At 70.2% G+C, this 461373-nt stretch carries 401 protein-coding genes, 3 tRNA genes, 3 pseudogenes and 1 riboswitch; of the genes and pseudogenes, 171 read left to right on the plus strand and 236 right to left on the minus strand.

What is annotated here, in order from left to right; genetic code table 11:
* Positions 1-108: 108 nt before the first annotated feature.
* Both OG520_RS12575 and OG520_RS12580 read left to right on the plus strand, forming a co-directional pair.
* Entirely contained in the window at positions 109-1230 is a 1122-nt protein-coding gene (locus OG520_RS12575) for an ABC transporter ATP-binding protein (protein ID WP_399335339.1), read from the plus strand.
* Positions 1227-2099, plus strand: coding sequence for an ABC transporter permease subunit (locus OG520_RS12580; RefSeq protein ID WP_406013232.1), 873 nt, complete (start codon positions 1227-1229; stop codon positions 2097-2099). Before OG520_RS12575 ends, OG520_RS12580 begins: the two co-directional genes overlap by 4 nt.
* 21 nt (positions 2100-2120) lie before the next feature.
* Here the strand turns inward: OG520_RS12580 and OG520_RS12585 are convergent, their stop codons facing one another.
* Positions 2121-2450 carry an ATP/GTP-binding protein gene (locus OG520_RS12585; protein WP_266426571.1) on the minus strand — a complete coding sequence of 110 codons (330 nt, stop codon included), beginning with the start codon at positions 2448-2450 and terminating at the stop codon, positions 2121-2123.
* Positions 2451-2661: 211 nt separating this feature from the next.
* Between OG520_RS12585 and OG520_RS12590 the strand changes: the two genes are divergently transcribed.
* Complete coding sequence (locus OG520_RS12590) at positions 2662-3699, plus strand: LLM class flavin-dependent oxidoreductase (protein WP_406013233.1); 1038 nt, start codon at positions 2662-2664, stop codon at positions 3697-3699.
* A gap of 74 nt (positions 3700-3773) precedes the next feature.
* On the opposite strand, the gene OG520_RS12595 is transcribed toward OG520_RS12590, so the two are convergent.
* Positions 3774-4166: an SCO5389 family protein gene (locus OG520_RS12595; protein WP_072486734.1), complete on the minus strand. Its 393-nt coding sequence runs from the start codon at positions 4164-4166 to the stop codon at positions 3774-3776.
* A gap of 270 nt (positions 4167-4436) precedes the next feature.
* Here OG520_RS12595 and nucS point away from each other — a divergent pair, with 270 nt between their 5' ends.
* Positions 4437-5108 (plus strand): endonuclease NucS, encoded by a 672-nt coding sequence (gene nucS, locus OG520_RS12600; protein ID WP_385329649.1) that lies wholly within the window; start codon positions 4437-4439, stop codon positions 5106-5108.
* Positions 5109-5181: 73 nt separating this feature from the next.
* Here nucS and OG520_RS12605 read toward each other — a convergent pair whose 3' ends face one another.
* The 4 genes from OG520_RS12605 to OG520_RS12620 all read right to left on the minus strand — a co-directional run bounded on the left by OG520_RS12605 (position 5182) and on the right by OG520_RS12620 (position 10161).
* The gene (locus OG520_RS12605) at positions 5182-7674 is read right to left on the minus strand and encodes an ATP-binding protein (RefSeq protein ID WP_406013234.1); all 2493 of its coding nucleotides are present in this window, start codon (positions 7672-7674) and stop codon (positions 5182-5184) included.
* Between the two features lie 273 nt (positions 7675-7947).
* Positions 7948-8271, minus strand: coding sequence for an STAS domain-containing protein (locus OG520_RS12610; RefSeq protein ID WP_072486732.1), 324 nt, complete (start codon positions 8269-8271; stop codon positions 7948-7950).
* A 234-nt stretch (positions 8272-8505) separates the two neighbouring features.
* The gene (locus OG520_RS12615) at positions 8506-9354 is read right to left on the minus strand and encodes a 3-hydroxyacyl-CoA dehydrogenase family protein (RefSeq protein WP_266426553.1); all 849 of its coding nucleotides are present in this window, start codon (positions 9352-9354) and stop codon (positions 8506-8508) included.
* A gap of 165 nt (positions 9355-9519) precedes the next feature.
* The gene (locus tag OG520_RS12620; RefSeq protein WP_406013235.1) at positions 9520-10161 is read right to left on the minus strand and encodes a TetR/AcrR family transcriptional regulator; all 642 of its coding nucleotides are present in this window, start codon (positions 10159-10161) and stop codon (positions 9520-9522) included.
* A gap of 82 nt (positions 10162-10243) precedes the next feature.
* Here OG520_RS12620 and OG520_RS12625 point away from each other — a divergent pair, with 82 nt between their 5' ends.
* Genes OG520_RS12625 through OG520_RS12635 form a run of 3 tightly spaced genes read left to right on the plus strand, consistent with a single transcriptional unit; the run spans position 10244 to position 12366 of the window.
* A complete protein-coding gene (locus OG520_RS12625; RefSeq protein ID WP_406013236.1) occupies positions 10244-11035 on the plus strand; it encodes an ABC transporter ATP-binding protein in 792 nt (263 codons plus the stop codon).
* Positions 11035-11784 (plus strand): ABC transporter permease, encoded by a 750-nt coding sequence (locus OG520_RS12630; protein WP_406013237.1) that lies wholly within the window; start codon positions 11035-11037, stop codon positions 11782-11784. The genes OG520_RS12625 and OG520_RS12630 overlap by 1 nt, the downstream gene beginning before the upstream one ends.
* 9 nt (positions 11785-11793) lie before the next feature.
* Positions 11794-12366: a cob(I)yrinic acid a,c-diamide adenosyltransferase gene (locus OG520_RS12635; RefSeq protein ID WP_399335324.1), complete on the plus strand. Its 573-nt coding sequence runs from the start codon at positions 11794-11796 to the stop codon at positions 12364-12366.
* 70 nt (positions 12367-12436) lie between these two features.
* Here OG520_RS12635 and OG520_RS12640 read toward each other — a convergent pair whose 3' ends face one another.
* Complete coding sequence (locus tag OG520_RS12640; RefSeq protein ID WP_399335322.1) at positions 12437-12979, minus strand: hypothetical protein; 543 nt, start codon at positions 12977-12979, stop codon at positions 12437-12439.
* Positions 12980-13130: 151 nt separating this feature from the next.
* On the opposite strand from OG520_RS12640, the gene OG520_RS12645 reads away from it, so the two are divergent.
* The 3 genes from OG520_RS12645 to OG520_RS12655 all read left to right on the plus strand — a co-directional run bounded on the left by OG520_RS12645 (position 13131) and on the right by OG520_RS12655 (position 17089).
* Positions 13131-14327 (plus strand): sensor histidine kinase, encoded by a 1197-nt coding sequence (locus OG520_RS12645; RefSeq protein ID WP_406013238.1) that lies wholly within the window; start codon positions 13131-13133, stop codon positions 14325-14327.
* Positions 14324-14974, plus strand: a complete 651-nt coding sequence (locus OG520_RS12650) for a response regulator (protein ID WP_406013239.1) — start codon at positions 14324-14326, stop codon at positions 14972-14974. Before OG520_RS12645 ends, OG520_RS12650 begins: the two co-directional genes overlap by 4 nt.
* A 237-nt stretch (positions 14975-15211) precedes the next feature.
* Positions 15212-17089, plus strand: a complete 1878-nt coding sequence (locus OG520_RS12655; protein WP_406013240.1) for a glycosyl hydrolase family 18 protein — start codon at positions 15212-15214, stop codon at positions 17087-17089.
* A gap of 127 nt (positions 17090-17216) precedes the next feature.
* Here OG520_RS12655 and OG520_RS12660 read toward each other — a convergent pair whose 3' ends face one another.
* From OG520_RS12660 to OG520_RS12780, 25 genes are all read right to left on the minus strand, one after another.
* On the minus strand, positions 17217-17663 hold the full coding sequence (locus tag OG520_RS12660; RefSeq protein ID WP_266431277.1) for a DUF2550 domain-containing protein: 447 nt from the start codon (positions 17661-17663) through the stop codon (positions 17217-17219).
* A gap of 141 nt (positions 17664-17804) precedes the next feature.
* Positions 17805-18179, minus strand: coding sequence for a F0F1 ATP synthase subunit epsilon (locus tag OG520_RS12665; protein WP_124716359.1), 375 nt, complete (start codon positions 18177-18179; stop codon positions 17805-17807).
* Between the two features lie 110 nt (positions 18180-18289).
* Entirely contained in the window at positions 18290-19732 is a 1443-nt protein-coding gene (gene atpD, locus OG520_RS12670; protein ID WP_406013241.1) for a F0F1 ATP synthase subunit beta, read from the minus strand.
* Positions 19732-20646, minus strand: coding sequence for a F0F1 ATP synthase subunit gamma (locus tag OG520_RS12675; protein WP_406013242.1), 915 nt, complete (start codon positions 20644-20646; stop codon positions 19732-19734). Before OG520_RS12675 ends, atpD begins: the two co-directional genes overlap by 1 nt.
* 3 nt (positions 20647-20649) lie before the next feature.
* Entirely contained in the window at positions 20650-22221 is a 1572-nt protein-coding gene (gene atpA, locus OG520_RS12680) for a F0F1 ATP synthase subunit alpha (RefSeq protein ID WP_406013243.1), read from the minus strand.
* Between the two features lie 138 nt (positions 22222-22359).
* Positions 22360-23175: a F0F1 ATP synthase subunit delta gene (locus OG520_RS12685; protein ID WP_406013244.1), complete on the minus strand. Its 816-nt coding sequence runs from the start codon at positions 23173-23175 to the stop codon at positions 22360-22362.
* A complete protein-coding gene (locus OG520_RS12690; RefSeq protein ID WP_406013245.1) occupies positions 23172-23717 on the minus strand; it encodes a F0F1 ATP synthase subunit B in 546 nt (181 codons plus the stop codon). The genes OG520_RS12685 and OG520_RS12690 overlap by 4 nt, the downstream gene beginning before the upstream one ends.
* A 40-nt stretch (positions 23718-23757) precedes the next feature.
* Positions 23758-23988: a F0F1 ATP synthase subunit C gene (locus OG520_RS12695; RefSeq protein WP_406013246.1), complete on the minus strand. Its 231-nt coding sequence runs from the start codon at positions 23986-23988 to the stop codon at positions 23758-23760.
* 72 nt (positions 23989-24060) lie between these two features.
* Positions 24061-24897: a F0F1 ATP synthase subunit A gene (atpB, locus tag OG520_RS12700; RefSeq protein ID WP_406016472.1), complete on the minus strand. Its 837-nt coding sequence runs from the start codon at positions 24895-24897 to the stop codon at positions 24061-24063.
* Between the two features lie 210 nt (positions 24898-25107).
* Complete coding sequence (locus tag OG520_RS12705) at positions 25108-25545, minus strand: hypothetical protein (RefSeq protein WP_266426507.1); 438 nt, start codon at positions 25543-25545, stop codon at positions 25108-25110.
* 261 nt (positions 25546-25806) lie between these two features.
* The gene (locus tag OG520_RS12710) at positions 25807-27192 is read right to left on the minus strand and encodes an MraY family glycosyltransferase (protein WP_399335305.1); all 1386 of its coding nucleotides are present in this window, start codon (positions 27190-27192) and stop codon (positions 25807-25809) included.
* 129 nt (positions 27193-27321) lie between these two features.
* Positions 27322-28587, minus strand: coding sequence for a serine hydroxymethyltransferase (gene glyA / locus OG520_RS12715; protein ID WP_406013247.1), 1266 nt, complete (start codon positions 28585-28587; stop codon positions 27322-27324).
* Positions 28588-28757: 170 nt separating this feature from the next.
* On the minus strand, positions 28758-29399 hold the full coding sequence (locus tag OG520_RS12720; RefSeq protein WP_266426498.1) for a protein-tyrosine-phosphatase: 642 nt from the start codon (positions 29397-29399) through the stop codon (positions 28758-28760).
* Complete coding sequence (locus OG520_RS12725) at positions 29396-30043, minus strand: L-threonylcarbamoyladenylate synthase (RefSeq protein ID WP_385329601.1); 648 nt, start codon at positions 30041-30043, stop codon at positions 29396-29398. The genes OG520_RS12720 and OG520_RS12725 overlap by 4 nt, the downstream gene beginning before the upstream one ends.
* Positions 30044-30107: 64 nt before the next feature.
* Positions 30108-30953: a peptide chain release factor N(5)-glutamine methyltransferase gene (prmC, locus tag OG520_RS12730; protein WP_189542181.1), complete on the minus strand. Its 846-nt coding sequence runs from the start codon at positions 30951-30953 to the stop codon at positions 30108-30110.
* A 40-nt stretch (positions 30954-30993) separates the two neighbouring features.
* A complete protein-coding gene (prfA, locus tag OG520_RS12735) occupies positions 30994-32070 on the minus strand; it encodes a peptide chain release factor 1 (protein WP_266426485.1) in 1077 nt (358 codons plus the stop codon).
* A gap of 155 nt (positions 32071-32225) precedes the next feature.
* Entirely contained in the window at positions 32226-32450 is a 225-nt protein-coding gene (gene rpmE / locus OG520_RS12740; RefSeq protein WP_019764351.1) for a 50S ribosomal protein L31, read from the minus strand.
* Positions 32451-32592: 142 nt separating this feature from the next.
* On the minus strand, positions 32593-33696 hold the full coding sequence (locus OG520_RS12745) for an LCP family protein (RefSeq protein ID WP_406013248.1): 1104 nt from the start codon (positions 33694-33696) through the stop codon (positions 32593-32595).
* Positions 33697-34070: 374 nt separating this feature from the next.
* Entirely contained in the window at positions 34071-36107 is a 2037-nt protein-coding gene (gene rho, locus OG520_RS12750; RefSeq protein WP_406013249.1) for a transcription termination factor Rho, read from the minus strand.
* Positions 36108-36492: 385 nt separating this feature from the next.
* Positions 36493-37410, minus strand: a complete 918-nt coding sequence (gene thrB, locus OG520_RS12755; protein ID WP_406013250.1) for a homoserine kinase — start codon at positions 37408-37410, stop codon at positions 36493-36495.
* 356 nt (positions 37411-37766) lie between these two features.
* Positions 37767-38837, minus strand: coding sequence for a threonine synthase (gene thrC, locus OG520_RS12760; RefSeq protein WP_406013251.1), 1071 nt, complete (start codon positions 38835-38837; stop codon positions 37767-37769).
* A gap of 6 nt (positions 38838-38843) precedes the next feature.
* Complete coding sequence (locus tag OG520_RS12765) at positions 38844-40136, minus strand: homoserine dehydrogenase (protein ID WP_399335291.1); 1293 nt, start codon at positions 40134-40136, stop codon at positions 38844-38846.
* 95 nt (positions 40137-40231) lie between these two features.
* Positions 40232-41623: a diaminopimelate decarboxylase gene (gene lysA / locus OG520_RS12770; protein WP_406013252.1), complete on the minus strand. Its 1392-nt coding sequence runs from the start codon at positions 41621-41623 to the stop codon at positions 40232-40234.
* A 26-nt stretch (positions 41624-41649) separates the two neighbouring features.
* Complete coding sequence (gene nrtL / locus OG520_RS12775) at positions 41650-42648, minus strand: ArgS-related anticodon-binding protein NrtL (protein ID WP_406013253.1); 999 nt, start codon at positions 42646-42648, stop codon at positions 41650-41652.
* 55 nt (positions 42649-42703) lie between these two features.
* Positions 42704-43117, minus strand: a complete 414-nt coding sequence (locus tag OG520_RS12780; RefSeq protein WP_399335285.1) for a response regulator — start codon at positions 43115-43117, stop codon at positions 42704-42706.
* 239 nt (positions 43118-43356) lie between these two features.
* Between OG520_RS12780 and OG520_RS12785 the strand changes: the two genes are divergently transcribed.
* Positions 43357-43428: transfer RNA gene (locus tag OG520_RS12785), tRNA-Arg, on the plus strand.
* A 171-nt stretch (positions 43429-43599) separates the two neighbouring features.
* Here OG520_RS12785 and OG520_RS12790 read toward each other — a convergent pair.
* From OG520_RS12790 to OG520_RS12800, 3 genes are all read right to left on the minus strand, one after another.
* Positions 43600-44832: a hypothetical protein gene (locus OG520_RS12790; RefSeq protein WP_406013254.1), complete on the minus strand. Its 1233-nt coding sequence runs from the start codon at positions 44830-44832 to the stop codon at positions 43600-43602.
* On the minus strand, positions 44826-45917 hold the full coding sequence (locus tag OG520_RS12795; RefSeq protein WP_406013255.1) for an N-6 DNA methylase: 1092 nt from the start codon (positions 45915-45917) through the stop codon (positions 44826-44828). The genes OG520_RS12790 and OG520_RS12795 overlap by 7 nt, the downstream gene beginning before the upstream one ends.
* Before the next feature lie 409 nt (positions 45918-46326).
* Positions 46327-46512 (minus strand): hypothetical protein, encoded by a 186-nt coding sequence (locus tag OG520_RS12800; protein WP_266426447.1) that lies wholly within the window; start codon positions 46510-46512, stop codon positions 46327-46329.
* 434 nt (positions 46513-46946) lie between these two features.
* Here OG520_RS12800 and OG520_RS12805 point away from each other — a divergent pair, with 434 nt between their 5' ends.
* The 4 genes from OG520_RS12805 (at position 46947) to OG520_RS12820 (ending at position 49911) form a co-directional block, all read left to right on the plus strand.
* Positions 46947-47111, plus strand: coding sequence for a hypothetical protein (locus tag OG520_RS12805; protein ID WP_401876304.1), 165 nt, complete (start codon positions 46947-46949; stop codon positions 47109-47111).
* A gap of 160 nt (positions 47112-47271) precedes the next feature.
* Positions 47272-47757, plus strand: a complete 486-nt coding sequence (locus OG520_RS12810) for a hypothetical protein (protein WP_406016473.1) — start codon at positions 47272-47274, stop codon at positions 47755-47757.
* Between the two features lie 17 nt (positions 47758-47774).
* Entirely contained in the window at positions 47775-49274 is a 1500-nt protein-coding gene (locus tag OG520_RS12815) for a hypothetical protein (protein ID WP_406013256.1), read from the plus strand.
* Between the two features lie 10 nt (positions 49275-49284).
* The gene (locus OG520_RS12820) at positions 49285-49911 is read left to right on the plus strand and encodes a hypothetical protein (RefSeq protein WP_406013257.1); all 627 of its coding nucleotides are present in this window, start codon (positions 49285-49287) and stop codon (positions 49909-49911) included.
* A gap of 190 nt (positions 49912-50101) precedes the next feature.
* Here OG520_RS12820 and OG520_RS12825 read toward each other — a convergent pair whose 3' ends face one another.
* On the minus strand, positions 50102-50494 hold the full coding sequence (locus tag OG520_RS12825; RefSeq protein WP_266426437.1) for a hypothetical protein: 393 nt from the start codon (positions 50492-50494) through the stop codon (positions 50102-50104).
* 518 nt (positions 50495-51012) lie between these two features.
* On the minus strand, positions 51013-52842 hold the full coding sequence (locus tag OG520_RS12830; protein ID WP_406016474.1) for an AAA domain-containing protein: 1830 nt from the start codon (positions 52840-52842) through the stop codon (positions 51013-51015).
* A 566-nt stretch (positions 52843-53408) separates the two neighbouring features.
* Here OG520_RS12830 and OG520_RS12835 point away from each other — a divergent pair.
* Both OG520_RS12835 and OG520_RS12840 read left to right on the plus strand, forming a co-directional pair.
* The gene (locus OG520_RS12835; protein WP_406013258.1) at positions 53409-54941 is read left to right on the plus strand and encodes a hypothetical protein; all 1533 of its coding nucleotides are present in this window, start codon (positions 53409-53411) and stop codon (positions 54939-54941) included.
* Positions 54942-55126: 185 nt separating this feature from the next.
* Positions 55127-57088 (plus strand): protease pro-enzyme activation domain-containing protein, encoded by a 1962-nt coding sequence (locus OG520_RS12840; RefSeq protein WP_399328972.1) that lies wholly within the window; start codon positions 55127-55129, stop codon positions 57086-57088.
* 295 nt (positions 57089-57383) lie between these two features.
* On the opposite strand, the gene OG520_RS12845 is transcribed toward OG520_RS12840, so the two are convergent.
* Positions 57384-58460: a Ku protein gene (locus OG520_RS12845; RefSeq protein WP_406013259.1), complete on the minus strand. Its 1077-nt coding sequence runs from the start codon at positions 58458-58460 to the stop codon at positions 57384-57386.
* Positions 58461-58521: 61 nt separating this feature from the next.
* Here OG520_RS12845 and ligD point away from each other — a divergent pair, with 61 nt between their 5' ends.
* From ligD to OG520_RS12885, 8 genes are all read left to right on the plus strand, one after another.
* Positions 58522-59418, plus strand: a complete 897-nt coding sequence (ligD, locus tag OG520_RS12850) for a non-homologous end-joining DNA ligase (RefSeq protein WP_406013260.1) — start codon at positions 58522-58524, stop codon at positions 59416-59418.
* A 202-nt stretch (positions 59419-59620) separates the two neighbouring features.
* The gene (locus OG520_RS12855) at positions 59621-61804 is read left to right on the plus strand and encodes a HEAT repeat domain-containing protein (protein WP_406013261.1); all 2184 of its coding nucleotides are present in this window, start codon (positions 59621-59623) and stop codon (positions 61802-61804) included.
* Entirely contained in the window at positions 61801-62124 is a 324-nt protein-coding gene (locus OG520_RS12860; protein ID WP_399328968.1) for a zinc-ribbon domain-containing protein, read from the plus strand. Before OG520_RS12855 ends, OG520_RS12860 begins: the two co-directional genes overlap by 4 nt.
* Positions 62125-62235: 111 nt before the next feature.
* Positions 62236-63006: a hypothetical protein gene (locus OG520_RS12865; RefSeq protein WP_406013262.1), complete on the plus strand. Its 771-nt coding sequence runs from the start codon at positions 62236-62238 to the stop codon at positions 63004-63006.
* Complete coding sequence (locus OG520_RS12870; RefSeq protein ID WP_399328966.1) at positions 63003-64361, plus strand: ATP-binding protein; 1359 nt, start codon at positions 63003-63005, stop codon at positions 64359-64361. The genes OG520_RS12865 and OG520_RS12870 overlap by 4 nt, the downstream gene beginning before the upstream one ends.
* Positions 64362-64461: 100 nt before the next feature.
* The gene (locus OG520_RS12875; protein ID WP_406013263.1) at positions 64462-65841 is read left to right on the plus strand and encodes an FtsW/RodA/SpoVE family cell cycle protein; all 1380 of its coding nucleotides are present in this window, start codon (positions 64462-64464) and stop codon (positions 65839-65841) included.
* On the plus strand, positions 65838-67295 hold the full coding sequence (locus OG520_RS12880) for a penicillin-binding transpeptidase domain-containing protein (RefSeq protein ID WP_406013264.1): 1458 nt from the start codon (positions 65838-65840) through the stop codon (positions 67293-67295). The genes OG520_RS12875 and OG520_RS12880 overlap by 4 nt, the downstream gene beginning before the upstream one ends.
* A gap of 4 nt (positions 67296-67299) precedes the next feature.
* Entirely contained in the window at positions 67300-68367 is a 1068-nt protein-coding gene (locus OG520_RS12885; RefSeq protein WP_406013265.1) for an amidase family protein, read from the plus strand.
* 84 nt (positions 68368-68451) lie between these two features.
* On the opposite strand, the gene OG520_RS12890 is transcribed toward OG520_RS12885, so the two are convergent.
* Together OG520_RS12890 and OG520_RS12895 are read right to left on the minus strand one after the other, a co-directional pair.
* Positions 68452-69354, minus strand: a complete 903-nt coding sequence (locus tag OG520_RS12890; protein WP_406013266.1) for an ADP-ribosylglycohydrolase family protein — start codon at positions 69352-69354, stop codon at positions 68452-68454.
* 67 nt (positions 69355-69421) lie between these two features.
* Entirely contained in the window at positions 69422-70531 is a 1110-nt protein-coding gene (locus tag OG520_RS12895; RefSeq protein ID WP_406013267.1) for a ferritin-like domain-containing protein, read from the minus strand.
* 178 nt (positions 70532-70709) lie between these two features.
* On the opposite strand from OG520_RS12895, the gene OG520_RS12900 reads away from it, so the two are divergent.
* The 5 genes from OG520_RS12900 (at position 70710) to OG520_RS12920 (ending at position 76707) form a co-directional block, all read left to right on the plus strand.
* Positions 70710-71645, plus strand: coding sequence for a diiron oxygenase (locus OG520_RS12900; protein ID WP_399328961.1), 936 nt, complete (start codon positions 70710-70712; stop codon positions 71643-71645).
* 40 nt (positions 71646-71685) lie between these two features.
* Positions 71686-72438: a TetR/AcrR family transcriptional regulator gene (locus OG520_RS12905; RefSeq protein WP_406013268.1), complete on the plus strand. Its 753-nt coding sequence runs from the start codon at positions 71686-71688 to the stop codon at positions 72436-72438.
* A gap of 17 nt (positions 72439-72455) precedes the next feature.
* The gene (locus OG520_RS12910) at positions 72456-72722 is read left to right on the plus strand and encodes a hypothetical protein (RefSeq protein WP_399328959.1); all 267 of its coding nucleotides are present in this window, start codon (positions 72456-72458) and stop codon (positions 72720-72722) included.
* Between the two features lie 84 nt (positions 72723-72806).
* Positions 72807-75350, plus strand: a complete 2544-nt coding sequence (locus OG520_RS12915) for a PQQ-binding-like beta-propeller repeat protein (protein WP_406013269.1) — start codon at positions 72807-72809, stop codon at positions 75348-75350.
* A gap of 196 nt (positions 75351-75546) precedes the next feature.
* Positions 75547-76707, plus strand: coding sequence for an NlpC/P60 family protein (locus OG520_RS12920; RefSeq protein WP_406013270.1), 1161 nt, complete (start codon positions 75547-75549; stop codon positions 76705-76707).
* 75 nt (positions 76708-76782) lie between these two features.
* On the opposite strand, the gene OG520_RS12925 is transcribed toward OG520_RS12920, so the two are convergent.
* From OG520_RS12925 to OG520_RS12945, 5 genes are all read right to left on the minus strand, one after another.
* Positions 76783-78030, minus strand: coding sequence for a styrene monooxygenase/indole monooxygenase family protein (locus OG520_RS12925; protein ID WP_266414355.1), 1248 nt, complete (start codon positions 78028-78030; stop codon positions 76783-76785).
* Between the two features lie 74 nt (positions 78031-78104).
* The gene (locus OG520_RS12930; protein WP_399328952.1) at positions 78105-78755 is read right to left on the minus strand and encodes a GTP-binding protein; all 651 of its coding nucleotides are present in this window, start codon (positions 78753-78755) and stop codon (positions 78105-78107) included.
* The gene (locus OG520_RS12935; protein WP_266414359.1) at positions 78736-79149 is read right to left on the minus strand and encodes a DUF742 domain-containing protein; all 414 of its coding nucleotides are present in this window, start codon (positions 79147-79149) and stop codon (positions 78736-78738) included. The genes OG520_RS12930 and OG520_RS12935 overlap by 20 nt, the downstream gene beginning before the upstream one ends.
* A complete protein-coding gene (locus tag OG520_RS12940) occupies positions 79146-79625 on the minus strand; it encodes a roadblock/LC7 domain-containing protein (RefSeq protein WP_266414361.1) in 480 nt (159 codons plus the stop codon). The genes OG520_RS12935 and OG520_RS12940 overlap by 4 nt, the downstream gene beginning before the upstream one ends.
* The gene (locus OG520_RS12945; protein ID WP_406013271.1) at positions 79622-82537 is read right to left on the minus strand and encodes a nitrate- and nitrite sensing domain-containing protein; all 2916 of its coding nucleotides are present in this window, start codon (positions 82535-82537) and stop codon (positions 79622-79624) included. The genes OG520_RS12940 and OG520_RS12945 overlap by 4 nt, the downstream gene beginning before the upstream one ends.
* A 365-nt stretch (positions 82538-82902) precedes the next feature.
* Here OG520_RS12945 and OG520_RS12950 point away from each other — a divergent pair, with 365 nt between their 5' ends.
* The gene (locus tag OG520_RS12950) at positions 82903-83688 is read left to right on the plus strand and encodes a hypothetical protein (protein ID WP_406013272.1); all 786 of its coding nucleotides are present in this window, start codon (positions 82903-82905) and stop codon (positions 83686-83688) included.
* A gap of 30 nt (positions 83689-83718) precedes the next feature.
* Here OG520_RS12950 and OG520_RS12955 read toward each other — a convergent pair whose 3' ends face one another.
* Entirely contained in the window at positions 83719-84201 is a 483-nt protein-coding gene (locus tag OG520_RS12955) for a MarR family winged helix-turn-helix transcriptional regulator (protein WP_406013273.1), read from the minus strand.
* A 240-nt stretch (positions 84202-84441) separates the two neighbouring features.
* Here OG520_RS12955 and OG520_RS12960 point away from each other — a divergent pair, with 240 nt between their 5' ends.
* Positions 84442-85296 (plus strand): lysozyme, encoded by an 855-nt coding sequence (locus OG520_RS12960; protein WP_385329488.1) that lies wholly within the window; start codon positions 84442-84444, stop codon positions 85294-85296.
* A gap of 201 nt (positions 85297-85497) precedes the next feature.
* Positions 85498-86256, plus strand: a complete 759-nt coding sequence (locus OG520_RS12965; RefSeq protein ID WP_385329871.1) for a polysaccharide deacetylase family protein — start codon at positions 85498-85500, stop codon at positions 86254-86256.
* 134 nt (positions 86257-86390) lie between these two features.
* Here the strand turns inward: OG520_RS12965 and lon are convergent, their stop codons facing one another.
* Entirely contained in the window at positions 86391-88823 is a 2433-nt protein-coding gene (lon, locus tag OG520_RS12970; RefSeq protein WP_399328948.1) for an endopeptidase La, read from the minus strand.
* Positions 88824-89034: 211 nt separating this feature from the next.
* Here lon and OG520_RS12975 point away from each other — a divergent pair, with 211 nt between their 5' ends.
* Complete coding sequence (locus OG520_RS12975) at positions 89035-89862, plus strand: nucleotidyltransferase (RefSeq protein ID WP_406013274.1); 828 nt, start codon at positions 89035-89037, stop codon at positions 89860-89862.
* Here OG520_RS12975 and OG520_RS12980 read toward each other — a convergent pair.
* Positions 89789-90604, minus strand: a complete 816-nt coding sequence (locus OG520_RS12980; protein ID WP_406013275.1) for a rhomboid-like protein — start codon at positions 90602-90604, stop codon at positions 89789-89791. The two genes, OG520_RS12975 and OG520_RS12980, sit on opposite strands and share 74 nt — an antisense overlap.
* A 135-nt stretch (positions 90605-90739) precedes the next feature.
* Here OG520_RS12980 and OG520_RS12985 point away from each other — a divergent pair, with 135 nt between their 5' ends.
* From OG520_RS12985 to OG520_RS13025, 9 genes are all read left to right on the plus strand, one after another.
* The gene (locus OG520_RS12985) at positions 90740-91345 is read left to right on the plus strand and encodes an RNA polymerase sigma factor (protein ID WP_399328944.1); all 606 of its coding nucleotides are present in this window, start codon (positions 90740-90742) and stop codon (positions 91343-91345) included.
* Positions 91342-92259 (plus strand): zf-HC2 domain-containing protein, encoded by a 918-nt coding sequence (locus OG520_RS12990; RefSeq protein WP_406013276.1) that lies wholly within the window; start codon positions 91342-91344, stop codon positions 92257-92259. Before OG520_RS12985 ends, OG520_RS12990 begins: the two co-directional genes overlap by 4 nt.
* 10 nt (positions 92260-92269) lie before the next feature.
* On the plus strand, positions 92270-93073 hold the full coding sequence (locus OG520_RS12995) for an ABC transporter ATP-binding protein (protein WP_406013277.1): 804 nt from the start codon (positions 92270-92272) through the stop codon (positions 93071-93073).
* Entirely contained in the window at positions 93070-94416 is a 1347-nt protein-coding gene (locus OG520_RS13000) for a hypothetical protein (RefSeq protein ID WP_406013278.1), read from the plus strand. Before OG520_RS12995 ends, OG520_RS13000 begins: the two co-directional genes overlap by 4 nt.
* Complete coding sequence (locus tag OG520_RS13005; protein ID WP_406013279.1) at positions 94413-95036, plus strand: hypothetical protein; 624 nt, start codon at positions 94413-94415, stop codon at positions 95034-95036. The genes OG520_RS13000 and OG520_RS13005 overlap by 4 nt, the downstream gene beginning before the upstream one ends.
* A 96-nt stretch (positions 95037-95132) precedes the next feature.
* Positions 95133-95825, plus strand: coding sequence for a spermidine synthase (locus OG520_RS13010; protein WP_399328938.1), 693 nt, complete (start codon positions 95133-95135; stop codon positions 95823-95825).
* 224 nt (positions 95826-96049) lie between these two features.
* Positions 96050-96787: a response regulator transcription factor gene (locus tag OG520_RS13015; protein WP_056794186.1), complete on the plus strand. Its 738-nt coding sequence runs from the start codon at positions 96050-96052 to the stop codon at positions 96785-96787.
* Positions 96784-97860: an ATP-binding protein gene (locus OG520_RS13020; protein WP_399328937.1), complete on the plus strand. Its 1077-nt coding sequence runs from the start codon at positions 96784-96786 to the stop codon at positions 97858-97860. Before OG520_RS13015 ends, OG520_RS13020 begins: the two co-directional genes overlap by 4 nt.
* Positions 97861-98118: 258 nt before the next feature.
* Positions 98119-101946: a multifunctional oxoglutarate decarboxylase/oxoglutarate dehydrogenase thiamine pyrophosphate-binding subunit/dihydrolipoyllysine-residue succinyltransferase subunit gene (locus tag OG520_RS13025; RefSeq protein WP_406013280.1), complete on the plus strand. Its 3828-nt coding sequence runs from the start codon at positions 98119-98121 to the stop codon at positions 101944-101946.
* An 88-nt stretch (positions 101947-102034) separates the two neighbouring features.
* Here the strand turns inward: OG520_RS13025 and fxsT are convergent, their stop codons facing one another.
* From fxsT to OG520_RS13065, 8 genes are all read right to left on the minus strand, one after another.
* On the minus strand, positions 102035-105028 hold the full coding sequence (gene fxsT, locus OG520_RS13030) for an FxSxx-COOH system tetratricopeptide repeat protein (protein WP_406013281.1): 2994 nt from the start codon (positions 105026-105028) through the stop codon (positions 102035-102037).
* Between the two features lie 81 nt (positions 105029-105109).
* Positions 105110-106510, minus strand: a complete 1401-nt coding sequence (locus OG520_RS13035) for an aKG-HExxH-type peptide beta-hydroxylase (RefSeq protein WP_406013282.1) — start codon at positions 106508-106510, stop codon at positions 105110-105112.
* The gene (locus OG520_RS13040; RefSeq protein WP_406013283.1) at positions 106507-107700 is read right to left on the minus strand and encodes an FxsB family cyclophane-forming radical SAM/SPASM peptide maturase; all 1194 of its coding nucleotides are present in this window, start codon (positions 107698-107700) and stop codon (positions 106507-106509) included. Before OG520_RS13040 ends, OG520_RS13035 begins: the two co-directional genes overlap by 4 nt.
* A gap of 144 nt (positions 107701-107844) precedes the next feature.
* Positions 107845-108042, minus strand: a complete 198-nt coding sequence (gene fxsA / locus OG520_RS13045) for an FxSxx-COOH cyclophane-containing RiPP peptide (RefSeq protein ID WP_399328932.1) — start codon at positions 108040-108042, stop codon at positions 107845-107847.
* Between the two features lie 259 nt (positions 108043-108301).
* Positions 108302-111718, minus strand: a complete 3417-nt coding sequence (locus OG520_RS13050) for an SAV_2336 N-terminal domain-related protein (protein WP_406013284.1) — start codon at positions 111716-111718, stop codon at positions 108302-108304.
* Positions 111719-111725: 7 nt separating this feature from the next.
* Positions 111726-112757: an AAA family ATPase gene (locus OG520_RS13055; RefSeq protein ID WP_399328930.1), complete on the minus strand. Its 1032-nt coding sequence runs from the start codon at positions 112755-112757 to the stop codon at positions 111726-111728.
* 88 nt (positions 112758-112845) lie between these two features.
* Positions 112846-114912, minus strand: coding sequence for a trypsin-like peptidase domain-containing protein (locus OG520_RS13060; protein ID WP_406013285.1), 2067 nt, complete (start codon positions 114910-114912; stop codon positions 112846-112848).
* Positions 114909-115451, minus strand: a complete 543-nt coding sequence (locus tag OG520_RS13065; protein ID WP_399328928.1) for a CU044_2847 family protein — start codon at positions 115449-115451, stop codon at positions 114909-114911. Before OG520_RS13065 ends, OG520_RS13060 begins: the two co-directional genes overlap by 4 nt.
* A gap of 185 nt (positions 115452-115636) precedes the next feature.
* Between OG520_RS13065 and OG520_RS13070 the strand changes: the two genes are divergently transcribed.
* The gene (locus tag OG520_RS13070) at positions 115637-115825 is read left to right on the plus strand and encodes a DUF6104 family protein (RefSeq protein ID WP_136236161.1); all 189 of its coding nucleotides are present in this window, start codon (positions 115637-115639) and stop codon (positions 115823-115825) included.
* Between the two features lie 16 nt (positions 115826-115841).
* Here OG520_RS13070 and OG520_RS13075 read toward each other — a convergent pair whose 3' ends face one another.
* Positions 115842-116696 carry a hypothetical protein gene (locus OG520_RS13075; protein ID WP_406013286.1) on the minus strand — a complete coding sequence of 285 codons (855 nt, stop codon included), beginning with the start codon at positions 116694-116696 and terminating at the stop codon, positions 115842-115844.
* Positions 116697-116850: 154 nt separating this feature from the next.
* Between OG520_RS13075 and OG520_RS13080 the strand changes: the two genes are divergently transcribed.
* Entirely contained in the window at positions 116851-117708 is an 858-nt protein-coding gene (locus tag OG520_RS13080) for a DUF4097 family beta strand repeat-containing protein (RefSeq protein WP_399328926.1), read from the plus strand.
* 1 nt (position 117709) lies between these two features.
* A complete protein-coding gene (locus OG520_RS13085; protein WP_406013287.1) occupies positions 117710-118705 on the plus strand; it encodes a helix-turn-helix transcriptional regulator in 996 nt (331 codons plus the stop codon).
* Between the two features lie 55 nt (positions 118706-118760).
* Here the strand turns inward: OG520_RS13085 and OG520_RS13090 are convergent, their stop codons facing one another.
* The 4 genes from OG520_RS13090 to OG520_RS13105 form a co-directional block, all read right to left on the minus strand.
* Positions 118761-118976, minus strand: a complete 216-nt coding sequence (locus OG520_RS13090; protein ID WP_406013288.1) for a Clp protease N-terminal domain-containing protein — start codon at positions 118974-118976, stop codon at positions 118761-118763.
* A 45-nt stretch (positions 118977-119021) separates the two neighbouring features.
* Positions 119022-120428 carry a cellulase family glycosylhydrolase gene (locus tag OG520_RS13095; RefSeq protein ID WP_406013289.1) on the minus strand — a complete coding sequence of 469 codons (1407 nt, stop codon included), beginning with the start codon at positions 120426-120428 and terminating at the stop codon, positions 119022-119024.
* A 32-nt stretch (positions 120429-120460) separates the two neighbouring features.
* Positions 120461-121426 (minus strand): zinc-binding dehydrogenase, encoded by a 966-nt coding sequence (locus OG520_RS13100; protein WP_385329421.1) that lies wholly within the window; start codon positions 121424-121426, stop codon positions 120461-120463.
* A gap of 200 nt (positions 121427-121626) precedes the next feature.
* Positions 121627-122838, minus strand: coding sequence for an NADP-dependent malic enzyme (locus OG520_RS13105; protein ID WP_385329419.1), 1212 nt, complete (start codon positions 122836-122838; stop codon positions 121627-121629).
* A 520-nt stretch (positions 122839-123358) separates the two neighbouring features.
* Between OG520_RS13105 and OG520_RS13110 the strand changes: the two genes are divergently transcribed.
* The 3 genes from OG520_RS13110 to OG520_RS13120 are packed head-to-tail and all read left to right on the plus strand — an operon-like array spanning position 123359 to position 126038.
* Complete coding sequence (locus OG520_RS13110; RefSeq protein WP_406013290.1) at positions 123359-124300, plus strand: ABC transporter substrate-binding protein; 942 nt, start codon at positions 123359-123361, stop codon at positions 124298-124300.
* Between the two features lie 29 nt (positions 124301-124329).
* Complete coding sequence (locus tag OG520_RS13115) at positions 124330-125280, plus strand: amino acid ABC transporter permease (RefSeq protein WP_406013291.1); 951 nt, start codon at positions 124330-124332, stop codon at positions 125278-125280.
* Positions 125277-126038, plus strand: a complete 762-nt coding sequence (locus tag OG520_RS13120; RefSeq protein ID WP_406013292.1) for an amino acid ABC transporter ATP-binding protein — start codon at positions 125277-125279, stop codon at positions 126036-126038. The genes OG520_RS13115 and OG520_RS13120 overlap by 4 nt, the downstream gene beginning before the upstream one ends.
* Positions 126039-126095: 57 nt before the next feature.
* On the opposite strand, the gene OG520_RS13125 is transcribed toward OG520_RS13120, so the two are convergent.
* The 3 genes from OG520_RS13125 to OG520_RS13135 all read right to left on the minus strand — a co-directional run bounded on the left by OG520_RS13125 (position 126096) and on the right by OG520_RS13135 (position 128238).
* Positions 126096-126845 carry a hypothetical protein gene (locus OG520_RS13125; RefSeq protein WP_406013293.1) on the minus strand — a complete coding sequence of 250 codons (750 nt, stop codon included), beginning with the start codon at positions 126843-126845 and terminating at the stop codon, positions 126096-126098.
* Positions 126842-127330 (minus strand): SigE family RNA polymerase sigma factor, encoded by a 489-nt coding sequence (locus OG520_RS13130; RefSeq protein WP_406013294.1) that lies wholly within the window; start codon positions 127328-127330, stop codon positions 126842-126844. The genes OG520_RS13125 and OG520_RS13130 overlap by 4 nt, the downstream gene beginning before the upstream one ends.
* Positions 127331-127476: 146 nt before the next feature.
* Positions 127477-128238: a class I SAM-dependent methyltransferase gene (locus OG520_RS13135; RefSeq protein WP_406013295.1), complete on the minus strand. Its 762-nt coding sequence runs from the start codon at positions 128236-128238 to the stop codon at positions 127477-127479.
* Positions 128239-128327: 89 nt separating this feature from the next.
* Between OG520_RS13135 and OG520_RS13140 the strand changes: the two genes are divergently transcribed.
* The gene (locus OG520_RS13140) at positions 128328-128957 is read left to right on the plus strand and encodes a CGNR zinc finger domain-containing protein (protein WP_406013296.1); all 630 of its coding nucleotides are present in this window, start codon (positions 128328-128330) and stop codon (positions 128955-128957) included.
* Here OG520_RS13140 and sodX read toward each other — a convergent pair.
* Positions 128861-129319 (minus strand): nickel-type superoxide dismutase maturation protease, encoded by a 459-nt coding sequence (gene sodX / locus OG520_RS13145; protein ID WP_406013297.1) that lies wholly within the window; start codon positions 129317-129319, stop codon positions 128861-128863. The two genes, OG520_RS13140 and sodX, sit on opposite strands and share 97 nt — an antisense overlap.
* Before the next feature lie 179 nt (positions 129320-129498).
* On the opposite strand from sodX, the gene sodN reads away from it, so the two are divergent.
* From sodN to OG520_RS13160, 3 genes are all read left to right on the plus strand, one after another.
* A complete protein-coding gene (gene sodN / locus OG520_RS13150; RefSeq protein ID WP_093899557.1) occupies positions 129499-129894 on the plus strand; it encodes a superoxide dismutase, Ni in 396 nt (131 codons plus the stop codon).
* Between the two features lie 445 nt (positions 129895-130339).
* A complete protein-coding gene (locus OG520_RS13155) occupies positions 130340-131674 on the plus strand; it encodes an NAD-dependent succinate-semialdehyde dehydrogenase (RefSeq protein ID WP_406013298.1) in 1335 nt (444 codons plus the stop codon).
* A 642-nt stretch (positions 131675-132316) separates the two neighbouring features.
* Positions 132317-132796 (plus strand): VOC family protein, encoded by a 480-nt coding sequence (locus OG520_RS13160; protein WP_406013299.1) that lies wholly within the window; start codon positions 132317-132319, stop codon positions 132794-132796.
* 113 nt (positions 132797-132909) lie between these two features.
* On the opposite strand, the gene OG520_RS13165 is transcribed toward OG520_RS13160, so the two are convergent.
* A complete protein-coding gene (locus OG520_RS13165; protein WP_406013300.1) occupies positions 132910-134385 on the minus strand; it encodes an MFS transporter in 1476 nt (491 codons plus the stop codon).
* A gap of 101 nt (positions 134386-134486) precedes the next feature.
* Between OG520_RS13165 and OG520_RS13170 the strand changes: the two genes are divergently transcribed.
* Positions 134487-135098, plus strand: coding sequence for a TetR/AcrR family transcriptional regulator (locus OG520_RS13170; RefSeq protein WP_406013301.1), 612 nt, complete (start codon positions 134487-134489; stop codon positions 135096-135098).
* A gap of 16 nt (positions 135099-135114) precedes the next feature.
* Here the strand turns inward: OG520_RS13170 and OG520_RS13175 are convergent, their stop codons facing one another.
* The 6 genes from OG520_RS13175 to OG520_RS13200 form a co-directional block, all read right to left on the minus strand.
* Entirely contained in the window at positions 135115-135738 is a 624-nt protein-coding gene (locus tag OG520_RS13175) for a nucleotidyltransferase domain-containing protein (protein WP_406013302.1), read from the minus strand.
* Positions 135739-135798: 60 nt separating this feature from the next.
* Positions 135799-136725 carry an NAD(P)H-binding protein gene (locus OG520_RS13180; protein ID WP_399328906.1) on the minus strand — a complete coding sequence of 309 codons (927 nt, stop codon included), beginning with the start codon at positions 136723-136725 and terminating at the stop codon, positions 135799-135801.
* The gene (locus OG520_RS13185) at positions 136722-137078 is read right to left on the minus strand and encodes a DUF952 domain-containing protein (RefSeq protein WP_406013303.1); all 357 of its coding nucleotides are present in this window, start codon (positions 137076-137078) and stop codon (positions 136722-136724) included. The genes OG520_RS13180 and OG520_RS13185 overlap by 4 nt, the downstream gene beginning before the upstream one ends.
* A gap of 9 nt (positions 137079-137087) precedes the next feature.
* Positions 137088-138809: a choice-of-anchor A family protein gene (locus OG520_RS13190; RefSeq protein ID WP_406013304.1), complete on the minus strand. Its 1722-nt coding sequence runs from the start codon at positions 138807-138809 to the stop codon at positions 137088-137090.
* 159 nt (positions 138810-138968) lie between these two features.
* Entirely contained in the window at positions 138969-139973 is a 1005-nt protein-coding gene (locus OG520_RS13195) for a reductase (RefSeq protein WP_406016475.1), read from the minus strand.
* An 85-nt stretch (positions 139974-140058) separates the two neighbouring features.
* On the minus strand, positions 140059-141012 hold the full coding sequence (locus OG520_RS13200; protein WP_399328903.1) for a LysR family transcriptional regulator: 954 nt from the start codon (positions 141010-141012) through the stop codon (positions 140059-140061).
* 244 nt (positions 141013-141256) lie between these two features.
* Here OG520_RS13200 and snpA point away from each other — a divergent pair, with 244 nt between their 5' ends.
* Positions 141257-141934: a snapalysin gene (gene snpA / locus OG520_RS13205; RefSeq protein WP_399328902.1), complete on the plus strand. Its 678-nt coding sequence runs from the start codon at positions 141257-141259 to the stop codon at positions 141932-141934.
* A 270-nt stretch (positions 141935-142204) separates the two neighbouring features.
* Here snpA and OG520_RS13210 read toward each other — a convergent pair whose 3' ends face one another.
* The 3 genes from OG520_RS13210 to OG520_RS13220 all read right to left on the minus strand — a co-directional run bounded on the left by OG520_RS13210 (position 142205) and on the right by OG520_RS13220 (position 145671).
* Complete coding sequence (locus OG520_RS13210) at positions 142205-142879, minus strand: DUF6304 family protein (RefSeq protein WP_406013305.1); 675 nt, start codon at positions 142877-142879, stop codon at positions 142205-142207.
* 151 nt (positions 142880-143030) lie between these two features.
* Entirely contained in the window at positions 143031-144173 is a 1143-nt protein-coding gene (locus tag OG520_RS13215; protein ID WP_406013306.1) for a family 2 encapsulin nanocompartment cargo protein polyprenyl transferase, read from the minus strand.
* Positions 144174-144264: 91 nt separating this feature from the next.
* On the minus strand, positions 144265-145671 hold the full coding sequence (locus OG520_RS13220; RefSeq protein ID WP_406013307.1) for a family 2B encapsulin nanocompartment shell protein: 1407 nt from the start codon (positions 145669-145671) through the stop codon (positions 144265-144267).
* A 176-nt stretch (positions 145672-145847) separates the two neighbouring features.
* Here OG520_RS13220 and OG520_RS13225 point away from each other — a divergent pair, with 176 nt between their 5' ends.
* The 4 genes from OG520_RS13225 to OG520_RS13240 all read left to right on the plus strand — a co-directional run bounded on the left by OG520_RS13225 (position 145848) and on the right by OG520_RS13240 (position 149310).
* On the plus strand, positions 145848-146297 hold the full coding sequence (locus OG520_RS13225) for an RrF2 family transcriptional regulator (protein ID WP_399328898.1): 450 nt from the start codon (positions 145848-145850) through the stop codon (positions 146295-146297).
* Between the two features lie 137 nt (positions 146298-146434).
* Positions 146435-147631: a globin domain-containing protein gene (locus OG520_RS13230; protein ID WP_406013308.1), complete on the plus strand. Its 1197-nt coding sequence runs from the start codon at positions 146435-146437 to the stop codon at positions 147629-147631.
* 137 nt (positions 147632-147768) lie between these two features.
* Complete coding sequence (locus OG520_RS13235) at positions 147769-148359, plus strand: N-acetylmuramoyl-L-alanine amidase (RefSeq protein ID WP_385329354.1); 591 nt, start codon at positions 147769-147771, stop codon at positions 148357-148359.
* Positions 148360-148392: 33 nt separating this feature from the next.
* Entirely contained in the window at positions 148393-149310 is a 918-nt protein-coding gene (locus OG520_RS13240; RefSeq protein ID WP_406013309.1) for a 1-aminocyclopropane-1-carboxylate deaminase/D-cysteine desulfhydrase, read from the plus strand.
* Here the strand turns inward: OG520_RS13240 and OG520_RS13245 are convergent.
* The gene (locus OG520_RS13245; protein WP_406013310.1) at positions 149283-150887 is read right to left on the minus strand and encodes a Na+/H+ antiporter; all 1605 of its coding nucleotides are present in this window, start codon (positions 150885-150887) and stop codon (positions 149283-149285) included. The two genes, OG520_RS13240 and OG520_RS13245, sit on opposite strands and share 28 nt — an antisense overlap.
* Before the next feature lie 57 nt (positions 150888-150944).
* Here OG520_RS13245 and OG520_RS13250 point away from each other — a divergent pair, with 57 nt between their 5' ends.
* The 3 genes from OG520_RS13250 (at position 150945) to OG520_RS13260 (ending at position 152799) form a co-directional block, all read left to right on the plus strand.
* Entirely contained in the window at positions 150945-151205 is a 261-nt protein-coding gene (locus OG520_RS13250; RefSeq protein WP_399328893.1) for a UBP-type zinc finger domain-containing protein, read from the plus strand.
* 230 nt (positions 151206-151435) lie between these two features.
* Complete coding sequence (locus OG520_RS13255) at positions 151436-151849, plus strand: anti-sigma regulatory factor (protein WP_072483809.1); 414 nt, start codon at positions 151436-151438, stop codon at positions 151847-151849.
* On the plus strand, positions 151846-152799 hold the full coding sequence (locus OG520_RS13260; protein WP_371095424.1) for an RNA polymerase sigma factor SigF: 954 nt from the start codon (positions 151846-151848) through the stop codon (positions 152797-152799). The genes OG520_RS13255 and OG520_RS13260 overlap by 4 nt, the downstream gene beginning before the upstream one ends.
* 90 nt (positions 152800-152889) lie before the next feature.
* Here the strand turns inward: OG520_RS13260 and OG520_RS13265 are convergent, their stop codons facing one another.
* A complete protein-coding gene (locus OG520_RS13265) occupies positions 152890-153345 on the minus strand; it encodes a hypothetical protein (RefSeq protein ID WP_406013311.1) in 456 nt (151 codons plus the stop codon).
* A 163-nt stretch (positions 153346-153508) separates the two neighbouring features.
* Here OG520_RS13265 and OG520_RS13270 point away from each other — a divergent pair, with 163 nt between their 5' ends.
* Complete coding sequence (locus OG520_RS13270; protein WP_406013312.1) at positions 153509-154477, plus strand: diacylglycerol/lipid kinase family protein; 969 nt, start codon at positions 153509-153511, stop codon at positions 154475-154477.
* Between the two features lie 319 nt (positions 154478-154796).
* Positions 154797-155054 (plus strand): WhiB family transcriptional regulator, encoded by a 258-nt coding sequence (locus OG520_RS13275; protein WP_003953983.1) that lies wholly within the window; start codon positions 154797-154799, stop codon positions 155052-155054.
* Positions 155055-155270: 216 nt separating this feature from the next.
* On the opposite strand, the gene OG520_RS13280 is transcribed toward OG520_RS13275, so the two are convergent.
* Positions 155271-156737, minus strand: coding sequence for a histidine kinase N-terminal domain-containing protein (locus OG520_RS13280; RefSeq protein ID WP_406016476.1), 1467 nt, complete (start codon positions 156735-156737; stop codon positions 155271-155273).
* A gap of 365 nt (positions 156738-157102) precedes the next feature.
* Entirely contained in the window at positions 157103-158173 is a 1071-nt protein-coding gene (locus OG520_RS13285) for an SIS domain-containing protein (RefSeq protein WP_266414487.1), read from the minus strand.
* A 196-nt stretch (positions 158174-158369) separates the two neighbouring features.
* On the opposite strand from OG520_RS13285, the gene nagB reads away from it, so the two are divergent.
* Complete coding sequence (gene nagB / locus OG520_RS13290) at positions 158370-159155, plus strand: glucosamine-6-phosphate deaminase (RefSeq protein WP_406013313.1); 786 nt, start codon at positions 158370-158372, stop codon at positions 159153-159155.
* A 131-nt stretch (positions 159156-159286) separates the two neighbouring features.
* On the opposite strand, the gene OG520_RS13295 is transcribed toward nagB, so the two are convergent.
* From OG520_RS13295 to OG520_RS13310, 4 genes are all read right to left on the minus strand, one after another.
* Positions 159287-160828 (minus strand): glycoside hydrolase family 3 protein, encoded by a 1542-nt coding sequence (locus OG520_RS13295; protein WP_406013314.1) that lies wholly within the window; start codon positions 160826-160828, stop codon positions 159287-159289.
* Positions 160829-160835: 7 nt separating this feature from the next.
* Entirely contained in the window at positions 160836-161666 is an 831-nt protein-coding gene (locus OG520_RS13300; protein ID WP_406013315.1) for a carbohydrate ABC transporter permease, read from the minus strand.
* On the minus strand, positions 161663-162655 hold the full coding sequence (locus OG520_RS13305; RefSeq protein ID WP_399328886.1) for a carbohydrate ABC transporter permease: 993 nt from the start codon (positions 162653-162655) through the stop codon (positions 161663-161665). The genes OG520_RS13300 and OG520_RS13305 overlap by 4 nt, the downstream gene beginning before the upstream one ends.
* Before the next feature lie 99 nt (positions 162656-162754).
* Positions 162755-164038: an extracellular solute-binding protein gene (locus tag OG520_RS13310; RefSeq protein ID WP_399328885.1), complete on the minus strand. Its 1284-nt coding sequence runs from the start codon at positions 164036-164038 to the stop codon at positions 162755-162757.
* Positions 164039-164317: 279 nt separating this feature from the next.
* On the opposite strand from OG520_RS13310, the gene OG520_RS13315 reads away from it, so the two are divergent.
* The 6 genes from OG520_RS13315 (at position 164318) to OG520_RS13340 (ending at position 172387) form a co-directional block, all read left to right on the plus strand.
* Positions 164318-165082: a GntR family transcriptional regulator gene (locus OG520_RS13315; protein WP_072483818.1), complete on the plus strand. Its 765-nt coding sequence runs from the start codon at positions 164318-164320 to the stop codon at positions 165080-165082.
* Between the two features lie 262 nt (positions 165083-165344).
* A complete protein-coding gene (locus OG520_RS13320; RefSeq protein WP_385329322.1) occupies positions 165345-165599 on the plus strand; it encodes a DUF3311 domain-containing protein in 255 nt (84 codons plus the stop codon).
* On the plus strand, positions 165596-167230 hold the full coding sequence (gene mctP, locus OG520_RS13325; protein ID WP_406013316.1) for a monocarboxylate uptake permease MctP: 1635 nt from the start codon (positions 165596-165598) through the stop codon (positions 167228-167230). Before OG520_RS13320 ends, mctP begins: the two co-directional genes overlap by 4 nt.
* A 165-nt stretch (positions 167231-167395) precedes the next feature.
* Positions 167396-167537, plus strand: a riboswitch (cobalamin riboswitch).
* A 139-nt stretch (positions 167538-167676) separates the two neighbouring features.
* The gene (locus tag OG520_RS13330; RefSeq protein WP_406013317.1) at positions 167677-170088 is read left to right on the plus strand and encodes a ribonucleoside-diphosphate reductase subunit alpha; all 2412 of its coding nucleotides are present in this window, start codon (positions 167677-167679) and stop codon (positions 170086-170088) included.
* Entirely contained in the window at positions 170088-171107 is a 1020-nt protein-coding gene (locus tag OG520_RS13335; RefSeq protein ID WP_259928740.1) for a ribonucleotide-diphosphate reductase subunit beta, read from the plus strand. Before OG520_RS13330 ends, OG520_RS13335 begins: the two co-directional genes overlap by 1 nt.
* A 305-nt stretch (positions 171108-171412) precedes the next feature.
* Positions 171413-172387 carry a GlxA family transcriptional regulator gene (locus tag OG520_RS13340; RefSeq protein ID WP_406013318.1) on the plus strand — a complete coding sequence of 325 codons (975 nt, stop codon included), beginning with the start codon at positions 171413-171415 and terminating at the stop codon, positions 172385-172387.
* A 108-nt stretch (positions 172388-172495) separates the two neighbouring features.
* Here OG520_RS13340 and OG520_RS13345 read toward each other — a convergent pair whose 3' ends face one another.
* The 9 genes from OG520_RS13345 to OG520_RS13385 form a co-directional block, all read right to left on the minus strand.
* A complete protein-coding gene (locus tag OG520_RS13345; protein WP_406013319.1) occupies positions 172496-173233 on the minus strand; it encodes a D-Ala-D-Ala carboxypeptidase family metallohydrolase in 738 nt (245 codons plus the stop codon).
* A gap of 171 nt (positions 173234-173404) precedes the next feature.
* Positions 173405-174043: a peptide deformylase gene (def, locus tag OG520_RS13350; protein ID WP_399328878.1), complete on the minus strand. Its 639-nt coding sequence runs from the start codon at positions 174041-174043 to the stop codon at positions 173405-173407.
* Between the two features lie 105 nt (positions 174044-174148).
* Positions 174149-175141, minus strand: coding sequence for a hypothetical protein (locus tag OG520_RS13355; RefSeq protein ID WP_072483827.1), 993 nt, complete (start codon positions 175139-175141; stop codon positions 174149-174151).
* A gap of 91 nt (positions 175142-175232) precedes the next feature.
* Complete coding sequence (locus tag OG520_RS13360) at positions 175233-176498, minus strand: HD-GYP domain-containing protein (RefSeq protein ID WP_399328877.1); 1266 nt, start codon at positions 176496-176498, stop codon at positions 175233-175235.
* Positions 176495-177973 carry an HD-GYP domain-containing protein gene (locus OG520_RS13365; protein WP_399328876.1) on the minus strand — a complete coding sequence of 493 codons (1479 nt, stop codon included), beginning with the start codon at positions 177971-177973 and terminating at the stop codon, positions 176495-176497. Before OG520_RS13365 ends, OG520_RS13360 begins: the two co-directional genes overlap by 4 nt.
* Positions 177974-178110: 137 nt before the next feature.
* Positions 178111-178431, minus strand: coding sequence for a mycothiol system anti-sigma-R factor (gene rsrA, locus OG520_RS13370; RefSeq protein WP_266414528.1), 321 nt, complete (start codon positions 178429-178431; stop codon positions 178111-178113).
* Positions 178428-179084, minus strand: a complete 657-nt coding sequence (locus OG520_RS13375) for a sigma-70 family RNA polymerase sigma factor (RefSeq protein ID WP_266425425.1) — start codon at positions 179082-179084, stop codon at positions 178428-178430. Before OG520_RS13375 ends, rsrA begins: the two co-directional genes overlap by 4 nt.
* A 273-nt stretch (positions 179085-179357) precedes the next feature.
* Positions 179358-180044 (minus strand): alpha/beta family hydrolase, encoded by a 687-nt coding sequence (locus tag OG520_RS13380; protein WP_406013320.1) that lies wholly within the window; start codon positions 180042-180044, stop codon positions 179358-179360.
* Between the two features lie 65 nt (positions 180045-180109).
* Positions 180110-180925, minus strand: a complete 816-nt coding sequence (locus OG520_RS13385) for an SOS response-associated peptidase (protein ID WP_266414530.1) — start codon at positions 180923-180925, stop codon at positions 180110-180112.
* Positions 180926-181003: 78 nt separating this feature from the next.
* Here OG520_RS13385 and OG520_RS13390 point away from each other — a divergent pair, with 78 nt between their 5' ends.
* From OG520_RS13390 to OG520_RS13405, 4 genes are all read left to right on the plus strand, one after another.
* Positions 181004-181717, plus strand: coding sequence for a M50 family metallopeptidase (locus OG520_RS13390; protein ID WP_406013321.1), 714 nt, complete (start codon positions 181004-181006; stop codon positions 181715-181717).
* A gap of 121 nt (positions 181718-181838) precedes the next feature.
* Positions 181839-183155, plus strand: coding sequence for a 3-phosphoshikimate 1-carboxyvinyltransferase (gene aroA, locus OG520_RS13395; protein ID WP_266414534.1), 1317 nt, complete (start codon positions 181839-181841; stop codon positions 183153-183155).
* Between the two features lie 3 nt (positions 183156-183158).
* Positions 183159-184175: a ribosome small subunit-dependent GTPase A gene (gene rsgA, locus OG520_RS13400; RefSeq protein WP_266414537.1), complete on the plus strand. Its 1017-nt coding sequence runs from the start codon at positions 183159-183161 to the stop codon at positions 184173-184175.
* 90 nt (positions 184176-184265) lie between these two features.
* Complete coding sequence (locus OG520_RS13405; RefSeq protein ID WP_399328874.1) at positions 184266-184589, plus strand: DMT family transporter; 324 nt, start codon at positions 184266-184268, stop codon at positions 184587-184589.
* On the opposite strand, the gene OG520_RS13410 is transcribed toward OG520_RS13405, so the two are convergent.
* The gene (locus OG520_RS13410; protein WP_399328873.1) at positions 184519-185202 is read right to left on the minus strand and encodes a TetR/AcrR family transcriptional regulator; all 684 of its coding nucleotides are present in this window, start codon (positions 185200-185202) and stop codon (positions 184519-184521) included. The two genes, OG520_RS13405 and OG520_RS13410, sit on opposite strands and share 71 nt — an antisense overlap.
* 131 nt (positions 185203-185333) lie before the next feature.
* On the opposite strand from OG520_RS13410, the gene hisN reads away from it, so the two are divergent.
* Together hisN and OG520_RS13420 are read left to right on the plus strand one after the other, a co-directional pair.
* On the plus strand, positions 185334-186137 hold the full coding sequence (hisN, locus tag OG520_RS13415; protein ID WP_406013322.1) for a histidinol-phosphatase: 804 nt from the start codon (positions 185334-185336) through the stop codon (positions 186135-186137).
* 190 nt (positions 186138-186327) lie between these two features.
* Positions 186328-186732, plus strand: a complete 405-nt coding sequence (locus OG520_RS13420) for a cyclic nucleotide-binding/CBS domain-containing protein (protein WP_406013323.1) — start codon at positions 186328-186330, stop codon at positions 186730-186732.
* Between the two features lie 279 nt (positions 186733-187011).
* Here the strand turns inward: OG520_RS13420 and OG520_RS13425 are convergent, their stop codons facing one another.
* Entirely contained in the window at positions 187012-188463 is a 1452-nt protein-coding gene (locus OG520_RS13425; RefSeq protein ID WP_406013324.1) for a catalase, read from the minus strand.
* A gap of 161 nt (positions 188464-188624) precedes the next feature.
* Between OG520_RS13425 and OG520_RS13430 the strand changes: the two genes are divergently transcribed.
* From OG520_RS13430 to OG520_RS13445, 4 genes are all read left to right on the plus strand, one after another.
* Entirely contained in the window at positions 188625-189044 is a 420-nt protein-coding gene (locus OG520_RS13430; protein ID WP_399328868.1) for a Fur family transcriptional regulator, read from the plus strand.
* Between the two features lie 197 nt (positions 189045-189241).
* Positions 189242-190051: an ABC transporter ATP-binding protein gene (locus OG520_RS13435; protein WP_406013325.1), complete on the plus strand. Its 810-nt coding sequence runs from the start codon at positions 189242-189244 to the stop codon at positions 190049-190051.
* Positions 190048-190917: an ABC transporter permease gene (locus OG520_RS13440; protein WP_406013326.1), complete on the plus strand. Its 870-nt coding sequence runs from the start codon at positions 190048-190050 to the stop codon at positions 190915-190917. The genes OG520_RS13435 and OG520_RS13440 overlap by 4 nt, the downstream gene beginning before the upstream one ends.
* A 32-nt stretch (positions 190918-190949) precedes the next feature.
* Positions 190950-192095: an ABC transporter substrate-binding protein gene (locus tag OG520_RS13445; RefSeq protein ID WP_406013327.1), complete on the plus strand. Its 1146-nt coding sequence runs from the start codon at positions 190950-190952 to the stop codon at positions 192093-192095.
* 66 nt (positions 192096-192161) lie between these two features.
* On the opposite strand, the gene OG520_RS13450 is transcribed toward OG520_RS13445, so the two are convergent.
* From OG520_RS13450 to OG520_RS13465, 4 genes are all read right to left on the minus strand, one after another.
* Positions 192162-192235, minus strand: a tRNA-Met gene (locus OG520_RS13450).
* 106 nt (positions 192236-192341) lie between these two features.
* Positions 192342-194453, minus strand: coding sequence for a tetratricopeptide repeat protein (locus OG520_RS13455; protein ID WP_406013328.1), 2112 nt, complete (start codon positions 194451-194453; stop codon positions 192342-192344).
* Between the two features lie 213 nt (positions 194454-194666).
* A tRNA-Met gene (locus OG520_RS13460) sits at positions 194667-194740 on the minus strand.
* A 52-nt stretch (positions 194741-194792) separates the two neighbouring features.
* On the minus strand, positions 194793-197735 hold the full coding sequence (locus OG520_RS13465) for a UPF0182 family protein (RefSeq protein WP_406016477.1): 2943 nt from the start codon (positions 197733-197735) through the stop codon (positions 194793-194795).
* 137 nt (positions 197736-197872) lie between these two features.
* Between OG520_RS13465 and OG520_RS13470 the strand changes: the two genes are divergently transcribed.
* Positions 197873-198433: a PPA1309 family protein gene (locus tag OG520_RS13470; protein WP_406013329.1), complete on the plus strand. Its 561-nt coding sequence runs from the start codon at positions 197873-197875 to the stop codon at positions 198431-198433.
* A gap of 29 nt (positions 198434-198462) precedes the next feature.
* On the opposite strand, the gene OG520_RS13475 is transcribed toward OG520_RS13470, so the two are convergent.
* The 4 genes from OG520_RS13475 to OG520_RS13490 all read right to left on the minus strand — a co-directional run bounded on the left by OG520_RS13475 (position 198463) and on the right by OG520_RS13490 (position 201716).
* Positions 198463-199551 (minus strand): PDZ domain-containing protein, encoded by a 1089-nt coding sequence (locus tag OG520_RS13475; protein ID WP_399328861.1) that lies wholly within the window; start codon positions 199549-199551, stop codon positions 198463-198465.
* A 144-nt stretch (positions 199552-199695) separates the two neighbouring features.
* A complete protein-coding gene (locus tag OG520_RS13480) occupies positions 199696-199866 on the minus strand; it encodes a hypothetical protein (RefSeq protein ID WP_399328860.1) in 171 nt (56 codons plus the stop codon).
* 128 nt (positions 199867-199994) lie between these two features.
* Complete coding sequence (locus OG520_RS13485; RefSeq protein ID WP_385336088.1) at positions 199995-200456, minus strand: molybdenum cofactor biosynthesis protein MoaE; 462 nt, start codon at positions 200454-200456, stop codon at positions 199995-199997.
* Between the two features lie 117 nt (positions 200457-200573).
* Positions 200574-201716, minus strand: a complete 1143-nt coding sequence (locus tag OG520_RS13490) for an SDR family oxidoreductase (protein ID WP_399328859.1) — start codon at positions 201714-201716, stop codon at positions 200574-200576.
* Between the two features lie 193 nt (positions 201717-201909).
* Here OG520_RS13490 and OG520_RS13495 point away from each other — a divergent pair, with 193 nt between their 5' ends.
* Positions 201910-203379 (plus strand): zinc-dependent metalloprotease, encoded by a 1470-nt coding sequence (locus OG520_RS13495; RefSeq protein WP_406013330.1) that lies wholly within the window; start codon positions 201910-201912, stop codon positions 203377-203379.
* Positions 203376-203924 carry an NUDIX hydrolase gene (locus OG520_RS13500; RefSeq protein ID WP_406013331.1) on the plus strand — a complete coding sequence of 183 codons (549 nt, stop codon included), beginning with the start codon at positions 203376-203378 and terminating at the stop codon, positions 203922-203924. The genes OG520_RS13495 and OG520_RS13500 overlap by 4 nt, the downstream gene beginning before the upstream one ends.
* A gap of 69 nt (positions 203925-203993) precedes the next feature.
* On the opposite strand, the gene OG520_RS13505 is transcribed toward OG520_RS13500, so the two are convergent.
* The 4 genes from OG520_RS13505 to OG520_RS13520 form a co-directional block, all read right to left on the minus strand.
* Positions 203994-204749: an AIM24 family protein gene (locus OG520_RS13505; protein ID WP_399328856.1), complete on the minus strand. Its 756-nt coding sequence runs from the start codon at positions 204747-204749 to the stop codon at positions 203994-203996.
* Between the two features lie 19 nt (positions 204750-204768).
* Positions 204769-205449 carry an AIM24 family protein gene (locus tag OG520_RS13510; RefSeq protein WP_189273532.1) on the minus strand — a complete coding sequence of 227 codons (681 nt, stop codon included), beginning with the start codon at positions 205447-205449 and terminating at the stop codon, positions 204769-204771.
* A gap of 11 nt (positions 205450-205460) precedes the next feature.
* A complete protein-coding gene (locus OG520_RS13515) occupies positions 205461-207134 on the minus strand; it encodes a TerD family protein (protein ID WP_406013332.1) in 1674 nt (557 codons plus the stop codon).
* A gap of 107 nt (positions 207135-207241) precedes the next feature.
* On the minus strand, positions 207242-207865 hold the full coding sequence (locus tag OG520_RS13520; protein ID WP_406013333.1) for a M48 family metallopeptidase: 624 nt from the start codon (positions 207863-207865) through the stop codon (positions 207242-207244).
* A gap of 220 nt (positions 207866-208085) precedes the next feature.
* Between OG520_RS13520 and OG520_RS13525 the strand changes: the two genes are divergently transcribed.
* Entirely contained in the window at positions 208086-209231 is a 1146-nt protein-coding gene (locus OG520_RS13525) for a ThiF family adenylyltransferase (RefSeq protein WP_406013334.1), read from the plus strand.
* 41 nt (positions 209232-209272) lie between these two features.
* Positions 209273-210712 (plus strand): ABC1 kinase family protein, encoded by a 1440-nt coding sequence (locus OG520_RS13530; protein WP_406013335.1) that lies wholly within the window; start codon positions 209273-209275, stop codon positions 210710-210712.
* A gap of 51 nt (positions 210713-210763) precedes the next feature.
* Here OG520_RS13530 and OG520_RS13535 read toward each other — a convergent pair whose 3' ends face one another.
* The 5 genes from OG520_RS13535 to OG520_RS13555 all read right to left on the minus strand — a co-directional run bounded on the left by OG520_RS13535 (position 210764) and on the right by OG520_RS13555 (position 214763).
* Positions 210764-210979, minus strand: coding sequence for a hypothetical protein (locus OG520_RS13535; protein ID WP_406013336.1), 216 nt, complete (start codon positions 210977-210979; stop codon positions 210764-210766).
* A 192-nt stretch (positions 210980-211171) separates the two neighbouring features.
* Positions 211172-211495 carry a hypothetical protein gene (locus tag OG520_RS13540; RefSeq protein ID WP_266425432.1) on the minus strand — a complete coding sequence of 108 codons (324 nt, stop codon included), beginning with the start codon at positions 211493-211495 and terminating at the stop codon, positions 211172-211174.
* Between the two features lie 32 nt (positions 211496-211527).
* Entirely contained in the window at positions 211528-211896 is a 369-nt protein-coding gene (locus OG520_RS13545) for a WhiB family transcriptional regulator (RefSeq protein WP_093549938.1), read from the minus strand.
* Positions 211897-212069: 173 nt separating this feature from the next.
* Entirely contained in the window at positions 212070-212405 is a 336-nt protein-coding gene (locus tag OG520_RS13550) for a hypothetical protein (protein WP_399328851.1), read from the minus strand.
* A gap of 165 nt (positions 212406-212570) precedes the next feature.
* The gene (locus OG520_RS13555) at positions 212571-214763 is read right to left on the minus strand and encodes an ATP-dependent DNA helicase UvrD2 (RefSeq protein ID WP_406013337.1); all 2193 of its coding nucleotides are present in this window, start codon (positions 214761-214763) and stop codon (positions 212571-212573) included.
* 278 nt (positions 214764-215041) lie between these two features.
* On the opposite strand from OG520_RS13555, the gene OG520_RS13560 reads away from it, so the two are divergent.
* The gene (locus OG520_RS13560; RefSeq protein ID WP_385336114.1) at positions 215042-215296 is read left to right on the plus strand and encodes a mycoredoxin; all 255 of its coding nucleotides are present in this window, start codon (positions 215042-215044) and stop codon (positions 215294-215296) included.
* A 75-nt stretch (positions 215297-215371) separates the two neighbouring features.
* On the opposite strand, the gene nudC is transcribed toward OG520_RS13560, so the two are convergent.
* From nudC to OG520_RS13585, 5 genes are all read right to left on the minus strand, one after another.
* Complete coding sequence (gene nudC, locus OG520_RS13565; RefSeq protein ID WP_399328849.1) at positions 215372-216319, minus strand: NAD(+) diphosphatase; 948 nt, start codon at positions 216317-216319, stop codon at positions 215372-215374.
* A 44-nt stretch (positions 216320-216363) separates the two neighbouring features.
* Complete coding sequence (locus OG520_RS13570; protein WP_406013338.1) at positions 216364-217758, minus strand: dipeptidase; 1395 nt, start codon at positions 217756-217758, stop codon at positions 216364-216366.
* Positions 217759-217841: 83 nt separating this feature from the next.
* Entirely contained in the window at positions 217842-221330 is a 3489-nt protein-coding gene (locus tag OG520_RS13575; protein WP_406013339.1) for a UvrD-helicase domain-containing protein, read from the minus strand.
* 82 nt (positions 221331-221412) lie between these two features.
* Positions 221413-224895, minus strand: a complete 3483-nt coding sequence (locus OG520_RS13580) for an ATP-dependent helicase (protein WP_406013340.1) — start codon at positions 224893-224895, stop codon at positions 221413-221415.
* 341 nt (positions 224896-225236) lie between these two features.
* A complete protein-coding gene (locus OG520_RS13585) occupies positions 225237-225656 on the minus strand; it encodes an MGMT family protein (RefSeq protein WP_399328845.1) in 420 nt (139 codons plus the stop codon).
* Between the two features lie 221 nt (positions 225657-225877).
* On the opposite strand from OG520_RS13585, the gene OG520_RS13590 reads away from it, so the two are divergent.
* The 3 genes from OG520_RS13590 to OG520_RS13600 all read left to right on the plus strand — a co-directional run bounded on the left by OG520_RS13590 (position 225878) and on the right by OG520_RS13600 (position 232169).
* Positions 225878-228703: a lysylphosphatidylglycerol synthase domain-containing protein gene (locus OG520_RS13590; protein ID WP_406013341.1), complete on the plus strand. Its 2826-nt coding sequence runs from the start codon at positions 225878-225880 to the stop codon at positions 228701-228703.
* Positions 228704-228821: 118 nt separating this feature from the next.
* Positions 228822-230426: an alpha/beta hydrolase gene (locus OG520_RS13595; RefSeq protein WP_406013342.1), complete on the plus strand. Its 1605-nt coding sequence runs from the start codon at positions 228822-228824 to the stop codon at positions 230424-230426.
* A gap of 162 nt (positions 230427-230588) precedes the next feature.
* Positions 230589-232169 carry an alpha/beta hydrolase gene (locus tag OG520_RS13600; RefSeq protein WP_406013343.1) on the plus strand — a complete coding sequence of 527 codons (1581 nt, stop codon included), beginning with the start codon at positions 230589-230591 and terminating at the stop codon, positions 232167-232169.
* 69 nt (positions 232170-232238) lie between these two features.
* Here the strand turns inward: OG520_RS13600 and moeZ are convergent, their stop codons facing one another.
* From moeZ to OG520_RS13660, 12 genes are all read right to left on the minus strand, one after another.
* Complete coding sequence (moeZ, locus tag OG520_RS13605) at positions 232239-233417, minus strand: adenylyltransferase/sulfurtransferase MoeZ (RefSeq protein WP_266414620.1); 1179 nt, start codon at positions 233415-233417, stop codon at positions 232239-232241.
* A gap of 85 nt (positions 233418-233502) precedes the next feature.
* On the minus strand, positions 233503-234333 hold the full coding sequence (locus OG520_RS13610; RefSeq protein WP_406013344.1) for a spherulation-specific family 4 protein: 831 nt from the start codon (positions 234331-234333) through the stop codon (positions 233503-233505).
* Positions 234321-235286 (minus strand): NAD(P)-dependent oxidoreductase, encoded by a 966-nt coding sequence (locus OG520_RS13615; protein ID WP_072483872.1) that lies wholly within the window; start codon positions 235284-235286, stop codon positions 234321-234323. Before OG520_RS13615 ends, OG520_RS13610 begins: the two co-directional genes overlap by 13 nt.
* Positions 235287-235440: 154 nt before the next feature.
* The gene (locus OG520_RS13620) at positions 235441-236649 is read right to left on the minus strand and encodes a hypothetical protein (protein ID WP_406013345.1); all 1209 of its coding nucleotides are present in this window, start codon (positions 236647-236649) and stop codon (positions 235441-235443) included.
* Between the two features lie 283 nt (positions 236650-236932).
* A complete protein-coding gene (locus OG520_RS13625) occupies positions 236933-238765 on the minus strand; it encodes a glycosyltransferase (protein WP_406016478.1) in 1833 nt (610 codons plus the stop codon).
* 190 nt (positions 238766-238955) lie between these two features.
* On the minus strand, positions 238956-240539 hold the full coding sequence (locus tag OG520_RS13630) for a dipeptide ABC transporter ATP-binding protein (RefSeq protein WP_406013346.1): 1584 nt from the start codon (positions 240537-240539) through the stop codon (positions 238956-238958).
* Positions 240536-241525 carry an ABC transporter permease gene (locus OG520_RS13635; protein ID WP_266414625.1) on the minus strand — a complete coding sequence of 330 codons (990 nt, stop codon included), beginning with the start codon at positions 241523-241525 and terminating at the stop codon, positions 240536-240538. The genes OG520_RS13630 and OG520_RS13635 overlap by 4 nt, the downstream gene beginning before the upstream one ends.
* Positions 241522-242505, minus strand: coding sequence for an ABC transporter permease (locus OG520_RS13640; protein WP_406013347.1), 984 nt, complete (start codon positions 242503-242505; stop codon positions 241522-241524). The genes OG520_RS13635 and OG520_RS13640 overlap by 4 nt, the downstream gene beginning before the upstream one ends.
* Positions 242506-242507: 2 nt before the next feature.
* Positions 242508-244232, minus strand: a complete 1725-nt coding sequence (locus OG520_RS13645; protein WP_399328837.1) for an ABC transporter substrate-binding protein — start codon at positions 244230-244232, stop codon at positions 242508-242510.
* A 225-nt stretch (positions 244233-244457) separates the two neighbouring features.
* The gene (locus tag OG520_RS13650) at positions 244458-244553 is read right to left on the minus strand and encodes an Ms4533A family Cys-rich leader peptide (protein ID WP_323180069.1); all 96 of its coding nucleotides are present in this window, start codon (positions 244551-244553) and stop codon (positions 244458-244460) included.
* 167 nt (positions 244554-244720) lie between these two features.
* Complete coding sequence (locus OG520_RS13655) at positions 244721-246046, minus strand: DUF3152 domain-containing protein (protein WP_406013348.1); 1326 nt, start codon at positions 246044-246046, stop codon at positions 244721-244723.
* An 8-nt stretch (positions 246047-246054) separates the two neighbouring features.
* Positions 246055-247020: an alpha/beta hydrolase gene (locus OG520_RS13660; RefSeq protein WP_406013349.1), complete on the minus strand. Its 966-nt coding sequence runs from the start codon at positions 247018-247020 to the stop codon at positions 246055-246057.
* 109 nt (positions 247021-247129) lie between these two features.
* Between OG520_RS13660 and OG520_RS13665 the strand changes: the two genes are divergently transcribed.
* The 4 genes from OG520_RS13665 (at position 247130) to OG520_RS13680 (ending at position 248990) form a co-directional block, all read left to right on the plus strand.
* Complete coding sequence (locus tag OG520_RS13665; protein ID WP_266414632.1) at positions 247130-247345, plus strand: hypothetical protein; 216 nt, start codon at positions 247130-247132, stop codon at positions 247343-247345.
* A gap of 168 nt (positions 247346-247513) precedes the next feature.
* On the plus strand, positions 247514-248155 hold the full coding sequence (locus tag OG520_RS13670) for a TetR/AcrR family transcriptional regulator (RefSeq protein ID WP_018105511.1): 642 nt from the start codon (positions 247514-247516) through the stop codon (positions 248153-248155).
* Positions 248156-248297: 142 nt separating this feature from the next.
* Positions 248298-248525, plus strand: coding sequence for a DUF3107 domain-containing protein (locus OG520_RS13675; RefSeq protein WP_164495152.1), 228 nt, complete (start codon positions 248298-248300; stop codon positions 248523-248525).
* A 195-nt stretch (positions 248526-248720) separates the two neighbouring features.
* Positions 248721-248990, plus strand: coding sequence for a hypothetical protein (locus tag OG520_RS13680; protein WP_406013350.1), 270 nt, complete (start codon positions 248721-248723; stop codon positions 248988-248990).
* 32 nt (positions 248991-249022) lie between these two features.
* Here the strand turns inward: OG520_RS13680 and OG520_RS13685 are convergent, their stop codons facing one another.
* Complete coding sequence (locus tag OG520_RS13685) at positions 249023-249757, minus strand: ferritin-like fold-containing protein (protein WP_266414635.1); 735 nt, start codon at positions 249755-249757, stop codon at positions 249023-249025.
* A gap of 484 nt (positions 249758-250241) precedes the next feature.
* Between OG520_RS13685 and OG520_RS13690 the strand changes: the two genes are divergently transcribed.
* The gene (locus OG520_RS13690) at positions 250242-252092 is read left to right on the plus strand and encodes a DEAD/DEAH box helicase (protein ID WP_399328981.1); all 1851 of its coding nucleotides are present in this window, start codon (positions 250242-250244) and stop codon (positions 252090-252092) included.
* A gap of 117 nt (positions 252093-252209) precedes the next feature.
* Entirely contained in the window at positions 252210-253058 is an 849-nt protein-coding gene (locus OG520_RS13695; RefSeq protein ID WP_406013351.1) for an alpha/beta fold hydrolase, read from the plus strand.
* 36 nt (positions 253059-253094) lie between these two features.
* Here OG520_RS13695 and OG520_RS13700 read toward each other — a convergent pair whose 3' ends face one another.
* Positions 253095-253982: an NYN domain-containing protein gene (locus OG520_RS13700; RefSeq protein WP_266414637.1), complete on the minus strand. Its 888-nt coding sequence runs from the start codon at positions 253980-253982 to the stop codon at positions 253095-253097.
* 221 nt (positions 253983-254203) lie between these two features.
* Between OG520_RS13700 and OG520_RS13705 the strand changes: the two genes are divergently transcribed.
* The gene (locus OG520_RS13705) at positions 254204-254356 is read left to right on the plus strand and encodes a hypothetical protein (protein WP_093549992.1); all 153 of its coding nucleotides are present in this window, start codon (positions 254204-254206) and stop codon (positions 254354-254356) included.
* 76 nt (positions 254357-254432) lie between these two features.
* Here OG520_RS13705 and OG520_RS13710 read toward each other — a convergent pair whose 3' ends face one another.
* The 3 genes from OG520_RS13710 to OG520_RS13720 all read right to left on the minus strand — a co-directional run bounded on the left by OG520_RS13710 (position 254433) and on the right by OG520_RS13720 (position 256796).
* Positions 254433-255038, minus strand: coding sequence for a MarC family protein (locus OG520_RS13710; protein ID WP_399328832.1), 606 nt, complete (start codon positions 255036-255038; stop codon positions 254433-254435).
* A gap of 158 nt (positions 255039-255196) precedes the next feature.
* Positions 255197-256063: a PHP domain-containing protein gene (locus OG520_RS13715; protein WP_266414643.1), complete on the minus strand. Its 867-nt coding sequence runs from the start codon at positions 256061-256063 to the stop codon at positions 255197-255199.
* 94 nt (positions 256064-256157) lie between these two features.
* On the minus strand, positions 256158-256796 hold the full coding sequence (locus tag OG520_RS13720; RefSeq protein WP_389984938.1) for a DUF6758 family protein: 639 nt from the start codon (positions 256794-256796) through the stop codon (positions 256158-256160).
* Between the two features lie 157 nt (positions 256797-256953).
* Here OG520_RS13720 and OG520_RS13725 point away from each other — a divergent pair, with 157 nt between their 5' ends.
* Positions 256954-258186 (plus strand): MFS transporter, encoded by a 1233-nt coding sequence (locus OG520_RS13725; RefSeq protein WP_406013352.1) that lies wholly within the window; start codon positions 256954-256956, stop codon positions 258184-258186.
* Between the two features lie 87 nt (positions 258187-258273).
* Here the strand turns inward: OG520_RS13725 and OG520_RS13730 are convergent, their stop codons facing one another.
* Positions 258274-258858, minus strand: coding sequence for a suppressor of fused domain protein (locus OG520_RS13730; protein WP_266414650.1), 585 nt, complete (start codon positions 258856-258858; stop codon positions 258274-258276).
* 408 nt (positions 258859-259266) lie between these two features.
* On the opposite strand from OG520_RS13730, the gene OG520_RS13735 reads away from it, so the two are divergent.
* Together OG520_RS13735 and OG520_RS13740 are read left to right on the plus strand one after the other, a co-directional pair.
* Complete coding sequence (locus OG520_RS13735) at positions 259267-260382, plus strand: magnesium and cobalt transport protein CorA (protein ID WP_266414652.1); 1116 nt, start codon at positions 259267-259269, stop codon at positions 260380-260382.
* 33 nt (positions 260383-260415) lie between these two features.
* Positions 260416-260937: a hypothetical protein gene (locus OG520_RS13740; RefSeq protein WP_406013353.1), complete on the plus strand. Its 522-nt coding sequence runs from the start codon at positions 260416-260418 to the stop codon at positions 260935-260937.
* 32 nt (positions 260938-260969) lie between these two features.
* Here the strand turns inward: OG520_RS13740 and OG520_RS13745 are convergent, their stop codons facing one another.
* Positions 260970-261734 (minus strand): hypothetical protein, encoded by a 765-nt coding sequence (locus tag OG520_RS13745; protein ID WP_385551124.1) that lies wholly within the window; start codon positions 261732-261734, stop codon positions 260970-260972.
* Positions 261735-261938: 204 nt separating this feature from the next.
* Here OG520_RS13745 and OG520_RS13750 point away from each other — a divergent pair, with 204 nt between their 5' ends.
* From OG520_RS13750 to OG520_RS13760, 3 genes are all read left to right on the plus strand, one after another.
* Positions 261939-263213, plus strand: a complete 1275-nt coding sequence (locus tag OG520_RS13750; RefSeq protein WP_399328828.1) for a magnesium transporter MgtE N-terminal domain-containing protein — start codon at positions 261939-261941, stop codon at positions 263211-263213.
* Positions 263203-263760 carry a DUF1003 domain-containing protein gene (locus tag OG520_RS13755; RefSeq protein ID WP_399328827.1) on the plus strand — a complete coding sequence of 186 codons (558 nt, stop codon included), beginning with the start codon at positions 263203-263205 and terminating at the stop codon, positions 263758-263760. Before OG520_RS13750 ends, OG520_RS13755 begins: the two co-directional genes overlap by 11 nt.
* Before the next feature lie 95 nt (positions 263761-263855).
* Positions 263856-264989, plus strand: a complete 1134-nt coding sequence (locus OG520_RS13760; protein WP_266414663.1) for an Mrp/NBP35 family ATP-binding protein — start codon at positions 263856-263858, stop codon at positions 264987-264989.
* Between the two features lie 112 nt (positions 264990-265101).
* Here OG520_RS13760 and OG520_RS13765 read toward each other — a convergent pair whose 3' ends face one another.
* From OG520_RS13765 to sigE, 5 genes are all read right to left on the minus strand, one after another.
* On the minus strand, positions 265102-265761 hold the full coding sequence (locus tag OG520_RS13765) for a hypothetical protein (RefSeq protein WP_406013354.1): 660 nt from the start codon (positions 265759-265761) through the stop codon (positions 265102-265104).
* 120 nt (positions 265762-265881) lie between these two features.
* A complete protein-coding gene (locus OG520_RS13770; RefSeq protein ID WP_266414667.1) occupies positions 265882-266367 on the minus strand; it encodes a sec-independent translocase in 486 nt (161 codons plus the stop codon).
* A gap of 99 nt (positions 266368-266466) precedes the next feature.
* Entirely contained in the window at positions 266467-268227 is a 1761-nt protein-coding gene (locus OG520_RS13775; RefSeq protein WP_406013355.1) for a trypsin-like peptidase domain-containing protein, read from the minus strand.
* Positions 268228-268337: 110 nt separating this feature from the next.
* Positions 268338-269369: a zf-HC2 domain-containing protein gene (locus OG520_RS13780; protein ID WP_406013356.1), complete on the minus strand. Its 1032-nt coding sequence runs from the start codon at positions 269367-269369 to the stop codon at positions 268338-268340.
* The gene (gene sigE, locus OG520_RS13785; RefSeq protein WP_389984909.1) at positions 269366-270127 is read right to left on the minus strand and encodes an RNA polymerase sigma factor SigE; all 762 of its coding nucleotides are present in this window, start codon (positions 270125-270127) and stop codon (positions 269366-269368) included. Before sigE ends, OG520_RS13780 begins: the two co-directional genes overlap by 4 nt.
* Before the next feature lie 183 nt (positions 270128-270310).
* On the opposite strand from sigE, the gene OG520_RS13790 reads away from it, so the two are divergent.
* Entirely contained in the window at positions 270311-270976 is a 666-nt protein-coding gene (locus OG520_RS13790) for an O-methyltransferase (RefSeq protein WP_329919566.1), read from the plus strand.
* A 165-nt stretch (positions 270977-271141) separates the two neighbouring features.
* On the opposite strand, the gene OG520_RS13795 is transcribed toward OG520_RS13790, so the two are convergent.
* Positions 271142-271309, minus strand: a complete 168-nt coding sequence (locus tag OG520_RS13795) for a DUF3117 domain-containing protein (protein WP_003966491.1) — start codon at positions 271307-271309, stop codon at positions 271142-271144.
* Between the two features lie 313 nt (positions 271310-271622).
* On the opposite strand from OG520_RS13795, the gene OG520_RS13800 reads away from it, so the two are divergent.
* A complete protein-coding gene (locus OG520_RS13800; RefSeq protein ID WP_406013357.1) occupies positions 271623-272435 on the plus strand; it encodes an enoyl-CoA hydratase/isomerase family protein in 813 nt (270 codons plus the stop codon).
* Positions 272436-272463: 28 nt separating this feature from the next.
* On the opposite strand, the gene OG520_RS13805 is transcribed toward OG520_RS13800, so the two are convergent.
* Entirely contained in the window at positions 272464-273051 is a 588-nt protein-coding gene (locus tag OG520_RS13805; RefSeq protein ID WP_266414677.1) for a DNA-3-methyladenine glycosylase I, read from the minus strand.
* Positions 273048-273548 (minus strand): DivIVA domain-containing protein, encoded by a 501-nt coding sequence (locus OG520_RS13810; protein WP_406013358.1) that lies wholly within the window; start codon positions 273546-273548, stop codon positions 273048-273050. The genes OG520_RS13805 and OG520_RS13810 overlap by 4 nt, the downstream gene beginning before the upstream one ends.
* A 183-nt stretch (positions 273549-273731) precedes the next feature.
* Between OG520_RS13810 and folP the strand changes: the two genes are divergently transcribed.
* Entirely contained in the window at positions 273732-274604 is an 873-nt protein-coding gene (gene folP, locus OG520_RS13815; protein ID WP_399328820.1) for a dihydropteroate synthase, read from the plus strand.
* A 49-nt stretch (positions 274605-274653) separates the two neighbouring features.
* Here the strand turns inward: folP and OG520_RS13820 are convergent, their stop codons facing one another.
* Entirely contained in the window at positions 274654-275403 is a 750-nt protein-coding gene (locus OG520_RS13820) for a TIGR00730 family Rossman fold protein (protein WP_399328819.1), read from the minus strand.
* A gap of 112 nt (positions 275404-275515) precedes the next feature.
* Entirely contained in the window at positions 275516-276595 is a 1080-nt protein-coding gene (gene dapE, locus OG520_RS13825; protein ID WP_399328818.1) for a succinyl-diaminopimelate desuccinylase, read from the minus strand.
* A gap of 142 nt (positions 276596-276737) precedes the next feature.
* Between dapE and OG520_RS13830 the strand changes: the two genes are divergently transcribed.
* Entirely contained in the window at positions 276738-277685 is a 948-nt protein-coding gene (locus OG520_RS13830; protein ID WP_399328817.1) for a hypothetical protein, read from the plus strand.
* Positions 277686-277973: 288 nt separating this feature from the next.
* The gene (locus OG520_RS13835) at positions 277974-278372 is read left to right on the plus strand and encodes an ATP-binding protein (protein WP_406013359.1); all 399 of its coding nucleotides are present in this window, start codon (positions 277974-277976) and stop codon (positions 278370-278372) included.
* 97 nt (positions 278373-278469) lie between these two features.
* Here OG520_RS13835 and dapC read toward each other — a convergent pair whose 3' ends face one another.
* Together dapC and fdxA are read right to left on the minus strand one after the other, a co-directional pair.
* Positions 278470-279564, minus strand: a complete 1095-nt coding sequence (gene dapC / locus OG520_RS13840) for a succinyldiaminopimelate transaminase (RefSeq protein ID WP_406013360.1) — start codon at positions 279562-279564, stop codon at positions 278470-278472.
* 187 nt (positions 279565-279751) lie between these two features.
* Positions 279752-280072: a ferredoxin gene (gene fdxA / locus OG520_RS13845; protein ID WP_018956287.1), complete on the minus strand. Its 321-nt coding sequence runs from the start codon at positions 280070-280072 to the stop codon at positions 279752-279754.
* A 117-nt stretch (positions 280073-280189) separates the two neighbouring features.
* On the opposite strand from fdxA, the gene OG520_RS13850 reads away from it, so the two are divergent.
* Both OG520_RS13850 and OG520_RS13855 read left to right on the plus strand, forming a co-directional pair.
* Positions 280190-281191, plus strand: a complete 1002-nt coding sequence (locus tag OG520_RS13850) for a GNAT family N-acetyltransferase (RefSeq protein WP_406013361.1) — start codon at positions 280190-280192, stop codon at positions 281189-281191.
* An 18-nt stretch (positions 281192-281209) separates the two neighbouring features.
* The gene (locus OG520_RS13855) at positions 281210-282067 is read left to right on the plus strand and encodes a tetratricopeptide repeat protein (RefSeq protein ID WP_406013362.1); all 858 of its coding nucleotides are present in this window, start codon (positions 281210-281212) and stop codon (positions 282065-282067) included.
* A 14-nt stretch (positions 282068-282081) separates the two neighbouring features.
* On the opposite strand, the gene OG520_RS13860 is transcribed toward OG520_RS13855, so the two are convergent.
* Positions 282082-284097, minus strand: coding sequence for a GTP-binding protein (locus OG520_RS13860; protein WP_406013363.1), 2016 nt, complete (start codon positions 284095-284097; stop codon positions 282082-282084).
* 449 nt (positions 284098-284546) lie between these two features.
* Positions 284547-285746, minus strand: a complete 1200-nt coding sequence (locus OG520_RS13865) for a hypothetical protein (protein ID WP_406013364.1) — start codon at positions 285744-285746, stop codon at positions 284547-284549.
* Positions 285747-286051: 305 nt separating this feature from the next.
* On the opposite strand from OG520_RS13865, the gene OG520_RS13870 reads away from it, so the two are divergent.
* Together OG520_RS13870 and OG520_RS13875 are read left to right on the plus strand one after the other, a co-directional pair.
* Positions 286052-286771, plus strand: a complete 720-nt coding sequence (locus tag OG520_RS13870) for a class F sortase (RefSeq protein ID WP_406013365.1) — start codon at positions 286052-286054, stop codon at positions 286769-286771.
* A 121-nt stretch (positions 286772-286892) separates the two neighbouring features.
* A complete protein-coding gene (locus OG520_RS13875; protein ID WP_406013366.1) occupies positions 286893-288404 on the plus strand; it encodes a hypothetical protein in 1512 nt (503 codons plus the stop codon).
* 84 nt (positions 288405-288488) lie between these two features.
* Here the strand turns inward: OG520_RS13875 and OG520_RS13880 are convergent, their stop codons facing one another.
* From OG520_RS13880 to OG520_RS13920, 9 genes are all read right to left on the minus strand, one after another.
* Positions 288489-289037: a DUF3558 family protein gene (locus OG520_RS13880; RefSeq protein ID WP_399328808.1), complete on the minus strand. Its 549-nt coding sequence runs from the start codon at positions 289035-289037 to the stop codon at positions 288489-288491.
* Positions 289038-289179: 142 nt separating this feature from the next.
* Complete coding sequence (locus OG520_RS13885; RefSeq protein ID WP_266414715.1) at positions 289180-289791, minus strand: response regulator transcription factor; 612 nt, start codon at positions 289789-289791, stop codon at positions 289180-289182.
* Positions 289788-290984 carry a sensor histidine kinase gene (locus tag OG520_RS13890; RefSeq protein WP_406013367.1) on the minus strand — a complete coding sequence of 399 codons (1197 nt, stop codon included), beginning with the start codon at positions 290982-290984 and terminating at the stop codon, positions 289788-289790. The genes OG520_RS13885 and OG520_RS13890 overlap by 4 nt, the downstream gene beginning before the upstream one ends.
* On the minus strand, positions 290981-291736 hold the full coding sequence (locus OG520_RS13895) for an ABC transporter permease (RefSeq protein WP_399328806.1): 756 nt from the start codon (positions 291734-291736) through the stop codon (positions 290981-290983). The genes OG520_RS13890 and OG520_RS13895 overlap by 4 nt, the downstream gene beginning before the upstream one ends.
* Positions 291730-292668: an ABC transporter ATP-binding protein gene (locus tag OG520_RS13900; RefSeq protein ID WP_406013368.1), complete on the minus strand. Its 939-nt coding sequence runs from the start codon at positions 292666-292668 to the stop codon at positions 291730-291732. The genes OG520_RS13895 and OG520_RS13900 overlap by 7 nt, the downstream gene beginning before the upstream one ends.
* A gap of 172 nt (positions 292669-292840) precedes the next feature.
* Positions 292841-294976: a hypothetical protein gene (locus tag OG520_RS13905; RefSeq protein ID WP_406013369.1), complete on the minus strand. Its 2136-nt coding sequence runs from the start codon at positions 294974-294976 to the stop codon at positions 292841-292843.
* Positions 294977-295151: 175 nt separating this feature from the next.
* Positions 295152-295589, minus strand: a complete 438-nt coding sequence (locus OG520_RS13910) for a DUF6113 family protein (protein WP_399328804.1) — start codon at positions 295587-295589, stop codon at positions 295152-295154.
* On the minus strand, positions 295586-296485 hold the full coding sequence (gene mshB, locus OG520_RS13915) for an N-acetyl-1-D-myo-inositol-2-amino-2-deoxy-alpha-D-glucopyranoside deacetylase (RefSeq protein WP_399328803.1): 900 nt from the start codon (positions 296483-296485) through the stop codon (positions 295586-295588). Before mshB ends, OG520_RS13910 begins: the two co-directional genes overlap by 4 nt.
* A 66-nt stretch (positions 296486-296551) precedes the next feature.
* Entirely contained in the window at positions 296552-296746 is a 195-nt protein-coding gene (locus OG520_RS13920; RefSeq protein WP_093896879.1) for a hypothetical protein, read from the minus strand.
* 165 nt (positions 296747-296911) lie between these two features.
* On the opposite strand from OG520_RS13920, the gene OG520_RS13925 reads away from it, so the two are divergent.
* On the plus strand, positions 296912-299044 hold the full coding sequence (locus OG520_RS13925; RefSeq protein WP_406013370.1) for a prolyl oligopeptidase family serine peptidase: 2133 nt from the start codon (positions 296912-296914) through the stop codon (positions 299042-299044).
* A 48-nt stretch (positions 299045-299092) separates the two neighbouring features.
* Here the strand turns inward: OG520_RS13925 and OG520_RS13930 are convergent, their stop codons facing one another.
* The 6 genes from OG520_RS13930 to OG520_RS13955 form a co-directional block, all read right to left on the minus strand.
* Entirely contained in the window at positions 299093-300094 is a 1002-nt protein-coding gene (locus OG520_RS13930) for a hypothetical protein (RefSeq protein WP_406013371.1), read from the minus strand.
* A 197-nt stretch (positions 300095-300291) separates the two neighbouring features.
* Positions 300292-301548, minus strand: coding sequence for an ABC transporter ATP-binding protein (locus OG520_RS13935; protein WP_406013372.1), 1257 nt, complete (start codon positions 301546-301548; stop codon positions 300292-300294).
* Positions 301538-302515 (minus strand): ABC transporter ATP-binding protein, encoded by a 978-nt coding sequence (locus OG520_RS13940; protein ID WP_406013373.1) that lies wholly within the window; start codon positions 302513-302515, stop codon positions 301538-301540. The genes OG520_RS13935 and OG520_RS13940 overlap by 11 nt, the downstream gene beginning before the upstream one ends.
* Positions 302516-302528: 13 nt before the next feature.
* Positions 302529-303503 (minus strand): ABC transporter permease, encoded by a 975-nt coding sequence (locus OG520_RS13945; protein WP_266414746.1) that lies wholly within the window; start codon positions 303501-303503, stop codon positions 302529-302531.
* Complete coding sequence (locus OG520_RS13950; RefSeq protein WP_266414747.1) at positions 303496-304419, minus strand: ABC transporter permease; 924 nt, start codon at positions 304417-304419, stop codon at positions 303496-303498. The genes OG520_RS13945 and OG520_RS13950 overlap by 8 nt, the downstream gene beginning before the upstream one ends.
* Before the next feature lie 180 nt (positions 304420-304599).
* On the minus strand, positions 304600-306231 hold the full coding sequence (locus OG520_RS13955; RefSeq protein WP_406013374.1) for an ABC transporter substrate-binding protein: 1632 nt from the start codon (positions 306229-306231) through the stop codon (positions 304600-304602).
* Between the two features lie 471 nt (positions 306232-306702).
* Between OG520_RS13955 and OG520_RS13960 the strand changes: the two genes are divergently transcribed.
* The 5 genes from OG520_RS13960 to OG520_RS13980 all read left to right on the plus strand — a co-directional run bounded on the left by OG520_RS13960 (position 306703) and on the right by OG520_RS13980 (position 312804).
* Complete coding sequence (locus OG520_RS13960) at positions 306703-307731, plus strand: ABC transporter permease (RefSeq protein ID WP_406013375.1); 1029 nt, start codon at positions 306703-306705, stop codon at positions 307729-307731.
* Positions 307732-307805: 74 nt separating this feature from the next.
* Positions 307806-309587, plus strand: coding sequence for an ABC transporter substrate-binding protein (locus OG520_RS13965; RefSeq protein ID WP_406013376.1), 1782 nt, complete (start codon positions 307806-307808; stop codon positions 309585-309587).
* Between the two features lie 87 nt (positions 309588-309674).
* The gene (locus tag OG520_RS13970) at positions 309675-310655 is read left to right on the plus strand and encodes an ABC transporter permease (RefSeq protein WP_406013377.1); all 981 of its coding nucleotides are present in this window, start codon (positions 309675-309677) and stop codon (positions 310653-310655) included.
* 71 nt (positions 310656-310726) lie between these two features.
* On the plus strand, positions 310727-311692 hold the full coding sequence (locus OG520_RS13975) for an ABC transporter ATP-binding protein (protein ID WP_266425444.1): 966 nt from the start codon (positions 310727-310729) through the stop codon (positions 311690-311692).
* Between the two features lie 26 nt (positions 311693-311718).
* Complete coding sequence (locus tag OG520_RS13980) at positions 311719-312804, plus strand: ABC transporter ATP-binding protein (protein ID WP_385335741.1); 1086 nt, start codon at positions 311719-311721, stop codon at positions 312802-312804.
* Positions 312805-312996: 192 nt separating this feature from the next.
* Here the strand turns inward: OG520_RS13980 and OG520_RS13985 are convergent, their stop codons facing one another.
* From OG520_RS13985 to OG520_RS14025, 9 genes are all read right to left on the minus strand, one after another.
* Positions 312997-314148 (minus strand): ABC transporter ATP-binding protein, encoded by a 1152-nt coding sequence (locus OG520_RS13985; RefSeq protein WP_406013378.1) that lies wholly within the window; start codon positions 314146-314148, stop codon positions 312997-312999.
* On the minus strand, positions 314141-315199 hold the full coding sequence (locus OG520_RS13990) for an ABC transporter ATP-binding protein (RefSeq protein WP_266414759.1): 1059 nt from the start codon (positions 315197-315199) through the stop codon (positions 314141-314143). The genes OG520_RS13985 and OG520_RS13990 overlap by 8 nt, the downstream gene beginning before the upstream one ends.
* A gap of 14 nt (positions 315200-315213) precedes the next feature.
* On the minus strand, positions 315214-316164 hold the full coding sequence (locus OG520_RS13995; RefSeq protein WP_406013379.1) for an ABC transporter permease: 951 nt from the start codon (positions 316162-316164) through the stop codon (positions 315214-315216).
* The gene (locus OG520_RS14000) at positions 316157-317083 is read right to left on the minus strand and encodes an ABC transporter permease (RefSeq protein ID WP_093550093.1); all 927 of its coding nucleotides are present in this window, start codon (positions 317081-317083) and stop codon (positions 316157-316159) included. Before OG520_RS14000 ends, OG520_RS13995 begins: the two co-directional genes overlap by 8 nt.
* Positions 317084-317232: 149 nt before the next feature.
* Positions 317233-318876: an ABC transporter substrate-binding protein gene (locus OG520_RS14005; RefSeq protein ID WP_406013380.1), complete on the minus strand. Its 1644-nt coding sequence runs from the start codon at positions 318874-318876 to the stop codon at positions 317233-317235.
* 534 nt (positions 318877-319410) lie between these two features.
* A complete protein-coding gene (gene typA, locus OG520_RS14010) occupies positions 319411-321282 on the minus strand; it encodes a translational GTPase TypA (RefSeq protein ID WP_399328790.1) in 1872 nt (623 codons plus the stop codon).
* Between the two features lie 526 nt (positions 321283-321808).
* On the minus strand, positions 321809-324262 hold the full coding sequence (locus OG520_RS14015) for an ABC transporter family substrate-binding protein (protein WP_406013381.1): 2454 nt from the start codon (positions 324260-324262) through the stop codon (positions 321809-321811).
* A 241-nt stretch (positions 324263-324503) separates the two neighbouring features.
* The gene (locus OG520_RS14020; protein WP_406013382.1) at positions 324504-325058 is read right to left on the minus strand and encodes an isochorismatase family protein; all 555 of its coding nucleotides are present in this window, start codon (positions 325056-325058) and stop codon (positions 324504-324506) included.
* A gap of 170 nt (positions 325059-325228) precedes the next feature.
* Positions 325229-325708: a MarR family winged helix-turn-helix transcriptional regulator gene (locus tag OG520_RS14025; protein ID WP_406013383.1), complete on the minus strand. Its 480-nt coding sequence runs from the start codon at positions 325706-325708 to the stop codon at positions 325229-325231.
* A 171-nt stretch (positions 325709-325879) separates the two neighbouring features.
* Between OG520_RS14025 and OG520_RS14030 the strand changes: the two genes are divergently transcribed.
* Positions 325880-326935, plus strand: a complete 1056-nt coding sequence (locus tag OG520_RS14030; RefSeq protein WP_385335722.1) for a LacI family DNA-binding transcriptional regulator — start codon at positions 325880-325882, stop codon at positions 326933-326935.
* Between the two features lie 51 nt (positions 326936-326986).
* Here the strand turns inward: OG520_RS14030 and OG520_RS14035 are convergent, their stop codons facing one another.
* Positions 326987-327979, minus strand: coding sequence for an acetylxylan esterase (locus OG520_RS14035; protein WP_406013384.1), 993 nt, complete (start codon positions 327977-327979; stop codon positions 326987-326989).
* A gap of 254 nt (positions 327980-328233) precedes the next feature.
* Between OG520_RS14035 and OG520_RS14040 the strand changes: the two genes are divergently transcribed.
* The 5 genes from OG520_RS14040 (at position 328234) to OG520_RS14060 (ending at position 334409) form a co-directional block, all read left to right on the plus strand.
* Positions 328234-329484, plus strand: a complete 1251-nt coding sequence (locus OG520_RS14040; RefSeq protein ID WP_406013385.1) for a sugar ABC transporter substrate-binding protein — start codon at positions 328234-328236, stop codon at positions 329482-329484.
* A 5-nt stretch (positions 329485-329489) separates the two neighbouring features.
* Complete coding sequence (locus OG520_RS14045; protein WP_266414781.1) at positions 329490-330482, plus strand: carbohydrate ABC transporter permease; 993 nt, start codon at positions 329490-329492, stop codon at positions 330480-330482.
* On the plus strand, positions 330479-331387 hold the full coding sequence (locus tag OG520_RS14050) for a carbohydrate ABC transporter permease (protein WP_399328785.1): 909 nt from the start codon (positions 330479-330481) through the stop codon (positions 331385-331387). Before OG520_RS14045 ends, OG520_RS14050 begins: the two co-directional genes overlap by 4 nt.
* 88 nt (positions 331388-331475) lie before the next feature.
* Complete coding sequence (locus OG520_RS14055; RefSeq protein ID WP_406013386.1) at positions 331476-332678, plus strand: glycoside hydrolase family 1 protein; 1203 nt, start codon at positions 331476-331478, stop codon at positions 332676-332678.
* A gap of 258 nt (positions 332679-332936) precedes the next feature.
* Entirely contained in the window at positions 332937-334409 is a 1473-nt protein-coding gene (locus tag OG520_RS14060) for a glucoamylase family protein (RefSeq protein ID WP_406013387.1), read from the plus strand.
* Between the two features lie 75 nt (positions 334410-334484).
* On the opposite strand, the gene OG520_RS14065 is transcribed toward OG520_RS14060, so the two are convergent.
* Positions 334485-335519: a hypothetical protein gene (locus OG520_RS14065; RefSeq protein ID WP_406013388.1), complete on the minus strand. Its 1035-nt coding sequence runs from the start codon at positions 335517-335519 to the stop codon at positions 334485-334487.
* 161 nt (positions 335520-335680) lie between these two features.
* Between OG520_RS14065 and OG520_RS14070 the strand changes: the two genes are divergently transcribed.
* Both OG520_RS14070 and OG520_RS14075 read left to right on the plus strand, forming a co-directional pair.
* On the plus strand, positions 335681-337789 hold the full coding sequence (locus OG520_RS14070) for a TPM domain-containing protein (RefSeq protein WP_406016479.1): 2109 nt from the start codon (positions 335681-335683) through the stop codon (positions 337787-337789).
* A 123-nt stretch (positions 337790-337912) separates the two neighbouring features.
* Positions 337913-338626 (plus strand): PspA/IM30 family protein, encoded by a 714-nt coding sequence (locus tag OG520_RS14075; RefSeq protein ID WP_406013389.1) that lies wholly within the window; start codon positions 337913-337915, stop codon positions 338624-338626.
* Between the two features lie 34 nt (positions 338627-338660).
* Here OG520_RS14075 and OG520_RS14080 read toward each other — a convergent pair whose 3' ends face one another.
* The 6 genes from OG520_RS14080 to OG520_RS14105 form a co-directional block, all read right to left on the minus strand.
* A complete protein-coding gene (locus OG520_RS14080; protein ID WP_406016480.1) occupies positions 338661-341189 on the minus strand; it encodes a SpoIIE family protein phosphatase in 2529 nt (842 codons plus the stop codon).
* A 193-nt stretch (positions 341190-341382) separates the two neighbouring features.
* On the minus strand, positions 341383-341811 hold the full coding sequence (locus tag OG520_RS14085; RefSeq protein ID WP_399328780.1) for an ATP-binding protein: 429 nt from the start codon (positions 341809-341811) through the stop codon (positions 341383-341385).
* 513 nt (positions 341812-342324) lie between these two features.
* A complete protein-coding gene (locus OG520_RS14090) occupies positions 342325-342729 on the minus strand; it encodes an NUDIX domain-containing protein (protein WP_399328976.1) in 405 nt (134 codons plus the stop codon).
* 209 nt (positions 342730-342938) lie between these two features.
* A complete protein-coding gene (locus OG520_RS14095) occupies positions 342939-343178 on the minus strand; it encodes an SPOR domain-containing protein (protein ID WP_399328975.1) in 240 nt (79 codons plus the stop codon).
* Between the two features lie 455 nt (positions 343179-343633).
* On the minus strand, positions 343634-344386 hold the full coding sequence (locus OG520_RS14100; RefSeq protein WP_385335702.1) for a GntR family transcriptional regulator: 753 nt from the start codon (positions 344384-344386) through the stop codon (positions 343634-343636).
* A 308-nt stretch (positions 344387-344694) separates the two neighbouring features.
* Entirely contained in the window at positions 344695-346281 is a 1587-nt protein-coding gene (locus tag OG520_RS14105; RefSeq protein ID WP_406013390.1) for a S8 family peptidase, read from the minus strand.
* 230 nt (positions 346282-346511) lie between these two features.
* On the opposite strand from OG520_RS14105, the gene OG520_RS14110 reads away from it, so the two are divergent.
* The gene (locus tag OG520_RS14110) at positions 346512-347609 is read left to right on the plus strand and encodes a threonine synthase (protein WP_406013391.1); all 1098 of its coding nucleotides are present in this window, start codon (positions 346512-346514) and stop codon (positions 347607-347609) included.
* Positions 347610-347683: 74 nt separating this feature from the next.
* On the plus strand, positions 347684-350377 hold the full coding sequence (locus OG520_RS14115) for a glycosyl hydrolase family 65 protein (protein ID WP_406016481.1): 2694 nt from the start codon (positions 347684-347686) through the stop codon (positions 350375-350377).
* Positions 350378-350489: 112 nt separating this feature from the next.
* On the opposite strand, the gene OG520_RS14120 is transcribed toward OG520_RS14115, so the two are convergent.
* The 10 genes and pseudogenes from OG520_RS14120 to OG520_RS14165 all read right to left on the minus strand — a co-directional run bounded on the left by OG520_RS14120 (position 350490) and on the right by OG520_RS14165 (position 359000).
* Positions 350490-350990 carry a levansucrase gene (locus OG520_RS14120; protein WP_406013392.1) on the minus strand — a complete coding sequence of 167 codons (501 nt, stop codon included), beginning with the start codon at positions 350988-350990 and terminating at the stop codon, positions 350490-350492.
* A 96-nt stretch (positions 350991-351086) separates the two neighbouring features.
* Positions 351087-351974: a peptidoglycan recognition protein gene (locus tag OG520_RS14125; RefSeq protein ID WP_406013393.1), complete on the minus strand. Its 888-nt coding sequence runs from the start codon at positions 351972-351974 to the stop codon at positions 351087-351089.
* A gap of 320 nt (positions 351975-352294) precedes the next feature.
* Complete coding sequence (locus tag OG520_RS14130) at positions 352295-352900, minus strand: hypothetical protein (protein WP_406013394.1); 606 nt, start codon at positions 352898-352900, stop codon at positions 352295-352297.
* Between the two features lie 1613 nt (positions 352901-354513).
* Positions 354514-355044, minus strand: coding sequence for an NUDIX domain-containing protein (locus tag OG520_RS14135; RefSeq protein ID WP_406013395.1), 531 nt, complete (start codon positions 355042-355044; stop codon positions 354514-354516).
* A gap of 1 nt (position 355045) precedes the next feature.
* Positions 355046-355750, minus strand: a pseudogene (locus tag OG520_RS14140) (hypothetical protein); the annotation flags it as partial.
* Positions 355751-355968: 218 nt separating this feature from the next.
* Positions 355969-356511, minus strand: a complete 543-nt coding sequence (locus OG520_RS14145) for an NUDIX hydrolase (protein WP_399327740.1) — start codon at positions 356509-356511, stop codon at positions 355969-355971.
* 5 nt (positions 356512-356516) lie between these two features.
* Positions 356517-357639: pseudogene (locus OG520_RS14150) on the minus strand (adenosylhomocysteinase).
* 52 nt (positions 357640-357691) lie between these two features.
* Positions 357692-358162, minus strand: coding sequence for a hypothetical protein (locus OG520_RS14155; RefSeq protein WP_399327736.1), 471 nt, complete (start codon positions 358160-358162; stop codon positions 357692-357694).
* Complete coding sequence (locus OG520_RS14160; protein ID WP_406013396.1) at positions 358159-358560, minus strand: ATP-binding protein; 402 nt, start codon at positions 358558-358560, stop codon at positions 358159-358161. The genes OG520_RS14155 and OG520_RS14160 overlap by 4 nt, the downstream gene beginning before the upstream one ends.
* A gap of 11 nt (positions 358561-358571) precedes the next feature.
* Positions 358572-359000, minus strand: coding sequence for a hypothetical protein (locus OG520_RS14165; RefSeq protein WP_406013397.1), 429 nt, complete (start codon positions 358998-359000; stop codon positions 358572-358574).
* Positions 359001-359154: 154 nt separating this feature from the next.
* On the opposite strand from OG520_RS14165, the gene OG520_RS14170 reads away from it, so the two are divergent.
* Genes OG520_RS14170 through OG520_RS14180 form a run of 3 tightly spaced genes read left to right on the plus strand, consistent with a single transcriptional unit; the run spans position 359155 to position 361779 of the window.
* Positions 359155-360258: a hypothetical protein gene (locus tag OG520_RS14170; RefSeq protein ID WP_406013398.1), complete on the plus strand. Its 1104-nt coding sequence runs from the start codon at positions 359155-359157 to the stop codon at positions 360256-360258.
* A 14-nt stretch (positions 360259-360272) separates the two neighbouring features.
* Complete coding sequence (locus OG520_RS14175; protein ID WP_406013399.1) at positions 360273-360941, plus strand: YdcF family protein; 669 nt, start codon at positions 360273-360275, stop codon at positions 360939-360941.
* Positions 360942-360960: 19 nt separating this feature from the next.
* The gene (locus tag OG520_RS14180) at positions 360961-361779 is read left to right on the plus strand and encodes a WbqC family protein (RefSeq protein WP_406013400.1); all 819 of its coding nucleotides are present in this window, start codon (positions 360961-360963) and stop codon (positions 361777-361779) included.
* Positions 361780-361815: 36 nt separating this feature from the next.
* On the opposite strand, the gene OG520_RS14185 is transcribed toward OG520_RS14180, so the two are convergent.
* The 3 genes from OG520_RS14185 to OG520_RS14195 form a co-directional block, all read right to left on the minus strand.
* The gene (locus OG520_RS14185; RefSeq protein ID WP_406013401.1) at positions 361816-363885 is read right to left on the minus strand and encodes a Shedu anti-phage system protein SduA domain-containing protein; all 2070 of its coding nucleotides are present in this window, start codon (positions 363883-363885) and stop codon (positions 361816-361818) included.
* A 278-nt stretch (positions 363886-364163) separates the two neighbouring features.
* The gene (locus OG520_RS14190) at positions 364164-364646 is read right to left on the minus strand and encodes a hypothetical protein (RefSeq protein ID WP_406013402.1); all 483 of its coding nucleotides are present in this window, start codon (positions 364644-364646) and stop codon (positions 364164-364166) included.
* A gap of 1 nt (position 364647) precedes the next feature.
* On the minus strand, positions 364648-365814 hold the full coding sequence (locus OG520_RS14195; RefSeq protein WP_406016679.1) for a hypothetical protein: 1167 nt from the start codon (positions 365812-365814) through the stop codon (positions 364648-364650).
* 46 nt (positions 365815-365860) lie between these two features.
* On the opposite strand from OG520_RS14195, the pseudogene OG520_RS14200 reads away from it, so the two are divergent.
* The 3 genes and pseudogenes from OG520_RS14200 to OG520_RS14210 form a co-directional block, all read left to right on the plus strand.
* Positions 365861-366281, plus strand: a pseudogene (locus tag OG520_RS14200) (hypothetical protein); the annotation flags it as partial.
* 1123 nt (positions 366282-367404) lie between these two features.
* Positions 367405-368730 carry a hypothetical protein gene (locus OG520_RS14205; protein WP_406013403.1) on the plus strand — a complete coding sequence of 442 codons (1326 nt, stop codon included), beginning with the start codon at positions 367405-367407 and terminating at the stop codon, positions 368728-368730.
* A 207-nt stretch (positions 368731-368937) separates the two neighbouring features.
* Positions 368938-369705: a transposase gene (locus OG520_RS14210; RefSeq protein ID WP_406013404.1), complete on the plus strand. Its 768-nt coding sequence runs from the start codon at positions 368938-368940 to the stop codon at positions 369703-369705.
* A 100-nt stretch (positions 369706-369805) separates the two neighbouring features.
* Here OG520_RS14210 and OG520_RS14215 read toward each other — a convergent pair whose 3' ends face one another.
* A complete protein-coding gene (locus OG520_RS14215) occupies positions 369806-371452 on the minus strand; it encodes an IS1182 family transposase (RefSeq protein ID WP_406013405.1) in 1647 nt (548 codons plus the stop codon).
* A 193-nt stretch (positions 371453-371645) separates the two neighbouring features.
* Between OG520_RS14215 and OG520_RS14220 the strand changes: the two genes are divergently transcribed.
* Positions 371646-372419 carry a transposase gene (locus OG520_RS14220; protein ID WP_406013406.1) on the plus strand — a complete coding sequence of 258 codons (774 nt, stop codon included), beginning with the start codon at positions 371646-371648 and terminating at the stop codon, positions 372417-372419.
* A 164-nt stretch (positions 372420-372583) separates the two neighbouring features.
* Here OG520_RS14220 and OG520_RS14225 read toward each other — a convergent pair whose 3' ends face one another.
* The 10 genes from OG520_RS14225 to ychF all read right to left on the minus strand — a co-directional run bounded on the left by OG520_RS14225 (position 372584) and on the right by ychF (position 388452).
* Positions 372584-373660, minus strand: a complete 1077-nt coding sequence (locus OG520_RS14225) for a tyrosine-type recombinase/integrase (RefSeq protein WP_406013407.1) — start codon at positions 373658-373660, stop codon at positions 372584-372586.
* 458 nt (positions 373661-374118) lie between these two features.
* On the minus strand, positions 374119-374967 hold the full coding sequence (locus tag OG520_RS14230; RefSeq protein WP_406013408.1) for a hypothetical protein: 849 nt from the start codon (positions 374965-374967) through the stop codon (positions 374119-374121).
* 20 nt (positions 374968-374987) lie between these two features.
* Complete coding sequence (locus tag OG520_RS14235) at positions 374988-376514, minus strand: AAA family ATPase (protein ID WP_406013409.1); 1527 nt, start codon at positions 376512-376514, stop codon at positions 374988-374990.
* 199 nt (positions 376515-376713) lie between these two features.
* Positions 376714-377436 carry a M48 family metallopeptidase gene (locus tag OG520_RS14240; protein ID WP_406013410.1) on the minus strand — a complete coding sequence of 241 codons (723 nt, stop codon included), beginning with the start codon at positions 377434-377436 and terminating at the stop codon, positions 376714-376716.
* Positions 377423-380515 carry a type I restriction endonuclease subunit R gene (locus OG520_RS14245; protein WP_406013411.1) on the minus strand — a complete coding sequence of 1031 codons (3093 nt, stop codon included), beginning with the start codon at positions 380513-380515 and terminating at the stop codon, positions 377423-377425. Before OG520_RS14245 ends, OG520_RS14240 begins: the two co-directional genes overlap by 14 nt.
* The gene (locus OG520_RS14250; protein WP_406013412.1) at positions 380512-381648 is read right to left on the minus strand and encodes a restriction endonuclease subunit S; all 1137 of its coding nucleotides are present in this window, start codon (positions 381646-381648) and stop codon (positions 380512-380514) included. Before OG520_RS14250 ends, OG520_RS14245 begins: the two co-directional genes overlap by 4 nt.
* Positions 381645-384170 (minus strand): type I restriction-modification system subunit M, encoded by a 2526-nt coding sequence (locus OG520_RS14255; RefSeq protein WP_406013413.1) that lies wholly within the window; start codon positions 384168-384170, stop codon positions 381645-381647. The genes OG520_RS14250 and OG520_RS14255 overlap by 4 nt, the downstream gene beginning before the upstream one ends.
* 246 nt (positions 384171-384416) lie before the next feature.
* Positions 384417-386045 carry an ISAzo13 family transposase gene (locus OG520_RS14260; RefSeq protein WP_406013414.1) on the minus strand — a complete coding sequence of 543 codons (1629 nt, stop codon included), beginning with the start codon at positions 386043-386045 and terminating at the stop codon, positions 384417-384419.
* 121 nt (positions 386046-386166) lie between these two features.
* Positions 386167-386934: a transposase gene (locus OG520_RS14265; protein ID WP_406013404.1), complete on the minus strand. Its 768-nt coding sequence runs from the start codon at positions 386932-386934 to the stop codon at positions 386167-386169.
* A gap of 429 nt (positions 386935-387363) precedes the next feature.
* The gene (ychF, locus tag OG520_RS14270) at positions 387364-388452 is read right to left on the minus strand and encodes a redox-regulated ATPase YchF (RefSeq protein WP_406013415.1); all 1089 of its coding nucleotides are present in this window, start codon (positions 388450-388452) and stop codon (positions 387364-387366) included.
* Between the two features lie 220 nt (positions 388453-388672).
* On the opposite strand from ychF, the gene OG520_RS14275 reads away from it, so the two are divergent.
* Positions 388673-389269: a DUF6542 domain-containing protein gene (locus tag OG520_RS14275; RefSeq protein WP_399327692.1), complete on the plus strand. Its 597-nt coding sequence runs from the start codon at positions 388673-388675 to the stop codon at positions 389267-389269.
* Between the two features lie 84 nt (positions 389270-389353).
* Here the strand turns inward: OG520_RS14275 and ppgK are convergent, their stop codons facing one another.
* A complete protein-coding gene (gene ppgK / locus OG520_RS14280; RefSeq protein ID WP_399327690.1) occupies positions 389354-390091 on the minus strand; it encodes a polyphosphate--glucose phosphotransferase in 738 nt (245 codons plus the stop codon).
* A 61-nt stretch (positions 390092-390152) separates the two neighbouring features.
* Positions 390153-391142, minus strand: coding sequence for a 4-hydroxy-3-methylbut-2-enyl diphosphate reductase (locus tag OG520_RS14285; protein ID WP_266414826.1), 990 nt, complete (start codon positions 391140-391142; stop codon positions 390153-390155).
* Between the two features lie 74 nt (positions 391143-391216).
* Between OG520_RS14285 and OG520_RS14290 the strand changes: the two genes are divergently transcribed.
* The 4 genes from OG520_RS14290 to OG520_RS14305 all read left to right on the plus strand — a co-directional run bounded on the left by OG520_RS14290 (position 391217) and on the right by OG520_RS14305 (position 394995).
* A complete protein-coding gene (locus OG520_RS14290) occupies positions 391217-392617 on the plus strand; it encodes an APC family permease (RefSeq protein ID WP_406013416.1) in 1401 nt (466 codons plus the stop codon).
* Between the two features lie 75 nt (positions 392618-392692).
* On the plus strand, positions 392693-393904 hold the full coding sequence (gene xseA, locus OG520_RS14295) for an exodeoxyribonuclease VII large subunit (protein ID WP_385339560.1): 1212 nt from the start codon (positions 392693-392695) through the stop codon (positions 393902-393904).
* Positions 393905-394025: 121 nt separating this feature from the next.
* Complete coding sequence (locus OG520_RS14300) at positions 394026-394289, plus strand: exodeoxyribonuclease VII small subunit (protein ID WP_406013417.1); 264 nt, start codon at positions 394026-394028, stop codon at positions 394287-394289.
* A 115-nt stretch (positions 394290-394404) separates the two neighbouring features.
* Positions 394405-394995, plus strand: a complete 591-nt coding sequence (locus OG520_RS14305; protein WP_266414833.1) for a malonic semialdehyde reductase — start codon at positions 394405-394407, stop codon at positions 394993-394995.
* Between the two features lie 150 nt (positions 394996-395145).
* Here OG520_RS14305 and OG520_RS14310 read toward each other — a convergent pair whose 3' ends face one another.
* Positions 395146-395664: a DUF4245 domain-containing protein gene (locus OG520_RS14310; RefSeq protein WP_406013418.1), complete on the minus strand. Its 519-nt coding sequence runs from the start codon at positions 395662-395664 to the stop codon at positions 395146-395148.
* Between the two features lie 141 nt (positions 395665-395805).
* Between OG520_RS14310 and glpX the strand changes: the two genes are divergently transcribed.
* Entirely contained in the window at positions 395806-396837 is a 1032-nt protein-coding gene (gene glpX, locus OG520_RS14315; RefSeq protein ID WP_399327681.1) for a class II fructose-bisphosphatase, read from the plus strand.
* A 176-nt stretch (positions 396838-397013) separates the two neighbouring features.
* Here the strand turns inward: glpX and OG520_RS14320 are convergent, their stop codons facing one another.
* Entirely contained in the window at positions 397014-397397 is a 384-nt protein-coding gene (locus OG520_RS14320; RefSeq protein ID WP_406013419.1) for a WhiB family transcriptional regulator, read from the minus strand.
* A 245-nt stretch (positions 397398-397642) separates the two neighbouring features.
* On the minus strand, positions 397643-398305 hold the full coding sequence (locus OG520_RS14325) for a DUF1707 domain-containing protein (RefSeq protein WP_266414841.1): 663 nt from the start codon (positions 398303-398305) through the stop codon (positions 397643-397645).
* A gap of 198 nt (positions 398306-398503) precedes the next feature.
* Here OG520_RS14325 and OG520_RS14330 point away from each other — a divergent pair, with 198 nt between their 5' ends.
* The gene (locus OG520_RS14330; protein ID WP_406013420.1) at positions 398504-400171 is read left to right on the plus strand and encodes a fumarate hydratase; all 1668 of its coding nucleotides are present in this window, start codon (positions 398504-398506) and stop codon (positions 400169-400171) included.
* A gap of 94 nt (positions 400172-400265) precedes the next feature.
* Here OG520_RS14330 and OG520_RS14335 read toward each other — a convergent pair whose 3' ends face one another.
* Complete coding sequence (locus OG520_RS14335; RefSeq protein WP_406016482.1) at positions 400266-401252, minus strand: LuxR C-terminal-related transcriptional regulator; 987 nt, start codon at positions 401250-401252, stop codon at positions 400266-400268.
* 211 nt (positions 401253-401463) lie between these two features.
* Here OG520_RS14335 and OG520_RS14340 point away from each other — a divergent pair, with 211 nt between their 5' ends.
* Both OG520_RS14340 and OG520_RS14345 read left to right on the plus strand, forming a co-directional pair.
* Positions 401464-402684: an MFS transporter gene (locus tag OG520_RS14340; RefSeq protein WP_406016483.1), complete on the plus strand. Its 1221-nt coding sequence runs from the start codon at positions 401464-401466 to the stop codon at positions 402682-402684.
* A 339-nt stretch (positions 402685-403023) separates the two neighbouring features.
* Positions 403024-404325 carry a M18 family aminopeptidase gene (locus OG520_RS14345; RefSeq protein ID WP_406013421.1) on the plus strand — a complete coding sequence of 434 codons (1302 nt, stop codon included), beginning with the start codon at positions 403024-403026 and terminating at the stop codon, positions 404323-404325.
* Between the two features lie 75 nt (positions 404326-404400).
* Here the strand turns inward: OG520_RS14345 and OG520_RS14350 are convergent, their stop codons facing one another.
* Entirely contained in the window at positions 404401-405930 is a 1530-nt protein-coding gene (locus OG520_RS14350) for a ricin-type beta-trefoil lectin domain protein (protein ID WP_406013422.1), read from the minus strand.
* A gap of 106 nt (positions 405931-406036) precedes the next feature.
* Here OG520_RS14350 and OG520_RS14355 point away from each other — a divergent pair, with 106 nt between their 5' ends.
* The 4 genes from OG520_RS14355 (at position 406037) to OG520_RS14370 (ending at position 412270) form a co-directional block, all read left to right on the plus strand.
* Positions 406037-407461: a class II fumarate hydratase gene (locus OG520_RS14355; RefSeq protein ID WP_406013423.1), complete on the plus strand. Its 1425-nt coding sequence runs from the start codon at positions 406037-406039 to the stop codon at positions 407459-407461.
* Between the two features lie 183 nt (positions 407462-407644).
* Complete coding sequence (locus tag OG520_RS14360) at positions 407645-408343, plus strand: DUF402 domain-containing protein (protein WP_399327665.1); 699 nt, start codon at positions 407645-407647, stop codon at positions 408341-408343.
* Positions 408344-408714: 371 nt separating this feature from the next.
* Complete coding sequence (locus OG520_RS14365; protein WP_406013424.1) at positions 408715-410643, plus strand: SpoIIE family protein phosphatase; 1929 nt, start codon at positions 408715-408717, stop codon at positions 410641-410643.
* Between the two features lie 157 nt (positions 410644-410800).
* A complete protein-coding gene (locus tag OG520_RS14370; protein ID WP_406013425.1) occupies positions 410801-412270 on the plus strand; it encodes a catalase in 1470 nt (489 codons plus the stop codon).
* A gap of 85 nt (positions 412271-412355) precedes the next feature.
* On the opposite strand, the gene OG520_RS14375 is transcribed toward OG520_RS14370, so the two are convergent.
* Entirely contained in the window at positions 412356-414602 is a 2247-nt protein-coding gene (locus OG520_RS14375) for a transglycosylase domain-containing protein (RefSeq protein WP_406013426.1), read from the minus strand.
* Between the two features lie 222 nt (positions 414603-414824).
* On the opposite strand from OG520_RS14375, the gene OG520_RS14380 reads away from it, so the two are divergent.
* The 5 genes from OG520_RS14380 (at position 414825) to OG520_RS14400 (ending at position 419709) form a co-directional block, all read left to right on the plus strand.
* Positions 414825-415796 carry an SPFH domain-containing protein gene (locus OG520_RS14380; protein ID WP_399327657.1) on the plus strand — a complete coding sequence of 324 codons (972 nt, stop codon included), beginning with the start codon at positions 414825-414827 and terminating at the stop codon, positions 415794-415796.
* The gene (locus OG520_RS14385; protein WP_072483993.1) at positions 415793-416038 is read left to right on the plus strand and encodes a hypothetical protein; all 246 of its coding nucleotides are present in this window, start codon (positions 415793-415795) and stop codon (positions 416036-416038) included. The genes OG520_RS14380 and OG520_RS14385 overlap by 4 nt, the downstream gene beginning before the upstream one ends.
* A gap of 67 nt (positions 416039-416105) precedes the next feature.
* The gene (locus OG520_RS14390) at positions 416106-416630 is read left to right on the plus strand and encodes a PadR family transcriptional regulator (protein ID WP_266414866.1); all 525 of its coding nucleotides are present in this window, start codon (positions 416106-416108) and stop codon (positions 416628-416630) included.
* A complete protein-coding gene (locus OG520_RS14395; RefSeq protein ID WP_399327655.1) occupies positions 416627-417313 on the plus strand; it encodes an ABC transporter ATP-binding protein in 687 nt (228 codons plus the stop codon). Before OG520_RS14390 ends, OG520_RS14395 begins: the two co-directional genes overlap by 4 nt.
* Positions 417310-419709 carry an ABC transporter permease gene (locus OG520_RS14400; RefSeq protein WP_406013427.1) on the plus strand — a complete coding sequence of 800 codons (2400 nt, stop codon included), beginning with the start codon at positions 417310-417312 and terminating at the stop codon, positions 419707-419709. Before OG520_RS14395 ends, OG520_RS14400 begins: the two co-directional genes overlap by 4 nt.
* A 46-nt stretch (positions 419710-419755) precedes the next feature.
* Here OG520_RS14400 and OG520_RS14405 read toward each other — a convergent pair whose 3' ends face one another.
* Positions 419756-420724, minus strand: coding sequence for a hydrogen peroxide-inducible genes activator (locus tag OG520_RS14405; RefSeq protein ID WP_399327651.1), 969 nt, complete (start codon positions 420722-420724; stop codon positions 419756-419758).
* Positions 420725-421358: 634 nt separating this feature from the next.
* Here OG520_RS14405 and OG520_RS14410 point away from each other — a divergent pair.
* Both OG520_RS14410 and OG520_RS14415 read left to right on the plus strand, forming a co-directional pair.
* Positions 421359-421910 carry a peroxiredoxin gene (locus tag OG520_RS14410; protein WP_266414890.1) on the plus strand — a complete coding sequence of 184 codons (552 nt, stop codon included), beginning with the start codon at positions 421359-421361 and terminating at the stop codon, positions 421908-421910.
* 12 nt (positions 421911-421922) lie between these two features.
* Positions 421923-422456, plus strand: a complete 534-nt coding sequence (locus OG520_RS14415) for an alkyl hydroperoxide reductase (RefSeq protein WP_072483998.1) — start codon at positions 421923-421925, stop codon at positions 422454-422456.
* Positions 422457-422544: 88 nt separating this feature from the next.
* Here the strand turns inward: OG520_RS14415 and OG520_RS14420 are convergent, their stop codons facing one another.
* From OG520_RS14420 to OG520_RS14435, 4 genes are all read right to left on the minus strand, one after another.
* Positions 422545-424008, minus strand: a complete 1464-nt coding sequence (locus OG520_RS14420) for an AI-2E family transporter (protein WP_406013428.1) — start codon at positions 424006-424008, stop codon at positions 422545-422547.
* 127 nt (positions 424009-424135) lie between these two features.
* Positions 424136-424849 (minus strand): transglycosylase SLT domain-containing protein, encoded by a 714-nt coding sequence (locus OG520_RS14425; protein ID WP_266414894.1) that lies wholly within the window; start codon positions 424847-424849, stop codon positions 424136-424138.
* Positions 424850-425238: 389 nt separating this feature from the next.
* On the minus strand, positions 425239-426561 hold the full coding sequence (locus OG520_RS14430; protein ID WP_406013429.1) for a PhoH family protein: 1323 nt from the start codon (positions 426559-426561) through the stop codon (positions 425239-425241).
* A 422-nt stretch (positions 426562-426983) separates the two neighbouring features.
* Complete coding sequence (locus OG520_RS14435) at positions 426984-427745, minus strand: isoprenyl transferase (RefSeq protein ID WP_266425462.1); 762 nt, start codon at positions 427743-427745, stop codon at positions 426984-426986.
* Between the two features lie 200 nt (positions 427746-427945).
* On the opposite strand from OG520_RS14435, the gene mgrA reads away from it, so the two are divergent.
* Together mgrA and OG520_RS14445 are read left to right on the plus strand one after the other, a co-directional pair.
* Entirely contained in the window at positions 427946-428986 is a 1041-nt protein-coding gene (mgrA, locus tag OG520_RS14440; RefSeq protein ID WP_406013430.1) for an L-glyceraldehyde 3-phosphate reductase, read from the plus strand.
* Between the two features lie 277 nt (positions 428987-429263).
* Positions 429264-430415: a winged helix DNA-binding domain-containing protein gene (locus OG520_RS14445; RefSeq protein ID WP_406013431.1), complete on the plus strand. Its 1152-nt coding sequence runs from the start codon at positions 429264-429266 to the stop codon at positions 430413-430415.
* Between the two features lie 40 nt (positions 430416-430455).
* Here OG520_RS14445 and OG520_RS14450 read toward each other — a convergent pair whose 3' ends face one another.
* Together OG520_RS14450 and OG520_RS14455 are read right to left on the minus strand one after the other, a co-directional pair.
* A complete protein-coding gene (locus tag OG520_RS14450) occupies positions 430456-430914 on the minus strand; it encodes a hypothetical protein (RefSeq protein WP_399327620.1) in 459 nt (152 codons plus the stop codon).
* Positions 430915-431147: 233 nt separating this feature from the next.
* A complete protein-coding gene (locus OG520_RS14455; RefSeq protein WP_406013432.1) occupies positions 431148-431954 on the minus strand; it encodes a class I SAM-dependent methyltransferase in 807 nt (268 codons plus the stop codon).
* Positions 431955-432277: 323 nt separating this feature from the next.
* On the opposite strand from OG520_RS14455, the gene OG520_RS14460 reads away from it, so the two are divergent.
* Positions 432278-432631, plus strand: coding sequence for a beta/gamma crystallin domain-containing protein (locus OG520_RS14460; RefSeq protein ID WP_406013433.1), 354 nt, complete (start codon positions 432278-432280; stop codon positions 432629-432631).
* A gap of 74 nt (positions 432632-432705) precedes the next feature.
* On the opposite strand, the gene OG520_RS14465 is transcribed toward OG520_RS14460, so the two are convergent.
* Positions 432706-433527, minus strand: coding sequence for a prepilin peptidase (locus OG520_RS14465; RefSeq protein ID WP_406013434.1), 822 nt, complete (start codon positions 433525-433527; stop codon positions 432706-432708).
* A 97-nt stretch (positions 433528-433624) separates the two neighbouring features.
* On the opposite strand from OG520_RS14465, the gene OG520_RS14470 reads away from it, so the two are divergent.
* Complete coding sequence (locus OG520_RS14470) at positions 433625-434014, plus strand: DUF192 domain-containing protein (RefSeq protein WP_406013435.1); 390 nt, start codon at positions 433625-433627, stop codon at positions 434012-434014.
* Between the two features lie 61 nt (positions 434015-434075).
* Here the strand turns inward: OG520_RS14470 and OG520_RS14475 are convergent, their stop codons facing one another.
* From OG520_RS14475 to OG520_RS14485, 3 genes are read right to left on the minus strand one after another with little or no spacing between them, the layout of a single operon-like run.
* Positions 434076-435740 carry an amidohydrolase gene (locus OG520_RS14475; protein ID WP_406013436.1) on the minus strand — a complete coding sequence of 555 codons (1665 nt, stop codon included), beginning with the start codon at positions 435738-435740 and terminating at the stop codon, positions 434076-434078.
* Positions 435741-435775: 35 nt separating this feature from the next.
* Positions 435776-437065, minus strand: coding sequence for an amidohydrolase (locus OG520_RS14480; protein ID WP_406013437.1), 1290 nt, complete (start codon positions 437063-437065; stop codon positions 435776-435778).
* Positions 437062-438324, minus strand: a complete 1263-nt coding sequence (locus OG520_RS14485; protein WP_406013438.1) for an MFS transporter — start codon at positions 438322-438324, stop codon at positions 437062-437064. The genes OG520_RS14480 and OG520_RS14485 overlap by 4 nt, the downstream gene beginning before the upstream one ends.
* Positions 438325-438409: 85 nt before the next feature.
* Here OG520_RS14485 and OG520_RS14490 point away from each other — a divergent pair, with 85 nt between their 5' ends.
* Complete coding sequence (locus OG520_RS14490; RefSeq protein WP_406013439.1) at positions 438410-439465, plus strand: Lrp/AsnC family transcriptional regulator; 1056 nt, start codon at positions 438410-438412, stop codon at positions 439463-439465.
* A 15-nt stretch (positions 439466-439480) separates the two neighbouring features.
* On the opposite strand, the gene OG520_RS14495 is transcribed toward OG520_RS14490, so the two are convergent.
* Positions 439481-440065: a helix-turn-helix domain-containing protein gene (locus tag OG520_RS14495; RefSeq protein WP_399327602.1), complete on the minus strand. Its 585-nt coding sequence runs from the start codon at positions 440063-440065 to the stop codon at positions 439481-439483.
* Positions 440066-440273: 208 nt separating this feature from the next.
* Here OG520_RS14495 and OG520_RS14500 point away from each other — a divergent pair, with 208 nt between their 5' ends.
* The 5 genes from OG520_RS14500 to OG520_RS14520 all read left to right on the plus strand — a co-directional run bounded on the left by OG520_RS14500 (position 440274) and on the right by OG520_RS14520 (position 446146).
* Positions 440274-441422 (plus strand): Zn-dependent alcohol dehydrogenase, encoded by a 1149-nt coding sequence (locus OG520_RS14500; RefSeq protein WP_406013440.1) that lies wholly within the window; start codon positions 440274-440276, stop codon positions 441420-441422.
* Positions 441419-442849 (plus strand): APC family permease, encoded by a 1431-nt coding sequence (locus OG520_RS14505; protein WP_406013441.1) that lies wholly within the window; start codon positions 441419-441421, stop codon positions 442847-442849. Before OG520_RS14500 ends, OG520_RS14505 begins: the two co-directional genes overlap by 4 nt.
* A 198-nt stretch (positions 442850-443047) precedes the next feature.
* Positions 443048-445048 (plus strand): hypothetical protein, encoded by a 2001-nt coding sequence (locus tag OG520_RS14510; RefSeq protein ID WP_406013442.1) that lies wholly within the window; start codon positions 443048-443050, stop codon positions 445046-445048.
* A gap of 46 nt (positions 445049-445094) precedes the next feature.
* A complete protein-coding gene (locus OG520_RS14515) occupies positions 445095-445676 on the plus strand; it encodes a hypothetical protein (RefSeq protein ID WP_266414924.1) in 582 nt (193 codons plus the stop codon).
* 20 nt (positions 445677-445696) lie between these two features.
* A complete protein-coding gene (locus OG520_RS14520) occupies positions 445697-446146 on the plus strand; it encodes a DUF3592 domain-containing protein (protein ID WP_406013443.1) in 450 nt (149 codons plus the stop codon).
* Positions 446147-446182: 36 nt separating this feature from the next.
* Here OG520_RS14520 and OG520_RS14525 read toward each other — a convergent pair whose 3' ends face one another.
* From OG520_RS14525 to OG520_RS14535, 3 genes are all read right to left on the minus strand, one after another.
* Positions 446183-446911, minus strand: coding sequence for an Imm52 family immunity protein (locus OG520_RS14525; RefSeq protein ID WP_406013444.1), 729 nt, complete (start codon positions 446909-446911; stop codon positions 446183-446185).
* A gap of 51 nt (positions 446912-446962) precedes the next feature.
* On the minus strand, positions 446963-449278 hold the full coding sequence (locus tag OG520_RS14530) for a Tox-REase-5 domain-containing protein (protein WP_406013445.1): 2316 nt from the start codon (positions 449276-449278) through the stop codon (positions 446963-446965).
* 352 nt (positions 449279-449630) lie between these two features.
* Positions 449631-450224 carry a hypothetical protein gene (locus OG520_RS14535; protein WP_266414932.1) on the minus strand — a complete coding sequence of 198 codons (594 nt, stop codon included), beginning with the start codon at positions 450222-450224 and terminating at the stop codon, positions 449631-449633.
* Between the two features lie 222 nt (positions 450225-450446).
* Here OG520_RS14535 and OG520_RS14540 point away from each other — a divergent pair, with 222 nt between their 5' ends.
* Positions 450447-450950 carry a DinB family protein gene (locus OG520_RS14540; protein ID WP_266414935.1) on the plus strand — a complete coding sequence of 168 codons (504 nt, stop codon included), beginning with the start codon at positions 450447-450449 and terminating at the stop codon, positions 450948-450950.
* A gap of 93 nt (positions 450951-451043) precedes the next feature.
* On the opposite strand, the gene OG520_RS14545 is transcribed toward OG520_RS14540, so the two are convergent.
* Positions 451044-451913 carry an LLM class F420-dependent oxidoreductase gene (locus OG520_RS14545; protein ID WP_406013446.1) on the minus strand — a complete coding sequence of 290 codons (870 nt, stop codon included), beginning with the start codon at positions 451911-451913 and terminating at the stop codon, positions 451044-451046.
* A gap of 192 nt (positions 451914-452105) precedes the next feature.
* Here OG520_RS14545 and OG520_RS14550 point away from each other — a divergent pair, with 192 nt between their 5' ends.
* Positions 452106-452567: an HAD family hydrolase gene (locus OG520_RS14550; protein WP_406013447.1), complete on the plus strand. Its 462-nt coding sequence runs from the start codon at positions 452106-452108 to the stop codon at positions 452565-452567.
* Positions 452568-452635: 68 nt separating this feature from the next.
* Here OG520_RS14550 and OG520_RS14555 read toward each other — a convergent pair whose 3' ends face one another.
* The 3 genes from OG520_RS14555 to OG520_RS14565 all read right to left on the minus strand — a co-directional run bounded on the left by OG520_RS14555 (position 452636) and on the right by OG520_RS14565 (position 454746).
* Positions 452636-453181: a hypothetical protein gene (locus OG520_RS14555; RefSeq protein ID WP_406013448.1), complete on the minus strand. Its 546-nt coding sequence runs from the start codon at positions 453179-453181 to the stop codon at positions 452636-452638.
* The gene (locus tag OG520_RS14560; protein ID WP_406013449.1) at positions 453178-454359 is read right to left on the minus strand and encodes a helix-turn-helix domain-containing protein; all 1182 of its coding nucleotides are present in this window, start codon (positions 454357-454359) and stop codon (positions 453178-453180) included. The genes OG520_RS14555 and OG520_RS14560 overlap by 4 nt, the downstream gene beginning before the upstream one ends.
* A 72-nt stretch (positions 454360-454431) precedes the next feature.
* The gene (locus OG520_RS14565) at positions 454432-454746 is read right to left on the minus strand and encodes a hypothetical protein (protein WP_406013450.1); all 315 of its coding nucleotides are present in this window, start codon (positions 454744-454746) and stop codon (positions 454432-454434) included.
* Positions 454747-454896: 150 nt separating this feature from the next.
* Here OG520_RS14565 and OG520_RS14570 point away from each other — a divergent pair, with 150 nt between their 5' ends.
* From OG520_RS14570 to OG520_RS14580, 3 genes are all read left to right on the plus strand, one after another.
* Positions 454897-457494 (plus strand): MDR family MFS transporter, encoded by a 2598-nt coding sequence (locus OG520_RS14570; protein WP_406013451.1) that lies wholly within the window; start codon positions 454897-454899, stop codon positions 457492-457494.
* Between the two features lie 99 nt (positions 457495-457593).
* Positions 457594-458853 (plus strand): serine hydrolase domain-containing protein, encoded by a 1260-nt coding sequence (locus tag OG520_RS14575; RefSeq protein WP_406013452.1) that lies wholly within the window; start codon positions 457594-457596, stop codon positions 458851-458853.
* 262 nt (positions 458854-459115) lie between these two features.
* A complete protein-coding gene (locus tag OG520_RS14580) occupies positions 459116-459451 on the plus strand; it encodes a hypothetical protein (RefSeq protein WP_406013453.1) in 336 nt (111 codons plus the stop codon).
* Here OG520_RS14580 and OG520_RS14585 read toward each other — a convergent pair.
* Positions 459423-459914, minus strand: coding sequence for a hypothetical protein (locus OG520_RS14585; RefSeq protein ID WP_406016680.1), 492 nt, complete (start codon positions 459912-459914; stop codon positions 459423-459425). The two genes, OG520_RS14580 and OG520_RS14585, sit on opposite strands and share 29 nt — an antisense overlap.
* Here OG520_RS14585 and OG520_RS14590 point away from each other — a divergent pair.
* Positions 459825-460187, plus strand: a complete 363-nt coding sequence (locus OG520_RS14590; RefSeq protein WP_406013454.1) for a hypothetical protein — start codon at positions 459825-459827, stop codon at positions 460185-460187. The two genes, OG520_RS14585 and OG520_RS14590, sit on opposite strands and share 90 nt — an antisense overlap.
* Here OG520_RS14590 and OG520_RS14595 read toward each other — a convergent pair.
* From OG520_RS14595 to OG520_RS14605, 3 genes are all read right to left on the minus strand, one after another.
* On the minus strand, positions 460074-460319 hold the full coding sequence (locus OG520_RS14595) for a hypothetical protein (protein WP_406016681.1): 246 nt from the start codon (positions 460317-460319) through the stop codon (positions 460074-460076). The genes OG520_RS14590 and OG520_RS14595 overlap by 114 nt on opposite strands.
* Before the next feature lie 49 nt (positions 460320-460368).
* Entirely contained in the window at positions 460369-460812 is a 444-nt protein-coding gene (locus OG520_RS14600) for a hypothetical protein (protein ID WP_406013455.1), read from the minus strand.
* A gap of 173 nt (positions 460813-460985) precedes the next feature.
* Positions 460986-461270, minus strand: a complete 285-nt coding sequence (locus OG520_RS14605; RefSeq protein WP_406013456.1) for a response regulator transcription factor — start codon at positions 461268-461270, stop codon at positions 460986-460988.
* Positions 461271-461373 lie beyond the last annotated feature (103 nt).

Raw genomic sequence — 461373 nt, forward strand, 5'->3', positions numbered from 1 at the left:
CGGCTTGGCCGGAACCGTCGGAGCCTGGATATCCTCCTAAGTCTTACGGGGGTGTGCGGCCGCTCGGCCTGGGCCCCGACGACAGCTGTGAGTCGATGGGGCTGAAGCATGATCGAGGCAGTCGGCCTGACAAAGCGCTACGGCGCGAAGACGGCCGTGTACAACCTTTCCTTCCAGGTGCGGCCGGGCACCGTCACCGGATTCCTGGGTCCCAACGGGTCGGGCAAGTCCACCACCATGCGCATGATCCTGGGCCTGGACCAGCCGACTTCCGGCCATGTGACGATCGGCGGCCACCCCTTCCGCAGTCTGCCGAACGCCCCGCGCCAGGTGGGCGCGCTCCTGGACGCGAAGGCGGTGCACGGCGGGCGCAGCGCCCGTAACCACCTCCTCTCGCTCGCCCAGCTCGCCGGTATCCCGGCCGCCCGGGTCGACGAGGTGCTCGGCGTCGTCGGCCTCCAGGACGTCGCGCGGCGGCGGTCCAAGGGCTTCTCGCTCGGCATGGGCCAGCGGCTCGGGATCGCGGCGGCGCTGCTCGGCGACCCTCAGGTGCTGCTCTTCGACGAACCCGTCAACGGTCTGGACCCCGAGGGCATCCTCTGGGTCCGCAATCTGATGAAGATGCTGGCCTCCGAGGGCCGTACGGTCTTCGTCTCCAGCCATCTGATGAGCGAGATGGCGCTCACCGCCGACCATCTGATCGTGATCGGCCGGGGTCAGCTGCTCGCCGACATGAACGTCAAGGACTTCATCTCGGCCAACTCGGCCGACTTCGCCCGGGTACGGGTCGCCGACGGCCGCGCGGAGCGGCGCGAGAAGCTGACCGCCTCGCTCACCGAGGCGGGCGGACAGGTCATGTCCGAGCCGGACGGGGCCCTGCGGATCACCGGGCTGCCGCTGCCGCGGATCAGCGATGTGGCCCACGAGTCGGACGTCCGGCTGTGGGAGCTCTCACCGCACCAGGCCTCGCTGGAGGAGGCGTACATGCGGATGACCCAGGGCGCCGTGGACTACCGCTCGACGGCGGACCAGAAGGCAGGTCTCCAGCAGCCGGCGGACCACGGGTACGCGCAGCCGGGGTACGGGCAGCCGCCGGTCCCGGAGGCGCCCCAGCAGAACTGGTACGCCCCGCCGCCGCCCGGACAGAACCCGTACGCGACGGCCCCGGCCGAGCCCGCCGCGGCCCCTGCAGACCTGACCAAGCGCGACACCAGCGAGGACGCCCGATGACAACGCCGCCGACCCCGCAGGCGCCGCCCCAGCGGCAGGCCCCGGCCCCGCAGCACAGCCCCCGGTCCGCGCCGGCCGGCCCCTACACCTCGCCGATCCCGGTGCGCCGGGCCACCCTCGGCGACGCGATCGCCTCCGAGTGGACCAAGATCCGCTCGGTGCGCTCCACGATGTGGACGCTCGGCGTCATGATCGTGCTGCTGCTCGGGATCGGGCTGCTGGCCGCGGTCGCGGTCGACACCTCCGATACCGATATCGGCTCGACGCCGGTGCTCAGCCTCGGCTTCTTCGGGGTGCTGCTGGGCTCGATCTGTGTGATCACGCTCGGTGTGATGACCATCGCGTCGGAGTACGGCACGGGCATGATCCGTACGACGCTGACCGCCTGCCCCAGCCGCGCCCGGGTGCTGTGCGCGAAGGCGATCGTCTTCTTCCTGCTCACCTTCGTGATCACGACCGTGACGACCGCGGTGGTCGCGGTGATGCAGACGGCGTTCATCGACAGCGCGACGCCCAGCGGCGGCGAATGGCTGCGCGCGACGGTCGGTGTCGGTCTCTACATCGCGACGCTGGGACTGCTCTCCCTCGCGGTCGGCGCTCTCATCCGGCACTCCGCCGGTGCGATCACGATCATGATCGGAGTGGTGCTGCTGCCGCTCGTGCTGGCCATGTTCATGTTCGCGAAGTCGCTCTCCGACCTGCGGTTGGCGCTCTTCCAGTACTCGATCCCCAGCCAGCTCAGCGCGTTCTACTCCACCTCGGTCGCCGATTCGGGACCGTCCGGCTGGGACCCGCTGTGGATCATGCTCGGCGTCACGGCCGTGGCCCTGCTCGGTGCGTTCGGCGCCCTGAACCGCCGGGACGTCTGACCCGTCCCCGCCCGGAGGGGCTCAGTAGCGAGGCGCGTTCCTGGACCGCTGCACCTGTGTGGTGCGGCGGTCCTTCGCGTTCCAGCACGCCTTGTGCCAGTGCCTGCGGTCGTCGATCCCGCCGTACTCGGACCAGGCCACCAGGTGCGGGACGCCGGACGGGATCTCCTGGTCGCAGCCGGGGCAGCGGTACCGCTTGCCCGCCGCGCTCGCGCCGCTGACCGGGCGGACCGACCACTGCTCGCCCTGCCATTCCTCGGCGCGCCCGCCGCCGCCGTACCGGTCCCCCGGTGCCGCGGTGCTGTCGTGGGGACTCTCGCCGCCTCGGGGGCGGTTGCGGCGCGGGGACACGTGACACCTCACGGGGCAGTCTGGGCAGTTCCCGTCCAGCGTAGGGCCATTTGGCCGACCCGGGCGTCCGGCGCCTCGCGGGGCGACGTCCCGGGCGGGGTGAGTTACCGGAAAATCGCAACAACCTGCCTGCGGACCGTGCCTTTGGCACGTGTCAGACGTTGTTGCTCTACAGGGGAGAGCCGCGTCGGCCGCAAGGAGGCAATTGGCGATGCGCGTGGGAACGTTCGTACTGGCAGCCCAGTTTCCGGGACAGGGGCCGGGGGAAGCGCTGCACCGCGCGATCCGGTCCACCGAGGTCGCGGAGGAGTCCGGGCTCGACTCGGTCTGGCTGGCAGAGCATCATTTCGTGCCGTACGGGGTCTGCCCGTCCGCCGTCACCCTGGCCGCGCTGCTGCTCGGCCGCACCCGCAGAATCCGGGTGGGCACGGCGGTGAGCGTGCTGCCGACCCAGCATCCGGTGGCGCTCGGCGAACAGGCCGCGCTGCTCCACCTCACCAGCGGCGGCCGATTCACCCTCGGCGTCGGCCGGGGCGGTCCCTGGGTGGATCTGGAGGTGTTCGGCGGCGGCCTGGAGGCCTACGAGAAGGGCTTCCCGGAGTCCCTGGAGCTGCTGCTCGACTGGCTGGGCAAGCCACGGGTGGCCGGGCGCGGGGAGCGGTACGGCTTCCGCGAGGTCGCCGTGGTGCCCCGGGCCGACGAGCCGCTCGTCGAGGACGGCGAGGGCTCCGGACCCGAGGTGGTCGTCGCGTGCACCTCTCCCGGGACGGTGAGGCTCGCCGCGGAGAACGGCCTGCCGATGCTGCTCGGGATGCACTGCGGGGACCAGGAGAAGGCCGACATGGTCGCCCTGTGGCGGTCCACCGCGCTCGCCGCGGGCCGCTCGCCCGAGAGCGTCCGGGAAGCCGGGCACGTGTCCGCGGGGGTGGCCCAGATCGCCGACCGCTCCGAGGACGCGGTGGAGACGCTCGTGAAGGCGATGCCGGGCTGGCTGCGACAAGGGCTGGACGCCCATGTGACGGTCGACGACCGACACCGGGTGATGCGCGATCCGGTCGCGTACACGGAGCTGCTGTGCGGCCTTCATCCGGTGGGCCCGCCCCGGCTCGCCGCCGACCGGCTCGCCGCCACCGCCGAGCGGACGGGCATCACCCGCTTCGCGCTCCTGGTGGAGGGGTCGGGGGATCTGACGGCCACGGAGGAGAACGTGGCGCGGCTGGGCACCGAAGTGCTCCCGCTGCTCACCTGACGAGTCGTGAGACGTACGGGGCTGCCGCCCCGGAGCGAGTTGCACGATCTCGCCCGGAACGGCAGCAGAAGCGTTTAGCAGTCCCGAAGTTCGGGCGACTGATTGAGCAACTGGCCCCTCACCGAGGTGAAGCGGGCCAGACGCTCGTCGACCGAGGCATCCAGCGGGAACACCGCGACGCGGTGGCAGTTCTGGAATGCCAGGCGCACCCCGAAGTGCCGCTGCAGCGCGCCGCGTATCGCATCACTCGCGAGCGCGCGCAGCAGCTGACCACGTGCCTGTTCGTTGGGCGGGGGCGTCTGGTTGTCGGCGAACTCCCCGCCGTCGACCTTCAGCTGAGCCACCAACGAGCTGATCATCTCCCATGCGTAGGGCAGGGAGGTCCGGACGCAGTCGACGAAGTCGGCTTCGTCGACCTCGCCTCGCTCGGCCTGTTCCAACAGCGCCGGTGAGACGTCGAGCGACATGGGTTCTCCTCTCGCGACCCCGACGCCGGGCCGGGGCCTTACGGGCAGGGAAGGAGGACGGCGACGCAGCGTACACAGACGGCGACCTCCTGCTTCCACCGTAAGGGTGCAGTCCTGGCCGCACCAGGAGATTGGGAACACAACCGGCCATCGCCGAAGGGGCGCAAAGAGGGGCAAGCCCGAACGGCACCCCTCGTGGGCAACCCCGGTGACGGGTGTGACAGGGGGAGAATCGCGTGGAACACCTCTCGTCGAGTAGCGTTGCCGACCATGCGTCTCGTCATCGCCCGCTGCTCCGTGGACTACGCCGGCCGGCTCACGGCCCACCTGCCCTCCGCTCCCCGTCTGATCCTGGTGAAGGCGGACGGGAGCGTGTCGATCCACGCCGACGACAGGGCGTACAAACCCCTCAACTGGATGTCACCGCCCTGCACCCTCAAGGAGGGCAGCGACGACACCGCGGGCATCTGGACCGTGGTGAACAAAGCGGGCGAGAAACTGATCATCACGATGGAGGAAATCCTCCACGACTCGTCCCATGAGCTGGGTGTCGACCCGGGCCTCATCAAGGACGGCGTCGAAGCGCATCTTCAGGAACTGCTCGCCGACCGGATCGAGACACTCGGCGAGGGCTACACCCTGATCCGCCGCGAGTACTTCACCGCCATCGGACCGGTCGACATCCTGTGCCGGGATGCCGACGGCCAGACCGTCGCCGTGGAGCTGAAGCGGCGCGGCGACATCGACGGCGTGGAGCAGCTGACCCGCTATCTGGAGCTGCTCAACCGCGATCCCCATCTCGCCCCGGTCAAGGGCATCTTCGCGGCCCAGGAGATCAAGCCGCAGGCGCGGGTGCTGGCGACGGACCGCGGGATCGGCTGTGTCGTTCTCGACTACGACGCGCTGCGCGGCATCGAGGACGACAAGCTGCGGCTGTTCTGACCCTTACCACTCCCTCCGCTCCCGAACGCCGGACGTGCGTGTCACGTCCGGCGTTCGTCGGTTCCGGGGCCGCTCAGGTCACCATCGGACTGCTGTCCGCGCTCGCCGTGGCCGAGGACGACGACGAGGAGGGCCCGCTCGCCGAGTCGGAGGTGTCGGGCGAGGACGGTTCGGGCTCGGTGGCGGTGTCCGTCGGCGTCGGGGAGTCGGTGTCCGTCGGACTCCCGGTCGGGCTGGGCGACTTCGTCGGCGTGGGCGACTTCGTCGGGCGAGGCGACTTCGTCGGCTTGTGCGACGGCGGCTTGCTGCTGGACGGGGTGTCCGACGACGGGCTGTCGCTCGGTCCCGAGGGGTCCGTGGACGGCGTACCGGTGCCGCTCGGCGTGATCTCGCTGCCCGACGGGCCGGGCGTCGCCGCGCTGCCGCTGGATGCCGGGACGCCGGGCGTCGAGCCGTCCGCCGGGCTGTCGGCCGGGACTTCGTCCTCGCCGTCGTCCTGGCTCTGCGACTGCTCGGTCGTGACGTCCTGGTTCCCCTGGACGTCGTCGTCGCCGGAGGTCAGCCCCAGCGCCACCACCGTGCCGAGCACACCGGTCAGGAGTACGCCCGCGGCCGTCGCGACCAGATTGCGCCGGGCCCCGGCGAGCACCGCGAAGCGGCCTCCCCGGGCGCCCCCGGCGGCCTTGGCGGTGCTCTGCCGCGATATCACCGTGGGGGCGCCCTCGTACGGCCCCGACAGCGTCTGCGTCACGGAGGGCGTCGCACGGGTGGACTGCGCCGGCGGCTCCTCGGCCCGCGGGACCGGCAGTTCCTCTCCCGGCGGGGTGAGGACGACGGGCAGCGGGCCGCCGGAACGGTCCGCGACCAGGGCGAGCGCGCGCCGTCCGGCCACCGCGCCGGACTTGTCGGCGAGCGCCCCGCGCATGCTGATCGAGGTCTCCAGCTCGGCCCTGGCCCGGTCCGGATTGCCGGCGAGGAGCGCGAGGACCCCCAACTCGTGGTGGAAGTACGCCTCTTCGGCGACCTCTCCGGCGATCCTGGCAGCCTCCTGACCGATCCGCAGCGCCCGCTCCCAAGCTCCCCAGTGCAGGCCCGCCGCGAAGGCCGGCGAGGCGCTGCGGGCCAGCAGCACGGCCACGCTGGTCTGCCCCGCCCCGTCGCCGGGCACCAGCTGCGCCATCGCCGCGACGACCGCGTCGCCCTCGGCCGTCACCCGCTCGGGAGTGACCGAGGGGTGACCGGCCCACCAGGCGTAGTGCTGGGCCGCGGTCCGCGCCCGGTCGGTGGCGTCCTCGCCGTATCCGGCGGCCTCCAGCTGGGTCACGACACCGGCGGCCAGCCGGTAGCGGGGGCCGGCCGGGGAGAGCAGCCCGCAGCCGGCCAGCTCGCCGAGCGCGGCGTCCGCGTGGGTGTCCCCGATGAGCGCCGGCAGATGCGCCTGGTGCGGCACCTCGCCGCCGAGGGCCACGGCGAAGCGCAGGGTGTCGCGGGCGGACCCGCTCAGCCGCGAGGCGAGCAGTGCGGCCGGGGCAGCGCCCTCCCCGAGGCTGGGCAGCGGTATGTGGACACCGTCGACGTCCTGGTCGTGCCCGAAGGGGACGTCCGCGGGCCGGCCGGCGCCGCCGCCGAACACGCCGTACGCCTCGGGGTCGGCACGCAGCAGGTCGCGCTGGCGCAGCAGGGCGCCCGCCTGGACGAAGCGCAGCGGCAGCCCCTCGGACTCGAACCAGAGGTCCCCCGCCCAGTTCGCCTCCTCGTCGGTGAGCGGGCGCTCGACGGCCCGCTCCAGCAGGTCGACCGCGGCACCGCGGCCGAGGCCCGCGAGGAAGACCTCTTCGAGGTGCGAGTCCGTGGTGGGCGCGGCGACATCGGGAACCGTCGCGAACAGGAAGGCGCACTCCGGCGTCGCGTCGAGCAGCTCCTCCAGCGCGGCCCCGCCGAACTCCAGGTCGTCGATCAGCACGACGGCCCCGATGCTCCGGACCTTGTCGAGCAGCCCGGCGCGGTCGGGGCGGTGCTGCGGCGAGTCGTGGACGGCCTCGAAGAGCCCGTGCAGCAGGTCGGCGGCGGTGCGCTTGTAGCCGCTGAGCCGTACGACTCCGTCCGGTGCGAGGGCCGCGCAGTCGGCCGCGACGGCGTCCAGCAGTGCCGTACGGCCGGATCCGGCCGGTCCGGTGAGACGCACCGAGCGGCCCTGGGCCAGCAGGCGCACCAGCCGTTCGCGCTCCTGCGCGCGCTCCAGGAGGGGCAGTTGGGGGGCGGGCGGGCCCGGCGGTACGGGCGGCGCGGTGGCGCGTTCGCGGGCGGCGCGCCCGGCCGCGGTGCGCCGGGCCGGAGGGCCGGGCTGCTCCCCCGGCGGGCACAGCTCGACCTCGCTGCCGTCGACCGGGTTGACGGTGAGGAGGTAGTCGCCCGATATGAGCCGGACGACGCGTGCCTGCGGCGGCGTCGGCTGACCGGGATCCGGGGTCAGCTGGTCGCGGGCCGGCCGTCTGCGGCCGGTCCCCTCACCGAAGCCGTCGTTGTCCCGGCCGTACTGTTCCGGTCCCCGGTGTGTCGGGTCCATCGCCAAAGCCCCCAGACGCGTCGCGCACGATTGCCCCTCCGGCCTCGCACGCCCCGCTGTCGCTTCTGGTCCGGTGTCCGCCCGGTGGGTTCGTCAATCGGCGGACGGCCGAACCCTAGACCGTCGCACGGGGTCCCCGCACAGTCGGGGGGTCACGCCGCCCGAAGCGCACGTTCTCGTGCGGATTGTGCGCTTTCGGCCGCGACGCACGGCCGGTGGCCGTTCGCCGGATCGGAGGCTCCCGCCGGTCGGTCGCTCACCGGTCGGACGCCCCTACACGCGCGGCAGCGAGTCTGCGGCGATTCCGCCCTCGATGGCCAGGATGCGGTGCAGCCGGGTCGCCACCAGCAGGCGCTGCATCTGTGGCGGCACGCCACGGAGCACCAGCCGCCGCCCGGCCCGGCCGGCCCGGCGGTGTGCGCCCATGATGACGCCGAGTCCGGTGGCGTCCCAGGAATCCAGCTCGGTCAGGTCGAGCACCAGGTCGCCGACGCCGTCGTCGAGGGCCGAGTGCAGGGCCGTACGGGCGTCCGCCGCGCTTCGGACGTCGAGGCGGCCCCCGACGACCAGCTCGGCGTGGTCGCCCCTGATGTGCATATGCGCTCCCCTGGAATGCTCCGTAGCAAGGTTCGTCTGTCTGTTCTGTCTCTGCCACAACTGACTCCGGCGGAGACAGGGAAGTTTCCGTCTGTAAGCGAACCGATACCGAATTCACCCCGTGGAGTGACCGAGGTGCGACGAGGGCCACTCGGATCCACTGCTTCCGGGAGACTCCCCCGAACCTCCGGGCCTGATCGACGGCGGATCAGGCAACCGGAGGACCGAAAACGATCAGTACGTGTAGAAGCCCTGCCCGCTCTTGCGGCCGATGTCACCTGCGTCCACCATCCGGCGCATCAGCTCCGGCGCGGCGAACTTCTCGTCCTGCGACTCGGTGTAGATGTTGCTCGTGGCGTGCAGCAGGATGTCGACGCCGGTCAGGTCCGCCGTGGCGAGCGGGCCCATGGCGTGGCCGAAGCCCAGCTTGCAGGCGATGTCGATGTCCTCGGCCGAGGCGACGCCCGACTCGTACAGCTTGGCGGCCTCGACGACGAGCGCCGAGATCAGCCGGGTGGTGACGAAGCCGGCCACGTCACGGTTGACGACGATGCAGGTCTTGCCCACGGACTCGGCGAACTCCCGTGCGGTGGCGAGGGTTTCGTCGCTGGTCTTGTAGCCGCGTACGAGTTCGCAGAGCTGCATCATCGGGACCGGCGAGAAGAAGTGCACCCCGACGACGCGCTCGGGGCGCTCCGTCACGGCCGCGATCTTGGTGATCGGGATGGCGGAGGTGTTGGAGGCGAGGACGGCGTCGTCCCGGACGATCTTGTCGAGGGCCCGGAAGATCTCGTGCTTGACCTCCAGCTTCTCGAAGACGGCCTCGACGACGACATCCGCGTCGGCGACCGCGTCGAGGTCGGTGGTGGTCGTGATGCGGGCGAGCGCGGCCTCGGCGTCGGCCGCGTCCAGCTTGCCCTTGGAGACGAATTTGTCGTACGAGGCCTTGATGCCGTCGCGTCCACGGGTCAGGGCTTCGTCGGTGACGTCGCGCAGCACCACGTCCCAGCCCGCCTGGGCGGAGACCTGCGCGATGCCGGACCCCATGAGTCCGGCTCCGATGACGGCGAGCTTCCTGGCCACGTGTGCACCCCTTGGTTTCTGTTCGCCTCTGCAGCTGGTCCCTGCACGGCCGGTCTTAACGGTTGTTCACATGCTCTCCGGCGGAGATTAGTACCCGTGAGGGGCGCTGGGGCCGTGAAGAGATGCGCGTCACGTCTCACATGACGGACATCACACCGGCACACGTCATTCAGCGGCGCGTCGGGCGTAGTTGAGGACCTTTTCGCCGAGGAGGTCCTCGATCTCGTCGAGCAGGACGAGTGCGTCGCGCGAGACCTCGACCGCCTTGCGCCCGGCCAGCATCTCCTGGCTGATGCGACCGACGAGGGCCCCCTCGATCCAGGCGAGTTGACCGCCGACCAGGTCCGGCAGCGGATCGTCCGACGGCGCGCCCGTCTCCTCGCGCAGGGTCGTGACGACGGCGTCCAGGACCTCCCGCTGGAGGCGGCCGAGACGGGCCTGGAGCGTGGGCGCCTCCTCGATGACCCGCATGAAGTCGGCGAAGCCGTCCATCAGCCCGAGCTCCGGCGACACCGCGACGACCAGGGACCGCAGCTCCCGCAGAACCGCCTCGGCCGCCGACTCGCCCTTGTCGCGGGCACGGACGAAGCGGGCCACCCGCCGGGTGACGCCGTTCATCCGGTCGAGGAAGAGGTCCTCCTTGGCCGGGAAGTAGTTGTAGACGGTGTTCACGGAGACGTCCGCCAGCTCGGCGATCTCGGCGACGGTCACCGTGACGAAACCGCGCTCCAGGAACAGCCCGGTCGCGAGGTCCGAGATGTGTTGCCTGGCTTGGCGCTTCTTGCGTTCCCTGAGTCCCTCGGCCATCCGTCCATGGTAGGCCCGCGCGGGAGCCGGTGAAAAATTAGAGTCATTGCATTTTTTCAGGGACTCTGTTTTTGTGGTCGCTATGCCAATCATCAGTACGGCCGGGCTCGCCCGGACCTTCGACAGCAGGAACGGACCGGTGCACGCCGTGCGGTCCGTCGACCTGACGGTCGCCGAGGGCGAGATCGTCGGCCTCCTCGGCCCCAACGGGGCGGGCAAGACCACCACTCTGCGGATGCTGACCACACTGCTCACCCCCACCGGCGGCGCCGCCACCGTCGCCGGGCACGATCTCGCCGACGATCCGGCCGGAGTGCGCGCGAAGTGCGGATACGTCGCCCAGTCCGGCGGCGTCGACCCGCACCTGACCGTGCGGGAGGAACTGGTCACCCAGGGACGGCTGTACCGGCTGAGCAGGGCGGAGGCGACCGCGCGGGCCGCCGAACTGGCCCGCGGGCTCGGCCTCGGCGATCTGCTCGACCGGAAGGCGGTCACCCTCTCGGGCGGTCAGCGCCGGCGCCTGGACATCGCGATGGGCATCGTCCACCGGCCGCCCGTCCTCTTCCTCGACGAACCCACCACCGGCCTCGACCCGGGCAGCCGCACCGACCTCTGGGACCTGGTGCGCGGGCTGCGCGACGACCACGGCACGACGGTCGTCCTCACCACCCACTACCTTGACGAGGCGGACGTGCTCGCCGACCGGCTGATCGTGATCGACCGGGGCGTGGTCGTGGCCGAGGGCACCCCGGCCGCGCTGCGGGCCGAGTACGCGGGATCCCCCGCCGCCTCCCTCCAGGACACCTTCCTCGCGATCACCGGCCGCGCCACCGCGCCCGTCGATGCCGCACCCCTCTCCGTACAGGGGCTCTGATGCTGCTTCACGACATCGCGCTCGTCTTCGGGCGGTACGCCCGCCAGACCCTGCGCTCCCGCTTCCAGATGCTCTTCGGCGTACTGATGCCGCTGCTGTATCTGCTCTTCTTCGGCCCGCTCCTCGACGATCTGCCGCTCGGCTCGTCCGGGGACTCCTGGCAGGTCCTGATCCCCGGCCTGCTGCTTCAACTCGCCCTGTTCGGAGCCTCGTTCGCCGGATTCTCGATCATCGTCGAGAAGTCCACCGGGGTGGTGGAGCGGATGCGGGTGACACCGGTCAGCAGACTGGCGCTGCTGCTGGGCCGGGTCCTGCGGGACGCCCTGCTCTTCATGGTCCAGGCGATGCTGCTGGTGCTGGCCGCCCTGGTCATGGGCCTGCGCGCGCCCCTGCCCGGGGTGCTGATCGGCTTCGCGTTCGTCGGTCTGCTCACGGTCGCGCTGGCCTCGCTGTCGTACGCACTGGCCATGAAGGTCGCGACGCCGCAGGAGTTCGGACCCGTCATCAACGCGGTGACCATGCCGGTGATGCTGCTCTCCGGCCTGATGCTGCCGATGACACTGGGGCCGGCGTGGCTGGACATCACGTCGCACTTCACCCCCTTGCGCTATCTCGTGGACGCGGTACGGGACGCGTACGTGGGCTCGTACGCCACCTCGCACATGCTGTACGGGGCAGTGGTGGCGGCCGCCTTCGCGGCCGCGGCCGTGGCGGTGGGCGCCCGGGTCTTCCGCCGGGAGGGGCACTAGCCTGGCGGCATGGTCAATCTGACACGTATCTACACGCGCACCGGCGACCAGGGCACCACCGCCCTCGGCGACATGAGCCGTACCGCCAAGACCGATCTGCGGATCTCCGCGTACGCCGACACCAATGAGGCCAATGCCGTCATCGGTACCGCCATCGCGCTCGGGCAGCTCTCCGAGGACGTCGTGAAGGTCCTCGTCCGTGTGCAGAACGACCTGTTCGACGTGGGCGCGGACCTGTCGACCCCGGTCGTCGAGGACCCGAAGTACCCGCCGCTGCGGGTGGAGCAGGGTTACGTCGACAAGCTGGAGGCGGACTGCGACCACTTCCTGGAGCAGCTGGAGAAGCTGCGCAGCTTCATCCTGCCGGGCGGTACGCCCGGGGCGGCGCTGCTGCACCAGGCGTGCACGGTGGTCCGGCGCGCGGAGCGGTCCACCTGGGCGGCGCTGGAGGTGCACGGCGACGTGATGAACGCGCTGACCGCGACGTATCTCAACCGGCTCTCCGACCTGCTGTTCATCCTCGCGAGGACGGCGAACAAGGAGGTCGGCGACGTGCTGTGGGTGCCGGGCGGCGAGCGCTGACCACGTGGCCCCGGCGGCCGGCCGGGTGCGAGGCCGCGCCCGGCCGGCCGCTCAGCGCCCGGCCGGCCGCTCAGCGCCCGGCCGGCTCGCGTTTCGGGAACAACGTGTAGCTCCCCGCGATGACCACGTTGATCCCGATGACCAACAGCATCTTCTGCTGCCAGGCCCGCAGCGACGACACGTCGCCGTCCCCGCCCACGTACCAGGCGGCCGCCTGGAGCAGCGCCAGCGCGGTCACCGCCGCGACCGTCCAGCGCGCCGCGACCTTCCACTCGTGCGCCGCGCGCGCCATGCCGTACTTCGGCGGCCGCACCGGCGGCGGCCCGCCCGCGAAGCGGTGGGCGACCCGGGCGTCGACCCAGCGGATCGTGGAGTGGCCGAGCCCCACCGTGAAGCCGATGTAGACCGCGGCGAGCCCGTGCTTCCAGTCGGGCTGCGCCCCGTTCTTCAGGTCGATGGCGGTCACCACCAGCAGCACGACCTCCAGCAGCGGCTCGCACAGCAGCACGGCCGCGCCCAGCGTGGGCTTCTTCGCCAGGTACCGCAGCGCGAGCCCCGCGGCCAGCAGCACCCAGAAGGCGACTTCGCAGAGCACGATCAGCGTGACGATCACGGCACTTCTCCTTCCTGTTCCCTCCAGCCTTCCGGCCGCGTCGCCCGGAATCGTCGTCGGCAGTGACGAACCGTGACTGCATCCTTCGATGTACTCGCTCCTCACCCCCGGTAGGGAGGTCCGGGCGGGGGCCGCCGTGTTGGATGGGAGGGTGTTCTCCCTCACCCGGCCGCACCGCCACGACGTGCTCATGGCCGCCATCGGACTCCTCGGCGGTCTCGCCCTGTGGGCGCTCGGCCTGAACCTCCAGGGCAACCGGGCCTTCGTCGCCCCGTGGGTCTCCCTGCTGCCGCTCGCCGTCGTCTCGGGGCTCGAACTGGTACGCAGGACCGCCCCGCAGCCGGCCCTGGTCATCGGCACGATCGCGCTGGTCGCGGACCAGTTCACGGTCGGGAACCTCGCGACGGTCCTGATGTTCACGGATCTCATGTACGCGGCCGTGCTGTACGGGACACCGTCCGCCGCCCGCCGCATCCCGGTGACCACGTTCCTGATCACGGTCGGCATCACCATCGGGTTCCTGGCCTGGTTCCGCAACCCCGAGGCACTGCTCATCGGCGTGGTCACCGGCATGGTCTCGTTCCTGCCCGCCATCACGGGGGTCAGCGTCCGCAACCACCGGGACGCCGCCGAGGCCGCCCGGCTGCGCGCCGACCAGACCGCGCTGCTCGCCGAGATGGACCGGACCCAGGCGGTGACCGCGGAACGCACCCGGATGGCCCGCGAACTGCACGACATGGTGGCCAACCACCTCTCGGCGATCGCCATCCACTCCACCGCCGCGCTCTCCATCGACGACCCGGACACCTCGCGCGACGCGCTCGGAGTGATCCGGGAGAACAGCGTCGACGGTCTCGCCGAGATGCGCCGGCTGATCGGGCTGCTGCGCACCGGCGGCGGCTCCCGGGAACCGGCCGCGTCCCCCACCCTCGCCTCGCTGGACGCCCTGGTCGAGCAGACCCGTACGAGCGCCGCGTCGAGCGGCCTGAGCTGCGCCTTCGAGGACACCCGGGACGAACGGGGGCCGCTTGCCGCGCCGGTCGAGCTGGCCGCGTACCGGATCGTCCAGGAGTCCCTGACCAACGCGCTCAAGCATGCCGCGCCCGGCCCGGTCGCGGTGCGGCTCGGGCGGTCCGGGCAGCTGCTCACGGTGGAGGTCAGCAGCGTGCTCGGGGACCGCCCCGGGCCGCGCGCACCGGGTTCGGGGGCCGGTCTGGTGGGGATGCGGGAGCGGGTGGCGCTGCTGGGCGGCGCGATCGAGGCCGGTCCGTCGATCGCCGACGGTGGTACGAGGATCTGGCGGGTACGGGCCGAACTGCCCGTGGAGGAAGGGGTATCGAGGACATGAAGATCCGGGTCGTGGTCGCCGAGGACCAGTCGGCCGTCCGGGCGGGGCTGGTGCTCATTCTGCGCAGCGCGCCCGACATCGAGGTCGTGGGCGAGGCCGGGGACGGCGAGGAGGCGGTGCGCCTCGCCCGCGAACTCCGGCCGGATCTGGTGCTGATGGATGTGCAGATGCCTCGGCTGGACGGGGTGTCGGCGACCGGACAGGTGGTGGCCGAACAGCTCGCGGACGTACTGGTGCTGACGACGTTCGATCTGGACGAGTACGTCTTCGGGGCGCTGCGGGCGGGGGCCGCGGGCTTCCTGCTGAAGAACACCGAAGCGCGCGATCTGCTCGAAGCCGTACGCACGGTGGCACGCGGCGAGGGACTGATCGCCCCGGCGGTGACGCGCCGTCTGATCGCCGAGTTCGCCGGGACCACTCCCGTACGGCCGGTGAAGGCGCCCGACCCCTCGGTGCTCGACGTTCTCACCCGGCGGGAGCGGGAGGTTCTGGGCTGTCTCGGCGAGGGGTTGTCGAACGCCGAGATCGCGGTCCGGCTCTCCATGGCGGAGGCGACGGTGAAGACGCATGTGAGCAGGCTGCTGGGCAAGCTGGGACTGCGCAGCCGGGTCCAGGCGGCCGTCCTGGCACAGGAGTTGGGCGCCTGAGGTCGAGGGTCCATCGTTTGGATCAGGGCGGCTCGGGGAGCGGGGTCCGACCTGATCCAAACGACAGACCCCAGCCACGAACTTTGGTCCAGACCTCTTGACGGTTGGTCCAGACCTTCCTAATCTCACCGAGCACACTGCGGTGAGCACGCCATGACAATGGCGGGCTCAGGGCGGCGCAGGGTTTGCAGTCCACGGACCACCCCCGTTTGTCCGGACCTCACCCGAGGAGCACCGTTGAGCACTGAAACCCCCCTACGCCGGACCCGATTCAGACTCGGGACCGGAAGAGCCACCAGATCCAGAGCGGTCGCCGGCCTCACCGCGCTCCTGCTTCCCCTCGCCGCGATGGTCGGCCTGGCCTCCCCCGCCGAGGCCGCCACCTCGGCGACCGCGTCCTTCGTCAAGAAGTCCGACTGGGGCAGCGGCTTCGAGGGCCAGTGGACGGTGAAGAACACCGGCACCACCGCCCTGTCCTCCTGGACCATCGAGTGGGACTTCCCCTCCGGCACCGCGGTCGGCTCCGCCTGGGACGCCACCGTCACCAGCTCCGGAACCCACTGGACCGCCAAGAACCTCGGCTGGAACGGTTCGGTCGCCCCCGGCGCCTCCGTCAGCTTCGGCTTCAACGGCACCGGCCCCGGCGCCCCCGCCGGCTGCAAGCTGAACGGCGCCTCCTGCGACGGCGGCAGCGTCCCCGGCGACAACGCCCCCTCGGCACCGGGCATCCCCACCGCGAGCGCCGTCACCGACACCTCCGCCAAGCTGAGCTGGGCCGCCGCGACCGACGACAACGGCATCAAGAACTACGACGTGCTGCGGGACGGCGCGGTCGTCTCGACGGTCACCGGGACGACGTACACCGACTCCGGCCTCAAGGCCGGCACCGACTACTCGTACACCGTGCAGGCCCGTGACACCGCCGGCCAGACCGGTCCGGTCAGCGGCGCGGTCAAGGTCCGCACCACCGGCGGTGGCGGCAACCCGGACCCCGGCACCGGCGGCAAGGTCAACCTCGGCTACTTCACCGACTGGGGCGTCTACGGCCGGAATTACCACGTCAAGAACCTGGACACCTCGGGTTCCGCCGCGAAGATCACGCACATCAACTACGCCTTCGGCAACGTCCAGGGCGGCAAGTGCACGATCGGTGACTCCTACGCCGACTACGACATGGCGTACACGGCCGACAAGTCCGTCGACGGCGTCGCCGACACCTGGGACCAGCCGCTGCGCGGCAGCTTCAACCAGCTGCGCAAGCTCAAGGCGAAGTACCCGCACATCAAGGTCCTGTGGTCCTTCGGCGGCTGGACCTGGTCCGGTGGCTTCGGTGAGGCCGCGAAGAACCCGGCCGCGTTCGCCGACTCCTGCTACCAGCTGGTGGAGGACCCGCGTTGGGCCGATGTCTTCGACGGCATCGACATCGACTGGGAGTACCCCAACGCCTGCGGTCTGACCTGCGACACCAGCGGCCCGGCCGCGCTGAAGGGCATCACCTCGGCGCTGCGCTCGAAGTTCGGCAGCAACAACCTGGTGACGGCAGCCATCACCGCCGACGGCTCCGCGGGCGGCAAGATCGACGCCGCCGACTACGCCGGCGCCGCCCAGTCCCTGGACTGGTACAACGTGATGACGTACGACTTCTTCGGCGCCTGGGACGCCAAGGGCCCGACCGCCCCGCACTCCCCGCTCACCTCGTACAACGGCATCCCGAAGGACGGCTTCGACTCCGCCGACGCCATCGCCAAGCTGAAGGCCCAGGGCGTCCCCGCCGCCAAGCTGCTGCTCGGCATCGGCTTCTACGGCCGCGGCTGGACCGGCGTCACCCAGGACGCACCCGGCGGCACCGCCACCGGCGCCGCCCCCGGCACCTACGAGGCCGGCATCGAGGACTACAAGGTCCTCAAGAACAGCTGCCCGGCCACCGGCACCGTCGCCGGCACCGCGTACGCCCACTGCGGCACCAACTGGTGGAGCTACGACACCCCCGCCACCATCGCGTCCAAGATGACCTGGGCGAAGAGCCAGGGTCTGGGAGGCGCGTTCTTCTGGGAGTTCAGCGGCGACACCACCAACGGCGAACTCGTCGGCGCCATCAACAGCGGCCTGAAGTAACCCCGCCGCCCGAAACGGCCCCCACGGCCTGAAGCAACCCCCCACCAGCACCGCTCATCACCCCGAAAAGCAGCCGGGGAGACAGGTCCGCCCCCTGTCTCCCCGGCTTTCTTCAGCTCTTCGTCGGTCAGGCCACGTTGACCCGCTGGCCGGGCGGCGCCGCCTCCAGCCAGGCGAGGAATCCGGTCAGCGCGTCCTCGCTCATGGCCAGCTCCAGGCGGGTCTCCCGGTGGAGACAGCCGAGCACCACGGCGTCGGACAGCAGCGCCAACTCCTCCTCGCCCTCGGGCAGCCGCCGGGCGACCACCTCGATCGCGGAACGCTCCAGGACCCGGCGCGGGCGAGGGGCGTAGGAGAAGACCCGGAACCAGTCGATCCGGTCCTCGCTGTAGCGGGCGACCCCGTACACCCAGCCCTTGCCCGAGAGATCGGGCTCCTCCGGAACGTTCCATCGCACGCTGCAGTCGAAGGTCCCGCCGGAGCGCTGAATCAGCCGCCGACGCAGACCGAAGACGAAGAGTCCCATCAGAACCAGTGCGACGACCAGCCCGCCCACCCACAGCGCGAGGAACATCTCCACCGACCTCCTCGCGTCGTCGAGTAACGGATACCGCCAGAACTACAACCGCACCTGCATCGCCTCAGCCGCGACACGGTCTGGAGTGGTCTCCAGCTCGGGCCGCGGCTGAGGGTAAAGCTACGTTGTCGCGGGGCGCTAGCGCACCGCCACCGCACGCAGTCGCACTTCGGCGCGCCGCTCGGAGGCGGCGTCCGTGTCCGACTTCGCGCGCTCCAGCGCACGCTCGGCGCGCTGGACATCGATCTCGTCCGCCAGCTCCGCGATCTCCGCGAGCAGCGAGAGCTTGTCGTCCGCGAACGAGATGAAACCGCCGTGCACAGCGGCGACCACGGTCGCGCCGTCGCTCGTACGGATCGTCACCGGGCCCGATTCCAGCACACCCAGAAGCGGCTGGTGACCGGGCATGACGCCGATGTCGCCGGACGTGGTGCGCGCGACGACCAGGGTGGCCTCGCCGGACCAGACACTGCGGTCCGCGGCGACCAGCTCGACGTGCAGCTCAGCAGCCAAGGGTGGCTCCTCGGGTCACCACCCGGCCGTTCGAGCCGGGTGTTGGGTCAATTCTACGGGGCGTGGTGAGGGGGACGGGACACACCCGCCCCCCTCGGTGAGCCATGGGCTCAGGAGACGCCGAGCTCCTTGGCGTTGGCCTTGAGGTCCTCGATGCCACCGCACATGAAGAACGCCTGCTCGGGGAAGTGGTCGTACTCACCGTCACAGATCGAGTTGAACGCGGCGATCGACTCGTCGAGCGGAACGTCCGAACCGTCCACGCCGGTGAACTGCTTGGCGACGTGGGTGTTCTGCGACAGGAAGCGCTCGACGCGACGGGCACGGTGGACAACGAGCTTGTCCTCCTCGCCCAGCTCGTCGATACCGAGGATCGCGATGATGTCCTGGAGGTCCTTGTACTTCTGGAGGATCCCCTTGACGCGCATGGCGGCCGCGTAGTGGTCCGCCGCGATGTAACGCGGGTCCAGGATGCGGGACGTGGAGTCCAGCGGGTCCACGGCCGGGTAGATGCCCTTCTCGGAGATCGGACGGGAGAGAACCGTCGTCGCGTCGAGGTGGGCGAAGGTGGTGGCCGGGGCCGGGTCGGTCAGGTCGTCCGCGGGAACGTAGATCGCCTGCATCGAGGTGATCGAGTGACCACGGGTCGACGTGATGCGCTCCTGCAGCAGACCCATCTCGTCGGCCAGGTTCGGCTGGTAACCCACCGCGGACGGCATACGGCCGAGCAGGGTGGACACCTCGGACCCGGCCTGGGTGTACCGGAAGATGTTGTCGATGAAGAAGAGCACGTCCTGCTTCTGCACATCGCGGAAGTACTCCGCCATGGTCAGACCGGCCAGCGCGACGCGAAGACGCGTGCCCGGCGGCTCGTCCATCTGACCGAAGACGAGCGCCGTCTTGTCGATGACGCCCGAGTCGGCCATTTCCTCGATGAGGTCGTTGCCCTCACGGGTGCGCTCACCGACACCGGCGAACACCGACACGCCGTCGTGGTTGTTGGCCACGCGGTAGATCATTTCCTGGATCAGAACGGTCTTGCCGACACCGGCACCACCGAACAGACCGATCTTTCCACCCTTGACGTACGGGGTGAGAAGGTCGATGACCTTGACGCCGGTCTCGAACATCTCGGTCTTCGACTCGAGCTGGTCGAAGTTGGGCGCCTTGCGGTGGATCGGCCAGCGCTCGGTGACCTCGGCCTCGGCCTCGGGCTTGTTCAGGATCTCACCGAGGGTGTTGAACACCTTGCCCTTGGTCATCTCGCCGACCGGCACGGTGATGCCGGCGCCCGTGTCGGTCACCGGGGCCTGGCGGACCAGACCGTCGGTGGGCTGCATCGAGATGGCGCGGACCACGCCGTCGCCGAGGTGCTGGGCGACCTCGAGGGTCAGCTTCTTGAGCTTGCCGTCCTCGGCCGGGTCGGCCACCTGGACGGTCAGCGCGTTGTAGATCTCCGGCATCGCGTCGACGGGGAACTCCACGTCGACGACCGGGCCGATGACCCGGGCGACGCGGCCCGTGGCAACGGCCGTCTCAACTGTGGTCGTCATTACTTGTCACTCCCCGCGGTCGCGTCGGCCAGCGCACTGGCACCACCGACGATCTCGCTGATTTCCTGGGTGATTTCGGCCTGGCGGGCCGCGTTGGCAAGCCGGGAGAGCGTCTTGATGAGCTCACCGGCGTTGTCGGTGGCCGACTTCATCGCGCGGCGGCGGGCAGCGTGCTCGGAAGCAGCGGCCTGCAGCAGCGCGTTGTAGATCCGGCTCTCGACGTACCGCGGAAGCAGGGCGTCGAGGACGTCCTCCGCCGACGGCTCGAAGTCGAACAGCGGCAGGATCTCGCCCTTGCCGTCCTCGTCCTTCGTGGCATCGAGACTGAGCGGCAGCATCCGGTCCTCGACCGGGTTCTGCGTCATCATCGACACGAACTCCGTGAAGACGATGTGCAGCTCGTCCACGCCGCCCTCGGCGGTCTCCTGGGTGACCGCCTCGATCAGCGGGGCCGCAGCCCGCTTCGCATCCGCGTACGTCGGGCTGTCGGTGAAGCCCGTCCACGAATCCGCGAGCTTGCGCTCACGGAAGCCGTAGTAGGCGACACCCTTGCGGCCGATCACATACGTGACGACCTCCTTGCCCTCACCGCGGAGCCGCTCGGTCAGTCGCTCCGCGGCCTTGATGGCGTTGGAGGAGTAACCGCCGGCCAGACCGCGGTCGCTCGTGATGAGCAGGACCGCGGCCCGTGCCGGAGACTCGGCCTCGGTGGTCAGCGGGTGCTTGGTGGTGGAGCCGGTCGCCACCGCGGTCACCGCACGGGTGAGCTCGGTCGCGTACGGCGTCGACGCCGCCACCTGGCGCTGCGCCTTGACGATGCGCGAAGCGGCGATCATCTCCATCGCCTTGGTGATCTTCTTCGTGGCGGTGACGGAGCGAATGCGGCGCTTGTAAACGCGAAGCTGAGCGCCCATCGATCAGCCCTCGCCCAGGAGCTTGCCGTCCGAGGTCTCGAACTGCTGCTTGAAGACGGCGACCGCGTCGGCGACCGACTGCAGCGTGTCGTCGGACATCTTGGCGCCCTCGGCGATGCTGGTCAGGAGGTCCTTGCGCTCACGGCGCAGGTACTCCAGCAGCTCGCTCTCGAAGCGACGGATGTCCTCGACCGGGACGTCGTCCATCTTGCCGGTGGTACCGGCCCAGATGGAGACGACCTGCTCCTCGACCGGGTACGGGGAGTACTGCGGCTGCTTCAGCAGCTCGACCATGCGCTTACCGCGCTCCAGCGACGCCTTCGAGGCCGCGTCCAGGTCGGAACCGAAGGCGGCGAACGCCTCCAGCTCGCGGTACTGGGCGAGGTCGACACGGAGTCGGCCGGAGACCTGGCGCATCGCCTTGTGCTGGGCGGAGCCACCGACACGGGAGACCGAGATACCGACGTTCAGGGCCGGACGCTGGCCGGCGTTGAACAGGTCGGACTCCAGGAAGCACTGGCCGTCGGTGATGGAGATGACGTTGGTCGGGATGAACGCCGACACGTCGTTCGCCTTGGTCTCGACGATCGGGAGGCCCGTCATCGAACCGGCGCCCATCTCGTCGGAGAGCTTCGCGCAGCGCTCCAGCAGACGCGAGTGGAGGTAGAACACGTCGCCCGGGTAGGCCTCGCGGCCCGGCGGACGGCGCAGCAGAAGCGACACGGCGCGGTAGGCGTCGGCCTGCTTCGAGAGGTCGTCGAAGATGATCAGGACGTGCTTGCCCTGGTACATCCAGTGCTGGCCGATGGCCGAACCGGTGTACGGCGCCAGGTACTTGAAGCCGGCCGGGTCGGACGCCGGGGCGGCGACGATGGTCGTGTACTCGAGCGCGCCGGCCTCTTCGAGGGCACCGCGCACGGAGGCGATGGTGGAGCCCTTCTGACCGATGGCGACGTAGATGCAGCGCACCTGCTTGTTCACGTCGCCCGAGCGCCAGTTGTCGCGCTGGTTGATGATCGTGTCGACGGCCAGAGCGGTCTTACCCGTCTGACGGTCACCAATGATCAGCTGACGCTGGCCGCGGCCGATCGGCACCATGGCGTCGACGGCCTTGTAGCCGGTCTGCATCGGCTCGTGCACCGACTTACGGACCATGACGCCAGGGGCCTGCAGCTCGAGGGCGCGGCGGCTGTCGGTCGCGATCTCGCCGAGACCGTCGATCGGGTTGCCGAGCGGGTCGACGACGCGGCCGAGGTAACCCTCGCCGACGCCGACGGAGAGCACCTCACCGGTGCGCTGCACCGGCTGGCCCTCTTCGATGCCGCTGAACTCGCCGAGGACGATCGCACCGATCTCGCGCTCCTCGAGGTTGAGGGCGAGACCGAGGGTGCCGTCCTCGAACTTCAGCAGCTCGTTCGCCATGGCCGAGGGAAGACCCTCGACCTTCGCGATGCCGTCGCCGGCAACGCTGACCGTACCGACCTCCTCGCGCGAGGCCGCGTCCGGCTTGTACGACTGGACAAAGTTCTCCAGCGCGTCCCGGATCTCCTCCGGCCGGATCGTGAGCTCCGCCATCTGGGTTCCCTGCTCTCCTTGTTGGGCCCGAAGTTTCTTAAGGGGGTCTGGGGGCCGACCCCCAGGAATCTTCTGCAATTTCTGCACGGCCCAACCGGGCCGCTGGTCTTGCTCTGTTCTGTTGCTGCTCGGCGCCGGTCAGCCGGCCATGCGACGGGTCGCCTCTTCGAGGCGCTCCGAGATGGTGCCGTTGATGACCTCGTCGCCGACCTGCACCGCGATCCCGCCGAGGACCGTGGGGTCCACATCGAGATTCAGGTGCATCGGGCGGCCGTAGATCTTCGCCAGTGCGTCGCCGAGGCGCTGCTTCTGCCGATCGCTCAGCGGGACCGCCGAGGTGACCACGGCGACCATCCGCTCCCGGCGCTCCGCGGCCAGCTTGGAAAGGGACTCGATTCCCTCTTCCAGGCTACGTCCACGCGGCTGGGTGACAAGCCGCGTGACGACGCGCTCGGTGGCGGGCCGTGCCTTGCCGCCGAGCAGGCTGTGCAGCAGCTGCCCCTTGGCGGACGCGGACGCGGACCGGTTGGTGAGCGCGGCGCGCAGCTCCTTGTCGGAGGCGACGATCCGGCCGAACCGGAACAGCTCGTCCTCGACGTCGTCGAGGTCTCCGCTGCGCTGGGCGGCGGTGAGGTCTGCGATGTTCGCCAGTTCCTCGACCGAGTCGACCAGGTCACGCGACTGCGACCAGCGGGAGCGGACCATGCCGGAGATCAGGTCGACGGTCTCGCCGCCCACCTGACCGCGCAGCAGTCGTCCGGCCAGCTCCGCCCTGGCCTCGCCGGGCTGCGACGGGTCGGTCAGGACCCGCCGCAGTGAGACCTCGCGCTGGAGCAGCGCCGTTACGGCGGCCAGCTCCTCGGCGAGCTTCGCCGCGTCGACCGACGTGTTGTCGGTCAGCGCGTCGAGGGACTCACGTGCGGTAGCCAGTGCCTCGCGGCTCGCGCCGTTCATCGGACAGCCTCGGCCTTCGCCTCGAGCTCGTCGAGGAAACGGTCGACGGTGCCGCTCTGCCGGGCGTGGTCCTCGAGGGACTCGCCGACGAGCTTGCCGGCCAGGTCGGTGGCGAGCTTGCCCACGTCCTGACGCAGCGCGGAGGCCGCGGCCTTGCGGTCGGCCTCGATCTGGGCGTGGCCGGCAGCGATGATCTCCTCTCGCTGCCGCTGGCCTTCCGCCCGCATCTCCTGCAGGATCACAACGCCCTGCTCCTGCGCCTCCTGGCGCAGGCGCGCGGCTTCGTGGCGGGCTTCGGCGAGCTGAGCCTTGTACTGCTCAAGCACGCTCTGGGCCTCGGTCTGGGCCGCATCGGCCTTCTCGATACCGCCTTCGATGGCCTCGCGGCGCTCTTCCAGAACCTTGTTGATGTTCGGGAGGAGCTTCTTGGCGAGGAAGCCGAAGACGATGACGAAGGCGATCAGACCGATGACGAGCTCAGGAATCGGCGGAACGAGCGGATTCTCCGCACCTTCGGCGGCGAGCTGAACCACGGGGTTCACATCAGTGCCTTTCGTCGGTATGGACTAGTCGCAGTTCGTCTTACTTGCTGTAGACGAACGGCATGACCAGACCGATGAGGGCGAGCGCCTCGCAGAACGCGAAGCCGAGGATCTGGTTGGCGCGGATCAGACCGGCAGCCTCGGGCTGACGGGCGAGAGCCTGCGTGCCGTTACCGAAGATGATGCCGACGCCGACGCCGGGGCCGATGGCGGACAGGCCATATCCGACGGAGCTGAGGGAACCGGTGACGGCGGCAAGGGTCTGGGACATTCCAGTTCTTCCTTCTCTTTCACGGACCGGCGGGGGTTGGCCACCGGACGACTGGGGGTATGGGAGGCGCGATCAGTGGTGCTCGGCGACGGCGCCCTGGATGAAGGTGCACGCCAGGAGCACGAAGACGTATGCCTGAACAGCCTGGATGAAGAGCTCGAAGGCCGTCATCGCGATGACCATCACGAACGAGACACCCGCGTAGGCGATACCGATGCCGTTCAGCAGGTACCAGCTGGCGATGGTGAAGAGCAGCAGCAGCGTGTGACCCGCGAACATGTTCGCGAAGAGTCGGACCGCGTGCGTGAAGGGGCGGACCAGGACGTTCGAGAAGAACTCGATGACCATGACCAGCGGCAGAACCCCGCCGAGCGACTTGTCGTAGCCCGTCAGGTTCTTGAAGCCGCCGACGAAGCCGTGCCGCTTGAACGTGATGCTCATCCAGAGGATGTAGACGATCAGTGCCAGGCCGGCCGGGTACGCGATGACCGACGTCACCGGGAACTGGGCGAGCGGGATGATCGACCAGAGGTTCATCATCCACACGAAGAAGAAGATCGACACCATCAGCGGGACGTACTTCTCGCCCTCGCGCTTGCCGAGCGTCTCGTAGACGATCCCGCGGCGGACGAAGTCGTAGCCGGCCTCGGCGACCATCTGCAGCTTGCCCGGAACGACCTTCGGCTTACGGAAGGCGGCCCAGAAGAAGCCAACGATGATGACCGTACCGAGGAGCGCCAGCAGCATCGTCTTGTTGAAGTAGACGTTGCTGTCCGCGTCACCGAAGATCGGCTCGAACAGGAAAGAGTGCAAGCCAGGACCCGGGAAACCACAACCGGAGAAGATGTGGCAATCGGTCTCGAAGGCGAGCACCTGTGTCGGGTCAGCACTCACCGCGGGCTCCTTCAGCGTGGCGCATAGGTACGGCAACCTCGTTGTGTCGGCGCGGCGCGCAGCCGCGGTTCGGCACTGGACTGGTGTTACGGATGTGTGAGCGGCAGTCAGGCATTGAGCCTCGCGATCGAGCAGGCGTCAGCTCACATGCCCGCGCCCGCAGTGCCGCAGTTGGAACCGGACGATAGCAGGGTCTCGAACCTGCACTTATCCCGCCCCTACCCTTCACGACTTCGAGCCCGTGTTCTTGGGCTTTTCCGCCTTGTCGGACTCGGGTTCGACGTAAAGGATCTTGGCCTTCATGTGCGCACGCGTCTGTGCGCCGATCCACACGAGGGTCATCGCGACCAGCGTGATCGCGAAGGCCTTCGGGTTGAACATCGTCGTGTTCTTGAACGCGGCGACAAAGATGAACAGAAGGAGAAGCTGAGCCGTATACAGCATCAGCCCCATCGCCTGGAACAGGTGGGGCAGGGACCGCGCGGTCCGTTGCAGGACCAGCAGTCCGATCCCCATGAAGAGGATCACCACGATCGTCGCAACGCCCGCGCCCAGGGCTCCCTTGCCGCCCGCGACACCAGCACTCACAGCGACGGCGACAGCGCCGGCGACAGCGGTGGGTACGGCGGCTTGAAGGAGAGTCCGGACGTCGTTGGACGGCATGGCGGCAGCTCCGCTTGCAGGGGGTGGGCAGTGTGTCGTCATGGACGAGCGTAGGCCCGGTCCGAGTCGATGCCTCACGCCAATGGACCGTGCTACTCGGGTCCTTCGGCTCCGTCACCGGGCTTCGTGAACGGTATCACAAACTATTTGATGAGGTCTTTACCAAGAAAGTGTGCTTACCGTCACACGTGAGAGTGAATTCGCGCATGTGAGCAAGGCAACTCAATTCGTTGTCTGGTAATGCCCCTTGATGCCCGGTTCTCAGCGTGCGGATTCAGCCCTGTCTCTGTCCGAAAAACGCGAACGGGGGCCGATGGCAGTCGCCCCGTTGACGCCGGAGACTCCCACGACGACCGGGCTGCGCTCCTGCGACTCGGGCCCCGTCTGCCCCATCCGGCTTTCCAGCGGCCCCTGTTGGGCCTCGGGCGCCGATGCGGATTCCGCCTCGGGAGCCTCACCCTTGCCACGCCTGCGGCGGTAGCGGGGCGGTACGAAGCGTTCCGCCCAGTACGGCGCCCGGGGGGTGAAGCGGGGCATCAGCAGCAGCACGAGACCCAGCGTGCTCATCCCCATGATCACCAGCACGATCCACAGGGACGCCGAGTGCACGGAGTAACCGACCGCCCCGAAGGCGATCAGCGCCGACCAGAAGTACATGATCAGCACGGACCTGCTGTGCGAATGGCCGATCTCCAGCAGCCGGTGGTGCAGATGGCCGCGGTCCGCCGCGAACGGCGACTGGCCGTTCCACGTACGGCGCACGATCGCCAGCACCAGGTCCGCGGCCGGGATCGCGATGATCGTCAGCGGCAGCAGCAGCGGGATGAAGACCGGCAGCATCGCGTGGGTGACCTCGCGCTCGCTGCCCGCGAAGAGCGTCATCGTGTCCGGGTCGACCCGGCCCGTCACGGAGATCGCCCCGGCCGCGAGCACCAGGCCGATCAGCATCGAGCCCGAGTCGCCCATGAAGATGCGCGCGGGATGCATGTTGTGCGGCAGGAAGCCCAGGCACATGCCCATCAGGATCGCCGTGAAGAGCGTCGCCGGGGCCGCCGCCTCGATCATGTGCCCGTACCAGAGCCGGTACGTGTAGAGGAAGAACGCGGCGGAGGCGATGCACACCATGCCCGCCGCGAGACCGTCCAGACCGTCGACGAAGTTGACCGCGTTGATGGTGATGACGACCAGGGCGACCGTGAGCAGCGTGCCCTGCCACTGGGTGAGCGCGACGGTGCCGACACCGGGGATCGGCAGCCACAGGATCGTCAGACCCTGGATGACCATGACCGCGGCGGCGATCATCTGCCCGCCGAGCTTGATCAGGGCGTCGATCTCGAACTTGTCGTCCAGGACACCGATCAGCCAGATCAGCGCGGCGCCGGAGAGCAGCGCCCGCGGCTCGGTGGAGAGCTGGAAGATCCAGTCGAGGTTCTGGAGATGGGCCGCGACGATCAGTCCGGCGCACAGTCCGCCGAACATGGCGATGCCGCCGAGCCTCGGTGTCGGTTCTCGGTGGACGTCACGCGCACGGATCGCGGGCATCGCCCCGATCGCGATGGCGAACTTACGCACCGGACCGGTCAGCAGATAGGTCACCGCGGCCGTGACACAGAGCGTCAGCAGGTAATCACGCACGGGCTGCCCCATAGATTTCGCCGGCCATCTCAGCCCACACCTTAAACCGTCCGGCTATCAGGGACGGTCGCGCTGCGCGGGCCTCATGACCGAAGACACAGTGAGCGGGCCGATCGGTTCCGCACCGGACACCCGGGGCCGCTACCCCGGGTAGGGCGGATACTTCTCCGCCAGCTCCCGCACCTGCGCGCGGATGTCGTCCTCCTCACGCACCGCCGTCCCGAAGAGCACCGCCAGCCGGGCCATGTCGCCGTCGTCCATGCCCTGGGTGGTGACGGCCGCGGTACCGAGCCGGATGCCCCGGGCGTCCCCGTACGGCAGCGCGCAGGTGTCCAGCACCAGGCCCGCCGCCGCCAAGCGGGCGCGGGCGGTCTGTCCGTCGACGCCCAGCGGGGCCGGGTCCGCGACGATGAGGTGGGTGTCCGTGCCGCCCGTGGTGACCTCGAAGCCCTCCGCCTCCAGACCCGCCGCCAGCACCCGGGCGTGGGCGACCACCCGGTGCGCGTACGCCGTGAACGCCGGGGTGGCCGCCTCCCCGAACGCGACGGCCTTCGCGGCGACCGTGTGCATCTGCGCACCGCCCTGGGTGAACGGGAAGACCGCCCGGTCGATCCGCTCCGCCAGCTCCGCACCGCACAGGATCATCCCGCCGCGTGGACCGCGCAGCACCTTGTGCGTGGTCGCGCAGACCACGTCGGCGTACGGCACCGGGCTCGGCGCCGCTCCCCCGGCGATCAGCCCCATCGGGTGCGCGGAATCGGCGATGAGGTACGCGCCCACCTCGTCGGCGATCTCCCGGAACAGCTCGTAGTCGGGGTGGCGGGGGTACGAGATGGAGCCGCTCACGATCGCCTTGGGGCGGTGGGCACGGGCCAGGGCGCGCACCTGTTCGTAGTCGATCAGGCCGCTCTCGGAGTCCACCCCGTAGCCGACGAACTCGAACCAGCGGCCGGAGAAGTTGGCGGGCGAACCGTGGGTGAGATGTCCCCCGTACGGGAGTCCCATCGCGAGCACCGTGTCGCCGGGGCGGAGCAGGGCGGCGTACGCGGCGAGGACCGCGGAGGAACCGGAGTGCGCCTGGACGTTGGCGTGTTCGGCGCCGAAGAGCGAGGTGGCGCGGCGGCAGGCGATGCGTTCGGCGGCGTCGGCCTGCTCGCAGCCGCCGTGGTGGCGGGCACCGGGGTAGCCCTCGGCGTACTTGTTCGCGAGGGGGGAGCCGAGGGCGGCGAGGACCGCGGGCGAGGTGAAGTTCTCGGCGGCGGTCAGCTGCAGGGTGCTGGACTGGCGGTGCAGCTCCCCCAGCAGCACGGCGGCGATCTCCGGATCCTCCCGGAGCAGGGCGTCGAAGTCCTGCGGCAGGGCGGACCCGGGGGCGGAGGGCGGTGCGGCTGGAGTGGTGACCGGCATCGATGGGCTCCGGGCCTGGGGAGGGGTGCGCTGGCGTCTCCCAATGTAGGCCCGCGAAGGGCCTCCTGCCTGCTGTGCGGCGCCGTGGTGCACCCGTTGGGCCCTGAGGGTGCCCGGCCGGTGCGTACGCCCGTCGGAGTGGCGCGGACGCGATGGCGCGGGGGCGCCCGTCAGTGCGGTGCGGGTACGCCGGTCAGGGCCGTGACGACCGGGTCGAGGGCCTGGTTGATCTCGTCGCCGATGGAACGGAAGAACGTGATCGGGGCGCCGTACGGGTCGAACACCTCGTCCGCCTCGGCGGTGGGGGCCAGCAGCCAGCCGCGCAGCGCCGCCGCGGCGCGGACCAGTGCGCGGGCGCGCTCGACGACGCCCTCGTCCCGCGGGTCGGGCAGCGTGGCGGGGTCTATCGCCCGGACCAGCCGGGTGAATTCCTTGAGGGTGAACGTCCGCAGGCCGGCCGAGTGCCCCATCGAGATCACCTGCGCGCGGTGGTCGCGGGTGGCCGTGAGCACCAGGTCGGCGCGGATCACGTGCTCGTCGAGCAGTTCCCGGCCGACGAAGCCGGTGGTGTCGGCGCCGAAGTCGGCGAGGACGGTCTCGGCGTTGGCCTCCATGGGGGCGCCTTCGTGGCCCCAGGTGCCCGCGCTCTCCACGATCAGTCCGCCGCTGAGCGGATCGCCGAGGCGGTCCACCAGGGCATGGCGGGTCAGCCGCTCGGTGATCGGTGAGCGGCAGACGTTGCCGGTGCTGACGTGGAGGATGCGGAAAGAGTCGGCCCGCCCCGCTATGCCACGCCCCTCAGGGGCGGTCAATTGGCCACCTCGAGGTCGGGTACCACCTTGCGGAGCTCCTCCACGGAGAGCGCACCGGCGCGCAGCAGCAGGGGGACCTTGCCGGTCACGTCGACGATCGACGAGGGCACGATGCCGGGCGTCGGGCCGCCGTCCAGGTAGACGGAGACGGAGTCGCCGAGCATCTCCTGGGCGGCGTCGCAGTCCTCGGGGGCCGGGTGGCCGGTGAGGTTGGCGCTGGAGACGGCCATCGGGCCGACCTCCGTGAGCAGCTCGATGGCGACCGGGTGCAGCGGCATCCGGATGGCGACGGTGCCGCGGGTGTCCCCGAGGTCCCACTGGAGCGACGGCTGGTGCTTGGCGACGAGCGTGAGGGCGCCGGGCCAGAAGGCGTCGACGAGCTCCCAGGCCTGCTCGGAGAAGTCGGTGACCAGGCCGTGCAGGGTGTTCGGGGAGCCGATCAGGACGGGGGTCGGCATGTTGCGGCCGCGGCCCTTGGCGTCCAGCAGATCGGCGACGCCCTCGGCGCTGAAGGCGTCCGCACCGAGGCCGTACACGGTGTCGGTGGGCAGCACGACCAGTTCGCCGCGGCGGACGGCCGACGCGGCCTCACGCAGACCCGTCGTGCGGTCGGTCGCGTCGTTGCAGTCGTATCGCCGTGCCATCAGCCGGCCTCCTCAAGCGTGTACGGGTATGACGGGTACGGGTCGTGCGCGTGGTGGCCGCCGGTCACGGCATGGCCTTGCGGGCCGTGGCGAACCGCGGCCGGTTGTTCAGGTCCGGGTGGTCGGCCGCGTCCGCCCAGCCGCGCTCCTCGGTGAAGATCCACGGCACCTGGCCGCCCTGGGTGTCGGCGTGCTCGATGACGACGAGGCCGCCGGGGCGCAGCAGGCGGTGTGCGGTGCGTTCGATGCCGCGGATGGTGTCGAGGCCGTCCTCGCCGGAGAAGAGGGCCATCTCCGGATCGTGGTCGCGGGCCTCGGGCGCCACGTACTCCCATTCGGTGAGCGGGATGTACGGCGGGTTGGAGATGACCAGGTCGACCTGGCCGTCCAGCTCGGGGAGGGCGGTCAGCGCGTCTCCCTGGTGGACGGTGACCCTGGATCCGTCGGCGTTCTTGCGGGTCCACTCGATGGCGTCGTCGGAGAGCTCGACCGCGTGCACGCGCGAGCGCGGCACCTCCTGGGCCATGGCCAGGGCGATGGCGCCCGATCCGCTGCACAGGTCGACGACGACCGGCTCGACGACATCCATCGCGCGCACGGCGTCTATCGCCCAGCCGACGACCGATTCGGTCTCCGGGCGGGGGACGAAGACACCGGGTCCGACCTGGAGCTCCAGGTAACGGAAGAAGGCGCGGCCGGTGATGTGCTGGAGCGGCTCGCGGGCCTCGCGGCGGGCGATGGCCTCCCAGTAGCGGGCGTCGAAGTCCGCGTCCGGCACCCGGTGCAGCTCGCCCCGCTTGACGCCGTGCACGAACGCGGCGAGTTCCTCCGCGTCGAATCGCGGCGAGGGCACACCGGCGTCGGCCAGCCGCTGGGTGGCCTGGGCCACCTCGGCGAGCAGCAGGTTCATCGCGGTTCTCCGTACGGTTTACGGGCTGGGCGGGCTTTGCTTACGCGGCGGCGAGCTTGGCGGCGGAGTCGGCGTCGACGCACGCCTGGATCACGGAATCCAGGTCGCCGTCGAGCACCTGGTCCAAGTTGTACGCCTTGAAGCCGACGCGGTGGTCCGAGATCCGGTTTTCCGGGAAGTTGTACGTACGGATCTTCTCGGAACGGTCGACCGTGCGCACCTGGCTGCGCCGTACGTCCGAGGCCTCCTGCTCGGCGGCCTCCTGGGCGGCGGCGAGCAGTCGCGAACGCAGGATGCGCATGGCCTGCTCCTTGTTCTGGAGCTGGCTCTTCTCGTTCTGGCAGGACGCGACGACGCCGGTCGGCAGATGGGTGATGCGGACCGCCGAGTCCGTGGTGTTGACGGACTGGCCGCCGGGACCCGAGGAGCGGTAGACGTCGATACGGAGGTCGTTGGCGTGGATCTCGACGTCGACCTCCTCGGCCTCGGGCGTGACGAGCACACCGGCGGCGGAGGTGTGGATGCGGCCCTGCGACTCGGTGGACGGCACCCGCTGCACGCGGTGCACCCCGCCCTCGTACTTCAGCCGGGCCCACACGCCCTGGCCGGGCTCGGTGGCGCCGTTGCCGCCCTTGGTCTTCACGGCGACCTGGACGTCCTTGTAGCCGCCGAGCTCGGACTCGGTGGAGTCGATGATCTCGGTCTTCCAGCCGACGCGCTCGGCGTAGCGCAGATACATGCGCAGCAGATCGCCGGCGAACAGGGCGGACTCGTCGCCGCCCGCGCCCGCCTTGATCTCCAGGAGCACGTCCTTGTCGTCGCTGGGGTCGCGCGGGACCAGGAGGAGGCGGAGCTTCTCGGTGAGCTCTTCGCGCTGCTTCTCCAGCTCCTTGACCTCGGCGGCGAAGTCGGGGTCGTCGGCGGCGAACTCGCGGGCCGTCCCGATGTCGTCCCCGGTCTGCTTCCAGGAGCGGTACGTCGCGACGATCGGGGTCAGCTCGGCGTAGCGCTTGTTGAGCTTGCGCGCGTTGGCCTGGTCGGCGTGGACCGCCGGGTCAGCGAGCTTCTTCTCCAGATCGGTCTGTTCGCCGATCAGTTCCTCGACCGCCTCGAACATCTTCGGGCTCCTGGTTTCTTCACTCGGGCGTGCCTGCTGGACGGCGTGATGCCGGCCGGGCGGGGATACGGAACGGGGCCGCGTACCCCCGGCCGGAAAAAACGCCGGTCCCGACGCCCCCGGAAGAGGGCGCCAGGAACCGGCGCAGTGGCTCGCTACTTGCTGGCGGAGCCGGCAGCCTTGCCGAAGCGGGCCTCGAAGCGGGCCACACGGCCACCGGTGTCGAGGATCTTCTGCTTGCCCGTGTAGAACGGGTGGCACTCGGAGCAGACGTCGGCGCGGATGGTGCCGCCGTCGATGGTGCTCCGGGTCGTGAACGACGCGCCACAGGTGCAGCTGACCTGCGTCTCGACGTACTCGGGGTGGATGTCGCGCTTCAAGGGTTTCTCCTAGGTTCGGGAGGGCGCCGGGTCGTACGCGCGGATTGCGCGTCCGTGAACCGGGGCCGACGTACCAGTCTGCCAGGACCGGCCGTATCTCCCAAAACCGGGGGCGGGCCGCAACTATTCCCGGCCCGCCCGGTCACCGTACGACGCTGCCCGCGTCGCCCTTGTCGCCGGCCGACTTCTCGGTGGCGGAGGCGGGGATGGCCTTGTCCTGGGCGAGCGCGGTCCACACCTGCTGGGCCGCGGCGTCCAGCGGTACGACGCGGTTCGGGTCGGCCGGGTCGTACTGCACGGGCAGGGTGACCATGTGGACGTTCTTCGAGCCGAGCCCCTTGAGACCGTTCGCGAAGGACGTGAGTTCGGGGACCGAGCCCAGGTCGGAGTCGGTGGTGACGGTCTTGGTGGCCGTGTCCGCGAGGTCGTACAGGGTCTTCGGGTTCGAGAACACCCCGACGGTCTTGACCTGTTCCATCAGCGCCTTGATGAACGCCTGCTGGAGCTGGATGCGGCCGAGGTCGCTGCCGTCGCCGACGCTCTTGCGGGTACGGACGAGGCCCAGCGACTGCTCCCCGTCGAGAGTGTGGGTGCCGGGTCCGAGCTTCAGATGGCTCTTCGGGTCGTCGATCGCCTCGGTGGTGGTGATCTTCACGCCGCCCAGCTCGTCGATGAGCTTCTTGAAGCCGGTGAAGTCGACTTCGAGGTAGTGGTCCATGCGGATGCCGGACATGGCCTCGACGGTCTTGACCGCGCAGGCCGGTCCGCCGACCTCGTACGCCGTGTTGAACATCGCGCGCTGCTGGCCCGCGACGGTCTGCCCGGTCGTGTCGCTGGTGCAGTCGGGGCGGGTGATGAGGGTGTCGCGCGGGATGGAGACGACGGAGGCCGTCTTGTGGCCCTTGTTGACGTGCAGGACCATCGCGGTGTCGGAACGGGCCGCGCCCTCGTCGGCGCCGTACTCGGAGTTCGCGCCGGACCGGGAGTCCGAGCCGAGCACCAGGATGTCCTGGGAGCCGTTGTCGACGTTGTCGGGGCGGTCCTTGCCGAGCGCGGCGTTGATGTCGACGGCCTTGAGATTGCCGTTGAGCTTGACGTAGGCGTATCCCAGTCCGGCACCGCCGACGATCACGACACCGGCCACGGTCCAGGCGGCGATCACCGTCGCCCTGCGGCGGCGGGAGGGCTTCTTCCGGCGCTTGCCGGTGGGGCGTATTCGGCCGCCGCTCCCGTTCTGCTCGGTCATGGATCTCCTTCGGTCTCAGCTTCCCCGGCTACCCCCAGCAGCGGTGTTCGGGCACTGGATCGTCGACTTGTCGGTACTGCGTACGACGCCGCGGCACGAAGAAGGGTTGCACAGCCACCTGTTGTTTCCGTGTGAGGACGAAACGGACACCCGGCCTTGGCGAACAGTCGGTGATTCCCCGCTCACCTGCGGTTTCTTGCCGGATACAGGCATCGCGGCGGTACCCGGCAGCACGTCCTGGATGTGGCAAAGGTCTCGTATCGACCACGGCGACCGGGTCGGCTGCGTCACCTGCGCACGGCCCACGGCACAGGGCCGCCCCCGTCACCGAAGTGACGGGGGCGGCCCTGTGGTTCAGCCGATCCGGTACGACGTCAGTCGTTGCCGTTGCCCGGGGACGGCGTCGTCTTCTGGATCTGGAGCAGGAACTCCGCGTTGGACTGGGTCTTCTTCATCCGGTCCAGGAGGAGCTCGATCGCCTGCTGCTGGTCGAGCGCGTGCAGCACCCGGCGCAGCTTCCAGACGATCGCCAACTCGTCGCTGCCGAGCAGGATTTCTTCCTTGCGGGTGCTGGACGCGTCGACGTCCACCGCCGGGAAGATGCGCTTGTCCGAGAGCTTCCGGTCGAGCTTGAGCTCCATGTTGCCGGTGCCCTTGAACTCCTCGAAGATCACCTCGTCCATGCGCGAGCCGGTCTCGACCAGCGCGGTGGCCAGGATGGTCAGCGAACCGCCGTCCTCGATGTTGCGCGCGGCACCGAAGAAGCGCTTCGGCGGGTACAGCGCGGTCGAGTCGACACCACCGGACAGGATGCGGCCGGAGGCGGGAGCCGCGAGGTTGTACGCACGGCCGAGACGGGTGATGGAGTCCAGCAGGACGACCACGTCGTGACCCAGCTCGACGAGACGCTTGGCGCGCTCGATGGCCAGCTCGGCGACGGTGGTGTGGTCCTCGGCGGGACGGTCGAAGGTCGAGGAGATGACCTCGCCCTTCACCGACCGCTGCATGTCGGTGACCTCTTCCGGACGCTCGTCGACCAGGACGACCATCAGGTGGCACTCGGGGCTGTTGACGGTGATCGCGTTGGCGATCGCCTGCAGGATCATGGTCTTGCCGGTCTTCGGCGGGGCCACGATCAGGCCTCGCTGGCCCTTGCCGATGGGGGCGACCAGGTCGATGATCCGCGTCGTCAGGACGTTGGAGTCGGTCTCCAGACGGAGCCGGTCCTGCGGGTAGAGCGGGGTCAGCTTCTGGAACTCCGGGCGGCCGCGGCCGGTTTCGGGCGCCATGCCGTTCACCGAGTCGAGGCGGACCAGCGCGTTGAACTTCTCCCGGCGCTCGCCGTCCTTGGGCTGGCGCACCGCACCGGTGACGTGGTCACCCTTGCGCAGGCCGTTCTTGCGGACCTGGGCGAGCGAGACGTACACGTCGTTCGGGCCCGGCAGGTAGCCGGAGGTCCGGATGAACGCGTAGTTGTCGAGGATGTCCAGGATGCCCGCGACGGGGATCAGGACGTCGTCGTCGGAGACCGGGACCTCGCTGGCGAAGTCCTCGCGGCCACGGCGGCCACGGCGGTCGCGGTAGCGGCCGCGACGGCCGCGACGGCCGCCCGCCTCGTCGTCGTACCCGTCGTCCTGCGGGCCGCCGCTCTGCTGGCTCTGGCTCTGACGCTGCTGACGCTGGCCGCCCTGCTGGCCCTGGCCACCGCCCTGCTCGTCGCCTTTGCCCCTGCGGTCGCGCTGACGGTCGCGGCGCTCCCCGCGCTCCCCGCGCTCGCCGCGCTCCTGGCGGTCGCCCCGGTCGCCGCGCTGACCGCGGTCCTGGCGGTCGCCGCGGCGGCCCTCGGCCGTGTCGGCGGCGGCTTCGGCCTTGGCGTCGGCGCGGTCGTCGCCCTTGGGCTCGGCCTGCGTCTCCGTCTTGGCCTCGGCGGACTTGCTCTCCGCCTTGCTCTCCGGGCTGCCCGCCTGCGCGGTCGCACGGCGCCGACGGCGCTCGCCCGCGGGCTGGTCGTCGCTGGCCGGCTGGCCGGGGATGTCGATCTGCTGCTGGGCCGCGGCCTTCTCGGCGGGCGCGGCGGCCGCGGACTCGTCCCCGGTGCGCGCCTTGGAGGTGGCACGGCGCTTCGGCTTGGTCTCGGTCGCCGCGGCGGGCGCGGCGGCCTTGGGCGCAGCGGAGCTACCGGCCTGCGCCTCCTTGATGACCTCGATCAGCTGGCCCTTGCGCATCCGCGCAGTGCCCTTGATGCCGAGGCCGGACGCGACCTGCTGCAGCTCGGCCAGGACCATGCCGTCAAGGCCGGTGCCGGAGCGGCGGCGCCGTGCGGTGGTGCCAGTGGCAGCACCTTCGGCGGGCGCGGCGCTGTCGACGCTCTTGTCGGCAGTCACGCCCATCAGATCGGTGGTGTCGCTCACGAAGGGTCCTTCCCTGGAGCGGACGTCGGCCTTCTGGCTCGGCGACCGGTTGTGCTGTCCGACTGCGGTCTTTTTCTTGCGGACCGTGCCGGGGCGGTGGTCCGCCGGGTACGGCGGAGAGATGAAGGTGTGCAAGGGCCCGGCGCGAGCATCCCCCTGCTCGGCCCACTCCTGGACCAGCGAGGGGTGTCGTGCCGGTTCCGGAGCGTGCACGAAACTGCTCAGGCAGGCTGCTCAGGCAGTTGGGGAGGCTCCCGGAAGAATTGGTGGTCCCGGAAAGGGACACGAAGCAACGCGCCACATAGACGTCGGTTGCAGACTTGAGGTTAACACTACCGGCTCCAACAAACATTCCCCCTCTCACTCACCGGCAATCTCTTCTCGGCTACGGGGCGAGCGGCAGCACACTCGCCCCCGGGGCGTCGAGAGCGAGGCGATTGGCCGCCCACCCCTCGCCCGCCAGCTGTGCGACCTTGTCGGCCGCACCGTCCTCGGCCAGTGCGAGCACGGTCGGCCCGGCACCGGAGATGACCGCGGGGACGCCGTCCGCGCGCAGTCGGTTGACGAGTTCCACGCTCTCGGGCATCGCCGGGCTGCGGTACTCCTGGTGCAGCCGGTCCTTGGTGGCGGTGAGCAGCAGCTCGGGGCGCCTGGTCAGCGCCTCGACGAGGAGTGCGGCACGGCCGGCGTTGAAGGCGGCGTCGACATGCGGGACCGTGCGCGGGAGCAGTCCGCGGGCGGTCTCGGTGAGGACCGGCTTGCTGGGTACGAAAACCACCGGAACGATGGATCCTGCGGGGTCCATCCTGATCGCGCGCGCCGATCCGCCGTCCATCCACGCCAGGGTGAAGCCGCCGAGCAGGCAGGCCGCGACGTTGTCGGGGTGGCCCTCGATCTCGGTGGCGAGTTCCAGCAGCGCCGCGTCGTCGAGCCGGGCGTCACCGCCGGTCGTCACGGCGCGGGCGGCGACGATGCCGGCGCAGATGGCGGCGGAGGAGGAACCGAGACCGCGTCCGTGCGGGATGCGGTTGGCGCAGACGATCTCCAGACCGCGGGGCTGTCCGCCGAGCAGGTCGAAGGCCGTGCGCAGGGAGCGTACGAGGAGGTGGCGCTCGTCGCGGGGCAGCGTGTCGGCACCCTCACCCGCGATGTCGATGTGCAGTCCGGAGTCGGCGACTCGGACGACGACGTCGTCGTACAGCCCCAGCGACAGGCCGAAGGCGTCGAAACCCGGGCCCAGGTTGGCGCTGGTCGCAGGGACGCGCACCCGGACGGCGGCGGCTCGGAAGGCGGGACCGGCCATCGGTTGGACGACTCTCCTTGTGTGGCAGCGGGGGGTGGTGAAGCGTTTTCTCCGTGGTGGCGGGAGGTCGTGGTGACGGGGATGGGAATTCCGGGGAACCCGACGGCCACAACGGCCCATGCACCGCGGCAGATGCGGCGGGGCGGGTTGAGTACAGCTTATCGAAGGAAGGTTCTGTGGCGACATAGGGCGCACGGGAGGCGCACGATGCGTGTCGCACGCCTCCTATGCGCTCTCCGCCCCGAAAAGGGGTGGTTGAGCGGGGTTCTTGCCTGATCCGCCGGCCAGGCCGTAGATCCTGTCCGGCGGCGAGGACGGACCTGGGGCCTGCCCGACCCTGATCCGCCGGCCAGGCCCTAGACGAGGCCCAGCTTCTGGGCGGCGGTGGCCGCGTCGACGGGGACGGTGACCGGCTGCGGTGCGCCCGCGACGGCCCAGTCGGGGTCCTTGAGGCCGTTGCCGGTGACCGTGCAGACGATCTTCTGGCCGCGGTCGACCTTGCCCTCCTCGGCGGCCTTCAGCAGGCCGGCGACGGAGGCGGCCGAGGCGGGCTCGACGAAGACGCCCTCCTGGGAGGCCAACAGCCGGTAGGCGGACAGGATCTGTCGGTCCGTCACCTCATCGATGAAACCGCCCGATTCATCCCGGGCGTCCAGCGCGTACTGCCAGGAGGCCGGGTTGCCGATCCGGATCGCGGTGGCGATGGTCGACGGGTCCTTGACGATCTCGCCGCGGACGATGGGCGCGGAGCCGGAGGCCTGGAAGCCCCACATGCGCGGGGTGTGCGTGGACATACCGTCCCCCGCGTACTCCTTGTAACCCTTCCAGTACGCGGTGATGTTGCCCGCGTTGCCGACCGGGAGGACATGGATGTCCGGGGCGTCGCCGAGCGCGTCGACGATCTCGAACGCGGCGGTCTTCTGGCCCTCGATACGGGCCGGGTTGACCGAATTGACCAGTGCCACCGGGTAGTTGTCCGAGAGCGAGCGGGCCAGCGTCAGGCAGTCGTCGAAGTTGCCGTCGACCTGAAGGATCTTGGCGCCGTGCACCAGCGCCTGGCCCATCTTGCCGAGCGCGATCTTGCCCTGCGGCACGAGGACGGCGCAGACCATGCCGGCCCGCACCGCGTACGCGGCGGCGGAGGCGGAGGTATTGCCGGTGGAGGCGCAGATGACGGCCTTCGCACCCTCTTCCTTGGCCCGGGTGATGGCCATCGTCATGCCGCGGTCCTTGAAGGAACCGGTGGGATTGGCGCCCTCGACCTTGAGGTGCACCTCGCAGCCCGTGCGCTCGGAGAGGACCTGAGCGGGGACGAGCGGTGTACCGCCCTCACGAAGCGTGACGACCGGCGTCGTGCTCGTGACCGGAAGGCGGTCCCGGTACTCCTCGATGATGCCGCGCCACTGGTGGGTGCCCTTGCTGGTCATGGGTCCTTACTCCCCTTCAACACGCATGATGCTGGCGACACCGCGCACGGTGTCGAGCTTGCGCAGCGCCTCGACGGTCGCCGAGAGGGCGGCGTCGGACGCGCGGTGGGTGACGACGACGAGGGACGCCTCGCCATCCTTGCCCTGCTGGCGGACCGTATCGATCGATACGCCCTGTTCGGCGAAGACCGTCGCGACCTGGGCGAGCACGCCAGGCTTGTCGGCCACGTCGAGACTGATGTGGTACCGCGTGACCACGTCGCCCATGGGGCTGACCGGCAGACGCGTGTACGCGGATTCACCGGGGCCGGTGGCCTCGTTGAGCTTGTTGCGGCAGACCGCGACCAGGTCGCCGAGGACCGCGGACGCGGTCGGCGAGCCACCGGCGCCGGGGCCGTAGAACATGAGCTGTCCGGCCGCCTCCGCCTCGACGAAGACCGCGTTGTAGGCCTCGCGGACGGAGGCCAGCGGATGGCTCAGCGGGATCATCGCCGGGTGCACCCGCGCGGTGACCGACTGCCCGTCGGCGGCGCGCTCGCAGATGGCGAGGAGCTTGACGGTGCAGCCCATGCGGCGGGCGGACGCGATGTCGGCGGCAGTGACCTCGGTGATGCCCTCACGGTGCACGTCGCCGATCCTCACCCGGGTGTGGAAGGCGATGCCGGCGAGGATGGCGGCCTTGGCGGCGGCGTCGAAGCCCTCGACGTCGGCGGTCGGGTCGGCCTCGGCGTATCCGAGGGCGGTGGCCTCGTCGAGCGCCTCGGAGTACCCGGCTCCGCTGGTGTCCATCTTGTCGAGGATGAAGTTGGTCGTGCCGTTCACGATGCCGAGGACCCGGTTGACCTTGTCACCGGCGAGGGACTCGCGCAGCGGCCGTACGAGCGGGATGGCACCGGCCACGGCGGCCTCGTAGTAGAGGTCCCGGCCGTACTGCTCGGCTGCGGCGTGCAGGGCGGCGCCGTCCTCGGCCAGCAGCGCCTTGTTGGCCGAGACGACGCTCGCGCCGTGCTCGAAGGCGGTGGTGATGAGCGCGCGGGCGGGCTCGATGCCCCCGATGACCTCGATGACGACGTCGATGTCGCCCCGTTTGACCAGGGCCGTCGCATCGGTGGTGATCAGCGCGGGGTCGATGCCCTCGCGCACCTTGGAGGGCCGGCGCACGGCGACACCGGCGAGCTCGACCGGCGCGCCGATGCGCGCGGCGAGGTCGTCGGCGTGCGTCGTCATGATGCGCGCCACCTCTGAGCCGACCACTCCACAGCCCAGCAGCGCCACCTTCAGCGGACGCGTACGCATCATCCGACCTCGTTTCCTTTACATCTGATGTGTGGACCAGTCTCACTCACCGGACGGGAGTTTCTGCCACCCGTCCGGATCCTGAGACATGTATTTCATCAGCCGACATCGAGACGCAGGAGATCTTCCTCCGTCTCGCGCCTGACGATGACACGCGCCCGACCGTCGCGCACGGCGACGACCGGCGGACGCAGGGCGTGGTTGTAGTTGCTCGCCATCGAACGGCAGTACGCGCCGGTGGCGGGCACGGCGATCAGATCGCCGGGGGCGAGGTCGGACGGCAGGAACGCGTCCTTGACCACGATGTCGCCGCTCTCGCAGTGCTTGCCGACGACACGGACGAGCATCGGCTCGGCGTCGGAGGTGCGCGAGGCGAGCGCGACGGTGTACTCGGCGTCGTACAGCGCGGTGCGGATGTTGTCCGACATGCCGCCGTCGACGCTGACGTACGTACGCAGCCCCTCCAGCGGCTTGATGGTGCCGACCTCGTACAGCGTGAAGGCGGTCGGCCCGACGATGGCGCGCCCCGGCTCGACGGAGATCCGCGGGGTGGCGAGCCCGGCCGCCTCGCACTCGCGGGTCACGATGTCGCCGAGCGCCTTGGCGATCTCGTGCGGCTCGCGCGGGTCGTCCTCGGAGGTGTACGCGATGCCGAGCCCGCCGCCCAGGTCGATCTCGGGCAGCTCCACGCCGTGCTCGTCGCGCACCTCGGCGAGCAGCTGCACCACGCGCCGGGCGGAGACCTCGAAGCCGGCCATGTCGAAGATCTGCGAGCCGATGTGCGAGTGGATGCCGATGAGCTCGAGACCGTCGAGGGTGAGCGCCCGGCGCACCGCCTCGGCGGCCTGCCCCCCGGCCAGCGCGATCCCGAACTTCTGGTCCTCGTGCGCGGTGGCGATGAACTCGTGGGTGTGCGCCTCGACGCCGACGGTCACCCGGATCTGTACGCGCTGGCGCTTGCCGAGCCGCTCCGCGACGTGGGCGACCCGGGCGATCTCCTGGAAGGAGTCGAGCACGATCCGGCCCACACCGGCCTCGACGGCGCGCTCGATCTCGGCGACGGTCTTGTTGTTGCCGTGGAAGGCGATGCGCTCGGCGGGCATCCCGGCGTCCAGCGCGGTGGTCAGCTCGCCACCGGAGCAGACGTCGAGGTTGAGCCCCTCCTCCTGGAGCCAGCGCACCACGGCGCGCGACAGGAAGGCCTTTCCGGCGTAGAACACGTCGGCATCGCGCCCGAAGGCGTCGGCCCAGGCGCGGCAGCGGGCCCGGAAGTCGCTCTCGTCGAGGAAGTAGGCGGGGGTGCCGAACTCCTCGGCCAGCCGCGTCACTTCGATCCCGCCGACGGTGACCGCACCGTCCTCGTCACGGGTGACGGTACGGGCCCAGACCTTCTCGTCCAGGGCGTTGAGATCGGCGGGCGGGGCGGTGTAGTGCCCCTCCGTCATGACATCGGCGTGACGGGGCCCGGCGGGGTGTGCGGATCGGCTCATGGTGTTGCTCTGCTCTCTCGGATCTCTCAGAGGACTTCGGGTGCGCTGACGCCGAGCAGGGACAGGCCGCCCGCGAGCACCGTCCCGGCGGCTTCGGCAAGGGCGAGCCGGGAGCGGTGGACGGCCGAGGGTTTCTCGTCACCGACGGGGAGCGGCGAAGCACTGTCGTGGAAGTCGAAGAAGGCCTGCGCGAGGGCTTCCAGCTGCCGGGCGACCCGGTCGGGCTCACGGTGCCGGGCGGCGGCGGCGAGCACCCCGGGGTGGTCGGCGAGAAGCGCGCCGAGCACGGGCGCGTCCACGCTCTCCTCGTACGCCGCTGCGAAGCCGAGCTGCCGGGCGCCCCGGCCCAGCGCACAGATCCGGGCGTGCGCGTACCGCACCCGGAACAGCGGATTGCTCTCCTGCTGCACGAGGAGCTCCTCGCTCCCGGTGCCCCGGGGCCGGTCGTGCGGGGCGGCCCGCAGCAGCGACCAGCGCGCGGCGTCGCTCCCGAGCCGCTCGAAGAGATCGCGGTGGGCGGCCGGCACCGGCATCACATGCAGCGCCTCCCCGCCCGCCGCCCGCTCCCCGACCTCGGCACCCTGGGCCCGGAGCAGCCGCTCGACGGTCCCGGTGACGACCCGGGCGCGGAGCTCCTCGACGGGGACGAACGAGACCGCCGTGCCGGCGAGGGCGTCCCCGTGTCCGTACGCCGTGCCGTGCGCGGCGACGGTCCGCACCAGCGCGTCGAGGCCGCGCGCACCGGCTCGCAGCGTGAAGTTCAGAAATCCCGGCCCGGTGACCTCGACGTCCCCGATGCCCGGCGCCTCGAGCACCCGCTCCCGGAGGATCTCGGCCACGTCCCTGGCCGGCAGCGCGGCGGGCCCGGCCAGCTGGAGGGCGACGGCGCAGGCGTACTCCCCGCGCCCGCCGGGCCGGGTCCGCTCCACCCGCACGCGCGTGGGCACGGGCGCGCGCAGGGCGTCCTCGTCGACCGCGCGGCGCACGGCGTGCAGCACGGTCATGGAGAGATCGGCGGGGGTCACAGGACAAGCGTATGGGAGAAAGGGGGGCACCCCGCGACCCGGTTTCGCCACGCGGTCACCCCGCGGCGCGCTCCGCGGTCCCGGCGCCCCGTCTGCCGTCGAGCGACGGCGGCTCCTCCCGCTCCATCAACTGCCGTACGAGCCGCACCAACTCGGTCGGCTCGAAGGGCTTCGCGAGAAAGGCGTCGACCCCTGCGGCGACCCCGCTGTCCACCTCGTACGGTGTACAGGCGCTGATGATCGCCACGGGCAGATGTCTGGTCCGCGGATCGGAACGCAGTCTGGCGGCGGTCTGCACACCGTCCAGTCCGGGCATGACGACATCGAGCGTGATCACATCGGGACGGACCCGATGCACCAGATCCAGACACTCGACACCATCGGCCGCGGTCACGACCTCGAAGCCCTCAAGCTCGAGATTGACCCTGATCAAATGCCGGATGACCTTGTTGTCGTCGACAACAAGCACGCGGCCACACGCCCCTGACACACTTCGAGGGTAGGGCGGACGTAGGGGCTGCGTCCGGGTTTTGCCTATTTCCGTCCCCGGACGAGTGGCACGAGGGGTGGCCGGATACATCCGGAACGCATCGCACGCCCCCCTCCGCCTGGCCCGCGTCACCCCTCCGACGACCCGGAAATACCTGTTCACGGGCACCCCGCGGAAGCTGGTAGTGTTTCACCCGTCGCCGAGCCACACAGCGATACGCCCTCGTAGCTCAGGGGATAGAGCATCGGCCTCCGGAGCCGTGTGCGCAGGTTCGAATCCTGCCGAGGGCACTTCGGAAGAAGTGCAAAAAAGACCTTCTGGCCAGCGAAAACGCTGAGCAGGGGGTCTTTTTCATGTCTCGCGAAGCCGGGGTACTCCGCCGTGGCGGAGTACCCCGGCTTCGCGAGACGCGCGTACGCCTCTACCGCACAGCACTCGGGCCGGGCTTGATCTCAGAGCTATCAGTGAGCGCTTTCGACGTTGGGTGCTCCGTCGAGGAAGCTGTCCAGGAGCCTGTCGTGCAGCCTGTTGAGGATCTCGCTCTCCGCATACGCGGCTCTGGCACGCAGGTGGAGCTTGCCAGTGAGCCGTGCGAACCGCTCACGCACGGAAGACGGGGGCCATTGGACCGCCGTGGCCGCGAACGCGTTCCGGCTCAGTTCACGCCCGCCCGGCCCTTGGGCGGCGGCGGTCAGTTCCCCGCTCCGGGCTCGGACTTCGTGCAGCAGCCAGTAGCTGTCGGCCAGTGTCTCCGGCTGCAGGGCAAGAATGCCCCGCCCAGGCACAACCGGAACCTCGTTCAGGACGGCGTGCACGCCGTCCTCTCTGGTCGCCAGCAGCAGGGACTGCGGAGCGCACATGGAGTCCGCGTCAGGAGAGGCGAGCCAGGTATCTGTCCGGGAGACGTACGGCAGGCCCCTGCGCAGGACGTCCGCGGGCGCGATGAAGGGAACAGCGGACTCCTGGGACGATTCGTCCGCATGGGGGGCGTCCTCGCGAGGGCGCGACGCATGACCTGAACGCAGGTGAGCCAGGGTACCGAAGGACCGTTCGGGCCAGGCTCCCTTGTCCTGTGCCTCGGCAGCGAACAGCGCGTCGCTCAACGACATGGCACATTCCGCGATGCGCGTGTTGACTGCCGCTTTCCTTTCCATGACTTCCGCCGTGCGGAGAAATGCCGCCCTGGCTTCCGGGGGCGGCAGCGGCACGGGAAGGCCGCGCAGGACTTTCAGATTCAGAGTGCGTTGCAGGGTGGAGCCGGTCACGCGACTCTCGCACCAGTCACGTACGTACGGCGATCCGAGCCACAACCTGAGCCAGGCCGCCTCATCAGGTTCTGTCATCCGCACCACCGCGACAGTGCGGGCAGCATTCCAGCCGTGATACGCGTCGGTGACCACGGCTGCTTCGCCGACCCTGCCTACGAGCACGATGAGCACATCGCCGACCCGCAACTCACTACGGATGTTCGCCTGGTGCGTGCGAGGGCTGATTCTTCTCGGCTCGTCGCTGTGGAGATGGCCGTCCTGGATGTCCGCTGCTCGGATCATCCCCACCCCGTCGTCCACGTGAGCCCCGGGACGGGTGATGCCGTAGCCGATCGTCTGCACCGATGGCAGCTGATCCAGGGTCGCCACTCCCCAGCCCTGTGGAAGCCGGTTCAGCCGCTCCTCCATGCGGTCCGGGATCACCACTGCCTCAACAGATCGTGCAGCTCGGCTTCAAGCCGATGGGACGCCTCGAAGAGTGAGTACAGCTCACGGGTCAAGTCGCCCACCTGCTCTCCCTTGTCAGCGTGTGCGGACTCGGCTACGGGCACGCCGACGTGGCGGGAAGGCAGGACGTCGTATTTCTGGGCGGCGGTCTCCGCAGTGGCCACCGATCTGCACCAGCCGGGCACGTCCTGATAGGCCGCCTGGCCCGGTGCTCCGCGCCAGGCGGCAAAGGTATCGGTGATGCGGTTCCTGGCCTCGTCCGGCAGAGTTCGGCGGCCACGCCCGACCTTGGCCGCGGTATCACGCGCGTCGATCAACAGCACCTGACCTGTTCGGTCAGCAGAGCCCCAGCCCGAACTGCTTCTTTTGCTTCTGGTGAAGAGCCACAGCGTCACGGGGTTACGCACGTGCGGGAGCAGACCCGCGGGAAGCTCGACCACGCAACTCAGCACATCGTCCTCGACGAGTCCCGCGCGGATCTGGAGTTCCGCCGGCCTTGAGGTGGAGGCAGCAGCGGTAGGCAGAAGAAGCACTCCGCGCCCGGACTCCGTGGGGGCCATCTTGCTCACTACATGCTGGGCCCAGGCGAAGTTCCCGTTTCCCTCCGGCGGGATCCCGTAACGCCAGCCACGGTGGAATCCTCGACCGCCCTGGGACCAGCCGGCCTGGTTGAAGGGCGGGTTGGCGACGATCACGTCGAAGGTCTGATTCTCGAACCGGTCGTCGGTCAGGCTGGACGCAGGCCCTTGCAGGGATCCGTCGACGCCGTGCACGGTGAGGTTGATGGCGGCGGTCTCCACGGCGGTCCTGTTGGAATCCTGCCCGTACACCGCCGGCTCGCCTGCCTGCCCGCCATGTGCTCGCACGTACTCGTGGGCCTTCAGAAGGAGACCGCCGGATCCGCACACGGGGTCGTAGACATGCTCACCCGGCCGAGGCTCCATCAGCCCAGGGAGAAGACCCGCGATGTCCGCCGGGGTGTAGTAGTCGCCCCCCTTCGCCTCTCGCTGTACGCCCTCCAGGCAGTCCTCGAACAGCGACGCCGGCTCCCGCGCCTCGGCCACGCAGCGAACCAGGGGCTCCAGCTCCCTGCCACGGACATCCCGAAGGTCCGGCGAGAGATCCCGGAGCCGGCCATGCCGCGACTCCCACTCCCCCAGGCCGTCCCGGACGTCCGATGCGACTTCGTACCCGTCACGCATCCACAGGTCCCTGCCCAGGACGGCACCCCAGGCGTGCCCGGCCCGTGATCGGCCCGCGTGCCCCTCGGCATCACGCTCGGCCTCGTGGCGCAGAAGGACCAACAGCATGACGAAGTGAAGGGCGTCCTGTGGTGCCAGTGCCCCGCGCACGGCGTCCAGCGCGCGCCCCAGCTGCGCCTTCGACGCTCTTTCCACCTTGGACTCCTGCCGTCCCTCGTACCATCCCGCCGGAAGCGTGCACCCCGGTTCGCCCCATCATGCCTGTCGGCGCTCAGTCGGATCCCAAGTAGGCCAACACGATGAAGGCCAGCGTGACCACGGCGACGAACACGGTCCCGCCGGCCACCAGAGCCTGATCCACGCTGCTGGTGCGTGCCAACCGCCAGAACGCGGCCATCAGCGCGCAGATCATCCCCATCGCCATGGCGAACGCCGCCATGACTTTTCGCTCGTTCATCTGCTCTCCCGTTGATCCAAACATCACTGAGTGATCACAAAGCAGACGAGAAGGCACGCCTCCCAGTCAGCCACCACGCCACAGTACCTCACGCAGCAGTCCGTTTGGGAACAACAGCAGTCCGCTTGGTTCGCACCCTTCCTGAATAATGCCTCAGCCGTGTGTGCCGACGGTCGGAGCAATGCCGGACCCGCGCCGACGAAACCCGCCCGCAGGGATTTCTCCAGTGGGCATACCGCTCACTCCGCACGCTGCGGACCGTTCGCCACGCACCCCGGCCCCGGAGGCTCCGGCCCGGCCGAACAGTCACCGCCGCGACGTCCGCCTCTCCGGGTCTCGGCAGGAACGCCTGCCCCCCTCCGACAACCCGTTGCAGCTGTGGGCCGCGGTGTCGGAGGCCGTAATTCTTCAGCGGGGTCGGCGGCCCGCACGTCATGAACGCGCAGTTGGAACACCTGTTGGCCGGTCCTGAGCATCCCCATGCGGTTATCCAGGTACTGCCGTTCCCGCGTGGCGTCCATGCGAGTGAACAGTGCACACCGCAGCACGCCCCCTGTCATCGCCTTCGGCCACGGCGCCTGGCACGCGATTGCCAATGAGCTGGTCTGACCTCGGGCCGTCACGCGCGGGGGGTCCCGGACACTCCGGAAGTACTCGTAGCAGCACCTGCTCGTACGAAACGCCGGTGATGCCCAGGTGATCACGTCGCAACCTCGTTGCTAGGGTGATGCGTTGACATCGGACAGGGCCGGGGGACTCATGACGTTCGACGACGAGTGGGCCCAACTCAAGGCGGATGCACAGGATCGGCGTTCCGCGCAGATGAGGCTCAACACGGCTGGGCCCCAGGCTGACGGCGCAGCGTCCGGGGGCAATGCCGACCTGGTGGTTCGCCAGGACGATCTCGGTAGGGTCGGCAATGAAGCCTTTCGGATCCACGGCGAGCTGCGGAAGCGGGCCGACCTCGCAGGTGCCGGGGCCGACAAGGACGGCGCGGGGACGACTGCCCGGGCCGCAGCAGAGTTGCAGGGCCGGAACTTCAGCGCGGGCGGTGAGTTGTACACCACCCTGGAGGTCTGGAGTTCGCAGGTGAAGACAGTCCTGCAGATGTGCGCGCACATCTCCAACCACCTGGACTTCTCGAAGAAGTTGCACGCCAACGACGAGGTGGAGATCGCCGCGTCTCTCTCACGAAGAGACGGCTCCCCCGTACCGGTGTCGGAGCTACTGAAGTATGTGAAGTGAGCGGGGGCGGAGGAAACATGGGGGCGTTCTCGTACACGGATCTCATCGAAGTGGACCTGGGCAAGCTGGGTGCGGCGGCCGATGACTGGGCGGCGACGGCGGTCGGGCTGGAGAAGCTGAGGACCGAGGTCTACAGCGGTCTCCTGCAGCTGTCCGACGGGGCCGACTGGGCCGGCCTGAACGCCGCTGTCACCAAGGACTTCGTCCGCAAGACGGCCAAGGAGGTCGCGGATCTCCACCTGGAGGCTCAGAGCATCGTGGCTGTCCTCCAGGATGCCCATGGTGAACTGACGCACGTCCAGAAGCGGGCCAGGGAACTCTCCGCGGAAGCCCGCAAGGGTGACCCCACCCGGCAGGCAGGCCCGGACCCAGGGCTGCTGGTGGCGGACGGCCCCAGCGGCACCGTGAAGGTCACGGAGGCCTTCTGTGGCGTGGACGGGACTTCCCAGCGGACCAAGGACCTGATGCAGTGGTATGCCGACACGCTCACGGGGCTTGTGTCCCACGCAGCAGAGATCGATGCGGCCATCACCCGCGCCCTGAAGAGAAGCCATGGCGGCGACCCGCACAACGCGGGGCACGCGACGTACACCTCGCTGGACGAGGACCAGCTGCCCCGTGCCACGAAGCTGGCCTCGCTCGGTGACGACGCGAACACGGCGCAGCGGGCCGAGCTGCGGCGGCTCTGGTCGTCGCTGAGCCCACAGGCCCGTGCGGAGTTGTGGACCGGGCACAAGGACGACCTTCTCGCGGCTGGACTGCTCGCTCCGTCCATCAGACAAGCCGCGCCCGACCGGGGTTCCGGGCCCCACGGCGTCGAGGAACCGGGAGCGGAGGAGCGCAGGACTCGGGAGAAGATGAATCTGATCGCCGAGGCGGCCGACTGGTCCGGCGACAACGACGCTGCTCGGCACATGGCGCACTACCTGGGGAACAGCGGGACGGACATGGAGCTGCCCATCGACAAGATGATGTCGGACGTACCCGGCTTCCGTACGCACATCGAGGACGGCATCAGGGAACACCAGGACGTATGGCGCGATCAGGCACTCGCGGAGTTCAAGAGGAACGGCGGACAGCCGGTCTCGATACCGGTGGAAACCGGTAACCGGGACTTCAGCTTCACCAAGGACGTCGACGAGAACTGGTTCTACGCGGTCGGTTCCACCAGGTCGAATGTGACCGGAGTGGTCACCGTCGTGCCGGATGCCAGCGGTCAGCCCAAGGTCGGTCTCGACTATCAGGCCAACGCGTGGGACCGCTACAACTGGGACCAGGACAAAGGGGTGACCATCGGCCTTCCCGGGGGCAGCGACATGAGCATTCCGGACGGTCAGATGGCCCGCCTCCACACCACGGGCATCGCCCAGGAATTCGACATGGCGGGCAGCAGTTCCGTCAAGCACTACGATCTGGGCGCATCCGCCCCGAACCACGATCCTCTGCCGCAGCCGGACGAGCCGGGGCGTGAGGGCGACCGCACGGATCCAAGCCGCGAGCAGCAGGAAGGGCGGTAGAGGGCCACCGATGGAAAGCTCCAGCAAGATCACTGCCGGCGAGCAGCCCGTGCGCCGCCGTCGTGTGCCGGTCGCAGTCGTCGTTCTGGTGCTCCTCGCCTGCGTCGCCACCACGATCGGCGTGGTCTCCTGCGTCGCCGACGACGTGTCGTCGGACCTGTCGGACCAGGAGATGACCTGCTGCTGGGAGGACGGAGCCACGCCTGCCTGGATGAGCGGCCAGATGGGCATCCGCATTCCGGAGACGGCATCGGACCGTCGTGCGGGTTACAAAGTCGGGCAGCGCTACGACATCGGCCTGCTGTCCTTCGTCCTCCCCGGCGACGAAGCGGAGACGTACACCGGCCGGCTCATCCGGAACGACACCAAGATGATCGGGAACTTCCATCCCGAGGAGAAGGACTACCGTCCTGCGGCTGCCTTCGGCCACCTCGGGCTGCCCGAGCCGGAGACGTTCGTCGAAGGGCTGCGGAGGATCAGCCTGTGTCCCGATGAACTCACGACCCCGGAAGGCAAGTATCTCCAGCGCTGCGTCGACCTCTTCACCCACGAGTTCGAGCCCGGCACCACGCGGATCTACGTCCGGTCGACCATCGAACCGTCCGTGACACCCCCTCCGGCGAGCAAGGCTCCGTAGCCTGCGGGGGCATGTGATGGTGGAGGGGACGCCGCCTCCTGCATCTCGTCGCTTCTCCCACCCACCCCGCCGCACGGCCCCCGCAGCCGGATACGACCGGAGCCGGGCCCGCCGGCGTGAAGATCATCGTGACCGGTGAGTCGTAGGCCGGTGTTCCGAGGACCAGTGTCGCCGGGCGGTCCCCCGCGGCCTACGCGCCCGCTTCCTCCGGTCCCGTGTCGTCCGGGCCGGAGGAGCCGATCTGTTCGGCACGCAGCGCCAGGTCCTGGAGCACATCGGCGGAGGACACGTCCGTCTGCCCGGAGTCGTGCACCTGGGCCAGCATCGCGAAGGCCAGGGTGAACGCGCCGACGAGCTGCTCCACCGCGCCGCCGACCTCCCGGCCGACCAGTGTCGCGACCTCTTCGATCGAGGCGTCCTCGGGGACGGAGATCCGGGGCATCGTCTCGTTGAGGAGAACGGTCACCACGCTCGGATCGGTCTCCAGGTCCTCGCGGTCGACATTCTCTTCGAGCAGCCGACGGATCTCGCCCGCCTCCGTCAGGATGCCCACCACCCGCTTCACCACTTCACTCTGCTCCATCCGGCGAGCATAGGCGCGGAGCGGTGCGGGTGGTGATCAATCGGCATACATACCGCTGTTGTCGATGCCGCTATGGATCGAGGTGCGCCTACAGCAATTCCCTTACGATCGGCCGCATGGTGACGTTCTTGGGATCGTTCGGCAGCAGCCGTCGAGCCGCCGCAGCTCAGCAGCGGTCTGCTCTTCGGACTGCGGCTGCCCAGCAGGCACACCGAGGCGTGCGCGTAGCACTCATTCACTCGGTCTATCAGCGGGCCTCCTCGGGTGACAAGGCATGGATCATCTGGCAGGAGACAGGCGCCCGTCAGGACACCTGATTCAACGGTGGTACGCCGTGCGGTGCGGGTACGTTCGTGCTCCTGGGCGGGTCTGTCGGCGACGGCCCGCACAACGACAACCCCCGCGTCCTGTACGTCGATCCAGCCGACGTACTGGGTACAGCAAGTGCGAAGTCTCCCAAGGCCTGGCGTAAGCAGAACCGTCAGGGTGGCTGATACGACCGCGGCGAGCAGCAAGTCTCAGCGTTTGGGGCGTAGCCAGCCTTGCCTCTGCTCCGGGATCACCTTTTCCGCATCTGTGTACCAGAGCTTGTTGTCACCGTCGAACCTGGCATTCACCAGTCGCTTGGCTTCGTCCTTTTCCTGGTAGGAAACGTTCAGGTAAAGCCGCCCCCAGACAATCGCACCCACCGCGACGCCCTCGGACGCGTCCGGGTTCCTCTTTTTCGTACCGCCCGGCCCCTGGTTCGGGCGTGTGCCACTCGTACCCCGGTACACAGGGTTCTCTCTGCGTGCCTGGTCCATGACGCGTCGCGCCTGCGCACACGATTCCGGATCCTCCAGCCTCATCATGAGGTCGGTGGGTCCCAGGTTTCCCAGCAGGTTCAGCGAGCCGTGCCAAAGAACGGTGTCGTCCACGATGAACACCTTCTCGTGCATGCGCTCGCGGTACTCGACCGTGCAGCCCGCCGACTTGAGCTGATCCACCAGCGCGCTGTGCCGTGCCACCACGGACTCCTCCCGTTGCTCCTCGGGAGAACGGGTGTGGATCACGACACTGACACCGGCAGCCGTCTTCTCCGCCAGGAGTGGCAGCCATTTCTTCACTCGGGGCACCGACAGCAGGAACGTGTAGATGTCGATGCTCTTCCTGGCGCGTTCGATGTCCCAGCGCACCGCACGATCGACCTGATCAGCGGGGAAGAAGGCAGGCCGGGTCAGTTCCTCGTCCGGCAGTGCCGCGAGCTCTGCCGCACTTCTGACGGGGATGAGCTGGTCGACCGAGATGGACTGGGCGCTCGTCTCCAGGTGGTCGAGCATCGTCCGTGCCTCGCTGCGCGGCGGCAGCTTCTTGCGGAGGAACGCCACGTCCGCAATGACCACGAGGTGATCCTGGGCCCGGCTCAGGGCGACGTTCAGCAAACGGCACGTCTCGGAGTCCAGGCCGGTTCCCAGGTAGAAACGGCCTGGATAGTCACCGGCTCCGGCCACGGTATCGAGGATCACGACTGGTCGTTGGCTGCCCTGGAACCGGTGCACGGTGTCCACCAGGCCTTCGTAGTCGGCGCCGAGCCGCTCGACCAGGGTGCGTTTGAGGCCATTGACCTGGTCCCGGTACGGCGCGATCACCGCCAGGCGGTCGGTCGCGCGCTCGCCCGGCAGAACGTTCTCCCACTTCCTCGGCGGCAGCACTTCGTCGTACTGGAGCCCACGCACGAGTTCGTGCACCGCAGCCTGATGGACGGGGTTCGTCCTGTGGTTGGGGCCGGGAACGCAGTGCCCCGACGTGTCGATCAGGATGACGGGGGCGTTGACGAGCGGACTGAAGGGGATACGGCTCTCGTTGTCCCGGCCGGTGCGCAAGGGCGCGTCCGGGTAGGCCACGGCGTTGACGAGATCGCAGATCGGTTCACGCATGCGGTACTGGGTGCTGAGAGCCACGAGCCTCGGGTCCTGACGCACGGTCCCAGCAGCTGTGACCAGGCCGGCCGCGCGAAAGGCGTCCGTGGCCGACCACCGGCGCGCGTGCGTCTTGTCCTCGTCACTCGCGCCCCGGTCGTCGGCAGCCTTGTTCACGGCCGGCAGCTGCCGGAAGTCGCCTGCCACCACGACACGTTTGCCGGCCAGACCGGCCACGTACCAGGCCATCGGCAAATTGATCATGCCTGCCTCGTCGATCACCACGACATCGATGCGCTCAAGCAGGGGGCGGGACTGGACGGCTTTCGAGACGTTGGCTCCGAGCACCCGGCAGTTCGCTTTCACGGAGTCGGAGATACGCCGCAGTTCCTTCTCCGCTTCGTCGACCTGTTGCTGCAGGGCGTCAGCCTCTTCGGTCAGGGTCTGCAGCGGCGCCCCCTCCGCGGCTGGCCGAGGCGACGATTGCCGCCCGCCTCGCCGACCTCAGCGGCGCGACGGAAGCACTTCGCGAACCCAGCAGGTTCACTTTCGGAGTCCTGCAGCAACGTGGCTGAAATCGCAGGTCATCGACCGCTTCTTCGGCTCGACTCTTCAGGGCCGGGTTCCAGACCGCTGCTGGGCCAAGCAACCTGATAGTGGCCACGGCGGCGTGATGCTCGTCCACGCTCGAGCCCAGTCATGCGCCTCGAGTTTGCCGCCCGACGGTCCGTCACAATTGCAGTAGCAACAGGCCACGACATATGTGGGCGGTGGGCACCACTGGCGCTCGTCCTGCAGGAAGCACGTCCGGATTGACACCGTTCGGGGGCGTCGTGGATGGTGATCCGGCCGGGTTCGATTCGAGGCCCGGATTGCTCAAACGTTGGGGGGCCGACGTGAGTTGGGACGATCAGAGATTTGACGGCGGGGCCGGTTCCGCTTCACCGCCGCCCGGTTCCGCTTCACCGCCGCCCGGATTCGCCTCACCTCCTCCCCCGCCTCCGGCGCAGCCGCCCGTGGTCGGGCCGCCGCCGCCCGGGGGCGGGCTGCGGTCCCTGGCCGTGGCGCTGCTCAACCTGAGCGGGTTCGGGCTCGGCTATGCGCTGATGCGGTGCTGGGTCCGGGTGGCGTTGTGCTGGGTCGCGACCGGTGCGCTGTTGTGGGCCGTGCTGCCGGCCGATCCCGACGGGGCCGCCGGTGGGGTGGTCGTCGCGTATCTCGTCGCACTGGTCCTGGCGGCCGTGGACGGGGCGCGGCTCGCGCTGCGTCGGGCGGTCGGCGGGTCGTGGCGGCCGGTGGTGGCGGCGGGGGCCGGTCTGGTGCTGCTGGCGGTGCCTGCCGGGGGTGTGCTGGCCTACGGCTCCGCGCAGGACGAGGCCGTGGAGCAGCTGCTGCTCGACCGGCTGGACCGGGGCGACCGGAGTGTCGAGGCCGCTTCCGGCAAGTCCTTCGCCGCCGCGCGGGGCGACTACCGGGCGGCGCTCGACATCTACCGGGGGCTCGGCGAGAAGCATGCCGGGTCGCGGGCCGGGAAGCTCGTGCCGCAGCGGCTCGACGCGTACTACAAGGCGGTCTCGGCGCCGTACCGGCAGAAGAAGCACTGCGAGGCCATCGAGCCGCTGACCTACCTGCGGACCGTGCCCCGGTCGATCGACCCGAAGCTGCTGGGCGATCTCGCCGGCTACACCGACAGGCCGCTCGCCACCTCGCTGTACGAGTGCGGGGTGTCGAAGCTGGGCGCCGTGCCGACCAGTGTCAGGGAGAGCGGCGAACTGGGCGAACTGCTGCGCACGTTCCCCGAATCGGCGCAGGCCAAGCAGGTGGCGCCCGCCGTCTCCAGGAAGATCTCGGAGCAGAACCGGGCTGTGCACGGGAGCGACCCCTGCTCCGCCAGGGACACGCTGCGCCGGCTCCGTACGACCGCCCTCTCGATGCCGGACAAGTCCGTCTCGGCGCTGGCGCCGAAGGCCGACGGCGGCATCCGGAACGGCGAATACGCCTGCGGGGTCGCCCAGTTCGAGGCCAAGCGGTTCAACGAGGCAAAGCTGACGCTGACGGAGTTCGCCGCCTCGTACAAGAAGGACAAGCGCGGGGCGCGGGCCCGGGACATCGCCATCGCCGCCGAGATCGCCGACACCCGGGCGGCGGCCGGCAAGCACCTGCCGCCCTCGGGTCGGCCCGGCGGGGCCCGGATGCAGCTGGTCATCAGCAACGACGCCCCGGACGGGGTCGAGATCCTGTACACCGGCCCGGTCACCGGGAAGACCGGCATCAAGGGGTGCGGCAGCTGCGAGACGCACTCCGGACTGACCGCCTCCCTGTCGGCCTGCAAGGCCAAGGGGAAGAGCTATCCGCAGGTCACGCTCTGGCTGCCCGCGGGTGAGTACCACTTCCTGTACAAGCACCGGGGCGACTCGTCCCGCACGGTTGTCAGCAGTTACGCGGACGGGTCGAAGATCCAGCCCGGGTATCGGTACACCGGCTGTACGTATGTGACCAGTTCGCCCTCGTTCGGCGTCGGCCCGGCGGACTCGGCCTCGAACACCTGAGGGTTCGACAAGGGCACAATTCCGCAGATTCCCAGCGAACTTCCCTGGATGGTGGCGCACTTGGTCGATTCTTGGTCAGTACATGCCCCTTAGATGAGGCGTTCCTCGCCAGAGTGGCGCATTACATGTGCACACCATCCGGCACATGTAATCCACACGCGTAGACCCACATCGCAGGGGGTTATATGAGAACCAGCCGCGCGAGAAGTCGCGCCGCGCTGAGCATGGCAGCGACACTGCCACTGCTGGCCGGTGCGCTCGCCCTCGGGATACCGAACGCCAGCGCGGACTCCGCGTCGAGCGGGCGGGACGCGCTGCAGGGCACCAAGCCCGCCTGGGCGACCGCCGGGGCGGACCGGGGGGCCACGTCCGACAGCGGCAGGGTCAGCGTCCGGGTCCATCTGGCCGGACGGGACGCGAAGGGGCTGGCCGCCTACGCCGCCGCCGTGTCCGACCCGCAGTCCGCGTCGTACGGGAAGTACCTGAGCGCCGAGCAGGCGCAGGCCCGGTTCGGGGCGACCCAGCAGCAGATCGACCAGGTCGGCACGTGGCTGAAGTCGAACGGACTGACCGTCACCGGCGCCAACCGGCACTACGTCTCGGCCACCGGTGACGTCGCCGCCGCCGAGAAGACGTTCGGCACCCAGCTGCGCAACTACCGCAAGGGCAGCCGGACCTACCGCGCCCCGGCCTCCACCGCCTCCGTGCCCGCCGCGCTGAGCGACGCCGTCCTCGCCGTCTCCGGCCTGGACAACGCGCCGCACAAGTCGAGCCACGACGAGGCGCTGCCGCCGCCGGACGCGGTGTTCCGCAACTCCGGCCCCTTCTCCTCGTACTACGGCTCGAAGACCGCGTCGACGCTGCCGAGCGCCTACGGGGCGAAGGCGACGTACGCCGTCAAGGGGTACACCGGCAAGCAGCTGCGCGCCGCCTACGGTGCGGGACGCTGGACCGGGAAGGGCGTCACCGTCGCGATCACCGACGCGTACGCCTCGCCGACCATCGCGAAGGACGCCGCCGAGTACGCCAAGCGCAACGGCGACGCGCCCTACCGCCGCGGGCAGTTCAGCCAGGTGCTGCCGGACGACTACACGAAGACCGAGGAGTGCGGGGCCTCCGGCTGGTACGGCGAGGAGACCCTCGACGTGGAGGCCGTGCACGCGGTCGCGCCCGCCGCCGACATCGTGTACGTGGGCGGCGCCTCCTGCTACGACGCCGATCTGCTGGACTCGCTGAACAAGGTCGTCGACCACCGGCTCGCCGACATCGTCTCCAACTCCTGGGGCGACGTCGAGGCCAATGAGACGCCGGACGTCGCGGCCGCGTACGACCAGGTCTTCAAGATGGGCGCGATCGAGGGCATCGGCTTCTACTTCTCCTCCGGCGACGACGGCGACAACGTCGCGTCGACGGGCACGAAGCAGATCGACGTACCGTCCAACTCCGCCTGGGTGACCTCCGTCGGCGGCACCGCGCTGGCGGTCGGCAAGCACGACAAGTACCAGTGGGAGACCGGCTGGGGCACGCTCAAGTCGAGCCTCTCCGAGGACGGGAAGAGCTGGGACGGCTTCCCGGGCGCGTACACCTCGGGCGCGGGCGGCGGCACCAGCTCGTCCGTGAAGCAGCCGTTCTACCAGCGCGGTGTCGTGCCCGACTCGCTCGCGCGGGCGAACGGGAAGCAGCGGATGCGCACGGCCCCGGACATCGCGGCCGTCGCCGACCCGAACACCGGCTTCCTGGTCGGCCAGACCCAGACGCTGCCCGACGGCTCGCTCGGCTACGACGAGTACCGCATCGGCGGTACGTCCCTGGCCGCGCCGGTCATCGCCGGTGTCCAGGCGCTCGCCCAGCAGGCCAGGCACGGTCTGCCGATCGGCTTCGCCAACCCGTCGATCTACGCCCGGTACGGCTCGAAGGCGTACCACGACGTCACCGACCACCCGCTGGGCCCGAACCGTGATCTCGCGGTGGTCCGGGTCGACTACGCCAACGGCGTGGACGGGGCGGACGGCCTGCTGACGTCGCTGCGCGGCCTCGGCAAGGACGCCTCGCTGAAGGCGGTCAAGGGGTACGACGACGTGACGGGTGTCGGGACTCCGGCGGCCGGTTATGTGGACTCGTACCGCTTCCCGTTCCGCAGGCACTGAGCCACCGGTCCGGTGTCGACGGCCGTCCCGGGGCCTGGCCTCCGGGGCGGCCGTCGGCCGTGTGCGCGCCCGCCGAGGAGGTGTCCCGCCTCAGAGCCTGTCGGGTGACCTCTGATCGGGCGGCCACGCCCTGGCACGCACGCTTCCGGCGTTGCCGAAATGCCCTAGTAGCTCCTTCCCCGAACTCTCAACTTCGTTCGAGCAGGGGAGGCCCCATCCGAGGCCATCCCGGCGCCTTGGAATCGCACGCACCATGCCGCGTCCGCTCTCCGATCGAAGGTCACCCGACAGGCTCTCAGGCCGAGGCGCGCTTGCGGGGGGCCGCCTTCTTCGTCGCCTGCTTCGGGTCCGACTTCGCGGTGGTCTTCTTCGCCGACGTCGTGGCGCCCGCCTCGGCGGCCGACTTCTTCGTCGAACGTGCGGCGGTCTTCTTGGCGGGTGCCCTGCTCGGCGCGGACTTCTTCGCGGCCGTCTTCCTGCCGGCCGCCGCGGCCTTCTTCTTCGCCCCCGTTCCGCCGGACTTCTTGCGGCCGGCGAGGGAGGTGACCTTGGCCCCGGGGCTGTCCGCCGGCTCCTCCCCGGTACCCGCCTCCTCGCCCCGGGCCTCCTTCGCCGCCCGGACGCTGCTCTCCAGGGCCGCGATCAGGTCGATGACCTTGCCACCGGAGTCGTCCGCCTCCGCCGGCTCCAGGGTCCGGCCCTCCGCCTTCGCGGCGATGAGTTCCTCGACCGCTTCGCGGTAGTCGTCGTGGAGCGAGTCCATGTCGACCTCGCCGAGGGTGTCCATCAGCGCGTCGGCCAGGTCGAGTTCGGTGTCGCGGACCGTGACCTGGGTCTCCGGGGCGACGCCCTCGGGGCTGCGGATCTCGTCCGGCCAGAGCAGACCGTGCATGGCGATCACATCGTCGACCACCCGCAGCATGCCGAGCCGTTCGCGACCGCGCAGCGCGTACTTCGCCACGGCGACCTTCCGGCTCCGCTTCAGCGCCTCACGCAGCAGGGTGTACGGCTTGGCCGCCGGGACCCCGTTGGCGGAGAGGTAGTACGCCGCGTCCATCTGGAGCGGGTCGATCGAGGCGGCCGGCACGAAGGCCACGATCTCGATCGTCCTGGCCGTGGGCAGGGGGAGCGCGCCGAGGTCCTCGTCGGTGATCGGGATCATCGAGCCGTCGGCCTCCTCGTACGCCTTTCCGATCTCGGCGGCGGTGACCTCCTGCTCGTCGATCTCGCAGACCTTCCGGTAGCGGATCCGGCCGCCGTCGGCGAGATGGATCTGGCGGAAGGAGATCGAGTGGTTCTCGGTGGCGTTGACCAGCTTGATGGGGATGCTGACCAGCCCGAAGGAGATGGCGCCGTTCCATATGGACCTCACCGTTCACCCCTTGTGTCCGTACAGATACCTGTAGGTCCGTGAATCGTGTGATTCTTATCGTATGACGCCGATCACGGAGGTGGAGGGGCGGCGGCTGGCGCTCAGCAATCTCGACAAGGTGCTGTATCCGGCCACCGGAACCACCAAGGGCGAGGTGCTGCACTACTACGCGGCCACTGCCGCGGGGCCCCTGCTGACCCATCTGGACAACCGGCCCGTGTCCTTTCTGCGCTATCCGGACGGGCCGGACGGGCAGCGTTTCTTCACCAAGAATCCGCCACCGGGTACGCCGTCCTGGGTACGGACCACCCCCGTGCCGCACCACGAGGACAAGAAGGCCAGACAGGTGGTCGTGCGGGATCTGGCCTCGCTGATGTGGGCGGCCAATCTGGTGGTGGAGTTCCACACCCCGCAGTGGCGGGCCGACGCGCCCGGGATCGCCGACCGGATGGTGTTCGACCTGGACCCGGGCGCGCCCGCGACCGTCGTGGAGTGCTGTGCGGTGGCGCTGTGGCTGCGCGAGCGGCTGGCGGCGGACGGGCTCCGCGCGTACGGGAAGACGTCCGGGTCGAAGGGGCTGCATCTGCTCGTGCCGCTGGAGCCGACCCCCGCCGATCGGGTGTCGGCCTACGCGAAGGGGCTGGCCGTCCAGGCGGGACGGGAACTCCCGGACCTGGTCGTGCACCGGATGAAGCGGGCACTGCGGCCGGGGAAGGTGTTCGTCGACTTCAGCCAGAACGCGGCGGCGAAGACCACCGCCACCCCCTACACGCTCCGCGCCCGGCCCGAGCCGACCGTCTCCGCGCCGGTCACCTGGGAGGAGATCGAGGAGTGCCGGACCCCCGGGGCGCTGGTCTTCCTGGCCGACGGGATGGGCGCGCGACTGGAGCGGTACGGGGATCTGCTCGGGCCACTGGCCGATCCGGACGAGGCCGGACGCCTGCCGGACGCGCGGTAGGCCGGCTACAGGGCTGCCCGGGATCCTTTCTGTCGCTCTGTCACCGGAGATGACCGTTTCGCATCGGTCCACCGATAGCGTATGACAAGGTCCTTTGTCATGCTCGCCAGGAAAAGACCGCATGTGGAGGGCGGATCGTCCGACCTGTGGTGCACACTCCTCGCAGACACTGCTTCGTTGAAATACGTGGGGAGGCGATGGGGTGTTCGCAGGGATCGATGAGGTCGACTGGGCCTCGATGGAGCACGCCTACGGGTCGGCCGGTGATGTGCCTGCGATGCTGCGGGGTCTCGCGTCCGCCGATACGGCGGAGCGCGAGGCGGCGCTGGACGGGATGTACGGGGCGGTTCACCACCAGGGTGACGTGTACGCCTGCACACTGGCCAGCATTCCCTTTCTCTTCGAGCTGGTCGTGGATCCGGGGATCCAGGACCGGGGCAGCATCGTCGAACTGCTCACCAGCATCGGTGGTATCGATCTGGGTGAGGACGACGAGGACGAGATCGACGAGGACGAGATCGAGGGCGCGGCCAATTACGCGATGGCGGCGACCGCCGTCACCGCGGGCGCCGGGGTGTTCTTCGAGCTGATGGCCGACGAGGACCCGGGGGTACGGCTCTGCGCGCCCCTGGCGCTCGCCGCGCTCCACAGCCATCCGGAGCGGGTTCTCGCGCTGCTGCGGGAACGCCTGCCGATCGAGCCGGACGAGGAGGTGCGGCTCGCCCTGGTCGAGGCCGCGGGGCGGGTCGCCCTGCGCCACCGGATGCTGGCCGGGCAGGCGGCCGCGTGGCTGAGCCGGCTGGCCGGCGAAGGCTTCCCGCCGGGGCTGCGGCTGGCCGCCCTGGCCCAGCTGGCGCGGTGCGCACCGGACGCGCTGCCCGGCGATGTGGTGCGGGTGGTGACGGGGCTGCTGCGGCAGCTGCGTTCGGTGCCCGCGCGCAGGTCGGGGCCGGCCCCCGCGGTCGACGCCCAGGCCGGTGCGGCGGGTACGGCCGAGGCGGTCGCGGCCGTCGACGCGTACCCGGACGCGGCCGGGGAGCCGCCCGCCGAGGAGCGGGTCGCGCCGGTGACCCTGGTGGGCCAGTTGCGGGCACTCTCCGAGGAGGAGGCCCCGGTGCCCACCGCCCCCTGGACGGCGGATCTGCTGCGCACCCTGCACGTCGGGCTCGACGACCGGGTCGCCGAGCGGACGGCACTGCTGACGGATCAGCTGCGCAGCCCGGACCGCCGGCAGCGGATCGACGCGCTCCGGATGAGCAGCGGGCTGATCCGGGCCTGGCGGGGCTCGTACGAGGAGCTCGTCCGGCTGGTCGGTGAGCAGCTCGCCACCCCTGATCCACGGCTGGCCGAGGCGGCCTCGCACGTGCTGGAGGAGCTCTTCGGGCTCGCCGCACCCGCCGCCGACGCGCTGGCGGCGCGGGTGGCGGCGGATCCCGGGGCCTGGGTGCAGGACTGGCCGAGCGGGCCGCCGGCGCTGGGCAGTGCCGTGAAGGCGCTGGCCCGGCTGGGCGACGCCCGTGCCGTGCCCGCGCTGGCCGCCGCGCTGGAGCGGCCCGAGGTGCCGCACGACGTGGGGTTCGCCATCGGCTATCTGGGGGCGGCGGCGGCCCCGCTGGCCGAGGTGCTGCGCCGCAGGCTGGGCGAGGTCCCGCTCGACGAGCGGGCGCACGACCGGGCGGGCCCGCTGCTCACCGGCCTGGCCGTGCTGCGGGCCGACGAGGCGCTGCCGGAGGTGCTGCGGGTGCTGCGCGGCGCACCGGAGCACCGGGGCGAGTGGCTGCGTACCGCGGCGTTGCGGGCGCTCGGTTCGTTCGGGCCCGCGGCGCGCGGCGCCGTGCCGGAGCTGCGGGCGCTGCTGCGGAGTCCCGGGGCCACCTCGGTGACCGAGGTGGCGAAGGCCCTGTGGGCGGTCGAGGGGGATGCCGGCGCGGTGCTGCCGGTGCTGATCGAGGGTCTGGGGGCGGAGCGCGTCCATGAGGTCCGGTCCGCGGTGAACGCGCTGGGCGGGCTCGGGGCGCGGGCCGCGGTGGTCGCGCCCCGGCTGCGGGCGCTGCTGGGACACGAGGAGCAGTGGCTGCGGGTGGACGCGGCGGTCGCGCTGTGGGACGTGTCCGGGCGGGCCGACGAGTCCGTGCCGGTGCTCCTGGCGGACTGGGAGAAGAATCATCACGTGCGCATCCGGGTGGCGGAAGGCCTGGCGCGGATGGGTGCCGCTGGTGCAGGGTCGGATGCGGCACGCGTGCTGCGCGCCGAACTCACCTCCGTACGCCGTCACAACGCGATGGACGGCGTGTTCGGCAGCCACGACGCGTACGAGGACGAAAAGCTGCTGGCGCTCTGCCGACAGGCGCTTCTGCGGAATACGGGGAAAGGACCCGCAACATGATCATTTTCGGTACGCGAGGCTATCTGTACCAACTGGCCATACTGACGCTGGTCTGCGGCTGGTGCGGCAATCCGGCCGCGCACACGCTGCGCAAGAGGGTCACCAAGTTCACGCTGTTCTTCGTGCCGCTCTTCCCGTTCTCGACGAAGTTCGCGACCCAGTGCACGTTCTGCGGCGGGGAGCAGCAGATCCCGAAGGAGCAGGCCGAACAGCTGCTGGCCCAGCACGCGGCCTCGCAGCAGGGCAACCCGTACGGACAGCCGCAGGGGCAGGCGGGGTACGCGCCGAACGCGCAGGGACAGAACCCCTACCAGAGCTGATCGGTGCCCTTGTCGACATCGAAACGAAAACTCTTATACACACAAAATAGGCATAACGGACTTCCTTCCGAATAGGGTCGTGGGACCTGGACCTCCGGAAGGGAGGGAGTCATGCGTCCGCGTCGCCGGGTGCGGTGCCGCGCGGCGGCGGCCCTCGGGGCCGTCGTCGGCGTGGCGCTGCTGACCGGCTGCGGGAACGGCGGCGGGCTGCGGAGCGCCGGACCGGCCCCGACCGCTGTCGGGCCCGCCCGGCTCTGGCCCGAGCTGCCGCCCTCCTCCGCCGCGCCGTACGACTACGGCGAGGGCGAGATCGCGCGCATCCCGGGGATCGAGGTACCGGACGGCGATGTGCACCGGCTCGATCCGGTGGCGGTGGTGCGGGCCGGTCTGGCGGCCCGGCCCAACCGGTCCAGCGGCACGGCCGATCTCCCCGCCGACACCGTGAAGAAGATCAACGCCTGCCGGACCGAACCGGCTTCCTGTCCCGTGCTCCGGCCGTACTACCGCGATCTGACGGGCGACGGCAGGGACGATCTGGTACTCGGCATCCGGCTGGCCGACCACCAGCTCTCCGTGCGGGTCTACATGCCGGAGGCGGGCGGACTGACCCGGATCCTGTCCACCTCGGACGCCGTGATCAGCGTCGAGCTGGCCGGCCGGGACCTGATCGTGCGGGTGCCGTCGGCGATCACGGGATACGAGTACCGCACCGCCTGGTCCTGGGATGCCCGGCAGCGCGCGATGCTGCCCACCCAGGACGAGATCCAGCGGATTCCGCCGTCCCGGGCGCCGCGCCCGAAGCTGACGAGCGCCCGGCCGACCGCCGCGCCCACCGGCCCCACCGCGACACCGTCCGCCGGGGTCTCCGCGGAGCGCCGATGAGCCCGCCCGGCGCGGGCAGGCGCGGAACGGGGCGGCGCAGGCCGCGGATGCCTTCCTGGGCCGCGACGCTCACCTGGAAGTCGGCCGTCTTCATCACCGCGATGTGCTGTGCGCTCGCCGCGCTGCTGGGCGTGCTGGTCCACACCAAGGTGACCCGCCAGACCGTCGGCCAGGCCCGCGAGAAGGCCCTGTCCCGGCTGGCGGACGTCACCACCGCGTACGAGACGGGCGAGGCGCTGCCGCCGGGTTCCGGGATCGATCCCCCGGGGCTGCCCGCCGCCCTGCGCGCCCTGGCCGCGAGCGGTGAACGCGGCACGGTCGTCGGCGAGCACGACGGGCGCCCGGCCATGTGGGCGGCGGCTCCGGCCGACGGCCGCGCACTGGCCACACAGGTGGACTACAGCCAGAGCGCCCGCACCATCGACAGCCTCGACGGGGCGATCGTCGGCTCCTCCCTGCTGGCCATCGGCGCCACCCTGCTGGTCGGCGCCTTCGCGGTCACCCGGGTCACCCGGCGGCTGCACCAGACGGCCCGGGTGGCCCGCCGGATCAGCGCCGGTGACCTCGACGCCCGCGTACGCGACCCGCGTACGGCGGACCCCTCGCGCCCGCAGGACGAGGTCGCGATCGTCGCCGGCGCGCTGGACACGATGGCGTCCACGCTCCAGCGCAAACTCCAGACGGAGCAGCGTTTCACCGCCGATGTGGCGCACGAGCTCCGCACCCCGCTGACCGGCCTCTCGGCCGCCGCCGAACTGCTGCCCCCGGGGCGGCCGTCCGAGCTGGTGCGGGACCGGGTCCGGACCATGCGGGCGCTGACGGAGGATCTGCTGGAGATCTCCCGGCTCGACGCCCGCACGGAAGCGGTCGACCTCGATGTGTACGAACTGGTGCCGCTCGTCGAGCGGGTGGTGCGCGCGTCCGGGACCGGCACCACGATCCGGGTCGGGGAACCGGAGAGAGCCGCCCACGTACGCGTCGAGACCGACCTGCGGCGCCTGGAACGGGTGCTGGGCAATCTGATCACCAATGCGCACAGGCACGGCCGGCCCCCGGTGGTGCTGACGGTCGACGGCCCGGTGGTGACCGTACGCGACCACGGCCCGGGGTTCCCGGACTATCTGCTGGACGACGGCCCGCAGCGCTTCCGTACCGAGGGCAGCGGCAAGGGGCACGGTCTCGGGCTCACCATCGCCGCCGGGCAGGCCGCGGTGATCGGCGCCGACCTGGTGTTCCGCAACGCCCCGGACGGCGGGGCGGTGGCCCGGGTCACGCTGCCCGAGTACCCGGCACCGGACGGCGGGGCGCCGGAAACCCGGAGCGCCCCGAAGTCCGGTCCGCATCACGGGGAGTGAGGGGCCGTCGGACGCCGGGTGGACGTTCGGCACCATGCCGTCGGACATACCTGCTACGACATAAGGGAAATACACACCAGCTCTTGCTACGTTGCCTGGCATGACCGCAACGACGGCGGACGCACCCCCGCCCGATCTACGTCTGCCCAAGCGGCGCGGAGTCGAGCTACTGCTCCTCATCGGGGCCGTCCTCATCTCCGTCTACGGCTACGCCGCTGTCGGCCTGGCCAAGAACGGCACGGTCCCGCCCGATGTGGCCGCTTACGGCGCGGGCCTGGGGCTGCTGGCCCTCCTCGCGCATCTCGCGGTCCGCTTCCGCGCCCCGTACGCCGATCCGCTGCTGCTGCCCATCGCCGTACTGCTCAACGGGCTCGGCCTGGTGCTGATCTACCGGCTCGACCTGGAGACCCCGAAGGACCAGGCGGCTCCCGCCCAGCTGGTCTGGTCCACGCTCGGTGTGGCGCTGTTCATCGCGGTGGTCGTCCTCCTGCGTGACCACCGGGTGCTCCAGCGGTACGCGTATCTCTCGGTCGCCACCGCACTGGTCCTGATGATCGTGCCGATCTTCTTCCCTGCGGTGAACGGCGCCAAGATCTGGATCCGGGTCGGCGGATTCTCCTTCCAGCCGGGCGAGTTCGCCAAGATCCTGCTCGCCGTGTTCTTCGCCGCGTATCTCGCCGCGAACCGCCACGCGCTCGCCTACACCGGCCGCCGGATCTGGAAGCTCCAGCTGCCCACCGGCCGGGTGCTCGGTCCGATCGTGGCGATCTGGCTGCTCAGCGTCGGCGTGCTGGTCCTGGAACGCGATCTGGGCACCTCGCTGCTCTTCTTCGGCCTCTTCGTGATCATGCTGTACGTGGCCACCGGCCGGACCGGATGGATCGCGGTGGGCCTGCTGCTCGCCGCGGTCGGCGCGTTCGTCGTCGGCTCCTTCGAACCGCATGTGCACAGCCGGGTCCAGGACTGGCTCGACCCGTTCGCCTCCATCGCCGCCGGTCAGGGCCCCAGCCAGCTGGCCCAGTCGCTGTTCGCGTTCGCCGCGGGCGGGATGCTCGGCGCGGGGCTCGGCCTCGGCCACTCCATCCTCATCGGTTTCGCCGCCAAGTCGGACTTCATCCTGGCGACGGCGGGCGAGGAGCTCGGGCTGGCCGGGCTGACCGCGATCTTCCTGCTGTACGCGCTGCTGGTGGCCCGCGGCTACCGGGCCGGCCTCGCCCTGCGCGACCCCTTCGGGCGGTTGCTCTCGATCGGTCTCGCCTCGATCCTGGCGCTCCAGGTGTTCGTGATCGCGGGCGGGGTGATGGGGCTGATCCCGCTGACCGGCATGGCGATGCCGTTCCTCGCCCAGGGCGGTTCGTCCGTCGTCACCAACTGGATCATCGTGGCGCTGCTGATCCGGGTCAGCGACCAGGCCCGCAGACCGCAGCCCGGCCAGGTGGAGACCGGGATCATCGCGCCGATCACGGAGGCCGAGCAGTGATCCGCTACATCCGCCGGGCCGCGGCGCTCTGTCTGGTGCTGCTCGTGGCGCTGCTGCTGAACGCCGCCCGCATCCAGGTCTTCGAGGCCGACAGCCTGGACAAGAATCCCGCCAACCGCCGTCTGACGATCGCCCGTTACGACCAGCCGCGCGGCAACATCCTGGTCGGCGGCAGGTCCGTGACCGGTTCGAAGGACACCGGCGAGCAGCTCGCGTACGAGCGCACGTACCGCGAAGGCCCGCTGTACGCGCCGGTGACGGGCTACGCCTCGCAGACGTACGGCACGACCCTGATCGAGAACGCCGAGGACGGCATTCTCTCCGGCACCGACTCCATGCTCGCCCCGCTCCCGCTGTGGAACGAGATCACCCGTGGCCGGCAGCCCGGCGGCAACGTCGTCACGACCGTCAAGGACTCGATGCAGCGCGCCGCCTACGAAGGGCTCGGCGGGCGGCGGGGTGCGGTCGCCGCCGTCGAACCGTCCACCGGGAAGATCCTGGCGCTGGTCTCGACCCCCTCGTACGATCCCGGGCAGCTCTCGGGCACCGGTTCGTCCGTCACCGACGCGTGGGCGCGGCTGAACGCGTCGAAGAGCCAGCCGATGCTCAACCGGGCGATCCGGCAGACCTATCCGCCGGGCTCCACCTTCAAGATCGTGACGGCGGCGGCGGCGCTCGACGCGGAGGTCGTCACCGATCCCGACGCGGACACCGGCACCCCGTCCCCGTACGTGCTGCCGGGTACGTCGACCACGCTGCCCAATGAGGCGCGGGGCTGCGAGCAGGCCTCGCTCGCCGAGGCGATCCGGGTCTCCTGCAACACCGTGATGGCGGACCTGGGGGTGCGGGTCGGGCTCGACGGCATGGTGGACGCGGTGCGGAAGTTCGGCTTCAACGACACCGGGCTGAAGATCCCCTCGGGGGTCGCGAAGAGCAACTTCGACACCGAGATGACCAAGGACCAGCTGGCGCTGTCGTCGATCGGGCAGTTCGACACGACGGCGACACCGCTCCAGATGGCGATGGTGGCGTCCGCCGTGGCCAACGGGGGCGACCTCAAGTACCCGTATCTGGTGGACCGTACGACCACGCACAGCGGCTCGACCGTCCACCAGAACGGCTCGCACACCTACCACCGGGCGATGAGCTCTCGGACGGCTACGCAGCTGCGGGAGATGATGGTCGACGTCGTGGAGAACGGCACCGGCTCCAACGCCGCGATCGACGGGGTGACGGTCGGCGGCAAGACCGGCACCGCGCAGCACGGCATCGACAACTCGGGCCGGCCGTACGCCTGGTTCATCTCCTGGGCCCAGTCGCCCCGCTCGGGACAGCCGGCCGTCGCGGTCGCCGTGGTCGTCGAGGACGCCGCGGCGAACCGGGCGGACATCAGCGGCGGCGGCAGCGCGGCCCCGATCGCCCGTTCCGTCATGGCGGCTGCCCTGCAAGACTGACCGGGTGGCTGACGCGGGCGGGGTGGGCCGGGCGCTGGAACGCATCGGGCGGGAGGACCCCCGCCTGTGCGCGTTCGTCGAGGTGTGGCACGGGCGGGCGCTCGCCGAAGTCGGCCGGGCCGGTGGGCTCCCGCTGGCCGGGATGCCGTTCGCGGTCAAGGGGCGTACCGGCATCCGTTCGTACGCGGCCCGGCGGCTGATCGCGGCCGGTGGGGTCGCGGTCGGCTCGACATCGGTGCCCGGCCCCGGCATGTCCTGGCAGACCTGGGGGCTGGGCGCCCACGGCCGTACGGTCAACCCATGGCGCCCCGACCGCACCCCGGGCGGCTCCTCCGCGGGCTCGGCGGTCGCCGTCGCGGCGGACCTCGTGGGGCTGGCGACCGGCAGCGACGGGGCGGGGTCGGTACGGATCCCGGCCGCGTGGTGCGGGGTGTTCGGCCTGAAGACGACGAACGGCCTGCTGCCCTCCCCCGACCGCACCGGGCTGGCGTCCGCCGGGGTGCTGACCCGGTCGGCCGCCGGGGCCGGACCGTACCTGCGCTCCGTCCTGGACGCCTACGAGCCGGTGCCGGCCGTCCTTCCCGTACCGGCCGTCTTCAGCCCCGATCTGGGGTACGCCGAGGTGGACCCGGAGGTCGCGGCGGTCGTCCGGCGGGCGGTGGGGCGGCTGGTGGCGGCCGGGGTGGTGCGGCTCGTGGACCGCGCGTGCGGGCTGCTCGACCCGCGCGAGGCGTGGCAGGCGGTCCGGGCCGGGTCGCCGTCGCCGCGCGCCGCGGAGATCCGGCGCGCGAACGACGCCGTGCTCGATGCCCTGTTCACCCGTACCCCGCTGCTGCTCACGCCGACCACCCCCAACCGCCCGCACGGCCACGACGGTCCGGGCGGGCTGTTCTCGACCGCGCTGACCTGGGCGTTCAACCTGAGTGGGCACCCCGCCGCCAGTGTGCCCGCCGGATTCACGGCGGACGGCTGCCCGGTCGGGCTCCAGCTGGTCGCGGAGCGCGGGGCCGATGTCTCGCTGCTCGCGACGGCCTGTGCGGTGGAGGAGGCGCTGCCCGCTGTGCGGCCATGACCCCGACGGTGCCGCGAGCGGACCGTCTGGACCGCGGGGACGTGGGGACCGCCTGGACCGCGGGACGGTGGGGACCGCCCCGCCTCAGTCCAGCGGCTCGCGGCGTCGCAGCCACTGCTCGGGCACCCCGTCGACCCCGGTGGCCGCGCCGACGACGCCGCCGGTGATGGCACAGGTCGTGTCGACGTCGCCGAGGCCCTCGGCCGTCGCCCAGAGCGCCGCCTCCAGGTCGTCCGGGTGCCGGGCCGCCGTCCACAGGGCGAACGGCACCGTGTCGTCGGCGCGGATCCGCTGCCCGTTGCCCAGCAGATCGGCCGCCTTCCACGGTTCGGTGGCGAAGGGTACGTCCACGGCCCGGCGCAGCCCGTCCCGTACGAGCCCTTCCGGGGTCCGGTCGGCGACCGCGGCCAGGGTGAGCTCACCGCGGACGGAGAGCGCCGCCGCGACCGCGACCGCCACCGCGCCCGCGCTCCCCTCCGGGTGTGCGTGGGTGACGGCCGCCTGCAGCGCGGCCTGCCCGGCGGTGAGTTCGAGGTCCTGGTGGAAGCGGGCGCCGAGCGGTGCGACCCGCATCGCGGCCCCGTTCCCGAGGCTGCCGCCCTCGAAGAGTTCGGGGGCCAGGGTGCGCCAGTCGGCCGGTGAGGCCAGCAGTTCGGGCAGCAGGATGTGCATGCCGTGGCCGTAGCCGCGGGCCGGGTCCGCCTCGAAGGCGAGGGCGAAGCAGAGCGCGAGACGGTCCTGCTCGACCCGGCCGTGCTCGTCGAGGACGCGCAGCAGGGCACGGGCGAGGGCGGTGTCGTCGGTCCAGTGCCAGACCGGCTCCTCGGGGGTGCGGCGCGCCTTGATCTCGTCGAACGCCCGGCGGGGCTCACGGAAGAGCGGGAACCATCGCTCGCCGAACGCATCGCCCAGGGACAGCCCTTCGAGGCTTCGGCGGGCAGCCGCGGGTCCTGCGGCGAGGGGCGGGGTCGGGATCGGGGTCGTCATACCCGCCATACTCCCCGCGCCGGCCGACGGCGTACATCCGTTGCGGACCGCGAAGGCGCCGCTTCCCTCACTCTCCCGGTGCGCCCTGCGCGATGGCCTCCTCGACCTCGGCGACCCTGGCCTCTTCCTCCGCCGCGAAACGGTCGCGGTCGAGCTGTTCGGCCATCTCCTCGTCCTGGGCCATGAGCAGGTCCAGGTTGGAGTCGCCGAGTTCGAAGACGCCCATGTCGACGTAGGCCTTCTGGAGCCGTTCGCCCCACAGGCCGATGTCCTTGACGCACGGCACTATCCGGCTGAACAGCAGCTTGCGGAAGAGCTGGAGGAACTCCGAGTGCTCGGAGAGGCCCTTGGCCTCCTGCTTGCCGATGCCGAAGTTCTCCAGCACCTCGACTCCGCTGAGCCGGTCCCGCATCAGGTAGCAGCCCTCGATGACGAACTCCTCGCGCTCGCGCAGTTCAGCGTCGCTCAGCTGCTTGTAGTAGTCGCGCAACGCCATCCGCCCGAACGCGACGTGCCGGGCCTCGTCCTGCATGACGTACGCGAGGATCTGCTTGGGCAGCGGTTTGGTCGTCGTGTCGCGGATCATGCCGAACGCGGCCAGCGCGAGCCCCTCTATGAGAACCTGCATGCCGAGGTAGGGCATGTCCCAGCGGGAGTCGCGCAGGGTGTCGCCGAGCAGCCCCTGGAGGTTGTCGTTGATCGGGTAGAGCATCCCGACCTTCTCGTGCAGGAACCGGCCGTATATCTCCGCGTGCCGGGCCTCGTCCATGGTCTGGGTCGCGGAGTAGAACTTCGCGTCCAGGTCGGGAACGGACTCCACGATCCTGGCCGCGCAGACCATGGCGCCCTGCTCACCGTGGAGGAACTGGCTGAACTGCCAGGAGGTGTAGTGCTTGCGCAGCTCGCCCCGGTCCTTCTCGGTCATCTTCGCCCAGTGCGGGGTGCCGTACAGGGTGAGGGCCTCGTCAGGGGTGCCGAGCGGGTCGGCGGGGTCGACCTCCAGGGACCAGTCGATGCGCTTGTTGCCGTCCCACTGCTTGTCCTTGCCCTTCTGGTAGAGGGCGAGCAGGCGTTCGCGGCCGTCGTCGTAGTCCCAGCTGAAGCGGGCGGCGCCGGAGGCGGGTACCTGCCACGACGGTGCTTCGGGGGCGGTGGTGTAGAGGTCGTGTGTCGACACGGACGGCTCCTTCGCCTGGCATGTTTCGGCAATTCCCTTGGCGTTTGCTCCAGTTGGCAGGTTCACACGTTGGTAGACGCCGGGTCAACAAGTCGTGCGCAAGGGATTGACGGCCTTACTGACGAGGAGTCTCATAAGAGGTGACCGCCGGTAACCCCATGTGCGAGGTGCCTCCAGCATGACCACAGTGAGCGAACGCGACGTCCAGCTGCTTCGCGACGCACTCGGCCCGCTCCGGGACCGCGAGCAGATCGCCGAGCGACTGCTCGACTCCTCGGCCAAGCACTCCTTCGACCCGGACAAGGAACTCGACTGGGACGCGGCGATCGAGGACGGCAAGTGGTTCTGGCCGCCCGAGCTGGTCTCGCTCTACGACACCCCGCTGTGGCGGAAGATGTCCGAGGAGCAGCGGATGGACCTGTCCCGGCACGAGGCGGCGTCGCTCGCCTCGCTGGGCATCTGGTTCGAGATCATCCTGATGCAGCTGCTGGTCCGGCACATCTACGACCGGCCGGTGACCAGCAATCACGTCCGCTACGCGCTCACCGAGATAGCCGACGAGTGCCGGCACTCGATGATGTTCGGCCGCATGATCAAGTGGGGCGGGTCGCCCGACTATCCCGTGCCGCGCGTCTATCACAACCTCGCACGGGTACTGAAGACCATCTCCACCACCCCCGGTTCGTTCGCCGCGACCCTGCTCGGCGAGGAGATCCTCGACTGGATGCAGCGGCTGACCTTCCCTGACGAGCGCGTCCAGACGCTGGTGCGGGGCGTGACCCGCATCCATGTGGTCGAGGAGGCGCGGCACGTCCGCTACGCCCGCGAGGAGCTGCGCCGCCAGATGGTGACCGCCCCGCGCTGGGAGCGCGAACTGACCCGGCTGAGCTGCGGCGAGGCGGCCCGCGTCTTCTCCGTCTGCTTCGTCAACCCGCAGGTGTACGAGAACGTCGGCCTGGACCGCCACGAGGCCGTCGCCCAGGTGAAGGCGAGCGGCCACCGGGCGGAGGTCATGCAGTCGGGCGCGAAGCGGCTGACGGACTTCTTCGACGACATCGGGGTGCTGAACGGGGTGGGACGCCGGCTGTGGAAGCGCTCCGGCCTGCTGGCCTGAGCCGGCCGCCCCGCGGTGCGACTCGCTTAGGCTTCGACGTATGACCTCTGCTGCCGCCTCCGCGCCGCCGACCCGCGCGTACCGAAGGCTCGGCGTCGAGGAGCGCCGCGCCCAGCTCCTCGGTGCGGCCCTCACCCTCTTCGCCCACCGGGCCCCCGACGAGGTCTCGCTCGACGAGGTCGCGACCGTCGCCGGGGTGTCCCGCCCCCTCGTCTACCGCTACTTCCCCGGCGGACGGCAGCAGTTGTACGAGGCGGCGCTGAGGTCCGCCGCCGAGCAGCTGATCCTGTGCTTCGGCGAACCGCCCGCGGGACCACCCACCGAGCGGGTCACGCGGGTGCTCGACCGCTATCTCGCCTTCGTCGACGAGCACGACACCGGTTTCAGCGCGCTGCTGCGCGGCGGTTGCGTCGTCGAGACCTCCCGTACGTCGGCGATCGTCGACGAGGTGCGTCGGGCGGCGGCCGAGCAGATCCTGCTGCACCTGGGCAGCGGCGAGGCGGCCGGCCCGAGGCTGCGGATGATGGTGCGCACCTGGATCGCGGCCGTCGAGGCGGCGTCCCTGATCTGGCTGGACGAAGGGAAGCAGCCCGCCGCGGCCGAGCTGCGCGACTGGCTGGTCGACCAGTTGATCGTGCTGCTGGCCGCCACGGCGGCGACGGATCCGGAGACCGCGTCGGCGGTGGCGGCGCTGCTGCCGCTGGAGACCGCCGCGGGTCCGGCCGGACGGCTGGCACAGCTGCTGGTCCCGGTGCTCGACGAGGCGGCCCATCTGCTGCCCCAGAACGGCTGATCGGTCAGACTGGGACGGTGAGAAGCGAGAACACCGCCTTCACCGGCGGGCCCCTGGACGGGCGGGTACTGCCCGTCCTCGTCGGCCCGACCGGCCATCCGCCCAAGTGGTACACGGTCCCGGTACCGGCCGCCGACGGCGGTCCCGCGACCGTGTACGCGTACCGCAGGGTGCCGGCCGGCCACTCCAAGCGGCTGGGCCTCCCGCGCGGCTGGGTGTACGAGTACGCTCCCGGAGGCCGCGAGCGGCACCGCCCCAAGTGGCCCTGGTCGAAGCCGGACTGAGGGTACGGGGCCCGATGGAGCGAGGGGCGGTCGGTCTAAGATCGACGCTCTGGTGCCCAGGCACGGTCAGCGAGGGGGTGCGCCATGGAGGCGCTGCGTCAGGACGATCCACGCCGCTTCGGCCCGTACACCGTGCTGGCGCGGTTGCGCGGGACCGCGAGCAGTGTGCAGTACCTCGCGCGCGACACGGCCGCCGAGGACGCGGTGGTGATCACCGCCGCCCGCCCCGAACTCGCCGCGCTGCCCGCGTTCCGGCGCCGTTTCCAGGCGGAGGCCCGCACCGCGGACCGGCTGACCGGAGGCTGGGTCCAGCCCCAGCTGGGCGGCCCGGACGACGCCCCGGACGAAGAGCTGCTGTGGACGGCGGGCCCGTACGTACCCGCGCTGACGCTCTCCGAGGCCATCGACGCCACCGGACCCCTTCCCGAGCGCGCCGTGCGGATACTGGGCGCGGGCCTCGCCGAGACCCTCTCCCGGGTGCACGCCACCGGAGCCGTGCTCCAGGGTCTGGCTCCCCGGACGGTACTGCTGGCCGAGGACGGGCCGCGGCTCACCGCGTTCGGCCCGCTGGGCGCCGCTGCCGCCGCGGAGGCCCGGCCCGGCGGGCAGCTGTCCGTACGGCTCGGCTATCTCACCCCGGAGCAGGTCGAGGGCGAGGAGCCCGGACCGGCTTCGGATCTCTTCGTGCTGGGCCTGCTGCTGGCGTACGCGGCGACCGGCACGACCCCGCTCGCCGACGGCCCGGCCGCCGAGGGCGCCGAGCGGATCGCCCGTACCGCCCCCGAACTCGGCGCGGTCCCGGAGGAATTGCGCGACCTGATCGCCCGCTGTCTGGAGAAGGACCCGGCCGACCGGCCGAGCGCCGGGACGGTGGCGGCCGAGCTGGCCCTGGAGGGAGCGGCGGGCCTGGCGAAGGGCGGCTGGCTGCCGGAGCGGTTGGCCGCCGCAGTGGCGGAGCAGGGGGCGCGCGCACGGGAGACGGTCACGGCCGGTGCGCCGGTGAACGCGGTGGCCGGTGCGCCGGCCGACGCGGTGGTACCCGTCCCCGCTCCGGCCCCCGTCCCGGCCCCGGACACACAGACCGCTCAGCTCGGGGACATCGGGCGCCATGTTCCGAGGACCGACCGGCCGACGACTCAGCTGTCCGTCCCGCCCGAACTCACCGGCCGCCCCGCCGCCCCCGCTCCGGCCCTCCCCGCCGGACCCACCCCTGCTCTGCCCGGCGGGGTGCCCGCCGTACCTCCGCCCATGGTCCCGGTGGCCCCCCGCCCGCTGCCGATCCCCACGAATCGCGCCGCCGCCCCCTCCCCCGCCGTGGACCGGCGCGGTCTGCTGATCGGCCTCGCCGCCGGGGCCGCGGGGCTGGTCGTCGGTGGCGGCGGTGTGCTCGCGCTGGGCGGTGGCGGAGGGGACACGGACGACCCCAAGCCCGCGCCGAGCCACAGCGGCCCCACCGTCGCGGGGCTGCCGCCGCAACCCCGCTGGGTGTACACGCACCCGGTGGCGGAACCGGCACCGCTCACCGCCGCCGTCTGGAACGAGCGGCTGCTGGTGCTCACCGGCAAGAACGGCGCGACCGCCGTGGACCTGAGCACCGGACGCCGGGTCTGGCAGAACACAGACGCCGCCGACGGAGAGCCCGCCCTCCCCGCCGGCCAGGACCTCTGCTTCGTGGCCGCCCCCTCCGGGTTCCTCTGGCTGTCGCCGAAGGACGGAAAGACCGTGCACCGGGCGGATCACGCGGACCTGTCCGCCGAGACGCCGAAGCTCTCGGCTCCGGAGTTCGTCGGCTCGTCCGGGCCGGTGATCTGGTTCACCGGGTCCGAGAAGGCCACCGTCAAGGCGCCGCCGCCGAAGAAGGGCAAGAAGCGCGGCAAGGACAAGCAGGTCGTCAGGGCCTATCTCTTCGCGTACGACATCGTGCGGCGCGAGCAGCTGTGGCGCACCCCCGTACCCGCCGGACGCGGCCCCGCCACCCCCGTCCACCGGCTGATCGCGGTCCGGCAGAACGACCTGGTCGTACGTCAGAGCCCGGCCACGCTCGCCCCCGGCGACGTCAGGGCCGCCAAGGGCAAGGCCGTCTTCCGGAGCTTCGACCGCAAGACCGGCAAGGCGCTGTGGAGCAAGCAGTTCGGCACGGTCGCCCCGGACGCGGCGGCCATGGGCGACGACCGGGGCCTGCTGTACGCGGCGGTGGGCGACGACCTCCAGGCGTTCGAGACCCCGGCAGGCAAGCCGAAGTGGACGCTGAACGGCAGCGGCGGGACCCCGTACGGCACCCCCGTAGCCACCGGGACCGTGCTGCACACCACCAACCGCAACCAGGAAGTGGGCGCGGTCGAGCGGGAGACCGGGCGACTGCGCTGGCGGCGCTCGACGGAAGCGGCGATCGGCACCACCGCCCCCGCCGTCACCCTCAGCACGACCGGCCGCACCCTGCTGGCCGCGGACGGCTCCCAGGTCACCGCGTTCGCCGCCGAGGACGGGCGGCGACTGTGGAAGTTCCAGGACATCGGCGCCCAGGACTCGAAGGGTCCCACGGTCACCGCTCCGTACCGGGTACTGGCGGCCGGCCGCACGGCCGTCGTACAACGTGACCGGATCTTCTACGCGTTCCCGGTCGCCTAGAGACCGGTCGGCGTCGCGCAGCGAGCGGTCGGCACCGCCTGGAGTCCGGCCGAAGCCCGCCCACGGCCTTCCGGGCGAACCCGCCTGCCGCCACACCGTGCGGTTCTTGCATCTCCGGACACCGGGTGACCGTATTGACGCGTTGCGCCCACTTATGGGGTATTGCCATGATCGCCCCGTCACCGGAGGTGATGTTGTGTCAGGCGGAGTCTTGCGTCCGGTCTGCACCGCCGCCCTGGCCGCGCTCGTCGTGACCTCGCCGGCGGCCGCCGCGCCCGTGCCGCCCGCTGCGGGGTCCACGCCCACGGGTACGAACAGGAGCGTCGCCCAACTCCTGTCCGAGCTGCGGCAGCTGTACCAGCAGGCCGAGGAGGCCACCGAGACGTACAACGGGACCGCCGCCGAGCTGAAGAAGCGCGCGGCACAGGCGAAGAAGCTCGACATCGCTCTCGTCGCCGCCCGGACCGCGCTGGCCGACAGCCGCGACGAGGCGGGGCGGCTGGCCCGGGAGCAGTACCAGGGCCGGTCCGACTTCTCCGCGTACATGCGGCTCCTGCTGTCCCGGGACCCCGAACACCTCCTGGACCAGGAGCATGTGATCCGGCGCGCGGCGGCCGGGCGGGCGGCGACGGTGCAGCGGCTCACCGGCGCCGAGAAGCACGCCGACGAGCTGGCGACCGAGTCCCGCAAGGTCCTCGACCGGCAGCAGGTGCTGGCCGCGAAGCAGAAGAAGCAGCGGGACACGGTCCGGTCGGGGCTGAAGGCCGTCGAGTCGATGCTGGCCAAGCTCTCCAGCCCCCAGCTCACCGAGCTGTCCCGGCTCGAACAGCGGGACACGGAGAAGGCCCAGGGCGCCCTGGTCGCCTCGGGGGCGCTGTCCTCGACACGGCCGCCGTCCGAGGCGGGCGGCGAGGCGGTGAAGTACGCGATCGACCAGGTCGGCAAGCCGTACGTGTGGGGCGCGGAGGGGCCGGACTCCTTCGACTGCTCGGGGCTCACCTCGCAGGCCTGGGCGAAGGCGGGCCGGGTCATTCCGCGGACGTCGCAGGAACAGTGGCGGCAGCTGCGGAAGGTGCCGACGAACGCGCTGCGCCCGGGTGACCTGGTGATCTACTTCCCGAAGGCCACGCATGTGGCTATGTACATCGGCAACGGTCTGGTGGTGCAGGCACCCCGGCCGGGCTCACGGGTGAAGGTCTCGCCGGTGGCGTCGAATCCGCTGCTCGGCGCCGTACGACCCGACCCGCAGAGCGCGCCGCTGTCCACGTACCGGCCGCCGAGGCTCCCGCAGGGGGCTTCCTCCGGCTCGGATGCGGGGTACGGCTCGTCGTCGGCCCCCTCGGGCTCCGGGCAGTAGGCGGCGCGGAGCGGGAACAACAGCAGGGCCGGGTCCGGTCGGATGTCCGACAGGTCCCGGCCCTGCTGTCGTCGGTCAGGCGGTCTGCGCCGCCCCCGAGACCTCGGCGAGGTACGCGTTGGTCTTCTCCGGGTCGAAGAAGAAGTTGTCGAAGTCCGCCGGGTTGTTGAAGCCGTTGGCGAAGCGGTTGGCGACCGGCTGGAGCTGGCCGGCGGCGCCGATCAGGTTCAGTACGTGCTCCGGCGGTACGCCGAGCATCGCGTTGGTCCACTTCACGACGTGCTGCGCGGTGTCCCAGTAACGGTCGAACGTGGCCTGCATCCACTCCGCGTCGAACTCCCGGTCGCCGTGCTCGATGATCGAGTCCAGGTAGGCGTTGGCGCACTTGGAGGCCGAGTTGGAGCCCTGGCCGGTGATCGGGTCGTTGGCGACGACGACATCCGCGACGCCGAGCACCAGACCGCCGCCGGGCAGCCGGCCGATCGGCTTGCGGACGGTCGGAGCGTAGCGGCCCGCCAGGGTGCCGTTGGCGTCGGTCAGTTCGACCTTGGTGGCGCGGGCGTACTCCCACGGCGTGAACCGCTCCATGAGCTCCAGCGTCTTCGCCAGGTGCTCGGAGGGGTCCTTGATGCCCTGGAACACGTCGAGCGGGCCGCCCGGGACGCCCTCCCAGAACAGGATGTCGGCGCGGCCGGACGTGGTCAGGGTCGGCATCACGAAGAGCTCGCCGACACCGGGCACCAGGTTGCAGCGGACCGCGTCGAAGTCGGGGTGCTCCGGGCGCGGGCCCATGCCGTGGACGTACGCGACGGCCAGGGCGCGCTGCGGGGCGTCGAACGGCGAACGGGAGGCGTCCCGGCCGAACATGGAGACCAGCTCGCCCTTGCCCGCGGAGACCATCACCAGGTCGTAGGTGCGGGAGAAGTAGTCCAGGTCGGAGACGGCTGCGCCGTGGATGACGAGCTGTCCGCCGCGCTGGGCGAAGGTCTCCATCCAGCCGGCCATCTTCACGCGCTGGTCGACGGACTGGGCGATGCCGTCCAGCTTGCCGACCCAGTCGACGGCGCGCGAGGAGTCCGGCGCGGCGACCGAGACACCGAGGCCCTCGATGCGCGGGGCCTGGGACTCCCAGAAGTTGAGCTGGTAGTCACGCTCGTGCTGGAGCGCCGTGTGGAACATGCACTGTGTCGACATGACCCGGCCGGAGCGGATCTCGTCGGCCGTGCGGTTGGACATCAGGGTGACTTCGTACCCGCGGGACTGCAGTCCGAGGGCCAGCTGGAGTCCGGACTGACCGGCTCCGACTATGAGTATCTTCCGCATCGCGGTTCTCCGTTGTGTGTAGCTGGGTCGTGTCGTCGGACGTCGCGCGGCAGCCGGCGGTCCGACGACACGGCCTAGGCCGGGGTGGCATCGAGAGCGTGGCCCACCAGGGCCAGCAGCGACTCGATGACGGTGATCTTGTTGCGCGCGTCCATGATCACAAGAGGCACGTGCGGCGGGACCGTCAGGGCCTCCCGTACGTCCTCGGCCTCGAACCCGGGTGTTCCCTCGAAGTGGTTGACGGCGACGATGTACGGCAGCCCGCAGCTCTCGAAGTAGTCGAGGGCGGGGAAGCAGTCGGCGAGCCGGCGGGTGTCGGCCATCACGACCGCGCCGATCGCGCCGCGCACCAGGTCGTCCCACATGAACCAGAAGCGCTGCTGGCCCGGTGTGCCGAACACGTACAGCACGAGGTCGTCGTCGAGCGTGATCCGGCCGAAGTCCATCGCGACGGTCGTGGTGACCTTGTCGGGCGTCGCGGAGAGATCATCGGTCTCCTCGCTGGCCTGGGTCATCATCGCTTCGGTCTTCAGCGGGGTGATCTCGGAGACCGACCCGACGAAGGTCGTCTTGCCCACGCCGAACCCGCCCGCGACCACGATCTTCGTGGCGATGGGGGCCCTGGTGTGGTCCAACTGCCAGGCCTGGAGCGATTCCTCGGCCTGGTCCCTGGCGCCCGGCTGCCGCGGGGCGAAGAGCGGCGACTCAGAGACGGCGGAGTCCATTGAGCACCCTTTCGAGCAGTGCGCGGTCGGGCTGGCCGGTGCCGTGACCGGTCCCGTACACGCGGATCTTTCCCTGGTCGGCCAAGTCGCTGAGCAGCACCCGGACCACGCCGAGCGGCATCTTCAACAGGGCCGAGATCTCGGCGACCGTACGCATCCGGCGGCAGATTTCGACGATGGCCTGGAGCTCCGGCATGACGCGGCCGGCCAGGTTGCCGTTGGTCAGCTCCCGGCGCTCCTCGGGCGCTTCGAGCGCGGCGACGAACGTCTCGACGAGCAGGACGTGGCCGAAGCGGGTGCGTCCGCCGGTGAGCGAGTACGGGCGGACCCGTGCGGGCCTTCGGTCGGACCCGCGGACGGGGAGCCTGCGGGCGGGTTCAGCAGCGGGCTTCACTGGGTGCTCTCCATCGATTTGCGCAGTTCACTGCGGAGTTCGGGGGTGAGTACATGTCCGGCCCGGCCGACGAAGAGCGCCATGTGGTAGGCGATGACGCTCATGTCGCAGTCCGGGGTGGCGTGCACACCGAGCAGCGAGCCGTCGCTGATCGACATGACGAAGACGCTGCCTTCGTCCATGGCGACCATCGTCTGCTTGACGCCGCCGCCGTCCATCAGTTTGGCGGCGCCGATGGTGAGGCTGCCGATGCCGGAAACAATGGTCGCCAGGTCGGCGCTGGAGCCCTTGGGGCCGTCCTGCCCGCCGGTGCTCCGGGCGACCAGATGGCCGGGGTCGGAGGAGAGCAGCATCAGTCCGTCGGACGAGACGACGGTGACCGAGTGGACCCCTGGCACCTCCTCCACCAGATTGCTCAGCAACCAGTGAAGGTTACGGGCCTCGGTACTCAGCCCGAATGTGCTGGGCGCAGTCAACTGCGTGCCTCCTCGACTGTGTCCCCCGTCTCATCCGTCTGATCGGTACGTACGGGGTGTCCACCTGGTCCGGTGGCTCCCGGGAGGGACTGCGTGGTCGTGATCTCGGCGATCTCCGCCTCGACGTCCCGGCGGCCGTCCTTCGCGCCCTGGTGGAAGCCGCCGAGCCGACGGCGCAGCGCCTCCTTGTCCAGACTGCCCTTGCGCTCGGTGGTGGGTGCAGCGGTGGGCTTCACGACCTTGGGGGTGCGCTTGGGCAGCCCCTTGTCCGTGATGCGTTCGGCCTGCTGCGGCTGCGACTGCTGTTCCGGCTGCCGGGGGCCGGGCAGTGCGTCGGCCACGGGTGTGGGGGCCGGGGCAGGAGCGGGGGCCGGGGCGGCGGGGTACGGCTCCGGGGTCTCGTCCGCGACGTGCTCATGGCGGTCGGGGCCGATGGCGTACGGGTCGGGCGCCCTGATCTCGGGTGTGTCCGCGAACTCCGGCACCACCGGGAGCCGGACCTGCATCGTGACCTCGGACTCCGCCTCGACCGGAAGCTCCGTCGCGGCCGGGGCCTCCGTCCGGGCCGGGGCGGGCCCTGGGGTGGCGGCGGGCGCAGGGGTGGCGGCGGGTGCCGGCTCGGCGCCCGCCTCGCGGATCGTCTGCTCGGCGGCGGCGATCAGCGGGTCCCCGGGCAGGCCGAGCGTACGGCCCGGCAGTGCGTTGGAGTTGACCTCGGCGACCGATCCCGGCAGGTTCAGCGCGGGCGCCTCCCCGGGGACCTGCACCGGCGGCGGGGTGGCGGCCGGGGGCGCCTTCGGCAGCAGGGCCTGGGGCAGGACGACGACCGCGGTGACCCCGCTGCCCTTGTGGTCGCGCAGCTGGACCCGTACGCCGTGGCGCGCGGCCAGCAGGGAGGTGACCTGGAGGCCGAGACCGGCCCCGGACGCCCCCTTGTCGTCCGGCTCGCCCGAATCGAACAGAGTGGGGTCGCCCAGCCGGGTGTTGAGCTCGCCCATCCGCACGGGCGACATCCCGATGCCCTCGTCCTGCACGGAGAGCATCACCTCGCCGCTCTCCAGCAGCCAGCCGGAGAGCTGGACGTGGGAGTCCGGCGGCGAGAAGGAGGTCGCGTTCTCCAGGAGTTCGGCGACGAGGTGGCTGAGGTCGTCGGCGGCGAAGCCGGCGATCTGGGCGTGCGGCGGCAGGGACTGGATGGTGACCCGCTCGTACCGCTCGATCTCCGACACGGCCGCGCGCAACACGTCGACCAGCGGGATCGGTCCCGCGTGCCCGTGGCCGTGCTCGGCGCCCGCGAGGACCAGCATGTTCTCGCTGTGCCTGCGCATGACGGTGGCCATGTGGTCGAGCTTGAAGAGGGTGGCGAGCCGCTCCGGGTCGTGCTCCCGCTCCTCCAGGCTCTCGATGACCCCGAGCTGGCGCTCGACGAGGCCGAGGGTGCGCAGCGAGAGGTTGACGAAGGTGTGGTGGACCGTGTCCCTCAGCCGCTCCAGCTGGGCGGTGAGGTCGGAGGCCAGGACCTGGAGCTCGGCGCGCTGGACGGTGAGGGCCTCGCGCCCGGCGATCAGCTCGCCGCGCTCGGTCTGCAGGCTCTCGAAGCGGCCGTTGAACTCGTGGAGGAGCCCCTGGAGCTTGCCGTGCAGGCTGTTGAGGGACCGTACGACCTGGGCGAACTCGTCGTTGCGACCGGTGTAGCGGATCGGCTCGGCGGTGTCGGGCTCCGAGGCGAGGCGGGCGGCGCCGATCCGCAGGACGGCGAGCGGCTGGGTGAGGGTGCGGGCCACGGCGGTGGAGACGCCGACGGCGATCAGCAGACAGCCGCCGAGCAGCGCGATGCGCAGTTCGAGCGCGGTGACGTCGTCGTCGCGCAACTGCTCCAGGCGCTGGATCTGTTCGGTGCCGAGGGCCGACTCGACGCTCCGCATCCGGTCGATCCGGGCGGAGAGCGCCGCCTCGGCCTTCTTGCTGTTGGTCTGCTGGTCGGAGTCCGACAGCTCGGGGCGGTCGGTGAGGGAGTTGAGGTACTTCTCCGCGCTGTTGACCTCGGGACCGGTGACGGTGGACGACAGCTTGTCGCGGGCGGTGGCGCCCGCGGCCTGGTCGAAGTCGGCGAGCGAGCCGAGTTCGCGGACCCGGGCCTGCTGGGCGGCGGCGCTCAGCTCGTCACGGGTGCGGTCGTCCTTGTCGCTGCCGCTGTCCTGGGGCTGCGTCGGGAGCCCGGTCAGCGGGTCGGTCTGCGGGACCGTGTCCTTGCGGGGCACCGAGAGCGCGGCGATCAGCAGACCGCGGGTGGCGGAGGCCTGCTCGGTGGCCTGCCCGAGGGCGAGCGGGGCGCGGGTGGCCTCGGCCGCGCGCGGCGGGGTCTTCTCGGCGAGTTCGTCGGCGAGGTCGTGGAGCTTGGCGATGACCTCGGAGTAGGCCTGGTGGGCCTCCAGTGCCGTGCCCTTGCCGCTGAGCGCGTCGCGGCGCAGGGAGGGGATGGTGGAGAGGTCGCGGCGCAGTGCCTCCGGGGCCGTGCCCCTGATCTCGTCGACCTGCTGGTCGACGCGGGCGCTCCGGCCGCGGGAGTCGCCCTTGCCGTCCGTCGCGCCGGACTTCCCGTCACGTCCGGCGGCGATCTGGGCGGTGACCTCGTCGCGCTCGTCCGCGAGGGCGTGGGCGAGGGCGAGGGCCTGCTGGTTCAGCTCGGCAAGGCTGACCAGCCGTTGCGATTCGTTCAGTTCGGAGGAGGCGGCGAGGATCGCGGGCGTGCCCGCGGCGATGACGGTGATACCGACGACCGCGACACCGGCGACCAGCCGGCTCCGTACGCGCACGGTGCGCCGGGTGCCCTCGCTCTCGGCAGGTGCCGGTGGCGTCGCCCCGGAACCGCGCTGCTTGCTGCCCTTGCTCCGAGGCCGCTTCTTCTGCACCGGTGCTCGCAATCTTGACTCGTCCGCCCTTGAAGCAGAGGTGACGCACGGTCACATGTAACGAGCGCCCCGACCCCTGGTACGGCTTCCGACCATTCCAGTGCTTTTGAGAGGGGGGCGCGCATCAACCACTCCGCCACCTGAACGAGTGAACAACACTCCAGAGTTGGCGAACAAGTTTGCCCCGGGGGGCCTTCGGCCACACCTGGTCCGTCGGCTGGAACTTCCGCGCAGGCTTTGGCAAGATGCCCGCCCGCACGCCCCACGGAGTCATTCCTTCCGCTCCGGGCACTCGTCTGACCTGCTGGTGCAGGCCAATCCCGGGCGGGTGCAGGGCTCGTGAAGGCGTCGTGCAGACTGGCCGCATGCGCATCGAACTGGCCACCGTCCCCGGCAGCCCGGAACGCCCGAACGAGGACTGGGCCGCCACCGTGCTTCCCGCTTCCGGCCAGGGCGGGGCGCTGATCCTGCTCGACGGAGTGACCCCGCCCCGGGGGGACGACGGTTGTGTGCACTCGGTCCCCTGGTTCACCGCCCGACTGGGCGGCGCCCTGGTCGAACTGTCCGGTTCGCGGCGGGACCTGACTCTTCAGGAGATCCTGGCAGTGTCCATCCGGCGCACCGCCGACACGCACCGCCCCCTGTGTGACCTTTCTCACGTACGCACACCTCAGGCGACGGTCGTCATGGCACGCTGGGACGACCGCGAGGTCGAACACCTGGTGCTCTCCGATTCCGTACTGCTGTTCGAGGCGCACGACGGAAGTGTGCGCCCCCTGCTCGACGACCGGCTCGACCGGCTGCCGCCCGGCTCGCTGAGCACCGAGGCGATCACCGACGCCCGGGTGCGGAACAAGGAGGGCGGCTTCTTCACCGCCGCCGCCGACCCCTCTGTGGCGGCCCGCGCGGTCACCGGGCGCACCCCTCTCGACCAGGTGCGGTCCATCGCCGCACTGACCGACGGGGCGGCCCGCTGGACCGAGATGTTCCACGAGGGCGGCTGGGCGGACTGCCTCGGCGTTCTCCACAAGGAAGGGACTCAGGCGCTGATCGACCGGGTCAGGGCCCTGGAGGACGCGGACACCGGACGCGTGCGTCTGCGCCGCAGCAAGACCCACGACGACGCGACGGCGGTCTACGCGGTGCTGTGACGGCACACCGGGAGGCCGACCCGGCGGGCGTCAGTCCTCGGCTCGGGCGTTCAAGTGGTGCAGCAGCCTGGCCAGTTCGGCCACCTCGGCCCGGTCCCAGTCGTCGAGCTTGCGGACATAGCGCTCACGACGGGCGTCGCGCACACTGCGGTAGCGGGCCAGCCCCTCGACGGTGAGGTGGACGAGGTAGGCCCGGCCGTCGGCCGGATCGGGTTCACGGGCCACCAGTCCGAGGTCTTCCAGGGCGCGCAGTTGACGGCTCATGGTCGCCTTGCCCACCCCGAAGTAGGCTGCGAGATCGGTGGCCCGCTGCTGTCCGGCCGACTCCAGCCGGACGAGAAGTCCGTATGCGGCGGCCTCCAGTTCCGGGTGGACCTCGCGCGCCATCTCTCCCGAGTTGGCACGTGCCCGGCGCAGAAAGACGGCCAACTCCCGTTCCAGGGCAAGGAATGCGTGGTCCACACCACTCCCCCCGGTCGCGCCGGGTTCACTACCGCTTTCGCTCCCGTGCACGTCAACACCCCTCGTGAGCTTTCCTGTCGCTGAAAATTTCTTTCGCCGCTGGTCATCGCCGCAGCTCCGCCAGTATTTCGCAGGCGTAGACCAACGGCAGCGACCAGGCCCCCTTCCGCAGCACGGGTCTACGTGCGTAGCGTCATGCATGGCATGTCCACACCATTACATGTCACAGGGGTGCGCCCGGCGCCCCTGGGATCAGCACGTCCCCCCACCACGTCCTCGGAGGCATTCCCCATGCCGGTGCTCAGATCCACTTCCAAGGCGTCCCGCCGCTCGCGCTTCGCGGCGGCCGGAACCCTGCTCGCAGCCCTCTCCCTCCTGCTCACCCTGCCCGGCGCGGCGAGCGCCGCCGGCACCCATGACCCGGCCGCCGCCAAGAAGCCCGCCCGCGGCACGGCCACGATGGGCATGGGCGTCGTCGCCCACGACGGCCAGGGCGGACTGCCGCGGGACACCCGCGCCGTCCAGACCGAAGGCGTGGACGTCTCCGGCCACCAGGGCAACGTCAACTGGTCGACGCTCTGGAACAGCGGCGTGAAGTGGGCCTACACCAAGGCCACCGAGGGCACGTACTACACGAACGAGTACTTCGCGCAGCAGTACAACGGCTCGTACAACGTCGGCATGATCCGCGGCGCGTACCACTTCGCCACCCCGAACACCACGAGCGGCGCCGTCCAGGCCAACTACTTCGTGGACCACGGGGGCGGCTGGTCGCGGGACGGCAAGACGCTGCCCGGCGTGCTCGACATCGAGTGGAACCCGTACGGCGACCAGTGCTTCGGCAAGACCGCGGCCGGCATGGTCTCCTGGATCCGCGACTTCGTGAACACGTACAAGGCGCGCACCGGACGCGACGCGGTCATCTACACCGCCACCAGCTGGTGGAAGACCTGCACCGGGAACAACGCGGGCTTCGGCGCCACCAACCCGCTGTGGGTGGCCCGCTACGACTCCACGGTCGGCGAGCTCCCGGCCGGCTGGGGCTTCTACACGATATGGCAGTACACCTCGTCCGGCCCCACCGTCGGCGACCACGACCGCTTCAACGGCGCCCTCGACCGCGTCCAGGCCCTCGCCAACGGCTGAGCCCGCCCGCCGCACCGCTTCACCCAGCAGAGCCCCGGTGATCCACCGGGGCTCTTCGCTTTCACCCCTCCGACCAGGGATTTCGCCCTCCGGGGCGGCAGCGGACCCCCTATGCATTCGACGTATACACGCTATGTATAGTCCTTCTCTGCCGCACACCGCGTGCCCTGTTCAGCCACGGAGGAGTGACCCGCCTTGTCCATGAAGACGAAGTCGATCGGTACGGGGTTGGCCGCCGCCCTTGTGACGGCGCTCACCCTGACGCTGAGCGGCTGCTCCATGCAGACCACCGCGCCGGCCTCGGCGCGTGGCGACGCGGGCTCCGACGCCAAGGGTTCCTTCGGCCCGGTGGACTGCCGCAAGGCGAAGTGCATAGCGCTGACCTTCGACGCGGGACCGGGCGAGGACACCCCGCACCTGCTGGACATCCTGAAGGAGAAGAAGGTGCACGCGACCTTCTTCCTGCTGGGCAAGAACCACGTCAAGAAGCACCCCGACACCGTGCGCAGGATCGCCGCCGAGGGGCACGAGGTGGCCAACCACACGTGGACCCACCAGGTCCTGACGGACCGCAAGCCGGCCGAGATACGCGCCGAGCTGGCGAAGACGCAGGACGCGATAGCGGAGATCACCGGCAAGAAGCCGCGCCTCATGCGCCCGCCGCAGGGCCGCACCGACGACACCGTCTCGGACATCAGCAAGGACCTGGGGCTCTCCCAGATCCTGTGGAGCGCCACCGCGAAGGACTACTCCACGACCGACTCGGCGCTGATCAAGAAGCGCATCCTGGACCAGGCGAGCAAGGACGGTGTCATCCTGCTGCACGACATCTACAAGGGCACGGTGCCCGCGGTGCCCGGCATCATCGACGCACTGAAGAAGCAGGGCTACACCTTCGTCACCGTGCCGCAGCTGATGGCTCCCGCCGAGCCGGTCCCCGGGACCATCTACCGCCCCTGAGCCGGCGAGCGGGAGACCCTGGGACGACAGGGCCTGGGCAGCGTGACGCGGAACGGCCCGCCCACCCGTTGCCGGGAAGGCGGGCCGTCCGTACCGGTCGCGTACGCGGTGCCACGTCCGTCACGCCGTGGCGGCTACGCCGCGGCCGGGATCCTCTCCTCGGGCCTGGTCGCGGAGGCCGGGGCCAGGGCGATCTCCAGGACCTGGCGGACATCGGTCACCGGGTGGACCTCCAGCGTGTCCAGGACCTCGGCGGGGACGTCGTCCAGGTCGGCCTCGTTCCGCTTCGGGATCACCACGGTCGTGATCCCGGCGCGGTGTGCGGCCAGCAGCTTCTGCTTCAGGCCGCCGATCGGCAGCACCCGTCCGGTCAGCGAGACCTCACCGGTCATCGCCACGTCCGTGCGGACCAGCCGTCCGGAGAGCAGCGAGGCCAGCGCCGTCGTCATGGTGATACCGGCGCTCGGGCCGTCCTTCGGGACCGCGCCCGCCGGGAAGTGGATGTGCACACCGCGGTCCTTCAGGTCCGCGACCGGCAGTTCCAGCTCCGCGCCGTGCGAGCGCAGGAAGCTCAGCGCGATCTGCGCGGACTCCTTCATGACGTCGCCGAGCTGACCGGTGAGGGTCAGCCCGGACGCCCCGGTCTCCGGGTCGGCCAGCGACGCCTCCACGAACAGCACGTCGCCGCCCGCGCCGGTCACCGCGAGTCCGGTGGCCACACCGGGCACCGAGGTGCGGCGCTCGGCCGGGTCCTGGGCGGACTCGGGGACGTGGTGCGGACGCCCGATCAGACCGCGCAGATCCGCTTCGGTGACCGTGAACGGAAGCTCCCGGTCGCCCAGTTCGTGCTGGGCCGCGACCTTGCGGAGCAGCCGGGCGACGGCCCGCTCCAGGTTCCGTACGCCCGCTTCACGGGTGTACTCGCCGGCCAGCTTGCGCAGCGCGGACTCGTCGAGCGCCACCTCGTCCTTCTCCAGACCGGCCCGCTCCAGCTGGCGCGGGAGCAGGTGGTCCCGGGCGATGACGACCTTCTCGTCCTCGGTGTAGCCGTCGAGCCTGACCAGCTCCATGCGGTCGAGCAGGGCCTCCGGGACGGCTTCGAGCACATTGGCCGTGGCCAGGAAGACGACGTCGCTGAGGTCGAGCTCGACCTCCAGGTAGTGGTCGCGGAAGGTGTGGTTCTGCGCCGGGTCGAGAACTTCGAGGAGGGCGGCGGCCGGGTCGCCCCGGAAGTCGGAGCCGACCTTGTCGATCTCGTCGAGCAGGACGACCGGGTTCATCGAACCGGCCTCCTTGATGGCCCGGACGATACGTCCCGGCAGGGCGCCGACGTACGTACGCCGGTGGCCGCGGATCTCCGCCTCGTCCCGCACACCGCCGAGCGCGACACGGACGAACTTGCGGCCCATGGCGTGCGCGACGGATTCCCCGAGCGAGGTCTTGCCCACGCCCGGGGGTCCCACCAGCGCCAGCACGGCACCGCCGCGCCGCCCGCCGACGACCCCCAGACCGCGGTCGGAGCGCCGCTTGCGGACGGCGAGGTACTCGGTGATGCGCTCCTTCACGTCCTGGAGCCCCGCGTGCTCGGCGTCGAGGATGCGCTGGGCGCCCCGGATGTCGTAGGCGTCCTCGGTCCGCTCGGTCCACGGCAGTTCGAGGACGGTGTCGAGCCAGGTCCTGATCCAGGAGCCCTCGGGGCTCTGGTCGGAGGAGCGCTCCAGCTTGTCGACCTCCTTGAGCGCGGCCTCGCGGACATGCTCGGGAAGGTCGGCGGCCTCGACACGGGCCCGGTAGTCGTCGGACTCGTCTGCGCCGGAACCAGGGCCGCCGTTGAGATCGGAGAGCTCCTTGCGGACGGCTTCGAGCTGGCGCCGCAGCAGGAATTCGCGCTGCTGCTTGTCGACGCCCTCCTGGACGTCCTTGGCGATGGACTCGGCGACGTCCTGCTCGGCGAGGTGTTCACCGAGCCACTGGATGGCGAGCTTCAGCCGGGCGACCGGGTCCGTGGTCTCCAGGAGCTGCACCTTCTGGGCGGTGGTGAGGAAGGGCGAGTAACCGGAATTGTCGGCGAGCGCGGAGATGTCCTCGATCTGCTGGACCCGGTCCACGACCTGCCAGGCGCCGCGCTTCTTCAGCCAGCTGGTGGCGAGCGCCTTGTACTCCTTGACCAGCTCGGCGGCGGCGCCGGGAAGCGGGTCGGGGACGACCGGGTCGACCCGTGTCCCCTCCACCCAGAGCGCTCCACCCGGCCCGCTGGTCCCGGCCCCGATCCGCACCCGGCCCCGGCCGCGGATCAGCGCGCCCGGATCTCCGTCCGAAAGCCGTCCGACCTGCTCGACGGTGCCGATGACACCGGTGCCGGTGTACGTCCCGTCGATCCGCGGCACCAGAAGCACCTCGGGCTTGCCGCCGCCGTCCCGGGCCGCGGCCTGTGCGGCCTCCACGGCGGCACGTACATCGGTGTCGGACAGGTCCAGAGGCACCACCATCCCGGGCAGCACGACCTCGTCGTCGAGCGGCAGCACGGGCAGGGCGAGCGGAGTGACCGCATTGGAATCGATAGCCATGATCTCCCCTTCGGCAGTCAAGTTGAGCTATGCAGACTCAATGCTCCTGAGCGGCCTATTGTTCCCCGGGGAGTGTTCGCTGTGAGCGATCGACCGGTCGCGCTCGCGCCCCGACCCCCGATCGCCGGGCCCCGGCCCCCGGCCCCCGACCCCGTCCGTCGGGACGGATAAATCATTCGGCTCGTCACGGAAATGCGGGCAGAGTGCCCGCATGAACGACGACAGCGGCGGCCGAGGGCTGAACCAGGACGGCACGATCCGGCGGGAGGGCTCGCTGAGCCGGGTGCCCGCGTCGTACGCCCCCGTGGTGGCTGCGGCCCGGTCCCGGATCGCCGGGGCGTTCGACGGCACGCGGCTGCACAGCGCGTACGTCTACGGCAGCATTCCGCGCGGCGCGGCCATTCCCGGTGTCTCCGATCTGGATCTGCTGCTGGCCCTGCGCGGCGCGCCCACGGCCGCCGACGAAGTGACGGCCCGCGCCATGGAGGCCGAGCTGGACGCCTCGTTCGACGTGATCGACGGCGTCGGCATCCTGCTGTCCCGCGCCGAGACCCTCACCAGCGAGCTCGAACGCAACGACCTCGGCTTCTTCGTCGCCTGCCTCTGCACCCCACTGCTGGGCGAGGATCTCGCCGGGCAGCTGCCGCACTATCGTCCGACCCCACTGCTCGCCCGCGAGACCAACGGGGACCTGTATCTCCTGCTCCCCCGCTGGCGGCGAAGGGCCGCCGAAGCCACCACGGACGCCGAACGCCGATATCTGAGCCGGGGCGTCGCCCGCCGTCTCGTCCGGTCCGGCTTCACCCTGGTCATGCCGCGGTGGCACGGCTGGACCAGCGACCTGGCCGAGTCCGCCGAGGTGTTCGCCCGCTACTACCCGGACCACCCGGAGCGGATCGAGCAGATGCGGCTGGCCGCGCACATCGGCCGCAAGCCCTCCGCCGACCCGGCCGTCGTCGCGACACTCATCGACGACCTGGCGCCCTGGCTGGCGGCCGAGTATCTCGCGGTGCACGGCGAGAAGGCACCACGCCCCTGACCACCGCTCCCCCGGCCACACCGGCCCGGCGCAGCAGCGGCCAGCAGGCCACACCGAGCAGCAGTGCCAGCGGATGGCCCCAGTTGGTGAGCGGGTTGTCCAGATCGAGCAGGTCGCGCACCAGCATCGCGCCCACCCCGCCGAGCACCAGCACCCGCACCAGCGGGGTGAGCAGTCCGGTGAGCGCGCCCACGCTCGCCAGCAGCCCGAAGCTGATGCCGTAGTCGAGTCGGTGCAGCGACGACTCCGGCAGATGCCCGGCGACCACGGAGAGACCGACCGGGATCTCCGTGGCGAGCGTCGCCACGACATGACCGAGCAGGAACACCGCGGCGGTCCGCCACCCCCCGATGCGGCGCTCCAGCGCGGTCAGCACGAGAGCGAAGGCGAAGACGTACGGGGAGGTGAGCCCGCCGACGACCCACAGGGCGCTGGCCACCAGGACGAGCAGCGGGGTCTCGCCGAGGTGCGCGACGTCCGTGCTCGATTCGCGCAGCACGGCGGCGACGGTGTCGGGATCGGCGTACTCCATGAAGAGGGACGTGGCGACCAGCACCAGCAGGTACCCGAAGGTGAACGGGGTACCGGTGGGCGTCGGCAGCAGCCGCAGCCATCGGCGGGCCCTGCGGACCGGAGGCGGCGGGGCAGCGGTGTCGCCCGTGCGGCTCTGGCACGGGATGGCGTCGAGCAGCGGAGCCACGAAGGGTTCTTCGCGGACCGCCCTGTCCGTACGCTGATGCACCGCGTGAGGCCCCTTTCCATCACAAGCCCCCCAAAGCAACGCCCTACCTTCTGTGATCATCCCCCGCGCCGTCCATGGCGTGAACCACAAGCGCCGTCCGTGAACCGGCCCGGGTCCGTCGCCCGATAGGGAGGTGTGAAGCTGTTGCGCCCCTCGGGGGAGGACCCGAACGACGACGACGCCCTGCTGCGTGCCGTCGCGCAGGGGGACACGGAAGCCCTGGCGACGCTCTACGACCGGCACGCCGGCTGGCTGCTGGCCCGGCTGGGCAGGCGGTGCGCGGATGCCGAGACCGTACGGGAAGTTCTCCAGGACACCTTCGTGACGGTCTGGCGCTCCGCCGGTTCGCACCGCGGTGCCCGGGTCGGCGGCTGGCTTTGGGTGATCGCCTCGCGCCGGCTGGTGGACGCCCAGCGGGTCCATGCCCGTACCGATCTCGCCACCCGGGCCGGACGGACCGGGAGCAACGAGTGGGCCGCCACCGCGCCGTCCGCCGAGGAGCGGGTGCTGGCCGGGCTGGAGTACGGGGATGTGGGCGCCGCGCTCGACCGGATCTCGCCCGAACTGCGGGAGGTCCTGCGCGCCACGGTCATCGACGGGCTGACGACCCGCGAGACGGCCCGGCTCCTGGGCATACCCGAGGGCACGGTCAAGACCCGGGCGATGCGGGCCAGGCGCGAGCTGCGCGCCGCACTGGAGCTGTCGGCCGCGGAGGCCGGACCGCTGGGAGGAACGGCATGACCACGACGGGAGGCGACGGCATGCCCCGCTGGCACGTGAGCGAGGAGCTGGCCGGGCGGTACGCCGCCGGTTCGGTGCCGGAGACGGACGCGTGGTCCGTGGAGAAGCACGTGGAGGCGTGCGGGGGATGCGCGGCCCGGATCTCGACGGCTGTACGGACGCGACCGGAGGCGGGGGCGGCGCTGGACGCGGTGCGCGCGGGGGTACTGGCCGCGGTGGCGGCGGAGGGGGTGCCGGCGAGTGGGCCCGCCCGCAGCGTCCGGCACCGCTTCCCCGGGGCCGCGACCCGCGCCGGGCGGCTGCTGTGGGCCGCCGGGCCCGCGCTGCGCAGGCCGTGGCTGCTGGCGCTGGTGCTGGTGGCCGTCGGGGCTCTCGCGCTGGCGTACGGGGCCGGGGCCGGGGACACCATCCGCCCGCTGCTCCTCGTCGTCGCGCCGGTGCTGCCGCTGGCCGGGGTCGCCCTCTCCTACGGCCGGCACGCGGACCCGATGCACGAGATCACCGCCACCACCCCGTCCGGCGGGCTGCCGCTGCTGCTGACCAGGACCGCCGCGGTGCTCGCCGTGAGCATCCCGGCGCTCACGCTCGCCGGGGCGGCGCTGCCCCCGTCCGCCGGGTGGCCCGGCGCGGCGGCATGGCTGCTGCCCGGACTCGCGATGACGCTGGCGGCGCTCGCCCTCGGTTCGTACGTCGGCTGCCGTACCGGTGCCACGTCCATCGCCGCGGCCTGGGCGGCCGCCGTCCTCCTTCCCGCCTTCGCCGCGTCGCCCCCGGTGACCGCCGAGGCGGCGGCCGAGGCCGCGCGGTACTTCGCGGGGCCCGCCGCACAGGCCGGCTGGGCGGCGGGCGCGCTGGTGTGCGCCGCGCTGCTCGCCGTACGCCGTAGATCCTTCGACCATCTGGAGAAGTTGTGAGCGTGAACGCATGAGCGGTATCGAGGCCGTGAACACGGTCGAGGTCAGGGCGCTGACCGTCCGGCACCGCAGGACGACCGCGCTGGACGCCGTCGATCTGGACTTCGCGCCCGGCGTGCACGGGCTGCTCGGACCGAACGGGGCGGGCAAGACCTCGCTGATCCGGGTGCTCGCCACCGTCGCCGCGCCCTCCGGCGGCCGGGTGGAACTGCTCGGCAGCGAGGTCGGCTCCGAGTCGGACCACCGCAGCCGCGCGGCGGTCCGGCGCAGGCTCGGCTATCTGCCGCAGGAGTTCGGCTACTACCCGGGCTTCACGGTCCGCGAGTTCGTCTCCTATGTGGCCTGGCTCAAGGAGATGGACGCGGCGGCGGTCCCGGCGGCCGTGGAACGCGCGGTGAACCGGGTGGGTCTGGCGGACCGGATCGACTCACGGGTGAAGACCCTGTCGGGCGGCATGGTGCGGCGCGTCGGCATCGCCCAGGCGATCGTCAACGATCCGGACCTGCTGCTGCTCGACGAGCCCACCGCCGGTCTGGACCCGGAGCAACGGGTCGATTTCCGGGCGCTGATACGGGAGCTGGGCCGCACCACCACCGTGATCGTCTCGACCCACCTGGTCGAGGACGTCGCCGCGGCCTGCACCGATGTCGCGCTGATCGAGGCGGGCCGGATCGCGTACCGGGGTACGACGCGGGAGCTGACGGAGCTCGGCGGCACCGCGGACGGCGGAGCGGAGCGGCCGGACGGCAACCCGATCGAGCGCGGCTACACCGCCGCGCTGCGGGCGCACCGGGCGGCGGTGGCGAACCGATGACAGCCTCCGCCACGTCCGTGAAGACCGCGGCCGGGAAGCTCCCGTCCGGGAGGGCCCCGGCCCACACCGCCCTGCGCAGCGCCCTGCGGACCGAAATCCGGCGCGGGATCGCCCCCTGGACCGGTCTCGCCGTCGCGCTCACCCTCCTCGTTCCGCTGTGGAGCAAGGCGGCCCAGTGGCAGGGGAGCTGGGGCGCGACCCAGACCGAACTGCACGCGGCGGCAACGCTGCTCGGCGGCCCGCTCGTCGCAGCGGCCACCTGCTGGCAGGGCGGCCGGGAGCACCGCCGCCGCACCGCCGAACTGCTGCTCTCGGTCCCCCGCAGCCGGCTCGCACAGGTGATGCCGGCCGCGACGCCGATCTTGCTGTGGGCGGCGGCCGGGTATCTGCTCGCGCTGGGCCTGGTGTTCGCGGCCACGGCTCCGTACACCGGGGCAGGCGGTCCGTCCCTCTCGGTCGTCGTCACGGATCTCGGTTCCCTGCTGTCCATCGGTTTCGTCGGCTTCGTGGCCGGACGGCTGGTGCGGTGGCGGCTGATCGCCCCGGTGCTCGCGGCCGTTCTCTACGTGCTCCTGGGGGCCCCGGGCTATGTGGAGTCGAACGCCCGGTTCCTGAGCCCCGCCGAGCAGTACGCGTTCGAAAGGTCCGTCCCGGTGTGGTGGTTCGCGCCGGTCCTGCTGGCCTGGACGGGCGGCATCGCCGCCACCGTGCTGCTCGCGTACGCGGCCCGGCGGCGCCTGCTGGCCGTCGTACCGCTCGTGCTGGCGGTCGCGGCGGGGGCGGTGATCGCGCCGACGGGCGAGAACCTGTTCCGGGACGATCCGGCCGTGGCGCGCAGAGTCTGCTCGGCACCCGCAGCCGGTACGCCGCAGATCTGTGTGAAGGCGTCCGACGCCCCGGTGCTGCCCAGCGCCTCCGCGGCCCTGGCCGACTTGTTCTCGCGCTTGGACGGAGTCCAGGGCGCGCCGGTCGGATACGTGGACTCCGGGTTCGCCCCGAAGGACGGCGAAGCCGTTCTCGGTTCGGCGACACGCGGCTGGAACCTCACACGGAACCGGCTGACCGATCCTCAGGCGTACGCCTCGAACACCGCCCTGACCCTGGTGGACCGCGACTGTCCGGACGGCTTGAGAACGAGCGACCGCAAGGTGGCCGAGCGAGTGCATCTCACGGACGACGCGGTACGCACCTGGCTGGCCGGCGACGACTCCCCGTGGGACCCGGACGCCCGCCCCCTTGTCACCCGCCTCACGGCCATGCCGGACGCCGACCGCAAGGTCTGGCTCGGCCGCTTCCTGGCCTCCCTGAAGAGCTGCGAGCCCGCGGAGGTGCCGGCCCTGTGAGCGCTCAGCCGGCCCGCGCCGCTCTCCCCCTCCTCTACGTCCGCTCCCGCGCCCTCCCCCTCACCACCGCCACCCTGGCCTGCGTCGCCCTTGTCGCCGCCTGGGCCGCCCACTGGCTGCAGAGCCAGCCGTACTTCGACCACACCGCCCGTGTCCCGGTCGTCGTGCTGGCCCCGCTGCTCGCCTCCTCGGCGATCGGCACCAGCCTGCACACACACTCCGACGAGCTGGACCGGACCGCCGTGGGCCGCTGGTGGCCGCGCCGGCTGCTGCATCTGCTGGCGCTGACCGTGCTGACGGCCGGGGTGCTCGCGGCGGCGGTCCCGGGGCACCCGGAGGAGTTCGGCGTACCGGCCATGGTGCGCAACGTGCTCGGCGCGACCGGGGTGGCCGCGGCCTCCGTCGCCCTGCTCGGTGCCCGGCTGAGCTGGCTGCCGATGACGGTCTACGGCGGCGCCGTCTACCTGGCGGCGCCCCGCACCCCGGGCGGCGCGGCGGCGGTGTGGGCCTGGCCGATGCAGCCGGGCCCGCAGGTCGCTGCGTGGGCGGTGGCCGTGACGGCGTATGTGGCCGGGGCGGTGTTCCTCACGGCGCGTGGCGCACGCCCGGAGCGCGGGTAGCCGCGCGGACGGATCCGGCAATCCACTGGCCTCCGGCCGCGCCGACCGGACAGGATGGCGGGGACCCTTGCCCGCCATCCGCCGGAGACCCGCACCATGCCCGATATCCACCACTCCGACGCTCTCGCCCCCGTCACGCTCGACCGCCGCGAAGGCCCGCACGGCGAGGTCGTCCTGCGGGAGCGGGGCGACGACTTCGAGATCATCGCCAACGGGTGTTTCCTGATGGACACCTCGGACGGACGCTCCGAGCGGCTGCTGATCGACGCGGCGCTGGCCGCCCTGCCCACCGGCCGGCCGGCCCCGTCGGTGCTCATCGGGGGTCTCGGCGTCGGCTTCTCACTCGTCCGGGCCGCCGCCGAGCCTCGGTGGGGCCGGATCGTCGTCGCCGAGCGGGAGCAGGCGATCGTGGACTGGCACCTGGAGGGGCCGCTGGCCGCGATCTCCGGTGCGGCGCTCGCCGATCCGCGGACCGGGATCCTGACGACGGATCTCGTCGAGTACCTGAGAACGACTACGGACCGTTACGACGCTCTGTGTCTGGACATCGACAACGGGCCGGACTGGACCGTCACCGAGGACAACACGAGCCTCTACTCCCCCGCCGGTCTCGCGGACTGCCGGGAGCGGCTGACACCGGGCGGCGTTCTCGCAGTGTGGTCCGCACAGCCGTCCGCCGATTTCGAACAGGCCCTGCGGAATGCCGGATTCGATGGGGTAAGAACCGAAGAGGTCAATGTTGCCCGAGGTGTGCCCGACGTGGTGCATCTCGCACTTCGGACAGACTGAGATCCCCCACCAGGTATCGCCGGCCCCCGGAAGCCCGGGGGCCAAGCGGCACAAGACAGACACTCCGCCACTTCCTCGCACCCGAGGCGTTACACCCTGCGTAGCCGAGAACAGTCCGCTGCCTTTACGCTGCTGACCGGTAACGGGATCACCCACGAAATCCACAAGCGAAGACCGTGCGTCCGGGGGAATGGCCCCCGTGAGAACGGGGCAGGGGCGGGGCGATGGAACAGACACACACCACCCACAACGGCGTCGCGGCCACCCCTGGCGCGCAGCGCCGGGTGCTGGTGGTCGAGGACGACCCCACGATCGTCGATGCCATTTCCGCCCGGCTGCGGGCCGAGGGCTTTCTGGTGCAGACCGCACTCGACGGCCCGGCGGCGGTGGACGCGGCCGAGGCGTGGCAACCCGATCTGATGGTGCTCGACATCATGCTTCCCGGCTTCGACGGCCTGGAGGTCTGCCGCCGCGTGCAGGCCCAGCGGCCGGTGCCGGTGCTGATGCTGACCGCCCGGGACGACGAGACGGACATGCTGGTCGGCCTCGGGGTCGGCGCCGACGACTACATGACCAAGCCGTTCTCGATGCGCGAGCTGGCGGCCCGGGTCCATGTCCTGCTGCGCCGGGTCGAGCGCGCGGCGCTGGCCGCGGTGACGCCGCGCAGCGGGATTCTGCGCCTCGGCGAGCTGGAGATCGATCACGCGCAGCGCCGGGTCAGGGTGCGCGCCGACGACGTCCACCTCACGCCGACCGAGTTCGACCTGCTGGTCTGTCTGGCCAATACGCCGCGTGCGGTGCTCTCCCGGGAGCAGTTGCTGGCCGAGGTCTGGGACTGGGCGGACGCCTCCGGCACGCGTACGGTCGACAGCCACATCAAGGCGCTGCGCCGGAAGATCGGCGCGGAACGGATCCGTACCGTGCACGGTGTGGGCTACGCCCTGGAGACCCCGGCTCCATGACCCGGCCCGGTTCCGGACTGCGTCCTTTCTCGGTCAAGGCCAAGATGAGCACGCTCGTCGTGGTCTCGGTCTTCATCACCACCGGCCTGCTGATGGTGGCCGTGCGCACCAGGACCGAGCTGCGGTTCATCACGGTGTTCTCGGTGATCGCGACCCTGCTGATCACCCAGTTCGTGGCGCACGGCCTGACCGCGCCGCTGGAAGAGATGACCACCGTGGCCCGGTCCATCTCGCACGGCGACTACACCAGACGGGTGAGCGGCGCCGACCGGCGCGACGAGCTCGGCGACCTGGCCCAGACGATCAACCGCATGGCGGACGATCTGGAGGCCGTGGACCGGCATCGCAAGGAGCTGGTGGCGAATGTCTCGCACGAGCTGCGCACACCCATCGCGGCGCTGAGAGCCGTGCTGGAGAACGTCGTGGACGGGGTGTCCTCGGCCGATCCCGAGACGATGCGTACCGCGCTGAAGCAGACCGAGCGGCTCGGCAGGCTGGTGGAGACGCTGCTGGACCTGTCCCGCCTGGACAACGGCGTGGTCACGCTCAAGGCCCGCCGTTTCGAGGTGTGGCCGTATCTGTCGGGCGTGCTGAAGGAGGCGAACCTCGCCGCCTCGCACCGTCGGCTGTCGTCCGGTTCCGGGAACCACATGCGCAAGGACGTGCATCTGCATCTGGACGTGTCGCCGCCGGAGCTGACCGCGCACGCGGACGCGGAACGCCTGCACCAGGTGGTGGCCAACCTGATCGACAACGCCGTCAAGCACAGCCCGCCGCACGGCCGGGTCACCGTGCTGGCCCGGCGCGGGCCCGGACCGGAGTCCTTGACGCTGGAGGTCCTGGACGAGGGGCCGGGCATTCCGGAGTCCGAGCGGTACCGGGTCTTCGAGCGCTTCAACCGCGGCGAGGTGCCCTCCCCGCACGGGCCGGGCAGCGACGGCGGTACGGGCCTGGGCCTGGCGATCGCCCGCTGGGCGGTGGATCTGCACGGCGGACGCATCGGTGTGGCCGAATCCGTTCGCGGCTGCCGCATCCAGGTCACTCTTCCGGGGGTCCCTCAACCGCGAGGTTGACATAGGGTTCGAACCGGAAGGGCACGTTCTACGTGTTCCGTTCAAGGGGGTACGACCCAGGGGGCCGTAGCCGCGCTGCCGCGTACCCAAAGTGAAGCGGAACCATGCATGTTTCCCGCCAATTCCTGCACCGAAACCCGCCTTCCAATGTGACTTGCGCGACGAAGACCGGCCCGGCCTGCGTGGAACGGCTGGGGAGGCGTAGCCTTGATTTCCGCTGTCCATCACCTTGTGAAGCGGAAGAGGGCGGTTGCCGCCGTGTCGTCTCAGTCCCCCAGTAACTCGAGCATCTCGACCGACCAAGCCAGCCCGGGTTCGAACCCGGCTGCTGCTTTCGGGCCCAATGAGTGGCTCGTCGACGAGATCTACCAGCAGTACCTCCAGGATCCCAATTCGGTCGATCGCGCCTGGTGGGACTTCTTCGCCGACTACAAGCCGGGTACCTCCGGCACGGCGGACAAGCCCGTTCCCGGCGCCCCGGCCACAGGGGCTGCGGTGACTCCGGCCCCGGCCGCGCCCGCACAGGCCACCCCGGCGCAGGCCCCGGCTCCGGCCGCACCCGCCCCGGCTCCCGCGGCTCCGGCGCCCGCACAGGCCGCCCCCGCCGCCGCTGCTCCGGCAGCCCCGGCGAAGGCCGCCGCCCCGGCTCCGGCCGCGCAGGCCGCCGCGCCCGTCCCGGCCAAGGCCGCGGCAGCGCCGGCCACCGAGGCCGCGGCCGGCCCGGAATATGTGACGCTGCGTGGCCCGTCGGCCGCCGTCGCGAAGAACATGAACGCCTCGCTGGAGCTGCCGACGGCCACGTCCGTCCGCGCCGTCCCGGTGAAGCTGCTCTTCGACAACCGCATCGTCATCAACAACCACCTCAAGCGCGCCCGGGGCGGGAAGATCTCCTTCACGCACCTCATCGGGTACGCGATGGTGCAGGCCCTCAAGGCCATGCCGGCGATGAACCACTCCTTCGCGGTGAAGGACGGCAAGCCGACCCTGGTCAAGCCGGAGCACGTCAACCTCGGTCTCGCCATCGACCTGGTGAAGCCGAACGGCGACCGCCAGCTGGTCGTCGCGGCCATCAAGAAGGCCGAGACGCTCAACTTCTTCGAGTTCTGGCAGGCCTACGAGGACATCGTCCGCCGCGCCCGCAACGGCAAGCTCGGCATGGACGACTTCACCGGCGTCACCGCCTCGCTGACCAACCCCGGCGGCATCGGCACCGTCCACTCGGTGCCCCGCCTGATGCCCGGACAGGGCCTCATCATGGGCGTCGGCGCGATGGACTACCCGGCCGAGTTCCAGGGCACCTCGCAGGACACCCTGAACAAGCTGGGCATCTCCAAGGTCATGACGCTGACCTCGACGTACGACCACCGGGTCATCCAGGGCGCCGCCTCCGGCGAGTTCCTGCGGATCGTCGCCCAGCTCCTGCTCGGCGAGAACGAGTTCTACGACGAGATCTTCAAGTCGCTGCGCATCCCGTACGAGCCGGTCCGCTGGCTCACGGACATCGACGCCTCGCACGACAACGACGTGACCAAGGCCGCGCGGGTCTTCGAGCTGATCCACTCCTACCGGGTCCGCGGCCACGTCATGGCCGACACCGACCCGCTGGAGTACCGCCAGCGCAAGCACCCCGACCTCGACATCACCGAGCACGGCCTCACCCTGTGGGACCTGGAGCGGGACTTCGCGGTCGGCGGTTTCGCCGGCAAGTCGATGATGAAGCTCCGCGACATCCTCGGTGTGCTGCGCGAGTCGTACTGCCGCACCACCGGCATCGAGTTCATGCACATCCAGGACCCGAAGCAGCGCAAGTGGCTCCAGGACCGGGTGGAGCGCCCGCGCGCCCAGCAGCCCGAGCGCGAGGAGCAGCTGCGCATCCTGCGCCGGCTGAACGCAGCCGAGGCGTTCGAGACGTTCCTGCAGACCAAGTACGTCGGCCAGAAGCGGTTCTCGCTGGAGGGCGGCGAGTCCGTCATCCCGCTGCTCGACGCGGTCATCGACTCCGCCGCCGAGGCCCGCCTCGACGAGGTCGTCATCGGCATGGCCCACCGCGGCCGGCTGAACGTGCTGGCGAACATCGTCGGCAAGTCGTACGCGCAGATCTTCCGCGAGTTCGAGGGCAACCTCGACCCCCGGTCGATGCACGGCTCGGGCGACGTCAAGTACCACCTGGGCGCCGAAGGCACCTTCACCGGTCTGGACGGCGAGCAGATCAAGGTCTCGCTGGCCGCCAACCCCTCGCACCTGGAGGCGGTCGACCCGGTTCTGGAGGGGATCGCCCGCGCCAAGCAGGACATCATCAACAAGGGCGGCACGGACTTCACGGTCCTGCCCGTCGCGCTCCACGGCGACGCGGCCTTCGCGGGCCAGGGCGTCGTCGCCGAGACGCTCAACATGTCGCAGCTGCGCGGCTACCGCACCGGCGGCACCGTGCACGTGGTGATCAACAACCAGGTCGGCTTCACCGCTGCCCCGGAGTCCTCGCGCTCCTCGATGTACGCCACCGACGTGGCGCGCATGATCGAGGCGCCGATCATCCACGTCAACGGCGACGACCCCGAGGCCGTCGTCCGCGTCGCGCGGCTCGCCTTCGAGTTCCGGCAGGCGTTCAACAAGGACGTCGTGATCGACCTCATCTGCTACCGCCGCCGCGGTCACAACGAGGGCGACAACCCGGAGTTCACCAACCCGCAGATGTACACCCTGATCGACAAGAAGCGCTCGGTGCGCAAGCTCTACACCGAGTCCCTCATCGGTCGCGGCGACATCACGCTGGAAGAGGCGGAGCAGGCGCTCCAGGACTTCCAGGGCCAGCTGGAGAAGGTCTTCGCGGAGGTCCGCGAGGCCACCTCGCTGCCGGCCCCGGCGCACACCCCCGAGGTCCAGCCCGAGTTCCCGGTCGCCGTGACCACCGCGATCTCCCCGGAGGTCGTCAAGGTCATCGCCGAGTCCCAGGTCAACATCCCCGACCGGATCACCGTCCACCCCCGCCTGATGCCGCAGATGCAGCGCCGCGCAGCCTCGGTGGAGAACGGCACGATCGACTGGGGCATGGGCGAGACCCTGGCCATCGGTTCGCTGCTGATGGAGGGCACCCCGGTCCGGCTCGCCGGCCAGGACACCCGCCGCGGCACCTTCGGCCAGCGGCACGCGGTCCTCGTCGACCAGGTGACCGGCGAGGACTACACCCCGCTGCTCTACCTCTCCGACGAGCAGGCCCGTTACAACGTCTACGACTCGCTGCTCAGCGAGTACGCGGCGATGGGCTTCGAGTACGGCTACTCGCTGGCCCGTCCGGAGTCCCTGGTCGTCTGGGAGGCCCAGTTCGGTGACTTCGTCAACGGCGCGCAGACCGTCGTCGACGAGTTCATCTCCTCGGCCGAGCAGAAGTGGGGCCAGACCTCCGGCGTCACGCTGCTGCTGCCGCACGGCTACGAGGGCCAGGGCCCGGACCACTCGTCCGCCCGCCCGGAGCGCTTCCTCACGCTGTGCGCCCAGAACAACATGACGGTCGCCATGCCGACCCTGCCGTCGAACTACTTCCACCTCCTGCGGTGGCAGGTGCACAACCCGCACCACAAGCCGCTGATCGTCTTCACCCCGAAGTCGATGCTCCGCCTCAAGGCGGCCGCGTCGAAGGTGGAGGAGTTCACCACCGGCGGCTTCCGCCCGGTGATCGGCGACGACTCGGTGAACCCGGGCGACGTCCGCAAGGTCGTCTTCTGCGCCGGCAAGGTCTACTACGACCTGGAGGCCGAGCGTACGAAGCGCGGCGTCACGGACACCGCGATCATCCGTCTGGAGCGCCTGTACCCGCTGCCGGGTGCCGAGCTCCAGGCCGAGATCGCCAAGTACCCGAACGCCGAGAAGTACCTCTGGACCCAGGAGGAGCCGGCCAACCAGGGCGCCTGGCCGTTCATCGCCCTGAATCTGATCGACCACCTGGACCTGGCCGTCGGCGCCGACGTCCCGCACGGTGAGCGCCTGCGCCGCATCTCGCGTCCGCACAGCTCGTCCCCGGCGGTCGGCTCGGCCAAGCGCCACCAGGCCGAGCAGGCACAGCTGGTCGCCGAGGTCTTCGAGGCCTGACCGGTCGCTGTACACAACCCGAAGGGCCCGCCCCCGCGAGACGAATCGCGGGGGCGGGCCCTTCGGCGCGCGGGCTGGGCGCCCCGCGTCAGATGATCTGTGGTTCGAAGTCCCAGTACGGACGGTTGCGGGAGCGTGCCGACACCGTGTGGACGTGCTGGGCGCCCAGCGTCGTGACCAGGTCGCCCAATGCCTCCCGCTCGACCTTCTCGGCACGCTCGCGGTCACGGATGCCGCGCAGGTCCGCGGCGTGTGCGATCCGGGCGGAGAGGGTCAGCGGATGGGTCCGGCCGAGGACCTCGGTGGCCCTGGCGATGATCGCGTCCGTCAGCGCGGCTGCGGATTCCGGGTCGCCCACCAGGTTGCGCAGCGCCGAGGCGTTCACCGCGCAGCCCAGGGTCCAGGGGTGGTGCTCGCCCACGGCTCGTGTCATGTCGGCGAGCGCCTCCTCCAACAGGGCGTGCGCGTGGTCGCGTTCACCGACGTTGCGGAGGATCAGAGCGTGGTTCGCCCGGGTTCCCGCCACGTACGGGTGCTCCTCGCCGAGCATGTCCACATAGCCGTCGACCACCTGCTCGCTTATGGCCCTGGCCTGGTCGATGTCGGCGTGTTCGCGGGCGAAGAAGCTCTGACTGGCCGCGAACATCATCGTCAGCGGGTCGCTCTCGCCGAGCACCCGCTCGCTCCGTTCCAGAACCCGGGTGAACAGGGTCGCGGCCTTGGCCCGCTCGCCCGCGCGGTACTGGCACAGCGCGAGATTGTGTTCGGCGCGCAGGGTCTGCGGGTTGTCGGATCCCATGACCAGCCGGTGCACCCGGACGCTCTGGTTCTGGAGCGAGAGAGCGTCGTTGTAGCGGCCGAGGAGCCGTAGGTCGGTGGCGTAGTTGATCTCGGAGTAGAGCGTCCAGCCGTGGCGATGGCGCAACACCTGCCGCCTGGCCTCCAGCGTCCGCCGGTTCAACTCCAGCGATTCTTCGTATCTGCCGAGCAGCCGGAGCGAGATGGCCAGGTTGTTCTGTGCGCTGAGCGTGCGCGAGTCCTGGTCGCCCAGCAGTTCGCGGTACGCCTCGAGGATCCAGCCGGACATCTCCAGCGCCTCGTTGTACCGGCCGAGGCCCCGCAGGTCGGCGGCGAGGCCGCCGGCGGCGCGGAGGTGTTCCAGGTCCTGTGCGCCGCGCTCGGCGCGGAGGTGGTCGACGGCGGCGCGTTCGATGGCTTCGGTGCCGGCGTAGTCGCCGACGGCGCGCAGCAGGTTCGCGTAGTTGTAGCTGAGGTCCCAGACCCTCGGGTGGTCCTCGCCGAGGAGTTCGCGCCAGGCCTTCATGGCGCGTTCGCCCAGCTTGATGCCGGCCCGGTACTCGCCGGAGAGGTACATGTAGCGCAGGCAGTTGAGCACCAGGGTGTGCACGGCCGGGTCGGTGCTCTTGAGTACGTCGGCCCACTTCAGGTGCGGGGTGATCTCGGCGTAGGCGGGCCACAGCCGGGTGTCGGTGGGGCGGCCGGGGTCGGCTGCGGCGAGGGCCCTGCGGACCACGCCGATGAACTCGTGGCGGTCGCGTTCCGGCATGTCCTTGCGGACGATCTGGTGGACCATGCGGTGCATGTAGAGCGATTCGCCGGACGAGGCCTCCTCGCCGGCCATCTCGTGGGACTCCAGGCGGACCACGGAGTACTGGCGGAGCTGGCCGATCGCCCTGTTCCACAGCAGCGGGTCGTTCATCAGGCCGGAGAGCTGTTCCGGCAGTTCGCCGGGAGGCATTTCCCTCAGCAGCCGCACGGGGATGGAGCCGGGGGCGAAGAAGCTGCACAGGCGCAGCAGGTCGACGGATTCCGGGACGGTTTCCTTGAGCTTGTTCAGCAGTATCGACCAGGCGGTCTGGAAGGCGAGCGGGAAGTCGGCGGAGACCTTGACGACGTCCTGGTCGATGCCGCCTTCGAGAAGTTCGATGTACTCCTCGACGGACATGTCGGAGTCGTTGAGCCAGCCCGCCGTCTGGTCGAGGAGGAGCGGGAGGTCTTCGAGTGCCTCGGCCAGCTGGTCGGCGTCGTCCGGGGTCAGGCGCGGTGCGCGGCGGCGGATGAAGGCGACGGACTCGTCGCGTTCGTAGACCGGGACCTCGACGAGGTTGCTGTTGTGCTCGCTCCACTCCGGGTTGCGGGAGGTGATCAGCACATGGCCGGGGCCGGTCGGTACCAGGTCCCAGATGTGTTCGGGCTCGTCCGCGCCGTCCAGGACCAGGAGCCAGTGGGAGTGCGGTTCGCCGCGGCGCAGCGCGTCCCGGACCGCCCGCAGCCGCTCGCCGTACTCGGCGCCCGTGGACAGGCCCAGTTCGGGGGCGAGTTCGGCGAGCTTCTGGCGGTAGAGGGCGCGGCGGTCGGCGGGCACCCACCACACGACGTCGTACTCGGAGCCGAACCGGTAGACGTACTCCGCCGCCAGCTGGGTCTTGCCCACCCCGGACATGCCGTGCAGGGCCACGACCCCGGCGCCGGGTCCGGCGTCCTGGAGGGCCTGGTACGCCTTGCTGAGCAGCTCCTCGCGGCCGGTGAACCGGGTGTTGCGGCGCGGCACCCCGCCCCACACCTCGGGAGTGTCGGCCGGATAGCGGGGCCCCTGCCTGGCCTCGACAGGCTCGGGCAGCGGGTCGGTGGGCAGGCCCAGGCGCACCAGGAGCCGTCGCTCGGCCTCGTCTGCGCCGACGTTGGTCAGGTCGGCCGCGGCGAGGGCCGCGGTGGCGCCGGGCAGCGCGGACGTGGTGACGCAGACGGCGGTGAAGCGGTCGGGGTCGGGGGCGACGACCTCGCGCAGCGCCCTGTTCCACTCGTCGTGGCTGCGGGGGCCGAGCTGGAAGTACCAGTCGCTGAGGATCACCAGGACGCGGCCCCGGGAGAGCGTCAGATCGCGCAGGGACTCCTCCAGCGGAACCTCCACCGGGGGGTCCCATCGCTGCTGGACGACCGTCACCCCGCGCCGCTCCAGGCGGTCCCCGATCCACGTCGCCCAGGCCCGGTTGAAACCGGCGAAACTGATGGTGACGGTTTGCGCCCCGGTTGCTCCAACTTGCCTACGCGTTCCGGGCATTCAACCGTCTCCCTGCCTCGATTCGAGCCTTGTCAACATACACCGGAGCATGGTCGTTCCGGCGGACAATCCCGGGGTCCCTCACGGCCTGTGCGGACCGTTCCTCTGCTGCCATATCACCTTGGCGGTGGCCACGTACGCCTCCGCGCGCGCGAGGTGCCCCGTAGGAGGCGGGCAATCGTCCAGACGGTGGTAGAGCGTGATCATCTCGTTGACCAGTACCCGGCCTTCGCGGGTCAGCGCCGCCGATCCGGCCAGCACGGGCAGGACCGCTCCGACCTGTTCGCGGCAGCGGGCGTGCTCGGCCCAGGCCAGGTCGCGGTGGGTGACGCGCCGGGCGGAGAGCGCGAACCGCTGCCAGTAGTCGGCGAGCGCGATGTGCGAGTAGGCGCCCTGGAGGAGGCCGTCGAAGGGGCGGGGGTCGGAACGCCACGGTGCGAAGTGACGTGGCTCCGGGTCCTCGTGGTGCAGCGGTACGAGGGCGCCGAGCGCGGCCAGTTTGGTGTGCTGGAGTTCGTGGACGAGGGTGGAGGCGAAGTAGGCGGGGGTGGCCGGTTTGCTGCTGAGGACGGCGCCGAACGCCTCGCGCCTGGTACCGCTGCAGTGCGCCGCGCTCTCGCCCATGGGTCCGGAGCCGGGCGGCGGGCCGAGCGGCACCAGGCAGCGCAGCAGGACCGCCGCTTCGGTGAGGCGGTGTTCGCCGCCGACGCGGAGCAGGGACGCCGCTCCGGTCCAGGACTCGGCCCACGCCTTGCGTTCGTGGTCGTCGATGTGGGTGGCGGCGCTCAGTCCGTGCGGCTGGAGTCCGCTGCCGTCGGTGCGGTACGGGTCGACGTCGTCCAGGGGTACGGGGCCGATGCCGGACTGCACGGCGGGCAGGGCGAGCACCGGCAGCCAGCGCGGGTCGGCCGACCCGGTCGTGCCGTCCGGCTGCGTGTGTGCCGACAGGGGTTCACCCACCTCCTGACGTATCGACAGGTCGCCGTCCGAGCAGGTGATGTCGACCGCCTCGGACGCCGTGCGCAGCGCACCCAGGGTGGGCAGGGACAGGAGCCCGTCGTGTGCGGTGAGCCGGGTCGTGAACGGGATTCCGGCACGGATCGCGGCCGCGGCGGCCAGGGCGCTCAGGTGGTCGAGGTCGGCGCGGAGTCCGGGTCCGGGTCCGTCGACCGGGCCGGAGCCGGAGAGGCCGCGCAGGCAGCGCTGCGCCCAGGGGCCGGCGAGGGGATGGAGCAGCACGGTGCGTACGGCGGTCCGGTCGGCGCGCTCGGCCGTCTCCAGCAGCGCCCAGTCCTGGCGCAGGCGGTCGAGCGACCGGGGCGGGCAGACGGCCGCGGGGGCCGCCCCGGCCGCGTCGAGCAGGGCCCGCAGCAGGAGCAGCCGGCGGGTGTCCTGATCGCGTACGAGGACATGAAGGGTGTCGGAGTCGCCCTCGGTGCGGCCGAGTTGGCGCAGCATGTGGTCCGGGAGTGGGGGGATCATCGGCGTTCTCCTGCGGTCGCGTCGGACAGCCGGGCGGCCACATGGCGTACCAGCCGTTCGAGGTCTGCGCAGTAGACGGACGGGTTGGCGAAGCCGTTCTCTGCGCGGTAGCGGTGTGCGTAGTGGCCGCCCCCGCAGACGGTCAGCAGCGGGCAGGCGCGGCAGGCTGCGGCGAGTGCGTCGGGGCCTGCCCGGCGGGCGGCGACGCCGGGGTGGCGCAGGGCGTCGTCGAAGGTGTGGCGGAAGACGTCGAGCCCGGTGGCGGCGGCCGTGTCGTAGGCGGACTTGAGGGAGTCGACCTGTTCGATCGCCCCGTCCGTCTCGATCACGATCGCGTCGACCGGGTCGAGGCCGAGGGATTCGGTGGCGCCGGGCAGCCCCAGCAGCAGGGCGATGCACTCCTCGAAGAGCCGGACCCGGGTCTCCCGCCGTCCGGTGCGCCACCAGCGGTCGAAGACGGTGGTGAGCCAGTCGCCGTACGGGGTCGGGCGGCCGGGTCCGGTGAGCGGCAGGCCCGGTGGAGGGGTCGTCCAGTTGCCGTGCGGCAGCAGCAGGTCCAGGGCCGGGGGGTGCAGTTCGAGCAGCGACTCGTACATCTCGATCGGGTCGGTGTCCGGGTCGACGACGGTGAGGATGCCCGCGTACGCGTCGGGGTGCCGGTCGGCGAGGAGCCGGGCGCCGCGCGAGGCGGCGGGCCAGGAGGGGCGTCCGGCGTGGTCGGTGCGCCGGCTGTTGTGGGCGGGCCGGCCGCCGTCGAGGCTGATGCCGATGCGTATGCCGTGCCGGGCGAGGGTGGCGACGCGGGCCTCGGTGAGGAGGGTGGCGTTGGTCTGGACGGTGGTGTGGACGGTGCAGTCGCCGGGCACCAGGCCGCGTACCCGGTCGGCGAAGGCGGCCAGCCGGTCGGCGCCCGCGAGGAGGGGTTCGCCGCCGTGCAGGACCAGCGCCACGTCCCGCAGTCCGTGGGTCGCCGCGTGTTCGGCGATGCGGTGCGCGGTGCGGTCGAGGACGGCGGGTGCGGCGGCGGCCGGACGGTCGCGCCAGGTGTGGTCGGGGCCCTCGTAGAGGTAGCAGTAGCGGCAGGCGAGATTGCACCGGCCGTGCACCTTGACGATGAACTGCCCGAAGGGGAACGGAGGTCGGCCGTCCTCGGTACGCGGGCGCGGTTTCGGCGTCGCCTGTCGAGACACTCTCGCACCCCCGCGCCGTTCACATCCGCCGGTACGGCCCCCGTCGCCGTCCCGAGGCGAGTATCCCTGGCCTGCCACAGGGGCAAACCCGTCCCTCACCACGATGTCCTGTTCAACCGGGCCCCGGACCGAAATCGTGCGGCCTCAGAAGGCGTTGGTGAAACCCCACAGCATCTCCCGCGGCTGTTCGGCCCGCCCGCGCAGATCCGCGACCACCTCGGCGAGCACCGGATGGTCCAGCGTCCGCAGCGACTCCAGGTCGAGCCCCAGCAGATCGGGCAGCGCGCCCGGCCCGCCGGACGCGCCGCCGTCGGGTATGCCCTGGTGTGCCGTCTCGCTCATCGTTCCTCCCCGTAACACCGCATCGTGCTCGCGGTGGTGTGCTCGCCCTTGAGCACACCCCGTCGAGCCCGCGTCCCTGACCCGTGCGCCGGCGCGGATCCCGCCCGCACCGGCCGCCCCTGTACGGATGCCCCGCACGACCGGGCCTACGCCTCGTGAAGCATGCCGTCCACCGGTGCCGGTCGTGCGCCGGTCGTACGACGGCGGCACACCCGCGCACCGGAAGCACCGTTCCGCCGGGTGCTCTCCTTCGAGCGGCTCAGCGTTCCAGTTCCGCCAGCCGCTCGGCGGTCGCCTCGCCCGCCGCGCCGCCGCCGTCCGGCAGTTTGTGCCATTCCCGGTGGGCCGCCCGGTACGCCTCGCGTGCGGCCCGGGGGCGTCCCGCCCTCTCGTAGGTCATACCCCGCCAGTGATTGGCTGTAGCACTCAACTCGACGGCCTGTCCGAACTGTTGCGGACTGTCCAGCTCCGCCTCCGCCGTGCCGGCCGCCTCGGCCGCACCCCGGAACGCCTCGGCCGCCTCGTCCAGCCGGGCCGGACGGTCCAGCACCCGGGAGGCGTCGAGGTGGGACCGGCCCAGCTCCAGCCAGCAGCGCGCCTCGGTCAGCGGGTCGGCCGCCTCCTGGGCGGCGAGACCGAAGAGATGCTCGGCCTCCCTGAGATCGACCCGGTCCTCGGTGGCCCGGTGCCGCAGCATCAGTGCCCGGCCCAGCATCAGCAGCCGCTCGGCCTGGCGCGTGCTCCCCGCCGCCGTCTCCGTACGGCAGTCGCGCAGCACCCGGATCGCGGCGCCGATGTGCGGACGCCCGTCCGGCAGCCGGGCCCGGCGCAGCAGGGTGCCGCCCCATTCGGCGAGCAGGTCGGCGTGGGCCCGCGAGTCGCGCGGGACACCCCGGGCGGCGCGGGCGAACCAGTCGGCGGCTTCCACGAGTTGGTCCGGTTCACCGGTGTGCTCGTAGCGCGCGGCACCGACCCGGCCCGCCCTGATCTGGAGCGAGGCGCGCAGCCGCTGTTCGCGTACGGTCGCCAGGGCCTGCTGGATCAGGGTCGCGGCCTCGTCCGGTTCCTCGCCGGAGCCGAGGAGGGCGTCCACCAGGTCCAGCAGGATGCGCACCTCGGTGCCCATGGTGTGCCGGCCGCCGCCCTGTTCGAACGCGGTGCGCAGGGAGCGTGCCGCCTGGCCCGCGTACACCCGGGACTGTTCGGTGTCGACGGTGGCCCCGGCCAGCTTCAGCAGGGTCCGTCCGTGTGCCAGGGGCAGGGTGGTGGGGCGGTTCTCCTGGTCGGGCCAGACATCGGCGAACGCCTCCAGCATGCCGCACGCGGCCTGGAGCAGGGCGGTGTCGCCGTCGAGCCGCCACTGTGCCTCCAGGGCCCGGACCCGTTCCAGCGTCAGCCGGAGGGCCTCGGCGGGTTCCAGTCCGGGGGCGGCGCAGGCGGCCGTGTACTCGCGGTCGGCGCGGCGCAGCAGCTCCAGTGCGCCGCGCCGGTCGCCGCGCCGCCGCCGGTCGTCGGCTGCGGCGTGCAACACCTTGGCCAGTACCGCCCGTTCGCGCACGGCGGCGGGGTGTGCGGCGGCCCGTTCGGCGGCGTACTCGGCTTCGCGGAGCAGTTCGGCGTCGCCCTGGACCTCCCACAGTCGCAGCACGCAGCGGGAGTACTCCGCCCACAGTCCGGGGTCGGCGCCCGGCCGCTCCTCGCGTTCGGTGGCGCCGCGCAGCAGCTGCACGGCGTCGATCAGGTACTGCACCATGCTGTCCGATTCGAACTGCCGCAGGAGGGCGCGGGCGCTCTCCACCGCCGCGTTCGGGGTCCGGACAGGGCCGCGGTGGCCGCCCCGTCCGGTCTGCATCACGAACTGCTCGGGCAGGGGCATGAAACGCTCCAGTACGCGGACCGCGACCTCGGCGAAGGGATGGGGGACGCGCGATCCGCCGCCTGCGTCGCCCTCCCCGTTCTCGCCACCCTCCTCGATCTCCTCGTCGGGTGCGCCGTTCTCCATGGGGTACGTGCCGCGGGCGGCCGACGGGGCCGCGTACCTGCCTTCGCCGAGCTGGGCGAAGGCCAGGGCCGGGAAGTTCGGCCCGCCCTTGCCGAACCGCTGCTCGATGTACTGCGAACAGTGCTTGAGCACGAGCAGCGCCTCGTCGCGGCCCAGCGGCCCGAGCAACGCCTCCCGGACGCCGGGCACGAATTCGTACCACTGGCCGTCGTCCGCGCCGCCGCCCTCGCTCCTGCTCCGTGACAGCAGACCGCTCAGCAGCACCTCGGCAAGTTCGGAAGGGCCCGAGTGGGGCAGCATCGTGCGCTGCACCAGCTGCATCACCGGCAGGTGCAGCGGGGCCGCCGCGAGGTAGACCGCCAGCTGCCCGGCGGTCGGTGAGGCCGCCGCACGGAAGCGGCTGACCAGCTGGAGCGAGGAGAGTCCGCCGCCCGGCCGCTGCGCGGCCGCCGCCGGATGGTCGGCCCGCACCCAGCCGACCGCGCCGGAGATCTGTCCCGAGCCGGTGCCGGAGAGCAGCCTCGCCCAGGCCGCCAGCGCCCCTTCGACCGGCGGGAGCACGGGTACGGCGAGGGCTCCCGGGTGCACGGCGGGACCCGTGCCCGGCTGCTCCACGACCTTGAGCACGGCGGCTCCGCCGGGTCCGTCGCCCTGGGACAGCGAACCGTAGGTGACCGGCAGTCTGGTCCGGTTCCACATCCGCTGCGGCAGCGGCTGGAGCACGGCGGCCGGGGCCTGTGCGGCCAGCTGGTGCAGCAGCCGGTGGGCCCGTCCGCTGTGCCAGAGCGGACCGGCGCAGTCGCTGACCAGGACGGTGACGCGGCGGCCGGTCGGGTCGCTGAGCCGGTCCGCGGAGTGCAGTGGCGCCGCGGCCGGGTCGGGGCTGCGGCTCACCGCGGCCGCGCCGTCGGGCCCCTGGTGCAGATAGCGCACCTGGACGTCCCGGAAGGCGCCCAACTGGCCGAAAATCTGCTGGAGTTCGCCGAACATGCGGTCCCACACCAGCATCGAGGACGAGGCGTCCATGACGCACTGCAGGACCGCCTCTCGCCGGGACACACCACGGAACACCGGCAGGATCAACCCGCCCGCCCTGGCACTGAGTTCGGCGGTCGCTGTCTCGTCGAGGGTGCTGCGCAGCGGTGGCGAGGCGGGGTGGTAGCGCTGCAACGGTCGCAGTGCCCGCTGGAGTTCGAGGGGTGCGGGGAGCGCCGGGGCGGCGGGCACGCCGAAGGTGAGGGCGGCGGCCCGGCCCTCCCGGGCGGCACCCGGGAGGGCCCCCGACGGGCCGCCGGTACGGGCGTGGCCCGAGGGGCCGTTGCGGGGTACGGGGTAGAGGGTGATCCGGTCCGCGTCCCCGGGGTCCGCGCGCGGCGGGCGTTCTTCGCGCGGCGCGGAGCGCGCGGGTCCCACGGCGTCGGGCCCGGGGTCGGCGGGCCGCCCGTCCGCCCGCTCCGGGGGAAGGAGAAGGAGCGGAGCACTCCCCCGCGCCTCGTCGTCCTCCGGCGGTGCGTCCGGGTGGCGGGCCCAGCGGGCCAGCCAGAGCGCGTCGCGGAGCTGCTCGACGTCGGGGTCGAGCCCGGCCTCGCGCAGCCGTGCCACGAACGCGGGGTAGAGCCTCGCGTCGTCGGCGCCACGCACGTCGGGGGAGCCCTCGGGTCCGGCGCCCGCCATCAGCACATCACCTCGGCCGGTCGAGTCGCTGGATGAGCAGGTCGGCAAGGCGGTCGCGGCCGGCCGGGGCGGCGGCGTCGGTGAGGTAGATCGCGTTCAACAACTGGTCGGTGGCGAGGAGTTCGCTGCGGGACCGCTCCAGGAAGTGGGCGATGAGATCGTCCCCGGAGCGCGCCGCCTCGTCGCCGAGGTGGGCGCGTACGAAGGTCGCGAGACGCTGGTGGTCGGGGCGTCCCAGCTCCAGATGGATGCAGCGGCGCATCAGGGGCGCCGGGAAGTCCCGTTCGCCGTTGCTGGTGAGGACCACGAACGGGAAGGACGTGCACTGCACCCGGCCGCCCCGCACCTTCACCTTGTTGCCGTCGTCGTCGAGGACCTCCGCCTCGCCGTCGGGCAGCCGATCGGCGATCCGTTCCAGTTCGGGAATGCCGAACTCGCCCTCCTCCAACACGTTGAGCAGGTCGTTGGGCAGATCGATGTCGCTCTTGTCGAGCTCGTCGATGAGCAGGACCCGGGGCCGGTCCGAGGGAAGGAGCGCGGTGCCGAGCGGCCCGAGCCGGATGTAGCTGCCCACGCCGTCGGCGGCCTCCGCACCGCCCGCGCCGGCTGCCGCGCCGTGTGCGGCGATCTGCACGTCCTGGAGCCGGGCGATGGCGTCGTAGTGGTAGAGGCCGTCCAGCAGCGTCGTCCGGCTCACGATCGGCCAGCGCAGGACCCGCCCCAGCCCCAGCTCATGGGCGACGGAGTGGGCCAGGGTGCTCTTCCCGGCGCCGGGGGTGCCGGTGACCAGCAGCGGGCGCCGCAGATAGAGCGCGGCGTTGATCATTTCGAGCTCTTCGGCGCCCGGCCGGTGGAGTTCGGCGATGTGCCGGTGGCCGCCGAGGCGGCGGTCGGCGGAACCGTCCCCGTCCGACTCGTCGGGGGCCGGGGTGCCGCGGCTCGCGAAATCACGCCAGGGCGGCGGCGGCGGCAACTGCTCGATGCCTTCGTGCGGTTCGCCGGCCCCTCGGTAGATGAGCCACTCGCTGGGTTCACTCATAACGTGTTCCTCGTCATCACTCGTCCGCCAGGGGCAGCAGTCGAACGTGGTTCACCGTAGCCATCCGGTCCACACCCCGTAAGGGGATTCACGGCGCCTGCAACAACGGGCCGGGCGGCGGCGGTTGCGGATTGCCGTAGATCAGGGCAATGCCGTCCGACCAGAACATGTCGGTACGGCCCTCGCGCACCCCTCTTCTCAGCTCATGGATCTTCTGCGGGAGCCGGTCGGCCACGCCCGCACCGTCGACCGTGTCGACGGCACGGAGGTGGAACTCCGTGCAGGACGCGGCCCGTTCGGTCCTCGGGCGCCGCCACAGGACCACGTCGAACCCGCCGTCGAGCACCCGCCCGAACCCCGCGACGCTCTGGGCGTCGGTCCGTCCGCCGTACCGGCAGAGCACCGGGACGGTCTCGTACGCCAGTCCGCGCAGCTCCGCCATCACGGGCACGGGTACCCGCATACCGTCGTCGCAGTCGACGACGGCGGCCCGCATCGGGCCGGTGTGGATGCGCTTCCAGCGCGCTTCGCGCTCCGGGAGGACGTCCTCGGACGGGGCGGAGCGCTCGTCCGAGCAGCGGATGACGACCGGCCGCTGGACTCCGAGCGGCCGGCTGTCCGCGGGCAGCTGCCACTTCTCGACCTCCAGGTCGAGCAGCGCCGGTTCCACCACGACCTGGAGGATCGCGGGGTTGTCGGGTTCGTCGCACATCCGGAACGCCTTCCCGAGGGAGGCGGCGAGCCTGGCCGGCAGTTCGTCGGCCCTGGTGCCCTGGTAGTTCTCCGTCACGGGCAGGTCGTCGGCGGACAGCCGGGCGACGACCCGCCAGTCGTAGTGGTCCGGCTGCCAGGCGCGGGGCTCCAGGTACAGCACGACGGACGACGGGGAGCGAGGCGGCCGGACCGGCTCGTCGGCCGGTTCGGGGGTTCGCAGGTGCTCGGCGCCCCGGTCGTACCGGCCCTGGTACCGGAGCCGGGCCATCTCACGGCGGAACGGCCGCCGGAGCCGGTCCTCGGCGGTCTCCTTCACCCAGTCCCACAGGGCGTCCTCGGCGAGTTTGGTGGACGGCACCACGTACGGGCGTTCGGCGGCGATGGCGCTCATGCAGTAGCGCAGGATCCGCTCCAGCGCCTCGTCGCCCGCGCGCGCGTCGTAGAGGACGCCCAGCCCGTCGCGCCAGCCGCGGGGGGCCGGGACGCCGACGGTCCGGTACCCGTGGCCCAGGCCGCCGAGGATGTCGAGAAGGCTGCGGGTACTGACCGGTGGGGGGAGTTTGGCGAGCCGCCCCAGCAGGTCGACGCGTTGCTGCGGGGTGAGCGCCGGGCCCGCCACGGAGCCCAGGTCCCGCTGGACGTCCGCCCAGGTCTCCTCGTCGTCGACGGGGTTGTTGTGGCGGTCGGCGTGGTAGCGGTCGTGGGCGTGGAACACGGCCTGGTACGGGTCGTCGGACTCGGCCGTCGCCGCCCGCTCCGGCACGGGCAGCGTGCGCAGCCGCTCCACGCCGATCGCCGTACCGCCGTTCGTATCGGTGGCGCGCGACTTGAGTACGCCGACGACCTCGCCCCGGACCAGGTCCACGACGGGTCCGCCGGACATGCCCGCGTACAGCTGGCTCGCCTCGATCAGGACCTGTTCGTCGCCGTCGGCCCAGTCGTCGACGGTGCCCACCACCCGGCACTCCCGGCCGAGCCGCTTGAGCGTGCCCGCGCCGCCGTCCGCCCAGCCCGCGAAGTAGTACGCGCCGCGGTTCATGCCCGTGGAGCGTTCGCTGAGGTACACACAGGGGTGTTCGACGGGGCGCAGCAGCTGGATGAGGGCGAGGTCGGGGGCCGGCCAGCCGCCCGTGCCGGGCCGCTCCTCGGGCAGGGCCGCCCTGACCGTGCCCCCGACCCGGACGGCGTCGCCGCCGCGGGCGGTCTTGTACACCACGTTCACCTGACGCCCCCTCCCCTCCATCGCGACATGCGCGCACGTGAGGACCCAGTTCGGGGCGATGAAGAAGCCGCTCCCCAGGAAGTCGCCGTCGGATCCTTCAGGGGCATACCCGGGCTCCGGACGATGGATGCGCACCGTCGCGTCCTTCACGAGGCTCATCAGCGCGGATTCCGCGTCGTTCGGCCCCTGCCACGCGCCCCCGCCCGGCGGGTGCGTCACGATCCGCTTCCGTCGTCCGGCCCGGTGCCGCTCGCGTGCGCCGATGCGCCGGTGGGTGCCCCGGCGGAAGGAGCGGGAGAAGCCGGAGAAGCGGAAGGAGCGGGAGAGGCGGAGGGAGCGGCCGGCTGCTGCCCCGGCGCCTGCGCGGGCACCTGTGCCGGCGGCGGTGGGTCGAGGGGCGGCCCGCCGCCGCTCCACGTCAGCGTGACCTTGATGGACCCCTTGGCCTCGCCGTCCGCGAGGAGTCCGACGACCTTGCCGGACTTCGCGGTGAGTTCGATGCCGAATTCGACGCTGACCTCGTCGGGCCGCACGGCCCGCAGCGGCTCGGCAAGCGAACGCGCGACGCTGGTCACGACCCCCTGCAGGCTCTCGACCCGGGCCTGCACCCGATCGGCGATGTTCCCGGCGCCGATGTCCGTGAACGACGGGCCCGAGCCGGGTCGCGCCAGCTCCTCCTCGGCACCGGAGATCCGCGCCCAGACCTCCGTGCCGTCGGGCATCTCAATGCGCGTAATACGGGCGTCACTGTCACCCATGAAACCCCCCGTTCCCCAACTACCCGCAGGTTAACGGCAGTACGCGCCCGATGCGAGGCACATGGACCAGGACGCGGGGGTGGTGCGGACCGGTTCTCGGCGGGCTCGCGCGGCTGCCGGGAACCGCGGCCCGGGGTCCCGCTCCCGGCCTTCGCGGGGCTGTCACCAGGCATTAGGCTGGCCGCATGTACTTCACCGACCGCGGTATCGAGGAGCTGGAGAAGCGGCGAGGCGAGGAAGAGGTCACTTTCGAGTGGCTCGCCGAGCAGCTCCGTACGTTCGTCGATCTCAATCCCGACTTCGAGGTGCCGGTCGAGCGCCTCGCGACCTGGCTGGCCCGGCTCGACGACGAGGACGAGGACGAGGACGAGTAGTCACCCAGGGCGTGTTTCAGAAGTCCCGTCCGTCCTCGGCATCCTCGGCGTCCCTGATCCGGTCGTAGGCGAGCCCGAGCGCCCCGTGCGCCAGCAGCAGCACCCCCGCGAGCGCCCATCCGCCGCCGCGGCGGCGGAGCCCCCATACGGCCAGCGGCAGTCCGGCCGCGAGCTGGGCACCGGCCAGCACCCGGGCCCTGGGGCCGCGCATCCAGGGACCGAGACGGCTGCTCTCGACCGCGTCGAGTTCGGCCCGCACCACCTCGCGCCACCCGGTCCAGACGAGCGGTTCCGCATCGGGCCGGTCGTCGGCCGCCGCGTACAACCGGTCGCCGGGGGTGTCCGGGTCCAGGCCGGGCGGAAGGACCAGCCCGATCCGGGTCAGGACGGCGAGCAGCCCGCGCAGCCGGATGCGCGCGTCGGCGTCCGGGTCCGGGCGGGTCAGCCCTTCGAGCGACTGGACGTCCGGCACGGGATCGAGGCCGAGGCGCTCGGCGAACGTACGCATGGCCTCGTCCTCGCCGGCCGGGGTGCCGTCGGCGAGCCAGACGTAGCCGACCGGACGGCGGAATCCGGACGCGAGCGTGCAGCCCGCCCGGTCGCCGTCCCACCACAGGGCAAGCACGGGCCATGTCGAGCCGACCGCGAGCGCGGTGACCCAGCCGGCCACGACCCGGTCGACCGGTTCCACGTCCGTATCACCGGCACCGGCACCGCCCTGCCAGGGCTTTCCCTCGGGTACGAGGACGGACCAGCCGTCTCCGGCGGGAGCGAGCAGCATCCGCTCGCGCAGCAGATGGGCCACCGGCCGTACGGTCTCCGGTTCGGCACGGCACAGCAGCAGCGCCCCCGCGGGGGATGTCGCGTTCATGTTCCACACGCTAGGGCAATTTGCCCATATTTGGCGCCCTTTGGTCCATCGGTGACCGCGTGACGCACCTTGACTTCACCGATCCGCGATATATCGTGTTGAGCAAGAGACGCGATATGTTGCGTCATTCCGTGCTCCCCGGGAGGTCAGATCCATGCCTGTGTCGACATGGGCCATCGCCGAGCCCCAGAAGCTGACCTTCGACGACCCCGTGACGTCACTCAGCGTGCGCATCGTCGGAGGCGCCGTCAATGTCGTCGGCACCGAGGAACCGACCGCCCGGCTGGAGATCTCCGGGATCGAGGGACCGCCGCTGATCGTGACCCAGGAGGACGGCACGCTCACGGTCGCGTACGAGGACCTGCCCTGGCAGAACTTCCTCAAGTGGTTCGACCGCAAGGGCTGGCACCGCAGCGCAGTCGTCTCGCTCGCCGTCCCGGCCGGGTCGGCGGTGGAGGTCGGCGTCGTCGGCGCGGGCGCCGTCGTGTCCGGAATCCGCGGGCGTACGGACGTCCGCGGCGTCACCGGCGACACCACGCTGGTCGGGCTCGCGGGGCCGGTCCTGGCCGAGACGGTCTCCGGCAGCGTGGAGGCCCAGTCGGTCACCGGCGAGCTCCGCTTCCATTCGGTCTCGGGCGATCTGACGGTCGTCGAGGGCGCCGGAGCCTCGGTACGGGCGGAATCGGTCAGCGGCAACATGGTGCTCGACCTGGACCCGACCGGGAAGCCCACGGACATCCGGCTGACCACCGTCTCCGGCGAGGTCGCCATCCGGCTGCCGCACCCGGCGGACGCGACGGTCGAGGCCAACACCGCGAGCGGCTCCGTCTCCAACGGGTTCGAGGACCTGCGGGTCAGCGGCCAGTGGGGGGCGAAGAAGATCACCGGCACGCTCGGCGCCGGGACCGGGCAGCTGCGGGCGACGACCGTCTCGGGATCGATCGCCCTGCTGCGCCGCCCGCCGGCCGAGGACGGTCCGCACGATGCCGAGCCGACCGGAAAGGTGCTCTGACATGCCCCCCGTATTCGCCCACGGCCGCCTCCGCCTCTACCTGCTGAAACTCCTCGACGAGGCCCCCCGCCACGGCTATGAGGTGATCCGGCTCCTGGAGGAGCGCTTCCAGGGGCTGTACGCCCCGTCGGCGGGCACGGTCTACCCGCGCCTCGCCAAACTGGAGGCCGAGGGCCTCGTCACCCATGCCACCGAGGGCGGCCGCAAGGTCTACTCGATCACCGACGCGGGCCGCGCCGAATTGGCCGGCCGTACGGGCGAACTGGCCGATCTGGAACTGGAGATCCGGGATTCGGTCTCCGAGCTGGCCGCCGAGATACGGGACGACGTACGCGGCGCCGCCGGGAAGCTGCGCAGCGAGATGCGGGCCGCGGCGGACGAGACCAGGCACACGGGTTCGGGTTCGAATTCCGGTTCCGGTTCCGGCCGCAAGGGTGACTGGGAGTCCGCCTTCGGCGACCTCGGGGACTTCGGCGACAAGGAGGCGTGGCGCGCCGCGAAGGAGGAACTGCGCAAGGCCAAGCAGGAATGGAAGGAGCAGGCCCGCCGGGCGAAGGACGAGTCCCGCCGCGCCCGCGAGGAGGCCCAGCAGGCCCGCCGCCAGGCCAAGGAGGCCCAGGACCGGGCGCGTGAGCAGATGCAGAACGCCGCCCGTCAGGTCCAGGAGCACTTCGCCCGGGGCGACTGGCCCTCGGGCGTACGGGAGGGGCTGGCCGAGATCACCGGCCAGCTGAGCGGCTTCGCCAGGTCGGGCGGCCGGCCCCCGTACGTCAAGCCGGAGCCCGCCGAACCCGACTGGGGCAAGGACACCGTCGGCACCGGGGACCCGGCCCGCGACCTGGACCGCCTGCTCGACCGTTTCCGCGACGACATCCGCGACGCGGCCCGGGACCGGGGGATCACGGAGGAGCAGTTGAAGGAGGCCCGCCACCATCTGTCGACGGCGGCGGCCCACATCGGGGCGCTGCTGCGGAAGGGCGACGGCGGGGAGAAGTGACGGGCGGGGACGGGGGCCGGTCCCGGCACGACCCGGGTGGCCCCGGCCCCGGGGCTCAGCCCGCCTTCCTGAACTGCCCCGCGTCTTCCTCCCCGTCCCCGCCCCCGTACAACGCGCGGTTCACCGTTCCGTACATCGCGCCCTGTGCGGCGAGCACGTCGGCGACCACGCCGGGGCAGGCGGTGAGCACCAGGAGAAGGTGCTCGTCGCCGATGAGACGGTCGTGGCGCCCCACCGCGATCCGCAGCGACTTCGTCAGGAACGCTGACACGGCATGGCTGTCAACCGTGATTGACGGCCATGCCGTACGAACCGCTCAGCCGCGCGCCGTCCCGGTCACCGTCACCGTGACGCGCGTCCCCTTCCGGGCCCGGACGGTCACCTCTCCCCCGCGCCTGCGGACCTCGGCGCGGCCGTCCACCGAGACCCGCCACCGCCCGGCCGTCGGCGGCAGCGAGATCTCCGTGGTGCCGCGGCGGCCCGCCGTATAAGTGAGCCGGTACACGCGGGCGTTGTCGTCGTACGTGTCGGAGTGGACGGTTCCGGCGACGGCGGGGGCGTACGGGGTGGCGGTCCGCTCCTTGTTGGCGGCGAAGTCCCCGTTCTCGTCCAGGGCGCAGTAGCCGCCGCCGTAGCACCACACCCAGCCGGCCCAGCCCGAGGTGTAGCGGTTCAGGGAGGCCATCGCATCCTGGTAGAAACGACCCATCTGGGGAAGCGTGTTGTTCAACGGGCCCCACTCGCCGACGACGACCGGAATGTGCCGCTGCTCCGGGTAGGTGGTCACGGCGGCCTCGTACGACTCGATCCAACCCGCCGACGGGTCGTAGTCGGCGCCCGCCTCCATCGCGGTGTTGTAGAAATGCGGTGCGTAGACGATCCGGTGGTCCTTGATCACGCCCAGCCCGGTGGGGACACCCTCGCCGACGGCAGGGGTGGGTTCGACGAAGAGCCAGGTGGAGCGGTCCACCGAACGAATGGCGCGGGCCAGCCTGTTGTACATCGGGGTGAGCCGGCGGGCCTCGATGCGCCGGGCGGCCGTCGGCAGGTCCTCACCCTCCTGGAGCTCCCCCATCGGCTCGTTGATCAGGTCGTAGCCGATGACGGCGGGGTGATGCGCGTAGCGGTCGGCGACGACCTTCCACATCTGCGCCTGGGCACGCTGGAGATCGGGGTCCTCGTAGAGATGGGTGAAGGCACGCTGCACAGCGGGCTCGAAGTACTCGGAGAACCAGTCGTCGGGGTGCGGGGTGAAGGGCAGACCGTCGGTACGGGTCGCCCAGGCCGGGATGCCCCGACTGCCGAACGCCGGCCCGAAGACGTCCTGGTGGGCATCGAGCACCACCCGGATGCCGTACTTCCGCGCCCAGCCCAGAATCCGGTCGATCCGGCGCAGATACGCGGTGCTGTACTGGCCCCGGCGCGGCTCCAGGTCGTCCCAGAAGATGAGGAGCCGGGCGAAGTCGAAGCCCTTGGCATGCAGATCGCGGAATTGTTTCTCGGTGATGGCGGTCAGCGCCTGGTCACCGCTGTTCGTCTTGTCCGCGAAACTCCATCCGCGCAGGGTGAGGGTGCGGCCCTCGTCGTCGGTGAGACGAGGGATGCCGGGCCGATCCGGTGGTGCGGGATGTGCGTCGGCGACAGGGGCGAGCGCCCCCGCCGCGAGCACAACCGAAGTGACGACCGAGGTGAGTACGCTGCCTGAGCCCATCCGCATCCGCATGGCGCAGATCAGAGCAGCTCACCCATCACACCTCAAGAGCAGGTGAGCACAATTTTTCCGAACTGGTCGCCCGATTCCAGCCGTTCGAACCCCTCGCGGGCCCGGTCCAGCGGCAGCACCTCGTCGATGACGGGCCGCACACCGGTGGTCGCGCAGAACGCCAGCAGGTCCTCCAGCTCGTCCTTGGAGCCCATGGTCGAGCCGACGACCTTCAGCTCCAGGAAGAAGATCCGGGTCAGCTCGGCGTGCGAGGGCCGGTCGCCGCTGGTCGCGCCGGAGATGACGAGCGTGCCGCCGGGGCGCAGCGACTTCACGGAGTGGGACCAGGTGGCCGCGCCGACCGTCTCGATGACCGCGTCGACGCGCTGCGGCAGCCGCGCGCCCGGTTCGAACGCCTCGATCGCGCCGAGTTCGACGGCGCGCTTGCGCTTGGCCTCGTCGCGGCTGGTGGCGTAGATCCGCAGCCCGGCCGCCCGGCCGAGCACGATCGCGGCGGTGGCGACGCCGCCGCCCGCGCCCTGGACGAGGACCGAGTCGCCGGGGCGCACCCCGGCGTTGGTGAAGAGCATCCGGTACGCGGTGAGCCAGGCGGTCGGCAGGCAGGCGGCCTGCTCGAAGGTGAGCTCCTTCGGCTTGGGCAGCACGTTCCAGCTGGGGACGGTGACCTGCTCGGCGAAGGTGCCCTGGTAGCGCTCGGTGAGGATGGAGCGGGGTTCCTTCGGGCCGACGCCGTGGCCGGTCTGGCCGATGACGGAGTGCAGGACGACTTCGTTGCCGTCCTCGTCGGTTCCGGCCGCGTCGCAGCCGAGGATCATCGGCAGCTTGTCCTCGGCGAGGCCGACGCCGCGCAGGGACCAGAGGTCGTGGTGGTTGAGGGAGGCGGCCCGGACGTTGACGGTGGTCCAGCCGGGGCGTGCCTCGGGGGCGGGGCGTTCACCCAGCTCAAGGCCGTTGAGGGGCTGGTCGCGGTCGATGCGGGATGCGTAGGCGGCGAACATGGCCCCGACGATAGGCCGGGCACGGGCCGGGCGTAACCGGCCGCGGGTGTGACGCGCGCCGCGCGTTCAAGCCCCTCCGGCGATTGAGGAGCGGGGGTCCGGGGGCGGAGCCCCCGGTTACCGGAAGGGGCGGGGTGGGGAACAAGCCCGCCGCAGGCGCACCCCGCACCCGGGAACCCGCACCCCACCCGCCCCATGGCTCAGCGCCGGGCCACGCCCTCCGCCCGTGCGGCGGCCGCCACCGCGGCGGTGACCGCCGGGGCCACCCGCTCGTCGAACGGCGACGGGATCACGTAGTCCGCCGCGAGCTCGTCGCCCACGACGTCGGCCAGCGCGTTCGCCGCGGCGATCTTCATGCCCTCGGTGATCCGGGAGGCCCGGACCTGGAGGGCGCCCGCGAAGATGCCGGGGAAGGCCAGCACATTGTTGATCTGGTTCGGGTAGTCGGACCGCCCGGTCGCCACGACGGCCGCGTACTTGTGCGCGATGTCGGGGTGGACCTCGGGGTTCGGGTTCGCCATGGCGAAGACGAACGCGCCGGGAGCCATCGAGGCGACGGCCGCCTCGGGGACCGTACCGCCGGAGACGCCGATGAAGACGTCCGCGCCGGCCAGCGCGCTCTCCAGCGGGCCGGAGATCCCGGCCCGGTTGGTGAGCTCGGCCAGCTCGCGCTTGACCTCGGTCAGGTCCTCGCGGTCCCGGCTCACGATGCCCTTGCGGTCGGCCACGGCGACATCGCCGAGCCCCGCCTCCAGCAGGAACTTCGCGATGGCCACCCCGGCGGCGCCGGCGCCGGAGATGACGGCGCGCAGATCGCCGAGGCTGCGGCCGGACAGCTTCGCGGCGTTCCGCAGGGCCGCGAGCGTCACGACGGCGGTGCCGTGCTGGTCGTCGTGGAAGACCGGGATGTCGAGCCGCTCCTGGAGCTTGCGCTCGATCTCGAAGCAGCGCGGCGCCGAGATGTCCTCCAGGTTCACGCCGCCGAAGGAGGGCGCGAGCCGGACGACCGTCTCGACGATCTCGTCCGCGTCGGTGGTCGCGAGCGCGATCGGCACCGCGTCGACGCCGCCGAACTGCTTGAAGAGGATCGCCTTGCCCTCCATCACCGGGAGGGAGGCCTCGGGTCCGATGTCACCGAGGCCGAGCACCGCGGTGCCGTCCGTCACGACGGCGACGACCTGCGACTTCCAGGTGTAGTCGTGGACCAGCTCGGGATTCTCCGCGATGGCGCTGCACACCTTGGCGACGCCGGGCGTGTACGCGAGGGACAGGTCGTCCTTGTCACGGATGGGAACGGTGGCCTGCACGGCCATCTTCCCCCCGCGGTGGAGAGCGAAGGCCGGATCGAACGGCTCATCGGTGGTGCTGTCAGTGGTGCTGTCGCTGCGAGGATTGACGATCTCCGCTGCCATGGCGTTGACCCCTTAAGTCTTCATCGTTTGAGGGTGGCCACTCCTGGTTGAGGAGGGGTGGGCGGGCACCGCGTACGTGCCCCGCGTCGACGGTTGGCCCGCCCCGGCAGGGGGAAATACATACGCGCGGGCGCGCCGCACACGCGCCCTGAGCCCCGGATGAGGGGTGTAAAGGTCTTTCTTACCCGAAGGACCACGTCATGGACGAGTCCAAATCGACTCGGTGACGTGACTCATAGTCGAATATCTGGACAAGTCCGCCGAGCGACGAAAGCGTCCACCAGTCGAGACGTGCCACAGATCTTCCGGCGTGAAGAGGGAAACCCCGCGGATGGTCCGGCCTCGCGTACCGGCCTTCTGAGGTTCGGGAATCGCCCGTTATCCGATTTTGATATGAGCAGCGGCAAGTTTGAGCCAGTCCGAATGGCAAGATGCCCTAATCACACAGGGGGGCGAGTCCACAGTCGTGTGTCCATACCGCCTGGTAACACCACCCTCACCTGCCGGAGGAACCTCGATCATGACCGCACGCACCACACGTCGCCCAGCCGCGAAAGCCCGGATCGCAGCGGTCGGCGCCATCGCGGTCGCCGGCACCATGCTGCTGGCCGCCTGTGGCGACCAGACCAAGAACGGGTCGACGAACAACTCGTCGGCCCCGCTCTCCGGTCTCCTGCCCAAGGAGATCAGGGACAAGGGAGTCATCAAGGTCGGTTCGGACATTGCCTATCCGCCGGTCGAGTTCAAGGACAAGTCCGGCAATACGGTCGGCATCGACCCCGACATCGCCGCCGCGATCGGCAAGCAGCTCGGCGTGACCCTCCAGTTCCAGAACGGCACGTTCGACACGCTGATCACCGGCCTGCGCTCCAAGCGCTACGACCTGGCGATGTCCTCGATGACCGACACCAAGGACCGCCAGCAGGGCGTCGACTCCGAGACGAAGAAGAAGGTCGGCGAGGGCGTCGACTTCGTCGACTACTTCACCGCAGGTGTCTCGATCTACACCCCGAAGGGCGACGACCAGGGGATCAGGACCTGGGCCGACCTCTGCGGCAAGAAGATCGCGGTCCAGCGCGGCACCGTCTCGCACAACCTCGCCAAGGCCGAGTCGAAGAAGTGCACCGGCGGCGAGAAGATCGCCATCGAGACCTTCGACAACGACCTGGAGGCCCAGACCCGGCTGCGCAGCGGTGGCGTCGACGCCGGTTCCTCCGACTTCCCGGTGGCCGCGTACGCGGTGAAGACCTCGGGCGGCGGCAAGGACTTCCAGATCGTCGGCGAGCAGGTCGAGGCCGCCCCGTACGGCATCGCCGTCGCCAAGGGCAACGACCAGCTGACCAAGGCCATTCAGGCGGCCCTGGAGGCGATCATCAAGAACGGCGAGTACAACAAGATCATCTCCAAGTGGGGTGTGGAGGCCGGCGCGGTCACCGAGGCCGAGCTGAACGGCGGATCCTGAGCAGGCACCGGCGCTGAAAGGTTCTTCCTGTGACTGACATCGAGAAGACGTGGCCGGCCGACCAGCCGCCCATACCCTCCGCCCCACCATCCGGCCCCGAGGCGATCAGGGCCATTCCGGTCCGGCACTACGGCCGGTACGTCTCGGCGGTCGTCGCGATCGGGGCACTCGCCGCGATCGTCTACGCCTTCAGCCAAGGCAAGATCAACTGGGGTGCGGTCCCCGACTACTTCTTCGACCACCGCATCCTCAAGGGCGTCAGCCAGACCCTGCTGCTGACCGCGCTGTCCATGGTCATCGGCATCGTCGGCGGCATCCTGCTGGCCGTGATGCGGCTGTCCAGGAACCCGGTGACCTCGTCGATCGCCTGGTTCTACATCTGGTTCTTCCGCGGCACCCCGGTCCTGGTCCAGCTGTTCGTCTGGTTCAACCTGGGCCTGGTCTTCGAGTACATCGACCTCATGCCGATCTACAAGGACTACTGGTCGAGCTTCATGACGCCGCTGCTGACGGCGCTGCTCGGCCTGGGTCTCAACGAGGCCGCGTACATGGCCGAGATCTGCCGCGCGGGTCTGCTCTCGGTCGACGAGGGCCAGGCGGAGGCGTCGCACGCGCTGGGCATGAGCCACGGCAAGACCCTGCGCCGCGTCGTGATCCCGCAGGCCATGCGGGTGATCGTGCCGCCCACGGGCAACGAAGTGATCAACATGCTCAAGACCACGTCGCTGGTGGCGGCCGTGCAGTTCTACGAGCTGTTCAAGTACGCCCAGGACATCGGGCAGGCGTCCGGAGCCCCGGTCGAGATGTACTTCCTGGCCGCGGCCTGGTATCTGATCATGACCTCGGTGCTGAGCATCGGCCAGTACTACCTGGAGCGGTACTACGCGCGGGGTTCGAGCCGCAGCCTGCCGCCCACCCCGTTCCAGAAGGTCAGGGCCAATCTCCTGTCCCTGGGCCGCCCGAAGGGAGGCATGGCATGACCACCATGGTGAAGGCCGAGGGCGTCCACAAGTCCTTCGGCGCCGCGCACATCCTCAAGGGCATCGACCTGGAGGTCGCGCCGCAGGAGGTCTTCTGTCTGATCGGCCCGTCCGGTTCCGGCAAGTCGACGTTCCTCCGGTGCATCAACCACCTGGAGCAGATCAACGCCGGCCGGCTGTACGTCGACGGCGAGCTGGTGGGCCACCGCCAGAAGGGCGACAAGCTCTACGAGCTCAAGGACAGCGAGGTCGCGCTGAAGCGCCGGGACATCGGCATGGTCTTCCAGCGCTTCAACCTCTTCCCGCACATGACGGCGATCGAGAACGTCATGGAGGCCCCCGTCCAGGTCAAGCGCGAGTCCAGGGCCGTCGCGAGGGCGCGGGCCGAACGGCTGCTGGACCGGGTCGGCCTCGGCGACAAGGCGAAGAACTACCCCTCCCAGCTCTCCGGCGGACAGCAGCAGCGGGTGGCCATCGCCCGCGCCCTGGCCATGGAGCCGAAGCTGATGCTCTTCGACGAGCCGACGTCGGCGCTCGACCCGGAGCTGGTGGGCGATGTCCTGGACGTCATGCGCGGCCTCGCGGAGGACGGCATGACGATGATCGTCGTGACCCATGAGATGGGCTTCGCCCGCGAGGTCGGCGACGCGCTGGTCTTCATGGACGACGGTGTGGTGGTCGAGTCGGGCCACCCGCGCGACGTGCTGACCAACCCGCAGCACGACCGGACGAAGTCGTTCCTGTCGAAGGTGCTGTAGGAGAACAGGGAGAGGGCGGTACGACCCCGAGGTCCGTACCGTCCTCTCCCCTCCCCCCTACTTCTTGGGCAGCAGCTCCGGGCTGAGCAGCAGCGTCCGCAGCTGGGCACGGGTCAGCGGCGCCGTCTTCATGACAGGCCCCTGCGCCCGCTCGCCCTTGAAGCCGGTGCTGTCGCGGATGCTCAGCACACCGCCGTCCTTCAGCACGAGCCGGCCGGCCAGCTCCCGTCCCCACTTCGGCGCACCGTCGTAGTTCATCGGGTCGCTCCAGATCGTCAGCACCCCGCCGCCCGGCACCTTCTCGTTCACGCAGTCCGCCATGCCCGGCACCCCGTGGGCGGGCTTGCACGGATCACTCCCCGCGACGCGGCTCCCGGTGTCCAGGTAGCCGATGACGAGATAGCCGACGCCGCCGTCCTTGCGTACGGAGTAGTGCCCGTCCAGCGGTCCCGCCAGATGCGGCATCTCCTGTTCGGAGGTGTCGCCCTTGAGGATGACGGAGAGCGAGACCTGCTCGACGTCCCCGACGCCCTTGGGCAGCACCTTCACCAGTTCCTCCGCCCGGCCGCCGTTCCCCGCGAGCTCGACCGGGGCCGCCACCGTGGTCTCCTGCGTGTCCCCCTTCGCGGCCAGGTTCGGCGCGGCGACGGCTCCGGCCGCGACCACGGCGACCACCGCGACCGAGACGCCGACCCGGCGCCGCAGCCGCACCCGGGCGGCTCCGGCGTACACCGTCCGGGTGGAGGTGACCGGCTGCCCCGCGTCCTCCGCGGCCCGCCCCAGCAGCTCGTGCACGTCGTTGTTCATACCAATTCCTCCGCCATCTCGGCGCGCAGCGCCGCCAACCCCCGAGCCGCGTGGCTCTTGACCGTGTTCTCCCGCATCCCGAGCAGTCCGGCCGTGTCCTCGACGCTCAGGTCCTCCCAGTAGCGCAGCACCAGTACGGCGCGCTGCTTGTCCGTGAGCCGGGCGAGTGCCGCCCGTACCGCAAGCCCGGTGTCCGTGTCCGGCGCCCGGTCGGCGCGGTCGGGCAGTTCGCCGTAGGACTGCTCGCGTCGCCAGAACCGGCGGCGGGATGCGATGAAGGTGTTGATCAGCGTCTTGCGCGCGTACGCCTCGATGTTGTCGAGCCGTCCGTACCGCCGCCCCCCGAGCACCACCTTGACCAGCGTCGCCTGGACCAGGTCATCGGCCTCGTGCCGGTCGCCGCAGAGCAGGTAGGCGCTGCGGAACAGCGCGGTACGTCTGCCTTCGACGAAGGCGTGCAGCGCGGCATCGTCATCGATCCGCATCGTCGGCGCCCCTCTCCGGGTCCGCGGGTGCGGACCGTCTCACCCTTCCAGTGCGGCGGGAGGCACGGCGGGTTGCAGCAGACGACGGAAAAGGAGGGGCGGTACGGGCAACCGGCCCGTACCTCCCCTCCTCGCCGGTGTCGCCGCTACTTCACGGCGAGCACCAGGGTGTCCGAGGGCGAGGCCCAGACGGCCCGCGCCTCACCGAATCCCGCTTCGCGCAGGGTGCCGGTGTGCCAGTGCACGGAGGGCATGTCGCCGTCCGCGTGCTCACCGTAGATCTCGTACCGCTCGGCGGTAGGTCCGGCGAGGACCGGGTCCTTGGCGGCCAGTGCCCACCAGTCGGCCCAGTCGACCGCGCCCGCGGCCTTGGCGCGGTCCATGGTGGCGTGCCGGTGGGCGCGTTCGGCCGCGTTGATCCGGGGCGTCGCGGTGTCGATCATGTGGTCCGCGTTCATGAACACCCCGCCGTCCCGGACGAGCCCGGCGATGTGGCCGTAGAGCGCGGTGAGCGGTTCGGTGTGCAGCCAGTGCAGGGCGGTGGCGGTGAGCACGGCGTCGTACGAGTCGTACGGCAACTGCCGCGCCCACTCGGGGTCCTTGAGGTCGGCGGTGACGAAGGTGACGCGCTCGTCGCCGTCGAAGTAGCCTCGCGCGATGGCGAGCAGCGCCGGGTCGAGATCCACACCGGTGCTGGTGGCTTCCGGGAACCGCTTGAGCAGCCGGTCCGTAATACTTCCCGTACCGCATGCGAGATCGAGCACCCTCGGCCGCGGCCCCACCAGGGCCTCGACCATGTCCAGCATCACCCGGAACCGCTCCTCGCGGTCGGGCATGTACCACTCCTGCTGCCGGTCCCAGCTCTCCTGCCAGGCCCGCCAGTCCGTACCTGTCGATGTCTCCGTCACCAGGAACCTCCATGTAATACCCTGGAACCGCAAACGACCATTACACCGTTCGCTGCATCGACCATAGACCGACGCCGTAAGGACTACAAGTGGAACTGGCCTATTACTCGGACTACGCCGTACGTCTGGTCAACACCGAGGAGCCGGCCCGCAACAAGGACTCCCTCACCTCCGTGGAGGCGGTCCGCGAGCTGTTCGGCGCCAACGGCCAGGCGGCCCGGCGGGCGACCGACGCGGACGTGACCCGATTCAGGTCCGTACGGGGGCGGCTGCGCTCGGTCTTCGAAGCGGCCGACGGCGGTGACGAGACGCTCGCCGTCGACCTGCTCAACTCGCTGCTGCTGGAGTTCCCGGTCAGCCCGCAGATCTCCGGGCACGACATCCGCGACGAGGACGGCAAGCCGGACTGGCACATGCACCTGGCCGACCACCCGTCGAACGCGACGGCCGGGTACGCCGCCATCGCGGCGATGGGCCTCGCCTTCCACCTCACCTCGTACGGGGTCGACCGGCTCGGCCTGTGCGAGGCATCGCCGTGCCGCAACGCCTACCTCGACACCTCGACCAACCGGTCCCGCCGCTACTGCTCGGACCGCTGCGCGACCCGCGCCAATGTGGCCGCCTACCGGGCCCGCAAGCGCCTGGAGACGGAACGGGCGGCCGACACCGGCCGCAGCGCGGAGACCGCCCAGGTCACCACCCCCCGCACCGACCGCTGATCCTTCTTCAGCGGCCGGTAGCGCGCCCGGACCCTGGCCAGTACGAACTCCTCGGGCACCACCCCGTAGTCCGTACTGTCCCCGCCCGCGAAGCTGTTGTCGGCCAGCACCCACCAGCCGCCCCGACGGCGCTCGACGGCCCGCTTCACGACCAGCAGGTCCTGCTGGAACGGATGCCGCAGGATCACCACGTCACCGGGGCGTACCGTCACCCCGTACTGCACGAGCAGCCAGTCCCCGTGATGGAGCGTCGGCACCATCGACGGCCCGGTCACCTCCACCACCTGGAACGGCACCCGCGCCGCCAGCCCCCGGCCGGGCTGCTCCTGCGTCAGCTCAGGCACCTCCGGCACCTCCCGCATCTCTCCGGCACCTCCCCGGTCCGTCCAGTACACGTCCTGTACAGCGTTCCGCACATTCGGCCACTGGTCCCATCCTCGCCCTGGACTTTTGGCCTAAGCCCATGGGGGCACCCACGAAAACACGTCTCTCACGGAGTAATGTCCCACCTGAGAAGACGATCACGAGGAAGGACAGCTCAATGCTTTCCCGCCTGTTTGCCCCCAAGGTGAAGGTCAGCGCCCACTGCGACCTGCCCTGCGGCGTGTACGACCCGGCCCAGGCCCGCATCGAGGCGGAGTCCGTCAAGGCCGTCCAGGAGAAGTACCAGGCCAACGAGGACCCGCACTTCCGGGCCCGCGCGGTGGTCATCAAGGAGCAGCGCGCCGAGCTCGCCAAGCACCACGTCTCGGTGCTGTGGAGCGACTACTTCAAGCCCCCGCACTTCGAGAAGTACCCGGAGCTGCACCAGCTGGTCAACGACGCCCTCAAGGCCCTGTCGGCCGCGAAGGCCTCCACGGACCCGGCGACCGGCCAGAAGGCGCTGGACTACATCGCCCAGATCGACAAGATCTTCTGGGAGACCAAGAAGGCCTGATCTCCGGCCGGGCCGTTCGACCTACGGTTGTCGCGGGTCGCATCGCCTACCTTTCCGCACCCGGTCCGCGGGTCGCCGAGCACGGCGTCCGTGACGGACCGGGTGCGGTTTTCTTTGCCCGGCATGCGGCACGGTCGACGAATCGATCCCCCTCATGGCCGACAGGGATCGTGTCGCATACGAACGCCTGCGGGCCGAGTGCAGTCGGCGCCCACAGGACACCGGGCTCACGGCCGGAAGCCTGGCCGGACGGCTGCCGCCGGACGAGCTGATCGGCACCGGTCCGCCCGCTCCGGGAGGCAGCCGCCGCCTTCGAGGACCTCAAATCGAACGTCGGGGTCCGCACCATTCTGGAGCCGTAGGCTCCTCGACCACGGCCCCGCGGCACCCTTGTACGCGGGGCCGGCCTCCGGCCTCCACACCCCCAACCCTTCCGGGAGACTTGATGTACGCCGTCACCGACCCGTCCACCGGCACGACCACACAGACCTATCCGACCGCCACCGACACCGAGATCACGGCGGCCGTCGACGCTGCCCACGCGGCCACCGCCTGGGGACGGAACAGCTCAGTGGCCGAACGTGCCACGCTCCTGCGCCGACTCGGCGATCTCCATGACCGGCACCGTGCCGAACTGGCGGACAGCATCGTGCGGGAGATGGGCAAGCCGCTCGAAGAGGCCGAGGGCGAGATCGACTTCTGCGTCGACATCTACCACTACTACGCGGACCACGCCGAGGCGTTCCTGGCCGATGAGGAACTGCGGGTGACCTCGGGTCCCGGCCACGCCGTCATCCGTCGCAGCCCGGTGGGCGTCCTGCTCGGAATCATGCCGTGGAACTTCCCCGCCTACCAGGTCGCGAGGTTCGCTGCCCCGAACCTCGCCCTGGGCAACACCATCGTCCTCAAGCACGCCCCGCAGTGTCCGGCCACCGCGGCGCTGCTGGAGCGGCTGTGCACCGAGGCCGGCTTCCCCGCCGGGGCGTACGTCAACGTCTACGCCACCAATGAGCAGGTCGCCGGGATGATCGCCGACCCACGCGTCCAGGGCGTGTCCCTCACCGGCTCGGAACGGGCCGGCGCAGCCGTGGCCGAGATCGCCGGACGGCACCTGAAGAAGGTCGTCCTCGAACTCGGTGGTTCCGACCCGTTCATCGTGCTCTCCACCGACGACCTCGATTCCGTGGTGGAGGCCGCGGTCTCCGCCCGGCTCGACAACACCGGCCAGGCCTGCAACGCCGCCAAGCGGTTCGTCGTCGTGTCCGACCTCCACGACGCGTTCGTCGAGAAGTTCACCGCCCGGCTCCTCGCCCGTCAGTCCGGCGCGCCGCTGTCGTCGGTCGCCGCCGCCGAGGCCCTCGGCCGCCAGGTGGACGCCGCCGTCGCCGAGGGCGCGACGCTGCACACCGAGGGGGAGCGCAACGGTGCCCACTTCCCGGCCGGGGTCCTCACCGGGCTCACCACCGACCACGCCATGGCGCGGGAGGAGCTCTTCGGACCGGTCGCCATGATCTTCCCGGCGATCGACGAGGACGACGCGCTGCGCATCGCCAACGACACCCCCTACGGCCTCGGCTCCTATCTGTTCACCACGGACCCCGCACAGGCCGCACGCGTCGCCGACCGCATCGAAGCCGGCATGGTCTTCGTCAACGGCGTCGGCGCCGAGGGCGCCGAGCTGCCCTTCGGTGGCATCAAGCGCTCCGGGTTCGGCCGGGAACTGGGCCGACCGGGCATCGAGGAGTTCGTCAACAAGAAGCTCATCCGCACCATCGCATAGGTCCCGACGGGCGGCGGCCGGCGCGGCCTCCCGAGTCGCCGCTGAAGCGCCCGCTCCGGCCGGACGAACAAGTCGAAGGGCCCGACCGCTTCGCATCGAGCGGTCGGGCCCTTCCGCGTGTGCGGAGCTGTTCGGGAGGCGGACGGGAGACCTGGTCCGCCGGTGGTCGACCGCGGTGCCGACGGGATTCGAACCCGCGGACGGGGAGGGCAGGTCCGCCCAACCCGCGGACGGGGAGGGCAGGTCCGCCCTCTTCCCCTCAGTCGGCGTACGGGTGACCTCCGGACGCCGATCGCAATGGGCCGCTCTGCCACGGCGCCGCAGTCTGCGGGACCGCGCGATCCCGCTGCGGTGATCGTAGGGGCAACTCCCCGGCCCGAGAAAACCGTTTACGAAGGCGCGTGCGGAGGCGTGCGACGGCGCGTACGGAGGCGTTCCCGAAGGTGTTTGCGAAGCCGTTTACCCGGAACGCGGCCGTGTCGCCGAAGGTTTCGCCTCTCCCGAGGGGACCATATGAAGTCGGCCGATGCCGGTCCCCCGTCGATTCGCTCCTCGTACCACCGATGAATGTTCGGGGCAGGATCGGTCGATATGGGTGGACATGCGCAGATGACGCGGCTGCGTACACGAGGGGAGACAGCGATGACCACCGAGGGCTTCACCACATGTCTGTGGTTCGACGGGCAGGCCGAGGAGGCGGCGGAGTACTACCTCTCGGTCTTCAAGAACTCCCGCCTCGGCAGGACCAGCCGCTACACCGAAGCGGGACCCGGGCCTGCCGGATCGGCGATGGCGGTCGAGTTCGAGATCAACGGCCAGAAGTTCGTCGGTCTGAACGGCGGGCCGCAGTTCACCTTCAATGAAGCCATCTCGTTCCAGATCCGGTGCTCGGACCAGGACGAGGTGGACCACTACTGGAGCAGCCTCACCGACGGGGGCGAAGAGGGGCCCTGCGGCTGGCTGAAGGACAGGTACGGCGTCTCCTGGCAGGTCGTCCCCGAGGCGCTGATCGACCTGATCGGCGATCAGGACGCCGAGAAGGCCGCACGGACCACCGCGGCGATGATGACCATGAAGAAGCTGGACATCGCCACGCTGCGGAAGGCGCACGACGAGGGCTGAGACACGCGGACGCGGAGATACCGGAGGACGGATCCGACGGAAACGGTGGATCCGTCCTCCGGTATCTCCGCGCCGAGGGGGAGCGGGTGGCGCGGTGGTCGCCCCACCCGCCGTCACCGCCGCGCGCCGCTCCTCGCACGCCGTGGGCCGAGGAAGGCGCCCGCGAGCAGCGCACCGGCCAGGACCAGCGCCGAGTTGACCAGGATCGCGACCGAGACCCCCGAGAGGACGCCTTCGGGGCCGGTGTCACCGAGGGCGGACATCCGGGCGGTGGCGACGGCGCTCATGACCGGGATGCCCATGGTGATGCCGACCTGCTGGGTCATGGTGGCGAGGCCGGTGGCCAACCCCTGTTCCTCGTCGGGGAGTCCGGAGGTCGCGGTGACCATGAAACCGACGATCATCAGCATGTTGCCGATGCCACCGGCGAAGGTGGCCACCAGCAGAAGCGTGATCCACTCCCCCGACGTTCCGAGCGCCACCAGGGAGAGGGTCGCGACGGCCTGGACGACTCCGCCGGTGACGATGGTCGTACGGCTCCCGAACCGGCCGGCGGCACGGCCGCCGAGCGTGCCGCCGATCACGGTGCCGATACCCAGGACGCCGAAGGCGAGGCCGGTGGCGAGCGGTGCGTAGCCGAGGACTTCCTGGAGATAGAAGGTGAGCAGGAAGACCAGCGAGGTCTCGGTGACGAAGGCGATCAGGCCCGCGGTGTTGCCCCAGATGACGCTGCGCCGCTTCAGGATGTGTACCGGGACCAGCGGCGCCGCGGCCCTCTTCTCGACGGCCCGGAAGGTGATGAGCAGCGCGAGCCCCGACAGGAGTGCGGCCAGCGTGGTGGGCGTGGTCCAGCCCGACTCGCCGGCCTGCGTCAGACCGTAGACGAGCAGCAGCAGGCCGCCGGTGACGGTCACGGCGCCGGGGATGTCGAGCCGGGGGCGCCCGGCGGGCCGCGAGTCGGTGATGACGGACGGGGCGAGGGCGACCACCAGGGCGGCCACGGGCACATTGATGAAGAACGCCCAGCGCCAGGAGAGCAGATCGGTGAGCAGGCCGCCGAGGATGGCGCCCGCGGTGAATCCGGCGGACATCAGCGCCCCGTTGAGACCCAGGGCGCGTTCGCGCAGCGGGCCCTCCTTGAAGGCGGTGGTCAGCAGCGCGAGTCCGGCCGGGGTGACGGCCGCCGTGGCGAGTCCCTGCAACACCCGTGCCACGAGCAGCACTTCGGGCGAGGCGGCGAGCCCGCCGAGGGCGGAGGAGAGGCCGAGGACGGCCATGCCGACGAGGAACAGCCGCTTGCGGCCGACGAGGTCGGCGATCCGGCCGAAGAGCAGCGTGAAGCCGGCGGCGGCGAGCGCGAACGCGGTGGCGATCCACTGGAGGTGGGAGAGGGAGAAGCCGAGCCCCTCACCGACGACGGGCAGTGCGACGTTCAGGATCGAGAAGTCCACGGCGATCATGAACTGGGCGCCGAGGAGGAGTGCGAGGACGAGCTTCTGCCGTCCGGTCATGCGGGTCTTCGACGGGGAGACGGTGGGAGCGGCGGCGGGGCCGGTCGTATCCGACGGGGCGTGACTGGGTGCGGACATGATGGGTCTTCCTCAGGGAGAGGCTTTAACAGGACTTGAGTTCCGTTAAGGTGGAGTCACCGTAGCAGAGGAAGGGTTACTAATGGAACTGGAGACCCGTTATGGCATCTGAGGGTGTGGAGCCAGGCAGCGTCCGGCCCGGTGGGCGTACCGCCCGGGTCCGCGAATCGGTCCTGCGGGCGGCGGGCGACGCCCTGGCCGAGCACGGCTTCGACCGCCTGGACCTCGCCGATGTCGCGCGCCGGGCGGAGGTCGGCAAGACGACCGTCTACCGGCGCTGGTCCACGCCCACCGGCCTGATCGCGGACCTGCTCGACGACATGGCCGAGCAGTCCTCGCCCCGTACGGCCACGGGTTCCCTGGCCGAGGACCTCAGGGCCAACGCCCGGCTGGTGGTCACGACCCTCTCCGACCCGCGGCAGGGCGCGCTCTTCAAGTCCGTGATCGCCGCGGCCACCTGCGACCCGCGCACGGCCGAGGCGCTGCACCGGTTCTACGCGATCCGCATCAAGGAGTGGTCCGGCTGCGTCACCGAGGCCGTCGAGCGCGGGGAACTGCCCGCGGGGACGGACCCGGACGAGGTGATCCGCGCCGTATCGGCGCCGCTCTACTACCGGTTGCTGGCCAGCGGCGACCCGCTCGACGAGGCGGCGGCCGACCGTGCCGCCGAGGCCGCCGCGGCGGCGGCACGGTCGGGCGCGTACGTGAGCTGACGGGCCGGCCGGCCCGTCAGCCCGCCGGGTGGGCGCGCAGGCGGACCGCCCACGGGTGCCCGGCGCCCTGGGCCAGGGTGATGGTCCCGGTCAGCCAGGCGCGCTGGTCCGCGGTGGGGACCGGCAGCGCCTTCGCGAAGTCCTCCTCGTCCTTGGGGCGCGGGGACCCGGCCTTGTACAGGAGCTGCACCTCGGGGCAGAGGTACGGAACGCCGTCCCCGGAGACCCGGCCGAGCCGGTCGAGCGGCAGGCGGATGCGGGGATCTCGGCGGAACAGCCAGTCGTCGCCCTCCGCGTCGTCGAGCATGAGCTGGACGCGCCAGGGCTCGTCGGGCCCCGGGCGGCACCAGATGTCGTGCACGTACGGCGGCAGCACCTCGCCGGGGAGCCAGGGGCGCAGGGTGCCGGGCGGGTCCGCGGCCCACCACTCCCAGCCCGCCAGGAGACGCTGGGCGGCGAGCTGGTCGCGGCGGAGCAGGAGCACGTCGATGTCGCCGTGGTCCCGGAAGGCGTGGCCCACGGCGAATTCGACCGCGTATCCCCCGGCCATCCACCAGGGGACGCGCAACGGCGCGAAGAGGCGGGCGGCCTCGTCCGGCGGGAGCGGATCCCAGGGACCCCACGGAGTTTCCGTACGCATGGCCGCAGGCCCCTTTCCCTCTCCGGCGCCGCCCGCCCTCCGGCACCGCCCGCCGTGGGGTCAGTCCGTCGTCAGCAGATGCCGGTAGCTGTCCGGATGCTCCCTCAGGAAGGTGGCCAGGCTCGTCGCCGGATGGCCGGTGAGGTCCGGCACGGCGTCCGAGACCGTGGCCATCTCGCCGGTGGCGATGGCCTCGTACGACGTCACCCAGCCGGCCACCTCCCAGTCCTGGGCACCGTACTGCGCCCGGGAGGCGTAGGCCTCCTCACGGGTCTCCGCCACGTAGGTGATGGTCCGGCCGGTGACCCTGCCGAGCTCCTCGGCAGCCTCGGCGAGGGTGAACGCCTCGGGGCCCGTCAGGTCGTAGGTGATCCCGTCGTAGCGGGTGTCGGCACTCTCGGTGTCGGCCAGCAGGACGGTGATCGCGACGTCCGCGATGTCGTCGTGCGCCACCGCCGCCACCCGGCCGTCGCCACCGGGGCCGCGCAGCACCCCGTCGGCGCCGGTCATGGCCGGGATCCCGGCGAGATACAGGCTGTCGCGGAGAAAGGTGTAGCGGACATCGGCGGCCCGGATGTGCGCCTCGGTGTGCCAGTGGTCCCGGGCGAAGGTGAACGTGGCGTCGGGTGCCGCGCCCAGGAAGGAGACGTACACGATGCGTTCGACGCCCACGGCGACCGCCGCGTCCACGGCCGTCGTGTGCTCGCGCACCCGGTCCGGGCTCTCGTGCGCCGAGACGAGGAACAGCGTGTGCGCCCCGGCCAGGGCACGGCGCATGGCCTCCCCGTCGCCGTACGGGGCGGGCGGGGCGGCGACGGCGCCGGGCAGTTCGGGCAGCCGGGACGGGTCGCGCCCGAGGAGCCTGACGGGCACTCCGGCGCGCGCCAGGCGCCGGGCGACACGGCCGCCGACGGCTCCGCTCGCGCCGGTGACCGCGATGATGGGGGCGCCCGGATTCTCCGGGCCGGTGGGGGGTGGGTTGTTCATGCGGGGTCGCCTTCCTTGCGCGGCCAGGGCCGCACCTCCACGACCGCGTCCACCGGGACGGGGCCGTAGATGTGCGGGAACTCCTCGCCGCCGGGCGCAACGGACTCGTACCGTACGGGCACCGGGAGCCGGTCGGGATCGATGACGAGGACCACGAGTTCCTGGTCGCCGGTCCCGGCCCCGCTCCCGGCGCCGTACAGCATCTCGGCCACGCCGGTGAGCTGGTGCGGCAGCGAGCAGTGGATGAAGCCCTCTTCGTGCAGGGTGCGGCCGCGGGTGGACATCTCGTACGTCCCGATCCCGCGGGCCGCCTCCCACAGGGGGCCTTCGGTGAGGTGCAGCAGTTCGGCCATGGGCCAAAGCTAGCCGCGTCGACGCGCCCTGCGGGCCATCAGCGTGGCCGCCGATCCGGCCACGAGCAGAGCGGCGGCGATCCCGCCGAGAATCCACTCACCGCCGTGCGCACCCGTGTGCGGGAGCTCCCCTCCGGGATGGGGCTTGTGCGGCGAGGCGCCGGGCTCGTCAGGCCCGTCGGAATTGTGCGCCCAGGCCCCGGACTCGTCAGGCCCCTCGGACTTGTGCGGCCAGGTCCCGGGCTCGTCGGGCCCGTCGGACTTGTGCGCCCAGGTCCCGGGCTTGTCAGGCCCCTCGGACTTGTGCGGCCAGGTCCCGGGCTCGTCGGGCCCGTCGGACTTGTGCGCCCAGGTCCCGGGCTTGTCAGGCCCCTCGGACTTGTGCGCCCAGGCCCCGGACTCGTCGGGCCCCTCGGACTTGTGCGCCCAGGTCCCGGGCTTGTCAGGCCCCTCGGACTTGTGCGCCCAGGCCCCGGGCTCGTCGGGCCCCTCGGACTTGTGCGCCCAGGTCCCGGGCTTGTCAGGCCCCTCGGACTTGTGCGCCCAGCCACCAGGCTCCTCAGACCCACCCGGCTTGTGCGGCCAGGTGTGGGTCGGCGTGGGCTTCGGCCACGGCGTGTGGGTGGGGGTGCTCGTCGGAGTCGGGGTCGGGGTGGGCGTCGGCTCCTCGCCGCAGGTCGGCAGATCACCGTCGAAGGGGTAGGCGTGCAGCTCCTGGCCACCCGACTGGCCCGCCGAGGTGTGGGTCAGCGAACCGGCGGTGTAGAAACGGCCGTTGGTGCCGCTCATGTCCAAGGTGGCCGCACTCGACTGCTGGCCGATCAGCACGCTGCCCTGGAACTGACCGGTGCCGTGCAGCCCGACCTCGGTGGCGTCCGGGAAGTTCCACAGCAGGCGCTCGCGGAGTCCGGCCTGCGGCAGCGAGCCCATCAGTGTGTTGATGCTGCGGCTGCTCCCGTAGACGTTGACGAGCACCGTCGCACCGTCCGGGATGGCGTTGAACGTGATGCCCTGCTGGCCGCCCTGGGCCGACACCACATCAGCGTCCACGGCGAAGACCTGGAGGGGCGAGGTGCCGTCACCGGTGAAGACGGTCTCGAAACCGGCGTTCACCACGGTGCCCGTGGCGGGACGGCGGTGGTCCTGGTTGTCGTCGTACGCGTAGCAGTGGCTGGCCGCGGTCAGCTGGTCGCGCAGCGCCGTGTACGGTTCCGCGGCGGCCGGATCGCGGAGCGGGGCCGGGATCACCGTTCCGCTGACGTTCCGGGCGTACTTGACCACACCGTGGTTCGCCCCCTCCTCGGCGAGCAGCCGCTGCCCGTTCGCGACCGTCAGGTCCCCGCCCACGGTCAGGTAGTCGGAGCCGTTGGGGGGCGGCACCCGGGAGCCCACGCCCGCCACGCCGACGTTGTAGATCTGCGAGGCGCCTTCACGCTTGTTCATGTCGAACTGTCCGAGAGTGACGATCTTCCCCTCGGCCTCGGCGGCGGCCTCCCGGACCAGGAAGTCGCCGCCGACGAAGATATTGATATTGCTGTCGTGATGGGTGACGGGCCCGTTGTTCGGATCGAGCCAGGTCGTCGGGCAGTCGCTGCCCAGACACGGGCCGAGCCCGCCGGGCAGCGGGTCGGCGAGAGCGATGGACGCCATCGTGCCCACCATGGCCGCGGCCGCCGCCATGGCCACCGCCGCCCGGATACCTTTGCCGCGCCTACGCGCTTCTGTTGCCATAAGGGGCAATATGCAGCTTTACGTACCAAACGATAGGAATGCCACGCCCGGATCGAGCCCGATGCACCCGGATACACGGGACCGCGACCGGGTACGCCCGTGCGCGCGAGCGTGCGCCGGGCCGTCCCCGGCAGTGCGCCCGCGGTGTCCGACGGTGCGTCAGGCCGAGTCCGCCAGGAGTTCGGCCTCCACGCGCGGGTCCAGGCCGACCGCGGGCCGGTCCGGTCGCTGCGGGGGCTTCCCGCCCAGCTCCTCCAGCCACTTCCAGGTGTCGGTGACCGTCTCCTCGACCGGGCGACAGCGCAGGCCGGTCGCGTACGCCTTGCTGACGTCTCCCGCGTGGATCGTGTCGTACAGCTCGCCCGGCGGCAGCCAGACCGGCAGATCGGTCCACGGCTCCACGCCCGCCGCGAGGATCTTCTCCGCGGGCGTCCAGCGCAGTGCCGCGTCGGAGCCGGTGGCCCGTACGCAGGCCTCCAGCAGTTGCCCCATGGTGGCGTGGCCCGAGCGGCTGACCAGGTTGTACGGCCCGTGCAGACCGCTGCCGGCCGCGTCCAGCAGCCAGTTCGCGAGGTCGCGGGCGTCGATGTACTGAAGCATCAGATCCGGTGTGCCCGGGGCCAGCACGGGTCCTCCGCGGGCGATCCGCAGCAGCCACCAGGGCAGCCTGCCGATGTTCTCCCAGGGACCCAGGATCAGCCCCGCGCGGGCGAGGAGGGCCCGGTCGCCGAAGGCGTCGAGCGCGGCCAGTTCGCCGCCGCGTTTGGCCAGGGCGTACGAGACGTCCCCGCCCGCGTCGGGCGAGGCGCCGGTCACCACCGGGCCCTCCTCCGGCAGACCGGCCGGGGCCGGGGAGTCGTACACGGAGCGGCTGGAGACATAGGCGTACCGGGCGGCCCGGCCGGCCAGCAGACGGGCCGCGTCCCGTACGGCCGAGGGGGCGCCGCTCCAGGTGTCGACCACCAGGTCCCAGGCGTACCCGCCGGGGCCGTCGCCGGATCCGGCCAGGGCGGCGAGGCCGTCCTCGGTGGTGCGGTCGCCGAGGAGTTCCGTCACGCCCGGCGGGGGTGCGTGCCGGCCGCGGTGGAACACCGTGACGTGCCAGCCGCGCGCCAGCGCCGCCTCGGTGACGGCGCGTCCCACGAATTCCGTACCACCCAGCATCAGAAGCCTCATGGGACCGACTCTGCCCGCCGGGCGGCCCGGTGGGAACCGGTCCTCGCTCTCGGCGGAATCGGGAACCGGTGCCTCACGGTGTACGGGCCAGCGGGCTGCGGTTGCGCAGCAGCCACTGGTGGTACCCGACCGCGCGCCGGGCCGCCTCCCGGTAGGCCGCCTCCAACTCCCCGTACACCGTGGCCGTGTCGGCGCCCGGCCGGGACACCAGCAGCAGCCGTACGGCGAGGGGGTCGTCGCGCAGCGGGCGGATCGCCATGTCGTCGCGCGGTCCGGAGGTGGGCTGGCAGGGGGCGACCGCCTCGCCGAGCACGACGAGGGAGGCGGCGGTGAGGTAGTCGCCGTGCAGGACGGTCGGTGCGAGGCCGGCCTCGCCGAACACCCGGCGCAGCCCGTCCCATTCGCCGTCCACCGTGGGGTCGACCATCCACCGGTCGGCCGCCAGGTCGACGAGGTCGACCACGGGGCGGGCGGCGGCCGGGTGGTCCCGGGCCATGGAGATGAACTGCGGTTCGCGGTCAAGGAGTACGCGCTGTTCCAGGCCGTCGGGGACGGCCAGCGGGCAGCCCTCGACCTCGTGCACGAAGGCGACGTCGAGCCCGCCCGCCCCGACGTCGCGGAGCAGTGCGCCGGCCGATACGTCGACCCGCAGCGAGATGTCCGTACCGGGCAGCCGGAGCCGCAGCCTGCGCAGCCAGCCGCCGATGACCCGGCTCGCCGTGCAGCCGATGCGCAGCCGGGGCCCGGAGGCCCGGACCGCGTCCGCCTCCGCCTTCGCATCGCTGACCAGGGCGGTCATTCCGTCGACCAGGGGGCGGGCCCGGCTGAGGACGGAGCGGCCGAGCAACGTCGGGCGGCAGCCGGTCCGTTCACGGCGGAACAGCTCGGCGCCCAGGGTGTTCTCGATCCGGCGCAGCTGGGTGGTCAGGGAGGGCTGGCTCACGCCCAGCCTGCGGGCGGCTTGGTGCAGGCTGCCCGTATCCGCGATGGCGCACAGCGCCCTGAGGTGTCTCACCTCAAGCTCCATACGGTCGAGCGTAGGGCGGCGGACGACTGTCGCACCAGACTCCCCAATCACACCAAAGTCCTTTAATTCACCTGGAGTTGGTGGACACTTCGGCGGCGGTACCGGGGTTGGCGATAGCCCGGTGCTATCGCCGGTTGACATCATCCGCCGCGGCTTCCGCTCCCCGACACTCTCTCCGTACCGCACCCGTCCGAGTCCGATCATCGGACGGGTTCATCGGACCGGTAACGGTAGGAGACCCCCCATGAAACACCCCAGGACCGTCATGTCGGCCGTGGTCGGCCTCGGCTTCGGCCTCGCGGCCGCGCTGGGCACGGCACCGGCGATCGCCTCCTCGGCCCCCGCCGCAGCACCCGTCACCACCACCTCGGACGTCCGGGCGGGCTACACCGCCTACGCCGGGTCGCACGAGAACGCCGCCGCGAACAAGGCGTTCTTCGAGGCGGTCGCCAAGTCCGTGGCGAAGAAGCAGGCGGCGAACCCCGGCGCCCAGTCGGTCACCATCGTCTACAGCACCGCCAACGCGCCGAGCTTCCGCACCCAGATATCCAACAGCGCGCAGATCTGGAACAGCTCCGTCTCCAACGTCCGGCTGCAGGAAGGCTCGAACGCCGACTTCACCTACTACGAGGGCAACGACCCGAGCGGCTCGTACGCGAGCACCGACGGGCACGGCAACGGATACATCTTCCTGGACTACGCGCAGAACCAGCAGTACGACTCGACCCGCGTCACCACGCACGAGACCGGGCATGTGCTCGGCCTTCCGGACCACTACTCCGGTCCGTGCAGCGAGCTGATGTCGGGCGGCGGCCCCGGCCCGTCCTGCACCAACCCGTATCCCGACGCGAACGAGCGCAGCCAGGTCAACTACCTGTGGCAGAACGGCTTCGCGGCCGCACTCGCGCGCAGCGCCTCCTGACCCCGGTCCGGACGCATCGCACCATAGGGGCCACCTCGTAGGACGGGGTGGCCCCTGCGCCCTGCCCACCGGCTCCCGAACGCGGTACGGGCCCGGTGGCACGGCACCACGCCGTCCTCCCGGGCCGGACCGGTCCGGGCCGAGCCGAGCCCACGGACCGACTGCCGGACCGAGCCGGGCCGGACCGGTCCGAGCCCACGGACCGGTCCGAGCCCACGGACCGGGGCCGGGCCGGGCCCGGCAGTCGGTCACGGCCCGGGGCCGGGACGATCAGGCGTGTTCCAGCGGGAAGGCGCCGCGGTGGCCCGTACCGGCACCCTGCTCCGGGCGGGGCTCGTACTCGCGGCAGCTCCAGATCTCCTGGACGAATCCCGTGCGCCGGTCCCACAGGTCCAGGACATCGCCCTCACCGGCCACCCCGCGGTAGGCGTCCTTGGCGCCCCGGAAGCAGGCCAGGCCGCCGGACAGTCCGCGCACCGCGGCCGGGGCCGGGAAGTAGTCCGAGAAGGCGCAGGCGATGCAGGTCTGGAGACGCACACCGGGCGGCAGGGCGCGCTGGATCGTGGCGAGCGCGGACGCGAAGTCGTTCTCGGCGCGATGGGACGTGTAGGCCGCACCGCCGAACTGCAGCTCCAGGCCGAGGTACGAATCGGGGCGGCGCAGCGACAACAGGCAGCTGAGCGTGGCCTGGTGAACGGCTCCCTCCCAGAGGACCGGGAGCGGAAGGTCCCACTCCAGGACGCAGTCGCTCAGCGCACCGTCCACCAGAGTGAACCGGTCGTCGGCCGGTGGCGTGCCGACGGCCGGGGTGAGGCCGTCGAAGCTCGCGCCCTCGAAGTCGATGCCTCTTGTCCGGAGGCGTAGTTGCTGTCCGTCGGTGGTGAGGACGACGGCGTCGGAACCCTGTCGGTCCCGGTACCACCCTGCCCATGACTCATCTGTCATGGGCACGGACTGTAGCCCGTGCCCATGACAGTCGCCCTCTCGCCCTCCGTTTCGGCTCACGGGCCTTGTGACCTCGGCACCTTGTTCCGTTCTCCTTCCTCCGCCCCCTTCACCTTTCTCGGCTCCGTGCCCTGCTCTCCGCTCCCCGCCCTCAGTGCGTCCGGCGGGTGACGAACTCCGCCAGGGTCAGGAGGTCGCCGGCGCCGGCCAGGTCGGGGACCGCCCGGGACAGGTGGTGGACCGCGCGGGCCATCCGGTCCGCCGCGGCGATCTGCGCCCAGTCCCGGCCGCCGGCCCGCTCGACGGCGTCGGCGGCGCTGCTCACCTCGCCGGGTGTGTTCATCGATCCCCGGTAGAGCGTGGCGAGTTCGGACGCCGCCGGGGTGCCGGAGGTCAACGCGGCGACTACGGGGAGGGACTTCTTGTGGGCGACGAGATCCGCCCCGACCGGCTTGCCGGTCCGTGCCGGGTCCCCCCAGATGCCGATCAGGTCGTCGATGAGCTGGAAGGCGAGGCCCGCCTCCCGGCCGAATCCGTCCATCGCGCCGACCACCCACTCCCCCGCGCCCGCGTACAACGCGCCCAGCGCGCAGGCGCAGCCGAGCAGGGCGCCGGTCTTGGCGGTGGCCATGGTCAGGCACTCGTCCAGCGTGACCTCGTCGGGACCCCGGTCCTCGAAGGCGCAGTCGGCCTGCTGGCCCGCGCACAGCTCGATGACGCAGGTCGAGAGCCGTGCCGAGGCGCGGGCCCCGGCCGGGGACGGGTCCTCGGCGAGCAGCCGCTGGGCCAGGGCGAGCATGGCGTCGCCCGCGATGACCGCGTCGGGGATGCCGAAGACCGCCCAGGCCGTGGGCCGGTGCCGACGGGTCCGGTCCTCGTCGATGACGTCGTCGTGCAGCAGGGTGAAGTTGTGGGCCAGCTCCACGGCGACGGCTGCCCGCACCGCCTGTGCCGGGTCGCCGCCCAGTGCGCGGGCGGCGGCGAGGACCAGTGCGGGTCTGATCGCCTTGCCCGCCGGTCCCGAGGACGGGCTGCCGTCGGCCTCCTGCCAGCCGAAGTGGTACATCGCGACGCGGCGGATCGATCCGGGCAGGGATTCGACGGCGGCGCGCAGTTGGGGATCCACGAGGGCCCTGGTCCGCTCCAGGAGGATCTCGGCCTCCTGGCCCTGCGCCGCGAGGGTGGGCGGGTCGTCGGCGCCCCGCGTCGCGGGGGCGGCCGGGGCACCGACGGGTGGGGCGTCGTCGCCCGGGGCCCGGGGTGTGGGTGGTTGGGGTGCGTGATGGGTCTTCACTGGGACGTCCTCCCGAGGCCGCCCCGGGCACGGCTGCCCGGTGGCGGAGGTTGACGGGGGCCCGGACATCGTCGTCCGGGCCCCCGAGGGGCTACCGCCAGCGGCTGACCTCGACGTTTTCCAGTACGCCCAGGGCGTCCGGCACGAGGATGGCCGCGGAGTAGTAGGCCGTCACCAGGTAGGAGATGATCGCCTGCTCGTCGATCCCCATGAAGCGGACCGAGAGGCTGGGCTCGATCTCGTCGGGGATGCCGGACTGCTGGAGTCCGATGACGCCCTGCTCGGCCTCACCCGTCCTCATGCAGATGATCGACGTGGTCCGGGCGTCGGTGATCGGAATCTTGTTGGACGGGAAGATCGGCACACCCCGCCAGGCCGGCACATGGTGTCCGCCGATGTCGACGCTCTCCGGCACCAGGCCGCGCCTGTTGCACTCGCGGCCGAATGCGGCGATGGCCCTCGGGTGGGCGAGGAAAAGCTTCGAGCCGCGGCGGCGCGAGAGCAGCTCGTCCATGTCGTCGGGGCCGGGCACACCGTCGTGCGGCTGGAGGCGCTGCCCGTAGTCGCAGTTGTTGAGCAGCCCGAACTCGCGGTTGTTGATCAGCTCGTGCTCCTGGCGCTCGCGCAGCGCCTCGACCGTGAGCCGCAACTGCTGCTCGGTCTGGTTCATCGGCTGGTTGTAGAGGTCGGCGACCCGGCTGTGGACCTTCAGCACGGTCTGGGCCACGCTCAGTTCGTACTCCCGCGGCGCCGCGTCGTAGTCGACGTACGTGTGCGGGACGACGGCTTCGCCGACATGGCCGGCGGAGAGGTCGATCGCCGCCTCGCCGTACTTGTTGGTGCGCTGCTCCGGGATGCTGAGCAGTCCGGCGAGATGTTCGCGGAGCGAGTCGGCGCGCTCGGCGAGGTTCAGCACGTCCGCCCGGCTCAGCTTCAGCACTGTGCAGGCGGTGACGGCACGGGCCGTGTACTCCCAGACGGCGTCGCCGTCGACCAGGGCCTGGTCCCCGAAGTAGGCCCCGTCGGCGTGGACCCCGAGCACCGTCTCGTCCCCGTAGGGGCCGGTGCCGACCCTCTCGACCTTGCCGTGCGCCAGGAGGTAGACGCTGTCCGCCGCGTCCCCCGACGCGGCCAGTACCTGTCCCGCCGCGATCTCGCGCTGCTCGCACCGCCGGGCGAGCTCGCCCAGCACCCCCTCGTCGCCGAAGTCCCGCAGGGCGGGGAGCTCTCCGAGCTCGGCGGGGATGACCGCGACCCGGTCACCGGTCTGCACAAAGGTCACCCTGCCGTCCCCGACCGAGTAGCTCAACCTGCGGTTCACCCGGTAGGTACCACCTTGCACCTGCACCCACGGCAGCATCTTCAGCAGCCACCGCGAGGTGATCTCCTGCATCTGCGGGGCGGACTTGGTGGTCGTCGCGAGGTTCCGCGCCGCTGCCGTCCCCAGACTCTGCTGCGGCGGCACCGACGCGTTCTGAACCTCTTCACCAACGGACATCTGTGGTCCTCTCAATTTCGGCTGACCTGCGAGAAGAAGCCTTTCAGCACGGAGAGCGCCCACGCCATTACACAAAAGAGTGTGACTAATCGGCTTTGGGCTGGGCACCACGCACAGCGATACCCGCGCGACACTTTAATTTGCATCCTCGATGCAACTTATCTACGGTGAGCGTCATGCGGCTGACGAGATTCACCGACGTGGCGCTGCGCGTACTGATGCGCCTCGCCGTCGCGGAGAACGAGGACCCGCCGACCACCCGGGAGGTGGCGGCCACCATGCAGGTGCCGTACACCCACGCCGCCAAGGTCGTCGCCAGGCTCCAGCACCTCGGCCTCATCGAGGCGCGACGGGGCCGCGGCGGCGGGCTCAGCCTCACCGGAGCGGGCCGCTCCGCCTCGATCGGCGAGCTCGTCCGGGAGCTGGAGGGGCCCGGCGACGTCGTCGACTGCGAGGGCACCGCCCCCTGCCCGCTGCGCTCGGCCTGCCGGCTGCGCGGCGCCCTGCGCCGCGCGGAGGAGGCCTTCTACGCCGCCCTCGATCCGCTCACCATCACCGAACTCGTCGCATCCCCCACCGGACCGCTGCTGATCGGCATCAGCCGCGGCCGCCCGGACACCGACTGAGCCGCCACCGGCCGCACCACGGGCCCCACGCCCGGCCTCGCCCCACCCGACCTCACTCCGCCCGGTTTCGCGCTACCCGGTTCCACACTGCCCAAAAATACGAATCTCAAATACCAATTAAAATCCAAGGAGTCCCGATGCTCTCCGAGACGTCGACCGCCACCGTCCGTGCCACCCTCCCCGCCGTGGGCGCGGCCGTCGGAGACATCGCCGATCTCTTCTACCGCAAGCTCTTCGACGCCCACCCCGAGCTGCTGCGCGACCTCTTCAACCGCGGCAACCAGGCGTCCGGCGCCCAGCGGCAGGCCCTCGCGGGCTCCATCGCCGCCTTCGCGACCCAACTGATCGAGCACCCGGACACCCGCCCCGACGTGATGCTCGGCCGGATCGCGCACAAGCACGCCTCGCTCGGCGTCACCGCCGCCCAGTACGACGTCGTGCACACCCACCTGTTCGCCGCCATCGCCGAGGTGCTCGGCGACGCGGTCACCCCGGAGGTCGCAGCCGCCTGGGACGAGGTCTACTGGCTGATGGCCGGCGCCCTGATCTCGATCGAAGAACGGCTGTACGCACAGCAGGGCGTTGTCGCCGGCGACGTGTGGCGCGAGTGGGAGGTGGTCGCCCGGATCGAGGAGACCGCCGATGTCGCCACCTTCCAGCTCCGCCCGGCCGACGGAGCGCCCGCGCCCGCCTTCCGGCCCGGCCAGTACGTCTCCGTACAGGTGGAACTCCCCGACGGGGCCCGCCAGATACGCCAGTACAGCCTCTCCCGCGCCCCCGGCTCGCGACTCCGCTCGATCACCGTCAAGCAGGTGCACGGTGGCGGCTCGCCCGACGGCGAGGTCTCCCGCCATCTGCACACCGAGGTGGCGGCCGGTGACGTGCTGCGGGTCTCCGCCCCGTACGGCGATCTCGTGCTCGACTCCACCGACGCACCGCTCCTGCTCGCCTCCGCGGGCATCGGCTGCACCCCGATGCTGTCGATGCTGGAACACCTCGCGGCGACCGGCCACCGCGCCCCGGTCACCGTCGTGCACGGCGACCGCTCCCCCGCCACCCACGCGATGCGCACCGACCACGCCCTGCTCACCGGCAAACTCCCCGACGCCGCCGCCCACTTCTGGTACGAGGACCCCGGGACCGGCCACCCCGCCGACCGCACCGGCCGGGTCGATCTGAGCGGCCTCGCCGTCGCCCCCGGCACCCACGCCTATCTCTGCGGCCCCCCGCCCTTCATGCGCGCCGTACGCACCCAGTTGCTGGCCAAGGGCATCCCGGCGACCGACATCCACTACGAGGTGTTCGGCCCCGACATGTGGCTGGCACAGGACTGAATCCGGCCCAATGCTCGCGAAGTTGACCGGATCGGATCGCACACAGTCCGAACAGCCGCCGAAGGGATGACCCGGAGAGCGACATTCCGGTAAAAGCGGATCAAGGCTGGTTCCCCCCACGTACGAAGGAGACGGCCATGTCCTCCCCCATGTCCGCGAGCAGGTTCCTGGAAGTCCTGATGGACGAAGGGCTCACCGTCGTCCAGGTCGGCGACTGGCGTACCCACAACCGCGACCACAAGGGCCCCTGGGGCCCGGTCAACGGCGTGATGATCCACCACACGGTCACCGAGGGCACCGAGTCCACCGTGCGCATCTGCCGTGACGGCTACCCGGATCTGCCCGGCCCGCTCTGCCACGGCGTGATCGCCAAGGACGGCCGGGTCCATCTGGTCGGCTACGGCCGCGCCAACCACGCCGGACTCGGCGACGACGACGTCCTGCGCGCCGTCGTCGCCGAGAAGCGCCTCCCGGGCGACAACGAGGCCAATACCGACGGGAACAGGCACTTCTACGGCTTCGAGTGCGAGAACCTCGGCGACGGCAAGGACCCCTGGCCCGACGTCCAGCTCGAAGCCATCGAGAAGACCGCCGCCGCGATCTGCCGTCACCACGACTGGGGCTCCCGCTCGGTGATCGGCCACAAGGAGTGGCAGCCGGGCAAGGTCGACCCGCGCGGCTTCACGATGGACTCCATGCGGTCCCGGATCCACGAGCGCCTCAAGTGACCGGTGCCCGCCCGGCCCGGCGACAATTGCGGCATGCCCTCCGAAGCTCTCGACCTCTCCCGGCTGCGGCCGGTGCTCCCCTCGCCCCTGCGGCCGGTCGGGGACGAGCGCTTCGCACGCCACGGCGTACGGCTGCTGCTCAAGCGCGACGATCTCATCCACCCCGACCTGCCCGGCAACAAGTGGCGAAAGCTCTCCCTCAACCTGCGGGCCGCCGCCGGGCGCACCGTGCTGACCTTCGGCGGCGCGTACTCCAACCATCTGCGGGCCACCGCCGCGGCCGGGCGGCTGCTCGGCTTCCCCACCGTCGGGGTCGTGCGCGGTGACGAGCTGGCCGGCCGCCCGCTGAACCCCTCGCTCGCCCGGTGCGCCGCCGACGGGATGACCCTGCACTTCATGGACCGCGCGACCTACCGCGCGAAGGACGATCCAGAGGTCCTGGCGGGGCTGCTGAGCGCCTTCGGGGAGTGCTGTGTCATCCCGGAGGGCGGCAGCAACGCCCTGGCCGCACAGGGCTGTACAGAGCTGGGGCGCGAGTTGCGTGGCCGGGCCGATGTGGTCGCGGTGGCCTGCGGCACCGGGGGCACCCTCGCCGGTCTCGCCGCCGGCCTCGCGCCGGGGCAGCGGGCGCTCGGCATCCCGGTGCTGCGCGGCGGCTTCCTCGGGGACGCGGTGCGGGAACTGCAGGAGGAGGCCTTCGGCGGCCCGGCCGGCTCGTGGTCCCTGGACGAACGCTTCCACTTCGGCGGCTACGCCCGTACGACCCCGGGCCTGCACGCCTTCGCCGACGACTTCGAGCAGCGGCACGGCCTGCCCGTCGAGCGGCTCTACGTCGCCAAGCTGCTGTACGCGCTCGCCGAACTGTCCGAGGAGGGTGCGTTCCCTCCGGGAACCACGGTCGCGGCGGTCGTCACGGGCAGCCCTCAAGGAGCGTCCGACTCCTCCCGGTAGGCCGCCGCCTCCTCCAGGTCGAGCCGTCTGAGCAGCGTCCGCAGCATCTCGTCGTCGATCCGCCGCTCGTCCCGCAGCGTCACGAAGACCGAGCGCTCGGCGTCGATCATCTCCCTGGCCAGGCGCCGGTAGGTGTCGTCCGCCGACTCCCCGGTCACCGGATTGGCCGCACCCAGCCGCTCCCACACGGCGTTGCGGCGGCGCTCCAGAACGGTGCGCAGCCGGTCGGCGAGGGGTCCCGGCAGCTGGTTGCGGTCATCGGCGAGCAGCTCCTCCAGCCGCGCCTCGGCGGCCGCGGAGGCCTCGCTCTGGGCCTGCGCCTCGGCCAGCGTCTCGGCCTGCGCGTCGCGCTCCGGGAGCTTCAGGACCCGCACCAGCAGCGGCAGGCTGAGCCCCTGGACGACCAGGGTGCCGATGACGGTGGTGAACGTCAGGAACAGCACCAGGTTGCGGGCCGGGAAGGGGCTCCCGTCGGACATGGCGAACGGGATGGAGAAGGCGATGGCGAGCGAGACGACCCCGCGCATCCCGGCCCAGCCGACGATCAGCGGCGCCGTCCAGTTGGTGTCGGGCTCGCGTTCCCTGATCCGTTTCGACAGCCACCGGGGCAGATACGTCGCCGGGTAGACCCAGATGAAGCGGACCACGACCACGGCGAGGAAGACGAGCACCGCGTACCGCGCGGCTTCGCCCACGGCGTACGCGCCGAGCCCCTTCAGCACGAAGGGCAGCTGGAGCCCGATCAGCGCGAAGACCGCGGACTCCAGGATGAACGCGACCATCTTCCAGACCGCCGCCTCCTGGAGCCGGGTCGCGAAGTCCACCTGCCAGGACCGGTGCCCCAGATAGAGCGCCACGACGACCACGGCGAGCACCCCGGAGGCGTGCACACGCTCGGCCGCCGCGTACGCCACGAAGGGGATCAGCAGTGACAGCGTGTTCTGCAGCAGCGCCTCCTTGAGGTGGGTGCGGAGCCAGTGCAGCGGCACCATCAGCGCCAGGCCGACCACGACGCCGCCGACCGCGGCGAGGAAGAACTCGCCGATCCCCGCGCCCCAGCTGATGCCCTCGCCCACGGCGGCGGCGAGCGCCACCTTGTACGCGGTGATCGCGGTGGCGTCGTTCACCAGGGACTCGCCCTGCAGGACCGTCGTGACCCGGCCGGGCAGCCCGACCCGGCGCGCGATCGCGGCGGCCGTGACCGCGTCCGGCGGGGCGACGACCGCGCCGAGCACCAGCGCGGCGGTGAGCGGCAGGTCGGGCACCAGGCGGTACGCCAGCCAGCCGACCGCGACGGTCGCGAACAGGACGTAACCGACCGAGAGCAGCGCGACCGGCCGGAGATTGGCCCGCAGATCGAGGTACGAGCTGTCGACGGCCGCTGTGTAGAGCAGCGGCGGCAGCAGCAGCGGCAGCACGACGTGCGCGTCCAGGGTGTACGTGGGCACCCCGGGCAGATAGGAGGCGATCAGGCCCACGGCGACGAGCAGCAGCGGGGCCGGCACCGGGGTGCGGCGGGCCGCCCCCGCGACCGCCGCACTGGCCGCGACCAGTCCCACCAGCGGCAATACGTCCATTCCACGGTCCTCGCATCCGCATTTCACGGTCCACGCATCCGTCGTAACCTGACAATCATGAGTGACTGCCCTCACATGTCCGGACTGCCGCGCCCCGAACCGGCCCCGCTCAGCGAGACCTGTCCGGGCTGCCTCGCGGCCGGCACCCACCCCGTGCAGCTGCGGCTCTGCCTGGTCTGCGGCCATGTCGGCTGCTGCGATTCGTCACCCCTGCAGCACGCCACGGGGCACTACAAGGAGACCGGTCACCCGGTGATGCGGAGCTTCGAGCCCGGCGAGAGCTGGCGCTGGTGCTTCGAGGACGGTTCGATCGTCTGACGTCTGGGTACGTCAAACCGGCGCCGGTTGTTCGTAATTGACCGCCGCAGACCTCTAGCCACTGTGTGTACTCATGGGTTTACCATGAGTGACAGCCATGGGCTGGGGCTCTGGCGACACGGCATCATGGGTCGCGATAGCGTCGCGGACCAGAACCGAAGACGTACCACATGGCTCCGGGGCACCCTTCCCGGATCCTCGAAAGAGTTTGTGCCACCTTGGAGGTGAGGGTGTCCCAGATCGCAGGCGAGCCCGGGAATCAGGACTTCGTAGAGGTCCGGCTGCCCGCTGCGGGTGCCTACCTGTCGGTGCTGCGTACGGCCACGGCCGGTCTCGCAGCACGCTTGGACTTCACTCTCGACGAGATCGAGGATCTTCGCATCGCGGTCGACGAGGCCTGCGCGATCCTGCTTCAGCAGGCCGTGCCGGGCTCCGTCCTCAGCTGCGTCTTCCGGCTCGTCGAGGATTCTCTCGAGGTCACGGTGGCCGCCCCCACGACGGACGGACGGGCACCGGAGCGCGACACCTTCGCCTGGACGGTGCTCTCCGCACTGGCCGGGAAGGTCGACTCCTCGGTGGCCGACGACCGTACGGTCAGCATCAGCCTCTACAAACAGCGCGGCGCGGGACCCGGGCCGGCGTGAGCAACGGGAACGGGGACGGTCCTGTGCGGGACGAAACGATGCGACCAGGGGTGGTGCGCGCAGCAGGCATCCCGGAACAGCAGGCCCTGCCCCATCCGGTGGACGGGGCGGACGGGCCTGTGGGCCGTACGGTCGCGGTGGAGCAGTCGCAGGCGGAGCGGGCAGGCCAGATGAGCGAGCACGGGCACCACGATCCACACGACCGCAGCGGGGCGCGGGCGCTGTTCATCGAACTGCGCGCGCTGCCCGACGGGTCGCCCGAGAAGGCGGAGCTGCGCAATCGGCTGGTGCGGATGCATCTGCCGCTCGTGGAGCATCTGGCCCGCCGGTTCCGCAATCGCGGCGAGCCGCTGGACGACCTGACCCAGGTCGCCACGATCGGCCTGATCAAATCGGTGGACCGGTTCGACCCGGACCGCGGCGTCGAGTTCTCGACGTACGCGACCCCGACGGTCGTCGGCGAGATCAAGCGCCATTTCCGCGACAAGGGCTGGGCGGTCCGGGTACCGCGCCGGCTCCAGGAGCTGCGGCTCTCGCTGACCACGGCCACCGCCGAGCTCTCCCAGCAGCATGGCCGCTCGCCGACGGTCCACGAGCTGGCGGAGCGGCTGGGCATCTCCGAGGAAGAGGTCCTGGAGGGCCTGGAATCGGCGAACGCGTACAGCACGCTCTCGCTGGACGTGCCGGACACGGACGACGAGTCCCCCGCGGTCGCGGACACGCTGGGTTCCGAGGACGAGGCGCTGGAGGGCGTCGAGTACCGGGAGTCGCTCAAGCCGCTGCTGGAGGACCTGCCGCCGCGCGAGAAGCGGATTCTGCTGCTGCGCTTCTTCGGCAACATGACCCAGTCGCAGATCGCGCAGGAGGTCGGCATCTCGCAGATGCACGTCTCGCGGCTGCTGGCCCGCACGCTCGCGCAGCTGCGCGAGCGGCTGCTCGTCGAGGAGTAGCGGGCAGGGCCGCTCGCGGGCGCGGGCCCTCCCGTGCCCGCGGCGGTCCGGTGCCGCCGTGCCGCTCCGCCCGGACATCGGGCGGCCGGCTCAGCCCTCCGGCGTGGTGCCCGGCCGGCGGATGCCGAGTGCCTCGATGGTCGTCGGCCTGACCAGCTGGTAGAGCGCCGTCAGCGTCACCGCGGCGAGAACGATCCCGGCCGGGATCAGCACGCCGTGCGACCTCAGCAGCGTCCAGGCCACCGGGAGCGCGATGATCTGCGTGATGAGCGCGGGGCCGCGGCTCCAGCTGCGCCGCCGCAGCAGACCACGGGCGGCGAACAACGGGATCAGGGCGAGCGCGATCAGCGTCAGACCGCCCATCTCCGCCTGCTGCGGGCTCTCGGGGCGTCCGAGCAGACCCATGACCAGCATGTAGATCCCGCCGATGACCAGCGCCGCCCCTTCCAGGGCGGTGAGCGCGGCAACGAGAGTGATCCTGCTCGGCTTCGCCGGTTCGAGCCTCGGCGAGGGCGACGAGGCGGGCGTGTTCTGCTGAGTACTCACCCTTGCAGGTTGGCATTCCGGCGCCGCGAAAGCGAAGCCGGGGTCGGAATCGGTACGGGAACGGACGGCCGGCCCGCCCCCGCAGCACCCGGGTCGTCACCGAGCGTGAATGTCATGGGGCGGGACTTCAGAGTGATACCGCGCGGTAGGTAGTCTGGCGGTCATGCGCGCACTCCTCGTGGTCAATCCAGCTGCTACCACCACCAGTGCGCGGACGCGTGACGTGCTCATCCACGCGCTGGCCAGCGAGATGAAGCTGGAGGCCGTGACCACGGAATACCGGGGCCACGCCCGGGACCTGGGGCGACGCGCCGCGGATGCCGACGACATCAATCTGGTGGTCGCCCTGGGCGGCGACGGCACGGTCAACGAGGTCGTCAACGGTCTCCTCCACAACGGCCCCGATCTGGATCGCCTGCCGAGCCTCGCGGTGGTTCCCGGCGGCTCCACCAATGTCTTCGCGCGCGCCCTTGGCCTGCCCAACGACGCGGTGGAGGCGACCGGCGCGATCCTGGACGCGCTCGCCAACCGGACCGAACGCACGGTCGGCCTCGGACTGGCGGCCGGCACCCCCGGCACCGAGGACGAGTCGGTCCCGGAACGCTGGTTCACCTTCTGCGCCGGACTCGGATTCGACGCGGGCGTGGTCGGCCGGGTCGAACAGCAACGCGAACGCGGCAAGCGTTCCACGCACGCGCTCTATGTACGCCAGGTGGTCCGGCAATTCCTCGACGAGCCGCACCGCAGACAGGGCGTGATGACCCTGGAGACCCCCGGGCACGAACCGGTCACCGACCTGGCACTGTCCATAATTTCCAATACCGCGCCCTGGTCCTACCTGGGCAATCGTCCGTTGTACGCCTCGCCGAAGGCCACTTTCGACACCGGCCTGGACGTGCTCGGACTGAAGCGGCTCTCCACTCCGGCGGTCGCTCGTTACGGCACCCAGCTGCTCACTTCGAGTCCGGAGAAGGGCCCGTCCGGCAAGCACGCCGTTTCACTTCATGACCTCACGGACTTCACCTTGCATTCAAAGGTGCCACTGCCTTTCCAGATGGACGGCGACCACCTGGGAGTGCGCACAAGTGTGACGTTCACAGGCGTACGCCGTGCACTGCGTGTGATTGTGTGAGTGGAAGGGACCAAAGTCCTTTAACTCGAACGTTTGGGCTGGGCTCCACCCCATAGAAGTACGGCTGTGACCTAGTCGACACCGAGGAATCAAAAAAAAGTTTCCAGAAGGGGTTGTATCCGCCGCCGAGGTTTGCGAATCTCTACATGGCGATCGGGACGGCCCGCAACACCAGCCTCCACTGAAAGCCAGAACCCCTCCTCACTGCACAGGACCACAACCAGTTCATCTGGGCGTCGGCCCGTCATCTGCGGGGGGATTCGTGAAAGCGTTCACATTCACAAGCACCAGTATGTAATACCAAGGAGAGGTAGCAGCCATGGACTGGCGTCACAACGCCGTTTGTCGTGAGGAAGACCCCGAGCTGTTCTTCCCCATCGGCAACACCGGTCCTGCGCTGCTGCAGATCGAGGAAGCCAAGGCCGTCTGCCGTCGCTGCCCCGTCATGGAGCAGTGCCTGCAGTGGGCGCTCGAGTCCGGCCAGGACTCCGGCGTCTGGGGTGGCCTCAGCGAGGACGAGCGCCGCGCGATGAAGCGCCGTGCCGCTCGCAACCGGGCGCGTAACGCCAGCGCCTGACCGACGCCACCGCTACGAGCCTCAGCCAGGCGGCGCGTACAGAGCGTACGCACAACCCCGCCCCCCGAGTCGCAGCGCGCAGTACCCCCGAAGCGCACGCATGAACAGTGAGCCCGGACCGTGACAACGGTCCGGGCTCACTGCTGTGTTCATGGCCTCGTTCCTGCCGCCCGTCCGTCCACGCGGGCGAACGGACGAACAGGCGGACCGGAAGGGCTACTTCTGGGACCGGACCGGGATGTCGAGCACGACCTGGGTGCCACGCTCGGGGGCCGGGACCATGCCGAAGGTTCCGCCCAACTCGCCTTCCACCAGCGTCCGGACGATCTGCAGCCCCAGATTGCCGGCGCGCTGCGGGTCGAATCCCTCGGGCAGACCGCATCCGTCGTCCTGGACCCTGATCAGCAGCCGCGTCCCGGCGGAGGAGCCGCCGCGCACCGCGGACACCTCCACCGTGCCGGACTCGGCAGGAGTGAAGGCGTGTTCCAGGGCGTTCTGCAGGACTTCCGTGAGCACCATCGCCAGCGGCGTGGCCACTTCGGCGTCGAGGATGCCGAAGCGTCCCGTCCGGCGGCAGGTGACCTTGCCCGGTGAGATTTCGGCGACCATCGCGATGACGCGGTCGGCGATCTCGTCGAACTCCACCCGCTCGTCCAGATTCTGGGACAGCGTCTCATGAACGATGGCGATCGAACCGACGCGCCGTACCGCCTCGTTGAGCGCCTCGCGGCCCCGTACGGAGTCCATCCGCCGGGCCTGGAGCCGCAACAGGGCGGCCACGGTCTGGAGGTTGTTCTTCACCCGGTGGTGGATCTCCCGGATGGTGGCGTCCTTGGTGATCAACTCACGTTCGCGACGGCGGAGTTCGGTGACGTCCCGGAGCAGGACCAGGGAGCCGATGCGGACGCCCTTGGGCTTGAGCGGGATCGCCCGGAGCTGGATCACCCCGCCCGCGCACTCGACTTCGAACTCCCGGGGCGCGTAGCCGCTGGCCAGCTTGACCAGCGCCTCGTCCACCGGGCCCCGGGAAGGGGCGAGTTCGGCGGTGATCCCGCCCAGGTGCTGGCCGACCAGGTCGGAGGCGAGGCCGAGCCGGTGGTACGCGGACAGCCCGTTGGGGCTGGCGTACTGGACGACTCCGTCGGCGTCGAGCCGGATCAGCCCGTCGCCGACGCGCGGCGAGGCGTCCATGTCGACCTGCTGGCCGGGGAAGGGGAAGGACCCGGCGGCGATCATCTGGGCCAGGTCGGAGGCCGACTGGAGGTAGGTGAGCTCCAGTCTGGACGGGGTCCGGACGGTGAGCAGGTTGGTGTTGCGTGCGATGACCCCGAGGACCCGGCCCTCCCTGCGTACGGGGATCGACTCGACCCGTACCGGCACCTCCTCGCGCCACTCCGGGTCGCCCTCGCGCACGATCCGGCCCTCGTCCAGCGCCGCGTCCAGCAGCGGACGCCGGCCGCGCGGCACCAGGTGCCCGACCATGTCGTCCTGGTAGGAGGTGGGGCCGGTGTTGGGGCGCATCTGTGCCACGGACACATAGCGGGTGCCGTCGCGGGTGGGGACCCAGAGCACGAGGTCGGCGAAGGACAGGTCGGAGAGCAGCTGCCACTCCGAGACCAGCAGATGCAGCCACTCCAGGTCGGTGTCGCTGAGGGCTGTGTGCTGGCGGACGAGGTCGTTCATGGAGGGCACGTGTGCGAGCGTACCCGCGGATGGGCATTGGTTCCGAACCGAACGACCTGGCCGCGCGTGCAGAGGGAGGAGGCCGGAAAATTGCGGCTCTCCTATGGATGGACACGGGTGAATGGTCTAGTCCACAATGCTGAAGACAGATCTTCCGCTCTCCCCGCACAGGAGGGCGGATCGAGGTACCGCGCTCTCTGCCCTGACCGCGTCGGTACCTCATCCCCGGCCGGGGGCACCGCACACCGCCGGCCGAACAGACCGTCCGTGATGGCCGGTCTTACTCCGGGCTGCGGTGCCGGACGGGCTGAGGGTCCCGTCCCGGCGCCGTGGCCCGCGGGTGTTCCCGGGGCCGTCCGCCGCGTTCAGCGGGTCTCGGTGACCTTGGCCAGGGCGCGGGGCGCGTCCGGGTCCTGGCCCCGGGCGATCGTCACCTCGTACGCCAGCATCTGCAGCGGCAGGATCTCCAGGACCGGCTGGAGCTCCTCGGCGACCCCGGCCGTCGGCAGTACGAAGCCCGCGGATGCCGCCTCCACCTGGGCCTTCGGGCCGACCACGAAGAGGTCCGCGCCGCGTCCGCGCAGCCGGTCCAGGACCGGCTGGAGCGCCTCGCCGCCCCGGCCGTCGGTGACCACGGCGATCACCGGGGAGATGTTGTCGACCATGGCGAGCGGGCCGTGCAGCAGGTCGGCGCCCGAGTACGAGAGAGCCGGGATGTAACTGGTCTCCATCAGCTTCAGGGCGGCTTCCTTGGCGGTGGGGTAGCCGTAGCCGCGGGAGGTGATGACCATGCGCTCGGCGAAGCGGTAGCGCGACGCCAGGGCCCTGACCTCGTCCTTGCGGGCCAGGATCTCCTCGGCCCGCTCCGGCAGGACCTCGGCCGCCGAGCCGTCGCCGCCGGCCAGCCCCTCCACGAAGAGATAGAGGGACAGGAGCGAGGCGGTGTACGTCTTGGTGGCCGGGAGGGCCTTCTCCGGGCCCGCCAGGATGTCGATGTGGTACTCGGAGACGGCGGACAGCGGCGAGTCCCGGTTGTTGGTGACGGCCAGGGTGATCGCACCGGCCTCGCGCGCCGCCCTGGTGGACGCCACCAGGTCGGGCGAGCCGCCGGACTGGCTGACGGTGATGACGAGGACGTCCCTGAGGTCCGGCTTCGCACCGTAGGCGGTGGTGGTCGACATCGAGGCGAGACCGCAGGGCAGGCCGAGCCGGATCTCCAGCAGGTACTTGGCGTACAGCGCGGCGTTGTCCGAGGTGCCCCGGGCGGTGAGCAGGACGAAGCGCGGCTTCCTCGCCGCGACGGCGGCGGCCACCTCGCGGATCCCGGGGGCGCCCCGGTCGAGGATGCGCCGGAGCATCGCGGGCTGCTCGGCCATCTCGCCGGACATGATCCTGCCCGGCTGCTCGCTCTCCTCGGCCGGAGATGTGGCGGACATGTCGAGTGCCTCCCAGCGGGGTCCCGGTGCGTCGGCAGCGCCGTCCGGACCAGTCGACCACGCACGACCGGACAGCCGCCAGCGGACCGCGTCCGGGACGGGCACATCCCCCGTGCCCGCGTTGCCGGGGTCTGCTAGATTGGAGGCCGATTGGTCTATACCACCTGACTCAACTCTTCAGATCGGCAGGCCCCGCGTGGAAGTTGTCATCGTCCCGGACGCCAAGGCAGGCGGCGAACTCATCGCGGAGGCCATCGGCGCCCTCCTGAGCCGCAAGCCCGACGCCCTTCTCGGCGTTGCCACCGGCTCGACCCCGCTGCCCATCTACCAGGCGCTGGCGGCCAGGGTCCGCTCCGGTGCCGTCGACGCCTCGCGCGCCCGCATCTGCCAGCTCGACGAGTACGTCGGGCTGCCCACGGGCCACCCCGAGTCCTACCACTCCGTGGTGCTGCGCGAGGTCGTCGAACCGCTCGGCCTGTCCGAGGCGTCCTTCATGGGCCCCGACGGCTCCGCCGAGGACGTCCGGGCGGCCTGCCTGGCGTACGACCGGGCGCTCGCCGAGGCCGGCGGGGTGGATCTGCAGCTTCTCGGCATCGGTACCGACGGGCACATAGGCTTCAACGAGCCGTGCTCCTCGCTCGCCTCCCGGACCCGGATCAAGACGCTGACCGAGCAGACCCGGATCGACAACGCGCGCTTCTTCGACAACGACATCGCACAGGTGCCGCACCACGTGATCACCCAGGGCATCGGCACCATCCTGGAGTCCCGTCACCCGATCCTGCTGGCCACCGGCGAGGGCAAGGCGGACGCCGTGGCGCAGACGGTGGAGGGGCCGGTCGCCTCGATCGTGCCCGCGTCGGCGCTCCAGCTGCATCCGCACGCGACGGTGGTGGTCGACGAGGCCGCGGCGTCGAAGCTGAAGCTGGCGGACTACTTCCGCGCCACGTACGCGTCGAAGCCGTCGTGGCAGGGGCTGTAGCCGTCCCGGACACGTGGAGAGGGCCGGGGCACCCGTGGTGGGTGCCCCGGCCCTCTCGTATGCCGTCGCGGGCCCGGTCGGGCGTGATGCGGCCCCCGGCCCCGCATCACGCCCGACCGCCCGACAGGCTCTCAGGCCGTCGGGCCGTCCGTGCCCCTGACGATGAGTTCCGCCGCCGCGAGGCCGCAGACGCGGGCCGCGCCGTGGGTGGCGATGTGCAGTGCGCCCCTGGGGGCCGCCTGCGGTACGCCCATCTCGACCACGACCGTGTCGGGGCGCTGTGCCACCAGGGCGTCGAGTGCCTCGCCCATCCAGGCGTGGCGGTGGACGTCGCGGACCACCACGACGATGCGCCGCTCCCCCGTCGCCCGCAGCACGGCCGCGACGGGCGCCTCGGTCTCGCTGCTGTACGTGTCGGTCCCGGTGCCCGGCAGCAGCCGGGCCAGCTCCGCGGCGACACCCCACGGGGTCTCGTCGCCGACGGCGATGTTCGACGCGGAGGTGAAGGCGGCGACGTACGCGGGCTCGGTCAGCGGTCCGGCGGAGCCGGTCGCCCGCACTGCCCGGCGGGCGGCGACCAGGCCGATGTCGGAGCCGATTCCGGTGCCGGGCGCGGCCCCCTCCTGCGTTGCCGCACCCGGCCCCGAACCGGACCCCTTGGCCTCCTGCGTCCAGGACGCGAGGGCACGTACCCGTGCGGCCGCGTCCGCGAGCCGATCCTCGGCGAGTTCACCGCTGTGCACCGCCCGGACCAGCGCGTCGCGCAGCCGGAGCACCGTGCCGTCGTCCTCCAGGCCGCCACCGACGCACAGCGCGTCGGCCCCGGCGGCGATCGCGAGGACTGAGCCGCGCTCGATGCCGTACGTCGCGGCGATGGCCTGCATCTCCACGGCGTCGGTGACGATCAGGCCGTCGTAGCCCAGCTCCCCGCGCAGCAGACCGGTGAGGATCTGCGGGCTCACCGTGGCGGGGCGGTCCGGGTCGAGCGCCGGCAGCAGGATGTGCGCGCTCATCACGCACTTGGAGCCCGCCGCGATGGCCGCCCGGAAGGGCACCAGCTCACGGGCGTGCAGGGTCTCCAGGTCCACGTCGATGCGCGGCATCGCGTGGTGCGAGTCGATCGCGGTGTCGCCGTGCCCCGGGAAGTGCTTGGTGCAGGCGGCGACCCCGGCGGCCTGGAGGCCCTCGATGTACGCGGCGGTGTGCCGGGCCACGAGCCGGGTGTCGGCGCCGAAGGACCGTACGCCGATGATCGGGTTGCCCGGGTTGGAGTTGACGTCCGCGGACGGCGCCCAGTTGAGGTTGACGCCGCACTCGGCGAGCCGGCGGCCGAGCTCCTGGGCCACCGCGCGGGTCAGGGCGAGGTCGTCGACGTGTCCGAGGGCGAGGTTGCCCGGGAACGAGGAGCCGGTGCGCACCTCCAGGCGGGTGACGTCACCGCCCTCCTCGTCGATCGCGACGAGGAGGTCGTCGCGCCCGGCCCTGAGCTGGGCGGTGAGCGCGGCCACCTGCTCGGCCGTCCGGATGTTGCGGCCGAACAGGGCGACGGAGGCGAGGCCTTCGTCGACCCGGCGCAGCACCCAGTCCGGGGCGGTGGTGCCGGTGAATCCGGGCTGCAGGACGGCGAGCGCGTCGCGGGTGACGGTGTCCGTGGCTGATATCAGGGTGGTCATGGGCGCGTTATCCCTTCACGGCACCGTCGGTGAGGCCGCTGACGGCCTTGCGCTGCAGGAAGACGAACAGAATGAGGATCGGGAGGGCGAAGATCGAGGCCGCCGCCATGGTGGCGCCCCAGTCGTCGCCGAACTGGCTCTGGAACTGGGAGAGCCAGAGCGGGAGCGTCTTGGCCTCGGGGTCCTTGTTGAGGATCAGGACCAGCGGGAATTCGTTCCACGCGGTGATGAAGCCGAAGAGCGAGGTGGCCATCAGGCCGGGGGCGAGCAGCGGCAGGATCACCTTGACGAACGCCTGCGGGCGGGTACAGCCGTCGACCATGGCGGACTCCTCCAGTTCCTTGGGCACCGCGGCAACGTAGCCGCGCAGCGTGAGGATCGTGAAGGGGAGCACCATCACCATGTAGAAGAGCGTCAGCGGGACCAGGCTGTTGAGCATGTCCGCGTCGCGGACCAGCATGTAGATCGCGATGACCATGACTTCCCACGGCGCCATCTGCGCGATCATGAAGACCAGGATCATGCTCTTGCGGCCCTTGAAGCGCATCCGGGCCAGCGCGAACGACGCGAAGAGCGCGATGATCAGCGCGAGGACCACGGCGCACAGGGTGACGGTGAGCGAGTTCCTGACCAGGGTCAGGAAGTTCGGTGCGTGGTACGCCGTCTTGAAGTGCTCGAACGTGACATCGGTCGGGAACCAGACCGGCGTCTCGGTGATGATGTCGCCGGTCGGCTTGAACGCCGTGCTGAACATCCAGTAGACGGGGAAGACCAGGGCGGCGAAGAGGACGATCGCCGTCGCGTTGGGCCAGATGCGGCCGAACAGTGAGCGCTTCACAGCTCGTCCTCCTCTTGCTTGAGAACGATGCGGAGGTAGTAGGAGGTCAGCCCCAGCATGATCAGGATGGTCAGCAGCGAGATCGCCGCGCCCATGCCGTAGTGCTGGTTGCCGACACCCTCGACGAAGGCGTAGATCGGCAGCGTCTCGGTGAGGCGGTTGGGGCCGCCCTCATTGAGGGTGTAGATCTGCGGGAACGCCTTGAAGATCCAGATGATCTCCAGGAACGTCGTGGCGTAGAGGAAGGGCCGCAGGAACGGGAACGTCACCGAGGTGAAGCTCTTCCAGGCGCCGGCGCCGTCGAGCGAGGCGGCTTCGTACAGCTCCTTGGCGATCGTCGTGGTCGCCGCGTACAGATTGATCGCCACGAACGGGATGGAGCCCCAGACGATCAGCAAAGTGGCCACGAAGAACGTGGAGAACTGCGATCCGGTCCAGTTGTAGTCGGCCATCGAGTGCCAGCCGAGCTGGTCCAGCACATAGTTGACCACGCCGAAGCGCGAGGCGAACAGCCACTGGAACACGGTGGACGCGGCCACGAACGGCATCGCCCAGGCGAGCACCAGGCCGATCATCAGGGTGAGCCGCATCCTCTTGCCGAGGCGGGCGAGCAGCAGTCCGATCAGGGCGCCGCCGATCATGGTCAGTGCGACGTTGATGCCGGTGAACACGATCGTGCGGAGCGTGACTCTCCAGAAGTCCTCACCGGTGAGGACCTCCTGGTAGTTCTTGAAGCCGTTCCACTCGGTGACATGCTGGATCAGCTGTCCCATATTGAGGTTCTGGAACGACAGCATGGCGTTCTTCACCAGGGGGTACCCGAGGAGGAGCGCCGTCACCGCGAGTGCGGGAATCATCAACAGGTAGGGCGCCGCGCCGATACCCGGCTTCCGCTTGTTTCCCCCGTGCTGCCCGACGGGTGGTTTCCCGTCCTGCCCGCGGACTGCGGCCGTCTTGGCCACATCCGAGGGTTCGGTCTGCACTGCCATGCTCGCCATCTCTTCCAACAAAGCCCTACACGGAACGGTGCGTACAGCCGGGGCGGCGGGTCGGGACCCGCCGCCCCGGCGCGGGACGCGCTACTGCGACTACTGCTGCTGGCTGAGGCGCTTGTTGAGCTCGCCCTCGACCTGCTTGGCGGCGTCGGCGGGCGACTTGCCCTGCAGGACCAGCGTCATGTAGGTCTTGATCGGGTTCGGCGGGTTCTCGACCGGCGCCCACTCCGGGATCAGCGGCGTGGTGCCACCGGACTTGGCGGCGGCCGGACCGGCGGCCTCGGCGGCGGGCTGGCCGACGGTGTACTTCTGCATGGCGTCGTTCTTCGGGGACCAGCCGGCCTCCTTGATGAGCGCGCCGTCGTTCTGCTCGGAGAGCGCGATCTTCAGGAATTCCTTGGCCAGGTCCTGCTTCTTGCTGCCCGCGGCCACGGCGAGGTTCGAGCCGCCGAGGAAGACGCCCTCGGGCTTGTCGGCGGTCTCACCGGGGATGGTGAAGAAGCCGATGTCGTCCTTGAGCTTCGGGTTGGCCTTGATGGCGGTGCCGGCCTCGTAGCCCATCGCGATGATCGCGCCGGTCTTGCCCTTGGCGAAGACCTCGGCCTGCTGCGGGGTGGCCTCGTCCTTGTCCTTGGGGGCCTTGGAGTAGGACTGGTACTTCTTGTACACGTCCATGGCCTCGGCGACCTTCGGGTCGGCCAGGTTGGAGACGTACTTGTCGCCTTCCTTCTTGACCGGCGAGACGTCATTGCCGACGAGCAGGCCGTCGAAGAAGTACCAGTTCTGGCCGGGCAGGTAGATCGGCTCGGCGTTGCCCTTCTTCTCGATGGCCTCGAAGGCCTTGAAGAGCTCGTCGCGGGTCTTCGGCGTCTCGGTGATACCGGCGTCCTTGAAGACCTTCTTGTTGTACATGACGACGCGGTTGCCCACGTACCACGGCAGGGCGTACTGCTTGCCGTCGTAGATGGAGGGCTGGTTGACGCCGTCGGCCCAGGCGGAGCCGATCTCCTTCTTCAGGTCACCGAGGTCGGCGAGGCCGCCGGTCTTGGCGTACGCCGGGGTCTGGGTGTTGCCGATCTCCAGGACGTCCGGCGGGTTGGACTCGGAGAGGGCGGTGGTGACCTTCTGCTGAATGCCGTTCCAGTCCTGGACTTCGATATTCAGCTTGGCCTTGGTCTTCTTCTCGAACTCCTCGGTGACCGTCTTGGTCCACCCGTCCGGGTTCGAGCCGGACATCGTCCATACGGTCAGGGTCTGGCCCTTGTACGCGTCCGGACCGGCCTTCTTGCCACTGTCGCCGCCGTCGTCGGACCCACACGCCGCGAGGCCGATCATCATGCCCGCGACGCCGATCGCCGCGATGAGCTTGCGCTTCACGCCAAACCCTCCTCAGGGATACTGCAACCCCGCCCACCGCGAAGACATTCGACGAGTACTGCTGGGGCTGGACCTGGTCTTTAATGGTTTAGACCAGTACCGGGAGCTTGGCCTAGACCTTTAGGGGTGTCAAGGGTGTATAAGAAGTGCACTCGCGTCCGTTACAGGACCGACACCTAAGGGAGGGCGACCAGCCGTGACGGGACCGTGCCACCATGTGAGCCGCGACAGACGGAGGAGCCGGTGACGGCAGCAACGCAGCAGTCGGGAAGGCGGACCATGGGTGCCGACGGGGGCAGTACGGAGAACGAGACGGGCGCGGCCACGCGGACGGCGCGCGTCCCGAAGTACTACCGGCTGAAGCGACATCTGCTCGACATGACGGACACCATGCCGCCGGGCACCCCCGTGCCGCCGGAGCGGACCCTGGCCGCCGAGTTCGACACCTCGCGCACCACCGTGCGCCAGGCGCTCCAGGAATTGGTCGTCGAGGGCCGGCTGGAGCGCATCCAGGGCAAGGGCACCTTCGTGGCCAAGCCGAAGGTCTCGCAGGCCCTGCAACTCACCTCGTACACCGAGGACATGCGCGCCCAGGGCCTCGAACCGACCTCCCAGCTGCTGGACATCGGCTACGTGACGGCCGACGACACGCTGGCGGGACTGCTCGACATCACCACCGGTGGCCGGGTGCTGAGGATCGAGCGGCTACGGCTGGCCAGCGGCGAGCCGATGGCGATCGAGACCACCCACCTTTCAGCCAAACGCTTCCCCGCGCTCCGCCGTTCGCTGGTGAAGTACACCTCCCTCTACACCGCACTTGCGGAGGTGTACGACGTACGGCTGGCCGAGGCCGAGGAGACCATCGAGACCTCGCTGGCCACCCCGCGCGAAGCCGGCCTGCTCGGCACGGACGTGGGCCTGCCGATGCTGATGCTCTCCCGGCACTCGCTCGACGGACAGGGCGAGCCGGTGGAGTGGGTGCGTTCGGTCTACCGCGGCGACCGGTACAAGTTCGTGGCGCGCCTGAAGCGGCCCACGGACTGACCCCGGCGCGGGGACGGACTCCAGCCGTCCCGCCCGTACGGAACGTCGCTCGCGGCCCCCGTGGAACGCACCACTCCACGGGGGCCTTTCGCATGTCCTGGTACGGACCAACTGCCGTACACCTGACGGATTTTCGAGCATACGCACCCGATTCGCGGACCGTTTCCGGACCGCAATGCGGACAGGGGGTGACGGTGACCGGAAGCCTCCCCTAGATTTCCTGCGCATTACAAGGTGATCAGCGAGGGGACGGAGTCGCCAAATGCCAGCAGACCCAGAAGGAAAACCACCCACCGTCACACCGGTCCGGGTGGTCATCGCCCTGTGTCTCGTCGCGCCGTTCGTGGCGATGCTCTGGGTGAGTTCGTACGCGAAGGTGGACCCCACCTTCATCGGCATTCCGTTCTTCTACTGGTACCAGATGCTCTGGGTGCTGATCTCCACCGCGCTCACGATGACCGCGTACAAGCTGTGGCAGCGTGACCAGCGCGCCCGCAAGGGAGGTGAGTCGGCATGAAGGACGGTGTGAACGGCGTCGCGCTCGGCGTCTTCATCTTCTTCTTCGTGGCCGTCACGGTCATGGGCTTCCTGGCGGCGCGCTGGCGCAAGGCCGAGAACGAGGCCAGCCTCGACGAATGGGGCCTGGGCGGACGGTCGTTCGGCACCTGGGTCACCTGGTTCCTGCTCGGCGGCGACCTGTACACCGCGTACACCTTCGTCGCCGTTCCGGCGGCGATCTACGCGGCGGGCGCGGCGGGCTTCTTCGCCGTGCCCTACACGATCCTCGTGTACCCGCTGATCTTCACCTTCCTGCCGCGGCTCTGGTCGGTCTCGCACAAGCACGGGTACGTCACCACCTCGGACTTCGTCCGCGGGCGCTTCGGCTCGAAGAGCCTCTCGCTGGCGGTCGCCGTCACGGGCATCCTCGCCACGATGCCGTACATCGCGCTCCAACTCGTCGGCATCCAGGCGGTGCTGGACGTGATGGGCGTCGGCGGCGGCGAGAACACCCACTGGTTCATCAAGGACCTGCCGTTGCTGATCGCGTTCGCGGTGCTCGCCGCGTACACCTACTCGTCCGGCCTGCGGGCGCCCGCGCTGATCGCGTTCGTCAAGGACGGACTGATCTACCTGGTCATCGCGGTGGCGATCATCTACATCCCGATCAAGCTGGGCGGCTTCGACAACATCTTCGCCAAGGCGGGCGAGGCGTTCTCCCAGACCAATCCGGCCACCGGCAAGCCGCGCGGCGCGCTCGCACCGGGCGAGGCCGGCCAATGGGGTTACGCCACCCTGGCGTTGGGCTCGGCGCTGGCGCTGTTCATGTATCCGCACTCGATCACGGCGACGCTCTCCAGCCGCAGCCGCAACGTGATCCGGCGCAACACCACGATCCTGCCGCTGTACTCGCTGATGCTGGGCCTGCTGGCGCTGCTCGGCTTCATGGCCATCGCCGCCGGGATCAAGGTGGACAACGGGCAGCTGGCCATCCCCCAGTTGTTCGAGAACATGTTCCCGGACTGGTTCGCGGGCGTCGCGTTCGCCGCCATCGGCATCGGCGCGCTGGTGCCCGCCGCGATCATGTCGATCGCCGCGGCGAACCTCTTCACCCGCAACATCTACAAGGACTTCCTGAAGCCGGACGCGACCCCGGAGCAGGAGACCAAGGTCTCCAAGCTGGTGTCGCTGCTGGTCAAGGTCGGCGCGCTCGCCTTCGTCCTCACCATGGACAAGACGGTCGCGATCAACTTCCAGCTGCTCGGCGGCATCTGGATCCTCCAGACGATGCCGGCCCTGGTCGGCGGCCTGTTCACCCGCTGGTTCCACCGCTGGGCGCTGCTCGCGGGCTGGGCGGTCGGCATGGTGTACGGGACGGTGGCCGCGTACGGGGTCGCCAGCCCGACCCAGGCGCACTTCGGCGGGTCCTCCGAGGAGATCCCCGGCATCGGCGAGATCGGCTACATCGGCCTCACCGCGTTCGTGCTGAACGTGGTGGTGACGGTGGTGCTCACCTTCGTCCTGAACGCCGTGAAGGCGCCCGCCGGGATCGACGAGACCTCCCCGTCCGACTACACGGCCGACGCGGGCGACCCGGGCGTGAAGACGGAACTCCCGCCGGCCACGGCAGGGGCGCCGGGCGGTCACTGAGACCCGCGCCAACGGCCCGTCGACGGCCCGCCGAGCCTCCTCCAGCGGGGCGCGGCGGGCCGTCGGCTTGATCCGGCCCGGCGGCCCGGGAAAGGGCCGTACGGCTCATTCTGTGGGCCCCGCCCAGTCGGCGCGACACAACATGTGGGGGCTGCCTCATCGGGCAGCCCCCACATGTATGCTCGTCCTCGCTGTCGCCGCAGGGGAATCCGGTGCGAATCCGGAACTGTCCCGCAACGGTGTATTCAGTGCGCTTTTGTGCACCCCCGAGTCAGTCCGATGACCTGCCGGCAGCGCATCCGGCTCGACCGAACCGGATGCCCAGACGTCCGGGCCTCGCGGTTGGGCCGGTGGACGCCGTGCGGAGTGCTGCCCTGCCCCGGGTACGCGCCCGTAGGGCTGCCCCGTTCCCCGCCGGCCCCGAGCCGAGCGAGGGAGAGCACCACGTGACCATCGCGCCAGCCGATCCGGCTTCAGTCGCCGTGTCCGCAGCAGCCGAGTCCGAGGCAGCCGCACAGGACGGACCGGGAACCGCACTGCTGCGGACCCTGACCGACCTCACCGCCGATCTGCCCGACACCGACCCCGGCCGGGTCGCCGCCGCCGCGCTGCGCGGTCGCAGCGCCCGAGCGGACGAGGCCGAGCTGCGCTCGCTGGCCACCGAGGCCGCCGCGGGCCTGATCTCCGAGGACCCCGCCTACTCCCGGCTCGCCGCCCGGCTCCTGACCCTCACCATCGCGGACGAGGCGGCCGGCCAGGGCGCGGCCTCCTTCTCCGCCTCGGTCGCCGTCGGGCACCGCGAGGGCCTGATCGCGGACCGTACCGCCGAGTTCGTCGCCCGCCACGCGGCCGCGCTGGACGCGCTGGTGGAGCGTTCGCTCGCCGACGGCGCGGACGACCGCTTCGGCTACTTCGGGCTGCGGACCCTGCACAGCCGCTATCTGCTGCGCCACCCGCACACACGCCAGGTCATCGAGACGCCCCAGCACTTCATGCTGCGGGTCGCGTCCGGGCTCGCCGAGGACGACTCGCAGCGCGCGGTGGACGAAGTGGCGGCGCTGTACGGGCTGATGAGCCGGCTCGACTACCTCCCCTCCTCCCCCACGCTCTTCAACTCCGGCACCCGGCACCCGCAGATGTCCTCCTGCTACCTGCTGGACTCCCCGCTGGACGAGCTCGACTCGATCTACGACCGCTACCACCAGGTGGCCCGGCTCTCGAAGCACGCGGGCGGCATCGGTCTGTCGTACTCCCGCATCCGCTCCCGCGGTTCGCTGATCCGTGGCACCAACGGGCACTCCAACGGCATCGTGCCGTTCCTGAAGACGCTCGACGCCTCCGTCGCCGCGGTCAACCAGGGGGGCCGCCGCAAGGGCGCCGCCGCCGTCTACCTGGAGACCTGGCACGCGGACATCGAGGAGTTCCTGGAGCTGCGCGACAACACGGGCGAGGACCAGCGGCGTACGCACAACCTCAACCTGGCGCACTGGATCCCGGACGAGTTCATGCGCCGGGTCGACGCGGACGGCGACTGGTCGCTGTTCTCGCCCGCCGACGTACCCGGTCTCGTCGACCTGTGGGGCGACGAGTTCGACGCCGCGTACCGGGCCGCCGAGGCGAAGGGGCTGGCCCGCAAGTCGATCCCGGCCCGCGAGCTGTACGGCCGGATGATGCGCACCCTCGCGCAGACCGGCCAGGGCTGGATGACGTTCAAGGACGCCTCCAACCGGACCGCGAACCAGACCGCCGAGCCGGGCAGCGTCGTCCACTCCTCGAACCTGTGCACCGAGATCCTCGAAGTCACCGACGACGGCGAGACGGCGGTCTGCAACCTGGGCTCGGTCAACCTCGGCGCGTTCGTCGCCGACGGTGACATCGACTGGGAGCGGCTGGACGCCACCGTCCGCACCGCCGTGACCTTCCTCGACCGGGTCGTCGACATCAACTTCTACCCGACCGAGCAGGCCAGCCGCTCCAACGCGAAGTGGCGCCCGGTGGGCCTGGGCGCCATGGGTCTCCAGGACGTCTTCTTCCAGCTGCGGCTGCCCTTCGACTCCCCCGAGGCCCGCGCGCTCTCCACGAGGATCTCCGAGCGGATCATGCTCGCCGCGTACGAGGCGTCGTGCGAGCTGGCCGAGCGGTCCGGCCCGCTGCCCGCCTGGTCGCAGACGCGCGCCGCTCGCGGTGTACTGCACCCCGACCACTACGACACCGAGCTGAACTGGCCGGAGCGGTGGGACGCGCTGCGCGCCCGCGTCGCGAAGAGCGGGATGCGCAACTCGCTGCTGCTCGCCATCGCGCCGACGGCGACGATCGCCTCGATCGCGGGGGTCTACGAGTGCATCGAGCCGCAGGTCTCCAACCTCTTCAAGCGCGAGACGCTCAGCGGTGAGTTCCTCCAGGTCAACGCGTACCTGGTGGATGAGCTGAAGCAGCTCGGGGTGTGGGACGCGCGGACCCGTGAGGCGCTGCGCGAGGCCAGCGGCTCGGTGCAGGGCTTCGCCTGGATCCCGGAGGACGTGCGGGCGCTGTACCGCACGGCGTGGGAGATCCCGCAGCGCGGCCTGATCGACATGGCGGCGGCCCGTACGCCGTTCCTGGACCAGAGCCAGTCGCTGAACCTGTTCCTGGAGACGCCGACGATCGGCAAGCTCTCCTCGATGTACGCGTACGCCTGGAAGCAGGGGCTGAAGACGACGTACTACCTGCGCTCGCGCCCGGCGACCCGGATCGCCCGTGCCGCCTCCGGCCAGACCGCGACCGCCGCCCCCATCCCCGTACAGCAGGCTTCGGCGCCCGACGCGGACGCAATCGCCTGCTCCCTCGAAAACCCCGAGTCCTGCGAGGCCTGCCAGTAATGAGCTCCACCAACTCCGACAAGAACCTTCTGGACCCGGGCTTCGAACTGACGCTGCGGCCCATGCGCTACCCGGACTTCTACGAGCGCTACCGCGACGCGATCAAGAACACCTGGACGGTGGAGGAGGTCGACCTGCACTCCGACGTCGCCGACCTCGCCAAGCTGTCCCCCGGCGAGCAGCACATGATCGGCCGGCTGGTCGCGTTCTTCGCGACGGGCGACTCGATCGTCTCCAACAACCTCGTGCTGACGCTGTACAAGCACATCAACTCCCCCGAGGCGCGGCTGTACCTGTCGCGGCAGCTCTTCGAGGAGGCCGTGCACGTCCAGTTCTATCTGACGCTGCTGGACACCTATCTGCCCGACCCGGACGACCGTGCCGCCGCGTTCGACGCGGTCGAGGAGATTCCCTCGATCCGCGAGAAGGCGCAGTTCTGCTTCAAGTGGATGGACTCGGTCGAGAAGATCGACCGGCTGGAGACGAAGGCCGACCGCCGCCGTTTCCTGCTGAACCTGATCTGCTTCGCGGCGTGCATCGAGGGGCTGTTCTTCTACGGCGCGTTCGCGTACGTCTACTGGTTCCGCTCGCGGGGTCTGCTGCACGGTCTCGCCACGGGCACCAACTGGGTGTTCCGTGACGAGACGATGCACATGAACTTCGCGTTCGAGGTCGTGGACACCGTCCGCAAGGAGGAGCCGGACCTCTTCGACGACGAGCTCCAGCAGCAGGTCACCGACATGCTGAAGGAGGCCGTGGCCGCGGAGCTGCAGTTCGGCCGTGATCTGTGCGGCGACGGACTGCCCGGCATGAACACCGAGTCGATGCGGCAGTACCTGGAGTGCGTCGCCGACCAGCGGCTCACCCGGCTGGGCTTCCCGGCGGTCTACGGCTCCGAGAACCCGTTCTCGTTCATGGAGCTGCAGGGCGTGCAGGAGCTGACGAACTTCTTCGAGCGCCGGCCGTCCGCGTACCAGGTGGCGGTGGAGGGCTCGGTCGCCTTCGACGACGACTTCTAGAGCCGGAGGGTCCTAGATCCTGGCCCAGCTTCTGAGGTAGGGGCGCCGCGCAGCCGTGACGGGCTGCGCGGCGTCCGCCGTTTCCGGGGGTCCGTCGCTCCGGGCCCGTTCGCGGCGCGCAGCTCGCGGTCGATGCGGCGCTCGCGGGCGAATCCGACAAGGGTGGGCAGCAGGAAGAGAGCGATCAGCACGGCCGTGCCCAGGACGTTCTGGAATGTGTTCATGGCTCCACTCTCGCCCGCGCGGACACATCGCGGCAGTGGCAGGACTGTCATGGACCATCGAATTACTGCCACACTGGCTCCATGCTGAAAAATGTCGCCGCTCTGCTGCTCGACGAGGTCCACCCCTTCGAACTGGGCGTGCTGTGCGAGGTCTTCGGCCTCGACCGCAGCGACGAGGGACTGCCGGTCCACGATTTCGCGGTGGTCTCCGCCGAGGGCCCGGTGCTCCGGACCCACGCCGGCTTCACCATCAGTACGCCGCACGGCCTCGACCGCCTGGAGGAGGCCGACCTCATCGCCGTACCGGCCGGCAGCCACTTCATGGACCGGGAGTACCCCGAGGAGGTGCTCGGCGCCCTGCGCCGGGCGGTGGACCGGGGCGCCCGGGTGCTGAGCGTCTGCTCCGGCGCGTACGTGCTCGGCGCGGCCGGGCTGCTCGACGGGCGCCGCTGCACCACCCACTGGCGCCACGCCCCGGAGCTGGCCCGCCGCTATCCGCGGGCCGTCGTCGAACCCGATGTGCTGTACGTGGACGAGGGCCAGGTCATCACCTCGGCGGGCACGGCGGCCGGGATCGACGCCTGTCTGCACCTGGTCCGGCAGGCGTACGGCCCCGACGCCGCCAACGCGATCGCCCGCCGCATGGTGGTGCCGCCGCACCGGGACGGCGGCCAGGCGCAGTACATCGAACGGCCGCTGCCCCGCACCCCCTGCGACACCGTCGGCGAGACGCTGGTCTGGATGGAGCGCCACATCGACCAGGAGATGACCGTCGAGCAGCTCGCCGCCCAGGCGCACATGTCGCCGCGCACCTTCGCCCGCCGCTTCCAGCAGGAGACGGGCACCACTCCGTACCGCTGGCTGCTGCGCCAGCGGGTGCTGCTGGCACAGCACCTGCTGGAGACATCCGATGAAACGGTGGACATGATCGCCGGACGCACCGGCTTCGGGACCGCCGCCGCACTGCGCCACCAGTTCGTACGCTCCTTGGGCACCACACCGAACGCCTACCGTCGGACTTTCCGTGGCCCCGGCGCCGTGGTCGAAGTGGCCTGACCCCTCATCCACGCCCGACCCCCAACAGATCTGACGTCGGATCAACCGTCCAACAAAGGGGCTCCGTACGCCGGTTCGGACGGAACCGACGCACGGGGCCCTCGCACGTCAGACGCCGCAGTTCGGCGCCGACCAGTAGTGGCTGGGGCCCTGGTTGACGTGGATGTGGTCACCGTGGTCCGGGTAACCCGGGCCGAGGATCCCGTTGAAGCCGTGGTTGCGGGCCTGCTTGGCGAGGGTGCACAGGGAGTGCGGCCCGGCGCCCAGGTCGGCCGCGTCGCCGTACATGTGGCGGCTGTTGGACGCGCCGCCGACCGCACTGTTGCAGGACGCGGAGCGGAAGCCGCTGGTGATCCGGATGGGCTGGTCACCGAGCGCGTGCCGCAGCGCCTCCAGCTTCCACATGGTGCTCAGCGCGTTGGCCTTCGCCGTGCCCGCCGCGACGGCACCACCCGCCCAGGTCGAGTTGCACTGGTTGTGCTCGGCGTACGTGAAGTGCGCCGGGGTGCAGTCGTTGTCCTGGAGCTCGTAGATCTTGGCCTGGGTGGCCGGGCCCGCGATGCCGTCGGCGGCGAGGCCGTAGGCGGCCTGGAAGCGCTTGACGGCGGCGGTGGTGGCCGGTCCGTAGGAGCCGTCGATGGCGAGTACGGAGTTGTAGCCGGGGTAGCCGGCCACCCGGATCTGGAGCTGGACGACGTCGTTGCCGGTGGCACCGGGGGACATCGTGCGGGTCCAGGTGTAGCAGCCGTCGGCCTGTGCGGTGCCGGCGGTCACCACGGCACCACCCAAGGCGAAAGCCATGGTCATGACAAGTCCGAGCAGGAGTCGTGCGGTACGTCTGAGCATGGGGGCTCCCTACCGTGACAGAGATATGGGGAGAGAGCCTGTCGGACGAGTCGACGCGCGTCAACTGCCCACGGATGAATGGCAGTTGGCGGCCATTCAGGGTTGAAGCCCGACGGGCCCGGTCCTCCTCGCGAGAAGGACCGGGCCCGTCGGTGGCGGTCGGCTGCGGACTCAGTCGTTCGGCACGATCTCGTAGCGCGGTGTGTTCTCCGCCATCTGCCGCAGCGCGTCCTTGCGGTCCCGCTTCGAGAGCCGGTCGATGTACAGGTAGCCGTACAGGTGGTCCGTCTCGTGCTGGAGGCAGCGGGCGAAGTAGCCGTTGCCCCGGATCTTGACCGGGTTGCCCTTGGCGTCCTGTCCACGGACCACCGCGTAGTCCGGGCGGGCCAGCGAGGCGTACGCCGTCGGGACGGAGAGGCAGCCCTCGTTGGAGTCGTCCAGGACCCGGTCCTCGGGCGCCAGCTCTTCGAGCACCGGGTTGCAGACGGCGCCGACGTGCCGCACGCCCTCGTCGTCCGGGCAGTCGTAGACGAAGACCTTGAGGTCGACGCCGATCTGGTTGGCGGCCAGGCCCACGCCCTCCGCCGCCCGCTGGCTCGCGAACATGTCGTCGATCAGCCGGCCCAGCTCGTCGTCGAACGCGGTGACGTCCTTGCACTCCTTGTGGAGCACCGGGTTGCCCACGACCGTGATCGGACGGGAGGTACCGCGCTCGCGATAGGCCGCCTCGCGTGCCTCACAGTCCTCCGTGTCCACGACGAAACCCTCGTCGTCGACGCTGATCTGCTCGTCCGTCTCCTGCTGCGCCATGTCCGCCGTACGCCTTCCTCAAAACCTGAAACCCGGTCATCCGACAGTTCCGGGGCCGGGCACCCGAGCACCGCGACCGGTGCCCGTACAGCCTACGGGCACCGGTCAGCAGACTTCTTCGAGATCCCGCCACTCACGACTGTCCGGGCTGTCCGCCACCCAGCCGTCCAGCAGACCACGCACCAGCCCGGCCGGTGCCGCTATCCCGCACTCCCGTTCGGGCACCCACAGCTCACCGGCGGTGCGGTGGCCCAGCGGGCCCGGATGCCCCGGTTCGCTGTGGTCGTGCGGGTCGAGGTGCTCGCCGTCGCCCTCGTCGCTCTCCATCCGGCTCTCCGAGCAGGCCCGGCAGAGCAGCCGCACGGAGGACGACCAGTCCTCGGCGGCGAACCCGGCATCGGACGCCAGCTGCTCCAGCGCGTCCCGGTCCGCCTCGGTGGCCGCTTCGAGCAGCACCACCCAGGTGGGTACGGGGGACGGCGCCCACAGCTCGATCTCGTCGAAGACGGGGTACGAGGGCCCGGCCGCGGTGACCCGCTCGCCGTGCGGCACTCCGTCGTGCAGGACGACCTCGCCCCAGCGGCGGCCGGACGACGGCAGCGGAATGGAGAGCACCTCCATCCGGGCCGGATCGAGCCGACGGCCCCACACGACCTCGGCCTCGCCCTCCGGCGACAGCCGTACCGCGGCGCTGCCCAGCTCCATGCCGACCGGCTCGCTGTTGGCCGCCGAGGTGTGCTGGCCGGCGCCAGGCACCTTCAGGCCGTACGCCTGCCAGGCCCGGCGGGCCAGCGGCCAGTCCTGCAGCGCGGTGGCGGCGATCCCGACGTTCCACCAGTCGGGAGCGCCGGATTCCTTGTCGAGCAGCGCGACGGCCCGCAGGCCGGCGGCTCTCGCCTGTTCCCAGTCATGCCGGAATTTGTGCAGCAGCGCCAGGTTGAACCACGACTCGGAGAGCCAGGGTTCCAGGTCCGCCGCACGTGTCAGCAGTGCACCCGCGTCCTCGTACCGGCCGTCGCCGATCAGCGTGAACGCGCGGTCGGTGGCCTGCCGCCAAGAGGCGGAGGGCCGATGCCGTACCTTCCCGAAGATCCTCACGATTCCCGCCTGTCCCGACTGGACACCCTCGTTTTCCGCTCTTCTTCGCATCCAACCATGCCGGACCGGACGCCCGCTCATTACCCATGGGTTACCCGGGCAGGACCGGGGCCGGACCGCCCCGGGACAGGACCCTGGCCAGTGATTCCACGACTTCGGGCTGATAGTCGTGGGCGGTCCCGAGCCTGAGTTGTTCCAGCGCGCCCAGCGGCCCGATGAGACTTTCCCCGCAGAGGTCGTCGTATGCGTTGACGACCCTGACGATCCTGGCGGACAACGGCTGCTCGCGATAGGGGTCGGCCTGCCGTTCCACCACGACGGCGACCTCGGTGTCCACCCCGGTCTGCCGGACCACGGCGCCGCCGAGCAGCGCGATGCGGCGCTGCTCGGCGGCGGGCAGGGTGGCCGTCGCCCCGTCCGGGACCGGGTCGACGAGCGAGAGCTGCCCGATGTCGTGCATCAGGGCGGCGTGCTCCAGCACGGTCAGCCGGATCCCGGAGAGCCCCAGCTCACGGCCGACGGCCCGGCAGAGCACCGCGACCCTGCGGGCATGCCCGTGCGGGGTGTACCCGGCGATCTCGGTGGACCTGGCGAGCGAGGCGATGGTCTGCCGGTACGTGGTGCGCACGGCGACGAACCGGCGGAACGAGACCTGGGTCAGCAGCAGCGGTACGCACAGGACCGGCAGCGCCCACAGCCCGGCGACGGCCACCCCGAGGGCCATCACGACCCCGGTCGCGCAGACCGCCGACCCGATGCCGATGAGACCGCGCAGCCCGTCCCGGAGCAGCGGCGGATAGGGATGGCGGGTGTACGAGCGCAGCAGCAGGGCCGCGAGCACGGCGTCGCACAGCGCGGTCAGGACGAGGATCAGGAGCAGGACGAGCACGTAGTACGGCCCTTCGCCGAACCAGCTGTCGCTGCGGCCGCTGTTGTACAGCGGCTGGAAGCACACGGCGGCGAAGGTGACGGTCAGGACGCGGCGGGCCACCCGGTCGGGGGCGGGTCCCGTGCCGCGCGCCACATGGGGCACACAGGCGACCAGCTGTGCCGCGACGAGCACGGCGATCACCTGGAGGACACCGTGCGCGGTCGCCTCGCCGCCGCTGCGGCCGAGGAGGGCGTACGCGAGTGCCCCGGCGGCCCCGAGCGGTGCGGGCTCGCGCTCACCGGGCAGCGCGCCCCAGCGGGCCAGTTCGCCCACCGTGATGAGCACCCCGAAGGCGAGGGCGTGGCCGGGGTCGTGGACGCCGTCCCAGAGGGTGTGGCCGAGCCCGGCGACGGCGAGCAGGGCCGCGGCGGCGCGGACGGTGAGGACGACCGGCGGCAGCCGTGTCCCGGCCCTGGCCCGGGTCATCCGCGGCGGTCCGCGGGCGACTGCGGACCGGACACCGCGCCGAGCCCGTCCGCCGACGGCTGCGGAGGGGGTACGCGGTCGAGCCCGCCGGGCGGCCCGGGACGATCCGACGGGCGGCCGGGGACGGCCCCCGCGTCCTCGCCCCTCGGCCTCGGGACCCCGGGCTCGTCCGCCGTCACGGCCGTCGTCACCGCCGACCAGCCGTGCCGTTCGAGACCGCGCACCAGCGCCCGGACCATCTGCGGGTCGAACTGCGTGCCCGCGCACCGCTTCAGCTCCTCCAGCGCGGCCGGCACCGGTCTGCCCCGCCGGTACGAACGGGTCGAGGTCATCGCGTCGAAGGCATCCGCCACCGCGACCACCCGGGCGAACTCCGGGATCTCGCGCCCGCTGAGCCCGTACGGATAGCCGCTGCCGTCGAGCCGTTCGTGGTGGTGCAGGATCGCGGCCCGCGCCTCGCCGAGGAAGCCGATGCCGCGGACGATCTCGTGCCCGTACTCCGGATGCAGTTCGATCACCTGCCGCTCCTCCGGCGTGAGCGGCCCGTCCTTGCGGAGCACCCGGGTGGGGACGCCGAGCTTGCCGACGTCGTGCAGGATGCCGGCGAACCGGACGACCTCCAGGCGGTCCTGGTCCATGCCGAGTTCGCGGGCGATGAGGACGGAGGCCCGCCCGACCCGTTCGCTGTGGCCGCGGGTGTAGGTGTCCTTGATGTCGACGGCCTGCACCAGCGCCCTGATGGTGGCGCGGTGGGCGGCGTGCTCGCGGTGGTACTGGGCGAAGACCCAGCAGGAGATGTACATCGGCAGCAGGACGATGAGCGCGGACAGCGGCCCGTACGGGCCCCGCCACAGGACCGCCATCATCAGCCCGGCGAGTCCGTGCACCAGATGTGGCCCCAGCGAGCGGGGCAGCAGCCCGCTCCAGGCCCGCCGCAGGGGCAGCCGTTCGGCCGCGACCAGGATGGAGCCGTCCAGCGCGGTCAGGACGAGGCTGAAGGCCAGGGCGGCGGCGCAGGCGGGCAGGATCGCGTAGGGAAGGTCGGGGATCCGGTCCGGGCCGGTGCCGATGCCGCCGAGCGTGGCGGGGCCGCCGAGCAGTCCGTGGACGGACGAGGCCGCCCAGACCGTGACGGCGAGCTGCGCGGCCCGCCAGACGCGCCGTGCGGTGGCGGGCGGCTGTTCCACCCGGCCGACGAGCGATCCGGGCACCGCGACGAGGGCGGCCGCGGCGGGCGGCAGCAGGAGGGCGGCGGCGAGCAGCAGCGGAAAGAACGATCCGGCACGGATCGGCACGGAGCTGCCGAAGAAGGGGCAGCGCCCGGGGAGTTCGCAGACGAGATAGAGCCCGGTGAGCAGTGCGACGGTGACCCACGGGGTCCCCGCACCGCTCCGCAGCGCGGGGAGCACACAGAGCAGGGCGCCCACCGCGACCGCCGGAATGTACGCGCGCGCCGCCCCGCGTGTGGCTCTCACCCGCTCGGCCCGCCCCCCAACATGGTCAATGGAGGCGCCAGGCTAGCGAGTTGTGCAATCGGTCGAGGGTCAATAAGCCCGATTAGCACATTCGGGTGATTCGGTGGCGGCGGCCGGTACCGGCCGACCGCCGGGTGTCACTCCTTGGCGGCGGTCGGCTGTTCGCTTCCCGCGGCCGTCACGTCCTGCTCGGGCACGACCTGCCCCGAGCGGATCAGATCGATCCGGCCCATCACCTTGGACCGCAGATCACTCGGCACGTCGTCCTGGCCGCAGCAGCGCTTCACCAGCTTCTTGACGGCCTGCTCCAGGCCGTACTTCTCCAGGCACGGGGAGCACTCCTCGAAGTGCACCTCGAACTTGGTGCAGTCGCTGTCGGGCATCTCATGGTCGAGAAACTCATAGAGATGATCGAGGACTTCCGAGCAGTCCGTCTCGTGCGGCTCTCCGCAGCTCATGAGCCCGAGCCTTTCCGATCGTCCGACTCTCCGGCACCGGCCGGGACGAGCCCGCGCTCACGGGCGTAGTCCTCCAGCATGCCGCGCAGTTGGCGGCGGCCCCGGTGCAGTCGGGACATCACCGTACCGATGGGAGTCCCCATGATGTCCGCGATCTCCTTGTAGGCAAAGCCCTCGACATCGGCGAGATACACGGCGATGCGGAACTCTTCGGGGATCGCCTGCAGAGCGGACTTCACGTCGGAGTCCGGCAGGTGGTCGAGCGCCTGCGACTCGGCGGAGCGCAGACCGGTCGACATGTGCGACTCGGCGCGCGCCAGCTGCCAGTCCTCGATCTCCTCGGCGGCGCTGCGCTGGGGTTCGCGCTGCTTCTTGCGGTACGAGTTGATGAACGTGTTGGTGAGGATGCGGTACATCCACGCCTTGAGGTTGGTGCCCTCACGGAACTGGTGGAAGGAACCGTACGCCTTGGCATACGTCTCCTGGACCAGGTCCTCGGCGTCCGCGGGGTTGCGCGTCATGCGCAGCGCGGCCGAGTACATCTGGTCGAGGAAACCGAGCGCGTCCCGTTCGAAGCGCGCGTTGCGCTCGGCGGGCGTCTCCTGTGCGCGGCCGTCGTCGGTCCCTGTGTCGGTCCCAGTGACCGGACCCACCTCCTCCAACGCTGTGGCGGAACCGAAACCGGACCCGCTCGAATCGGAGAATAGTCGACCTTGCTTCGAGACGGGCTGTCGATCCGATCCGCCCAGGGCCCGCTCGGGAGTGGTCTTGGCCGCGTGCAGCACCGTCCACTCCAGGTCAGCGGCGTTCGAGCGGCGCGGGCAGATGGTCGAACCCATGCGACGGACTCCCTCTCCACGTACGACGTTGATGTACCGATGACACCGACAACAGTGGCCCCCCGCGCAACATTCCCGGGGTGTACGTCACACGAGGGCGGCCAGCCATCCGGTCACGGCGGCGGTCAGGATCCCCATCGCCTCGTCCTGGCCCGGACCGGCCTTCTTCGGTACGGCGAACCCGTGGTCGCCGTACGGCACCTCGGCGATTCCGTACTCCCCCGGCGGGAATTCGGCGGGCCGCCCGAACGGGTCGTGGCCGCCCTGCACGACGAGCGTGGGGACGCCGGAGCCGAGGAGCTCGTCCGCGCGGGACTTCTCCGGCCTGCCCGGAGGGTGCAGCGGGAAGCTGAGCGCGAGGACGGCGCGGGCACCGAGCTCCGCGGCGGTCCGGCAGGCCACCCGGGCCCCGGCGCTGCGCCCGCCCGCGACGACGGGCGGCCCGGCGGCGGTGAGCGCGGGCCACAGCCCCCGCCACCCGGTGTCCAGGGTCTTCGGGGCGGGCGCGAGCCGCTTCCCGGCCACCCGCCACGGCTGCTCCACCAGGGCGACGGTCACCCCGTGGGCGGGCAGCGCGGCGGCCAGTGCCTGGAGGTCGCGGGCCTCGATGCCGCCACCGGCGCCGTGGCCGAGGGCGAGGACCAGCCGGGCGTTCCCGGCCTTCGTCGTGCACGTCGCGGGAAACCAGGTGATCCTGGCCGGTCCGGTATCGGTGTCGACCATTTCGGCCGCCTCGGCTCCGCGGCCCGTCTCTGTAGTACTCACGCACCCCATCCTCCCCGCCGAGAGCCCGGGAGGCCGACTGCTGGGGAGCCGACTGCCCGGGAAGGCGTGCTTGCTCAGAAGAGCGTGCTCACTTCCGGAGCGGCCAGCTCCTCCAGCAGCTCGGGGCCGTTGTTGCGGACGTTGCTGACGGCCGTGGCCACCGGATAGGCCCGCATGAGCCCGCCCGGCGGCGGTGCGAGCAGGGCCTTCAGCTCCTCGACGTCGGTGCGCGACGGGTCGAGCCAGGCGTCCCAGCGGTCCGGGGTCAGCATCAGCGGCATCCGGGGGTGGATGTCGGCGAGCGCGGCCGGGCCGTCGGCGGGGGCGACGGCGAGCGGGGTGGTCTCCGCCTCGGTCGTGATCACCGAGCAGGTCACCCACCAGGCCATCGGGTGGTCGTCCGGCAGGGTCCGGTCGCGCCAGAACTCGTAGAGCCCGGCCATCGCAAAGACCGATCCGTCGGCGGGTGTCACGAAGTACGGCTGCTTGCGCGGGCGCTTCTTCTTCCCCTTCTCCTCCAGCTGCCGTTCATCCGCGCCGGTGACCCACTCGTAGTAGCCGTCGGCGGGCAGGATGCAGCGCCGGGAGACGAAAGGACGGCGGAAGGACGGCTTCTCATGGACGGTCTCCGCGCGGGCGTTGATCATCCGTGCGGCGCCCTCCGGCGACTTCGCCCAGGACGGTACGAGTCCCCACTTCAGCGCGCGCATCTGGCGAACCGGACGCTGATCGTCTGCGTCTTTCAGAGGACGCTCCAGTACGGCGTAGACCTCCTTGGTGGGCGCCACGTTCCAGTCGGGAGCCAGGGCCTCCGCCGGTTCCCACTTCTCGACCTGGAAGAGTCCGGTCAGGTCCTCGGGCCGCCGACTCGCTGCATACCGTCCGCACATAAGTGCCAGACTGCCACGACCGCCACGCCGACAAGATGCCCATACCGCAAGCCGAAACCACGAGGAGCCGCCCACACCATGGACAGCACCGATCTGGGCAATCTGTGGGACCGCGTGTTCGGCACCCAGCCCGCCCCCGAGCAGTGGCTCGTGGTGGTGACCGGCACGCTCGCGCTGATCGCCGTCGTACCGAACCCGATATGGCGGCTGACCCGCAACGCGATCACCATCGCGCACGAGGGCGGGCACGGGCTGATCGCGCTGCTCACCGGACGACAGCTGTCCGGCATCCGGCTGCACTCGGACACCAGCGGCCTGACCGTCAGCCGCGGCAAGCCGACCGGTATCGGCATGATCCTCACCGCGGCCGCCGGCTACACCGCCCCGCCGCTGCTGGGCCTGGGCGGCGCGTGGCTGCTGGTCGACGGCAGGATCACGCTGCTGCTGTGGGTGGCCACCGCGCTGCTCGCGGTGATGCTGGTGATGATCCGCAATGTGTACGGGGCACTGACGGTGATCTTCACCGGATCGGCCTTCCTGCTGGTGTCCTGGCTGGCCTCATCGGCCTGGCAGTCGCTGTTCGCGTACACCGTGGTCTGGTTCCTGCTGCTCGGCGGCGTGCGCCCGGCGTTCGAGCTCCAGTCCAAGCGGCGGTACGGCGGTGCGCCGGACTCGGACGCGGACCAGCTGTCCCGGCTGACGGACGTACCGGCCGCGCTCTGGCTCTTCCTCTTCCACGCGGTGTCGCTCTGCTCGTTGATCGGCGGCGGGCGCTGGCTGCTGGGGATGTGAGGGCCGGCCGCACGGGAGCGCCCGTACCCGGCCGACGGCTTCCACCACACTTGCGTTACGCCCCGATTTCGACCCATTTGATCGAGATTCGGGTTTGCGGTGAGCCACTAAAGTAAGGGCCATGACCGATAGTTCCGTGCACCCCGCCCTCTGGCCCGCCCCGCATGCGACCGGGGCCGTCGACGCGACCGTCACCGTGCCCGGATCGAAATCGGTCACCAATCGCGCGCTCGTCCTCGCCGCGCTCGCCGCCGAGCCCGGCTGGCTGCGCCGCCCGCTGCGCTCCCGCGACACCCTGCTGATGGCCGAGGCGCTGCGCGCGATGGGCGTCGGCATCGAGGAGGGCGTGGGGCCGGACGGCTCCGGCGAGGCCTGGCGGGTCATCCCGGCCGGACTGCACGGCCCCACCACGGTCGATGTCGGCAACGCCGGCACGGTCATGCGCTTCCTGCCGCCGGTCGCGGCCCTCGCCGACGGCCCGGTCCGCTTCGACGGCGACCCGCGTTCGTACGAGCGCCCGCTGACCGGCGTGATCGACGCGCTGCGGGTGCTCGGCGCCCGGATCGACGACGAGGGGCGCGGCTCGCTGCCGATGACGGTGCACGGCGGCGGCGCGCTGGACGGCGGACCGGTGGCGATCGACGCCTCCTCGTCCTCCCAGTTCGTCTCGGCGCTGCTGCTGTCGGCGCCGCGCTACAACCAGGGGGTGGAGGTGCGCCACACCGGCGCCAGGCTCCCCTCCATGCCGCACATCCGGATGACCGTCGACATGCTGCGGGCGGTCGGCGCGCAGGTCGACGAGCCGGAGACGGGCGGCGAGCCGAACGTCTGGCGGGTCTCCCACTCGGCCCTGCTGGGCCGTGATCTGACCATCGAGCCCGATCTCTCCAACGCCCAGCCGTTCCTCGCGGCCGCGCTGGTCACCGGCGGCCGGGTCACCATCCCCGACTGGCCCGAGCGCACCACCCAGCCGGGCGACGCGCTGCGGGAGATCTTCACGGCGATGGGCGGCAGCTGCGAGCTGACCGAGCACGGCCTCACCTTCACCGGTTCGGGCCGTATCCACGGCATCGACGTCGACCTCGGCGAGGTAGGCGAGCTCACCCCCGGCATCGCGGCGGTCGCGGCGCTGGCCGACGCGCCGTCCACCCTGAGCGGTGTCGCCCATCTGCGGCTGCACGAGACGGACCGGCTGGCCGCGCTCACCAAGGAGATCAACGAGCTCGGCGGCGATGTCACCGAGACCGCCGACGGCCTCCACATCCGGCCCAGGCCGCTGCACGGCGGTACCTTCCATACGTACGACGACCACCGGATGGCAACCGCGGGGTCGATCATCGGCCTTGCCGTCCCCGGAGTGGAGATCGAGAACGTGGCGACAACCGCCAAGACCCTGCCGGACTTCCCGCAGATGTGGACCGGAATGCTCGGGGCCTGAGACATGCGCCGCTACGGCAAGAACCCCGACGAGGACGACATCCGGTTCCGCCCCAACCCGAAGGGCAACCGGCCTCGCACCCATACCCGCCCGAAGCACGAGGACGCCGAGGAGGGCATGGTCCTCACCGTCGACCGCGGCCGCCTCACCTGTCTCGTCGACGGCCGTACGGTCATGGCGATGAAGGCCCGTGAGCTGGGCCGGAAGGCCGCCGTGGTGGGTGACACGGTCTCCATCGTCGGCGACCTCTCCGGCGACAAGGACACCCTCGCCCGCATCGTCCGCATCGGTGAGCGCCGCTCGGTGCTGCGCCGGACCGCGGACGACGACGATCCATTCGAGCGGGTGGTCGTCGCCAACGCCGACCAGCTGGCGATCGTCACCGCGCTGGCCGATCCGGAACCCCGTCCGCGGATGATCGACCGCTGTCTGGTCGCCGCGTACGACGGCGGGCTCTCCCCGCTCCTGGTCCTCACCAAGTCCGATCTGGCCTCCCCGGACAAGCTGCTGGAGGCGTACACCCCGCTGGGCGTCCCGTTCATCGTGACCAGCCGCGAGGAGCTGGAGAACGGCGACGCGGCCGAGCGGGTCCGCGAGCAGTTGCACGACCGGGTCACCGCCTTCGTCGGGCACTCCGGCGTCGGCAAGACCACGCTGGTCAACGCGCTGGTGCCGAAGGACCGACGGCGTACCACGGGAGTGGTCAACGCGGTCACCGGCCGCGGCCGGCACACCACCACGTCGGCGCTGGCGCTGCCGCTGCCCGACTACCGCGGCTGGGTGATCGACACCCCCGGTGTCCGCTCCTTCGGGCTCAACCACATCGACCCGTCCCGGGTGATCCACGCGTTCCCGGACCTGGAGCCCGGCACCGAGGGCTGCCCGCGCGGCTGCACCCACGACAGCCAGCAACCGGAATGCGCCCTGGACGCCTGGGTGGCGGAGGGCCACGCCGATCCGGCCCGGCTGGACTCGCTGCGCCGGCTGCTGTCCACCCGGGAACGACGCGAGGGCGACTGACCGGGGCACGTTTGCGATCTGCCGCCGCCGGTAAATGCATAATCACACCCAGTGTGGCAAGGCGGTCACCGACGTGGGAGGGCACTGACGATGGCGTGGCTGCTGGTCGTGGTCGCAGGAATTCTGGAGACCGGCTTCGCCGTCTGTCTGAAACTCTCGCACGGCTTCACCCGGCTCTGGCCGACCATCGCGTTCTGCGTCTTCGCCCTCGGCTCCTTCGGGCTGCTGACGATGTCGCTGAAGAAACTCGACGTGGGGCCCGCCTACGCGGTGTGGACCGGCATCGGTGCGGCGGGCACCGCGATCTACGGCATGGTCTTCCTCGACGACGTGGTCTCCACCCTCAAGCTGGTCTCGATCTCCCTGGTGATTCTCGGGGTGATCGGGCTCCAGCTCTCGGGCTCGTCCCACTGACCGCGTCCGGAGCCCCCGCCACCACGTGGCGTACCAGCGGTGCCGTCTCTCCGTCCGCCCCCGAAGGCGCGGGCACCAGCGCGTAGCTCAGGGCGAGCCGCAGCGCGATCTCGCAGGTCACGGCCAGTGCTTCCGGGTCGTGCGTCGGCCGTCCCCCGTCGAAGGCTGCCACCGCGCGTTCGCCGGCCCGGCGGAGCAGTTCGGCGGGGGTCGGCGGCCCCGGATCGGCCCGCCGCCGACCGGGCACCGGGGACGCGCGCCCGGCCGCAGGGGGTGCGGGGCGGGGCAACCGCTCGTTCCAGCACCCGGTGAGCAAGGCCTTGACCAGCACGTTCGTACGTACGGCCCGGACGGTCCAGGCAGCCACGGCGGCCAGCCCGTCCTCCGTACCGCCGGCCGACCCCAGCGCCAGCTCGACACCGGCCAGATAGCCGTCGGCGGCATCGCGGACCAGGGCACGGGCCAGGCCGTCCTTGCCGCCGAACTCGTTGTAGAGGGTCTGCCGGGAGACGCCGGCGGCGTACGCCACGTCAACCATGCGCACCGATGTCCAGGGCAGGGTCGCCAGCGCCGAGAGGGCGGCGTCCAGCAGTACGTCTCGCGCTGTGGGCATCGTCGCCTCCTGCGCCGGGCAGGCCCGAGGGCTGCGCGTCCCAGAGTTGACCCGCTCCCGGGGACTGTCAATGGTCCGCGCGGCTCCAGGCTCCTGTAGCCCTGCCCACCTGTGATCGATACTGTGACGGCATGCCCGATTACCACGATGATCTGCGCCTTGCCCATGTTCTGGCGGACGCCGCCGACGCGGCGACGATGGACCGGTTCAAGGCTCTCGACCTCAAGGTCGAGACCAAGCCGGACATGACGCCGGTGAGCGAGGCCGACAAGGCCGCCGAGGAACTGATCCGCGGCCACCTCCATCGGGCCCGCCCGCGCGACGCGATTCTGGGCGAGGAGTTCGGGATCGAGGGCACCGGTCCCCGGCGCTGGGTCATCGACCCGATCGACGGCACCAAGAACTACGTGCGCGGCGTGCCGGTCTGGGCGACACTGATCTCGCTGATGGAGGCCGACGGCGGGGGAGGCTTCCAGCCGGTGGTCGGCGTGGTGTCCGCGCCCGCGCTGAACCGGCGCTGGTGGGCGGCGAAGGGGGCGGGCGCGTTCGCCGGCCGCAGTCTGACCTCCGCGACCCGGATCCAGGTGTCGAAGGTCGAGCGGATCGCCGACTCCTCGTTCGCGTACGCGTCGCTGAGCGGCTGGGAGGAGCAGGGCCGCCTCGACGGATTCCTGGATCTGACCAGGGCCTGCTGGCGCACCCGCGGGTACGGGGACTTCTGGCCGTACATGATGGTCGCCGAGGGATCGGTGGACATCTGCGCGGAGCCGGAGCTCTCGCTCTGGGACATGGCCGCCAACGCCATCATCGTCCAGGAGGCGGGCGGGAAGTTCACCAGCCTGGACGGGGTCTCCGGTCCGGGCGGCGGCAATGCCGCGGCCTCGAACGGGCTGCTCCACCACGAGCTGCTCGGCTACCTGAACCAGCGCTACTGAGCCGGCACCGCCGACCGGGATCACGTCACCGGATCACGTCACCGAAGGGCGTCGCGCGCCGTCGCGCGCCCTTCGGGCTACTTCGCCCCCCTTGTTCCGTCCACACATCGGTGCAACTCTGAGAGTCCCCCCGCTTGTGAATTTGTGAATCGGCTCACGCGGCCTTTTCACCAAGGAGGTGGCTCCTTTCATGCTCGTCCGTGACGCCATGAGCACGCTGGTCCTCACCATCGGCCCCGCCCATACGCTCCGCCAGGCCGCCCGGCTGATGTCGGTCCGCCGTATCGGGGCCGCGGTCGTCCTCGACAAGGACAACAGCGGACTCGGCATCCTCACCGAACGCGACATCCTCAACGCCGTCGGCTCCGGCCAGGATCCGGATACCGAGACCGCCGCCACCCACACCACCACCGATGTGGTCTTCGCCGCCCCCACCTGGACCCTGGAAGAGGCTGCGGAGGCCATGACACACGGCGGGTTCCGCCACCTGATCGTGCTGGACGCCCACGGGCCCGTGGGCATCGTCTCCGTCCGCGACATCCTGCGCTGCTGGGCACCCACCAGGCGCCGCCACCGCGCGCAACTCATCGGCTGAGAGGCTGTCGGGTGACCTCTGATCGGAAAGCGGACGCGATCTGGTGCGTGCGATTCCAAGGCGCCGGGATGCCCTCGGATGGGGCCTCCCCTGCTCGAACGAAGTTGAGAGTTCGGGGAAGGAGCTACTAGGGACATTTCGACAACGCGGGAAGCGTGCGTGCCAGACCGTGGCTGCCCGATTGGAGGTCACCCGACAGCCTCTGAGCCCCGTGAACGACCGGTGGGCCGGCCTCCCCCGAAGGGGAGACCGGCCCACCGCCGACGGCAGTCGCCCGGATCAGCCGCGAAGGGCCTGGACCGCGGCCTCCAGACGCTTGCCGAAGTCGCCGTCCGCCTGGCGGAAGTTGTTGATCGCGCGCTCGGCGATGTCATCGCGCGACACCTTGGCGATGAACCCGGCGAGGTTGTCGATCAGCCGCGCCTTCTCGTCCTCGGAGTAGAGCCGGTAGAGGTTTCCGGCCTGCACGAAGTCGTTGTCCTCGGCGTGGCTCGGAGCCGCGTGCGTGGCGACCTCACCGGTGACGATGGCGGGCCCCCACAGCGGGCGGTCGGTCTGGACCGGACCGCCGAAGCTGTTCGGCTCGTAGTTCTTCGCGCCCTTGTGGCGGCCGTCGTACAGGTAGCCGTCGCGGCCGTGGGTGCGCGCCTCGGTGGCGTGCGGACGGTTCACCGGCAGGTGGTCGGCGTTGATGCCGACGCGGTAGCGGTGGGCGTCGCCGTACGCGAAGAGGCGGCCCTGAAGCATCTTGTCGGGGGACGGACCGATGCCCGGCACGAAGTGCGCGGGGCTGAAGATCGACTGCTCGGTCTCCGCGAAGACGTTCTCCGGGTTGCGGTTGAGCTCCAGCTTCCCGATCTCGATCGGCGGGTAGTCCGCGTGCGGCCACACCTTGGTGAGGTCGAACGGGTTGAAACGGTACGTGGCCGCCTCGGCCGCCGGCATGATCTGGACCTGCACCGTCCAGGACGGGAAGTCGCCGCGCTCGATCGCTTCGCGCAGATCGCGCTGGTGGCTGTCCGGGTCCTCACCGGCGAGCTTGTTGGCCTCGGCCTGGGTGAGGTTCTTGATGCCCTGGTCGGTCTTGAAGTGGTACTTGACCCAGAAGACCTCGCCGGCCTCGTTGTTCCACTGGAACGTGTGCGAGCCGTACCCGTTCATGTGGCGCAGCGTGGCCGGGATGCCCCGGTCACCGAAGAGCCAGGTCACCTGGTGGGTGGACTCGGGCGACAGACCCCAGAAGTCCCAGACGTTGTCCGCCTCCTGCGAGCCGGTGTACGGGTCGCGCTTCTGGGTGTGGATGAAGTCCGGGAACTTGATGGCGTCCTTGATGAAGAACACCGGGGTGTTGTTGCCGACGAGGTCGTAGTTGCCCTCCTCGGTGTAGAACTTCAGCGCGAAACCGCGGGGGTCGCGCACCGCGTCGGCCGAGCCGAGATTGCCCGCGACGGTCGAGAAGCGCAGGAAGGTCTCGGTCTGCTTGCCGACCTCGGAGAGGAACTTCGCCCGCGTCCACTGCGAGACGTCGCGGGTCAGCGTGAATGTGCCGTACGCGCCGGCGCCGCGGGCGTGCACGATGCGCTCCGGAATGCGCTCACGGTTGAAGTGCGCGAGCTTCTCCATCAGCGACTGGTCCTGTACCAGGACGGGACCGCCGACGCCCGCGGTCTGGCTGTTCTGGTTGTCGGCGACCGGCGCGCCGGCCTCCGTGGTGAGCGGTCCCTGCGTCACGTGCGCCTCCTGCGTCGTTCCTGCACATTCGTCTTGTCCTGCACAGCCTGTCCCTTGGCGTATGCCGGTGCCGATCCTACAATGGACTCAGTCCAAGTCAAGTGAACATCCAAAGTCACACCCGTTCGGGACCTGGTCCCTTCACTGTTAGGCTTGTTTCTATGAGTGACCTGTTGGAACGACTTCGCGGACGCGGCTGGCGCATGACTGCGCAGCGGCGCGTCGTGGCCGAGGTCCTCGACGGGGACCATGTGCACCTGACGGCCGACGAGGTCCACGCGCGGGCCGTGGCCAAGCTGCCCGAGATCTCCCGCGCCACCGTCTACAACACACTGGGCGAGATGGTGACGCTCGGCGAGGTCATAGAGGTCTCCACGGACCGCCGCGCCAAGCGTTACGACCCGAACGCGCACCGGCCCCACCACCACCTCGTCTGCGCGAGCTGCGGCACGATCCGCGATGTGCACCCGGCCGGCGACCCGATGGCGGATCTGCCGAGCGCCGAGCGCTTCGGCTTCACGGTGTCCGGCGTCGAGGTGACCTACCGGGGCATCTGCCCGAATTGCGCCACGACGACCTGATCCACCCGACGAAGGCCCCGGTGCGAGCATCACGCGCACCGGGGCCTTTCGCGTGAATCCTCACAGCGGGCGGCACCCCTCCCCGCCGCCGGCACGTGCGCACCCCCTTCCCGAATCTGACGGGTCGTCATATCGTCTGCGGCGATCACGTCCGCCCCGCGGCGGATCCGCACCTCGATACGCGCGAGGAGAGACCCGTGGGAGATCCGCACCCGACCCCACCGACCACCGCAGCCACCAGCCCCAAACTCCGCGCCGACGCGCTCAGCCGCTCGTTCGGGCACGGTGCCAAGGCCCTGTCCGCCCTTGGCCCGCTCGATCTCTCCGTCTCGCCGGGCGAGTTCACCTGCATCGTCGGCCCGTCCGGCTGCGGCAAGTCCACGCTGCTCAGGATCGCCGCCGGACTGCTCCGCCCCAGCTCCGGCGAGCTGTCCATCCGTACGACCTCACCCCGTCCGGCGGCGATGATCTTCCAGGACTACGGCATCTACGACTGGAAGACCGTGCTCGCCAATGTCCGGTTCGGTCTCGACATCCAGCGCGTACCACGCAAGGAGGCCGACGTCAGGGCGCGCGACTGGCTGGCCCGGATGGGGCTCTCCGACTTCGCGGGGGCGTATCCGGCCGCCCTCTCCGGCGGGATGCGGCAACGGGTCGCGATCGCCCGCGCCCTCGCCGTCGAACCCGAGATACTGCTGATGGACGAGCCGTTCGCGGCGCTCGACGCCCAGCTGCGCACCATCCTCCAGGACGAGCTGCTCGACCTCACCCAGAACACCCGTACCACCACCCTCTTCATCACCCACAGCCTCGAAGAAGCGATCGTGCTCGGGGACAGGGTGCTGGTGATGTCCGCCCGACCGGGGCGGATCATCGCCGAGCGCCGCCCACCGTTCGACCGGCCGCGCACCGGCACAGTCCGGTCGGCGCCCGAATTCACCGCGCTGAAGAGCGAGTTGTGGGAACTCCTGCGTGGCGAGGTGCACAGGGAGGCGGTCCCGGCATGACCGTCACCGTGAACGCCACAAAGCCCGACGACGGCGTCCTGATCCGCAGGCCGGGCCCGCAGGAGCTGCGTCCGGTACGCACCCACCGCAGGCGCCGCGCCCTGGAGATCGCGCTCGCCGTCGCCGTACCGCTGCTCCTCGTGCTTCTCTGGCAACTGGCCGCCGCGCAGTCCTGGATCGACGACCGGGTCTACCCGGCCCCCTCCACCATCCTGGCGGACGGCTTGGACAGGGCGGGCGCCGGTGAACTGTGGCCGGATGTATGGGCCACGCTCAAGCGGGTCCTCGGCGGCTACGCGATCGGCACCATCTCGGGATACGCGCTCGGCCTGCTGATGGGCTCGCTCTCCCTCGTACGGGCGGCGCTGGAGCCGTTGCTCGACGCCCTGTACGTCGTGCCGAAGCTGGCCCTGCTGCCGGTCTTCCTCAATATGTTCGGCCTCGGTGAAGGCCCGCAGATCGCCCTGGTCGCCGCGACCGTCTTCTTCTTCGTCTGGATCTCCACCATGGCGGCCGTGCTCGCCGTCCCGGTCGGCCACCGTGATGCCGGTCAGGTCTTCGGCGCCTCGCCCTGGCAGATGTTCCGCCATGTGCTGCTGCCCGCGTCGATGCCCGCGGTCCTGGTCGGGGCACGGATCGCGGCAGGAGTGGCCGTGCTCGTCATCGTCGCCTCCGAACAGATCGCCGCGGCCGACGGTCTCGGTCATCTGATCTTCGACTCCCGGGCGCTGTTCCAGAACGACGTGATGTTCGTCGGCATCGTGTGTGTGGCGGTCCTCGGTGTCGTCTTCTCCGAAGCGGTGCGGATCGCCGGGCGGCTGCTCACCCCGTGGGCCCCGCGCGACCGCGGCCGCAGCCGGTCCTGAACGGCTCCCCACGCTCTTCGTACGGAGGCACTGTGCGTACCCACATCCCCTTCACCCGCATCGTCGTGCTCGTCACGGCATCCCTGCTCGGCGCGGCGGGCTGCGCCGGGCACGACTCCGGCGGCGGCGACGGCGCCGCCGCCGCGCCGCGCACCGTCAGGCCCGTCGCGGGCTGTGGTGCCGGCAGCTGGACCGACCCGGCCGACCTCGCCCCCGGCCGGAAGGCGGCCCGCTGCGACAAGGGCGCCCCGGCGGCCCGGCCCCTGACGAAGAAGCGGAAGATCACCGTCGCCACCGGCACCCTGAGCGCGGAGTACGTCGCTCCGCTCCAGGTCGCGGTGGCGAAGGGCGAGTTCACGAAAGAGGGGCTGGACGTCGAACTGAGAGTGCTGCCCACCCCGGACGCCCTGCCACTGCTCGCCAAGGGCGATGTGGACGCCCAGTGGGCGGCTCCCGAGGCAGCCGTGATGAACGGCATCAACGGCGGCTTCGACATCAAGTGGGTCGCGGGGAACTTCTCCCCCGACCCCGCCTCCAAGAGCGGCCTGTGGGTGCGTCTCAAGGACGGCGAGAGCGCCGATCACGTCGAGATGGCGGGCCGGAAGCTGGGCACCATGATCGGCAAGGGGTCGGTCATCGCGTACCCGATGGACACCTCCCTGAAGAAGCACGGCGGCGGCCTCGACAGGATCAGCTTCCAGCAGCTCGGCTCCGCGGATGTGCTGACCGCGCTGCAGAACGGCGGCGTGGACTCGGCCTGGCTGCTCGACCCGATCTGGCGCAAGGTGGACGGCGACCGGAAGTACGCGTTCCTGGGAGGCCAGCCCGTCGGTGAACCGCTCGGCGGCCTGCTCTTCGGCCCGACGCTGCTGAACAAGGACCCGGACGCGGGGGTCGCCTTTCTCCGCGCCTACATCCGGACGGTGAACACCTACTTCGCCGGCGACTACAAGTCCGATCCCGGCTTCGTCGCCGAGCTGGCGAAGCTGCTGAAGACCGACCAGGCCACGCTGCGGTCGACCCCGTCGATGCGGATGGACTGGGAGATACGGAAAGGCACGACGGACCGGCTGCAGGAGGCGTACGCCGATTCGGGCGTCTCGAAGGGGGCCTCGGTGCCCGAGGCGAAGGCCGTCGACCGGGCGATGTACGCGGAGGCGGTGGGCCACAAGCTCTGACTCACTCACGCGCAGCGCATGCACAGAAGGCCGGATCCTCGAAAGGATCCGGCCTTCTGTCTTCAGTAGCGGGGACAGGATTTGAACCTGCGACCTCTGGGTTATGAGCCCAGCGAGCTACCGAGCTGCTCCACCCCGCGTCGTTGTGTTTAGAACTGTACGTCACCGCTCCCGACCAGCGCAAATCCGTTCCGGCGCCCGGGGCCGACGGGCCGCACATGGTCCTGCGCAGGACCATGCACGGCCCTATGCGGTCAGCTCCTGGTGCAGCGCCTCGCGCAGCCGGGCAGCCCGCTCGGCGACCTCCGCCGGGCCCAGCTCGACCGCCCGCGCACACCAGCGCTGCCCCTCGGTGAGCTCGCCCCGGCGGGCGGCCAGCAGGGCGAGGCGCAGGGCGGCCCGCCCGTGCCCGTCGTTCGCGGCCCGGCTCCACCACAGCGCCGCCTCGCGCTCGCTGCCCTCGCGGGCGAGTAGCAGCCCGAGGTTGAAGGCGCCGTTGCGGCTGCCCGACTCGGCGGCCTCGCGGTACCAGCGGGCGGCGCTGTCCACATCACCTCGGGCCGCGGCGAGCATGCCGACCCGCACCTGGGCGCGGCGGTGCCCCTGCTCGGCGGCCCGCTCGTACCACTCCTCGCACTCGGTCTTCTCCGGCATCGGCTCGCCGAGCGCGGGAGGGCCGGGCGGCGGCTGCCGTGAGTCCAGCACCCCGGCCAGCCGGAAGGCGGCCTCCGCGCTGCCGCCGCCCGCCGCGCAGCGCAGATGACGCTCCGCCTCCTGCTCCTCGCCGTGGTGCAGCAGGGCCATGCCGACCTGGAGGGCGGCCTCGGTGTGGCCGGCCGCCGCGGCACGCTCGTACCAGACCAGTGCCGTACGGTCCTCGTCGCGCCCGGCGTACAGGATGCCCAGGTTGAACGCCGCGTCGACGCTGCCCGCCTCGGCCGCCTTGGAGAACCAGGGCTCGGCACCGGTCGCGTCGCCCGCCTGGAGCAGGAGCACGGCCAGTGCGTTGGCGGCCTCGCGGTGGCCCGCGTACGCGGCACGGCGGTACCACTGCTCGGCCTGCGGCGTACGGTCCTGGGCCGCGCAGAGCAGGCCCAGGTTGTAGGCGCCATTGACATCGCCCGCGTCCATGGCGGCCCGGTACCAGCGCTCGGCGGTCTGCTGCTCGCCCCGGGCCGCGTGCAGGGCGCCCAGGGCGTTGGCGGCGTTCCCGTCGCCGTCCTGGGCGGCGCGCAGCCACCACACGGCGGCGCTCTCCTCGTCGCCCGCGTCACGCAGCAGGAAGCCGAGCGCGCAGGCGGCGCGCGCCTCGCCCGCCTTCGCGGAGATGAGGTACCACCGGCCAGCCTCCTTGGGCTCGCCGCGCTGTTCGAGGATGGCGCCGAGGTGGAGGGCGGCACGCCGGTGGCCGCGCGCGGCGGCCTGCCGGTACCACTGCTCGGCCTCGCCCACGCGCCCGGTCGCCGGACCCGCCACCGGGCCGTCGTCCTTGCGCGCCGCGGAACGGCCGGGCGCACCGGGCCGGTCGCCCGCGCCGGGGCCCAGCCCCGGGCGGCCGAAGGCGTCGTGCGGATCGTCGGCGGTGTTGCGGTCCAGCATGCGCGCGAGGCGGTACGCGGCTTCCCGGTGCCCCTGCTCGGCGGCGGCCCGCAGCCAACGTTCCGCGCCGACGTCGCTACGGTGTTCCAGCAGGTCGGCCAGGGCGTACGCACCCAGCGCGTGCCCCTGCTCGGCGGACTGCCGCAGCCAGTACTCGGCACCGGGCTCGTCGCCGCGCTCCCGGTAGTGGCGGCCCAGCGCGTGCGCGGCGGCGGCGGACCCCGCGACGGCGGCGATGCGCCACCAGCCGGCCGCGTCGTCGACGTATCCGCGCTGGTGGAGAAGGACGCCCAGGTTGTTGGCCGCGGCCCGGTCGCCGTCCGCGGTGGCCCCGCGCAGATAGGGTTCGGCGCCGTCCAGATCACCGCGGCGCAGCAGCAGGGCGCCGAGGACGCTCATCGACGCGGTGTCCCCGGCGTCGGCGGCGCGACGGTGCCGCGCCTCGCTCTCGGCGCTCTCCGGGCTCTCGGCGCTCCCGGGAGTCTCCGTGGCCCCGGCGCTCCCGTCGGCCCCCGCGCTTCCCGTGTTCTCTGTGAACTCCGTGCTCTCGACGGTCGCGGCACACCCCGCAGTCTCGGCAGTCTCGGTCGCCTTGATGATCTCAGGTGTCTCGGGCTTCTCAGGTGTGTCAGTGGTCTCGTTGTTCTCCGCGGTGGTACCACCAAAAGCCGCATTCATCGCGTTATCCGGCCAATGACCGCGATGCTGTACAAACCGCCCTGTCTCCAACAGAGTTGCCCTGTCCCCCATAAATACCATCGTCGCACCACCCGCAACCCGCGTACACCTGGTATATCGCGGCCAGTGAGGTCACTTCAGCGTTTTGTCGACATGCCCACAGAGAGATAAGTCAAACACGTCCGGACCCAACTCGTGCCCCGCGAACCGCACTTCACGCACCCTGCACAAGAAAGTCGTCATGACACGACGAAGGCCCGGATCCTCGAAAGGATCCGGGCCTTCGTCTTTCAGTAGCGGGGACAGGATTTGAACCTGCGACCTCTGGGTTATGAGCCCAGCGAGCTACCGAGCTGCTCCACCCCGCGTCGTTGTGTTGAAACAGTACCACGACGCGGGGGTGAGCCTTTACCGGGTTACTCAGCCACCACCGTCAGCACCGGACGATTTGCCCTTTTTGTCCGAACTGTTCGCACTGTCTGCACCGTTGGCGCTGTTCGCACTGCCCGACTTGGGCTGGGCCGCCGCCGCACGCTGCAACGCGTTCTGCAGATCCGCCTGGGCCTTGCCGTAGGCGGTCCAGTCCTGCTCCTTCAGGGCCGCCTCGCCCTCCGCGTAGGCCTTCTGCGCGTCCGCGATCGCCTTCTTCAGCGCCGCGTCACCGGTGGCCGGCGGCTCCGTGGTGCCCGGCGGTCTGGTGGTCTCCGGCGGGGTGGTGCCGGAGTCCGTCACCCCGAAGACCGCGTTGAGCGCCTCCCCGAGGCTGTTCTCGAAGACGGTCTTCGACCCGTACGAAGCGGCGACCTTGCGCAGCAGCGGATAGTTCTGCGTGCCACCGCGCGTGTACACCGGCTCGATGTAGAGGAAGCCCCCTTCGAGCGGCACGGTCAGCAGGTTGCCGTACTCGATGTCGGAGTCGGTTCCCTTCAGGTTTCTCACGAACTCGGCGACGTCGTCGTTGCCGTTGAGCTCGCTCTGTACCTGCCCGGGGCCCTTCACCGTGGTGGTGACTCTCAGCAGTCTTATCGTGCCGTAGTCCTTGCTGGCCGCGTCCGCGTCCACCGCCATGAACGCCCCGAGGTCGGGCCGCCCCTTCGGGGTGAACGTCGTCGTCAGCGAGAACTTCTGGGCCGTCTGGTCCGGCATCTTTATGCTCAGGTAGTACGGCGGGACGGCACCGGACTCCTTGTTGGTCGGGTCGTCCGGGACCTGCCACGCGTCACTGCCGCTGTAGAACTGCGCGGGGTTCGTGACGTGGTAGCGGGTGAGCAGCTCGCGCTGCACCTTGAACAGGTCCTGCGGGTACCGCAGGTGGTCCATGAGCTCCTGCGGGATGTCCGCCCTGGGCTCCACGGTCCCCGGGAACGCCTTGCGCCAGGTCTTGAGGACCGGGTCCTCGGTGTCCCACTCGTAGAGCTTGACCTTGCCGTCGTACGCGTCGACGGTGGCCTTCACCGAGTTGCGGATGTAGTTGACCTGGTTCTGCTGGGCGACGACCGCACGCTGGTTGGTGGTCAGCGAGTCGGCCGTGGTGTCGCCGAGCGTCGTACGGGAGGCGTACGGGTAACCGTTGGTGGTGGTGTACGCGTCGACGACCCACTGGATCCGGCCGTTCACCACCGCCGGGTAGGCGTCGCCGTCGATGGTCAGCCACGGGGCGACCGCTTCGACGCGCTCCTTGGGCGTGCGGTTGTAGAGAATCCGCGAACCCTCGCCGATGGCTCCCGAGTAGAGGATCTGCGGCTCGCTGAACGAGACGGCGTACGCGGCGCGGTTGAAGGCGTTGGAGAGACTGACCCCGCTGTTGCCCTTGTAGCTGGTGGTCTTCTCGCCGTCCTCCTCGTAGTCGAGCTCCTTCTGGGGCCCGCCGACGATGGAGTACTGCTCGGTCTTCTCGCCGTAGTAGATCTGCTGCTCGTACTTGCCGAGGTCACCGCTGGTCGGCAGGCCGGACTCGGTGAAGTCCGGGGAACCCTTCGGGTTCTTGCCGGTCGTCGTGCCCCGGGCCGCGATGGCGCCGTAGCCGTGGGTGTAGGTGAAGTGGTCGTTGATCCAGTTGCGCTTGGGGATGCCGTCGAGGTTGAGCTCGCGCAGACCGATGACCGTGTCCTGGTCCTTGCCGGCGGCGTCCTTGTAGCGGTCCACGTCCAGCGTCTTGGGGAACTGGTAGTAGTTCCTCTTCTGCTGGAGCTGCTGGAAGGCCGGGGAGACGACGTTGGGGTCCATCACCCGGTAGCTGGCGGCCTCGTTCGCGCTCGCGCGCAGCTTGGTGTCGTCGTCCGTCGTGCTCTTGCCCGAGTAGTCGTCGACCTGCGCGTTGTCGATGTCGTACGCGTCACGCGTCGCTTCGATGTTCTTCCGGATGAACGGGGCTTCCTTGGCCTGCTCGTTCGGCTGGACCTGGAACTTCTGCACGATCGCCGGGTACAGCCCGCCGATCAGGATCGCCGAGAGCACCATCAGACCGAAGCCGATCACCGGGAGCTGCCAGGTGCGGCGCCAGAGCGTCGCGAAGAACAGCACGGCACAGATCGCGGCGATGCAGAACAGGATGGTCTTCGCCGGCAGATAGGCGTTGGCGTCGACGTACCGCAGGCCCGTCCAGTTGTCCGTGGCCTTGAAGTCGCTGGACTTCACGGCCAGGCCGTACCGGTCGAGCCAGTAGGCCACGGCCTTCAGCGAGACGAAGACACCGAGCAGCACCGACAGATGGCCGGTGGCCGCGCCGGTCGCCCGCGCTCCGGGGCTGGTGACGCGCAGACCGCCGTACAGGTAGTGGGTCATCGCGGCGGCGATCAGCGAGAGCACCGTGGCCGCGAAGCCGAAGCCCAGCAGGAAGCGGTACCAGGGCAGGTCGAAGGCGTAGAAGGACACGTCCAGATGGAACTGGGGGTCCTTCTGCCCGAACGCCACGCCGTTCACGTACATCAGCCAGGTACGCCACTGGCCGGAGGCGGATGCTCCGGCGATCAGCCCGATGAGCGCGGTGATCGCGAGCAGCACCCACTTCTTGTACGGGGCGAGGCTCATCCGGTAGCGGTCCAGGCTCTGCTGTTCCAGCGACATCGCGCTCAGCGGCGGCCGGAGCCGGTGCGCGAGCCAGATGTTCAGGCCGACGGCGACTGCCATCAGCAGTCCGAAGACGAGGAACAGCCCGATCTTGGTCCACAGGGTGGTGGTGAAGACGGACGAATAGTCGACCGACCGGTACCAGAGCCAGTCCGTCCAGAACCCGGCGAACATGACGAACGCCATGGCGAGAACCGCCAGGACGCCCAGTGTCATGAGCAGGGTACGGGCGCGCCGGGACGGGCGGCCGACTCTGATCCGTGGCCCGGTCGGGCCTCCGCCGCGGTCCGGCATCTGGAAAGCCAACGTGCGCACCTCGAAGTTCGCGGGTCGTGTGAAGCGGGCCCAGCGATCGTAGAGCCCACCTATGCAACTTACTGAGGCTTTACCTAGTTCCCGTTCCCGGGGCGGAAGGAGGCAGGATATTGACCATGCCCAACGTTTCCCCCTCAGGCCCTCCGATGGCCGCGAGCCCGCTCACCGTCGCCGTGCTCGAAATCGACGAGTACATCTCCGGCCTCGGCTGGGACCAGCCGGCCCGGCTCTTCGCCCTGGTCGACACCGCCCGGCTGCACATCCAGGAGCCCGGTCTCGCCGCCCAGCTCGGTCTGGACAGCGCCGAATCCCCGACTTCCTCACTGACCCCCATCGAGCAGGACGAGCTGCCGCCGGGCACCGCCCTGGACGAGTTCCTCGCCACGATCGCCTGGCCCGACGCGGTGATCGGGTGCGCGATGACGGTGGAGCGGCTGATGCTGCCGCCGTCCGCCGAGGCCTCCGTGCCCGAGGGGCTCAGCGACGCGCAGCTGACCAAGTGGGTCGCCAAGCACCCGGAACGTCAGGAGGTGCGGATGACCGTGGCGGTCCTCCGGGACGGCACGCGAGAGTCGGCCGTACGGCTTCGCGCGAAGGACGCCCCGAGCGAGGTGCGGACCGGCGCCGGTCTGGTGCCGGGCCTGGCCGACGCGCTGGCCGCGACCTTCGAGGCCTGACCCCGTCGCGTTCCCCCGAGGGGGCGCGGTCAGCCTGCCGAGCAGCTCGGCAGGCCGGCCGTGTCCCCCACCCGGATCTTCTCCAGCGACTTCTTCGCGTCGTCGATCGTCTTCACCTTCACCAGCGTGAGTCCGCTCGGGGTGTCGGAGGCGGCGGCCTTGCAGTTCTCGTCCGGCGTCAGGAAGTACCTGGCGCCGGCGTTTCGCGCGCCGACCAGCTTCATGTTGATGCCGCCGATCGGGCCGACCTTGCCCTTGTCGTCGATCGTGCCGGTGCCCGCGACGAACTTGCCGCCCGTGAGATTGCCGGGCGTCAGCTTGTCGACGATGCCCAGCGAGAACATCAGACCGGCGCTCGGGCCGCCGACGTCGGCGAGCTTGATGTCGATCCGGAACGGGAACGTGTGGTCCGTCCCGGCCTGGATGCCGACGATCGCGCGGTTCTCCTTGGGGGCCTTCGCGGTGGTGAGGACGATCTTCCGGCTTCCCTCGGGCTCCTTGCCGGCCTTCTCGGCCGCCTGTGCCGTCCGGGCCGGGATGATCGTGAACGTGACCTTCTCGCCGGGGTCGCGGCGGGTGACGAGCTTCGCGACGTCCTCGGGCTGCTCGACGGGCGTGCCGTCGACCTGCTTGATCACATCGCCCGCGTGCAGCTTGCCCTGGGCGGGGCTGTCCTTGACCACCGTGGAGACCACGACGCGCGACGACACCGGGATGCCCAGTTCGGTCAGCGCGGCGACCTTGGCGCTCTCCTGGGACTGACTGAACTCCTCGGCGTTCTCCTGCGTCGACTGCTGTTCGGTCTTGCCGTCGGGGTAGAGGGTGTCGTGCGGCACGACCACGCTGTCGTGTGCCAGCCAGCCGTAGACGGACTCGACGAGATTCATGCTGTAGTCGGCACCGGTGACTCTGACCGTCGTCATATTGAGGTTGCCGGTCGTCGGGTACGTCTTGTGCCCGGAAATCTGCAGGACGGGTTCGCCGCCGACCTTGCCGAGGGTGTTCACGGTCGGCCCGGGAGACATCTCCGAATACGGCACTTTGATCAGCACGCCTGCGCAGAGCAGCGCGATGAGGATCAGGGTGGAGGCGAGCATCGTCGCGGTGCGGCGTGGCATGGAACGACAGTACGGGAAGGGTCTGTCAGTGCACTGCCGGGGCCGGTCCGTACGGGGCGGGAAACCGGGCGCGGGCTGCGCGGGAGGCCGTCGGCAGCCGGAGCCGCGATGCGGGATTGGCGACTGCGTACGCGCGATGAAGCGTCAGACGACATCGGAACCGGAGTCCGACTTCTCCATCGCCTCACGGAACCTGGCATAGCCGGCGAGTTCGGAGACATCGCCGGTCGTTCGGTTTCTGGCGGCCCAGCTTCCCCATATCGCAGCGCCGAGCGCAGCGAAAAGCGGAATCAACAACCAGGCGAGTGCTGCCATTACGACCTCCCTACGCCATGAGCGACCGCAACGGACCGATCAGCAGATTAACCGTCTGCGGAACCAACGCTCACGGCAGGGGTGGGGTTACGCAAATCGGGCCGCACGGCATCCCGGCCGACTTGCGCTCAGCAGGCTCCGACCCATTCCTCGGTGCCGTCCGAGAAACGCTGGTGCTTCCAGATCGGGACCTCGTGCTTGAGGTCGTCGATGAGCTTGCGGCAGGCCGCGAACGCCTCGGCACGGTGCGGACAGGAGACGGCGACGACCACGGCGAGATCGCCCACTTGGAGGTCACCCACCCGGTGGACAGCGGCCAGCGCCCGGACCGGGAAATCCGCGACGACCTTCTCGGCCACCCGGCGCATCTCGTCCTGCGCCGAGGGGTGACAGGAGTACCCGAGCCCGCCGACGTCCTGACCGCCGTCGTGGTTGCGCACCGTGCCGACGAAGAGCGCCGTGCCGCCCGCGGCGTCGTCCCCCACGGCCCGGAAGATCTCGTCGACCGACAGCGGGGTGTCGCGGATCTCCAGCAGCCGGACGGGGTCGCCTGCCGCCCGCTCGCCGGGGTGGTCGTTGGTGGGTGCCATGGGGCCCATGGTGCCGTACGGCACCGACAAGGCGGAATAGCGCTTTCCACCGGCGGGCCGCCCCTGACCTTGGAGCCTTCTACAGAAGTCCCCGGGAGCGCATGGCCCCGACAGCCCTCAGATGCGGCGGCGGGCCTTGCGGGCGCGGCGGACCAGGGCGGCGGTGCCGAGCAGTGCCACGGTCGCACCGGCGGCACCCGCCGCGGTGGCGTCCTTGCGGCCGAGGCGGCGTCCGGCGACGGTGTGCCGGCCCTCGACCTCTTCGAGGAGCGCGGCGAGCACTTCCTCGTTGGTCCAGCTCGGGCGCCATCCCACGTCGTGCAGCCGGCTCACGCTGACCACCCAGGGGTGCATCGTGTACGCCAGATCGCCCGCCGGGGACGGGGTGAGGCCGATCCGGTGCAGCCGGGCGGCGGCGCCCAGGGCCACGGCGGAGGGCAGCTCCATCCGGCGGACGCCGCTGAGCTCCTCGACCTCCTCCTGCTCCAGCCAGCCGTCGCAGCCGACTGCGAACTCGCCGTCGATCTTCTCCAGCGCGGCGTACTCCAGGGCCGTGACCAGGTCGTCGACATGGCAGAACTGCCAGGTGGGACGCGATCCGGCGACGACCAGGAGGCGCGGCGACTCGAAGTAGCGGGTCAACGCGGTGTCCGTGCCGCCGACCAGGACGGTGGGCCGGACCACGGTCACGTTGAGCCCGGGGTGGGCGCGGGGCGCGCGGCGGCCCAGCCGTTCGATCTCCAGGAGGTCGCCGACGCCGGTGGCCTCGGCCGTGGCGCGCAGTTCGGCGTCCTCGGCGAGCGGGATGTCGTTGTCGGGCAGCGCCCCGTAGACCATCGCCGATGTGCACAGCACGACCCGGTGGACGCCGACGGCGGCGGCGGCCGTCAGCACCGTCTGGGTGCCGCGCACGTTGTAGGCGGTGCGGGCGGCGGGGTCGGTCTCCAGGTCCAGATCGAGTGCGAGATGCACAACGACGTCTGCGCCGCGCAGCTTCTCCGCGATGGCGGGGTCGCGCACGTCGAGGATGTGCCAGGTCGCCTCGGAGACCTCTCCGCGGCGTTCATCGATGGCGATGACCTGCTTGATCTCCTCGGATGCCGCGAGGCGTGCGGTGAGCAGCTCGCCCACGCCCCCCGCGGCTCCGGTGACCGCGACGACGGGGCCACGGCTCCTGGAGCGGCTCTTTTCTGGTTTGTTCTCGGTCGAGGGGGTGGACAGGTTTCGCGCTGCGCGAACCTGAGGATCTGGGGAACTCACCGGGCGTCTCCAGCGGTTGTCTTCAGTACGTACCCGAATGACGCGTGCGTACCAGGTGGCGTCCATCCTGCCGCAGGCCGGGAGCCGGCGGCGCACTGAGGCCCTGAGCGGACTTTTGGTGTCTACGCTGGATGGTGATGCCGGGCAGTCGCCGTCGGTTCGAGCCGACGGCCCTACGAGCCGAGGAAACCCCGTGAGTGACACCCCATTCGGATTCGGCCTTCCGCCGGAGGAGCCGGACAACGGCGACGAGGGCAAGAAGAAGGACCCCACCGGAGGTGGGCAGGGCTCGGGCGGGCCGGCGAACCCGTTCGGCTTCGGGCCCGGCGCGGGCGGGGACAACCCGTTCGCGGCGATGTTCGGCTCGATGAACCCCAATGACCTGGGTGCCGCCTTCCAGCAGCTCGGCCAGATGCTGAGCTACGAGGGCGGTCCGGTCAACTGGGACATGGCCAAGCAGATCGCCCGCCAGACGGTCTCGCAGGGCACGCCGGACGGCACGAAGGACGCCAGCGTCGGCCCGTCCGAGCGGTCCGCGGTCGACGAGGCGCTGCGTCTCGCCGACCTCTGGCTGGACGGCGTGACATCGCTGCCCTCCGGTTCGGTCTCGACCGTGGCGTGGAGCCGTGCGGAGTGGGTCGAGGCGTCCCTTCCGGCCTGGCAGAAGCTGGTCGACCCGGTGGCGGAGCGCGTCGGTCTCGCCATGGGTGACGTGCTGCCCGAGGAGATGCAGGCGATGGCCGGCCCGCTGATCGGCATGATGCGGTCGATGGGCGGCGCGATGTTCGGCCAGCAGATCGGGCAGGCCGTCGGCGTGCTGGCGGGCGAGGTCGTCGGTTCGACCGACATCGGCCTCCCGCTGGGCCCCGCGGGCAAGGCCGCGCTGCTGCCGCTGAACGTGGAGAGGTTCGGCAAGGACCTCAGCGTGCCGCAGGACGAGGTGCGGCTGTATCTCGCCCTGCGCGAGGCCGCGCACCAGCGGCTCTTCGCCCATGTTCCGTGGCTGCGCTCGCATCTGTTCGGCGCCGTCGAGGGGTATGCGCGCGGCATCAAGGTCGACACCAGCAAGCTGGAGGACGTGGTCGGCCAGTTCGACCCGTCGCAGCCCGAGCAGCTCCAGGACGCCCTTCAGCAGGGCATGTTCCAGCCGGAGGACACGCCTGAGCAGAAGACCGCCCTGGCCCGGCTGGAGACGGCGCTCGCACTCGTCGAGGGCTGGGTGGACGCCGTGGTCCACGAGGCCGCAAAGTCCCGCCTGACCTCGGCGGACGCGCTGCGCGAGACGATGCGCAGGCGCCGCGCCTCCGGCGGTCCCGCCGAGCAGACGTTCGCCACGCTCATCGGCCTTCAGCTGCGCCCGCGGCGGCTGCGTGACGCCTCGCGCCTGTGGGCGTCCCTCACCGACGCGCGCGGTCTCGACGGGCGCGACGCCCTGTGGGAGCACCCCGACATGCTGCCGACGGCCCAGGACCTGGACGATCCGGACGGCTTTGTGCACCACGAGCAGCTGGACTTCTCCGAGCTGGACAAGATGCTCGGCGAGGCCGCGAAGGGCCCGCAGAAGCCCGCCGCGGACACGGCGGACACGGACGGCAAGGACTCCCCCGGCACCGGGGAGGCCGAGGGCCGCGAGGACGACGGCAAGGGCGACACCGACCGGTGAGCCTGCACGACGACGCCGTTCTCGTACTGAAGGGGTACGAGAGCCCTGCGGATCCGGACCGGGGTGAGCTGCGCCAGGTCTATCTCGACCATCTGGCGCGGCATCCCGACGGCATGTGGAAGGCCTGCGGAGCAGGCCATCTGACGGCCAGCGCGCTGGTCGTCGACCCGGAGCGCGGCCGGGTCCTGCTGACGCTCCACCGCAAGCTGCGGATGTGGCTGCAGATGGGCGGTCACTGCGAGCCGCAGGACGCCTCGCTCGCCGCCGCGGCGCTGCGGGAAGCGACCGAGGAGTCCGGCATCACCGGCCTCACCCTGCTCGCGGGCGGCCCGGTGACCCTGGACCGCCACCCGATCCCCGCGCCCTGCCACTGGCACCTGGATGTGCAGTACGTGGCGCTGGCGCCCTCGGGCGCGACGGAGCAGATCAGCGACGAGTCGCTGGACCTGCGCTGGTTCGCGTACGACGAGGTCGCTTCGGTGGCCGACACATCGGTCGTACGGCTGATGGAGCGCGCCCGCGCCGTGCTGGAGCGGCGCCGGTAGGAACGACCTGCGGAACGGGTGGGGCGGTCTCTGCGACCACCCGTTCCGTGCGTGCCGGTGCGCTGTGGCTCAGTTCCAGGAGTTGTTCTGGTTCTGACCGTGGGCACCCTGCTGTCCCATCCCGTACTGGGCCCGGACGCCCTGGCCGATCTCGTGGTTCTGCGGGGGCAGCACCTCGCTCGGCTGGACGAGGGCGAAGCCCTGGCCGAGGAAGCTGAGCTCCCAGCCCTCGCCGGTGTTTCCGCTCCGCCGCCAGACGCCCGAGGAATGCGTCTGGGCCTGCATCTGCACCCGCAGCGAGCTGGACCAGGCGACGATCGCGTCGGCGTCGGCGTTGACGTACTTGTCCGGCGTGACCTGCATCATCAGCGGCTGGCCCGAGGTCATCAGAGCGACCTTGCCGGTGCCGGAGATGTTGAGCTGGTACTTCCCGGTGCCCGAGATGCCGTACTGGCTGTCCACCGCGATGACCTCGGTGTGCAGCGAGGAGTCCAGCGCGAGGACGTAGGCGCTGTCGACCGTGATGCCGTCACGGTCGACGTCCACGACGTGGATGTACTGCGCGAGGTTGGCGAGGTAGACGGTGCCCTGCCCGGAGCAGCGCATCAGGTCGAGGCCCTCGCCGGTGTTCGCGCGGGCGCGGCGCTGCCCGTGCGACTGGTACTCGCCGTCGAACTCCATCAGACCCTGGTACGCGACCATGGCGCCCTTGCGGGCGAGGACGTCGTCGCTGCCGGTCAGCGAGACCCGCAGGAGCTGCGGGTTCTGGACGGTGTACCGGTCCTGGGACTGCTGTTCCGTGTAGCTGAAAAGCGGACTCTGCATGGTGTGTTCTCCTCCCCCGTCAGTTCCGGACCCGCAGGCGGTCGGTACTGTCCTCGCTCGGCTGCACGACGACGATGCCCTGGCCGGAGAAAGCCATCTGGTACGCCTCGCCGCTGCCCCGCCCGATGAGCGAGGATGCCTTGAAGCTGCGCTTGCCCTTCACCTTGAGGTTCGGGGACCAGGCCACGAGGGCGTCCGGGTCGACGTACGTCTCGTCCTCGCCGCGTCCGCAGTCGACGACGATCGGGGTGCCGCGCGAGGTGATGGCGACCCACCCGGTGCCCGAGATGCAGACGTTCCACAGGCCCTGGCCCGCGAACTTGGCGAGGCCCTTGACCCGCTCCACGCCCCAGGTGAGATGACCGTCGAAGGCGAGGACATTGGTGCCGTTGACCGAGAGTGAGTCGTTGTTGAGGTTGATGACGACCACATCGGCGCCGTAGTCGGCGAGGTAGAGCAGTCCGTCGCCGGAGCACTTCATGATCGGCGCGCCCTCGCCGGTGATCCACTGGGAGGCGATCTGCCGGACGGCGGGCGGGTTGGGTTCGTACTGGATGAAGCCCTCGTACGCAACCATCGAGCCGGTACGTGCGTAGAGGTCCTGGCCGGTGGCCATGGCGACCTTGAGCATCGTGCGGCCGTGGTTCTCCATACGGGCCGTGACGGGGGTCGGGGCGTAGCCCGCGAGTTGCTGATTCATGACGGGCTCCCTCAGACCTCGTAGGGCTGGACGACGATGAAGTTGCCGGGGGCTCCCCGGAACTGGAGGTTCACGGTCTCCCCGCTGTGTCCCGGATACGCGTTGCGGCGCAGCCGGACCTGGCTGGAGATGATCACCTGGGACGCGGACGACCAGGCCACGACGGCGTTGCAGTCGGCGAAGGTGGTCGGCGTGACGGGCAGGACGACGGGGACGCCGTGGGTCTTGACGATGACCGTGCCGGTGCCCTGGAACTGCATGGTGAACAGGGCGCCACCGGGGATGCCGTGGCCCTCGATCCTGCGGACCTCGTGCTGCAGCGACTCGTCGAACGCGAGGACGTTCTCCGCCGAGACACAGATGCCGTCGCCCTGCAGCTCGATGGCGTGCAGATGCGAGCCGTCCTCGGCGAGGAAGACCTGGCCGCGGCCGGTGCAGCGCATCAACTGCATCTCCTGGCCGGTGGCGTTGCCGACGATGCGACCGGCGAAACCGGCGCCCTTGTAGCTGAAGTCGACCTTGCCCTGGTACATCACCATGCTGCCCTGGCGGGCGAGCACGGGCATACCGCCCATGGTGAGGTCGACCCGCATGAGTTGCTGGTTCTGCGGGGTCCAGCGCTGGCCGGTGGCCGTTTCCTTGTACGGCTGGAGTGCCGCCTGAAGACCGGCACCGGCCTGCGGCACGCCCTGCGGCACGCCCTGGGGCACACCGGGCGGCTGCATGCCGGGAGGCTGCTGACCGTACGGGGCCGGGGCCTGCTGACCGTACGGGGCGGGCGGTGCCTGGCCGTACGGGGCGGCGGGGGGTGCCTGGCCGTAGGGGGGTGCCTGGCCGGGGACCTGCCCGAACTGTGGCTGCTGGGGCGGCTGGCCCGGCTGCCCGTACGGGGCCGGAGCGGGGGCGGGCGGCGGCACCGTGCCGCCGTGCGGTGCCAGCGGCGCCGCCATCGTCGGCGCGCTGTGCATCTGCTGTTGCGGTGTGGGGGCCGGGGCCTGCGCGGCCGGAGCCCCGAAGGACGGTGCCGGCTGCGGGGCCTGGGGCGCCTGCGGTGCGGGCGGGGCCCCGAAGGACGGAGCGGGCGCCGGTGCGGCCGCCTGGGCGGGCGGGGCGAACGACGGAGCCGCCGCCTGCGGTTGAGGTGCGGCGGGCGCCTCCTCGGCGACCTCGCCGCCGAAGTTCTTCAGCAGCGCTTCCAGGCCGCCGTCGAAGCCCTGGCCGACCGCGGCGAACCGCCAGACGTCCTTCAGATAGAAGTCGCCCAGCATCACCGCACGCTCGGTGGTGAACTCCGAACCGTTGAAGGCGTACCTGACGACTTCTTCGCCACCTGCGACGATCCGGATGTATCCGGGGCCGATCTGGGACATCTGCCCGGCCCCGTCGACCGTCGCGGTGAACGACAGCTTGTGGATGTTGGCCGGAATGCGGTCCAGGGTGACGCGGAACGACTCGGTGTCACCGGCCTGGGTGCCGAGAAGCTGAATGGACTCCTCGGGCGATTTAGGCTGATTGAAGAAGATGAAATACCGGTCGTCGGAGAGCTGCTCATTGGCATCGAGGCCGAAGCAGCTGATGTCAAAGGTCAGTCCCGGACCGGCGATCTGCACACCTACGTACAGATCCGTCCCCGGCGTGAGATCGCTGATCTTGGCCTTGTGGCCGCGTTGGAATTCCCTGGCCATGCGTAACGACCGTCCCCCATCCCGAATGTGAATGCGTCGCGCCAGGCTAACCGCAAACGCCGACATCGAGCTAAGTCGGTACACACCCGGTACAGAATCGGTGGATGTCACTCACCGCGAGCGGCGGGCAGATGAGGCAGCCGGTCGGCCGCCACCACACCTTCCAGATATCCGCGTGCCCGCTCGGTCCGGGGATATGCCTCCAGCAGCCGCCAGAAGCGCGGGCCGTGGCCGGGGACGAGCAGGTGGGCCAGCTCATGGACCAGTACGTAGTCGACGACGTACTCGGGCATGCCCTGGAGCCGGTGCGACAGGCGGATGCTGCCCTCCGCCGGGGTGCAGGACCCCCATCGGGTGTTCTGGTTGGTCACCCACCGCACCGACGTCGGCCGGGCCCGGCCCTCGAAGTACTGGGCGGACAACCGCTCGGCCCGCTCGGCGAGTTCGCTGTCGCCGAAGACGCGTTTGCTCTCCTGCGCCGCGAGCTTGTCGAGCATCACGCTCACCCAGCGCCGCTCCTCGGCCTCCGACATCCGGGCCGGGATGAGCACGATGGTGCGGTCGCCCTCCCGGTACGCGGAGACCGTTCTGCTGCGGCGATTGCTCCTGCGGACCTCGACCGCGCTCGTTGCCGAGGCGCGGGGCGGACGGTCCGCCGCGCTGCGCTGCTGGGTTCCGGCGCGGCGCGTGGGGGTCTCCCCGGCGAATCCGGGTGACGGGTCGGCGGGCACGCCACGACGTTACCCGGTGTCAGTGGGGGAAGTCCCGTCTCCGGGACGGTTCACGCTTGATCCACTCCACGGCATGCACCATTTGAACGACTAATACCCCATGCCTGTGGACAACTTTCCGCACACTTCGGCGCCGGCCTGCATTCTGGCAACGGATCCCGCGAAGATCCGGGGCCGCGGCCCACGCACAGAGATCAAGGAACACAGACCGGGGGTAGCCGTGCATCCGATGTTGAAGCCCGCACTGCGCCGCGCATGGCGCAGCCGAGGCACCGTGCAATTCGGGGTGACTCATGCCCATGCGGTGAAGTTCGGCCCGCTGGATATCGCCACGGGCAGTTTTCTGGAACTGCTCGACGGAACACGCGGCCTGCCACTGCTGCGCGAGGAGGCCCGCACGCTGGACCTGTCGGACCATCAAGTGGACACCTTGGTCGGACGATTGGCGAACGCGGGGCTGATCGACGACGTGCGGGCCGCCGGCCCGGAGACCGACGTGTTGCGGAGCCGGCCCGGCGCCCTGGATCGGCACCGCCCCGATCTGGCGTCGCTCTCCGTCGTCCATCCCGAACCGGGCGGCGGGATGCGACGGCTGGCGGCCCGCCGGGCGATGCGGGTCCAGGTACGGGGCGCCGGACGGGTCGGCGCCGCGATCGCGGCGGTGCTGTCCGGGTCCGGCGTGGGCCGGGTGGAGGTGCTGGACGGCGGGCACACCGAGCCGTGGGACGTCTCGCCCGGCGGGCTTCCGCCGACGGCCGTCGGGGAGCGCAGGGACACCGCCGCCCGGCAGTTGGTGCGCAGATCCGCCGCGGGTTCGGCTCCCCGGGCGGCGGAGACGGCGGGTTCTCCGGCCGGTGGCGAGCCGGGGCTGTCGCTGATCGTGGTGGCCCCTCGCGACGGCCTCGCGGCGTACGCCCCCGATCCGCGGTCGGCCGAGCCGTGGATCGCGTCGGGGACTCCTCATCTCTACGCCGGAGTGATGGAGGCGACGGGAGTCGTCGGTCCCCTGGTCCTGCCCGGGGGAACGGCCTGCGCCGGGTGTCTGGCGCTGGAGCGCGCGGGCCGGGACGAGGACTGGACCAGGATGCTGTCCCAGTGGCGGTCCGGGCGGCGCGCTGCCGTACAGGCCTGTGACCTGGGACTGGCCACGGCGGTGGCGGGGCTGACGGCCGCTCACGCGCTGTCCTTTCTGGACGGGGAACTGCCCGCGAGTACGGGAACCCGTTGGGAGGCCGCGCTGCCGCTGTTGGACTGGCGCCCCGAGCGGATGGGACCGCACCTCGACTGCTCCTGCGGAGCGGCTGGGCACACTGGGAGGGAGCGCTCCTCCGGGACCGACGCGAGGCAGGACACAATGGCTGGGTAACCGCCGCACGCGGTACGGCAGTCTGGGATTTGGAGGGGCTCATGTCTGATCTTCCCCGGAAAGCGGTCACCCGTACCGCCAAGTTGGCCGCCCTGCCTCTGGGCTTCGCCGGCCGGGCGACGTGGGGTCTGGGCAAGCGGATCGGCGGGAGATCGGCGGAGTTGGTCGCCCGTGAGGTGCAGCAGCGCACCGCGGACCAGCTGTTCAAGGTCCTGGGCGAGTTGAAGGGCGGGGCGATGAAGCTCGGACAGGCCCTGTCCGTCTTCGAGTCGGCGCTGCCCGAGGAGGTCGCCGGACCGTACCGGGCGGCGCTCACCAAACTGCAGGAAGCCGCACCGCCCATGCCCAGCGGTACCGTCCACGCGGTGCTGGAGGAGCGGCTCGGCGAGGACTGGCGGCAGTTGTTCCTCGAATTCGAGGACAGACCGTCGGCCGCCGCCTCGATCGGTCAGGTGCACCGGGCCGTGTGGCACGACGGACGGGACGTCGCGGTGAAGGTGCAGTATCCGGGCGCCGGGGAGGCGCTGCTCTCTGATCTGGCCCAGCTCAGCAGATTCGCCCGACTGTTCGGCCCGTTGATCCCCGGAATGGACATCAAGCCGCTCATCACGGAGCTGCGCGACCGGGTCTCGGAAGAGCTGGACTACGAACAGGAGGCGCGGTCGCAGCGGGATCACGCCGAGGAGTTCGCGGGCGACCCGGATGTGGTGATCCCCGGTGTGGTGCACCAGTCCGACCAGGTGCTGGTGACGGAGTGGATGGACGGTGTCCCGCTCGCCGACGTGATCACGGAGGGCACGCCGGATCAGCGGGACCGGGCCGGTCAGCTGCTGGCGCGCTTCCTCTTCTCGGGGCCCGCGCGCACCGGTCTGCTGCACGCGGACCCGCATCCGGGCAACTTCCGGCTGCTGCCCCCGGACGAGGAGGCCGGTGACGACGGGCAGTGGCGGCTCGGAGTGCTGGATTTCGGGACGGTGGACCGGCTGCCCGGCGGTCTGCCGCAGACCATCGGGGACTCCCTGCGGCTGACGCTGGCGGGCGAGGCGGATGCGGTGTACGAGCTGTTGCGCGAGGAGGGGTTCGTCAAGGACTCGATCGACCTCGACCCGGATGCGGTGCTCGACTACCTCCTCCCGATCATCGAGCCGGCGCAGGTGGAGGAGTTCACGTTCACCCGGAGCTGGATGCGCAATCAGGCGGCCAGGATCGCGGACCCCCGCTCCCCCGCGCACCAGCTCGGCAAGCAGCTGAATCTGCCGCCCGCCTATCTGCTGATACACCGGGTGACGCTGAGCACGATCGGGGTGCTGTGCCAGCTGGGTGCGACGGTGCGGCTGCGCGACGAGCTCGAATCCTGGTTGCCGGGCTTTCTGCCGGAGGGCGAGCAGGAGACGGCAGTACAGGAGTCGGCGGTGCAGGAGTCGGCGGTGCAGGAGTTGGCGGTGCAGGAGTTGGCGGGCGACGTGCCCTCAGGAGCGTAGGTCAGGGCGCCACGGCCGACTGCGCTTCCCTCGGGCAGGTCACCACCAGGGTCACCACCAGGCGGAGTCGAGGCGGCTTTCGATCGCCCTGATGTGGGTGCGGGCGCACTCTTCGCAGAAGTACTGGCGCCCGCTGTTCTCCACGGAGCAGATCCAGGTCGGCGGTGCGGCCTCGCTGTCGGCGGAGGTACCGCACAGGGCACAGGTGACGACTGCGGCGCCCTTCTGCGCGGGCCGCTGAATCCGGTGCCGTGTCTCCTCGTCCACCTCGTGACGTTAACGCCGTCGCCGCCGTGCCGCGCGGCACCACACAGCACCGCCACGCAGTACTGCCGCACAGCACGACCGCGGGGCCGGCCCGTTCGGACCGGCCCCGCGGAAGGGGTACTGACTATGGGTACTGATTGCTGCCGGGCAGAGCGGCTGCCCGGCAGCGGGTGCTGCTGGTGTTCGGCCTGACTAGTGCATGACCGCCATGGCCAGCGCTCGGCGGGCGCGCATCGATGCGCGCTCGGCCCGGCGCTGCATCCGGCGCGCGTTGACCAGGCGCACGGCCTGCCGCTGCGTGTCGGCCTCCCTCAGGCGGTCGTGCATATGAGCACGAGCCAAGGCTTCTGGGATGAGTTGCATCTCGCGGGTCCTGTTCTGACGCGAGTCGTTCGCGCCGATGATCGTGACGTTCGGTGTTGCGGAGCCGACGGGCTCATTGATGGGGACGGACATTTCTGCCTGATTTCGGGGATCGTGGGTGTGGGGACGGTCGATGGTTCCGATGCGCTTCATGGGTTTGGGGGCCGTGACCCCCAGTCCGGCGGTCACGCCGCGACCGGGTTCTTGCGCGGACGGCCACGCGGCCGCTTGCGAGCGACGACGACGCCCTGGATGAAGAGCTCACCGCCCCAGACGCCCCACGGCTCGCGACGCTCCTTGGCGCCGGCGAGGCAGGCCTCGACGAGCGGGCAGGTGCGGCAGAGGGACTTGGCGTACTCGACGTCGGCCGGCGACTCAGCGAAGAAGACCTCCGGGTCGTAGGAGCGGCACGGGACGGGCACGCCGAGGTTCTCGATGGCGTCGTCGAGCGCAGTGAGCGCAGTGAGGGGGATCAAGGTGGAGTCCTCCGTGAGGCCGGGCGGCGGGATCGTGTCGGAAGGCGGTACGGACGGGGCGTGCGCTTCGAGTTGCACGGTGGGTGGTGTCCTCGTCTGGTCGTTCCGGCCTGTTGGCCGGGTGGCGGCTGGTACCGGGTGTTGCTTGTCCCGAGGCTCCTTCGTGCTGTCTCGTCCGTTTGGACAAAACAAAAGGGCCGCGGATCCCGAGTGGGGTTCCGCGGCCCTGAAGGCGCCGGCCTGATGGTGGATCAGGCTGGATCACTCCAGGGTTCAGGCCCACGGAAGGCCCACATCGTGTGGTGCTGCATCGTCTGCTTCTTGGCGCCGGATTCCGCTCCCGCACCGACGGCCGCAAAGGCATAGGCCTGGGCCCGTCCCTTCGCTACTGCTGCTGCCGGTGCCTGAGCCGGTCGCTCATTGCGCTCCCGCACGGGGAGGCTCGCCGGAGACAGCGGGCTGGCGACGGAAATGCCGGACAGACCGGTGCCACGGAGCGAGGACTCGGAAGAGCACGCGAGGCCGAGCGAGCAGGCGGAGACGACCGAAAGATCGGTCATTTTGTTGGTCTCGATGATGCTGATCACTTCAATCGCCTCCTCTCGGCGTCTCGGGCGGACCGGCAGGCCGATCCTACGTATTCGGATAAGTACAGCACAGGATCAGGGCTTCAGAGAAGTCGCTGTTCCCGTGGTTAAGAACCTATGGTGATGACTGGGGCGGGCGCAAACTATTTTTTCGACGAGTTTTTCTCACAGCTCGTCAGCGGCCTCCCCGAGCGCTTCCTCCACCGTCTCACCTGCGCAAATGGCCAGGACAGCGGTGCCGAACCGGCCCAACTTCCGCGCGCCGACCCCGGAGATCACCGCCAGTTCGCCCTCGCTGCCCGGTACGGCCTCGGCGATCGCCATCAGTGTCTTGTCCGTGAACACGCAGAACGCGGGCTGACCGATCTCCTTCGCCCTGACCGCCCGCCAGTCGCGCAGCCGCTCGTACAGTGCCTCGTCCATGTCGGAAGGGCAGTCCTCGCAGCGCATCAGCTTCATCTCGCCGGCGTCGGTGAGGGTCTTGCCGCAGACCCGGCACCGGGCCGGGCCGCGACGGCCGCGCTTGGCCACCGGTCCCGGGCCCCGCTCGATGCCGCCGCCACCGGCCGCGCCGCGCGTGCCGAGGGGCACCGAGCCGGGACGCAGTCCGTTGAGGAAGCGGCTCGGGCGCCGTCCGGCGCGGCCGCCGGGCGAGCGGGAGAGCGACCACGACAGCGAGAGGTGCAGGCGGGCCCGGGTGACGCCGACGTACAGCAGCCGGCGCTCCTCCTCGACCTGCTCGTCGGTCTTGGCGTAGGTGATCGGCATCATGCCCTCGGTCAGGCCGACCAGGAACACGGCGTCCCACTCCAGGCCCTTCGCCGAGTGCAGCGAGGCGAGGGTGACCCCCTGGACCGTGGGGGCGTGCTGGGCGGCGGCCCGCTCGTCGAGCTCCGCCACCAGGTCGGAGAGCGTCGCGCCCGGCCTGGCACGCTCGAAGTCCTCGGCGAGCCGGACCAGGGCGGCCAGGGATTCCCAGCGGTCGCGCACCGCCCCTGAGCCCGCGGGGGGCTCCGAGGTCCATCCCTTGGTGGAGAGCACCGCGCGCACTTCCGCGGGCAGTCCCTCCGCGTCGTCGAGCAGGGAGTCGTTGCCTCCGGCACGGGCGGCGCCGCGCAGGGCGACTCCCGCCTCCCGCACCTCCGCCCGTTCGAAGAAGCGCTCCGCGCCGCGCAGCTGGTACGGCACGCCCGCGTCCGCCAGGGCCTGCTCGTAGACCTCGGACTGGGAGTTGACCCGGTAGAGCACGGCGATCTCGCCGGCCGGGACCCCTGCGGCGATCAGACCGCGGATCCGGCGGGCGGTGCCCTCGGCCTCCGAGGGCTCGTCGGCGTACTCCGTGTAGGCGGGCTCGGGGCCGGGCTCGCGCTGCGAGACCAGTTCGAGCCGGTGCTCCGCGGCGCGGCCGCGGGCCTGGCCGAGCAGTCCGTTGGCCAGATGGACGACCTGGGGGGTGGAGCGGTAGTCCCGGACCAGCTTGACCACCGTCGCGTTGGGATGGCGGGTGCGGAAATTCAGCAGGTGGTCGGGGGTTGCTCCGGTGAAGGAGTAGATCGTCTGGCTGGCGTCGCCGACGACGCACAGGGTGTCCCGGTCACCGAGCCAGAGGTCGAGCAGCCGTTGCTGGAGCGGGCTGACGTCCTGGTACTCGTCGACGACGAAGTGCTGGTACTGGCGGCGGACGTGGTCGGCGATGTCGTGGCGGTCCTGGAGGATGGCGACGGTGAGGAGCAGCACGTCCTCGAAGTCGATCACCGAGCGGTCGCGCTTCAGCTCCTCGTACGTCGCGTAGATCTGGGAGATCTCGGCCGGATCGCGCGGGGCGTCGCGTTGGGTCTTCGCGACCACGGCCGGGTAGTCGGCGGGCACGGTCTGGGTGACCTTGGACCACTCGATCTCGCTGGTGACGTCCCGCAGCTCGTTGCGGTCGAGTCGGATGCGGCAGCGGGCCGCGGCCTCGGCGACCAGCTGGACCTTGCGCTCCAGCAGCCGGGGCAGGTCGCCACCGACCGCTTTCGGCCAGAAGTACTGGAGCTGGCGCAGGGCGGCGGAGTGGAACGTCCGTGCCTGGACGCCTCCCGCGCCGAGCTGGCGCAGCCGCCCGCGCATCTCACCGGCGGCCCGGTTGGTGAACGTGACGGCAAGCACACTCGTCGGCTGAAGTATCCCGGCGCGCACCCCGTAGGCGATGCGATGGGTGATCGCACGCGTCTTGCCCGTACCGGCTCCGGCCAGCACACACACCGGGCCGTGCAGGGCCGTGGCGACCTCGCGCTGCTCGGGGTCGAGGCCGTCGAGCACGGCGTCGGCCGACTCGGGGACCTGCGGGAAAAGGGAGGAATGCGTTGCTGCTGTCACCCCGCCATGCTGCCAGGTCGGAGGAGGCGGACGCGGAAGTTGTCCACAGGGGGGGCTGCATCTGTCGTACTAATGCGGGGCGGCGGCCCGGCCGGTGCTGGGCGGCCCGGCCCGCACCGGGCCGCGGCCCGAGGCGGGGTGGCTGACGGGAATGGTGGTTGCCTCGCGTACGTTCCCTTTCCGTGCGGCGACGCACGGTCCAGCTTCTCCGCGTGACGGATGAGACGGATGCGACAGACGAGTCTGAGAAGACTGACGAGACCAAGGAGCGCGAAGACATGGCGGGCACTGTGACGATGTACAGCACCACCTGGTGCGGTTACTGCCGTCGGCTGAAGGGCCAGATGGACCGCGAGGGCATCGCGTACAACGAGATCAACATCGAGCAGGACCCGCAGTCCGCGGCCTTCGTCGAGAAGGCCAACGGGGGCAACCAGACCGTTCCCACCGTCCTGGTGGTCGGCTCCACGGGTGTCGAGGCCGTCATGACGAACCCGTCGCTGGCGCAGGTGAAGCAGGCGCTCGCCGCCTGATCCCGGCACTGCCGCAGTACGTGGACGTCCCCTCCGGTCCGGCACCGGAGGGGACGTCCGCGTACAGGTCCGGCGTCAGCCGACGCTGCCCGGCTTCGGGAGCGGCTTGCCGTACCAGAGCTCGATCAGGCGCGCCGCGATCGAGATGCCGAACGGGGGCAGGATCTCGCCCGATTCGAAGGCCGCCTTCAGGTCCTCGCGGGAGAACCAGCGGGCCTCCTCGATCTCCTCGCCGTCCACATTGATCTCGGACGAGGTGGCCCGTGCCATGAAACCGAGCATCAGACTCGACGGGAACGGCCAGGGCTGGCTGGCGATGTACTCGACCTCGCCGACCGTGACCCCCGCCTCCTCGAAGACCTCGCGCGCCACGGACTGCTCGATCGACTCCCCCGGCTCGACGAAGCCCGCGAGCGTGGAGAAGCGGCCCTCGGGCCAGTGGACCTGACGGCCCAGCAGGGCGCGGTCCTGGTCGTCCGTCACGAGCATGATCACCGCGGGGTCGGTACGCGGGTAGTGCTCGGCGCCGCAGGCCGGGCAGCGGCGGATGTGGCCGGCCGCCGCGATGACCGTGCGCTCGCCGCAGCGGGAGCAGAAGCGGTGCAGTCGCTGCCAGTTCTCCAGGGCCACCGCGTGCACCATCAGGCCCGCGTCGCGCGGGCCGAGCAGCAGACCGGCCTCGCGCAGGCCGGCCGGACGGGCCGGCTGGTCCATGCGGCCGGGCAGGGAGTCCTTCTGGAGTGCGAAGTAGCTGACGCCCTCCTCGTCGGTGCCGAGGAAGTAGCGGTGGGTCTCGGTGACCGGGGCCTCGAAGGCCGGGGTCATGACGATCTCCGTACCGCCGTCGGCGGTGTCGTCGATCAGCACCTGGCCGCCGGAGACGACGAACACGCGGGTGGTCGGGTGGCTCCACGCGGCGGACAGCCAGGCCTCGTCGAGGCGGTGGTGCGCGGCGCGGTCGATGCCGCTGGGCGCGGTGAGACCGATGGGCCGGTCTGCGGTGGCGTTGTCGAAGGTGCTCACAGGTGCTTCCTACTCCCCCGGGATGGATCGGGTGTTCAGAGGATTCAGCGGAGTGCGGCGGCCAGTTCGCCCCAGAGATGGGCGGTCGTCTCCACGCCCTTGAGCAGAAGGTCGAGCTCGACCTTCTCGTTGGGGGCGTGCCAGCCGTCGGACGGTACGGAGATGCCCAGGAAGAGGACGGGTGCGCCGAGCACGTCCTGGAGGTCGGCGGCGGGTCCCGAGCCCCCTTCGCGGGTGAAGAGGATCTTCTGGCCGAAGGCCCGTCCCATGGCGCGGGCCACGGCCTGCAGGGCGGGGTGGTCCAGCGGGGTCAGACAGGGGCGGGTGGCCGGGGCGAAGGTGATCCGGTGCCCGACACCGGCGGGGACCTGCTCCTCGGCCCAGGCCCGGACCACCTGCTGGATCCGGTCCGGGTCCTGGCCTGCGACCAGCCGGAAGCTGATCTTCACCAGGGCGGAGCCCGGGATGATCGTCTTGCTGCCGGCGCCCTGGTAACCGCCGCCGATGCCGTTGACCTCGGCGGTGGGGCGGGCCCAGACGCGTTCCAGCGTGGAGTAGCCGGTCTCGCCCGATGCCGCGCGGGACTTGGCGGTGCGCAGCCAGGTGGCCTCGTCGAAGGGCAGCTCGGCGAAGAGCGCGCGTTCGGTGTCGGTGAGTTCGGCCACACCGTCGTAGAAGCCGGGGATCGCGACCCGGCCGTCCGCGTCGTGCAGTGCGGCGACGAGCCGGGCGACGGCGGTCGCCGGGTTGGGGACCGCGCCGCCGAACGAACCGGAGTGGATGTCCTGCTCGGGGCCGTACAGCTCGATCTCGCACTCGGCCAGGCCGCGCATGCCGGTGCAGACCGTGGGGGTCGACTCGTCCCACATGCCGGTGTCGGAAACGATCACGGCGTCGGCGGCGAGCCGGCCGGCCCGCTCCTCGACCAGGGCGCGGAAGTTCGGCGAGCCGGACTCCTCCTCACCCTCGATCAGGAGCTTGAGGTTGACGGCGGGGGCGGTGCGGCCGGTGGTGGCGAGGTGGGCGCGGACGCCGAGTGTGTGGAAGAACACCTGCCCCTTGTCGTCGGCGGCGCCCCGCCCGTACATCCGGCCGTCGCGGATCACCGGCTCGAACGGGTCGGTGTCCCAGCCGTCCTCGCGGGCGGCGGGCTGCACGTCGTGGTGCCCGTAGACGAGGACGGTCGGGGCGTCCGGGTCGTCGGACGGCCAGTGGGCGAAGACCGCGGGGGCGCCGGGCGTCTCCCAGATCTCGGTGACCGGGAAGCCGGTCTCCCCGAGCTTGGCGGACAGCCACTCGGCGCTGCGCCGTACGTCCCCGTCGTGCTCCGGCTGGGCGGATACGGACGGGATGCGCAGCCAGGCGGCGAGGTCGTCCAGGAAGGCTGTGCGGTGCTGCTCGGTGTACGTACGGACGGCGCTGTCCGGGGTGTCGCTCATGGCCTTGAGCCTAGTGCCTCGCCCCATGGGGTCCGCCCGCCCGCGGTGGCCCGGGGGGCGGCCGTGATCCGCCGGACAAGGCCCTACGCCGTGGGCGGTGGCTCGTCCAGCAGGATCCGTTCCAGTTCCGCCCGGCCCGGGAGGCCGGCGGGGTGGACGGTCTCGCCGCTGCGCACGTACAGGAACGTGGCGGTGACGTCGGTGAGCGGCAGATCGTGCAGCTCCGCCCAGGCCAGACGGTAGACCGCGAGCTGGAGGGGATCGGCGGCGTTGGTGCGGGTGGTCTTCCAGTCGACGATCTCGTACGTGTCCCCGGTGCGGTACACCGCGTCGATGCGGCCCCGGATCACCCGGCCGGCCAGGGTGATCTGGAACGGCGTCTCGACGCGGTACGGAGTGCGGCGGGCGTACGGGGTGCGCTCGAAGGCCTCCTTGAGCGCGGCGAGGTCGCGCTCGTCGGCGATCTCGGCGTCGTTCTCGTCGCCGCCGGGCAGCTCGTCGGGCCCGAGCATCGGCAGCGGCAGCTCCTCGAAGCGGGACTCCACCCAGGCGTGGAAGCGGGTGCCCCGGCGGGCCGCCGGCTGCGGCGGCCGCGGCATGGGCCGGGCCAGTTCCTGGGCAAAGCCGTCGGGGTCGTCGGCGAGGCGCAGCAGCTGGGTGGCGGAGAGCGACGCGGGTACGAGGACGTCGCGCACGGTGGCGCGGGCGCGGCGCAGTTCGCCGGTGAGGGCGTCGAGGTCGCGGTCCCAGGAGGTGAGGGTGCGGGCTTCCTCGGGGGTGAGCCGGTGCGCCCCGGCGGGCTCGGGGGTGCGGGCCGCGGGGACGTGCGGCGTGGGGGCGGGGAGTGCGGAGGTGCGGGCGGGAGGGGGCTCCGTCGACAGCGCGTCCCAGTCGTCGGCCTCGTCGTCGGCGTACGGGGCCCCGTCCGGGAACGGGACGTCGTCGAGGTACGCCTCGTCGTCGGGAAACGGGGCGTCGGCGTATCGGTCGTGGCAGGAGTCGGCGCACGGCTCCCGGGCGTCGGGCAGCGCCTCGTACGCGTCCGGTACGCCCCCTGTCGTGGCCAGGGCCTCCAGGTGCGCCATCACCGTGTCCGCGGCGGCCCGGCGGCGGGTCAGCGCGGTGTCGTCCAGCGGAAGCGGCCAGGCGTGGTCGGCGGCCGTCCCGTCGAGCGCCGGGTTCTCCTCGTCCTCGGCCGGTTCGTCGGCCCAGACCTCGATCTCGCCGTGCCCGGCCGCGCAGTGCTCGTACAGCGCGTGCAGGAAGCCGGACGGGCCGCGCGGCTTCTTCTGGGACGGGCCCCACCAGTGGCCGGAGCCGAGCAGCAGGGTGCGGGGTCTGGTGAAGGTGACGTAACCCAGGCGGAGCTCCTCGGTGTGCTGGTGCTCCTTCATCTCCTCCTTGAACGCCTTGAGCCCCTTGGCGTCCCAGGAGTGGACATCGGGGAGGGTCGCCCGGTCCCCGCGCAGGGCGTGCGGGAGGACCTTGGACTGGGCGGTCCAGGCGTCGCGGGACTGGCCGCTGGGGAACTGGCCGGTGACCAGGCCGGGCACCGCGACGACATCCCACTCCAGGCCCTTGGACTTGTGGGCGGTGAGGACCTTGACGGTGTTCTCGCCGCCGGGCAGGGCGTTGTCCAGGCCCTTCTCGTACTGGACGGCGGTGCGCAGGAAGCCGAGGAAGGCGAGGAGGGTGGCCTCGCCGTCGACGGCGGCGAAGCGGGCCGCGACGTCGAGGAAGTTGGCGAGGGTCTCGCGGCGGCGGGCGGCCAGGGCCTGCGGCGACGCGGAGAGCTCGACCTCCAGGCCGGTGGTGGCAAGGACCCGGTGCAGCACGTCCATCAGCGGGTCGGCCAGCGAGCGGCGCAGGTCGCGCAGCTCGGCGGCGAGGCGGGCGAAGCGGATGCGGGCCTCGGTGGAGAACGGAAGTCCGTCGTCCTCCTCGCCGCCCGATTCGAGGAAGGTGTCCAGCGCGTCGGCGAGCGAGATCACCTCGGCCGGGTCGATGCCCTCGACAGCCTCGGCGAGACGGCGGTCGGGGTCGAAGTCGTCGTCGGCGTGGGCCGCGCGGTGGACGAGGAGCCGGGCGCGGCGGCCGAGCAGGGCCAGGTCGCGGGGGCCGATCCGCCAGCGGGGACCGGTGAGCAGCCGGACCAGGGAGGCGTTGGCGCCCGGGTCCTGGAGGACCTCGCAGACCGCGACGAGGTCGGCGACCTCGGGCAGGTGCAGCAGCCCGGACAGGCCGACGACCTCGACCGGGATGTCGCGGGCCACCAGCGCGGCCTGGATCTCCGGGAAGTCGCCCGCGGTGCGGCACAGGACGGCGATCTCGCCGGGTGCCTTGCCGGTCCGCACCAGATGGGCGATCGAGTCGGCGAGCCAGTCGATCTCCTCGGCGTGGGTACGGAGCAGCGCACAGCGGACGATGCCGTCGCGCTCGGCGCCGGGGGCGGGGCGCAGCGCCTCGACGCCTTCGTGCATGGCGCGCAGCGGTGCGGCGAGGCCGTTGGCGAGGTGCAGGAGCCGGCCGCCGCTGCGACGGTTCTCGCTGAGGGAGAAGCGGGTGGCGGGGGTGCCGTCGGCGTGCGGGAAGTGGAGCGGGAAGTCGTCGAGGTTGGCGACGGACGCGCCGCGCCAGCCGTAGATCGCCTGGCAGGGGTCGCCGACGGCGGTGACGGCGTGCCCGGTCGTGCCCCCGGGGCCGCTGCCGAAGAGGGCGGAGAGCAGCAGGCGCTGGGCGACGGAGGTGTCCTGGTACTCGTCGAGCAGCACGACCCGGAATTCGTCGCGCAGGATCGTGCCGACCTCGGGGCGGGTGAGGGCCAGCTCGGCGGAGAGCGCGATCTGGTCGCCGAAGTCGAGGAGGTCGCGGCTCTTCTTGGCGTCGCGGTAGCGCCGGGTCAGCTGGAGCAGCTCGCGACGGGCCTCGGCGGTCTCGGGAATCCTGCGCAGCTCGGCGTTGCTGAGCCGGGCCGATGCGAGCGTGCTCAGCAGGCCGGTGTCGTGCTCGGCGAGCTGTTCGGGGCGTACGAGGTGTTCGGCGAGCTCGGCGTCGAGGGCCAGCAGATCGCTGACGAGGGTGGGGAACGACCTGGTCAGGGCCGGATAGGGGCCGGGGGCCTCGCGCAGCACGCGGGCGGCGAGCTGGTAGCGGGTGGCGTCGGCGAGGAGGCGCGTGGTGGGTTCGAGTCCGATGCGCAGCCCGTGCTCGGTGAGGAGCCGGCCGGCGAACGCGTGGTACGTGGAGATGCTGGGCTCGCCCGGGGGATTGTCCGGGTCGATGGCGTCCGGATCGGTGACCCCGGCCGCGATCAGGGCCTTGCGGACGCGCTCGGCGAGCTCACCGGCCGCCTTGTTGGTGAAGGTGAGCCCGAGGACCTGCTCGGGGGCGACCTGGCCGGTGCCCACCAGCCACACCACGCGCGCCGCCATCACCGTGGTCTTCCCGGACCCGGCTCCGGCCACAATCACCTGCGGGGCGGGCGGCGCGGTGATGCAGGCCGTCTGCTCCGGGGTGAACGGGATCCCGAGGAGCTCCTTGAGCTGCTCGGGATCGGTGATACGTGAGGACACCCCAGAGAGGCTAACCGGACGCACCGACAATGTGCCGGGCCGGTGGAGGTCCGGCGCCCCGCTCACTCCAGGATGTGGCGGCTCACTCCAGGATGTGGCGGCCCTCCGGCTGTGCGCTGCACGAGGCCCGGAAGGCGCAGTGCGTGCAGTGCTGGCCGGTCGTGGGGGTGAAGCGTTCGTCCAGGACCCGGCCCGCGGCGGTGGCCAGCAGGTCGGGGACCCATTCACCGGCGAGGGGTTCCTGCGCCTGCACCTTGGGGAGGGCTTCGCCGCCCTCCTTCTTGGCGGCGGGCTGGCGCAGCTGTACGAGTTCGGCGCCGCCGGGCTCGGGTCGGCGGCCGTCGAAGACCTCGTCGACCGCGCCTTCCCGGACGGCCAGCTGGTACACGGCGAGCTGGGGGTGGCGGGCGACCTCGTCCCTGGTCGGGGACTGCTTGCCGGTCTTGAAGTCGACGACGTAGGCCCGGCCCTCGGCATCCTGCTCGACACGGTCCATGGAGCCCCGGATGCGCACCTGGTACTCCCCCGCCTCCAGCGTCACGTCGAAGTCGTGCTCGCTCGCGGCGGGGGTGCGGCCGGTGCGGTCCATGACGTGCCAGCGCAGGAAGCGTTCGAGAGCGGCCCGTGCCTGTTCCTTCTCCTGCCGGGACTTCCAGGGGGCGTCGAAGACGAGGCCGTCCCAGACCGAGTCCAGCCGCTCCATCAGGACGGCGAGATCGGCGGGGGTACGTCCGGAGGCCACCTCGTCGGCGAGTACGTGGACGACGTTGCCGAAGCCCTGGGCCGCCGTCGCCGGGGCGTCCGCCTTCACCTCGCGGCCCAGGAACCACTGGAGCGCGCAGGTGTTGGCGAGCTGGTCGAGCGCGCTGCCGGAGAGGGCCACGGGCTGGTCCCGGTCGCGGAGCGGGACGGCGGAGCGGGTCGGTTCGTACAGGCCCCACCAGCGGTAGGGATGGGCCGCGGGTACGAGCGGCTGGCCCTCGTCGTCGGTGAGCGCGGCGAGCCGGGCGAGGCGGCGGGCGGCTTCCTCGCGCAGGGCGTCGGAGGCCTCGGGGTCGACGGTGGTGGCGCGGAGTTCGGCGACGAGCGCGGCGACGGCGAGCGGGCGGCGCGGCCGGCCGGTGACGTCGCGCGGTTCGGCGCCGAGCTCGGTGAGGAAGCGGGACGGCTGGTCGCCGTCGTCGGCGGGTGCCTTCACCGCGGTGACGACGAGCCGTTCGCGGGCGCGGGTCGCCGCGACGTAGAAGAGCCGGCGCTCCTCGGCGAGGAGGGCGCCGGGGGTGAGCGGTTCGGCCAGGCCGTCGCGGCCGATCCGGTCCGCCTCCAGCAGCGAACCGCGGCGGCGCAGGTCCGGCCAGAGCCCCTCCTGCACACCCGCGACGACGACGAGGCGCCACTCCAGGCCCTTGGAGCGGTGCGCGGTCATCAGCCGTACGGCGTCGGGGCGCACCGCGCGCCTGGAGAGGGTGTCGGCGGCGATGTCCTGGGCGTCGACCTCCTCCAGGAAGTTGAGCGCGCCGCGCCCGCCGGTGCGTTCCTCGGCGCGGGCCGCGGTGTCGAAGAGCGCGCAGACGGCGTCGAGGTCGCGGTCGGCGTTGCGGCCGCCCGCGCCGCCGCGCAGCGCGGCGCGCTCCAGTCGGCCCGGCCACGGGGTGCCTGCCCACAGCGCCCACAGCGCCTCCTCCGCGGTGCCGCCGCCTTCGAGCAGCTCGCGCGCCTTGCGCAGGAGCGCGCCGAGGCGCTGGGCGCCTCGGGCGTACGCCGGATCGTGCGCGACGAGCCGTTCGGGCTCGGCGAGCGCGCGGGCCAGCAGGTCGCCGGAGGGTGCCGGTACGCGGTTCCCGGCCGCCCGCTCCTCGTCGCGCAGGGCCCGGCCGAGGCGGCGCAGGTCGGCCGCGTCCATGGAGCCGAGGGGGGAGGCGAGCAGGGCCAGGGCGGTCTCGGTGTCCAGCCAGTAGGGCACCTCCGCACCGTCGCCCTCCGTCGTCGAAGCCTCCTGCGACTCCGCGCCTTCGCCTTCCGCCGCCGAAGCGCCCTCCGTCGTTGAAGCGCCCTGCGACTCCGCGCCTTCACCCTCCGCCGCCGAAGCGCCGTCCGCCGCCGAAGCCTCCTCTTCCTCCTCCGCGCCCGGCGCACCCCGGCGCAGAGCCGCCGTGGCGACCGCGCGCAGGGCTGTCAGGAGTGGGGCCACCGCCGGTTCGTGGCGCAGGGGAAGGTCGTCCCCGTCGACCTCCAGAGGGACGCCCGCCGATGTCAGGGCCCGGCGCAGCGAGGGGATCGTGCGGCCTCCGGCCCGTACGAGCACCGCCATCTCGTTCCACGGGACGCCGTCCTCCAGATGTGCCCGGCGCAGCAGATCGGCGATGTTGTCGAGCTCGGTGGACGCGGTCGGATAGGTGTACGCCTCCACGCTGCCGCCCTCGCGGACCGCGGCGAGCTCCCGGTGGGCGCGGACCTTCGCCGAGGGCAGCCGGGTCAGCGGCATCCGGCGGGTGAGCAGCCGGGTGGCGGCCAGCAGCCGTCCGGCGGAACGCCGCGAGGTGGTGAGCACGCCGACCGGGGCCGGGGCGCCGTCCGCCCGCCGGAACGTGTCCGGGAAGTCGAGGATGCCGTTCACATCGGCGCCCCGGAACGCGTAGATCGACTGGTCCGGGTCGCCGAAGGCGATCAGGTCCCGGCCGCTCCCGGCGCCCGGGGCGCTCCCCCGGTTGCCGGCCAGCGCGTGCAGCAGCCGGACCTGCGCCGGGTCCGTGTCCTGGTACTCGTCCACGAACACCGCGTCGTACTGCCCCGCAAGCAGGGCCGACACCTCGGGGCGCTCCGCGAGCAGCACGGCCCGGTGCACCAGCTCCGCGTAGTCGAGCACCCCCTGCCCGTCCAGCACGTCCAGGTACTCGGCGAGGAACTCGGCGGCGGCGCCCCAGTCGGGCCGCCCGGTGCGGCGGGCGAAGGCGGCCAGCGCGTCCGGCCCCAGGCCCAGCTCACGGCTGCGGGCCAGCACCGCTCGCACCTCGTCGGCGAAGCCACGCGTGGTCAGACAGGCCCGCAGCTCGTCGGGCCAGCGGATGTGGGCGAAGCCGTCCCGCTCCAGTTCGAGCTGGCCGGCGAGCAGCTCGCGGACGGTGACGTCCTGCTCCGGTCCGGAGAGCAGCCGCATCGGTTCGGCGAAGAGGTCGGCGTCCTGGTGGGCGCGGACCAGTGCGTAACAGAAGGAGTGGAACGTGGTCGCCTGCGGTCCGCGGGCGGCGCCGAGGCGGGCGGCCATCCGGTCGCGCAGCTCCACGGCGGCCTTGCGGCTGAAGGTGAGCACCAGGATGCGCGCCGGGTCGCCACCGCGTGCGATGCGCGCGGCGACCGCCTCGACGAGCGTGGTCGTCTTGCCGGTGCCGGGTCCGGCGAGCACCAGGAGCGGGCCGCCGGGGTGATCAACCACCGCGCGTTGTGCCGCGTCCAGGTGAGGAGGGTCCACGGAGCCCGGCGGGGTGCGCACCAGTCGGTACGCGCCCGCGGACCGCTGCCGTGTTCGACGGTGCGGACTGTGCCGGGTGAAGGAGGAGGAGCTCACGTGGATCGCCGGTCCTGGTGGGTGTACTGATGATGAGAGTGCGGTGCGCGCCGCGAACTTACGAAGCTACGCCAGCGCGGGCGCGATCCGGGACGAGTGCGCTGCGTGCCTCGTCACGTTCCGGGGCGCGGACGCCATTGCGGGTCCGGTCCTGCGGCCGGCCGTGCTTTCCGTCACTGCGCGCGGCCACGGTCCCGTCGCGTCGCAGGCCACAGACTCGACCGTGGATCACTTTCCGCGCACCCTTGATCACTTCCCGTAAGCCCTGGATCACTTCCCGGAAGTCGGGTACGTCGTACGGCCCCGGTGCCGCCCCCTGTGCCGCCGGATGGCCGAAGCTGTCAGATGTGAGCACCTCCACCCCTGTCCCGGTCCGCGCCCCCGTCCGCGGTGACGCCGTCCCACCGTGCCCGCTTCATGTCGAGGCGCGGCAGATGGCCCTCCGCGCCGCGCGACGCCTCACGCAGCGGGGTGCCCTCCGCGCGGTAGTGGTCCAGTGCCCGCAGCTCGTGGCCGGGGAGCAGCGCCCCGTCGGCGCGCACCACGCGCCACCACGGCACCGCGGCCCCGTACAGCGACATGACCCGGCCGACCTGGCGCGGACCGCCCTCGCCCAGCCACTCGGCCACATCGCCGTAGGTCATGACGCGGCCTGGCGGGATCAGCTCGGCGACATCGAGCACGCGCTCCGCGTACTCCGGCAGTGCGTGGCTCGTGCGGTCGTCACTCGTCCCGTCGCCGCTCGTGCGGTGTTGGCTCATCCGGTCCATCCTGCCGTACGCCACCGACATCCCGGCCCGGTCCGTGTGCGTCCGGTCACAGGGCCTGCGGGCAGAAGCGAAGGGGCGTATCTTGCGCTTCCCATGTCCGTGCAGCGCACCCTGATGCGCCCCTGCGTCGCCGGGCCGTGCCACCATCGTGCGGGCGGTGACCGGTGATACGAGAACACGAAGACCAATCAGAGGCGACGAAGGAGCAGGGCGTGCAGCCACCGAAGGCGGCGGACGCCCCTGACGCCGAGCCGCAGCCGGACGCGTCCCGCGCGCCCGCCGAAAAGCCGGATGGCGAGCCCGGAAAGCCCCGTACCGAGCCCGTGGAACCCGCTGCCGAGCGCGGAGAGCGCCCCGGACATCCGGTCGGCTCGACGCTCTCGACCGCCGCGGAGGAGCAGGCCGAGCGCGTCTCGGGAGACGAACCGCTGCTCCCCGCCCGGGTACACCGCCCCTCCGATCTCATGCGGCTCCTCATCGGGGTCCTGGCGATCGTCGTCCTGTTCTCGATCGCCGCGTTCGCCCACGGCACGACCACCGGCCTCGAACAGGACATCAACAAAGGCACCGGCCAGGCGCCCGACGTCCTGATCAAGATCGCGGGTCTGGTCTCCAGCATCGCCGTGCTGCTCGTCCCGGTCGCCTTCGCCATCGAGCGGCTGATCAAACGCGACGGGCTGCGGATCGCCGACGGGGTGCTCGCCGCCGTACTGGCCCACGGAGTCACGCTCGCCGCCGACCTCTGGGTCGCCAAGTCCGCCCCCGGCACCATCCAGGACGCCCTGACCCAGCCGCAGCCCGGTGACGCGCTCACCGATCCCGTGCACGGCTATCTCGCGCCGGTGATCGCCTATATGACGGCGGTCGGCATGGCGAGACGGCCGCGCTGGCGGGTCGTGCTGTGGGTGGTGCTGCTGCTCGACGCGTTCGCCATGCTGGTCGGCGGCTACACGACCCCGTTCTCGATCATTCTCACCGTGCTGATCGGCTGGACCGTCGCGTACGGCACGCTGTACGCGGTCGGCTCGCCGAACGTACGGCCGACCGGTCAGCATCTGATGGCCGGTCTGCGCCGTGTCGGCTTCCGCGCGGTCAGCGCGATGCGCGCCGACGACGCCCCCGACTCGGGCGACCAGAGCGACCGGGGGCGCCGCTATCTGGTCTCCCTGGAGGACGGGCCACCGCTCGATGTCACGGTCGTCGACCGCGAGCAGCAGGCCCAGGGCTTCTTCTACCGGGTGTGGCGCAGGCTCACCCTGCGCGGCATCACCCAGCGCCGCTCCATCCAGTCGCTGCGCCAGGCCCTGGAGCAGGAGGCGCTGCTCGCCTACGCGGCGATCGCCGCCGGAGCCAACGCGCCCAAGCTGATCGCCACGTCCGAGCTCGGACCCGACGCCGTGATGCTGGTGTACGAGCACATCGGCGGCCGTTCCCTGGACGCGCTGGAGGACTCGGAGATCACCGACGAGTTGCTGCACGGCGCCTGGCGTCAGGTGAAGGCGCTCCAGTCGCGCCGGATCGCGCACCGCAGGCTCACCGGCGACGCCATCCTGGTCGATCGTTCCGGCAAGGTGTTCGTCACCGATCTGCGCGGCGGCGAGATCGCGGCCGGTGATCTGGTCCTGCGGATGGATGTCGCCCAGCTGCTGACCACGACGGGTCTGCGGGTGGGCGCCGAGCGGGCCGTGGCCGGGGCGCTGGAGGTGCTCGGTCCCGACGCCGTCGCGGACTGCCTGCCGCTGCTCCAGCCCATCGCGCTGAGCCGCTCCACCCGGGCGGCCCTGCGCCGGCTCGCCCGGGAGCGCTCGCAGCGGGAGCGCGAGGCGGTGCTGGAGGCGTCGGACGCGGCCAAGCGGGCCAGGACACACGAACACGGGACGCAGTCCGAGGCACCGGAGGGGACGGTCGCCACCGGCGCGGTCACCGACCACGGGACGGGCCGCAAGGCGGACCGCAAGGCGCTCCGCAACCAGAAGCAGGCCGAGAAACGCGCCCTGGACGACGCCCTCGACGGGGCCCGCGAGGAGGATCTGCTCTCCCAGATGCGGCAGCAGGTGCTGCTGATCCGGCCGCAGGCACCGGTCGAACCGGTGCGTCTCGAACGCATCAAGGCCCGCACCCTGCTCAGCTGCATCGCCGGTGCGATCGCCGCGTACTTCCTCATCTCGCAGGTCACCCAGGCCGACTTCGGCGCGGTCGTCGAGCAGGCGGAATGGGGCTGGGTGGCGGCCGCGGTCGCCTTCTCCGCCCTCAGCTACGTGGCGGCGGCGATGAGCCTGCTGGGCTTCGTGCCGGAACGGGTGTCGTTCGGCAAGACGGTGCTGGCGCAGGTCGCCGGGTCCTTCGTGAAGATCGTCGCCCCGGCCGCCGTCGGCGGTGTGGCGCTGAACACCCGCTTCCTGCAACGGGCCGGGGTACGCCCGGGGCTCGCCGTGGCGAGCGTCGGCGCCTCGCAGCTGTTCGGTCTCGGCTGCCACATCCTGCTGCTGGCGGCCTTCGGCTATCTGACCGGTACGGAGAAGACCCCGTCCTCGCTCACCCCGTCCAGGACGGTCATCGCCGGACTGCTGACGGTCGCCGTGCTGGTGCTGGTGGTGACGGCGGTCCCGTTCCTGCGGAAGTTCGTGGTGACGCGGGTGCGGTCGCTGTTCGCCGGAGTCGTACCGCGCATGCTCGACGTGGTCCAGCGGCCGCAGAAGCTGCTGACCGGCATCGGTGGAATGCTGCTGCTGACCGGTCTGTTCGTGATGTGCCTGGACGCCTCGGTGCGGGCGTTCAGCGGTCCGGACGTGCCGCATCTCAGCTATGCCAGCATCGCGGTGGTCTTCCTCGCCGGCAACGCGCTGGGGTCGGCGGCGCCCACCCCGGGCGGAATGGGCGCGGTCGAGGGCGCGCTGACGCTGGGTCTGATCGCGGTCGGCCTGCCGAAGGAGGTCGCGGCACCCGCCGTGCTGCTGTACCGCCTGCTGACGCTGTGGCTGCCGGTGCTTCCCGGCTGGCTCTGTTTCAACCATCTGACCCGCAAGGGCGAGCTCTGACGCCCCTTCAGCCGCCGGGCGGGACCCTCAAGGCCAGTCGGGCGACGGCGGCGCAGCCCGCCACCCGCTTGGACCGGTGCCCCGTGCAGCGACCGGCTTCCCGCCGCACCATGGGCCCATGAGGACCTCCCCTGCCCTGCGCGCCGCCGCCCTGGCCGCCGCCGTCACCGTGCTCCTGCCCATCACCGCCTGCTCGGAGAGCGGCAACAAGGACGACCCGGACGGGCCGCAGAGCTCACCGCTCGCGGCGAACGCCGCCGAGGCGAGCGGCTCCGGCGACCTCGCTTTCCAGAAACTGACGTGGAAGCCCTGCCCCGCCCCGTCCCCGGCGCAGGGCAGCGGAAAGGCGCCGTCCCCGCTGCCCGGCGGCACCCCCTGGGAGTGTTCGTTCATGCGGGCGCCGCTCGACTACGCGAAGCCCGAGGGCGAGACGGTCCAGCTGGCGCTGATCCGGGCCAGGGCCAAGAACCAGGACAACCGGATCGGCTCCCTCATCTTCAATTTCGGCGGCCCCGGCGCCTCCGGTGTCGCCACCCTGCCCGCCTTCGGCACCGACTACGACAAGCTCCGCGCCCGCTACGACCTGGTCAGCTTCGACCCGCGCGGCGTGGGCCGCAGCGACGGCGTGGAGTGCGAGACCGACAAGCAGCTCGACGCCCGCTTCGAGACCGACAGCACCCCGAACACCAGCGCGGAGGTGAACGCCTTCGTCAAGAACACCAAGGCGTTCGCGCAGGCCTGCGAGAAGAACTCCGGCAGACAGCTCCCGTACGTCGGCACCACCGATGCCGCCCGTGACATGGATCTGATGCGGCAGGTGCTCGGCGACAAGAAGCTGTACTACTTCGGCGTCTCGTACGGCACCCAACTGGGCGGCGTCTACGCCCACTTGTTCCCGAAGAACGTCGGCAGGTCGGTACTGGACGCGGTGGTCGACCCGACGCTGGACTCCGAGCAGTCCTCGCTCGGCCAGGCCAAGGGCTTCCAGCTCGCGCTGAACAACTTCACCCAGGACTGCGTCGACCGCGGCGAAGCCTGCAAGCTGCCCGGTTCCACCTCGAAGGAGGTCGAGCAGGGGGTCGCCGGTCTTCTCGCCCAGCTGGAGAAGAAGCCGATCCAGGGGCTCGGTTCGCGTCAGCTGACGCAGACCCTGGCGACCACCGGCATCGCGGCCGCCCTCTACTCCAAGCAGACCTGGCCACTGCTGGAAGAGGGACTGGACGAGGCCGACGGCGGCAACGGCGCGCTGCTCCTCGCCCTCGCCGACTCGCTGAACGGCCGTTCCGACAACGGCCAGTACGACAACTCGATGGCCGCCAACACCGCCATCAACTGCGCCGATTCCAAGCAGCGGTTCACCGCGGACCAGACCGAGGCCAAGCTCCCCGAGTTCCGGTCCGCCTCGAAGATCTTCGGCGACTACCTGGGCTGGTCCCTGATGGCCTGCACCGGCTGGCCGGTACCGGGCGCCTGGAACACCCCGGACGTCAGCGCCCCGGGCGCGGCCCCCATCCTCGTCGTCGGCAACACCGGCGACCCGGCGACGCCGTACGAAGGCGCGAAGGCGATGGCCGACGCGCTGGGCAAGGGCGTCGGCGTCGAGATGACGTACGAGGGCCAGGGGCACGGCGCGTACAACAGCGGCAACGCCTGTGTGCAGAAGACCGTGGGCGGCTACCTGCTGGAGGGCAAGGTTCCGGCGGCCGGAACCGTCTGCAAGTAGCGGCGTGTCCCCGAAAAGACCCCCAGGGCCTGTCCGGCTCCAGGACCCCGCGAGCCCGGCCTGATCCACACGCAAGGCCCTAGCATGGGCGGACTTTCTGTACGCCGTAGGTACGGGCACATCTGTACGCCGCGAGTACAGGCACATCGGGAGGACGCACACGTGGTCGCACACGCACGCGCCGGGGCTCTGGCCGGCGCCGCACTTCTGCTGACGGGGCTGCTCGCGGGCTGCGGCGGAGGTACGGACGACAAGCCGGCCGACGGAACGGACCACGATGCCGCGCCCTCGGCCGGCCGGCCGTCCACCACGCCGGGCGGGCAGCCGGGCACCCCCCGGCTGCCCGCGGCCCTCGCCTCCCAGCGGCTGGACTGGAAGGGCTGCGAGGCCCGCGCGGGCGAGAGCGCGCCCGGGTCCGACTGGCGCTGCTCGACGGTCCGGGTGCCGCTGGACTACGCGAAGCCCGACGGCGAGACGATCGGGATCGCGCTGATCCGCAAGAAGGCCGGGAACACCAGCCGGCGCCTCGGCTCGATGCTGTTCAACTTCGGCGGCCCCGGCGGTTCGGGGGTCTCGATACTGCCGCACGCCGCCGGCTCGTACGGCAACCTCAACTCCCGCTACGACCTGGTGGGCTTCGACCCGCGCGGGGTCGCGGGCAGCGAAGGGGTGAGCTGCCGCACCGACAAGGAGCAGGAGAACGCCTACCGGAAGGTCGACATGACCCCGGACACGGCGGCGGAGGAGGCGGCGTTCCTGAAGGACGGCGCGGACTTCGGCGCCGGCTGCGAGCGCCGCTCCGGCAAGATCCTGCCGTACGTCGGCACGACGAACGCCGCCCGGGACATGGACCTGATCCGTGAGGTGCTCGGCGACAAGAAGCTCACCTATTTCGGCGTGTCGTACGGCACCGAGCTCGGCGGCACCTACGCGCACCTCTTCCCCGGGAACGTCGGCCGGACCGTCCTGGACGCCGTCGTCGACCCGACCGCGGACACCATCGGGCATGCCCGCAACCAGGCGACCGGCTTCCAGCGGGCGCTGGAGAACTACCTCAAGGACCGCGGCCAGGACCCGAAGGCCGGGACCCGGCGCATCGCCCGGCTGCTGGAGCGGATCGACAAGAAGCCGCTGCCGACCACCTCGGGCCGCGAGCTCAACGACTCGCTGGCCGTCACCGGCATCGTCATGCCGCTCTACTCCAAGAGCAACTGGCCGTATCTGACGCGGGCGCTGGACGAGGCCGAGAGGAGCGGCACCGGAAACATGCTGCTCCAGCTGGCCGACTCGTACAACGGCCGTGACGAGAAGGGGCACTACGACACCCAGAACCACTCGCAGCGCGCCATCTCCTGCGCGGACAGCAGCCTCCGGCCGACGGCGGACGAGGCGAAGGCGCTCCTGCCGGAGTTCCGGAAGCTGTCCCCGGTGTTCGGCCCGTTCCTGGCGTGGGACACGGCGGGCTGGTGCTCGCAGTGGCCGGTGAAGGGTGAGCACGAAAACCCGGAGGCGAGCGCTCCGGGCGCCGGTCCGGTCCTGGTCGTCGGCACGACGGGTGACCCGGCGACGCCGTACGAGGGTGCCCGGAAGATGGCGGACGAGCTGGGCAAGGGCGTGGGCATCATGCTCACCAACAAGGGCGAGGGGCACGGCGCGTACGGCGGGAACTCCTGCGTGACGTCGACCGTGGACGCGTACTTCCTCGACGGGATGGTCCCGGAGGACGGCAAGACCTGCTCGTAGGGCGGCCCGGAGGTACGGCGAAGGGGCCGGTCCGTGCGGACCGGCCCCTTCGCCGTACCAAAAGGTGTCTCAGTACACGGGCTTCTCGGGCTCGATCTGGTTGACCCAGCCGATCACGCCGCCACCCACGTGGACCGCGTCGGCGAAGCCCGCCGACTTGAGGACCGCGAGGACCTCGGCGCTGCGGACGCCCGTCTTGCAGTGCAGGACGATGCGCTTGTCCTGCGGGAGGTCCTGGAGGGCGTTGCCCATCAGGAACTCGTTCTTCGGGATCAGCTTCGCGCCCGGGATCGAGACGATCTCGAACTCGTTCGGCTCACGGACGTCGATGATCTCGATCTTCTCGTCCGCGTCGATCCACTCCTTGAGCTGCTTGGGAGTGATCGTGGAGCCGAGCGCCGCCTCCTGGGCCTCCTCGGACACGACGCCGCAGAAGGCCTCGTAGTCGATGAGCTCGGTGACGGTGGGGTTCTCGCCGCAGACCGCGCAGTCGGGGTCCTTGCGGACCTTGACCTGGCGGTACTGCATCTCCAGGGCGTCGTAGATCATCAGCCGGCCGACCAGCGGGTCGCCGATGCCGGCGAGCAGCTTGATGGCCTCGTTGACCTGGATGGAACCGATCGACGCGCAGAGCACCCCGAGCACGCCGCCCTCGGCGCAGGAGGGGACCATGCCCGGCGGGGGCGGCTCCGGGTAGAGGCAGCGGTAGCAGGGGCCGTGCTCGGACCAGAAGACGGACGCCTGGCCGTCGAACCGGTAGATCGAGCCCCAGATGTACGGCTTGTTCAGCAGTACGGCCGCGTCGTTGACCAGATAGCGGGTGGCGAAGTTGTCCGTGCCGTCCACGATCAGGTCGTACTGGGCGAAGATGTCCATCACGTTGTCGGCTTCGAGCCGCTCCTCGTGAAGGACCACGTTCACGTACGGGTTGATGCCCAGCACCGAGTCCTTGGCGGACTCGGCCTTGGAGCGCCCGATGTCGGCCTGGCTGTGGATGATCTGGCGCTGCAGGTTCGACTCGTCGACCTCGTCGAACTCCACGATGCCGAGCGTGCCGACACCGGCCGCGGCCAGGTACATCAGGGCCGGCGAACCGAGACCGCCGGCACCGACACAGAGCACCTTCGCGTTCTTCAGCCGCTTCTGTCCGTCCATCCCGACATCCGGGATGATCAGGTGGCGGGAGTACCTGCGGACCTCGTCGACGGTGAGCTCAGCAGCTGGCTCGACCAGGGGTGGCAGCGACACAGGAACCTCAACAATGCAGGTGGTCGGTTTCTACGTACTTCATCTACGTACGGTTGTTCTTGCCGTAACACTGCCACGCCCCCTCTCATTCCGAGATACCAGGTCCGATCCGCGAGACAATTTCGTCCCAGTACCTGGGCAGCGCCGCGAATGGGTCCGTTTGTCCCTGTTGGCCGTCTCGATCCGTGAAGAAGATCGTGCCCGCGCCCTGCCAGCGGGCGATGCGCATGGCCTCGTCGAGGTGGGTGCGCGGAACGCCGTGGACGAAGTGCGCGAACCGCTCCGGCGGATACGAGGCGGTCCACTCCGCCACCTGCGACCAGCGGTAGTCGGTCCACGGTCCGCAGAAGGTGACCAGCTGGTCGGCGGCCTCGGCATAGCCGGGATACGGATGGGTGCCCAGCCCGAGCACCAGCGGCCCGATCCCCTCCCCGTACGGGCGGTCGCCGTCTTCGAGGAGCGTCGCGAGGGTGCTGGTGAGACGGCGCACCGCCGGGAGGTGGACACGCTCGGCCGGGCAGCGGCCGAGATAGAAGCCGTCGACGCGGTACCAGTCGAGGAACGACTGGGCGTCGGCGATCAGTTCCCCGAAGGGGCGGCTGCCGAAGGCCAGGTCGAGATGGCCGAGCAGCCGGCCGCCCGCCGCCCGTACCGAGTCCTGCGGATCCTCGCCGTGCACAGCCCGCTCGCGCGCGTTGCGGAGTCGGCCCGCGGCTTCCAGGCAGTGCGGATCGGGGCGGGCGCCGGGGCCGTTGTCGATGTTGAGGACGGCCCAGTGCAGCGGGGTGCCGGGGCGGGCCAGTTCGGCCCATTCGGCCGGTGCGAGCAGTGGATGCGCGTAACCGGGCACGCCGAAGCCGAACTGTTCGGCGCCGCTGGTCCGGCGGGCCGTACCGGTGCTGGTCAGATACGGCATGCCGCCTCCATCCAGATGTCGGCGAGGGACTCCTCCAGATTGATCCGGGGACGCCAGCCGAGCCGGTCCCTGGCGGTGCGGACGTCCGCCTGCTGCCAGGCGCCGCAGCCGTCCGGATAGGGGGACGGGGTCGCCGAGAGGTGCTCGATGACCGACTCGGTCGAGGTGCGCGGGGCGCCGATGGGCAGCCGGGGCGGGGGCGCGTCGAGCTCGTGGAGTGCGCCCGCGTACCCGGCGACCCTGGCGAGGACGGCGGCCGCGTCCCGGAGCCGCACGGCGCGGCCGGTGCCGATGTTGACGACGCCCTGGGCGGCGGAGAGCGAGGCGGCGTGCACGGCGCGCGCGACATCACGCACGTCCACGAAGTCGCGCTGCACGCCGAGGCCGCTGAGCTTCAGCTCGCCGTCGCCGGACTGCATGGCCCGGCGCATCGCCTCGGCGAGCCTGCCGAGCGGGGAACCGGCCGGGGTGCCCGGCCCGACCGGGGAGAAGACCCGCAGCACGACCGCGTCGAGGCCCGAGCCGAGGACGAGTTCGGTGGCGGCGAGTTTGCTGACGCCGTACGGGCCGCCGGGGCGCGGAATCGCGTCCTCGGCGGTGGACGAGCCGGGCTGCGAGGGCCCGTACTCCGACGAGCAGCCGACCTGGACGAGCCGGGCCGTGCAGCCGCTGCGCCGCATCGCCTCGCACACCGTGGCGACGGCGACGGTGTTGTGACGGGTCAGATCGCGGGCCCCGCCGCGGGTGGCGCCCGCGCAGTTGACCACCACTCCGGGGTGGACGGCGTCCAGGAAGCGGGTCAGCGCGCCGGGGCTGCCGCTGGCCAGGTCGAACCGTACGTCGGCGTCGTCGCCCCGGCCGAGCGCCGTGAGGTGCACGGCGGGGTCGGCGAGCAGGCGGTCGGCCACGAACCGGCCGAGGAATCCGTTGGCTCCGAGCAGCAGCACCCTCATCGCGCGCCCCCTCGGCGCCGACGGCGAGCTGCCGGTGAAGGGGATTGGGGGGTCATGTCCGGTGTCTCCTTGAGGAAGTGAGATGCAGTGGCGGGCAATGACCCGCGGCGTCGGCTCCGCGGGGCGTGCGGTGGCAGTGGTACGGCTGTGGTGGTTACGCGGCGGCCGGGCCTTCATCGACCGGCCGGGCGGTGGTGTGGGCGGACGCGCGGGAGAGGACGACGGTGGCGGCGATCAGCAGTCCGAGCGCGGAGGCACCGCACGCGACGGCGGGTACGGATCCGGGGCCGGACGCCATGACGAGGACATCGACGGGGCGGGCGAGGAAGTGCAGACCGGGCAGCCGCCCGGCCAGGACCAGTGCGGGCGCCAGGGCCTCGACCGCACAGGCGACGGCCAGGCCGCCGGTGGCGAGCTCGGGGAACCCGTGCACGGTCAGCAGCCGGGCCAGCAGGAGCAGCACCCCGAGCGCGGCCGCCCCGCCGAACGCTCCGCCGCCCCCGTATCCCAGGTGGGCGAGGCAGAGCAGCCCGGCGAGGGCGCACAGGTGGAGTGCGACGGCCCAGAACAGCAGGGGGCGCACACTCGCGGCGAACTCCTCCAGCGCGCGGCTGCCGTTGAGTTTGCGGTGGGCGTGCACGGAGAAGAGGTGGGCGCACCAGGTGGCCGGGGCGAGCGAGAGGGCCAGGCCCAGCAGCGGTGCGGGGGTGATCGCCCAGGGGCCCTCGGGGCCGCCGCTGAGCACCTGATCGAGCAGCGGTTCGCCGTACAGGACGTAGCCGAGGAGCCAGCAGCCGTACACCTTGGCCACGCCCGATGAGCGGCCTTCGGCGTGCAGGGGGCCGCTGCGCAGGCTGACGGCGAGCCCGATGAGCGCGACGAGCGCCCCGGTGAGGGCGATCACGAGCCGTGCCCGGCCGCCGAGCGCTCCCTCGGTGAGCCCGAGTGCGCCGACGGTCGCGACGCAGGCGGCGCCCGGCACCAGCGCGCGGAGCGACCAGGCGGTGCGTGTCGCGATGTCATGCTCCGGCGCGTCGGGCCCTGTTGCGGGCTCCGCCGCCGTACCGGGTACCCGGGCGAACAGCTCCTCCGCGAGCGAGAAGACATCGCGGTGCCGGTAGCGGGCGGCGACGCGGTCGGTGACGCCATGGGCTTCGAGCCCGGCGGCGACCTCCAGCGGGTCGACGGCCCGTTCGCACAGCTCGCGGTGCCGGTGCATCAGCGATTTCACGGGGTCGGCGGGGCCGCGGCGCGAGGCATTGAGCCGACGCGCCGGAGCGGGGCGCGCGATCTCGGGGGCGCGGGGGGGCTCGGAGGGCTCGAACAGCCCGTGCGCCTCAGGCGTCCCAGACACATCAGGCATCCCAAGCGTCCCCGGCGTCCCAAGCGTCCCCGCCGCCTCACGCATCTCGGGCGCCTCAGGCGCCTCAGGCATCTCGGAGGGCTCGGACGGCTCGTGTGTCCCGGGGTTCTCGGAGACCAGGGCCCGCGAGCGGAGGTCCCAGCTTCCGCCGGTGGTCGGTGTTGCGGGTGCGTCGGACACCTCGGTCGGGCCGCCCATGGTGATTCCTCCGTGATCGTCGCCGGCTGTGTCGGGCCGCCCCGGCCCGCCGCCCCGGCCCGGCCCGGCCGTCTCCTGCCCCGGTTCACGCATCGCCGCCACCCGCTCCCCGCGCTCCCGTGCAGACCGCCCGGGGCCCGGCGGCCCAGCTGGGCCTGCGGCCGGCCGTGATCGACAGGGCGAGGCCCGAGGCCGTCCACGGACCCAGGACATGCGCCTCCGGCGGGGTGGCGAACGGGCGCGGTTCGCCGTCGGCGTCCACCGCATCGGTTTCCGTGCGCACCGGGGCGTGCGAGATCAGCTCCAGGTAGATGCCGCGAAATGCCGCGAGATTCTGTTCGACGGTGAAGAGTTCGAGCGCGCGGGCGCGCGCCGCCGCTCCGAGCCGTGCACGGCGCTCGGGGTCCCGCAGCAGCGCGAGACAGGCATCGGCCAGCGCTCTGGGATTGCGCGGGGGCACGACGAGCCCGGTGCCGCCGACGACCTCGACGACCGCGCCGACATCCGTCGACACCGTGGCCCTGCCGCAGAACATCGCCTCGACCAGACCGATCGGAAAACCCTCGACCACGCTGGACAGGACGACGACCCCGCCCGCCGCGTAGGCGTCCGGCAGATCGGGCACCTCGGCTCCGCCGATGTCCTCGAAGGAGACCGGGTTGTCGCCGACGGCATGGGCGTCCGCGGCCTCGTCGGGGAACAGCTGGGCGGCGAGCGCCCGGCAGTGCGCGAGATAGGTGGCGCCTTCCGCACCCCGGGCCGGGGCGCCGACAATCCTCAGCCGGGCGTCCGGTTCGGCCTTCCGCACTTCCGCGAAGGCGTGCAGCAGTGCGATCAGGTCCTTGGCGGGCTCGATCCGGCCGACCCAGACCAGGGTGTCGTCGGGCCCGCTGTCGCCGCTCTCCCCCAGCGCCGTGAAGCGGTCGGACTCCATGCCGGGGTGGACGGTGCGCAGCTTCTCGCGGGCGGCTCCGCAGCGTTCCTGCCAGCGGCGGACGTGGGCGTTTCCGGGGGTCACGATCGCGGCCTGCCGGTACACCTCGGTGGCGAGCCGCCCGTGGAAGTGGGCGAGCAGGGAGCGCACCGGCGCGTTCATCGGGGTGCCGGTCGCCGCGAGGTAGTGCGCCCGCAACTGCGCGCCGTGCTCGGTCACCAGCAACGGCACCCCGAAGAAGCGTTTGGCCAGCAGCCCCGGCAGAGCGACGGCGCCGCCGGACGTCGCGTGGCAGAGGTCGACCGCGCCGAGGCCCTCCTCGTCGTACCAGTCGAGCGAGAGCGGGCGGAGCACCCGGTCGAGCTCTCGGACGAAGGCGAGGAGGTCGGGGACGGTGGCGGTCTGGACGGTGCGCCCGGTGCCCGGGGCGCGGCAGGCCGCTTCGAGTACGCGCACGGCGGTTTCGGAGCGGAGGGCCGCGCCGAGTCCGCCGTGCTCGCGGGCCAGTTCGGCGAGTCCGTACAAGCCGTCCGTGAACTGCGCGTCCGCGGCAGCGGCGGCCGTACGCCCTTCGCCGCCCGGTTCACCGGCACCCGCGCCCGCGTCGGCCCCCTCGTCCTCGCCGCCCGCCGCACCGGCCGCGCAGACCGAGGCGGCGAGAGCCGCGAAGTGGGCCGTGAAGCGCTGCCGTTCGCGCCGTCCGTACGGGCGGGTGCCCCCGCCCGTCACCATCCGGTTGAGCAGCCCCTTGGGGGCCCGGGTACCCAGGACGTCCTCGTCGGCCGTCCACAGCGGCGCCGTCCGCACCCGGCCGACCTGCATCGGGAGCGGGACCCAGCCCCGCGCCTCCTGCTCGGCGGAGCGGCTGAGCGCGAAGAGATCGAACTCGTGCTGCGCGAGCCCGCGCACCAGGCGGTCGCACCAGAGCCCGGACTCACCGGTCGCATACGGATAACCACCGTCGGTGAGCAGTCCGATCCGCACGAGCACACCCCCGATCTCCCTTGTGGGCTGCCGCCGTTGGAATGGCGGCTCACAGCGGGACGACCGTATGCGGATACGTCGGTGGTGCGACGGACGGTTGTCCGTCGCACCACCGAAAGGGGTGAACCGTCGTAACTTTCCCGCCCCCGTAGCGTTCTGTCGCGCTATGGGGGCGATCGGTCACACAGGGTCAGGCGGTGGCTAGCTCCTTGCGGGCCGCGCGGCGCACCGCCGCGAGCACCGGATCGAGCGCGGGAACGGCCGCCAGGAGCTGCTTGGTGTACGGGTCCCGGGGGTTCTCGTACACCTGGCCCACCTCGCCCTCCTCGACGATCCGGCCCTGCCGCATGACGGCGACCCGGTCGCTGACCTGCCGTACGACGGCGAGGTCGTGCGCGATGAAGACCAGGGCGAGCCCCAGTTCCCGCTGCAGTTCCGCCAGCAGGGCGGTCACCTGGGCCTGGGTCGTCACGTCGAGCGCGGAGACGGCCTCGTCGCAGACGATCAGCTCCGGCTCGGCGGCCAGCGCGCGGGCGATGCCGACGCGCTGGCGCTGTCCGCCGCTGAACTCGTGCGGATAGCGGTCGTAGCTCTCCGGGGCGAGGCCGACCCGGGTCAGCAGATCCCGGACCCGCGCCCTGATCACCACCTCGTCGCGCTCCCCCGAGGCGCGCAGCGGGTCGGCGACCGACTCGCCGATCGAGCGGCGCGGGTTGAGCGAGGAGACGGGGTCCTGGAAGACCATCTGCACCCGGGCCTCGCGGGTGAGCCGGCCCGAGGTGGGCTCCAGCAGACCGACGAGCATCCGCCCCAGGGTGGTCTTGCCGCTGCCGCTCTCACCGACGATGCCGAGGGTCTCGCCGCGCCGGACGGTGAGCGAGACTCCGTCGACGGCGGCGAGGGCGGTCTTCCCCCGGCCGAACACCTGCCGGACGTCGACGGCCTCGACGAGCGGCGCGCCCGCGTCGTCCGCCGGCTTCGCGCCCGAGGGGATCCGTCCCTCCGTCACCCGCGGCACCGCCGCCAGCAGCGCCCGCGTGTACGGCTCGCGCGGCGCCACGAGCACCTCGCCCACCGGCCCCCGTTCCACCGCCCGGCCCGACTGCATGACCAGCACCTCGTCGACCGACTCCGCCGCCACGCCCACGTCGTGCGTGACCAGCAGCAGCCCCATGCCCGTCTCGCGGCGCAGACCGTGCAGCAGGTCCAGGATCTGGGCCTGGACGGTGACGTCCAGGGCGGTCGTCGGCTCGTCGGCGATGAGCAGCTGGGGCTCGCAGGCCAGGGCCATCGCGATCAGTGCCCGCTGCCGCATCCCGCCGGAGAACTCGTGCGGCCGGGACCGGGACCGCCGTACCGCGTCGGGGATCCCGACCCGGTCCAGCACCTCCACCGCCCGTGCCCGCGCCGCCCGGCGGGAGGCCCGGTGGTGGACCCGGTACACCTCGGCGATCTGGTCGCCCACCGCGTAGTACGGGTCCAGCGAGGACAGCGGGTCCTGGAAGACCATCGCGGCCTTCGCACCCCGCAGGGCGCGCAGTTCCGCGTCGTCCGCCGCGGTCACGTCCACCCCGGCGACCCGGATCGAGCCGCCGACCTTCGCACCGGTCCCCCGGTGCAGTCCGAGCAGGGCGTACGCCGAGGCGCTCTTGCCGGAGCCGGACTCCCCGACGACGCCGAGCGCGCCGCCGGCCTCCAGCGAGAACGACAGCCCGTCCACCGCCCGCACATCGCCGAACGAGATCGAGAGATCGGAGACTTCGACCAGGCTCATGCCAGCACCACCCGTCGGTCGGCCATCGCCTGGAGAATGTCCGCGACGGCATTGGCGAGGACGACGAAGAATCCGGTGACGAGCACCAGACCGACGACCACCGGAAGGTCCACGTGCTTCACGGCGTCGACGAGTTCACGGCCGACCCCGGGAATCCCGAAGAGCGATTCGGTGAGGACGGCGCCGCCGAACATCGAGCCGATGTCCAGTGCGCCGAGCGCGATCACCGGCGCCAGCGCACCGCGCAGCGCGTGCCGCCCCACGAGCGCCCGTTCGCCGACCCCGTACGCCCTGAAGGTGCGCACATGGTCCTCGGCCAGGGTCTCCAGCATCGAGGCCCGGGTCATCCGGGCGTACGGCGCAGCGGACACCAGAGCCAGCGAGATCCAGGGCAGCAGCAGGTTCCAGGCCCACTGTTCCGGGTCCTCGGTGAGCGGTACGTAGTCCGGGAACGGCAGGATCTGGAGCGCCGTGACCAGGATGATGATCAGCAGCAGCCCGATGACGAAGACCGGGGTGGCCATGCCGGCCAGGGTGATCCAGGTGAGGACGCGCTCGGTCGGCCGGCCGCGCCGCCACACCGAGAGCAGTCCGGTGCCGACCCCGAGCAGCATCCACAGCACGAAGGCGCCGACGGCGAGCGAGGCGGTGGCCGGGAGCTTGGCCAGGATCAGCTCGGTGACCTGCTGGTCGCTCTGGTACGAGAGCCCCAGGCAGGGCGCCTGGCAGTGCAGCACCCCGGTCCCGGTCGAGTAGTCGCGGCCGACGAAGAGACCCTGGAGGAAGTGCGCGTACTGCACGTACAACGGGTCGCCCAGGTGCAGCTGTTCGCTGACCTGCGCCACCTGTGCGGGCGAGCAGCGCGGACCGCAGGCGATCTGCGCGACGTTGCCGGGGGCGACGTAGAAGGCCGCGTAGACGACGACGCTGAGGGCGAGCAGCACGAAGAGTGCCCCGCCGAGGCGCCTGAGCAGGAACCACTTCACGCGTCGGCCTCCTTCTTCCGTCCGGTGCCGATCCGCAGCCGGGACTCGGCGCGCGGATCGAGCGCGGTGCGCACGCCCTCGCCGAGGACGGTCAACGCCAGCACGGTGACGAAGAGCAGCAGTGCGGGGATCAGCAGATAGGTGGGCGCCGCCTGGTACCAGGTGTCGGCGTCGCTGAGCATCTGTCCCCAGGACGGTGTGGGCGGCTTGATGCCCACACCGAGGAAGGACAGGGCCGCCTCGACGACGATGTTCGCCGGGAAGAGCAGCACCGCGTAGGTGATGACGGGGGCGGCCAGCGCGGGCAGCAGTTCGCGCCTGGCGATCTGCCAGGAACCCCAGCCGCTGAGCCGGGCGGCGGCGACGTGGTCGCGCGATTTCAGCGAGAGCGTCTGGGCGCGCACGATCTTCGAGGTTCCGGACCAGCCGACCAGGCCGATGATCACGGCGATCAGGACCGGGCGGGGGAAGCTCGTGGGTACGACGGCGAGCGCGCCGAGCGCGATCACCATGACGGGCAGCGCGACCACGACGTCGGTGACCCGGCTGAGCGCCTGGTCGACGAAGCGGTTGCCGAGCCCGGCCGCGAGCCCGATGCCGACCCCGATGAGCACCTGGAGCAGGGTGGCGGCGAGCGCGACGCCGAGCGAGACCCGGGCGCCGTACACGACGCGGGCGAACAGGTCGCGCCCGGTGAGCGGTTCGACGCCGAGCCAGTGCTCGGCGCTGATCCCGCCGAGGGAGCCGACCGGCACCCCGCCGGTGGCGGAGTCGACGAGATCGGGGTGGTACGTGGTGGGGTCCTGGCCCTCGATGCCCGCGAGCAGCGGTGCGGCGAGCGCGACCAGGACCAGCAGGGCGACGATCGCGGCCGCCACGAGGGCCGCGCGCCGGGCGCGCAGCCGCCGCCAGAACGGATGGGCCCCGGAGGCGGGGACCGCGACGGCCCCCACCTCCTCGGCCGGAATTGCGTCTGCCATGGCTACTTGACCGCGACCTGCGAGATGTCGAGCACACCGGTCCAGTCGCTGATCACGACGTTCTTGACGGACTCGCCGTACAGGCGCTTGTAGACCGGGTGGAACAGCGGCACGGTCAGCGCCTGCTCACCGACCTTCTTGTCGAGCGCGCCCCAGCGCTTCGCGGCGGCGCTCAGGTCGGTCAGCTTGTTGATCTCGTCGATCTCCTTGTTGACCGCGGGGTCGTTCAGCTGGCCGGAGTTGAAGTTGTAGCCGGACCTGACGATCTGGCGCCCGTCGAAGATCGGCGCGAAGAACGGACCGCCGGACGGCCAGTCGGCGCCCCAGCCGCCGAGGAAGAAGCCGGGCTCGCTCTTCAGGCTGTAGACCGTGTCGGAGTAGTCGTTGCTCTCCAGGCCCTGGAGCTTGACGGTGATTCCGGCCTTCTTCAGCGCCTCCTGGAGGGCGGTGGCGATCTCCGGGCTGGTGGCGAAGTCCTTGTCGTTGGAGTGCGTGAGGGTGACGGTCAGCCCCTTGGGGTAGCCGGCCTCCTTCAGCAGTTCCCTGGCCTTGGCCGCGTTGCCGTTCTTCCCGGCCGGGAAGTGGTCGTACGGCGTGTGGCCGAAGGCCGCCTGGTCGGGCAGGAAGGTGGTGGCGGGTTCGGCGAGCGAGGAGCCGCCGGCCGCGTTGACCACGGAGGAGCGGTCCACGGCGTACGAGATCGCCTGGCGCACCTTCGGGTTGTCGAACGGCTTCACCTTCGGGTTGAAGGCGATGTAGTTGGTGTAGCCGAAGTGGCCGGTGCCGACGCGGGCGGCCAGCTTCTTGTCGCCGGTGACCTTGGCGAGCTCGGCCGGGCCCAGGTTGGTGTCGGTGGTGACGGCCGCGGCGTCGGCGCCCTGCGAGGCGGACAGGCGCTGGTTGATGACGGCGGAGTCGAGCCCGGAGCGCACGTCGATCCGGTCGGGGTAGGCCTTGCGCTCCTCGTCGGTCGCCGCCGACCAGTGCGGGTTGCGCTCCAGGATCAGGCGCTCGCCGTCGCCCTCGTTCTTGACGACCTTGTACGGGCCCGAGGAGATCGGGTGCTCCTCGTACTTGGTGCCCTTGTCCTTGGCCTTGGGCACCGGGGTCGTCTGGGTCTGCGTGGCCAGGAAGGGGAATTCGCCCTCCGGCTTGTTGAGGTGGAAGACGATCGTCTTCGCGTCGGGCGTCTCGATCGAGTCGAGGCCCTTCTTGTCCTTGTACGGGCCCTGGTAGTCGGCGCCGCCGATCAGCCAGTCACGCAGGTAGGGCGCGCCGCCGGAGAGCTCGGCGGCGAAGGAGCGCTCGATGCCGTACTTGATGTCGGCACTGGTGATCGCGGTGCCGTCCTCGTACTTCAGGCCGTCCTTGAGGGTGTACGTCCACACGGTGGCGTCCTTGCTGGGCCTGCCCAGGTCGGTCGCGAGGTCGGGGACGACCTTCGCACCGGCGGCGCCGTCCTCCCGGTTGCGGGTGGTGAGCGTGCGGAAGACCAGGGACGGGACGTTGCCGCCGCCGGAGGTGTAGAGCCGCGCGGGGTCGAAGTCCTCCTGCGGCTTGCTGTTGAGGACGGTGAGCGTGCCGCCCTTCTCGGGCTTGCCCGCCGCGCCGGAGCTGCCGTCGCCGCCCTTGTTGTCCTTGGGCCCGCAGGCCGCGGCACCTGCGGCCACGACGAGTACTGCGGTGGCCGCTGCCACGCGGCGCGATATGACGGACGGTTGACGCATCGGAAGGTGACCTCTCGGGTGTACTGCCTGGAGAAAGGGACGGAAGGAGTTCCGCGCAGGCAGCGACGAGAGCGAGTGCACACAGCCGGTCGACGGGTGGAGAAGCTGACCGGAAACACCGAACTGCCGCGCCTGCGGGCGGAATGCGCCCGGCGCGGCAGTCATGCGTGGCGGCCCAGGCCCGTCAGGGCTCGGACCGCGGGCGGACGCGCGCTCGGGCAGGCGTCAGCAACAGTGGATGTCGGCGACACTGTGCCCGGTCACACCGATGAGCGCCAGCTCTATGACTGCGCGATCGGGGAGGACGGGGCCGTGTGACATGTCGAGAAATATGGATCACCGCCCAGGGGATGTCAACGCGAATTGAGACAGTAATCTCACGATACGGACAGCCTGCGGGCATGCGTACGCCGGTTCCGCGTACGGCTACGAGGCGCGGCGCACCCGGGAGGCGGCCCGTCACACCCGCGGGCCCGCCCTCTCCCGGATCAACTGGGCGGATACACCCAGGCGTTGGGCCGGCACTTGATCCCGTCGATGTTCAGGGACTTGGTCTGCTGCTGCATCACCGGAGCGAGGGCTCCGCGCGTGCCGCAACTCACATGGTTGTGACCCAGCCGGTGACCGACCTCATGGTTGATCAGCATCTGGCGGTAGGCGAAGAGTTTGTCCGGACCGAAGGTCGACGACCCCTGTGCCCAGCGGTAGGCATTGATCATCACGCGCTCGGTCGCCGCGGAGTCGCACGAGACGTTGTCCTCCGTCGTGTCCAGCCCGGACTTCATGCACCATTCGCCGGTGGTCCCCGGGCTGGCCAGGGTGATCACGAAATCGGGGTCGTCGGTGGAGACCCGCTCGAACGTCATCGCCCCGTCGTGCGCCCAGCTGCGGTCGTCGTTGAGCGTCTCCTGGACGGCCCTGGCGAAGAGCGCGGCATCGAGGCCGAGGCCCTGCTCCACGTCGATCCGGTAGCGGTACCTGTGCCCCCGGCCCGGGGCCTTCGCCGTCCCCGGAACCGCCTCGAACTTTCCGGACGCCTTCAGTTCCGGGGCGAGCGGATAGGCCTTGGCCATCTTCTGGGCGTACGAGAGCGGCTTGGCCCGCACCGGCTCCGGGGTCGGCCGGTCGTCCGAGCGGGAGGCGCCGTCGGGGCCACTCCGGTCGACGCCCGAGGGCTGCGCGGCGGTGGTCCCGCCGCCGTTGTCCTGGGCGACCTGCCCGGCCACCACCACCGCGAGGACCGTGGTCACCGCCGCGGCCGCGATCCCGGTGAAGGTGCGGCCCTTGGCGCCCTTGCCGTCCTTGGCCGGCGCCGGGCCGTCGGTGCCGCCGCCGCCGGGCGGCTGCTCGTCCCGCTCGTCGGCCGGGGCGGCCGGATCGGCGGGGCGGGCCGGCGGAACGGAAGGCCCGCGCGGTGCGGGCGGCGCGGGCGCCGCGTCGAATGCCTCGACGAACTCGCGCCGCGGTCCCGGTATCAGCGGCCGGGTGCCGCTCGGCTGCTGCCGCCCGGTCGCCACCTGCTGCTGGGCCGCCGGCCGCGCTCCGGGCCGGTGGTCGTCGCCCCGGTGAAGCTGCTGGGGACCGGTCCCCCAGCCGCCGCCGGGTTCGCGCTGTTCGGGGTGGCCGCCGCGGACGTGTCCGCTCTGCTGGAACGGGGTGTGCCCGTCGGAGCCGGCCGGCGCCTCCGCCGACCTCCGGCGCCGCCCGGTGCCGGGGACCGGCCGGACGGCCTCACGATCGGCGCCCGCGTCCGCGGTGGCGGCCTCGATGTCGGGCCCCGAGGGTTTGGGGCCCTTTCGGCTATGTCGTCCCACGCCCCGGATCAGCTCCCGCCGCGTTCGTCGAGCAGTTCCCGGAAGACCTGGGCGACCGCCTCCGGGTACTCCATCATCGCCACGTGCCCCGCGTCGGGCAGTGTCAGCAGCCGTGAATCACGGAAGGCCGCGGACGCCTTGCGCGCCATCCGGTACGAGACGAGCTGGTCCCGTCCGCCGTACACGAGCTGGGTCGGTGCGAGCACCCGCTCGGCCTGGCGCCACAGTCCGTGCTGCCCGCCGAGCGTGTACGCGTCGACAATGCCACGTGCCGAGCGCGCCATCGCGTCCCAGAAGTAAGGCAGTCCCATCCGGCGCTCCATTTCGGCCACCGCTGCGTGGAAGCCCGACTCGGAGACGCGCCGCGGATCGCCGTAACAGAGCGCCATCACCCCGCGGGTGCGCTCCTCCGCGGACCAGTCCCTGGTCATCCGGGCGAACAGGCCGGCCACACCGGGCACCGCGAGCAGACCCGTCGGTACGGCGGACCGCTGCACCCGGATCTCGGGGAGCGCGGGCGAGATGAGGGTGAGGGTGCGCACCAGGTCGGGACGGACCGCGGCGACCCGGGTGGCCACGGCACCGCCGAGCGAATTGCCGAACAGGTGTACCGGCCCGCGCTCCTCGGCGTCGAGAAACCGGATCACGGCGCGGGCATGCCCGGTGACCGAGTAGTTCCCGTCGTCCGGCGGCGGCGAGTCACCGAAGCCGGGCAGATCGACCGCCTCGCCGTCCACCACGTCCTGGAGCAGCGGCATCAGTGCCGACCAGTTCTGCGAGGAGCCGCCGAGCCCGTGCACGTAGAGCGCGGGCGGCAGCCCGGTCCGGCCGGGCGGCCGGGACCGGACGGTCAGCGTCAGCCCCGGCAGCGCGACGGAGCGCAGCCGCTCCCCCTCCGCGACCCCGACGGCACTCACTGCCGGGGACACCGCGGCGGCGACGGCACGGACTCCCGGCAGTTCGGTCGAAGACATGCGGCAATGTTACGAGACGATCACACCCCGATTCATGTGTTCGCCGTCACAGACCGCGTAGCGGCCCGCGGGCGCAGCTCCTACGCTCGAAGCAAGGAAGGGAGTCACCATGACGGTCGACCCCAGCGACCCGGAGACCTTCGAGGACATCCAGCCGGACGAACCGGACCAGGAGACGCCCCGGGCGGACGCCGCCGAGCAGCGGGCGGATCTCCAGCAGCGGCACGACGAACCGCTCACGGACATCGACCGGGACAGCGCCGACGAGGCCGATGCGGCGGAACAGGCCCGCGTCGTGACACAGGATGAGGACGATTACCGCTGATACAAACTGCTTTGTCCCGGTGGCCGGGGAATCTGTGGCTACCGCAGCCGTCCGGTCCATGAAATTCTGCGTCCGCGCCGCGCACACCCGGGTTACCCAAAAGTACGATGGCTGTACGGCGCAGCGTGCACGGAAAGGCTGTGTCCGATCACAAATTTGGGAGGCGGCGTGACAGCCATCGAGCAGACCGAGGCGGCGCGCCCGCGGGGCACTCGCCTGCCTCGCCGCGCCCGACGCAATCAGTTGCTTGGCGCCGCGCAGGAAGTCTTTGTGGCACAGGGCTACCACTCCGCCGCGATGGACGACATCGCCGAGCGGGCCGGGGTGAGCAAGCCGGTGCTCTACCAGCACTTCCCCGGCAAGCTGGAGCTCTATCTGGCCCTTCTCGACCAGCACTGCGAGTCGCTGCTCCAGGCGGTCCGTACGGCCCTGGCGTCGACCACCGACAACAAGCTCCGGGTCGCCGCGACGATGGACGCGTACTTCGCGTACGTCGAGGACGAGGGCGGTGCCTTCCGGCTGGTCTTCGAGTCCGACCTGACCAACGAGCCCGCGGTGCGCGAGCGCGTCGACCGGGTGTCGTTGCAGTGCGCGGAGGCGATCTCCGACGTCATCGCCGGTGACACGGGACTGTCCAAGGACGAGTCCATGCTGCTCGCGGTCGGCCTGGGCGGTGTCTCCCAGGTGGTCGCCCGGTACTGGCTCTCCAGCCGGTCCGCCATTCCGCGTGACACTGCGGTCCAGCTGCTGACCTCGCTGGCCTGGCGGGGCATCGCGGGCTTCCCGCTGCACGGCATCGATCAGCACTGACGCGGGCCGCCCGGAGCCGCCGCCGTCCGTGTTCGCTGCGGGCGTTGCCCGCCGACCACTGGCGGCTCGCCTCAGCGGGCTAATGTGTGCTGCGTACGGCGCGGCTCACCGCGCAGGGACTGACCGTCGGAGGGACATAGCCGTGGAGGTCAAGATCGGGGTGCAGCACACGCCCCGGGAGATCGTTCTGGAGAGCGGACTTTCCGCCGAAGAGGTCGAGAGCGCGGTCGCCGAGGCTCTCACCGGTAAGGCGCAGCTGCTCAGCCTCACGGACGAGAAGGGCCGCAAGGTCCTGGTGCCGGCCGACCGGATCGCTTACGTGGAGATCGGCGAGCCCAGCACGCGTCGCGTGGGCTTCGGCGCGCTGTAGGCAGCACGCTCCGAGCAGTGACCGTGGCAGCGGCCCGGTGGGATTCCCACCGGGCCGCTGCCCGTTCCGGTACGCAGTGATTCCGGTGCGAACCCCGTGCCGAGGAGGGTTGCGTTCCGCAACCCGCGGGTAGTACCGCTTACGACCGATTTAGGGCAGGCCCTAACCGCCCCGCCACTCGCGAGGTGATCATCTGTGATCCTGGAACCACTCGGCTCCGTCGTGCTCGGACTCGCCCTCGCCTGGATGGCGCTCCGCTCCCTGCCGGACCGGCTCCCGCCCCGCCGTGCCGTCTTCACCACCGGCGCCCTGGGAGCCCTGTTCGGCGCGTATCTCATGCACTCGGTGCTGAGTCCGGGCCATGTCGTGGCCACGCTGATCGGCGCGGCGCTGATCGGGGCCGTGACGCTCTCGCTGCTGGTCCGCCCGCGGAGCGGCCGCCTGAGCCGATCAGCGGCGGCCTGAGGCCGGCCCGGCGGCCGGCCCCGGTGAGCCTGCTACGCGGCCAGTCCCAGCGCCGCCATCCGCTTGGTGTGCGCCTCGGTGATCCGCGAGAACATCCGCCCGACCTCCGCCAGGTCGAAGCCGTCCGCCACACCGCCGACGAGCATCGTCGACAGCGCGTCGCGGTCGGCCACCACCCGCTGCGCCTGGGAGAGCGCCTCGCCCATCAGCCGGCGCGCCCACAGCGCGAGCCGGCCGCCGACGCGCGGGTCCGCCTCGATCGCGGCACGCACCTTCTCGACGGCGAAGTTCCCGTGCCCGGTGTCGTCGAGCACGGCGAGGACGAGGGAGCGGGTGTCCGAGTCGAGCCGGACCGCGACCTCCCGGTAGAAGTCACTGGCGATCGAATCGCCGACGTACGCCTTGACCAGACCCTCCAGCCAGTCCGACGGCGCGGTCTGGCGGTGGAAGTCGTCGAGCGCCTTGGCGAACGGCTCCATCGCGCCGGTCGGCTCGACCTCGATCGCGGTCAGCCGGTCGGTGAGCCGCTCGAAGTGATGGAATTCGGCGGAGGCCATCTTTGCCAGCTCCGCCTTGTCGGCCAGCGTCGGCGCGAGTTTGGCGTCCTCGGCGAGTCGCTCGAAGGCTGCCAGCTCCCCGTAGGCGAGTGCTCCCAGCAGGTCCACGACCGCTGCCCGGTACTGCGGCTCCACCGACGCGGTGGCCCAGTCCTGGGCGGCGATTCCGGTGGGTTCAGGGGTTTCAGTGGCGTTGTCAGGCGTCTCCATGAAGCGCAGAATAGCCCGCCCGGCGGGGGACGGAAGGGCCTGGTCAGCCAGTGACATCACACCGTTCCGATGAATTCGCCCAACACACATGCGCGAATCCGGGGTACAGTGGTATTGCGCCTACTGAGTATTTTGGATGTATCAGCGGCGTGAAAATGGTGAAAACGAATGAGGATGCCCGGTCGGTGGCCCGATCGGCTCCGACCCGACAGCCCTCCACGCGGGGCGTACGACACGTACGACCGCAGATGAGGGGCCCCCTCAGCGGCACGAGCGCTCGAGCGACGGCAGTGGTCCCGCGCCACCCGGCCCATCCACGGCCGGATGACCAACCCCGGCACGGTACGACCCCCAGCGTTCGCCTCGGACCGCGTCTCACAGAAGAGGCAGCACCCTGACTACGTTTCGTGACCTCGGGATTCTTCCCGAGACGGCCGAGGCCCTTGAGGCCGTCGGCATCGTGTCCCCGTTCCCCATCCAGGAGATGACGCTCCCCGTCGCGCTCTCCGGCTCCGATGTCATCGGCCAGGCCAAGACCGGCACCGGCAAGACCCTCGGTTTCGGTCTGCCGCTGCTGGAGCGCGTCACCGTCCCCGCGGACGTCGAGGCCGGCCGGGCCGCCCCCGAGGAGCTGACCGAGGCGCCGCAGGCGCTCGTCGTCGTCCCCACCCGTGAGCTCTGCCAGCAGGTGACCAACGACCTGCTGACCGCCGGCAAGGTGCGCAACGTCCGCGTTCTCGCGATCTACGGCGGCCGTGCGTACGAGCCGCAGGTCGAGGCCCTGAAGAAGGGCGTCGATGTGATCGTCGGCACCCCGGGCCGACTGCTCGACCTGGCGGGACAGCGCAAGCTCGACCTCTCGCACGTCCGCGCCCTGGTGCTCGACGAGGCCGACGAGATGCTCGACCTGGGCTTCCTGCCCGATGTCGAGAAGATCATCACGATGCTGCCGCCGAAGCGGCAGACCATGCTGTTCTCGGCGACCATGCCGGGCGCCGTCATCGGTCTCGCGCGCCGCTACATGTCGCAGCCGACGCACATCCGCGCCACCTCGCCCGACGGTGAGGGCGCGACCGTCGCGAACATCTCGCAGCATGTCTTCCGGGCCCACTCGATGGACAAGCCGGAGATGGTCTCCCGCATCCTGCAGGCCAACGGCCGCGGACTCGCGATGATCTTCTGCCGCACGAAGCGCACGGCGGCCGACATCGCCGAGCAGCTGGAGAAGCGCGGCTTCGCGTCCGGCGCGGTCCATGGCGACCTCGGCCAGGGCGCCCGCGAGCAGGCGCTGCGCGCGTTCCGCAACGGCAAGGTGGACGTGCTCGTCTGCACCGACGTCGCGGCCCGCGGTATCGATGTCGAGGGCGTGACCCACGTCATCAACTATCAGTCGCCGGAGGACGAGAAGACGTACCTCCACCGCATCGGCCGGACCGGCCGCGCGGGCGCCAAGGGCATCGCGATCACGCTGGTCGACTGGGACGACATCCCGCGCTGGCAGCTGATCAACAAGGCGCTCGACCTGAAGTTCAACGACCCGGTCGAGACCTACTCCACCTCGCCGCACCTCTTCGAGGAGCTCGACATCCCGGCCGGCACCAAGGGTGTCCTGCCGCGTGCCGAGCGGACCCGTGCGGGTCTGCGGGCCGAGGAGATCGAGGACCTCGGCGAGACGGGCGGCCGCGGCCGCAAGTCCGCCGCGGCTTCGGCGCCCGCCGTCCGCGAGGAGCGTGCGCCGCGTACGCCGCGCCAACGCCGTCGCACCCGGGGCGGCTCCGCCGTCCAGGAGGCGCCCGCCACCACCGCCGCGGTGCCGGCCCCGGCCCCCGAGGCCACCGACGCCCCGTCGGAGCCGCGTACGCCGCGTCGCCGTCGCCGTGCCCGGGTCGGCGCCCCGGAGGCCGCGGCCGAGGCCGTGATGAGCACGGTGGAGGCCGTGGTCGAGGTCGAGGTGGAGCCGAAGGCCGCCAAGGCCCCGGCCGAGGACGCTCCGGCGACCGAGACCAAGCCGCGCCGCCGCCGTGCCCGTGTGGTCAAGCCGGTCGTGGACGAGGTCGACTTCCAGATCGCGCCCATCGCCGAGCCGGTGGCCGAGACGAAGACGGTGACCAAGCCGCGCCGCCGCCCCCGCGTCGTCAAGCCGGCCGAGGACGAGGTCGACTTCCAGATCGCGCCGATCTCCGAGCCCACCCCGGAGACCAAGCCGCGCCGCCGCACCCGTGCGGCCGCCAAGCCGAAGACGGAGGTCGTGGCCGAGGCCCCGGCCGCCGAGGGCGAGGCGAAGCCGCGCAGGCGTCGGGCGCCGCGCGCGACCGCCGCGAAGAGCGAGGGCTGAGCGGCCACCGCTCAGAAGCTTGATCCGCCGGACGGGCCCGAGGACACCCTCGGGCCCGTCCGGCGTTCTGGCCCTCTCTGTCTGCCCGCCCGCCGTTCCACGGCATAACCTCGTGCCATGAGCCGGCCGCACACCTTCACCCCGCCCCCCTGCGCCCACGCCCACCAGCTGCGCACGTCGCGCGGCGACTTCGCCGTGCTGGACGCCTCGCCGCCCGGTGCCACGCGCGGTACCGCCCTCCTGCTGCCCGGATACATGGGCAGCAAGGAGGACTTCCTGGCGCTCCTCGAACCGCTCTCGGCCGCCGGGTACCGGATCGTCGCCGTGGACGGCCGCGGACAGTACGAGACCGATGGGACGGACCGTCAGGAGACCTACGCACAGGGCGAGTTGGCCCTGGATGTGCTCGCTCAGGCCGCCGCCCTCGGCGCCGGCGGCGAAGGCACCGTGCATCTTCTGGGGCACTCGCTCGGCGGGCAGATCGCCCGCGCCGCCGTACTGCTCGACGCCTCGCCGTTCCGTTCGCTGACGCTCATGTCGTCAGGACCCGCCGAGGTCGTCGAGGCCCAGCAGCTCAAGGTGAAGGTGCTCGGCGACGCGCTCGCGACGCTGAGCATGGCCGAGGTGTGGGAGGCGATGCGTGCCCTCGACCCGCCGGAGGACACGGCGACGGACGGCGAGGCCCTGCGCCAGCGCTGGCTGCGCCACCGGCCCGCCCAGCTGATCGCCACCGGCCGCCAGCTGGTGACCGAGCCGGACCGGGTGGCCGAACTCGCCGCCCTGCCGCTGCCGGTCCATGTGCTCTCCGGCGAGCGCGACGACACCTGGCCGGTGCCGCTGCTCGACGAGATGGCGCAGCGGCTCGACGCGCACCGCACCCGGATCACGGGCGCCGAGCACTCCCCCAACACGGACCGCCCGGAGCAGACGGCGGCCGCGCTCGCCGCGTTCTGGGACAGCCTGTAGGCGGCGGGCCCCGAGCGAGCTCGGTGCCGCGAGGGTTCAGTACTGCGACTGAAGGTGCTGCCAGAAGCCGTCGCGCAGTGCCCGCCGCAGATGCGCGTGGCCGCGCAGCGAGTGCTGGAGCAGCCGTTCGGCCTCGACCAGCAGGTCCTGGTCGACGGAGCCCGGCAGGTACGGGTGTCCGGGCAGCAGATCGGCGAGGGACTCGCGCCCCCGGGCGGCCAGCCAGGCGGCGGCGATCTGCGCGCCGACGAAGCGGACGTCCTCGCGCGCGGGCGCGGGGGTGTCGTCCTCGTAGGTGGTGACGGGGCGTCTGGTGACGTACGGGCGGCAGAAGTCCAGGTCGAAGGTGCGCTGGCTGTCGACCTCCCAGAGCAGCGGCTCGGCCTGGTTGCGCCCCTCCCCCGCCTCGATGCCCCACAGGTGCACCCGGGCCCCGTACCCCTGCGCCGCCTCCACCGCGGAGACCAGGTCCTCGTCGCCGCCGACCAGTGCCGCATCGCTGATGGCACGGTGCCGGGCGAGCGATTCGAGGTCGGTGCGGATCAGTGAATCGACGCCCTTCTGCTGGTTGTTGGCGTTGAGGTTGCCGAGTCTGACCTTGACGTCGGGGAGTTCGGCGATGGACTGCTGCTCGACGGTGTGGATGCGCCGCCGGGCTCCGTCGTACCAGTACACGCGCAGCAGCCTGCTGTCCGCGAAGATCGTCCGGGCCTTGTCGATGAAGGCCTCGATCAGTCCTTCCGCGTCGAGGTCGAAGGAACGGCGGTCCTCGGTGCCGGTGACCAGCAGTCCGGCCGCCGCGTACACATAGCCCGCGTCCACGAAGATCGCGTGGGTCGAGGGGGTCTTCGACACCTCGGCGAGCACGCGCTGGAGCAGCTCGTTGGTGCGGTCCAGGCGCTCGCGGATCTCTGCCTCGTTCATTCGGGCCTCGTCGTGGACCTCGTCGCCCGCGGATGCTCGGTGACCTGCTGATACTTAGACATCCAAAAAATTTCCTTAGCGTAGGGAATGTTTGCCTGAAGCAAGCCGTTATACCTCTCGTGGAGCGCAGGACAGCGATGTCCGGTGCTCTCATCCTTGCGGACGGGTCATCCGTCCTCCCAGTAGTTCTCCAGCAGGAGGATCAGACGAAGGGAAGCCTTATGCGCTTCGAGATCATGCGACTCGACGATGTCGACGGTACCGCCGTGGACAGCACCGTCGTGGACGCCGCCTCCGTCAACCGGATCGTGCAGCAGGCCGCAGCCATGGGCCAGCGCATCTATATCCGCCCGGCCGAAACCTCGGCTTCGTAACGCACGACGACGCACAAAGACGAAGCGCCCCCGCACGGAAGGTCCGTGCGGGGGCGCTGTGGTGCCGGCGGGCGCCTCAGGAGTTCTGGATGACCTGGGTGACGCCGTTGATGATCTGCTGCACGGCGATGGCGGACAGCATCATTCCGGCGAGCCTGGTCACCAGCACGACGCCGCCGTCCTTGATGAGCCGGATGATCAGCAGCGAGTAGCGCATGGTCAGCCAGAGCACGATGTGCATGGCGACGATCGCCGACCAGACCGAGATCTGGCTGCCCACACTGTCGGCGTGCTGCACCGCCAGAATCACCGAGACGATCGCACCGGGCCCGGCGAGCAGCGGCATGCCCAGCGGCACGAGCGCCACGTTGACGTCCTTGGTCTGCGTCGGCTCGTCGGTCTTGCCGGTCAGCAGATCGAGCGCGATCAGCAGCAGGAGCAGCCCGCCCGCGATCATCAGGGCGGGTACGGAGACATGCAGGTAGTCGAGGATCTGCTGCCCGAGCAGACCGAAGACGGCGATCACACCGAAGGCGACGGCGACCGCCTGGAGCGCCATCCTGCGCTGCATCTTGGCGGGGCGGCCCGCGGTGAGTGCGAGGAAGATCGGGGTGATCCCAGGGGGATCCATAATCACAAAAAGCGTGAGAAAAAGGGATCCGAAGACAGCGACGTCGAACACAGTGAGCCTTGCGAGAAGAGAGAAACGGCCTGAAGGAGCGCACCCCGAAGCCATGACGGCGGCCTGGCGGCCGGGTGCGCGAGAGTGGGAACAGCTGAGGTGGGAACGGACGGCGGTACGTGTACGGGGTCCGTGCTCCGGCCCCGGCTCGTGCGTCGTTACGCGGGGCGGGGCCCGCCGGCTCCCGGCACCGGGAAGGCTCCCGTGGCGCGCCGGGTGATCTCGCCGTAGATCTCGGGGTCGGTGGTGTACTCGCCGAGCCCGACGGTCTTGCGGCTGCCGTGGTAGTCGCTGGACCCGGTCGTCAGCAGCCCCAGGTCGCGGGCGAGCCCGCGCAGCCTGGCCCTGGTCGGCTCGTCGTGGTCCATGTGGTCGACCTCGATGCCGTCGAGGCCGGCGGCGGCGAGCCGCGCCATCGAGGACTCGGGCACCACCTCGCCGCGCTTGACGGCGGCCGGGTGGGCGAAGACGGTGACGCCACCGGCGGCCTTGACCAGCCGGATCGCCTCGAAGGGGTCGAGTTCGTGCTTCTCGGCGTAGGCGCGTCCGCCGTCCGCGAGCCATTCGGGCGTGAAGGCGTCGGAGACGGTCTCGACGACGCCGAGCTCGACGAGCGCGGTGGCGATGTGCGGCCTGCCGACCGATCCGTCCCCGGCGATCCTCGCGACCTGCTCCCACTCGACGGGCACGCCGAGGTCCTGGAGCTTGCCCACCATCGTCCGGGCGCGCGGCACCCGGTCGTCCCGTACGAGTTCACGTTCTCGGGCCAGCTCGGGCTCGTCGGGATCGAAGAGGTACGCCAGCATGTGCAGGCCCACGCCGTCGATCCGGCAGGAGAGCTCGGCGCCGGTGACGAGGGTGAGCCCCTCGGGAAGGGCGGCGATCGCCCCGGCGTGGCCGCGCACGGTGTCGTGGTCGGTGAGCGCGACGACGTCCAGGCCCGCGGCGGCGGCGTTGAGCACCAGCTCCGCGGGGGTGTCCGTGCCGTCCGACGCGGTGGAGTGGGTGTGCAGGTCGATGCGCACGACGCGTACTCCAGTGCTCGGGGCCGGACCAAGGGGACGTCTCAGGATAACTGGCATTCGAACGGCGTCCGGCCGGGCACGGAGGCCCCGGGGCTCAGCCGAGCAGTCGTGGTGTGAGCGCCCCGCACGGTACGAGGTCCATCTCTCCGCCGGCCTCGCGCAGATCGGCGAGCACCAGCTCGTCGTACATCAGGAGCCCGGACTGCTCGGGCCAGACGATCGCCCAGAGCCAGAGCCCGCGCGCCTCGCCCGCGAAGACCGCCCGGTCCGCGGGGGCTCCCTTGACGTGCCACAGCGGGGTGGGGCGTCCGGCGGCGAGCATCTTGACGTCCGGCGGGCCCTCGACGTCCAGGTAGGGGCCGGGGTCGGGGCCGTCGATCCCGGCGTAGCGCGCGCCGAGCCCGACACCGAGCTCCTCGGTGACGAGCAGCAGTTCGCCGATACCGCCGACGGGGCCGGGGCCGGAGCAGGCGACGGCGCTGGCCCGGCCACCGCTGCGGTCGTCACCCGCGCTCGCCACTCCGGTGAACAGCCAGCCGACCGGCAACGGCCAGGGCATCCACACCGGGACCTGGGAGCGGCGCACCACCACCCCCAGCGCTTCGACGCCGGGCGGAACCACCGGCTGCAGCGGTTGCACGCTGCCGTGCACGGCGCACTGCCAGGTGTCGGCGAACAGACCGGGCGCTCTGACCCGGCCTCCGCACTTCGGGCAACTGGGTTCGCCCCTCATAGCGACCAACGGTCCTCCAGGACCGTCGCCGCGTCAAGGAAGATCACCCGTCCGCAGCGGGGCCACCACCTGCGGAATTAGATGTAACTTGCACTCATTAGATTCTCTAACTTATTCTGTGTATACCGCAACGATCTAGTGGAGAGCGAGAAGACCCATGCAGGGAGAGGATCCGTTCGATCAGGGCGCCGGCAGCATCCTGCGCCAGCCGAAGGCCGTCTGGGCCACGGCGGGCGCCTCCGTCGTCGCGTTCATGGGAATCGGCCTGGTGGACCCGATTCTGCCGTCCATCGCCAAGGGCCTGGAGGCGACGCCGAGCCAGGTGTCCCTGCTCTTCACCTCGTACTTCCTGATCACCGCCGTGGCGATGCTCGTCACCGGCTTCGTGTCCAGCCGGATCGGCGGCCGCAAGACGCTCCTGGCCGGCCTCGCGCTCGTCGTCGTCTTCGCCGCGCTCTCCGGCACCTCGTCGTCCGTCGGCGAACTCGTCGGCTTCCGGGCCGGCTGGGGGCTGGGCAACGCGCTCTTCGTGTCGACCGCGCTGGCCGTGATCGTCGGTGCGGCGGCCGGCGGCAGCTCCGCGGCGATCCTGCTCTACGAGTCGGCACTCGGCCTCGGCATGGCCTGCGGGCCGCTGGTCGGCGCCCTGCTCGGTGACGCCAGCTGGCGCTACCCGTTCTTCGGCACGGCCGCGCTGATGGCCATCGGCTTCATCTGCATCACGGCGTTCCTGAAGGAACAGCCCAGGCCCGCCCGGAAGACCTCGCTGCTCGACCCGATCAAGGCGCTCGGCCACGGCGGTCTGGCCTCGGTCGCGACCTCGGCGTTCTTCTACAACTACTCGTTCTTCACGATCCTGGCGTTCACCCCGTTCGTGCTGAACATGACGCCGTACAGGTCGGGCGCGGTGTTCTTCGCCTGGGGTCTGCTGCTCGCGGTCTTCTCGGTGCTCGTCGCCCCGCGGCTGCAGGAGCGCTTCGGCTCGCTGAAGGTGCTCGGCGCCTCGCTGGTGCTGCTCGCCGTCGACCTGCTGGTCCTGGGATACGGCGACCACACCACCGCCGTCGTCTGCACGATCGTCTCCGGCGCCTTCATCGGCATGAACAACACCGTCTACACGGAGCTGGCGCTCGGTGTCTCGGACGCGCCGCGCCCGGTGGCGAGCGCGGGTTACAACTTCGTCCGCTGGTTCGCCGCGGCCGCCGCCCCGTACCTCGCCCCGAAGATCGAGGAGTGGAGTGACATCCACATCCCGTTCGTGGTCGCCGCGGTCACGGCCGTGGCCGGTGCGATCGTCGTCTGGATCCGGCGTTCGGCGCTGACCCACGAGGCGGAGGAGCTGGAGCCGAAGCACGCCACCGAGGACAGCGTCACGGTCTTCGCCGACTGACCTCTCCGCCCGCCCCGCACCGCCCCGCCCGCGGCTCCCCCTCCTGGCCGCGCGGCGGGGCTTCCGTATGCCCGGCCGACGTACGTCTCAGTCGAGCGCCACGGAGCCACGCAACGGATCACGCAGGTCCGTACCGTGCGAGAGCCACCGCTCCTGGAGCTCCTGCGCGCCCCTGACCCGCTTCCACGCGGCCTCGTTGTGCGTCATCGGCAGCAGCGGCAGGAACCGCACCGGCTCCATCGGCTCGTCCATCTCCAGGTCCTCCACCAGACCGCCCGGCTCGGCGACCAGTACGGAGCTGAACGGGGCCCCGGGCCACAGCGGTTCACCGACCTCCAGCGAGGCGCCGGGAGCCACGATCACTCCCTCGACCTGCGGGGAGGCCGCGAGCACGGCGAGCGGGCGCAGCACCTTGTCGGTGTCGGCGAGTCCGGCGCGCACGGAGAGGACCAGTTCGGCGCGCGGGCCCTTCACCGGGTCCACGAGGGCCGCGGTCGGGTCGGCCATCGGCTGTGCCGACATACCGAGCGTGGCGTAGCGCACCACATCGCCGTCGACGAAGCGCAGCACCTCGATCCGGTCCGTGCCGAGAAACGTCACTGCGGCCCGCGCGTCCGGTTCACCGAGGGCCGTAAGCAGCCGGGCCTCGACCAGAGCAAGAATTTCTCCCATCCCGCGAGCATAGGACGCGTATGGAACGGGCAAAGTAAGAGATTGGCCGTCAGTCGGCTGATAGTCTTGGCCGCTGGTCGGGGCAGCACGCAGAAGCGTCGCTCTCAGCCCCGACGACACGTCATCCCTCAAGGGGGACCGGCTGGAGGAGGTGGGGCTGCAATGGATCGAAGTCGACCGTGCAGTACCAACCGCTCTTCCGCACTCCACCTTTCTTGGTGATCTGAAGCCTTCTCGGTCAAGGCCCATGGCATTGCGCACGACGGAAGAGCACTCCTTTTTTGCCTGTCTGTAGCGAACGCCGTCATCGTGCCGCCGCGGTGCCGCCCGCTTTGCGGACGTGAGCACACGTCCCCATTCCGGGCTGTTCCACGTGCCCGACGACGGCCCTCCGTGAAGGAGCCAGCCATGTCGATGATCCGCGACCTGCGCGCCGCCGTGCGCCCGTCCCTGCGCAAGAGCAACGCCCTGCACAGCAGTTACGACGCCACCCGTGACCCCTCCGCCTCCAGCGCGGTCGTCGACTGCGCGGTCTACCGCGACGGACGGCGCCTGGAGAGCGGCACCTGCCGCACGCCGCACGAGGCGATGCTCCAGGTGCGGGAGGAGGGCGGCTTCGCCTGGATCGGCCTGCACGAGCCGACCGAGGAGGAATTCGCCGGTATCGCCCGGGAGTTCGGGCTGCACCCGCTCGCCGTCGAGGACGCCGTCCACGCCCACCAGCGCCCGAAGCTGGAGCGGTACGACGACACGCTGTTCACCGTCTTCAAGACCATCCACTACGTCGAGCACACCGAGCTCACCGCCACCAGCGAGGTGGTCGAGACCGGCGAGGTGATGTGCTTCACCGGCCGGGACTTCGTCATCACCGTGCGGCACGGCGGCCACGGCTCGCTGCGCGCGCTGCGGCACCGGCTGCAGGACGACCCCGAACTGCTCGCCAAGGGGCCGTCCGCGGTCCTGCACTCCATCGCCGACCATGTCGTCGACGGCTACATCGCGGTGGCCGGCGCCGTCCAGGACGACATCGACGAGGTGGAGATCGAGGTCTTCTCCACCCCGGCCAAGGGCAGCCCGCGCGGTTCGGACGCCGGCCGGATCTACCAGCTCAAGCGTGAGGTCCTGGAGTTCAAGCGGGCGGTGTCGCCGCTGCTGCGGCCGATGCAGCTGCTGAGCGAGCGGCCCATGCGGCTGATCGACCCGGACATCCAGAAGTACTTCCGTGACGTCGCCGACCACCTGGCGCGGGTGCACGAGGAAGTCATCGGCTTCGACGAACTGCTGAACTCGATCCTCCAGGCCAGCCTGGCGCAGGCGACCGTCGCGCAGAACGAGGACATGCGCAAGATCACGTCCTGGGCGGCCATCATCGCCGTACCGACGATGATCTGCGGCGTCTACGGCATGAACTTCAAGCACATGCCCGAGCTCCGCTGGACGTACGGCTACCCGATGGTGCTGGGCGTCATCGGGGTGGTCTGCTTCTCCATCCACCGCACGCTCAAGCGCAACGGCTGGCTCTGACACCGTCTCCGCCCGGTCCCATAGAGTTCGGTCATGACTGCTGCTGCCGCTGACGTGCCACTGGGCCGGGCCCTCGTCGAGGAGGCCACCAAGAAGTCCGGCCTCATCTGGGTGCGGGGCACCGGTCCCGCGCGGGCGCTGTGGCACGTATGGCACGAGGGCGCGGCGTATCTGGTCGGGGACGGCCCCGGCGAGCAGCCGCTCCCGGCCGGGCTCACCGACGGGTCCGCCGCCGAGGTGACCGTACGCAGCAAGGACAAGGGCGGCCGGCTGGTCGCCTGGACGGCCACCGTGACGGAACTCGCGCCGCACTCCGAACAGTGGGAGGCCGCGGTCGCCGAGCTCAAGGGCAAGCGGCTGAACGCACCGGACGCCGAGCTGATGACGGAGCGCTGGGCGCGCGAGTGCCGGGTGCTGCGGCTGACGCCCGGCGAGTTCCGTACGGAGCTGCCGGACGGCTCCCTGGCCGCGGCGCCCCTGCCGACGTCCGCGACCACGCGACGGCCGGTGCCTGCGGGGCTGCCGCGCCTGCTGAAGCAGGGGCGCAAGGGCTGACGGGGGCGGCGCGGCCCGCCTTCAGGACGCCTTCAGGACGCCGTTCTGGGCAGCTGTTTCCCGTAGTCGACCGTGTCCACCTGCGCCGGGGCCTCCAGGGGGAAGTCCTTGCCCCAGTCCGACAGGGTGACGATCCCCCCGCCGCCACCGCGCGCGAAACGCAGCGGATACGCCTTGCCCTCCAGCGAGACGTCGAGCAGGCCGCCCTCGCCCTTGCCGCCCATGATCTGGACGGTCCGGGTCGCGCCGACCTTCTGCCGGTCCCCCTTGTTGAGGGTGCCGTGCAGCGTGAGCATCCCGTCGAGCAGGGTCTTCTTGTCCGTGAAGCCGCGCAGCTGCTTGTACGTGGGGTCGTCCTGGGGCACCTTCACGTACTTGTTCTGGAGCTTGTCCGCGGCCGCGCCGCCCGCCTCGCTGTCGGCGCCGGGCTTCTCCTCGTGGCTCCAGAACCCGGAGTCCGCCTTCAGATAGAGCTCGTCGCCGATCCGCAGCAGCTCGAAGGTGCTGTCCTTCGAGACCACGGAGCCGGTGCCGCCCTTCTCCTTGAGCTGCATGTTGAGCTTGTACGTGCCGCCCTTGCTGACCAGGGTCCCGGCGAGGCGCACCGCGTCGGCGGCGTCCGCCGCGCCCTGTGCCTTCTTCTCGATCTCCGTGGCGTCCAGCTTGCCGACGCCGTTGGTCCCCTGGTCCGGATCCTCGCCGCCGCACCCCGTGAGGGCTGCTGCCAGCCCCGCACAGAGCAGGGCGGCGAGAGCGGTCCGGCGTCGGGCCCGGACGGGCGGAACGGAAGAGGTCACGGGCGCACTGCCTCTCATCTGCATCGCGGGGGGTGGCAGACGGCAGCGTACCTGTGCCGTACCCGCCGTCCGGCAGGGAGCCGTACGGACGGCTCCCCCGGGGCAACCCGGAGCGGTACGGGCTAGCCTGATCCCGTCATAACGGTTGATTGACTGCCAAACAGACCAGTCGGAGAAGTCGTACACGGAAGAAGGAGGCGCACGATGGCGGCAGGCGCCCCCCGGGTGTTCGTCTCCCACATCGCCGGCGTACCGGTCTTCGACCCCAACGGCGACCAGGTGGGCCGCGTGCGCGATCTGGTCGCGATGCTCCGGGTCGGCGGCAGGCCGCCCCGGCTGCTCGGGCTCGTCGTCGAGGTGCTCAGCCGCCGCCGGATCTTCCTCCCGATGACCCGGGTCACCGGGATCGAGTCCGGCCAGGTCATCACCACCGGCGTGGTCAACATGCGGCGCTTCGAACAGCGGCCCACCGAACGCCTGGTACTCGGCGAATTCCTCGACCGGCGGGTCCGCCTCGTGGAGACCGGCGAGGAGGTCACCGTCCTCGACGTCTCCGTCCAGCAGCTCCCGGCCCGCCGCGACTGGGAGATCGACAAGTACTTCGTACGCAAGGGCAAGGGCGGGGCGCTGCGCCGCAAGGGCGAGACCCTGACGGTCGAGTGGTCGGCGGTCAGCGGGTTCTCGCTGGAGGAGGTCGGGCAGGGCGCCGAGACCCTGGTCGCCACGTTCGAGCGGCTGCGCCCGACGGACGTGGCCAACGCGCTGCACCATCTGTCGCCGAAACGGCGGGCCGAGGTCGCTGCCGCGCTCGACGACGACCGGCTCGCCGATGTCCTGGAGGAGCTGCCCGAGGACGACCAGGTGGAGATCATCGGCAAGCTCCAGGAGGAACGCGCCGCCGACGTCCTGGAGGCGATGGACCCGGACGACGCGGCCGACCTGCTGTCCGAGCTGCCCGAGGAGGACAAGGAGCGGCTGCTGATGCTGATGCGGCCGGACGACGCGGCCGATGTGCGGCGCCTCCTGTCGTACGAGGAGCGGACCGCGGGCGGGCTGATGACCACCGAGCCGATCATCCTCCGGCCGGACGCGACGGTCGCCGACGCGCTCGCCCGGGTCCGGCAGGCGGACCTGTCCCCGGCGCTCGCCGCCCAGGTGTACGTGTGCCGGTCGCCCGACGAGACCCCGACCGGCAAGTACCTGGGCACCGTGCACTTCCAGCGGCTGCTGCGGGATCCGCCGTACGCCCTGGTCAGCTCGATCGTCGACAGCGATCTCGTCCCCCTCGTCCCGGACACCCCGCTGCCGGCCGTGACGAGCTATCTGGCCGCGTACAACCTGGTCTCGGTGCCCGTGGTGGACGAGAGCGGGTCGCTGCTCGGCGCGGTGACGGTCGACGACGTGCTCGACCATCTGCTGCCCGACGACTGGCGGGAGACGGACTTCCACGGCGAGGAGGGGGTCGCCCGTGGCCGCTGAGGAACGCTCGAAGACGACGCCGGCGGGGGCCTCGGGCATCGCGCGCCCGCCCCGTTCCCGGCTGGACCAGCCGAAGGACCCGCGCCGGCGGATGCTGCCCGACTACGACCCCGAGGCGTTCGGCCGGCTCTCCGAGCGGATCGCCCGCTTCCTGGGCACCGGACGGTTCATCGTCTGGATGACGCTGGTCATCATCGTCTGGTTGCTGTGGAACGTCTTCGCGCCCGTGGACCTGCGGTTCGACCCGTACCCGTTCATCTTCCTGACGCTGATGCTGTCGCTCCAGGCCTCGTACGCGGCCCCGCTGATCCTGCTCGCGCAGAACCGGCAGGACGACCGCGACCGGGTCACCCACGAGCAGGACCGCAAGCAGAACGAGCGCTCCATCGCGGACACCGAGTACCTCACACGGGAGATCGCGTCGCTGCGGATGGGGCTCGGCGAGGTCGCCACCCGCGACTGGATCCGCTCCGAACTGGAGGACCTCGCGAAGGATCTCGACGACCGGCTCCCCCTGCTCCCGGCCGAGAGCGACGAAGACCGCTGACGGATGCTACTCACGCGTAGCGGCAGGCGCCGGACGCCCTCCCGTCGCCCACCACCACCCTCAAGGAGCGTTGCGCGCACCCGTACTATCGAGGTATGGCTACGGAAGACGCGGTGCTTGAGGCACTGGCGACAGTGAACGACCCGGAGATCCACCGTCCGATCACCGAACTGGGCATGGTGAAATCGGTCGAGATCGATGCTGACGGTGCGGTCGCTGTCACGGTCTACCTCACGGTCTCGGGCTGCCCGATGCGCGAGACGATCACCAAGAACGTGACGGACGCGGTCGCCCGTGTCGAGGGCGTCTCGCGGGTCGACGTCACGCTCGACGTGATGAGCGACGAACAGCGCAAGGAGCTCGCGTCCTCGCTGCGCGGCGGCACGGCGGAGCGCGAGGTGCCGTTCGCCAAGCCCGGCTCGCTGACCCGCGTCTACGCGGTCGCGTCCGGCAAGGGCGGCGTCGGCAAGTCGTCCGTGACGGTGAACCTGGCGGCCGCGATGGCGGCCGACGGCCTCAAGGTCGGTGTCGTGGACGCGGACATCTACGGGCACAGCGTGCCGCGGATGCTCGGTGCGGACGGCAAGCCGACCCAGGTCGAGAACATGATCATGCCGCCGTCGGCGCACGGCGTGAAGGTCATCTCCATCGGCATGTTCACCCCGGGCAACGCCCCGGTGGTGTGGCGCGGACCGATGCTCCACCGCGCGCTCCAGCAGTTCCTCGCCGATGTGTACTGGGGCGACCTCGACGTCCTCCTGCTCGACCTGCCGCCGGGCACCGGCGACATCGCGATCTCGGTGGCGCAGCTCGTACCGAACGCCGAGATCCTGGTCGTCACGACCCCGCAGCAGGCGGCGGCCGAGGTGGCCGAGCGGGCCGGCTCGATCGCCGTGCAGACCCACCAGAAGATCGTCGGCGTCGTCGAGAACATGTCGGGCATGCCGTGCCCGCACTGCGACGAGATGGTCGACGTGTTCGGCTCGGGCGGCGGCGCGCGGGTCGCCGAGGGCCTGACGAAGACGGTCGGCGCGGAGGTGCCGGTGCTCGGCTCCATCCCGATCGACGTGCGGCTGCGCGAGGGCGGCGACGAGGGCAAGCCGGTCGTCCTGTCCGACCCCGACTCCCCGGCCGGCAAGGCGCTGCGCACCATCGCGGACAAGCTGGGCGGCCGTCAGCGCGGCCTGTCGGGCATGTCGCTGGGCATCACCCCGCGCAACAAGTTCTGAAGCGGCGGGCGGTGACCGGTCCCGGCCGGCCACCGCTCCGTCCCGCGCGTACGCACGTCTCCTCGCTACGCGTACGTATGACCGCGTCCTACGCCGTACGTGTGCCCGCGTCCTACGCGTACGTCGCGATGTCGCCGATCACGGAGAATCCCAGCCCGTACGCGCTCATCCCCCGCCCGTACGCGCCGATGTGCACTCCGCCGTGCGCCGATCCCGCCAGTACCCAGCCGAATTCGGACTCGCGGTAGTGGAACGGCACGGGGACACCGTCCACCGGCAGTGACAGCACCGACCACGCGGGGCTGTCCAGGTCGTCGGCGAGTTCGAAGGCCGTCTCCGTCTGCTGGTCCAGCCAGTCGTCGCGCAGTGCGTGGTCCATCTGCGCGGGCCTCGTACAGGCGAGCAGACCGGACCCGGCCAGCCAGGCCGCGGAGGACACCGTGGTGGCGTCCAGCACCCCCGTGCCGTCGCCGCTGCGCCGTACCGGGCTGCTGGCCATCGACACGACGACGGCGAACCGTTGCTTCTCGGCGCCCGCGTCGGCCCGGACCGACGGTTCGTCACCGTGACCGATGGAACCGTGCTGCACCGTGCCGTCCGCCGCGGTGCCCACCTGCATCAGCCGGCGCGGCCCGGTGAAGGCCTCGTCCAGTCCGTACCAGGGAAACGTGGCTGCCAGGTAGCCGTCGACAATACGCCGGGCCGCCGGCACCCCCTCTGCGGTGACTGTGCCCGGCGCATCTTCCGCGCCCACCCGACTTGTCGTCTCCATCTGCCCGGCCGCCTCCTCGATCCGTTGGGTCCGGAACGGCCCGCCCCCCAACGGGCGTACTCACAACCGGACAGATGGAGAATAGCCATACCGTCCGGACGAGCCGGGATTGGCTGGGGGTCAGGTGGCGTCGGCGTCGAACGGCGGCCGGTCGTCCTTGCCGGGCTGGTCACGCTTCTTGAGCAGGTCCGGAGCACCGGCGGAGCCGTTGGCGGCGGTGATCGCCGAGCCGCTCGACACGCTGCTCCGGGAGTCCGCGGACTCCACGTCCTTGCTCTCCCGGCCGTTCACCGCGTCGGTGACCTCGGCAAGATCCTTGCGCAGGTCGAAGCTCTCGCGGATCTCCTTCAGCCCCAGGTCGTCATTGCCGTCCATGAGCTGCTTGCGGACGAACGTCTTGGGGTTGAGGTCCTCGAACTCGAAGTCCTTGAACTCCGGGCCGAGCTCCGTACGGATGTCCTCCTTGGCGCTCTCCGAGAACTCACGGATCTTGCGGATGAAGCGCGAGGCGTCCTGGATGACCTTGGGCAGCTTGTCCGGGCCGAAGATCAGCACGCCCAGAATCGCGAGCGTCGCCAGCTCGAGTACGCCTATGTCATTGAACACCCTGTTGCTCCTCGTGTTCTCCGAGACCGTGTCGGTCGAGGTCCGGACCCGGCCCACGGTACCCGCCGCAACTGTCCGCGCGGTAGCGTCCCGGGGCTGTCACGTGCCGCTTGCCGAACCGAGCGTCAAAGAGATGGACAGGTCTTTACCACCGCGGGTCAGCGCGAGATCCAGACGGTCGCCCGGACGGTGCGCGCGGATCTTCACGATCAGCTCCTCGCCGCTGTGCACCCGCCGGCCGTCGACCTCGGTGATGACGTCCCCGGGCCTGATCCCGGCCTTGGCCCCGGGCCCGCCCGGCGTCACCGCGGGCTTGCCGGCCGCGCCCTTGGACCCGACCCTGGCGCCGTCCCCGGCGTACTTCATGTCGAGCGTGACACCGATCACCGGGTGGGTGGCCTTCCCGGTGTTGATCAGCTCCTCGGCGACCCGCTTGCCCTGGTTGATCGGGATGGCGAAGCCGAGGCCGATGGAACCCGCCTGTCCGCCCTCCTCGGCCGAGCCGCTGTCGGCGGCGCGGATGGCGCTGTTGATGCCTATGACATGGGCGTCGGTGTCGACGAGCGGGCCGCCGGAATTGCCCGGGTTGATCGGCGCGTCGGTCTGCAGCGCGTCGACGTAGCTGATGTCGCTGCCGTCACCCTTCTCGCCGCCTGCGGTGATCGGCCGGTCCTTGGCGCTGATGATGCCGGAGGTCACGGTGTTGGACAGGTCGAAGGGGGCGCCGATGGCCACCACGGGGTCACCGACCCGCACATTGTCCGAGTTGCCCAGCGGCAGCGGCTTGAGGCCGGAGACCCCGGTGACCTTGACCACGGCCAGGTCGTAGCCGCTGTCCTTGCCGACGACCTCGCCGCGCGCGGTCTCCCCGCCGCTGAACGTCACGGTGATCTCGCCGCCCTGACCGGCCGGGGCGACGACATGGTTGTTGGTGAGGATGTGGCCGGAGCCGTCGAGGACGAAGCCGGTGCCGGTGCCGGACTCGGTGGAGCCGCTGACGTGGAGGGTGACCACGCTGGGCAGGGCGCTGGCGGCGATGCCGGCGACGCTGTCGGGGGCCCGGCCGCCGCTGCTGCGGCCGGCCTGCGGGAGCTCGACCTGGGTGAGGCCGCCGTTGCGCTCGATGTAGGCCCCGATGCCGCCGCCGATCCCGCCCGCCACCAGGGCGAGCAGTACCGCACCGACGAGGAGGGAGCCGCGCCGGCTCTTCTTGCGTCCGGTGTCGGCCCCGAGCGGCGGGCCCGGGTTGGTGAGCGGCTGCCTGGGCGCACCCCAGGGGTCGTACTGGAGCCACTGCGTCGCCGCCTGCGGCTGCGATTGGGGCTGTGGCTGTGGCTGCTGAAGCTGGGGCTGCTGCTGGGGTTGCTGAGGCGTGTGGGGCGGGGGCGTGAAGCCGGGCGCGGGCGGGGCGGGGGCGGGAGCGGGCGACGTGGGGATGCCCGCGCCGTTCGTCCCCGTGTACTGCGGGGGTACGGGGGTGCCGTGCGCCGGGGTCGGGACCGGCCGCTGCACGGGTGGGGCGGGTGCCCAGGGGCCGGGGCCGCCGTAGGGCGGGGTGCTGTACTGATCGGGCTCGTGCAGGGGTGTCACGGGCCGTGCGGCAGGTACAGCGGCCACCGGCTCGGGTGCCGGGGACCGGGGCGGCGCGTCGGCCGGGTGCGATTCCGGCGCCGTGGTCGTGCGGCTCGCGCGGTCATCGGCGACCGCCGCGTCCGGCGCTGTCGCCGTGGACGCCGGGTCGGCCACGGGCGCCGGGTCCTCGATGGACGACGGCTCGTCCGGCGCTGTGCGGGTGGTGCGACCCGGCGTGGGCCGGCTCCACCACTTCGCCTTCGGCCCGGTGGACTTCCCGTCTTCCATGCTCTCCCCGCAACTGCCGCAACTGGCCTCTGCACGCCCCGACAGGGGCGTCCCTCCCGGAACTGCTCCCGGAATTCAACCAGGTTTGCGAATGCTTGCGCAGACCCCGGTCAGCGCCGGGAGGAAAGCGGCAGACCACGATCGGCGGGGGTGGGAAAGGCCGAGGCTGACGGCCGTGCCCAGGGCGGTGGTGACGACTGCGTCCCGGACGGTGGCGCGGAGGGCGTCGGGGGCTGTGGGGCGAGCCGCCCGAACACCTCGGCGAAGAGCGGGGTGGTGCCGGTCGGACGTATCAGCGGTGGCGCGGACACATTGGTCAGGACGTGCATGGCGAAGGGGTTTCCTGTCAGGCTCGCGGAGGAGAGCACCGCGGGAGTGGCGGAGGGGGCCGCCGGTGCGACGCTCGGCACTGCCGACGGGGCGGCGGCGATCGAGCGGTCGCCCGACCCCCTGGCCGCGAGCGTGCCGTGGCTGCCGCCGCCGCGGCGGCTGACCGAGCCGCCGCTCTCGCCGCGCGAGGGGGCGTCGAGCGGGGTCACCGCGTTCCCGGCGCCCGTGGCACGGGCCGCGGAGCTGAAACCCGCGCCCGGCTGCAGGGCGCCGCCGAGGGCGATGGCCGCCAGCGAGACGGCACCCGCCGCCGCGAAGGCGAATCGCCGGCCGCGCCAGGGCGACCGCTCCGCCTCGCGGCCCACCTCGTGGATCCGGAAGCCGGAACGGGAGGGGCCACCCGGCAGTACGGCGGTCGAGCCGTGCGGGGTCGGGAGGAAGCCGAAGCCGCCGAACGGCCGGTTTCCCGGCGAATCCGGGCGGCTGCCGGACGGCTGGATCACGGGGAAGAGCCCGTCCGCGAAGCGCCCGGAGCCGCCGAATGGTCTGTCCTGGCTGTCGTCGTCACCCCCCGGCCCCCCGGGAAGGCCCTGCAGCCGGGCGAGGAACCCCTCGGACGGCGACGGCGGGGCGGACTGGGCGAAGACACTCTTCAGGCGTCGCTGCGCCGCTGCCTCGGCCTTGCACTTGGCGCAGGTCGCGAGGTGGGCGAGCACCCGCTCGCGGGCGTCGTGTTTCAGCTCGCCGTCGACAAGCGCGGCAAGGCGGTCCCCCAGGTGTTGTTCCGCGGGGGTCGGACCTGTGCCGCTCACGCCGTTCCGCCCTCCCCCGCCAGGACCGCGCCCGCCAGCGAGCGCTGCTCGGCACGGGCCTCGGGCGAACGGTGCTGCAACGCCTTGCGCAGATGCGAGCGACCGCGGTGGATACGGCTGCGCACGGTACCGAGCTTCACGCCCAGCGTCGCGGCGATCTCCTCGTACGAAAGTCCCTCGATGTCACAGAGCACGACGGCGGCACGGAATTCCGGCGCGAGGGTGTCCAGCGCCTGCTGCACATCCGCGTCGAAGTGGGTGTCGTTGAAGACCTGCTGCGGGGACGGCTCACGGCTCGGCAGCCGCTCGGCGGCGTCGTCGCCCAGGGAGTCGAAGCGGATCCGCTGCTTACGACGGACCATGTCCAGGAACAGGTTGGTCGTGATGCGGTGCAGCCAGCCCTCGAACGTGCCCGGCGTGTAGGTCGACAGCGACCGGAACACGCGGACGAAGACCTCTTGCGTGAGGTCCTCGGCGTCGTGCTGGTTGCCCGTCAGCCGGTAGGCGAGGCGGTAGACCCGGCCGCTGTGCGTGCTGACGATCTCTTCCCATGAGGGTGGCGTCCACGCCTGGGAATCCGCATCTGAGGCGAAGGTCGCGGTCGTCGCGGAGTCGTTGGAAGAACGGTCAGCAATGTTGGTCACGGATTTCGGCTCACCCGCCGACCTGAGAAAGCGCCGCAGCACTCCTCCCCGATCCACAGGCGCAGCCGCACCTCCCCTATCGGCTCTGGTGGTGTCCAGTGGAGCCCCTACCATAGCCACCTCGCCCGTTAGCTCCGGATAAGCCTTTTTCCTGCTGGGGCCGGGGATCGCCCCCGGGAACCGCCGGCCGGTGGATCCCGGACCCGATCCGCGGGCCGATTCCACAGGCTCTCCCCTGTGCCTTCATAACGCCCGGTCCCATCTGCGGGTTCCCGGGTGCAGCGGATACAGTCACCGTTGCGCCAACTACGGGGACAGGAGAGGGTCATTACCGCCAACCGGCAGACGAGCTGGGCGTTCGCCGACGCCTTTGTCGCCGAGGACGAAGCACTGCACTGGGCCCGGGACCGGGCCCGGGAGGCGGGGCTCCGCTCGGTGTCGCCAGGTACCGGCGCCGCGCTGCGCTTGCTCGCTGCCACGACGGACGCCAAAGCGGTGGCCGAAATCGGCACCGGGACCGGCGTGTCCGGGCTCTATCTGCTGCACGGAATGCGGCCCGACGGCGTGCTGACCACGGTCGACCCGGAGCCCGAGCGCCAGCAGTTCGCCCGTGAGGCCTTCCGGGCCGCGGGGTACGCCGCCAATCGGGCCCGCTTCATTCCCGGCCGCGCCCTGGACGTGCTGCCGCGGCTCGCGGACGGCGGATACGACCTCGTGTTCTGCGACGGCGACCGGCTGGAGAGCCTGGACTGTCTCGCTGAATCGTTGCGCCTGCTGCGCCCCGGCGGCCTGGTCTGCTTCGAGGGCGTCTTCGCGGACGGCCGTACGGTCGACTCCGCGGCGCAGCCCGCGGAGGTGCTGCGGCTGCGGGAGCTGCTGCGCGCGGTGCGGGAGAGCCAGGAACTGATGGCGACGCTGTTGCCGGTGGGCGACGGGCTGCTGTGCGCGGTGCGCAGGGGCTGACGCCCACGGCGGCCACGGGGCCGGGGACTCGCCCGCGCCCCCGGGCGAGCCGGACGGGCCGGTCGGTCAGGTCGGTCGGTCGGTCGGTCAGGAACGGTCGTGAACGCATCACTGCCCCGGCACGGACACCGTGCCGGGGCAGTGATGAAGTGTGGGCGCCTCTGCTCAGCCGACGACCTTCTTGAGGGCATCGCCGAGTGCATCGGCCTCGTCCGGAGTCAGCTCCACGACAAGCCGACCGCCGCCTTCGAGCGGAACGCGCATGACGATGCCCCGCCCCTCCTTTGTCACCTCGAGCGGGCCGTCGCCCGTCCGCGGCTTCATGGCCGCCATGCTCGTTCCCCTTCCTGAAACCAGCTCATCGCAACCGGCGGCCCCATGACAGGCGCTGTGTCACCGGCATCGAACACATTGCTTCCAGGCCATTATCCCGCATCACAGACCCCGATGACCAACATCGGTCGGCATCGCTTGCGCAACGCGCTCTCTCAAAACCACCCAATTCGGCGATCGGCCTGCGATACTCCGCCGTCCGCACCCCCGCATCGGGGCTCAATTGTTAGACGCAGGTCACATGTCGGCTCCCGCCCGAGTCGGCCATGCTTGCCTGGACAGGCATAGCCCGAGGTGCGAAGGGGACGACGAAATGGCCGACCACATGGCGGACAGCGTGCGCTACGAAGTGAGCGACGGACTCGCGACGATCACGATCAACCGTCCCGACGCGATGAACGCCATGAACACCGCGGCCAAGGTGGCGCTCCGCGACGCGCTGAAGTCGGCGGCGGCCGACACCGCCGTACGTGCCGTTCTGCTCACCGCGACCGGGCGGGCGTTCTGCGTCGGCCAGGATCTCAAGGAGCATGTGGCCACGCTCGAAAGCACCCGCGAGGCGGGCAGCGGCAATGCGCTGAGCACGGTGCAGGAGCACTACAACCCGGTCGTGCGGGCCATCGCCGAGATGCCCAAGCCGGTCGTCGCCGGGGTCAACGGGGTCGCCGCCGGTGCCGGTTTCGGCTTCGCGCTCGCCTGCGACTACCGGGTCGTCGCCGACACCGCCTCGTTCAACACCTCCTTCGCCGGTGTGGCCCTCACCGCCGACTCGGGCGTCTCCTGGACGCTGCCGCGCCTGATCGGGCAGAGCCGCGCCGCCGACCTGCTGCTCTTCCCGCGCTCGATCTCCGCGCAGGACGCCCATGAGCTGGGCATCGTGAACAAGCTGGTGCCCGCCGCCGACCTGGCCGCCGAGGCCGCCGCCGTGGCCCGCGCCCTGGCGTCCGGCCCCACGGTGGCGTACGCGGCGCTGAAGGAGTCCCTGGCCTACGGCGCCGGTCACACGCTGAGCGAGGCGCTGGAGAAGGAGGACGAGCTCCAGACCAGGGCGGGCGCGTCCGAGGACCACACGATCGCGGTGCAGGCGTTCCTGAACAAGGAGAAGCCGAAGTACCTCGGCCGGTAGCCGCCGGACGGCCTACGCCGGCACGGTTCTACGCCCGGCCGCCGCGCGCCACGCAGTCGGCCAGGTGGTCGTCGACCAGGCCGCAGGCCTGCATCAGGGCGTAGGCCGTCGTGGGTCCGACGAAGCGCACACCGCGCTTCTTGAGGTCCTTGGCCAGCGCCGTGGACTCCGGTGTGACCGCCGGGACGTCGCCGAGGGTGCGCGGGGCGGGGCGGCCCGCCGGGTCGGGGGCGTAGGACCAGATCAGTTCGTCCAGCTCGCCGGCGCCCCAGCCGGCCAGCACCTTGGCGTTGGCGAGGGTCGCCTCGATCTTCGCGCGGTTGCGGATGATGCCGGCGTCGGCGAGGAGGCGCTCCTTGTCGGCGTCGGTGAACTCGGCCACCGCGGGGATCTTGAACCCGGCGAAGGCGGAGCGGAAGCCCTCCCTGCGGCGCAGGATCGTCAGCCAGGAGAGGCCCGACTGGAAGGCCTCCAGGCAGAGCCGCTCGAAGAGGGCGTCGTCGCCGTGGACGGGCCGGCCCCATTCGGTGTCGTGATACGTGAGGTAGTCCTCGGTGGAGAGCCCCCAGGGACAGCGCAGTCCGCCGTCCGGGGCCGCTTCCGCGCCGCCGCTCATCGCCGGGGCTCCTCTCCGGGGTGCTCGGTCGGCCGCGGGTCCTGCCGGGGCGCCTCCCACGGCGCCTGCGGGCGGTCCTCGGGCCCCTCCCACCCCTGCTGCGGCTGTTCCTCCGGACGGTCCTCGGGCCGCTCCCGGCCCGGCTGCGGCTGTTCCTGCGGACGCTCGATGAGACCGGGGCCGCCGACCGCGGTCGCCTGCGCGCCGACCAGCGCCGATTCCAGCTCCGCGATCCGCGCGTCCCGCTCGGAGAGCTCGGCGCTGAGCCGGTCGAGCGCCTCGTCGACATCCATCATGCGGTAGCCGCGCACGGCCACCGGCAGCCGCAGCGCGTCGACATCCGCGCGGCCGACCGGCCGGGTCGCGGGCAGTGGGTCGGTCAGCTGCTCGGGCGCCACGTCCTGCAGGACGGCGCTCTTCCCCCCGCCGACCACCGCAAGGGTGACCGCGGCCACGACCACGACCATCGTCACCAGCAAGAACCAGAACACGCGCATCTCCCCGGGAGCGGAAACCTGTCCGGGTCCGATCGTGTCATGCGGCACCGACAGCCGGTGCCCACCGGGCCAGGCACTAGGGTCTGTCCGGCGGATCAGGGCCGCGACCCCGGCCATGATCCGCCGGCCGGGCCCTGGGGTCGCAGGCGACTCACGGGCGATCTACCAGAGGAGAAACGCGGGATGCGAAGCGGTGCGCTCAGGCTGGGGCGGCGCGAATTCGGTGCGCACGAGCCGGTGATCATGGCGATCGTGAACCGTACCCCGGACTCCTTCTACGACCAGGGCGCGACCTTCCGGGACGAACCCGCGCTCGCCCGGGTCGAGCAGGCCATCGCGGACGGTGCGGCGATCGTCGACATCGGGGGTGTGAAGGCGGGTCCCGGCGAGGAGGTGACCGCCGAGGAGGAGGCGCGCCGCACGGTCGGGTTCGTCGCGGAGGTGCGCCGCCGTCACCCGGACGTGGTGATCAGCGTCGACACCTGGCGCCACGATGTCGGCGAGGCGGTCTGCGAGGCCGGCGCGGATGTGCTGAACGACGCGTGGGGCGGCGTCGACCCGAAGCTCGCGGAGGTCGCCGCGCGGTACGGCGCCGGTCTGGTGTGCACGCACGCGGGCGGCGCCGAGCCGCGCACCCGGCCGCACCGGATCGCGTACGACGACGTGATGGCGGACATCCTGCGGGTGACGGTGGGGCTGGCCGAGCGCGCGGTCGCGCTCGGGGTGCGGGCCGACGGGATCATGATCGATCCCGGTCATGACTTCGGGAAGAACACCCGGCACTCCCTGGAAGCGACGCGCCGGCTCGGCGAGATGACGGAGACCGGCTGGCCGGTGCTCGTCTCGCTGTCCAACAAGGACTTCGTCGGCGAGACGCTCGACCGCCCGGTGAAGGAGCGGGTGATCGGGACGCTGGCGACCACGGCCGTGTCGGCGTGGCTGGGGGCGCAGGTGTACCGGGTGCACGAGGTGGCGGAGACCCGGCAGGTGCTGGACATGGTGGCGTCCATCGCGGGGCACCGGGACCCGGCCGTGGCGCGGCGCGGACTGGCGTGACCGGGGCGGGGACGGGGCCCTGGGACGGGCCCCGCTCCCCGGACGGGCGCTACCGGCCGACCTCCTTCGTCACGAGGTCGACCGCTTCGTCCACGTCGTCCGTGACGTGGAACAGCAGCAGGTCGTGCTCGGACGCCTTGCCCTGCGCCACCACCGTGTCCCGTAGCCAGTCCACGAGACCGCTCCAGTACTCGGTGCCGAACAGCACGATCGGGAAGCGGGTGACCTTGCCCGTCTGGACGAGGGTGAGCGCCTCGAAGAGTTCGTCCAGGGTGCCGAGACCGCCGGGCAGCACGACGAAGCCCTGCGCGTACTTCACGAACATCGTCTTGCGGACGAAGAAGTAGCGGAAGTTGACGCCGATGTCGACGTGCGGGTTGAGGCCGGACTCGAAGGGCAGCTCGATGCCGAGACCGACCGAGACGCCCTTCGCCTCCCGCGCCCCCTTGTTCGCCGCCTCCATCGCCCCGGGCCCGCCTCCGGTGATCACCGCGAAGCCGGCCTCGACCAGGGCCTTGCCGATCCGTACGCCCGCCTCGTAGTCGGGTCCGCCGGCCGGGCTGCGGGCCGAACCGAAGACGCTGATCGCGCTCGGCAGCTCGGCCAGCGCGCCGAATCCCTCGACGAACTCCGACTGGATGCGCATCACCCGCCAGGGGTCGGTGTGCACCCACTCGGAGTCGCCCTCGGTGTCCAGCAACCGCTGATCGGTGGTGCCGGGCTGTACCTGTTCCCTGCGGCGCAGTACCGGTCCGAGCCGCTGCTCCTCCGGGACCTGCGCTCCCTCGGGGTTGCCCATGACCTGCTCCCTCCGACGACGATCGACGACCGGAAGATCCCGGAGGATCAATGGTCATCCGTGTCAGGTCAGGGTAGATCCATGGAGGTTACGGACAGGAGAATGCCGTGGGTCAGCCGGTGAGCCAGGAGCGGAGCCGCTCCTCGCAGTGGGTGATCCGCTCGACCACCACGTGCTCGTCGCGCTTGTGGGCGAACAGCGGGTCGCCCGGTCCGTAGTTCACCGCGGGGACGCCGAGGGAGCCGAAGCGGGAAACGTCCGTCCAGCCGAACTTGGGCCGGGCGGTGCCGCCCACCGCCGCCATGAACGCCCTGGCCGCCGGGTGGGAGAGGCCGGGCATGGCCGCGCCCGAGTGGTCGTCGACGACGAATTCGGCGACGCCGCAGTCCGCGAAGACCTCGTGGACGTGGGCCAGCGCCTCCTCGGCGGTCCGGTCGGGTGCGTACCGGAAATTGACCACGACGGTGCAGGCGTCCGGGATGACGTTGTTGGCGACGCCCCCCTCGATCCGTACGGCGTTCAGGCCCTCGTGGTATTCGAGGCCGTCGATGACCGGGCGGCGCGGTTCGTACGCGGCGAGGCGGGCCAGGATCGGGGCGGCGGCGTGGATGGCGTTGGACCCCATCCAGCCGCGCGCGGAATGGGCCCGCTCCCCCTCGGTGTGGAGGAAGACCCGCAGGGTGCCCTGGCAGCCGCCCTCGACCTCGGCGTCGGAGCCCTCCAGCAGGACCGCGAAGTCGCCCGTCAGCCAGTCGGGGTGGGCGTCGGCGATGTGGCCGAGCCCGTTGAGGTGCGCGGCGACCTCTTCGTTGTCGTAGAAGACGAAGGTCAGGTCGCGGTTGGGCTCGGGCACGGTCGCGGCGATCCTCAGCTGGACCGCGACGCCCGACTTCATGTCGGAGCTGCCGCAGCCCCACAGCACCCCGTCGTCGTCGAGCCGGGACGGCACGTTGTCGGCGATCGGCACGGTGTCGATGTGCCCGGCGAGCACCACCCGCTCGGCCCGGCCGAGGTTCGTCCTGGCCACGACGTTGTTGCCGTACCGGTCGACGGTCAGGTGCGGGAGGGTGCGCAGGGCCGACTCGATCGCGTCCGCGAGGTCCTTCTCCTGACCGCTGACCGAGGGGAAGTCGACGAGCCGGGCGGTGAGCGCCGGGCCGTCCAGGGTGAGGTCAAGTGTGGTTTCGGGCATGGAACCGACCCTAAGGGACCGGCGCCTCCCGTCCGGATCGGGCCGGATCGGGGAGCGGTGCCGGGTTCACGGGCCCGGCATGATCCAGCAGAGGGGCCCTGGGGCCCTCGGCCCCGGTCCGGCACTCCAGTACGGTGGGCCCGTGCCCCGGACCGTCTCCCCCGCCCGCCGACACACCGGCCGCAGCCGCCTCCTGCGTATCGCTGCCGGCCTTGTCGTGCTCGCCGCGCTCGGCGGCTATCTGACCGTTCAGTACATAACCGGCAGCAAGGTCGTCGAAGGGTGCGTCGTCGAGTCGGCCGATGGTTCGGACGGCGAGAGCCGTACGTACCGGATGAGCCCGGAACAGGCCGTCAACGCCGCGACGATCTCCGCGGTCGGCACCTCGCGCGGGATGCCGGAGCGTGCCGTGACGATCGCGCTGGCGACCGCGCTCCAGGAGTCCGGGCTGCACAACATCGAGCACGGGGACCGGGATTCGCTGGGGCTGTTCCAGCAGCGCCCCTCGCAGGGCTGGGGCACCGAGAAGCAGATCCTGGACCCGGTCTACTCCGCCGGGGAGTTCTACCGGCATCTGGCCGAGGTCCCCGGTTACTCGCGGCTGCCGCTGACGGTCGCCGCGCAGCGGGTCCAGCGCAGCGGTTTCCCGCAGGCGTACGCGAAGCACGAGCCGGACGCGGCCCTGCTGGCGGCGGCGCTGACCGGTCGTACGCCCGCCTCGCTGAACTGCGCGCCGCCGCGGGCGACGGCCGCGAGCGCCGACTCGGCGAAGGTACGGGCGGAGCTGGTGCGGGCCTTCGGCAAGGACGTGCTGCCCGCGGTGACGACGGCGGCGCAGGACGGCGGGGCCGCGGCCGGTGCGGCGGCGACGAGCACGGTCTCGGTGCCGGTGCCCGCGACCCGGGCGTCCGGGGACGGCGGCGCGGCCCGGCGCGGCTGGGAGCTCGCGCACTGGGCGGTCGCGCAGTCCGAGGCGCTCCGCCTGGCCGAGGTCTCGTACGCGGGCCGGGTGTGGGAGGCCGGGTCGGGCTGGCGGACGGAACGTAAGGATTCGGGCACCACCGACGTCCGGATCAAGCTCGCGCTCTAGTTCACGCGTTCACCCGGAAGTGCCATCCGGCCGGTTTTGAGCGCCCCCTCGCACAACCCCCTCCCGCCGCCGCCTTCCGGCACCTCAATTCCCCTGCCGGCAAAGGAAAGTGACGGTTCATCGACGAACCCGGGAATGCAGCGTTTGCCCGGGTTCCTCCACTGCAGATGATCTGACGCATTACCGACTCTTTACCCGAGCCCACCGCAACCTCCCCCGCCCTTTCGACGGTTGTCATTGCGTCCGATCAACGGACAGACCTATTCCTCATTCCGTCGAAGGAGCATCATGTCCCTCCCCCTGACCCGCCGGATCGCCCGTGCCGCGCTGCTGATCGCCGCGGGTGCGGCCCCCGTGGTCGGCGCGGCCGGAGCCGCGGGTGCCGCGGAGCTGCCGCAGACCCCGGAGCTCGGCGGTCTGACCACCGTCGACGGCGCCGGTCTCGGCAAGACGGTCGACGGCGCGTCGCAGCAGGGCGCCAAGGTGGCGGGCGACACCGGCGGCAAGATCGCCGGAACGACCCTCCCGGCCGCCGGCAAGACCGTCGGCAAGGCCGGCGCCGAGGCCACCCCCGCCGTGCAGAAGGCCGCGGGCGGCGCCGCCGGCAGCGCGGGCGAGGTCCTCGGCAACGCCGCCGGTGCCGCGACCGGGGGCGGCCTGCCCACCCAGGGTCTGCCGCTCGGCTGACCCGTCCCGGCCACCGGCCGGCCGCAGCACCACACGCGCGCGGGGCCCCGGGAGTGCGCACTCCCGGGGCCCCGCGCGCGTACCGCCGTTCCCGGGCTCAGGCCAGCCGCTTGACCGCTGCCGCCACCCGCTCGTCCGTCGCCGTGAACGCCACCCGTACGAAGCGGTCGCCGGCCGGTCCGTAGAAGTCGCCCGGCGCCACCAGGATGCCGAGCTCCGCCAGGTACGCCACGGTCTCCCAGCACGGTTCGTCGCGTGTCGCCCACAGGTAGAGGCTCGCCTCGCTGTGCTCGATCCGGAAGCCGTGCGCCTCCAGCGCGGTGCGCAGGGCCGCGCGCCGCGCCGCGTACCGGGTCCGCTGCTCTGCGACGTGCTCGTCGTCGCCGAGCGCCGCGACCGCCGCCGCCTGGACCGGGGCCGGCGTCATCATGCCGCCGTGCTTGCGGATCAGCAGCAGCTCGCTCAGCACGGCCGCGTCGCCCGCGATGAAGGCCGCGCGGTATCCGGCCAGGTTGGAGCGCTTGGAGAGCGAGTGGACGGCGACGATGCCCTCGTACGTACCGCCGCAGACGTCCGGGTGCAGCACGGAGACCGGTTCGGCGTCCCAGCCCAGCTCCAGGTAGCACTCGTCGCTGAAGACCAGCACGTCGTGCTCGCGGGCCCAGGCGACGATCCGGATCAGCTCGTCCTTGGACAGGACGCGGCCGGTCGGGTTCGACGGCGAGTTGAGCCAGAGCAGCTTGAGGCCGGCCGGGTCGAGCTCGGTCGGGTCGTCGTAGACGACGGGCTCGGCGCCGCAGAGCCGGGCGCCCACCTCGTAGGTCGGGTAGGCCAGGCGCGGGTACGCCACCTTGTCGCCCGCGCCGAGACCGAGCTGGGTCGGCAGCCAGGCCACCAGTTCCTTGGAGCCGACGACCGGCAGGACGTTCCGGTCCGTCACTCCGACCGCGCCGAGCCGCCGCTCCACCCACCCGGTGATCGCGTCACGCAGCTCGGCGGTCCCCCACACCGTCGGATAGCCGGGGCTGTCCGCCGCGTCGACGAGTGCCCGCTGGATCAGCTCGGGCACCGGGTCGACGGGCGTGCCGACGGACAGGTCCACGATGCCGTCGGGGTGGGCCCCGGCCGTCGACTTGTAGGGCGCGAGCTTGTCCCAGGGGAAGACCGGGAGACGGGAGGAGACTGCGGACACGGATCTCTGCTTTCTCGTACGGGGGTCACGAGGGGCGTGCGGGTTCACGAGGGACGCACGGAGTCACGAGGGACACAGAGAGTCACGAGGGACACTCGGGCCGCTCGTCACTCGGGCGTGGAAACGCCTCGGTCCCGCACGGTGACGAGCCGTACGGGACCGGGGCGGCGCACATGCTGGCCGCTGACTACTGGTTCTGCGGCGGCAGCGCGGCGATGAACGCGTGGTCGCGCTCGATCAGGCCCAGCTTGGAGGCACCACCGGGCGACCCGAGGTCGTCGAAGAACTCGACGTTGGCCTTGTAGTAGTCCTTCCACTCCTCGGGGGTGTCGTCCTCGTAGAAGATGGCCTCGACCGGGCACACCGGCTCACAGGCTCCGCAGTCGACGCATTCGTCCGGGTGGATGTACAAGGACCGCTGGCCCTCGTAGATGCAGTCGACGGGGCACTCTTCGATGCAGGCCTTGTCCTTTACGTCGACACAAGGCTGCGCGATGACGTAGGTCACGCTGTCGTTCCTCCTCGGTAGGGCGTTGGCTCTCGCGCGGGAGCGCGGCGTCGTCGATGCCCGCCCCTAGTATCTCCGTTCCGGGGCACGAACCGAACAGGAGGGGCATACAGAGCTGTGGAATTCACCATCGGCGGACAGCTCACGGTCCGAATCACACCGGCTGACGTGGGCAAACGGGTATCAGTCCGGCGTGTGTGCGAGACCGGCCCGCAAGGAGCGAAGTTCGCCGACACGGTAGGAGTTCTCACATCATGGGACAACGGTGTGCTCTCGATCACACCGAAGAGCGGTGAATCCGTCCGTATCGCGGAATCCGCGCTGGTGGCGGGCAAGGTGGTGCCCGCCGCTCCGGCCCGTCGGCGCGGTCCGGCGGCCTCGTTCGAAGAGCTCGCGCCCGTCTGCGCCCGTGCCTGGCAGCCGGTGGAGAGCGAGCCGCTGGGCGACTGGCGGCTGCGCGCCGCGCAGGGATTCACCCGGCGCGCCAATTCCGTGCTGCCGCTCGGCGATCCGGGCGTCCCGCTCGACGAGGCGCTCGGGCGCGTCCGGCGGTGGTACGGGGAACGGGACCTGCCCGCGTACATCCAGACCGCGACCGGCGCCGAGGGCACCCAGGAGCTGCTCTGCGCGGAGCTCGAGGAGCGCGGATGGCGCCGCGAGGTGACGGCGGAGGTACGCACCGGCGGGCTCGCCCCGATCGGTGATCTGGACGCGGATGTGTCCCGGGTACGGCTGAGCCGGGACCTCGACGAGACATGGCTCTCCCGCTACCAGCGCTTCGACACCCCGGGCCCGCACGTCCTGGCGGTGCTGCGCGGCGGGCCCTCGGTGTGGTTCGCCTCCGTGCCCGGTGACCGCGAGGACTCCGTGCCCGCCGCGATCGGGCGGTGCGTGGTGGACGGGCGCTGGGCCGGCTTCATGGCCGTCGAGGTCGATCCGGCGTACCGGCGCCGGGGGCTCGCCACCGCCGTGATGACCGCGCTCGCCCGCAAGGCCCTGGAGGAGGGCGCGTCGGCGGCGTGGCTCCAGGTGGAGTCGGACAACGAGGGGGCGCGGGCGCTGTACGAGGGCATGGGGTTCACGGTCCACCACCTGTACCACCACTTCCGCTCGGCGTGACGGACAGGGACGGGCCCGATGAATCCTGAACCCGCTGGACGGCCGGAGCACCCGGACCGGGACGAGCTGCGCCGGCAGTTCGCCGAGGAGGCGCGCGCCGAACGGCCGGACCTCGCGCTGCTCTGCCTGCTGCTGGGCGCGATGGCCGATCCCGCGCTGGACGTGAACGGGATCGACGCGGCGCAGATCGAACTGGACGAGCTGGCGGGCCGGCTTCCGTACGGGGTGCGGGGCGGCCGGGCCTGGGCCTCGGCACTGGCCGAACTGCTCGGCGAGCGGTACGGCTTCGCGGGCTCGTCGGCGGACTACCAGCGGCTGGAGTCGTCGCTGCTGCACGAGGTGCTGCGCAGGCGCCGCGGGCTGCCGATCCTGCTGTCCGTGGTGTGGATCGAGGTCGCGCGGCGGGCGGGCGCCCCGGTGTACGGGGTGGCGCTGCCCGGTCATTTCGTCGTCGGCTTCGGCGATCCGGCCGAGCGGGTGCTGGCCGACCCGTTCGACGGCGGCCGGCCGATGACCGGGCAGGACGCGGAGCTGCTGGTGGCGGGGACCACCGGGGAGCCGCTGGAGGAGTCGATGCTGGTGCCCGCGCGGCCGCTGGAGATCGTGCTGCGGATCCTGAACAACATCAGGGCGTGGGCGGCGGCCCGTCCGGAGCACACGGATGTGGCGCTGTGGGCGGTGGACCTGTCGCTGCTGCTCCCCTCGCATCCGGCCAGGCTGCGTTACGAGCGCGCGCAGCTGCTCGTCCAGAGCGGGCAGTTCCTGCGCGGGGCGGTGGAGATGGAGGAGTACGCGGACGTGGTCGACGGGGTCGAGCCGGCGGCGGCGGAGGCGATCCGGCGACGGGCGCGGGCGGCGCGGTCGTTGCTGAACTGAGGGCTGTCCCGGGGTCACCGCACATCCCCGCCCGCGGCGACCCTGCGCACCGTGCGCAGCAGGTACTCCTTGCGGTCGAGCGGGTCGCGGTCCGTGCGCGGCCGGTCCGGGGGCGTACCGACGATGGCCCGGTAGCAGTCGAAGCCGGACTCCAGGACCCCCTCGCCGCGTGTCAGGGCCGGAAGCTGCTGCTGGAGCTCGTGGACGCGGGCTGCCGGGATCTCGCCCTCCAGTACGTATACGGAACCGTGCAGGGCCGGTGTCCCGGGGACGGCGCGCAGCTGTGCGAGTACGGGCAGGACCGGGCCGAGCAGGTCTGCGGGGAGTTCCAGGCGGAATCGGTGGATCGGCTCGTGCACCGTGGTGCCGGCCTGCTTCAGCGCGCTCATCAGGACCAGCGGGGTCAGATTGCGGAAGTCCCCAGCGGTGCTCGACATGCTCTTGTCGAAAACACCGTGGGAATGGCTCTGGCGGGGCCAGTAGCCGGAATGCGTCATGGTGACGACGCAGTCGGTGACCTGCCAGCCGTGCATTCCCTGCCGCAGGGTCTCCGTCACGGTCTCCTCCACCGCCCTCATCAGGGAGAAAGGCATCGATCCGAGTTCCACCTCCAGCCGGTAGGTGATACCGCTGCCGACCGGGGCGGGGTCGACCCTGAGACCGACGGTCGCCAGAAAGGGATTGCCGTTCTGGCCGATGATCTCGTGCGCCGCACCACTGCCGTTCGGCCGTTCCAGGCAAATGGTCGTGGTCTCGCGGAAGGTGACACCGATTCCGAATTCGTCGGCCAGCGTCGCCTGGATGACTTCCTTCTGCACTTCGCCGTAGAGCGAGACGGACACCTCCTTGCGGACGTCGTCCTGACGCAGGTTGATCAGTGGGTCCTGTTCGGCGAGTTGCGCGAGCGCGAAGTGCAGCTCGCCCCGGCTCGTCGGAGGGCAGGGAACCACGACCGACTCCAGCGTCGGCGGAGCGAACCAGCGGCCGGGTGCGGCCGTGTCCGGCACGCCGACCGGATCGCCGACCCGGATGCCGCCGAGCCCCCGGAGCTTCGCGATCCGGCCCGCGCCGACCGCCGCCTCACGCACGGCCGAGCCCCGGTCGAAGACGCTGATCCCGGTCACCTTGCCCTCGGCGCGCCCGTCGCCCCGGCCGAACGGCAGCCGGTCGCGGATCCGTACCGTGCCCGAGAACATCCGGACGTACGCCGTCTTCTCGCCGCCCGGTCCGCGCTCCACCTTGAACACCGTGCCCGAGACCGGCCCGCCGGGATCGCCCCCGCTCGCGGGCAGCAGCTCCCTGACCCCGCTGACCAGGGCATCCACCCCCGCGCCGGTGATCGCCGAGCCGAAGTACACCGGATGCACCAGCGCCCGCCCGGTCTGCGCCGCCAGCTCTTCGCGCAGTCTGCTGTACGGGAGGGCCGCGGCGTTCTCGACGTACGCGTCCAGCAGCGCGTCGTCGTGGTCGGCGAGCAGCTCGGTCAGCCGGTCCGTGAAGCCGGGGTCGGCGCCGGTGTAGGGCGTGCAGCGGGCATCCCGGCCGCCCGGCCGGTCGACCGAGCCCATGGCGACCACGGCCGGGGTCAGCTTCTCGGCGATGCTTCGCAGAACGGCCTCGTCCCGCGCGCCGCCGCGGTCGACCTTGTTCACGAAGACGAGCGTAGGGATGCGCAGGCGCCGCAGTGTCCGCATCAGCACGCGGGTCTGCGCCTGTACGCCCTCCACCGCGGAAATGACCAGCACGGCACCGTCGAGCACATTCAGTACCCGTTCCACCTCGGCGATGAAATCCGGGTGACCGGGGGTGTCGATCAGATTGACGGTGATGTCGTCGATGGCGAACGAGACGACGGCGGACTTGATCGTGATGCCGCGTTGCCGTTCGAGTGCCAGGGAATCGGTCTGGGTGCTGCCGTCGTCGACGCTGCCGATCTCGTCGATGACACCGGCGGTGTGGAGAAGCCGCTCGGTCAGGCTCGTCTTACCGGCGTCGACATGCGCCAGAATTCCCAGGTTCAGCGTGTGCACGAAACTCCATGTCTTCAAGATCGGTGACAATTCCCGCCTGAATGAACATGAGAGTTCCTCGCATGACCCGCTCCTTCGTCGGTCGACTTCTGCGGCGAGTACAGCAGAGGGCCCGACCCCCCGACAACCGATTTACCGGCCGCCGTCCCGCGTACACCTCGGCGCTGGGAAGCAAGCAGGTCAGCGGCGACGCGTCGCCGGATCACGTACGCCGCCGATGCGGATCCGGGGCCCCTCGCGGAGAAGCCGGCAGGCCGCGGAGCTCGCCCGGCCCGGCCGGCACATCGCACGGTTCACACCAACTCCCCTTTCCGTCAAGGCCGTTCATGGGGAATGAAGGGCCGTCACGAGGTGGGCGACGAGCGTGTCGCCGCACGGAAAGGGTCAGCAAACAGGTGAGACCCCGCCGCCCAAACCTCACGCGCCGCCGCGTGCAGTCCAACGGGTGATTATCGGCCCCACTCCACCCGAAGAGCCCACGGCATAGCTCCAATGCTGCATTTCCCGATGGCGCGGATTCGCATTCCGACTGACGGTGGATCACGTCGCCACTGCGCCACATTGAGTCGACAGCCGGTCACTCTTCGCAGTTGCGGCGGAAGGAATGTGTTCAGATGCGCTCTGCCCGCACACTGTTCGCTTCGGCCGCTGTCACAGCGGTCCTTGCCATCACCGGCCCGTCCGCCTACGCCATGGTCGCGTCGGGCGACTCGGGCCACGACAACGGTTACTCGTCCTCGCACGGCGACAACCACGGAAAGTCCGACCGCGGCGGAGACCGTGGCGGCGACGAGGGCGGCCGCGGTGGAGACCGTGGCGGCGACGAGCGCGGCGACGAAGGTGGCCGTGGCGGCGACCGCGGTGGAGACCGCGGCGGCGACCGTGGTGACGACCGCGGCGGCGACCGCGGCGACCGCCCGCGCGGCGGCGTCCACACCGGCGGCGGCTTCATGGCCCTCGTCCTCGCAGGCGACGACGAGGGTGGCCGCGGCGGCGACGAGGGCGGCCGCGGTGGCGACGAAGGTGGCCGCGGTGGCGACGAAGGTGGCCGCGGCGGCGACGAAGGTGGCCGCGGCGGCGACGAAGGTGGCCGTGGCGGCGACCGCGGTGGAGACCGCGGCGGCGACGAGGGCGGCCGCGGCGGCGACCGTCCGCGCGGCGGCGTCCACACCGGCGGCGGCTTCATGGCTCGCGTCATCGCCAGCGACGACGAGGGTGGCCGTGGCGGAGACCGTGGCGGCGACGAGGGCGGCCGCGGCGGCGACCGCGGTGGAGACCGCGGCGGCGACGAGGGCGGCCGCGGCGGGGACGAGGGTGGTCGCGGCGGGGACGAGGGTGGTCGTGGTGGAGACCGCGGCGGCGACGAGGGCGGCCGTGGCGGCGACGAAGGTGGCCGTGGCGACCGCGGCCGTCCCAACGGCGGCGTCCACGCCGGCGGCGGCTTCATGGCATCCGTGATCACCAGCGGCGACGAGGGTGGCCGTGGCGGCGACGAGGGCGGTCGCGGTGGCGACGAAGGTGGCCGCGGTGGCGACGAAGGTGGCCGCGGCGGCGACGAGGGCGGCCGCGGCGGCGACGAAGGTGGCCGCGGCGGCGACGAGGGCGGCCGCGGTGGAGACCGCGGCGACAGGCCCAGTGGTGGTGTGCACGCCGGTGGTGGCGGCATGGCGATGACCGGTGGCGGTCTGGCCGCCGGCTCGGCGCTGCTGCTCGGCGGTGTCGGTGTCGGCGCGTACAAGCTGCGCCGCCGCCAGTCGACGGGTGGCGCGATGGTCTGACCGGGCCAGCCCCAGCCGGTCGTTTCGTTGTCGCGGCCGCTGCCCCTCGGGGCGGCGGTCGCGGCGACTGTGTTTCCCCCTTGATAAGCCCCGGATAAGCCCCGGACCGATCCCAGGACCCAATCCCGGACCGAACCCCTCCCCCTCGACACCGCACAACCGAAAGGCACGTTCCCATGGCCGCCCCGCAGTCGACCGGCTCCACCCCCACCCGGACTGCCCCCCGAACCACACTGGGCCGCGCCCTGATGTGGCCCGCCGTGGCAGCCGGGCTCGGCATGGTCCTCATCTACAACTCCTTCGGCGCCTCGGTCGACGACAAGCCGCCGGCCCTGCCCGCAGCCGTCTCGTCCGCCGCCCCCGAGGTCCTCGGCTCCCACGCCGCGCCCGCCCCCGTCACCTCGTCGAAGGCCACCGTCGGCCCGGCGATGTCGCGTTCCGTCCCGAAGCGACTGCGGATCCCGGCCATCGGCGTCGACGCTCCGTTCACCGATCTGTCCATCGGCGCCACCGGTCGGCTGGACGCGCCGCCCCCCAACGACAGGAACCTGGTCGGCTGGTTCAAGGACGGCGCCACACCCGGCGAGCGCGGTGCCGCGATCGTGGCGGGTCATGTCGACACGATGACCGGTCCGGCCGTGTTCCTCCAGCTCCGGTTCCTCGGTCCCGGCTCCCAGGTCGACATCACCCGCGCCGACGGCTCGGTCGCCACGTTCAAGGTCGACTCCGTCGAGCAGTTCAGCAAGGCGAAGTTCCCGGACGACCGGGTCTACGCCGACACCAACTCCGCCGAGTTGCGCCTGATCACCTGCGGAGGCGCGTACAACAAGACCGCCAAGGACTACGAGGACAACGTGGTGGTCTTCGCCCACCTCGACACCTTCAAGAAGGGCTGACCACCAGCAGTCGCCGACGGTGCGGCACAACCATCCACCGGGCCGCGAGGTCGTACGGGGCAGTACGGAATCCGATTCCGTCCTGCCCCGACCGACCTCCCGAGCACCGGAGTTGACCGACGTGCCTGCACTCTCCCACCGCCGCCGCCTGGCCATCGCGACCGGCATCGCCCTGGTCGCCGGAGCCGTCGCGGCACCCGCCGGCCATGCCGCCACGAAGTCCTCCGCCCCGACCGTGCGCTCGTCCGTCGCCGCGAAGGCGCCGAGCAGCAAGCGGCTGCACGACGACTTCAACGGCGACGGCTACCCGGACGTCGCCGTGGGCGCCCCCATGGCCGTGCTCGGCAACCCGGCGGCCGGCGCGGGCGCCGTGAGCGTCCTCTTCGGCGGCCCCGAAGGCCTGTCCTCCGCCCACAAGCAGGTGCTGACCTGGCCGAACCGTCCGGACATCAACAACCCGGAGGACGCCCGCTACGGCACGAACCTGCGCAGCGCCGACCTGGACCATGACGGTTACGCGGATCTCGTCAGCCGCCTCTGGGCGTACAGAAGCGACGGTGACAAGGGCACGGTGGTGGCCGTCAACTGGGGCGGTGCGTCCGGCCTTTCGAAGAACGCCACACTCCTGAAGCCCGTCCCCGGCGACCAGATCGACGGCACCGGCGACCTGGACGTGGGCGACGTGGACGGTGACGGCGTCGCCGACATCGCGGTGGGCGACGTACGGCGTGGTGGCCACGTCCTGCACGGTCCGATCAGCCGCACCGGCCAGTGGAGCAGGGCCAGTTCGTTCTCGGTCGACGGCACCGCCGTGCTCGACACCTCGGAGATCGCCGTGGGTGACGTGACCGGCGACGGCGTGGGCGATCTGGTGATCCTCGGCTTCGGCCCGGAGGACCCGTGGCAGCAGCACACGTACCTGCTGAAGAGCAGCCGCACCGGTTTCGCCGCCCCGGTCGAGATCAAGGACGCGGCCGGCGCCGCTGTCGGCGGCACCTCCGTGGGCATCGCCGACCTGGACAAGGACGGCCACGGGGACATCGTCATCGGGCGCGACAACGATTGGGCGCAGGCGGAGCCCCCCATGAGGAAGGGCGGCTCGCTCTTCGTCTCGTACGGCGGCCCGAAGGGGCAGAGCACCACCCGCAAGCCCGTCTGGATCGACCAGGACACCGAAGGCGTCTCGGGTACGGCCGAGTTCCATGACCGGATGGGTTACAGCCTGGCGCTGGGCGACACGGACGGCGACGGCTACCCCGACATCGCCACCGGCCTGCCGGGCGAGCGGATCAACGGCATCGCCGAAGCCGGCCGGGTCCTGGTGTTCAAGGGCGGCCCGAAGGGTGTGAGCGGTGCGGGCTCCAAGGAGTTCGGCCAGTACACGGCCGGGGTTCCGGGTGTCGCCGAAGCGGGCGACCAGTTCGGCGAGGCCATCGCCCTGGGCGACTACGACGGCAAGGGCCGCACCGAGATGGTGGTCGGCGACCCGGCGGAGAACGGCAGCAGGGGCGCCCTGTGGATCTTCCGTACGGATGCCACCGGCATCATCGCCAAGGGTTCCGTCTCGTTCGGCGCGGCCACGATCGGCGCCCCGACCGGCCAGTCCCGCTTCAGCGAGGCGCTGACGGGCTGACGGGCTGACCCCACGGTCGGTGCGCTCCGTACGGACCGCACCGACCGCAAAAGGGGTTCGCGGCCCACAAGGTCGACGACTCCGTCAGGTGCGGACGGCGGGCAGCTTCTCCTCGACCCGTGGGGCGAGTTCGTCGAGGCCCTTGCAAAGGTCCTGCTGAGTGGGTTCGACGTCGGAGACACCCAGGAACTCCGACAGTCTCAGCTCGGCGGACGACGAGCCGTCGATCTCGAAGACCAGCCCGCATGTGACGTCCGTGCCGGGCGTCGTGTTCCGCCAGACCCGGCGGCCGTTGACGGCCGACCGCTCGGAGATCCTCTCCCCGGAGCGCGAACCGAGGGCCGCCACCCCTTGTTCGGCGGACTGCTTCTGGAGCGTCAGGACCAGGACGGTGCTCGCGTCCTCGAAGAACTTCGTGCCCTCCCACATGCAGCCGCCCGGAGTGGTGAGCGGCGCGGCGTCATGGAGCTGGTACTCGTGGAGTTCGTCCTCGGTGAAGAACTCGCACGGTTTGATCTCCGCGATGCCGGACGGGCGCGGCGGAGGCGGCGCCGGCTCCGACGAGCAGGCGGTGAGCGCGCCGCACGTGGATAACAGCACGACGCAGGCGACCAGTAGATCCCGACCCCTCATGCACCCACTCCTCGCAGGTCTTTGTGTCCCGCGCCGAGGGTACGTCCCACCTCCTCCCCTTGCCCACCCGCTGCCCCCGGGCACTGAGGCTTTTCGCCCTGCTGCTGGGACGCGCGAACGGGACCGGGGCCGTTCGCCGGCCCTACAGCCAGCCCTTCTCGCGCGCGATGCGGACCGCTTCCGCGCGGTTGCGGGCCGCCAGTTTCTGGATGGCCATGGAGAGGTAGTTGCGGACCGTTCCCTGGGAGAGGTGGAGGGCGGCGGCGATCTCCGCGTTGGTGGAGCCGTCCGCCGCCGTGCGCAGTACGTCGCGTTCGCGGTCGGTGAGGGGGCTGGCGCCGTCGGCGAGGGCCGCCGCGGCGAGTGTGGGGTCGATGACGCGTTCGCCGGCGAGCACCTTCCTTACCGCTGCGGCCAGTTGGGAGGCCGGGGCGTCCTTCACCAGGAAGGCGTCGGCGCCCGACTCCATGGCCCGGCGGAGATAGCCGGGGCGGCCGAAGGTGGTGACGACGACGACCTTCACGGCCGGGAGCTCGCGTTGCAGGGCCGCTGCCGCGTCGATGCCGGTCATGCCGGGCATCTCGATGTCCAGGAGCGCCACGTCGATGTCGTGCTCGTGGGCGGCGGCCAGCACCTCGTCCCCGCGGGCGACCTGGGCCACCACCTCGATGTCGGGTTCCAGGCCGAGGAGTGCCGCGAGGGCCTCGCGCACCATGGACTGGTCCTCGGCGAGGAGGAGTCTGATCATGCTCATTCCGTGGATCCTAGGCCGGAATCGAGCGGAACACTCAGGGTCAGGGTGAAGCCTTTGCCCGAACCGGAGCCGGAGCCCGAACGGGAGTTGCCCGCCGCGGTGATCAGCGTGCCGTCGACCGTGGCGAGGCGTTCGCCGATGCCGGTGAGGCCGTTGCCCGGCTTCGTGCCCCCGGGGCCGACGCCGTCGTCCGAGACGGTGAGTTCGAGGACCTTGCCGTCCAGGGTCTGGCGCGGGGCGAGGGTGACCGTGCAGTGGCGGGCCCCGCTGTGGCGTACGACGTTGGTGACGGCTTCCCGCAGCGCCCAGGCGAGCACCTCCTCCGGCTTCTCGGGGAGGTCGTCGGGGGCCTCGGCCGGGACGTCGGCGGTGATGCCCGCGGCGGCGAGTGCGGTGCGGGCGCCCGCGAGTTCGCCGGGGAGGGTCGGGCGGCGGTAGCCGGTGACCGCGCCGCGTACGTCGATCAGGGCCTGGCGGCTGACCTGTTCGATGTCCGCGACCTGGGCGGCCGCCTGTTCCGGGTGGTCGGGGAGCATCCGGCCGGCCAGCTCGCTCTTGAGCGTGATCAGGGAGAGCGAGTGGCCGAGCAGGTCGTGCAGATCGCGGGCGAGCCGGAGCCGTTCCTCGTTGGCGGCGAGCTGGGCGACGGTGGCGCGGGCCTCGCGCAGCTCGATCGTCGTGCGGATCATCTGCCGTACGCCGGTCATCGAGAAGCCGCCGAGCAGCGCCGGGAAGACCAGTGCGGTGATGACCTCGCGGGGGTGGTCGCCGGTCAGCCCCATGCCGACCAGGACGGCCGTGACGACGGGGATCAGCCAACGGGCCGTCCGCAGCGGCAGGGTGGCGCCGACGGAGACCGCCACGTACACGAAGAGGACCAGCCACGGGGTGCCGAGCGCCAGGGTGAGGATGACGGAGAGGGCGCCGAGGAAGGCGATCGTGGAGTGGACGAGACGGCGGTCCAGGGGCTTGGCCGTGTGGCGGAAGACCAGGAGCAGATAGGCCCCGACGAAGGTCAGCAGGCCGAGCGTGCCGAGCACCGTCGCCCAGGGGGTGTGGTTCCCGTCGGCCAGGTCCTTGACCGGGGCGCTCATGAACGCGAGCCAGATACCGACCCAGAGCAGCTTGATCCAGACCTGCTTGCGGTTCGTGGGCGGGCGCCCGACGCCCACGGACGTCTCGTCGTCGTTCACGCCTTCAAGGTGTCCTTCCGGTAGAGCCAGGCCGCGCCGCCCGCGAAGATCAGGAAGTAGGCGCAGAGGATGGCGACGTCCTTGGTGTGCGGCGAACCGCCCATCTCGATCGCCTGGCCGAGAGAAGCGTACGCGTGCGTGGGCAGCCACTCGGAGATGTTCTGGAGCCACTGCGGGAAGGTCGCGCTGGGCATCCACAGGCCGCCGAGGATGGAGAGCCCGAAGTAGATGATCATGGTGAGCGGACGGACCGCGTCCCCGCTGGCGAGGTAGCCGATGGCGACCCCGAGCGCGGCGAAGACCAGCGAACCGGCCCAGATGACCCCGGCCAGCGCGAACCACTGCCAGGTCTCCACCCGTACGTGCTTGACGACGGCGGCGACCAGGAAGACCACCACGATGCAGGGCAGGGTGACCATCGCCGCGCTGGCGATCTTCGCCAAGACGTAGCCGCGGCTGGGCAGCGCGGTGAGCCGCAGCTGGCGGACCCAGCCCTTCTCGCGCTCCTTGGCGATGCGTTCACTGTTGCCCATGAGGACGGCGGTCAGCGCGCCGAAGGAGGCCATCGAGACCATGAAGAAGGCCTGGAAGGTGAGATCGGTGTGCGGGATCCGGTCGGAGGTGTTCTGGGTGTTGGAGATCAGCAGATAGATCACCGACGGATAGATGACCGAGAAGAACATGAACTTCTTGTTCCGCAGGGTGCGGGTCACTTCGAGCCTGATCAGCGCCCATGAAAAGAAACTCAGCATGCGGTCCTGGCCTCCTCGGCCTCGGTGATGGCGACGAAGGCCTGTTCCAGGCCGAGTCCCGCGACTTCGAGTTCGCGCGGGTGGAGACCGAGTCCGTAGACGGCGTGGACGGTCGCGTCGGCGTCGTGCGACTGGATCCGGACCCGGTTGCCGGTGATGTCGAGCGCGGCGAGGAACGGCAGGCCGCGCAGGGCCGCTTCGTCGACCGGGCCCTCCAGCTCGAAGGAGATCCGGCGGGCTCCGGCCTTCGCCTTGATCTCGGCGGCGGTGCCGTCGGCGAGCAGCCGGCCCTTGTGGAGGACGAGGACACGGTCGGCTATCGCGTCGGCCTCTTCGAGGTAGTGGGTGGCGAACAGGACGGTACGGCCCTGCTCGGCCTGCTCACGCATGGTGGCCCAGAAGGCCTGGCGGGCGGTGACGTCCATGCCGGTGGTCGGCTCGTCGAGGACGATCAGGTCGTTGGCGCCCGCGGTGGCGAGCGCGAAGCGGACGCGCTGTTCCTGGCCGCCGGAGAGCTTGTTGACCATCCGGTCGGCGATCTGCGCGATACCGGCGCGGGAGAGCACCTCCGCCGCCGGGTAGGGCCTGGGGTGCAGATCGCAGGCGAGGCCGACCAGCTCCTTGACCGTGACGTCCTCCATCAGGCCGCCGGACTGGAGCATCGCGCCGACGCGGCCCGCGGTGATGGCGTTCTGCGGAGTCGTGCCGAAGACCTGGACGGTGCCGGAGTCGGCGGTGCGCAGGCCCAGCAGCAGGTCCAGGGTGGAGGACTTTCCGGCGCCGTTGGGGCCGAGGAGCGCCACGGTCTCGCCGGGGTGCAGGTCGAGGGTGAGCCCGTCGACGGCGCGTACCGCTCCGTATGCCTTGCTGACCTGCTCGAAGCGGACCGCGGTGGTCTTCGCCCCGGTGGCCTCGGTGGCTGTCGTTGTCATGCGTCCAGCGTGGCGGAGGGCGGGGTGCGCGCGGCAGGGCCGCGGGTCGTGAAAACGGGATGACAGATGTCATGCCGTGCGCATGACTCCGCTGCCGGGGCGGTGTCCGGAAACGGCGCCGCCCCCGGCCGGGGTCCGGTCGGGGGCGGGTGTGCGGTGCGGTTCGCCGCGGTCAGCCGTTGCCGTTGAGGTTGATGACGACGGTCCGTTCGGCGGCGGTCTTCCCGAGCAGCGCGGTCTGCATGGCGTGTGCCACGTCGTCCGCGTTGAGCTGGTGCTTCTTGCCGTCGCCCTTGGTGATCATGATGCCGTCGAAGACGCCGTCGCAGAGGGTCTCGATGGCCTTCTTGTCGTAGTGCTCGATCAGCCGGCCCTGGACCGGCACCATCGAGAGGATCTGCGGCAGCGACTTGGCCGGGCCGAACTGGATCTGCTTGGCACCCGCCTTGACGGTGACCAGACCGGACATCGCGGGCTTGGCGAAGTCCTTCATCGCCCGGTCCAGTTCGGCCTGGTCGATGGTGGGTTCGCGGGTGGTGACGGGCAGCTGGACGACCTTCGTCCGGCCGGTCTGCACCTGGGCGCGGTACGCGTCGCGCACCGAGGTCATCGACTGGTTGACGTCCAGCGCCTTGCCCGGCTTCCCGGGTACGGCCACGGCCTTGCCCGGCTCGAACTTGATCGTGCCGTCGTTGGCCGAGCCGGAGACGCCCGCCAGGTCGGTCAGCGCGACGCCGAGCTTCTCCTCGTCGACCGGGATCACCGGGTCGACGGCGCGCTTGCTGCCGAACAGGGAGCCGATGACGGAGACCGGGTTGTAGTCGCTGCCCGCCGCCGAGCGCACGGTCTCCTGGCTGTCCAGGCCGAGCCCGGCCTTGTCCGGCGCGAGCTGGGTCTTCTTGCCGTCCACGGAGAGCTGGAGGGGGGCCACGGCGCGCTTGCCGAGAGCGGCGTCCAGCTTCGTGACGCCTTCCTCCTTCGTGCCGCCGCCGATGTCGACGCCCAGGACGGTGGTGCCCTTGGGTACGTCGGAGTGGTTCATCAGCAGCCCGGCGCCGTACGCGACACCGAGCAGCCCGACGACACCGACGCCGAGGAGGACCAGCTTGGAGCGGCCCTGCTTCTTCGCGGGCGCGGACGCCGGTTCGGGGCGGGGTGCGGGGGCGGGCGAGGCGGCGGGGCCGCCGGGTCCTGCCGGTCCGGTGCCCATCGGGTCGCCCGGGGCACGGGACGCCGGATCGGGGCGCCCGCCCGCGGGCGCGCTCGGGAACGGCGACGCCGCCCGGTGCTCCGGCGGAACGACGGGGATGCCGCTGGTGAGCGTGTCACCGGAGACGTTGCCGCCGGGGCCGGAGGGTGCCGGGCCCGCGAACTGCGGGGTCAGCACCGCCGTGTCGTCGGACATCCGCGGCGGCTGACCACCGGGGGCACCGGGACCCTGCGGACCCGCGGGACCACCTGAGCCCACCGGGCCGAGGCCGACGCCGACGCCGGGGCCGGAGCCCATCGGGCCGGAGCCCGCGCCGCCCGGTCCGCCGAGGTTCGGCGTCAGGGACGAAGTGCCGGTGACCGGGCCCGTGGTGGGGCCGGAGGGGCCGGGGGTACGTACTCCGAGGTTCGGCGTGGGGCGCGGGCTGCCGGACGCGGAGTCGCCGGAGCCGCCGGGGCCGAAGTCGTCAAGGCGGGGTGCGTCCTGGTCGCCCGTGCGCTGCGGACCGTCCGAGAAGTACGGCAGATCGGCGCGGGGCTGGGTGGGCGCGGCACCCCTGGGGCCTTCGGCGCCACCGGCCGGGCTGCCGCCGGCCGTAGCGCCGCCGGCTGTGACGCCACCGGCGACCGAGGTGTTCATGGGGGGCTTGCGCGGGGCGAACCAGTCGCTGCCGCTCTTCTCCCTGGCCGGCTTCTCGGCGGCCGGTTCCGCGGCGGCGGAATCGGTCCGGGCCTCGGCGGCCGACGCGGTGTCGGACGCGGCCGGCGCACCGTCCGCCGCGGGCGAGCCGGGGCGCGGGAAGCTGCCGGTGCGCTCGACGTCGGCGCTGTCGGTGTCACCCACGGGCGTACGCATGACGACGGGCGGGATGGGACGCGAGCCCGGGATGTTGATCCGGATGCGCGTCGTCAGCGTCGTCTCGGTCCTCGGCTCCTCGGACTGAGGCGGGTCCGCAGACTCCGGGGCCCCCTCCGGGGCATCCTGCGAAGGGTGCAGCGACGGATACTGGCGGGATCCGTACGGCGGCGTCCCCGAGGGGTACGCGGCTCCTCCGCGCCTCTGGGGCCCGGAGGACGAACTGTCAGTTTCACGACTCAAAGCAGGTTCTCCCGATTGGCTCCGCCGCCCGTACTTCCCCCATGCCGCAGGCCAGGGGACGGCTCGGCGCGCGAACCACCATACTGGCCGCCGCCGACGGACACCCCGCGACCGGGGGAAACGGCTGTGCGGCCAGCGGACGGACAAGGGGCATTACGGGATCGGACGTGGCACATTACTTGCCAGGTCGGCCGCTGTCGGCGCCCTGTTGGGGCGACCGCGACATGGTGGCACAGATCACAGCGACGGCCATACCGCCCAGCATGAAGAGGGTGAGACCCAGTTCGTCGCCGAAGACATAGTCGCCTTCCGGGCGTCCGCCCAGCAGAACGACGACCGAAATCAGCCATCCCGCAGCGGGTGCCAGCGCGCCCAGCTGGGTGCCGAAGACAAGGCGCCCGCCGTAGAAGAGCCCGGCGGCGGCCACCAGCGCGAGCAGCAATCCGGCGGGGAACCAGGCGGCTTGGACGAGAGCCCCGGCGATCCCGACGAGCGCGCCCAGTACGGCGAGGCCCACATAGGCGGCGATCCGCCCGGGGTTGACGGGCGCGGCGAGGCCGGTGGCCGCGACGTCCCTGGAGGGGCGCGGTGCGCCCTGCTTGCCGCCGCTCATCGCTCCGCTCCCGCCGTACCCGCGAACAGGTCGTCCTCCCGGACCCCTTGAGGGGCTCCGGAATCGCCGCGCACCAACTCGTAGTACTCGGTGGTGAAGACGGGCTGCCCCAGGTCGTTGGAGAGGGCGAAGAAGGGGCCGTCCACGGCGATCTGGGTGGCGTGGGCCCGCATCGCCGCGCTCTTGGCGGCGGCATGGGCCGAACCGTCGATCTGCGCGGTGATCCGGGAGTCGTCGACCACGCCCGGTACGTCGTCGATGGCGGCGATGCCCGGGAACGCGTCCGGCGCCGTGTCCCGCAGGCGGGCGAAGCCCTCCTCGGCGACCGTGCGCGGCACCCGGTTCCAGTAGATCTTGGCGACGGTGTGCGGGGCGCCGGATCCGGCGCGGTACGCGGGATCGGCGGCGAGGTCCGCGGCGCGCATCGCGACACGGTGCGCCTGGATGTGGTCGGGGTGTCCGTAGCCGCCGTCGGGGTCGTAGGTGACCAGGACCTGCGGGCGCACCGTGCGGATGACCTCCACCAGGTGCCCGGCGGCGTCGTCCACGTCGGCGGCCCAGAAGGCGCCGGGGCGGTGATTCTGCTCGGCGCCCATCATTCCGGAGTCGCGGAAGCGGCCGGGGCCGCCGAGGAGCCGGTGGTCGGTGACGCCCAGCTCCTTCATCGCCGCGTCGAGTTCACCCCGGCGGTACGGGCCCAGGGTGTCGTCCCGGTCGGCCGCGAGATGGGCGAGGGAGGGCGGGATGACCTCGCCCTCCTCACCGAGCGTGCAGGTCACCAGGGTGACCTGGGCACCCTCGGCCGCGTACTTGGCCATGGTGGCGCCGTTGTTGATCGACTCGTCGTCGGGGTGCGCGTGCACCAGGAGGAGACGCCGGGCGGGATGGTCCGTCATGGGGACCACCCTACGAGCCGGGCGCACCGATCACCGCCCGTGCACCTGCCGCCGAGGAGCCGGGCCTCAGAACTTGAGGCTTCCGATCATGCCGGCCACATTCGTGGTCAGGTTCGAGATGCTCGGCGCGATCGACGAGCTGGCGAGATAGAAACCGAGCAGTGCGCAGACCACCGCATGTCCGCCCTTCAGTCCGGATTTCCGGATCAGCAGGAAGACGACGATCGCCAGCAGCACCACCGCCGAAATCGAGAGTGCCACGGCGGTTCACCTCCATCAGTACGGTCGGGATGGGCAGCACACATGGAGCCAGCAGGTTCTTACCCACCGAGCGCTACGGATCATAACTATCCGTCGCAACGCATTGATCGGGGCACAGCAGCACGAGGGGCGCACGACCGGGCGGTCGGGGACTAGGTTCGGCACATGACTTCGCAGCAGATCTCCTTTCCGCGTCAGCACGCCAGAACCATGCGATTCACTCTCGGCGCCCCTCGGGCGTTCACCGTTTCACCCGACGGGGAGCGGGTGATCTTCCTGCGGTCGGGTTCCGGTACGGACCGGTCCGGCCGGCTGTGGGTGCTGGACCTGCCGAAGGGCGGAACACCGAAGGAGCGCGTGGTCGCCGATCCGGCGGCCCTGCTGGGCGGTTCGGCGGAGCGGCTGTCGGCGCAGGAGCGGGCCCGGCGCGAGCGCAGCCGCGAGGGGTCCTCGGGGATCGTCGGCTACGCGGTCGACGGGGCGGCGGAGTTGGCCGCCTTCGCGCTCTCCGGGAAGGTGTACGTCGCCGAACTACGGGCCGGCACGGCCCGCGCGCTGCCGGTTCCGGGCCCGGTGATCGACCCGCGACCGTCACCGGACGGACGACACATCGCATATGTGTCCAAGGGTGCGTTGCGCGTCGTGGGTGCGGAGGGCGACGGGGACCGGGCGCTCGCCGAGCCGGAGGCGGAGGACGTCTCGTACGGTCTCGCGGAGTTCATCGCGGCCGAGGAGATGCAGCGTTCACGGGGCTTCTGGTGGTCGCCGGAGTCGGACCGGCTGCTGGTCGCCCGGGTCGACAACAGCCCCGTGCAGCGGTGGTGGATCGCGGATCCCGCGCATCCGGACCGCAGGCCCGCCGAGGTCGCCTACCCGGCGGCCGGGACGCCCAACGCCGAGGTGCGGCTCTTCGTGCTGGGCCTGGACGGCACCCGTACCGAGGTGGTCTGGGACCGGGCACGCCACCCCTATCTGGCGCAGGTGCACTGGTCGTCGGACGGGGCGCCGCTGCTGCTGGTGCAGTCCCGCGACCAGCGCAGTCACCTCTTCCTCGCGGTGGACCCGGAGACCGGTTCGACGCGGACGGTGCATGCCGACGAGGATCCGGTTTGGCTGGAAATCTTCCCCGGTGTGCCCGCCTGGGCACCGGACGGACGGCTGGTACGGATCGCGGACGAGGGCGGGGCACGGGTGCTCGCGGTCGGCGACCGGCTGCTGACCGGGGCGCAGCTGCAGCTCCAGGCGGTGCTGGACATCGGTGGGTCGGACATCCTGGTGTCGGCCACGGCCGGTGAGGAGGCGGCGGAACCGGAGACCGGCGAGACCCATGTCTACCGGGTCAACGAGCTGGGCGTCGAGCGGGTGTCCGAAGGCGTCGGGGTGCACTCGGCGGTCCGCGCGGGCGGGGTGACGGTGCTGGTCACCCAATCCCCGGAGCGGCCGGGGACCCGGGTCGAGGTACTCCGGGACGGCAAGCCGATCGCCACCGTGGCGAACCATGCCGAGGAGCCGGTTCTCTCCGCGCGGGTACGCCTCACCGAGGGGGGCGCACGGCGAATTCCGTGCGCCGTGCTGCTCCCCGAGGGATACAACGAGTCGGACGGCCCGCTTCCGGTACTGATGGACCCGTACGGCGGACCGCATGGCCGCCGGGTGGTCGCCGCCCACAATCCGCATCTGATTTCGCAGTGGTTCGCCAATCAGGGCTTCGCGGTCGTGGTCGCGGACGGCCGGGGCATGCGGGGGCGTACACCGGGCTGGGAGAAGGCGGTCAAGAACAACCTCGTGCTCTCGGTGGACGACCAGATCGAGGCCCTGCACGCCCTCGCGGACCGGTTCCCGCTGGATCTCGGCAAGGTCGCGATCCGCGGCTGGTCGTTCGGCGGATATCTGGCGGCCCTGGCCGTGACACGCCGGCCCGACGTCTTCCACGCGGCGGTGGTCGGCGCCCCGGTGACCGACCAGCGGCTGTACGACACCCACTACACCGAGCGCTATCTCGGCGACCCGGCGGAACAGCCCGAGGTGTACGCGCACAACTCGGTGATCACGGACGCCGGGCTCTCGGAGGCCGCCGACCAGGTGCGGCCGATGATGATCGTCCACGGTCTCGCGGACGACAACGTGGTGGTCGCGCACTCGCTCCGGCTGTCCTCGGCGCTGCTCGCGGCCGGGCGCCCGCACGAGGTGCTGCCGCTCAGCGGGGTGACGCACATGACGCCGCAGGAGCAGGTGGCGGAGAATCTGCTGCTGCTTCAGGTCGACTTCCTGAAGCGGTCGCTGGGGCTGGTCGGCTAGGGCCTGTCCGGCGGATCAGGGTCGGGGGCCTGTCCGGCGGACCTCCCGTCACCAGCCGGGCGGCGGCTGGGACGGGGGCGGCGGCCCATAGACGCCGGGCTGCGGATAGCCGTACCCCTGCCCGTAACCCAATGCGGGCGGGGCGGTGGGCTCCTCCGGGCCCGGCCTGGCCAGCACCAGCAGCACCACGGCTCCGGCGATCAGCTCGAAGAACCAGGTCAGCACGTTGAGTTGGTCCTCGACCCGCAGATCGCCGAAGTGGTTCAGCAGCTCGTAGTGGACCGTGCGGGCCACCCCCAGCACCCCACCGACCAGCAACAGCGCCCCGGCGATCAGACCGAACGGCCGCGCGTGCACGGCGCGCAGCAGGGCGCTCACGCCCGCGAACAGGCAGAGCAGTATCAGGACCGCCGAGAACCAGCCGGGCGGCGGGTCGATCAGCCCCTGCGTGATCCGGTCCCCGCCCACGATCCAGTCCGGGTAGAGCTCCGGGAGCCGCACCGCCTGACGGATCTCCCAGGCGGCCACGACCACGCCCGCCACGCCGAGGAAGAGGAAGGCGACCACCCCCGCGCCCTGCCCCGGCCGGGCCGGGAGGCGTTCCGAGAAGTCACCGGGCGGCCTGCGGCCCGCCCCCGCGGTGATGATCAGCGCGATGGCCGCCGCGAGCGCCGCGAAGAAGCAGAGCAGGGCGCGGGTGCGGAGGTCGTCGCTGAACCGGGCGTCCATCCGGGACTCACCGATGTTCCAGAGACCGGGCAGCCGCAGGACGATCGTGACCGCTCCGGTCGCGACCAGCACCGCGGCGGCCGCCGAGGAGCGCAGGGCCGCGACGGCGGCGACGAGATACACCACGAACAGCACCACGTCGTACGCCGAGGTGACGGGCATCATCGGGCGCCGCAGGTCGTAGTAGCCGGCCCAGTAGCGCCACAGCGCCCCGATGTCGTCGGCCGCCCTGAGGTCCCGTACGAGCCAGCCCGCGACGATCAGCGCGAGCACGGCGCAGAGAACGGCGCCGGTGACCCTTGCCCCCCGAGTGAGTATCACCCGAGCGATACTCCACCGTGCCTGTCGACCGGACAAGGGGTTCACCGGCGTGGTGTTCGAACGGGCAACCGGCCGGGAGGACTTGACGGCCTCCCGGCCGGTACACGGCACCCGCACGGCCGTACGCCGACCATGCTGGCCGGTTCGTATATCGGACGTGGGACGGCCGGGTTGCCCACGCGTTAACGTGCCCGTGGTCAGCCGGCCCGGGTGCTCCCGGACGGCGCGGCCCCGTCCTCGCCGTCCACCTCGCCGTCCGAGGACCCGTCCTCGCCCGCCGGCTCCCCCTGCTCCGCCGACTCCCCCTGCTCCCCCTGGGCCTCCAGCAGCCCCTCCGGCGGCACCACCTGCTTCTCCTCCGCGAAGTGGCAGGCCGAGTCGTGCCCGGCCGGCGACTCGGTCAGCCGGAAGACGGCCGGAACCGCCAACAGCGGCACCTCCAGTTCACACCGCTCCTGCGCCTTCCAGCACCGGGTGCGGAAGCGGCAGCCCGAGGGCGGGTTGGCGGGCGACGGGACGTCGCCGTGCAGGATGATCCGCTCCCGGTGCTCGCGGGCCATCGGATCCGGCACCGGGACGGCGGACAGCAGCGCCTGGGTGTACGGATGCGTGGGGTGGTCGTAGATCTGTTCGTCGGAGCCGATCTCGACGATCCGGCCCAGATACATCACCCCGACCCGGTCGGAGATGTGCCGGACGATCGACAGGTCGTGCGCGATGAAGACGTAACTCAGCCCGAACTCCGCCTGGAGCCGGTCCAGCAGGTTGACGACCTGCGCCTGCACGGAGACGTCGAGGGCGGAGACGGGTTCGTCGGCGACGATGATCTCGGGGTTCAGGGCGAGACCGCGGGCGATGCCGATGCGCTGGCGCTGGCCGCCGGAGAACTGGTGCGGATAGCGGTTGAGGTACTCCGGGTTGAGCCCGACCACGTCCAGCAGGTCCTGGACCTTCCGGCGCCGCTCGCCCTTCGGGGCCACCTCGGGATGGATCTCGTACGGCTCCCCGATGATGTCGCCGACGGTCATGCGCGGGTTGAGCGAGGTGTAGGGGTCCTGGAACACCATCTGGATGTTGCGGCGCACGGCCTTCAGGGCACGCCCCGACAGCTTGGTGATGTCCTCGCCCTTGTACTTGATCGAGCCGGCCGTCGGCTGCTCCAGGTGCACCAGCATCCTCGCCACAGTCGACTTGCCGCAGCCGGACTCCCCCACGATGCCGAGCGTCTCGCCCGCCGCCAGGTCGAAGGAGACCCCGTCGACCGCCTTGACCGCACCGATCTGCTTCTTGACCAGGATGCCCTGGGTCAGCGGGTAGTACTTGACCAGGTCGCGGACCTCCAGGATCGGCTCGCCGCCCGCCGCGGCGGACCCGGCCCGTGACTTGGCGAGCAGCACGCGGGCCTTCTCGCCCTCTTCGCGCGCTTCCTTGCGCCCCGAGTGGTCAGCGTGCATCGAGCGTCTCCTTCCAGAAGTAGCAGGCGCTCTCGCGGTGCTCGGCCACCTCGAAGAGCGGCGGCACCTCGCCCCGGCAGATCTCCTGGGCCATCGGGCAGCGCGGGTGGAAGGCGCAGCCGGGCGGGATGTGCAGCAGGTTGGGCGGCAGGCCCTTGATCGCGTACAGCTCCTGGCCCTTCTGGTCCAGGCGCGGGATCGACCGGAGCAGGCCCTTGGTGTACGGGTGGGCGGGCGCCCGGTAGATCTCGTGGACCGGGGCGGATTCGACGATCCGGCCCGCGTACATCACGGCGATCTTGTCGGCGACGTCCGCGACCACACCCAGGTCGTGGGTGATCAGGATCAGGCCCATGTTCAGCTCGCGCTGGAGCTCGGCGAGCAGGTCCATCACCTGGGCCTGGACGGTCACGTCGAGGGCGGTGGTGGGTTCGTCCGCGATGATCAGCGAAGGCTCCAGCGCCATCGCCATGGCGATCATGATGCGCTGGCGCATGCCGCCGGAGAACTGGTGCGGGTAGTTCCCGACGCGTTCCTTCGCCGCCGGGATGCGGACCCGGTCCATCAGCTCGACGGCCTTCAGCTTCGCGTCCTTGTGGGACATCCCCCGGTGCACGACGAACATCTCACCGAGCTGCTCCCCCACGCTGAGCACGGGGTTGAGGGAGGAGAGCGCGTCCTGGAAGATCATGGCCATCTCCTGGCCGCGGATCTTCCGGCGCTCGTCCTTCTTCATCTTCAGCAGATCGCGGTCCTTGAAGAGGATCTCGCCGCCGCTGATCTTTCCCGGGGGCATGTCGAGGATGCCCATGATGGCCTGGGCGGTGACGGACTTGCCGGAGCCGGACTCGCCGAGGACGGCCAGCGTCTCGCCCTCGGCCACCGAGTAGTCGACCCCGTTGACGGCCTTGGCGATGCCGTCGCGGGTGTGGAACTCCACGTGCAGATCGCGCACTTCGAGCAACATGGCAGCGGGCTCCTCAGCGCAGCTTGGGGTCGAGGGCGTCGCGCACCGCGTCGCCGAGCATGATGAAGGCGAGCACGGTGACCGCCAGGGCTCCGGCGGGCCAGAGCAGCATGTGCGGGGCGTTGCGGATGTACTGGGACGCGGCGGAGATGTCGATGCCCCAGGAGACGGCCGGCGGTTTCAGGCCGACGCCGAGGAACGAGAGCGTCGCCTCCAGCGAGATGTACGTACCGAGTGCGATGGTCGCGACGACGATCACCGGCGCGATGGCGTTCGGGGTGATGTGGCGCAGCATCATCCGCGAGTTGGAGGCGCCGAGCGCCCGTGCCGCCTGTACGTAGTCGTTCTGTTTGGCGGTGATCACGGAGCCGCGGGCGATGCGGGCGATCTGCGGCCAGCCCAGCAGCACGATGAAACCGATCACCGGCCAGACGGTGGAGCTGGTGACCACGGAGAGGAAGACCAGGCCGCCGAGGACCACCGGGATGCCGAAGAAGACGTCGGTGACGCGGGAGAGGATCGAGTCCGACAAGCCGCCGAAGAACCCGGCGAGTCCGCCGAGCACACCTCCGAGCAGGGTGACGCCGAGGGTGGCGCAGACGCCGACGGTGACCGAGTTCCTGGCTCCGTAGACGGTACGGGTGTAGACGTCGCAGCCCTGTCCGTCGAAGCCGAAGGGGTGACCGGGCTGAGAGCCCTCCTGGGCCTTGCCCAGGTTGCAGTCGAGGGGGTCCTGGTCGGCGATCAGCGACGGCCAGATCGAGATGATCACCAGGAAGAGGATGATCAGGGCGGAGATGATGAAGACCGGGTTGCGGCGCAGGTCCCGCCAGGCGTCGGACCACAGACTGCGCGGCTTCTCGGCGGGGCCGGTGCCCTCGGGGCCGCCCGGTGTCCTTTCGAGGGTCGTGCCCTCCTCCAGGGCGAGATCCATCACGCCTCCTGCTCCGGCCGACGAGATCGCCTCGTCCGGTGTCTGCTCAGGCATAGCGGATCCTCGGGTCGAGAACGGCGTACAGCAGGTCGACGATCAGGTTCGCCGCCAGGAAGACGAGGACGAGGATGGTGACGAAGCCGACGACGGTCTGGGAGTTCTGACGCAGGATGCCCTGGTAGAGCTGGTAGCCGACGCCGTGGATGTTGAAGATCCGCTCCGTGACGATCGCCCCGCCCATCAGGGCGCCCACGTCCGTGCCGATGAAGGTGACGACCGGGATCAGTGAGTTGCGCAGCAGGTGCCGGATGACGACGCGGCGCCTGGGCAGGCCCTTGGCGACGGCGGTGCGGACGTAGTCGGCGCGGGCGTTCTCGGCGATCGAGGTCCGGGTGAGCCGGGTGACGTACGCCAGGGAGACCGAGGCGAGGACGAGCCCGGGTACCAGCAGCTCGTTGAAGGGGGCCTCCGGTGAGACGGAGGGTTTGATGAGGCCCCACTCGACTCCGAGGAGGAGCTGGAGCAGCAGGCCGGTGACGAAGGTCGGGATGGAGATGACGACCAGGGTCAGGATGAGCACGGTGGTGTCGACGGGGCGACCGCGGCGCAGACCGGTGACGACACCGAGGCTGATGCCGATGACGACCTCGAAGACGATCGCGACGACGGTGAGCCGGATCGTGATGGGGAAGGCAGTGGCCATCAGCTCGGTGACCTTCTGCCCGTTGAACGCGGTGCCGAAGTCGCCGGTGAAGACATTGCCCATGTAGGTGAGGTATTGCTGCCAGACGGGCTTGTCGAGGCCGAATTCCGAGCGGAGTTGGGCTGCGGTCGCCGGGTCGCACTGGCGTTCGCCGCAGAGACCCGCGATGGGGTCGCCCATCACATTCACCATGAGGAAGATCAACAGCGTGGTGCCGAAGAAGACCGGGATCATCTGCAGCAGCCGCCGGATCACATAACGTCCCATGAAGGGCTCCGGGGGTCGCGGTGGTCAGAGGCTCGGGGCTGGGGAGTGACGCGTCGGGGGACGGGGAAGCCGGGTGGCAGGTGCCAGGAACGCACCGGCCACCCGGCCGCAGGGCCTCTCGTTTGGATCAGGCCGGGCTCGCGGGGTCCGGCCTGATCCGAACGAAAGACCCTCCACGGGTCACTTGACCTTGATCTGCTCGTACACCGGGACGCTGAACTGGTTCAGCGACACGTCGGTGATCCGGTCCGAGTAGCCGGCGCTGCCGTTCTGGTACCAGAGCGGGATGACGGGCATCTGCGCGACCAGGACCTTCTCCGCGTCCTGGAAGGTCGAGACGGCCTTGGCCTTGTCGGACTCGGCGTTGGCCTTGTCGACGAGCCCGTCGAACTGCTTGTTGCTCCACTTGCCGTCGTTGGACGAGGCGTCGGTGTAGTACACGGGCTGGAGAAAGTTCTGGATGAGCGGGTAGTCCATCTGCCAGCCGGCCCGCCAGGCGCCGGTCAGCTTCTGCTGGGAGACCTGGCTGCGGAAGTCGGCGAAGGTGCCGACCGGGGCGCCGACGCACGCCTTGTTGTTGCCCATCGCCTTGTTGATGCTGTTGCAGACGGCGTCGACCCACTCCTTGTGGGAGCCGGTGTCGCCGTTGTACGAGATCTTGAGCTGGCCGCCGGGGATGCCGCCGCCCTCCTGGATCAGCTTCTTGGCGTTCGCCGCGTTGTACTCGCAGGGCGCGCCGCACAGCCCCTTCTTGAAGCCGCCCGCCGCGCCGAGGACCGGGGAGGTCCAGTCGGAGGCGGGGGTGCGGGTCTTCTGGAAGATCTGATCGGTGATCTGCTGACGGTTGATCGCCATCGACAGGCCCTGGCGGACCTTGATGCCGCCGGGGGTGTCCCACTTCTTGTCGTAGAAGGGGAAGGCGAGGGTCTGGATGATGCCGGCCGGGGTGTTGATGTACCGGTCGCCGAGGTCCGCCTTGACGTTCTTCAGCTGCGAGGCGGGCACGTCGTCGACGAGGTCGAGGTTGCCGGCCGTCAGGTCCGTGTAGGCGGTGTTGTTGTCGGTGTAGACCTTGAGGTCGATGCCACCGTTCTGCGCCTTGTCGTCCCCGGGGTACTTGTCCCACTTGCGCAGGTTCATCGACGAGCCCTTGGTGTACTTGTCGACGGTGTACGGCCCGTTGCCGATCGGCTTGGACACCCAGGCGGCGTGGTCGGTGAAGAAGGCCTTGGGCAGCGGGGCGAAGGCCGGGTAGCCGAGGGTGTCCGGCCAGAGGGAGAACTTCTGCGACAGCTTGACCTTGAACGTCTTGTCGTCGACGACCTTGAGGCCGGAGAGTGTGGCGGCCTTGGCGCTGCCGGTATCGGGGTGGACCTTGCTGTAGCCGTCGATGTAGCCGAAGAAGTAGGCGTTCTTCTGATTGTTCTTCAGCTGGGCTCCGTAGTTCCAGGCGTCCACGAACGACTTCGCGGTGATCTTCTCGCCGTTGCTGAAGGTCCAGCCGTCCTTCACGGTGACCGTGAAGTTCTGGTTGTCCTTGGACTCGATCTTCTCGGCGAGCATGTTGGTGGCCGCGCCGGTCTTCGGGTCGTACCTCTTGAGCCCCCGGAAGATCATGTCGAGGACCTTGCCGCCCTGCACCTCGTTGGTGTTCGCGGGTTCGAGCGGGTTCTGCGGGTCACCCCAGGAAGAGCTCACGATCCCGTTCCCCCCACCGCCACCACTGCTACTGCCCCCGCCGCCACATGCCGTCGCCGCCAGGGCGACGACCACCGCACATGCGGCCCACTTGGCCTGTGTGGCTCCGCGCATGGAGTGCCTCCTCGTAGTGCTCCGTCTCACTTAGGGTCAAATATCACCGCGCAAGGGACATAACGCATATTTACTCCACCCATTCGGGCGCGCCGGAGCCGATTCGAGTGGCACTTCGCGACCGGAGAAGCTCCGGGCACGGACCTGAGAGGCACCGGAGCGATAACGGCCGAGCATCGAATACGCATCGACCGCGAGCCGACCCGATCGGATGTACGTATTCCGAGACACTGGCGCCCGTATATCGGACTCATTGCCGGACTTCGCCCATTAAGTCGCGAACACTCCTTCGAAAAAGCCAAACGGAAGCAAAGCCACGCCCTTGCAAAGGTCATGTATTGGTCAAATTTCCAAAGAGCGCACCAAGGGCGTCGGACATTCATTGACCCTGCATGAATTGCGTTGAAAAAGTCCGGGTAGCCCGTAGGTGTTGCCCTGCGGAGTCCTTCGACCCTCCGGGCCAGGAGCACCATGACGATTCCAACGCCGCAAGCCGCCACCCCCGTTGAGGTGGAGGACGCGAAGCCGCAGTCCCCAGCGGGCCCGTCCGCGTCCAAGGGCGACAACGGCCGCTCACCGGGCAAGATGGCCTGGCTGCGCTTCAAGCGCGACCGTACGGGCGTGATTTCGGCCTATGTGGTCATTTTCTTCTTCGTGATCGCCGTCTGCGCGCCACTGATCGCGAAGCTGTACGGCAAGGACCCGTACACGACGTACGGGCAGAACGACACCAGCCTGCTGGACGAATTCGGCTCCCCGATGCTGCCCAACGGCGGTATCAGCGGCGACTTCTGGTTCGGCATCGAGCCGGGTCTCGGCCGGGACGTCTTCACCTTCCTGCTCTACGGCATCCGCAACTCCCTGCTCATCGCCGCGGCAACCACCCTGCTGGTGACGGTGATCGGCATCGCCGTCGGCATCACCGCGGGCTATCTGGGCGGCAAGACCGACTACCTCGTGGGCCGGGTCATCGACATCCTGCTGGCCTTCCCCTCCACGCTCTTCTTCATCGCCTTCTGGCCGGTGATGCTCTCGATCCTGGTCGCTCCGGACGAGAACACCCCGATCTGGCTGACCGTCGTCAGCCTCATCTCGGTCATGACCGCCTTCGGCTGGGCGTCCATCGCACGACTGCTGCGCGGCGAGGTACTCGCCCTGCGCGAGCGCGAGTTCGTCGAGGCGGCCAGGGTGACCGGCGCCTCCCCGGCGCGGATCATCTTCAAGGAACTGCTGCCCAACCTCTGGACGCCGATCCTCATCCAGGCCACGCTCGCGCTGCCCGCCTACGTCACGGCGGAAGCGGGCCTCGCCTTCCTCGGCGTCGGGCTCACCGACCCGACACCCGACTGGGGCGTGATGATCCAGCGCGGATCGGACGTCTACCAGAGCGACATCACGTTCATGCTCTTCCCCGGCGTCACGATGGTGATCTTCGTCATCGCCTTCAACCTGCTGGGCGACTCGGTGCGTGACGCACTGGACCCGAAGACCAAGCGCTGAACCGCACTTCCTCCGGCCGGGCGACGGGGCCCACCGGATCGAACGTCTCTCTCCATCGACCAGAGCAGGAAGCCATGTCCCTTTCCCGCAGAAACTTCGTCATCGCCACGTCGGTCGCCGCCGGCGGTTCGATGGTCCTCTCCGCGTGCAGCAGCGGCAGCTCGACCAAGAAGAGCGGCGGCGCCGGACACGGCGGTGCCGACAAGTACACCGGCTCGGTCGTCGTCGGCACGAAGGCCGACTCCACCGGTCCGGCCGCCGAGGTCCCGGGCGCGAAGAAGGGCGGCACGATCCGCGGCATCGCCCCGGACGACTTCTCGCACCTGGACCCGCAGCGCATCTACTTCTCGTGGAACTCCGCGATAGGTGACCTCTTCATCCGCAGCCTGACCGGTTACAAGATCGCGTCGGACGGCACGATGAAGCTGGTCGGCGACCTCGCCACCGACGCGGGCACCATGTCCGACGGCGGCAAGACCTGGACCTTCACCCTGAAGGACGGTCTGAAGTGGGAGGACGGCAAGGAGCTCACCATCGATGACGTGCGCCACGGCATCGAGCGCGGCTTCGCCAGCTTCACCACCGAGGGCGCCGGCTACGCCCAGACCGCGCTGACCGGCACGGCCGACTTCCGCTCGAAGTACAAGGGCCCGTTCGGCGGCAAGCACCTCGACTCGGTCGTGACCGACGCCAAGGCGAAGACGATCACCTTCAAGCTGGCCGAGGCCCGTCCGGACCTCAACTTCACCCTGGCGATGACCTCCTACGGCGCCGTCCCGGTCAAGGGCGACACCAAGGAGAAGTACGACAAGGACCCGGTCTCGTGCGGTCCGTACCGCATCAAGGCGCACGCCATCGACAAGTCGATGACGCTGGTGCGCAACCCGCACTGGGACCCCAACACGGACTCGATCCGCAACGCGTACCCGGACAGCTTCGTCTACGAGTTCGGCCCCGAGTCGCTCCAGGCCGCCGACCGTCTGATCGCCGACGACGGCGACGACAAGTACGCGGTCATGGCGTACAGCGGCGTCCCGGCCGAGCGCATCCAGAAGGTCCTCACCGACCCCGAGCTGAAGAAGCGCACCTTCAACGGCCTGCTGACCGGCATCTACTACTACGCGATCAACACCAAGCGGATCACCGACCTGAAGGTGCGTCAGGCCATCATCCACGCCTGGCCGCTGGAGCAGATCCGCAAGATCTACGGTGGTCCCTCGGCCGGTGACTACGCGACCTCCATCCTGAGCCCCGACATCGTCGGCTACGCCAAGGACGACGTCTACGGCAAGCTGAAGAAGCCGCAGGGCGACCCGGAGGCGGCGAAGAAGCTGCTGAAGGAGGCCGGCAAGGAGGGCCAGAAGGTCGTCTACGCCTTCCCCTCGGGCAACAACTACAACAAGACCAAGGTCGTCATCGAGAACGCCCTCAAGGCGGCCGGTTTCACCCCGGTCATCAAGCCGCTGGACTCCACCAGCTACTACGACCAGATCCAGCAGATCGACAACCAGTTCGACGTGATGTGGTTCGGCTGGTCCCCGGACTGGCCGACCGGCTACACGCTGATGCAGCCGCTGTTCGACGGCGGCACGATCGCCAACGGCGCCAACAACATCTCGCAGCTGAACGTCGACTGGGTCAACGAGGCGATCAAGAAGAACGTCACCATCGCCGACCCGACGGAGGCCGGCAAGGCCTGGGCCGCGCTGGACAAGCGGATCATGACGGAGGAGGCGCCGATCATCCCCGAGACGTTCCAGCGCCGTTTCTACCTCTACGGCGAGAAGGTCGGCGGCGCCATGTTCCACCCGCTGTGGTCCTCGGCCGTCTTCTACAAGCTGTTCGTGAAGGCCTGACGCCCACACTCCTGAGGCGGGGCGCCCGTGCGGCGCCCCGCCCGCTCCACTCCCCCTCGTCGGCGTCTGCCAGGGAAATCCATCGCCATGTTCCGCTTCCTCATCCGCCGGGCAATCGGCGCACTGGTCATCCTGCTGATCATCAGTGCCATCACTTTCGTCCTCTTCTACGTCGCGCCCCGCGACCCAGCGCGTGTGGCCTGCGGCAAGGTGTGCACACCCGAGACGCTGGCACTGGTCAGACACAACCTCGGCATATCCGACCCGCTGCCCGTGCAGTACTGGCACTGGCTGCAGGCCGTGTTCGTCGGCCGGGACTACAGCTCCTTCGGACACTGCCCGGCACCGTGCCTGGGCTACTCCTTCCACAACCGTGAGCCGGTCCTCGGCACCATCCTGGACCGCTTCCCGACCACGCTCTCCCTCTCCCTCGGCAGCGCGGTCGTCTTCGTGATCTTCGGTGTGGGCACCGGCATGCTCGCCGCGGTCAAGCAGGGCAAGGCGCTGGACAAGATCGCTTCCTCGGCGTCGCTGATCGGTTCCTCGATGCAGATCTACATCGTCGGCGTGGTCGCCATGTACTACCTCGCGGACCAGTGGCACATCCTGAGCCGCCCCAAGGACGTCCCCTTCACCGAGAGCCCGTCCGCCTGGTTCTCCGGACTGCTGCTGCCCTGGCTGGTGCTGGCGCTGATCTTCACCGCCAACTACACCCGTATGGCACGCTCCCAGCTCGTCGAAACGCTGAGCGAGGACTACGTACGCACCGCACGCGCCAAGGGCCTGTCCCGGCGCACGGTGTTCTTCAGATTCGCCTGGCGCGGGGCCATGGGCCCGATCATCACCATCTTCGGCCTCGATATCGGCGTGCTGTTCGGCGGCGCGATCATCACCGAGAAAACCTTCGGCCTGCACGGCATCGGCGCTCTCTCCGTCAAGGCGGTGAACGACAACGACCTGCCCCTGCTGCTCGGAGTCGTCCTGGTCGCGGCAGGAGCGATCGTCGTCTTCAACATCATCGTCGACGCCGTCTACGCCCTCATCGATCCACGCGTCCGCCTCGCCTAGGGAGAGATCCAGTGAGCACCCCCTTCCTCTCCGTACGCGATCTGCGCGTGCACTTCTCCACCGAAGACGGCATGGTCAAGGCCGTCGACGGGCTGTCCTTCGACGTCGAGAAGGGCAAGACGCTCGGTATCGTCGGCGAGTCCGGTTCCGGCAAGTCCGTCACCAACCTGACCATCCTCGGCCTGCACCACCCCGACCACACCGAGATCGAGGGCGAGATCCTCCTCGACGGGCAGGATCTGCTGGCCGCGTCGGAGCGGGAGCTGGAGCGGCTGCGCGGCAACAAGATGGCGATGATCTTCCAGGACGCCCTGGCCTCGCTGTCGCCGTACCACACCATCGGCAAGCAGATCGGCGAGACGTACCGCAAGCACACCGGCGCCTCCAAGCGGGAGTCCAGGGCGCGCGCCGTCGAGATGCTCACCAAGGTGGGCATCCCCCAGCCGGATCTGCGGGTGGACGACTATCCGCACCAGTTCTCCGGCGGTATGCGCCAGCGCGCGATGATCGCCATGGCACTGGTCTGCGACCCGGAGCTGCTGATCGCGGACGAGCCGACCACCGCGCTGGACGTCACCGTGCAGGCCCAGATCATGGACCTGCTCAAGGAGCTCCAGCAGGAGACCGGCACCTCGATCATCTTCATCACCCACGACCTCGGCGTCATCGCCGACATCGCGGACGACGTGCTGGTGATGTACGGCGGGCGCTGTGTGGAGCGCGGTACGAAGAAGGAAGTGCTGAGGAAGCCCCAGCACCCGTACACCTGGGGCCTGCTGGGTTCGATGCCGAGCCTCGAAGGGCCGGTCGACGTACCGCTGTCGCCGATTCCCGGCTCCCCGCCGAGCCTCCTCAACCCGCCGACCGGCTGCCGCTTCCACCCCCGGTGCACGTTCACCGAGCAGGTCGGCGGCAAGCGCTGCGCGACGGACCAGCCGCCGCTGGAGCTCACCGCCGGGCGCGGCGCCGCCTGCCACCTCACCACGGAGCAGCGCGCCGAGTTCTTCGCAGACTTCGCCGGCACCCGGCCCAACTGACGTACACGAGACGGGACTTCCCCACCATGAGCAGCAAAGATCCCCTCCTGGACGTCTCCGGACTCACCAAGCACTTCCCGATCAAGGGCGGCTTCCCGATCCGGCGGACGGTCGGCGCGGTGCAAGCCGTCGACGGGCTGGACTTCAGCGTCGCCGAGGGCGAGAGCCTGGGCCTGGTCGGCGAGTCCGGCTGTGGCAAGTCGACCACGGGCCGGCTGATCACCCGGCTCCTGGAGCCGACGGCCGGCACGATCTCGTACCGCGGGCAGGACATCACCCACGCCTCGCGCAAGCAGCTGGCGCCGGTCCGCTCCGAGATCCAGATGATCTTCCAGGACCCGTACGCCTCGCTGAACCCGCGGCAGACCGTCGGCAAGATCATCACCGCGCCGATGGAGATCAACGACATCAACCCCGCCGGCGGCCGCGAGGCGCGGGTGCGGGAGCTGCTGGAGACCGTCGGGCTCAACCCGGAGCACTACAACCGCTTCCCGCACGAGTTCTCCGGCGGTCAGCGCCAGCGCATCGGGGTGGCCCGCGCGCTCGCCCTGGAGCCGAAGCTGATCGTGGCCGACGAGCCGGTCTCGGCGCTGGACGTGTCGATCCAGGCCCAGGTGGTGAACCTGCTGCAGAAGCTGCAGAAGGAACTCGGCATCGCGTTCCTGTTCATCGCCCACGACCTGGCCATCGTGCGCCACTTCTCGCAGCGCGTCGCGGTCATGTACCTCGGCAGGATCGTGGAGATCGCCGACCGCGAGGACCTGTACGGCAACCCGCGTCACCCGTACACCCGGGCGCTGCTCTCGGCCGTGCCCGAGGCGACCGCCGACGAGACGCCGGCCCGCGAGCGCATCCTGCTCACCGGCGACGTCCCCTCCCCGGTCAACCCGCCGTCGGGCTGCCGCTTCCGTACCCGTTGCTGGAAGGCGACGGACAAGTGCGCGAGCGAGGCCCCGCCGCTGGTACGGGTGGAGGGCAGCCGGGAAGGCCATCTGACGGCCTGCCACTACCCCGAGGACGCGCAGTCCGTCGCGGCCGTCCCGAAGGCCCGTACGGCCCCGTCCGGGCCGAAGCTCGACAAGACCACCGAAGACCCCACGGCCGGGGCCTGACACCCCAGCCCCGGCCCCCGGGGCGCCTCGCGGACAGGGACCCGATCGGTTCCCGGACGCGGGGCTCCCCGGTCCCGAGGAACCGAGCACGTGAGCCCATTGACCCGAGCCACCTGCGAGCCCGGTTCCGGGAAAAGGAAGAAGCGCCCGGAACCGATCGGTTCCGGGCGCTTCCGCGTCGTTCGGGCCGTACTACGAAGCCGCGCCGACGATGTCCTTCTCCTCGGCGAAGTGGCAGGCCGACTCGTGTGCCGCGGGGGTGTCCGAGCCCTTGAAGCGCTCGGGGACGGCCAGCAGCGGCAGCTCCGTGGAGCACTTGTCCTGGGCCTTCCAGCACCGCGTACGGAAGCGGCAGCCCGACGGCGGGTTCGCCGGCGACGGGACGTCACCGGTGAGGATGATCCGCTCGCCGCGCTCACGGGCCGCGGGGTCCGGGACCGGGACCGCCGACAGCAGCGCCTGGGTGTAGGGGTGCGTCGGGTGGTCGTAGATCTCCGCGTCCGTACCGATCTCGGCCATCTTGCCGAGGTACATCACGCCGACCCGGTCGGAGATGTGCCGGACGATCGACAGGTCGTGCGCGATGAAGACGTAGGAGAGGTTGAACTCGTCCTGGAGCTTCTCCATCAGGTTGATGACCTGCGCCTGCACCGACACGTCGAGCGCGGAGACCGGCTCGTCGCAGATGATGATCTCCGGGTTGAGCGCGAGGCCGCGGGCGATGCCGATGCGCTGGCGCTGACCGCCGGAGAACTGGTGCGGATAGCGGTTGATGTACTCCGGGTTGAGGCCGACGACGTCCAGCAGCTCCTGGACCTTGGCCCGCCGGTCGCCCTTCGGGGCCACCTCGGGGTGGATGTCGAAGGGCTCGCCGATGATGTCGCCGACCGTCATGCGCGGGTTCAGCGAGGTGTAGGGGTCCTGGAACACCATCTGGATGTTCCGGCGGACCGCCTTCAGCGCGCGGCCGGACAGCCGGGTGATGTCCTGGCCCTTGTAGAAGACCTCGCCGGACGTGGCCGTCTCCAGCGCCATCAGCAGCCGCGCGACCGTGGACTTGCCACAGCCGGACTCGCCGACGATGCCGAGCGTCTCGCCCTGGTAGAGGTCGAAGGAGACCCCGTCCACGGCCTTGACCGCGCCGACCTGGCGCTTGAACAGGATGCCCTGGCTCAGCGGGAAGTGCTTGACCAGATTGCGCACCTGGAGGATCGGTTCACCGCGCTCCACCGGGGCCTCGATCGCGGCGACCGCGGACGACTCGTCCGTGGCGTCGACGGTCACGACCTCGGTGACGTTCGGGGTGGCGTCCATGGACCCGTCCGTCTTGTCGAGCTCAGCCATGGATCGTCTCCTTCCAGAAGTGGCACGCGCTGCCGCGGCCGGGCAGCTCGCTGCCGTCCTGCTCGGACACCGGGACCAGAGCCGGAATGTCCGTGCGGCAGATGTCCTCGGCCTTGGGGCACCTCGGGTTGAAGGCGCAGCCGGACGGAATCTTGAGCAGGTTGGGCGGCAGACCCTTGATCGCGTAGAGCTCCTGACCCTTCTGGTCGAGGCGCGGGATCGAGTCGAGCAGACCGCGGGTGTACGGGTGCGCGGGCCGCTTGTAGAGCTCGTGCACCGGCGCCGTCTCGACGATCCGGCCCGCGTACATGACCGCGATCTTGTCCGCGACGTCGGCGACGACGCCGAGGTCGTGGGTGATCAGGATCAGACCCATGTTGAACTCGGTCTGGAGCTCCTTGAGCAGGTCCATGACCTGGGCCTGGACCGTCACGTCGAGCGCGGTGGTCGGCTCGTCCGCGATGATCAGGTCCGGCTCCAGCGCCAGTGCCATGGCGATCATGATGCGCTGGCGCATACCGCCGGAGAACTGGTGCGGATAGTCGCCGACCCGCTGCTTGGCGGCGGGGATCTTGACCCGCTCCATCAGCTCGATGGCCTTGAGCTTGGCCTGCTTCTTGGAGAGTCCCTGGTGGACACGGAACATCTCGCCGAGCTGGTAGCCGACCGAGAGCACGGGGTTGAGCGAGGAGAGCGCGTCCTGGAAGATCATCGCGATCTTCTGGCCACGGATCTTCCGCCGCTCCTCGTAGCTCATGGTGAGCATGTCCTGGCCGCGGTACAGGATCTGGCCCTGCGGGATCTTGCCGGGCGGCATGTCGAGAATGCCCATGATCGCCTGGGCGGTCACGGACTTGCCGGAACCGGACTCACCGAGCACGGCCAGGGTCTCGCCGGAGTCCACGCTGTAGTTCACACCGTTGACGGCCTTGGCGACACCGTCACGCGTGTGGAACTCCACGTGCAGGTCGCGCACTTCGAGGAGCGGTGCGTCGTCCGACCCCCCGGCGCGGGGCGCCGGGATGTCTGCTGTCTTGTCCTTGATGGTCACGTCGTACGCCCTCCTCAGCGCAGCTTCGGGTCGAGGGCGTCGCGTACCGCGTCGCCGAGCATGATGAACGCGAAGACCGTGAGGCTGAGCATTCCTGCCGGGAACAGCAGCGCATGCGGGTTGTCCCGGATGGCCTGGCTGCCCTCGGCGATGTCGATGCCCCACGAGATCGTCGGGTCCGCGAGCCCGAGTCCGAGGAACGAGAGCGTCGCCTCGGCCGAGATGTACCCGCCGAGCGCGATGGTGGCCACGACGATCGTCGGGGCGAGCGCGTTCGGCAGGACGTGCCGGAAGAGGATCCGCGGGGTGCCGGCGCCGAGCGCGCGCGCCGCCGTCACGTAGTCCGCCTGCTTGGCGGTGATCACGGAGGCCCGCATCACACGGCAGATCGAGGTCCAGCCGAGGAAGGCCAGGGCCAGGATCACCACGTACACCTTGCGGTCGGTGAAGGCGTTCAGGACGACCATCGCACCGAGCAGGAAGGGGATACCGAAGAAGATGTCCGTGATCCGGGAGATGACGGAGTCGAGCCAGCCGCCGAAGTATCCGGCGAGCATGCCCAGCAGGCCGCCGACCAGGGTGACCGCGGCGGTCACGCCGACGCCGACCAGGATCGAGGCGCGGGTGCCGTAGATGACACGCGCGTAGATCGAGCGCCCCTGACCGTCGTACCCGAACCAGTCGGCCTGGAAGAAGTGCCCCAGCTCCGGCTTGGTCAGGAAGTGGTTGGTCAGATCGCCGTCGCGCGGGTCGGCGCCGGTGAACAGCCCCGGGAAGGCGGCTATGACCAGCAGGATCAGCAGCAGGATCGAGGAGATCCAGAACATCGGGCGGTGGCGCAGGTCGAACCAGGCGTCACCCCAGAGGCTGCGCGGCTTGCCCTGCTCCTTATGGCCGTCGGCGGCCGAGGGGGCGGCGGTGGCGTCCATCGCCGCGTCGGTCTGGGTCTTGGTCGCGTCAGGCATACCGGATCCTCGGGTCCAGGACCGCGTACAGCAGGTCGACGAGCAGGTTGATCACAAGGATGACGAGGACGAAGACCGTGACGACGCCGACGATCGTCGAACCCTCGCGCTGCTGCAGCGCCTTGAAGAGCAGGTTTCCGACACCCTGGACATTGAAGATGCCCTCGGTCACGACCGCGCCGCCGATGAAGCCGCCGACGTCCGTACCGAGGAAGGTGACGACCGGGATCAGCGAGTTGCGCAGCAGGTGCACACCGATGATGCGGCGTCGCGGCAGGCCCTTGGCCATCGCGGTGCGCATGTAGTCGGCGCGCAGGTTCTCCGCGAAGGTCGTGCGCGTCAGCCGTGCCACGTACGCCATGGAGAGCATGGCGAGCACGAAGCCCGGCAGGAACAACTGCGCGTAGTCCGTGGAGTCCTGGACGTTCGGGGCCACCCAGCCGAGCTGGTCCGCGAGGACGAAGCGGGCGAGGAAGCCGAGGACGAACACCGGGATCGAGATGACGATCAGGGTGAAGATCAGCACGCCGGTGTCGGCGGCCTTGCCGGCCCGCAGGCCCGCCCAGGCGCCGAGCCCGATGCCGACGATGATCTCGATGATCATGGCGACGGCGGTCAGCCGCAGGGTCACCGGGAAGGACTCGGACATCTCGTCGATGACTTCGCGACCACCGAAGGTCTTGCCGAAGTCACCCTGGAAGAGATTGCCCATGTAGTCGATGTACTGCTTCCACAGGGGCTGGTCGAGCCCGAACTCATGGCGGAGCGACGCGACCTGTGCGGGGTCTGCCGCCTTGTCTCCCCACATCGCCCGGATTGGGTCACCGGGAAGGATGTGGACCATGAGGAAAATAATCAGAGTGGTCCCGATGAATACCGGGATCATCTGGAGCAGTCGCCTTGCGACGTAACGCCCCATCATGCCTCCATGCCGTGAGGGGTCGGCGATGGCCTTCTCAGAGTGGTCTCCGCCGCGGGGTGTGGGGGGAGAGCCCCGGGGCATCGCCTACGGGCCGGTTCCGCCGCTCCTGAAGAGGAGCGACGAAACCGGCCTTCGGATCCCGATGCTTACTTCTTGGCCTTGACCTGGACGTCGGTGAAGATCGGGTCACCGTCCTGGCCGTAGACGATCTTGCCGAAGACGTTCGTCGACTGACCGGAGTTGACCTTGTAGAACCACAGCGGAATGGCGGGCATGTCGTTCTTCAGGAGCTGCTCGGCGTCCTGGTACATCTTGACGGTCTCGTCGAGCGTCTTGGCCTTGTCGGCCTTCGCTGCGAGAGCGTCGAACTCCTTGTTGGAGTAGCCCGAGGTGTTGCCCGCTGCGGTGGTGCCGTACAGGTCGCGCATGAAGTTCGAGTTGACCGGGTAGTCGAGCACCCAGCCACCGCGGTACATGGACTTGACCTGCTTGTTGTCACGCGCGTTCAGGTCGGCCTGGAAGTCCGGCTTGGAGTCACCGGTGCACTCGACGCCGGTGGCCTTGCGGATGCTGTTGCAGACCGCGTCGACCCACGGCTTGTGCGACTGGTCGGCGTTGAACTGGATCGAGATCTTCTTGCCCGGGACGCCGCCACCGTCCTCGATGAGCTTCTTCGCCTTGGCCGGGTCGTACTTCACGACGTCACCGAGGGCGCCGGGCTTGTAGCCGATCACACCGCGGGCGACGAACGAGTCGGCCGGGGTACGGGTGCCGTGCAGCACGGTCTTGGTGATCGTGTCACGGTCGATGGCCATCGACAGACCCTGGATGACCCTGGGGTCGATGTTCTTGAACTGCTTGGTGTAGAACGCCGGGACGATCGACTGCACCGCGGAGTACTCCGCGTCGATGGCGCGGTCGCCGAGGTCCTGCTTGTAGCTCGTCAGCGACGTCGTCGGGATCTGCTCGATCCAGTCGAGGTTGTTCGACCGCAGGTCCGAGTAGGCGGCGTCGGCGGTGGTGTAGTTCTTGAAGTCGATGCCACCGTTCTTGGCCTTGTTCGGGCCCTGGTAACCGTCGAACTTCCGGACCTTGATCAGCTTCTTGTGGTCCCACGAGACGAACTTGTAGGGGCCGTTGCCGATCGGCTTCTGGCCGGCGGCGGCCGGGTCCTTGAAGAAGGACTCGGGCAGCGGCGCCCAGACGTCGTAACCCAGCTTGTACGCGAAGTACGAGACCGAGCCGGTCAGGCTGATCGTGAAGGTGTTGTCGTCGACGATCTTCAGACCGGACATCTTGTCGGCCTTCGGCGCACCCTTGGCCGGGTGGACGTCCTCGTAGCCCTTGATGTCCTGGAACCAGCTGGAGTTGGTCTGGTTGTTCTTGACATTGGCCGACCAGTTCCAGGAGTCCACGAAGGACTTGGAGGTGACCGTGGTGCCGTCGTGGAACTTCCAGCCCGGCTTGAGCTTGACGGTCCACACGGACGAGTCCGCGTTGGGCGTCACGGACTCGGCGTTGATGTACTCGAGCTTGCCGGTGCCGGGCTCGTAGTCGACGAGGCCGGAGAAGACGGTGCGCAGGACACGGCTGCCCTGGCTCTCCTTGGCGTTCGCCGGCTGGAGCGGGTTCTGCGGCTCGCCGAGCTGGGCGGTCAGGATCCCGTTCGGGTCCGCCTTGCCCGAGTTCATGTCCTTGCCGCTGTCGCTGTCACTACCGCCACAGGCGGTCGCGGCCAGGGCGATGATGGCCGCTCCCGCGACCCACTTGGCGCTCTTGGCACCACGCATGGGTTTCCTCCTCATGAGTCCACTTTTGACTACAAGAAGGGCACTGGAGTGATACACCGACACCCCTGACGGTGATCGTTTCAGTGCCCCTAGTGTGCTCGTGAGTCGGCACTCCCCACAGTGCGTGACCCATTGACCCGAGCTCAATGGAGCCAACTATTAAGTACGACCGGGCTGTAAACCACACTTAAGGGGTCTCGTTTTGACAACATCGAGAAACCCCCATTGCCCGAAATCCGGACAAAGTGATCCCAGACAGACACGCTCGAAACGGACCGTTAACGCAGCTTTCGGAGAGCGACGATCGATATGCGGACGGATCGCCGATGAAATCCACTGGACAGGGGCCTGATCGGCCTGCTTGACAGCGCACCGCCGATTCTGCGTGATTGCTGATGCAACACCGGATGCGACACCACGCGCCCGGACGGCCCCGCGGTCCATCGCACGACGGGGCCCGGCCTCCCGTCAACTGACGGAAGGCCGGGCCCCGTTGTGTCGTTCATCCGGGCACGCGCGGCGCCCGGTGCCGGATCAGCGCTTGGCGCGCGACGCGGCGCGGCCGCGCTCCTTCTGGTCGAGGACGACCTTGCGGATACGGACCGTCTCCGGGGTCACCTCGATGCACTCGTCCTCGCGGCAGAACTCCAGGGACTGCTCCAGGGAGAGCTTGCGGGCCGGCACCACGTTCTCCGTGGTGTCGGCGGAAGCCGCACGCATGTTGGTGAGCTTCTTCTCCTTGGTGATGTTCACGTCCATGTCGTCGGCGCGGGAGTTCTCGCCGACGATCATGCCCTCGTAGACCTCGGTGCCGGCCTCGGTGAAGATGACACCGCGCTCCTGGAGGTTGACCATGGCGAACGGCGTCACGGAACCCGAACGGTCCGCGACCAGCGAGCCGTTGTGACGGGTGCGGAGCTCGCCGAACCACGGCTCGTGGCCCTCGAAGATGGAGTGCGCGATGCCCGTGCCGCGGGTCTGCGTCAGGAACTCCGTACGGAAGCCGATGAGGCCGCGGGACGGGACGATCCACTCCATGCGGACCCAGCCCGAACCGTGGTTCGTCATCGTCTCCATGCGGCCCTTGCGGGTCGCCATCAGCTGGGTGATCGCGCCGAGGTGCTCCTCGGGGGAGTCGATCGTCATGCGCTCGATCGGCTCGTGCGTCTTGCCGTCGACCTGCTTGGTGACGACCTCCGGCTTGCCGACCGTGAGCTCGAAGCCCTCACGGCGCATCTGCTCGACGAGGATGGCCAGCGCGAGCTCACCGCGGCCCTGGACCTCCCAGGCGTCGGGGCGCTCGGTGTCCAGGACACGGAGCGAGACGTTACCGATCAGCTCGCGGTCGAGGCGGTCCTTCACCTGGCGGGCGGTGACCTTGTGGCCCTTGCCGCCCTTGCCGACCAGCGGCGAGGTGTTCGTACCGATGGTCATCGAGATGGCCGGCTCGTCGACCGTGATCAGCGGCAGCGCGATCGGGTTCTCGGGGTCGGCCAGGGTCTCGCCGATCATGATGTCCGGGATACCGGCGATGGCGCAGATGTCGCCGGGGCCCGCCACCTCGGCGGCCTTGCGGGTGAGCGCCTCGGTCATCAGCAGCTCGGTGATGCGGACGTTGGACATCGTGCCGTCGCGCTTGATCCAGGTGACGGTCTGGCCCTTGCGCAGCTCGCCCTGCTCGACGCGGCAGAGCGCGATACGGCCGAGGAAGTTGTCGGCGTCCAGGTTGGTGACGTGGGCCTGGAGCGGGGCGTCCTCGTCGTACTCCGGGGCCGGGACGTGCGCCAGGATCGTGGAGAAGAACGGCTCCAGGTTGTCGCTGTCGGCCGGGACGGTGCCGTCCTCCGGCTTGGTGAGCGAAGCGACGCCGTCACGGGCGCAGGCGTAGACGATCGGGAACTCGATCTGGTCCTCGTCCGCGTCCAGGTCCAGGAACAGGTCGTACGTCTCGTCGACGACCTCGGCGATCCGGGAGTCGGGGCGGTCGGTCTTGTTGATGCAGAGGATGACCGGCATCTTCGCGGAGAGCGCCTTGCGCAGCACGAAGCGGGTCTGCGGGAGCGGGCCCTCGGAGGCATCGACCAGGAGCACGACCGCGTCCACCATCGACAGACCGCGCTCGACCTCACCGCCGAAGTCGGCGTGGCCGGGGGTGTCGATGATGTTGATCGTGATCGGGTCCCCGCCGTCCTTGGGGTGATACTTCACCGCCGTGTTCTTGGCGAGGATCGTGATGCCCTTCTCACGCTCCAGGTCGTTCGAGTCCATCATGCGTTCGTCGAGGTTCTCGGCGGCGTGCGCGGCGAAGGCGCCGGCCTGCCTGAGCATGGCGTCGACCAGCGTGGTCTTGCCGTGGTCGACGTGGGCGACGATGGCTACGTTACGGATGTCGTGGCGCGTGGGCATGGGTGGCTTGCGCTTCTCTCGGATCGTGGGATCAGGCGTCTAAGTCGGTCTCAAGTCCTCGTACGCCCGCCGGGCGGACGCGCCACGGCTAGTCCAATGGTACGGGGCTGGCGCCGCCGCGGCTTCCCGGGCGAGTTTTACCGGCCTCGGGACGGCCTGTGCCGGGTCCGTCGAGCCGGAGCGGACGGTGGTCGCACCGAGTGCCGACGAGCACGGCTGCGCTGGTGAGAACCCGCGTCCGCCTCGCGTTCCTGCCCCGGTGGCCGGTTCTTCCGGTGAATTTCACCGGTGGCACGGCCGCGGCCCGGCAGGCGGCGGAGGCGGACGCGGGATCGCGCGGCTTCGGAGGTGGGGCTCCGAAGCGGAGTCTCCGAGGTCCGGAGTCAGGGCTCCGGGGCGGGGGTCTCGGAGGTGGGGGGATCGAGCGGCCACCCGGGTCAACGGGCAGAAGCGACCTTGCCCGCCGGGCACGCCGACGGGCAAGGGATTTGAGCCAGTTCTGAGCTTCTGGCGCTGTTCTGACCTGCTACTTCTTCTTATTGGCCGGGGCACCGGCGGCCTGCGGCTTCTTGAAACCGATGTCCTGGTAGTGGGGTGCCCCGAAGCCGAAGGCGCCGACGTTCACCAGCTTCCGGCTCGCTGCCACGAGCTGCGGACGCTGGTAGAGCGGAATCGACCCCGCGGCGGCCCAGATCCGGGCGTCGGCCTGCTTCATCAGATCGCGGGCGGTGCCCTCGTCCAGCTCGGAGACCGCCTGGTCGAAGAGCTGGTCGATGTGGTCCGTGCCGACGCGGGTGTAGTTCTGCTCGACCAGCAGCGAGCCGTCGGTGGCGGGCACCGGCTTCGCGAAGATCGGGCGGTCGTCGGTCGCGGGGTAGGCGGTCGCGGGCCAGGAGTACAGGGCCAGGTCGTAGTCGCCGGAAGCGATGTGGTCCTGGAAGTAGCTCTCGTCGGAGACCTTGGTGATCTCCGTACGGATGCCGACCGATTCGAGCATCGCCGAGATCTTGTCCCCGACGCTGCGCAGCGGCTCCGACCCGGGACCGGACGGCTGGACGAAGCGCAGGGTCAGCGGCTTGCCGTCCTTGCCGAGCGGACCGCGGCGCGTGTCGGCCGCCCGCGCGGGGGCCGCGGTGCCCGCGGGGGCGTACGCACCGGCGGTGCCGCCCGGCCGCTTGTCCTGGGCGGTGACCTTGGCGGGGACGTCCTCGGAGGTGCCGGACTCGGAGGTGCCGGACTCGGAGGTGCCGGACTCGGAGAGGTTCCCGGCCTGGCGCAGCAGGACGGAGCTGTGGAACGCGGCGGCGGGGGCGGGGGCGAGTACGTGGGTGGGTCCGCCCGTCGGGTCGGCGTCGCCGGGCTTGTTGTCGTCGCCGACGATGTACAGGCCGTCGTCGGCGGCGGGCTCGCGCCGGTCCGCGCCGTCGCCGGTCTTGCCGTCCGTGCTGCCCGCCTTCCCGGCGGCCGGGCCCGTCCCCTTCTTCTCCGCGTCCTTCCCGCCCTTCTTCTCCGCGTCCTCCCCGGCGGCCGGGCCCGTCCCCTTCTTCTCCGCGTCCTTCCCGCCCTTCTTTCCGGCCTCACTGCCCGCCTTGGTGCCGTCCGACTTGCTGACCGCGCCCTCCGGCGTCCAGCCCGCGTCGGCCAGCAGCGCCTGCGCCTCCTCGGTGTCCTGGCCGCCGAGCGCGTCGCTGCTGTCCTTGTACGCGGGCTGCCCGGCCAGGGCCAGGTGGCTGCCGAGCGGCTGCGCGGGCAGGCCGAGCGGCTTGAGCACGGTGTCGACGAGCTCCTGGCGGTTCAGGGCGCGGGCGACCGCCCGGCGCACCCGGTCGTCGGCGAGCGGTCCGGACTCGCCGTTCAGCGCGAGCTGGGTGTAGGCGGGCTCCAGCGACTTGCGCACCACGTAGGCGCTCAGCCCGCCCTGCTCGGTGGCGTACGCCTCGGCGGCGGCCCGGCTCTTCGCCCTGGCCGCCTGCGCGGCGGCCGCTTCCTCGGCGTTCGAGCCGTGTGCCACGGCCCAGGAGCGCAGGGCGGCGGCCGGACCGGTCGCGGCGCCGGGTCCATGGGTGAGCTGCTGCCCGTTCGCGCCCTTGTCCCGGGCCGCCTGCACGATCCGGTGCGCCGCCGCGGCGTCGACGTCGGCCACGTCGACCTTGCCCGCGGCCAGGGCCTCGGCCCGGTCCTTCGGCGCGACGGCCCTGAAGACCAGCGAGTCGAGCTTGGCCGGGTTGCCCCACCAGCGCGGGTTGCGGACCAGGGTGACCTCGCCCGCCCGCTTGTCCACCCCGCGCAGCCGGAACGGTCCCGAGGTCGCCTTGAGGGTGGTCCGGGCTCCGTCGTTGAAGGCGTCCGGGGAGCCGGTCACCTCCTTCGGGTACAGCGGGGAGAACAGTGAGCGCCAGTCCGCGTACGGCTTGGCGAAGGTGACCCGTACCTCCAGGTCGTCGGCGCCGCGCTCGATCTTCTCGATGCGGTCGTAGCCGGCGTTGCGGGCGGTCCAGAACGCCGAGTGCTTGCCGCTCAGCGCCCGCCACTGGGCGACGAAGTCGGGCGCCCCGATCTCCCGGCCGTCGCTCCACACCGCCTGCTGGTTGAGCCGGTAGAGCACCACCTGCCTGGGCTCGCGCTCGACCACCTTCGCGGACTCCAGATAGTCCGGGTTCAGCTGCGGCCTGCCGTTGGCGTCCAGCGGGAAGAGCGTCGGCAGCAGGGCGCCGGTGATCCGGGTGGTGGAGCTGTCGGCGTCCGCCTGGAAGGCGTTGAGGGTGGCGGGCACGGCGTCGATCGCCCAGTCGACCGTGCCGCCCTCGGCGACCAGGTTCCGGCCGGTGACCGCGATGTCCTGGGGGGCGATCCCGGCGGACGTGGAGCCGTCGCCGGAGCTGCAGCCCGCCAGCACGGGGAGCGTCAGCACACCCGTCGTGAGGAGTGCGAGGGAGCGGCGCTTTCGGGCCGTCTCCCGCGGGACGCCGACGTGGGACATGGCTGATACCTCCGGGGCCGGCCCGACCCACCCGTCAGAGGGTGTGCCAGATTGTGCGTTTTTGGTGGCATTTGCAGTTGATCACACTGGTTTCGTCCATCCACTGAAGTCGCCCCCGCGCGAGCGGCGGCGCAGACACGGCGTGACGGCCCCGAACCTCACCCGTGCGGCGCAGCGGCCCCGGCTGCCGCGCCGCACCGGTGAGGACGACCGGCCACGAGGATCGGGCCGGCCGGGAGGATCAGCCGAGCAGCGCGACGATCGCCTCCGTCGTGTCCGTCTCGCTCAGGCGCGGGAAGATCTTTTCGACGCTGTTGCGGTGGGCGTCGGCGTCCATGTCGGTGATCGCGTCCGTGACGACCGTGACGTTGTAGCCGTGCTCGTATGCCGAGCGGGCCGTGGACTCCACGCCGATGCTGGTCGCGACGCCGGTGAGAACCACCTGGGTGACGCCGGCGCGGCGCAGCCGGAGGTCGAGGTCGGTGCCGTGGAAGGCACCCCAGGTGCGCTTGGTGACCACGATGTCGCCCTCGCGCGGGCCGAGCTCGGGGACGATGTCGGCCCAGTCGGCGGGCGGCTGCCCGCCGGCCCCCGCCGGTGCCTCGTTGCGGCCGGGGGCGCCGTCGACCACATGGACCAGGACGACGGGGAGGCCCTTGGCGCGGAAGGCGTCGGCGAGGGTGACGGAGTTGGCGACGACGTCGGCGGTGGGGTGGGCGGTGTCCAGGGAGACGATGCCCTTCTGGAGATCGATGACGACCAGGGCGGTCTTCGGGTCGAGGGTGGTGGCGGTCATGGTGGCGCTCCTGGGTGGGGTGGGCGAACGGTTCGGATGTGGGTACGGCTACGCGTGCGGGGCGATGCGGGTACGGGGGCGCGGGGTGCGGGGTGCGGTGGGGTGACGGCCGGTGCCGGTCCGGCGGACGGCCGCCTGTCACATCCCGGTCCGGCGGCGGAGCGGTGCCGTCACTTCCCGGTCAGCCGGTCCATCAGCTCGATGGCCTCGGCCATGGTGCGGCGATCGGCGCCGTCGAGCTCGGCCGCGATGGCCGAGGCGAGCCAGTCGTGCTTGGCGGCCCGGACCTCGGCGAGCGTCGCGGTCCCGGACTCCGTGAGCGACATCACCGACTTCCGGCCGTCGGCCGGATCGGGCGCCCGCTCGACGAGCCCCTGGGTCTCCAGCGCGCCGAGGGTCAGCCGCATGGACTGCGGACGCACATACTCCGCACGGGCCAGCGCGGCCGTGGTGGCCGGACCCTCACGGTCCAGCCTGGCGAGCACCGAGCGCTGCGTCGGCGTGAGCAGACCGCCCGACGAGGTGCTGCGCAGCCGCCGCAGCAACCGGCCGACCACGGCGGCGAGCTGCGTCGCCAGCTGCTCGGCGGACGGCTCGGCGGACGACGCGGCGCGACGGCCGGCGGGTGTGGTTCCAGTCGGTTCCGGCATGCCCTCAAGGTAAAAGATGCGCAGTGCACCTTGCAAGGTTGCCTGTCTTTCTTCGGGGCGGTCTTGCCCGTCACGCGGCCCGCGATCTAGGGTGAATGCGCTTTCAGAAGAGGGTCGGTACATGCAACAGCAGGTGCTTCGGTACGGAAGAAGAAGCGGACGGTCGGTCGAGTGAGCGCCCCAACGGTGTACGACGTCGCCGAGCGGTCGGGCGTCTCCATTGCCACGGTCTCGCGGGTCTACCGCACCCCCGATTCGGTACGCGCCCAGACCCGCGAGCGGGTCCTCGAAGCCGCCCGCCAGCTCGGTTACGTACCCAGCGGGAACGCCCGCGGCCTGGCCAGCCGGACCACCGGCGTGCTCGGCCTCTGCTTCCCCGACTACGCCGATCCCGACGCCGAGGCCGACGCGGAGGCGGACAGCGACGCCGACGACGCGGTGATGCTCTACTCCGACCAGATCATCCGCGGCATGGAGCGGGCGGCGCGGCGGCACGGTTACGCGCTGCTGATCGCCGCCTCGCTGGAGGGCGGGCCCGAGAGCCTCGTCGCGAAGGTCGCGGGCCGGGTCGACGGTTTCGCGGTGCTGGCACAGACCGTGCCGACCGAGGACCTCGAAGTGATATCGCGCCGGCTTCCGGTGGTGATGCTCGCCGGCCCCCGCGAGATCGACCATCTCGACCACATCGTCGTCGCGAACGCGGACGGCGAGCGCGAACTGGCCCGCCATCTGATCGAGGACCACGGGCTGCGCAGGCTCGCCTTCGTCGGCGGCGAGGTCGAATCGCCGGACGCCGAGGCGCGGTTCCTGGGCTTCCGGCAGGCCTGCCGCGACGCCGGGCTCCCGGTGCCGGACGCGCCCGATCTGCGGGCCGAGATGATGACGCAGGCCGAGGGTGCGCGGGCCGCGGAGGCGCTGCTCGACCGGCCCGGCGAGCGGCCGGAGGGGGTGCTCTTCGCCAACGACCAGATGGCGGTGGGCGCGCTGCGCGCCCTGGAGCGGCGCGGAGTGCGGGTGCCCGAGGACATCGCGGTGACCGGCTTCGACGGGATTCCGCTGAGCCGGATCGTCCGGCCGCCGCTGACGACCGTGCGCCAGCCGATCCGTCAGCTCGGCGAGCAGGCGGTGGAGCTGCTGGTGCAGCGGCTGGGCAACAGCGGCAGCGAGCCGGTGTCGCTCATGCTCCCGGTGTCCCTGATCCGCCGCGCCAGCTGCGGCTGCGGCTGACGGGAACGGGCGCCCCGGCGGCCCCTCGGGACCGCCCGGCGCCCCTCGTCCTCAGGCCCGCCCCAGCCGCGCCCCGAAGAACCGCTGCCGGGCCGCCCGGAGCTCCGCCACCTCCGCCGCCGTGCCCTCGTGCTCGAAGTGCCCCGCGCTCAGCACCAGCAGCTCGTGCTCACCGGCCAGCGCGTTGTGCACGGCGAACTGCCCCGGCGGCGGCACCGAGGGGTCGAAGAGCGCCGCGGCCACCAGCGTGGGCGCCTCCAGCCGCGTCGCGGCCGTGGCGGCGTCGAAGTACGGCAGCACCTCGGTGACCTCGGGGTGGTCCCGCCGGTGGCCCCGCACCGACTCCCCGCTGCCGATGCACGGCAGGGTGAGCCGCAGTGGGTGGTTGCCGAAGGTGGGCACCGTCAGCTGCGCGGCCCCGAACCGGTCGTCCCAGGGGAGCGCCAGCGCGCCGAGCCCGCCGCCGAAGCTCTCCCCGAGGTACCCGAGCCCCGGGCCGCCCTCCTGCGGCGTCAGTCCCGGCACCAGCTCGCACAGCGCCGAGGCCGCGCACCACAGGTCCGCCACGCAGTCGCCGATGACATAGGTGTCGCGCGACTCGATGCCGTGCAGCACATGCGCGGCGGACACGTCCGGGATGCCCGGGTGCAGGCCGCGCGAGCCCATGCCCCGTACGCACGGCAGGATCGCCGCGGCCCGGGGCAGCGGCAGCGGCACATCGGGGCCCGGCTCGTCCCGGCCGCCGTAGCCGTGCCCGATGACGAATCCGTACTCCGCCGACCCCTCGGCGGGCAGCGCCACCCAGCCGCCGAGCCGCACCCCGCCCACCGAGGTGAAGGTCACGCCGTGGATCCGCACCCCGTCGCGCTCCTCCTCCAGCGGCCCGAGCTCCGGCTCCGTGGCGACCTTGCGGGCCTCCTCGTACCGGGCCTGCCAGAAGGCGTCGAAATCGTCCGGAGCGGCGGGGGCGGGGACGCCCAGCAGGTCCTGGAGCGTGTATCCGTAAGCCGGATCGAAGGGGAAATCGTGTTCGAGTGCAGCCATGGACACGACCGTATCCGCCCCGTCCGCGACGGTACAGACCTGTTGATCATCATGGAGTCGGCAGCGAAATCGGTCACATCATCACCAATTTCGCAAACGACACACTTACCGTGCCAAGTTGAACATTCAGATGTCCAGCACGTTGCACGAGTGTGACCTAGCACCCTCTTGCGGATTCCTGAATCTCTGCCGCAGAGTGATGTATGCGCTTACAGGCAGCGCATACATCCGGATTGCTCAAGGAGGAGCCCTCCATGTCCCGCACCGCCAGAAACGCCTCGATCGGTATCGCAGTCACGGCTGCGCTCACTCTCGGTCTCACCGCGTGCGGCAGCTCCGGTGGCGACGATGTCGCCGCGGACAAGAAGCAGACGCTCACCGTCTGGGCCATGGGGGCCGAGGGCGAGAAGCTCGCGGATGTGGCCAAGGTGTACGAGAAGGCCAACCCGAACATCACCGTCAAGGTGACCCCGGTCGGCTGGGACGTCGCCCACCAGAAGCTGGTCTCCGCGGCCGCCGCCGGCACCCTGCCGGACGTGGCGCAGATGGGCGGCAGCTACATGGGCGAGTTCGCCGAGCTCGGTGTGCTGGAGCCGGTCGACACCAAGACCTTCAACGAGAAGGACTACTTCCAGTCCGGCTGGAAGCAGGGCGAGGTCGACGGCCAGGCGTACGGCGTGCCGTGGTACGTCGACACCCGCGTCCTCTACTACCGCACCGACCTGGCCGAGAAGGCCGGCATCACCAAGGCTCCGACCAACTGGAAGGAGATGCAGGACCTCGCCACGGCCTACCAGAAGAAGGCCGGAACCAAGTGGGGCCTGTCCATCCAGCCCAGCGGCCTGGACACGGTGCAGAACTTCTACTCCTTCCTGTACTCGGCCGGCGGCGAGATCGTCAACGACAAGGGCGAGGCCGTCATCGACAGCCCCGAGGCCGTCAAGGCGCTCAAGGAGTACGGCTCGTACTTCGACAAGGGGCTCTCCAACAAGTCCGTGCAGCCCGGCTACGACGTGGTCAAGGACTTCGGCAACGGCCGCGTCCCGATGTTCTTCGGCGGCCCGTGGCACGTCACCCTGCTGAACGAGGGCCAGCCGCAGCTCAAGGGCAAGTGGGCGGTGGCCAACGTGCCCGCCGACAAGTCCTCCGTCTCCATGGCCGGCGGCTCCTCCCTGGCGATCTCCAAGGACAGCGAGCACAAGGCCGCCGCCACCGAGTTCATCAAGTACCTGACGGACACCAAGGGCCAGGCCGACTGGTACAAGCGCACCAAGGACCTGCCGGCCAACACCTCGGCCTGGACCTCCGGCGACCTCGCCGACGACGCCGACCTCCAGGTGTTCAAGAAGCAGATGGACACCGCCAAGGCCTCGCCGTCGCTGTCCAACTGGACGGAGATCACCGACAAGGTCGACCAGGCCATCGCCAAGGTCACCCAGGGCAAGGCGTCCGCCGAGGACGCGCTCAAGACCGCCCAGTCCCAAATCGAAGGCCTCGTGAAGTAGGAGTCATGCGCACCATGACCTCAAAGGCCGCTCAGACGGCCAAGGTGCAGGCCGGGCCGGGGGCCTCCGGGTCCCCGGCCACCGGGCCCGCGGGTCGCCGGGGTGGCAAGAAGGCCTCGATGGGCGTGCAGAACGTGGCCGGCTGGCTGTTCTCCACTCCCTTCCTCGTCCTCTTCCTCGTCTTCATGGCGTTCCCGATCGTCGCGACGCTGGTGATGAGCTTCACCGACTTCGGGCTGCGCAATGTCACGCACCCGCTGGACGCGAACTTCATCGGCTTCGAGAACTACGTCAATCTGTTCAGCGACGACAAGTTCCTCAAGTCGCTGTTCAACACGGCGTACTTCGTGGTGATCGGCGTCCCGCTGACGATCTTCCTCGGGCTGCTCGTCGCCGTACTGCTGAACAACGGCATCGACCGGGCCCGGACCTTCTTCCGCGTCGGCTTCTACACCCCGGTGGTCACGACCATCGTCGCGGTCGCCGTGGTCTGGCGGTTCGTGCTCGACCCGAGCGACGGGCTCGTCGCGGGACTCTTCTCCGAAGTGGGCCTCACCTCGCCCGACTTCCTGGGCTCCGAGACGCTCGCCATGCCGTCGATGATCGCGATGGCGGTCTGGCGCAACCTCGGCACGGTCATGGTGCTCTTCATCGCCGGTCTGCAGGCCATCCCCACCGAGGTGCGGGAGGCCGCGCGGCTGGACGGCGCCGGTGTCTGGCAGGAGTTCAAGGGCATCACCGTGCCCCTGCTGCGGCCGACGCTGCTCTACGCCACGGTGATCACGACCATCGGATACCTCAATGTCTTCGAGGAGCCGTTCGTGATGACCCAGGGCGGTCCCTCGGACTCCACGCTCACCGTCTCGCTGAACATGTACCGCGAGGGCTTCAACTTCTTCCACATGGGCTATGCGAGTGCCATGGCGTATGTCCTCTTCGTAGTGATCATGGGCATCACGGTGCTGCAGCTCCGACTGCTGAAGGACAACACGAAATGAGCGCCACCAGTGCACCGGGCGCCGTCTCGACGGCGCCGTCGAAGAAGCCCCTGGACACGCCGCCGTCCGGGACGAAGAAGACCCGCAACCCGAAGCGCGTCCTCGTCTACGTCCTGCTGTCGGTCGGTCTGCTGATCATGTCGGCGCCGTTCCTGTGGATGGCTCTCTCGGCCTTCAAGACGCAAGCGGACCTGACGGCCAGCCCGCCCGTGTGGCTCCCGACCGAGTGGACCCTGCAGAACTTCCGGGACCTGCTCGACAAGCTCGATCTGCCGCTGTACTTCATGAACTCGGTGATCGTGGCGGTGCTGGTCACCATCTCGAACCTGGTGTTCTGCTCGATGCTCGGGTACGCCCTGGCCAAGCTGAACTTCGCCGGCCGCAACAAGATCTTCGGCCTGGTTCTCGGCGCCCTGATGGTGCCCGGCAACCTGATGCTGCTGCCGCTGTTCGTGCTGATGAGCAAGCTGCATCTGATCGACTCGTACGCCGGCCTGGTGCTGCCGTTCGCCGCCGGAGCCTTCGGGGTCTTCCTGATGCGGCAGTTCATGCAGTCGATCCCGGACGAGCTGCTGGAAGCGGCCCGGATGGACGGCGCCGGTGAGTGGTACATCTTCTGGCGCATCGTGATGCCGCTGGTGAAGCCCGCTCTGGCGACGCTGTCGATCTTCACGTTTCTGGGCTCCTGGAACAACTTCGTCTGGCCGCTCATCGCGACCAACGACCCCGACAAGTACACCCTGCCGGTCGCGCTGGCCACCTTCGCCACCGACCCCAACAAGGCGGGTGGCTCCAACGGCATGCTGATGGCCGGTTCCCTGCTGGTCGTCCTGCCCGTCGTGGTCCTGTTCATCGCGCTCCAGCGGCACTTCACCCAGGGCATCGCCACGGCGGGCATGAAGTAGCCCGCCCCGGCGGCCCCACGAAAAGTACGAGGCCACGGCCCCACACCCCGTCGGCCACACCCCTTCATCACCAGAAAGACGGTTTGCGATGACGCACACCCAGGTCCCGTTCCCCGAAGGCTTCCTGTGGGGCGCCTCCACGGCCGCCCACCAGATCGAGGGCAACAACATCAATTGCGACTGGTGGGTCAAGGAGCACGCCGCGGGCACCCACATCCAGGAGCCCAGCCTGGACGCCTGCGACAGCTACCACCGCTGGCACGAGGACATGGACACGCTGGCCGGTCTGGGCTTCACCGACTACCGGTTCTCCATCGAGTGGGCGCGCATCGAGCCGGTCGAGGGCCGGTTCTCCCGGGCCGAGATCGCCCACTACCGCCGCATGGTCGAGGGCGCCATCGAGCGCGGCCTGCGTCCCATGATCACCCTGCACCACTTCACCGTGCCGCAGTGGTTCGAGGCGCGCGGCGGCTGGACCGCCGAGGGCGCGACCGAGCTCTTCGCGCGCTACGTCGCGGCCTGCGCGCCGGTGATCGCCGAGGGCGTCAGCCACGTCTGCACCATCAACGAGCCGAACATGATCGCCGTGATGGCCGGCCAGGCCAAGCGGGGCGACAACAGCTTCCCGCCCGCCGGCCTGCCGACCCCCGACGACGAGACCACCGAGGCCGTCATCGCCGCGCACCACGCGGCCGTCAAGGAGGTCCGGGCGATCGACCCGGCCATCCAGGTCGGCTGGACCATCGCCAACCAGGTCTACCAGGCGCTGCCCGGCGCCGAGGAGGTCACCGCGGCCTACCGTCACCCCCGCGAGGACGTCTTCATCGAGGCCGCCCGCGGCGACGACTGGATCGGTGTGCAGTCCTACACCCGGACCAAGATCGGCACCGACGGCCCGATACCGACGGCCGACGGCGTCGAGCGCACCCTCACGCAGTGGGAGTACTACCCGTCCGCGGTCGGCCACGCGCTGCGCCACACCGCCGAGGTCCTGGGCAACGGCATCCCGCTGATCGTGACCGAGAACGGCATCGCGACCGACGACGACAGCCGTCGGGTCGACTACTACACCGGCGCCCTGAACGAGGTCGCGTCCGCGATCCAGGACGGCCTGAACATCCAGGGCTACCTGGCCTGGAGCGCGCTCGACAACTACGAGTGGGGCTCCTACAAGCCCACCTTCGGCCTGATCGGCTGGGACCCGGAGACCTTCGAGCGCCTGCCCAAGCCGTCCGCCGTCTGGCTGGGCGAGATGGGCCGCACGCGCGCCCTGCCGCGCATCGCCGACTGACCTCGGCCCCCGACCGGGAGCGACCTGACCGCTCCCGCCCGTACGGGAACCGGCGACACCTGACGGACGCCGGTTCCCGTGCAGCAGGGTCCCCCGGACCCTGTGCCCGCGTACGGCGCCGCTCGTGTCCTGCCCTGCTCACGAGCGGCGGCGCACGCGGATGCCGTACGCACCACGGCGCCCCGCGCCCGCAATCACGACCGACGAACGAAATCCGCCCACCGCCCACAGTCGGTGGCTCTTCTTCGAGGGGTTCTGATGGACCGTCGTACGTTTCTCACCGCAGCGGGGACAGGGGCCGCCGCCCTGTCGCTCGGAGCCGTGGCCGCGCCCCCGGCGGGCGCCGCCCAGCCCGTGCGCGGCTCGCACGCCCCGTTGCTCCTGCGCTGGTTCCGCGACACGTATCGCTCGATCGAGGCCATGACGACCGACTTCGGTCTCGCCGTCGACAAGATCGATGTCAGCAGGCCCGGCGCCCCCGTCCAGTCGCGTCAGACCTCCCCCACCAACATCGGCTGCGGCCTCTGGTCGACCGTGGCCGCCGCCGGGCTCGGGGTGATCGACGACGACACCATGCGCCGCAGGCTGGAGCGCACCGTGCGGGCCGTCGAGAAGCTGGAACGCCACCACGGCTTCTGGCTCAACTGGTACGACGCGCACGACGGTTCGGTCCTCACCGAGTGGCCCGGCACCGGCGACCCGATCCGCCCGTTCCTGTCCTCCGTCGACAACGCCTGGCTGATCACCGGTCTGCGCATCGCCGCCGACGCCTCGCCCGCGCTGCGCCCCCGCGTCGCCCGCATCCTGGCGACCGCCGACTGGTCCTACTACTACACGCCGTATGACCCGGCCGACCCGGTCGCCGGCCCCGGCCAGCTGCGCGGCGGGTTCTGGCCCGACACCGAGGAGCCCACCGGCCACCACTACGGCGCGCTCAACACGGAGCCGCGCATGGCCAGTTACCTGGGCATCGCGGACGGCTCGCTGCCCGCCGACCACTACTGGCACCTGCTGCGCACGATGCTCCCCGAGCACGAGCAGGAGCAACACCCGCAGGGCAGCTACATCGCCATGGACGGCGTACGCGTCTGGCAGGGGCACTACACCCACCGCGGCCGGAAGATCGTGCCGACCTGGGGCGGGTCGATGTTCGAGGCCCTGATGGTGCCGCTGTTCGTGCCGGAGGCGGAGTGGTCGCCGAGGTCCTGGGGCCTCACGCACCGCCGGTACGTCCGCAGCCAGATCGAGCACGGCACGGCGGAGGCGGGGTACGGGTACTGGGGCTTCTCCCCCGCCAACATCCCCGAGGGCGGCTACCAGGAGTACGGCGTCGACGCGATCGGCATGCAGGTCGACGGCTACGCCTCCAACACCGACCGTACGTACACGAAGGACGGCGAACCGCTGCCGCCCGCGTCGGCGTTCACCAACGGTGTGGTCACCCCGCACGCCTCCTTCCTCGCCCTGCCCTACGCACCGGACGAGGCGATCGCCAACCTGCGCGCGCTCGACCGCGACTTCGGCGCGTACCACGCCGGATACGGCTTCCGGGACTCCGTCAATGTCGGCACCGGGCGGGTCAGCGATTACCTGCTCGCGCTCGACCAGGGCATGATCGCCGCGGCACTGGCCCAGGCGATCCGCCCCGGCCTGCTGCAGAGGCCGTTCCGGACCGGCGGGTTCCAGTCGAAGGTGCGACCGCTGCTCGCCAAGGAGCGGTTCTCCATCTGAACCCCCTGAAACGTGGTGGCGTACCGGTCCGGGGCGGAGCGCTCGGGGCCCGGCCCCGGCCCGGTACGCCGCCGCTCAGTTCCAGCCCTCGCGGTACGCCGCCCAGTCGCCGTCCCGCGCGGCGAAGTCGACGTAGAGCGCGACCCCGAACCGGTCGCGGGCGCGGTCCGTGCGCCCCAGTCCCAGCCGGGTGCCCCGGACCGCGGCCGCGACCGTCTCGGCCGACTCATGGTGTCCCAGGTCGTTCTCGTGGAAGAACGGCAGTCCCATCAGCAGATCGGTGCCCTTCGGCGTCACTTCGAGCGCGAGCGCCGTCTGCTGGGCGACATAGCCGCCGAACATCCCCTCCAGGGGCATCCAGGTGTCGTACGACATGACGGCGATCTGGTCGACCCGGCGCGCGACCTGTCCGAAGAACTCCTGCGACCACCATTTCTGCCGGCCGCTGAGCGCGCCGATCACGCTGTGCGCAGACGGCAGCGGGTCGATCTGGTGGGCGGCGACCGACAGTTGCGCCTTGCGCGCCCCGGTGAGCGCACCGAGGTCGTCGAGGAGCGAGAGGTAGTGGCGGTCGCCGGAGTGCAGCGGCTCCAGGTCGAAATGGACGCCGTCGAACCCGGCGTCCAGGATCTGCCGGGCCGACGCGACCACGGCGGTGCGGGACGCGGCCCGCTCCAGGCGCAGCCCGTCGGGCCCCTCGGTGGCGAGTACGTCGCCGAGCCAGGCCTGGACCCGGATGCCGGGCAGGGTGCGGTGCACGGCGTCGAGCAGCCACCGGGCCCTCGGGTAGCTCGTGGCGGGCAGGGTGCCGTCGTGTTCCAGCGGTCCGGCGTGGACGTACAGGTCCTTGATGCCCGTCCCCTCGATCCGGGCGGCGAACGCGGCGAGGTCGGCGTCGTCCTTGCGCCCGTCGACCCAGGCGTGGCCGAGCCAGATGGCGTCGCGGCCACGGGTGCGGGTGCCGTCGCCCGGGTCGCCGGAGTAGTTGAGCCGCAGGGCGACGCCCGCGGTGAGGACCGGCACCACGATCACCAGGACCGCGCCCAGCGCGATCCCTCTCGGCCAGGTCCACCGGAACCGGGCCGCCCTGTTCCGTATGTCCCCGGCCATGCGCCTGATTCCCGTGAGCACGTCCGTCTCCCCCTGTATGCCGGTGTGCCGTCGCCGTACGAACGGCATCATGGCGCACTTCCCGGGGACCGATGGCGGGCCCGGTCGCCGGGTCGCGGGTGACAGAGGGTGGACATAGCCTCACAAATGTGATGCCGCTCGTGAGTCGTACCCGGATATCCATACCGGGCCGGGCCCTTCTCGCCGTGCTGATGACGGTGTGCTGGCTGGCCCTTCCCGCAGCGCTCTCCGCTCGCGCCGACGGTCCCGTCACACTGTCCCGGGACGGGCAGATCACCGACAAGGTGGGGGCGCTCGGGGACCGCAGGGACCAGGTGCGGGCCGCACTCGACCAGCTGTACGCGGACCGCCGCGTCCAGCTCTTCGTGGTGTACGTGCGGGACTTCTCCGGCCGGTCCGCGCAGAGCTGGGCCGATCAGACGGCCGACCGGAACGGCCTCGGCAACGACGACGTCCTGCTCGCCGTCGCCACCCACGACCGGCAGTACGCGTACACCGTCGAGCAGGGCTCACGCCTCACCGACGCACAGCTGAAGGACGTGGCACGCACGGCGATCGAGCCCGCGCTCAGGGAGAACGACTGGGCCGGTGCGGCGATCGGCGCGGCGAACGGGTACTCCGCCGTACTGGCCGGCAAGGCCGTGCCCACCCCGGCCGTCACACCCGGGATCGCCGATCCCGGATCCGGTGGCTCCGGCGGGACGAGCGCCTCGGACCTGATTCTTCCGGTGGTCGTCGTCGGCGGCGCGGCAGCGGTGGCCGGCTACGCGTACACCCGGCGCAAACGGCGCACCACGACCCGCACAACGCCCGGCGCGAAGGGCTGGGGTCCCGCCTCCGCCGGACCGGGCGGTCCGCCGCCGACGCCGTTGCCGGAGCTCGACGCCCGCGCGAAGGAGGCGCTGGTGGAGACCGACGACGCGGTCCGCACCAGCGAGGAGGAACTGGGTTTCGCCACCGCCCAGTTCGGCGAAGAGGCCGCGGCCCCCTTCACGGAGGCCGTCGGCCATGCGAAGGGCGAGCTGACGGCCGCGTTCCGGCTGCGTCAGCAACTGGACGACGCCTTTCCCGAGGACGACGCGACCAGACGCCGGATGCTGGACGAGATCATCGGCCGCTGCGCGGACGCGGGCTCCCGCCTCGACGCGGTGTCCGAGGACTTCGACCGGCTGCGCGCCCTGGAACGCGACGCCCCGCAGGCCCTGGCCACGGCCGAGGCGGCGTTCCGGGCTCTCGCCGGGCGCGTCTCCGCGGCCGAGGCCGCCCTGGCCACGATGCGCAGCCAGTACGCACAGTCCGCGTCCGCGTCCGTCGCCGGTGACATCGAGCAGGCCAAGGACCGGCTCCTGTTCGCCACGTCGAGCCTCAACCGGGCCCGGCAGTCGGTGGACGCCACGGACCATTCCGCGGCGGCGGTGTACATCCGGGCCGCCGAGGGCGCCGTCGACCAGGCGACCACCCTCGTCGACGCCGTGGACCGGCGGACCCGGGAACTCGCGAAGGCGGCGGACAAGCTGCCCGGCGCCCTCACCGAGACGGAGACCGACCTGGCCGACGCGGGCGGGCTGCTCGAAGGCGCCGGGAACGGTGCGCCGACGGCGGACCTGCGGGGCCGGATCGCCCGCGCCCGGTCGGTGCTCGCCGATGTGCGGGAGGAGCTGCGGGCCGGTCCGTACGACCCGATCGACGCGCTGCGCCGGGTGGAGGAGGCGGACGCGGCACTCGACGCGGCGCTGGCCGGCGTCCGCGAGCGGGAACAGGGCGACCGGCGGGCGCTCTCCCTCCTGGACGGGGCGACGCTCACCGCGCGCTCGGCGATCGCCGCCGCGGCCGACTACATCACCACGAACCGGGGAGCGGTGGGCAGCCAGGCCCGGACCCGTCTGGCGGAGGCGCAGCGGCGGCTGGACCGGTCCCGCGAGCTGGCCGGGTCGAAGGATCCGCAGGGGGCGCTGGCCGAGGCTCAGCAGGCGGACTCGCTGGCCGGGCAGGCCCGGAGCCTGGCCGAGCAGGACGTGCGGTCGTACGGGAGCGGTCCGGGCGGCACCCGGGCGGGGGGCGGCGGGGTCGGCGGCGCGGTGCTCGGCGGGATCATCCTCGGCGGGCTCCTGGGCGGCGGAGGGGGCGAACGGGGCGGCGGGGGTTACGGAGGCGGGTTCGGCGGCGGGGGCCGTACCGGGGGCGGCGGGCCCGGCAGCTTCGGCGGCGGGGGCACGCGCGGCCGGCGCGGTGGCGGCGGCCGTTTCTGAGCCGGCGGCACGGACGCCGGCCCACGGACTTCCTGCGCACGGACCCATGACGTCATTCCCACGGACTCATACGGACACATACGGAATCCACCCGGAGAACCGCACTCGCACAAGGAGAGGTCCATGACCAAGCAGACCATTCTCGGCCGCGTCACCCAGCTCGCGAAGGCCAACATCAACGCGCTGCTCGATCAGGCCGAGGATCCGCAGAAGATGCTGGACCAGCTGATCCGCGACTACACGGCCAACATCTCGGAGGCCGAGCAGGCGATCGCCGCGACCATCGGCAATCTGCGGCTGATGGAGCAGGACCACCAGGAGGACGTGGCAGCGGCGAAGGAATGGGGCGGCAAGGCGCTCGCCGCGAGTCGTAAGGCCGACGAGCTGCGGGCGGCCGGGTCGGGTGCGGAGGCGGACAAGTTCGACAACCTGGCCAAGGTCGCGCTCGGCCGTCAGCTCCGGTCGGAGAAGGAGGCGAGGACGGCGGAGCCGACCATCGCCGCGCAGACCGAGGTGGTGGACCGGCTGAAGTCCGGACTGGACCAGATGAGGACCAAGCTCTCGGAGCTGAAGTCCAAGCGGGACGAGCTCGTCGCACGCGCCAAGTCCGCCCAGGCGCAGAACCAGATGATGGACTCCGTCAAGAACATCGATGTGCTCGACCCGACCAGCGAGCTCAGCCGTTTCGAGGACAAGGTGCGGCGCGAGGAGGCGAGGGCGCTGGGCAAGCAGGAGCTCGCCGCGTCGTCCCTGGACGCCCAGTTCGAGCAGCTGGACAGTCTGGGCGACAGCGCCGAGGTCGATGCCCGGCTGGCCGCGCTGAAGTCGGCCTCATGACCGCTGCCGGACAGGCCCTGGCCCGGTGGCCCGCTCAGTACATGCTCAGCAGCTGCTCGATCGAGAGTTCGGCGGCCGGCTCCCCGTCGGGCAGGGCCAGCTCGAACCAGACGGTCTTGCCGCGCGGTGTCCGCCTCGACCCCCAGGCCACGCTCAGCAGCCCGACCAGCTGGAGTCCGCGTCCGCCCTCGTCGGTGTCGCGGGCCCGCCGCCGCCGGGGCTGGACGAGTCCGGCGTCCCACACCTCGCACACCAGGGTGCGGTCGCGCAGCAGCCTGAGCCGGATCTCGCCCTCCCCGTACCGCAGGGCGTTGGTGACCAGCTCGCTGACCAGCAGTTCGGTGGTGTCCACCAGGTCGTCCAGGCCCCAGGCGAGCAGCCGGCCCCGGGCCAGTTCGCGGGCGCGGCCGACGGAGCGCGGCTCGCGGGGCAGCCGCCAGTCGCCGACCGCGTCGGCCGGCAGTCCCTGGATACGGGCCATCAGCAGGGCGATGTCGTCCTCGCCGTGCCGGGTGTCGAGCGTGGTCAGTACGTGGTCGCAGAGGTCCTCGATCGGCCGCTGCGGATCGACGAGCGCTCCGCGCAGGGCGTCGAGGCCCTCGTCGAGCGGGTGGTCGCGGGACTCGACGAGCCCGTCTGTGTAGAGGGCGAGGAGGGAACCCTCCTTCAGCTCGACCTCGACCTCCTCGAAGGGTTCGCCGCCGACGCCGAGCGGCATTCCGGGCGGGACGTCGAGCAGCAGGGCGGCCTCGCCCGGTTCGACCACGGCGGGCGGGAGGTGGCCCGCGTTGGCGAAGGTGCACCGCCGGGTGACCGGGTCGTAGACCGCGTACACACAGGTCGCCAGATAGACCTCGGAGAGATCCGCCTCGCGGGACTTGTGGGCGGCCCGTGAGGGCCATTGGGAGCCGCCTGGCGCGTTGCCGCCGCCGGGGGTGCCGAGTCCGCGGGCGACCTCGTCGAGCGCGGAGAGCACCTCGGCGGGTTCCAGGTCCAGGAGGGCCAGGGTCCGTACGGCGGTGCGCAGTTCGCCCATGGCCACGGCGGCCCGCAGCCCGCGGCCCATCACGTCGCCGACGACGAGGGCGGTGCGGTGGCCGGGGAGTTCGATCACGTCGAACCAGTCGCCGCCCACCTCGGTGGCCGTGTTGCCGGGAAGGTAGCGGCAGGCGATGTCGAGGCCCGCGGCCACCGGGTCGCCGGGCGGCAGGAGGCTGCGCTGGAGGATCAGCGCGCGCTCGTGCTCGCGGCGGTAGAGGCGGGCGTTGTCGATGCAGACCGCGGCGCGGGCGGCGAGCTCGGTGGCCAGTGCGCGGTCCCGCTCACCGAAGGGTTCACTGCCCTTCGTACGGGAGAACTGCACCAGGCCGACCACCGTGTCGTGGGCGACCATCGGTACGGCGAGGGTGGACTGGACGAAGCCCCGGTCGTCGCCGGGCACGTCCTCGACTTGGCCGGTGCGCAGGGCGATGGCGCAGGGCGAGTTGAACGGGAAGCGGTGCACGGAGCCGAGCTCGGGCGAGCCGGTGTCCCCGGTGGTGTCGGGCAGGGCGTCCGACACCGCGCTGGCCAGGGCGACGCGGCGCAGTTCGGCGGAGCCGCCGACGGATACCTGACGGAGCGAATCCCAGCTTCCGGGTGGTGCGTCGTCGCCGGTGAGCAGTCCCTGGTAGAGGTCGACGGAGGCGAGATCGCAGAAGCCGGGCACGGCGACGTCGAGGAGTTCGCGGGCGGTGGTCTCCAGGTCGAGGGAGTTGCCGATACGGGCACTGGCCTCGTTGAGCAGCGCGAGGTTGCGGCGGGCGCTGGCGGCCTCGCGGGCGGCGATGTGCCTCCGGGTGACGTCGGTGGCCAGTCCGGCGACGCCGATGGGGCGGCCGGAGCCGCTGTGCACGCGGTAGAGGTTCATGGACCAGTGGCGGCTGCCGGGTTCGCCGGGCGCGGTGCCGATGATCTGGAGATCGGTGACGGACGTCCCGGTGGCCAGGACGCGCTCGATGGTGGCGGTGAGCCGGTCGGCCTCGGGGCCGGAGAGGTAGTCCTCGACCGTGCGGCCGCGGTGGTCCTCGGCCCGGCCGCCGAAGACGGTGGCGAAGCGCTGGTTGGCGCGGATCACCGCGTGGTCCGTACCGAACAGCACGAAGCCGAAGGGAGATTGGCCGAATATGGCCTGTGACGCGGCAAGGTCCGTCTCGATGTGGCGCAGCGCCCGGACGTCCACAACGATGCAGAGCGCGGCCCGTTCCCCGCTCGCCGTCCCGCTCGGCATCACATAGATCTCGGCGAGCCCGCGCATGCCGTCCTCGCCCGGTATCCGGAAGGGGACGAGGCCGGTCCACTCCTTGCCGTCGAGGATCTCGCCGACTCTGCGACGGCCGTCGGTGCGCAGTTCGGCGGGCATGAACGCCTCGACCGGATCCAGGCCCACCGCCCTGTCCGCGGCAATGCCGAAGAGGCCGGCGGCCCGGCGGCTCCACTGCTCGATCAGGCCATCGGGGCCGATCGAGAAGGAGGCGACCCTGATGTAGTCGTAGATCGAGCCAGGCGGGCTGCTCTGCCACACGATCTCGCCCGCTGTCCCAGGTATTTCGCTCACGCGACCGTCCCCTCCAGCTCACACACCGGACCGGTCCTGCCCGCAGTATTCAGCACTCCGGCCCCAACCGACACGGCGTTCACGATCACAGCACGGTCTCAGTCCATTTCAGCCAGCTTCTGGCCGACCCCTGGTGATCGCTGTCCGTCCCACCCCACTCCTAACCAGGCAGGGCCAGCTCGAACCACACGGTCTTGCCGGTCTTTCCCCGACGGGTCCCCCAGCGGCGGGCGGAACACGCCACCAGCTGCAGTCCCCTGCCCCCTTCGTCCTCCGGTCCAGCCATACGTTCGGTGGGCGGATCCGGAAGCGGATCGGAGACCTCCACGAGCAGTCCCGGGTGTGCGGCGGGGCCGTCACCGTTGAGATGAGGGCGCACCAGCCGTACGCCGATGGGGCCCGATGTATACCGCATCGAGTTGGTCACCAACTCGCTGACCAGCAGAACTGTCACATCCCCGACGACCGAGTCGAGCCCCCAGGCACTCAACGCCCCATGGACGGCATGCCGCGCCGATCGCACGGCGCCCGGCACAGCCGGGAAGGTCCACTCGGCGCAATCGCCTCCACTGTCGATCACGCCGATCACTTCCCAAGACCCGCAGCGGGGAACGTCCTGTTTACAAGGGTTATTCAGCACATACCCGATATTTGGGGTGAACTATCGCCAGGAACGACACGTGGGGCGTACGGGTGTACGGCCGCGCACACGAACAGATGTGCACAGAGAGAAGGGCGCACAAGGCGATCGGCACGCGCCGCCGTCATGGCGTTCGCCCCGGTCGACCGCCTGCCCGGCGCGCCCCGTACGTACCGGCACCGCACCCGGCCCGGACATGGGTTCTGCTGCTGGTACCCGCGATGTCGCCGGCCATGCAGCGGGAACCCGGCGATGACGGCCGCGGGGCGGCGACGGCGGCCTCCGGATCTCAGCCCGGCCTCTCCCGCCTTCCCGAACCGCCGGACCGGGTGGGCGGATCGGGCCTCCACATCGCCATCACCGGGACCGGCACACCCTCAACCACGCCGGTTCCGGGGCCCGTTGCGGGATGCGGTTCCGGTCGCCGGGCGACGGGACGGGGGCGACCCGGACGGGGACGACTCAGGCCAGCGCGCCGACGGCCTTGAGGTCGTCGAAGAGCAGCTGGTCGACCGGCGGGACGAGCGATCGGTCGGCGTAGGAGAACCAGGCCATCTCCTCGATCTCGCTGCTGGCGGCCAGCGTCCCGTGGTACTCACCGGCGTAGCAGCTCATGCGCACGACCACGCCGTCCGGATGGCCGTGCGCCTGCGCTTCGTACGTACCCATGTGGGACACCGTCGCCGGGAGGATGGCCACGGTCAGTTCCTCCTCGACCTCACGCAGCAGGGTCTGCAGGTCGGTCTCCCGGCCCTCCCGCTTGCCACCGGGGATGTAGAAGACGTCCTTCCCCCGTGGTCGTGCGCAGAGGATCCTGCCGTTCTCCACCCGTACCCATGCCACCGTGTCGATCAGGACCGACATCATTCCGCCTTCGTTCATGTGCAACCCGGTCGGACAGGACCTTAGCGGGGCGGAAGCCGCCCGCCGGAATGCCCTCGCAACCGCAGGACCGGCGGGCGACCGGCGCGGGCGGCCAGCGCGGGCGACGGAACACGGGCGACCGGCTCGGTGAACGCAGACCCGGTCGCACGCCGGAGCGCGACCACCGCCCCGCCGCGCTCCTCGCGGTCGCTCTACGGCCGGGCGCTCTGTCCGGCCTGCTCCACCCAGTAGAGCTGCTTGTGTCCGTGTTCATCGAGCTTGTCGGCGATCTTCTGAGCCTCGCCCTGCGTGGCGTATCTGCCGACGCGATAGCGATTGCCGTTGTCGTCCTGCCTTATGACCAGCCACGGGAGAGCGGCACCACTGTCGCTCATCGCGTCCCTCCCCAGCATCGCGCCCCTCCCTCGAACGTCGTGCACGTCACTAAAGATCCCCAGGAAACCGCAGTACGCATATGCCCGAGCGTACGCCTGACCTTCACGCAACGGATACGTAATTACACAAAGAGATACCGATCCGGCCGACAAGGGGGGGCGCACCCGGCTGGATGCGCCCCTATGTCAGTGCCGTCCGCCGCCGCTACCCCGCCTCCGGCACCGCGATGATCGAGGAGCCGATCGCGAGGTCGGCGAGACAGGTCGGCGATATAGACGATCCCGCCGAGTGCGGCACCCGCGACCGTGGCCGGCGACCAGCGCCGGAAGGAGTGCGGCGCGTACGTCCGTCATCGCCGGCTTCCCGCCCGTCGTCCGGTGTGCAGGTACGGATCGGACGGTAGGAGCGGTACATGACAATCCATTGCGGCCGGTGATCGCCCTTCGGTTACGGGAGCCTGCCGGGCGTCAACGTGCCGTCACCGGCGCCGGACGGCGCCCCCGCGCACCGGTCACCTGACCGGAAGGTGATAGGCGATCCGGAAGCGATCGGCGGGCACCACCACGTCCGCCGTCTCGACCGCGCGACCCGACGCGTAGTACGTACGCTCGATCACCATCACTACATGGCCCGGCACGCCCCCGAGCGCCAGGAGCTCCTCCGCCAGCCCCGGGCGCGCACCGACCTGCTCGGCCACGTTGTCCACGACGACATCGATCGCGGCCATCCGCTCGACCACCCCGCAGCCGCCCAACGGGCCCTCCTCCGGCAGCATCACCGGCGTACGCCCCGTCACGGCGAGCGGCTCCCAGGAGGTGGAGAGCATCATCGGCTCCCCCGCCTCACGGAACGTGTACGCCGTCCGCATCACCCGGTCGCCGGGCTCGATACCCAGGCGCTCGGCGATCTCGGCGCTCGCCCCCTCCTGTTCACTGCGGGACTCCCACGTCCCGTGCACCCCCTCCGCCGTCTGTTCCTGACGGAACGGACTGGCGCCGGCCGCGGACCGGTAACCGGAGCGGGCGATCCGCCGCGGGACGGGGCGCTCACGCACATACGTGCCGGAACCGGAGCGCCCCTCCACCAGGCCCTCGGCCATCAGCACCTTCCGCGCCTCCAGCGCGACGGTGTCCGAGACTCCGTACTCCTCGCGAATACGGGCCTGCGAAGGCAGGCGCGTATGCGGCGGCAGCGCACCATTGACGATCTTCTCTCTCAGATCGCTTGCAACGCGCAAATACGCGGGCTGCTCACCGAAAGTCACAGGCCACTCCCAACAGGTTGACAGTCTGCAACAGCCTGACAACCGTCGGTTGTGAACCGCAAGCACAGGCCAAAGATTCACCCGAAGTGATGATTCGCCTTGCCCTCATGCATATCCGGCTGCTGGCCACCAGAGGGATCTCAGCTCTTCTGACGCCTCATCCCCTCCTCCGGTTCACCGCAACCGCATTCCGCCCCACGCAGGAGCGGGGCGACCGCCGAAGCAGCCGCCCCACCTGTCCGACGCGTCACGGACGCACCGTCATCGAACTGTCGCCGCCGGGACCGTCGCCGCCGGAACTGTCGTCATCAGAACTGCAGGCCCCAGGAGTTGATCTTCCCGGTGTCCCCCGCCGCGTCGTCGGCGACCCGCAGCTTCCAGGTGCCGTTGGCCACCTCCGACGAAGCGTTCACCGAGTAGGTGGTGTTCACGTCGTCGGCGCTGCCACCGGTCCCGTAGGCCTTCAGGTTGTAGACCGAACCGTCGGGCGCGACCAGGTCGATCTTCAGGTCGCCGCTGTAGGTGTGCGTGATGTTCACGGGCACGCTCAGCGTGGCCGGCGCGTTGCCGGTGACACCGGTGACGGTGATCGGCGACTCGGCGGTGGAGTTGTCGCCGATGGCGTAGCTCGTCGTGCTCTCGAACTTCTTGCCGCCCGGCGGGGTGGTGGAGCCGCCGCCGACGTTCAGCAGCCGGTTCGGCGAGCCCGTGCCCGGGTTGGTCACCACTCCGGTACTGGCCGCGGCGACCAGTCCGGCGGAGACCTGTGCCGGGCTGTCGCTCGGGTGGTCGGCCAGGTAGAGGGCCGCGGCGCCGGCCACGTGCGGGGTCGCCATCGACGTGCCGGAGATGGTGTTGGTGGCGCTGTCGCCGGTGTTCCAGGCCGAGGTGATCGACGAACCCGGGCCGAAGATGTCCAGCACGCTGCCGTAGTTGGAGAAGCTGGAGCGGGCGTCGGTGCTGGTGGTGGAGCCGACCGTGATGGCTTCGGTGACCCGCGCGGGGGACTTCGTGGAGGCGTCGGTGGACTCGTTGCCCGCGGCGACGGCATAGGTGATGCCGGACGCGATGGACTTGCGCACGGCGGCGTCGAGCACCGAGTCCGCCCCGCCGCCCAGGCTCATGTTGGCCACGGCGGGCTTGACGGCGTTCGCCGTCACCCAGTCGATGCCCGCGACGACCTGCGCGGTCGTGCCGGAGCCGCTGTTGTCGAGGACCCGGACGGCGACGATCTTCGCCTTCTTGGCCACGCCGTACGCCGAACCGGCGACGGTGCCCGCTACATGGGTGCCGTGGCCGTAGCCGTCCTGCGCGGTGTTGTCGTTGTCGATGGCGTCGTAGCCGTAGGAGGCCCGACCGCCGAAGTCGCTGTGGGTGATCCGCACACCGGTGTCGATGATGTACGCGGTGACACCCTCACCACCCTTGTCGGGGTAGGTGTAACTCTGGTTCAGCGGAAGGGACTTCTGGTCGATCCGGTCGAGTCCCCAGGAGGGCGGCGAGGGCTGGGTGCCGGTGACCCTGAAGGTCCGGTTCTGCACCACGGACTCGACGGCCGGGTCGGCGGCGAACTTCTTCGCCTGGCCCTCCGAGAGCTCCACCGCGTAGCCGTTGACGGCGGCACGGTAGGTCTTCTTGATCTTGGCGCCGTACTCCTCGGCGAGCGCCTTGCCCTTCGCGGAACCCGCGTCGGCCGCCGATTCGTCGAGCGTGACGATGTAGCTGCCGCTGATGGTGCCCGGGGCGCCCGCGTTCTGGATCCGGCCCTCCGCCGCCGGCCCGGACGCCGAGGCGGGGAACACCGCCGCGCCGGAGAGCGCGAGGGCCGCACCGGCTATGACACTCGCCGCGGCGATTCTTCGGCGTGCGTGGGGGGTGTGCCGCGTCACTGACATGTGGGGGGTCCTCCTCGATTGCGGTGCTCTGGTGGGGGGGTTCACGTGCGGTCGAGACGGAACAGAGGCTGGACAGCATGAGCATGACAACCAGCTGCTGCGGGTTCCACGCTGCCCACGGCCCCGCCGACAGCGAAAGATTGACCGATTCTTGGAAATCGCACAAGGGTGCGTTGGGCTCCGCAATACCTTCGCCACAGGGCTGCCACACGCCTGGCATGCTGACGGGCATGCCCGCATACATCTGCCCGCAGGACGGCACCCGCGCCGAGACCACCGCTCTCACCTGGTGCTGCCCGGTCTGCCGCGGCCCCTGGGACCTCGAATTCGAAGCCGCCGGCACGCTCTCGCTCAACTCCCTGGCCGGGCGCGTCAATTCACTGTGGCGTTACGAGGAGGTGCTGCCCCTCTCCTCGCCCGCGACCACGCTCGGCGAGGGCCGCACCCCGCTCGTACCGCTCACCGGCACGGTCTCGGCCAAGCTCGACTTCCTGATGCCGACGCTCTCCTTCAAGGACCGCGGCGCGGTGATGCTCGCCGAGCTGGCCCGCCGGCTGTCGCCCGAGCGCGTCGTCGCGGACAGCAGCGGCAACGCCGGCACGGCCGTCGCCGCGTACTGCGCCCGTGCCTCGCTCCCCTGCACGGTGTACGTCCCCGAGGGCACGTCCCCGAAGAAGACCGAGCAGATCAGGGCCCACGGCGCCCGCCTGGAGATCGTCCCCGGCGACCGCGAGGCCACCGCGGCCGCCGCCCGTGCCGCCGCCGACACCCCCGGCACCTTCTATGCCTCGCACGTCTTCAACCCGTACTTCCTGCACGGCACGAAGACGTATGTGTACGAGATGTGGGAAGACCTCGGCGGCCGGCTCCCGGACGCCATCGCCGTACCGGTCGGGAACGGCACCCTTCTCCTCGGCGCGGCCCTGGCCACCGCCGAACTGCACGCCCAGGGGCTGATCGACCGGCGCCCGGCGCTGATCGCCGTACAGGCCGAGGCCGTCTCCCCACTGGCCGCCGCCTTCCGCGCCGACGCCGACGGACTGCCCGACGCCCCGGCCGGCCCCGCCGCCCCCACCCTCGCCGAGGGCATCGCCATCCCCCGCCCGCCGCGCGCCCGCGCCATCCTGGCCGCGGTCCGGGAATCGGGCGGCACCTTCCTCACGGTGACCGAGGATCAGATCCGTTCCGCACAGCTGGATCTGGCCGCCCGCGGGTTCTACGTGGAGACGACGGGCGTCGCCTGCTGGGCCGCGGTCGGCGGCTGGACGGACCGGAGCGTCGTCGTCCCCCTGTGCGGCGCGGGTCTCAAGACCGGTCTCGCGACCTGACGGAGCGGACCACCGTCGCCCGCTGCCACGCCTGCCGCCCCGTCAGCCGTTCACCCCGCGTGCCGCGCACCGCCATGCGGCAGGCGCTTCCCTACCTTCGTACGGTGAGCCTCTCGCGCAACTGTCTCCTCACGTCCCTCGCGCCCCTCGCGCCCCTGGTCGCGGGCGCCCTGATCGCGTCTCCGAGCCCCGTCTCGTACGCGACGGCGCCTCCTTCCGCCCCTTCCGCTCCTTCCGCCCCTTCCGCCCCTTCCACGGCGACCACCGCCTGCGGCCGGGACACCGATCCCTCCTGGGCCCCGACATCCACCCGCTTCGGCGAGGCAGCCGGCTACGACCCCTACACCGGCAACGGCTACCTGGGGCACCGGGTGCCCCCCGCGGGCGCCGGATACGCCGCCTCGGGCGAGAAGACCGGCTGGCCGCTGTTCACCCCGCGCTACGACGGCGCGTTCGTCTCCGGCCTGTTCGGGCGCGACAAGGATCTCGCCGCCGGCCGCGAGGTGGTCGCCGCACTGCCGAGCTGGACCGACCTCGACGTACGCGTCGGCGACGAGACCTACGGCTCCGACACGCCCCCCGGCCGGATCTCGCACTACCGCCAGACGCTCTTCCTGCGCTGCGGACTGGTGCGCACGTCGCTGCGGTGGACCACGGCCGACGGGCGCGCGACCGACCTGACGTACGAGGTGCTCGCCGACCGGTCCGATGTGCACACCGGCGCCGTACGCCTGCGCATGACACCGCACTGGAACGGCACCGCGACCATCACCGGCCGCCTCGACCCGGGGGGCGCGCGCCGGCTCGATCTCGACGACGACGGAACGTTCCGCACCCGGGGCACCGGCACCACGGGCGCGATCGTCCAGATCGTGCGCTCCGGAGCGCCGGGGGCCGGAGCGCCGGTCGCGGCGCGGAGCACGCACCGGGTGCGCGACGGACGTACGTACACCTTCGAGAAGTACGTCGGCATCGACACCGCGCTCACCTCCCCCGCCCCCCGCGACGCCGCCCGCGACGCCGCCCGGCGCGCGGCCCGGCGCGGCTGGTCCGGGGTGCTCACCGCGAACGCGGCCGCCTGGCGGCGGGCATGGGCGGCCGACATCTCCGTACCGGACAGCCCCGAACTGCAGAAGTGGCTTCGGGCGGCACAGTACGGACTACTGGCCTCCACCCGGGCCGGTTCCCGCGACAGCATCGCACCGGCCGGTCTGACCAGCGACAACTACGCCGGAATGGTGTTCTGGGACGCCGAGACCTGGATGTACCCGGGGCTGCTCGCCACCCGCCCCGAGCTGGCCCGCCCGGTCGTCGAGTACCGCTACCGCACCCGCGACGCCGCCCGCGCCAACGCCCGGAAGCTGGGGTTCCAGGGCCTGTTCTACCCGTGGACGAGCGCGAGCGGGGGCGATCTGTGGTCCGAGTGCCAGAGCTGGAACCCCCCGCACTGCGTCACCCAGAACCATCTCCAGGGCGATATCTCGCTGGCCGTCTGGCAGTACTACCTGGCGACCGGGGACCGTGACTGGCTGGCCGGGCGCGGCTGGCCGCTGCTCGAAGGGATCGCCGACTTCTGGGCCTCGCGGGCCACCGCCGACGAAGACGGCGGCTACTCGGTGAAGGACGTCGCGGGCCCCGACGAGTACAGCAACGGTGTCAACGACGGAGTCTTCACCAACGCGGTCGCGGTCATCGCCCTGCGCAACGCCACCCGTGCGGCGCGACTGCTCGGACACCCCGCACCGGCCGAGTGGGCGCGGGTCGCGGACGGCCTGCGCATCCCGTACGACCCGGCGCGGAAGCTCTTCCTCCAGTACGCGGGCTACAACGGCTCGACGATCAAGCAGGCCGACACGGTGCTGCTGATCTACCCGCTGGAGTGGCCGATGGAGCCGGGCGCCGCCGCGTCCACCCTCGACTACTACGCGGAGCGCACCGACCCGGACGGCCCGGCCATGACCGACTCGGTCCATGCGATCGACGCGGCCACGATCGGGGAGCCCGGCTGCGCGACGTACACCTATCTCCAGCGTGCCGTCCGCCCGTTCATGCGCGGCCCGTACGCCCTCTTCAGCGAGGCCCGGGGCACGAAGTCGGGCGCCCAGGACCCTCTTTCGGGCTTCCCCGCCGAGGACTTCCTCACCGGGAAGGGCGGGTTCCTCCAGGTCTTCACGCACGGTCTGACGGGCCTGCGGCTGCGGGAGGACGGGGTACGTCTCGATCCGATGCTGCCGCCGCAACTGGGCAGCGGCGTCACGCTGACGGGCCTGCGCTACCGGGGCCGCACGTACGACCTCGCGATCGGCCCCCGGACGACCACGGTCCGGCTGACCTCCGGCGCCCCCTTCACCATCCACTCCCCCGCAGGCCCGCGCCTGCTCACCCGCACGCTCGCTCTCCCCACCCGCCGCCCCGACCTGGCGGCGACGACCGACGCGGCCCGCTGCCGCCCGGCGACGGCGACCTCGGAAGCCCCCGGCCTGTACGCGGCCGCCGCGGTGGACGGCAGCCAGGCCACCGCCTGGTCCCCGGACGGCGCGACGGGCGCACTGACGGTGGACCTGGAGCGTACGGGCGCGGTGACCGCGGCCGAACCGGAGTGGACGGACACGCGCCCCTCCTCGTACCACCTGGACACATCACCCGACGGCACGTACTGGCAGCCGTACCGTGCGGGGGCGGTGGCCCGCCTGGTACGGCTGACGGTCGAGTCCGAGGACGCGCAGAAGCCTGCGGGAGTAAGGGAGTTGAGGATCACGCAGCCGTAGCCGGGCGGGCGTACGAGATGTCGGCCGCGGGTACGGGCGTGGGCGCGGAACCTGCTGCCGAAGCCGTAGCAGCGGCCGAGCAGTTCCCCCGATCGGCTGCGGCCCCGGCGCCTCAGCCCTGCGGATGGAAGTAGCCGGCGCCCTTCTCGATCAGATGCGAGGCATAGGCCCGCCCCAGGGCCGGCTTCCCGCGGTACATGCCCACGTAGCCCTGCGCACTGTCGACCACGACCGGGCGCTCGAAGCAGGCGAACTGATTGCGCTGCTTCTCCTCCGCCCACGCCATCGCGGCCGGATCGATGCGATCACTGACGAGAACGGGGAAGGCCGCGACACCGGTCTGCATCCCGACGGGCAGACCGCCCTTGTTCTTCTTGGCGTACGCGAGCACCTGCGTGGTGAATGTGTCGATGACGGGCACGGTGACCTCGGGCACGGCGGCGGCCACGGTGAACAGATGCAGATTGGTGGCCGCCCACCGCATCCGGAAGTCGGCCCGCCGCCCGACGAGGACCGGGACTCCGGACCAGTCCTCCCAGCGCGGGGCGCAGGCATCGGCCGCCAGTCGGCTCTCGACCGTGGCCAGGTAGTTCCGTATCGACTCTTCGCTCATGGCCGCGATTTTCCACGGACCGGCCCGGCTCGTTGAACACGGGGCGACGGACATCCTGCGCACCGGCCCCGGGCACGCGCCGCCTCCGGCGGACCGTCAGCGACTGCCGCGGGGGCCGTTCCCCGGGCTCGCGGTGAGACGGGCGATCGAGGGTGCTCGCGGGAGCCTGTCCTGGAGGCCCGCGGCCAGCTTCCGGATCGCGGGGAGCCTCGCGAGCAGTGCATCCCCGGGACAGTTGGTGGCGAAGCCGTCGCGGTGGCCGGAGATGGCGTCGAACTCGGCCGAAGTGCCCTTGGGGTAGCGGCTCTTGCCGTTCGTGGAGGTGAGCCGCACCTTGCCGGTGGCGTCGATGCCGCTCAGGCCGAGCTTCCATGCGGCGAGGGCGGCGATGGCGTGCTCCATGGCTGCCGGTACCGATGCCCCCGCTCCGAACGTACCGATCGCCGCGATGCCCGCTGTGCCCTGGTTGAACCCGAGGGTGTGGGAGCCGACGACGGGTCGGTCGGCCCCGCCGGCGCGGCCTTCGTAGATGGTGCCGCACTTGTCGACGAGGAAGTTGTAACCGAGGTCGCCCCAACTCCGGTCACGGGTCTGGCCCGTATACAGATTGCGCAGGGTACGGGGGACGTTCGCGCAGTCGTAGCCGTTGGGGGTGTCGGTGTGATGGATGAAGACCGCCCTGACGCCTTCCGCGTAGTGGGCCCGAGGGTCACGTTTGGTCTCGTCGGCCCGCCACTGCGCACGGGACACGATGGCGGGCCGGGGCACCGTGCGGGGCAGGACCATCGACGTGGCCCCGAGGGCCGGGAACGGCCGCCCGATGTCGACGACCGGCTGAGCGGTCACTCCGAGCCGCCACACGGACGGTGCCCCTTCCGGAGCTGTGTCCCGGACGGCTCGGACCGCCGTCACGCCGGCCGGTGCCGCCAGCAGGGGAAGCGCCATGGGAACCGTGACCCACAGCGCTATTCGGTACAGACGCACAGGGAAAACCTTCTTCGTCTTTCGCCGGGATGTCGGCGGGAGCGCGTATGCCCACAGCTTTGCGGCGACAGGTTTCCGGCGCGCGCCGGGTTAGTGCAGACAGGCGAGCACGACGGCACATCACCCAACTGCCGCACGGAGCACGACGACAGCACGCGGCGGAACGTGAGGCGCAGAGCTCCCACCCGCGAAAACGTGAATTCCAAGGAGGTCATCCCCGACCCCGTCCAGCGCGGGAGGGCCATCCCCGCACGGGAGCCGCAGGCGTCGCGGCGAGGCGGGGCGAGACGTTGCCCGACACCCACCGACTGACCGGGGCTCTACGGGCGCTCACCGGCTTCGGACATGAGCTCGTCCAGAGCCTCTCTTGCGAGCGGGACGAACCGCCGGTGCATGTTCTCCAGGTGCGTGGCCGTCTCGGCAGCCCTGGCCTGATACCGCTCGTTCACCGTGTCGCTCACCGGCCCCTCGCTCAGCTCGATCAGGTACTGAACGGGCGGGCCGATGTGCTGGTCGACGGCTTCGGCATACTCCGCCGCGGCCTCAGCCACTGAAGGCGGCCCTTCGAGCTGCACCGTATGGGCCGCCCGCAGAGTCGCCCGTACCGCATCGATGGCCGCGCCGCGCCTGACGTCATAGCGCTGCTGGTCAAAGGGATCGAGAGTCAGCCGTGAGAGTTGCCAGACAGCGCCCTGCGCTTCATGTGCCGCGTCCATCAGGCCCTGGTAGGCGGCTTGTCTGCGCTCCCTCCGCCACTTTCGATGCTCGACGCGGAGTTCCCGAAGCTGGGTGCGGTCCTGTGCGCCCTCTTGGCGTATCTGCTGCCGTTCAAGTGCCTCATCTTTGCGCCGCTCCGTTCGTGCCGTGACAAACGCCGTCAATCCGCTGCCCATGAGGGTGCCGACGATCGCGATCACCGTGGTCATCAAGGTGTTCCCCATGGAGCGACAGTGTGAAGTACGGCCCACTGGCTGTCTCCGATCACGGGGCAACCGACGCGGCAATGAGGCGCGGGTCCGGAACCAACAGGGCAACCATTGCCCGCCGCGGCGAGGGCCGGCTCCCGTCGCGACGGCCCCGTCCCAGGCCCGCCGGCCCCGCACCGCCACCGCCACCGCCACCGTGATAGGTCAGCCGCTACACATTGAAGCGGAATGTCTGCGGACTGATCCTGACCTGCGGCGGAGCCCCGTCCAGGGCTCTGACCAGCACTTCTCCGCTTGGTTGCGTTGGTCTCCGACGGGTGATTACGACCGTCCTGCGGACTGCCTGCGGACCGGCAGGCAGTCGAGCAGCCTGGAGAGACGCAGCCCGATAGCGGCCCTTCGACGACGCTGCACCGACGAGCCGCTGGCCCCAGGGCTTCGACGTGCCCGCAGTACATGGTTGGACTATCGCTCGTAGCTCACGCCGTGACCTGATCCCGGCGAAGCGATCCAGGAAAGTGCGACCGATTGCAGACGTGATTTGAGGCATGCCACCCCAGAGCGTATAGCAATTCTTCAGAGCATGACACATGCTCTCATCCACCGATTCCAAGAGCATTCGAGGGAAATCATCTGATACCCAATGCCTGAATTCGCTTTTTGTTACCCCTAGCGCCCTCAAGGGGTCTCTCAGTTGAGATGAGTCAGCCTGCGGGTCCGTCGGATCAAACTCCCTCAGCAACATAAGGTCAATGGCCGACTGGGGCACACTCTTGGCTTCGAACCAACCTGGACAGTGCTCCGCAAGCCATGCACGAGCCGCACCGTGCAGCGACGCCCTTTCCTGTTGAGTGACGCCGAGGCCAGCCCAAAGTCGGCTCTCAGCCCGAGGACGCCCCGGCCTCATCACCATCCGCGGCTCATGAGGTCCGTGCCAAACCGAGTTAACACATGAAGCCCCTGCGGATGACATCCGAAAACAGGCAACAACTGCTGTCAGCGCACCTCCGATCTGGATCGCCGTCAGCTCGATGGATGAAAACTGCCACGGAAGTTTTCGGTATCACACCATCCGGGTGATACCACGACGCAGCGACAGAGTGCACTCCACCCAGACGCCACCAGGAGCTGCCTGGACTCCCCCGAGATCTCTCCAGATACTCCTGATTCCCCTGTCCGATTCCACTCCAGACCCGGCGGCGATCCCAAGAATTCCGCTCCAGAGACCTCTTCAATCTCTCAAATTCACTTGGCGGGAAGAATTCCACCAGCCAAATCGCTGGAATTTCGACAACTTCCGCATCCGGTACTGTCAGATTCCTGGACGCGTCATCCCGACTCCATGCGATATTCCACCTGTGCTCATCGAACGGAATTAGATAATTGACGCCGAAATTTAGCGCTTGGCGCCAAGAAAGAGGGAATCGTCGCTCCAGTCGCGACCTCGAAAGAGCCGAGAGCCCCTTATAGGGGAGATCGCACCAAAGCCGACCGTGCCCAATCGCAGGCACTGCATCATAGGCGTCGCGAATGAATCGAGATCTCCCTTCACCGTCGCTAACCATCCGCCGAAATCCATTCCTTCCTCCCACCTTCGAAGACTTTCACGAAAGTCACTCCCACCCCTGCAAGGAAATCTCCTGGCCGCTTGACAAATATTTCTCCAGCGCGCTGGCCGTGGTGTCAACGAAGGCGTCGGGGATGGCATTGGTGTCGACCCAGCGGACCTGGGAGTGCTTGCGGGGTTCGCGGTTTTCGGGTTCGCCGGTCCATTCGTGGGCGGCGAAGACGACGGTGAGGAAGCCGTTGGGAGCTTCGACGCCCCAGGCGCCGTGGATGATGTGGGCGACCTTGAGGGACTCGGGCTTCACCGTGAGACCGGTCTCCTCGTACAGCTCGCGGACCGCCGTCCCCGTGATGGGCTCACCCGGTTCGCTCTTGCCGACGGGGAGGTCCCAAAGGCCCTGGGCGAACTTGGCGTTCTCGCTGCGCTGGAGGAGGACGACTCGGTTGGTGGCCTTGTCATGGACGATGACGGCCGCGACCAGCAGGGTCATCGAGTCGAGCGCCGGCTTGAGGGCTTGGGAGCGGTCGTCGGTCTGCTGGGCCACGGGGTTCCCTTCGTCGGGCGGGTTGTTGGGCATGTTAGGCGAGGGCCTCACGAGCGCGGCGGGCGAGATCGGCGGCGCCGGAGACGCGGCGGCGCTGGTAGACCGCGAGCGTGGAGCGGATCGAGGTGATCGCCTTGCGGGTGCGGTCGGAGGTCATGCCCTCCATAAGGACGAGGGCCTGAGTCCAGGCCGCGACCGCTTCGTCGGCTCGGGCTTGGGCGGCGAGGCTGTCGGCGTGGGTGAGGGCGTGGACTCGCTTGTACTTCTCCGGGTCCCAGCGGGCGAGCGCGTCGCGGTGCTGCTGTTCCGTACCGATGTGGTCGGCGAGGTCGGTCAGCGTGCGTGCGGTGTGGCTGGCCACCGTGCCGGCGGCGGGGCCGCTGACGCGGGAGAAGCTGGGCTGGGGCCCGTCCTCGCGCAGGAGTGCGTCTTCGGCGGCGAGAAGAGCGCGGGCGGCCAGTGGGTTCTCGCCGACCGCTGCGTAGGCGCGGGCGTGCGTGATGTGGAGGAGGGCTTCGGTCTGTCCGTCGACGCGGCCGAGGCCGCGGGTGAGTGCGCCTTCGACGAGGTCCACGCAGTGCTGGGGTTGCTTGAGGCTGAGGGATTGGTGGGCAAGGGCGCGCACCACCCAGGCGGCATGGCCGCGGGGGTCGGCTTCGCAGGCGAGTTGGTAGCCGACCTGGTAGTAGCGCTGGGCGGCGCCTTCGTGGCCGAGGTCGTGGTGTTTCCAGCCTGTTGTCGCCGCAGAGACTGTGTCCCATGCAGGTCGTGTCGCTTTAGGGGGCGGCGGTTGCTCCAGCCCGTGTCCCGTTGGCACGGTCCATCGTGTCGCTTTCCATGGCAATGATCACCGTATCAGGTGACGAAGGTCACTCTTGGTGGCCTGTCGCTGGGCGGGCTGGGAGGCCGCCCCCGCGCGCGTCGGGGTCGCAGGCGCAGGGGCGGCCGGCCTTGGGGTCAACGCAGTGCTTGGGCGACGCGCTGGCCCAACCTCTCGTCGTGGAGGGTGCCGACCGTTCGCCAGGCAGCGTCGGAGACTTCTTCGGCCTGGAGTTCGCCGATGTCGGCGGTGGTGCGGAAGAGGAAGCGGAAGTCGAAGTGCTGGTGGGCGGGCTCACCCTTGGCGGGGTTGGCGTCGATGGGGTGGATGTCGATGTGGAGCGGAGTCTCACCGTGCGGGGTGACGACGCGGTGCGGGATGCCGGTCTCCTCTGCGAGTTCGCGGCCGGCGGCCTGCAGGAGCGTCTCGTCCGAGGGCTCCAGATGACCGCCGGGCAAAAGCCACTTCTGGGTCACGTTGTGGAGAATGTGCAGGATGCGGCCGTCGGGGCCGACGAGGACGGCCCCTGCGGTGACGTGGCCGGGCAGAGTCTTGCGGTTGGTGAGATCGTCGCCGTCGTCCAGGAGACCGAGGACGACGCCGAGTTCGCGCTTGTCCTCCGGGTGTTCGTCGAGGTAGGTGGCAATAGTGGTGCGGATGTGGTTGGCCGTGATGGTCATGGTGATCACCTGTTGAAGTAGGAGAGCCAGGTCGCCGCGATGGCTTCGCGGTCGGGTGCGGGGACCTCATGGATGCCGGGGGCGAGGTCGCCGCGGGTGAGCATCCTGATCGCGGCGAGGATCTCGGCCTGGACCAGGAAGATGAACGGCCCAACGCTGGCGCCGTGGATGAAGTTGACGGCGTTGCCGCCGTTCGCCAGATAGAAGTAGTGGCCGGTGGTCTGGTAGCGGGTGACGTGGTCGCCGACCTGGGTGCGGGTGTAGACGTCGGGGAGTCCGGCGAGGTCGAGTTCGTCCTCGCTGCTGGTGACGGTGGCGACGTAGGCGCCGTTGCGCAGGTGGGAGAAGTCCTCGCCGTGCAGGGAGACGGCGCCGGTCGCGCAGAGGACCAGGCCGGCGCCGGTCAGGGCGGCTTCGCGGTCGCGTGCGACGGCGAAGCCCTGGGAGAGGGCCTGGGTGCGGCGGACGGGGTCGATGTCGAAGACGGTGACCTGGACGCCCTTGGCATGCAGGAGCCGGGCGATCGAGCTGCCGAGCTTGCCGAAGCCGATCACCAGGGCGGGGCGGCCATGGAGGATGTCACCGCGATCGCGCATGACGGCCTCGGTGGAAAAGACGACCGACTGGCCGACGAGGAAGTCCTCGGGGTCCTTCAACGGGGAGCGGGCGACGGAGACGACGGGGCAGGGAAGTTTGTCGAGGTCCTCGTAGCGGCGGTGCCCGTTCTCGGTGTCCTCGATCACCCCGGCGAGCTGGCCGGTGAACCGGCTGTGGACCTCGGCGAGGCTGGGGGGCGAAGTAGCCGCCGACGTCCAGCAGGGTGACCGTCTGGTCGGCGGCACAGGATTCGAAGTAGTCCAGAGCGTAGTCGGCCTGGGCGAACATTTCGCGGGTGAGGGTGTCGACCATGTGCGTCTGCTCGACCTCGCGCTTCGCGGCCGGGTGGACGGACTTCGGCTTGGGCAGCACCGCGGTGAGCCGGGTCATCGCGGCGACAGCGCGGACGAACGCGGGACGCTCGGCCAGCAGGTGCGTGATGAGGAACGACGCCGTCTGCTCACCCGGGGCGAACTGGGCGGCGATCCGGGCGAAGTAGGCGTCCAGCCGGGCGCGTTCGAAGGTTTCCATGGCAGTTCCCTCTCATCCGTTCCGTCCGGGGGCCGTGCGAGGAGATGCGGGTTCAGCGAGTGCGGGCGCATCCGAACAGCAGCCGGTCGGCTGCGAGCGCTGCATCCAAGTAGGCGTCGACCTTGGCGGCGCCAGCGGACTGCGGCAGGGGGTCCAGCCCGAGTAGGAGGATTGCCTCACCGCTGCGGGCGACCTGTTCGGTCCAGGACCGACGGGTGGGCAGCCGTAGCCGCCGGGAGGCGCCGGGGAAGTGCACCAGCACCTGGTCGCCGACGATCTGCAGGCAGCGCCCCAGTTCCGGGATGACCTCCCGGGCGCCGGCCAGGCCGCCCAGGCCGGCGGACAGCCGCCGCATCCGGGCCTCGGCCGTCTCAGCGGTGCCCGAGCCGGGCAGGGCCGGGGTGTGGGTGATCAGGATGTGCGCGATCTCGCGGCCGTCCGGGCGGGTGCCGGGCCAGGTCCAGGCTGCGAGCGACACCAGCAGCCGCAGCTCAGGGCCGGGCGGAGTGAGCAGGACGCTCATGCTGTCGTGCCTCCCGTGGCCTTGAAGCAGGACCAGACGATCTTCCCGACCGGAGCGCGGTCCTCGACTCCCCAGCCGTCGGCAAGCGCGTTCACCAGGATCAGCCCGCGTCCGGAGGTGTCCGTGCCAGCGGCCTGTCGGGCTTCCGGGTGCTGGCGGCGGCTGTCGTGCACTTCCAGGCGTACGACATCCTCGTCGGCGTTGAGCTTGACCAGGAAGCCGTGTCCGGGGGCAGTGCCGTGGACCAGGGCGTTGGTGGCGAGTTCGGAGACGCAGAGCCGGATGTCCTCGGCGCGGTCCGGCAGACCCCAGTCGGCCAGGGCCTCAGAGGTGAAGGACCGTGCCTGGCCGACCGACTCGGGCCGCGCGTCGAAGAACTGCTGGGTCGTCTTGGTCATCACGGTGGTCCTCATGACTCGGCGTCCAGGACGCGGGTGGTGCCGGGGTGACGGCGGCGGACGGAACCGCTGCGGGAGGTGGAGTGGTGGGCCGTGCGGGGCTTGCGGACCAGCAGCAGCCGCGAGCCGACTGCCTCGATCCGCCGCCCCCGTTCAGCGGCTATGGCCTTCGGCCCCAGGTGCGACATGGCCGGGGCGATGACGCCGTAGACGTCCGGCAGCGCGAGCACGTCCAGTAGCCCGGCGAACGCCGCTGAGGCGGGCCCGGCGGACGCGTCGCGGTCGGTGAAGACGCCGGACAATTGCAGTTCGTGGCTGCGGCAGTACTCGGCGAGCGAGGTGACCAGGGCGTCCTGCCGCGCTTGGGAGACCCGCACCAGCCGCAGGAAGCCGTAAACGACCGGGCCGCTGACCGGGCGATGCTCCGTGAGGGGTTCCATGCTCAGGACCGTCCAAAAGACTCGACAAGTGATGACGCTCTGATCGTGGCGTCCGGCCAACTCGCGGCCAATCACCGGCCGTTCTACTTCCGTTCCACTTCCGTCCCGCCGACTGCACGGATCTGCTTCGATGACCGGTGGAAGGGAGTGACGCGTGGCGACCGTGCACCACTGGACCGGCCGGGAGGCCAGGGCCCTGCGGCTCGCCCTGCGACTGAGCGTGCGGGCCTTCGCCCAGCAGCTCGGCCTGGCCGTCGCGACCGTTTCCAAGTGGGAGAGCAAGCTCGCTGACACCGAGCCCAGACCCGACACCCAGGCCATCCTCGACACCGCCCTCGGCCGCGCGGACGCCGCTGTCCACCTGCGGTTCGAAACGCTCCTGTCCGAGATGACCAGCCCGGTGCAGAACGCCGGCCGACGCCGCGTCACCGCCTCCGGCCCCCGGGCCTGGGAGTACGAGTCCTGGGCCGACGACCTCGACCGCGTCGTGGTCGCCCTGTCCCGGCAGAACTTCGCCTTCGCCGACAGCCTCCTCACCCGGTGGCTGAGCCGGTTCAAGGCCCCCGAGCTGGACGAGAAGGGCCTGTATCTCTTCGCCCGCTCCACCGCCCTGCTCGGCGACCTCAAGCGCGACCAGGGCGTTGTCCTGGGCCCGCTGTCCGCCCAGCACTCCTATGCCGGCGCCCGCGCGGCCTTCACCCAGCTCGACATCCCCCGCCGCGTCGCCCAGCTCGACTTGTCCCTCGCGGTCGTCACCGAGATGTCCGGGAAGCTGGAGATCGCCGCCCGCAACTACGAGACGCTCGCCGTCGATGACCGGCTCTCCCGCCGCGACCGGGCCCGCGCGAGGCTGTGGGTGGGGACCGCGCTGAGCAAGGACGGCCAGCACGACTATGCGACCCGCGTCATGCAGGTGGCGACCCGCGACTTCGAGGACCTCACCGAACCGGACGACTGGTCGGTGGCCCACCAGAAACTCGCCCTCGCCCGCCGCGGCGCCGGCGACCTCACCCGGGCCCTGCACTTCATCGACATCGCCCGCAGCAGCGGGACGCCCGACTCACCGATGCAACGCGTGCGACTGGACACCGCTCATGGCCACATCCTGCTCTCCGATGCGGCGACCCAGGATGATGGACTCCTCGTCCTCGACCAGGCCGCCAAGGTGGCCGCGCAGTACGGACTTGTGCACCAACTGCGCAGTATCGAGGGCATCAAGGCCATGAGCGAGGGGCCGGTCGGCCCTCGGCAACGATGACCAGGGAGAAACGCGTGAGCAACGACCAGCAGGGCATCACCGAGGACCAGTGGCGCCAGGCCAAGCTGATCTGGAACTACCACCAGATGCAGCACGAGCTGCGGCCCGTCGACGTGGCGATCGGGCTGGGCAGCCACGACCTCGGCGTCGCGGCCCACTCCGCCGAGCTGTACCGCTCCGGGCTCTTCCCGACCCTGGTGTTCACCGGCGGCAACAGTCCCACCACCGCCAAGGTCTTCCCGCGCGGGGAGGCCGTCCACTTCCGCGAGCACGCCATCGACCTCGGCGTCCCCGCCGAGGCGATCCTGCTGGAACCGAACGCGGGCAACACCGGACAGAACATCACCCTCTCGCGTGAGGTCCTCGTCGCCGCAGGCATCACCCCGGCGTCGGTGCTGCTGGTCTCCAAGCCCTATATGGAAAGGCGGTCGTTCGCGACCGCCCGCAAGCTGTGGCCCGACGTCGAGATCCTCTGCGCGTCGGAGCCGCTGGAGTTCGACGACTATCTGAAGTCCATCGGCGACGAGAAACTCGTCTTGGACATGCTCGTCGGCGACCTCCAGCGGGTCATCGAGTATCCAAAGCTCGGATTCACCATCGAGCAGGAGGTCCCGGAGGACGTGCATGCAGCGTACGAGTCCCTCATCCGCGACGGCTTCACCAGCCGCCTCATCAACCCCTGACCTGCCCGAGCCGGGCGGGTTGTGTGCCATCCACCAGCCGAATTTCCTGCCCCGGCTGACCACGCTGGCCAAGCTGTTCGCGGCGGACTACTGGATCGTCCTGGACGACGTGCAGTTCACCCGCCGCGACTACCAGCACCGAGCCCGCCTTACGAACCTCGACGACCCCGCCGGTCAGCAGTGGCTTACCATCCCCACCCGCCTGCCGAGCGGACGGCCCACCCTCATCCGCGACGCCCTGATCGACGACCCGGACTTGGCCCGCCGCAGGACCGAGGGGATGCTGCGGCAGCACTATGGGGCCAGCCCTCACTGGCGCGCCCTCGCCGAGGCCCTGGATCCGGTGCTGGATGCATTCGACACCGGCAAGTCCGCGACGGTTGCCGAGACCTCCACCCGCGTCCTGCTGGACCTGTTGGGCTGGGAGGGCCAGGTCCTCACCAGCAGCCGTCTGTCGGCCCGGCCGGGCCGCTCCGTCCGGCTCGCGGACCTTTCCGCGGCGACCGGCGCCCGCGCGTATCTGTGCGGGACCGGTGGCATGGCCTATCTCGACCCCGCCCCGTTCACGGTTCAGAACATCGCCGTGGCCTCGTTCCGGCCGCCCACCACCGGCATCTGGTCCTCCGGCCGCCGCCTCAGTGCCCTGTGGGCCTTGGCCACCCTGGGCCCGGACGCCGTGGCAGGCCGCCTCCGGGCACTCGCCGCCCACCTCGGCCGGCTCCAGATGGCAGCCGCCCCCTCCTCATGGAGGGGGGCGTACCACCGAACGTGGCCCTGGCAAGATCTCCGTGAAGCCGGGATGAGCCCCCGTGCGCCGGTAACACTCCGTCACCGGTAGTCGCAGTGTCGGCGAGCGCCCTGGCAGCGGTCCGCCTCAGTGATCCTCGACGATGAAGCAGGCCCGCTCGTAGAGTTCGTCGAACGTGATTACCTCGACGTCCTGGATGGATGTCCGGTATAGCTCGAAGGAGCTCATCTTCTCCGGGTTCACAGCGCCGTTGTGGGTGAACTCGCGCAGGCTCCCGATCACCACGACCTGTCGCGGGCGGGTGGTGGACAGTTCGGTGCCTGTCGGGGTGCCGTCTTCCTCGTAGATCCGGGTGAGGAACTGGCTGGAGATGAGCTGTTGGGCCTTGCTGGCCGTCTTTTGCACCTGCGCCACACCGCCGCCGAGTTCCTTGGATGCCTGGTAGACGCCCGCGCGGTACGGGGTCTTGGAGAGCAGTTCGGTGTCGTGGGTCTTGATCTCGCAGAAGAGCATGCTGCTGATCAGGCCCTTGGACCGCATGATGGCGTCGATGCGTTTCCCGGCTCCGCCGAAGATGTTGGCGCCGGTGGTGATGCGTTCCAGTTTGCCGTCGTTGATGGATTCGCAGGCGATGAGGTTGAGGCCGTAGCCGAATATCCACTGATTCGCCTCGAAGAATGCCTGCCAGACCGCCTCCGCCCCGCGTGTCGTTGCCAGGCTCTCCTCCTGCCGGAAGTAGTCCGGATCGGTCAGCAGTCGCTCGAACCTCTGGAGCTGTTCCTTGCGGTTGCTGATCAGCCGGATGTCCTCCTCTGTGAGCCCGCCGCCGATGGCTGTCCTGACCGCACCGAGAACCGTCGTCCGGTCCTGGCCGGTCAGCAGCTGGGCCAGTTGGGCCTCGTCGCCGGCCACGAGCTGGAGGGAACTGCCGGGTGTGCTCAGGTCAGTGCAGCCCTGGAGGAAGTTGATGACTTTCCAGAAGTTCTCGTGGACGTCCCCGGTGTCGACAAGCGCCTTGACGGCCCGCGTGGTCCCGGTCTCAGGCACTGTCTGCGTGGTGGAAACTTCCCCAGCCTTCTTCTTGTCCTTCTTCCAGAGCTTGATCCTCGGCGTGAAGGTGTCGCCCTTCTTGATGATGGTGACGCTGCACAGGGTCGCTACCTGCGGACGGTCGTCGAGGACGAAGTCGGTGATCATCCGGCTGGCGCGGGTGTCGTAGAGGTAGTGGAACCCGCTGCTGTCCTGCGCACCGCGGATCTCTAGGTCGGTGAAGTTCCTGCGGGTGACATCGAACTCGGTGGTGGAGAAGGGGAGCCGGAGGCCTCGAACGGTTGGGGTGGCGGGCGCTGCGGCTTGGGTCCGCCAGTCCGGTGGGGTGTTGGGCAGCGGACGGGTGTCGCCTTCGACCACGAGGTCCTGGACGTCGATGCGCCCGAGCTGGATGAGCACGGATCGCAGCGTCTGCCAAACCGCCTCCTTCGCCTCCGGGGTGCAGGTGGGCAGAAGCTCGCGCTCCACCGTCAGGACCGCCTCGTAGGTGGCATCCGTCCAATTGTCACCAGGTATGGGATGGAAGAAGCCGCCGTCACGACGGAGGGTCAGGACCGCGGTGCGGAGCAGGTCGCGTGAGGTCTCCTCGCCAGCGCAGTCCAGGAGGCTGAAGGCCTGGCCGAGGACCAGGTCGAGCTTGCCCGTGTCCTCGTCCTCCAGCGGCAGCGGGACCAACGGGCCACTAGGCGGAACTCGTACCGGCTTATACAGGGGACGGCCCGAGAGGAACTCGTGCGCACGCAGACCCCATCCGTCCGGCGCCAGAAGCAGGTTCAGTTCCTCGACGTGTTTTGTGGCCTCCTCGACGTCAGCCGCCACTTCAGGGTGGACCACCCGTGCCAGAAAGCTGAGCAGCACCTCGTCCGGCCCGTCGGAGAGTTCCAAGCGGGAGTCCTCGAAGATCCAGTCGTCAGGCAGGTCATCGTTGTTGAACCGGTGCTGCTGGATATCGGCACGGACAGTCGGAAGCTGACTGTCGCCGACTGGAGTTCGGTCCAGGTCGTAGAGGCCCCGCAGGAACGTGACCTCGTCCAGTTCGCCCCACCAGGGGCGCGAGATCCCGCGCAGATACTTGAAGATGTCACGCCGTGTCACCGCCGTGATGGTCGGCGGCTCCTTCGCTCTCGCGGGATCGGTCGAAGTCATGCGTCCAGGATGGACGGTTAGGCAGTAGGCCGCGGGATAATTGCGACTTTCACCTCGTCGAACACGCTGCCACCCACACTCGTTCCACCCGCACCGCCTCCAGGTGCGGAGACATAATCCGTACGAAGTCATCACATCCGCCGCGGGTCCCGCTACCCGTGACGGAGTGCTACCGGCACACGGGGGCACATCCCGGCTTCACGGAAATCTCGCCGGGACCCGAACGTCCCCAGTCGTATACGACTTCCTCGTGCACCATCGCGTACCGATGTCTGTGCTCAGCTGGACGATCCGAAGGGAGCTGAGCCGGGGCGGGCGGCGGGCAAACGCCGCACGTTGTCAGCTGCGGCAGCCTGCTCCCGTAGCTGTTCGATCTCCTGGTGCTGGGCGGCCAGCCGGGAGATCGCGAGGTTCTTGAAGGCCGTGAGCTCGGCGAGATCCGCGTCCCGTTCGGCGACCCGTTCCTTCAGCTCGGTGACCTGAGCCTTCAACCTCTCGATCTGGGATGCCCTGGGGTCCGTGACGATCCCGGCTGCCTGGGCCTCCTTCACCCGCCGTTCGAACTCCTCCGCGAGGTGCTGATAGGGGCCGGGCCGTTCTCCCTTCGGATAGAAGCCCGTGCGAGTCACCCCTGCCTCGGCCGCCAAGGTCTTGAGATCGCACCCGCCACCTGGCGGGATCGCTCCGGCCAGCAGCCGGTCCATCGCCGCCTGGATCGCTGCTTCGTTCCGGGCGCGGGTCTCTGCTGTCAGGCGTCCCATCTCAGTCCTCCGTCCCGGCCGCGGGCGTCGGGTTCCCGCTGGCGGCGTCGATGTCCGCGAGGACCTTCTCCGCACGGATCAACTCCACCTCCAGCCGGGCGCGTTCAGCCTTCTGCCCGCGCCCGAGCATCCCGATGAACACCTTGTTCTGCCCGACGGTCTTCTCCCAGACCGGGCGATGACGGGAGTGATGGGTGGCCTGAGCCGAGTCGCACATGCCCATCAACGGCCGGTCTGCGGTCGGAGTCCCCGCGAGTTTCAGGCACAGTGCCTTGGCGGGGTCGGCGAACCAGCAGTAGTTCGCGGTCCCCAGATGCAGGGTCTTGGCGCGTTTCGCGAGCATGCTGCGGACCTGCTGGTCGTTGATGATCACATTCGGTGCTGTCTGGAGCGCGTCGTCCAGCTTGCCATCCACACTCTGGAAGAACTCCAGCAGGTCACGGGCCCCCGGACCGGACGGCTTGATCCCTGCGCGAACGTTTTCCCACTCCTCGGCGACGATGGCGAGGTTCCGCTTCTCCTCCTCCTTACCGACCTCTGCGAGGAATCGGGACTGGGATCCGCCGGGACGGTTCAGGTACGACTCCGTGGTGAGCACTGAAGAATGACCAAGGAGGTCACGCAGCACCATCAGCGGATCGGCCTTGGACAGGTAGAGCTTCAGCGTGGCGTCGGCATCGGTCTCCTTGACCATCCGCGCCGCCTGGGCGTAGTAGCCGCTGACCAGCTGCTCAAGGGTCCTGATCGAGAAGGTTTGGCGGAGCCGGTGGGGATGAACATGCGGGAATCGCGGCTCGAAGCGTTCACGGATCCGCTCGGAGGCGCGGGCGAAGACCGTGGGCCACGCGGCGAACGGGCCGCCGTCCGGACGTACGGCCAGCAGCATCGACCCACCGTCGGGCGCCACCAGGCGGCGGCGTTCGACCGGCCGCAGGGCATCCCCGCTGACTCGGACGCCGTTGACCCGCCCGCCTCGGGCATCTGCCCGGGTGACGAGCAGCGGTTCCCCCCAACTCTTGGGCGGCTGCCATGGAGAGCCGTCCGCCGACAATGGCCGGGTCAGCCGGAGGTAACGGTGTACTTCCGCGAGCGCGTCGTAGTCGATCCATGTCGTGCGGAACTTCCGGCCCTTGGTCACCCCGGCGGGCACCGGGAACGGGACCGGCAACGGCGATCGCTTACGGGGGAGCGGCCACCGGCCGGCACCCCGACGCTGGCTCGACCCGAGCCAGGGCGGCATTCTCACCGACCTCCTGACCAGCGAGCTCGTAACCCCCGTGTGGTGCACGAGCTGGCGCAAGGACGCCACCACGATCATCGGCCCCCTCCTGAGGCTGCCCGACTTCCCTTACCTCGACCTGCCTCGCCCCCAAATCACCACCAGCCACCCCGACGGCTACCTCTGGAAACGCGACCACGTCGACCCCTGGCTCGGCAGAGCTCCCGTCGTCTGGATCGACGACGACGTTCACCACCCTCGACCACGGGTGGGCACAAGAGCGCACCGCCCGCGGGCTGCCCACTCTCCTCGTACAGCCCGACCCGTACGTCGGTCTCCTTGCGGTCCACCTCGCGGAGGTACAGGAGTGGGCAGCCCGGCAGTCGGGCACGATTGAAGCCATGGACGCCGTGTAGAGCTGTCAAGGGCGCAACCGCACGGAGACGGGCCCGCGTCCTGCCCTGCGGACCCGCCTCATCTGTGATGGTCTACTTGCGCGGGCGACGCCTGGCAGCGTCCGTAAGCGGTTGAGCTGCCACGGCCGGCCTCGCAGTCGCCCTGCTGGCTCCGATGCGGGCCATGGCGGCCTGCGCTCGCCGGTTCGGCCGGTTGGAGATGCGCCAACTCAAGACCTCAGCTGCGGACTGGGCACTGCCGAGATCCCGCTCGGCTGCGGCTTCGGCCAGCACACGGACGGGCCGATGCCCGACAGATTCTGCGCGGGCCAGAACGGTCGTGAGGGCGGGCCAGGCCCGGCCAGTCAGGATGCGGCCGGCGTGCTCGGGGAGAGCTTGTCGTACGGCGGTTTCGTATCGGTCGGCGGACCGCAAAGGCCGCCCAACCCGCTCCGCCGCAGGTCAGACGGCCTTTCGCCGGACGTATTAGACGTTGAAGCGGAATCTGTAGTACAGAGCTCCCACCTGCGAAAACGCGGAATTACGGAGGTCATCCCAGCACCATCCCAGCACGGGCGTTCTATCCCAGCACCGTGCAGCGGGACGGCTCTCGTACTCCTAAGCACCTTGAGTGCCAGCGCTCCGGCTCGTCCCCTCGGACGGAAGAGACGTCGCGCCCGGGGACGCGGACCGCATGGCGCGCTGCATGACTTCCCGGCAGCGATCCCACGCGCTGGGCAGCAGATACCCGTAGATGTCGACCGTGGCCTTAACGGAGCGATGCCCCAGCCAGCGCGAGACCTCGGGAATCGGCACACCGCTGGCCAGGGCCGTGGAGGAGAAGAGGTGCCGCAGGCTACGAGGCGTGTACTTGGCTTGGCCGTCAAGATCGACCAGGGCGGCCGACATCCATGGCGACCTATACGGCCCGATTTCGAGGGCCAATCAGCAGGGCATTGCGTCGAACCTTCAGCTCGCTCGCCGGACGTCGCGAAGAACGCGACGACCGGGCTACGACGGTCAGCGCTCTCCGTTACTGCACTTCGCGAACCGCCAGCGTCGCACTTTTGATCAACGGGGGGCACCGTGCACAGACTTACCCGAGAATGACCACGTCGAACTGTTTCATCATCGGGAGATTCTCGTGGCATCCGTCGCGCTGGTCCACTGCACCACCCTCATGCTGCAGCGCCTCCCGGAACCCCCACCACGCTGGCTTCAGCGAGACGAGCGGAGCTTCGCCTACCCGTATAAAGAGTGGCGAAAGCCCCGGGGATGGTGTCTGACCTTCTTCACCGACCGGGACACCAACTTCGGCAAGCGCACTGTCATCGGCGTCGGTGGCGCTTTTCCAGGGAGACGATCAGGGACCTACGAACGCTCCCTGCTCACGAGAGATTTCACCCTTCTGTCTCGGCCGCTCCCGCTCGCGGATCTTGAGATGCCGATGGGAGCAAGCCGTCGCTTCCTTCAGGACGACGGCCGCATGTCGGAAGTGGCTGGCGAACGGCTGCTCGAATGCATACGTCAGCTACGGCCCGAGCTGGCTTCGACGCTTTCCGGTCTGGAGCAGTCGCTGGGGATGCACCCACCAGCAGGCGCTGTCGGCGAGAAACTGAACCTGGAGAAGGACGCCGTGGGCATGCTGCTCGAGGCCGCGGGTATGGAGCGTGACGTGGTCGAGTCCTGGCAGTCTCCTGTCGCGTCCGAAGTCCTGGAGACCCGCTCTGTTCCATTTCTCGCGGGGCTACCCGATCTCCGACAGATCGAGGACCAACAGATCGTGCACGACTACCACCGATTTCCGGGGATGACGGGCATGGACGCGATCGAGGTGGGGTGGCGCATCTACCGTCGCAGCGGCGGGCCTTCTGGCCATCGCCTCTTCGTGTATAACGCCAACCGCCACAACATAGAGACTGTTACCGGGGTCGACATGATCTACGTGAACGAGTTCACCGGAAGTGTCACCACGGTCCAGTACAAGCGGATGCGCAAGGAGGCGGGCCTCTGGACATATCGGTACGACGCGACCGCGGAGCGCGAGCTGGAGCGGATGGCGATGGTGGACAAAGAGTGCGAACAACTCGACGACGGCTTGGACCCACGGCTCGTCACCGCTCCGAGCATGGTCAAGCTGTGCCGAAACGTGCCCTTCGTCATGAGCTCTACTGCGCTCATTCCCGGCATGTACCTCACCCGTCCTCACTTCAAGGCGCTGATCGACAGCCCGCTCGCTCGTGGCGCTCGTGGCGGCAGGCGCCTTCGGGAAGGAGATGTGCCTAGATATCTGAACAACACCACGTTCGCCACGCTTCTCAAGGACGGGTGGCTCGGTACGCGAGGTGCCAGCAGCGACTACGTCATCGACTTGATCGTCCGCGCTCTTTCACCCGACGGCCCGGGGTCCGTAGCGGTCGGTCTCCACGGAAGCTCCATAGCTCCTGGGAACCGACGCATCTCGTGGTAAATCAGCTTTTGCCGGTGGAAAAATGGCAGCATCTGGGTCCCGATCTTGCATGCTGCCATGGGGATGAACCCTCGACGGCATGCCCTCCACAGTCCCTACGGCGCGCGCCGGTTTGCGCCCCGAAAGTAGCTTCGCCTCATCCTCCTCTGAAAAGGCACCGCTAAGACCTGTCCCGTAACTGCTGGTCACAGGTGAGATGATCTTGCTGTGGCTGGTGTGATCACGGCGTCGGAGCCGTCTTGGATAGCCCCGTTCACGGGGCTGAGCCCGCGTATCTTCGGCAAGTTGGTGACTGCGCTGCGCCGCGAGGGTGCGGATCCGGTGCGCAAGGGCCGCCCGTGGTCTCTTCCGCTGGAGGACCGGGTGCTGCTGGTAGCGGCGTACTGGCGAACGAACTTGACGTTGCGCCAGCTTGCCCCGCTCTTCGGTATTTCGAAGTCCGCGGCTGACCGCATCATCGATCACCTCGGTCCGTCGCTCGCGCTGCGGCCCCGCAAGCGGTTCCGTAAGAACACCGTGCTCATCGTGGACGGCACCCTGGTGCCCACCCGCGACCACACCATCGCCGAGCAGTCCAAGAACTACCGGTACTCCACGAACCACCAGGTCGTTATCGACGCTGACACTCGGCTCGTTGTGGTGGTCGGCCGGCCTCTGCCCGGCAACCGCAACGACTGCAAGGCGTGGGAGGAGTCCGGCGCGAAGGCCGCCGTCGGTAAGACCATGACGATCGCCGACGGTGGCTATCCGGGCACCGGGCTGGTGATGCCACACCGGCGCCGCAAGGGCGAGGAACTGCCCGACTGGAAACACGCCCACAACAAGTCCCACAAACAGGTCCGCGCCCGCGTCGAGCACGTCTTCGCCCGTATGAAGACCTGGAAGATCCTCCGCGACTGCCGCCTCAAAGGCGACGGCGTCCACCACGCCATGCTCGGAATCGCCCGCCTGCACAACCTCAACCTCGCCGGATAGACGAGCGGTCGGGCTGGTCACCGTCCACGTCCACACCAGGCAGAGATCATTTACGGGACAGGTCTTAGCTTGACTCTGTCGGGGATCTTGGTTGTTTGGTTCAGCTGCCGAGGGTTCGCCACGACTTCGACCGGGGGATCTCGTTTTGGTCCAGGAAAATCTGGAAGGCGGTCGGCGGTCTCGGCGAAGTGGGTTTGTCTGTCTCTGACCGGCGGCTGAGTCGTTCGATGTTCACGGCGATGGCCGTGAGTACGTGTTGCAGGTGGGCTTTCGGCTGTCCTCGGTAGCGGCAGTGGCGCATGCCGTGTCCGTGGGCGAACTCGTTCATGGTGCCCTCGATTCCGGAGCGGACCGCGTAGCGGGCCTTCCAGTCGGGTGTCTGCTGCTCGGTGCGGACTCGGAGTTGCAGGTCTCGGAGTTCTCGTGGGGGGAAACCCACGGTGCGGGCGCTGTCGGGGGTAGTGGTGCAGCGGGTGCGGGCCGGGCAGGGACGGCACTGGCTCGTGGTGAACCGGGCCACGATCAGCGGGGCGGCGGTGGGTGAAGATGTCGGGTAGGGGCCGTGCCAGCCCTGGCTGAGCTGGCCTTGGGGGCAGGTGACCTGCTGGCGGTCGAAGTCGATGTGGAAGTCGTCCCGGCCGAAACCTTCATTCGTGCGGTGCTGGCGGGTGGGGTTGCCTGGCAGGGGGCCGCTGACGGTGATCTGGTGTTCGCGTGCGGCTCGCTCCAGGTGGACCAGAGAGGTGTAGCCGCCGTCGACCAGGTGCTCGCCGGGCAGCAGCTCGCGACGCGCGAGGCGGGCGTGGATGCCGGGCAGTGTCTGGCCGTCGTTGGTGGCGGCCGAGGTGGTGGCCACGTCCGTGATCACGTTGGTGCTGTCGGGGTCACACGTCTCAGTGACGTGCGCGGCGTATCCCTTCCAGCTGATGATGCGGCCGTGACGGACGTAGCGCGCCGTGGTGTCGTAGGGGGAGACGATCGTGCGGGAGGAGGGCGGCAGGCCGCCGTCATCGGCGGTGCGCCAGCGCAGTCGGCCCGTCTGGTCGCGGTAGTAGTTCTGCACGACGATCTGCCGCAGCGCCTCGGCCCGCGGGCCGGGCCGGTAGCCCAGCCGGTGGAGGAGTTCCAGCAGTTGGCAGGCGTCGTCGTCGGCGGCCAGGATTCTGGTCTTGGGCCGGGTGGGGTTCTTGCCCAGCCGGATCTGGCGGCCGTAGCGGCGTCCCCAGTCTTCGTCGACCAGCCCGGTCAGCAGGTGCGAAGTGGTACGGGCTGTTTCCACCAGCGCGGCACGGACGGCCTCGGTGACCAGTTCCAGCCGGGTAAGGTCGCGCACCGCGGCCAGGACGTGGGTGGAGTCGGTGCGCTGGGTGGTGCGCTCGCGCACCAGGCCGGCCTCCTTCAAGCGTGCGAGCGCCAGATCGAGAAGTCCGTCGGCGCGGTCGTCCCGCACCAGGCGCTCGCGGAAGTCGCCCAGCACGCTGTGGTGGAAGCCAGGATCGTCCAGCTCCATGGCCAGGGCGTACTTGAAATCGGCGCGGGAGCGCACCGCCTCCGCCGCCTGCCGGTCCGATAAGCCGAGCAGGAACTGCAGCACACAGACGGTGGCCAACTGGGCGGGCGACATGCCAGGCCGTCCATCGCGCGGATACCAACCCGCAAAATCCTCGTCGCACCGCAACCCGTCCAGCCGGTCCCTCACCCACATCGCGGTCGTACAGCCCGGATTACTCGCGCGCGCGATCCGCACGGTCAAAGACGGGACTTGCTCACCGGAACGAGCATGGAGCGACAACGGACACCTCGACAACTGGATCGGCCTTCGAAACAGTCCCGAGCATGCCCGCTCATCACGCTGCCGCACCGCGAAATACCAAGATCCCCGACAGAGTCAAGCTAGAGGTTGTCCCGTAACTGCGGGTCAGGGGTGAGATGATCTTGCCGTGGCTGGTGTGATCACGGGGTCGGAGCCCTCCTGGATAGCCCCCTTCACTGGGCTGAGCCCTCGGCAGTTCAGCAAGCTGATCACCGCGCTGCGGCGCGAGGGAGCCGATCCGGTCCGCAAGGGCCGGCCATGGTCGCTTCCCCTGGAGGACCGGGTGCTGCTGGTGGCCGCGTACTGGCGCACCAACCTCACCCTGCGTCAGCTCGCCCCGCTGTTCGGCATCTCGAAGTCTGCGGCCGACCGGATCGTCGACCACCTCGGACCCGCTCTCGCCCTTCAGCCCCGACGGCGATACCGCAAGACCACCGTGCTTATCGTGGACGGCACCCTGGTTCCCACCCGCGACCGGACCGTGGCCGCCTCCAGCAAGAACTACCGCCATTCCACCAATCACCAGGTCGTCATCGACGCCGACACCCGCCTGGTCGTCGCCGTCGGCAAGCCGCTGCCCGGCAACCGCAACGACTGCCGGGCCTGGGAAGACTCTGGCGCCAAGGCCGCCGTCGGCACCACTCCCACGGTGATCGCCGACGGCGGCTACCGCGGCACCCGCCTGACCATCCCGCACTACCGCCGGCACAAGAACGAAGAACTACCGGCCTGGAAAGAGGACCACAACACCTCCCACCGCAAGGTCCGCGCCCGCGTCGAGCACACCTTCGCCCACATGAAGAACTGGAAGATCCTCCGCGACTGCCGACTCAAAGGCGACGGCGTCCACCACGCCATGCTCGGCATCGCCCGCCTCCACAACCTCACCCTCACCGGATGACCAGGAAACAATGCTGGTCAACCAGCACGCCCTAGATCATTTACGGGACAACCTCTAGGCAGAGACGCCCGTTGACGGCATCGCCGGCTTGATGTCGTCAGTCGATAAGGAGCCGACTGCACCGGGGAGACCTCGTCTCGGAGCAGCACGGAGGTTCCAGCACTTCAGTCCGTCTCGTTCGGTGGTTGAAGAGTTGCGTCCAGGGACGCGGGACGCATGGCGAGCTGCAGTACCTGCCTGCAGCGGTCCCACGCACTCGGCAGCAGATGCCCGTAGATGTCGACCGTCGTCTTCACCGAGCGGTGGCCCAGCCAGCGCGAGACCTCGTGGATCGGCACAGCGTTGGCCAGGGCCGTGGAGGCGAAGAAGTGCCGCAGGCTACGAGGTGTGAACTTGGCATTGCCGTCAAGATCGACCAGGCCGGCCGAGAGGCATGCCTTCTTGAACTGGTAGCCGTAGGAGGAGATGGACGGCATCACGCCAAGGCCAGGCTGACGCGGGGCAAAGAGGGCCTCGAGTCGAATCCGCTTGCCCTTCTGTCCGGTGAAGACCATGGGCACCGGCTTCCATCTGCGGAGATGAGCGTCGATCTCCTGCTCGATGAACGGAGCGGTTGGGACGTCTCGGCACTCCTTCTCCAACCGATGCTTGAGCGGCACGAAGGGTGCCTGACAGTCCTCCTGGTGCGCCTTGGCACTGACCTGCCATCGGACCCTGACGTAGCCGGGCCGCCTGCACTCGGCGGAGAAGGCCAAGGCTTCGCTAGGTCGCTGGCCTGTGCCGGCCTGAAGATAGACGGTGAGGCGGAACTGTGGCGAGATGTGCGCGGCGATCAGATCCACCTCGGCTGGCGTCGGAACTGCATCCTCGTCCACCGCCACAGCATCCCTACGGGATACGCGGATGCCCCGCGCAGGGTTCTCGGTGATGCGCTTGTCGACGACGGCCGCCTCCATGATGGCGGCCACCATCACCATGCGGTCGTTCACTGTCGATGCAGCCAGCCCCGCACCGCCTCGGTAGATGTCCTTGACGAACCTCTCAAAGTCCCGGCGCGCCAGCCCAGCCAGCGGCTTACGACCAAGGCTCGGCACGAGATGATTGCGGATGAACCCTTCGTAGTTACAGCGGGTCGCCTCACCGATGACTCGTCGCTCCAGCCACTCCGCAGCCCAGACCGACAAGGACATGGCGCCGCGCGCAGGATCGACGCAGACGCGAGCCTTCTTGTCCTTCTCCACACCGGCGGCAAAGGCATCCGCACCATCCAGGCCGATCCTCCGCGGAAACGACTTCTCCCGCTGCCGCCCCCGCCTGCCGCCTGGCTCCCGATACCGCACGGTCCACGCGTGACCGCATCTTGGGCGCATGCAGGGATAGTTCCGATCGCGGACATCCCGCTTGCACCGCTGAAAGACGCTCGCCACCCAAGTCCCCGATCTGCAGCCGGACCCAGCACCTGAGATCGTCGCCAGCGCCTCACAACGGGACAAGAGGCTCGTCACTAATCCGCTCGTTTCAGCGAACGTGACCCTTCGATCCCAGGCCGAACCAACGGCCTTACTGGTCTGGCCGTTTTCCTCGACGCCGGGGGCACCGCGGCCTGTGGAGTGCCGGGGTGCGCGAGTCAGAAGACTCCAGCCGCCCGACAGCAACCCGGATCGACGAAAGTCTGCGTCGCTACACCCAATCTGGTTGGTTACAGCGAGCCCGCCGAGCTGGGACTGTCTTGCCCTGTGGGGCCTTCGCAATAGAGGTCGTCGGCTGCAAGTGTCCGGTACGTGATGCCTTCACAGCTGTTGAGGTCTACGGCGCACCGGCTCTCCGCCTCATCCTCCAGGTAGACCCGGACCATGCGTGCGCCACCGCGTTTACGCTGCCTCTCGACGCTATACGTCACATCGGAGATCGCGCGGTTGGCTTCGATGGCGTAGCGCTTCCCCAGCTCGAAGAGCCTGAAGTGGTTCTTGGCTCGCGCGATGAGCGTGGCATCCCAGGATGCCGGCGGGCTGACAAAGAAGCGCAGCCGCACCGTGCCTGAATCGTGGACCGATCGCGCATCCAACCAGCCCTCTTGGGAGATCCGATCGAGATATGGATGCAGGAGCGTGGTCTCGGCGCTGTCCGGCCGCTTGTTCCCCTTGATCAAATTGCACCGCTCGCAGACGGGGACAAGGTTGAGCGGGTCGACACACAGCACGGGGAAATGACTCTTCGGCATGAAGTGGTCAAGTTGGCGAACGGTGCCCTGCCTGCACAACGGGCACCGTTCGTTGGGCGGAGCGGCCATCAACTCGTCACGTATCACCCGCCCCCCGACGGTCTTCATGCCGTTCTCGTAGGCCCAATCCACGAAGGCGCCGTCGGCGATCTCGGGAACCTTAAAGCACTTCGGGTCAAGGTCATGTAGATTCCTTGCAGCAACAGCCTCACGAAGCGTCTGGCCAGCCCTCTGCACAGTATCTACCGCGTTGAGCAGCCGCTCGCGACGCTCTTCTGCCTGGGTACCAGCGACACATGCCTGGTAGCTGTCACTGGCCTTTCGCATGGGAACCTTCAGGGGCCACATCAAAGGGGACCATCCGTCTTCTCCGCGAGAAGAATCCGGACCAACCCCTTTGCCTCTCCGCCGAGCTTGCCGTCGAAGTAGGCAACAACCTCTTCATATGTGTCCAGCGCCGCCACAGCTTTGCCGATCTCGGCATAGAAGCCGGACTCCATCACCTCCAGCCCGAATACCTCGTGGGTCAGCACACCCACGTTCTCTCCGTACGTCTCAATCAGCGGGCGCTCGGCGCGGCTGCTCTCGCCCTGGCGTATGAGCTTGTAGACGCTGGACTGGGGCACCGTCTGGAGTACGACGGGCGAGTGTGTAGCAACTACAGCGACCCCGTTGCGCGCGGACAACAGGTTAGACAGCGCCTGCATGAAGGAAGCCAGCAGCGGCGGATGCAGATGGGCTTCGGGCTCATCCACTAGGACTAGGGACTGCTCAGCCACGAGATGCACGAGCTGTGTCATGGTCAGCGTCACGATCGCGTGACCTGAGCTCATCCGCCCGAAGGCAGAGGTCAGGTCCCGTACGTGGGATTCCGTAACTTTCATGCCGGCTCGTATATCGCGGGCGTAGGCCGCGATGGCGGAGTTCGCAAACTGAGGGTCACGGCTCAACAGCATTATGGCCTCGCGCCAGCGCATGAGGTCGCGCGAGTTGATGACGGCATGGATTCCAGCGTTGAAGGCCGCTTGCAGTCTTTGCTTTTGGGTTCCGGTGGGCAGATCATCGAGCGAGATGCCTTGGAGGCCAACGTAGGTGTACTTCACCGCCTGGGGATCGCTCTCCTCGACCACTTCGACGAAGGGATCGAAGGCACTGAAGGTGACCGAGACCACGTTCACGAACTGCTCGCCAGTTGCGGACGTGGAGGTCGGGAGCACATCCACGAGGCCGAATTCCGCGTGCCTCTCGGGCCAGACGACCGCAGCGGCAAGATTCCGCAGCAGGGTCGTCTTGCCAACTCCATTGCGACCGATGAGAACGTGAATGTTGCTGGACGGCGTGGAGTCAGGATCGACCTCGAAGTCGAGAATGCTCTCAGCCCTGTTTCCCGGTGCGACGTAGCGGAACCGGTACTCGGTCAGCCGGACTCCGCCGCGTGCAATCCGGTTGAACTGGGTCCTGACCGTCCGTTCCTGGATCGTCCGCAGCAGTGATGATCGTGTCACTGGGTACTGCACCGCGCGGTCAAGGAGGTCAGGGTTGTAGGCCACGTCAGAGAGCCCGCGAAGGATTACTTCGCGCCTGTCGTGTCCAAGCTTCTTGATGTTGTCGTAGTAGCGATCACTCTGGCCGAGAGAGAAGAGTTCACCCGGTGGCGAGCCATCGTAGACTCCGGCACGGATGGGGCTGGGACCGTCTTCCTGCCCAGGGACGGCGACCTTGACGAAACCTAGGTTCGTCTGCGTCTGTGGGTCTCGGTACCAGAGCATGTAGCCGGTGCGGAAGCCGAAGTCATCCCAGTCATCGGCTACTAGGACCACGGCCTCGGGGCCTGAGCGCACAGGTGTGTCTTGGGGTAGGACAATGAACTTCACCGGGTCGAGCCTCCGGTTCTGTGGCGGACACCCGCACTACGGTCGAACTGAGTCTGGACCCTATCGCCTCGCTCTGACAGAGCGATCACGACGAGATCAGCCCAAGGCAGTGTGCCCATCTCACAGCGCACGCCGCCGACCCACGCCGTGATCCTGTTTGCCCCCGTACGTCGTGCGAGGGGCTTCTCCTACCGCTCTCTCAAGCCCACTCCTCTTCTGCAAGTGGGGCGTCATTCAGCTGATCACGAAGGCTCCGCCAGTTCGGCATGGACCTCTCCATGAGCTTAGTGAAGCGCTCATCGTGGTTGCGTTCCAAATAGTGCGTCATCTCGTGGACGACGATGTACTCGAGGCAGCCTGGAGGTTTCTTCGCAAGCTCGACGTTGAACCAGATACGCCCGGTCTCACGATTACACGAGCCCCATTTGGTCTTCATCCGCCTGAGACTCCATCGCGGCACCGAAACCTCGAGGACGGCTTCCCACTTGGCAATCAGTCCCGGAAGCACATGTCGAAGCTGCTCCCGATACCACCGATCCAGCAAGTCCCGCCGCCGTTCAGCCGTTGTGCCGACCGGGACGTATAGCAGTAGTCGTTCACCGTCTAGTTCGAAGTGAGCCCGCCCTGGACGCTCCACAACCTTCATCCTGCGACGAACGCCCCATACATAGTGGGACTCGCCTGTGACCATCTCTCGCGTGGACTGCCGTTCGGCAGATCGAAACTGCTCGCGTTGCTCTTTGATCCACGACAGGCGTTGGATTACAGCAAGTCGCACCTGCTCATCGTCGAGCTGGTGCGGCGCTGCTACACGGACGCGCCCCAGTGGTGGGTAAACACCGATGTGCAGGTTCTTAATGTTCTTGTAGATGATGTCAACATCGATGCCACGGACGGTGAGAGAGGCACTAGCGATACTCATGACGCGCCTTCAGCAATTCCAGTAGCTCATCAAGTCGGTCGAAATCTGCGGTCAGCGCTTGAATGAGTGCGCGTCTAATCTTCTTCTCCTTCATCGTGTTACCTACCCACGAGTCGGGCTTGCTATGGAGCATAGTGGTATCCACAACCGCGGCCAATTCCGGTGACGGACCGAAGAAATCAATCAGAGCACGACGGGCCCCATTGTCAGCCCACTCTGGATACTCGGTGTCCGACTCGCCCTTGCCGAGTTTGGACGCGTGTTCCAGAAGCTTCGCGAGATACTCCTTATAGTCCAGAGCACCCTGCCGCTGTTTTTCGAGTATGGCGTCGAGCAGCTCCGACATCTTGTCGTAGTACTTGGGGTTCATCGGACGCTCGTCGATGATCACCGCGCGCATGTTGTTGGTGATCGTTTCTGCTACCGCTTCCGGGTCATTCTTGATACCTGCGGGAAGCTTGTCGAGCGCGCCAGCTCCCATCTCGACGATCAACTGGACCAGCCCGGCCTTCTGGAAGTCAGATACCACCTCGGAGGGGCTAGCATTGATGTACGTGTCCAGTAGGTGTCGCATGCCGGCCTCGTACTGCTTGAAGTCAACATTCTCACCGGCACCGAGCTTCACCTCCTCACGCACGTTGGCGTAGTGGGCGACCTCTTCCTTGATCGATGCGGCTTCAGCGTCCTCGTACCTCGCGGCCTTCATGTCGTTGGCGACGTTGCCGTACGCGCGGGTCACGGCCGCCACAAACTTGTAAAGCCTAACGCGCTTGGGTTCGTTGGCCTTGAGCTGCTCGGCGCTGCCTTGCTCCCGGGCGCAGAAGTACTGCTGGTATTGGAGAGTGTCCTTTGGTGGCTCAACCGGCTCGCAGAGCGCTCGGATGTTCTCCAGAGCCTCATCAAGGTCATCCCGGGCTTTGTCGAGCCGGTCTGGCAACAGCCCCTCGATGTCCTTCTTGTCGTAGCCCTCTAGAGCAGCACCGGTGTAGTCCTTAATTGCGGACTCAAGGGAGTTGAACAAGTCTCGGTAATCGACGATATAGCCGTAGTCCTTGTCGTCGCCGTCGAGGCGGTTGACTCGGCAGATCGCCTGAAACAGGCCGTGGTCCTGCATCTTTTTGTCGATGTACAGGTACGTCGCACTCGGGGCGTCGAAGCCAGTTAGGAGCTTGTCGACGACGATGAGCAGCCGCATCTGAGCCGGGTCGTTGATGAAACGTTCCTTGACGTCCCTCTCGAACTGCTCGACCTTGCCCATCGCCTTGTCCGCGGGCTCGTTGAAGTGATCCGCGAGCATCTGCCGGTAGATCTCGTACTGGCGCAAGCGCTCGGTCGCGCCGTGGCCTGAGTCTTCCTTGGCGATGTCACTCGCCTGCGGTGTGTACGACGTGATGATGGCGCACTTACCCTTGAACCCGGCCTGAATGAACAGCTCGTAGAACTTGCACGCCTGGTAGATGCTCTGACTGACGAGCATGGCGTTGCCTCGGCCATCCATCAGCCGCGGCTTGGTCTCCATGTCGAACAGGATGTCGTTGACTATCTCCCGGGCTCGTGGTTCCGAGCTGGCGATCTTCTGCACGGTGCCCCAGCGCTTTTTGAGCTCGGCGCGCGAGAGGTCTGTCATGCCGCGGGTCTTGGCCTCAAACCACTGGTCGACCTTCGCCGGCGAGGTCAGGTCCTGGTCGATGTTGCGAGCCTCGTAGCGCAAGTCGAGCACGACACCATCGGCAACGCCCTCGTTGAACCTATAGGTGTGAATAAAGCTGCCGAACCGCTGGACAGTGGTGTCCTTGTCTTCTTTGAGGAGAGGTGTGCCCGTGAAGCCGATGAACATGGCGCCAGGCATAAGCGCCTTCATCGCGTCGTGCATCTTGCCCGACTGCGTACGGTGGGCTTCGTCCACGAAGACGAATAGGTTGCCCTTGGCCCGAAAGCCCTTGGGGACGGTTGCTTTGAGCTCACGAATGAACTCACTCTCAGCCGCATCACGGGCGGCCTCGTCTTCCGAGCCACGGAACTTGTGAACCAGTGAGCACATCAGCCACTCTTTGCTCGCATTCAAGGAGGCGACGAGATCAGCGCTGCTGTTGGTGCGGTAGATGGGCTCTTTGGCTCCCTGGAAGACTTTCTGAATCTGATCATCCAGTTCGGTCCGGTCAGTGATCAGCAAGACCCGTGGATTCGTGCCAACTTGAGACTCCCGGATCCACTTAGCTAGCCACACCATCGTCAACGACTTGCCGGAGCCCTGGGTATGCCAGATGATGCCGCCCTTGCGCTTGGCGATCCGTTCCTGAGCCGCCTTGACGCCGAAGTACTGGTTGTGCCGACACGTCTTCTTCTGTCCCGCATCGAAGACCATGAAGTCGTGAACCAGCTCGAGCAGGCGCCCCTTCGAGCAGAGCTGCGTCAAGGACCGATCGAGAGGATCGGCGATGTTGGACGGTTCACGCCAGGCGAGCCAGTACTTCTCCGGCGTGTCGATAGCGCTGTAGCGCAGCCCCTCCACGTCATTGCCGGCCATGACGAGCTGCACCGTCGTGAAGAACGACCGGATGAACTCAGGCCGCTGATTGCCGATGCTCTGCCGAATACCTTCAGAGACGGCAACCTTCGAGCGCTTTAGCTCAATCGTCCCGAAGGCGATGCCGTTGACGTACAGCACAATATCCGGACGCTTGGTGTGCTGCCCTCGCACCGTCACTTCCTCGGCCAGAGCGAAGTGGTTGGCTTCGGGGTGATCCCAATCGACCAGCTTCACCGTCGCCGTCTGCTCGCCAGCACCAGGCTTGACCTTCACCCCGTACCGGAGCAGTCCGTACACATCCCGGTTCGCCTCGTACAGATCGCGGCCACCCCCGAGCGAGGCGTCACTCTTCAGCTTGTCGATCGCCCTGTTGATGAGGTTGTCACTGTATCCGCGGGCACGGAGATTCCTCGCCAGGAGCTGAACCTCGACATTCGAGTTTTCGGCACGATGCTCCCAGTTGCCGAGATAGTCGTATCCCAGTAAATCCCGGAATGTGGCGATTATGCGATCTTGAGTCTTGCACTCAGGTTGACCTACATTACTCATACCGCACCTCCCTTTTCCGGAAGGCGGGTCAGTAGACTCTGCATCATTCCACGCTTGACGTCAAAGATTTTTCTAAGCCGGGCACGCATAGCCGCAATTTCCGCATCTGCGTCACCCAGTACGTGAGCCAGCGCTCGCTGTTCATCAACCCCAGGCATTGGTACCACGAGGTCGCGGATCTTGGCGAGCGTCAAACGCGTGATTGCATTGCCCGCCATTGCATTCTTAATCTGCTGGCGACCTTGATATGAGAGCAAATACTGCAAGATGTACGCTTCAGAAGCCTTCCGTGGGTCGCACCGGAGAAAGGCTACACTTGAGAGCAGGCTGACCTCCTCTCGAAATGTATTCAGGGCGGCATTGCCGGTGTTCGCCCCATCCTTTGTGATCAAGAGATCACCAAATCTCGTGTCACAGCGACTATAGATCTTCCTGTGTTCAGACTCGGAGATCGTCTCCACGGTATCCAACTTCAAAACCCCAAACCCGATATTCCTCGAGGTAATATACTTGAAGGCCGAACCATCAAGTCGGGGCGAGAAGTGAGTGCCGTCTTGGATCTTAATGCTCACATCTGAGAGACGGCGTTCTGCGAACTCATCAGTAAATCCTGAAAGGCGGGTATTCCCGGTCGTGAGCTGTTGCATCATGCCTTGCTTGATCGCCTGCTTCTTGGCGATCTGGCGCTCCAGCGCGGCGATCAGATCATCACAATCGCTCAGAGTATCCGCGATTGACCTTTGTTCATCGACCAACAGTGGCAGGGAGACCAATTCTCTGTGGAGGTCGTTGCGATTGACGCCAGGAACTCCACTTTTGCCACTGTGCGCTGCGAAGTTGATCCTCTGCAACAGGTAATAAATGAAGCGCTTATCATTCCCATGGAAGTTGGAGACCCACAGAGTGGTGTTGAGTGGCCAGAAGTCGGCCTCTTCGAAAAAGACCTCACCGATGGTTCCATATCGGCCCGTCACGACTCCCGGCGCCTTGACCATCGGCTGATCATGCCATCCGCTGGTTCCGGATGAGCTCACAACCGGAATCCTGCCGCGGCGCCGGAGCCTTGATGGAAGATCGAAGCCACGCTGGAGCGTCACCACTGCTCCGAGATGGGTCGTTCGCCAGCTGGTCACTGTTCCACCCCCATCGCTGCAAGGCGGCCGGCGACTTTCACTCCGAGCATCTTCAACGTGGCGTCCAGCGAGCTGACCGTCTCCGCGTATCGCTCGCCCAGCTCCTGAATGCGTGACACCAGCGCCAGGGTGAGCGAAATGACGACCTGAGTGACGCGATCCGCAACCGTCTCATGCCACTTGTCGTCGAGCACGAGCTGCTTGATTTGAGACTCGCTGAGGTCAGCGTACTTTTTGAGGGTTGCCAGATCGAGCACGGCCTGAGCTTCCTTGGCAACCTTCTTGGCAACAGCCTCTTCGTTGTACAGCTTGATCAGGTGCTGCAGCGCTTTAATCTCCTCCGCGTCAGCCCTCTCGTGCCGGGCCACCTTGAGCCGCGTCGAAGCAAGCGGCTTGGAGATCTTGCCGTCGTCCATTGCCTCAGCAAGTAGGCCGTCCTCTACGGCGTGCTCCTCGATGTATTCCTCGACAGCGCGGCTGGCCTCTTCGCCTGCCGCGTGCAGCGCGTCAACCTTGGACTGATCGTCGGCAAAGTAACGAGCTACCACGAGCGCCGGCGGGATGAGGTCCATCTTGTACTTGGTGGCACTGCGCCCCGAGCCAACAACAAGATCCGGGGCCTCGGAGAGCTTGCGCTCCTTATCTTCGATGGCCTTGCGGGGCTTCGCCGCCTCACACCACCCGTCGTTCATGACGAGAAAGACGTCGTCGTGCATGACGCCGTGCCAATAGGCCATGAGCTGCTCGTATACGTCGTACTCGTCGAGCAAAGGGATGCTCTTGAACCGGGCCAGCAGATCGTCACTGATACCAGCGATCAGGTCCTTGAGGACGGTGTCCGGGTTAAGCGCTTGCAGGACCGGCCGGTGCGCGGCGAACCAGTCGTCAACCTGACCGCGGACGTCTATAGCGAACTTCTGGAACTCGTCGGAGTCCAGGATGGCCTGTTGTACATCAGCCACGCCGACAGCCAGGTCGCTATAGCCGGGGCGGTTTGGCTTGAAGAGCGTGGCCCGAAGGCTCGGGAACGCCTCCCAGTACCCGTTGAGTGCGTCCAGGTCGTGCTCCGGGGTCCCGCCGTAAAGGTGGGCGTGAAGGTCCTGGATGTCTTCCGGCTCAGAGGAGTCGATGTATCGCGGAATGTTGAGGTTGTAGTCGTTCTTCGGGTCGGCGATCTTGTGGAGCGGCACCATACGCGAGTATCGCTCGATCTCGGTCTGCTTGTTGAAGACGTCGACGATCTTGTGGATGTCCTGGCTCCGGAGGCGGTTCTTATTGCCGTCCTTCATGAAACCCTTGGAAGCGTCGATCATGAAGACGCCAGTTCGCGCCTGGGCGTTCTCCTTGTCGAGAACGATGACGCAGGCCGGAATACTGGTGCCGTAGAAAAGGTTAGCGGGCAGGCCGATGATGCCCTTGATGTAGCCACGGCGCAGCAGTTCCTTACGAATGCTGGCCTCGGCGTGACCGCGGAACAGTACACCGTGCGGCAAGATGACTGCAGCCTTGCCGTTGCTCTTAAGGGACTTAAGGATGTGCAGGAGGAAGGCGTAGTCGCCGTTCTTCTCCGGCGGCCGGCCGAACTCGAAGCGGGCGTAGTCGTTCTCCAGGCCGTTGCTCCACGACTTGATCGAGAACGGCGGATTGGCAACAGCGAAGTTGAAGGTCTGTAGCCGTGCACCATGGGTAAACTGCGGGCTACTGATCGTGTCGCCCCTGCGGATGTCACGATCCTCGTAGCCGTGAAGGATCATGTTCATCTGGGCCAGCGCCCAGGTGGCGTTGTCCTTCTCCTGGCCGTAGATAGTGAGGCCACGTGGGGCCTCATCAGCGACCTTGAGGAGCAACGAGCCAGACCCGCACGTTGGGTCGTAGACCGTGTGGTCCTGTGGGGTGCCCGCTCCGATACCGACGACCTTGGCGAGTACTCGCGAGACCTCGGCAGGGGTGTAGAACTGTCCCTTCGACTTGCCCGATTCCGTTGCGAAGTGCCGCATCAGATACTCGTAGGCATCGCCGAGCAGGTCGTCGCCCTCAGCACGGCTACCTCGGAAATCGAGATCAGCGAAGATCGCCACCAGTTTGGAGAGGCGATCCTGCATCTCCTTGTCCTTGCCGAGCTTCTCCTCATCGTTGAAGTCGGCCAGGTCGATGACCTTCTCAAGCCCGTTGGCCTCGGCGAGCTTGCCGATGATCTTGTTGATCTTGTCGCCGATCTCCTTGTCACCCTTGAGGGCAACCATGTCGTCGAAGGATCCGCCGTCGGGTACGTCGATCAAGGAGTTCGGGTCGGACTTGGCCTTGTCCGTCACGTACTTCACGAACAGCAGCGTCAGGATGTAGTCCTTGTACTGACTGGCATCCATACCGCCACGCAGCTCGTCACAGCTCCGCCACAGCGAGCTATACAGGTCGGACTTCTTGAGGGCCACTAGCGCGCCCCCTTGCCTGCGCCGAGTCCAGAGCCTGACCGCGATGCCGCGGTGAGGTGTACCTGCGACCTGTCCATCTTCGGCGCCCATCCTTCGTATGTCAGTGCGCGACAGCTTTGCCACTAGCGGCGAAGCCCAAGCTAAGTGCCCCAACGATAGCGCCGGTTCTCACGCAAGCTGCCGTTAGTCCCAGGCACCAAGGGCCTAGTCCGTCTCCCACCCAACGAGTTAGACGGGGCGGCTTCACTGACACCAGGGTGTGGCGGTCAGCCCCAGATCGAGGGGCGAAAGTCGCAGTACAAGTGACGGCCAGCGGGGCTAAGGGCTTGCAGGTCATTAACACGGTGTCTTGATCTTGATGCTGGTGTCGCCGGTCAGCGCGAGGACCCTGGCATGGAGGACTGCGAGGGACGCGGGTGGGGTCTTCGCGGGCGGGATGGTGATGCCCTGGGCCTCGAGCAGTCTTCTGTTCTTGAGGAGGGTGCGGTGCATGGCCGTGCGGCTGCTGGTGAACAGTACGGCGAGTGGTTCCGCGGCCAGGGCGACCCGCAGGTGGAGCACGGTGGCCAGGACTTGTTCGGGGAAGGTGAGTCGGGGTGGGCGGCCGCGCTGAATGTCCCCGTCGGTAGCCAACATTGCCGTGAGGTTGTCCAGTTGCTGGCGGGGCATCCCGGTCAGTGAAGGATCGGAAAGCAGAGCCTGGTCCCACTGCGTGTCAGCGGCCTGTGGGGATTGTGCCGCCGGGATGGCAGGCCGTTTCTGGGGGTGCAGGGCATAGTTCCAGTCTCCGTGGAAGGCATGCCGGGTCAGCGGCAGAGCGGCCATCTCTGCGTCGCTGATCTTCACCCCGATGGGATAGCTGTTGGTGTCGAGCGCGGCCTTCACGCGCAGTCCGGTACGGGTGGTGGTCGCTGCGATGCTGTTCACGATGACTTCGTGGCTGGTCAGCGGGCGGCCACGCCAGTTCATGGTGATGTGCGAGAACAACCGGTGCTCGATCTTGTTCCACTTCGACGTGCCGGGCGGCAGATGACACACGGTGATGGTCAGCCCTGTTTCGGCGGCGAGCCGTGCGAGTTCGAGCTTCCAGGCCCGGGTGCGGTAGCCGTTGGATCCGCCCGCGTCGGCGGTGACCAGCAGCCGGGTTGCCCGCGGGTAGGCGTCCTGGCCCTGGCCGTGCCACCAGCGGCGGATCGACTCCACGGCAAACGCAGCGGTGTCGTGATCGGTGCCGACGTTGACCCAGCCGGTGTTCTCCTCGATGTCGTAGACCCCATAGGGGACGGCCTTGCCCAGTTGCGGGTCGGCGAAGTCGTGGACGCCCACCAGTACCGGATCACCCGCCGGCCGCCACTCACGGCCGCCGTTCTTGAACTCTCCGACGAGCTCCTTCTTCTTGGTATCCACGCTGATCACCGGCTGGTCGGCGTCCCGGTATTCGCGGGCCTGCTCGTTGAGATAGCGGAACTGGGCATCGCGATCGCTGTGCTGGCCGCCCTCCAGGGTCTTGGCGTTGGCCTGCAAGCTGAAGCCTTCCTCCCGCAGCAGGTCGGCGACGGTGTCGGCACTGACCTTGTGACCGGCCCGGGACAGCTCCCGGGCAAGGGTGCGTGTCGACTTCACCGTCCACCGCAGCGGCGACATCGGATCCCCGCGCTCGTCCGGCTCGACCAGCGCCAGCAAGGCCGGACGCAGCCCCGGGTCAAGCTCCGCGACCTGTTTGCGACCTCCGCCCGGCCTTCGTGCCCGACCCAGCGGTGCCTCGCCCGCCTCCAACTCGAACACGCCCCTGCGGACCGTTGTCTCACTGACCGCCGCGGCCTGCGCGACGGCCCGGACACCGCCATGCCCCAGGACCCTGGCCTCTGCGGCCATCAGCAGCCGCCGCTGCCGTTCATCCAGGTGCGGGAACAACACCTCGAACTTCACAGCGAGTTGGTCACGAGTCTCGTCCGGGATGCGCATACCACACCAACGATCCCCGGAACGAGAAGCAACACCTTGATTGCCTGCAAGCCCTAAGACCTGTCCCGTAAATGATCTCTGCCTGGTGTGGACGTGGACGGTGACCAGCCCGACCGCTCGTCTATCCGGCGAGGTTGAGGTTGTGCAGGCGGGCGATTCCGAGCATGGCGTGGTGGACGCCGTCGCCTTTGAGGCGGCAGTCGCGGAGGATCTTCCAGGTCTTCATACGGGCGAAGACGTGCTCGACGCGGGCGCGGACCTGTTTGTGGGACTTGTTGTGGGCGTGTTTCCAGTCGGGCAGTTCCTCGCCCTTGCGGCGCCGGTGTGGCATCACCAGCCCGGTGCCCGGATAGCCACCGTCGGCGATCGTCATGGTCTTACCGACGGCGGCCTTCGCGCCGGACTCCTCCCACGCCTTGCAGTCGTTGCGGTTGCCGGGCAGAGGCCGGCCGACCACCACAACGAGCCGAGTGTCAGCGTCGATAACGACCTGGTGGTTCGTGGAGTACCGGTAGTTCTTGGACTGCTCGGCGATGGTGTGGTCGCGGGTGGGCACCAGGGTGCCGTCCACGATGAGCACGGTGTTCTTACGGAACCGCTTGCGGGGCCGCAGCGCGAGCGACGGACCGAGGTGATCGATGATGCGGTCAGCCGCGGACTTCGAAATACCGAAGAGCGGGGCAAGCTGGCGCAACGTCAAGTTCGTTCGCCAGTACGCCGCTACCAGCAGCACCCGGTCCTCCAGCGGAAGAGACCACGGGCGGCCCTTGCGCACCGGATCCGCACCCTCGCGGCGCAGCGCAGTCACCAACTTGCCGAAGATACGCGGGCTCAGCCCCGTGAACGGGGCTATCCAAGACGGCTCCGACGCCGTGATCACACCAGCCACAGCAAGATCATCTCACCTGTGACCAGCAGTTACGGGACAGGTCTTAGGCGGCGGTTCTTCCACAGCGGGTCCAACTCCTCTCGTTCCGTGCTACTCGCCTGCATCAACCTCTCCTTGCCCCCCATGCGTACCGCGCTGTTGATGAGGCCGAAGTCCGGAGGGAACCAGAATCTGCCCCGGCCGAGTTGACACAGCGCCTGCTCGGCTCCGCGGGCCCACTTGGAGTGAAGCGCGACGTCAGCACGGAACAGCATCCCGGGGGTGACCACAGGTGTCGACAGGTGGTCCGATCCAGTCCTCCGGGACAACATCCAACACCAAAGCACCATCCGACCTCCGCTGGAACCGCAAAGGGGCCCGTTTCGGATGAACGGGCCCCTCTTGACCTGCGCCCTTCCGGGGCGCCAGGTAGTTTAGTTGAAGCTTAAATTAGATGTTGAAGCGGAACTCCACCACGTCCCCGTCCTGCATCACGTAGTCCTTGCCCTCCATGCGGGCCTTGCCCTTGGCGCGGGCCTCGGCGACCGAGCCGGTTTCGATCAGGTCCTCGTAGGAGATGATCTCCGCCTTGATGAAGCCCTTCTGGAAGTCGGTGTGGATCACACCGGCCGCCTCGGGGGCCGTGGCGCCCTTCTTGATCGTCCAGGCTCGGGCTTCCTTCGGACCCGCCGTGAGGTAGGTCTGCAGGCCCAGGGTGTCGAAGCCGACGCGGCCGAGGGTGGCCAGGCCGGGCTCCTCCTGGCCCATGGACTGGAGGAGTTCGAGGGCCTCGTCGTCGTCGAGCTCGATCAGCTCGGACTCGATCTTGGCGTTGAGGAAGATCGCCTCGGCGGGGGCGACCAGGGCGCGCTGCTCGTTCTTGAAGTCCTCGTCGACCAGCTCGTCCTCGTCGACGTTGAAGACGTAGAGGAAGGGCTTGGTGGTCAGGAGGTGCAGCTCGTGGAGGAGCTTGCCCTTCTCGGTGCCCGCGGTGATGCCCGCGGCGAAGAGGGTCTGGCCCGACTCGAGGATCTTCTGGGCGTCCTCGACCGCGGCGAGGACCGCGACCTTCTCCTTCTGGAGGCGGGACTCCTTGGTGAGGCGCGGGACGGCCTTCTCGACGGACTGGAGGTCGGCGAGGATCAGCTCGGTGTTGATCGTCTCGATGTCGTCCTTGGGCGAGACCTTGCCGTCGACGTGGACGACGTTCTCGTCCTTGAAGGCACGGATGACCTGGCAGATCGCGTCGGACTCGCGGATGTTCGCAAGGAACTTGTTGCCCAGGCCCTCGCCCTCCGAAGCGCCTCGGACGATGCCGGCGATGTCGACGAAGTCCACGGTCGCCGGGAGCAGGCGCTGGGAGCCGAAGATCTCGGCGAGCTTGTTCAGGCGGGCGTCCGGGACGCCGACGACGCCCACGTTCGGCTCGATCGTGGCGAACGGGTAGTTGGCCGCCAGCACGTCGTTCTTGGTCAGGGCGTTGAACAGGGTCGACTTGCCGACATTCGGCAGGCCGACGATTCCGATCGTGAGCGACACGTTGGCGACTTCCTGAGGAGTGAGGAGGTGGGCGGGAACGCTGCGGGCCCGGGTGGGCCGATTCTCCAGTTTACGGGCGGGGGCAACCGGGTACCCACGGGTCCGGTCGGGTGCCGATCCGGTTCCCGTTCGGCCATGTGGCATCGAACTCATCCCCTAGGTCGCCCAAAGGGCGTGTCCCGCACCTGTTTCCTCCTGCCCGGCGACCTACGTTGTCCCGGTGGAGCAGCACAGGACACGTCCCCCGCAGCGCAGGCAGTCTCGCCAGGCCCCGCTGTCCCCGCAGGGCACCATCGAGGAGACCGCGACCGTCTACCAGGTGGTGAGCCCGCCGGAAGGCCGCTCCCGTCCGGTGCCGCCCGTCGTGCTCGCGCTGCGCAGGCTGCCCAATCCCCGGCTGACCGGCATCGGGGCCGGGCTCTTCGCCGCCGCCACCATGTTCGTCCTGGCCTGCCTCGACCTGCTGGTCCTCGACGGTTCGGCGGTGGTGTTCGGTGTGCTGTTCCTGCCGGTCTGCGCGCTGACCGCGCTGTGGGTGCGGCCCGCGGACCTGGTGACCGCGCCGATCATCGTGCCGATCGCGTTCGCCATCGGTGTCATCCCGATCGCCGGTGGTACGGGCGGCTTCGGCGGCCAGACCATGGCGGTGGTCACCGCGCTCGCCGTGCACGCCGGGTGGCTGTACGGCGGGACGCTCATTGCCGGGCTCATCGCGACCGTACGGAAGGTACGGCTGATGCGTCAGCGGCAGCGCCGCACGCTGCTCGCCGCACAGGCGGCGCGCGCCTCGCAGGGACCGCGCCGCCCGCAGCGGTGAACGGGGCCGCAGGGCGTCACAGGCCGTAGGACATCACGGGCCGCAGGGCGTCACAGGCCGTAGGGCATCACGGGCCGAGTACGCCTAGTGGCCTGCGGCCGCCATCGCCGCGCCCACGATGCCCGCGTTGTTCTGCAGTTCCGCCGGCACCATCTCGGCCCGTACGTGCTCGATCAGGGGCAGGAACTTGTCGGCCTTGCGGCTGACCCCGCCGCCGATGATGAAGAGCTCGGGCGAGAACAGCATCTCCACATGGGCCAGGTACCTCTGCACCCGGTGCGCCCAGTGGTGCCAGCTCAGGTCCTCGTCCTCCTTGGCCTTGGTGGAGGCGTGCTGCTCCGCGTCGTGGCCGTTCAGCTCCAGATGGCCCAGCTCGGTGTTGGGGACGAGCCGGCCGTCGACGAAGAGGGCGCTGCCGATCCCCGTACCGAGCGTCAGCACGATCACGGTCCCCTTGCGGCCCCGGCCCGCGCCGAACGTCATCTCCGCGACGCCGGCCGCGTCCGCGTCGTTCAGCACGGTGACGGGGAGGTTCAGCCGGTCACCGATCAGTCCGCGGGCGTCGGCGTCGATCCAGCCCTTGTCGACATTGGCCGCGGTACGGGTGACACCGCCGGTGACGACGCCCGGGAAGGTGACACCCACCGGGCCCGACCAGTTGAAATGACCGACGACCTCGGCCACGCACTCGACCACGTCCTTGGGCGTGGCCGGGTGCGGTGTGAGTACTTTGTGGCGCTCCTGCGCCAGGTCTCCGCGGTCCAGGTCCACGGGAGCGCCCTTGATCCCGGATCCGCCGATGTCCACGCCGAAGATCTGCATGCAGTCCACGGTACGGGCAGGCGGCCCCGCCCACTTCCTGGAACGCCCCGATGCCCGGGGGCTACTTCTCCGAGAGCGCGGCGGCCTCGGCGCGCAGATCGCGGCGGAGCTCCTTGGGCAGCGAGAAGGTGATGGACTCCTCGGCCGCCTTCACGATCTCCACGTCCTCGAAGCCACGCTCGGACAGCCAGGCCAGGACGCCGTCGACCAGTACCTCGGGAACCGACGCGCCGGACGTGACGCCGACCGTGGAGACACCCTCCAGCCAGGCCTCGTCGATCTCCTCGGCGAAGTCGACCAGATGGGCGTCGTTCGCACCGGCGCCGAGGGCGACCTCGACCAGGCGGACCGAGTTGGAGGAGTTCTTGGAACCGACGACGATCACGAGGTCGGCGTCCGCGCCCATCTGCTTCACCGCGATCTGACGGTTCTGCGTGGCGTAGCAGATGTCGTCGCTGGGCGGCGAGATCAGGAGCGGGAACTTCTCCTTGAGCGCGCCGACCGTCTCCATCGTCTCGTCGACGGAGAGCGTGGTCTGGGAGAGCCAGACGACCTTGGACGGGTCGCGGACCTCGACACCGGCGACGTCCTCGGGGCCGTCGACCAGCGTGATGTGGTCGGGAGCCTCGCCGGAGGTGCCGATGACCTCCTCGTGGCCCTCGTGGCCGATCAGGAGGATGTCGAAGTCGTCCTGCGCGAAGCGGACGGCCTCCTTGTGGACCTTGGTGACCAGGGGGCAGGTCGCGTCGATCGTGGCGAGCTTCCGCTCGGCCGCCTCCTCGTGCACGGTCGGCGCGACGCCGTGCGCGGAGAACATCACGATCGACCCCTCGGGGACCTCCGCCGTCTCCTCGACGAAGATCGCGCCCTTCTTCTCCAGGGTCTGTACGACGTACTTGTTGTGAACGATCTCGTGGCGCACGTACACCGGGGAGCCGTACTGCTCCAGGGCTTTCTCCACGGCGATCACGGCACGGTCCACGCCCGCGCAGTAGCCACGGGGAGCGGCGAGCAGGACGCGGCGAGGTGTCGTAGCAGTCATGCGCCCCATCGTAAGGCCGAGTCGAACGCGCGGAAGATCGGCCGGGTGGCGAGACTGATCCGTACGCGACCCAGGGAGGGCTCATGTCGGAGAGCGGCAGCAGCGGCAGCGGCGAGGGCGGGGTCGCGGGAGCGGAGGGGGCGGAGGGGGCGCACCAGGTGGGCGGCAGGCTGCGGCGGACGCTCGGCTTCCGGGATCTGGTGGTCTACGGGCTCCTGTTCATCGCGCCGATGGCGCCCGTCGGTGTGTTCGGCACGCTCGACGCGAAGTCCGACGGCGCCGTCGCACTGGTCTATGTCGCGGCGACGGTGGTGATGGCGTTCACGGCGTTCAGCTACGCGCAGATGGTGCGGGTCGCCCCGTTGGCGGGTTCGGTCTTCGCGTACGCGCGCAAGGGGCTCGGGGAGGGGCCGGGGTTCATCGCCGGATGGATGGCGATGCTCGACTATCTGCTGATCCCGGCGGTCGCCTATCTCTTCTCCGGGATCGCGCTGAACGCACTGGTGCCGTCGGTGTCGCGGTGGGTGTGGACGGCACTCGCCGTCGTGGTCACCACGCTGCTCAACCTCTGGGGCGTGCGGGCCGCCGCCCGGGTCGGCTTCGCGGTGCTCGCGATGGAGATCGTGGTGCTGCTGGTGTTCCTGGTGTCGGCGGTGGTGGTTCTCGTACGGGACGGGGCGCAGCGCGGCTGGCTGGCTCCGCTCACCGGTGATTCCGGCTTCTCCGCGACGGCGGTGCTGGGGGCGGTGTCGGTGGCCGTGCTGTCGTATCTGGGCTTCGACGCAATCGCCTCGTTCGCGGAGGAGGTGACCGGGGGCTCGGCGAAGGTGGCGCGGGCGCTGCTGTTCTGTCTGGTGCTCGCGGGTGTGCTGTTCGTGGCGCAGGCGTATCTGGCGGCACTGCTCGAACCGATGACGTCGGCGGAGCTGGCCGCCGATCCGGCCGCGCAGGGGTCGGCGTTCTACGACACGGTGGACTCGGCGGTCGGGAGCTGGCTGCACGACCTGGTGGCGGTGAGCAAGGCGATCGGCGCGGCCTTCGCGGCGCTGGCCGGGCAGGCGGCCGCGGGACGGCTGCTCTTCGCGATGGCCAGGGAACGGCGGCTGCCCTCGGTGCTCGCCCGGGTCGACCCGCGGTCCGGGGTGCCGCGGCTCGCGATTCTGCTGGCCGCGACGGTGACGCTGGTCGCCGCGGTGTGGGCGGCCCGGCGGGCCGACGGTCTCGACCGTCTGGTGTCGGTCGTCGACATCGGCGCGCTGACGGCCTTCGTGCTGCTGCACGCGTCGGTGGTCGGCTGGTTCGCCGTGCGCCGGATGGAGGGGCCGCCGAGCTGGTGGCGGCATGTGCTGGTGCCGGTGGTGGGTGCGGGGGTGCTGATCGCGGTGATCGTGGAGGCGACCCGGAGCGCCCAGGTGGTGGGGGTGTGCTGGTTCGGGGTGGGGCTGGTGGTGCTGGCGTTGCAGTGGGGGCGGCGTACGGCCTGAGCCGGGAGTGGCCGGGCCGGAGCGGCCTTCGTCGTGGCCGCCCGATTGTCGGTGGGGGCGGATACGCTCGCTCGCATGGCTCTCCAAACGTCCGCGGAAGCTCCGCTGCCCGTAGGTGATGTGTCGCGGCTCATCGGGGGCTGGATCGACCGGCTCGGGGCGGTCTGGGTCGAGGGGCAGATCACCCAGCTGTCGCGGCGGCCGGGCGCCGGGGTGGTGTTCCTGACGCTGCGCGACCCGTCGCAGGACATCTCGGTGAGCGTGACGTGCTTTCGGCAGGTCTTCGACCGGATCGCGGATGTGGTGACGGAGGGCGCGCGGGTCGTCGTCCTGGCCAAGCCCGAGTGGTACGCGCCGCGCGGCCAGCTGTCCCTGCGGGCCACGGAGATACGGCCGGTCGGCATCGGCGAGCTGCTGGTCCGGCTGGAGCAGCTGAAGAAGTCGCTGGCCTCGGAGGGGCTCTTCGCGCTCGACCGGAAGAAGCCGCTGCCGTTCCTGCCACAGCTGATCGGGCTGGTCTGCGGGCGGGCGTCGGCGGCCGAGCGCGATGTGCTGGAGAACGCCCGGCGGCGGTGGCCCGCGGTCCGCTTCGAGGTACGCAACGCGGCGGTGCAGGGCGTCCACGCGGTGAATCAGGTGGTCCAGGCGGTGAAGGAGCTGGACGATCTGCCGGACGTCGACGTGATCGTCGTGGCGCGGGGCGGCGGCAGCGTGGAGGACCTGCTGCCGTTCTCGGACGAGCAGCTGATCCGCACGGTGGCCGGGTGCCGTACGCCGGTGGTGTCGGCGATCGGTCATGAGCCGGACTCCCCGCTGCTCGACCTGGTCGCGGACCTGCGCGCCTCCACACCGACGGACGCGGCGAAGAAGATCGTGCCGGACGTGGGCGAGGAGCTGGACCGGGTGCGGCAGCTGCGCGACCGTGCGCTGCGGTCGGTACGGGGACTGCTGGACCGCGAGGAGCGGGGGCTGGCGCACGCCCTGGGCCGGCCGTCGATGGAGCACCCCCAGCGGATGGTGGACGAGCGCGCGTCGGAGATCGACGCGCTGATCGGGCGGAGCCGGCGGGTGCTGGGTCATCTGCTGGACCGGGCGGATTCGGAGCTCGCCCACACCCGGGCGCGGGTGGTCGCGTTGTCGCCGGCGGCGACGCTGGAGCGCGGCTACGCGGTGCTGCAGCGGGCCGACGGCCATGTCGTGCGGGCTCCCGAGGATGCGGGGGCGCCGGGCGATGTGCTCCGGGCGCGGGTCTCGGGCGGCGAGTTCGCCGTGCGGGTGGGCGAGTGACCGCCCCCGGTGGCGGGGCGGGCGGGCCCGGAGGCGCACCGGCACATGCCGAAGGTGCGCCCGCAGGTACGGACGGACGAGATCACAGGCTCCCGGTGGGCCGGAACGTAGGGTGGGGCGCATGACGGACGACGCGACTACGACGGCTGGTGCCACGGGCACGCTCGGCTACGAGCAGGCCCGCGACGAGCTGATCGAGGTGGTGCGCCGCCTGGAGGCGGGCGGTACGACGCTGGAGGAGTCGCTCGCGCTCTGGGAGCGGGGTGAGGAGCTGGCGAAGGTCTGCCGGCACTGGCTGGAAGGTGCGCGCGCCCGGCTGGACGCGGCCCTGGCGGGTCCGGCCGGCTCCCAGGAGAGCGGTGGCACGGCGGCCGACAACGGCTGAGCCCGCTGTGGAACGAGTCACCCCGTTCCAGTTTTAGTTGAAAGTTAACCTACCTCTCGGTTACCGTGGTCCGCGTTGCTCGATCCACGTGTACATCCGGAAGGTAATACGCACGATGTCCCTCGCTCTTGACCCCGCCGCCCAGGACCTCCTTTTCCGTGAGGCCCGCACCGCCAACACCTTCTCCGACGAGCCGGTGACCGAGGAGCAGGTCCAGGCGATCTACGACCTGGTCAAGTACGGGCCCACCGCGTTCAACCAGTCGCCGCTGCGCGTCATCCTGGTCCGCTCCGACGACGCCCGCGCGCGCCTCGTCAAGCACATGGCCGAGGGCAACCAGCCGAAGACCTCGACCGCCCCGCTGGTCGCCATCCTGGTCGCCGACAACGAGTTCCACGAGGAGCTCCCGGCCCTGATGCCGCACTTCCCGCAGGCCAAGGACGCCTTCTTCTCCGAGCGCCCGGTCCGCGAGTCGTCCGCCGCGCTCAACGGCGCCCTGCAGGCCGCCTACTTCATCATCGGCGTCCGGGCCGCCGGCCTGGCCGCCGGCCCGATGACCGGCTACGACGCCGCGGGCATCGAGAAGGAGTTCCTGGACGGCGACCACAAGGTGCTGATGGTCGTCAACATCGGCAAGCCGGGCGAGGACGCCTGGTTCCCGCGTCTGCCGCGTCTCGCCTACGACGAGGTCGTCACGACCGTCTGACCGTCGCCACGCGCATGCGGAAGGCCCTGGAGCACTCGGTGCTCCAGGGCCTTCTCCGTGCATGCCCGGCGGCGTCAGCGCGACGCGTCACGGCGGGGCGTCAGGACGGCATGTCCCAGCGGCGTCAGGAGGCGGTACGTCCCAGCGGGCTCAGGACGTCTTGAGCGCGGCGGCCATCTCCGCCAGCCGTTCCGGCGAGGCGGAGCCCGTGACCACCGTGGTCGAGCCCTTGTCGTGGCGGACGAGGGCGTCGTACTTCGAGCCCTCCCAGTGCTGCCAGGTCTCACCCGCTACCTGCTGCGTACGCCCGGTGTTCTTGGCGTCCTGGCTGACCTCGGTCACGTACTTCTTCGCCGGGGACGTGGACTGCTCCACCGCGACGTACTTGCCCTCCGGGTCGAGGAAACCCAGGTGCCAGCTGTTGCCCGCCTTGCGGTCGTAGCTGACCGAGGTCGGCTTCCACTTCTCGGTCAGTCCGTCCGGGGCGACCACGGGGTACGGCGCCGCGCGCCGCGCCGTCATGAGCTCCACCCGGTAGTCGACCGCCTTGACCGGGTTGGCGTTCTCGTCGTGCGGAACGAAGATGTAAACAACCCCTGCCGCAGCGGAGATGACCGCCATCGACAGGAACATGTCCCGCACTGTCTGCTTGCCTCGCTTGCTAGCCACGGGTCCATGGTCGCACTAGGCCCGATGGGCCCGACTCGGGGGCAGCCGCTCATAAGTGACCCGGTCTGCTCATTTTGTCGACCTGACGATAGAGTCGCAGCACCCTCTTCCGGTCGTCGCCGTACAGAAAGGTGCGCTCCGATGTCCGAGCATCATCTGCCGTCTCAGCTCGAGGTCTCCCCCGAGGCCCCCGACCGCAACCTCGCCCTGGAGCTGGTCCGGGTCACCGAGGCCGCCGCCATGGCAGCCGGGCGCTGGGTGGGCCGCGGCGACAAGATCGGCGCCGACGGCGCCGCCGTGAAGGCCATGCGGACCCTCGTCTCCACCGTCTCGATGAACGGCATCGTCGTCATCGGCGAGGGCGAGAAGGACGAAGCCCCCATGCTGTTCAACGGCGAGCGCGTCGGCGACGGCACCGGCCCCGAGGTCGACATCGCCGTGGACCCGATCGACGGCACGACCCTGAACGCCAAGGGCATGCCGAACGCGATCGCCGTACTGGCCGCCGCGGACCGCGGCGCCATGTTCGACCCGTCGGCCGTCTTCTACATGGACAAGCTGGTCACCGGCCCCGAGGCCGCCGACTTCGTCGACATCAACGCCCCCGTCTCGGTGAACATCCGCCGTGTCGCGAAGGCGAAGAACTCCGCCCCCGAGGACGTCACCGTCGTCATCCTCGACCGCCCGCGCCACGAGGGCATCGTCAAGGAGATCCGCGAGACCGGCGCCCGGATCAAGTTCATCTCCGACGGCGATGTCGCGGGCTCCATCATGGCCGCCCGCGAAGGGACCGGCGTCGACCTGCTGATGGGCATCGGCGGCACCCCCGAGGGCATCATCTCGGCCTGCGCCATAAAGTGCCTCGGCGGCGTCATCCAGGGCAAGCTCTGGCCCAAGGACGAGGCCGAGCGGCAGCGCGCGCTGGACGCCGGGCACGACCTGGACCGGGTGCTGTCCACCGACGACCTGGTCAGCGGCGACAACGTGTTCTTCGTCGCGACCGGCATCACGGACGGCGAGCTGATGCGCGGCGTGCGGTACCGCGCGGAGACGGCGACCACCGAGTCGATCGTCATGCGGTCCAAGTCCGGCACCATCCGGAAGATCGACTCCACGCACCGGCTCTCGAAGCTGCGCGCCTACAGCGCGATCGACTTCGACCGCGCGAAGTAGGACCGGAAGCGGAAGAAGCCGGGACCGGTCCCGGAACCGGTCCCGGACGCAGAACGCGAAGAGGCGCCCCCCATGTGCGGTGGGGGCGCCTCTTCGCGTAGCCGCCGTCGAGGCAGTGCGCGCGCGAATGCCGGGCCGTACGGACCCGGGCCGCACCCGGGCCGGCCGGGCCCCGGTCAGCCCGCCGCGGCGATGCGGCCCGTCGCGGCGGAGGACGCGGACGAGGCATTGAGCTCCATCTCGCGCCGTCTGCGACGGGCGAGCACCACACGGCGTTCGGCGGCGGTGAGACCGCCCCACACCCCGTACGGCTCCGGCTGCACGAGCGCGTGCTCCTGGCATTCGATCATCACGGGACAGCGCGCGCAGACCCGCTTCGCGGACTCCTCGCGCGCGAGTCTGGCAGCAGTCGGCTCCTTCGACGGAGCGAAGAACAGCCCGGCTTCGTCCCGGCGGCACACCGCCTCCGAATGCCAGGGGCCGGCCTGGTCCTCCCGCGCGGGAGTGCGCTGGGAAGGGACGGCGGCGACCTGCAGGGGCTGATGCGGCAGTTGCAGCACGGTCTACTCCTGACGACGGCTTCGCGAGCGAGAGACGATGCAGCATTCCCTACCCGCTGTGCGCGCGCCCATGCACTGAGTGGCACCCGGCCCGGGGGGCGGAATTGCGGCCGACCAGGAAATTGGCTTGTTTTCGAAGGGGTTAGCAGGGGCCGGCAGGGGTTCGGGGGAGCTTTCGCGAGCTCTCGGCGGTTCTCAGTAGTTCCCCGTACCGCCCGGGGCCCGGCGGAGAGCGCGCGCCGCCCCTATCCGAGGTATTTGCGCAGCCGGTCCTGGAGATCCGCGATGAACTTCCCGCGCTTGGGCTTCGCCTCGACGCTGCCGAACACGGAATAGCCGTTGACGACGACCACCGGTGCTTCGGGGTCGGCGGATTCCAGGGTGGCGACTTCGAAATTACCGAAGACACCCGTGCCACTGCCGCGCAGCGAGATGTTCTCGGGGACCTTGACGTCGACACTCCCGAAGATGGAAGTCGCGTTGATGACCGTGAGTCTCTGACCGAAAAGCGCCTCGGTCAGATCGACCTCCACGCTGCCGAAGAGCGCGAAGGCGTTCGTACGGCCGCCGACCCGCCAGCGGCCCTTGCGGGTCGAACTGCTGAAGATCGCCACCAGGTTGTCGGCGGGGCCGGTGGGGCCCTCGTGGCCGTAGGCGCCGGGGGCGGCGGCCGAGCGGGCGGTGCCCGGCGGCGCGGGCAGATCCCGTACCAGCGGTTCCAGCTCGCCGACGGTCTTGGCGCGGTAGACCGCGTCGACCCGCTCGGCGTGCTCCTCGGCGGTGAGCCGGCCCTCGGCCATGGCTTCCCGCAGGATGTCCGCGATCCGGTCGCGGTCCGCGTCGGAGGCGCGGATGCCGGCCGGCTCCGCCGGGGCCACTGGCTGCTGGGGCTGCTTTTCGAGGTCCACCGACCCAGCGTACCCAAACGCGATAGATCGCGACTAGCCCCTGCCCCGCCTCCGCCGTGTCGGCCACGCCACCCCCGGCCCCGGGGCGGCCGAACTGAGCCCTACCTCACAACTTCGGCGCCCGTGCGGCGTTCTACCCTGGTGGGTGCGCTGCCCAAGGGAGGTCAGCCGCCGTCTGCCGAGTGAGGAATGGCCGTAATGCCAGAGTTTGCGTACTCCGATCTGCTCCCCCTGGGAGAGGACACCACGCCGTACCGTCTGGTGACCTCCGAGGGTGTCTCCACCTTCGAGGCCGACGGTCGTACGTTCCTCAAGGTCGCTCCGGAGGCGCTGCGCACCCTGGCCGCCGAGGCCATGCACGACATCTCGCACTATCTGCGCCCCGCCCACCTGGCGCAGCTGCGGCGGATCGTGGACGACCCCGAGGCGTCGTCGAACGACAAGTTCGTCGCGCTCGACCTGCTGAAGAACGCGAACATCGCCGCGGCGGGCGTGCTGCCGATGTGCCAGGACACCGGCACCGCGATCGTGATGGGCAAGCGCGGGCAGAACGTCCTCACCGAGGGCGGTGACGAAGAGGCGCTGTCGCACGGCATCTTCGACGCCTACACCAAGCTCAACCTCCGCTATTCGCAGATGGCTCCGCTCACCATGTGGGAGGAGAAGAACACCGGCTCGAACCTGCCCGCCCAGGTCGAGCTGTACGCCACCGACGGCGGCGCGTACAAGTTCCTCTTCATGGCGAAGGGCGGCGGCTCGGCCAACAAGTCGTTCCTCTTCCAGGAGACGAAGGCCGTGCTGAACGAGGCCTCCATGATGAAGTTCCTGGAGGAGAAGATCCGTTCGCTGGGCACGGCCGCCTGCCCGCCGTACCACCTGGCGATCGTCGTCGGGGGCACGTCGGCCGAGTTCGCGCTCAAGACCGCGAAGTACGCCTCCGCGCACTACCTGGACGAGCTGCCCGCCGAGGGCTCCCCCACCGGCCACGGCTTCCGGGACAAGGAGCTGGAGGAGAAGGTCTTCGAGCTCACGCAGAAGATCGGCATCGGCGCCCAGTTCGGCGGCAAGTACTTCTGCCACGACGTGCGCGTCGTCCGCCTCCCCCGCCACGGCGCCTCGCTGCCCGTGGCCATCGCCGTGTCCTGCTCGGCGGACCGCCAGGCCACCGCGAAGATCACCGCCGAGGGCGTCTTCCTGGAGCAGCTGGAGAAGGACCCGGCCCGCTTCCTCCCGGACACCACCGACGAGCACCTCGACGAGGCGGGGGACGTCGTACGGATCGACCTCAACCGGCCGATGGACGACATCCTCGCCGAGCTGACCAAGTACCCGGTCAAGACCCGGCTCTCGCTGACCGGTCCGCTGGTCGTGGCCCGCGATATCGCGCACGCCAAGATCAAGGAGCGGCTGGACGCGGGCGAGGAGATGCCCCAGTACCTGAAGGACCACCCGGTCTACTACGCGGGCCCGGCGAAGACGCCCGAGGGGTACGCCTCCGGCTCCTTCGGTCCGACGACGGCCGGCCGCATGGACAGCTATGTCGCGCAGTTCCAGGCGGCGGGCGGCTCCAAGGTGATGCTCGCCAAGGGCAACCGGTCCAAGCAGGTCACCGACGCGTGCGACGCGCACGGCGGTTTCTACCTCGGCTCGATCGGCGGCCCCGCCGCGCGCCTCGCGCAGGACTGCATCAAGAAGGTCGAGGTCGTCGAGTACGAGGAGCTCGGCATGGAGGCGGTCTGGAAGATCGAGGTCGAGGACTTCCCCGCGTTCGTCGTCGTCGACGACAAGGGCAACGACTTCTTCACCGCGCCCGCCCCGGCACCGACGTTCACCAGCATTCCGGTGCGGGGCCCGGGTCTCGCCTGACCCGCCGCCCCGTACGGGGCACGCATGACGTCACGGCCCCGCGGGGGCGTTCCGGCCGGGGAGATGCGGCCGGGGCGCCCGCGCGGGGCCGTTCTCACGCCTCCAGCAGGCCCGATGTCGCCACCAGATAGCCGAGTTGGGCGCGGCTGTTGCTGCCCAGTTGCTCGGAGACCCTGCGCACGTGCTCGGCGACGCTGCGGCGGCTCATGCCGAGCCGCCGGGCGATCGACTCGTCCGTCTCGCCGCCCACGACCGCCTGCAGGATGGTCCGTTGCAGGTCGGAGGTGACGACCGGGGTACGCAGCGGCACCCGTTCCGGGCGGACCGGGACCGCGCGGGCCCAGGCCTCGTCGAAGTGCCGGGCCAGGAAGCGGACCAGGGACGGGTGCTGGATGCGCAGGGCCCGGTGCGGCTCGTCGGAGAACGGGACGAACGCGAGGTTCCGGTCGAAGACGATGATCCGGTCGGCGAGCTCGGCGAGCGTCCTGACCTCGGCGCCCTCGGTCGTCACCCGCTCTATGTAGGCGAGCGTCGTGCGGTCCGAGCGGACCGTGTGCTGGTAGATGGTCCGCTGCCGGATGCCCCGGCGCAGATTGCGCAGATCCCTGGGCAGCGACTCCTCCAGCACGTGCACGGGACGGCCGCCGCCCGGGTGGGCGGTGCGGACCTCCTCGCGGCAGCCCGCGACGCCCGCTTCGAGCGCCTTGCCGATGACGGCCTCGCCGGAGAGCCGGGTGAGGGCGGACGGTTCGAGCCGGTGCGCGTCGGCGTACAGGCCCTCGAACACACTCAGGGCGGCGCGGGCCGAACGCAGCAAGCGGCGCTCCCGGGCGATCACCGCCTCGATGGGCCCGAGCACATCGAACGAAGCGGTCTCGGGCGGTACGGGGATGAGGCGCCCCGGTGCGTCACGGTCCGCCACCATCAGATGCAGGGCGCTCAGGCAGCCGGGCACCTCGCCCGTCGGAAGGCCTCCGTCCGTGAGCGCGCGCCGATAGGCCGCGAGGGCCGGGTCGCAGACGCGATCCGGCGACGATTCCCGGCAATCACACGCCCGTGGTCCGGAATGATCGCCCTTCACAAGCATGCAGATTACATTCGTGCAATCGCGCGGTCATGGGTGAGCACGAACGCTCGGTGAGTATGGGCCGGTGACGCAGGACATCGAGCGGGCGGACGACCGACCGGACCACGCATCGGACAGCGCTCCGGGCGGCCGGGCGCGCGGGGAGCGCCGCTATCGATTCCTCGTCGCGGGATATGCCCTGTCCTCGTACGGCACCTTCCTGAATATGGTGGCGCTCAATCTGTTCGTCTACGAGACGACGGGCAGGGCGCTCGCGATGGGCCTGTTCATGGCCGTGCGTCTGGGGTCCGGCTTTGTCGCCGGGCTGATCGCCGGGGGCCTCCTCGCACGGTTCGCCGCCAAGAGCCTGATGCTGTGGACGAATGTGGCGCAGGCGGCGGTGATGCTGCTGCTGCTGGTCTTCGCGCCCGAGGGGATGCGGACGGCCGCGTTGATGGCCGTTTCCGTGGTGGTCGGCGCCTGCGGAACGCTTTTCATGGTGGCGCTGCGGAGTTCCATTCCCGAGATGGTCGGCGACGACCGGCGGTCCTGGGCGAACTCCCTTTCCATAACGGGGCGTTCGCTGGCGATGGTGGCAGGTTTCGCCTCCGCGGGCGTGGTGGTCTCGCTCGTCGGCTACACCGCCGCGTTCGTGGTGGACATGGCCACCTTCGTGATCTGTGCCGTGACGGTGGCGCTGCTGCCGATCCCGGGCGGGGGCAGAGGAAAGGACGCCCGGCCGGATTCGGAGGGGGATTCCGGCCGGGGTACGGAAAAGAAGGGGCGGACGGGCCGGTGGCGGCGGCCGGGCGCGTTCCTCGCGTCGGCCGCGGCGCCCGGTCTCGGTCTGATGGTGGTCCTGCGCAGTGTGGACGCCTTCGGTTCGTCGTCACACAACGCCGCGCTGCCGGTCCACTCCGCCGCACTCGACGCCGCGCACCCCGCCGTGTTCGTCAGCGCGTTCTGGTGCCTGTGGGCGCTCGGGAACGTCGCCGCGCAGCAGGTGATCCAGCGGTACGTCAGACGCACCGGGCGGACGGTGGGCGCGCCGGGCTTCGGTTACGGCACCTGTCTGATGTCCGGGGCCTTCATCCTGGCGTTCGCCGGGTTCCCCCGGGCGGCGACCGCCGTGATCGCATTGGTGGCCGGGGCGGCGGACGGGCTCACGGAGGTCTCGTACACCTCCCATCTGCAGACGCTCCCCGCCGATCTGCGCGGTCATGCCTTCGGGCTCTCCGCGACCGTCGAGAACCTCGGGTTCGGCGTCGGCATGATCCTGGTCGCCGCGGCACTCGACAGGTACAGCCCGCTGACCGTGGTCGGCTGGTCGCACGGGGTGGCCGTCGTGGTCGCCGTGGTGTTCCTCATCAGGGTGACCCGGACGCGCGGGCGGACCGGCGCCCCCGCCGCCCGCTCCGGCGCCGATCGCGGTGAGCCGGTGCGGTGACGATTCCCCTACGACGTTATTCAGCCAATCTTGCGGCGGTCGGCGAGGGGCCGGGCGCCCGGCGCGCCGTCCCGCACACTCGCGGCACCGGGGCACGCGAGCCCGGCGTGATCCAAACGAGAGACCCTGGCCCGTCATCGGCGCGGCCGGTCCGGCACCGCCGCTTTCCCGCAGCGGGCCGCGCGACGGGCTTGCGCCCTACCGGGCCGCTTTGGTGGGTTGTCGGACGTTCCCGAGGCACTCCCCCCGCCTCGAACACCGCCCGCACCGCACCGCACCCAGCGGCCCGGTGCGGGTTCCTCCACCCTCACCGTCGAACACCGGAAAGGCGGACGCCGAATGACGCCGCTTCCCCACCGCAGCCACAGCGACGACCTGCTGTCCTTCATCAGCACCAGCCCTTCCCCGTACCACGCGGTGGCCAGTGCCGCCCAGCGCCTGGAGAAGGCCGGCTTCCGTGAACTGCGGGGCACGGACGACTGGACGGGCACGACCGGCGGCAGCTTCGTCACCCGTGGTGGTGCGCTGATCGCCTGGTACGTCCCCGAGGACGCCCCGGCGCACACCCCCTTCCGGATCGTCGGCGCCCACACCGATTCGCCGAACCTGCGGGTCAAGCCCGCTCCCGACACCGCCTCCGCGGGCTGGCGGCAGATCGGTGTGGAAATCTACGGCGGCGTTCCGCTGAACACCTGGCTCGACCGCGATCTCGGCATCTCCGGGCGGCTCGCGCTGCGTACCCCGGGCGGCGGAACCGGCTCCCGGCTCGTCCAGATCGACGAACCCCTTTTGCGGGTGCCCCAGTTGGCCATCCATCTGGACCGTACGGTCAACGAAGGGCTCGCGCTCGACCGGCAGCGCCACCTCGCCCCGGTGTGGGCGCTCGGCGCCCACGAGGAGGGCGCGCTGCTGCGCCGGGTCGCGGCGGCCGCCGAGGCGGACCCGGACGAGGTGCTCGGCTGGGACCTGATGCTGCACGACATCCAACCGCCCGGATACCTGGGCGCGGACCGGGAGTTCGTGGTGTCGGCGCGGCTGGACAACCTGGTGTCCGTGCACGCGGGCGTCACGGCCCTGACGGGTGCGGCGACCGCGGCCGACGGGCCCGCGTACATCCCGGTCCTGGCCGCCTTCGACCACGAGGAGGTCGGCAGCGGTTCGGAGACGGGTGCGCAGGGACCGCTGCTGGAGCGGGTCCTGAGCCGCTCGGTCACCGCGCGCGGCGGCAGTCCGGAGGACTGGTCCCGGGCCCTGTCCGGTGCCTTCTGCGTCTCCGCCGACATGGCCCACGCGGTGCACCCCAACTACGCGGAGCGGCACGACCCGGATCACCGTCCGCTGCCGAACGGCGGCCCCGCGCTCAAGGTCAACGTCAACCAGCGGTACGCCACCGACAGCACCGGCATGGCGGTGTTCGCGTCGGCGTGCGAGCGGGCGGGCGTGCCGTGGCAGCCCTTCGTCTCCAACAACGCGATGCCGTGCGGTACGTCGATCGGCCCGATCACCGGGGCCCGGCTGGGTGTGCCGACGGTCGACGTGGGGGTGCCGGGGCTGTCCATGCACTCGGCCCGCGAGCTGTGCGGGGCAAACGACCCCGGCCATCTGGCCGCCGTGCTGGGCGCGTTCGTGACGTCCGGCTGACCTGCGCCGACCGGCCCGGAGGGGTGCGACGGCCTCGGCCGCCCCACCCCTCCACGCGCTGGTGGAACGGCCCCGCTACGCGAACCGCTGCTGCGCGCCGCCGTCGCAGCTCTGGAGCTTCAGCGGCTCCTTCGCCCCGGCCAGCGTCAGGCACAGCCCGGTCGAGGCCGCCGGGCGCAGGGTGCCCGACTGGCTCACGAACTGCTGGTTGGCCGCGCCCGAGCAGTTGTACAGGATGAGCGTGGCGCCCGCCTTGTAGTCGGCGCCCGGCACGTCCAGGCACCGGTCGTGGCTCAGTGCCGTACGGAGGGTCTTGGTGCCGGAGTCGTACCACCAGCCCTGGTTGCGGCCGCCGTGGCAGTCCCAGCCGCCGATCTTCGTGTCATTGCGGGTCACCGAGCCGGGGGCGTCCACGCAGGTGCCCGTGGCCTCGTTCTTCAGGGGCTTGAAGAGGTCGTCCCACGCCCCGGCCTGCAGGACCGGCTTTCCGGTGCTCGCCGGGTCGGCGCAGCTCGCCTCGCGCAGGTTCGAGTTGTAGATCTGGGTCAGGCAGGACGCGAAGGCGCCGTGGCCTCTCTCGTTCGGGTGGAAGGACTGCCGCAGGGAGTTGGAGTCCGGCGGGAAGTGCCCGAGGTCGATGTAGAGACCGCGGGCCCAGGTGGACTCGCTGCAGACCTCGTGGCCGTGGAAGAGCCGGGAGTTGTCGAGGTAGACGGCTCCGGTGTCGGCGGCGGCCTCGCGCATGCCGCGCTCGAAGGCGGGCACGGCGGTGTTGCGGCCCCAGGCGGCGTCGGAGTCGTATCCGGCACAGCCGCCGGGAAGCTTCCCGGGGAAGTCCGGGTTGTCGTAGAAGTCCGGGCCGATGGGGCTCGGGTAGCCCATGACCACGAGCTTGTAGTCGCTGTCGCCGTAGCCGGCCCCGGACATGACGGTCTTCAGGTCGCGCACCGTCTTCTCGACCTTGGGGACGAGTCCGTCGACGCGCGCCTGCCAGCCGCCGTCGTACTTGGGCTCACAGGTGCCCTGGGAGAGCACCCAGCGCGTGACGCAGTCCGTCATGACCGGGCCGAACTGGAGGTCGTCGTTGGCACCCGCGACGAGCACGATCATCTTGATGCGGGTGTTGCGGGCCTTGATGGCGAGGTTGTCGCTCTGCACGAGCTCGTCGGCGTACTGCTTCGAGCCGCCGATCACGATGTTGCCGGTGTACGCGCCGGAGCAGGAGACGTTGTACGTGACGTCCGCCGGGATGCCGGTACGGTGGACGGCCGAGTCGGGCGAGCGGTGGCACCAGTTGTCGGGGCCGTTGGTGCCGGCCTCGTACGTGCCGACGCCCTCGCCGGAGATCTCACTGTCGCCGAGCGAGATCAGCCCGGTCTTGCGCTCGGCGAGCGGGCGCTCGGCCGGGTCGCCGTACAGCCGGGTGGCCTCGGCGGCGCGGATGGCCTCCAGTTCGGGCGACAGGGGGGTGGATGCGGTAGTGCTGGGACCGGACCGGTCCGCCGCGCCGGCCGGTCCGGCGGCGGCCGCCATGCCGCCGAGTGCCGCCGCCATGGCCGCGGCGGCCGCGACCGTACAGCGAAGTCTGTGCCTGGTGCGCCTCATTGCGCCTCCCCGGGTTGTGGTTACCCACGGTATTTACTGGTCGGTAGGCGACTTGGGAATAGACAGAACAAGACAAGTGCTCAACTTTTTCAGGAGGTTGAACGAGATGGACGAGTCACAGGCCGGTGCGCAGACCCCGGCGGGCGGCGCGGATTTCCGCGTCGAGCACGATTCGATGGGCGAGGTGCGGGTGCCCGCGGACGCCAAGTGGCGGGCCCAGACGCAGCGCGCGGTGGAGAACTTCCCGGTCTCCGGGCAGCGCCTGGAACGGGCCCACATCGAGGCCCTGGCCAGGATCAAGGCCGCCGCCGCCAAGGTGAACGCCGAGCTGAAGGTGCTCGACCCGGAGGTCGCCGCGGCCATCCAGGAGGCCGCCGCCGAGGTCGCCGAGGGGCGCTGGGACGACCACTTCCCGGTCGACGTCTTCCAGACCGGCTCGGGCACCTCGTCCAACATGAACACCAACGAGGTGGTGGCCACGCTCGCCACCGAGCGCCTGGGCCGCGAGGTCCATCCGAACGACCACGTCAACGCCTCGCAGTCGTCCAACGACGTCTTCCCGTCCTCCATCCACATCGCCGCGACGGCGGCCGTCACCGGCGACCTGATCCCGGCGCTGGACCATCTGGCGGCCGCCCTGGAGCGCAAGTCCGCCGAGTTCGCGACGGTCGTGAAGTCGGGGCGTACGCATCTGATGGACGCCACGCCCGTCACCCTCGGCCAGGAGTTCGGCGGCTACGCGGCACAGATCAGGTACGGCGTCGAGCGGCTGCGCGCCTCCCTCCCCCGCCTCGCCGAACTGCCCCTGGGCGGCACGGCCGTCGGCACCGGCATCAACACGCCGCCCGGCTTCTCCGCCGCCGTCATCGCCGAGGTCGCCCGCACCACCGGGCTGCCGCTGACCGAGGCCCGGGACCACTTCGAGGCGCAGGGCGCGCGGGACGGGCTGGTGGAGACCTCGGGCCAGCTCCGTACCATCGCCGTCTCGCTCACCAAGATCTCCAACGATCTGCGCTGGATGGCGTCCGGGCCGCGCACCGGGCTGGCGGAGATCAGCCTCCCCGACCTCCAGCCGGGCTCGTCGATCATGCCGGGGAAGGTGAACCCGGTCGTTCCCGAGGCCGTGCTGATGGTCGCCGCCCAGGTGACGGGGAACGACACGACGGTCGCCGTGGCGGGCGCGGCGGGCAACTTCGAGCTGAACGTGATGCTTCCGGTCATCGCCAAGAACCTGCTGGAGTCGGTGCGGCTGCTGGCCAACGTCTCCCGGCTGCTCGCGGACCGCACGGTCGACGGGATCACGGCGAACGTGGAACGGGCCAGGGAGTACGCCGAGTCCTCGCCGTCCGTCGTCACCCCGCTGAACAAGTACATCGGCTACGAGGAGGCGGCGAAGGTCGCCAAGAAGTCCCTCGCGCAGCGCCGGACCATTCGCGAGGTGGTGCTGGACTCGGGGTACGTCGAGCGCGGCGACCTCACCGTGGAACAGCTCGACGAGGCCCTCGACGTGCTGCGCATGACTCACCCGTGACCTGCGCCGCAGCCACGGCGCCCCGGCCCCCTCCAAGAGCCTGTCGGGTGACCTCCGACCGGGCGGCCACGCCCTGGCACGCACGCTTCCCGCGTCGACTCCCTCCTCCGCCTTGGAATCGCACGCACCAGACCGCGTCCGCCATCCGATCCGAGGTCACCCGACAGGCTCTAAGATCCGTCCATGGCAGGCAAGGAAGACATCGAGCACTGGGCGCCGGGTGATCAGATCCTGTGGCGCTACCGCCGCAACGGCGCGCCGAACGGGTCCGGGGCGCCGGAGCGCGCCCCGGACCCGTTCCACATCTGCCGCCCCGTCACCGTCGTCCAGGACACCGACGAGCTGCTCGCGGTGTGGGTGGCGCCGGGCACCGAGTGCGTGAAGCCGGTGCTGGCGAACGGCGAGGACGTGCACGCCGAGCCGCTCGCCACCCGCTACACCGCCCCGCGCACCACCGCCCGCTCCACCTGGCTGGGGAACGGCGTGCTGAAACTCGCCCGGCCCGGCGACCCCTGGTCGGTCTGGCTCTTCTGGGAGCCCGTCTGGCAGTTCCGCAGCTGGTACGTGAATCTGGAGGAACCGCACACCCGCTGGCAGGGCGGCGTCGATTCCGAGGATCACTTTCTCGACATCTCCGTCTACCCGGACCGCAGCTGGGTCTGGCGCGACGAGGACGAATTCGCCATGGCGCAGCGGGCCGGCCTGATGGCCCCGCGGACCGCGCAGCGGGTGCGGGAGGCGGGCCGTGCGGCCGTCGAACTGATCCAGGACTGGGGCGCTCCGTTCCGGGACGGCTGGGAGGACTGGCGGCCCGATCCACAATGGCGGGTTCCCGCGCTTCCTGATGACTGGGACCGCACCCCCTCGCATATGCCGTCGTGAGACCCTTGATGCACCCCAGGGGGACAAACGTAGGATCGTCCTCCGGAGCGCCGCTCCGCCCCAACCGGGAGGCGCGGCACCGGACCTGACCACAAGTCAACGCACGAGCACCACGCACTGCATGAGCTGTATGAGCCACATCAGTCGTATGAATCGTATGAACCACTACGAGGGGGTGGAGACGTGCTCGCTGTTGCCCGCCCCGTCGCCGGAAACGTTGTCACCGAACCAGCCCGCAGACATCCGGTTTCAGCCCCTCGTTCCGGGGCATCCGGTGACAGCCGTTGTTATCGCCGCTCTTGCCGGGGCACAGTAACGCCCCACGAGGTGACTGCCTCATACAACCGGCCCGGACGGACGGAACCCCACGCGTGACGGAGCATCCCACCTCCCACGAAGGCCGGCAGCCTCTCGCCGCCCGGTCGCAGGAACGCACCCGGCCGCGGCAGCAGGACGCCGCGCCGGCGGCTTCCCCTGCCGCCGCCGCGATCCCCAACCCGGCCGCCGCGCCGGGGTCGGGACCCGGCCCGGCTCCCGCGGCGAGCACCGGCCCCGCAGGACTCGACCCCCAGGCCGCGGCCCGTCGCGAGGGCGACCGGCTGCGTTTCGTCGGGGCCGCCACCCGGCGGATCGCCCGCGGCATAGACCTGGACGAGATCGTGCTGGGCCTGTGCCGGGCCAGCGTGCCGACGTTCTCCGACGCCATACTGGTCTACCTCCGCGACCCGCTCCCGGTCGGCGACGAGCGGCCGGTCTCCCCCTTCGTGCTGCGGCTGCGCCGGTCCGACCGGCTGCGGCTGGCCGAGGAGGAGACGGAGGGCTCGCCGGAGACCGAGCGCCTGCGGCTGCCCGTCATCGATCCGCACGGCGATCTGACGCCCGCGGCCGAACTGTGCGAGGTCCGTTCGGGTGGCGCGCTGGCCGAGGTGCTGCGCGGGGTGCGGCCGGTCTTCGGGGACTCCGCGGCGGCCCGCGCCGCGCTGCCCGAGCTGCTCGGCGCCGGCCGGACCGTGCCCACCGGACACCGTGCGATCCTCGCCCCGCTGCGCGGACGGCGGCGGGTCATCGGCGCCGCGGTCTTCCTGCGCGGCACGGAACGGCCGTCCTTCGAGTCCAACGACCTGCTGGTCGCGGCCCAGCTGGCGACGCACACCGCGCTCGGCATCGACAAGGCCGTGCTGTACGGACGCGAGGCGTACATCGCCGACGAGCTCCAGCGCACCATGCTGCCCGACTCGCTGCCGCAGCCGACCGGCGTCCGGCTCGCCTCCCGCTATCTGCCGGCCGCCGAGACGGCCCGGGTCGGCGGCGACTGGTACGACGCGATTCCGCTGCCCGGGAGCCGGGTCGCCCTGGTCGTCGGCGATGTCATGGGCCACTCCATGACGTCCGCGGCGATCATGGGCCAGCTGCGCACCACCGCGCAGACCCTCGCCGGGCTGGACCTGCCACCGCAGGAGGTGCTGCACCACCTCGACGAGCAGGCGCAGCGGCTCGGCAGCGACCGCATGGCGACCTGCCTGTACGCGGTGTACGACCCGGTCGCGCACCGGATCACCATCGCCAACGCCGGGCATCCGCCGCCCGTCCTGCTCCATCTCGGCGGCCGTGCGGAGGTGCTGCGGGTACCGTCCGGCGCCCCGATCGGTGTCGGCGGGGTGGACTTCGAGGCCGTCGAGCTGGACGCGCCCGCGGGCGCCACGCTGCTGCTGTACACCGACGGCCTGGTGGAGTCCCGGCTCCGGGACGTCTGGACCGGCATCGAGCAGCTGCGCGAACGGCTCGCCGCCACCGCCCGGCTGACCGGCCCGGATCATTCGCCGCCGCTGGAGGCGCTCTGCGACGACGTCCTGGACATGCTCGGTCCGGGTGACCGGGACGACGACATCGCGCTGCTCGCCGCCCGGTTCGACGGGATCGCGCCGAGCGATGTCGCGTACTGGCACCTTGAACCGGAGGAGACCGCTCCGGGCCGGGCCCGCAGGCTGGCCCGGCGCGCGCTCAGCCGCTGGGGGCTCGACGATCTCTCCGACTCGGTGGAGCTGCTGATCAGCGAGGTGGTGACCAATGCGGTGCGCTATGCGGAGCGGCCGGTGACGCTGCGGCTGCTGCGCACCGACATCCTGCGCTGCGAGGTCGGCGACGACTCCCCGCAGCTGCCCCGGCAGCGCCGGGCGCGTGACATGGACGAGGGCGGTCGCGGCCTGTTCCTGGTGAACCGACTGGCCAGGCGGTGGGGGGCGACGCGCCTTTCGACCGGCAAGGTGGTCTGGTTCGAGATGCCGACCCGGGGCCAGTAGCAGGGCCGGTGGAGGGCCGGGCGGAGAGTCCGGAACGGGCACGGGGCAGAGCCCTGTACGCACGGTAGCGAAATGTTGCCGACCTCCTGTCGGCGGGTTTGACTTCAGTCGTGAACGAGACGACCTGACCGAAAACCCCACCGACGGGAGGACGCTCGTGTCCGAGGAATCAAAGACCAGGAACACCCCCTACACCACGAACAACGCCGGAATCCCGGTGGAGAGCGATGAACACTCGCTCACTGTCGGAGCCGACGGACCGATCCTGCTCCAGGACCACTACCTCATCGAGAAGATGGCCCAGTTCAACCGTGAACGGGTCCCCGAGCGAGTGGTCCACGCCAAGGGATCCGGCGCGTACGGCACCTTCAAGGTGACCAATGACGTCAGCCAGTTCACCAAGGCCGATCTGTTCCAGCCGGGCAAGCAGACCGCCATGCTCGCCCGCTTCTCCACGGTCGCCGGCGAGCAGGGCTCCCCGGACACCTGGCGGGACCCCCGCGGATTCGCCCTGAAGTTCTACACCGAGCACGGCAACTACGACATGGTCGGCAACAACACACCGGTCTTCTTCGTACGTGACCCGATGAAGTTCCAGGACTTCATCCGCTCGCAGAAGCGCCGCCCGGACAGCGCGGTGCGCGACCACGACATGCAGTGGGACTTCTGGACCCTGTCCCCCGAGTCCGCGCACATGGTGACGTGGCTGATGGGCGACCGGGGCATCCCGAGGACGTACCGCCACATGAACGGCTACAGCTCGCACACCTATATGTGGGTGAACGCGGGCGGCGAGCGGTTCTGGGTGAAGTACCGCTTCAAGACCGACCAGGGCATCGACTTCTATCCGCAGGACGAGGCCGACCGGATGGCCGGTGTGGACGGCGACGTCCACCGCCGCGACCTGTTCGAGGCGATCAAGCGCGGCGACCACCCGAGCTGGACGCTGTACGTCCAGGTCATGCCGTTCGACGACGCGCCGGACTACCGCTTCAACCCGTTCGACCTCACGAAGGTGTGGCCGCACGCCGACTACCCGGAGATCGAAGTCGGCCGGATGACGCTGAACGAGAACCCGGAGGACTTCTTCGTCCACATCGAGCAGGCGTCCTTCGAGCCGTCGAACCTGGTGCCCGGCATCGGTCCGTCGCCCGACAAAATGCTGCTCGGCCGGCTCTTCTCGTACCCGGACACCCACCGGTACCGGATCGGCCCGAACTACGCGCAGCTGCCCCCGAACCGTCCGCGGTTCGGCCGGAACTCGTACGCGAAGGACGGCCCGATGCGGTACGAGCCGAGCCGTACGGGAGCGGTCTACGCACCGAACTCCTACGGCGGCCCGGCCGCGGACACCGCGCGCTACGGCGATCCGGCGGGCTGGGCGACGGCGGGCGAGATGGTCCACGAGGCGTACAAGCTGCACAGCGAGGACGACGACTGGGGCCAGGCGGGCACTATGGTGCGCAAGGTCCTGGACGACGCGGCGCGCGAGCGGTTGGTGGGCAACATTTCCGGCCATCTGCTGGACGGTGTGAGCGCCCCGGTCCTGGAGCGGGCGCTGCAGTACTGGCGCAACGTGGACAAGGACCTCGGCGACCGGATCGCCAAGAAGGTCAACGGCGGCTGACACCGCCGTACGCGGAAGACACGGGTCAGGGGCGGCGCCGGCCGGCACCGCCCCTGACCCGTGTGTACACCGCCTGCTCAGGCGCTCAGCGCGCGGGTGGAGCGTTGTCGGCGATGTTGTTCTCGTTGCCGTCCCCCGGCTTGCCGGGGACCCCGCCGCCCGGCAGCCCCGGGGACTGGCTCGGCGGCACGTCCGGCGACTGACTCGTTGGCGGTACGTCCGGCGACTGGCTCTGCGACTGGCTGGGCTTGTCGCTCGGGCGCTGCGAGGGCGCGTCCGGTGTCTGGGACGGAGTCGTGTCGGTGCTCGCCGACTGCGAGGGGCTCGCCGGCGGTGTGCTCGGTACGGTGACCTCGCCGCGCTCGACATCCTCCAGGTCGAACTGGGCACTGGAGCCGCCGCCCAGCGCGCCGAGGGTGTAGTCCGCCCAGATCTGCGCCGGGAAGCCACCACCGTTGGCCCGGCCGGAGTTGGCCGTGCCGGTCAGGCTGACCTGGCCGCCGCCCTCCTTGGGCGATTCACCGAAGAGCGCGACGACCGTGGTGAGCTCCGGAGTGTAGGCGGCGAACCAGGCCGACTTGTTGTTCTCCGACGTACCCGTCTTGCCCGCCGCCTCGTACGCCGAGGTGTCGGCGGCGCGGCCAGATCCGCTGTCCACCACGCCGGTGAGGACGGAGGTCACGGTGTCGGCGGACTTGCGGCTGATCACCTGGCTGCCGACGCCCTCGACCGGCTCGACCGTCCGATCGCGGTGCTTGGCCGACTTCACGATGAACGGGGTGACCTTCTTGCCGTGGTTGTCGAGCGTGGCGTAGGCGCCCGCCATGTCCCAGGTCGAGGCGTTCATCGTGCCGAGCGTGATGGCGGGGCGCTCGGGGAAGTTCTCGTCCGGTACGCCGAGGGCCAGCGCGGTCTTCTTCACCGCGGGCGGGCCGACGTCGACGACCATCTGCGCGAAGACCGAGTTGACCGAAGCGTTCATCGCCTTCTGCACGGTGACGCTGCCGTAGCTCTGGTTGTCCTCGTTCTCCGGGGCGAACGGGGTGTCGCTGCCCACCACGGGCCGCTTGCTGGTGCCGTCGTAGCGGGTGTTGACACCGATCAGGTCGCCGCCCTGGGTCTTCGACCCGTTCTCCAGCGCGGAGGCGAGCACCAGCGGCTTGAAGGTGGAGGCGGGCTGGTAGTCCCGGCGGGTGGCGTTGGAGTAGTAGTGCTTGACGTAGTCCACGCCGCCGTACATCGCGACGACCGCGCCGGTCTTCGGGTCCACCGAGGTGGCACCCGCCTGGACGGTCGCGTCGACCTTGTTGTTCTTGCGGTCCAGCTTGGACTCCAGCTGGCGGTCGACGGACTGCTCCAGCTCCTTCTGCCGCTTCTTGTCGATGTTGAGCGTGAAGGTCCAGCCGCCGGCCTGCCGCATCTCCGCGGTGATGCCCTGCTTCTCCAGCTCCTTGTTGGCCGCCTCGACGAGGTATCCGGTCTGGCCCTCCAGGCCCTTGGCGGGCTTGGCCTTGTCCGGGACCGGGAACTTGAGCTTGTCGCGCTCGGCCTGGTCGAGCCAGTGCATCTCGACCATGTTGTCGAGCGTGTAGCCCCAGCGCTCCTTGACCAGCTTCCTGCCGGTTTCGCTCGCGGTCTGCCAGTCGTACTGGCTGGGGGCCTGGAGCACGGAGGCCAGATAGGCGCCCTGGGAGACGTTGAGATCCTTGGCGTCGACCCCGTAGTAGGCCTGTGCCGCGGCCTGGATTCCGCTCGCCCCGCGTCCGTAGTACGCGGTGTTGATGTACCCGGCGAGGATGTATTCCTTGCTCTTCTTGCTGTCGACCTTGAGCGAGATCACCAGTTCCTTGAGCTTCCGGCTGATCGTCGGGTCCTGCGTCAGGTAGTAGTTCTTCACGTACTGCTGGGTGATGGTCGAGCCACCCTGCTTGCCCTTGCCGCTGAGGGTGTTGATCAGGCCGCGCGCGGTGCCCTTCAGGTCGACGCCCTTGTCGTCGTAGAACGACTTGTTCTCGGCGGCGACGAAGGTGTGCTGCACCTCCTTGGGCACCTCTGCCAGGTCCACGATCTGGCGGTTGACCCCCTGGCCGGTCCGGGTCAGCGGTGTCCCGTCGCTGTACTGGTAGACGTTGCTCTGCCGCTCGGCCAGGGCGTTGGCCTTCGGGATGTCCACGTACATGTAGAGCGCGACGAAGGCACCCATGATCAGCAGACAGAGCCCGAAGAAGGCGCCCAGCATCTTCTTCCAGGTGAAGAGTCTGCGTATGCCGCCGCTCTTCGCGGCCCGCCGCGCTCCGCGCCGCTGGGCTCGTCGCGCATCCGCTCGACCCATCGCTGTTTTGCTCCTGTTTCTCTGCTCGACCCGATCCGCTCAGCCGAACCAGCTAACACCGTCGGCAAGGACAAAAAGCGAGCGTTGCGGTCTTTTACGGACGTGACAATCAGCACCCGTTCCCAAGGGAACCGACTCATGAAGGGTGCCCAAGGTTGCGAACGCAGGTAATGTGTAATCACATTGCTAGCACCGAGTCAGTCTTTCGAAACGGGGGATCCCATGCCCGACCACGGCAATCCGCACGATGTGGCCACCCTTGCCGCCGACCTCACGCCCGACGCCCCCCAGATGCCCGAACCGCAGGTGAGGGAGGTGACGGCGCACAGCATCCCCGGCGGCCTCGGCCTGCTGCTGACCGTGCTCGGGGTGATCGCCGGCATCGGCCTCGCGATCATCGGCGGCGTCATCGGCTCGAACGGGAACAACGGCCTGGGCATCCCGGTCTGCATCTTCGGGGTCCTGCTCGTCATCGCCTCGTTCTTCTGCATGACTGGTGTGAAGATGGTCGCACCGGGCGAGGCCCGGGTGATCCAGCTCTTCGGCCGGTACGTCGGCACGATCCGCACCGATGGACTGCGCTGGATCAACCCGCTCACCAGCAGCCGGAAGATCTCCACCCGGGTCCGCAACCACGAGACCGCGGTCCTCAAGGTCAACGACGCCTACGGCAACCCGATCGAGCTCGCCGCGATCGTCGTCTGGAAGGTCGAGGACACCGCGCAGGCACTCTTCGAGGTCGACGACTTCCTGGAGTTCGTCGCCACCCAGACCGAGGCGGCCGTCCGGCACATCGCGATCGAGTACCCGTACGACGCCCACGAGGAGGGCGGCCTCTCGCTGCGCGGCAACGCGGAGGAGATCACCGAGAAGCTGGCCGTGGAGCTCACCGCCCGGGTACAGGCCGCCGGTGTACGGATCATCGAATCGCGCTTCAGCCATCTCGCGTACGCCCCCGAGATCGCCTCCGCGATGCTCCAGCGCCAGCAGGCCGGCGCCGTGGTCGCGGCCCGGCAGCAGATCGTCGAGGGCGCGGTCGGCATGGTCGAGATGGCGCTCACCCGGATCGCCGAGCAGGACATCGTCGAACTCGACGCGGAGCGCAAGGCGTCCATGGTCAGCAATCTGATGGTGGTGCTGTGCGGTGACCGCGCGGCGCAGCCGGTCCTGAACACGGGCACTCTTTACCAGTGACCGAACAGACCCCGGCACGCCGGACCCCGCCGCAGCGCAAGCAGATGCTGCTGCGGCTGGATCCGGCGGTGCACGACGCGCTGGCCCGCTGGGCCTCCGACGAACTGCGCAGCGCGAACGCGCAGATCGAGTTCCTGCTGCGCAGGGCGCTGGCGGAGGCGGGCCGCCTGCCGGGCACGGCACGTCCGATCCCCCGCCGGGGCCGGCCCCCGAAGGACGCGTCGGGGCCGTCCGGCGACTGAGCGCCGGGATCCGGGGGCGGGACCCGGGTATACACCGGAGGTATACACGCCGTGTACAGTGCTCGGCATGTCTATCGGCCACACCCTGCTCGGGCTCCTGGAGTCCGGCCCCCGCCACGGCTACGACCTGAAGCGCGCGTTCGACGAGAAGTTCGGCCACGACCGCCCCCTGCACTACGGGCAGGTCTACTCGACCATGTCCCGGCTGCTCAAGAACGGCCTCGTCGAGGTCGACGGCGTCGAGAGCGGCGGCGGCCCCGAACGCAAGCGGTACGCCATCACCGAGGCCGGGATCACCGATGTCGGCACCTGGCTCGCACAGCCGGAGAAGCCCGAGCCGTACCTCCAGTCGACGCTCTACACCAAGGTCGTCCTGGCCCTGCTCACCGGCCGCAGCGCCGCGGCCCTGCTGGACACCCAGCGCACCGAGCACCTGCGCCTGATGCGCATCCTCACCGACCGCAAGCGCAAGGGCGACCTCGCCGATCAGCTGATCTGCGACCACGCGCTCTTCCACCTCGAAGCCGATCTGCGCTGGCTGGAACTGACCGCCGCCCGGCTCGACCGCCTCGCCGTGGAGGTGGGCGCGTGATCCCCGCCGGCTCCCTGCTCAGCGCCGACCGCCTGCACAAGACGTACGGCCAGACGCCCGCGCTCGACGGCGCGTCGTTCTCCATCCACCCCGGCGAGGTCGTCGCCGTGATGGGCCCCTCCGGCTCCGGCAAGTCGACCCTGCTGCACTGCCTCGCCGGAATCGTCACCCCCGACCGGGGCACGATCACCTACGCGGGCCGCGAGCTCTCCGCCATGTCGGACGCCGAGCGCAGCGCCCTGCGCCGCACCGAGTTCGGCTTCGTCTTCCAGTTCGGCCAGCTCGTCCCGGAGCTGACCTGCGTGGAGAACGTCGCCCTGCCGCTCCGCCTGGCCGGCGCCAAGCGCAAGGAGGCCGAGCGCACCGCCCGCCACTGGATGGAGCGGCTGGAGGTCGACGACGTGACCGCCAAGCGCCCCGGCGAGGTCTCCGGCGGCCAGGGCCAGCGCGTCGCCGTGGCCCGTGCGCTGGCCGCCTCCCCGAAGGTGATCTTCGCGGACGAGCCGACCGGCGCCCTGGACTCCCTCAACGGCGAACGGGTCATGGAACTGCTCACCGAGGCAGCCCGGTCCACCAACGTCGCCGTGGTCCTGGTGACCCACGAGGCGCGGGTCGCCGCGTACTCCGACCGCGACGTCACCGTGCGCGACGGCCGGAGCCGCGACCTGGAGCACGCCGTATGACCCTGCTCGACCACAAGAAGGCACCGGCCGCGGCCCCGCTCCGGCCCGCCGGTCCCACCGGCATCGCCGCCTGGCTCCGCGACCTCGGCCTCGGCATCCGGTTCGCCGCCGGCGGCGGGCGCGAGGGCTGGGTCCGCACCGTACTGACCGCCGTCGGCGTCGGCCTCGGTGTGGCACTGCTCCTGACCGCCGCCTCCGCGCCGCATATGCTCCAGGAGCGTTCCGCGCGCAGCCAGGCCCGCGCCGAGAGCGATGTCCCCGGCGGGCCCGACGCGCAGGCCAAGAAGTCCGACACCTCGGTGCTCCGGATCAACGCGGAGACCGAGTACCGCGGCCGCACCGTCGAGGGCTGGCTGATGCGCGCGGACGGCACGCGCCCGGTCGTCCCGCCGGGCGTCGCACGCTTCCCCGGCGCGGACGAGATGGTGGTCTCCCCCGCGCTGAAGGAGCTGCTGGGCTCCTCCGAGGGCAGCCTCCTCAGGGAACGGCTGCCGTACCGGATCACCGGCACGATCGCCGACTCCGGCCTGGTCTCGCCGGGAGACCTGGTCTACTACGCGGGCAGCGACACCCTGACCCCCGCCAACGGCGGTCACCGGATCACCGGTTACGGCAATCCCGGCGAGGGCGAGGAGATGCCGCCGGTCCTCATCGTGCTGATCATCATGATCTGCGTGGTGCTGCTGGTGCCGGTCGCGATCTTCATCGTGACGGCGGTGCGGTTCGGCGGCGACCGCCGCGACCGTCGGCTCGCCGCGCTGCGCCTGATCGGCACGGACACCCGGATGACCCGCCGGGTCGCGGCCGGCGAGGCCGTGTTCGGGGCGCTCCTCGGCCTGCTGACCGGTGTGGTGCTCTTCCTGATGGGGCGTCGCTCCGTCGGTCGCATCGAGATGTGGAACGTCAGCGTCTTCCCGTCCGACCTGGTGCCCGACCTCCGGCTGACGGCGCTGGTCGTCGTCGCCGTTCCGGTGACGGCGGTGCTGGTCACGCTGGTCGCCATGCGCGCGGTGGTGATCGAGCCGCTCGGCGTCGTACGCAACGGCCGCAACCGCAAGCGCCGGTTCTGGTGGCGGCTGCTGATGCCGGTCGCGGGCCTGGCGGTGCTCGGCATGACCGGCAAGGTCGGCCCGTACGCCCCGGTCAATCCGTACCCGATCGCGGGCGGAGCCGTGCTGGTCCTGGTCGGGCTCGCGCTGCTGCTGCCCTGGCTGGTCGAGGCGTGCGTGAACCGGATGAACGGCGGCCCGGTGCCCTGGCAGCTCGCCACCCGCAGGCTCCAGCTGAGCAGCGGCGCGGCCTCCCGCGCGGTCAGCGGCATCACGGTCGCGGTCGCGGGTGCGGTGGCGCTGCAGATGCTGTTCGCCGCGGTGGGCGACGAGTTCAACAGGATGACCGGACAGGACCCGTCGCGGGCCCAGTTCTACACGTACTCCGAGAAGGTCAGCCCGGAGGCGGCCGCCCGGACCATCGAGCAGTTCAAGGCCACCAAGGGCGTGGAAGCCGTCATCGGCAAGGTCGAGACGTACGTCACCCGGCCCGGAAAGTTCAAGGAGGACGACGTCCAGCCCACCACCAGTCTCATCGTCGGCGACTGCGGGACCCTGCGCGAACTGGCCCGGATCGACTCCTGCGAGGACGGCGACACCTTCGTGGTCCACCCCAGGAAGGACAAGGAACTGTCCGACTGGGTCGACCAGACGGCCCGCAAGGGCAAGGAGGTCGCGCTCGGCGACGCTCCCGGCGGCAAGGCGATGCGGTGGACCCTGCCCGCCGACTCCCCGACCGTCGAGGCCCGCCACGATCCGCTGGGCGAGGACTCCTGGGGCATCATGGCCACCACCGGCGCGATCGACCCGAGCACCCTGCCGGGCGCCACGACCCAGTCGCAGATCCGGGTCGACGAGAGCGTCAAGGATGTCGCGGAGTACGTGAGGAACACCGCGGCCAGGATCGATCCCGCGATGCGGGTCGCGTCCCTCAAGTCGGTGGCCCGTGACGAGAAGTACGCCAGTGTGCAGCGCGGCCTCCAGGTCGGCGCGACCCTGACGCTGCTGCTGATCGCTGCCGCGATGCTGGTCTCCCAGCTGGAGCAGCTGCGCGAACGCAAGCGCCTGCTCTCGGTGCTGGTCGCCTTCGGCACCCGGCGGTCCACGCTCGGCTGGTCGGTGCTCTGGCAGACCGCCGTGCCCGTGGTCATCGGGCTGGCCGTCGCCGTGGCGGGCGGACTCGGCCTGGGCGCGACCCTGATCGCCATGCTCGACAAGGAGGTCACCGACTGGTGGCTGTTCCTGCCGATGACCGGCGCGGGCGCGGCGCTGATCCTGGTGGTCACGCTGGTGTCGCTGCCGCCGCTGTGGCGCATGATGCGCCCGGACGGCCTGCGCACCGAGTGACGGAGCGGGCGGAGCAAGGGGTGCGGTCCCTCGGGACCGCACCCCTTCAGTCGCTCCGCGTGCCGGTCGCCACCCGGACCGGCAGCGCCGCCATCGCCTCCCGCAGTGCCGCCGCGAGCTCCTCGAACTCCTCGTGCCGCGCCGCCCCCGTCCGCATCCCCAGCGCCACCCGCCTCGACGGCGCCGGCTCCGCGAAGTACCCGGTGGCCAGCGCTTCGTTGCGGCCGGTCTCGACCGTCACCGCGGTCCGCGGCAGCAACGTCACACCGAGCCCGCCGGCGACCAGCTGGACCAGCGTGGAGAGCCCGGCCGCGGTCGTGGTGACCGGCGCCCCTTCCGTGCGCCCCGCCTCCCGGCAGATGTCCAGGGCCTGATCGCGCAGGCAGTGCCCCTCGTCGAGCAGCAGCAGCGGCAGCTCACGCAGCGCCTCGCGCGGAATGTCGGCACGCCCGCCCAGCCAGTGGTCCTTCTCCATCACCAGCACGAAGTCCTCGTCGAAGAGCGGGAGTTCGGTCACCCCAGGCACCCCGAGCGGCACGGCGAGCAGCAGCAGATCGAGCCTTCCCGCGGCCAGCCCCTCCAGCAGCGAGGAGGTCTGCTCCTCGTGCACCTGGAGGTCGAGCTCGGGGTAGCGCTCGTGGACCAGCCGCAGCACGGTCGGCAGCAGATACGGGGCCACGGTCGGGATCACACCGAGCCTGAGCACTCCGGTGAACGGCGCCCGGACCGCCTCGGCCTCCTCCATCAGCTCGCCGACGGCCTCCAGCACCGCGCGGGCCCGCACCGCGAGCCGCTCCCCGGCCGGCGACAGCAGCACCTTGCGCGTCGTACGCTCGATGAGCTGGACACCCAGCGCCTCCTCCAGCGCCGACACCGCTCCGGAGAGCGCCGGCTGACTCATCCCGATTGCTGCCGCCGCGTCCCGGAAGTGCAGATACTCGGCGACGGCCACGAAGGCGCGCAGCTGCGACAGGCTGGGCTGTTTGGGCCTACTGCCCTGATTGCTCTGCACCACTGATAGGCACCTCCGATCATCACGGCCGAGTGTAGCTATTTCCGTGATCAATGCACTCTGTGCCAAGGTGGACTCCGTCCAACCCTCAAGCCCCCCTTAAATACGAGGGAAAGTGGAAGATCGTCTAGCCGTCGTCCTGGAAGTCGTTCACCGGCGGGCGGTCGGTCCGGGTGATTCCCGGCTCGTCTCCCGCATGTCTGTCGATCATGCCGCCAGCGAATGCGATAGGCACTGCGGAGAAAAGGGCCACATACCCGACCCGGGCAGCAGTGGGCAACGACTTCAGACGGCTCTTACGCACAACACCTCGGGGCGCGGTGGGCATGTGCCTCAAACCCAAACACGGCCAAAAGGGTGATCTTGCAGCGGGGCCCAACCGGACAGTAGGGCCCCGGAAACCGTAATGAACGCAATCCGCCCCACCATGACCCACCCCGGCGGGACCGCAAAATGCGGCCCGCTCTGTTCATCCTGGGGAGGGGTCTCAGAGCGGGCCGCTGCATTGAGTATCCCACGCTTAACACTGATCGCCCGCCTCGATCAATCCGTGCGGCGTGACCGATTTCCGTGATCAATGGGGCATGTGGGATTGTGCTCAGGTCCAACCCCAAGCAACACAGGAGTGCCCAGAATCATGCTGACCGTCGGTGACAAGTTCCCCGAGTTCGAACTGACTGCTTGCGTCTCCCTGGAGAAGGGCAAGGAGTTCGAGACCATCACCCACAAGACGTATGAGGGTTGGAAAGTGGTCTTCGCGTGGCCGAAGGACTTCACCTTCGTGTGCCCCACCGAGATCGCCGCCTTCGGCAAGCTGAACGAAGAGTTCGCCGACCGTGACGCCCAGATCCTCGGCTTCTCCGGTGACTCCGAGTTCGTGCACCACGCCTGGCGCAAGGACCACCCGGACCTGACCGACCTGCCCTTCCCGATGCTGGCCGACTCGAAGCACGAGCTCATGCGTGACCTCGGCATCGAGGGCGAGGACGGCTTCGCCCAGCGCGCCGTCTTCATCGTCGACCAGAACAACGAGATCCAGTTCACGATGGTGACCGCCGGTTCCGTGGGCCGTAACCCCAAGGAGGTCCTGCGGGTCCTGGACGCCCTGCAGACCGACGAGCTGTGCCCGTGCAACTGGACCAAGGGCGAGAGCACCCTCGACCCGGTCGCCCTCCTCTCGGGCGAGTGAGCTGACAGCAACATGGCACTCGACGAACTGAAGGCCGCCGTTCCGGACTTCGCCAAGGACCTGAAGCTGAACCTCGGTTCGGTCATCGGGAACAGCGAGCTGCCGCAGCAGCAGCTCTGGGGCACCGTCCTCGCCTGCGCGATCGCCTCGCGCTCGCCGAAGGTGCTGCGCGAGCTGGAGCCGGAGGCGAAGGCCAACCTCTCCGCGGAGGCGTACACCGCCGCGAAGTCGGCCGCCGCCATCATGGCGATGAACAACGTCTTCTACCGGACCCGGCACCTGCTGTCGGACCCCGAGTACGGGACGCTCCGGGCGGGTCTGCGGATGAACGTCATCGGCAAGCCCGGCGTGGAGAAGATCGACTTCGAGCTGTGGTCGCTCGCCGTCTCCGCGATCAACGGCTGCGGCCAGTGTCTGGACTCCCACGAGCAGGTGCTGCGCAAGGCCGGCGTGGACCGTGAGACCATTCAGGAAGCCGTCAAGATCGCCTCGGTGATCCAGGCGGTCGGCGTGACCCTCGATGCCGAGGCCGTGCTCGCCGAGTAGGACCAGCAGTACCCCTTGTACGAGAAGGGCCCCAGGGACGACCGACCGTCCCCGGGGCCCTTCTCTCTTCCGTCTGCCGCCCGTGGACCTACTTGCCGGGCCCGTTCTTCGTGCCGCCGCCGTCGCCGTAGTCGATGTCCTCGGGCGGCGATCCCGGCGCGGGTGTCGGAGCGACATCGACCGCGGTCGCCCCGCGCGGGGACGGTGCGTACCGCAGCGCCTGCTCCTGCCCGTACGCCCGTAGATAGCCGACCACCGTGTTGGTGACCGCGACCAGCGGCACCGCAACGACCGCGCCGCCGATGCCGGCGATCATGCCGCCCGCGGCGACCGAGAGGACGACGGCGAGCGGATGCACCCGCACCGCGCGTCCCAGGATGAACGGCTGCAGCACATGGCCCTCGATCTGCTGCACGGCGAGCACCACCGCCAGCACCATCAGGGCGGTGAACACGCCCTCGGTGACCAGCGCGACGACCACCGCCAGCGCCCCGGAGATCACGGCGCCGACCAGCGGGATGAAGGCGAAGAGGAAGATGAAGACGGCCAGCGGCACCGCCATCGGCACATCGAGGAAGAAGATCCCGAGCCCGATGAAGATCGCGTCGATCAGCGCCACTATGACGGTGCCCCGCACATAGGCGGTCAGCGTCCGCCAGGCGCGCGGCCCGGCGCCCGCGACACCCGGCCGCGCCTGAGCCGGTACCAGCTTCAGCACCCAGTGCCAGATGCGCCTCCCGTCGTACAGCAGGAAGAGCGTCGAGAACATCGCCAGCAGTATCCCGGTGAGGACCTCCGCCATCACGGTGACGCCCTGGAGTCCGGCGGAGGTGATCTGCTCGGTGTTGGTGCCGATGGTGTCGCTGAGGTTCTTCGCGACATCGTTGATCTGCTGCTCGGTGACATGGAAGGGGCTGTCGAGCAGCCAGTGCTTCAACTCGTCGATACCGTCCCGCACCTTGTCGGAGAGGGTGTCGAGGTTGTCCATGACCTGCCAGACCACGAACCAGCCGACCAGGCCCATGATGACGAAGCCCAGGATCGCCGTGACGGCGGTGGCCAGGCCGCGCGGCAGCCCGTAGCGCCTCAGCCGGGCAACGGTCGGCTGCAGCATCGCGGTGACGAGCAGCGCGGCGACGAAGGCCAGGACCACCAGCTGCACGGTGCTGATGACCCGCATCAGCACCCAGAGGGTGCCCGCCAGGACGAGCAGCCGCCAGCCCGCCTCGGCCGCGACCCGCATCCCCCAGGGGATCGCCGCGACCGGATCGGGCCGGGCGGCGACGGAAGGGGCGTACGAGGGCGGCGGCGGCACATGGTCGGCCACGGCATCGCGCCGGGCCTCCTCGTGCGGCACGGCCGCGGACGGCACGTCTCCGGACGGCGCGGCTCCGGCGGGCTCGGCGGAAGCGGGAACGGCGGAGACGGGCACCGGCAGTTCGGTCCGCGCGGACGCGTCCCCCGCGGCCTCGGCCCTGCGCTGCTCCAGCCGATCGCCCAGTTCGGTCAGTTCGGCACCCAGCCGGCCGAGCCACCCCGGAAGTTTCGACATGATCGTTCCTCTTCCCCCGTCTTCTCTCCCCACCGCTCCCCCGCCGAGCCGACCGTACACGCGCGAAGCCCCTCACCGTAGGACGGCAAGGGGCTCTGCGCGGTTGAGACCGGAACCTCGGGAGGTTCTAGTACCAGTGGTTGGCCTGCCAGAAGGCCCAGGCACCGCACGGGCTTCCGTAGCGGCCGCTGTTCATGTAGCTGAGGCCCCACTTGATCTGGGTGGCCGGGTTGGTCTGCCAGTCGGCGCCGGCGGTCGACATCTTCGAGCCGGGCAGCGCCTGGACGAGGCCGTAGGCACCGGAACTCTGGTTGACCGCCCGGTAGTTCCAGCTCGACTCGACGTTCACGATGTTGCTGAAGCACTGGAACTGGTCGGCGGGCACCATCTGACGCGCCATCGCCTGGATCTCGGCCACGGTGTACGAGCCCTGCTGGGCGAACGCGGAAGCGCTGCGGACCGAGGAGCGGCTGGCGCGCTCGGCCGCATCCTTTTCCTTCTTCTCCTTGCGCTCCTGCTCCAGCTTGTCCTCGGCCGCCGCCTTCTTCGACTTGGCGTCCTTGGCGGCCTGGATGCGGGCCGCTTCCTCCACGGACTTCTTCGCCGCCGCGTCGGCGGCGGAAGCCTGGGCATCGGCCTGCTGGGTCAGCGAGGCGGTCTGCACCTGGGCCTGCTGGCCCGCGGGGATGTCTGCGAGCAGCGTGGTGTCGGCTGCGGTCGCCTCGAAGTTGTTGTCGTCGACAGCAGGGGTGCTGCCCGAGGCAACGCCAACGACGGCGCCAACGGTGGTTACGGCGGTGGCGGATGCCACGGCGAACCCCCGGACCGAGATCCGGCTCACACGGTGTCCTTCCAGCATCGCCCGCTTAGGTGACCTCGCGGACGCAATCGTGCCCCTGGCGCTGGCCTCCCTACTGCTTGGGTCACGGGAGGCACGGACCCGGTGGGCGACTCCCCGGAGGGAGCGCCGCGTGGTGCTCGCGGGCGGCATACGGACGGCGATTGTTGAGTTGTGTGGTGCGTGGCACCTCTGGAGGTGCGGGTGTGCCGTATGCGGGGCCTGACGGAAGCAAGACTCTGCCGGAACGTCACGCCGGGAAGCAATTCTCTGTTGCGTGTGAAAGCTCACACCTCGTTTGGAGCAAGTGATTTTCGGAAATGGCGCCGCAGCACGATGCGCCCGGCTAAGCTGCTTCGCTCGCCGGGCGGCACCAACTGTCGTATCCCGTATCAGATCTGGCCTTCCTCCAGCATTTCGGTCACCAGTGCGGCGATCTGCGAGCGCTCGGAGCGGCTGAGGGTGACATGCGCGAAGAGCGGATGGCCCTTCAGTTTCTCGACCACGGCGACGACTCCGTCGTACCGGCCGACCCTGAGGTTGTCCCGCTGGGCCACGTCATGCGTGAGCACCACCCGGGAATTCGCCCCGATCCGGGACAACACGGTCAGCAGTACGTTCCGTTCGAGCGACTGCGCCTCGTCGACGATCACGAAGGAGTCGTGGAGCGAGCGGCCCCGGATGTGAGTGAGCGGCAGGATCTCCAGCATCCCGCGCCCCAGCACCTCCTCGATGATCTCGCGCCCGGCGACCGCCGAGAGCGTGTCGAAGACGGCCTGCGCCCAGGGGCTCATCTTCTCGGCCTCGGTGCCGGGGAGATAGCCCAGCTCCTGCCCGCCGACCGCGTACAGCGGGCGGAAGACCATCACCTTCTGGTGCTGCCTGCGCTCCAGGACGGCTTCGAGCCCGGCGCAGAGCGCCAGCGCCGACTTGCCGGTGCCGGCCCGGCCGCCCAGCGACACGATGCCGACCTCCTGGTCGAGGAGGAGATCGAGGGCGATGCGCTGTTCGGCGCTGCGTCCGTGGATGCCGAAGGCCTCCCGGTCGCCGCGCACCAGGCGCACATTGCCCTCGGCGGTAACCCGGCCGAGCGCCTTGCCGCGCTCGGACTGGAGGACCAGTCCGGTGTGCACGGGCAGTTCGGCGGCTTCGGGTACGTAGAGCGTCTCCTCCCCGTAGAGCAGATCCACCTGCTCACCGGCGAGGGAGAGCTCCGACATACCCGTCCAGCCGGAGTCGGTGATGGCGAGTTCGGCGCGGTACTCCTCCGCGAGGAGGCCGACCGAGGACGCCTTGATGCGCAGGGGCAGGTCCTTGGAGACGACCGTGACGTCGTACCCCTCGGCCTGGAGGTTGCGCGCGACCGCGAGGATCCGTGAGTCGTTGTCCCCCAACCGGTAGCCGGCTGGCAGTACGCCGGGGTCGGAATGGTTGAGTTCGACGCGCAGCGTCCCGCCCAGATCCCCGAGCGGGATCGGGGCGTCGAGCCGGCCGTACCGGACCCGGAAGTCGTCCAGCAGGCGCAGGGCCTGCCGGGCGAAGTAGCCGAGCTCCGGGTGGTGCCGTTTGGCCTCCAGTTCCGTGACCACGACGATCGGGAGCACGACTTCGTGCTCGTCGAACCGGGCCATGGCGTTCGGATCGGCCAGCAGGACGCTGGTGTCGAGAACATAGGTGCGCCTGTCGGACATGCGGCGCTTTGTGCTGGTCACCACGGAAGGACGTACCCCCTCGGACGAGGTTGGGGTGCGACGGCGTCGCGGAGCATCCCAATGGGAGAGGACGGACCGGGCTTGGGCCCCGATGCGCGGGCCGGGTACCGGCCCTCCGCGTCGGCCGCGTTGTTCGTACGGTCCTTCGTGTGCAAAGGGCCTCCCGGGCGAGCGGACTCCATGCCGCTCACTTGGACACGACGTCCGCCTGGTTTGTGACCGGACGTCGACCTGTCAGGGGTATTCCCTCGAACACGCGAAGCCATGCCGCCCGGGGCGGGCGGGGTGAGCTGGGAGTTGTGCCCCGGACACGTGGGGTCGGGGCTCACCATCCGGACGGTTCCGTCCTCAAGCGCCGGACGGGCCGGGAATGATCGCCGGACGGGCTGGAGGCGGCGGACGGGAGCCGGGGAGTCCGCGGAGGGTCAGCCGCCGTAGCGGCGGCCCCGGGCGGCGTAGTCACGCAGCGCGCGGAGGAAGTCGACCTTGCGGAAGGCCGGCCAGAAGACCTCGCAGAAGTAGTACTCGGAGTGCGCGGTCTGCCAGAGCATGAAGCCGGACAGCCGCTGCTCGCCGCTGGTGCGGATGACCAGGTCCGGGTCGGGCTGGCCCCGGGTGTAGAGGTGCTCGGAGATCAGGTCGGTGGAGACGATCTCCGCCAGGTCCTCGAACGACGTCCCCTTGGCGGAGTGGTCCAGCAGCAGCGAGCGGACCGCGTCGGCGATCTCCTGGCGCCCGCCGTAGCCGACGGCGACATTGACCAGTATTCCGTCGACACCGATCGTGGCCTGTTCGGCCTCCTTGAGCACCGTCTGGGTGTGCGCGGGCAGCAGGTCGAGCGTGCCGACGTGGTGGACCCGCCAGCGGCCGTCCGACGCGAGGTCGCGCACGGTGTTCTCGATGATCCCGAGGAGCGGCGTCAGCTCGGACTCGGGGCGGTCGAAGTTGTCCGTGGAGAGCAGCCAGAGCGTGACGACTTCCACATCCGTCTCGCTGCACCAGCCGAGAAGTTCCTTGATCTTGTCCGCGCCGGCCTGGTGCCCCTGCGCGGCCGTGCCTCCGGACGCCTTCGCCCAGCGCCGGTTGCCGTCGAGGATGACACCGATGTGCTTGGGCACCTGGGTGTGGTCGAGGCGGGCCTCCACCCGGCGCGCGTAGAGCCCGTACACCAGGTCGCGCAAGTTCACTGAGTTCACCTCTCGGTTCCGTGCGGGCCCGCCCGCCCCCTGGCCCGGGGTCCGGGGTCGTCCCCCTGGGGATCGCCGCACCGGTCCACAGAGTCCATCGCCCCGCCGTGCCGTGGCAGTCCCCGAAGCCGCCACATTACTGCGCAGGTGGCGCACCGGCCCAACCCGGCCTGTCACAAGTCCGTGATAAGGAGAGAAACGTGACTGATTCTCCTCTCTACTACCAGGCCGCCGGATCGCGCTACGACTCGATGGAGTACCGCCGCACCGGCCGCAGCGGTCTCAAGCTTCCCGCCGTCTCCCTCGGCCTCTGGCACAACTTCGGCGACGACCGCACGCTGGACTCCCAGCGGGCGATCCTGCGCCGTGCCTTCGACCTCGGTGTGACCCACTTCGATCTTGCCAACAACTACGGGCCGCCGCCCGGCTCCGCCGAGCTCAACTTCGGCAAGCTGTTCCGCCAGGACTTCGCCCCGTACCGGGACGAGCTGATCATCTCCACCAAGGCCGGCTACGAGATGCACCCCGGCCCGTACGGCGAATGGGGTTCCCGCAAGTACCTGCTGTCGTCGCTCGACGCCTCGCTGAACCGGATGGGGCTGGATTACGTCGACATCTTCTACTCCCACCGCTTCGACCCGGAGACCCCGCTGGAGGAGACGATGGGGGCACTGGCCTCCGCCGTCCAGCAGGGCAAGGCGCTGTACGTGGGTGTGTCCTCGTACAACGCGGAGCAGACCGCCGAGGCGGCCGGGCTGCTCAAGGAGATGGGCGTACCGGCGCTGATCCACCAGCCGTCCTACTCGATGATCAACCGCTGGATCGAGGACGACGACCTGCTCGACACCCTGGAGACGGCCGGCATGGGCTGCATCTCCTTCGTGCCGCTCGCCCAGGGCCTGCTCACCGGCAAGTACCTGGCGGGCATCCCGGAGGGGTCCCGCGCCACCCAGGGCAAGTCCCTGGATCCCGGTCTGCTCTCGGACGAGGTGGTCCGCCGGCTGAACGGGCTGAACGACATCGCCCGCCGGCGCGGCCAGTCGCTCGCCCAGCTGGCGCTCTGCTGGGTGCTGCGCGACAGCCGTATGACGTCCGCCCTGATCGGCGCGTCGAGCGTGAAGCAGCTGGAGGAGAACGTCGCGGCGCTCGGCGGACAGCCGCTGTCCGCCGATGAGTTGAAGGAGATCGACACCTTCGCCGTGGACACCGAGGGCACCAACATCTGGGCCGGACGGGGCTGACGGCGGGCGGTTCCGCGAGGCCGGTACGCGGCCTGCGTCGCGGGCCGACAAAAAACGGGCCGGTCCGTGGGGGGGATACGGACCGGCCCGAGGGGGGGTTTCCACCATAACCCTTCGTAAGTGATGCTGCGCGCCACGCCACTCCACAATCACTCTCCGAATTCACCGGACTCCGTTGTGCGCACATCGTCCGGCTGGCGTCCGGGTCGTCGTCGAACACCTTCGGGCGGGCGATACAGGACAGGAACTGTCCTGAAGGGCGGCTAGCTTCCCTGTCATGACGACCCGAACCGCATCCGTGACCTGGACCGCCGCGAACGCCCGCCGGATGGCGCGCCAGGGGCTCACCGCCCCCGGTCGCCTCGGCCCCGCCGACGTGGTCGGAACGCTGCCGGCCGCGCACGCCCAGGTGCTCTCGGCCGCCGAGCTCTCCATCGGGCTGCGGACGACGGGCCTGACCCGTGCCGGGGTGCGCGACGCGCTGTGGAAGGACCGCACCCTGGTCAAGACCTTCGGGCCGCGCGGCACCGTCCATCTGCTGCCGATGTCCGAACTTCCCCTGTGGACCGGCGCGTTGTCCGCGCTGCCGGACGGGCGCAACCCGTTCGCCAAGGACGCCCGGATGACACCGGAGCAGGTCGAGGCGGTGCTCGCCGCGATCGAGGAGGCGCTGGCCGGGGCCGAGCTGACCGTCGACGAGCTCTCCGAGGCGGTGGTGGAGCGGGCCGGGGCGTGGGCGGGGGACCTGGTGATGCCCGCGTTCCAGGGGATGTGGCCGCGCTGGCGGCAGGTGATGCATCTGGCGGGCCACCGCGGCGTGCTGTGCTTCGCACCGGATCGCGGCCGCAAGGTCACCTACACCCGCCCCGGCGTCGTACCGCTCGACGGACCCGAGGCCCTCGCCGGTCTCGTACGCCGCTATCTGCACGCGTACGGACCCGCCACGCCCGCGCACTTCGCGAAGTGGCTGGCGCTGTCTCCCGCCTGGTCGGCGGAGCTGTTCGCGGGGACGGCCGCGCGCGGGGAGATCGAGCAGGTGACGTACGAGGGCGGGCCGGCCTGGGTGGTGGCGGGCGACACCGGCTTCCCGGCGGAGCCGGTCCACGGGGTGCGGCTGCTCCCCTACTTCGACGCCTTCCTCGTCGCGTCCCAGCCGCGCGAGCAACTCTTCCCCGGTGCGGCGTACACGCGGGCGCTGGCGGGCGGCCAGGCGGGGAACTTCCCGGTGCTGCTGGTCGACGGCACGGCCGCCGGGGTGTGGCACCAGCGGCGTTCGGGCCGTCGGATCGCCGTCACCGTGGAGCCGCTGGCCCCCCTGACCGCCGGGCAGCTGCGGGAGCTGGAGGCGGAGGTGGCACGGGTCGGTGAGGTGCTGGAGGGGAACGCGGAGCTGACGGTGGGCAAGGTGACGGTGGGGGCGCACGCGTAGGGCATGCGCAGGGGGACGTGACGGTGGCCGCGGGCGGCGCTCAGGTGGTCGCCGGTGCGCCCCGGTGGCCCCGGGTGAAGCGGATCGCCACGGTGTCCCCGCCGATGACCACGAAGCTGCCGCCCTCGCAGCGGATGACGGCCTCGCACACCTGGCCGTTCTCGTCCCCGCGTTCCTCGGTGCGGGTGACCGTCCAGCCGCCGTCGGGCGGCTGCGGCAGGCTCGACACGGTGGCGAACTCCCACTGCCCCGACGGTACGCACCAGCCGGGCAGCCGCGGCCAGGCACCGGACCCGACCCGCAGGGTCCCGTCGGAGGCGCAGGTCAGAAGCAGCGACTGGCCGTCGGCCAGCAGGAATTCGACGGCCTCCGGCTCCCCCAGCCGTCCCTCCGGGCGGTAGAAGACACCGAGCACTCCGATGATCCGCGCGCCCCTGAGCCAGTCGGCCCTCCCCTGCCGCGGGACCCGCGGCGTTTCCTCTTCGTTCCCCACCCTCATGGCCAAATCCTTCCCCAGGAGTTCACTGTCCAGGGTCGCATCCTCCGGCCGTGAGCGGCGGGTGCGACTCAGAGGCTGTCGGGTGACCTCGGATCGGAAAAGCGGACGCGGTCCGGTGCGTGCGATTCCAAGGCGGAGGAGGGAGGCGACGCGGAGCGTCGTCGACCGACGACAACGCGGGAAGCGTGCGTGCCAGGGCGTGGCCGCCCGGCCCGAGGTCACCCGACAGCCTCTCAGGGCCGGGCATCCGGTTTGCGGGCCTCGATCAGGAATCGGGTGGTGTGGGCGACGAACGGCCCCTCGGTCTCGATCAGGTGGTGCAGCTCGGCCAGTCGCGGCCGGTACTCCTCCACGGTGAAGCCCGGCACCATCCAGATCACCTTGCGCAGGAAGTAGACGACGGCGCCGATGTCGAAGAACTCGGTGCGCAGGGTCTCCGCCCGCAGATCGACGACGTCCAGGCCCACCGCCTCGGCCGCCGCCCGCGCCTGTTCGGGGTCGCGGGAGCCGCGCACCGCCGGGGGCTGCGGGCCGAGGAAGTACTCGACGAGCTCGAAGACGCTGGCCGGGCCGACCTGTTGCGAGAAGTACGTGCCGCCGGGGGCGAGCACCCGCGCGATCTCCGCCCACCAGGTCGTCACCGGATGCCGACTGACCACCAGGTCGAAGGCGTTGTCGCCGAACGGCAGCGGCGGCTCGTCCGGATCGGCGACCACGGCCGCGCCGAGCGGGTGCAGGAGCGCGGTGGCACGGGCGATGTTCGGCGGCCAGGACTCGGTGGCGACGGCGAGCGGCGGCAGCTTCGGTACGGAGGCGAGGACCTCGCCGCCGCCGGTCTGGATGTCGAGCGCGGCCCCGGCCCGTCCCATACGGTCCGCCATGGCACGGGCATAGCCCCAGGAGGGGCGCTGCTCGGTGGCCCGGCCGTCGAGCCAGGAGAAGTCCCAGCCGTCGACGGAGGCGGTGGCCGCCTCCAGGACGAGGGCTTCGAATCGTGCGCGTTCCGCTTCGGCGGCCGCTTCTTCGGATGCTCCGGACATACGGGAATGGTGTCAGCCGGGTGCCGAGCGGCGCGACCGCATTAGGGCCTGCCCGGCGGGGGTCCGGGCCGTTGCCTGCTCGACCGCACGCCACGGCCTCACCTCGGGTTATCACCTATTTGATGTGTTTTCCCTGACTGCGGACGGTATTGCCTCTTTTCGTCTATAGCGTGGCGACAGCATCGTTCGAGCTGCCCGACGGGGTCTCGGGGCTGCCTGGCGGGTCGTGTCCCGTTGTCGGCTCGACGAAGCACCGTTCCGTCATGACGCAACATCGCCGACAGGGCCGGCCGGTGCGCCGGCCTTCGTGTGAAGGGGAATACGTGATCTCGAAAACCAAGAGGGCCGCGCGTTCGGTGGCCGTGGCGCTCGCCACGACTGCCGCGCTCACCATCAGCATGCCGAGTGGTGATGCCTTCGCCATCGACCACGTCCAATGTGTCGGTGGGGAGAACTTCCTGAAGATCTGGTCGCACTTCGAGGGCCGTGACAGCGTCGACTGCTACGCGAACGGCGGGAAGACCGACTTCGGCGGGTGGTGGGTCGACCGGATCTCCACGGGCAACAACGACCTGATCTACTACGACGCCAACGGTGACTCGGTGAAGATCGAACGCTGGCACGACATCACCTTCCCGAACCATCCGCCGAAGGTCGTCGCCATCCAGATCGTGTGACGAGTTGACGTCCGGTTGCGGGGAATGACTGTCCCGGCCACGCTCTTCTGGGCGTGGCCGGGGGTACGGCGGGGTCAGGCGGCGAGCGCGCCGAGCAGCATGCCCAGCAGCGCGCCCGTGATCATGAACGGGCCGAACGGGATGCCGGTCTTGCGCCCGGCCCGCTTCAGGATCATCAGCCCGAACCCGTACACCGCACCGAGCAGGAATCCGGCGAAGCCTCCGGCGAACACCACGGCCCAGCCGTACCAGCCGAGGGCCATGCCCAGCGACAGCGCGAGCTTGACGTCCCCGAAGCCCATTCCGTTCGGGTTGATGAGGAAGAGCAGGAAGTAGAAGCCGCCGAGGGCGGCTCCGCCGAGCAGGGCGGACAGCCAGGACCCGGCGTGTTCGGGGAGCAGCGCGGCGGCGCCGAGGAGTACGGCGACGGCCCCGGCGGCGGGCAGTGTCAGCCGGTCGGGCAGCCGGTGGACGCGGCGGTCGATGGTCGCCAGCAGTACGGCGACGGGTGCCAGCAGCAGCCAGACGGCCAGTTCGGGGCGGAGCCCGGTGGCCGCCGCGAGGACGGCGCAGGAGAGTGCGGTGACGACGGGGACGAGGACGCCGGGGGCGTAACGCGTTGCGCGCGGCGAGCCGTCCGTCGCGTCGATCCGGTCTCCCGGCCCGTCGCCCTGGGTGGTGGGTGCCGGGGCGGTGGGTGCCGGCACCGCCGCGCACTGCGCGCACCGGGTGGAGCCGAGCCAGCCGCGGGCGGCCCCGGTCAGGGCGTGGCCCTCGGGGCAGGCGTCGCGCCAGGGGTCCTCCGGTTCGACGGAGAACCGGTAGGCGGCGCGCGGGACCAGCAGTCCGGCCGCTGCGCCCCAGAGTGCGGCGAGCACTGTCAGCATGGCGTCCACGGAGCCGACCCTAAGCCGGTGCCGGGCACGGGTCATGGGTCCTGGGGCCCACTGCGTGCCGTTCCGGACCCAGCGGCCGTCGCCTGGCGCTACCTTCATGGCCATGGCTCAATGGCGCAATGGCAAGGGCACGTTGACGGTCACCGACGCACAGGGAGGGCAGGAGGAGGAGATACCGCTGCGGATCGCGGCCTCGTACCGGGCCCGGAGTCGCGGGCTGCTCGGGCAGGACGGGATCGACGGCGCCCTGCTGATCACCCCGTGCGGGAGTGTGCACAGTTTCCGGATGCGGTTCACCATCGATGTGGCGTATCTGGACCGGAAGTTCAGGGTCGTGGCGGTCCACACGATGAAGCCCGGCCGGCTGGGCATGCCCCGGTTGCGGGCCCGACATGTGATCGAGGCGGAGGCCGGGGCGATGGAGAAGTGGGGAATCCGGCCGGGGGCCCGGGTGTCGATCGTCCAGAGCGAGATCGACCGGAAGTGATCGGACCGGCTGCCCCCACGTACCGGGCAGCCGGTCCGCTCTCACCCGTACGCCACCTCGTTCACGCCGTCCAGGTGGGGCGGCCGCCGAGGTAGGTGGCCGAGACGGCGACCTCCTCCTGGAACCGTTCGTGGCGCTCGGCGGGTACGGCGTACGGGTCCTGGGTCAGGACCGCCAGGTCGGCCCGCATCCCGGGGCGCAGCATGCCGATCTCGTCCTCCAGGTGCAGTTGCCACGCCGGGTTGGTGGTCACCGCGCGCAGCGCCTCGTCGATGGTCAGGCGCTCGGTGGTGCCGTGGACGCGGCCGCTGGCCGGGGTGCGGCGGGTGAGGGCGGTGGCGACGGAGGCGAGCGGGTCGGTGGGTGAGCACATGCCGTCGTTGTGCAGGGAGACGCGGTGTCCGGCGTCCCAGGCCGAGCGCACGGCCATCCACCGCTCGGCGACCCGGGGAGTGAACAGATCGTCCGCGAGGACGTCGCCCCACCAGCGGATGTGGTCCATGAAGAGGCTGACGGTGGCGCCCATGGCGGCGGCACGGCGGTACTGGTCGGGGGTGACCGCGCCGCAGTGCTCCATGCGCGGCCGCATGGCCCGCAGCCGCTCCGGGTCGTCGGCGCCGGCCTGGGCGTACGCGTCGAGCACGGCGTCGAAGGTGACGTCGCCGTGGACGTGGCAGGCCATCGGGTAGCCCTGGGCGGTGAACGCGGAGGCCAGCTCGGCGAGTTGATCGGGGCTGTAGTTCATGGGTGCGTGGGCGCAGGGGTCCAGGCCGATGCGGCGGGTGGCTTCGTTGTCCTGGAACGGGAAGCTGGTGGCGATGGTGCCCTGCCATGCGGTGCCCTCGGCCCACAGCTTCATGCCGGAGATGCCGAACAGCTCGGCGGCCGGGGCGTGTCCGGGAAAACGCCGTTCGGGGTCGGCGGCCAGTTCGGGGGTGCCGATGAGGTACGAGCGGACGCGCAGGGCCGCCCGGGGGTGTTCGGCGGCGGCCCGCAGAGCGGCGAGCAGGCCCGGCTCGGTCGCCAGGTCGGCGGCGGTGGTGATGCCGACCCGGGCGTGCTCGGCGTACGACCATTCCAGCGCGGCGGCGAGCTTCGCCGGCTGGAGCCGGTCGCCCGCCACGACCCGCATGAACGCCTCGACGGCGGCGCCCTCCTGGGCCTCGCCGGTGGGTTCGCCGGCGGCGTCGCGGACGAAGCGGGCCCCGGCCGGGTCGGGGGTGTCCCGGGTGATCCGCGCGGCGCGCAGGGCGGCGGTGTTGGCGTACGCGGCGTGGCCGCTGGCGGTGAACACCACGAGCGGGGCGTCCGGGCACAGTTCGTCGAGCAACTCCCGCGTGGGGAGCGGAAGGTCGCGCTGGAGCAGCAGATCGATCCCGTACACGGCCACGGGCTCGCCGGGCGCCGCGGCCACGGCCTCCCGAATCCGGGCGTGGACGGCCTCACCGGTCGGCACGGTGAACGGGCGCACGTCCACCGCGGGCGGCGCGATGGCCAGGGCCATCGTCGTCGGGTGGCCGTGGGCCTCGACGAATCCCGGCAGGAGCGCCTGCCCCGCCAGGTCCACGACCCGGGTGCCGGGCCCGCGCAGGGCCAGCACCTCGTCCCTGCCGCCGACGGCGGTGATCACGCCGGCCCGTGCGGCGAGGGCCTCGGCCCGGCGGTGTTCGGGGTCCATGGTGAGGACCGGACCACCGACGAAGATCAGTTCGGGGGCTTGCTTCATGGTTCTCTCCTCCGTCGTTCCGTCGTGCGCAGCGGCTATCGGGTGGTGTCGGCGCCGGCCTTCAGCCACTGCGCGGCGGCCGCCAGCAGCGATGTCACACCGATTTCGACGGTCGGGTCGATGACCGGTGCGAACAGGGACGAGTGATTGCCGGGGATCTCGGCGGGGATTCCGTTCTCCAGCAGCGAGTCGGGGTCGATGCCCTTGAACGCGGCAGGGTCGGCGCCGCCGAAGTGCCAGAAGACCGAGGGCACTTGGAGCGCGGTGCCGAAGACACCGAAGTCCTCGCTGCCGGTGAGTGTCTGGGGCAGGGTGAAGACGTGCCCCTCCCCCAGCACCTGGGTGAGCGCGGCCTGGACGGTGGCGGTGGCCTCGTGGTCGTTGACGGTCACCGGGAAGCCGTTGAAGTCCGTGATCTCGGGTTCCTTCGGGGCGCCGGAGGCGGCGGCCTCGGCGCGGACGATCCGCTTGACGGCCTCCAGGACCCGTTCCCGTACGGCGGGAGTCGTACTGCGGATGTTGATCCTGAGGTCGGCGGTGTCCGGGATGATGTTCTCCTTGGTGCCGCTGTGGATCGAGCCCACGGTCACCACCGCCTGCTGCGCCGCCCCGACTTCGCGGGAGACCACCGTCTGCAGCCGCATCACGACCGCGGCGGCCATCACGACGGGATCCACGGTCGCCTCGGGCGTCGACCCGTGCCCGCCCTGTCCGAACAGCCGCACCCGCACACTGTCGGACGCGGCCATCACCGGACCGGGCCGGGTGGCGACGAAACCCACGGGGACGGGCCCCACATGCTGGCCCAGGCAGACCTCGGCGCGCGGGAACCGCTCCAGGAAGCCGTCATCGATCATGGCCGGGGCCCCGCCGATCTCCTCGGCGGGCTGGAACACCGCGACGACGGTGCCGCGCCAGGCGTGCCGGTTGGCGGCCAGCAGTGCGGTGGCGCCGAGCAGACACGTGACATGCATGTCGTGACCGCAGGCGTGCATCACCGGGACCTCGTTGCCCTCCGCGTCCACCCCGGTCCGCGTGGAGGCGTACGGAAGTCCGGTCTCCTCCTTCACGGGCAGCGCGTCCATGTCGGCGCGGAGCAGCACCACCGGACCGTCGCCCGCGGTGAGGACACCGACGACGCCGGTTCCACCCACCCCCTCGGTGACGTCCCAGCCCTGCTCCCGCAGCCGGGCGGCGACGATTCCCGCCGTACGGACCTCCTGGAACGAGAGCTCCGGGTGGGCGTGCAGATCCTTGTACAGGTCGCGCAGGCCGGGCAGTTCGCCGTTCAGTCCGGACAGCAGCGAGGTGACCGAGGCAGTCATGAGTGCTCCATTGCGAGAGGGGTACGGCGTGCGGAGGAAGCGAGGAAGGACGTGGTGTCCTGAGGGGTGGCGACGGCCATGACCGCGGCGATGACCGCGCCCAGCACGAGGAAGGCGAAGGCGACCTGGAAGGAGAAGGTGTCGGCGAGCACACCCATGACGGGCGGGGCGACCATGCCGGCGACCTGTCCGCCGAAGACGATCACCGCGCTGCCCACCCCGACGTGTTCGGGAGCGAGGCTGCGCAGGGGCACCGCGAAGATCGGCATGTAGCAGAGGGAGGCGGCGAAGACGGCGAGCGTCCCGAAGGCGATGAAACCGACGATCGAGGCCGAGAAGGCCATCAGGAGCAGCGCGAGCGCGGCCACCGTCATCCCGGGCACGATCACCTTCCGGTGGTGGCCCTCGAAACGGTCCGCCAGACGGCCGCCGACGATCGTGGCCGCGGCTGCTCCCAGTGCCGGAATCGCGACGAGGGCTCCGGCCGAGGTCAGGGAGATACCGCGCTCTTCGCTGAGATAGGACGGAACCCAGGTGTTGAGGCCCCACACGATGACGCAGTAGCCGAACATCATCAGCGCGAAGCGCCAGAGCACGCCCATGCGCAGCAGCTCACGGACGTCCCGGCGGTCTCGCGCCCCGGCGTCCGGCTCCGTACGGGCCAGGGGATCCGGCAGCCGCATCCGTATCGCCACCAGGACGAGGACACCGAGCGCGGCCGTCGAGAAGAAGGCGGACCGCCAGCCGAAGACGCTGATCAGCGGTGCGACGGCGAGCGGTGTCACCACCGCGGCGAGGGCGTTCGAGCTCATGATCAGCCCGTTGGCACCCATCCGCTCCTCGGGCGTGGTCCGCTCGACCAGCACCTTCGTCCCGGCGGACGGAAAGATCCCTTCGGCCACTCCGAAGGCGAAGCGCAGCACGAGCAGGGCGGCGAAGGACCACGCGAGGCCGGTCAGTGCCGTGAACAGGGACCAGACCAGCAGGGCCCAGCAGGTGACCCGCTTGCCGCCGAAGCGGTCGGCGAGCATGCCGCCGGGGATCTGGCAGGCCGCATAGGCGAGGAAGAAGGCGGAGACGATCAGGCCCTGCTGTCCCCGGTCGAGGTCGAAGTCCTCACCGATGGACGGCAGTACGAGGTTGATCACGAGCCGGTCGGAGTAGTCGACCAGCCAGGCGGCGAACAGCAGCACCACCGTCGTCCTGACCGTGCGGTTCGCGGTCTCGGGGCGCGGGATTCGCGGGCGCAGAGCAGGCACGGCACTCCTCTCTACAGTGGCCGATACTGGGTGTCGGCCGGGAAGTGCCCTTACGATCCGGCCTGTGCGCGAGGGAGGACCGAAAATGCAGGAAAGCGTCGTCGGCTCACCGAATGCGCCGGATTCCGACACACGGTTCTCCGAACTGGATCTCGCCCTCGTCGACGCGCTCCAGGCCGCGCCCCGCGCACCGTGGACCCGCATCGGCCGGGCGCTCGGTGTGGACGCGACGACCGCGGCCCGCCGCTGGGAGCGCCTGCGCGCCAACCGCCTGGCGTGGATCACCGCCTACGACGCACCGAAATCGGCCACGGTCGCCTATGTCGAAGTGCGTTGCCGGCCCAGCTCCCTCGAAGCGGTCAGCGCCGCCCTGGCCGAACTGCCCTGGGTCTTCAGCATCGACGAGACGGCTGGGGACTTCGATCTCTTCCTGTCCGTCGCCGCCGCCGACCTGCCCACGCTCGGCCAGGCGGTCCACCGCGCCATCGGCGGCCTGCCGGGGCTGCGCTCCACCCGTACCCGGCTGGGGATCACGCTCTACGGCGAAGGCGGCGACTGGCGGATCCGGGCGATGGAACCGGCGGGGCGTGCCACGCTCCCGGCTCCGCGTGCCGCGCGGCAGGCCACGTACAGCACGGACATGCGCGACCAGCCGTCCCCCGAGGACCGGGCGTTGTTGACCGCCCTCGGCGCCAACGGGCGGCTCGGCTACACCGAGCTCGGCGCCGCGACGGGGATGAGCGAGCACACCGCCCGGCGCCGGGTCCAGCGTCTGATCCACCACGGCGACGTCAATTTCCGCTGCGACATCGCCCACCCCCTGGCCGGTCTGTCGACCATGGTGATCTACCGGGTCGCCGTCCCACACGCCCACCTCGAACACACCGGAAACACGCTGGCCCGCATGGAGCAGGTCCGTATGTGCGTCTCCGTCAGCGGACCGCACAACCTCCTGGTCATCGTCTGGCTCCATGGCCTGAACGCCATCGGCCCGTTCGAGATGCTGCTGGCGGAACGCTTCCCGACGCTGGAGGTCAAGGACCGCACGGTGGCGCTGCATTCCCCCAAGCGCATGGGCTGGCTCCTGGACACCCAGGGCCGCGCGACCCGTCGCATTCCGCTGGATCTGCCCCGGCCCTGATCCGCCGGACAGGCCCTACGGCCGGAGCTTGGTGCGGGAGAGCGGCAGGGCGGGCGCGATCGACCAGAGGACCTCGGCCTCGTCCTCGCCGGGGTTGTCCCAGGCGTGCGCGGCCCGTGCGGAGAACGTCGTCGAGTCGCCGGCCTCCAGGAACCTGGGCTCGCCGTCCACGCTCAGCCGCAGCGTGCCGCGGACCAGGTAGGCGAAGACGGTCTCGGCCTCCAGGCTGTACGCGCCGCCGGAGCCGCCGCCGGGGCTCAGGATCGTCCGCATGACCTGGACGTGCCGTTCCTCGGCGGGTGTGAGGAGGAACTCCTCGATGCCGTGCCCGCCCATCTCCAGCCTGGCGCCCAGGCCGCCCTTGACGACGTCCTGGTCCGGATAGTCGAAGAGCGTGGCGATACCGGTGCCCAGGGCCTCGCAGATGCGGATCAGGGTCGGGACGGAGACCGAGGTCTTGCCGCGCTCGGCGAGGCTGACGAACCCCTTGGTCACACCTGCCGCCTCGGCGACCTGAGCGAGCGTCAGCCCCTGTGCCAGGCGGAGCTCACGCAGCCGCGGACCGATCGTGGACATGTGGCTGTCAGGGGCTTCGGACATGGCGGACACGCTACCTGTCGGAGACGTCACGGTCGGTGGCCGGGGGAAGGCGCAGGTCAGAAGGGTCTTTACCCATCGAGTTTAGTGCTGTAAAACTTGACGAAAGTTTAATGGCACTAAACAAGACGCTCCGGCAGGCCGCTGTGCCGCCCGTCGCCGATCGTGCCGCCCTTCCCCGACCGTGCCGCACCACCCGAGGAGTAAGCCGATGAGCTCCCCGTCCTTCCAAGAGAGCACCGCGCGCACCGTGCGCGGCGTCGTCTTCCGCTCCCCGGGCCAGGAGGTGACCGTCACCGACGTCACCCTGGCCCCGCCCGGCCCCGGCGAGGTCGAGGTCGCCGTGGCGGCGGCCGGCGTCTGCCACTCCGACCTCCATGTCATCCGCGGCGAGTGGGACCACCCCACCCCGGTCGTGATGGGGCACGAGGGCTCCGGCGTGGTCACCGCGCTCGGCGCGGGCGTCACCGGCCTGGCGGTCGGCGACCATGTCGTCCTGTCCTGGGTCCCGTCCTGCGGCACCTGCCGCTTCTGCGTCTTGGGGCGCCCGGCCGCGTGCAGCCTGGTCGCGGAGGTCGTGGCGCCCGAGGGGGTGCTCTACGACGGCACCAGCCGGCTCTCCATCGACGGCGAGAAGGCCCACCACTACCTGGGCGTCTCCTCGTTCGCCGAGCGCGTCGTGGTCCCCGCCTCCGGCGCGATCAAGGTGCGCGAGGACGCGCCCCTCGACGTCATCGCCCTGGTCGGCTGCGCCATCGCCACCGGTGTCGGCGCGGTCCGCAACACGGCGGGCGTCGAGGCCGGGGCCACCGTCGCCGTGATCGGCTGCGGCGGCGTGGGCCTGTCCTGCGTGCAGGGTGCCAGGCTGGCGCAGGCCGGCCGCATCGTCGCCGTCGACGTCGTCCCGGAGAAGCTGGAGCTGGCCCGCCGGCTCGGCGCGACCGACGCGGTCGACGCCCGTGACGGCGATGTCGTCGAGGCCCTGCGCGCCCTGGTCCCCGAAGGCCTGGACTACGTGTTCGACGCCATCGGCAAGATCGAGACCACCGAGCAGTCCATCGCGGCGCTCGGCCAGGGCGGCGCCGCCGTCATCGTCGGCCTCCCGCCGACCGGCCGCACCGCGCGCTTCGACCCGCTCGCGCTCGCCGAGGCCGACCAGCGCATCCTCGGCTCCAACTACGGCTCGGTCGACGCCGGCCGGGACATTCCGGCCCTGGTGGACCTCGTGGTGTCGGGCGAGCTCGACGTGGAATCGATGATCTCGGCACGGCGTCCGCTGGACGAGGCGGGCGACGCACTGGCCGACCTCGCCGCCGGCCACGCCCTGCGTCAGCTGCTGATGATGGAGGACCGGACATGAGCACCGCCGGAAAGCAGACCATCGCCGGAAAGCCGGCCGACGGCCTGGCCCACCGCTCCGTCTCCACGTTCGAGGTCGGCGCGCAGAGCGTCGCGAACGTCGCGCCCAGCGCCGTCATCGCCTTCGCCCCCGCCAGCATGGCGGCGTCCGCGGGCAACGGCGCCTGGTTCTCCTTCTTCCTGGCCATGGCGGCCGTGCTCGCCATCGCGTACTGCATCTGCGTCTTCGCCCGCAGGCGCGCCGGGGTCGGTTCGCTGTACGCCTTCTCCCGGCTCTCGCTCGGGGCGCCCGGCTCGTTCGTGACCGGCTGGGCGCTGCTCATCGGTGCGGTGTGCATCGGCTCGGGCTCGCTCGCCGGTGCCGGTTACTACACGGCGCGCGCCCTCGATCAGATCGGCATCGGGCTCTTCACCGGCATCCCCGGCCAGATCCTGCTCGATGTGCTGCTGGCCGCCGTCGCGATCCGGCTGACGATCGCCAGTGTGCGGACCGCGGCGCGGGTCGCCTCCGTGCTGGAGGTCGTGTCGATCGTCCTCATCGTCGTCGTGCTGGTCCCGGCCTTCTTCAAGAGCGGGAACATCATCGACACCGAGCAGCTGAGCCTCAGCGGCTCCACCCTCGACGGTGTCGTCTTCGCCGTGGTGCTGGGCGTGCTCGGCTTCGTCGGGTTCGAGGGCGCCGCTTCACTGGGCGCCGAGGCCACCGACCCGTACAAGGCGATTCCCCGTTCGGTGATGGGCAGTGCGGTGCTGGCCGGTGTGCTGTACATGTTCGCCACCTACGCGCAGGTCGCCGGGTTCGGCGGGGCGGACGCCCTGGCGAGGAGCACCGACCCGATGGACGAACTGGCCGAGCTGTCCGGCCTCGGCTTCCTCAAGTTCTTCCTGCACGCGGGCTTCGCGGCATCGTTCGTGGCCGTGGTGATGGCCTGCATCACCGTCGCCGCCCGGCTGCTGTTCGGCATGGCGAAGGAGGGTGTGATGCCGGCCCGGCTCGGCGTCGCCCACCCCCGCCACCGGACCCCGTCCGCGGCCATCTGGGCCGTCGCCCCGTTCGTCGCCCTCCCCGCGGTGCTCGTGGTCGGCGCCGGGACCGAACCACTGAACGCGACGACGTACATCGACACCATCGGCGTCTTCGGCTACATGCTCAGCTACACCCTGGTGTGTCTGGCCGCGCCGCTGTTCGTACGCCGGATCGGGGCCCGCGGCCTGCTGGTCACCTGGGGCCTGGGGCTGATCGGCGCCGCCGCGATGATCTACGTCTTCTACCGCAACCTGTGGCCCGCTCCGGCCTGGCCGCTGAACGTGCTGCCGTACGTGTTCGTCGGCGCGCTGGTCGTCGGCATCGTCGGCTTCGCCGTGCTCCGGGTCCGCAGACCGGAGGTCGCCGAGCGCGCGGGAACGTTCGCGGACGACCTGGACTGACCCGGCCGCACCCCCGCTCCCCTCCCCCGATGCCCCGTCCCGCCGCTCCTCGCGGTGGGGCGGGGCATCGCCCGTTGGGCCCGACTTTGGGGCCAAGGGCCCAGGTCACCCGGCTCGTTCATCCGTACGCTCACGTCCACACCCGCATGCAGAACCGCGGGCACAGGCATGGCAAGTGGGCGTCGGAGAGGAAGAACCGTGACTGGTGGCGGGGGCTGGGGAAGCGGAGGCGCGGGCCACATACCGCCGGGGAACGGGGGTGGTGGTACCGGCGCGAGCGGTGGCGTGTTCTTCGCCCTGACCCGCAGCTGGGCCGCCGGCGCCCTGGTCTACATCGCCGCCGGTTATCTGGTCTCGCGCGGACTGGTCGAGCTGTTGGCCACCGACGAGCGGCTCGCGAGCTTCGGCTGGCGGCTGGCCCTGCTGCACGTCCCCAACGTCATCACGACCGTCCTCACGGTCCTGGCCTCCGCCCGCGTCCTGCCCGACGAGCACCGCGAATCCCGTCCGCTGACGCTCCTCGCCGCCCTCACCGTCCCGCTGGCCGCGCTCGTCTACGGACTGGCCGTGTCCTGGCATCTCGTGGACGTCGAGGGCACGTTGATGCCGATCGTCGCGCTGGCGACCGGCGCGGCGGCGGGGCTGGCCGTCGACCGGCTGCTGGACGACCGCGCGGACGAGCCGGAGCCCGCCCCGTACCGCCCGTACTCCTGGCGGGACGGCGGCGCCACGGCCATGGAGTACCTCGGGGTGGTCGTCCTCGTGGTCACGCTGATCGGCGCGATGGCCATGGCAGGTGTCGGCGGGCAGATCGGCGAGCGCATCCGCTGCGCGATCAGCTCGATGGGCGGCGGCGGTGGCGGCTGCTCCGCCGGCGGCGGGGAAACCACCGCGAAGCCGAAGACGGACGCCGACTACGAGCCCAAGATGTGCCAGGTCTCCAGCATCTCCGACAACGTCGGCGACAAGGTCAAGATCGGCTGGTTCGAGTGGGGCAACGAGTACGGCTTCCAGCAGAAGGTCAGCCAGGCCAAGACGGACGTGAACGGGGACGGCACGGTCGACGAGAACGACAAGCTGGTCTACATGACGTTCACGGACGCCGCCTCGGCCGGTGCCACCGCCAGCACCCCCGGCGTCAAGCTCGGCAAGCTGGGCAAGGCCGATGTGGACGTCGGCGGCGGCATCAAGATCACCAACGGTGACACCTGGGTCTTCAAGAGCGAGGAGGACGCCAAGAAGATGCGGGACGACATCGAGGAAATGAAGATGTGGGAGACCTCTACCAAGTACAGCGGCGGCTACGGCGGCGGCTGGTACTCCGGGATGAAGTGGGCCGACAAGAAGAAGGACGTCGAGAAGAAGATCGGGGACAAGAAGATCTCCTACTCGACCGTCGGTCTCAACGCCTACGCGGACGGCGGACTCTCCATCAGCGCGGGCGACGAGGCCAAGCTCGGCGCGAAGCTCGGCGGCAAGGCGAAGTTCTCCCCCGAGGTGACCATCACCAAGGACGACGTCAACGGCAACGAGTCGTACACGTACACCGCCAAGCTCGACCTGGAGGGCAAGGTCAGCGGTTCGGCCGGTCCGCTGGGCGGCGCGGCCTCCGCGAAGGACAGCCGGACCGGGGCGGTCACCGTCACCCGTGACCAGAAGACCGGGAAGATCGTCCGCATCGACATGACCCAGACCGTCGAGAACGGTTCGACGACCGACAAGGGCGACATCAGCGGCGACAACGGCAAGAAGGACGGCGACAAGCGCGGCGGCAAGGTCAGCGGCTCCGACTCCTCCGGCGACACCGCCATCGAGGTCAGGACGAACTCGATCGTCTTCGGCAAGGACACCGACAAGGCCACCGAGGACAAGCGGGCCATCGCCGAGCAGTGGCTGGACGGCTCCGGCAACAACACCGCCCCGTTCGAGTACATGTTCGGCGATCATTCTCTTCAGCAGAAGCCCACCGGAACCGACCCCTTCGACCAGCTGATGTACCAGGACGGCCTGTCGAGCACGATGAAGTACCACGGTCAGACGGACGCCCAGGAGTTCGGCTTCGAGGTCTCGCTCGGCATGAGTCTGGGATTCTCCATCTCCGACGAGCACAAGAAGGAGACACTGACGGACGCGCAGTTCCTCGGGGCTCCGCAGGGCGACAAGCGCTCGTACCTCCCGTACAGCTACTGCGCGAAGTAGCCCGTACGGGAAGCACCGACCACGCACGACGAAGAGGCGACAGGCGATGACGACGAAGAAGATGTACCGGGCGATCGGCGCGACCGCTGCCGCCGCCATCGGCCTCGCCCTGCTCACCGGCTGCGGCGGGGAGACCGCCGCGCTGCCGGAGGGCTGGAGCAAGCTCGACACCAAGAGCCTCTCCGTCGGCTACCCCGGGGACAAGGGCTACAAGGAACAGCCCGCGGCCGACCGGGCCAAGGCCAACGCGGCCGTCGCGCTCAAGGAGGAGGGCGGGCTGCGCACGGGCATGGTCTCCGTGCAGCTCGACTTCGCCACGGGCGTGGACAGCGCCGCCGAGGCGGCGTCCGCGGCGGGCGCCGGCATCGGTATCGGGGCGACCCGCAAGGGGACCGAGGAGGTGCGGCTCGCGGGTGCGGAGAGCGCCCGTGACGCACGCCGGATCGACTACGAGTTCACGTCGAACGGCGAGGAGCGGACCCCGGCGCAGGGCACCCGGATGACGGGGGTCGTGGTGGCGGGTGTCGATTCGAAGGATGTGCCGTTCGCGGTCCGGATCAATGCGGTGAAGGGCTCGCTGAGCCCGAAGGATCTCGACGCCTTCGTCGATTCGATCACGGTCAAGTAGCGGATCGGGAGCGCGCGTCCATGCAGATCCTGCCCGGCGGCACGGCCACGTTCCTGCTGCTGTTCGGCCTGTTCCTCGGCGCGTTCGCGATCCGTTCCGCGCTGCGTCTGAACCGGGTGCTGCGGCTGGTACGGCACGGCGAACGCGCCGAGGGGCGGTGCGCGGACCGCCGGACGGTCGACCGGGGGCCGGGCATGGAGCGGAGTTACGCCACCGAGTACGTCTTCGCGTTCCGCACCCGGGACGGCCGCGACATCGAGTTCACCGACCATGCCCCGGGCCCGTTCGGCTTCGAGGTCGGGGCGCCGGTCCGGGTCAGTTACGACCCGGCGGACCCGGCGAAGAACGCCACGGTGGCCGGGCCCGGGGCATGGGGTCCGGCGGTGATGCCCGCGGTGTTCGCGCTCGGGCTCGGGGTGTTCGCGGTGGGGCTGCTGCTGGGGTTCGCGGCGATGCGGGGCTGGCTCTGAGGCGTGTGCCTCCCCGGGGGGTGCGGGCCGCAGGGGTCAAAAGCGGTCCCGGTCGAACGGCACCGGGAGCTTCTCCAGCGCCCCGGCCTCCCGCAGCCGCGTGTTCGCCTCGATGATCGTCTCGATGTCCGGGGATTCCGTACCGCCACGGGTGAGGTCGATGACCAGCCCGCCGTGTGCGGTGCGGAGGTACGTTCCGGGCAGCCCCTCGGGGGCGAGGGCGGCACGGCCGGCGGAGAGGAAGACCGCACGGCCGCAGCGGGGGTCGCTGTTCGCCAGGTCGAACCGCTCGGCCACCGCCCGGTACTGGTGCCTGTCGTACGCCTGCCCGGCGTCGATCTCCCAGTGCTCCGCGAGGAGGCGCAGGATCTCCGGAGCGCGCCGGATCACCTCCGCGGTTTCGTCCACCTCGCGCGACCGGAAGGCGAGCGAGACGGAGTTCACCGCGTAGTGCGAGGTACTGCCCGCGTGAATCGCCATGGACACACGCGCCGCAGCGGGGTTCTGCGCCCACAGCGACGTCGTGTAGCCCACCACGTCGAGGTCGGGGCCCGTGTTCTTCCGCTCGATGTACTCCGCCAGTGCGGGGGCCGAGGGCTCCAGCACGGGATCGGACGGGAGGTCGTCGCCGGCCTCGTGCCACACGTCGAACGTCGGGCCGTCGATGTCCTTGAGCGCGGTGAGCGTGCCGGACCAGCGTTCGGCGATGCCCGGCACGGATTCCCCGCGAAGGCCCCAGAAGCCGTTGACCACGACGTTCAGCACGACACGTTCTCCCTCGGGCCTCAGGCCTCGGTTCGCCACCCCGTCCGGCGCTCAGCCGGTCACATCACCCGGGGTGTGGATCACCTTAACCGGGATGCCCCGGTCCTCGAACATTTCTCGCGCCGCTTCGGCGACGTCCGGATCGGAGAGATGCCACTCGACCGGTTTGCCGCGTGCCGCGTCGACCTGTCGGCGCGCCTGGTCCGCCCACCGGTCGGCGACCTTCGACGTGAGCGTCCCGGTGTCGGCGTTGTAGTAGTCCTTGCCCTTGTACCCGTACTTCGCCTCCAGGTACGTGCCCCGCGAGGCGTCCCAGCCATCGAAGTCGACCGGCTTCCCCGTGAGCTTGTCCAGCGGAACCCGGTACTCCTTCCCGCGGCCCACCTTGGAGATCTGCTCCTGGTAGCGGGCACCCATCTCGGTCGGGTAGTTCCAGACGCCGGGCTTGATCTCCTGCCAGTTGCCCGTGCCGCCGTCCTTGGCCCCGGCCGGCGGGTCCTTGAGGTCCTTGTACCAGGCCGGCTTCGGCTGGTCCTGAGCGGCTTCCAGGGCCTTACGGCGCTTGGCCGCGTCCGCGGCCTTCTTCGCCTCGTCGGCCAGCCTCTGCGCCTCGTCGGCGGCGGCCTTCTTCTCCGGGTCGACCTCGTCGCACTTCCCCATGAGGAAGCCGACGGGTACGGAGACGGGCGGGGCCGCGACGAGGCCGGTGCCCGAGCCGGGCAGTCCGACGCCCGCACCGCTGCCGTACGGGACCCGGACGCGACCGCCCATCCCGACCGTGCAGCCCTTGAGACCGGCCTGCTCGGCGGCGTCGTCGGCGTGCTGCTGCGCTTCCTTCGCGGCCTTCTCCGCGGCCGTGACATCGCCCGCCTTGGCGGCCTTCTTCGCCTTGGACGCGGCCTCTCCGGCCTTCTCGGCGACTTCGCCCAGCTTGCCGAGTTTCCCGAACTTGCCCAGCTTTCCGAACTTGCCGACGAGCTTGCCCTCGCCGTAACCCGGGATGAACAGCGAGCCGATGTTCCAGAGGCCGGTGCCGATCGCCTGGCCCTCGTTGCCGTTCTTCCACATGTCCCGGACTTCGTCGCCGATGAACATGTCGTCGAGGACCTTGCCGCCGGTGCCGCCGGACGCCTTGGTCCAGTCCCAGACCGCGCCGAGGTAGTCGCCCTTGGACCACTTGTCCCCGGCGCCCTTGGAGTCCTGGCTCCACTTGTCGCCGAGGCTCTTGCCGTAGTCCTTCAGGCCGTCCCACGCCTTGATGGGGTGGAAGATCGTGCCGATCGTGCCGGTGATGTCGCCCCACAGCCCGTCGCCGACCAGGCCCTTGAAGAAGCCGCCGGTCTGGTGCGCGGCGCAGGAGAAGAAGGCGCCGACGCCCGAGGTGCAGCTCTCGCCGGGCTTCTCGTCGCCACCGCCGCCGTCGTCCTGGTCGTCGCCGCCGTTCGGCTCCCCGGAGCTGTCCACGTCGTCGCCACCGTCGTCGACCTGGGTGGCGGTGTCACCTCCGCCGGAGCTTCCGGAACCGCCCGAGCCGGATCCCGAACCGTTGCCCGCGCTGCCCGCGTTGCCCGCTGAGCCGGTTCCGCCGGCCGTGCCGGTCCCACCGGCCGCGTTGGAGCCCCCGGCCGTGTCCGACCCGCCGGAACCGGAACTGGAGCCGGAACTGGAGCCGGAACCGGAGCCGGAACCTGCCGGGCCCGAACCCCCGGAGTCCGTACCGCCCGTGGCCACCGATCCGCCCGAGTCCGTACCACCGGACGCGGCCGACCCGCCGGTGTCCTTGCCGTGCCCCGCCTCCACGTTGCTGCCGGGCGCGGGGCAGGCGCTCCCGGTGAGCCGGCAGATCGCGTCCTGCATCCCACCGGTCAGCTGGGCGGCGATCCCCGTGACGACCAGTCCACCGATGAGGGCCACGACCACCAGGATCATGCCGAGGTATTCCATCGCGGTCTGACCGGCGTCGTCCCGGCGCCACTTGATCATGCGCGCGATGCTGAACCGCCGGTGCGGCAACCGCTGTTCGAGGGGCAGCTCGAACCATTCGCGCGCGCTCGACCGGAACAGCAGGACGATGACGGCGACCGGCATCACCAGCTGGGTGACACCGCGCCCGCCGCCGTCCCCGCCGAGGGTCGCCAGCGCGCCGAAGGTGAGCCAGACGTGTACGGCCAGCAGCCCGCGCCAGACCCAGATGCCGCCGGTACGCACATACAGCGAGAGGACGAACGCGAACACGCTCGGCAGCGCCGCGTACAGCAGCAGCCCGAACAGCTGGCCGTCGACCTCGTTGACCGCCGATGCCACCGTCAGCACACCGATGCCGCCCACGACGGCGGCCGCGAAGAGCAGCCGCACGAGGATCAGCACCGCCCGCAGCGGACGCGGCAAGGACTGCCTGCCCCCCTGCCGGCCCACGGCGACGCCCCCGCCGGCGACACCCCCACCGGCACCACCCGAAACCGCAAATCCGCCTATGCCAGACACGACGAGTCCCCCAGCTTGCCGGTGTACGGCCACAGTTCAGCCACTCCACGCATCCGACCACACCGGCACCCTTCGGGGCATGGGCCTCAGGACCCAATGCAAGGCTCAAAGTTGCCGATTCCGACGAAAGTCACGGAGCGAAGCCGAACCGAACCAAGCCGAGCCGAACCAAGCCGAGCCGAACCGAACCGAGCCGAACCGAACCGAGCGGCGAACCGACAGGCCGCCCCCGCCACTACCGGACGGGGACCTCGCTCCCGAACAGCATCCAGGGCGACTGGTCGTACGAGGCCACCCCCGCCAACTGCGGTTGCATCGCGGCGATCTCGTGCCGCACGGCCAGAGTGTCCGGCCAACTGTCGAAGTACGTCGTCCCGTTGATGACGACACCGCTCCAGTCCGTCGCCACGGAGGCGCCCTCGCGGTCGACAACGAAGCCGATGCAGAGCACGGAGGCCCGCCCTATCGCCTCCCTGATCGCCCTCGCGGCCACTTCCTGCTCGTCCCGGGTCAGCCGGCCGAAGCCGAATTCCAGCGCGACGACGCCGTCCCGCATCCGGCGGATGCGTGCGGGCACGTCGGTTCCGCTGTTCACCCACAACAGGAAGTCGACACTGTCGAGCCGCTGCAGTCCGGCCAGGAGTACGAGCTGCTCCCTGGTCACCCACGACGGGGTGCCGCGCGGGCCGGGCCCCGGCCCGAGGAGCGTGACCCGTCTCGTGATCGGGTGGCTGAGCCGCAGTCCCGCCGCGTCGAGATCGCTGAAGAGCGACTCGGAGTCCGGGCGGCTCCAGCCGAGGTGGTACGAGTAGAAGAAACCGTCACTCATCGACACATCACCCCATGAAGGACAGGTGGAGCGTGCAGTTCCAGGTGCGTGCGGGCACGCCGGGCCAGCGCCCGTGCCGGGCGCAGGTCAGATGGCTCGCAGTTGGTCGTGCACGAGCCTAATGAGGCCCGATCGCCGGGGCGTGGGCCCAGGGACCCAGGGGCGGGCCCCATTGGACAATGCGATGGACAGGAGGCGGTCCGACGCGGATCGTGTACGCCGATGACACGCACCGATTCGCCTCCCGCATGGGACGAGCGCACCCAGCTGGCCACCTTCCTCGACTACGTCCGCGACACCGCACGCGCGAAGTGCGAGGGCATCTCGCCGGACGATGCCCGCCGGGCCCCGCTGCCCGGCTCCCCCCTGATGACGATCGCCGGGCTGATCAACCACCTCAGCTGGGTCGAGTACCACTGGTTCGAGGTGGTGTTCCTCGGCGGTGAGGACGAGGGGCCGTGGACGGACGAGGACCCCGACCGCGAGATGCGCATCGCGGTGGACATGCCGCTCGCCGACGTGCTGTCGCTGTACGAGGAACGGACCTCCCGCTACCGCGAGTTGGTCGCCAACCACGACCTGGACACCTCGGCCGAGCGCCCGCGCGGCAACGGTACGCACCCCGACCTGCGCTGGATCGTCCTCCACCTGATCGAGGAGACCGCCCGGCACAACGGCCACCTCGACCTGATCCGGGAGATCGTCGACGGCACCACCGGCGTGTAGGCCTGCAAACGCGCAGGCGTGCGTGCAGGCGCGCGTGCAGGCGCGTAGGCGTGCAGGCGCGTAGGACCGTGCGGCGCGCAGCGCACCCGTCGGCTATCCGATCGCGGCGACGGCGGGTGCGATGCGCTCGGCGACCTGGTGGGTGAAGCTGACCGGGTGCCGGTCGGGCAGCAGCTGGATCTCGCTGATACCCAGGCCCGCGTACGCCTCGGCGTCGGCGAGGAACGCGGCCGGCTTGTCCAGCACCGGGCCGTTGTACATCACGGTCTTGGTGATGGCGTCGTAGTCACGGTCCTCCGCGTCACAGTGCGCGCGCAGCACGTCGAGCTTGTGGGCCACTTCCTCCTGGTCGGTGGCGAAGAGGTTGCAGGCATCCCCGTAGCGGGCGACCAGGAGCAGGGTCTTCTGCTCGCCCCCGCCGCCGATCATGATCGGCGGGTGCCCGCCGATCGGCTCGGGCACGCACAGCGTCTCGGCCAGTTGGTAGTGCCTGCCCCGGAACGGTCCGTTGTCGTCGCTCCACATCTGGAGGCAGATCCGGATCGTCTCCTCCAGCCGTTCGAACCGCTCGGCGACCGGGACCACCGGCACTCCGAGCCCGTACTGCTCCCGCTCGTACCAGGAGGCGCCGATGCCCAGCCTGGCCCTGCCGCCCGAGAGCACATCGAGGCTGGTGACGATCTTCGCCAGAAGTCCGGGGTGCCGGTACATCACGCCCGTGACCATCAGGCCGAGCGTCATCCGCTGGCTCACCGCGGCGACATAGCCGAGCGTGGTGTACCCCTCCAGCATCGGGTCGTCGGCGACGCTCTGCCCGGTCTCCATCTGGAAGTAGTGGTCCATCACGGTGAAGGACGCGATCTCCGCCTGCTCGGCGATCCGCACCGACTCCGCGAGCGTGGGCGCGATGAGCGCGGGGTCGGCCGGTGTCGAGTAGTTCCAGTAGTGCAGACCGAGCTTCATGTCCCGCCTCCCGCCCGACGCGCTCGACCACCTTGCGTAGTCGGCTGTCACGCTACGCGAGGTGCCGGTCGTCGGCATGTCGGACGAGGTGCCGAAACGACGTGTCCTGCGGCCGGGCGGGCGGACCGCCTCTTCGCCCAGAGCTCCCCGCGCGATCACGCCCGGATCACGGGCCGGAACGACACGGAACGCGTGGCGGAGCTCGGTGACGAGTTCTTCCGCCGGGTCGACGAGGGCGCGCCCCTGCGCCCCGGCGCCCAGCGGCTGTTGTCGCAGCTGGCGGACCAGGGCGTCCCCTTCGCGCTGGTGAGCGCCTCCCCGAGAACGGTGGTCGACTCGGTGGCCCGGGGAGCGCTGGCGCATGTGCCGTTCGCGTTCACCCTCTCGGCCGACGACACCGTACGAACCAAGCCCCACCCGGACCCCTACCGGGCCGCGGCGGAGCGTTTCGGGGTGCCCCCGGCGGCGTGTGTCGCCGTCGAGGACTCACCGGACGGCGCCGCCTCGGCCGAGGCGGCGGGCTGCGCGCTCCTCGTGGTGCCCTCCCTGCTCCCCGTACCGCCCTCGCCGCGACGGATCTTCGCCGACAGCCTCGACGAGATCGACGCGGCGGACCTGCACCGCTATGTGGAAGCTGGACCGCAGGAGGGCTGAGGGCGGCGTCCGGGCCGGGCGGGGCGCATGTCCATCGGGAGGCGACAGGCAATACCCGGGCTGCCCACTCACAGCAGAAGGTCTTCCGCTCTCTGCGGCACTCCCCGTAGATGGCGGTCGGCGTCCATCATGGCAATCAGCAGTCGGTGCCCTTCGCGGGCCATGATCAAGTTGTCCACAACTGCCTCACGCATGAGGTCGACCGTGTCCTTGACTCTGATGCCTTTTCGCCGCGCGTAGTGACCGGCTTCTCCGTCATCCGTGATCCATACGGAAGTCGAGAGCTCAGCACGCCGCTCGATGACGACCAGGGTCTCGGCTTCTCCAAGGTGCTGGAGAGGTCGAGACGGAGATCCAGCGAAGACCACTCGGCGTAATCGGTCCACCAACGCGGTTTCGGCCGGGTCATCGATCTCGATGGGCTCGCCGAGCCAACCGTCATCGGCCACCTGGCGCAGCTTGGGCCAGTACCGGGTCGACTGCTCGGCCTCGGCTGCTACGGCTTGAGTCCAGCGGCCGCGGCCGTCGAGGACTTTCTCCAGCAGCGCCAGTCGGTCGACTGCTGCGAAGTTGCACAGAACGGTGTTGTCGGGAAACCAGCAGTTCCGCGTCATGGCTGAAAGACCAGGTCCCCCTCTTCCGTCTCAACGACGAGCGCGGGTCCAGGTCCGGGCTCGCGCTCGGGCTCGAGCTCCGCCCGAAGCTTGTCGGTGTCCCAGCCCGTGTACGCAGCCAACGGCCGCAGTGTGGTCTCTCCGGCGAGGTATCCCTCGTACAGCAACTCGGCCGGGCGGAACGGGAGTCGCATGGCTTGCGACCACGCGACTTCCGCCGCGTACCGATCACTCTGGCCGGTGAGAAGGTGACAGGTCTCTGTCGAGATACCGCGCAGCTTGGCGCTCGCGCCGGAGTCGATGAATCCCAGTTGCGAGAGCCTGGCGGCAAGAGCACTCGGTGACACCTTGAAGCGCACCACGAGCGACCTGAGCTCCTCGTCCGTGAGACCGCGATCCCGCACCGCAGCGGTGATCTCGCCGCGGGCCATCAACAGATTCGCCGCGAACACATTGGCCCGGATCTCGGTCATGTCCTTCTGGTGTCCGGGCGACAAGTGGGTCTCGGCGACGAGATCCTGCGCGTCCGCAGCCAGAATGTGGCCGAGCTCGTGAGCGAGTGTGAAGCGCTGGCGCGTGGGCACCTTCGTCCGGCCGATCATGATGAGACGGAATCCCTCCGCCTGCCATGCCGCCCCGTCGATTCCCTGAGACAGGTCGACCTTCGCCACGTCGACGCCGAAAGCAGCCTCGAAGGCAGGGAGAAGCTCGGCGGTCTCCATATCGCAGACCGGCGGTGAACCGGCGGCCGCGAGCCGGGCCGCGGCATCGTCGGCAAGTGCCACGCCCTGATCCACGAAACGGGGCAGTTCGGTCCGGACTGCCGGAAGATCCGGCAGTCCGGGCGAACGACCCAGCAACGACAACACCTCGTGCGCCGCCGTGAACCGCTCCACAAGGCCTTTCAGCTCGTCTCGGGCCTGACCGCCGACCGCCCCACTGCTGGTGCGGGCCGCGAAGGACGGACGAAGAGGCTCACGCCCGGTCAGCAGCCAGTCGACCGTGGTACTGCCGAACTCCGCGATCCGGGCGAGGTCGAGAGACGTGAACCGCCGGATACCGCCGAGGGACTTCGAGAGTTTGTCAGGGGTCACCCCTATCGCCTCGGCGAACGCCGTCTGGCTGACCGAGGCGACTTCCATGACTCTGCGCACACGATCGATCACAATTTCGGTCATATGGCGAGCCTACGACCGTGTTGCGAAAATCGCAACGCTCCGACACTCGCCCCGACCTCCGGGCACCCCCGGTTACTCGGGCCGGCAGGAGCCGACTTCGTCCAGGTGGATGACGGCGGGCGGCTCCGTGCAGATCTCGCTCAGGGCGGCGCGGTAGCGCTGGAACGAGGCCTGTCGGTGGTGGGAAGCCGCCACCGGGCCGCCCTCGGACTCGACCAGGGCCAGGGAGTCGGCACCGCCGTCGAGCCGGAGGGTGTCGTAGCGCAGGCCGTCCGGCCGGTCCCGGTGCAGGTCCGTGCAGACGGCGCGCAGCGACTCCACGCCCTCCTCCGCCCGGCCCGCCGCGGTGGGGCCGGACGGACGGACGATCGCACCGCGCGAGGCCATCGCCCTGGAGGGCGGCGCCTGCCCCTCGGCGCCCCGGAGGGGGCAAGAGCTACCGACACGTCCGCCAGGTGTGCGACCCCGCGGACACAAACACCGATCGTTCACCGCGACTCGGCACCACATGTTGGATACCTCAACTATCTTATTGCCGTGGACCAGTTGATCGCCGAAGATCCCATACACATCGGCCCGTACCGCCTGATAGCCCGTCTGGGTGCGGGCGGCATGGGCCTGGTGTACCTCGGCCGTTCGGAAGCCGGACGGACCGTGGCCGTGAAGGTGGTGCAGGCCGAACACGCCCAGCACCCCGAATTCCGCAAGCGGTTCGCTCGTGAGGTGGCGGCCGCCCGGCGGGTGGGCGGGACGTGGACGGCGGCCGTGCTCGACGCCGACACCGAGGCAGAGGTGCCGTGGGTGGCGACCCAGTACATCCCCGGGCCCGATCTCACCACCGTGGTCTCCAAGGACTTCGGACCGCTCCCCGAGCACTCGGTCCGCACCCTCGCCAACCGCCTGGCCGCGGCCCTGCAATCGGTGCACGGCGCGGGCCTGATCCACCGCGACCTGAAACCGTCCAACGTGCTGGTGACGGTGGACGGGCCGCGCGTCATCGACTTCGGTATCGCGCGGGCCATGGACAGCCTCGCCGGAGACAGCCTGCACACCCGCACCGGGATGCTGATCGGCTCCCCCGGCTTCATGTCGCCCGAGCAGGTGCGCGGACTCGAACTCACCCCGGCCAGCGATGTGTTCTGCCTGGGCGCGGTCCTCGTCCACGCCGCCACCGGCCGCCTCCTCTTCGGCGCCACGGAGACCGGATTGAACGCGCACCTCTTCCGGATCGCGGAGGAGGAAGCGGACCTGACCGGCGTGCCGGAGTCGCTCGTCGACCTCGTACGCGCATGTCTGCACAAGGACCCGGCGCAGCGGCCCACGCCCGCCGACGTGGCCGCGCGCACGGCCGCCGACCCGGACGGCGAGTGGCTGCCCGGGTCGGTGCTCGCCCAACTCGGGCGCCACGCGGCCCAGTTGCTCGACTTCGCCCCGGAGACCAGGACCACGCGGCCGGATCCGCGCGTCCCGGCCCAGCCGCAGCCCGCCGACCGGCCCCGGCCGCTCCCGCCGCAGCCCGCGTACACCCCGACGACACCGGCGGACCGCCACCCGTCCGCGGGGTTCGGACCGCCCCCGGGCCCGCCGGTGCCGTCGTTCCCGGCCGGCGCCCAGGCTCCGCACCCCATGCGGTGGTGGGGGCTGGGGATGGCCGCGCTGGCGCAACTGCTGGTGCTGATCGGTACGTCGATCACGAACACCGCGCTGCCGGCCATCTACACCGACCTGGGCGCCTCCTCCGACGACCTGCGCCTGTTCTCCACCGCCTACATGCTGGCCTTCGGCGTGCTGCTGCTGCTCGGCGGGCACCTCTGCGATCTCGCGGGCCGCAAACGGGTGTTCATCATCGGTTCGGCCGGTTTCGCGGCGGCCTTCGTGATCGCGGGCCTGGCCCCCTCTGCCGGCCTGCTCATCCTCGCCAGCACCTTGCAGGGCATGTCCGCCGCACTGCTCTCGTCGTCCGCGCTGGCCCTGGTGTCCGCCGGCTTCAGCGATCCGAAGGAGCGCGGCAGGGCCTTCGGGATCTACGCCGCGGTCGCCGGCGGTGGCCTGGCGTTCGGCATGTTCGCGAGCACATGGATGGTCGACAGCCTGAGCTGGCGCCTGTGCATGTACGCCGCTGCCGCGCTCGCTCTGCTCCTCGCGATCTGCGCGGCCCCCCTGGTGCACGACCCGCACCCGGTCCGCACCCCTGCCCGCCCCGACGTACCGGGTCTGCTGTTCGGCACCGGCGGGCTCACCGCACTCGCCTTCGGCTTCGACAGGGCCGAGGTGGTCTACGACGGCGGCACGGCCGGTACGGCGGGCTGGACCACCCCTCTGACCCTGATCCTCCTAGTGGGCGGCGCCCTCCTGCTGGTGGCCTTCGCGTGGCGGCAGAACAGTTCACCCAGCCCGCTCGTCCCGGCGCATGTCCTCAGGGACCGTAACCGGGTGGGCTCCCTCCTCACTCTGGCCTTCCTCGGCCTGGGCCTGCTCGTCACGTTCCTGATCCTGACCAGGTACCTCCAGGGCGTCCTCGACTACCCCCTGGCCAGGAGCAGTGCGGCCCTGCTGCCCATGGCCGCCGCGGCCGTCATCGCCTCCACCCAGGTCTCCGGGCGTCTGTGCCACCGGCTGGCGCCCCGCAATCTGATCGTGCCGGGCCTGCTGCTGACGGCGGTCGGCCTGGCGATCCTGACCGGGATCGATGCCGACAGCGCGTACACCGCCCAGGTACTGCCGGGCACGCTGCTCATCGGCTTCGGTGCCGGCCTGGCCTTCACGCCGCTCTTCACCACCGCGACCGGCGGAATCGTCCCGCAGGACTCCGGCGGGACCTCGGCGATGGTCCTCGCAGCCCAGAATCTGGGCGGCTGGGCCGCCTGGCCCGTGTTCGGCACCGTCCTCGCCTCGGCGATCTCCGCGCGACTGTCCGATGCGCCGGACATTCCCGCTCCGCTGGTCAATGCGGCCAAGGCCGGTATCCCGCTCAGCAGGCACAGCCTGCCGGAATCTTTCTCCGGCAGTCTGGAGCAGGTCAACAAGGCAGTCGTGGGCGGGTACTCCGTCGCCCTCTGGTGGACGGTCGGCCTCACACTGTTCGCGAGCCTGCTCGCCGGCCTGCTGGTCACGGCCAGGGCTCCCAAGCGGTGACCCCGGCGGGCCCCAACGATCAACCCCGGAACCCGCGTCGAGCGTCACTGGCACCGAGGGGGCAGCACCTGCCCCCTCGGTGACCTGGAGGCAAGACGCATGAGGCAACGGGCTACACGTATCTCCTTACTCGCTCTGGCGGTGACCGCGGCCATGGGAGCGTCCGCGTTCACCCCGCCCGCACACGCTGTACAGCCACCGCAGAGCCACGAGACGACCCGGGCCGCACTGCGGGACGTGGTCGAGAAGGGCGGACAACCCGGAGTCGCCGCCAAGACACTGGACGGCAGGAACAATTGGTACGGAGCGGCCGGTCACGCCGACACCGCCACCGGCCGCGAGCGTTCGCCCGGCGACCACTTCCGCGGGGCCAGCATCACCAAGACGTTCATCGCGACCGTCCTGCTCCAGCTGGAGGCGGAGGGGAAGCTGAGCCTGGACGACTCGGTCGAGACATGGCTCCCCGGCCTGGTGCGGGGCAACGGGTACGACGGAAGCAGGATCACCCTGCGCCAACTGCTCAACCACACCAGCGGCATCGCCAACCACACCTCGGACCCCGAGTTCGTGCACGACGCCGCCGGCCCCGGCTTCCCGGAGCACCGGTACGACACCCACACGCCCGAGGAACTGGTGACCATCGCGCTGAAGTACCCACCGCGGCCCGATCCGGAGAAGGCGCCGTTGTACTCGAACACCAACTTCGTCATAGCCGGAATGGTCATCGAGAAGGCGACGGGCCATACGTACGCACAGGAGGCCGCCTGCCGCATCATCCGGCCGCTGAAGCTGCGCGGGACGTCGTTCCCCGGCACCGCACCACAGCTGCCGGACCCGCACCCCGTCGGCTACTCCCGCTTCCACCAGGACGCCCCCGACGCCGAGATCCACGACGCCACCGAACAGAACATGACGTGGCTGGGCGCGTCCGGCGACATCATCTCCACCACCGGCGACCTCAACCGATTCCAACACGCCCTGATGCGTGGTGAGTTGCTGCCCGCCGCACAGATGAAGGAAATGCTCGCCGAGGTACCGGCGGGCGATGGGGCCGGGTACGGACTCGGGGTCGAGTTCGCGGAGCTGTCCTGCGGCGTGAAGGTGGTGGGCAAGAGCGGCCGCACGAACGGCTCCCTGTCCGCGATGGTCGGCACGCAGGACGGGAAGCACCAGCTGACGTTCAACGTCAACGGTGACTGGCTGGTCGGATCGCTCTACGTCGATGTGATCGAGGCGGAGTTCTGCGGCAAGACCCCGGCCGCCACGAACAAGGCATCACTCTCGGCGGAACGGCTCCCCGCCCCTCCCTCCGACTCCCTCCCCGAGTCCTTCGCCGCTCTTCCTCGTTCCGGGGACTGAGCGCACCGGGCCACGTGACCGACGGGCCCCACTCCCTGACTCTCAGGGGTGGGGCCCCGGCCGCTTCTCCGCCGCGATCCGAGACGATCCGGATGGTCGATGTCGTCCGCTGAAGCGGGGCGCTTCGTACTACCCGGTCAACTCCTGTGTGTGGTAACAACCTTGATGCCACGCCTGGCGTCTGTCGTGGTGGGCGCACCCCCTCCGCACAAGAGGCGACGCACGGGCCACGGCAGACCACGGGAAGGTCAGGCACACCGCGATGGAACAGACTCAGTCAAGCCCCGAGCGCACAACACCGGAGGAGAGGAGTACCACCGAAACGTTCTATGAGGCCATGTGGGGCTCTCCCATTCCCTTCGCCGTCTTATCGGTCCTGGTGTGCGTCAAGGCGGACAATGGCGACTGGCCTTTCGGCAAGGATGTGGCGTGGTGGATCTACCTGGGCGGCTGGGTTTCACTCGCCCTGATGGGTCTGTGGGCGGTGGCCTGGCGGAGGAGTCCGAAGTGGTCGACTGCCTCTGCTGCTGTGGTGCTGCTGGCGGCGACCGGCGGGTTCCAGCTCGCGCTCAACGGATCGGCTGCCCCCTGGCACTGACCGCTGCCGTGCTCCGCAATGCGCCCAGCATCGTGTCGACCCTCCCCTGTGATGCCTCCTCCACACGTTCGAACATCGGCCTGATTCGGAATGCCACCACCACGAGTGGGACCGTGGCGGTGAGCAGCACCAGAACGCCACGCACCGGACGCGACAGCCCGGACCCGACCGTGGCGGCCCCCGCGCCCAGATAGTCCTTGCCGTCGCAGGTGGGCACTCCGGAGTGCGAGGCACGCGGCGCGCCCTGCCCCTTGCTGAACGCTGTACTGATCAAGGCCCAACCGCCGATCAGCAGCAACAGCCCGACCGCCACAGCCAACCGCAGTTCGACGGCCGGGACGTCACACGCGAGCAGCTGTTGCATCTGTGCGAGATGTCGGAACGCGAGCACGTCGATGTGCAGGTGATTCCGGTGGACCGAGGCGCTTTCCCCGGAGCCGGGCGCGCACTCCTCTATGCCCACGGCGTCGTTCCCCAGCTCGGCACCGCGCAGCTCGATTCAGCTCATGGCCCCGAGTTCATGCACGCGGATGCGCAACTGACCAATCGTAGCTCCGTTGCCTGCACAAGCGGTTCCCGGTCCGTCCGCACAGCAGAGACCATTTTCGCCAAGGCCAAGGCATTAGCCATGGTTTGCCCAGAACACAACACCCATGATCAAGAGAATTCCGCAGCCGAAGACCGCACCGATCCCAGGATTTCTGCGCTGCGCGACGACCAGGCCAAGCATCCCTAGAACTGGAATCCAGCCAGCCAAATAAACGATCCAGGCGATTTTCTGCATCAGCGGACTGGTGTCCGCCTTGAACAGCACCCATGCCACAAACACAAAGAGTGCCGGTGTGGCCCACAGGTTACGCTCGATCACTTCCTGACGTTCCGACAACAAAATCCTCCACGATCCATTTACGAATTTACTAGAAGTCGCTGATCAAGTACGAGATAACCTCGTCGACCACGTAAGCAGGCGCAGCCTTGATGGCCCACTTCAGCGGGTTCCAGTTGGACAGGCTGTCAACCCACTTCCTGAAGGCCTTACACCCTTTCTTCGCCGCCTTGATCGCAGCCTTTCCGTACTTGCTCTTGACTATCTTGTTGACCAGCTTCTTGGCTGCGCCGCCAATGCGCTTCACTCCGACATCGCTCTGCGTACCAGGGGATGCCGAACCGGCATCGGCCGACGAGCCAACACTCGACGCACCGGCGGGCAGTGCGACGCCGACTTGCACTGCCCGCACGACTGAAGCGGAAGACACGTCCGTGGAACGGTTGGCGTCCGCCGCCGATGCAGCCGGGGCCGCAGCACCGAGCGCGATCACCACAGTGAGTGCAGCAGCGGCCGTGTGCATCATGTTGCGCATCAGCACTCCTCCTGCTCGCCAGGAGGCACGGTGATTCGAAGAGTTGTGAGCGAGCGCCATGCCTTGGCCGGAATTTCCGGCTGGCGAGATGGACTCTCCGACGCGCTTTACATTTGCCGCTATTGAACCTTGGGGAGGTGACCCAAAGGGCATTGCCCTGCAGGACAGATCAGCTAGTGGTGGGCATAGGCGAACAGTGCTGCCTCCAGTCGCGAAGACACGCCGAGTTTCCCCATAATGCTGCTCAAATGAGCTTTTGCAGTACGCTCCACAACGCCGAGTCGCCAGGCAGTCGCCCGGCTTTCGGCAGCTCCTCCTATCAGCACGAGAACCTGGCGTTCGCGTTCGCGGCCAGTCAACAGCTGTGCTGCCGCCGGATCACCGGGCACGGAACCAACGCCTACTCTTGCAGTGATGTGCGGATCTATACCCGTTTCCAGGGCATCCTGCGTGGTCAAAGCAGATACACCTCCCCCATGGAGCGCCACGAGCGGCGCCCCGCCCACCCTAATCCATCTGTTCGCACCGGGAAAGGAGAATGTCAAACCACAGGGGACATAT

It is taken from the genome of Streptomyces sp. NBC_00984, from assembly GCF_045162475.1.
Lineage (GTDB): Bacteria > Actinomycetota > Actinomycetes > Streptomycetales > Streptomycetaceae > Streptomyces.

Coding starts and splice junctions, on each gene's coding strand:
- OG520_RS12575 (WP_399335339.1), top strand. CDS start 109: ATGATCGAGGCAGTCGGCCTGACAAAGCGCTACGGCGCGAAGACGGCC.
- OG520_RS12580 (WP_406013232.1), top strand. CDS start 1,227: ATGACAACGCCGCCGACCCCGCAGGCGCCGCCCCAGCGGCAGGCCCCG.
- OG520_RS12590 (WP_406013233.1), top strand. CDS start 2,662: ATGCGCGTGGGAACGTTCGTACTGGCAGCCCAGTTTCCGGGACAGGGG.
- OG520_RS12595 (WP_072486734.1), bottom strand. CDS start 4,166: ATGTCGCTCGACGTCTCACCGGCGCTGTTGGAACAGGCCGAGCGAGGC.
- nucS (WP_385329649.1), top strand. CDS start 4,437: ATGCGTCTCGTCATCGCCCGCTGCTCCGTGGACTACGCCGGCCGGCTC.
- OG520_RS12605 (WP_406013234.1), bottom strand. CDS start 7,674: ATGGACCCGACACACCGGGGACCGGAACAGTACGGCCGGGACAACGAC.
- OG520_RS12610 (WP_072486732.1), bottom strand. CDS start 8,271: ATGCACATCAGGGGCGACCACGCCGAGCTGGTCGTCGGGGGCCGCCTC.
- OG520_RS12620 (WP_406013235.1), bottom strand. CDS start 10,161: ATGGCCGAGGGACTCAGGGAACGCAAGAAGCGCCAAGCCAGGCAACAC.
- OG520_RS12625 (WP_406013236.1), top strand. CDS start 10,244: ATGCCAATCATCAGTACGGCCGGGCTCGCCCGGACCTTCGACAGCAGG.
- OG520_RS12630 (WP_406013237.1), top strand. CDS start 11,035: ATGCTGCTTCACGACATCGCGCTCGTCTTCGGGCGGTACGCCCGCCAG.
- OG520_RS12635 (WP_399335324.1), top strand. CDS start 11,794: ATGGTCAATCTGACACGTATCTACACGCGCACCGGCGACCAGGGCACC.
- OG520_RS12650 (WP_406013239.1), top strand. CDS start 14,324: ATGAAGATCCGGGTCGTGGTCGCCGAGGACCAGTCGGCCGTCCGGGCG.
- OG520_RS12660 (WP_266431277.1), bottom strand. CDS start 17,663: ATGTTCCTCGCGCTGTGGGTGGGCGGGCTGGTCGTCGCACTGGTTCTG.
- atpD (WP_406013241.1), bottom strand. CDS start 19,732: ATGACGACCACAGTTGAGACGGCCGTTGCCACGGGCCGCGTCGCCCGG.
- OG520_RS12675 (WP_406013242.1), bottom strand. CDS start 20,646: ATGGGCGCTCAGCTTCGCGTTTACAAGCGCCGCATTCGCTCCGTCACC.
- atpA (WP_406013243.1), bottom strand. CDS start 22,221: ATGGCGGAGCTCACGATCCGGCCGGAGGAGATCCGGGACGCGCTGGAG.
- OG520_RS12685 (WP_406013244.1), bottom strand. CDS start 23,175: ATGAACGGCGCGAGCCGCGAGGCACTGGCTACCGCACGTGAGTCCCTC.
- OG520_RS12695 (WP_406013246.1), bottom strand. CDS start 23,988: ATGTCCCAGACCCTTGCCGCCGTCACCGGTTCCCTCAGCTCCGTCGGA.
- OG520_RS12705 (WP_266426507.1), bottom strand. CDS start 25,545: ATGCCGTCCAACGACGTCCGGACTCTCCTTCAAGCCGCCGTACCCACC.
- OG520_RS12710 (WP_399335305.1), bottom strand. CDS start 27,192: ATGGGGCAGCCCGTGCGTGATTACCTGCTGACGCTCTGTGTCACGGCC.
- glyA (WP_406013247.1), bottom strand. CDS start 28,587: ATGCCGGTCACCACTCCAGCCGCACCGCCCTCCGCCCCCGGGTCCGCC.
- OG520_RS12725 (WP_385329601.1), bottom strand. CDS start 30,043: ATGGCACGGCGATACGACTGCAACGACGCGACCGACCGCACGACGGGT.
- prmC (WP_189542181.1), bottom strand. CDS start 30,953: ATGAACCTGCTGCTCGCCGAGGTGGCCCAGGCCACCCAGCGGCTGGCC.
- prfA (WP_266426485.1), bottom strand. CDS start 32,070: ATGTTCGAGGCGGTCGAGGAACTGATCGGCGAACAGACCGATCTGGAG.
- OG520_RS12745 (WP_406013248.1), bottom strand. CDS start 33,696: ATGACCGAGCAGAACGGGAGCGGCGGCCGAATACGCCCCACCGGCAAG.
- thrB (WP_406013250.1), bottom strand. CDS start 37,410: ATGGCCGGTCCCGCCTTCCGAGCCGCCGCCGTCCGGGTGCGCGTCCCT.
- thrC (WP_406013251.1), bottom strand. CDS start 38,837: ATGACCAGCAAGGGCACCCACCAGTGGCGCGGCATCATCGAGGAGTAC.
- OG520_RS12765 (WP_399335291.1), bottom strand. CDS start 40,136: ATGATGCGTACGCGTCCGCTGAAGGTGGCGCTGCTGGGCTGTGGAGTG.
- lysA (WP_406013252.1), bottom strand. CDS start 41,623: ATGAGCCGATCCGCACACCCCGCCGGGCCCCGTCACGCCGATGTCATG.
- OG520_RS12800 (WP_266426447.1), bottom strand. CDS start 46,512: ATGAACGAGCGAAAAGTCATGGCGGCGTTCGCCATGGCGATGGGGATG.
- OG520_RS12805 (WP_401876304.1), top strand. CDS start 46,947: ATGAACGCGCAGTTGGAACACCTGTTGGCCGGTCCTGAGCATCCCCAT.
- OG520_RS12810 (WP_406016473.1), top strand. CDS start 47,272: ATGACGTTCGACGACGAGTGGGCCCAACTCAAGGCGGATGCACAGGAT.
- OG520_RS12815 (WP_406013256.1), top strand. CDS start 47,775: ATGGGGGCGTTCTCGTACACGGATCTCATCGAAGTGGACCTGGGCAAG.
- OG520_RS12820 (WP_406013257.1), top strand. CDS start 49,285: ATGGAAAGCTCCAGCAAGATCACTGCCGGCGAGCAGCCCGTGCGCCGC.
- OG520_RS12825 (WP_266426437.1), bottom strand. CDS start 50,494: ATGGAGCAGAGTGAAGTGGTGAAGCGGGTGGTGGGCATCCTGACGGAG.
- OG520_RS12840 (WP_399328972.1), top strand. CDS start 55,127: ATGAGAACCAGCCGCGCGAGAAGTCGCGCCGCGCTGAGCATGGCAGCG.
- ligD (WP_406013260.1), top strand. CDS start 58,522: ATGACGCCGATCACGGAGGTGGAGGGGCGGCGGCTGGCGCTCAGCAAT.
- OG520_RS12860 (WP_399328968.1), top strand. CDS start 61,801: ATGATCATTTTCGGTACGCGAGGCTATCTGTACCAACTGGCCATACTG.
- OG520_RS12865 (WP_406013262.1), top strand. CDS start 62,236: ATGCGTCCGCGTCGCCGGGTGCGGTGCCGCGCGGCGGCGGCCCTCGGG.
- OG520_RS12870 (WP_399328966.1), top strand. CDS start 63,003: ATGAGCCCGCCCGGCGCGGGCAGGCGCGGAACGGGGCGGCGCAGGCCG.
- OG520_RS12875 (WP_406013263.1), top strand. CDS start 64,462: ATGACCGCAACGACGGCGGACGCACCCCCGCCCGATCTACGTCTGCCC.
- OG520_RS12890 (WP_406013266.1), bottom strand. CDS start 69,354: ATGACGACCCCGATCCCGACCCCGCCCCTCGCCGCAGGACCCGCGGCT.
- OG520_RS12900 (WP_399328961.1), top strand. CDS start 70,710: ATGACCACAGTGAGCGAACGCGACGTCCAGCTGCTTCGCGACGCACTC.
- OG520_RS12905 (WP_406013268.1), top strand. CDS start 71,686: ATGACCTCTGCTGCCGCCTCCGCGCCGCCGACCCGCGCGTACCGAAGG.
- OG520_RS12915 (WP_406013269.1), top strand. CDS start 72,807: ATGGAGGCGCTGCGTCAGGACGATCCACGCCGCTTCGGCCCGTACACC.
- OG520_RS12925 (WP_266414355.1), bottom strand. CDS start 78,030: ATGCGGAAGATACTCATAGTCGGAGCCGGTCAGTCCGGACTCCAGCTG.
- OG520_RS12930 (WP_399328952.1), bottom strand. CDS start 78,755: ATGGACTCCGCCGTCTCTGAGTCGCCGCTCTTCGCCCCGCGGCAGCCG.
- OG520_RS12950 (WP_406013272.1), top strand. CDS start 82,903: ATGCGCATCGAACTGGCCACCGTCCCCGGCAGCCCGGAACGCCCGAAC.
- OG520_RS12960 (WP_385329488.1), top strand. CDS start 84,442: ATGCCGGTGCTCAGATCCACTTCCAAGGCGTCCCGCCGCTCGCGCTTC.
- OG520_RS12965 (WP_385329871.1), top strand. CDS start 85,498: ATGAAGACGAAGTCGATCGGTACGGGGTTGGCCGCCGCCCTTGTGACG.
- lon (WP_399328948.1), bottom strand. CDS start 88,823: ATGGCTATCGATTCCAATGCGGTCACTCCGCTCGCCCTGCCCGTGCTG.
- OG520_RS12975 (WP_406013274.1), top strand. CDS start 89,035: ATGAACGACGACAGCGGCGGCCGAGGGCTGAACCAGGACGGCACGATC.
- OG520_RS12990 (WP_406013276.1), top strand. CDS start 91,342: ATGACCACGACGGGAGGCGACGGCATGCCCCGCTGGCACGTGAGCGAG.
- OG520_RS12995 (WP_406013277.1), top strand. CDS start 92,270: ATGAGCGGTATCGAGGCCGTGAACACGGTCGAGGTCAGGGCGCTGACC.
- OG520_RS13000 (WP_406013278.1), top strand. CDS start 93,070: ATGACAGCCTCCGCCACGTCCGTGAAGACCGCGGCCGGGAAGCTCCCG.
- OG520_RS13010 (WP_399328938.1), top strand. CDS start 95,133: ATGCCCGATATCCACCACTCCGACGCTCTCGCCCCCGTCACGCTCGAC.
- OG520_RS13015 (WP_056794186.1), top strand. CDS start 96,050: ATGGAACAGACACACACCACCCACAACGGCGTCGCGGCCACCCCTGGC.
- OG520_RS13020 (WP_399328937.1), top strand. CDS start 96,784: ATGACCCGGCCCGGTTCCGGACTGCGTCCTTTCTCGGTCAAGGCCAAG.
- fxsT (WP_406013281.1), bottom strand. CDS start 105,028: ATGCCCGGAACGCGTAGGCAAGTTGGAGCAACCGGGGCGCAAACCGTC.
- OG520_RS13035 (WP_406013282.1), bottom strand. CDS start 106,510: ATGATCCCCCCACTCCCGGACCACATGCTGCGCCAACTCGGCCGCACC.
- fxsA (WP_399328932.1), bottom strand. CDS start 108,042: ATGAGCGAGACGGCACACCAGGGCATACCCGACGGCGGCGCGTCCGGC.
- OG520_RS13050 (WP_406013284.1), bottom strand. CDS start 111,718: ATGGCGGGCGCCGGACCCGAGGGCTCCCCCGACGTGCGTGGCGCCGAC.
- OG520_RS13055 (WP_399328930.1), bottom strand. CDS start 112,757: ATGAGTGAACCCAGCGAGTGGCTCATCTACCGAGGGGCCGGCGAACCG.
- OG520_RS13065 (WP_399328928.1), bottom strand. CDS start 115,451: ATGGGTGACAGTGACGCCCGTATTACGCGCATTGAGATGCCCGACGGC.
- OG520_RS13070 (WP_136236161.1), top strand. CDS start 115,637: ATGTACTTCACCGACCGCGGTATCGAGGAGCTGGAGAAGCGGCGAGGC.
- OG520_RS13075 (WP_406013286.1), bottom strand. CDS start 116,696: ATGAACGCGACATCCCCCGCGGGGGCGCTGCTGCTGTGCCGTGCCGAA.
- OG520_RS13080 (WP_399328926.1), top strand. CDS start 116,851: ATGCCTGTGTCGACATGGGCCATCGCCGAGCCCCAGAAGCTGACCTTC.
- OG520_RS13085 (WP_406013287.1), top strand. CDS start 117,710: ATGCCCCCCGTATTCGCCCACGGCCGCCTCCGCCTCTACCTGCTGAAA.
- OG520_RS13095 (WP_406013289.1), bottom strand. CDS start 120,428: ATGCGGATGCGGATGGGCTCAGGCAGCGTACTCACCTCGGTCGTCACT.
- OG520_RS13100 (WP_385329421.1), bottom strand. CDS start 121,426: ATGTTCGCCGCCTACGCATCCCGCATCGACCGCGACCAGCCCCTCAAC.
- OG520_RS13105 (WP_385329419.1), bottom strand. CDS start 122,838: ATGGCAGCGGAGATCGTCAATCCTCGCAGCGACAGCACCACTGACAGC.
- OG520_RS13110 (WP_406013290.1), top strand. CDS start 123,359: ATGACCGCACGCACCACACGTCGCCCAGCCGCGAAAGCCCGGATCGCA.
- OG520_RS13120 (WP_406013292.1), top strand. CDS start 125,277: ATGACCACCATGGTGAAGGCCGAGGGCGTCCACAAGTCCTTCGGCGCC.
- OG520_RS13125 (WP_406013293.1), bottom strand. CDS start 126,845: ATGAACAACGACGTGCACGAGCTGCTGGGGCGGGCCGCGGAGGACGCG.
- OG520_RS13130 (WP_406013294.1), bottom strand. CDS start 127,330: ATGCGGATCGATGACGATGCCGCGCTGCACGCCTTCGTCGAAGGCAGA.
- sodX (WP_406013297.1), bottom strand. CDS start 129,319: ATGCGGGAGGTGCCGGAGGTGCCTGAGCTGACGCAGGAGCAGCCCGGC.
- sodN (WP_093899557.1), top strand. CDS start 129,499: ATGCTTTCCCGCCTGTTTGCCCCCAAGGTGAAGGTCAGCGCCCACTGC.
- OG520_RS13155 (WP_406013298.1), top strand. CDS start 130,340: ATGTACGCCGTCACCGACCCGTCCACCGGCACGACCACACAGACCTAT.
- OG520_RS13160 (WP_406013299.1), top strand. CDS start 132,317: ATGACCACCGAGGGCTTCACCACATGTCTGTGGTTCGACGGGCAGGCC.
- OG520_RS13165 (WP_406013300.1), bottom strand. CDS start 134,385: ATGTCCGCACCCAGTCACGCCCCGTCGGATACGACCGGCCCCGCCGCC.
- OG520_RS13170 (WP_406013301.1), top strand. CDS start 134,487: ATGGCATCTGAGGGTGTGGAGCCAGGCAGCGTCCGGCCCGGTGGGCGT.
- OG520_RS13175 (WP_406013302.1), bottom strand. CDS start 135,738: ATGCGTACGGAAACTCCGTGGGGTCCCTGGGATCCGCTCCCGCCGGAC.
- OG520_RS13180 (WP_399328906.1), bottom strand. CDS start 136,725: ATGAACAACCCACCCCCCACCGGCCCGGAGAATCCGGGCGCCCCCATC.
- OG520_RS13185 (WP_406013303.1), bottom strand. CDS start 137,078: ATGGCCGAACTGCTGCACCTCACCGAAGGCCCCCTGTGGGAGGCGGCC.
- OG520_RS13190 (WP_406013304.1), bottom strand. CDS start 138,809: ATGGCAACAGAAGCGCGTAGGCGCGGCAAAGGTATCCGGGCGGCGGTG.
- OG520_RS13195 (WP_406016475.1), bottom strand. CDS start 139,973: ATGCTGGGTGGTACGGAATTCGTGGGACGCGCCGTCACCGAGGCGGCG.
- OG520_RS13200 (WP_399328903.1), bottom strand. CDS start 141,012: ATGGAGCTTGAGGTGAGACACCTCAGGGCGCTGTGCGCCATCGCGGAT.
- snpA (WP_399328902.1), top strand. CDS start 141,257: ATGAAACACCCCAGGACCGTCATGTCGGCCGTGGTCGGCCTCGGCTTC.
- OG520_RS13210 (WP_406013305.1), bottom strand. CDS start 142,879: ATGACAGATGAGTCATGGGCAGGGTGGTACCGGGACCGACAGGGTTCC.
- OG520_RS13220 (WP_406013307.1), bottom strand. CDS start 145,671: ATGTCCGTTGGTGAAGAGGTTCAGAACGCGTCGGTGCCGCCGCAGCAG.
- OG520_RS13225 (WP_399328898.1), top strand. CDS start 145,848: ATGCGGCTGACGAGATTCACCGACGTGGCGCTGCGCGTACTGATGCGC.
- OG520_RS13230 (WP_406013308.1), top strand. CDS start 146,435: ATGCTCTCCGAGACGTCGACCGCCACCGTCCGTGCCACCCTCCCCGCC.
- OG520_RS13235 (WP_385329354.1), top strand. CDS start 147,769: ATGTCCTCCCCCATGTCCGCGAGCAGGTTCCTGGAAGTCCTGATGGAC.
- OG520_RS13240 (WP_406013309.1), top strand. CDS start 148,393: ATGCCCTCCGAAGCTCTCGACCTCTCCCGGCTGCGGCCGGTGCTCCCC.
- OG520_RS13245 (WP_406013310.1), bottom strand. CDS start 150,887: ATGGACGTATTGCCGCTGGTGGGACTGGTCGCGGCCAGTGCGGCGGTC.
- OG520_RS13250 (WP_399328893.1), top strand. CDS start 150,945: ATGAGTGACTGCCCTCACATGTCCGGACTGCCGCGCCCCGAACCGGCC.
- OG520_RS13270 (WP_406013312.1), top strand. CDS start 153,509: ATGCGCGCACTCCTCGTGGTCAATCCAGCTGCTACCACCACCAGTGCG.
- OG520_RS13275 (WP_003953983.1), top strand. CDS start 154,797: ATGGACTGGCGTCACAACGCCGTTTGTCGTGAGGAAGACCCCGAGCTG.
- OG520_RS13280 (WP_406016476.1), bottom strand. CDS start 156,737: ATGAACGACCTCGTCCGCCAGCACACAGCCCTCAGCGACACCGACCTG.
- OG520_RS13285 (WP_266414487.1), bottom strand. CDS start 158,173: ATGTCCGCCACATCTCCGGCCGAGGAGAGCGAGCAGCCGGGCAGGATC.
- OG520_RS13295 (WP_406013314.1), bottom strand. CDS start 160,828: ATGACCACCCTGATATCAGCCACGGACACCGTCACCCGCGACGCGCTC.
- OG520_RS13305 (WP_399328886.1), bottom strand. CDS start 162,655: ATGGCAGTGCAGACCGAACCCTCGGATGTGGCCAAGACGGCCGCAGTC.
- OG520_RS13315 (WP_072483818.1), top strand. CDS start 164,318: ATGGGTGCCGACGGGGGCAGTACGGAGAACGAGACGGGCGCGGCCACG.
- OG520_RS13320 (WP_385329322.1), top strand. CDS start 165,345: ATGCCAGCAGACCCAGAAGGAAAACCACCCACCGTCACACCGGTCCGG.
- mctP (WP_406013316.1), top strand. CDS start 165,596: ATGAAGGACGGTGTGAACGGCGTCGCGCTCGGCGTCTTCATCTTCTTC.
- OG520_RS13335 (WP_259928740.1), top strand. CDS start 170,088: ATGAGCTCCACCAACTCCGACAAGAACCTTCTGGACCCGGGCTTCGAA.
- OG520_RS13340 (WP_406013318.1), top strand. CDS start 171,413: ATGCTGAAAAATGTCGCCGCTCTGCTGCTCGACGAGGTCCACCCCTTC.
- OG520_RS13345 (WP_406013319.1), bottom strand. CDS start 173,233: ATGCTCAGACGTACCGCACGACTCCTGCTCGGACTTGTCATGACCATG.
- def (WP_399328878.1), bottom strand. CDS start 174,043: ATGGCGCAGCAGGAGACGGACGAGCAGATCAGCGTCGACGACGAGGGT.
- OG520_RS13360 (WP_399328877.1), bottom strand. CDS start 176,498: ATGACCCGGGCCAGGGCCGGGACACGGCTGCCGCCGGTCGTCCTCACC.
- rsrA (WP_266414528.1), bottom strand. CDS start 178,431: ATGAGCTGCGGAGAGCCGCACGAGACGGACTGCTCGGAAGTCCTCGAT.
- OG520_RS13380 (WP_406013320.1), bottom strand. CDS start 180,044: ATGGGGTGCGTGAGTACTACAGAGACGGGCCGCGGAGCCGAGGCGGCC.
- OG520_RS13385 (WP_266414530.1), bottom strand. CDS start 180,925: ATGTGCGGACGGTATGCAGCGAGTCGGCGGCCCGAGGACCTGACCGGA.
- OG520_RS13390 (WP_406013321.1), top strand. CDS start 181,004: ATGGACAGCACCGATCTGGGCAATCTGTGGGACCGCGTGTTCGGCACC.
- aroA (WP_266414534.1), top strand. CDS start 181,839: ATGACCGATAGTTCCGTGCACCCCGCCCTCTGGCCCGCCCCGCATGCG.
- rsgA (WP_266414537.1), top strand. CDS start 183,159: ATGCGCCGCTACGGCAAGAACCCCGACGAGGACGACATCCGGTTCCGC.
- OG520_RS13405 (WP_399328874.1), top strand. CDS start 184,266: ATGGCGTGGCTGCTGGTCGTGGTCGCAGGAATTCTGGAGACCGGCTTC.
- OG520_RS13410 (WP_399328873.1), bottom strand. CDS start 185,202: ATGCCCACAGCGCGAGACGTACTGCTGGACGCCGCCCTCTCGGCGCTG.
- hisN (WP_406013322.1), top strand. CDS start 185,334: ATGCCCGATTACCACGATGATCTGCGCCTTGCCCATGTTCTGGCGGAC.
- OG520_RS13420 (WP_406013323.1), top strand. CDS start 186,328: ATGCTCGTCCGTGACGCCATGAGCACGCTGGTCCTCACCATCGGCCCC.
- OG520_RS13430 (WP_399328868.1), top strand. CDS start 188,625: ATGAGTGACCTGTTGGAACGACTTCGCGGACGCGGCTGGCGCATGACT.
- OG520_RS13440 (WP_406013326.1), top strand. CDS start 190,048: ATGACCGTCACCGTGAACGCCACAAAGCCCGACGACGGCGTCCTGATC.
- OG520_RS13455 (WP_406013328.1), bottom strand. CDS start 194,453: ATGGTATTTATGGGGGACAGGGCAACTCTGTTGGAGACAGGGCGGTTT.
- OG520_RS13465 (WP_406016477.1), bottom strand. CDS start 197,735: ATGCCGGACCGCGGCGGAGGCCCGACCGGGCCACGGATCAGAGTCGGC.
- OG520_RS13470 (WP_406013329.1), top strand. CDS start 197,873: ATGCCCAACGTTTCCCCCTCAGGCCCTCCGATGGCCGCGAGCCCGCTC.
- OG520_RS13475 (WP_399328861.1), bottom strand. CDS start 199,551: ATGCCACGCCGCACCGCGACGATGCTCGCCTCCACCCTGATCCTCATC.
- OG520_RS13480 (WP_399328860.1), bottom strand. CDS start 199,866: ATGGCAGCACTCGCCTGGTTGTTGATTCCGCTTTTCGCTGCGCTCGGC.
- OG520_RS13485 (WP_385336088.1), bottom strand. CDS start 200,456: ATGGCACCCACCAACGACCACCCCGGCGAGCGGGCGGCAGGCGACCCC.
- OG520_RS13505 (WP_399328856.1), bottom strand. CDS start 204,749: ATGCAGAGTCCGCTTTTCAGCTACACGGAACAGCAGTCCCAGGACCGG.
- OG520_RS13510 (WP_189273532.1), bottom strand. CDS start 205,449: ATGAATCAGCAACTCGCGGGCTACGCCCCGACCCCCGTCACGGCCCGT.
- OG520_RS13515 (WP_406013332.1), bottom strand. CDS start 207,134: ATGGCCAGGGAATTCCAACGCGGCCACAAGGCCAAGATCAGCGATCTC.
- OG520_RS13530 (WP_406013335.1), top strand. CDS start 209,273: ATGTCTGATCTTCCCCGGAAAGCGGTCACCCGTACCGCCAAGTTGGCC.
- OG520_RS13540 (WP_266425432.1), bottom strand. CDS start 211,495: ATGAAGCGCATCGGAACCATCGACCGTCCCCACACCCACGATCCCCGA.
- OG520_RS13560 (WP_385336114.1), top strand. CDS start 215,042: ATGGCGGGCACTGTGACGATGTACAGCACCACCTGGTGCGGTTACTGC.
- OG520_RS13570 (WP_406013338.1), bottom strand. CDS start 217,758: ATGAGCGACACCCCGGACAGCGCCGTCCGTACGTACACCGAGCAGCAC.
- OG520_RS13585 (WP_399328845.1), bottom strand. CDS start 225,656: ATGAGCCAACACCGCACGAGCGGCGACGGGACGAGTGACGACCGCACG.
- OG520_RS13595 (WP_406013342.1), top strand. CDS start 228,822: ATGAGGACCTCCCCTGCCCTGCGCGCCGCCGCCCTGGCCGCCGCCGTC.
- OG520_RS13610 (WP_406013344.1), bottom strand. CDS start 234,333: ATGCCGTATCTGACCAGCACCGGTACGGCCCGCCGGACCAGCGGCGCC.
- OG520_RS13615 (WP_072483872.1), bottom strand. CDS start 235,286: ATGAGGGTGCTGCTGCTCGGAGCCAACGGATTCCTCGGCCGGTTCGTG.
- OG520_RS13620 (WP_406013345.1), bottom strand. CDS start 236,649: ATGCCTGATGTGTCTGGGACGCCTGAGGCGCACGGGCTGTTCGAGCCC.
- OG520_RS13630 (WP_406013346.1), bottom strand. CDS start 240,539: ATGAGCCTGGTCGAAGTCTCCGATCTCTCGATCTCGTTCGGCGATGTG.
- OG520_RS13640 (WP_406013347.1), bottom strand. CDS start 242,505: ATGGCAGACGCAATTCCGGCCGAGGAGGTGGGGGCCGTCGCGGTCCCC.
- OG520_RS13645 (WP_399328837.1), bottom strand. CDS start 244,232: ATGCGTCAACCGTCCGTCATATCGCGCCGCGTGGCAGCGGCCACCGCA.
- OG520_RS13650 (WP_323180069.1), bottom strand. CDS start 244,553: ATGTCACACGGCCCCGTCCTCCCCGATCGCGCAGTCATAGAGCTGGCG.
- OG520_RS13660 (WP_406013349.1), bottom strand. CDS start 247,020: ATGTCTTCGACCGAACTGCCGGGAGTCCGTGCCGTCGCCGCCGCGGTG.
- OG520_RS13665 (WP_266414632.1), top strand. CDS start 247,130: ATGACGGTCGACCCCAGCGACCCGGAGACCTTCGAGGACATCCAGCCG.
- OG520_RS13685 (WP_266414635.1), bottom strand. CDS start 249,757: ATGGAGACGCCTGACAACGCCACTGAAACCCCTGAACCCACCGGAATC.
- OG520_RS13690 (WP_399328981.1), top strand. CDS start 250,242: ATGACGCTCCCCGTCGCGCTCTCCGGCTCCGATGTCATCGGCCAGGCC.
- OG520_RS13695 (WP_406013351.1), top strand. CDS start 252,210: ATGAGCCGGCCGCACACCTTCACCCCGCCCCCCTGCGCCCACGCCCAC.
- OG520_RS13700 (WP_266414637.1), bottom strand. CDS start 253,982: ATGAACGAGGCAGAGATCCGCGAGCGCCTGGACCGCACCAACGAGCTG.
- OG520_RS13705 (WP_093549992.1), top strand. CDS start 254,204: ATGCGCTTCGAGATCATGCGACTCGACGATGTCGACGGTACCGCCGTG.
- OG520_RS13720 (WP_389984938.1), bottom strand. CDS start 256,796: ATGAGGGGCGAACCCAGTTGCCCGAAGTGCGGAGGCCGGGTCAGAGCG.
- OG520_RS13725 (WP_406013352.1), top strand. CDS start 256,954: ATGCAGGGAGAGGATCCGTTCGATCAGGGCGCCGGCAGCATCCTGCGC.
- OG520_RS13730 (WP_266414650.1), bottom strand. CDS start 258,858: ATGGGAGAAATTCTTGCTCTGGTCGAGGCCCGGCTGCTTACGGCCCTC.
- OG520_RS13735 (WP_266414652.1), top strand. CDS start 259,267: ATGTCGATGATCCGCGACCTGCGCGCCGCCGTGCGCCCGTCCCTGCGC.
- OG520_RS13740 (WP_406013353.1), top strand. CDS start 260,416: ATGACTGCTGCTGCCGCTGACGTGCCACTGGGCCGGGCCCTCGTCGAG.
- OG520_RS13750 (WP_399328828.1), top strand. CDS start 261,939: ATGGCGGCAGGCGCCCCCCGGGTGTTCGTCTCCCACATCGCCGGCGTA.
- OG520_RS13760 (WP_266414663.1), top strand. CDS start 263,856: ATGGCTACGGAAGACGCGGTGCTTGAGGCACTGGCGACAGTGAACGAC.
- OG520_RS13765 (WP_406013354.1), bottom strand. CDS start 265,761: ATGGAGACGACAAGTCGGGTGGGCGCGGAAGATGCGCCGGGCACAGTC.
- OG520_RS13775 (WP_406013355.1), bottom strand. CDS start 268,227: ATGGAAGACGGGAAGTCCACCGGGCCGAAGGCGAAGTGGTGGAGCCGG.
- sigE (WP_389984909.1), bottom strand. CDS start 270,127: ATGGTAGGGGCTCCACTGGACACCACCAGAGCCGATAGGGGAGGTGCG.
- OG520_RS13795 (WP_003966491.1), bottom strand. CDS start 271,309: ATGGCGGCCATGAAGCCGCGGACGGGCGACGGCCCGCTCGAGGTGACA.
- OG520_RS13800 (WP_406013357.1), top strand. CDS start 271,623: ATGGCCGACCACATGGCGGACAGCGTGCGCTACGAAGTGAGCGACGGA.
- OG520_RS13805 (WP_266414677.1), bottom strand. CDS start 273,051: ATGAGCGGCGGCGCGGAAGCGGCCCCGGACGGCGGACTGCGCTGTCCC.
- OG520_RS13810 (WP_406013358.1), bottom strand. CDS start 273,548: ATGCGCGTGTTCTGGTTCTTGCTGGTGACGATGGTCGTGGTCGTGGCC.
- folP (WP_399328820.1), top strand. CDS start 273,732: ATGCGAAGCGGTGCGCTCAGGCTGGGGCGGCGCGAATTCGGTGCGCAC.
- OG520_RS13820 (WP_399328819.1), bottom strand. CDS start 275,403: ATGGGCAACCCCGAGGGAGCGCAGGTCCCGGAGGAGCAGCGGCTCGGA.
- dapE (WP_399328818.1), bottom strand. CDS start 276,595: ATGCCCGAAACCACACTTGACCTCACCCTGGACGGCCCGGCGCTCACC.
- OG520_RS13835 (WP_406013359.1), top strand. CDS start 277,974: ATGTCCCTCCCCCTGACCCGCCGGATCGCCCGTGCCGCGCTGCTGATC.
- OG520_RS13855 (WP_406013362.1), top strand. CDS start 281,210: ATGAATCCTGAACCCGCTGGACGGCCGGAGCACCCGGACCGGGACGAG.
- OG520_RS13870 (WP_406013365.1), top strand. CDS start 286,052: ATGGCCGCCCCGCAGTCGACCGGCTCCACCCCCACCCGGACTGCCCCC.
- OG520_RS13880 (WP_399328808.1), bottom strand. CDS start 289,037: ATGAGGGGTCGGGATCTACTGGTCGCCTGCGTCGTGCTGTTATCCACG.
- OG520_RS13885 (WP_266414715.1), bottom strand. CDS start 289,791: ATGAGCATGATCAGACTCCTCCTCGCCGAGGACCAGTCCATGGTGCGC.
- OG520_RS13895 (WP_399328806.1), bottom strand. CDS start 291,736: ATGCTGAGTTTCTTTTCATGGGCGCTGATCAGGCTCGAAGTGACCCGC.
- OG520_RS13900 (WP_406013368.1), bottom strand. CDS start 292,668: ATGACAACGACAGCCACCGAGGCCACCGGGGCGAAGACCACCGCGGTC.
- OG520_RS13910 (WP_399328804.1), bottom strand. CDS start 295,589: ATGAGCGGCGGCAAGCAGGGCGCACCGCGCCCCTCCAGGGACGTCGCG.
- mshB (WP_399328803.1), bottom strand. CDS start 296,485: ATGACGGACCATCCCGCCCGGCGTCTCCTCCTGGTGCACGCGCACCCC.
- OG520_RS13925 (WP_406013370.1), top strand. CDS start 296,912: ATGACTTCGCAGCAGATCTCCTTTCCGCGTCAGCACGCCAGAACCATG.
- OG520_RS13935 (WP_406013372.1), bottom strand. CDS start 301,548: ATGCACGCTGACCACTCGGGGCGCAAGGAAGCGCGCGAAGAGGGCGAG.
- OG520_RS13940 (WP_406013373.1), bottom strand. CDS start 302,515: ATGTTGCTCGAAGTGCGCGATCTGCACGTGGAGTTCCACACCCGCGAC.
- OG520_RS13945 (WP_266414746.1), bottom strand. CDS start 303,503: ATGCCTGAGCAGACACCGGACGAGGCGATCTCGTCGGCCGGAGCAGGA.
- OG520_RS13950 (WP_266414747.1), bottom strand. CDS start 304,419: ATGGGACGTTATGTGATCCGGCGGCTGCTGCAGATGATCCCGGTCTTC.
- OG520_RS13955 (WP_406013374.1), bottom strand. CDS start 306,231: ATGCGCGGAGCCACACAGGCCAAGTGGGCCGCATGTGCGGTGGTCGTC.
- OG520_RS13960 (WP_406013375.1), top strand. CDS start 306,703: ATGACGATTCCAACGCCGCAAGCCGCCACCCCCGTTGAGGTGGAGGAC.
- OG520_RS13965 (WP_406013376.1), top strand. CDS start 307,806: ATGTCCCTTTCCCGCAGAAACTTCGTCATCGCCACGTCGGTCGCCGCC.
- OG520_RS13970 (WP_406013377.1), top strand. CDS start 309,675: ATGTTCCGCTTCCTCATCCGCCGGGCAATCGGCGCACTGGTCATCCTG.
- OG520_RS13975 (WP_266425444.1), top strand. CDS start 310,727: ATGGTCAAGGCCGTCGACGGGCTGTCCTTCGACGTCGAGAAGGGCAAG.
- OG520_RS13980 (WP_385335741.1), top strand. CDS start 311,719: ATGAGCAGCAAAGATCCCCTCCTGGACGTCTCCGGACTCACCAAGCAC.
- OG520_RS13985 (WP_406013378.1), bottom strand. CDS start 314,148: ATGGCTGAGCTCGACAAGACGGACGGGTCCATGGACGCCACCCCGAAC.
- OG520_RS13995 (WP_406013379.1), bottom strand. CDS start 316,164: ATGCCTGACGCGACCAAGACCCAGACCGACGCGGCGATGGACGCCACC.
- OG520_RS14000 (WP_093550093.1), bottom strand. CDS start 317,083: ATGGGGCGTTACGTCGCAAGGCGACTGCTCCAGATGATCCCGGTATTC.
- OG520_RS14005 (WP_406013380.1), bottom strand. CDS start 318,876: ATGCGTGGTGCCAAGAGCGCCAAGTGGGTCGCGGGAGCGGCCATCATC.
- typA (WP_399328790.1), bottom strand. CDS start 321,282: ATGCCCACGCGCCACGACATCCGTAACGTAGCCATCGTCGCCCACGTC.
- OG520_RS14015 (WP_406013381.1), bottom strand. CDS start 324,262: ATGTCCCACGTCGGCGTCCCGCGGGAGACGGCCCGAAAGCGCCGCTCC.
- OG520_RS14020 (WP_406013382.1), bottom strand. CDS start 325,058: ATGACCGCCACCACCCTCGACCCGAAGACCGCCCTGGTCGTCATCGAT.
- OG520_RS14025 (WP_406013383.1), bottom strand. CDS start 325,708: ATGCCGGAACCGACTGGAACCACACCCGCCGGCCGTCGCGCCGCGTCG.
- OG520_RS14035 (WP_406013384.1), bottom strand. CDS start 327,979: ATGGCTGCACTCGAACACGATTTCCCCTTCGATCCGGCTTACGGATAC.
- OG520_RS14040 (WP_406013385.1), top strand. CDS start 328,234: ATGTCCCGCACCGCCAGAAACGCCTCGATCGGTATCGCAGTCACGGCT.
- OG520_RS14045 (WP_266414781.1), top strand. CDS start 329,490: ATGCGCACCATGACCTCAAAGGCCGCTCAGACGGCCAAGGTGCAGGCC.
- OG520_RS14050 (WP_399328785.1), top strand. CDS start 330,479: ATGAGCGCCACCAGTGCACCGGGCGCCGTCTCGACGGCGCCGTCGAAG.
- OG520_RS14055 (WP_406013386.1), top strand. CDS start 331,476: ATGACGCACACCCAGGTCCCGTTCCCCGAAGGCTTCCTGTGGGGCGCC.
- OG520_RS14060 (WP_406013387.1), top strand. CDS start 332,937: ATGGACCGTCGTACGTTTCTCACCGCAGCGGGGACAGGGGCCGCCGCC.
- OG520_RS14065 (WP_406013388.1), bottom strand. CDS start 335,519: ATGGCCGGGGACATACGGAACAGGGCGGCCCGGTTCCGGTGGACCTGG.
- OG520_RS14075 (WP_406013389.1), top strand. CDS start 337,913: ATGACCAAGCAGACCATTCTCGGCCGCGTCACCCAGCTCGCGAAGGCC.
- OG520_RS14090 (WP_399328976.1), bottom strand. CDS start 342,729: ATGATGTCGGTCCTGATCGACACGGTGGCATGGGTACGGGTGGAGAAC.
- OG520_RS14105 (WP_406013390.1), bottom strand. CDS start 346,281: ATGTCAGTGACGCGGCACACCCCCCACGCACGCCGAAGAATCGCCGCG.
- OG520_RS14110 (WP_406013391.1), top strand. CDS start 346,512: ATGCCCGCATACATCTGCCCGCAGGACGGCACCCGCGCCGAGACCACC.
- OG520_RS14115 (WP_406016481.1), top strand. CDS start 347,684: ATGCGGCAGGCGCTTCCCTACCTTCGTACGGTGAGCCTCTCGCGCAAC.
- OG520_RS14120 (WP_406013392.1), bottom strand. CDS start 350,990: ATGAGCGAAGAGTCGATACGGAACTACCTGGCCACGGTCGAGAGCCGA.
- OG520_RS14130 (WP_406013394.1), bottom strand. CDS start 352,900: ATGACCACGGTGATCGCGATCGTCGGCACCCTCATGGGCAGCGGATTG.
- OG520_RS14135 (WP_406013395.1), bottom strand. CDS start 355,044: ATGCCCAACAACCCGCCCGACGAAGGGAACCCCGTGGCCCAGCAGACC.
- OG520_RS14145 (WP_399327740.1), bottom strand. CDS start 356,511: ATGACCATCACGGCCAACCACATCCGCACCACTATTGCCACCTACCTC.
- OG520_RS14155 (WP_399327736.1), bottom strand. CDS start 358,162: ATGAGCGTCCTGCTCACTCCGCCCGGCCCTGAGCTGCGGCTGCTGGTG.
- OG520_RS14160 (WP_406013396.1), bottom strand. CDS start 358,560: ATGACCAAGACGACCCAGCAGTTCTTCGACGCGCGGCCCGAGTCGGTC.
- OG520_RS14165 (WP_406013397.1), bottom strand. CDS start 359,000: ATGGAACCCCTCACGGAGCATCGCCCGGTCAGCGGCCCGGTCGTTTAC.
- OG520_RS14185 (WP_406013401.1), bottom strand. CDS start 363,885: ATGACTTCGACCGATCCCGCGAGAGCGAAGGAGCCGCCGACCATCACG.
- OG520_RS14190 (WP_406013402.1), bottom strand. CDS start 364,646: ATGGGACGCCTGACAGCAGAGACCCGCGCCCGGAACGAAGCAGCGATC.
- OG520_RS14230 (WP_406013408.1), bottom strand. CDS start 374,967: ATGCGAAAGGCCAGTGACAGCTACCAGGCATGTGTCGCTGGTACCCAG.
- OG520_RS14240 (WP_406013410.1), bottom strand. CDS start 377,436: ATGAGTATCGCTAGTGCCTCTCTCACCGTCCGTGGCATCGATGTTGAC.
- OG520_RS14245 (WP_406013411.1), bottom strand. CDS start 380,515: ATGAGTAATGTAGGTCAACCTGAGTGCAAGACTCAAGATCGCATAATC.
- OG520_RS14255 (WP_406013413.1), bottom strand. CDS start 384,170: ATGGGCGCCGAAGATGGACAGGTCGCAGGTACACCTCACCGCGGCATC.
- OG520_RS14260 (WP_406013414.1), bottom strand. CDS start 386,045: ATGCGCATCCCGGACGAGACTCGTGACCAACTCGCTGTGAAGTTCGAG.
- ppgK (WP_399327690.1), bottom strand. CDS start 390,091: ATGCAGATCTTCGGCGTGGACATCGGCGGATCCGGGATCAAGGGCGCT.
- OG520_RS14285 (WP_266414826.1), bottom strand. CDS start 391,142: ATGGGGCGCATGACTGCTACGACACCTCGCCGCGTCCTGCTCGCCGCT.
- OG520_RS14290 (WP_406013416.1), top strand. CDS start 391,217: ATGTCGGAGAGCGGCAGCAGCGGCAGCGGCGAGGGCGGGGTCGCGGGA.
- xseA (WP_385339560.1), top strand. CDS start 392,693: ATGGCTCTCCAAACGTCCGCGGAAGCTCCGCTGCCCGTAGGTGATGTG.
- OG520_RS14300 (WP_406013417.1), top strand. CDS start 394,026: ATGACGGACGACGCGACTACGACGGCTGGTGCCACGGGCACGCTCGGC.
- OG520_RS14305 (WP_266414833.1), top strand. CDS start 394,405: ATGTCCCTCGCTCTTGACCCCGCCGCCCAGGACCTCCTTTTCCGTGAG.
- glpX (WP_399327681.1), top strand. CDS start 395,806: ATGTCCGAGCATCATCTGCCGTCTCAGCTCGAGGTCTCCCCCGAGGCC.
- OG520_RS14330 (WP_406013420.1), top strand. CDS start 398,504: ATGCCAGAGTTTGCGTACTCCGATCTGCTCCCCCTGGGAGAGGACACC.
- OG520_RS14340 (WP_406016483.1), top strand. CDS start 401,464: ATGGTGGCGCTCAATCTGTTCGTCTACGAGACGACGGGCAGGGCGCTC.
- OG520_RS14345 (WP_406013421.1), top strand. CDS start 403,024: ATGACGCCGCTTCCCCACCGCAGCCACAGCGACGACCTGCTGTCCTTC.
- OG520_RS14350 (WP_406013422.1), bottom strand. CDS start 405,930: ATGAGGCGCACCAGGCACAGACTTCGCTGTACGGTCGCGGCCGCCGCG.
- OG520_RS14355 (WP_406013423.1), top strand. CDS start 406,037: ATGGACGAGTCACAGGCCGGTGCGCAGACCCCGGCGGGCGGCGCGGAT.
- OG520_RS14360 (WP_399327665.1), top strand. CDS start 407,645: ATGGCAGGCAAGGAAGACATCGAGCACTGGGCGCCGGGTGATCAGATC.
- OG520_RS14375 (WP_406013426.1), bottom strand. CDS start 414,602: ATGGGTCGAGCGGATGCGCGACGAGCCCAGCGGCGCGGAGCGCGGCGG.
- OG520_RS14380 (WP_399327657.1), top strand. CDS start 414,825: ATGCCCGACCACGGCAATCCGCACGATGTGGCCACCCTTGCCGCCGAC.
- OG520_RS14390 (WP_266414866.1), top strand. CDS start 416,106: ATGTCTATCGGCCACACCCTGCTCGGGCTCCTGGAGTCCGGCCCCCGC.
- OG520_RS14400 (WP_406013427.1), top strand. CDS start 417,310: ATGACCCTGCTCGACCACAAGAAGGCACCGGCCGCGGCCCCGCTCCGG.
- OG520_RS14410 (WP_266414890.1), top strand. CDS start 421,359: ATGCTGACCGTCGGTGACAAGTTCCCCGAGTTCGAACTGACTGCTTGC.
- OG520_RS14415 (WP_072483998.1), top strand. CDS start 421,923: ATGGCACTCGACGAACTGAAGGCCGCCGTTCCGGACTTCGCCAAGGAC.
- OG520_RS14420 (WP_406013428.1), bottom strand. CDS start 424,008: ATGTCGAAACTTCCGGGGTGGCTCGGCCGGCTGGGTGCCGAACTGACC.
- OG520_RS14445 (WP_406013431.1), top strand. CDS start 429,264: ATGACGACCCGAACCGCATCCGTGACCTGGACCGCCGCGAACGCCCGC.
- OG520_RS14450 (WP_399327620.1), bottom strand. CDS start 430,914: ATGAGGGTGGGGAACGAAGAGGAAACGCCGCGGGTCCCGCGGCAGGGG.
- OG520_RS14455 (WP_406013432.1), bottom strand. CDS start 431,954: ATGTCCGGAGCATCCGAAGAAGCGGCCGCCGAAGCGGAACGCGCACGA.
- OG520_RS14470 (WP_406013435.1), top strand. CDS start 433,625: ATGGCCATGGCTCAATGGCGCAATGGCAAGGGCACGTTGACGGTCACC.
- OG520_RS14475 (WP_406013436.1), bottom strand. CDS start 435,740: ATGAAGCAAGCCCCCGAACTGATCTTCGTCGGTGGTCCGGTCCTCACC.
- OG520_RS14480 (WP_406013437.1), bottom strand. CDS start 437,065: ATGACTGCCTCGGTCACCTCGCTGCTGTCCGGACTGAACGGCGAACTG.
- OG520_RS14490 (WP_406013439.1), top strand. CDS start 438,410: ATGCAGGAAAGCGTCGTCGGCTCACCGAATGCGCCGGATTCCGACACA.
- OG520_RS14495 (WP_399327602.1), bottom strand. CDS start 440,065: ATGTCCGAAGCCCCTGACAGCCACATGTCCACGATCGGTCCGCGGCTG.
- OG520_RS14500 (WP_406013440.1), top strand. CDS start 440,274: ATGAGCTCCCCGTCCTTCCAAGAGAGCACCGCGCGCACCGTGCGCGGC.
- OG520_RS14505 (WP_406013441.1), top strand. CDS start 441,419: ATGAGCACCGCCGGAAAGCAGACCATCGCCGGAAAGCCGGCCGACGGC.
- OG520_RS14515 (WP_266414924.1), top strand. CDS start 445,095: ATGACGACGAAGAAGATGTACCGGGCGATCGGCGCGACCGCTGCCGCC.
- OG520_RS14520 (WP_406013443.1), top strand. CDS start 445,697: ATGCAGATCCTGCCCGGCGGCACGGCCACGTTCCTGCTGCTGTTCGGC.
- OG520_RS14535 (WP_266414932.1), bottom strand. CDS start 450,224: ATGAGTGACGGTTTCTTCTACTCGTACCACCTCGGCTGGAGCCGCCCG.
- OG520_RS14540 (WP_266414935.1), top strand. CDS start 450,447: ATGACACGCACCGATTCGCCTCCCGCATGGGACGAGCGCACCCAGCTG.
- OG520_RS14545 (WP_406013446.1), bottom strand. CDS start 451,913: ATGAAGCTCGGTCTGCACTACTGGAACTACTCGACACCGGCCGACCCC.
- OG520_RS14555 (WP_406013448.1), bottom strand. CDS start 453,181: ATGACGCGGAACTGCTGGTTTCCCGACAACACCGTTCTGTGCAACTTC.
- OG520_RS14560 (WP_406013449.1), bottom strand. CDS start 454,359: ATGACCGAAATTGTGATCGATCGTGTGCGCAGAGTCATGGAAGTCGCC.
- OG520_RS14565 (WP_406013450.1), bottom strand. CDS start 454,746: ATGGCCTCGCGCGGTGCGATCGTCCGTCCGTCCGGCCCCACCGCGGCG.
- OG520_RS14575 (WP_406013452.1), top strand. CDS start 457,594: ATGAGGCAACGGGCTACACGTATCTCCTTACTCGCTCTGGCGGTGACC.
- OG520_RS14580 (WP_406013453.1), top strand. CDS start 459,116: ATGGAACAGACTCAGTCAAGCCCCGAGCGCACAACACCGGAGGAGAGG.
- OG520_RS14590 (WP_406013454.1), top strand. CDS start 459,825: ATGTCGGAACGCGAGCACGTCGATGTGCAGGTGATTCCGGTGGACCGA.
- OG520_RS14600 (WP_406013455.1), bottom strand. CDS start 460,812: ATGCGCAACATGATGCACACGGCCGCTGCTGCACTCACTGTGGTGATC.